This window comes from Lysobacter sp. H21R4, assembly GCF_015277535.1.
Classification (GTDB): Bacteria; Pseudomonadota; Gammaproteobacteria; order Xanthomonadales; family Xanthomonadaceae; genus Novilysobacter; species Novilysobacter ciconiae.
Genome location: NZ_CP063772.1, coordinates 767,943 through 1,222,992, shown reverse-complemented (window position 1 = coordinate 1,222,992; position 455,050 = coordinate 767,943). Strand labels below are relative to the sequence as shown.

General features: G+C 66.6%; 427 protein-coding genes, 8 tRNA genes and 4 pseudogenes (2 of these 439 only partly in view). 247 read left to right on the top strand and 192 right to left on the bottom strand.

Annotated features, from left to right (window positions below; all coding sequences use genetic code 11):
- The 3 genes in view from INQ40_RS05630 to INQ40_RS05620 are tightly spaced (each overlapping or abutting the next) and all read left to right on the top strand, a layout consistent with a single transcriptional unit that may run on beyond the window.
- Positions 1-652: the 3' portion of an N-formylglutamate amidohydrolase gene (locus tag INQ40_RS05630; protein WP_194342180.1), read on the top strand. It extends 155 nt beyond the left edge of the window; only the last 652 of its 807 coding nucleotides appear in the window; its start codon lies off the left edge, out of view; the stop codon is at positions 650-652.
- Positions 649-2,553, top strand: a complete 1,905-nt coding sequence (locus INQ40_RS05625) for a tyrosine/phenylalanine carboxypeptidase domain-containing protein (protein WP_194342179.1) — start codon at positions 649-651, stop codon at positions 2,551-2,553. Before INQ40_RS05630 ends, INQ40_RS05625 begins: the two co-directional genes overlap by 4 nt.
- Positions 2,547-3,599 (top strand): glutathione synthetase, encoded by a 1,053-nt coding sequence (locus INQ40_RS05620; protein ID WP_194342178.1) that lies wholly within the window; start codon positions 2,547-2,549, stop codon positions 3,597-3,599. Before INQ40_RS05625 ends, INQ40_RS05620 begins: the two co-directional genes overlap by 7 nt.
- Positions 3,600-3,794: 195 nt before the next feature.
- On the opposite strand, the gene INQ40_RS05615 is transcribed toward INQ40_RS05620, so the two are convergent.
- Complete coding sequence (locus tag INQ40_RS05615; RefSeq protein WP_194342177.1) at positions 3,795-4,538, bottom strand: outer membrane beta-barrel protein; 744 nt, start codon at positions 4,536-4,538, stop codon at positions 3,795-3,797.
- A 303-nt stretch (positions 4,539-4,841) separates the two neighbouring features.
- Here INQ40_RS05615 and INQ40_RS05610 point away from each other — a divergent pair, with 303 nt between their 5' ends.
- Positions 4,842-5,618, top strand: a complete 777-nt coding sequence (locus INQ40_RS05610) for a restriction endonuclease (RefSeq protein WP_228482134.1) — start codon at positions 4,842-4,844, stop codon at positions 5,616-5,618.
- A gap of 55 nt (positions 5,619-5,673) precedes the next feature.
- Here the strand turns inward: INQ40_RS05610 and INQ40_RS05605 are convergent, their stop codons facing one another.
- Complete coding sequence (locus INQ40_RS05605) at positions 5,674-6,420, bottom strand: OST-HTH/LOTUS domain-containing protein (RefSeq protein WP_228482133.1); 747 nt, start codon at positions 6,418-6,420, stop codon at positions 5,674-5,676.
- Between the two features lie 184 nt (positions 6,421-6,604).
- Here INQ40_RS05605 and INQ40_RS05600 point away from each other — a divergent pair, with 184 nt between their 5' ends.
- Genes INQ40_RS05600 through INQ40_RS05590 form a run of 3 tightly spaced genes read left to right on the top strand, consistent with a single transcriptional unit; the run spans position 6,605 to position 10,638 of the window.
- Complete coding sequence (locus INQ40_RS05600) at positions 6,605-9,697, top strand: DUF3427 domain-containing protein (protein WP_194342175.1); 3,093 nt, start codon at positions 6,605-6,607, stop codon at positions 9,695-9,697.
- Between the two features lie 49 nt (positions 9,698-9,746).
- A complete protein-coding gene (locus INQ40_RS05595; RefSeq protein ID WP_194342174.1) occupies positions 9,747-10,205 on the top strand; it encodes a hypothetical protein in 459 nt (152 codons plus the stop codon).
- Complete coding sequence (locus INQ40_RS05590) at positions 10,186-10,638, top strand: nuclease-related domain-containing protein (protein WP_194342173.1); 453 nt, start codon at positions 10,186-10,188, stop codon at positions 10,636-10,638. The genes INQ40_RS05595 and INQ40_RS05590 overlap by 20 nt, the downstream gene beginning before the upstream one ends.
- A gap of 66 nt (positions 10,639-10,704) precedes the next feature.
- Here the strand turns inward: INQ40_RS05590 and INQ40_RS05585 are convergent, their stop codons facing one another.
- Positions 10,705-11,817: a hypothetical protein gene (locus INQ40_RS05585; protein WP_194342172.1), complete on the bottom strand. Its 1,113-nt coding sequence runs from the start codon at positions 11,815-11,817 to the stop codon at positions 10,705-10,707.
- A gap of 629 nt (positions 11,818-12,446) precedes the next feature.
- Positions 12,447-12,728 (bottom strand): annotated as a pseudogene (locus INQ40_RS13175) (DUF1153 domain-containing protein).
- Positions 12,729-12,818: 90 nt separating this feature from the next.
- On the opposite strand from INQ40_RS13175, the gene INQ40_RS05575 reads away from it, so the two are divergent.
- Positions 12,819-13,607 carry an HNH endonuclease signature motif containing protein gene (locus INQ40_RS05575; protein ID WP_194342171.1) on the top strand — a complete coding sequence of 263 codons (789 nt, stop codon included), beginning with the start codon at positions 12,819-12,821 and terminating at the stop codon, positions 13,605-13,607.
- 191 nt (positions 13,608-13,798) lie between these two features.
- On the opposite strand, the gene INQ40_RS05570 is transcribed toward INQ40_RS05575, so the two are convergent.
- The 3 genes from INQ40_RS05570 to INQ40_RS05560 all read right to left on the bottom strand — a co-directional run bounded on the left by INQ40_RS05570 (position 13,799) and on the right by INQ40_RS05560 (position 19,517).
- On the bottom strand, positions 13,799-14,482 hold the full coding sequence (locus tag INQ40_RS05570) for a RelA/SpoT domain-containing protein (protein ID WP_194342170.1): 684 nt from the start codon (positions 14,480-14,482) through the stop codon (positions 13,799-13,801).
- A gap of 1 nt (position 14,483) precedes the next feature.
- Positions 14,484-15,605: a ParA family protein gene (locus INQ40_RS05565; protein ID WP_194342169.1), complete on the bottom strand. Its 1,122-nt coding sequence runs from the start codon at positions 15,603-15,605 to the stop codon at positions 14,484-14,486.
- 243 nt (positions 15,606-15,848) lie between these two features.
- A complete protein-coding gene (locus INQ40_RS05560; protein WP_194342168.1) occupies positions 15,849-19,517 on the bottom strand; it encodes a methylmalonyl-CoA mutase family protein in 3,669 nt (1,222 codons plus the stop codon).
- A 274-nt stretch (positions 19,518-19,791) separates the two neighbouring features.
- Here INQ40_RS05560 and INQ40_RS05555 point away from each other — a divergent pair, with 274 nt between their 5' ends.
- The gene (locus INQ40_RS05555) at positions 19,792-20,889 is read left to right on the top strand and encodes a Glu/Leu/Phe/Val dehydrogenase (RefSeq protein ID WP_193986925.1); all 1,098 of its coding nucleotides are present in this window, start codon (positions 19,792-19,794) and stop codon (positions 20,887-20,889) included.
- Between the two features lie 75 nt (positions 20,890-20,964).
- A complete protein-coding gene (locus tag INQ40_RS05550) occupies positions 20,965-22,137 on the top strand; it encodes an isovaleryl-CoA dehydrogenase (RefSeq protein ID WP_194342167.1) in 1,173 nt (390 codons plus the stop codon).
- An 88-nt stretch (positions 22,138-22,225) separates the two neighbouring features.
- On the opposite strand, the gene INQ40_RS05545 is transcribed toward INQ40_RS05550, so the two are convergent.
- Positions 22,226-25,066 (bottom strand): autotransporter serine protease, encoded by a 2,841-nt coding sequence (locus INQ40_RS05545; RefSeq protein WP_194342166.1) that lies wholly within the window; start codon positions 25,064-25,066, stop codon positions 22,226-22,228.
- A 240-nt stretch (positions 25,067-25,306) separates the two neighbouring features.
- On the opposite strand from INQ40_RS05545, the gene INQ40_RS05540 reads away from it, so the two are divergent.
- The 4 genes from INQ40_RS05540 (at position 25,307) to INQ40_RS05525 (ending at position 29,484) form a co-directional block, all read left to right on the top strand.
- On the top strand, positions 25,307-26,482 hold the full coding sequence (locus tag INQ40_RS05540) for an acetyl-CoA C-acyltransferase (protein WP_194342165.1): 1,176 nt from the start codon (positions 25,307-25,309) through the stop codon (positions 26,480-26,482).
- Positions 26,483-26,655: 173 nt separating this feature from the next.
- Positions 26,656-27,033 (top strand): hypothetical protein, encoded by a 378-nt coding sequence (locus INQ40_RS05535; protein WP_193986918.1) that lies wholly within the window; start codon positions 26,656-26,658, stop codon positions 27,031-27,033.
- A gap of 195 nt (positions 27,034-27,228) precedes the next feature.
- Positions 27,229-27,741 carry a hypothetical protein gene (locus INQ40_RS05530; RefSeq protein WP_194342164.1) on the top strand — a complete coding sequence of 171 codons (513 nt, stop codon included), beginning with the start codon at positions 27,229-27,231 and terminating at the stop codon, positions 27,739-27,741.
- Between the two features lie 132 nt (positions 27,742-27,873).
- The gene (locus tag INQ40_RS05525; protein WP_194342163.1) at positions 27,874-29,484 is read left to right on the top strand and encodes a carboxyl transferase domain-containing protein; all 1,611 of its coding nucleotides are present in this window, start codon (positions 27,874-27,876) and stop codon (positions 29,482-29,484) included.
- Between the two features lie 79 nt (positions 29,485-29,563).
- Here INQ40_RS05525 and INQ40_RS05520 read toward each other — a convergent pair whose 3' ends face one another.
- Positions 29,564-31,486, bottom strand: a complete 1,923-nt coding sequence (locus tag INQ40_RS05520) for a cytochrome c/FTR1 family iron permease (protein WP_194342162.1) — start codon at positions 31,484-31,486, stop codon at positions 29,564-29,566.
- 124 nt (positions 31,487-31,610) lie between these two features.
- Between INQ40_RS05520 and INQ40_RS05515 the strand changes: the two genes are divergently transcribed.
- From INQ40_RS05515 to yeiP, 6 genes are all read left to right on the top strand, one after another.
- A complete protein-coding gene (locus INQ40_RS05515) occupies positions 31,611-32,393 on the top strand; it encodes an enoyl-CoA hydratase/isomerase family protein (RefSeq protein WP_194342161.1) in 783 nt (260 codons plus the stop codon).
- Positions 32,394-32,434: 41 nt separating this feature from the next.
- Positions 32,435-34,438, top strand: a complete 2,004-nt coding sequence (locus tag INQ40_RS05510) for an acetyl/propionyl/methylcrotonyl-CoA carboxylase subunit alpha (RefSeq protein WP_194342160.1) — start codon at positions 32,435-32,437, stop codon at positions 34,436-34,438.
- Positions 34,435-35,322, top strand: a complete 888-nt coding sequence (locus INQ40_RS05505; protein ID WP_194342159.1) for a hydroxymethylglutaryl-CoA lyase — start codon at positions 34,435-34,437, stop codon at positions 35,320-35,322. Before INQ40_RS05510 ends, INQ40_RS05505 begins: the two co-directional genes overlap by 4 nt.
- 137 nt (positions 35,323-35,459) lie before the next feature.
- Positions 35,460-36,230 carry an SDR family NAD(P)-dependent oxidoreductase gene (locus tag INQ40_RS05500; protein ID WP_194342158.1) on the top strand — a complete coding sequence of 257 codons (771 nt, stop codon included), beginning with the start codon at positions 35,460-35,462 and terminating at the stop codon, positions 36,228-36,230.
- Positions 36,231-36,292: 62 nt separating this feature from the next.
- Positions 36,293-36,523: a hypothetical protein gene (locus tag INQ40_RS05495; protein WP_194342157.1), complete on the top strand. Its 231-nt coding sequence runs from the start codon at positions 36,293-36,295 to the stop codon at positions 36,521-36,523.
- A complete protein-coding gene (gene yeiP / locus INQ40_RS05490; protein WP_194342156.1) occupies positions 36,520-37,086 on the top strand; it encodes an elongation factor P-like protein YeiP in 567 nt (188 codons plus the stop codon). The genes INQ40_RS05495 and yeiP overlap by 4 nt, the downstream gene beginning before the upstream one ends.
- A gap of 107 nt (positions 37,087-37,193) precedes the next feature.
- Here yeiP and INQ40_RS05485 read toward each other — a convergent pair whose 3' ends face one another.
- The 3 genes and pseudogenes from INQ40_RS05485 to INQ40_RS05475 all read right to left on the bottom strand — a co-directional run.
- Positions 37,194-39,140: a DUF4105 domain-containing protein gene (locus INQ40_RS05485; RefSeq protein ID WP_228482130.1), complete on the bottom strand. Its 1,947-nt coding sequence runs from the start codon at positions 39,138-39,140 to the stop codon at positions 37,194-37,196.
- Between the two features lie 102 nt (positions 39,141-39,242).
- Complete coding sequence (locus INQ40_RS05480; protein WP_194342155.1) at positions 39,243-39,563, bottom strand: DUF2388 domain-containing protein; 321 nt, start codon at positions 39,561-39,563, stop codon at positions 39,243-39,245.
- Between the two features lie 107 nt (positions 39,564-39,670).
- A pseudogene (locus INQ40_RS05475) lies at positions 39,671-41,053 on the bottom strand (FAD-binding oxidoreductase); the annotation flags it as partial.
- Between the two features lie 136 nt (positions 41,054-41,189).
- On the opposite strand from INQ40_RS05475, the gene serA reads away from it, so the two are divergent.
- Positions 41,190-42,422, top strand: coding sequence for a phosphoglycerate dehydrogenase (gene serA, locus INQ40_RS05470; RefSeq protein WP_194342153.1), 1,233 nt, complete (start codon positions 41,190-41,192; stop codon positions 42,420-42,422).
- On the opposite strand, the gene INQ40_RS05465 is transcribed toward serA, so the two are convergent.
- Positions 42,416-43,000, bottom strand: coding sequence for an NUDIX hydrolase (locus INQ40_RS05465; protein WP_194342152.1), 585 nt, complete (start codon positions 42,998-43,000; stop codon positions 42,416-42,418). The genes serA and INQ40_RS05465 overlap by 7 nt on opposite strands.
- Positions 43,001-43,177: 177 nt before the next feature.
- Between INQ40_RS05465 and INQ40_RS05460 the strand changes: the two genes are divergently transcribed.
- Genes INQ40_RS05460 through mtnC form a run of 6 tightly spaced genes read left to right on the top strand, consistent with a single transcriptional unit; the run spans position 43,178 to position 49,456 of the window.
- Positions 43,178-44,650, top strand: coding sequence for an amino acid permease (locus INQ40_RS05460; protein WP_194342151.1), 1,473 nt, complete (start codon positions 43,178-43,180; stop codon positions 44,648-44,650).
- Between the two features lie 3 nt (positions 44,651-44,653).
- On the top strand, positions 44,654-46,138 hold the full coding sequence (nhaC, locus tag INQ40_RS05455) for a Na+/H+ antiporter NhaC (RefSeq protein ID WP_194342150.1): 1,485 nt from the start codon (positions 44,654-44,656) through the stop codon (positions 46,136-46,138).
- 26 nt (positions 46,139-46,164) lie between these two features.
- On the top strand, positions 46,165-47,517 hold the full coding sequence (locus INQ40_RS05450; RefSeq protein ID WP_194342149.1) for a sodium-dependent transporter: 1,353 nt from the start codon (positions 46,165-46,167) through the stop codon (positions 47,515-47,517).
- Between the two features lie 45 nt (positions 47,518-47,562).
- Complete coding sequence (locus tag INQ40_RS05445; protein ID WP_194342148.1) at positions 47,563-48,198, top strand: methylthioribulose 1-phosphate dehydratase; 636 nt, start codon at positions 47,563-47,565, stop codon at positions 48,196-48,198.
- Positions 48,195-48,752: an acireductone dioxygenase gene (locus tag INQ40_RS05440; RefSeq protein ID WP_194342147.1), complete on the top strand. Its 558-nt coding sequence runs from the start codon at positions 48,195-48,197 to the stop codon at positions 48,750-48,752. The genes INQ40_RS05445 and INQ40_RS05440 overlap by 4 nt, the downstream gene beginning before the upstream one ends.
- Positions 48,749-49,456, top strand: coding sequence for an acireductone synthase (mtnC, locus tag INQ40_RS05435; protein WP_194342146.1), 708 nt, complete (start codon positions 48,749-48,751; stop codon positions 49,454-49,456). Before INQ40_RS05440 ends, mtnC begins: the two co-directional genes overlap by 4 nt.
- An 18-nt stretch (positions 49,457-49,474) precedes the next feature.
- Here mtnC and INQ40_RS05430 read toward each other — a convergent pair whose 3' ends face one another.
- From INQ40_RS05430 to INQ40_RS05385, 10 genes are all read right to left on the bottom strand, one after another.
- Complete coding sequence (locus INQ40_RS05430; RefSeq protein WP_194342145.1) at positions 49,475-51,157, bottom strand: calcineurin-like phosphoesterase family protein; 1,683 nt, start codon at positions 51,155-51,157, stop codon at positions 49,475-49,477.
- 74 nt (positions 51,158-51,231) lie between these two features.
- Complete coding sequence (gene hisIE / locus INQ40_RS05425; protein WP_194342144.1) at positions 51,232-51,849, bottom strand: bifunctional phosphoribosyl-AMP cyclohydrolase/phosphoribosyl-ATP diphosphatase HisIE; 618 nt, start codon at positions 51,847-51,849, stop codon at positions 51,232-51,234.
- Positions 51,836-52,615 carry an imidazole glycerol phosphate synthase subunit HisF gene (gene hisF, locus INQ40_RS05420; protein ID WP_194342143.1) on the bottom strand — a complete coding sequence of 260 codons (780 nt, stop codon included), beginning with the start codon at positions 52,613-52,615 and terminating at the stop codon, positions 51,836-51,838. Before hisF ends, hisIE begins: the two co-directional genes overlap by 14 nt.
- Entirely contained in the window at positions 52,609-53,406 is a 798-nt protein-coding gene (gene hisA / locus INQ40_RS05415) for a 1-(5-phosphoribosyl)-5-[(5-phosphoribosylamino)methylideneamino]imidazole-4-carboxamide isomerase (protein WP_194342142.1), read from the bottom strand. Before hisA ends, hisF begins: the two co-directional genes overlap by 7 nt.
- 77 nt (positions 53,407-53,483) lie before the next feature.
- Complete coding sequence (gene hisH / locus INQ40_RS05410; RefSeq protein ID WP_194342141.1) at positions 53,484-54,101, bottom strand: imidazole glycerol phosphate synthase subunit HisH; 618 nt, start codon at positions 54,099-54,101, stop codon at positions 53,484-53,486.
- Positions 54,098-55,171, bottom strand: coding sequence for a bifunctional histidinol-phosphatase/imidazoleglycerol-phosphate dehydratase HisB (hisB, locus tag INQ40_RS05405; protein ID WP_194035770.1), 1,074 nt, complete (start codon positions 55,169-55,171; stop codon positions 54,098-54,100). Before hisB ends, hisH begins: the two co-directional genes overlap by 4 nt.
- Before the next feature lie 5 nt (positions 55,172-55,176).
- The gene (gene hisC, locus INQ40_RS05400) at positions 55,177-56,292 is read right to left on the bottom strand and encodes a histidinol-phosphate transaminase (RefSeq protein ID WP_194342140.1); all 1,116 of its coding nucleotides are present in this window, start codon (positions 56,290-56,292) and stop codon (positions 55,177-55,179) included.
- Positions 56,289-57,617 (bottom strand): histidinol dehydrogenase, encoded by a 1,329-nt coding sequence (gene hisD / locus INQ40_RS05395; protein WP_194342139.1) that lies wholly within the window; start codon positions 57,615-57,617, stop codon positions 56,289-56,291. Before hisD ends, hisC begins: the two co-directional genes overlap by 4 nt.
- Positions 57,614-58,525 carry an ATP phosphoribosyltransferase gene (gene hisG, locus INQ40_RS05390; RefSeq protein WP_194342138.1) on the bottom strand — a complete coding sequence of 304 codons (912 nt, stop codon included), beginning with the start codon at positions 58,523-58,525 and terminating at the stop codon, positions 57,614-57,616. Before hisG ends, hisD begins: the two co-directional genes overlap by 4 nt.
- A gap of 80 nt (positions 58,526-58,605) precedes the next feature.
- The gene (locus INQ40_RS05385; protein WP_194342137.1) at positions 58,606-58,929 is read right to left on the bottom strand and encodes a YerC/YecD family TrpR-related protein; all 324 of its coding nucleotides are present in this window, start codon (positions 58,927-58,929) and stop codon (positions 58,606-58,608) included.
- A 173-nt stretch (positions 58,930-59,102) separates the two neighbouring features.
- Between INQ40_RS05385 and INQ40_RS13140 the strand changes: the two genes are divergently transcribed.
- A complete protein-coding gene (locus tag INQ40_RS13140) occupies positions 59,103-60,974 on the top strand; it encodes a diguanylate cyclase (RefSeq protein ID WP_194342136.1) in 1,872 nt (623 codons plus the stop codon).
- Between the two features lie 43 nt (positions 60,975-61,017).
- On the opposite strand, the gene INQ40_RS05375 is transcribed toward INQ40_RS13140, so the two are convergent.
- A complete protein-coding gene (locus INQ40_RS05375; RefSeq protein ID WP_194342135.1) occupies positions 61,018-62,904 on the bottom strand; it encodes an aromatic amino acid lyase in 1,887 nt (628 codons plus the stop codon).
- A complete protein-coding gene (gene hisS, locus INQ40_RS05370) occupies positions 62,901-64,283 on the bottom strand; it encodes a histidine--tRNA ligase (RefSeq protein ID WP_194342134.1) in 1,383 nt (460 codons plus the stop codon). The genes INQ40_RS05375 and hisS overlap by 4 nt, the downstream gene beginning before the upstream one ends.
- 136 nt (positions 64,284-64,419) lie before the next feature.
- Between hisS and INQ40_RS05365 the strand changes: the two genes are divergently transcribed.
- The 9 genes from INQ40_RS05365 (at position 64,420) to INQ40_RS05325 (ending at position 74,155) form a co-directional block, all read left to right on the top strand.
- Positions 64,420-64,496, top strand: a tRNA-Pro gene (locus tag INQ40_RS05365).
- A 340-nt stretch (positions 64,497-64,836) separates the two neighbouring features.
- Positions 64,837-65,463, top strand: coding sequence for an HAD-IA family hydrolase (locus INQ40_RS05360; RefSeq protein WP_194342133.1), 627 nt, complete (start codon positions 64,837-64,839; stop codon positions 65,461-65,463).
- A 58-nt stretch (positions 65,464-65,521) separates the two neighbouring features.
- Entirely contained in the window at positions 65,522-65,965 is a 444-nt protein-coding gene (locus INQ40_RS05355) for a hypothetical protein (protein ID WP_194342132.1), read from the top strand.
- A gap of 817 nt (positions 65,966-66,782) precedes the next feature.
- On the top strand, positions 66,783-68,183 hold the full coding sequence (locus INQ40_RS05350; RefSeq protein WP_194342131.1) for a CocE/NonD family hydrolase: 1,401 nt from the start codon (positions 66,783-66,785) through the stop codon (positions 68,181-68,183).
- A 95-nt stretch (positions 68,184-68,278) separates the two neighbouring features.
- The gene (locus INQ40_RS05345) at positions 68,279-68,629 is read left to right on the top strand and encodes a tRNA-binding protein (RefSeq protein WP_194342130.1); all 351 of its coding nucleotides are present in this window, start codon (positions 68,279-68,281) and stop codon (positions 68,627-68,629) included.
- Positions 68,630-68,777: 148 nt separating this feature from the next.
- Complete coding sequence (locus INQ40_RS05340) at positions 68,778-69,212, top strand: DUF2231 domain-containing protein (RefSeq protein ID WP_194342129.1); 435 nt, start codon at positions 68,778-68,780, stop codon at positions 69,210-69,212.
- Entirely contained in the window at positions 69,209-70,501 is a 1,293-nt protein-coding gene (locus INQ40_RS05335; RefSeq protein WP_194342128.1) for a sorbosone dehydrogenase family protein, read from the top strand. Before INQ40_RS05340 ends, INQ40_RS05335 begins: the two co-directional genes overlap by 4 nt.
- A complete protein-coding gene (locus INQ40_RS05330) occupies positions 70,501-71,721 on the top strand; it encodes an acetate/propionate family kinase (protein ID WP_194342127.1) in 1,221 nt (406 codons plus the stop codon). The genes INQ40_RS05335 and INQ40_RS05330 overlap by 1 nt, the downstream gene beginning before the upstream one ends.
- Positions 71,722-71,788: 67 nt before the next feature.
- A complete protein-coding gene (locus INQ40_RS05325; protein WP_194342126.1) occupies positions 71,789-74,155 on the top strand; it encodes a xylulose 5-phosphate 3-epimerase in 2,367 nt (788 codons plus the stop codon).
- Between the two features lie 36 nt (positions 74,156-74,191).
- Here the strand turns inward: INQ40_RS05325 and INQ40_RS05320 are convergent, their stop codons facing one another.
- The 3 genes from INQ40_RS05320 to proB form a co-directional block, all read right to left on the bottom strand.
- Positions 74,192-77,056: a VWD domain-containing protein gene (locus tag INQ40_RS05320; protein WP_194342125.1), complete on the bottom strand. Its 2,865-nt coding sequence runs from the start codon at positions 77,054-77,056 to the stop codon at positions 74,192-74,194.
- Between the two features lie 145 nt (positions 77,057-77,201).
- Positions 77,202-78,476, bottom strand: coding sequence for a glutamate-5-semialdehyde dehydrogenase (locus INQ40_RS05315; protein WP_194342124.1), 1,275 nt, complete (start codon positions 78,474-78,476; stop codon positions 77,202-77,204).
- Between the two features lie 52 nt (positions 78,477-78,528).
- Complete coding sequence (gene proB, locus INQ40_RS05310; RefSeq protein WP_194342123.1) at positions 78,529-79,674, bottom strand: glutamate 5-kinase; 1,146 nt, start codon at positions 79,672-79,674, stop codon at positions 78,529-78,531.
- Between the two features lie 406 nt (positions 79,675-80,080).
- Here proB and INQ40_RS05305 point away from each other — a divergent pair, with 406 nt between their 5' ends.
- Both INQ40_RS05305 and INQ40_RS05300 read left to right on the top strand, forming a co-directional pair.
- Complete coding sequence (locus tag INQ40_RS05305) at positions 80,081-80,623, top strand: DUF1190 domain-containing protein (RefSeq protein WP_193986834.1); 543 nt, start codon at positions 80,081-80,083, stop codon at positions 80,621-80,623.
- A gap of 4 nt (positions 80,624-80,627) precedes the next feature.
- The gene (locus tag INQ40_RS05300; RefSeq protein ID WP_194342122.1) at positions 80,628-81,812 is read left to right on the top strand and encodes a glutathionylspermidine synthase family protein; all 1,185 of its coding nucleotides are present in this window, start codon (positions 80,628-80,630) and stop codon (positions 81,810-81,812) included.
- On the opposite strand, the gene argH is transcribed toward INQ40_RS05300, so the two are convergent.
- The 7 genes from argH to INQ40_RS05265 all read right to left on the bottom strand — a co-directional run bounded on the left by argH (position 81,803) and on the right by INQ40_RS05265 (position 89,700).
- Positions 81,803-83,119 (bottom strand): argininosuccinate lyase, encoded by a 1,317-nt coding sequence (argH, locus tag INQ40_RS05295; protein WP_194342121.1) that lies wholly within the window; start codon positions 83,117-83,119, stop codon positions 81,803-81,805. The two genes, INQ40_RS05300 and argH, sit on opposite strands and share 10 nt — an antisense overlap.
- 21 nt (positions 83,120-83,140) lie before the next feature.
- Complete coding sequence (argC, locus tag INQ40_RS05290) at positions 83,141-84,094, bottom strand: N-acetyl-gamma-glutamyl-phosphate reductase (RefSeq protein WP_194342120.1); 954 nt, start codon at positions 84,092-84,094, stop codon at positions 83,141-83,143.
- A complete protein-coding gene (locus tag INQ40_RS05285) occupies positions 84,091-85,473 on the bottom strand; it encodes an acetylglutamate kinase (RefSeq protein ID WP_194342119.1) in 1,383 nt (460 codons plus the stop codon). Before INQ40_RS05285 ends, argC begins: the two co-directional genes overlap by 4 nt.
- A gap of 58 nt (positions 85,474-85,531) precedes the next feature.
- A complete protein-coding gene (locus INQ40_RS05280; protein ID WP_194342118.1) occupies positions 85,532-86,626 on the bottom strand; it encodes an acetylornithine deacetylase in 1,095 nt (364 codons plus the stop codon).
- On the bottom strand, positions 86,616-87,815 hold the full coding sequence (locus tag INQ40_RS05275; RefSeq protein ID WP_194342117.1) for an argininosuccinate synthase: 1,200 nt from the start codon (positions 87,813-87,815) through the stop codon (positions 86,616-86,618). The genes INQ40_RS05280 and INQ40_RS05275 overlap by 11 nt, the downstream gene beginning before the upstream one ends.
- 93 nt (positions 87,816-87,908) lie before the next feature.
- A complete protein-coding gene (locus INQ40_RS05270; protein ID WP_194342116.1) occupies positions 87,909-88,919 on the bottom strand; it encodes an N-acetylornithine carbamoyltransferase in 1,011 nt (336 codons plus the stop codon).
- Between the two features lie 292 nt (positions 88,920-89,211).
- Entirely contained in the window at positions 89,212-89,700 is a 489-nt protein-coding gene (locus INQ40_RS05265; protein WP_343224935.1) for a hypothetical protein, read from the bottom strand.
- Positions 89,701-89,817: 117 nt separating this feature from the next.
- On the opposite strand from INQ40_RS05265, the gene cysS reads away from it, so the two are divergent.
- Both cysS and INQ40_RS05255 read left to right on the top strand, forming a co-directional pair.
- Entirely contained in the window at positions 89,818-91,242 is a 1,425-nt protein-coding gene (cysS, locus tag INQ40_RS05260) for a cysteine--tRNA ligase (RefSeq protein ID WP_194342115.1), read from the top strand.
- A 48-nt stretch (positions 91,243-91,290) separates the two neighbouring features.
- Positions 91,291-91,734, top strand: a complete 444-nt coding sequence (locus INQ40_RS05255) for a SufE family protein (RefSeq protein ID WP_194342435.1) — start codon at positions 91,291-91,293, stop codon at positions 91,732-91,734.
- A 90-nt stretch (positions 91,735-91,824) separates the two neighbouring features.
- Here the strand turns inward: INQ40_RS05255 and dksA are convergent, their stop codons facing one another.
- The gene (gene dksA / locus INQ40_RS05250; RefSeq protein ID WP_193987225.1) at positions 91,825-92,817 is read right to left on the bottom strand and encodes an RNA polymerase-binding protein DksA; all 993 of its coding nucleotides are present in this window, start codon (positions 92,815-92,817) and stop codon (positions 91,825-91,827) included.
- A 204-nt stretch (positions 92,818-93,021) separates the two neighbouring features.
- Between dksA and yidD the strand changes: the two genes are divergently transcribed.
- The 3 genes and pseudogenes from yidD to INQ40_RS05235 form a co-directional block, all read left to right on the top strand.
- Positions 93,022-93,243: a membrane protein insertion efficiency factor YidD gene (gene yidD / locus INQ40_RS05245; protein ID WP_194342114.1), complete on the top strand. Its 222-nt coding sequence runs from the start codon at positions 93,022-93,024 to the stop codon at positions 93,241-93,243.
- 26 nt (positions 93,244-93,269) lie between these two features.
- Positions 93,270-94,622 carry a dihydroorotase gene (locus tag INQ40_RS05240; RefSeq protein WP_194342113.1) on the top strand — a complete coding sequence of 451 codons (1,353 nt, stop codon included), beginning with the start codon at positions 93,270-93,272 and terminating at the stop codon, positions 94,620-94,622.
- A 137-nt stretch (positions 94,623-94,759) separates the two neighbouring features.
- A pseudogene (locus INQ40_RS05235) lies at positions 94,760-95,503 on the top strand (M23 family metallopeptidase); the annotation flags it as partial.
- Positions 95,504-95,518: 15 nt separating this feature from the next.
- On the opposite strand, the gene INQ40_RS05230 reads toward INQ40_RS05235, so the two are convergent.
- The 6 genes from INQ40_RS05230 to efp all read right to left on the bottom strand — a co-directional run bounded on the left by INQ40_RS05230 (position 95,519) and on the right by efp (position 101,420).
- The gene (locus INQ40_RS05230; protein WP_194342111.1) at positions 95,519-97,189 is read right to left on the bottom strand and encodes a diguanylate cyclase; all 1,671 of its coding nucleotides are present in this window, start codon (positions 97,187-97,189) and stop codon (positions 95,519-95,521) included.
- 171 nt (positions 97,190-97,360) lie between these two features.
- A complete protein-coding gene (locus INQ40_RS05225; protein WP_194342110.1) occupies positions 97,361-98,107 on the bottom strand; it encodes a phytoene/squalene synthase family protein in 747 nt (248 codons plus the stop codon).
- On the bottom strand, positions 98,104-98,772 hold the full coding sequence (locus INQ40_RS05220; protein WP_194342109.1) for a phosphoglycolate phosphatase: 669 nt from the start codon (positions 98,770-98,772) through the stop codon (positions 98,104-98,106). The genes INQ40_RS05225 and INQ40_RS05220 overlap by 4 nt, the downstream gene beginning before the upstream one ends.
- Positions 98,773-98,774: 2 nt before the next feature.
- Complete coding sequence (ubiG, locus tag INQ40_RS05215) at positions 98,775-99,497, bottom strand: bifunctional 2-polyprenyl-6-hydroxyphenol methylase/3-demethylubiquinol 3-O-methyltransferase UbiG (RefSeq protein ID WP_194342108.1); 723 nt, start codon at positions 99,495-99,497, stop codon at positions 98,775-98,777.
- Between the two features lie 19 nt (positions 99,498-99,516).
- Complete coding sequence (locus INQ40_RS05210; RefSeq protein ID WP_194342107.1) at positions 99,517-100,854, bottom strand: TRZ/ATZ family hydrolase; 1,338 nt, start codon at positions 100,852-100,854, stop codon at positions 99,517-99,519.
- Positions 100,854-101,420 carry an elongation factor P gene (efp, locus tag INQ40_RS05205; protein ID WP_193986802.1) on the bottom strand — a complete coding sequence of 189 codons (567 nt, stop codon included), beginning with the start codon at positions 101,418-101,420 and terminating at the stop codon, positions 100,854-100,856. The genes INQ40_RS05210 and efp overlap by 1 nt, the downstream gene beginning before the upstream one ends.
- 112 nt (positions 101,421-101,532) lie before the next feature.
- On the opposite strand from efp, the gene epmB reads away from it, so the two are divergent.
- Entirely contained in the window at positions 101,533-102,585 is a 1,053-nt protein-coding gene (gene epmB, locus INQ40_RS05200) for an EF-P beta-lysylation protein EpmB (protein ID WP_194342106.1), read from the top strand.
- Positions 102,586-102,687: 102 nt separating this feature from the next.
- On the top strand, positions 102,688-104,766 hold the full coding sequence (locus INQ40_RS05195) for an EAL domain-containing protein (RefSeq protein ID WP_194342105.1): 2,079 nt from the start codon (positions 102,688-102,690) through the stop codon (positions 104,764-104,766).
- Positions 104,767-104,849: 83 nt separating this feature from the next.
- Here INQ40_RS05195 and htpX read toward each other — a convergent pair whose 3' ends face one another.
- The gene (htpX, locus tag INQ40_RS05190; protein ID WP_194342104.1) at positions 104,850-105,752 is read right to left on the bottom strand and encodes a protease HtpX; all 903 of its coding nucleotides are present in this window, start codon (positions 105,750-105,752) and stop codon (positions 104,850-104,852) included.
- 118 nt (positions 105,753-105,870) lie between these two features.
- Here htpX and gluQRS point away from each other — a divergent pair, with 118 nt between their 5' ends.
- The 3 genes from gluQRS (at position 105,871) to phaR (ending at position 108,218) form a co-directional block, all read left to right on the top strand.
- A complete protein-coding gene (gluQRS, locus tag INQ40_RS05185; RefSeq protein WP_228482129.1) occupies positions 105,871-106,800 on the top strand; it encodes a tRNA glutamyl-Q(34) synthetase GluQRS in 930 nt (309 codons plus the stop codon).
- A gap of 106 nt (positions 106,801-106,906) precedes the next feature.
- Entirely contained in the window at positions 106,907-107,647 is a 741-nt protein-coding gene (gene phbB, locus INQ40_RS05180; RefSeq protein WP_193986793.1) for an acetoacetyl-CoA reductase, read from the top strand.
- A gap of 82 nt (positions 107,648-107,729) precedes the next feature.
- Entirely contained in the window at positions 107,730-108,218 is a 489-nt protein-coding gene (gene phaR / locus INQ40_RS05175) for a polyhydroxyalkanoate synthesis repressor PhaR (protein ID WP_194342102.1), read from the top strand.
- Between the two features lie 9 nt (positions 108,219-108,227).
- Here phaR and INQ40_RS05170 read toward each other — a convergent pair whose 3' ends face one another.
- Positions 108,228-109,145 carry a M48 family metallopeptidase gene (locus INQ40_RS05170; RefSeq protein WP_193986789.1) on the bottom strand — a complete coding sequence of 306 codons (918 nt, stop codon included), beginning with the start codon at positions 109,143-109,145 and terminating at the stop codon, positions 108,228-108,230.
- A gap of 34 nt (positions 109,146-109,179) precedes the next feature.
- Complete coding sequence (locus INQ40_RS05165; protein ID WP_194342101.1) at positions 109,180-111,021, bottom strand: formylglycine-generating enzyme family protein; 1,842 nt, start codon at positions 111,019-111,021, stop codon at positions 109,180-109,182.
- A 291-nt stretch (positions 111,022-111,312) separates the two neighbouring features.
- Here INQ40_RS05165 and rnd point away from each other — a divergent pair, with 291 nt between their 5' ends.
- From rnd to INQ40_RS05080, 17 genes are all read left to right on the top strand, one after another.
- Positions 111,313-112,347 carry a ribonuclease D gene (gene rnd, locus INQ40_RS05160; RefSeq protein WP_345776547.1) on the top strand — a complete coding sequence of 345 codons (1,035 nt, stop codon included), beginning with the start codon at positions 111,313-111,315 and terminating at the stop codon, positions 112,345-112,347.
- A 41-nt stretch (positions 112,348-112,388) separates the two neighbouring features.
- A tRNA-Ala gene (locus INQ40_RS05155) sits at positions 112,389-112,464 on the top strand.
- Between the two features lie 295 nt (positions 112,465-112,759).
- Positions 112,760-114,394 (top strand): TldD/PmbA family protein, encoded by a 1,635-nt coding sequence (locus INQ40_RS05150; RefSeq protein ID WP_194342099.1) that lies wholly within the window; start codon positions 112,760-112,762, stop codon positions 114,392-114,394.
- A gap of 19 nt (positions 114,395-114,413) precedes the next feature.
- Complete coding sequence (locus INQ40_RS05145) at positions 114,414-116,048, top strand: TldD/PmbA family protein (protein ID WP_194342434.1); 1,635 nt, start codon at positions 114,414-114,416, stop codon at positions 116,046-116,048.
- Positions 116,049-116,082: 34 nt separating this feature from the next.
- Complete coding sequence (locus tag INQ40_RS05140; protein WP_194342098.1) at positions 116,083-117,417, top strand: TldD/PmbA family protein; 1,335 nt, start codon at positions 116,083-116,085, stop codon at positions 117,415-117,417.
- A gap of 36 nt (positions 117,418-117,453) precedes the next feature.
- Complete coding sequence (locus INQ40_RS05135; protein WP_194342097.1) at positions 117,454-118,176, top strand: DUF4159 domain-containing protein; 723 nt, start codon at positions 117,454-117,456, stop codon at positions 118,174-118,176.
- Positions 118,177-118,191: 15 nt separating this feature from the next.
- On the top strand, positions 118,192-119,190 hold the full coding sequence (locus INQ40_RS05130) for a MoxR family ATPase (RefSeq protein WP_194342096.1): 999 nt from the start codon (positions 118,192-118,194) through the stop codon (positions 119,188-119,190).
- Positions 119,191-119,201: 11 nt separating this feature from the next.
- Positions 119,202-120,107 (top strand): DUF58 domain-containing protein, encoded by a 906-nt coding sequence (locus INQ40_RS05125; RefSeq protein WP_228482128.1) that lies wholly within the window; start codon positions 119,202-119,204, stop codon positions 120,105-120,107.
- Complete coding sequence (locus INQ40_RS05120; RefSeq protein WP_194342095.1) at positions 120,104-121,318, top strand: BatA domain-containing protein; 1,215 nt, start codon at positions 120,104-120,106, stop codon at positions 121,316-121,318. The genes INQ40_RS05125 and INQ40_RS05120 overlap by 4 nt, the downstream gene beginning before the upstream one ends.
- Entirely contained in the window at positions 121,315-123,540 is a 2,226-nt protein-coding gene (locus INQ40_RS05115; protein WP_194342094.1) for a hypothetical protein, read from the top strand. The genes INQ40_RS05120 and INQ40_RS05115 overlap by 4 nt, the downstream gene beginning before the upstream one ends.
- On the top strand, positions 123,537-125,375 hold the full coding sequence (locus tag INQ40_RS05110) for a hypothetical protein (protein ID WP_228482127.1): 1,839 nt from the start codon (positions 123,537-123,539) through the stop codon (positions 125,373-125,375). Before INQ40_RS05115 ends, INQ40_RS05110 begins: the two co-directional genes overlap by 4 nt.
- A gap of 55 nt (positions 125,376-125,430) precedes the next feature.
- Positions 125,431-125,507 (top strand) — tRNA-Arg (locus INQ40_RS05105).
- A gap of 104 nt (positions 125,508-125,611) precedes the next feature.
- The gene (locus INQ40_RS05100) at positions 125,612-127,144 is read left to right on the top strand and encodes an aldehyde dehydrogenase family protein (protein WP_194342092.1); all 1,533 of its coding nucleotides are present in this window, start codon (positions 125,612-125,614) and stop codon (positions 127,142-127,144) included.
- An 87-nt stretch (positions 127,145-127,231) separates the two neighbouring features.
- Positions 127,232-127,495, top strand: coding sequence for a DUF4190 domain-containing protein (locus tag INQ40_RS05095; protein WP_228482126.1), 264 nt, complete (start codon positions 127,232-127,234; stop codon positions 127,493-127,495).
- Between the two features lie 2 nt (positions 127,496-127,497).
- Positions 127,498-128,556 carry a quinone-dependent dihydroorotate dehydrogenase gene (locus INQ40_RS05090; protein WP_194342090.1) on the top strand — a complete coding sequence of 353 codons (1,059 nt, stop codon included), beginning with the start codon at positions 127,498-127,500 and terminating at the stop codon, positions 128,554-128,556.
- Positions 128,553-129,593 carry a UDP-N-acetylmuramate dehydrogenase gene (gene murB / locus INQ40_RS05085; RefSeq protein ID WP_194342089.1) on the top strand — a complete coding sequence of 347 codons (1,041 nt, stop codon included), beginning with the start codon at positions 128,553-128,555 and terminating at the stop codon, positions 129,591-129,593. Before INQ40_RS05090 ends, murB begins: the two co-directional genes overlap by 4 nt.
- A 47-nt stretch (positions 129,594-129,640) precedes the next feature.
- Complete coding sequence (locus tag INQ40_RS05080) at positions 129,641-130,510, top strand: DMT family transporter (protein WP_194342432.1); 870 nt, start codon at positions 129,641-129,643, stop codon at positions 130,508-130,510.
- A 6-nt stretch (positions 130,511-130,516) separates the two neighbouring features.
- On the opposite strand, the gene INQ40_RS05075 is transcribed toward INQ40_RS05080, so the two are convergent.
- Positions 130,517-131,269 carry a phosphatase PAP2 family protein gene (locus tag INQ40_RS05075; RefSeq protein ID WP_228482125.1) on the bottom strand — a complete coding sequence of 251 codons (753 nt, stop codon included), beginning with the start codon at positions 131,267-131,269 and terminating at the stop codon, positions 130,517-130,519.
- A 67-nt stretch (positions 131,270-131,336) separates the two neighbouring features.
- Positions 131,337-132,605 carry a flavodoxin-dependent (E)-4-hydroxy-3-methylbut-2-enyl-diphosphate synthase gene (gene ispG / locus INQ40_RS05070; protein WP_194342088.1) on the bottom strand — a complete coding sequence of 423 codons (1,269 nt, stop codon included), beginning with the start codon at positions 132,603-132,605 and terminating at the stop codon, positions 131,337-131,339.
- 62 nt (positions 132,606-132,667) lie between these two features.
- Here ispG and INQ40_RS05065 point away from each other — a divergent pair, with 62 nt between their 5' ends.
- Positions 132,668-134,677 (top strand): M13 family metallopeptidase, encoded by a 2,010-nt coding sequence (locus INQ40_RS05065; RefSeq protein WP_194342087.1) that lies wholly within the window; start codon positions 132,668-132,670, stop codon positions 134,675-134,677.
- A gap of 108 nt (positions 134,678-134,785) precedes the next feature.
- Here INQ40_RS05065 and INQ40_RS05060 read toward each other — a convergent pair whose 3' ends face one another.
- Positions 134,786-135,442, bottom strand: coding sequence for a rhomboid family intramembrane serine protease (locus INQ40_RS05060; protein ID WP_194342086.1), 657 nt, complete (start codon positions 135,440-135,442; stop codon positions 134,786-134,788).
- A gap of 64 nt (positions 135,443-135,506) precedes the next feature.
- The gene (locus INQ40_RS05055; RefSeq protein ID WP_194342085.1) at positions 135,507-135,839 is read right to left on the bottom strand and encodes an MGMT family protein; all 333 of its coding nucleotides are present in this window, start codon (positions 135,837-135,839) and stop codon (positions 135,507-135,509) included.
- A 35-nt stretch (positions 135,840-135,874) separates the two neighbouring features.
- On the opposite strand from INQ40_RS05055, the gene INQ40_RS05050 reads away from it, so the two are divergent.
- Complete coding sequence (locus INQ40_RS05050) at positions 135,875-136,285, top strand: hypothetical protein (protein ID WP_193986753.1); 411 nt, start codon at positions 135,875-135,877, stop codon at positions 136,283-136,285.
- A 63-nt stretch (positions 136,286-136,348) separates the two neighbouring features.
- On the opposite strand, the gene INQ40_RS05045 is transcribed toward INQ40_RS05050, so the two are convergent.
- The gene (locus INQ40_RS05045) at positions 136,349-137,476 is read right to left on the bottom strand and encodes an inorganic phosphate transporter (RefSeq protein WP_194342084.1); all 1,128 of its coding nucleotides are present in this window, start codon (positions 137,474-137,476) and stop codon (positions 136,349-136,351) included.
- Positions 137,477-137,486: 10 nt separating this feature from the next.
- Positions 137,487-138,113 (bottom strand): DUF47 family protein, encoded by a 627-nt coding sequence (locus INQ40_RS05040; RefSeq protein WP_193986751.1) that lies wholly within the window; start codon positions 138,111-138,113, stop codon positions 137,487-137,489.
- A gap of 327 nt (positions 138,114-138,440) precedes the next feature.
- Here INQ40_RS05040 and INQ40_RS05035 point away from each other — a divergent pair, with 327 nt between their 5' ends.
- Both INQ40_RS05035 and INQ40_RS05030 read left to right on the top strand, forming a co-directional pair.
- Positions 138,441-139,781, top strand: a complete 1,341-nt coding sequence (locus INQ40_RS05035) for a hemolysin family protein (RefSeq protein ID WP_194342431.1) — start codon at positions 138,441-138,443, stop codon at positions 139,779-139,781.
- Positions 139,765-140,406 carry an exopolysaccharide biosynthesis protein gene (locus INQ40_RS05030; protein ID WP_193986749.1) on the top strand — a complete coding sequence of 214 codons (642 nt, stop codon included), beginning with the start codon at positions 139,765-139,767 and terminating at the stop codon, positions 140,404-140,406. The genes INQ40_RS05035 and INQ40_RS05030 overlap by 17 nt, the downstream gene beginning before the upstream one ends.
- Positions 140,407-140,414: 8 nt before the next feature.
- On the opposite strand, the pseudogene INQ40_RS05025 reads toward INQ40_RS05030, so the two are convergent.
- From INQ40_RS05025 to INQ40_RS05015, 3 genes and pseudogenes are all read right to left on the bottom strand, one after another.
- Positions 140,415-142,528 (bottom strand): annotated as a pseudogene (locus INQ40_RS05025) (EAL domain-containing protein).
- A 50-nt stretch (positions 142,529-142,578) separates the two neighbouring features.
- Positions 142,579-143,535, bottom strand: a complete 957-nt coding sequence (locus tag INQ40_RS05020) for a phosphate/phosphite/phosphonate ABC transporter substrate-binding protein (protein WP_228482124.1) — start codon at positions 143,533-143,535, stop codon at positions 142,579-142,581.
- 43 nt (positions 143,536-143,578) lie between these two features.
- Positions 143,579-144,367, bottom strand: coding sequence for an RNA methyltransferase (locus INQ40_RS05015; protein WP_228482178.1), 789 nt, complete (start codon positions 144,365-144,367; stop codon positions 143,579-143,581).
- Positions 144,368-144,473: 106 nt separating this feature from the next.
- Between INQ40_RS05015 and INQ40_RS05010 the strand changes: the two genes are divergently transcribed.
- Positions 144,474-145,304, top strand: a complete 831-nt coding sequence (locus INQ40_RS05010) for an inositol monophosphatase family protein (RefSeq protein WP_193986744.1) — start codon at positions 144,474-144,476, stop codon at positions 145,302-145,304.
- A 127-nt stretch (positions 145,305-145,431) separates the two neighbouring features.
- Here the strand turns inward: INQ40_RS05010 and secF are convergent, their stop codons facing one another.
- The 5 genes from secF to queA form a co-directional block, all read right to left on the bottom strand.
- Positions 145,432-146,397, bottom strand: coding sequence for a protein translocase subunit SecF (gene secF, locus INQ40_RS05005; RefSeq protein WP_194342081.1), 966 nt, complete (start codon positions 146,395-146,397; stop codon positions 145,432-145,434).
- Between the two features lie 15 nt (positions 146,398-146,412).
- Positions 146,413-148,278, bottom strand: a complete 1,866-nt coding sequence (gene secD, locus INQ40_RS05000) for a protein translocase subunit SecD (protein WP_194342080.1) — start codon at positions 148,276-148,278, stop codon at positions 146,413-146,415.
- 61 nt (positions 148,279-148,339) lie between these two features.
- Positions 148,340-148,678, bottom strand: a complete 339-nt coding sequence (gene yajC / locus INQ40_RS04995) for a preprotein translocase subunit YajC (RefSeq protein ID WP_193986739.1) — start codon at positions 148,676-148,678, stop codon at positions 148,340-148,342.
- Positions 148,679-148,769: 91 nt separating this feature from the next.
- A complete protein-coding gene (gene tgt, locus INQ40_RS04990) occupies positions 148,770-149,879 on the bottom strand; it encodes a tRNA guanosine(34) transglycosylase Tgt (RefSeq protein WP_194342079.1) in 1,110 nt (369 codons plus the stop codon).
- Entirely contained in the window at positions 149,876-150,937 is a 1,062-nt protein-coding gene (gene queA / locus INQ40_RS04985; RefSeq protein ID WP_194342078.1) for a tRNA preQ1(34) S-adenosylmethionine ribosyltransferase-isomerase QueA, read from the bottom strand. The genes tgt and queA overlap by 4 nt, the downstream gene beginning before the upstream one ends.
- Positions 150,938-151,169: 232 nt before the next feature.
- Between queA and INQ40_RS04980 the strand changes: the two genes are divergently transcribed.
- Both INQ40_RS04980 and INQ40_RS04975 read left to right on the top strand, forming a co-directional pair.
- Positions 151,170-152,669 carry an aminotransferase class III-fold pyridoxal phosphate-dependent enzyme gene (locus INQ40_RS04980; RefSeq protein ID WP_194342077.1) on the top strand — a complete coding sequence of 500 codons (1,500 nt, stop codon included), beginning with the start codon at positions 151,170-151,172 and terminating at the stop codon, positions 152,667-152,669.
- A gap of 553 nt (positions 152,670-153,222) precedes the next feature.
- Positions 153,223-154,722: a catalase gene (locus INQ40_RS04975; protein WP_194342076.1), complete on the top strand. Its 1,500-nt coding sequence runs from the start codon at positions 153,223-153,225 to the stop codon at positions 154,720-154,722.
- 84 nt (positions 154,723-154,806) lie between these two features.
- Here the strand turns inward: INQ40_RS04975 and INQ40_RS04970 are convergent, their stop codons facing one another.
- From INQ40_RS04970 to rsmD, 7 genes are all read right to left on the bottom strand, one after another.
- Positions 154,807-155,568, bottom strand: a complete 762-nt coding sequence (locus tag INQ40_RS04970; RefSeq protein WP_194342075.1) for a TMEM43 family protein — start codon at positions 155,566-155,568, stop codon at positions 154,807-154,809.
- Positions 155,565-156,455 carry an MBL fold metallo-hydrolase gene (locus tag INQ40_RS04965; RefSeq protein WP_194342074.1) on the bottom strand — a complete coding sequence of 297 codons (891 nt, stop codon included), beginning with the start codon at positions 156,453-156,455 and terminating at the stop codon, positions 155,565-155,567. Before INQ40_RS04965 ends, INQ40_RS04970 begins: the two co-directional genes overlap by 4 nt.
- An 82-nt stretch (positions 156,456-156,537) precedes the next feature.
- Complete coding sequence (gene ggt / locus INQ40_RS04960; protein WP_194342073.1) at positions 156,538-158,295, bottom strand: gamma-glutamyltransferase; 1,758 nt, start codon at positions 158,293-158,295, stop codon at positions 156,538-156,540.
- 4 nt (positions 158,296-158,299) lie between these two features.
- On the bottom strand, positions 158,300-158,554 hold the full coding sequence (locus INQ40_RS04955) for a YfhL family 4Fe-4S dicluster ferredoxin (RefSeq protein ID WP_193986723.1): 255 nt from the start codon (positions 158,552-158,554) through the stop codon (positions 158,300-158,302).
- Between the two features lie 66 nt (positions 158,555-158,620).
- Positions 158,621-159,124: a hypothetical protein gene (locus tag INQ40_RS04950; RefSeq protein WP_228064434.1), complete on the bottom strand. Its 504-nt coding sequence runs from the start codon at positions 159,122-159,124 to the stop codon at positions 158,621-158,623.
- A 52-nt stretch (positions 159,125-159,176) separates the two neighbouring features.
- Complete coding sequence (gene coaD / locus INQ40_RS04945; protein ID WP_194035363.1) at positions 159,177-159,680, bottom strand: pantetheine-phosphate adenylyltransferase; 504 nt, start codon at positions 159,678-159,680, stop codon at positions 159,177-159,179.
- Entirely contained in the window at positions 159,677-160,366 is a 690-nt protein-coding gene (gene rsmD / locus INQ40_RS04940) for a 16S rRNA (guanine(966)-N(2))-methyltransferase RsmD (RefSeq protein ID WP_194342072.1), read from the bottom strand. The genes coaD and rsmD overlap by 4 nt, the downstream gene beginning before the upstream one ends.
- A 66-nt stretch (positions 160,367-160,432) precedes the next feature.
- Between rsmD and ftsY the strand changes: the two genes are divergently transcribed.
- The 4 genes from ftsY (at position 160,433) to INQ40_RS04920 (ending at position 164,600) form a co-directional block, all read left to right on the top strand.
- A complete protein-coding gene (gene ftsY, locus INQ40_RS04935) occupies positions 160,433-161,899 on the top strand; it encodes a signal recognition particle-docking protein FtsY (RefSeq protein ID WP_194342071.1) in 1,467 nt (488 codons plus the stop codon).
- Between the two features lie 82 nt (positions 161,900-161,981).
- A complete protein-coding gene (locus INQ40_RS04930; protein WP_194342070.1) occupies positions 161,982-163,253 on the top strand; it encodes a hypothetical protein in 1,272 nt (423 codons plus the stop codon).
- A complete protein-coding gene (gene mutY, locus INQ40_RS04925) occupies positions 163,250-164,347 on the top strand; it encodes an A/G-specific adenine glycosylase (protein WP_194342069.1) in 1,098 nt (365 codons plus the stop codon). The genes INQ40_RS04930 and mutY overlap by 4 nt, the downstream gene beginning before the upstream one ends.
- Positions 164,325-164,600 carry an oxidative damage protection protein gene (locus INQ40_RS04920; RefSeq protein WP_194342068.1) on the top strand — a complete coding sequence of 92 codons (276 nt, stop codon included), beginning with the start codon at positions 164,325-164,327 and terminating at the stop codon, positions 164,598-164,600. The genes mutY and INQ40_RS04920 overlap by 23 nt, the downstream gene beginning before the upstream one ends.
- Positions 164,601-164,624: 24 nt before the next feature.
- Here INQ40_RS04920 and INQ40_RS04915 read toward each other — a convergent pair whose 3' ends face one another.
- On the bottom strand, positions 164,625-165,155 hold the full coding sequence (locus INQ40_RS04915; protein ID WP_228482123.1) for a DUF6491 family protein: 531 nt from the start codon (positions 165,153-165,155) through the stop codon (positions 164,625-164,627).
- Positions 165,156-165,219: 64 nt separating this feature from the next.
- On the opposite strand from INQ40_RS04915, the gene INQ40_RS04910 reads away from it, so the two are divergent.
- From INQ40_RS04910 to INQ40_RS04830, 17 genes are all read left to right on the top strand, one after another.
- A tRNA-Phe gene (locus INQ40_RS04910) sits at positions 165,220-165,295 on the top strand.
- A gap of 156 nt (positions 165,296-165,451) precedes the next feature.
- Positions 165,452-165,916, top strand: a complete 465-nt coding sequence (locus INQ40_RS04905; protein ID WP_194342429.1) for an LEA type 2 family protein — start codon at positions 165,452-165,454, stop codon at positions 165,914-165,916.
- A gap of 91 nt (positions 165,917-166,007) precedes the next feature.
- Positions 166,008-167,798 (top strand): acyl-CoA dehydrogenase C-terminal domain-containing protein, encoded by a 1,791-nt coding sequence (locus tag INQ40_RS04900; protein WP_194342067.1) that lies wholly within the window; start codon positions 166,008-166,010, stop codon positions 167,796-167,798.
- A 162-nt stretch (positions 167,799-167,960) separates the two neighbouring features.
- Entirely contained in the window at positions 167,961-168,590 is a 630-nt protein-coding gene (locus INQ40_RS04895; protein ID WP_345776546.1) for an HNH endonuclease, read from the top strand.
- Positions 168,591-168,668: 78 nt separating this feature from the next.
- Positions 168,669-169,799, top strand: coding sequence for a hypothetical protein (locus INQ40_RS04890; RefSeq protein ID WP_194342065.1), 1,131 nt, complete (start codon positions 168,669-168,671; stop codon positions 169,797-169,799).
- Positions 169,800-169,885: 86 nt separating this feature from the next.
- Positions 169,886-171,805 (top strand): 1-deoxy-D-xylulose-5-phosphate synthase, encoded by a 1,920-nt coding sequence (gene dxs / locus INQ40_RS04885; protein ID WP_194342064.1) that lies wholly within the window; start codon positions 169,886-169,888, stop codon positions 171,803-171,805.
- A 292-nt stretch (positions 171,806-172,097) separates the two neighbouring features.
- On the top strand, positions 172,098-173,306 hold the full coding sequence (locus INQ40_RS04880; protein WP_194342063.1) for a site-specific integrase: 1,209 nt from the start codon (positions 172,098-172,100) through the stop codon (positions 173,304-173,306).
- A 44-nt stretch (positions 173,307-173,350) separates the two neighbouring features.
- On the top strand, positions 173,351-174,046 hold the full coding sequence (locus INQ40_RS04875; RefSeq protein WP_228482122.1) for a hypothetical protein: 696 nt from the start codon (positions 173,351-173,353) through the stop codon (positions 174,044-174,046).
- Positions 174,047-174,136: 90 nt separating this feature from the next.
- Positions 174,137-174,400, top strand: coding sequence for a helix-turn-helix domain-containing protein (locus INQ40_RS04870; RefSeq protein WP_194342061.1), 264 nt, complete (start codon positions 174,137-174,139; stop codon positions 174,398-174,400).
- On the top strand, positions 174,397-174,621 hold the full coding sequence (locus INQ40_RS04865) for a hypothetical protein (protein WP_194342060.1): 225 nt from the start codon (positions 174,397-174,399) through the stop codon (positions 174,619-174,621). Before INQ40_RS04870 ends, INQ40_RS04865 begins: the two co-directional genes overlap by 4 nt.
- Positions 174,618-174,860, top strand: coding sequence for a hypothetical protein (locus INQ40_RS04860; RefSeq protein ID WP_194342059.1), 243 nt, complete (start codon positions 174,618-174,620; stop codon positions 174,858-174,860). Before INQ40_RS04865 ends, INQ40_RS04860 begins: the two co-directional genes overlap by 4 nt.
- A gap of 112 nt (positions 174,861-174,972) precedes the next feature.
- A complete protein-coding gene (locus INQ40_RS04855; RefSeq protein WP_228482121.1) occupies positions 174,973-177,000 on the top strand; it encodes an AAA family ATPase in 2,028 nt (675 codons plus the stop codon).
- 481 nt (positions 177,001-177,481) lie between these two features.
- Positions 177,482-178,291 carry a hypothetical protein gene (locus tag INQ40_RS04850; protein WP_194342057.1) on the top strand — a complete coding sequence of 270 codons (810 nt, stop codon included), beginning with the start codon at positions 177,482-177,484 and terminating at the stop codon, positions 178,289-178,291.
- A gap of 220 nt (positions 178,292-178,511) precedes the next feature.
- The gene (locus tag INQ40_RS04845) at positions 178,512-179,084 is read left to right on the top strand and encodes a hypothetical protein (RefSeq protein ID WP_194342056.1); all 573 of its coding nucleotides are present in this window, start codon (positions 178,512-178,514) and stop codon (positions 179,082-179,084) included.
- Positions 179,081-179,845 (top strand): terminase family protein, encoded by a 765-nt coding sequence (locus tag INQ40_RS04840; RefSeq protein ID WP_194342055.1) that lies wholly within the window; start codon positions 179,081-179,083, stop codon positions 179,843-179,845. Before INQ40_RS04845 ends, INQ40_RS04840 begins: the two co-directional genes overlap by 4 nt.
- Complete coding sequence (locus INQ40_RS04835; RefSeq protein WP_194342054.1) at positions 179,839-180,543, top strand: hypothetical protein; 705 nt, start codon at positions 179,839-179,841, stop codon at positions 180,541-180,543. The genes INQ40_RS04840 and INQ40_RS04835 overlap by 7 nt, the downstream gene beginning before the upstream one ends.
- Entirely contained in the window at positions 180,540-180,737 is a 198-nt protein-coding gene (locus tag INQ40_RS04830) for a cold shock domain-containing protein (protein ID WP_194342053.1), read from the top strand. The genes INQ40_RS04835 and INQ40_RS04830 overlap by 4 nt, the downstream gene beginning before the upstream one ends.
- 68 nt (positions 180,738-180,805) lie before the next feature.
- On the opposite strand, the gene INQ40_RS04825 is transcribed toward INQ40_RS04830, so the two are convergent.
- The 11 genes from INQ40_RS04825 to INQ40_RS04775 form a co-directional block, all read right to left on the bottom strand.
- Positions 180,806-180,882: transfer RNA gene (locus tag INQ40_RS04825), tRNA-Pro, on the bottom strand.
- A gap of 94 nt (positions 180,883-180,976) precedes the next feature.
- Complete coding sequence (locus INQ40_RS04820; protein WP_043958492.1) at positions 180,977-181,333, bottom strand: MerR family transcriptional regulator; 357 nt, start codon at positions 181,331-181,333, stop codon at positions 180,977-180,979.
- A complete protein-coding gene (locus INQ40_RS04815; RefSeq protein ID WP_194342052.1) occupies positions 181,326-181,628 on the bottom strand; it encodes an integration host factor subunit alpha in 303 nt (100 codons plus the stop codon). The genes INQ40_RS04820 and INQ40_RS04815 overlap by 8 nt, the downstream gene beginning before the upstream one ends.
- A gap of 64 nt (positions 181,629-181,692) precedes the next feature.
- Positions 181,693-184,086, bottom strand: coding sequence for a phenylalanine--tRNA ligase subunit beta (gene pheT, locus INQ40_RS04810; protein ID WP_194342051.1), 2,394 nt, complete (start codon positions 184,084-184,086; stop codon positions 181,693-181,695).
- A 16-nt stretch (positions 184,087-184,102) separates the two neighbouring features.
- Positions 184,103-185,113, bottom strand: a complete 1,011-nt coding sequence (pheS, locus tag INQ40_RS04805; protein WP_194342050.1) for a phenylalanine--tRNA ligase subunit alpha — start codon at positions 185,111-185,113, stop codon at positions 184,103-184,105.
- 106 nt (positions 185,114-185,219) lie between these two features.
- Positions 185,220-185,579 (bottom strand): 50S ribosomal protein L20, encoded by a 360-nt coding sequence (gene rplT / locus INQ40_RS04800; protein ID WP_193986688.1) that lies wholly within the window; start codon positions 185,577-185,579, stop codon positions 185,220-185,222.
- Positions 185,580-185,592: 13 nt separating this feature from the next.
- Complete coding sequence (gene rpmI / locus INQ40_RS04795) at positions 185,593-185,790, bottom strand: 50S ribosomal protein L35 (RefSeq protein ID WP_043958488.1); 198 nt, start codon at positions 185,788-185,790, stop codon at positions 185,593-185,595.
- A gap of 240 nt (positions 185,791-186,030) precedes the next feature.
- Entirely contained in the window at positions 186,031-186,552 is a 522-nt protein-coding gene (gene infC / locus INQ40_RS04790) for a translation initiation factor IF-3 (RefSeq protein ID WP_084227701.1), read from the bottom strand.
- Between the two features lie 65 nt (positions 186,553-186,617).
- Entirely contained in the window at positions 186,618-188,519 is a 1,902-nt protein-coding gene (thrS, locus tag INQ40_RS04785; RefSeq protein WP_194342049.1) for a threonine--tRNA ligase, read from the bottom strand.
- A gap of 279 nt (positions 188,520-188,798) precedes the next feature.
- On the bottom strand, positions 188,799-189,476 hold the full coding sequence (locus INQ40_RS04780; RefSeq protein ID WP_193986685.1) for a hypothetical protein: 678 nt from the start codon (positions 189,474-189,476) through the stop codon (positions 188,799-188,801).
- Between the two features lie 55 nt (positions 189,477-189,531).
- Positions 189,532-189,861 carry a hypothetical protein gene (locus INQ40_RS04775; RefSeq protein ID WP_194342048.1) on the bottom strand — a complete coding sequence of 110 codons (330 nt, stop codon included), beginning with the start codon at positions 189,859-189,861 and terminating at the stop codon, positions 189,532-189,534.
- A gap of 185 nt (positions 189,862-190,046) precedes the next feature.
- On the opposite strand from INQ40_RS04775, the gene sctU reads away from it, so the two are divergent.
- The gene (gene sctU, locus INQ40_RS04770; RefSeq protein ID WP_194342047.1) at positions 190,047-191,111 is read left to right on the top strand and encodes a type III secretion system export apparatus subunit SctU; all 1,065 of its coding nucleotides are present in this window, start codon (positions 190,047-190,049) and stop codon (positions 191,109-191,111) included.
- A 36-nt stretch (positions 191,112-191,147) separates the two neighbouring features.
- On the opposite strand, the gene sctT is transcribed toward sctU, so the two are convergent.
- From sctT to INQ40_RS04735, 6 genes are all read right to left on the bottom strand, one after another.
- Positions 191,148-191,930, bottom strand: a complete 783-nt coding sequence (gene sctT / locus INQ40_RS04765) for a type III secretion system export apparatus subunit SctT (RefSeq protein WP_193986679.1) — start codon at positions 191,928-191,930, stop codon at positions 191,148-191,150.
- 76 nt (positions 191,931-192,006) lie between these two features.
- Complete coding sequence (gene sctS, locus INQ40_RS04760; protein WP_043958481.1) at positions 192,007-192,273, bottom strand: type III secretion system export apparatus subunit SctS; 267 nt, start codon at positions 192,271-192,273, stop codon at positions 192,007-192,009.
- A gap of 51 nt (positions 192,274-192,324) precedes the next feature.
- On the bottom strand, positions 192,325-193,212 hold the full coding sequence (locus tag INQ40_RS13135) for an EscR/YscR/HrcR family type III secretion system export apparatus protein (protein ID WP_305059510.1): 888 nt from the start codon (positions 193,210-193,212) through the stop codon (positions 192,325-192,327).
- Between the two features lie 3 nt (positions 193,213-193,215).
- Positions 193,216-194,340 carry a type III secretion system cytoplasmic ring protein SctQ gene (gene sctQ, locus INQ40_RS04745; protein WP_194342046.1) on the bottom strand — a complete coding sequence of 375 codons (1,125 nt, stop codon included), beginning with the start codon at positions 194,338-194,340 and terminating at the stop codon, positions 193,216-193,218.
- Positions 194,333-194,950 carry a response regulator gene (locus INQ40_RS04740; protein WP_193986675.1) on the bottom strand — a complete coding sequence of 206 codons (618 nt, stop codon included), beginning with the start codon at positions 194,948-194,950 and terminating at the stop codon, positions 194,333-194,335. The genes sctQ and INQ40_RS04740 overlap by 8 nt, the downstream gene beginning before the upstream one ends.
- 33 nt (positions 194,951-194,983) lie before the next feature.
- Entirely contained in the window at positions 194,984-196,060 is a 1,077-nt protein-coding gene (locus tag INQ40_RS04735) for an ATP-binding protein (RefSeq protein ID WP_228482120.1), read from the bottom strand.
- Positions 196,061-196,174: 114 nt separating this feature from the next.
- Between INQ40_RS04735 and INQ40_RS04730 the strand changes: the two genes are divergently transcribed.
- The 16 genes from INQ40_RS04730 to INQ40_RS04655 all read left to right on the top strand — a co-directional run bounded on the left by INQ40_RS04730 (position 196,175) and on the right by INQ40_RS04655 (position 208,413).
- Positions 196,175-196,621 carry a flagellar biosynthetic protein FliO gene (locus INQ40_RS04730; protein WP_194342044.1) on the top strand — a complete coding sequence of 149 codons (447 nt, stop codon included), beginning with the start codon at positions 196,175-196,177 and terminating at the stop codon, positions 196,619-196,621.
- Positions 196,622-196,977: 356 nt separating this feature from the next.
- Entirely contained in the window at positions 196,978-199,029 is a 2,052-nt protein-coding gene (sctV, locus tag INQ40_RS04725; protein WP_228482119.1) for a type III secretion system export apparatus subunit SctV, read from the top strand.
- A 28-nt stretch (positions 199,030-199,057) separates the two neighbouring features.
- Positions 199,058-200,356: an FHA domain-containing protein gene (locus tag INQ40_RS04720; protein ID WP_194342043.1), complete on the top strand. Its 1,299-nt coding sequence runs from the start codon at positions 199,058-199,060 to the stop codon at positions 200,354-200,356.
- Between the two features lie 28 nt (positions 200,357-200,384).
- The gene (locus INQ40_RS04715) at positions 200,385-200,708 is read left to right on the top strand and encodes a hypothetical protein (protein WP_193986664.1); all 324 of its coding nucleotides are present in this window, start codon (positions 200,385-200,387) and stop codon (positions 200,706-200,708) included.
- Positions 200,709-200,734: 26 nt separating this feature from the next.
- Positions 200,735-201,169, top strand: coding sequence for a hypothetical protein (locus INQ40_RS04710; protein ID WP_194342042.1), 435 nt, complete (start codon positions 200,735-200,737; stop codon positions 201,167-201,169).
- 12 nt (positions 201,170-201,181) lie between these two features.
- A complete protein-coding gene (sctJ, locus tag INQ40_RS04705; RefSeq protein WP_194342041.1) occupies positions 201,182-201,958 on the top strand; it encodes a type III secretion inner membrane ring lipoprotein SctJ in 777 nt (258 codons plus the stop codon).
- On the top strand, positions 201,958-202,572 hold the full coding sequence (locus INQ40_RS04700) for a hypothetical protein (protein ID WP_194342040.1): 615 nt from the start codon (positions 201,958-201,960) through the stop codon (positions 202,570-202,572). The genes sctJ and INQ40_RS04700 overlap by 1 nt, the downstream gene beginning before the upstream one ends.
- A gap of 33 nt (positions 202,573-202,605) precedes the next feature.
- Positions 202,606-203,355 carry a FliH/SctL family protein gene (locus INQ40_RS04695; protein ID WP_194342039.1) on the top strand — a complete coding sequence of 250 codons (750 nt, stop codon included), beginning with the start codon at positions 202,606-202,608 and terminating at the stop codon, positions 203,353-203,355.
- The gene (locus INQ40_RS04690) at positions 203,352-204,689 is read left to right on the top strand and encodes a FliI/YscN family ATPase (protein WP_194342038.1); all 1,338 of its coding nucleotides are present in this window, start codon (positions 203,352-203,354) and stop codon (positions 204,687-204,689) included. Before INQ40_RS04695 ends, INQ40_RS04690 begins: the two co-directional genes overlap by 4 nt.
- Positions 204,686-205,174 (top strand): hypothetical protein, encoded by a 489-nt coding sequence (locus INQ40_RS04685; protein ID WP_194342037.1) that lies wholly within the window; start codon positions 204,686-204,688, stop codon positions 205,172-205,174. Before INQ40_RS04690 ends, INQ40_RS04685 begins: the two co-directional genes overlap by 4 nt.
- A gap of 8 nt (positions 205,175-205,182) precedes the next feature.
- Complete coding sequence (locus tag INQ40_RS04680; protein ID WP_194342036.1) at positions 205,183-205,842, top strand: hypothetical protein; 660 nt, start codon at positions 205,183-205,185, stop codon at positions 205,840-205,842.
- 127 nt (positions 205,843-205,969) lie between these two features.
- The gene (locus tag INQ40_RS04675) at positions 205,970-206,194 is read left to right on the top strand and encodes a hypothetical protein (RefSeq protein WP_043958468.1); all 225 of its coding nucleotides are present in this window, start codon (positions 205,970-205,972) and stop codon (positions 206,192-206,194) included.
- On the top strand, positions 206,184-206,555 hold the full coding sequence (locus tag INQ40_RS04670) for a hypothetical protein (protein ID WP_194342035.1): 372 nt from the start codon (positions 206,184-206,186) through the stop codon (positions 206,553-206,555). The genes INQ40_RS04675 and INQ40_RS04670 overlap by 11 nt, the downstream gene beginning before the upstream one ends.
- Before the next feature lie 31 nt (positions 206,556-206,586).
- The gene (locus INQ40_RS04665; RefSeq protein WP_194342034.1) at positions 206,587-207,057 is read left to right on the top strand and encodes a hypothetical protein; all 471 of its coding nucleotides are present in this window, start codon (positions 206,587-206,589) and stop codon (positions 207,055-207,057) included.
- 143 nt (positions 207,058-207,200) lie between these two features.
- Complete coding sequence (locus INQ40_RS04660) at positions 207,201-207,545, top strand: hypothetical protein (RefSeq protein ID WP_043958465.1); 345 nt, start codon at positions 207,201-207,203, stop codon at positions 207,543-207,545.
- Between the two features lie 97 nt (positions 207,546-207,642).
- On the top strand, positions 207,643-208,413 hold the full coding sequence (locus INQ40_RS04655) for a DUF6683 family protein (RefSeq protein WP_194342033.1): 771 nt from the start codon (positions 207,643-207,645) through the stop codon (positions 208,411-208,413).
- Positions 208,414-208,465: 52 nt separating this feature from the next.
- On the opposite strand, the gene INQ40_RS04650 is transcribed toward INQ40_RS04655, so the two are convergent.
- Together INQ40_RS04650 and uvrB are read right to left on the bottom strand one after the other, a co-directional pair.
- Positions 208,466-208,540 (bottom strand) — tRNA-Val (locus tag INQ40_RS04650).
- A gap of 79 nt (positions 208,541-208,619) precedes the next feature.
- A complete protein-coding gene (gene uvrB, locus INQ40_RS04645; protein WP_193986645.1) occupies positions 208,620-210,707 on the bottom strand; it encodes an excinuclease ABC subunit UvrB in 2,088 nt (695 codons plus the stop codon).
- A gap of 157 nt (positions 210,708-210,864) precedes the next feature.
- On the opposite strand from uvrB, the gene INQ40_RS04640 reads away from it, so the two are divergent.
- Positions 210,865-211,401, top strand: coding sequence for a Tfp pilus assembly protein FimT/FimU (locus INQ40_RS04640; protein WP_194342426.1), 537 nt, complete (start codon positions 210,865-210,867; stop codon positions 211,399-211,401).
- 52 nt (positions 211,402-211,453) lie between these two features.
- Positions 211,454-211,527 (top strand) — tRNA-Asn (locus INQ40_RS04635).
- 205 nt (positions 211,528-211,732) lie between these two features.
- On the opposite strand, the gene INQ40_RS04630 is transcribed toward INQ40_RS04635, so the two are convergent.
- Genes INQ40_RS04630 through INQ40_RS04605 form a run of 6 tightly spaced genes read right to left on the bottom strand, consistent with a single transcriptional unit; the run spans position 211,733 to position 218,498 of the window.
- Positions 211,733-212,152, bottom strand: a complete 420-nt coding sequence (locus INQ40_RS04630; protein WP_305059500.1) for a type IV pilin protein — start codon at positions 212,150-212,152, stop codon at positions 211,733-211,735.
- Positions 212,149-215,829, bottom strand: a complete 3,681-nt coding sequence (locus INQ40_RS04625; protein ID WP_194342032.1) for a PilC/PilY family type IV pilus protein — start codon at positions 215,827-215,829, stop codon at positions 212,149-212,151. The genes INQ40_RS04630 and INQ40_RS04625 overlap by 4 nt, the downstream gene beginning before the upstream one ends.
- A gap of 8 nt (positions 215,830-215,837) precedes the next feature.
- Positions 215,838-216,368: a PilX N-terminal domain-containing pilus assembly protein gene (locus INQ40_RS04620; RefSeq protein WP_228482118.1), complete on the bottom strand. Its 531-nt coding sequence runs from the start codon at positions 216,366-216,368 to the stop codon at positions 215,838-215,840.
- On the bottom strand, positions 216,365-217,519 hold the full coding sequence (locus INQ40_RS04615) for a PilW family protein (RefSeq protein ID WP_194342030.1): 1,155 nt from the start codon (positions 217,517-217,519) through the stop codon (positions 216,365-216,367). Before INQ40_RS04615 ends, INQ40_RS04620 begins: the two co-directional genes overlap by 4 nt.
- Positions 217,519-217,998 carry a type IV pilus modification protein PilV gene (gene pilV / locus INQ40_RS04610; RefSeq protein ID WP_194342029.1) on the bottom strand — a complete coding sequence of 160 codons (480 nt, stop codon included), beginning with the start codon at positions 217,996-217,998 and terminating at the stop codon, positions 217,519-217,521. Before pilV ends, INQ40_RS04615 begins: the two co-directional genes overlap by 1 nt.
- Positions 217,995-218,498 (bottom strand): GspH/FimT family pseudopilin, encoded by a 504-nt coding sequence (locus tag INQ40_RS04605; RefSeq protein WP_345776541.1) that lies wholly within the window; start codon positions 218,496-218,498, stop codon positions 217,995-217,997. Before INQ40_RS04605 ends, pilV begins: the two co-directional genes overlap by 4 nt.
- A gap of 183 nt (positions 218,499-218,681) precedes the next feature.
- Between INQ40_RS04605 and INQ40_RS04600 the strand changes: the two genes are divergently transcribed.
- Positions 218,682-219,704: a histidine kinase gene (locus INQ40_RS04600; RefSeq protein WP_194342027.1), complete on the top strand. Its 1,023-nt coding sequence runs from the start codon at positions 218,682-218,684 to the stop codon at positions 219,702-219,704.
- Between the two features lie 102 nt (positions 219,705-219,806).
- Here INQ40_RS04600 and ppnN read toward each other — a convergent pair whose 3' ends face one another.
- From ppnN to grxD, 5 genes are all read right to left on the bottom strand, one after another.
- Complete coding sequence (ppnN, locus tag INQ40_RS04595) at positions 219,807-221,189, bottom strand: nucleotide 5'-monophosphate nucleosidase PpnN (RefSeq protein ID WP_194342026.1); 1,383 nt, start codon at positions 221,187-221,189, stop codon at positions 219,807-219,809.
- Positions 221,190-221,299: 110 nt separating this feature from the next.
- Positions 221,300-224,572, bottom strand: a complete 3,273-nt coding sequence (locus INQ40_RS04590) for a carboxypeptidase regulatory-like domain-containing protein (RefSeq protein ID WP_194342025.1) — start codon at positions 224,570-224,572, stop codon at positions 221,300-221,302.
- A gap of 183 nt (positions 224,573-224,755) precedes the next feature.
- Positions 224,756-225,349, bottom strand: a complete 594-nt coding sequence (locus INQ40_RS04585) for a MarC family protein (RefSeq protein WP_194342024.1) — start codon at positions 225,347-225,349, stop codon at positions 224,756-224,758.
- 10 nt (positions 225,350-225,359) lie between these two features.
- Positions 225,360-226,103, bottom strand: coding sequence for an SDR family NAD(P)-dependent oxidoreductase (locus tag INQ40_RS04580; RefSeq protein WP_228482117.1), 744 nt, complete (start codon positions 226,101-226,103; stop codon positions 225,360-225,362).
- Positions 226,100-226,420 carry a Grx4 family monothiol glutaredoxin gene (gene grxD, locus INQ40_RS04575; RefSeq protein ID WP_193986626.1) on the bottom strand — a complete coding sequence of 107 codons (321 nt, stop codon included), beginning with the start codon at positions 226,418-226,420 and terminating at the stop codon, positions 226,100-226,102. Before grxD ends, INQ40_RS04580 begins: the two co-directional genes overlap by 4 nt.
- Positions 226,421-226,561: 141 nt before the next feature.
- On the opposite strand from grxD, the gene INQ40_RS04570 reads away from it, so the two are divergent.
- Complete coding sequence (locus INQ40_RS04570; protein ID WP_194342023.1) at positions 226,562-227,140, top strand: Fe-Mn family superoxide dismutase; 579 nt, start codon at positions 226,562-226,564, stop codon at positions 227,138-227,140.
- A gap of 366 nt (positions 227,141-227,506) precedes the next feature.
- Here the strand turns inward: INQ40_RS04570 and radA are convergent, their stop codons facing one another.
- Together radA and INQ40_RS04560 are read right to left on the bottom strand one after the other, a co-directional pair.
- Positions 227,507-228,922, bottom strand: coding sequence for a DNA repair protein RadA (radA, locus tag INQ40_RS04565; RefSeq protein ID WP_194342022.1), 1,416 nt, complete (start codon positions 228,920-228,922; stop codon positions 227,507-227,509).
- A gap of 105 nt (positions 228,923-229,027) precedes the next feature.
- Positions 229,028-230,035, bottom strand: a complete 1,008-nt coding sequence (locus tag INQ40_RS04560) for an NAD-dependent epimerase (RefSeq protein WP_194342021.1) — start codon at positions 230,033-230,035, stop codon at positions 229,028-229,030.
- Between the two features lie 488 nt (positions 230,036-230,523).
- Between INQ40_RS04560 and mutS the strand changes: the two genes are divergently transcribed.
- Positions 230,524-233,073 (top strand): DNA mismatch repair protein MutS, encoded by a 2,550-nt coding sequence (gene mutS / locus INQ40_RS04555; protein WP_228482177.1) that lies wholly within the window; start codon positions 230,524-230,526, stop codon positions 233,071-233,073.
- A gap of 12 nt (positions 233,074-233,085) precedes the next feature.
- Here the strand turns inward: mutS and INQ40_RS04550 are convergent, their stop codons facing one another.
- The 6 genes from INQ40_RS04550 to ffh all read right to left on the bottom strand — a co-directional run bounded on the left by INQ40_RS04550 (position 233,086) and on the right by ffh (position 237,258).
- On the bottom strand, positions 233,086-233,484 hold the full coding sequence (locus INQ40_RS04550) for an RNA-binding S4 domain-containing protein (protein WP_194342019.1): 399 nt from the start codon (positions 233,482-233,484) through the stop codon (positions 233,086-233,088).
- Positions 233,485-233,599: 115 nt separating this feature from the next.
- Positions 233,600-234,025: a 50S ribosomal protein L19 gene (rplS, locus tag INQ40_RS04545; protein WP_194342018.1), complete on the bottom strand. Its 426-nt coding sequence runs from the start codon at positions 234,023-234,025 to the stop codon at positions 233,600-233,602.
- Positions 234,026-234,202: 177 nt separating this feature from the next.
- Entirely contained in the window at positions 234,203-234,958 is a 756-nt protein-coding gene (trmD, locus tag INQ40_RS04540; protein ID WP_194342017.1) for a tRNA (guanosine(37)-N1)-methyltransferase TrmD, read from the bottom strand.
- Between the two features lie 7 nt (positions 234,959-234,965).
- Positions 234,966-235,481: a ribosome maturation factor RimM gene (gene rimM / locus INQ40_RS04535; RefSeq protein ID WP_194342016.1), complete on the bottom strand. Its 516-nt coding sequence runs from the start codon at positions 235,479-235,481 to the stop codon at positions 234,966-234,968.
- A 36-nt stretch (positions 235,482-235,517) separates the two neighbouring features.
- Positions 235,518-235,802 carry a 30S ribosomal protein S16 gene (gene rpsP / locus INQ40_RS04530; protein ID WP_043958445.1) on the bottom strand — a complete coding sequence of 95 codons (285 nt, stop codon included), beginning with the start codon at positions 235,800-235,802 and terminating at the stop codon, positions 235,518-235,520.
- Positions 235,803-235,890: 88 nt separating this feature from the next.
- Entirely contained in the window at positions 235,891-237,258 is a 1,368-nt protein-coding gene (gene ffh / locus INQ40_RS04525) for a signal recognition particle protein (protein ID WP_193986613.1), read from the bottom strand.
- A 239-nt stretch (positions 237,259-237,497) separates the two neighbouring features.
- Between ffh and ccsA the strand changes: the two genes are divergently transcribed.
- The gene (gene ccsA, locus INQ40_RS04520) at positions 237,498-238,286 is read left to right on the top strand and encodes a cytochrome c biogenesis protein CcsA (protein WP_194342015.1); all 789 of its coding nucleotides are present in this window, start codon (positions 237,498-237,500) and stop codon (positions 238,284-238,286) included.
- Positions 238,287-238,308: 22 nt separating this feature from the next.
- Here the strand turns inward: ccsA and INQ40_RS04515 are convergent, their stop codons facing one another.
- Complete coding sequence (locus tag INQ40_RS04515; protein WP_194342014.1) at positions 238,309-239,481, bottom strand: 5-(carboxyamino)imidazole ribonucleotide synthase; 1,173 nt, start codon at positions 239,479-239,481, stop codon at positions 238,309-238,311.
- The gene (purE, locus tag INQ40_RS04510) at positions 239,478-239,981 is read right to left on the bottom strand and encodes a 5-(carboxyamino)imidazole ribonucleotide mutase (protein ID WP_194342013.1); all 504 of its coding nucleotides are present in this window, start codon (positions 239,979-239,981) and stop codon (positions 239,478-239,480) included. Before purE ends, INQ40_RS04515 begins: the two co-directional genes overlap by 4 nt.
- 120 nt (positions 239,982-240,101) lie before the next feature.
- Between purE and INQ40_RS04505 the strand changes: the two genes are divergently transcribed.
- The 3 genes from INQ40_RS04505 to INQ40_RS04495 are packed head-to-tail and all read left to right on the top strand — an operon-like array spanning position 240,102 to position 241,545.
- The gene (locus INQ40_RS04505; RefSeq protein WP_194342012.1) at positions 240,102-240,371 is read left to right on the top strand and encodes a Trm112 family protein; all 270 of its coding nucleotides are present in this window, start codon (positions 240,102-240,104) and stop codon (positions 240,369-240,371) included.
- Complete coding sequence (nadC, locus tag INQ40_RS04500; protein WP_194342011.1) at positions 240,368-241,231, top strand: carboxylating nicotinate-nucleotide diphosphorylase; 864 nt, start codon at positions 240,368-240,370, stop codon at positions 241,229-241,231. The genes INQ40_RS04505 and nadC overlap by 4 nt, the downstream gene beginning before the upstream one ends.
- 2 nt (positions 241,232-241,233) lie before the next feature.
- The gene (locus tag INQ40_RS04495) at positions 241,234-241,545 is read left to right on the top strand and encodes a DUF3301 domain-containing protein (protein WP_193986595.1); all 312 of its coding nucleotides are present in this window, start codon (positions 241,234-241,236) and stop codon (positions 241,543-241,545) included.
- On the opposite strand, the gene INQ40_RS04490 is transcribed toward INQ40_RS04495, so the two are convergent.
- The 6 genes from INQ40_RS04490 to INQ40_RS04465 all read right to left on the bottom strand — a co-directional run bounded on the left by INQ40_RS04490 (position 241,538) and on the right by INQ40_RS04465 (position 246,633).
- Positions 241,538-242,080: a ClpXP protease specificity-enhancing factor gene (locus tag INQ40_RS04490; protein WP_193986593.1), complete on the bottom strand. Its 543-nt coding sequence runs from the start codon at positions 242,078-242,080 to the stop codon at positions 241,538-241,540. The genes INQ40_RS04495 and INQ40_RS04490 overlap by 8 nt on opposite strands.
- A gap of 68 nt (positions 242,081-242,148) precedes the next feature.
- On the bottom strand, positions 242,149-242,784 hold the full coding sequence (locus tag INQ40_RS04485; protein ID WP_193986591.1) for a glutathione S-transferase N-terminal domain-containing protein: 636 nt from the start codon (positions 242,782-242,784) through the stop codon (positions 242,149-242,151).
- Positions 242,785-242,872: 88 nt separating this feature from the next.
- Positions 242,873-243,604, bottom strand: a complete 732-nt coding sequence (locus tag INQ40_RS04480; protein WP_194342010.1) for a cytochrome c1 — start codon at positions 243,602-243,604, stop codon at positions 242,873-242,875.
- Positions 243,605-243,650: 46 nt separating this feature from the next.
- Positions 243,651-244,910, bottom strand: coding sequence for a cytochrome bc complex cytochrome b subunit (locus INQ40_RS04475; protein WP_194342009.1), 1,260 nt, complete (start codon positions 244,908-244,910; stop codon positions 243,651-243,653).
- A gap of 3 nt (positions 244,911-244,913) precedes the next feature.
- Positions 244,914-245,591 carry a ubiquinol-cytochrome c reductase iron-sulfur subunit gene (petA, locus tag INQ40_RS04470; RefSeq protein ID WP_194342008.1) on the bottom strand — a complete coding sequence of 226 codons (678 nt, stop codon included), beginning with the start codon at positions 245,589-245,591 and terminating at the stop codon, positions 244,914-244,916.
- Positions 245,592-245,745: 154 nt separating this feature from the next.
- Positions 245,746-246,633, bottom strand: a complete 888-nt coding sequence (locus INQ40_RS04465) for a lytic transglycosylase domain-containing protein (protein ID WP_194342007.1) — start codon at positions 246,631-246,633, stop codon at positions 245,746-245,748.
- Positions 246,634-246,814: 181 nt separating this feature from the next.
- Here INQ40_RS04465 and miaB point away from each other — a divergent pair, with 181 nt between their 5' ends.
- Positions 246,815-248,212, top strand: a complete 1,398-nt coding sequence (gene miaB, locus INQ40_RS04460) for a tRNA (N6-isopentenyl adenosine(37)-C2)-methylthiotransferase MiaB (RefSeq protein ID WP_194342006.1) — start codon at positions 246,815-246,817, stop codon at positions 248,210-248,212.
- A 36-nt stretch (positions 248,213-248,248) separates the two neighbouring features.
- Here the strand turns inward: miaB and INQ40_RS04455 are convergent, their stop codons facing one another.
- A complete protein-coding gene (locus INQ40_RS04455) occupies positions 248,249-249,958 on the bottom strand; it encodes an amidohydrolase (protein ID WP_194342005.1) in 1,710 nt (569 codons plus the stop codon).
- Between the two features lie 87 nt (positions 249,959-250,045).
- Here INQ40_RS04455 and INQ40_RS04450 point away from each other — a divergent pair, with 87 nt between their 5' ends.
- From INQ40_RS04450 to corA, 5 genes are all read left to right on the top strand, one after another.
- On the top strand, positions 250,046-251,032 hold the full coding sequence (locus INQ40_RS04450) for a PhoH family protein (RefSeq protein WP_194342004.1): 987 nt from the start codon (positions 250,046-250,048) through the stop codon (positions 251,030-251,032).
- Positions 251,033-251,060: 28 nt separating this feature from the next.
- On the top strand, positions 251,061-251,534 hold the full coding sequence (ybeY, locus tag INQ40_RS04445) for an rRNA maturation RNase YbeY (protein WP_194342423.1): 474 nt from the start codon (positions 251,061-251,063) through the stop codon (positions 251,532-251,534).
- 84 nt (positions 251,535-251,618) lie between these two features.
- Positions 251,619-252,506, top strand: a complete 888-nt coding sequence (locus INQ40_RS04440; protein WP_194342003.1) for a transporter associated domain-containing protein — start codon at positions 251,619-251,621, stop codon at positions 252,504-252,506.
- On the top strand, positions 252,499-253,713 hold the full coding sequence (locus INQ40_RS04435; protein ID WP_194342002.1) for a DUF4105 domain-containing protein: 1,215 nt from the start codon (positions 252,499-252,501) through the stop codon (positions 253,711-253,713). The genes INQ40_RS04440 and INQ40_RS04435 overlap by 8 nt, the downstream gene beginning before the upstream one ends.
- A 16-nt stretch (positions 253,714-253,729) precedes the next feature.
- Positions 253,730-254,743, top strand: a complete 1,014-nt coding sequence (corA, locus tag INQ40_RS04430) for a magnesium/cobalt transporter CorA (protein WP_194342001.1) — start codon at positions 253,730-253,732, stop codon at positions 254,741-254,743.
- A gap of 50 nt (positions 254,744-254,793) precedes the next feature.
- On the opposite strand, the gene INQ40_RS04425 is transcribed toward corA, so the two are convergent.
- The 9 genes from INQ40_RS04425 to ssb form a co-directional block, all read right to left on the bottom strand.
- The gene (locus INQ40_RS04425) at positions 254,794-256,041 is read right to left on the bottom strand and encodes a DUF819 family protein (protein WP_194342000.1); all 1,248 of its coding nucleotides are present in this window, start codon (positions 256,039-256,041) and stop codon (positions 254,794-254,796) included.
- A gap of 77 nt (positions 256,042-256,118) precedes the next feature.
- Positions 256,119-258,209 carry a S9 family peptidase gene (locus INQ40_RS04420; protein ID WP_194341999.1) on the bottom strand — a complete coding sequence of 697 codons (2,091 nt, stop codon included), beginning with the start codon at positions 258,207-258,209 and terminating at the stop codon, positions 256,119-256,121.
- A 64-nt stretch (positions 258,210-258,273) separates the two neighbouring features.
- On the bottom strand, positions 258,274-260,256 hold the full coding sequence (locus INQ40_RS04415; protein ID WP_193986565.1) for an oligopeptide transporter, OPT family: 1,983 nt from the start codon (positions 260,254-260,256) through the stop codon (positions 258,274-258,276).
- Positions 260,257-260,404: 148 nt separating this feature from the next.
- The gene (locus INQ40_RS04410) at positions 260,405-262,186 is read right to left on the bottom strand and encodes a S9 family peptidase (RefSeq protein ID WP_228482176.1); all 1,782 of its coding nucleotides are present in this window, start codon (positions 262,184-262,186) and stop codon (positions 260,405-260,407) included.
- Positions 262,187-262,646: 460 nt separating this feature from the next.
- Positions 262,647-263,552, bottom strand: a complete 906-nt coding sequence (rfbD, locus tag INQ40_RS04405; RefSeq protein ID WP_228482116.1) for a dTDP-4-dehydrorhamnose reductase — start codon at positions 263,550-263,552, stop codon at positions 262,647-262,649.
- Positions 263,553-263,557: 5 nt separating this feature from the next.
- Complete coding sequence (gene rfbC, locus INQ40_RS04400; protein ID WP_194341997.1) at positions 263,558-264,115, bottom strand: dTDP-4-dehydrorhamnose 3,5-epimerase; 558 nt, start codon at positions 264,113-264,115, stop codon at positions 263,558-263,560.
- Positions 264,112-265,008: a glucose-1-phosphate thymidylyltransferase RfbA gene (gene rfbA, locus INQ40_RS04395; RefSeq protein ID WP_228482115.1), complete on the bottom strand. Its 897-nt coding sequence runs from the start codon at positions 265,006-265,008 to the stop codon at positions 264,112-264,114. The genes rfbC and rfbA overlap by 4 nt, the downstream gene beginning before the upstream one ends.
- Positions 265,005-266,060 (bottom strand): dTDP-glucose 4,6-dehydratase, encoded by a 1,056-nt coding sequence (gene rfbB, locus INQ40_RS04390; protein WP_194341996.1) that lies wholly within the window; start codon positions 266,058-266,060, stop codon positions 265,005-265,007. Before rfbB ends, rfbA begins: the two co-directional genes overlap by 4 nt.
- Before the next feature lie 117 nt (positions 266,061-266,177).
- Positions 266,178-266,666 carry a single-stranded DNA-binding protein gene (ssb, locus tag INQ40_RS04385; protein WP_193986557.1) on the bottom strand — a complete coding sequence of 163 codons (489 nt, stop codon included), beginning with the start codon at positions 266,664-266,666 and terminating at the stop codon, positions 266,178-266,180.
- Between the two features lie 152 nt (positions 266,667-266,818).
- Between ssb and INQ40_RS04380 the strand changes: the two genes are divergently transcribed.
- Positions 266,819-267,817, top strand: a complete 999-nt coding sequence (locus INQ40_RS04380) for a polyprenyl synthetase family protein (RefSeq protein ID WP_228482114.1) — start codon at positions 266,819-266,821, stop codon at positions 267,815-267,817.
- 42 nt (positions 267,818-267,859) lie between these two features.
- Here INQ40_RS04380 and murD read toward each other — a convergent pair whose 3' ends face one another.
- From murD to INQ40_RS04365, 3 genes are read right to left on the bottom strand one after another with little or no spacing between them, the layout of a single operon-like run.
- Complete coding sequence (gene murD / locus INQ40_RS04375) at positions 267,860-269,269, bottom strand: UDP-N-acetylmuramoyl-L-alanine--D-glutamate ligase (RefSeq protein WP_194341995.1); 1,410 nt, start codon at positions 269,267-269,269, stop codon at positions 267,860-267,862.
- Positions 269,250-270,626, bottom strand: a complete 1,377-nt coding sequence (gene murL, locus INQ40_RS04370) for a UDP-N-acetyl-alpha-D-muramoyl-L-alanyl-L-glutamate epimerase (protein ID WP_194341994.1) — start codon at positions 270,624-270,626, stop codon at positions 269,250-269,252. Before murL ends, murD begins: the two co-directional genes overlap by 20 nt.
- Positions 270,623-273,214 carry a bifunctional aspartate kinase/diaminopimelate decarboxylase gene (locus INQ40_RS04365; protein ID WP_194342419.1) on the bottom strand — a complete coding sequence of 864 codons (2,592 nt, stop codon included), beginning with the start codon at positions 273,212-273,214 and terminating at the stop codon, positions 270,623-270,625. Before INQ40_RS04365 ends, murL begins: the two co-directional genes overlap by 4 nt.
- Before the next feature lie 190 nt (positions 273,215-273,404).
- Here INQ40_RS04365 and INQ40_RS04360 point away from each other — a divergent pair, with 190 nt between their 5' ends.
- The 3 genes from INQ40_RS04360 to INQ40_RS04350 all read left to right on the top strand — a co-directional run bounded on the left by INQ40_RS04360 (position 273,405) and on the right by INQ40_RS04350 (position 275,487).
- Positions 273,405-274,280, top strand: a complete 876-nt coding sequence (locus INQ40_RS04360; RefSeq protein ID WP_194341993.1) for a PhzF family phenazine biosynthesis protein — start codon at positions 273,405-273,407, stop codon at positions 274,278-274,280.
- A gap of 130 nt (positions 274,281-274,410) precedes the next feature.
- Positions 274,411-274,968, top strand: coding sequence for a DUF1439 domain-containing protein (locus tag INQ40_RS04355; protein ID WP_193986549.1), 558 nt, complete (start codon positions 274,411-274,413; stop codon positions 274,966-274,968).
- Between the two features lie 39 nt (positions 274,969-275,007).
- Positions 275,008-275,487 (top strand): PIN domain-containing protein, encoded by a 480-nt coding sequence (locus tag INQ40_RS04350; protein WP_194341992.1) that lies wholly within the window; start codon positions 275,008-275,010, stop codon positions 275,485-275,487.
- Positions 275,488-275,521: 34 nt separating this feature from the next.
- Here INQ40_RS04350 and INQ40_RS04345 read toward each other — a convergent pair whose 3' ends face one another.
- Together INQ40_RS04345 and INQ40_RS04340 are read right to left on the bottom strand one after the other, a co-directional pair.
- Entirely contained in the window at positions 275,522-276,322 is an 801-nt protein-coding gene (locus tag INQ40_RS04345) for a 3-hydroxybutyrate dehydrogenase (protein WP_194341991.1), read from the bottom strand.
- A gap of 109 nt (positions 276,323-276,431) precedes the next feature.
- Positions 276,432-276,923 (bottom strand): SET domain-containing protein-lysine N-methyltransferase, encoded by a 492-nt coding sequence (locus INQ40_RS04340; protein WP_194341990.1) that lies wholly within the window; start codon positions 276,921-276,923, stop codon positions 276,432-276,434.
- 174 nt (positions 276,924-277,097) lie between these two features.
- On the opposite strand from INQ40_RS04340, the gene INQ40_RS04335 reads away from it, so the two are divergent.
- The 15 genes from INQ40_RS04335 to INQ40_RS04265 all read left to right on the top strand — a co-directional run bounded on the left by INQ40_RS04335 (position 277,098) and on the right by INQ40_RS04265 (position 294,104).
- Positions 277,098-277,562: an SUF system Fe-S cluster assembly regulator gene (locus INQ40_RS04335; protein WP_194341989.1), complete on the top strand. Its 465-nt coding sequence runs from the start codon at positions 277,098-277,100 to the stop codon at positions 277,560-277,562.
- A gap of 46 nt (positions 277,563-277,608) precedes the next feature.
- Positions 277,609-279,099, top strand: coding sequence for a Fe-S cluster assembly protein SufB (gene sufB, locus INQ40_RS04330; RefSeq protein ID WP_194341988.1), 1,491 nt, complete (start codon positions 277,609-277,611; stop codon positions 279,097-279,099).
- A gap of 80 nt (positions 279,100-279,179) precedes the next feature.
- Positions 279,180-279,956 carry a Fe-S cluster assembly ATPase SufC gene (sufC, locus tag INQ40_RS04325; protein WP_194341987.1) on the top strand — a complete coding sequence of 259 codons (777 nt, stop codon included), beginning with the start codon at positions 279,180-279,182 and terminating at the stop codon, positions 279,954-279,956.
- Positions 279,956-281,248, top strand: a complete 1,293-nt coding sequence (gene sufD / locus INQ40_RS04320) for a Fe-S cluster assembly protein SufD (protein ID WP_194341986.1) — start codon at positions 279,956-279,958, stop codon at positions 281,246-281,248. Before sufC ends, sufD begins: the two co-directional genes overlap by 1 nt.
- Positions 281,245-282,522, top strand: a complete 1,278-nt coding sequence (locus tag INQ40_RS04315; protein WP_194341985.1) for a cysteine desulfurase — start codon at positions 281,245-281,247, stop codon at positions 282,520-282,522. Before sufD ends, INQ40_RS04315 begins: the two co-directional genes overlap by 4 nt.
- The gene (locus tag INQ40_RS04310; protein WP_194341984.1) at positions 282,519-283,118 is read left to right on the top strand and encodes an N-acetyltransferase; all 600 of its coding nucleotides are present in this window, start codon (positions 282,519-282,521) and stop codon (positions 283,116-283,118) included. The genes INQ40_RS04315 and INQ40_RS04310 overlap by 4 nt, the downstream gene beginning before the upstream one ends.
- The gene (locus INQ40_RS04305; protein WP_194341983.1) at positions 283,111-283,431 is read left to right on the top strand and encodes a non-heme iron oxygenase ferredoxin subunit; all 321 of its coding nucleotides are present in this window, start codon (positions 283,111-283,113) and stop codon (positions 283,429-283,431) included. The genes INQ40_RS04310 and INQ40_RS04305 overlap by 8 nt, the downstream gene beginning before the upstream one ends.
- A 252-nt stretch (positions 283,432-283,683) precedes the next feature.
- Complete coding sequence (locus tag INQ40_RS04300; protein WP_194341982.1) at positions 283,684-286,011, top strand: catecholate siderophore receptor Fiu; 2,328 nt, start codon at positions 283,684-283,686, stop codon at positions 286,009-286,011.
- Between the two features lie 12 nt (positions 286,012-286,023).
- Positions 286,024-286,716: a Fe2+-dependent dioxygenase gene (locus tag INQ40_RS04295; protein WP_194341981.1), complete on the top strand. Its 693-nt coding sequence runs from the start codon at positions 286,024-286,026 to the stop codon at positions 286,714-286,716.
- Positions 286,717-286,960: 244 nt separating this feature from the next.
- Positions 286,961-289,150, top strand: coding sequence for a TonB-dependent receptor (locus INQ40_RS04290; protein ID WP_194341980.1), 2,190 nt, complete (start codon positions 286,961-286,963; stop codon positions 289,148-289,150).
- A gap of 93 nt (positions 289,151-289,243) precedes the next feature.
- On the top strand, positions 289,244-289,882 hold the full coding sequence (locus tag INQ40_RS04285; RefSeq protein WP_194342418.1) for a PepSY-associated TM helix domain-containing protein: 639 nt from the start codon (positions 289,244-289,246) through the stop codon (positions 289,880-289,882).
- Between the two features lie 55 nt (positions 289,883-289,937).
- Positions 289,938-290,456, top strand: coding sequence for a DUF2271 domain-containing protein (locus INQ40_RS04280; RefSeq protein ID WP_228482113.1), 519 nt, complete (start codon positions 289,938-289,940; stop codon positions 290,454-290,456).
- A gap of 44 nt (positions 290,457-290,500) precedes the next feature.
- Positions 290,501-291,313, top strand: a complete 813-nt coding sequence (locus INQ40_RS04275; RefSeq protein ID WP_194341978.1) for a DUF4198 domain-containing protein — start codon at positions 290,501-290,503, stop codon at positions 291,311-291,313.
- A gap of 152 nt (positions 291,314-291,465) precedes the next feature.
- Positions 291,466-292,404, top strand: a complete 939-nt coding sequence (locus INQ40_RS04270; RefSeq protein WP_228482112.1) for an FAD:protein FMN transferase — start codon at positions 291,466-291,468, stop codon at positions 292,402-292,404.
- A 53-nt stretch (positions 292,405-292,457) separates the two neighbouring features.
- Entirely contained in the window at positions 292,458-294,104 is a 1,647-nt protein-coding gene (locus tag INQ40_RS04265; protein ID WP_228482111.1) for a sulfite reductase flavoprotein subunit alpha, read from the top strand.
- Here the strand turns inward: INQ40_RS04265 and INQ40_RS04260 are convergent.
- Together INQ40_RS04260 and INQ40_RS04255 are read right to left on the bottom strand one after the other, a co-directional pair.
- Positions 294,098-294,772, bottom strand: coding sequence for a HutD family protein (locus INQ40_RS04260; RefSeq protein WP_194342415.1), 675 nt, complete (start codon positions 294,770-294,772; stop codon positions 294,098-294,100). The genes INQ40_RS04265 and INQ40_RS04260 overlap by 7 nt on opposite strands.
- A 182-nt stretch (positions 294,773-294,954) precedes the next feature.
- Positions 294,955-295,260, bottom strand: coding sequence for a ComEA family DNA-binding protein (locus INQ40_RS04255; protein ID WP_194341977.1), 306 nt, complete (start codon positions 295,258-295,260; stop codon positions 294,955-294,957).
- Positions 295,261-295,480: 220 nt separating this feature from the next.
- On the opposite strand from INQ40_RS04255, the gene INQ40_RS04250 reads away from it, so the two are divergent.
- The 4 genes from INQ40_RS04250 (at position 295,481) to murU (ending at position 299,082) form a co-directional block, all read left to right on the top strand.
- Positions 295,481-296,971, top strand: coding sequence for a M20 family metallopeptidase (locus INQ40_RS04250; RefSeq protein ID WP_194342414.1), 1,491 nt, complete (start codon positions 295,481-295,483; stop codon positions 296,969-296,971).
- A gap of 59 nt (positions 296,972-297,030) precedes the next feature.
- Positions 297,031-297,294, top strand: a complete 264-nt coding sequence (locus tag INQ40_RS04245) for a GlsB/YeaQ/YmgE family stress response membrane protein (protein ID WP_193986508.1) — start codon at positions 297,031-297,033, stop codon at positions 297,292-297,294.
- Positions 297,295-297,355: 61 nt separating this feature from the next.
- Positions 297,356-298,381, top strand: coding sequence for a phosphotransferase (locus INQ40_RS04240; protein ID WP_194341976.1), 1,026 nt, complete (start codon positions 297,356-297,358; stop codon positions 298,379-298,381).
- Positions 298,378-299,082, top strand: a complete 705-nt coding sequence (gene murU / locus INQ40_RS04235) for an N-acetylmuramate alpha-1-phosphate uridylyltransferase MurU (protein WP_194341975.1) — start codon at positions 298,378-298,380, stop codon at positions 299,080-299,082. Before INQ40_RS04240 ends, murU begins: the two co-directional genes overlap by 4 nt.
- On the opposite strand, the gene hda is transcribed toward murU, so the two are convergent.
- From hda to INQ40_RS04220, 3 genes are all read right to left on the bottom strand, one after another.
- Entirely contained in the window at positions 299,072-299,758 is a 687-nt protein-coding gene (gene hda / locus INQ40_RS04230) for a DnaA regulatory inactivator Hda (protein ID WP_194341974.1), read from the bottom strand. The two genes, murU and hda, sit on opposite strands and share 11 nt — an antisense overlap.
- A gap of 62 nt (positions 299,759-299,820) precedes the next feature.
- Positions 299,821-300,978, bottom strand: a complete 1,158-nt coding sequence (locus INQ40_RS04225) for an AI-2E family transporter (protein WP_194341973.1) — start codon at positions 300,976-300,978, stop codon at positions 299,821-299,823.
- The gene (locus INQ40_RS04220; protein WP_228482175.1) at positions 300,978-302,102 is read right to left on the bottom strand and encodes a DUF2066 domain-containing protein; all 1,125 of its coding nucleotides are present in this window, start codon (positions 302,100-302,102) and stop codon (positions 300,978-300,980) included. The genes INQ40_RS04225 and INQ40_RS04220 overlap by 1 nt, the downstream gene beginning before the upstream one ends.
- Before the next feature lie 243 nt (positions 302,103-302,345).
- Here INQ40_RS04220 and purM point away from each other — a divergent pair, with 243 nt between their 5' ends.
- The 4 genes from purM to INQ40_RS04200 are packed head-to-tail and all read left to right on the top strand — an operon-like array spanning position 302,346 to position 305,603.
- Positions 302,346-303,371, top strand: coding sequence for a phosphoribosylformylglycinamidine cyclo-ligase (gene purM, locus INQ40_RS04215; RefSeq protein ID WP_194341971.1), 1,026 nt, complete (start codon positions 302,346-302,348; stop codon positions 303,369-303,371).
- 23 nt (positions 303,372-303,394) lie between these two features.
- On the top strand, positions 303,395-304,078 hold the full coding sequence (gene purN, locus INQ40_RS04210) for a phosphoribosylglycinamide formyltransferase (protein WP_194341970.1): 684 nt from the start codon (positions 303,395-303,397) through the stop codon (positions 304,076-304,078).
- A 13-nt stretch (positions 304,079-304,091) separates the two neighbouring features.
- The gene (locus INQ40_RS04205) at positions 304,092-304,886 is read left to right on the top strand and encodes a DUF3108 domain-containing protein (RefSeq protein ID WP_194341969.1); all 795 of its coding nucleotides are present in this window, start codon (positions 304,092-304,094) and stop codon (positions 304,884-304,886) included.
- Positions 304,887-305,603, top strand: coding sequence for a DUF3108 domain-containing protein (locus INQ40_RS04200; protein ID WP_228076699.1), 717 nt, complete (start codon positions 304,887-304,889; stop codon positions 305,601-305,603).
- Between the two features lie 69 nt (positions 305,604-305,672).
- Here the strand turns inward: INQ40_RS04200 and murA are convergent, their stop codons facing one another.
- Together murA and INQ40_RS04190 are read right to left on the bottom strand one after the other, a co-directional pair.
- Entirely contained in the window at positions 305,673-306,932 is a 1,260-nt protein-coding gene (gene murA / locus INQ40_RS04195; RefSeq protein ID WP_194342413.1) for a UDP-N-acetylglucosamine 1-carboxyvinyltransferase, read from the bottom strand.
- A gap of 2 nt (positions 306,933-306,934) precedes the next feature.
- Positions 306,935-307,171: a BolA/IbaG family iron-sulfur metabolism protein gene (locus tag INQ40_RS04190; RefSeq protein ID WP_193986494.1), complete on the bottom strand. Its 237-nt coding sequence runs from the start codon at positions 307,169-307,171 to the stop codon at positions 306,935-306,937.
- A gap of 179 nt (positions 307,172-307,350) precedes the next feature.
- Between INQ40_RS04190 and INQ40_RS04185 the strand changes: the two genes are divergently transcribed.
- The 13 genes from INQ40_RS04185 (at position 307,351) to ptsP (ending at position 317,580) form a co-directional block, all read left to right on the top strand.
- Positions 307,351-308,358, top strand: coding sequence for a KpsF/GutQ family sugar-phosphate isomerase (locus tag INQ40_RS04185; RefSeq protein ID WP_194341968.1), 1,008 nt, complete (start codon positions 307,351-307,353; stop codon positions 308,356-308,358).
- Entirely contained in the window at positions 308,355-308,957 is a 603-nt protein-coding gene (locus tag INQ40_RS04180; protein ID WP_194341967.1) for an HAD hydrolase family protein, read from the top strand. Before INQ40_RS04185 ends, INQ40_RS04180 begins: the two co-directional genes overlap by 4 nt.
- Positions 308,954-309,514, top strand: a complete 561-nt coding sequence (gene lptC, locus INQ40_RS04175) for an LPS export ABC transporter periplasmic protein LptC (RefSeq protein WP_194341966.1) — start codon at positions 308,954-308,956, stop codon at positions 309,512-309,514. Before INQ40_RS04180 ends, lptC begins: the two co-directional genes overlap by 4 nt.
- Entirely contained in the window at positions 309,504-310,052 is a 549-nt protein-coding gene (lptA, locus tag INQ40_RS04170; RefSeq protein ID WP_193986490.1) for a lipopolysaccharide transport periplasmic protein LptA, read from the top strand. Before lptC ends, lptA begins: the two co-directional genes overlap by 11 nt.
- The gene (gene lptB, locus INQ40_RS04165; RefSeq protein WP_194341965.1) at positions 310,052-310,771 is read left to right on the top strand and encodes an LPS export ABC transporter ATP-binding protein; all 720 of its coding nucleotides are present in this window, start codon (positions 310,052-310,054) and stop codon (positions 310,769-310,771) included. Before lptA ends, lptB begins: the two co-directional genes overlap by 1 nt.
- A gap of 69 nt (positions 310,772-310,840) precedes the next feature.
- A complete protein-coding gene (locus tag INQ40_RS04160) occupies positions 310,841-312,274 on the top strand; it encodes an RNA polymerase factor sigma-54 (protein ID WP_194341964.1) in 1,434 nt (477 codons plus the stop codon).
- A 69-nt stretch (positions 312,275-312,343) separates the two neighbouring features.
- Entirely contained in the window at positions 312,344-312,673 is a 330-nt protein-coding gene (gene raiA, locus INQ40_RS04155; protein ID WP_194341963.1) for a ribosome-associated translation inhibitor RaiA, read from the top strand.
- 6 nt (positions 312,674-312,679) lie between these two features.
- A complete protein-coding gene (locus tag INQ40_RS04150) occupies positions 312,680-313,174 on the top strand; it encodes a PTS sugar transporter subunit IIA (protein WP_194341962.1) in 495 nt (164 codons plus the stop codon).
- A 7-nt stretch (positions 313,175-313,181) separates the two neighbouring features.
- On the top strand, positions 313,182-314,138 hold the full coding sequence (hprK, locus tag INQ40_RS04145; protein ID WP_194341961.1) for an HPr(Ser) kinase/phosphatase: 957 nt from the start codon (positions 313,182-313,184) through the stop codon (positions 314,136-314,138).
- A gap of 88 nt (positions 314,139-314,226) precedes the next feature.
- Positions 314,227-315,069, top strand: coding sequence for an RNase adapter RapZ (gene rapZ / locus INQ40_RS04140; RefSeq protein WP_255524307.1), 843 nt, complete (start codon positions 314,227-314,229; stop codon positions 315,067-315,069).
- 69 nt (positions 315,070-315,138) lie between these two features.
- Positions 315,139-315,531 (top strand): PTS fructose IIA subunit family protein, encoded by a 393-nt coding sequence (locus INQ40_RS04135; RefSeq protein WP_193986483.1) that lies wholly within the window; start codon positions 315,139-315,141, stop codon positions 315,529-315,531.
- Positions 315,532-315,580: 49 nt separating this feature from the next.
- On the top strand, positions 315,581-315,850 hold the full coding sequence (locus tag INQ40_RS04130) for an HPr family phosphocarrier protein (protein ID WP_194341959.1): 270 nt from the start codon (positions 315,581-315,583) through the stop codon (positions 315,848-315,850).
- An 8-nt stretch (positions 315,851-315,858) separates the two neighbouring features.
- Positions 315,859-317,580 carry a phosphoenolpyruvate--protein phosphotransferase gene (gene ptsP / locus INQ40_RS04125; RefSeq protein ID WP_194341958.1) on the top strand — a complete coding sequence of 574 codons (1,722 nt, stop codon included), beginning with the start codon at positions 315,859-315,861 and terminating at the stop codon, positions 317,578-317,580.
- A 50-nt stretch (positions 317,581-317,630) separates the two neighbouring features.
- Here ptsP and INQ40_RS04120 read toward each other — a convergent pair whose 3' ends face one another.
- Positions 317,631-318,038: a hypothetical protein gene (locus tag INQ40_RS04120; protein WP_194341957.1), complete on the bottom strand. Its 408-nt coding sequence runs from the start codon at positions 318,036-318,038 to the stop codon at positions 317,631-317,633.
- Between the two features lie 145 nt (positions 318,039-318,183).
- On the opposite strand from INQ40_RS04120, the gene mgtE reads away from it, so the two are divergent.
- Positions 318,184-319,545 (top strand): magnesium transporter, encoded by a 1,362-nt coding sequence (gene mgtE, locus INQ40_RS04115; RefSeq protein ID WP_194341956.1) that lies wholly within the window; start codon positions 318,184-318,186, stop codon positions 319,543-319,545.
- Between the two features lie 61 nt (positions 319,546-319,606).
- Positions 319,607-320,905, top strand: coding sequence for a DUF2254 domain-containing protein (locus tag INQ40_RS04110; RefSeq protein WP_228482110.1), 1,299 nt, complete (start codon positions 319,607-319,609; stop codon positions 320,903-320,905).
- Here the strand turns inward: INQ40_RS04110 and INQ40_RS04105 are convergent.
- The 4 genes from INQ40_RS04105 to INQ40_RS04090 form a co-directional block, all read right to left on the bottom strand.
- On the bottom strand, positions 320,902-321,498 hold the full coding sequence (locus INQ40_RS04105) for a hypothetical protein (protein ID WP_194341955.1): 597 nt from the start codon (positions 321,496-321,498) through the stop codon (positions 320,902-320,904). The two genes, INQ40_RS04110 and INQ40_RS04105, sit on opposite strands and share 4 nt — an antisense overlap.
- Before the next feature lie 147 nt (positions 321,499-321,645).
- On the bottom strand, positions 321,646-321,813 hold the full coding sequence (locus INQ40_RS04100; protein ID WP_194341954.1) for a hypothetical protein: 168 nt from the start codon (positions 321,811-321,813) through the stop codon (positions 321,646-321,648).
- A 371-nt stretch (positions 321,814-322,184) separates the two neighbouring features.
- Positions 322,185-323,306 carry a Fic family protein gene (locus INQ40_RS04095; protein ID WP_228482174.1) on the bottom strand — a complete coding sequence of 374 codons (1,122 nt, stop codon included), beginning with the start codon at positions 323,304-323,306 and terminating at the stop codon, positions 322,185-322,187.
- 641 nt (positions 323,307-323,947) lie between these two features.
- Positions 323,948-325,147, bottom strand: coding sequence for a L,D-transpeptidase (locus tag INQ40_RS04090; protein ID WP_194341953.1), 1,200 nt, complete (start codon positions 325,145-325,147; stop codon positions 323,948-323,950).
- A gap of 225 nt (positions 325,148-325,372) precedes the next feature.
- On the opposite strand from INQ40_RS04090, the gene INQ40_RS04085 reads away from it, so the two are divergent.
- Positions 325,373-326,617 (top strand): PAAR domain-containing protein, encoded by a 1,245-nt coding sequence (locus tag INQ40_RS04085; RefSeq protein WP_194341952.1) that lies wholly within the window; start codon positions 325,373-325,375, stop codon positions 326,615-326,617.
- A gap of 593 nt (positions 326,618-327,210) precedes the next feature.
- On the opposite strand, the gene INQ40_RS04080 is transcribed toward INQ40_RS04085, so the two are convergent.
- The 10 genes from INQ40_RS04080 to rlmE form a co-directional block, all read right to left on the bottom strand.
- Entirely contained in the window at positions 327,211-328,503 is a 1,293-nt protein-coding gene (locus INQ40_RS04080; protein ID WP_194341951.1) for an adenylosuccinate synthase, read from the bottom strand.
- Positions 328,504-328,654: 151 nt separating this feature from the next.
- Positions 328,655-328,846 carry a DUF2065 domain-containing protein gene (locus INQ40_RS04075; RefSeq protein WP_193986449.1) on the bottom strand — a complete coding sequence of 64 codons (192 nt, stop codon included), beginning with the start codon at positions 328,844-328,846 and terminating at the stop codon, positions 328,655-328,657.
- Between the two features lie 28 nt (positions 328,847-328,874).
- A complete protein-coding gene (locus INQ40_RS04070) occupies positions 328,875-329,738 on the bottom strand; it encodes a protease modulator HflC (protein WP_193986448.1) in 864 nt (287 codons plus the stop codon).
- Positions 329,735-330,874 (bottom strand): FtsH protease activity modulator HflK, encoded by a 1,140-nt coding sequence (hflK, locus tag INQ40_RS04065; RefSeq protein WP_193986447.1) that lies wholly within the window; start codon positions 330,872-330,874, stop codon positions 329,735-329,737. Before hflK ends, INQ40_RS04070 begins: the two co-directional genes overlap by 4 nt.
- A gap of 90 nt (positions 330,875-330,964) precedes the next feature.
- Positions 330,965-332,272 carry a ribosome rescue GTPase HflX gene (gene hflX, locus INQ40_RS04060; protein ID WP_194341950.1) on the bottom strand — a complete coding sequence of 436 codons (1,308 nt, stop codon included), beginning with the start codon at positions 332,270-332,272 and terminating at the stop codon, positions 330,965-330,967.
- 92 nt (positions 332,273-332,364) lie between these two features.
- Entirely contained in the window at positions 332,365-332,634 is a 270-nt protein-coding gene (gene hfq, locus INQ40_RS04055; RefSeq protein WP_193986439.1) for an RNA chaperone Hfq, read from the bottom strand.
- Positions 332,635-332,804: 170 nt separating this feature from the next.
- Positions 332,805-333,752 carry a tRNA (adenosine(37)-N6)-dimethylallyltransferase MiaA gene (gene miaA, locus INQ40_RS04050; protein WP_194341949.1) on the bottom strand — a complete coding sequence of 316 codons (948 nt, stop codon included), beginning with the start codon at positions 333,750-333,752 and terminating at the stop codon, positions 332,805-332,807.
- Between the two features lie 219 nt (positions 333,753-333,971).
- On the bottom strand, positions 333,972-334,871 hold the full coding sequence (folP, locus tag INQ40_RS04045) for a dihydropteroate synthase (RefSeq protein WP_194341948.1): 900 nt from the start codon (positions 334,869-334,871) through the stop codon (positions 333,972-333,974).
- A 10-nt stretch (positions 334,872-334,881) separates the two neighbouring features.
- Positions 334,882-336,789: an ATP-dependent zinc metalloprotease FtsH gene (ftsH, locus tag INQ40_RS04040; RefSeq protein ID WP_194341947.1), complete on the bottom strand. Its 1,908-nt coding sequence runs from the start codon at positions 336,787-336,789 to the stop codon at positions 334,882-334,884.
- 96 nt (positions 336,790-336,885) lie between these two features.
- Positions 336,886-337,518 carry a 23S rRNA (uridine(2552)-2'-O)-methyltransferase RlmE gene (gene rlmE, locus INQ40_RS04035; RefSeq protein ID WP_193987206.1) on the bottom strand — a complete coding sequence of 211 codons (633 nt, stop codon included), beginning with the start codon at positions 337,516-337,518 and terminating at the stop codon, positions 336,886-336,888.
- Between the two features lie 74 nt (positions 337,519-337,592).
- Between rlmE and yhbY the strand changes: the two genes are divergently transcribed.
- Together yhbY and INQ40_RS04025 are read left to right on the top strand one after the other, a co-directional pair.
- Complete coding sequence (gene yhbY, locus INQ40_RS04030) at positions 337,593-337,898, top strand: ribosome assembly RNA-binding protein YhbY (RefSeq protein ID WP_194341946.1); 306 nt, start codon at positions 337,593-337,595, stop codon at positions 337,896-337,898.
- A 62-nt stretch (positions 337,899-337,960) separates the two neighbouring features.
- On the top strand, positions 337,961-338,335 hold the full coding sequence (locus INQ40_RS04025) for an Mth938-like domain-containing protein (protein WP_194035218.1): 375 nt from the start codon (positions 337,961-337,963) through the stop codon (positions 338,333-338,335).
- Positions 338,336-338,363: 28 nt separating this feature from the next.
- Here the strand turns inward: INQ40_RS04025 and INQ40_RS04020 are convergent, their stop codons facing one another.
- The 4 genes from INQ40_RS04020 to surE form a co-directional block, all read right to left on the bottom strand.
- The gene (locus INQ40_RS04020) at positions 338,364-339,083 is read right to left on the bottom strand and encodes a peptidoglycan DD-metalloendopeptidase family protein (RefSeq protein ID WP_194342410.1); all 720 of its coding nucleotides are present in this window, start codon (positions 339,081-339,083) and stop codon (positions 338,364-338,366) included.
- A 92-nt stretch (positions 339,084-339,175) separates the two neighbouring features.
- Complete coding sequence (locus INQ40_RS04015; protein WP_194341945.1) at positions 339,176-339,793, bottom strand: YqaA family protein; 618 nt, start codon at positions 339,791-339,793, stop codon at positions 339,176-339,178.
- Positions 339,794-339,806: 13 nt separating this feature from the next.
- On the bottom strand, positions 339,807-340,484 hold the full coding sequence (locus INQ40_RS04010) for a protein-L-isoaspartate(D-aspartate) O-methyltransferase (RefSeq protein ID WP_193986421.1): 678 nt from the start codon (positions 340,482-340,484) through the stop codon (positions 339,807-339,809).
- Positions 340,481-341,275 carry a 5'/3'-nucleotidase SurE gene (gene surE, locus INQ40_RS04005; protein WP_194341944.1) on the bottom strand — a complete coding sequence of 265 codons (795 nt, stop codon included), beginning with the start codon at positions 341,273-341,275 and terminating at the stop codon, positions 340,481-340,483. The genes INQ40_RS04010 and surE overlap by 4 nt, the downstream gene beginning before the upstream one ends.
- Before the next feature lie 231 nt (positions 341,276-341,506).
- Here surE and INQ40_RS04000 point away from each other — a divergent pair, with 231 nt between their 5' ends.
- The gene (locus INQ40_RS04000; RefSeq protein WP_194341943.1) at positions 341,507-342,055 is read left to right on the top strand and encodes a Smr/MutS family protein; all 549 of its coding nucleotides are present in this window, start codon (positions 341,507-341,509) and stop codon (positions 342,053-342,055) included.
- A 33-nt stretch (positions 342,056-342,088) separates the two neighbouring features.
- Here INQ40_RS04000 and truD read toward each other — a convergent pair whose 3' ends face one another.
- The 8 genes from truD to INQ40_RS03960 form a co-directional block, all read right to left on the bottom strand.
- The gene (gene truD, locus INQ40_RS03995; RefSeq protein ID WP_194341942.1) at positions 342,089-343,168 is read right to left on the bottom strand and encodes a tRNA pseudouridine(13) synthase TruD; all 1,080 of its coding nucleotides are present in this window, start codon (positions 343,166-343,168) and stop codon (positions 342,089-342,091) included.
- Positions 343,165-343,644, bottom strand: a complete 480-nt coding sequence (ispF, locus tag INQ40_RS03990; RefSeq protein ID WP_194341941.1) for a 2-C-methyl-D-erythritol 2,4-cyclodiphosphate synthase — start codon at positions 343,642-343,644, stop codon at positions 343,165-343,167. Before ispF ends, truD begins: the two co-directional genes overlap by 4 nt.
- Before the next feature lie 94 nt (positions 343,645-343,738).
- Positions 343,739-344,446, bottom strand: a complete 708-nt coding sequence (gene ispD / locus INQ40_RS03985; protein ID WP_194341940.1) for a 2-C-methyl-D-erythritol 4-phosphate cytidylyltransferase — start codon at positions 344,444-344,446, stop codon at positions 343,739-343,741.
- Positions 344,443-344,763: a cell division protein FtsB gene (gene ftsB, locus INQ40_RS03980; protein ID WP_194341939.1), complete on the bottom strand. Its 321-nt coding sequence runs from the start codon at positions 344,761-344,763 to the stop codon at positions 344,443-344,445. The genes ispD and ftsB overlap by 4 nt, the downstream gene beginning before the upstream one ends.
- 9 nt (positions 344,764-344,772) lie before the next feature.
- On the bottom strand, positions 344,773-346,059 hold the full coding sequence (gene eno, locus INQ40_RS03975; protein ID WP_194341938.1) for a phosphopyruvate hydratase: 1,287 nt from the start codon (positions 346,057-346,059) through the stop codon (positions 344,773-344,775).
- Positions 346,060-346,077: 18 nt separating this feature from the next.
- Positions 346,078-346,911 carry a 3-deoxy-8-phosphooctulonate synthase gene (gene kdsA / locus INQ40_RS03970; RefSeq protein WP_194341937.1) on the bottom strand — a complete coding sequence of 278 codons (834 nt, stop codon included), beginning with the start codon at positions 346,909-346,911 and terminating at the stop codon, positions 346,078-346,080.
- Positions 346,912-346,954: 43 nt separating this feature from the next.
- Complete coding sequence (locus INQ40_RS03965; protein ID WP_194341936.1) at positions 346,955-348,625, bottom strand: CTP synthase; 1,671 nt, start codon at positions 348,623-348,625, stop codon at positions 346,955-346,957.
- 161 nt (positions 348,626-348,786) lie between these two features.
- Positions 348,787-349,083, bottom strand: a complete 297-nt coding sequence (locus INQ40_RS03960) for a hypothetical protein (RefSeq protein WP_194341935.1) — start codon at positions 349,081-349,083, stop codon at positions 348,787-348,789.
- A 300-nt stretch (positions 349,084-349,383) separates the two neighbouring features.
- Here INQ40_RS03960 and parE point away from each other — a divergent pair, with 300 nt between their 5' ends.
- The gene (gene parE, locus INQ40_RS03955) at positions 349,384-351,303 is read left to right on the top strand and encodes a DNA topoisomerase IV subunit B (protein WP_194341934.1); all 1,920 of its coding nucleotides are present in this window, start codon (positions 349,384-349,386) and stop codon (positions 351,301-351,303) included.
- A 13-nt stretch (positions 351,304-351,316) separates the two neighbouring features.
- On the opposite strand, the gene hutG is transcribed toward parE, so the two are convergent.
- On the bottom strand, positions 351,317-352,111 hold the full coding sequence (gene hutG, locus INQ40_RS03950) for an N-formylglutamate deformylase (protein WP_194341933.1): 795 nt from the start codon (positions 352,109-352,111) through the stop codon (positions 351,317-351,319).
- Between the two features lie 14 nt (positions 352,112-352,125).
- Positions 352,126-352,605 (bottom strand): peptidylprolyl isomerase, encoded by a 480-nt coding sequence (locus INQ40_RS03945; RefSeq protein ID WP_194035204.1) that lies wholly within the window; start codon positions 352,603-352,605, stop codon positions 352,126-352,128.
- A 202-nt stretch (positions 352,606-352,807) separates the two neighbouring features.
- Between INQ40_RS03945 and INQ40_RS03940 the strand changes: the two genes are divergently transcribed.
- A complete protein-coding gene (locus tag INQ40_RS03940; protein ID WP_228076772.1) occupies positions 352,808-353,251 on the top strand; it encodes a C40 family peptidase in 444 nt (147 codons plus the stop codon).
- Between the two features lie 262 nt (positions 353,252-353,513).
- The gene (locus INQ40_RS03935) at positions 353,514-354,038 is read left to right on the top strand and encodes a C40 family peptidase (protein WP_228076696.1); all 525 of its coding nucleotides are present in this window, start codon (positions 353,514-353,516) and stop codon (positions 354,036-354,038) included.
- A 105-nt stretch (positions 354,039-354,143) separates the two neighbouring features.
- Here the strand turns inward: INQ40_RS03935 and INQ40_RS03930 are convergent, their stop codons facing one another.
- Entirely contained in the window at positions 354,144-354,635 is a 492-nt protein-coding gene (locus tag INQ40_RS03930; protein WP_194342409.1) for an acyl-CoA thioesterase, read from the bottom strand.
- A 265-nt stretch (positions 354,636-354,900) separates the two neighbouring features.
- On the opposite strand from INQ40_RS03930, the gene bla reads away from it, so the two are divergent.
- Positions 354,901-355,770 (top strand): subclass B3 metallo-beta-lactamase, encoded by an 870-nt coding sequence (bla, locus tag INQ40_RS03925; protein ID WP_194341931.1) that lies wholly within the window; start codon positions 354,901-354,903, stop codon positions 355,768-355,770.
- Positions 355,770-356,258 carry an 8-oxo-dGTP diphosphatase gene (locus INQ40_RS03920; RefSeq protein ID WP_194341930.1) on the top strand — a complete coding sequence of 163 codons (489 nt, stop codon included), beginning with the start codon at positions 355,770-355,772 and terminating at the stop codon, positions 356,256-356,258. Before bla ends, INQ40_RS03920 begins: the two co-directional genes overlap by 1 nt.
- Here INQ40_RS03920 and INQ40_RS03915 read toward each other — a convergent pair.
- Positions 356,243-357,520 (bottom strand): dicarboxylate/amino acid:cation symporter, encoded by a 1,278-nt coding sequence (locus tag INQ40_RS03915; protein ID WP_194341929.1) that lies wholly within the window; start codon positions 357,518-357,520, stop codon positions 356,243-356,245. The two genes, INQ40_RS03920 and INQ40_RS03915, sit on opposite strands and share 16 nt — an antisense overlap.
- A 140-nt stretch (positions 357,521-357,660) precedes the next feature.
- Between INQ40_RS03915 and INQ40_RS03910 the strand changes: the two genes are divergently transcribed.
- Positions 357,661-359,382, top strand: a complete 1,722-nt coding sequence (locus INQ40_RS03910; protein WP_194341928.1) for an alkaline phosphatase — start codon at positions 357,661-357,663, stop codon at positions 359,380-359,382.
- Between the two features lie 6 nt (positions 359,383-359,388).
- Here the strand turns inward: INQ40_RS03910 and INQ40_RS03905 are convergent, their stop codons facing one another.
- Positions 359,389-359,841: a CopD family protein gene (locus tag INQ40_RS03905; protein ID WP_194341927.1), complete on the bottom strand. Its 453-nt coding sequence runs from the start codon at positions 359,839-359,841 to the stop codon at positions 359,389-359,391.
- Between the two features lie 90 nt (positions 359,842-359,931).
- Here INQ40_RS03905 and INQ40_RS03900 point away from each other — a divergent pair, with 90 nt between their 5' ends.
- The 6 genes from INQ40_RS03900 to INQ40_RS03875 all read left to right on the top strand — a co-directional run bounded on the left by INQ40_RS03900 (position 359,932) and on the right by INQ40_RS03875 (position 364,915).
- Positions 359,932-360,540 carry a class I SAM-dependent methyltransferase gene (locus INQ40_RS03900; protein WP_194341926.1) on the top strand — a complete coding sequence of 203 codons (609 nt, stop codon included), beginning with the start codon at positions 359,932-359,934 and terminating at the stop codon, positions 360,538-360,540.
- An 84-nt stretch (positions 360,541-360,624) separates the two neighbouring features.
- Complete coding sequence (gene phaZ / locus INQ40_RS03895; RefSeq protein WP_193987203.1) at positions 360,625-361,869, top strand: polyhydroxyalkanoate depolymerase; 1,245 nt, start codon at positions 360,625-360,627, stop codon at positions 361,867-361,869.
- 168 nt (positions 361,870-362,037) lie between these two features.
- Positions 362,038-362,997 carry a peptidylprolyl isomerase gene (locus tag INQ40_RS03890; RefSeq protein WP_194342408.1) on the top strand — a complete coding sequence of 320 codons (960 nt, stop codon included), beginning with the start codon at positions 362,038-362,040 and terminating at the stop codon, positions 362,995-362,997.
- Between the two features lie 126 nt (positions 362,998-363,123).
- Positions 363,124-363,429, top strand: a complete 306-nt coding sequence (locus tag INQ40_RS03885; RefSeq protein WP_193986381.1) for a hypothetical protein — start codon at positions 363,124-363,126, stop codon at positions 363,427-363,429.
- A 5-nt stretch (positions 363,430-363,434) separates the two neighbouring features.
- The gene (locus INQ40_RS03880) at positions 363,435-363,905 is read left to right on the top strand and encodes a VOC family protein (protein WP_194341925.1); all 471 of its coding nucleotides are present in this window, start codon (positions 363,435-363,437) and stop codon (positions 363,903-363,905) included.
- 65 nt (positions 363,906-363,970) lie between these two features.
- The gene (locus tag INQ40_RS03875) at positions 363,971-364,915 is read left to right on the top strand and encodes a DMT family transporter (protein ID WP_194341924.1); all 945 of its coding nucleotides are present in this window, start codon (positions 363,971-363,973) and stop codon (positions 364,913-364,915) included.
- A 62-nt stretch (positions 364,916-364,977) separates the two neighbouring features.
- On the opposite strand, the gene dbpA is transcribed toward INQ40_RS03875, so the two are convergent.
- The gene (gene dbpA / locus INQ40_RS03870; protein ID WP_194341923.1) at positions 364,978-366,372 is read right to left on the bottom strand and encodes an ATP-dependent RNA helicase DbpA; all 1,395 of its coding nucleotides are present in this window, start codon (positions 366,370-366,372) and stop codon (positions 364,978-364,980) included.
- A 112-nt stretch (positions 366,373-366,484) separates the two neighbouring features.
- Here dbpA and INQ40_RS03865 point away from each other — a divergent pair, with 112 nt between their 5' ends.
- Positions 366,485-366,715: an RNA-binding S4 domain-containing protein gene (locus INQ40_RS03865; protein WP_193986373.1), complete on the top strand. Its 231-nt coding sequence runs from the start codon at positions 366,485-366,487 to the stop codon at positions 366,713-366,715.
- A gap of 45 nt (positions 366,716-366,760) precedes the next feature.
- Here INQ40_RS03865 and INQ40_RS03860 read toward each other — a convergent pair whose 3' ends face one another.
- A complete protein-coding gene (locus INQ40_RS03860) occupies positions 366,761-367,441 on the bottom strand; it encodes a BON domain-containing protein (RefSeq protein WP_228482109.1) in 681 nt (226 codons plus the stop codon).
- A 111-nt stretch (positions 367,442-367,552) separates the two neighbouring features.
- Positions 367,553-368,632, bottom strand: coding sequence for a hypothetical protein (locus tag INQ40_RS03855; RefSeq protein ID WP_194341922.1), 1,080 nt, complete (start codon positions 368,630-368,632; stop codon positions 367,553-367,555).
- 106 nt (positions 368,633-368,738) lie between these two features.
- Here INQ40_RS03855 and INQ40_RS03850 point away from each other — a divergent pair, with 106 nt between their 5' ends.
- From INQ40_RS03850 to htpG, 4 genes are all read left to right on the top strand, one after another.
- Positions 368,739-369,032 carry a GIY-YIG nuclease family protein gene (locus INQ40_RS03850; protein ID WP_194341921.1) on the top strand — a complete coding sequence of 98 codons (294 nt, stop codon included), beginning with the start codon at positions 368,739-368,741 and terminating at the stop codon, positions 369,030-369,032.
- A gap of 76 nt (positions 369,033-369,108) precedes the next feature.
- Positions 369,109-369,282 (top strand): DUF1328 domain-containing protein, encoded by a 174-nt coding sequence (locus tag INQ40_RS03845; RefSeq protein WP_043957803.1) that lies wholly within the window; start codon positions 369,109-369,111, stop codon positions 369,280-369,282.
- 153 nt (positions 369,283-369,435) lie between these two features.
- Positions 369,436-370,071 carry a uracil phosphoribosyltransferase gene (upp, locus tag INQ40_RS03840; protein WP_194341920.1) on the top strand — a complete coding sequence of 212 codons (636 nt, stop codon included), beginning with the start codon at positions 369,436-369,438 and terminating at the stop codon, positions 370,069-370,071.
- A gap of 149 nt (positions 370,072-370,220) precedes the next feature.
- A complete protein-coding gene (htpG, locus tag INQ40_RS03835; protein WP_194341919.1) occupies positions 370,221-372,131 on the top strand; it encodes a molecular chaperone HtpG in 1,911 nt (636 codons plus the stop codon).
- A gap of 96 nt (positions 372,132-372,227) precedes the next feature.
- On the opposite strand, the gene INQ40_RS03830 is transcribed toward htpG, so the two are convergent.
- The 3 genes from INQ40_RS03830 to INQ40_RS03820 all read right to left on the bottom strand — a co-directional run bounded on the left by INQ40_RS03830 (position 372,228) and on the right by INQ40_RS03820 (position 375,719).
- Positions 372,228-373,226: a hypothetical protein gene (locus INQ40_RS03830; protein WP_194341918.1), complete on the bottom strand. Its 999-nt coding sequence runs from the start codon at positions 373,224-373,226 to the stop codon at positions 372,228-372,230.
- Positions 373,227-373,354: 128 nt separating this feature from the next.
- Positions 373,355-374,272 carry a hypothetical protein gene (locus INQ40_RS03825; protein WP_194341917.1) on the bottom strand — a complete coding sequence of 306 codons (918 nt, stop codon included), beginning with the start codon at positions 374,270-374,272 and terminating at the stop codon, positions 373,355-373,357.
- A gap of 334 nt (positions 374,273-374,606) precedes the next feature.
- Positions 374,607-375,719, bottom strand: a complete 1,113-nt coding sequence (locus INQ40_RS03820; protein ID WP_228482108.1) for an HDOD domain-containing protein — start codon at positions 375,717-375,719, stop codon at positions 374,607-374,609.
- Positions 375,720-375,941: 222 nt separating this feature from the next.
- Between INQ40_RS03820 and INQ40_RS03815 the strand changes: the two genes are divergently transcribed.
- Together INQ40_RS03815 and INQ40_RS03810 are read left to right on the top strand one after the other, a co-directional pair.
- A complete protein-coding gene (locus tag INQ40_RS03815) occupies positions 375,942-377,567 on the top strand; it encodes a peptide chain release factor 3 (RefSeq protein WP_194341915.1) in 1,626 nt (541 codons plus the stop codon).
- A 111-nt stretch (positions 377,568-377,678) separates the two neighbouring features.
- Positions 377,679-379,691 carry an AsmA family protein gene (locus tag INQ40_RS03810; RefSeq protein ID WP_194342406.1) on the top strand — a complete coding sequence of 671 codons (2,013 nt, stop codon included), beginning with the start codon at positions 377,679-377,681 and terminating at the stop codon, positions 379,689-379,691.
- Positions 379,692-379,710: 19 nt separating this feature from the next.
- Here INQ40_RS03810 and INQ40_RS03805 read toward each other — a convergent pair whose 3' ends face one another.
- The 3 genes from INQ40_RS03805 to mtgA form a co-directional block, all read right to left on the bottom strand.
- Entirely contained in the window at positions 379,711-380,139 is a 429-nt protein-coding gene (locus tag INQ40_RS03805) for a CBS domain-containing protein (RefSeq protein WP_193986355.1), read from the bottom strand.
- A complete protein-coding gene (locus INQ40_RS03800; protein WP_194341914.1) occupies positions 380,099-381,142 on the bottom strand; it encodes a glycosyltransferase family 2 protein in 1,044 nt (347 codons plus the stop codon). Before INQ40_RS03800 ends, INQ40_RS03805 begins: the two co-directional genes overlap by 41 nt.
- A gap of 70 nt (positions 381,143-381,212) precedes the next feature.
- Positions 381,213-381,935, bottom strand: coding sequence for a monofunctional biosynthetic peptidoglycan transglycosylase (mtgA, locus tag INQ40_RS03795; protein ID WP_194341913.1), 723 nt, complete (start codon positions 381,933-381,935; stop codon positions 381,213-381,215).
- A 175-nt stretch (positions 381,936-382,110) separates the two neighbouring features.
- Between mtgA and INQ40_RS03790 the strand changes: the two genes are divergently transcribed.
- The 3 genes from INQ40_RS03790 (at position 382,111) to INQ40_RS03780 (ending at position 387,307) form a co-directional block, all read left to right on the top strand.
- Complete coding sequence (locus tag INQ40_RS03790; RefSeq protein WP_194341912.1) at positions 382,111-383,064, top strand: Hsp33 family molecular chaperone HslO; 954 nt, start codon at positions 382,111-382,113, stop codon at positions 383,062-383,064.
- 104 nt (positions 383,065-383,168) lie between these two features.
- Positions 383,169-384,020, top strand: a complete 852-nt coding sequence (locus tag INQ40_RS03785; protein ID WP_193986347.1) for a hypothetical protein — start codon at positions 383,169-383,171, stop codon at positions 384,018-384,020.
- Positions 384,021-384,424: 404 nt separating this feature from the next.
- Complete coding sequence (locus INQ40_RS03780; protein ID WP_194342405.1) at positions 384,425-387,307, top strand: TonB-dependent receptor; 2,883 nt, start codon at positions 384,425-384,427, stop codon at positions 387,305-387,307.
- Positions 387,308-387,459: 152 nt separating this feature from the next.
- On the opposite strand, the gene INQ40_RS03775 is transcribed toward INQ40_RS03780, so the two are convergent.
- Complete coding sequence (locus INQ40_RS03775) at positions 387,460-389,223, bottom strand: phosphoenolpyruvate carboxykinase (GTP) (protein WP_194342404.1); 1,764 nt, start codon at positions 389,221-389,223, stop codon at positions 387,460-387,462.
- A gap of 56 nt (positions 389,224-389,279) precedes the next feature.
- On the bottom strand, positions 389,280-389,888 hold the full coding sequence (locus INQ40_RS03770) for a TetR/AcrR family transcriptional regulator (RefSeq protein WP_193986345.1): 609 nt from the start codon (positions 389,886-389,888) through the stop codon (positions 389,280-389,282).
- A 199-nt stretch (positions 389,889-390,087) separates the two neighbouring features.
- Here INQ40_RS03770 and INQ40_RS03765 point away from each other — a divergent pair, with 199 nt between their 5' ends.
- Positions 390,088-392,574 carry an acyl-CoA dehydrogenase gene (locus INQ40_RS03765; protein WP_194341911.1) on the top strand — a complete coding sequence of 829 codons (2,487 nt, stop codon included), beginning with the start codon at positions 390,088-390,090 and terminating at the stop codon, positions 392,572-392,574.
- Between the two features lie 81 nt (positions 392,575-392,655).
- Here INQ40_RS03765 and INQ40_RS03760 read toward each other — a convergent pair whose 3' ends face one another.
- The 3 genes from INQ40_RS03760 to INQ40_RS03750 form a co-directional block, all read right to left on the bottom strand.
- Entirely contained in the window at positions 392,656-393,939 is a 1,284-nt protein-coding gene (locus INQ40_RS03760; RefSeq protein WP_228482105.1) for a hypothetical protein, read from the bottom strand.
- Positions 393,940-394,122: 183 nt separating this feature from the next.
- Complete coding sequence (locus tag INQ40_RS03755; protein WP_194341909.1) at positions 394,123-394,827, bottom strand: glutathione S-transferase N-terminal domain-containing protein; 705 nt, start codon at positions 394,825-394,827, stop codon at positions 394,123-394,125.
- Between the two features lie 69 nt (positions 394,828-394,896).
- Positions 394,897-396,198 (bottom strand): mechanosensitive ion channel domain-containing protein, encoded by a 1,302-nt coding sequence (locus tag INQ40_RS03750; RefSeq protein WP_194341908.1) that lies wholly within the window; start codon positions 396,196-396,198, stop codon positions 394,897-394,899.
- A gap of 157 nt (positions 396,199-396,355) precedes the next feature.
- Here INQ40_RS03750 and INQ40_RS03745 point away from each other — a divergent pair, with 157 nt between their 5' ends.
- The 6 genes from INQ40_RS03745 to INQ40_RS03720 all read left to right on the top strand — a co-directional run bounded on the left by INQ40_RS03745 (position 396,356) and on the right by INQ40_RS03720 (position 402,269).
- On the top strand, positions 396,356-397,081 hold the full coding sequence (locus INQ40_RS03745; protein WP_194341907.1) for a DUF3348 domain-containing protein: 726 nt from the start codon (positions 396,356-396,358) through the stop codon (positions 397,079-397,081).
- Between the two features lie 9 nt (positions 397,082-397,090).
- A complete protein-coding gene (locus tag INQ40_RS03740) occupies positions 397,091-399,193 on the top strand; it encodes a DUF802 domain-containing protein (RefSeq protein WP_194341906.1) in 2,103 nt (700 codons plus the stop codon).
- A complete protein-coding gene (locus tag INQ40_RS03735) occupies positions 399,190-399,837 on the top strand; it encodes an OmpA family protein (protein ID WP_194341905.1) in 648 nt (215 codons plus the stop codon). The genes INQ40_RS03740 and INQ40_RS03735 overlap by 4 nt, the downstream gene beginning before the upstream one ends.
- Positions 399,827-400,516 carry a DUF2894 domain-containing protein gene (locus INQ40_RS03730; RefSeq protein WP_194341904.1) on the top strand — a complete coding sequence of 230 codons (690 nt, stop codon included), beginning with the start codon at positions 399,827-399,829 and terminating at the stop codon, positions 400,514-400,516. Before INQ40_RS03735 ends, INQ40_RS03730 begins: the two co-directional genes overlap by 11 nt.
- Positions 400,517-400,598: 82 nt before the next feature.
- Positions 400,599-401,852: a DNA/RNA non-specific endonuclease gene (locus INQ40_RS03725; RefSeq protein ID WP_194341903.1), complete on the top strand. Its 1,254-nt coding sequence runs from the start codon at positions 400,599-400,601 to the stop codon at positions 401,850-401,852.
- A 36-nt stretch (positions 401,853-401,888) separates the two neighbouring features.
- On the top strand, positions 401,889-402,269 hold the full coding sequence (locus INQ40_RS03720; RefSeq protein ID WP_194341901.1) for a hypothetical protein: 381 nt from the start codon (positions 401,889-401,891) through the stop codon (positions 402,267-402,269).
- A 99-nt stretch (positions 402,270-402,368) separates the two neighbouring features.
- On the opposite strand, the gene hutU is transcribed toward INQ40_RS03720, so the two are convergent.
- Positions 402,369-404,048: a urocanate hydratase gene (gene hutU, locus INQ40_RS03715; protein WP_194341899.1), complete on the bottom strand. Its 1,680-nt coding sequence runs from the start codon at positions 404,046-404,048 to the stop codon at positions 402,369-402,371.
- A 124-nt stretch (positions 404,049-404,172) separates the two neighbouring features.
- Here hutU and INQ40_RS03710 point away from each other — a divergent pair, with 124 nt between their 5' ends.
- The gene (locus tag INQ40_RS03710) at positions 404,173-405,450 is read left to right on the top strand and encodes an ectonucleotide pyrophosphatase/phosphodiesterase (RefSeq protein WP_194341897.1); all 1,278 of its coding nucleotides are present in this window, start codon (positions 404,173-404,175) and stop codon (positions 405,448-405,450) included.
- Positions 405,451-405,462: 12 nt separating this feature from the next.
- On the top strand, positions 405,463-405,945 hold the full coding sequence (locus INQ40_RS03705) for a methylated-DNA--[protein]-cysteine S-methyltransferase (protein WP_194341895.1): 483 nt from the start codon (positions 405,463-405,465) through the stop codon (positions 405,943-405,945).
- Positions 405,946-406,097: 152 nt separating this feature from the next.
- On the opposite strand, the gene INQ40_RS03700 is transcribed toward INQ40_RS03705, so the two are convergent.
- From INQ40_RS03700 to INQ40_RS03680, 5 genes are all read right to left on the bottom strand, one after another.
- Positions 406,098-406,637, bottom strand: coding sequence for a hypothetical protein (locus INQ40_RS03700; protein WP_194341893.1), 540 nt, complete (start codon positions 406,635-406,637; stop codon positions 406,098-406,100).
- A gap of 39 nt (positions 406,638-406,676) precedes the next feature.
- Positions 406,677-407,597 (bottom strand): 30S ribosomal protein S6--L-glutamate ligase, encoded by a 921-nt coding sequence (gene rimK / locus INQ40_RS03695; RefSeq protein ID WP_193986316.1) that lies wholly within the window; start codon positions 407,595-407,597, stop codon positions 406,677-406,679.
- On the bottom strand, positions 407,594-408,073 hold the full coding sequence (locus INQ40_RS03690; RefSeq protein ID WP_193986314.1) for a RimK/LysX family protein: 480 nt from the start codon (positions 408,071-408,073) through the stop codon (positions 407,594-407,596). The genes rimK and INQ40_RS03690 overlap by 4 nt, the downstream gene beginning before the upstream one ends.
- A gap of 85 nt (positions 408,074-408,158) precedes the next feature.
- Positions 408,159-408,232: transfer RNA gene (locus tag INQ40_RS03685), tRNA-Gly, on the bottom strand.
- Between the two features lie 46 nt (positions 408,233-408,278).
- Positions 408,279-410,126 (bottom strand): autotransporter domain-containing protein, encoded by a 1,848-nt coding sequence (locus INQ40_RS03680; RefSeq protein ID WP_194341891.1) that lies wholly within the window; start codon positions 410,124-410,126, stop codon positions 408,279-408,281.
- A gap of 181 nt (positions 410,127-410,307) precedes the next feature.
- Here INQ40_RS03680 and trmB point away from each other — a divergent pair, with 181 nt between their 5' ends.
- On the top strand, positions 410,308-411,021 hold the full coding sequence (trmB, locus tag INQ40_RS03675) for a tRNA (guanosine(46)-N7)-methyltransferase TrmB (RefSeq protein ID WP_194341889.1): 714 nt from the start codon (positions 410,308-410,310) through the stop codon (positions 411,019-411,021).
- Positions 411,022-411,068: 47 nt separating this feature from the next.
- On the top strand, positions 411,069-412,907 hold the full coding sequence (locus INQ40_RS03670; RefSeq protein ID WP_193987199.1) for an SLC13 family permease: 1,839 nt from the start codon (positions 411,069-411,071) through the stop codon (positions 412,905-412,907).
- On the opposite strand, the gene INQ40_RS03665 is transcribed toward INQ40_RS03670, so the two are convergent.
- Entirely contained in the window at positions 412,891-413,232 is a 342-nt protein-coding gene (locus INQ40_RS03665) for a Rieske (2Fe-2S) protein (RefSeq protein WP_194341887.1), read from the bottom strand. The two genes, INQ40_RS03670 and INQ40_RS03665, sit on opposite strands and share 17 nt — an antisense overlap.
- Before the next feature lie 128 nt (positions 413,233-413,360).
- On the opposite strand from INQ40_RS03665, the gene INQ40_RS03660 reads away from it, so the two are divergent.
- The 5 genes from INQ40_RS03660 (at position 413,361) to INQ40_RS03640 (ending at position 418,108) form a co-directional block, all read left to right on the top strand.
- Positions 413,361-413,663, top strand: a complete 303-nt coding sequence (locus tag INQ40_RS03660; RefSeq protein WP_194341885.1) for a hypothetical protein — start codon at positions 413,361-413,363, stop codon at positions 413,661-413,663.
- Between the two features lie 2 nt (positions 413,664-413,665).
- Positions 413,666-414,391: a fumarylacetoacetate hydrolase family protein gene (locus INQ40_RS03655; RefSeq protein ID WP_194341883.1), complete on the top strand. Its 726-nt coding sequence runs from the start codon at positions 413,666-413,668 to the stop codon at positions 414,389-414,391.
- Between the two features lie 34 nt (positions 414,392-414,425).
- Complete coding sequence (mscL, locus tag INQ40_RS03650; protein WP_228482104.1) at positions 414,426-414,845, top strand: large conductance mechanosensitive channel protein MscL; 420 nt, start codon at positions 414,426-414,428, stop codon at positions 414,843-414,845.
- A 101-nt stretch (positions 414,846-414,946) separates the two neighbouring features.
- Positions 414,947-416,365, top strand: a complete 1,419-nt coding sequence (locus INQ40_RS03645; protein ID WP_194341881.1) for a M28 family peptidase — start codon at positions 414,947-414,949, stop codon at positions 416,363-416,365.
- A 6-nt stretch (positions 416,366-416,371) separates the two neighbouring features.
- The gene (locus tag INQ40_RS03640) at positions 416,372-418,108 is read left to right on the top strand and encodes an EAL domain-containing protein (RefSeq protein ID WP_193986294.1); all 1,737 of its coding nucleotides are present in this window, start codon (positions 416,372-416,374) and stop codon (positions 418,106-418,108) included.
- Here the strand turns inward: INQ40_RS03640 and INQ40_RS03635 are convergent.
- From INQ40_RS03635 to flgA, 4 genes are all read right to left on the bottom strand, one after another.
- Entirely contained in the window at positions 418,105-419,346 is a 1,242-nt protein-coding gene (locus tag INQ40_RS03635) for an ATP-binding protein (protein ID WP_228482103.1), read from the bottom strand. The genes INQ40_RS03640 and INQ40_RS03635 overlap by 4 nt on opposite strands.
- A complete protein-coding gene (locus INQ40_RS03630; protein ID WP_194341879.1) occupies positions 419,343-419,699 on the bottom strand; it encodes a flagellar protein FlgN in 357 nt (118 codons plus the stop codon). Before INQ40_RS03630 ends, INQ40_RS03635 begins: the two co-directional genes overlap by 4 nt.
- Complete coding sequence (gene flgM / locus INQ40_RS03625; protein WP_193986290.1) at positions 419,696-420,013, bottom strand: flagellar biosynthesis anti-sigma factor FlgM; 318 nt, start codon at positions 420,011-420,013, stop codon at positions 419,696-419,698. Before flgM ends, INQ40_RS03630 begins: the two co-directional genes overlap by 4 nt.
- Before the next feature lie 76 nt (positions 420,014-420,089).
- A complete protein-coding gene (gene flgA, locus INQ40_RS03620; protein WP_194341877.1) occupies positions 420,090-420,749 on the bottom strand; it encodes a flagellar basal body P-ring formation chaperone FlgA in 660 nt (219 codons plus the stop codon).
- Positions 420,750-420,929: 180 nt separating this feature from the next.
- On the opposite strand from flgA, the gene INQ40_RS03615 reads away from it, so the two are divergent.
- The 37 genes from INQ40_RS03615 to flhF form a co-directional block, all read left to right on the top strand.
- Positions 420,930-421,862: a chemotaxis protein gene (locus INQ40_RS03615; RefSeq protein ID WP_194341875.1), complete on the top strand. Its 933-nt coding sequence runs from the start codon at positions 420,930-420,932 to the stop codon at positions 421,860-421,862.
- Positions 421,863-421,931: 69 nt separating this feature from the next.
- Entirely contained in the window at positions 421,932-422,291 is a 360-nt protein-coding gene (gene flgB, locus INQ40_RS03610) for a flagellar basal body rod protein FlgB (RefSeq protein ID WP_194341873.1), read from the top strand.
- 12 nt (positions 422,292-422,303) lie between these two features.
- Positions 422,304-422,711 (top strand): flagellar basal body rod protein FlgC, encoded by a 408-nt coding sequence (gene flgC / locus INQ40_RS03605; RefSeq protein WP_193986283.1) that lies wholly within the window; start codon positions 422,304-422,306, stop codon positions 422,709-422,711.
- A gap of 27 nt (positions 422,712-422,738) precedes the next feature.
- Complete coding sequence (locus INQ40_RS03600) at positions 422,739-423,407, top strand: flagellar hook capping FlgD N-terminal domain-containing protein (protein WP_194341871.1); 669 nt, start codon at positions 422,739-422,741, stop codon at positions 423,405-423,407.
- A 36-nt stretch (positions 423,408-423,443) separates the two neighbouring features.
- A complete protein-coding gene (gene flgE / locus INQ40_RS03595) occupies positions 423,444-424,664 on the top strand; it encodes a flagellar hook protein FlgE (protein ID WP_194341869.1) in 1,221 nt (406 codons plus the stop codon).
- A gap of 28 nt (positions 424,665-424,692) precedes the next feature.
- Positions 424,693-425,439, top strand: a complete 747-nt coding sequence (locus tag INQ40_RS03590) for a flagellar basal body rod protein FlgF (protein WP_194342401.1) — start codon at positions 424,693-424,695, stop codon at positions 425,437-425,439.
- Between the two features lie 63 nt (positions 425,440-425,502).
- Positions 425,503-426,288, top strand: a complete 786-nt coding sequence (gene flgG, locus INQ40_RS03585; protein WP_193986277.1) for a flagellar basal-body rod protein FlgG — start codon at positions 425,503-425,505, stop codon at positions 426,286-426,288.
- Between the two features lie 5 nt (positions 426,289-426,293).
- The gene (locus tag INQ40_RS03580; RefSeq protein ID WP_194341867.1) at positions 426,294-427,040 is read left to right on the top strand and encodes a flagellar basal body L-ring protein FlgH; all 747 of its coding nucleotides are present in this window, start codon (positions 426,294-426,296) and stop codon (positions 427,038-427,040) included.
- Positions 427,041-427,050: 10 nt separating this feature from the next.
- Positions 427,051-428,160, top strand: coding sequence for a flagellar basal body P-ring protein FlgI (locus tag INQ40_RS03575; protein WP_194341865.1), 1,110 nt, complete (start codon positions 427,051-427,053; stop codon positions 428,158-428,160).
- A gap of 51 nt (positions 428,161-428,211) precedes the next feature.
- Complete coding sequence (gene flgJ / locus INQ40_RS03570; protein WP_194341863.1) at positions 428,212-429,258, top strand: flagellar assembly peptidoglycan hydrolase FlgJ; 1,047 nt, start codon at positions 428,212-428,214, stop codon at positions 429,256-429,258.
- Between the two features lie 2 nt (positions 429,259-429,260).
- A complete protein-coding gene (gene flgK, locus INQ40_RS03565; RefSeq protein WP_194341861.1) occupies positions 429,261-431,144 on the top strand; it encodes a flagellar hook-associated protein FlgK in 1,884 nt (627 codons plus the stop codon).
- Positions 431,145-431,177: 33 nt separating this feature from the next.
- Positions 431,178-432,374: a flagellar hook-associated protein FlgL gene (flgL, locus tag INQ40_RS03560; protein WP_194341859.1), complete on the top strand. Its 1,197-nt coding sequence runs from the start codon at positions 431,178-431,180 to the stop codon at positions 432,372-432,374.
- A gap of 130 nt (positions 432,375-432,504) precedes the next feature.
- Positions 432,505-433,644, top strand: a complete 1,140-nt coding sequence (locus INQ40_RS03555) for a flagellin (protein ID WP_194341857.1) — start codon at positions 432,505-432,507, stop codon at positions 433,642-433,644.
- A 259-nt stretch (positions 433,645-433,903) separates the two neighbouring features.
- Entirely contained in the window at positions 433,904-435,262 is a 1,359-nt protein-coding gene (gene fliD, locus INQ40_RS03550; protein WP_194341854.1) for a flagellar filament capping protein FliD, read from the top strand.
- Between the two features lie 7 nt (positions 435,263-435,269).
- Complete coding sequence (gene fliS, locus INQ40_RS03545; RefSeq protein ID WP_193986258.1) at positions 435,270-435,686, top strand: flagellar export chaperone FliS; 417 nt, start codon at positions 435,270-435,272, stop codon at positions 435,684-435,686.
- A gap of 47 nt (positions 435,687-435,733) precedes the next feature.
- On the top strand, positions 435,734-435,967 hold the full coding sequence (locus INQ40_RS03540) for a hypothetical protein (protein WP_228482102.1): 234 nt from the start codon (positions 435,734-435,736) through the stop codon (positions 435,965-435,967).
- Positions 435,964-436,545, top strand: coding sequence for a PilZ domain-containing protein (locus INQ40_RS03535; RefSeq protein ID WP_194341850.1), 582 nt, complete (start codon positions 435,964-435,966; stop codon positions 436,543-436,545). The genes INQ40_RS03540 and INQ40_RS03535 overlap by 4 nt, the downstream gene beginning before the upstream one ends.
- A 238-nt stretch (positions 436,546-436,783) precedes the next feature.
- A complete protein-coding gene (gene rpoN / locus INQ40_RS03530) occupies positions 436,784-438,220 on the top strand; it encodes an RNA polymerase factor sigma-54 (protein WP_194341848.1) in 1,437 nt (478 codons plus the stop codon).
- Between the two features lie 16 nt (positions 438,221-438,236).
- Positions 438,237-438,641 (top strand): response regulator transcription factor, encoded by a 405-nt coding sequence (locus INQ40_RS03525; RefSeq protein ID WP_193986254.1) that lies wholly within the window; start codon positions 438,237-438,239, stop codon positions 438,639-438,641.
- Positions 438,638-440,065: a sigma-54 dependent transcriptional regulator gene (locus INQ40_RS03520; RefSeq protein ID WP_193986253.1), complete on the top strand. Its 1,428-nt coding sequence runs from the start codon at positions 438,638-438,640 to the stop codon at positions 440,063-440,065. The genes INQ40_RS03525 and INQ40_RS03520 overlap by 4 nt, the downstream gene beginning before the upstream one ends.
- An 88-nt stretch (positions 440,066-440,153) precedes the next feature.
- Complete coding sequence (gene fliE / locus INQ40_RS03515; protein WP_194341846.1) at positions 440,154-440,525, top strand: flagellar hook-basal body complex protein FliE; 372 nt, start codon at positions 440,154-440,156, stop codon at positions 440,523-440,525.
- 22 nt (positions 440,526-440,547) lie between these two features.
- Positions 440,548-442,212, top strand: coding sequence for a flagellar basal-body MS-ring/collar protein FliF (gene fliF, locus INQ40_RS03510; protein ID WP_194341844.1), 1,665 nt, complete (start codon positions 440,548-440,550; stop codon positions 442,210-442,212).
- Positions 442,213-442,225: 13 nt separating this feature from the next.
- Positions 442,226-443,212 carry a flagellar motor switch protein FliG gene (fliG, locus tag INQ40_RS03505; protein ID WP_194342400.1) on the top strand — a complete coding sequence of 329 codons (987 nt, stop codon included), beginning with the start codon at positions 442,226-442,228 and terminating at the stop codon, positions 443,210-443,212.
- 17 nt (positions 443,213-443,229) lie between these two features.
- On the top strand, positions 443,230-443,853 hold the full coding sequence (locus INQ40_RS03500) for a FliH/SctL family protein (RefSeq protein WP_194342399.1): 624 nt from the start codon (positions 443,230-443,232) through the stop codon (positions 443,851-443,853).
- The gene (fliI, locus tag INQ40_RS03495; protein ID WP_194341842.1) at positions 443,850-445,256 is read left to right on the top strand and encodes a flagellar protein export ATPase FliI; all 1,407 of its coding nucleotides are present in this window, start codon (positions 443,850-443,852) and stop codon (positions 445,254-445,256) included. The genes INQ40_RS03500 and fliI overlap by 4 nt, the downstream gene beginning before the upstream one ends.
- A 5-nt stretch (positions 445,257-445,261) precedes the next feature.
- On the top strand, positions 445,262-445,717 hold the full coding sequence (gene fliJ, locus INQ40_RS03490) for a flagellar export protein FliJ (protein WP_193987193.1): 456 nt from the start codon (positions 445,262-445,264) through the stop codon (positions 445,715-445,717).
- A complete protein-coding gene (locus INQ40_RS03485; RefSeq protein ID WP_194341840.1) occupies positions 445,714-446,829 on the top strand; it encodes a flagellar hook-length control protein FliK in 1,116 nt (371 codons plus the stop codon). Before fliJ ends, INQ40_RS03485 begins: the two co-directional genes overlap by 4 nt.
- Positions 446,830-446,975: 146 nt before the next feature.
- On the top strand, positions 446,976-447,455 hold the full coding sequence (locus INQ40_RS03480; RefSeq protein WP_194341838.1) for a flagellar basal body-associated FliL family protein: 480 nt from the start codon (positions 446,976-446,978) through the stop codon (positions 447,453-447,455).
- Between the two features lie 9 nt (positions 447,456-447,464).
- Positions 447,465-448,469 (top strand): flagellar motor switch protein FliM, encoded by a 1,005-nt coding sequence (gene fliM / locus INQ40_RS03475; protein ID WP_193986243.1) that lies wholly within the window; start codon positions 447,465-447,467, stop codon positions 448,467-448,469.
- A complete protein-coding gene (gene fliN / locus INQ40_RS03470; RefSeq protein ID WP_193986241.1) occupies positions 448,466-448,816 on the top strand; it encodes a flagellar motor switch protein FliN in 351 nt (116 codons plus the stop codon). Before fliM ends, fliN begins: the two co-directional genes overlap by 4 nt.
- Before the next feature lie 218 nt (positions 448,817-449,034).
- Positions 449,035-449,400, top strand: coding sequence for a flagellar biosynthetic protein FliO (gene fliO, locus INQ40_RS03465; RefSeq protein WP_228482173.1), 366 nt, complete (start codon positions 449,035-449,037; stop codon positions 449,398-449,400).
- A 104-nt stretch (positions 449,401-449,504) separates the two neighbouring features.
- Positions 449,505-450,233: a flagellar type III secretion system pore protein FliP gene (fliP, locus tag INQ40_RS03460; RefSeq protein WP_228482172.1), complete on the top strand. Its 729-nt coding sequence runs from the start codon at positions 449,505-449,507 to the stop codon at positions 450,231-450,233.
- Between the two features lie 4 nt (positions 450,234-450,237).
- Positions 450,238-450,507, top strand: coding sequence for a flagellar biosynthetic protein FliQ (locus tag INQ40_RS03455; RefSeq protein ID WP_193986240.1), 270 nt, complete (start codon positions 450,238-450,240; stop codon positions 450,505-450,507).
- Between the two features lie 15 nt (positions 450,508-450,522).
- Positions 450,523-451,311 (top strand): flagellar biosynthetic protein FliR, encoded by a 789-nt coding sequence (fliR, locus tag INQ40_RS03450; RefSeq protein ID WP_193986239.1) that lies wholly within the window; start codon positions 450,523-450,525, stop codon positions 451,309-451,311.
- Positions 451,312-451,359: 48 nt separating this feature from the next.
- Positions 451,360-452,523, top strand: coding sequence for a flagellar biosynthesis protein FlhB (flhB, locus tag INQ40_RS03445; RefSeq protein WP_194341836.1), 1,164 nt, complete (start codon positions 451,360-451,362; stop codon positions 452,521-452,523).
- A gap of 32 nt (positions 452,524-452,555) precedes the next feature.
- Entirely contained in the window at positions 452,556-454,610 is a 2,055-nt protein-coding gene (gene flhA / locus INQ40_RS03440; protein WP_194342396.1) for a flagellar biosynthesis protein FlhA, read from the top strand.
- A gap of 41 nt (positions 454,611-454,651) precedes the next feature.
- Positions 454,652-455,050, top strand: the 5' end (the start) of a protein-coding gene (flhF, locus tag INQ40_RS03435) for a flagellar biosynthesis protein FlhF (protein WP_194341834.1). Its footprint extends 1,374 nt past the window's final position; only the first 399 of its 1,773 coding nucleotides appear in the window; the start codon lies at positions 454,652-454,654; the stop codon falls past the right edge of the window.

Genomic DNA, 455,050 nt, shown 5'->3' with positions numbered 1-455,050 from the left:
CCCACACACCGGGCAGGCGATCCTCGACATCCCCACCCACGTCATTGCGATGCGGTCACGCTTCGAGGCCGACCTCAACCGCGGCCTCGACCAGGCCGTGTACCTGGACCCGAGCCAGTCGTGGGGGCTGAAGGTCTGGCAGACACCGCCGGAAGGTGAGCTGCTGCACGGGATGCAGGAGTATCACCGCAGCTTCTACCGGATGATGGGCGAGCTGCTGGACAGCGTGGTTGCCCGCCACGGGCGCTTCGTGCTGCTGGACGTGCACAGCTACAACCACCGCCGCGACGGCGCCGACGCTCCGCCGACGGCGCAGGAGGATGCGCCGGACGTGAACATCGGCACCTTCTCGATGCCGCGCGACCGCTGGGCGTTCCTGCTCGAGCCGCTGATGCAGTCCATGGGCGAGTTCGACTTCAACCAGCGCCGGCTGGACGTGCGCGAGAACATCGCCTTCCAGGGCAAGGGTGAACTTGCGCGCTTCGTGCACGAACGCTACCCGGAAACGGGCTGCGCGATCGCGCTGGAATTCAAGAAGTTCTACATGGACGAGTGGATCGGCCGCCCCTATCCGGACGAGCTCGCGGCGATGCGTGCGTTCATCAACCACACCGCCGCGCACGCGCGCGCCTTGCTGGCGGGTGCGGCTTGACCGACAACGAGCCGGTGCAGCAGCCGCCCTCACCGGACCTGGGTGGCGAGCACGCCCATCGCCGCAAGCTGGATGGCGGCGGCCGGGTGCACATCGACCGGCCCCTGCCCTTCCTGATCCTGGCCGGACATCCGGACGAGCCCTTCAGCCTGGCCCGACGCGTCGCCTCCATCAGCGCGGCCAGCGTGATCTGGCCCCAGGCCGGCGGCGAACTGGCGGCGTCCGGCGCAGCCGCGGAAGTGACCCTGCTGCTGGACCATCTCGCCGATGCGTATCCCAAATTCCTGGTGATCGTGCTGCACGACCTGCCGCGCGATCTGAGCCTGCACGAGGAAAGCCCGCGGCTGGAACCGTTCGAGTTCGTGCTGGCCGCCAGCGCGGATCCCGCCGCGCAGGACGTCGTCGACACGCTGCATTCCGCGCTGTCGGAGCTGGAAATCGACCTGCGCGTGCCCGAGTTCCGCACGCAGCACCTGCCGCCCTTGCCGCCCGCGCTGGCCGAGGCGCTGGACGGACGCGACGGGATTTCCGTGCTGTCGCTGGGCATCCCGCAGATCCACCGCATTCCCGGCGACCCGCGTCGCATCTATCCGCAGATCTACCACCAGGTCGAGAGCGCGATCCACGACGCCCTGCTGCAGGCGGCCGCCCACTTCATCGAGCTGGCCGAGCACGAGGACGACGCGGACAGACAACGCCCGCACCACCGCTCGCTCGGTCGCAGGCGCTTCGTCAAAGCGGCAAAGCGTGCCGACGAGGCGCTGGCCAACATCAGCGCATCGTTCGACTTCCTGCTCGGCATCTCGCCGATCAACACCGTGGAAGCGTTCGAGGCCTTCGAAGCAGGCAAGCGAAGCACGCCGCCGGATTTCCACTACCGTCCGCTGCCGATCAGTCCCGACATCGTCAAGCGTCGCCTCTACGACATCGAGCTGCGCGCGGTCGAGGACCCGGTGATCGAGGAGCTGTTCAACGAGAAGCGACTGGAGCTGGACCAGCAGCTGATGATGCTGCAACGGCGCAACACCCCCGCGTTCCGCCATGTGTCGCTGATCCAGTACGGCGGTGTGGAGCCGGAACTGCTGGAGGTCGCCAACAGGCTGCTGGAGGCGTTCGCGCCCGGCAGCGAGGGCAGCCGGGATTACGTCGATGCCGATGGCGTCCAGGCCGCCGCCGAGCAGATCCTCGCGCGCTACACCCGGCGCACCCCGGCGTTCGCCATCGCGGAGACCTGCCTACGCGCAGACACCGGTCCCGGACTGATGGTGTCCGGGCGTTCGCTGCTGATCTCCACCGCCACCCGCGTGCCGAGCGCGCGGGTGGACCCCCTGCTGCAGCACGAGATCAGCGTGCATGTGCTCACCTACATCAACGGCAGCCAGCAGGGGCTGGGCATTTTCGGCGCCGGGCTGGCCGGCTACGAAGGCCTGCAGGAGGGGCTGGGCGTGTTTGCCGAGTTCATCGTCGGTGGCCTGACCGTGGCGCGTCTGCGCCTGCTCGCCGCCCGCGTGCTGGTGGTCCACGCGATGCTAGAAGGCGCCGACTTCATTGCCTGCCATCGCCTGCTGCAGGCCGAGCACGGCTTCTCCAGCCGGGGCGCCTTCAACATCGTCGCGCGCATCTTCCGCTCCGGCGGCCTGACCAAGGACGCGATTTACCTGCGCGGTTTCCGACAGGTGTTGCGACGTGTCGCCGTTGGCCTGTCCCTGGACCCGCTGTGGTACGGGAAGATCGCCGAACACCACGTGCCGGTGGTGGAGGAACTGGAGGCGCGCGGCATGTTGCGCCCGCCCGTGGTCACCCCCGAATTCCTCGACCGTCCCGACGCGCAGGCCCGATTGGCGCGCCTGCGCGAAGGACACTCTTTCATTGACCTGCTAAAGGAACCATCCCCGTGCTGATTGCCTTCTACGTAAACTCGATCGAAGACGAATACCCGCGCTACACCACCACCGTGCTGGCGCATGAGGCATCGCGACGCGGCCACGAGGTCTGCTACATCACCCCCGGCGATTTCGTCCTCAGCCCGGAAGACACCCTGCAGGTGCACGCGCGCAGGATCCCCGCCGGCAAGGGCAAGACGCGCAGCCGCGAGGAGTTCTTCAAGGCGCTCAAGAGTGCCGGCAAGAAGAGCACCCTGATCAACATCGACGAGCTCGACGTGCTGATGATGCGCAGCGACCCGTCCAACGACGCGGTCGATCGCCCCTGGGCGGAAAAGATCGGCATCCAGTTCGGCCAGCGCGCCGCCCATGCCGGCGTGCTGGTGCTGAACGACCCGGACACGCTGACGCAGGCAATCAACAAGCTGTACTTCCAGTCGTTCCCGCGCGAGGTCCGCGCCAAGACCCTGATCTGCCGCAACACCAACGACATCAAAGCCTTCGCCAAGGCCAACGGCGGCAAGGTCGTGCTCAAGCCCCTGCAGGGCTCCGGCGGCCAGGGCGTGTTCGTGCTCGATGCCAAGTCAGCCGGCAACCTCAACCAGATGGTCGAGGCGATCGAGCGCGACGGCTACATCATTGCCCAGACCGTGGTGCCCGAAGCCGACAAGGGCGACATCCGCATGTTCATGATGAACGGCTACCCGCTGCAGATTGATGGCAAGTACGCGGCGATGCGGCGGGTCGGCGCCGAGGACGACGTGCGGAGCAACATCCACGCCGGCGGCACCGCCAAGGCGGTCAAGATCACCGACCGCGAACTGCGCCTGGCCGAGCTGATCCGCCCCAAGCTGCAGGCCGACGGCATGTTCCTGGTGGGCATCGACATCATCGGCGACACCATCCTGGAAGTGAACGTGTTCTCCCCCGGCAACCTGCTCAGTTGCAGCGACATGAGCGGCGTCAACTTCGCCGCGAAAATCATCGGCTCGATCGAACGCAAGCTGGAGATCCGCGACGAGTACCCGGGGCACTTCACCAATGCGGCGTTGGCGGTGATGTAGGCCCGTGGGCTGCACCGAAAGCCGATACTGCGGACCAGGATCGGGGGCTTACGTCGCGAGCCGCTTGATCGGTTGATGTTCTCCCGGCCGGGGCTCCTAGCGTCTGCGGCGGCCGATAAAAGCGAAACGCGCCGATAGGCGCGCTTCGTTAACCACTTGTTGCTCAGCGCAGGCCGGCAGGACCATCCTTGCCCATTAGAACCGGACTTCGGCACCGAGCATCAGCAGGTCCGCCCGGCTGGCGTCGTAGTAAAACTCGTTGTCGCTCCAATAGTGGTCGTTGAAGTACACGTGGTTGGTGTAGACCAAGCTCATGTTGAAATGCCGATTGAAGTCGACACCGACACCCAGGCCAAAATAGCCACCGTCAACGGTGTCATCAAACGCGCCGATATCGGCCGCCCAGTAGCCCGCGCGGACCAAGCCGTAGAGTGGATTGTCGCGGCCGAAGTTGAAGCGTGCGTTTACGCCGACGCTCGAGTAATCGACCTTGCCGTAGCGGAAACCGTCGTCCTCTGCGTCGTCCAGCCGCCCCGCGGCCAGTTCGATGCCTACCAACGACACCGCACCCGCCTGCCATCGGTAGCCTGCGTTCACCGCGCGCGCGGACTGGTCGACATCGTCGTACACCCATCCCTTGCCGCCCTGCACGCCCACGAAGAACCCACCGCGGTTTTCCTCATCCAGCATGGGTACCTGAGCAGCCGCAGCGTACGGCTGTTCAACCGCGCCGACGGACTGAGACTGCGTAACCGACTGCGGTGCAACTTCAGTCGCAGGCGCCGGTGTCGTCGCCACGCGCTTGGCGGGATCCTTTTCGCCATCCGGCGCAGGCTGCCAAACCGCGAGCGGCTTGGACTGTGCATTGGCTGCGGCAGATGCCAAGGCAACGCTCGCGAAGACGGCCGCCATGGCCGCGGTCACTATGGTGTTCTTCATGTTTTCCCCTGTTTGAAATCGATCGATCGCGCACATCAGCGCGGTCGTTTTGGTTGTTTGCCGCTACTGGTAGCGGCTGCATCCGAATTGGAGCATCGGCCGACCCTGTAAAAACTTGAGCCGTAAAGCTCAAATCGACGAGCGATTCTCCGGTTTTTCCTGGGCACTGATCAGTGACGAGATCGCAGCCAACCTCATCGGCGGCGATGTTGAAATCAGCGCTACCATCCCCCGACACAGGGAGGGGTTATGGGACGTCGGAGAAAAAGCGGCCTGGACGAGGTCGCGTCGTGGCCGTGGCAAATGGGGATTCTGGCCGGCATCGTCGCCTTCCTGCTCATCCGCTACGGAATCGGGGCATGGCTCTCGGCGGCCGGCGGTCCGTTGCTGGGACCCGTCGGGCAGCAGATCGGCAGCATCACCGCGCCCTTCGCATGGATCGTGATGTTCGCCTGCTGGCTGGCAGCGGCGGTGTCTTGGGCCAATGCGAGGAAGCGACGCAGCCTGCATGACACCCGCCGCGACCTCGACAGCCTGGCGGACATCTCCTGGCGCGAGTTCGAGATGCTGGTGGGCGAGTCGTTTCGCCGACAGGGCTACGACGTGCTTGAGACCGGCCTGGGTGGCAAGGACGGCGGCATCGACCTGATCGTGAGCAAAGGTGGACGTCGCGAACTGGTCCAGTGCAAACAGTGGAAGCGCCGCCAGGTCGGTGTCGCAACCGTCCGCGAAATGTGGGGCCTTGTCGACCACCATCGCGCAGATGCGGTGCACATCGTCAGCGTCGGGGATTTCACCGCCGATGCGGCGCGCTTTACCAGCGGCAAGCCTATCCATCTGATTACCGGACGCGAACTACTCGACCGGATCCGGGCCGCGCAGACGGGCGTTGGTCGGGCTCCGGCAGCCGCACCCCTGCAGCCACAGGGACCCGAACATGCGGGTCCCGCTGAAGCCCCTCCCCTCTGCCCTGTCTGCGCCGGAGCGATGCTCCAACGCCATAACCGACGCTCGGGTGAAACCTTCTGGGGCTGCGCGCGATATCCGCAGTGCAAAGGCACCAAACCAGCCGCCTTCTGACCCACCTATCGATTGCACACCGCACGGAGACTTACGTCGAAGTTAGCTCGTGGATTTAAAGCTCCCGATACCATGCGCCGGGATGACCGCGTTCCGGCAGATAGCGTATCTCAAACTGCCGAGCTTCGTGAATCACCTGGCGCCACCGAGTGCATCCATACTTCTTTGGCGTCTGCGCTGGCTCGTGTTCGGTGATCCAACTTGCCGCCTTATCGACACGGGTCCAGCCGTCAACGGCGAGATTGCGACAGGCGCGCCTGAGTGCATATACAACGCCTGCGGTGGGCCAATGCACTGTTCCATCAGGACCTACCCCATTCACGATCAACTCTAGAACGACCGGATCACTTAGTAGCGCAGCACTCGATTGACGCGTCTTCTCCATCTCCTCAGCCCAATCGCGCAACTCGTTAGCGCCCAAGTCAATTTGCTCGTATGCGGCAACCAGCGCGGCCACGGCTTCATCGCAGCCATGCACCGTCCAGAGATCGTGCTGCTCAAGAAAATGATGCACCAGCAGGTTGCGCAGCTCGACAAGCTCAGAAAATCGCCTCTGCGTCGCCTCGTATGACTCTGGGGGCAAGCTCCTGGTTACCCGGAAAGTGAACGAGTTCCCGTGGTCGCTTTTTGCGGGCTGGGGATCCAGATAATCGTCGCCGTCCCGAAGAACATAAGTACCGAACATCCGCCCCACCAACTGACCCAAGGTCTTGCCAGAAGTGGCGGCGACCTGCGCCTCGAGGCTTCCGTTGGGCGAACTAGCCGACACGGACAAGCAGTGGCTGGCCACAATGCCTTTCATCAACCGCTCGTATTGCTGTAGCCGAAGTAGGCACCGACCCAGCAGGCGCTGCACATCCAGCTGCAACGGACGGACGTCATCGGAAACAGGGCGTTGCATGCTCAATGTTCGACCACGGAAATAGCGTCATCGGAAAGGAATCTTAGACGAGAGCAAATCGCTCCGCCGGTGCTAGCCTGGCGCAATGACAAAACTCCAGCGCGGTCTCTACGAGCGACTCGTTACCAACGCATTGGAAGCGCAGCTTGAAGCGCTTGACGCGAAGCATCAGGCCGTACGGGCGCAGCTGCACGACGAAGAGGCGGCCGACCGCATTGCACTTCATCTAGGAACGCTCGTACGACGCGTGGTCGCGGGGCTGACCGGTAAACAGCGCACTGAGGTCGGCCTGGAACTGGCTCGGCAAATCGTCGGTCTGCTCAACAATGTCGGCAAGGGTGCAGACATGACTGATGCGCCCTCCCCCGCAGGCGACATGCTGCAGGCGATTGCCGCGCTACGCCTCGATGGGACACCGGAGCCCTTGCCACTGCCGGCCACCCCGCTGCTGGACACCACACTCCTGACGAACGCACCCGGCGAGCCGCGAATCGGATTCCAGCTTCAATCCGAGATCCCGTCAGCTGACCGCATTGACATCCTGATGGCTTTCGTACGGCGATCAGGCATCCAGCCGCTGCTTGAGCTGCTACGACGACACAAGGACGCCACTCGGCCTTTGCGACTTCTGACCACGACCTACACCAACTCGACTGAGCTGAGCGCTCTGCAAGCACTGCGTGACCTTGGCGCAGACATCCGCGTTTCGTATGACACGACCAGCACTCGGCTGCATGCCAAGGCGTGGCTATTCCACCGCGCTTCGGGCTACTCGACGGCTTATATCGGATCCTCCAACTTGACCTTTTCGGCACAGATCACGGGGCTGGAGTGGAACGTTCGCGTGTCAGGTGCTCGCAATCCGGACGTGATCGACAAATTCTCGGCCGTATTCGAGAGCTATTGGAATAATGAAGACTTCCGACCGTTCGATGAGGACGAGTATCGAGAGTTGACACAGGCAGCCACGAGCGGCCCGCGCATCTACCTCAGCCCGGTGGAGATACGCCCGGAGCCCTTCCAGTCTCGACTGCTTGAGCAAATTGAGCTGGCTCGGCTGCAAGGCCGCCATCGCAATCTATTGGTCTCAGCCACTGGAACCGGCAAGACCGTCATGGCCGCGCTCGACTACAAGCGGCTAAAGGATCGGTTACCGCGAGCACGCCTGCTTTTCATTGCCCATCGCAGGGAAATCCTCGAGCAGAGTCTGGCGACCTTTCGCCACGCGCTGAGAGATGCGGCGTTCGGCGAGCTGTGGGTAGGAGGCAACCGTCCGACCCACTTCGAGCACGTGTTCGCCTCGGTGCAAAGTCTTAGCGCCGTTGGGCTCAGCAATATCCAGCCCGATCACTTCGACGTGGTGATCATCGACGAATTCCATCATGCCGCGGCGCCCACGTACACGGCCCTCCTCGATCATCTCTGTCCTATCGAGCTATTGGGTCTCACCGCGACGCCAGAACGCGGCGATGAGGAGCCGATCCTGCATTGGTTCGACGACCGAATCGCCGCCGAACTGCGATTGTGGGATGCCATCGACCAACACCGACTATGCCCCTTCGCCTACTACGGGATCAGCGACGGCCTTGACTACCGAGGCGTGAGCTGGCGACGCGGTCGTGGCTACGACCCCCGAGAGCTAAGCAACTTGGTTACAGGCGATCACGTGCTCGCCCGGTTGATCATCGCCAACACGATAAAGACCGCGCCCAACCCCGATTCGATGCGCGCTCTCGGTTTTTGCGTTTCCGTCGCGCATGCGCAATTTATGGCCGAGCAGTTCAATACTGCCGGGGTCGCGGCCGTCGCAGTGTGGGCAGACACACCTGAAGAGCAACGCCGAAGCGCGCTACAATCGCTCGCCGCGGGTGTGCTGCGTATCGTATTTTCCGTCGATCTTTTCAACGAGGGAGTTGATGTTCCGTCGGTCGACACACTTTTGCTTTTAAGGCCGACCGACAGCCCGACCGTATTTCTGCAGCAGCTTGGCCGTGGACTGCGCCGGACCACGGGCAAATCGGTGTGCACTGTCCTCGACTTCGTTGGCCGGCATCGCAAGGAGTTCAAGTTTCACCGGCGGTTGGGCGCTTTGCTCGGCGGCACTCGCAAACAACTCGAGAAGCAGGTCGCGAGTGGCTTCCCGTTTCTTCCCAGCGGGTGTCACATGCAACTCGATGCGGTGGCCAAAGACGCCGTGTTGGAGAACATTCGGCAGAGCCTACCGTCAACATGGCCCGCCAAGGCGCGCGAGCTGACACGCGTGGCAGAGAATACCTCGGACCTCACGCTCCAACGCTTCCTGGAGGAGTCAGGGCTTGAGCTGGAGGAGGTCTATTCCGACTCTCATTGCTGGTCGGACTTGCTAGAGGCGGGCGGATTGCCGACGTTGCCAGAAGGGCCGCACGAGCGAGTGCTGCGGCGAGCGTTAGGGCGGCTGCTCCATCTCGACGACCAGGTACGCATCGCGCACTACAGCGGTTGGGCCCAAGCAGCTGACCCGCCGGCGCTAGACGAGATGGACCTATATACCCGTCGACTGTTTCACATGTTGGCAACGGTGCTCACCGAGACGGCGCCTGTTGAAGTCGATGAAACGCTGATCGGCGCAGCATCGTTGATCTGGGAACACCCCCAAGTGCTCGCCGAACTCGATCAGTTGATGGAGGTCATCTCGCAGCGCATTGACCACGTGCAAGCCATGCTTGAAAGCCATCCCGCTAGCCCATTGCTCGTCCATGCGCGTTATACCCGGCGAGAGATCCTCGCTGCGTTCGGTGATGGCGTGACGCTGAAGGTGCCGGTGTGGCGCGAAGGTGTGCGCGCATTGCCAGAGGCGAAGGTGGACTTGCTCGCGTTCACTCTCGACAAGACGAACGGTCACTTCTCACCTACCACCAGATATCGGGATTACGCGATCAGCCCTGATCTGATTCATTGGGAAAGTCAGTCCGGTACCCACCCCGAAAGTGATACCGGTCAGCGCTACCAACGTCACGGAGCGATGGGAAGCACAGTGCTTCAGTTTGCTCGCCTCACCACGGACGACCGCGCGTTCTGGCTGATTGGTCCGGCCACCTACGTCTCGCATGAGGGCGAAAGGCCAATGGCCATCACGTGGCGACTCTCACACCCGCTACCTGGCGACCTGCACGCGCGATTTGCCGCAGCGGTGGCGTAGGACGTCTAATGGCCGACTCCCTCCCCGCGTGTTTCAGGAGAACTAACTAGTGGCATGGTCGAAATTCCTCGGGTACGTCCCATTCTTTTTGTCGGCCTTCCTCGGCTTAAGCCTCGCAATTGGCTATCGCGTGCTCAAAAAGCGGCGGGAGCGAAGATCCCCGCTGGCCGCACGACAGATCGGCCACGTTCCGGGACAGCAACTGGTTGATCGCATATCCGCTCATGAAACAGAGATGATCACCTCGATCATGATCACCTACATGGCGCTGCCACTCATGTTCATGGGCTGGTCGGGCAGCCATATCCAATGGCACACCTTGCGGTGGGGATTCCTGGAATGGATGTATACGATCGCTGCCGCGGGAATGTTCGCCTACGGACTGTGGGGGTACGCCAAGCACCTACATAAGCGTGACCGGGCTCGCGACGGCCTTCTTGCAGAACGGCATGCAACTCAACCGACTAACCGGGAGGGGGTGCATTGTCATGCACGATCTTCCCGCTGAGAACTTCAACATCGATCACGTGGTCATTGCGCCACGCGGGATCTACGCGGTAGAGACCAAGTCGTTCCGCAAGCCGAGCAATCCGGCGTCCGAGCGTACGGACCACCAGGTTCACTATGACGGCGAATCGCTCCAATTTCCGGATTTCTCTACAAGCAAACCGCTAGGTCAGGCGCAACAGCAAGCAAAGTGGCTTCAGCGTTACCTTCGCGAAGCGCTTGGCAGGGAGGTAACGGTGACGCCCGCCGTCGCCCTGCCTGGGTGGTTTGTCACCAGTCACGACGACGTGTGGCGATCCGCGCCAGTGAAAGTTTTCAGCCCAATGGGTGACGGTGCCAATTTCATGGCCGTAGACCTGCCTCGCCTGGACGCCACCACACGCCAACTCATCGCCACAGCACTGGCGCAACGGTTTCCTCTATCGCTGGACTGAAATGAACCGCTTGAACGGCAGGTGAAGTCCGGCGCGGAAGCCCTACGCAACCTGGACAGATTGCCTTCAATCGACGATCGCCGCCAGAAGCTCCGTCGCCTTCGGGATCCACTCTGCAGCGGGAACCGTGAGCGTAACTTCTTTCTCGCTGTTGATAGCTTGCCGCCAGTTCAGCGACTCCAACCCCGGCTTGATCCGTTCTCTCCATTCGATTGCGGCGGGACTATCATTCAACCAAGACGACTTTATATCCAGCCGTCCGTCTGAGTAGACAGAGATGGGACCACGTGCAGATATCATCGGACGGCGCGGTGTGAAAGACCCTGTCTGAGCACCAGTCCCCCACGTAATGTCGAAATGTCTTTCACACTCAGACAGGAAGGCGGCGATCGCTCGGGCCACTTCCCAATCTGTCCGCTCTTCCAAGTCACGTAGAAAGCTTTCCCGATCCCAGGCACGACGTGCATTCGATCGTGCGGAACCTTCCTTCTGGGCGACTGCGGCGAGCGTACGTCCCAAGATCCTTGGGACATGGGTGCTGTAGCCACCGCCCGTGAAGTAGCGCAACTCGAGCGCGAGCACCTCGGTTGGTGCCATGCGCTCATTCAGGAACTCAACTATTCGCAACAACTCTGCGGGGATCTCGTCGGCCACGAAAAGCAGGCGCATACGTCCAGCCCGCAGGTTCGACTCCGCGCTCTGCCAAAAGGAGTCAGCACGACCATCCTCCTCCAGGAATTCTTCGAGTGACCGTGCCGGATCAGAACCCGCTTTTTCGCAGGTTGCCACAAATGCCTCTTGCAGAAATCCCGCGGTCCAGCGCAATGAGCCATTGGCTGCGTAATCCAGCATCTGACCGACCACCTCACGTCGGAGTCGGGTGTCTGACTTGCGTTTCACCTCCACCAAAGTGACGACAGCATCCTGATCAACGAAGAGGTGATCCAACGACCACCGGCTAGCCTCGGCATCCGGGACACTCGCCTCCTTGGCCACCAGCAACCAGCGCCGCGGATTCTCAGGGTTGACTTGTCGACCGTCGATCAAAGCCGGATGCATCGCGAGTAACTCCTGAAAGTCCGCCTCACACTCGTACCTGGAAGAGGCAAGCTCGATTGCCTGCCGACCGTCCGGCCCGATCAAATAGATACGACTCGATGCGTCTCCAGTCTGACTCATGGATCCTCACTCCTCCTGTACTAGCGCAGTCGTCATTTACATAGGACTCCGCTTAGTGAACGTGGTCCCGTCATCTCATCGGTCAACCGGACCCCGTTCCTGCCGAGCTAAATCAGGATGCCTGAAAGATCTTCCACGCCCTTTATCTGCAGCGTCTTGGGTGTCATCCGAAATATGTGACCGTTTACGTGACTACGAAACTGGGCCAGCAACCCTAGGGCACCGTGAGGGATCTTCGCCGCGTACCTGACGCTCCAGTCGGCGTTCATGACAACTGCAACCAAGAAGTCGAACTGCACAGCGTCAAGGTTCCGAATTACACCGAACTGAACCGGACCCTTGTCGATAGTAAGCCGACGACCCTTGATCTGGTACCTCTTTCGGTCAGGACAAGGTGCATCGAACCCCGGTTCGGAGTTGGCTTCAAGAGTCAGTCCCAGTCGAGTGGCAACCAGCCGTTCCACGTAGTCTGACCGCAGGGAGCGCCTTCGTCGGCCGATAGTGCACCGTGCGCCGCGCCAAGCCGAACCAGCGGCACAGCTTCACCATAGACACCTCGACACCGTCCTCCCGCAGTCCCTGCTGGATCACGACCATCAGGTCTCGTCCTTGCCCACCAGGGACTGGAATTATTTTCGGGCGCGCAACTCCAGCATCGCCTCGCCATAGGCTTTCTGCAGGTCCCTGAGCTGGCGCTCGTACTGCTCGCGCACGTCCTCGGGCTTGGCCCGCAGCGCGTTCTCCATCCCGCGCAGGCCCTCATCGAACCAGCTCTCGATCTCCGACGGCATGAGGTGGAATTGCCGGCTCGCCTCCGACACCGTGACTTTGCCCTAGATGATCTCCAGTACCAGCGCCGACTTCCACCGGGCCGTCCAACGCTTGATCTTGTCTTCCATTACTGCGCTCATTTGTGTCTTCTTGAAAAGGTTACACCTGAGCAGGAAATCACTGGGTCACTACACTTGCTACAATTCAGCGTCCTATCTCGAGGGCATATTTTGGACAGCCAACAGCAGCTCAAATTTGAAAGCGTACTTCTAGAAGCAGTAGATCAGGCGAAGAAATTCGACTATCACCCGAATCGCTTCATAGGGATGATCAAGTCGAAAGGCCCTTTCCAGACTGTCAAAGATATCGTCGCAAGTGGTTCACCTTCAGAAGGGTTCGACAAGCTTGCTCTGTTCAACCGAATTGACCTGACCTGCGAAGCAATCATCGTTGAAACATCCTGGCGTGCGTTTTTCGATGACGATCTTCTAGACATTGCCGAACGCCGGTTAGCAGCCTATGGCTACGCGTGGAAACGGCACTCCGACGGAACGCCGCCGATAGATGTGCCTGAGAGTGGCTCGAGCGCTGTGACCGATGTCGATAGTTTCTATCCGCCGAGCGATGACCATCGTGAGCGCGATCTAAGGACCACATATCACCGTCCTCACCAACCTGCGTTTCGTGAGGCACTGATCCGCGCTTACGGCCCACAATGCTGCATAACAGGATCTAGTGTTGTAGAGGCCCTCGAGGCTGCTCATATAAGCGCCTACCGAGGCGAACGGTCAAATCACCTGCAGAACGGCTTGCTCCTGCGAGCAGATCTCCACAACCTATTTGATCGATTCATGTTTAGCGTTCATCCCGAGTCGCTTCTGGTAAAACTATCTGCGCGCCTTCTTTACGAGCCGAGCTATCAAAAACTCGAAGGGAAAAAGCTCCTCACTGAGTCTTCGGCGATCAGACCTTCGCGCAGAGCGCTCGAAGCACATTGGGATGAGTTTGAACAGGGATAAAACGGACTAAATGCCCAAACAAAAAAAAGTTGCTTAAAACATTCTTCACTGGACTTGCTGTTACGCAACTGTCATCTTCGCAGGAATGTCGTGGCAGCTTAGTTCCCATCAACCTCTCCCAACCCGTAAACCAGAGGATACTAAGCATTCGTAGCCCTTCACTCTGCAACTCGGTCACCAAACCGTAACCATTATTCCTGACCGCGCTCATGCACCTTGAAAATTGAGTCCGCAAGGCGCGACCCAGTAGAAACAAGCTTAGAGAGGACTCGCAACTGCTCTAAGCTGGCAAAGTTCGTGGTCTTCACAGGATAGTTAATTGAGTGATCAATTTCACCCCAAGCCTCTTCGAAAAGCGTTCTAACCTGAACTTCACACACAATATCCGTTTCCTCATCGTTCGCGGGCGATAGCAGATAATGAACACTCGTGTAGTAGGAAGACTTAAGCTCTGTGCGGATACTAAACCTTTTGAAGTAATCCTTCGACTCGGGATCCCAGGTGTAGGCCACGGGCTTCTCAACAAGCTTCCAAACTCTTCTCCTAACTTTCCGCTTAATGAATTCATGTATTTTTTCAAACTGATCTTGATAAAGGTGCAGCACTCTAAGTCCTGCAAGGTCAGTTATTTCGGAGAAGAGGTTATCGTTATTCACAAGCCGGCCACCATCGATCTTCCTCTCAATCTTCTTCCGAAGATTCGCCTCATCCTTCAATCTCTTCTTCAACGAATGGACTATCGTTGGCACTCCAGTATTAAGAGCCACATCGGACGAGAACTCGGACTCTACACTACCAAGAAATAGCTCGAAGAGCCTTTTCTTCTGCCCATAGAGAGCGACTAAACTCTCGACATCCCATGTCGTCAAAGCCATGTCAACTCTCCAAAAGATCAATTCGCTGGATCAGTGATTGGGCAAAAATACTATAGCTCTCACGAGTCGCGAGTATGTCCTTTTTCTGACCATTCACTGTATTCCTATGCTCTGGATCTAACTTCTTAATGGTTGGTATGTTCCAAATAGGAACTCTGTAGTGTTGCGCGATAGCCGGGAATGTGTTGTGACTATGCATCACCGACTCGCCACCAATAGGCTCGGCCAATAGGTTGTCAGGAACGCTTCTACGTACGCTCTCACTTATTTCGCTCTGAATGATTACAGGAATCTGCAGCGCGTACTTTAGGTGAGCCTGAGCCAAATTCCATTTTGAGTCAGTTTTTGTGAACTTTTTCGCGTTGTATATCGTATAGCCGAGAAATTGAACGAAATGCTCAGGGAAAAGCTTTCTTTTTTCGGATGAAATTAGTTTATATATTATATCAAACTCTTCATGCCATTTTTTTAAGCTTGCCCCGATATTTCTTATGCCATAGAGCGAAAACATATCCGGTGCGGCCGGCACAAAAAAGCCATCTACAGTAGAGATTATGACCTTATTCAGTACACCGAGACTAGGCGAAGTATCCACGATAACGTAATCGTATTTATACTTCTTTGAATACTCCTCAGAAATTTTCCTTATCCGTGTAACAGTGCGTATTGCAAGTGAGTCGCCACGATATGCATCGCTCCAGCGTGACGAAACTTTTTCTTCAAATTCATGCAAGGAAAGTCGGCCCGGAATTATGTGTAGATTTGGGCTTATTTTATGCGGCGGTGATAGTTTTTCATGCTCACTAACACCATCGATAGTTGGTTGGAGGAGAAAGTGAAGGGACCTGACCGAGGACTGCAATCCGTCTACGCACACTCGCCCGCGCTTCCTTCCGTAATCTTCCAGCCCCATAGTGACGCACTCGTCTTCCTCCTCCCAAATAGCATGTATTTTTTCTACATCAACCGAGTAGATTGTCAGATTGCATTGTGGATCCGCATCAAGCAGTAGGACCTTATTACCCGCCTCCGCAAGAGCATGCGCCAGGTGGTAAGTTAACGTCGTCTTACCGACTCCTCCCTTATTGTTAAATACAGAAATAATTTTTACCTTCCCTTTCATGTCGCCTCCAAATCATTTATTTCCGTAAAAGCCAAGTCATATTCAGCAGGCACAGCGTAGATATAGCCTAGAATGGAACCAGAGAAGTCTCGTCCCGTCTTATTGTCGAATGAGCTCCAAATAGTTCGAACCACGTTTTGGAGAAACCATCCAGAAGATGGTTTGTGCGACGCAAATATGGCCGGCCAGTCCCCGCACCGAGAGCTTTCACCCGCCCCTAAGAATGGTATCCAGAATAGCGAGTCACATATTCCTTCGATATTCCCCACCCACGTCATACAACGCGTGCGAGATCTGCCCGAGCGAGTGCGTCTTCACCGCTTCAATCAGCGCCTCAAACACATTCTTCCGCTCGCGCGCGGTCTTCTGCAGGTACCCCAGTCCGTGTCCGTCGTGCGCTTCTTCCCCAGCGCCGTCGGTCCCCACTTCGTGACCGTGCGATGTTTCGCCGCGCGGCGCCAGCTGGTTGCGGTTTTGCTGCCAGTTGCGGACGTTCTCGATCTGCTGGCCCTTCTCTTCCGGGGTTGAGCGGATCAGCTCGATCTCGGTGGTGACTTCGCCGGCGTGCTCCTTGGGCAGGAAGGTGTTGACGCCGACCAGCGGCAGGCTGCCGTCGTGTTTCTTGCGCTCGTAATACATCGACTCTTCCTGGATCTTGCCGCGCTGGTACATGGTGTCCATCGCGCCGAGCACGCCGCCGCGCTCGCTGATCGCCTCGAACTCCTTGTAGACGGCTTCCTCGACCATGTCGGTGAGGTAGTCCACGGCAAAGCTGCCCTGCCAGGGGTTCTCGTTGAAATTGATCCCCAGCTCCTTGTTGATGATCATTTGGATCGCGACCGCGCGGCGCACGCTTTCCTCGGTTGGGGTGGTAATGGCTTCGTCGTAGGCGTTGGTGTGCAGGCTGTTGCAGTTGTCGAACAGGGCGTACATGGCCTGCAGCGTGGTGCGGATGTCGTTGAACTGGATCTCCTGCGCGTGCAGGGACCGGCCGCTGGTCTGGATGTGGTACTTCATCATCTGGCTGCGGCTGGACGCACCGTAGCGCTCGCGCATGGCACGCGCCCAGATGCGGCGGGCAACGCGGCCGATAACGGTGTACTCCGGGTCCATGCCGTTGCTGAAGAAGAACGACAGGTTGGGCGCGAAGTCGTCGATGTCCATGCCGCGCGCCAGGTAGTACTCGACGATGGTGAAACCGTTGCTCAGGGTGAAGGCGAGCTGGCTGATCGGGTTCGCCCCGGCCTCGGCGATGTGATAACCGCTGATCGAGACCGAGTAGAAATTGCGCACGCCGTGGTCGACAAAGTACTGCTGGATGTCGCCCATCATCCGCAGCGCGAACTCGGTGCTGAAGATGCAGGTGTTCTGGGCCTGGTCCTCCTTGAGGATGTCGGCCTGCACGGTGCCGCGCACGGTCTTGAGGGTGTACTCCTTGATGCGCTGGTAGGTCGCCGCGTCCACCACCTGGTCGCCGCTGACGCCCAGCAGGCCCAGGCCGAGGCCATCGTTGCTCTCGGGCAGCTCGCCGCTGTACTGCGGGCGCGGGGCGTCCTTGAACATCGCGTCGATCTTCGCGCTGGCCTCCGCCCAGCGGGCGTCGTCCTCGCGCAGGTACTTCTCCACCTGCTGGTCGATGGCGCAATTCATGAACATCGCAAGGATCATCGGCGCGGGGCCGTTGATGGTCATCGACACGCTGGTGGTCGGCGCGCACAGGTCGAAGCCGGAGTACAGCTTCTTCATGTCATCCAGCGAGGCGATGTTGACGCCGGAGTTGCCAATCTTGCCGAAGATGTCCGGGCGTGGCGCCGGGTCCTCGCCGTACAGGGTGACCGAGTCGAACGCGGTGGACAGGCGGGCGGCGGGCTGGCCGACGGACAGGTAATGGAAGCGCCGGTTGGTGCGCTCCGGCGTGCCCTCGCCGGCGAACATGCGGATCGGGTCCTCGCCGGTGCGGCGGTACGGGTACACGCCGCCGGTGTAGGGGTAATGGCCGGGCAGGTTCTCCTTCTGCAGGAAGGTCAGCAGCTCGCCCCACGATTTGTAGGTCGGCGCCGCGATCTTCGGCACCAGCTGGTGGCTGAGCGACTCGCGGTAGTTCTCGACCCGGATCTTCTTGCCGCGCACTTCGTATTCGGTGATCTCGTCGGTGATCGACTTCAGCCGCTCCGGCCACTGGCGCAGCAGCTTGACCGCGTCGGCGGTCAGCGACTGGATCGCGTCGTTGTAGCGCTGGCGCAGGGTCAGCAGGGTGCGGTCGGGGGCATGCGCGTCGTCGGCTACGGCCGGGACTTCGTTTTCCGGCGGCACGGGCACGGCGGGCGACGGGCTGGCGACTTCGACGCTGCCCTGCCCGGCCTGGCTGCCACCGGGCGCGATCGCCGCGGAGCCGTACAGGTCCAGCGCCTCGGGCAGGGCGTCATCGCCGAGCTCCTTCAGCGCGAGCCACATGGCCTGCGCGCGGTCGGCGATCTCGGCCTGGGTCTCGATCTGGCGGTTGATGCTGCGGCCCTGCTCGGCGATCTCGGCCAGGTAGCGCACGCGCGGGCCCGGGATCAACACCGTGGCGCGTGGCTCCTTCAGGCTGGTGTCGATGTCGGGCTTGAAGTCGCAGTGGGCGGGCGCGACCTCATGACTGGCCTCCGCCCCACCCTTCTCCAGCACGTGCTCGCGCATCAGCCGGCACAGGTTGGCGAACATCCAGCTGATGCCCGGATCATTGAACTGGCTGGCGATGGTCGGGTAGACCGGCACGTCCTCGTCCTTGGTCTGGAACGCGACGCGGTTGCGCTTCCACTGCTTGCGGATGTCGCGCAGCGCGTCCTCGGCGCCACGCTTGTCGTACTTGTTCAGCACGACGAGTTCGGCGAAGTCGAGCATGTCGATCTTCTCCAGCTGGCTGGGTGCACCGAAATCGCTGGTCATGACGTACATCGGGAAGTCGACCAGGTCGACGATCTCCGAATCGCTCTGGCCAATGCCGGCGGTCTCCACGATCACCAGGTCGTAGCCCAGCCCCTTCAGGAAGCCGATGCTGTCCTTGAGCACGAGGTTGGTCGCGGCGTGCTGGCGGCGGGTCGCCATCGAGCGCATGTACACGCGTTTGGAGCGCAGCGAGTTCATGCGGATTCGGTCGCCTAGCAGCGCGCCACCGGTGCGGCGGCGGGTCGGGTCGACCGAGATCACCGCCAGGCGCATCTCCGGGAAGTGGGACAGGAAGCGGTTCAGCAATTCATCGGTGACCGAGGACTTGCCCGCCCCGCCGGTGCCGGTGATGCCGATGACCGGCGTGCGGCTGCCGGCCAGCTGCCACTGCTTGCGCAGCGACTCCAGCGCGTGCTCGTCGAACTGGTCTTCCTCGATTGCGGTCAGCATCTTGCCGATGGCGATCTCGTCGGTGATCGACGGCGCGGATTCGGGCGCGTCGGCGCCCACGCGGGCGTCCTCGGCACGCTTCACCACGTCCTCGATCATCTCCACCAGGCCCATCTTCATGCCGTCGTTGGGGTGGTAGATGCGCTCCACGCCGTAGGCTTCCAGCTCGCGGATCTCCTCTGGCGTGATGGTGCCGCCGCCGCCGGCAAAGACCTTGATGTGCGCCGCGCCACGCTCCTTGAGCATGTCGACCATGTACTTGAGGTACTCCACGTGGCCGCCCTGGTAGGACGACAGCGCGATGGCGTCGGCATCCTCCTGCAGCGCCGCGCGCACCACGTCCTCCACCGAGCGGTTGTGGCCCAGGTGGATGACCTCCGCGCCCAGCGACTGGATCAGCCGGCGCATGATGTTGATCGCCGCGTCGTGGCCGTCAAACAGGCTGGCGGCGGTGACGAAACGCAACGGCGTGCGGGCGGTGGCCGAATTGGTGGCGGTGGCGGGCTGGGAAAGCTGGCTGGCAGGAGTACTCATGACGCTCGATCCGTGCGGGCAAAGGGGTTTGGCGTGATTGTAGCGTGCCGCCCCTGGGCCACCCCGCCGGGGTTTGGGCACGCCGGAGGACGCCAACTTCCTGAATGCGCGAATGCCGCAGCGCAGCAATAGACGCCGCCGCGATTCGATTAGACTAGCGCCCCTGCGACCGGGAAACACTCGGCCTGCATTGGCGAATCCACGCGGATTCAATGACTTACACGAATCTTGGCGCCAGCGCACCCGCGCAATCACCGCCGACCCGGAGCTCTTGATGATTTTTGAAACCCTCGACACCAGCGGCCACGAGCAGGTGGTGTTTTGCCACAACAAGGATGCCGGCCTGAAGGCGATCATCGCCATCCACAACACCACCCTGGGGCCCGCGCTCGGCGGTACCCGCATGTGGCCCTACAAGTCCGAGGCCGAGGCGCTCAATGACGTCCTGCGCCTGAGCCGCGGCATGACCTACAAGAACGCGGTCGCCGGCCTGAACCTGGGCGGCGGCAAGGCCGTGATCATCGGCAACCCGGCCACCGACAAGTCGGAAATGCTGTTCCGCGCGTTCGGCCACTTCGTGGAGACCCTGGGCGGCCGCTACATCACCGCAGAGGACGTCGGCATCGACGTCAACGACATGGAGTTCGTGTTCCGCGAGACCGAGTACGTCACCGGCGTGCACCAGGTCCACGGCGGTTCGGGCGACCCGTCGCCGTTTACCGCCTACGGCACCCTGCAGGGCCTGATGGCGTCGCTGAACAAGCGCTTCGGCGATGAGGAAGTCGGCAAGTACAGCTACGCCGTGCAGGGCCTGGGCCACGTCGGCATGGAGTTCGTGAAGCTGCTCAAGGAGCGCGGCGCGAAGATCTTCGTCACCGACATCAACCAGGGCCTGGTCGAGAAGGCCGTGACCGAATACGGCGCCGAGGCCGTGGGCCTGGACGAGATCTACGACGTCCCCGCCGACGTCTACTCGCCGTGCGCGCTGGGCGGCACCATCAACGAAGAGACCCTGCAGCGCCTGAAGGCCAAGGTCATCTGCGGCTCGGCCAACAACCAGCTGGCCAACGACGCGATGGGCGATGAGGTGCAGAAGCGCGGCATCCTCTACGCGCCGGACTACGCGGTCAACGCCGGCGGCGTGATGAACGTCTCGCTGGAGATCGACGGCTACAACCGCGAGCGCGCGATGCGCATGATGCGGACGATCTACCACAACCTGACCCGCATCTTCGAGATCGCCGACCGCGACGGCATCCCGACCTACAAGGCCGCCGACCGCCTGGGCGAGGAGCGCATCGCCTCGATCGGCAAGCTGAAGCTGCCGATGGGCCGCGGCACCCCGCGCTTCAAGGGTCGCGTCCGCAGCTGATCGGCCGCGGGCGGTAATGCAACAACGCGACGGGGCCGAGTGCCCCGTCGTGCTTTCAATTTCAGGAGATTTGGGATGCGTGCTTTTCCGCTGGGTGACGAGATCGACGCGCTGCGCGACGCCGTGCGCCGGTTTGCCGAAGCCGAGATCGCGCCGCGCGCGCAACAGATCGACGAAGACAATGCGTTCCCGCAGGACCTGTGGCCGAAACTCGGCGAGATGGGCCTGCTCGGCCTGACCGTCGACCCCGAATACGGCGGCAGCGGCATGGGCTACCTGGCCCACCTGGTCGCGATGGAGGAGATCTCCCGCGCGTCGGGTTCGGTCGGCCTGAGCTACGGCGCCCATTCCAATCTGTGCGTCAACAACCTCTACCTCAACGGCAACGAGGCCCAGCGCCGCAAGTACCTGCCCAAGCTGTGCAGCGGCGAGTGGAAGGGCGCGCTGGCGATGAGCGAGCCCGGCGCCGGTTCCGACGTGGTCGGTTCGATGAGCTGCCACGCCGAGCTTCGCTCCGTGGACGGCGGTGACGACGTCTGGGTCGCCAATGGCAACAAGATGTGGATCACCAACGGCCCCGAGGCCGACGTGCTGGTCGTCTACATGCGCACTGCGGGCAAGGAGGCCGGCAGCAAGTGCATGACCGCCTTCATCGTCGAGCGCGGCATGCCGGGTTTCAGCACCGCGCAGAAGCTCGACAAGCTGGGCATGCGCGGATCCAACACCTGCGAGCTGGTGTTCCAGAACTGCGAAATCCCGGCCGAGAACGTGCTCGGTGAGGTCAACCTGGGCGTCAAGGTGCTGATGAGCGGCCTGAACACCGAGCGGCTGGTGCTGACGGGCGGCCCGATCGGTCTGATGCAGGACGCGATGGACATCGCCCTGCCCTACGTCCGCGAGCGCCGCCAGTTCGATGCGGCGATCGGCACCTTCGGGATCATGCAGGCCAAGATGGCCGACATGTACACCGCGCTGCAGTCCAGCCGCGCGTTTGCCTATCAGGTGGCGCGCGATTACGACGCCGGCCATCGCAGCCGGGTGGATGCCGCGTCCTGCCTGCTGCACGCCAGCGAGGCGGCGGTGCAGGTCGGGCTGGAAGTCATCCAGACCCTGGGCGGCAACGGTTACATCAACGAGTACCCCGCCGGACGCATCCTGCGCGACGCCAAGCTGTACGCGATTGGCGCCGGCACCAACGAGATCCGGCGCATGCTGATCGGCCGCGAGCTGTTCGACGACCGCAGCTGATCGCCAGCAATAACGGGCAGCCCTGCTGCCCGTCGGAAAGGACCGCTCCGGCGCGCAGCCATGCAGGCCACGCGCCGGGTTGGTTAGGTCAGAACCCGACCGTCCAGTTGGCGTAGGCACCCGTCCAGATGCGCCCGTTTTCGTTGCGCGCATCCAGATCAAAGCCCAGCCGGCCCAGCGGCAGATCGCTACGCAGGCCGAAGCCGAGCACGGTGGCTTCCCTCGCGAGACCGCCGCCGGTGATCGGCGACCACGCATCCATGCCGGTAAACCGCGCATCGATGGCGGTGCCCGACTGCGACAGCAGGCGCTGCCACTCCAGCCGGCCCTGCACGGTCAGCTTCAGCCCACCCACCTGCCACGGCTGCTGCAGTCGCACACCCGCCAGCGCCCGCGTTGCATCCAGCTGCGAGTCGCCGGTGGTCAGGCCGAACCCCACCGCACCCTGCTCGCTGAAACCGTCGCGGTCCAGCTGCAGGGACTCGGTCCCCACGTACGGGGTCAGGGTGCCGGCGCCGAGCGCGAAGCGGTGGCCCGCCTGCACGCCGAAGCTGGAGTAGCGGCTGGCGTAATCCGCCGCGACGCCATGGCTCTGGCTGCCCAGCACGATCTGGCGCTGGGTGCTGCGGTCCATGCGGCCCGCGGCGAAGCGGCCCAGCAGGTAGCTGCCATCGAAGTCCCAGGCGGCGTAGAGCTGACTCTCGTACTGGCGGTTGTGCTCCCGGTCCTGGCGCAGCGAGTTATGCGCGTAGCCGTCGGTCTGGCCGAAGGCGAAGCCCACGGTCAGGTTGCGCCCGATCCGCTGGTCGTGGCCCAACAGCCAGGAGTTGGCGTCCAATCGCGACTGCGACCACATCGCGCGCTCGCCGCCCTGACGACTGGCCCAGCTGCCCAGGCCGACGACGTTGCCACTGGAGAGCCCGTCCAGGCGCGACTCGAGCGCGTGGCGGCCATCGTCCATCGCCATCGTGGCGAACGCGGTGTCGGCTGCGTGCATCTCGCCGGACAGGCTCGCCAGCGTGCGCTCCGCACCGGCAGCCGACACGGTCGACTGGATCGCCCCGGCGCCGGTGATGAAGCCGCCCATCGCGCCCGGGCCGGCCGATCCGGTCACGCCAGTGCCGTCGCGATCGAGGCCCTGGAATGCACCCTCGACGCGCGCCGCGCCGCTGACCGCGGTCGGGCTCAGGCGCAATGACTGCGCGGAGCTGAGGATATCCAGCCGCTGGATGTCCAGCCAGGCGCTTTCAAAGTCGTGCCCCAGCGTTGCCTGCAGGAACAGGTTGTTGCTGGAGGACGCCGCAGTGAACGCGCCCGACAGCCCGCCCTCGGCGGTCAGGAAGGTCTCCCGCGCCGAGCGCACGTAACCCTCGGTGACGCCGGTGACCAGCACCTCGCCATTGATCGTGGCGCGGCCCTTGACGTTCACCCTGGAGCCGAGGTCAAAGGCGAACACGCCGGTCGAGGTCTGGGTGAAGTCGCCGCCGATGGTATGCACCGTGCCCTTGGGGTCCTCGCCGTAGAACGCCGCGATGCCCTCGTTGCGCAGCGAGCCCTTCACGGAGACGCCATCGAGCAACAGCAGGCCGTCGTGGCCGATGTCGGTATCGCCCGGGATGTCGTACAGCGATGCCAGCGAACCTTCGTTGACGATGGTCTTGCCGCGGTAGCTGTTCCTGCCGGTGAGGTCGAGGTCGCCGTCGCCGGTCTTGGTGATGCCGCCCGCCCCGGTCAGGTCGTTGGACCAGATGGAACGGCCGCCATCGAACGCGGCGCTCATCTGGCCCCAGTCCAGCCGACCGGGACCCTTGGCCGCCTTGCCAACGTCCAGCAGGCCGTGGCCGAAGACCGGATCCACGCCGGGCGCACCCAGGTCGACCGCGGTGCCCAGCAGGGTCTGCCGGACCTCGTCGTTGGAGAAGTACGGGAACGCCTGCCAGACCACCGCAGCCGCGCCCGACACCTGCGGCGCGGCGTAGGACGTGCCCTTGCCGACCCAATAGGTCGGCTTGCCGACCGTGTCCAGCACGTCGGTGAACACCACGTAGCCCGGCGCGACCAGGCAATAGTTCTGGGCGATGCCACAGGCGTTGGAATAACTCGCCAGCTTGGTCGGCTCCAGCGTGTCCAGCGCGCCCACCGCCAGCCAGCCGCGCTCGAGGATGTTGGCGCCGGCGCCCATGCTGGGCAGTGCGGCGGTATCGCTGGGGTTGGCCTTGCCTTCGTTGCCGGTCGCGAACACGACCAGGCCGCCCCAATCCACCACGAAGGGCTTGAGCGCGTCGACGAAGGTGCGGGTGACCTTGTCACCACCCGTCCAGTACAGACCGCCCCAGGAGTTGTTGGAGATCCGCGCGCCGCCGGTGATCAGGTCCCTGTGGATGTCGCCCAGCCAGGACCCGTCGGTGACCTCGTTGCCGCGACCCGAGCCGTCATCGGACGGAGGCGCATCGGAGATGATCCGCGCGGAGACGAAGGTGGCGTCCGGGGCGATGCCGCCGGGCCAGTCGCCGAACCGGCGACCGCCGGCCAACTGCGCCACGACCGTGCCGTGGCCGAGCACGTCATCGACGTTGAGGTTGTTCCGGCGCGGATCCAGGTAGGTGAAGCTGCGGGTGACCCGGCCGTCCAGCGTCGGGTGGTCGCGGCGGATGCCGCTGTCCAGCACACCGATGGTGACGCCCGCACCGGTGAAACCGGCGGCGTGCGCGGCATCGGCGTTGGTGAGTACCAGATGGGCATCGAAGTCGGGCTGCGGGCCCGGTGCCGGCTCGTCGCCCGGTGGCGGAATCGGCGGCGGCGCCGGTGGCGGCTCGGGACGGATGATGGTTCCGCCGCCACCGCCACCGCAGGCGGCCACCGCCAGCACGCCCGCTCCGGCGATACCCAGTTTCCATGCGCGGGCGCGCTGGGATGCATGCGACTTCATAAGGTCTCCCCCTCAATGGTCGGCAATGGACGGCGCCAGGCGCCAAGTGACCCCAGTATCAGGTCAATCACGCTTCACCGACAATCAGCCATCAACGCAGGCCGGACATGCCCAATGCAGCGTGGCCGATACGCGAACCAGCGCACGTTTTTGCGCCCGGTTTGCCGCAGCGCAGCATGGCGCCGCATAATCGGAGCGTACCGGAAGCGTCTTCCGGCTCGTCCCAAATTGGAGTCCGCCATGAGCGACGTCGTCATCGTCGGTGCCAAGCGCACCGCCATCGGTTCCTTCCTCGGCCAGTTCACCGGCGTGCCGACGCCGGCCCTCGGCTCGGCCGTCATCACCGGCGCCCTCGAGCATGCCGGCGTGTCCGCCGACCAGGTCGACGAGGTGATCATGGGCTGCGTGCTGTCCGCCGGCCTGGGCCAGGCGCCCGCGCGCCAGGCCGCGCTCAACGCCGGCCTGCCCGCCTCCGCCGGCTGCACGACCATCAACAAGGTCTGCGGCTCGGGCATGAAGGCGATCATGTTCGGCCACGACCTGATCAAGGCCGGATCGGCCAAGGTTGTCGTTGCCGGCGGCATGGAGTCGATGACCAACGCCCCGCACCTGCTCAACGGTTCGCGCACCGGCGTCCGCTACGGCAGCGCCGAGTTCATCGACCACATGGCCTACGACGGCCTGACCAACCCCTACGACGGCAAGGCGATGGGCGTGTTTGGCGACATGGCCTGCAACGAGTACGGTTTCGACCGCGAGGCGCTGGACGCCTACTCCACCGAGAGCGTGGACCGCGCCAAGGCGGCCCAGGCCGATGGTTCGTTCAAGGACGAGATCGTCCCGGTCACCGTCAAGACCCGCAAGGGCGAAGTGGTGGTGGATACCGACGAGGAGCCCGGCAAGATCGACACCGCCCGGATTCCCGGCCTGCGTGCCGCCTTCGGCAAGGAAGGCGTGTTGACCGCAGCCTCCTCCTCGAAGATCTCCGACGGCGCGGCGGCGACCCTGCTGATGTCTGCCGAGGACGCCTCCGCCCGCGGCCTGACGCCGCTCGCACGCATCGTTGCGCACGCCACCCATTCGCAGGCGCCCGAGTGGTTCACCACTGCTCCGGTCACCGCGATCAAGAACGTGCTCGAGAAGGCCGGCTGGAGCGTGGCCGACGTCGACCTGTTTGAAATCAACGAGGCGTTCTCATGCGTGGCGATGGCCCCGATCAAGGATCTGGGCATTCCGCGCGAAAAGGTCAACGTGCACGGCGGCGCCGTTGCATTGGGCCATCCGATCGGCGCCAGCGGTGCGCGTCTAGTGGTCACGCTGATCAACGCATTGCGCGCGCGTGGCGCAAAACGCGGTGTGGCGTCGCTCTGCATCGGCGGCGGCGAAGCGACCGCGATTGCCATCGAGTTGCCGTGAATGGGAACGCACTTTTCACGCGCGCCTGTCAATACCGAACGGCAGCCCAACAGTTAACGATAAATTGACGAAAAAAGGAAGGCCTGCCGCTTGACACAGGCCGGCCTACCGTCATCATGTTAGCGGTACGCGATTGCGTGCTGCCGAATTTTTCTTAAGACGAGGAATACACCATGACTTTGAACAAGGCGCTGATCGCCCTCGCTATGGGCCTGGCCCTGGCTGCTTGCTCCAACACCCAGCAGGCTGACAGCTCTGCCCAGGAAGCGGCCACCGCCGCCAACGAGGCGCAGGAAGCTGCTGCCAACGCCGCCGCCACTGGCGACGCGATGGCCACCGACGCTGCTCAGGCTGCTGCCGACACCGCCGCTTCGGCTGCCGACGCCGCCGCGACTTCGGCCGACGCCGCTGCCTCTGCTGGTGACATGACCGGTGCCGACGACGCTGCCGACGCTGCCGAGAACATGGCTGACGCCGCCGAGCAGGCCAAGGACGCTGCTGAAGAAGCCGCTGCCAAGGCAGACGCCGAGACCAACAACGACGGCAAGTAATATCGCCCCGTTGCAAGTTTCAGCTTGAAGAAACCGCCGGGTAACTCCGGCGGTTTTTTTATGCGCGTCGTTTCAGCGGCGTTTAAATACGACCGCCTCCTTCACGTCGCTTTCCCTGTGCCCATCGGATAGTTTTCCCGCCGGCAGAACCGGCGCATGACGCAGTTTCCCTGCCGACTTTCCAGGAGCTTTCCGATGAGCCACAAGATCACCCTCATAGTTGCAGCCAGTATGTTTGCCTTGACCGCCTGCAATTCACCGCAGGCCGAACAGGACCGAAAGGAAGCGGCCGCCGAGGCTCGCGCCGCCGGTGATCACGCCGCCGCCGCCGCGGACTCCGCTTCCGACTCCGCGGCCCGCAGCCTCGACTCCGCCGCGGAATCGGCGCGTGACGCGGCCGACGCCACCGGTGCTGCTGCCCGCGATGCAGCCGACAACACCAGTGCCGCCGCGCGCGACGCAGCCGCTACGACCCGCGCCGCCACCGCGGATGCAGCCGATTCGACCCGCCGCGCCGCTGCCGACGCGTCCGAGTCCGCGAGCAAGGCCGGCGATTCGATCAAGGAGTCCTACGAGGAAGGCAAGGCCAGCGCCGCCGACACCATTGGCAGTGCTGCAGACAGCGTCGCCGAGCGCATGAAGCGCGAGAAGGCCGAGGCGGAAGCCGCAGCCGCACGTGCGGCCGCCGAGAAGGCCAAGAAGGACTGATTCCTTCTGCCGCAAAGCTGTCAGCGCGAGAGGCCCGCTATTGCGGGCCTCGTTGCGTTTGCGGAGCCGTCCGGGCGGAGCTCGGCTGGCCTCCGGTATCCTGTGCGGTCCATTCTCCCTCGGCCGGTTGCCATGCCCGTTCTGACCTCAGCCCTTGACCCCCGCTCGCAGGATTTCCAGGACAACGTTGCCTGGCATCGCAGCCTGGTGGATGAACTGGATGCACGGCTGATCCGCGCGGCCGAAGGCGGTGGTGAGAAGTCGCGCGAACGCCACACCGGCCGCGGAAAACTGCTGGTAAGGGAACGCATCACCGCCCTGCTCGACCCGGGCTCCCCGTTCCTGGAGATTGCCGCGCTGGCCGCCGAGGAGATGTACGACGGCGACGCACCGGCCGCCGGCATGGTCTGCGGCATCGGCCGGGTGATGGGACAGGAAGTGATCGTCGTCGCCAACGATGCGACGGTAAAAGGCGGCACGTATTTTCCGATGACGGTGAAGAAACACCTGCGTGCGCAGGAAATTGCCCGCGAGAATCATCTGCCGTGTATCTACCTGGTCGATTCGGGCGGCGCATTCCTGCCGCTGCAGGACGAGGTATTCCCGGACAAGGAACACTTCGGTCGGATCTTCTACAACCAGGCGCGGATGAGCGCGGAAAACATTCCGCAGATCGCGGTGGTGATGGGCAGTTGCACCGCGGGCGGCGCGTATGTGCCGGCGATGAGCGACGAGTCGATCATCGTCAAGGAACAGGGGACGATTTTCCTCGGCGGCCCGCCGCTGGTGAAGGCCGCCACCGGAGAGGTGGTCGATGCCGAGGCCTTGGGTGGCGCGGACGTGCATACGTCGATCTCGGGCGTGGCCGACCACTTCGCCGAGGACGATCGCCACGCCCTGCAGATCGCCCGCGACATCGTCGGCAGCCTCAACCGGAAGAAGACCCTGCCGGTGGCCGTGCAGCCGGTGCGCGAGCCCTTGTTTGCCGCGCACGAGCTGTACGGGGTCGTGCCGAAAGACACCCGTCGCCCGTTCGAGATCCGCGAGGTCATCGCCCGGATCGTGGACGGCAGCGAGTTCCAGGAGTTCAAGGCGCGCTACGGCAAGACCCTGGTCACCGGCTTCGCCCACATCCACGGTTACCCGGTCGGGATCGTCGCCAACAACGGCATCCTGTTTGCCGAGAGCGCGCTCAAGGGCGCGCACTTCATCGAGCTGTGCAACCAGCGCGGCATCCCGCTGGTGTTCCTGCAGAACATCACCGGTTTCATGGTCGGCCGCAAGTACGAGAACGCCGGCATCGCCAAGGACGGGGCGAAGATGGTCACCGCCGTGGCGTGCTCGCACGTGCCCAAGTTCACCGTCGTGATCGGTGGCAGCTTCGGTGCTGGCAACTACGCGATGTGCGGCCGCGCGTACGGCGGCCGTTTCCTCTGGATGTGGCCCAACGCGCGCATCAGCGTGATGGGCGGCGAGCAGGCGGCCAGCGTGCTGGCCACCGTGCGTCGGGACGGCATCGAGGCGCGGGGTGGTGACTGGAGCGCGGACGAGGAAGCGGCGTTCAAGGCGCCGATCCTCGACCAGTATGAAAGCCAGGGCAATCCGTACTACGCCACCGCCCGCCTGTGGGACGACGGGATCATCGATCCCGCCGATACCCGCCGTGTCCTCGGCCTGGGCCTGTCGGCGTCGCTGAATGCGCCGATTGCCTCGTCAACGCGGTTTGGCGTGTTCCGGATGTAGCGATGCCGCGGGCTTCCAGCCTGCCGAGTCGCGATATGTACGGGCGTGTGCCTTCCTTAGGCTACCGTCCCGGCACCGCTCACGCGGTGCTGGGCACCGCGGAGCGCCGGTTGAACCAGAACCCCGCCGCCAGCACCGCCAGCGTCACCAGTTGCGCCAGCACGCTCTGCAGGGTCGGGTAGATGCCCAGCAGCGCGACGCGCGGGATCGAGAGCGTGGATACCGACACCCAGCCCGCTTCCTGGAGGGCGGCGATACCCTTGCCGGCCAGGACCACGGCCACGACCGCGATCAGGATCGAGCTGATCGAGAAGAACTGGCCGATCGGCAAACGCTGGCTGAAGCGGAGCATGGCTACGGCGATCACCACCAGCACGGCCGCGCCGAGCCCACCGCCGGCAACGATCGCCATGCCGTTGCCCTGGCTCCACAGCGCGATGTAGAACAACACGGTCTCGAAGACCTCGCGGTAGACCACGACGAAGGAAAGCACAAACAGGAACCACGCCGAGCGTTTGGACAGCGCGTGCGAGAGCTTGTCGTTGATGTAGCGCTGCCACGCGCCCGCCTGGCTCTTGCCGTGCATCCAGATGCCGACAAACAACAGCACGACCGCGGCAAACAGCGCGGCGAAGCCTTCGGTCAGCTCACGACTGGCCCCGCTGATGCTGACCACATAGGTCGCCACGAACCAGGTCACGGCGCCGGCAACGAGAGCGCTGATCCAGCCGCCATGCACATAGGGCATGACCTCGGTCCTGTTGGCCTTGCGCAGGAACGCGACCATCGCAATCAGGATCAGCAGCGCCTCAAGGCCTTCGCGCACGAGAATGGTGAAAGCACCGACGAAGGCCGACGCGTTGTTGGCCATCCCGGGAGCGAGTGCGTGCTCGGCTTCGGCGAACAGGCTGTCGACGACCTGCACCTGCTCCTGGACCGCTTCCACGCTGGCGGAAGAACCGATGCGCGAGCGCAACTCGCCCATGGCCGCCTCGATGCGGGCCATCAGGGCACGGTCGCGCGCGGCCAGCAGCGGTTCGATCGGCTCAAAGCCGTCCAGGTATGCGGACAGGGCGAGGTCACGGGCCTTGGGCTGATCGCCGGCGGCATAGGCGGCAACGCTTTCGGCCAGACGGCTGCGGGCGAACGCGAGCTGGCCTTCGGCAACGACCGGTGCGTCCACTGCTTCAGGATGCCGGCGCAGGTAGGCGGTGATGGCCTGGGCGGTCTCCTCACCGACGTCGTTCGCGAGCGCCGCCGGGGTGACCTGGGTCAGCGCCGCCAGGTCCGGGATCGACGCGCGCAACGAAGCGTCCTCGTTCCACAGCTTTTCGCCGGCGGCGGCCTGCGATTCGGGATAGGCGAACTGGCCGATGTAGAACGACAGCGCCCAGCGCTCGTCGGCTGGCAGGTGGGCGTAACTGGCCATGCTGGTGCCTTCCAGCCCCTGCTCGATCACCTGGTAGAGCGCGAACACGCTGCGCTCGCGCGCACGCCCGCGGTCGGTGAAATCGATCGCCGGGGGATCAAGGCCGACGCTGGCCGGGCCGTCGCCGCCGCCGGTGTCGCCGTGGCAACTGGCGCATTGCTGCTGGTACAGGCCGGCGGCGACGGCCATGTCAGGCGGGGCGGTCGGTGCGAGCGGGACCGGGTAGGCGGCGATCAGGTCGCTGGCTAACCCGCGCGACAGCTTGGCGACGGCCTCAGGCGATTCGTGCGCCGCGATGGCCGCCTGCAGGCGTTCCGCCTCCTCCAGCAGCCGCGGCTGCCGGGCGGTGGCGTCAAGGGACTGGATCCGCTCACGAGCGGACGCGGAGAATTCCACCATCTCCTGGAACTCGGCGGGGTCGACGATCTCGCCATCCGCCACCGCCTCGGCATAGTCCACGGCGATGTAGTCCAGCAATCGCCAGGCCGTCTGTACATCCGCCGTGGATGCGCGGGCTTGAAGCGGCAGGCACAGCAACACGAAGATGAGCAGGCAACGCAGGACAGTGGGCATCGGGTGGCAACGCGTGGCGGGCAAACACCGATTCTACTGCAGAAATGAGAACCGGTCGCATCTGCGATCACGCCCGCTAGGCGCGGCAGCTATCATTGACGGCTTCCCGAACACGCGAATCCCGATGACCAATCCGCTGCTGAATGTTCGCCAGGGCCCGGTGGCCCGCCTGCGCATGAATCGCCCGGAGGTCCACAACGCGTTCGACGCCATGCTGATCGCCGCGCTCACCGGCGCGCTGGACGCGCTGGCCGCCGATGACAGCGTCCGGGTCGTGGTGCTGGAGGGCGCGGGCGCCTCGTTTTCCGCCGGCGCCGACCTCAACTGGATGCGTGGGATGGCGGCGGCGAGCGAGGCGGAGAACCGGGAGGATTCGCTGGCCCTGGCGCGCCTGATGCGGACCTTGAATGAGTTGCCCAAGCCGACCATCGCCCGGGTCCAGGGCGCGGCGTTCGGCGGCGGCGTCGGGCTGGTTGCGTGTTGCGACATCGCCATCGGCGCCGACGAGGCGAAGTTTGGCCTGACCGAAAGCAAGCTGGGCCTGTTGCCGGCGGTGATCTCGCCCTATGTGATCGAGGCCATCGGCGCCCGCCAGGCGCGGCGCTGGTTCGCCTCGGCCGAGATCTTCGGCGCCGAACAGGCGCGGCGCATGGGACTGCTGCACGAAACCGTCGCTGCCGATGAGCTCGACGCCGCGGTGGACCGCCAGGTCGGGTTGCTGTTGAAGGCCGGCCCGATCGCATCGGCCCAGGCCAAGGCGCTGGTGCGCCAGGTCGCCTCGCACACCGACGGCGCCGCCCACGACTCCGACAACGCCGACCTGATCGCGCGCCTGCGGGTATCGCCCGAGGGCCAGGAAGGGCTCACCGCCTTCCTCGACAAGCGCAAGCCGGCGTGGTGCCAGTGAGCACCTTGCCCCACCAGACAGCCGCCGCCACGAGGCCCGCCATGTTCACCAAGATCCTGATCGCCAACCGCGGCGAAATCGCCTGCCGGGTCATCCGCACCTGCCGTCAGCTGGGCATCCGCACGGTGGCGGTGTACTCGACGGCCGATGCCGACGCGCAGCACGTGCGCCAGGCCGATGAGGCCTATTGCATCGGCGGGCCGACACCGCCGGAGAGCTACCTTCGCGGCGAGGCGATCATCGAGATCGCGACCCGCACCGGCGCCCAGGCGATCCACCCGGGCTACGGATTCCTGTCGGAGAACGCCGACTTCGCCGACGCCGTCGAGTCCGCGGGCATCGCCTTCATCGGCCCCAAGGCGGCCTCGATGCGCAAGATGGGCAGCAAGGCCGGCGCCAAGGACCTCATGGCCGCAGCCGGCGTGCCGGTCGTTCCCGGCTACACCGGCGAGGGTCAGGACCCCGCCCACCTGCACGCCGAAGCGGACCGGATCGGCTACCCGCTGATGATCAAGGCGGCCCACGGCGGCGGCGGCAAGGGCATGCGCATCGTGCGCGAGTCAGGCGAGTTCGCGGCCAACCTGGCGTCCTGCCAGCGCGAGGCGAAGAACGCGTTCGGGCGCGACCGCGTGCTGCTGGAGCGCTACGTCGAGAAGCCGCGGCATATCGAGATCCAGGTGTTCGGCGACGACGCCGGCAATGCCATCCACCTCAACGAGCGCGAGTGCTCGGCCCAGCGCCGCTACCAGAAGGTGATGGAGGAATCGCCCTCCCCGTTCCTGACCCCGCAGCTGCGCCAGGAGATGGGCGCGGCCGCCGTGCTCGCGGCGAAGGCCATCAACTACGTCAGCGCCGGCACGGTCGAGTTCATCGTCGGCCAGGACGGCCACTTCTACTTCATGGAGATCAACACCCGCCTGCAGGTCGAGCATCCGGTCACCGAGATGATCTCCGGCCTGGACCTGGTCGCGTGGCAGCTGCAGGTGGCCGCGGGCATGCCCCTGCCGCTCGCCCAGGCCGACATCGGTCGCAACGGACACGCGATCGAGGTGCGTCTGTACGCGGAGGATCCGGAAGCCGGCTTCCTGCCCGGTTCGGGCCGCCTGGAGCGCCTGCGCCTGCCCTCGCCGAATGCGCACGTGCGGGTGGACTCGGGCGTGGTCGAGGGCGATACGGTGACGATCTTCTACGATCCCATGATCGCCAAGCTGATCGTCCATGACAGCGATCGCACCCGCGCCCTCGCCCGCATGCGCGACGCCCTGTCGCGCTGCGAGATCACCGGGCCGAAATCCAACATCGCGTTCCTGGAGCGGCTGGTCCGCCATCCGGTCGTGGTCGAGGGCACGATCGACACCGGGTATCTGGACCGGCATCTGGACGAATTCCTGTCGCCGACCGGACCCGTGGATACCGACCTGTTGCTGGCCGCCGCCACTGCCCGCCTGCTCGCCCAGGAGGCCGACAGCCGGCAGCGCGCTGCGCAGTCACCGGATCCGGGATCGCCGTGGGCGATTGCCGATGGCTGGCGGCTGGCCCACGGCAGCCAGCGCAGCCTGGCGTTCGGTCATGGCGAGCAACGCATCGAAGTCCACGCCAGCGGCAGCAACGGCGAGTACCGCATCGAGCACGACGGCCAGAGCCATCAGGTCAGTGGCGCGCGCCGCAGCTGCAGCGCGTTGAGCGTTCGCATTGGCGATCGCGCGCGCCGATTCGAGGTGCTGGACCAGGACGCCCACGTGGTGGTGCATGACGGCACCCGCCGCCTGCGCCTGCAGCCGATGGCGATGTACCAGCATGAGGCGAGCGGCGCCGGCGCGGCGGCCGACACTGTCGTCGCCCCCATGCCGGGCCGCGTGGTCGTCGTGCGCGCGGCGGCTGGGGACGCCGTGACCGAGGGCCAGGAAGTGATGGTGATCGAGGCGATGAAGATGGAGCTGAGCCTGAAGGCGCCGCGCGCCGGCACGGTGTCCGAGGTGCGCGCGGCGACCGGCGACTTTGTCGAAGCCGACGCGGTGCTGGTCGCACTGGAACCGTTGCCATGAAGCCGGCGGTGCGCATCGTCGAGGTCGGACCGCGCGACGGCCTGCAGAACGAGAAGGCGATCATCGCCACCGCCGACAAGATCGCGCTGGTCGACCGGCTCTCGGCAACCGGCCTGCGCAGCATCGAGGCGACCAGTTTCGTCAGTCCCAAGTGGGTGCCGCAACTGGCCGATGCCGCCGAGGTGTACACCGGCATCACCCGCAAACCGGGCGTCCGCTACCCGGTGCTGGTGCCCAACGAGCGCGGTTACGAGCGCGCACTGGCGGTCGGCGTGGAGGAGATCGCGGTGTTCACCGCCGCCTCGGAAGCCTTCAACCAGAAAAACATCAACGCCTCGATCGCCGAGTCGCTGACCCGGTTCGAGCCGGTGCTGGCGCGCGCGAAGGCCGACGGCATCAGGGTCCGCGGCTACGTGTCCACGGTGCTGGGTTGCCCCTACCAGGGCGAGGTGCCGGTCGCCGAGGTGGTCCGCGTCGCCCGCGAGCTGCACCAGATGGGCTGCTACGAGGTGTCCCTGGGCGACACCATCGGCATCGGCACGCCCGGCAAGGCGCGCGCGATGCTGCGTGCGGTCGCCAGCGAAGTGCCGATGGACGCGCTGGCAGTCCACTTCCACGACACCTACGGGCAGGCGCTGTCCAACATCCTTGCCTGCCTGGAGGAAGGCATCGGCGTGGTGGACTCGGCGGTGTCCGGGGTGGGCGGTTGCCCATACGCCAAGGGTGCCAGCGGCAACGTCGCCAGCGAGGACGTCGTCTACATGCTGGACGGGCTCGGCGTCGAGACCGGCGTCGACCTGGCGCTGCTGGCGGAAACGGGGCGGTGGCTGGCCGCGCTGCTGGGGCGCGAGACCGGCAGCAAGGTCGGCCGCGCGCTGGCCTGACGGCGACATCACCGATTGATTGCGGCCGCCGGAGCGCACGGCCAAGCGCGCCAGCGGAGACCACACCCGCCTGCGCCGAGGCAAATGTCGGTGGACGAATGTCCTAGAATCAGGGTCTTTCGTCCGCAGGATCCCGCATGAAGCTTTCCGATACCCGCGCCATCATCACCGGTGGCGTTTCCGGCCTCGGCCTGGCCGTCGCCCGCCACCTGGTTGGCCAGGGCGCGAAGGTCGCGCTGTTTGACGTCAACGCCGACAAGGGCGCGGAGGCCATCGCCGAACTGGGGGAGGCCAACGCCCGCTTCTTCGCCACCGATGTGTCCGACGAAGCGCTCGTGGTGGAGAACGTCGCTGGTGCGCGCGAATTCCTGGGCGGCCTCAACGTCGCCGTCAACTGCGCCGGCATCCTGGGCGCCGGCCGCGTACTCGGCCGCGACGGGCCGATGCCGCTGTCGCGCTTCCAGACCACGGTGATGGTCAACCTGGTCGGCAGCTTCAACGTCGCCAAGGCGGCCGCCGACCTGATGCAGGGCAACGAGCCGGGCGTCGATGGCGAGCGTGGCGTGATCGTCAATACCGCCTCGGTGGCGGCCTACGAGGGCCAGATCGGCCAGGCCGCCTACTCCGCCTCAAAGGGCGGCGTGGTGGCGATGACGCTGCCGATGGCGCGCGAGCTGTCGCGCTTCGGCATCCGCGTGATGACCATCGCCCCGGGCGTGTTCTGGACCCCGATGGTCGACGGCATGCCCGAAGCCGTGCAGCAATCGCTGGCCGCCACGATCCCGTTCCCGTCGCGGCTGGGCCAGCCGGAGGAGTTCGCCGACCTGGTCGCCTACATCCTGGGCAACACCTACCTCAACGGCGAGACCATCCGCCTGGATGGGGCGACCCGTCTGGCGCCCAAGTGATACCCGGCGGCCGGCGTACGTCCCGGCTGGCGCGGCGCTGGCCGGCCATCCGTGCACGCGGCATGCGCCGGTTCGTGGTGGTCCGCGGCCTGCTGGTCTGGGGCGGCGGCATGTTCGCGCTCATGGCCGTGCTGATGTGGTCGAAATTCGGCTTCGGCAACCCCCGCTTTGAACTCTTGATCGGCGTCGCCGCGGTGCTGTGCGCGTTTGGCGGCACGGCCTGGGCAGCGATCACCTGGATCCTCAACGAGCGCATCTACCGTGCGCTTCCACCTGCAGAAGAACAAGAATGAAAGCCTACGACGTCAAGAAAGGAAACGTGGTCGAGCACAACGGCACCGTCTACCAGGTGCGCGACATCGAGCGTAGCGCCGCGCAGGGCCGCGGCGGCAACGTCAAGTTCCGCTTCACCATGTACTCGGTGCCCGGCGGCAACAAGTTCGACCTGAGCCTGGGCGGCGACGACGAGCTCAGGGAAGTCGAGCTCAGCCGGCGCCAGGTCACCTACTCCTACAGGGACGGCGACGCGTTCGTGTTCCTGGACGACGAGGACTACACGTCCTACACGCTGGACGCGGCGACGGTCGGCGACGACGCCGGCTACATCGTCGACGACCTGTCGGGTTGCTACGTGCAGATCGTCGACGACCTGCCGGTCGGGCTGCAGTTGCCGGCGAGCGTGGCGATGGAAGTCATCGAGACGCCGCCGGAGCTCAAGGGCGGCACGGCGACCAAGCGGCCCAAGCCGGCGCGCCTGTCGACCGGCCTGGAGATCATGGTTCCCGAGTACATCGCCACCGGCGAGCGGGTTCTGGTCAGCACCAGCAGCGGCGAGTTTGCCGGCCGCGCGGACTGAGTGGACGCAACGGAATCCGGCATCTGTCGGCGGCTGCGGCTGGGGCTGGGGCTGCGGCAGCTGACGAGTCGAGTCGGTCGCGTGGCAACGATGCCACAAGCTGCGGCTTACCGCAGTTCCAGCCCGCCCGCCTCGCGGTTGAGCCGACCCATCTGTGTACGCAGCGACTGCAGGTTTTCTGCCGTCGCGGCGAGTTCGTCGCGCACGGCGGGATCCAGCAGCGCCTCCACCCCTGAGGTCAATTGGTTGCCCAATGCCGCCAGGCGCCGGGTTCGGGCGGCGGCGTCGGTTTGCAGCGCGTCGATTTCCGCTGGCTGCGGCAGACCGTAGCCCGGCTCGCCGGCGAAGAGCATGGCCGGTCGGCTGAGGAACCCGCTGTCAGCAAGGATCTGCTGAAGTGTGGCATCGACGTCCGCGAACGCGCTGGACTCCGGGTCACCGCGCGAACCCAGGAAACGGCGTTTCAACTCCTGCCGTGCCAACACCAGCTGCCGACGCCGCGCCGACTCTTCCAGCAACAGCAGCGCCGCCGTCGCGCGGGTGCCGGCTTGGTCAAAACGGGCGCGGCGGGCGGAAGCACCCAGCGCGAACCAATCTTCCACCCTCGTTTGCGGCAGCGCCAGTTCGCCGCGCGCGATCTCGAACATGGCCTGGTAGCGCTCACGTAACGAGTCGAACCGATAACCGAGTCGGCGCGCTTCCGCGGCGTCCTCAAGCACGCCCGCATCGGCGATATCGGCTCGTTCGAGCTTGCGCAACAGACCCGTCGGCGTGATCGCATCAATGCGCGTCTTCGCCAGTCGCGGGACGCCGTCGTGCAGCAGCTTGAACGTCTCGACCGCGCAGTTGTTGCTGATGAAGTAGTAGCGCCCGTCGTAGCTCCAGTGCAGCCGGGCTGCACGCTCCAGCAGCGCGGCGATCTCCTCGCGCTCCAGATGCAATGGAATGGACTGCAGCCCGCGCAGCTGGTCGCGCGTGTACTCGTCGACCACCTGTGCCAGCGGCAGCACGAACAGGCGCGAGGGATACGAACCCGTCAGGCCGCGCCAGCTGGACAGCTGCACGTCGTCGACAAAGGCACGGAACGACAGCACCAGATGGTGTTGCAGATCCAACCGGCAGTCCGGTCCCGGCGGCCGCCCAGGCGCGCACACGACCACGCGCAGCATGCTGTGTCCCCAGCGGCTCATCGGCTCGCTGTTGCCCTCGGCCAGCAGGTATTCGACCGAGGTCACCCGGGCCGGGTCCAGCGTCGCCAGCGCGGCGTCCTCGCCCGCGATATCGCCGTCGGCATCCACCGCAAGATAGGTGAAGCCAGGCGAGCAGTCCGCGTGCGGCGGCGCCCAGCCGAAGTGCATGCTGAAGTAGCGGTGCAGCGCCGGGCGGCGGCAGGCGTACTCCGGGTCCAGCAGGAAGTGTTCCAGGTTGACCGCGAGGAACTCGCGCGGGCTGGTCAGCTCGTACGAATCAGGGGTGCGGTCAACGAACGGGTTCTCCGACGCGCGGGCACGCGGCCGCTTGACCTTGACCTGCCAGCCGGCGAGATCGAGCAGACGGGGATCTGCGGAAAGCCCCGTGTGGCGGTCGTGGAAATGCGCCACCTCGTGCAGCAAGGTCGCCAGTGTTTCGGTGCGTGCGCTCCGGCCTGCGGCAGATGGATGCGGTGTTTGCTGCGCCGGATTGGCGCCGTGAGCGAAGCGGTTCTGCGACGCGTCCACCTCGTCGGACGAAGCGGCCAGTTCCGCCTCCAGCAGTGGCAGCAGTCGCCGGTTGAGCAGCAGCGCCCGGGACCGTGCGCGGCCGGTGGTCGCATGCGGCAACCGGTCGCTCCACCGCACGGCAAGGGTCTGGTCTGTCTGCGCGAGCAGAGAGGGCGGCAAGCGGCTGAGCGCGTCGTCCAGCAGAACTTGGGTGGCGGCCACCTGCTGTGCGCTGAGGCCGTCGGCATCGAGCTCCAGCCGCAACCCGGCGTGGGCGGCGCCCCACTGGCACCACAATCCCGCCGCCAGCACCAAGCCGCATACACGCGTGATCCGACGGGCAATCCGGTTCACGCCAAGCGCCTTATCCGCCGCAACGATGCACTGCCTTGCAGATACCCCGTAAAACGGCGAGGCGCACCGCAGCCGCAAACCACAGGCACCCCAGGGTGCCGATCAGAACGCGAGAATCGCCCGCGCCAGCGCGAGGTCGCTGGCACCGTCCGCCTGGGGCAGTTCGGCGCGCAGCAGCGCCAGTGCCGCCTCCAGCTGGACGCCGCGGATCGCGCCGTCGCTGGCGACGAAGCTCGCCGCATCATCACGGGCCGCCAGCACGATGCGGTCGTCGCTGAAGGACCCGCTGCTGGCCGACACGCCGTTGGACGTTCCCTTCACCGCGCCGCTGATCGCGTCGGAGGTCGTGGACGTGGCGGACGCAAACGCGCCGGCGGAGGCAGTGCAGAGCACCAGGACAGCGAGCAGGCGGAATCGGATCATTGGCGGAAGACTCGTGGCGGAAAAGAGCGTTGCGCGCAGAGGGTACCGCTGCAGCGCGCGATCCGCATGCCCGGCGCAGCGCAGAGCCACCTACGCCTCGGGCGGCTGTCGAACAACTTGCCCGGATTCATGATTCCCGACGGGTCGAGCACCTGGCGGATGCCGCGCATCACTGCGATTTCCTCCGCGCAGCGGGTGCTCTCCAGCCACGGCTTCTTGACCAGTCCGATGCCGTGCTCGGCCGAAATGCTGCCGCCATGGCGCTGGAGGATGTCGGCCAGCGTGTCGGTGACCTCGCTGCAGCGCGCGACGAACTCCGTCTCCCCCATGCCCTCGGGGGTGAGCACGTTGATGTGCAGGTTGCCATCGCCGATATGGCCGAACCAGACGACCTCGAAGTCGGGGTAGCCCGCCGTCAGCAGCGCTTGCGCCTCGGCCAGGAACGCCGGCATGGCCGAGACGCGCACCGAGACATCGTTCTTGTAGGGACGGAACGCGGCCAGGCTTTCGGTGATGCCTTCGCGCAGGCGCCACAGCTGCGCGGCCTGAGCGTCGCTGCTGCTCAGCACGGCGTCGCTGACCAGGCCCGCCTCCGCGCAGGCTTCGAACGCGGCCAGCGCGGCGGCTTCCTGGGCCTCGTCGGCCGCCTCGAATTCGGCCACGACGTAGTAAGGATGGACCTCGGCAAAGGGGGCCTGCGCGCCATGCGCCAGCACGTGCGCCAGCGCGCGGTCGGTAAAGAACTCGAACGCCTCCAGCGCGAGATGGCGGCGCAGGATCGCGAACACGTCCATCAGCGCCTCGAAGGACGGCAGGGCCAGCAACATCACGTTGGTGGGCGCGGGCGGCGCCGTCAGTCGCAGTGTGGCCTCCACCACGATCCCCAGCGTGCCTTCCGAGCCGATGAACAGATGCCGCAGGTCATAGCCACTGGAGTTCTTGATCAACGAGCGGTTGAGCTCGAGCAGGTCACCGGCGCCGGTCACCACCTTCAGGCCTGCGATCCACTCGCGCGTGTTGCCGTAGCGGATCACCCGGATGCCGCCGGCGTTGGTCGCGATGGTGCCGCCGATGGAGCACGAGCCGCGCGAGGCGAAGTCGACCGGGTACGCCAGGCCCTGCTCCCGCGCGGCGTTGTGCACCGCCTCCAGCGGGATGCCGGCCTGTACCGTCAGCGTGCGGTCCACCGCATCGAAGCCGAGCGCCTGCGCCATCCGCTCCAGGCTCACCACCAGCTCGCCATGCGCGGCCACGGCGCCGCCGGACAGCCCGGTGCGTCCGCCCGACGGCACGATCGCCACGCCTTCCCCACGCGCCCAGCGCACAATCGCCTGCACCTGCTGCGCGCTTTCGGGAAACGCGATCGCCAGCGGCGCCGGGGTCCAGCGCCGGGTCCAGTCGCGGCCGTAGTGCTCCAGATCGGCGGGATCGGTTTTGAGCATCAGGCCGGGCACGGCGGCAAGCAGGGACGCGATGACTGCAGAATTCATTGTGGCCAAGCCTTCAAGGACGACGCAGCCAGCGTGCCAGCAGGCCGTCGGCCGCGTCCAGTGCTGCGTCGCAGCAATCCGACGCCGTTTCTGCGATATTCGGGGTCCACGTTTCCGCCCCGCAGCCGCCGTGACCATGAAAACGTCCTACCCCAAAACCGACATCCGCGTCCTGCTGCTGGAGGGCGTCAGCCAGAGTGCCGTGGATCGATTCCGCGAGTCCGGATACTCGCAGATCGTGCTGCACGACAAGGCCTTGCCCGACGACCAGCTCAAGCGCGAGATCGCCGAGGCGCACATTGTCGGCATCCGCTCGCGCACCCACCTCACCGCCGACGTCCTCGCCCATGCCCAGCGCCTGATCGCGATCGGCTGCTTCTGCATCGGCACCAGCCAAGTCGACCTGCATGCGGCCGAGCTGGCGGGCATCCCGGTCTTCAACGCGCCCTACTCCAACACCCGCAGCGTCGCCGAGCTGGTGATCGCCGAGACCATCATGCTGCTGCGTGGGATCCCGCAGAAGAACGCCGCCTGCCATCGCGGCGGCTGGATCAAGAGCGCGGCCGGCAGCCACGAGGCGCGCGGCAAGACCATCGGCATCGTCGGCTACGGCCACATCGGCACCCAGGTCGGAGTGATCGCCGAGGCGCTGGGGATGCACGTGCTGTTCCACGACATCGAGGACAAGCTCACCCTGGGCAACGCGCATCCCACCGCCAACCTGGAGGACCTGCTGGAGCGCAGCGACGTGGTGACCCTGCACGTGCCCGAGACTCCGGCCACGCGCAACATGATCGGCGCCGCGCAGATCGCGCGGATGCGCCCGGGCGCGCACCTGATCAACGCCGCGCGCGGCACGGTGGTCGACGTGGACGCGCTCGCCGCCGCGCTCCGGGACGGTCGGCTTGGCGGCGCAGCGGTCGACGTATTCCCGGTCGAGCCGGGCAGCAACCAGGACCTCTTCAGCAGCCCGCTGGTGGGCATCGACAACGTGATCCTGACCCCGCACGTCGGTGGCAGCACGCTGGAGGCGCAGGACAACATCGGCCTGGAGGTAGCGGCAAAACTGGTCCGCTACAGCGACAACGGCACCACCCTGTCGGCGGTGAACTTCCCCGAAGTCACCCTGCCCGGGCATGAGGGCAGCCTGCGGTTGCTACATATCCACCGCAACGTGCCTGGCGTGCTGTCGCGGATCAACGAGATCTTCTCCCAGCTCGGCCTCAATATCGACGGCCAGTACCTGCGCACCAATCCGGAGGTCGGCTACGTGGTGATCGACGTGAGCGCGACCGGCGCGCAGGGCGACGAGCTGAAGAGTCTGCTGAAGGCGATCCCCGGCACGCTGCGCACGCGCATCCTCTACTGATCGTTTCCATGGCGTTGCAGCCATTTGCGCGCCATGCGCTGCAAGGCGGCGTCGTAGGTGCCGGCGCCGTCGCCACCACTCACGATCCGTTGGATCTCCCGCCACGCCAGATCCAGTGATTCGGCGCTGACCACGTACTGCTCATCGGCGCCGGCATGCACGACGTAGCGGGCGTCGTAATGCCAGTGGCCCGGCACGTCGCCGCGCGCGGGTATCCAGTGCCGGTCCAGATCGAACAGTTCGCGCTCCACGCGCAGGCCTGGCAGCCCCGACTCCTCCTGCGCTTCCAGCAGGGCCACCGCCGCGAGGTCCCGCTCGCCGTCGGCATGGCCGCCCAGTTGCAGCCAGCGCTGCAGCTTGCGGTGATGGGTCAGCAGCACGCGCGTGCCGCGGCGGTCCACCAGCCACGCCGATGCGGTGAAGTGACCCGTCAGGCGTGCGCGTGAAAACGGATCGTCGCGGTCCGCCAGCATGGCCTGGAAGTGCGCAACCACCTCGTCCTCTTCCGGCCATCGCCGACGGTACTCTTCCAGCGCCTGCAACAGGTGCCGGCATGGGTCACGAACTGGATTCGGCATGCGCAACGGCGCCTTCCCGCAGGATCAGAACGCTGATTATGACGGCTCCACAGGGCCCACAAAATCGGCTTGCCGGTGCTTTCTGGACTGCGGTAAGGTGACCGGTCGCTTGCCCGAACGCAGCCGCGCAAGGTGACGCAGCACCGCCCTCGCCGCGCGCCAGTCGTTGGGGTTCCCATGCTCAAGAATCTGTTGATGACCAAGCCGATCCAGCCGGCGGGTCACGTCGATGCCGGGGAGCCTGTGGAAGGCAACCTGGAGGGCGAATCGCACCTGCGCCGGACGCTGACGGCTACTCAGTTGTTGCTGCTGGGCGTGGGCGCGGTGGTCGGCGCCGGCATTTTCGTGCTCACCGGCCAGGCGGCAGCCGAACACGCCGGACCGGCGATCATGCTCAGCTTCGTGTTGGCCGGCATTGCCTGTGCATTCGCGGGTCTTTGCTACGCCGAGTTCGCCGCCATGCTGCCGGTGTCCGGCAGCGCGTACTCCTACTCCTACGCCACCCTTGGCGAAGGCGTGGCCTGGTTCATCGGCTGGTGCCTGGTGCTGGAATACCTGTTCGCGGCCTCGACGGTCGCGGTGGGCTGGTCGGGTTACCTGAATGCATTTCTGCGCACCTTCGACCTGGCGCTGCCCGCGCAACTGGCCAGTGCGCCTTTCACCGTGGTCAATGGCGGACTGGTGCGAAGTGGCGCGCTGCTCAACCTGCCCGCGGTGTTCATCATCGCGGCCATCAGCGGCGTGGGCTATGTCGGCATCACCCAGTCGGCGTTCGTCAATTCGGTCGTGGTGGCGATCAAGGTGACGGTCATCCTGCTGTTCATCGCGTTTGGCGCGCAGTACATCGACGTTGCCAACTGGCAGCCGTTCATCCCGGAAAACGAAGGCCCCGGCCGGTTCGGCGCCAGCGGGGTGGTGCGTGCGGCCGCCATCGTGTTTTTTGCCTACATCGGCTTCGACGCGGTCTCCACCGCGGCCGGCGAAGCCAGGAACCCGCAGCGCGACATGCCCATCGGCATCCTCGGCTCGCTGGTGGTGTGCACGATCCTCTACATCCTGGTGTGCGCGGTGCTGACGGGGATCATGCCCTACCCGCTGCTGGCCACGCCCGAGCCGGTCTCCACCGCCCTCGACAACTATCCCGCCCTGCACTGGCTGCAGGTGGCGGTGCAGGTAGCGGCGATAGCCGGCCTGTCCTCGGTGATCCTGGTGATGCTGATGGGCCAGCCGCGGATCTTCTACACCATGGCGCGCGACGGCCTGCTGCCGGCGTTCTTCGGCAAGGTGCACCCGAAATACCACACGCCCTACGTCGGGACGGTGCTGGTCGGCATCGTCGCTGCGGCGCTGGCCGGGTTCCTGCCGATCAACCTGCTCGGCGAGATGGTTTCGATGGGCACCCTGCTGGCGTTCGCGACCGTCTGCGCGGGCGTGCTGATCCTGCGCCGGACGCGGCCCGACCTGCCGCGACCGTTCAAGGTGCCGATGGCCGGCGTGATCTGCCCGCTGGGCGTGGTTTCCTGCCTGTACCTTTTCGTCCAGCCCTTTTCCGAACATTGGGACCTGTTGCTGAGCTGGATCGGTATCGGTCTGTTCATTTACCTCGCCTACGGCTACCGTCACAGCACGCTGCGCCACCCCAAGGTCTGAAGCATGACGAAAACCGCGGTTCGAACGCCTTCACTGTTCCAGGCAGTGCTGCCCCTGATTTTCCTGGTGGTTTCACTGGCGACCGGCGTCTACCTGTTTTCCGACAATGCCTCCTCGGGTGCCAACCAGGTCTCGCTGATGCTGGCCGGCGCGGTCGCGGCGATCATCGGCATCCGCAACGGACTGAAGTGGGACGACATCCAGGAAGGGATGGTCCACGGCATCTCGCTGGCGATCGGGCCGATCTTCATCCTGCTGGCGGTGGGCGCGCTGATCGGCACCTGGATCCTCAGCGGCACCGTTCCGACGATGATCGTCTACGGCCTCAAGCTGCTCCATCCGTCCTACTTCTATCCCGCCGCGTGCCTGATCTGCGCGATCGTCGGGCTGGTGATCGGCAGCTCGTGGACCGTCGCCGGCACCCTGGGCGTGGCGCTGATCGGTGTCGCGCAAGGCCTGGACATGTCACCGGCGGTGACCGCGGGCGCGGTGATCTCGGGCGGCTATTTCGGCGACAAGATCTCGCCGCTGTCGGACACGACCAATATCGCCCCGGCGGCGGCCGGCAGCGAGCTGTTCCCGCACATCCGCCACATGCTGTGGACCACGGTGCCGAGCATCGCCATCGCCCTGATCCTGTTCACCGTGATCGGTCTGGGCGAGGCGCGCGAGCTGGTGCCGGGGCAGGCCTTCGGCGACCTGCCGCAGGTGCTCGGTGAGCAATTCTCGCTGGGCCTGCACCTGTTGATCCCGATGGTGGTTGTGTTCGCGCTGGCCGTCACCGGTTTTCCGGCCTATCCCTCGATCCTGATCGGCGCTCTGCTGGGCGGCGTGTTCGCGGTTATCTTCCAGCCCGACGTGGTGCTGCAGCTGGCCGACAACGAGTCCCTGTCGCGGCCGATGGCGCTGCTCGCGGGCGCCTGGACGGCGATGTTCGACGGCTACCACGGCCAGACCGGCGTCGGTCCGGTGGATGATCTGCTCAGCCGCGGCGGCATGATCAGCATGCTCAACACGATCTGGCTGATCATCTGCGCGATGGGTTTTGGCGCGGTGATGGAACGCGCCGGTCTGCTGGAGCGGATGATCCGCAGCGTGCTCAAGGCCGCCCGGTCCGCCGGCTCGCTGATCGCCGCCACCCTGGCCACCGCCATCGGCGCGAATATCGTCGCCGCCGACCAGTACATGGCGATCGTGCTCACCGGCCGGCTGTTCGCGCCCGAGTACAAGCGCCGCGGCCTGGCGCCGGTCAACCTGTCGCGCGCGCTGGAGGACGGTGGCACGATCACCTCCCCGCTGGTGCCGTGGAACACCTGCGGCGCCTACATGGCCGCCACCCTGGGCGTGGCGACCATGGACTACCTGCCTTACGCCTTCTTCAACCTCGTCGGCCCGCTGGTGGCCGTCGTATCCGCCTACGCCGGCTTCAAGATCCTGATGTTGCCGCGTGCCGCAGGCGCAGCGCCCGCACCTGCGCCGGCCGCCTGAAAACCCCCAACCTAGGTATTGCTTGAATGGAAAAGACCTCGATCCACGGCATGTGGTCCTCGCGAACCGCGTTCATCCTCGCGGCTACCGGCTCCGCCGTCGGTCTGGGAAACATCTGGCGCTTCCCGTACCTGGCCTCCGACAACGGCGGCGGTGCGTTCGTGCTGGTGTATTTGATGTGCATCGCCCTGGTCGGCCTGCCGATCCTGATCGCGGAGATCCTGATCGGCCGCCACGGCCGGCGCAGCCCGATCACCACGCTGGTCGCGCTGACCCGGGAAACCGGCGCGGCCAAGGGCTGGATCAGCATCGGCTGGATCGGCATCGTCGCCGGCATCCTGATCCTGAGCTTCTACAGCGTGGTGGGCGGCTGGACGCTGCACTACAGCTGGCTGTACCTGAAACAGGCGTTCGGCGGGGCCCACATCACCGACCCGGCGGCGACCTTCGGCGACCTGTTGGCGCATCCGTGGGAGCTGGCCGGCTGGCATGCGGTGTTCATGGCCCTGACGGTCGGCGTGGTCGGCCTGGGCGTGGAGAAGGGCCTGGAGCGCGCGGTGCGCTTCCTGATGCCGGCGCTGCTGCTCACCCTGCTGGCGCTGGTCGCCTACGGCGCGACCACCGGCCACCTTGGCAAGGCGGCCAGCTTCCTGTTCCAGCCCGATTTCTCCAAGGTCAACGCCGGCATGATGATGGCGGCGATGGGCCAGGCCTTCTTCTCGCTGAGCCTGGGCATGTGCACGATGATGACCTACGGCGCCTACCTGCCCAAGGACATCTCGATCCCCAAGACAGGCGCCATCGTCGCCCTGGCCGACACTGCGATCGCCCTGCTCGCCGGCCTGGCGATCTTCCCGATCGTTATCGCCTTCGGCATCGACCCGCACGGCGGCGGCCCGGGGCTGATCTTCACCTCGTTGCCGCTGGCCTTTGACGTGATGACCGGCGGTGTCGTCTACGGACTGATGTTCTTCGGCCTGCTGTTCGTGGCTGCGTGGACTTCGTCCATCTCGCTGCTGGAGCCGGCAACGGCGTTCCTGGTCGAGCGCCGCGGGGTTGCACGCAAGCGCGGCTCGCTGATGGTCGCCGCGCTTTGCTGGGTGATCGGCCTGGTCACCGTGTTCTCCTTCAACATCTGGGCCCACGTGCGCCTGCTCGACCGCGACCTGATGGGCCTGATCGAGCTGGTGGCCAACGACATCATGCTGCCGCTGGGCGGCCTGCTGATCGCGCTGTTCACCGGCTGGGCGCTGAAGGAGACCGTGCTGCGCGAGCAGCTTGCCGGCATGTCGCCGGCCGTGTTCACCACGTGGCGCTGGGTGGTGCGTATCGTGGCGCCGCTGCTGGTGCTGATGGTGCTGCTCAACGTGGTGCTATAGGGAGCGGCGGGCACCGCGAGTGCCGGCATCCGATAAACTGGCGTCATGAATGCACTTCCCTATGACGCCCGGCTGCTGCATGCGCGCGCCGCCGAACTGGCCCGCAACGTGTGCGAGATCGCGGCGGCGGGCTGGACCCCGGCGACCAGCAGCAACTTCTCCCAGCGTCTGGATGACCGGCACGTTGCCATTACCGTGTCGGGCGGCGACAAGGGCCGGCTGACCGCCGACGGCACCATGGTGGTCGACCTGGAGGGCAACGCGGTCGCCACGGAGCGCCGCTCCTCTGCCGAGACCCTGCTGCATACCCGCCTGTACCGGCGCTTCGCCGAGGTCGGTTGCGTGCTGCATACGCACTCGCAGAACCAGACTGTCGCCTCACGCCTGTACGCGCCGGCCGGCAAGGTGAGGCTGGAAGGCTACGAGATGCTCAAGGCGTTCCACGGCAACACCACCCACGACACCGCGATCGAGCTGCCCGTGCTGCCCAACAGCCAGCACATGCCCACCCTGGCCGATCAGGTCGATGCGTTGCTGGACCGCCAGCCCATGTGGGGCTACCTGATCGACGGCCACGGCCTGTATGCCTGGGGGCGCGACATGGCCGAGGCGCGCCGCCACCTGGAGGCGTTTGATTTCCTGCTGGGATGCGAACTGGAACTGAGGAAGCTGCAACCATGAGCCGCCTGCGTATTTTCACCGACCGCGACCCTGCGAACGCGGTGTCATCCACCAGCGACCACGCGGAGATTGCGCGCGAGCTGGCGGCCATCGGGGTGAGCTTCGAGCGTTGGGAAACCAGCGACAAGGTCAGCGGCGGCGATGCTCCCGAGAAGATCCTCGCCGCCTACAGGACCGACATCGACCGGCTCGTCGCCGAACACGGCTTCCAGAGCGTCGATGTCGCCAGTGTCGGCCCCGACAACCCCAAGCGCGCGGATATCCGCAAAACCTTCCTCGAGGAGCACTTCCACAAGGAAGACGAGGTGCGCTTCTTCGTCGCCGGCTCGGGGCTGTTTACCCTGCACGTGGATGACAGGGTGTACGAGGTGCTGTGCGAACAGGGCGACCTGATCTCCGTGCCCGACGGCACGCCGCACTGGTTCGACATGGGCGCAGAGCCGGACTTCGTCGCCATCCGCTTCTTCAAGCAGCCCGACGGCTGGATCGGCCATTTCACCGGCACCGACATCGCTGGCCGCTTTCCGCGTCACGAAGGGAGTCCGGCGAAGTGACCACGTCAAACCGGGTGATCCTCACCGATATCGAGGGCACGACCAGCAGCATCTCCTTCGTCAAGGACGTGTTGTTTCCGTTTGCCCGCCGCGCCCTGCCCGCCTTCGTCAAGGTCCGTGGGCACGAGCCGGCGGTGCGCAAGTGGCTGGACCTGGTCGCCACCGAACTGGGCGGCATGTGCCAGGACGCGATGATTGCCGAGGTCATGCAGGGCTGGATCGACGAGGACCGCAAGCACACGGCGCTCAAGGCCCTGCAGGGGATGATCTGGGCCGACGGTTACCGCAACGGCGACTTCACCGCGCACATCTACCCGGATGCGGCGCAGGCGCTGCAGCGCTGGCATGCCGACGGCGTTCCGCTGTATGTCTTCTCGTCGGGCAGCGTGCCGGCGCAGCGGCTGTTTTTCGGCCATAGCGATGCCGGTGACCTCACCGGGCTGTTCTCCGGCTGGTTCGATACCGAGGTCGGCGAGAAACGCGATTTCCGCAGCTATGACCGCATCGCCTCCGAGATCGACGTCCCGGCGGCGCGCGTGGTGTTCCTGTCCGACGTGGTCGCCGAGCTGGACGCCGCGCGCACCGCGGGCATGGACACGGTCCTGATTGACCGCCGCGAGGACTATCCGGAGGCGCGCGACGCCGACGCGGCCAACGGCCATCGCCGGCTGGAATCCTTCGAGGGCATCGATCCGGCCGTTTGAGCCGCGCCGCCTGGCGCCTTATTCGCTCGCGTCCTGCAACCGGTAGGTCGTGTGCGCCGTCTGTTCGCCGAGCCAGCGATCGGTCGTCCGTACCTCGACCCGGTGCTCGCCGGTCGGCAGGTCGGTGGGCAGCGCGCCGCGCCAGAGGTGGCGGCTCGGCTTGGCTTCGGGTGAGCGGTCGAAGCCGCGCAGCATGGCCGCCTCGTCGTCGCGAACGTTCTCGACCAGCACGCGGGGATCGGCCTGCAAAACCTTGCGCATCGGCTTCCATTCACCGTCGCCCGCGCGGTACTCGACCTGGCTGTCGTCCATGCCCATGAACACGTTGGCGTACACGCCCCAGGCCGGATAGGCGCCGCGCCGCAAAACGCGCGGTGCGTGCAGCGCCATGGCCTGGGTGAATCCGGCCTGGTTCGCCGGCAGGCGCGCCGGATGCCAGCTCAGGGCGTAGTCGCCGGACGCGCCGATCTTCAGCCGCGCATACCCGTTGGGCGTGCCGTCGGCCATCATCGAGTCGGGGATGCCCGCCTCGTCCTTGACCCCGGACCAGAACGCGCCACAGGCCGCGCCGACGTTGTACTCATGCAGCGGAGTCGGGCCGTTCCAGCCCTCGGCGGCGCCGTGATGGAAGTGCTGCTGGACGTGGGTGTGGCCACTGAGCAGCAGCACCTTGTCGAAGCGCTGCAGCATCTGGAACAGGCGCTGCCGGTCGGCGGCGCGGAAGGTCTCCGCACCGGTCGCGGCCGCGGTGTTGAAGAACGGGATGTGGGCGCCCACCACCAGCCGGGTATCCGTGGCCAGCGTGGGCAGGTAGGCCTCGAGGAAGGTGAACTGGTCCTCGCGCAGGCCACCGACGTAGCCGGCGCCGGGCAGATGGATGACGTCGTCCAGCAGGACGATCGCCGTACCCTGCTCCTCCCACGCCACGGTGTCCGGGCCGAAATGCCGGCGGAAGGTCAGCGTCGAGTCGGCATCGGAGGCAGCGTCCAGATCCATGTCGTGATTGCCCGGCGCGTGCAGCCAGGGCACGCCCAGTGTCGCGGTGCGGGCGTTGATTGTCGGGTACAGCGAGAGATCGTCATCGACGATGTCGCCCAGGCTCAGTCCCAGTTGCGCGGGGGCGTCCTTGCGGATCGTGTCAAGGATGTCGCGGTCGTAGTAGTCGACGTCGACCAGCGATTTCACCTGCGGGTCGGCCATCAGCAGCACCTGCAGATCGCCCGCCGGCGCCGGGCTGGGCTGCAGGGCCACGTCCATGCTCAGGCGCATGTCGGCGGGTATGCCGCCGTACTGGAGCTCGGGCGAGCCGGCGGGAAAGTAGTGCTGCCAGAACGCCGGCAGCCCGTCGGCGCGGGTGGCGAAGGCGTAGTCCGCGGGCTTCACCGCGAACACCGTGTCGCCCGGGCGGACGGCGATCCGGTAGCTGCCTTCGGCGGCGCTGCGGACGATGTCGCGGCCGTTGGAGAGCTTGACCCCGGCCACGCCCGCCTCATCGGGGTCGCGCTGGCCGTTGCCATTGGTGTCGGCGTAGACCACGCCGGTGAAGTCCGCGCTTTGCTGCGCGACGGCCGGGGCCTGCGCGGAAGCCAGCAGCGGCGCGCAGACCAGCGCTGCGGCCAGACCCAGCGCCGCGAATGTCGGCCGGATCAGCAGCACACGGCGGTGAGGTGGACGAGCCGAGGGATGGAGGGATGCGCGCATGCGGGCCGTTCCGTTGCAAAGACAGGATCGAAGCCTAGCAGCGCCGAACGCCAGGCGAGCCCCCGAAGCCGCCCTCAACCGGCGCGGGCGGCGCGGTGGCGCTCGCGCATCACGGCAATCGCGGCGTCCAGCGAAAGCCCGCGCGCGCGCAGCAGCACCATCAGATGGAAGATCAGGTCGGCCGCCTCACCCGACAGCGCCTCGTCATCCTCGGCCACGGCGGCCAGGGCCGTCTCCACGCCCTCCTCGCCGACCTTCTGCGCGATGCGACGGATGCCGCTTTCGAACAGGCTGGTCGTATAGCTTCCGGCGGGCCGCTCGAGCTCGCGCTGGCGAACGACATCATCGAGCTCGGCCAGCAGGTTGCCCGGCGCGTCGGGGAAGCAACTGGCGCGGTCCAGGTGGCAGGTGGGTCCCTGCGGCCGCGCCAGTACCAGCAGGGTGTCGTCGTCGCAGTCCGCCTGCAGCGAGACCAGGTTGAGGAAATTGCCGGAAGTCTCGCCCTTGGTCCAGGCCTGCTGCCGGCTGCGGCTGTAGAAGCTGACCTGGCCGATCTCGCAAGTGGTCTGCAGCGCCGCGCGGTCCATGTAGCCGAGCATCAGCACCCGCAGGGTATCCGCGTCCTGCACGATGGCGGGCAGCAGACCGGTGGCGGGATCCCAGGCGAGCGAGTCGGGATCAGGAAACGGCATGACGCACCTCGATGCCCTGCGCGCGCAGGTACTGCTTGAGTTCGGGAATGGCGATGGCGCCGGAATGGAAGACGCTGGCGGCAAGCGCGCCGTCGACGTCGACGCGGCGGAACAGGTCGAGGAAGTGCCGGGAAGTCCCCGCCCCTCCGGACGCAATCAGCGGCACCGCGCAGACCTCACGCACGCGCTGCAACTGTTCAATGTCGTAACCCTCGCGCACGCCGTCGCTGCCCATGCAGTTGAGCACGATCTCACCCGCGCCCAGCTCCTGCACCTGCGCGACCCACTCCAGGGTGGTCTTCGCCAGCGCCCGGGTGCGCTGCACGTCGCCGGTGAACTGGCGCACGCGCCACTGGCCGTCCTCATCGCGCAGGCTGTCCACGCCCACGACCACGCATTGGACGCCGAACGCGTCGGCCAGCTCGGCCACCAGTGCCGGCCGTTGCAGCGCCGGCGTGTTGATCGAGATCTTGTCGGCGCCGGCGTGCAGCACGTCGCGGGCGTCCGCCACGCTGCGGATGCCGCCCGCGACGCAGAACGGGATGTCGATGACGCGCGCTATCCGCTCGACCCAGCCCTTGTCCACGTGGCGGCCCTGCGGGCTGGCGGTGATGTCGTAGAACACCAGCTCATCGGCGCCGGCGTCGCGGTAACGCATGGCCAGCTCGACGATGTCGCCGACATCGACGTGGTCGCGGAAGCGCACGCCCTTGACCACGCGGCCGTCGGCGACGTCCAGGCAGGGGATGATCCGCCGGCTCAGCATGGACGCTCTTCGGCCAGCGCCGACGCCAGGTCCAGTCGACCGTCCAGCAGCGCCTTGCCCAGGATCGCGCCGCTGCAGCCCGCGTCGCGCACCGCAGCGATGTCGGCGGTGTCGCGCACGCCGCCGGAGGCCTGCAACTGCATGTCCGGTGCCAGCGATAGCAGGTGGCGATAGAAATCCAGGTTGGGGCCGGCCATCATCCCGTCGCGGGCGATGTCGGTGCACAGCAGGTGGCGTAGGCCTTCGCCGGCGTAGCGCGCCAGCAGGAGTTCCAGCGAGACATCGCTGGCGCGGGTCCAGCCGGCGGTCGGCAATTGCCAGCGCCCGTCTTCGTCCCGGCGTGCGTCCAGCGCGACGGTGATGCGCTCGGGGCCGAAACGGTGGATCCAGCCGATCACCTGGTCCGGCTCGCGCACCGCCAGCGAGCCGACGACGACACGGTCCGCACCGGCCTCCAGGATCGCCTCGACATCGGACTCGGTGCGGACGCCACCGCCGGTCTGGATTTGCAAGTTCGTCGTCTGCTTCAGTTCGCGCAACAGCGGTTGCAGGGTGTACCCGCCCGCACGCGCTGCATCGAGATCGACCAGATGCAGCCAGGACGCGGCCGCATCGGAATAACGCGTGGCAACGATGGCCGGCTGGTCGGGGTAGCGGGTTTCGCGGTCGTAATCGCCCTGCTGCAGACGGACCACGCGGCCGTCGCGCACGTCGATGGCCGGATAGACGACAAAGGCGTCCGGGGTGGGCCGGGCCACTGCGACGACAGGATGCGGTTCGGGCGAAGGCATGCAATCAACTCCGGGAATCATGGGTGTGGGACATCGTGAGACGAAGCGGCCATGGACAAATGGGCGCGCGCGCCCGCTCACGTAGTGATCGTCAGGAAGTTGGCGAGCAGTCGCATGCCCACCGTTGACGAGCGCTCGGGATGGAACTGCGCCCCGTAGCGGTTGCCGCTGCGCACCACCGCGGAGAACGTGCTGCCGTGTTCGCACGTCGCCAGCGTCCGCCCGTCGACCGGCGCGGCGTAGCTGTGGACGAAATACACGTGCGTGCCGTCCGCGATGCCTTCCAGCAGCGGATCATCCTGGGAAAACTGCAGGGTATTCCAGCCCATGTGCGGCACCCGGATGGCGGGACCGCCGACGGTGGCAGGCGATGCGGCCAGTTTCCGCACCGTGCCCGGAATCAGCCCGAGACACTCGACATCGCCCTCCTCCGAGCCCTCGTACAGCAACTGCATCCCCAGGCAGATGCCCAGCAGCGGCTGGGTCAGTCCGCGCAATACGCCGACCAGATCGCGCTCGCGCAATCGGGCCATGCCGGACGCCGCCGCGCCGACGCCGGGCAGGATCACCCTGTCCGCAGCGGCAATCTCCGCCGGGTCACGGCTGACCCGGACGTCCGCGCCGAGGCGCTCGAGCGCGTAGCGCACCGATCCCAGGTTGGCACCGCCCGCATCGACCAGAATCGTTGCGCTCACAGTGTTCCCTTGGTGCTCGGCAGTTCCCGGCCTTCGCGCCGGATCGCCTGGCGCAGGGTGCGCGCGACCGCCTTGAACCCCGCCTCGACCTTGTGGTGGTCGTTGTCGCCGTGGACCGACAGGTTGAGGTTGATCCGTCCGCCTTCGCACAGGGATCGGAAGAAATGCGGCACCAGTTCGGTCGGCATGTCGCCGATCATCTCGCGCTGGAACTCGCCGTCGAACACGAAATAGGGCCGACCCGAGAAATCCAGCGCGGCGCTGGCCAGCGTCTCGTCCATCGGCAGGGTGAATCCGTAGCGGCCTATGCCGCGCTTGTCGCCCAAGGCCTCACGCAGCGCCTGGCCCAGCGCCAGCGCGCTGTCCTCGATGGTGTGGTGCTCGTCCACGTGCAGATCACCCTCGCACTCCAGCTGCAGCGCGAAACCGCCGTGCTTGCCGATCTGCTCGAGCATGTGGTCGAAGAACCCCAGGCCGGTCGAGACCTGCGGCTCGGCGACGCGGTCCAGGTCAACCTCGACGCGGACGCGGGTCTCGCGGGTGTCGCGGGTGACCACCGCGCGGCGTGGCGCATCGGCCAGCTCATGGGCGATGCCGGGCCAGTCCCACTCACCGCCGAACCGCTCGGTACGCAGCTGGAACCCGCGGATGCCCATGTTGTGGGCGAAGCCGTTGTCGGTTTCGCGGTCGCCGACCATCGCCGAGCGCTTCCAGTCGATCCCGCGGTCCTTCAGCAGGTGCAGGGCGAGGCCGATCCCCGGCTTGCGCGTGGGCGCGTTGTCGGCCGGCCAACTGGTGTCGATCAGCACCTCGCGGAAGGTGATGCCCTGGCTCTCCAGGATCTGCATCATCAGCTGCTGCGGACCGTCGAACGCCTCCTGCGGGAATGCGTCGGTGCCCAGGCCGTCCTGGTTGGTCACCATCACGAACTCATAGCCGGCGTCGCGCAACTTCAGCATCGCCGGCACGACGTCGCGGACGAAACGCAGCTTGCACAGGCTGTCGAGCTGAAAATCATGCGGCTCCTCGATCAGGGTGCCGTCACGGTCCACGAACAGGATCGGGGTCAGGCCACTCATTGCGTGCGCTCCAGGGCGTTGATGGCGTCGATGACGCGGTTGTTCTGGTCGCGGGTACCGACGGTGATCCGCAGCGCATCCCCAAGTCCGCTGGCGGCGCGTTGATCGCGGACGACAATGCCGGCGGCAAGCAGGCGCGCCATCGCCGCGTCGGGCTCGTGGAACCGCACCAGCAGGAAGTTGGCCTGCGACGGATAGACCCGCCGGACGGCTGCGCTGTCGGTCAGCACCGCGTGGAGGCGCTCGCGCTCGGCGAGGACCTGGGCGACGCCGGCATCGGTGCGCGCGATCGCCTCGGCCGTCAGCGACCGGCAGGCAAAATCGATGCACGGCGTTGGCAAGGGATACGGCGCCTGGCAGCGCCGGAGCACCGCGATCAGGCCGGCATCGGCGATCACGCTGCCGATCCGCGCGCCAGCCAGTGCGTGCGCCTTGGACAGCGTCCGCAGCACGGCGATATTGGGTTGACGGTCGATCAGGGACGCCGCCGAGGCGACCTCGCTGAATTCCCCGTAGGCCTCGTCGACCACGACCAGTGCGCGGTCCTCCAACGCAAGCGCCAGCGCCTCAATGCGGTCCAGCGGCAGCGCAGAGCCGGTCGGATTGCCCGGCGAGCAGAGGAAGACAATCTTGACCGGAGCCGCGGTTGCCGCACGCTCGATCGCCGCGAAATCGGCTTCGAACCCAATCGGGAGATCCGACGCTTCGTTGTCCAGCAGCGGAACCTCGATCACCGCGGTGCCGTGCAAGCGCGCACTCACGGCGTACATCCCGAAGGTCGGCGGGGTGACCAGCACCGCGTCGGCGCCGGGCCGGCACAGCGCGCGGACCAGCAGGTCGATGGCCTCATCACTGCCGCGCCCGACCAGCAGGCGGTCGGCGTCGCACCCGTACAGCCCGGCCAGCAGCTTGCGCAGGGCGGCCGGTTGCGGCTCGGGATAGCGACGCAGCGCGCCATCGGCATCGGCGGCATTGGGCGACGGGGATTCGTTGGCGTTGAGCCAGATGTCCCCGTCCAACGCAGCGGTCCTGGCCGACGCGTAACCGGCAAATCCGGCGAGGTCCCGGCGCAGCAGTCGCATCGGGTCGGCTTTCACGGCGGACGCGCTCATGCCGCATCCAAGCGGCGCGAGACGGCCAGGCGGTGGGCATCGAGCCCCTCCGCGCTGGCCAGTTCCACCGCGCACGGGCCAATCGCGCGCAGGCCCTGCCGATCCACTTCCTGCACCGTGATCGCCAGCTGGAAGCTGGCGACGTTGAGCCCACCGACGAACCGGGCCGCGCCGCTGGTCGGCAGCACGTGGTTAGTGCCGCTGCAGTAATCGCCAAGCGCCTCGGGTGCCCAGTCGCCTAGAAACACCGAGCCCGCAACGCTCACCAAAGGCAGCCAGCGGCGGGCGTCGCGCAGGGCGAGGATCAGGTGCTCAGGCGCGTACTCGTTGCTGATCGCGAAAGCGTCTTCCAACGTCGCCACCTGGATCATCCGCGCCGACTGCAGTGCCCGGCGCGCGGTCTCGACCCGTGGCAGTTCCGGCAACTGCGACTCGATCTGCGCGACTACGCGGTCGATCAGACTGCCGTCATCGCTGATCAGGATCACCTGCGAATCCGGGCCGTGCTCGGCCTGGGACAACAGGTCGGCGGCGACGAATTCCGGGTTCGCGCCGGCATCGGCGATGACCAGCACCTCCGACGGTCCTGCCGGCATGTCGATGCCGACGCCACGCTCCAGCTGCGCGACCTGGCGCTTGGCCTCGGTTACATACGCATTGCCCGGACCGAACAGCTTGTCGCACGCCGGCACGCTCGCGGTTCCCAGCGCCATGGCGGCGATGGCCTGCACGCCGCCGAGCTTGAACACCCGGTCGATGCCGCAGCTCGCCGCCGCTACCAGCACGGCCGGAGCGACGCTGCCGTCGGCCCGTGGCGGCGTGCACAGCACGACATCGCGGCAACCGGCCAGCCGCGCCGGAATGCCCAGCATCAGCGCGGTCGAGGGCAGCGGCGCGGAGCCCGCCGGCACGTACAGTCCGACCCGCTGGATCGGCCGCAGCATCCGCTCGCAGCGCACGCCCGGCGCGGTATCCACGGCATACGGCCGGGTCATGCCGGCGGCGTGGAACTGCTCGATCCGGGCCGCTGCCTCGACGATGGCATTGCGCAGGGCCGGCGCGATTTCCGCTTGGGCCATTGCAAATTCTTCCGCGGACACCGCGAGGGTGTTGATGTCGACGCCGTCAAAACGGGCAGTCAGCGCTCGAAGTGCCGCGTCGCCACCGACGCGGACTTCCTCGATCAACGCCGTCACCGCGGCTGCCGTTTTCGCGCCATCGGCCTGCGCCGGCCGCCGCAGCGCGTTCGCGCGCGCCCTCGGGTCCAGCGCGTCCCACGGGAGACGGTTCTGCGGCCCGATCGCCGCGATGGATGCGCGGCTCATGCCAGCATTCCTTCTACCGGCAACACCATCAGGCCCATGGCGCCGGCGCGCTTGAGGTCCTCCAGCCGCTGCCAGGTCAGGTGGCCGTGGCACAGGGCCTGCAACGCCAAACGATCCGCGCCGTCGACCTGCATGACGGTGGGCGCCTCGGCATCGGGCAGCAGCGGCAGCAACTCGGGCAGGCTTTCACGCGTGGCCTGGAAAAGCAGCAGCTTGCTGTTGCGGATCCGCAGCGCGCCGTCCAGGCGGCGCAGCAGCAGTTCCACCAGCTCGCCGCGCGCGGCATCCAGATCCTGCATCGGACCGGCGAGCACCGCTTCGCTCTGAAACAGCGTCACCACCGCCTTCAACTGGTTGGCCGCCAAGGTCGCTCCGCTGGAAACCAGATCGCAGATGGCGTCCGCCTGCCCGAGCCGCGGCGCGATCTCGACCGAGCCGGACAGCAGCACCACCTCGGCCTGGACGCCCTCACACGCGAGCCATTCGGACAGCAGCGCCGGATAGCTGGTCGCGATGCGCTTGCCCGACAGCTGCGCCGGAGACTCCCACGCCTCGCCTTCGGGGATCGCCAGCGCCAGGTGGCAGTCGCCAAAACCCAGCGCGCGCCATTCCCTGAATGCCGGCGCGGCCCCGGAGGCGCGCCGCGCGCCGTCCTGCTCGGCCATCACGTTTCGCCCGACGATGCCCAGGTCGCAGACGCCGTCGGCGATCAGGCCGGGAATGTCGTCATCTCGGACCAGAAGCAGGTCCACCGGCAGCGATTCGCCGTAACAGAACAGGCGGTCGCGGCTTTCCCGCCAGCTCATGCCGCAGGAGGCAAGCAAGGCACGCGCGGGCTCGGCAAGGCGGCCATTTTTCTGGATGGCGATACGCAGGCGGTCGCGGCCGGCGGGAACGGGTGGGCTCATGGGGTTATCCGGAAACGTGGGGCGAAGCGGGAGGCGGACGGTGCGGCGTGAAACCGATGGACGGCGATGCCGCCATCGGGTCAGGTGTCGCCTGGATGCAGCTCCGGATGGCTGTGGCGGATCGCCGCGGCGTAACCCCCGGCGCCGTGGTCAATGGTCCGGGCGACCCGGCCGACGGTGGTAACGCTCACCTGGGTGCGCGAGTGGATCTCGCGGTAGGGAACGCCCTCCAGCAGCAGCGGGACGACCCGCCATCGATCGGTCATCGCTTCCAGTTCGGCCGGCGTGCACAGGTCGAGCAGGAACGCGCGGACATCGTCCCTGCCCTGCAGGCACGCCAAGGCCTCGGCAAGCGCGTCGAGCGCATCGTTGGCGTTGTCGGGTTGGCTGGCCAGTCGCTTCATGGATCTCGTAATAGCGTAATAATGTAATAACGTGCTGGTACGTTAGTGCACGCTTCCTGTTCCGTCAAGACGATTGCGAGGGTACGATTCTCCCGGGGGCCACAAAACGGGGGATACGACCCGCGTGCGGGTCGGCGAACGGGCGTTCGCAGCGGCGTTGACGGGGATAACCGATGAGTGGCAGGAAGCTGTCCGGGTGGCGCGGCGTGCTGGCGTGGCTGGCACTGGCGAGCGTGTCCGTGGCGCTGCAGGCGCATCCCGTCGATTCGGATGTGGTCACCGGGCGTCCGGCGCTGCATCTCGACATCCACACCTCGCGCCTTGAACTGACCCCTTACGTGAGCGTCTACCACGACCCGGGCGGGCAGGACGATCTTGCGGCGGTTCGCGAAAGGCTCGCGTCGGGAGGCTTCTCGCCACTGCCCGACAACAAGACCGCGTTCGGTTTCCAGCCGGGCGCCTTCTGGTTCCACGCCCGCCTCGTCAACGCGAACCTGCGCGAGCCGCGCTGGCTGCTGGTGCAGAAATACGCGCTGAGCGACTACATCGAAGTGCACACCCTGCACGCGGACGGCCACGTCGATACCCATACCGGTGGGGACGCCCTGCCCTTCGAGGCCCGCAGCATCCGCTACCGCTTGCCGAACTTCTGGATCAACGTGCCCCCTGGCCCGCCGGTCGACCTGCTGGTGCGCATCAGCAGCCAGAGTTCCATGCAGGTGCCGCTGTGGTTGTACACCCCGGGCGCGTTCGCCGAGGTGTCGCGCGATGCCCAGTTCGGCATCGGCCTGTACTACGGCATCCTGCTGGCACTGTTTGTTTACAACCTGGTGCTGTGGCTCCGGCTGCGCGACCCCAGCTATTTCTGGTACCTGCTGCATATCTCGGCGTTCGGGCTGGTGCTGTTCACGCTCAACGGCCTGGGGTTTGAATACCTGTGGCCCAAATCGCCTTGGCTCGCCGACAAGGCGGTGCCGCTGTCGATCTGTCTGGCCCAGGTGGGCATGCAGCAGTTCGCCCGCTATTTCCTCGAGTTGCGCCAGCGCTGGCGCCTCGGCGACCTGGTCGGGCTGGCGATGATTGCCTTCTTCGTCGCCTGGGGACTCGCCTCGGTCTGGCTGCCTTACCGTATCGCCACGCCGGTGGCCTCGGCGGCGGTGTTTGTCAGCATCGCCTGGATCGCCATTGAATCGATCGTGGTGACCGCACGCGGCTACAAGCCGGCGCGGATCTTCCTGCTGGCCTGGGGATTGTTCCTGGCCGGTACCGGGATGTTCGCCGCGCTGGCGTTTGGCGTCCTGCCGAAAACCTTCCTCACCGAGTACGGCGTGCAGATCGGCTCGGCGACGGAGATGCTGCTGCTGTCCATCGCGCTCAGTTACCGCTACTCGGCGCTGCGGCAGGAGAACGAGCGCATCATCCGCGCCGGCCGCGAGGAACTGGCCCAGGAGGTCGAGCAGCGCACCTCGGAGCTGCGCCTGGCCCTGGACCAGCTCGGGCAGGCGCATGCGCGATTGCGGGAATCCAGCCAGCGCGACGGCCTGACCGGCCTGCACACGCGCGCGCATTTCATGGAGCGATTCCAGCAACTGATGGTCGAGGCCTACCGCGCGGAGCAGCCGCTGTCAGTGCTGATGATCGACCTGGACCACTTCAAGGACATCAACGACCAGCATGGGCACCTCGTCGGTGACGAGTGTCTGCGCTTCAGCGCGCATTTGCTGGGCCAGATCCTGCGCCGCTACAACGCCGTGGTGGCCCGGTTCGGGGGCGAGGAGTTCGTGGTGGGCCTGCCCGGCAAGGACGGCGCGCAGGCGCTGCAGGTCGCCGAGGAACTGCGTCGCAGCCTGGACGAGTCGGCCTGCGACGTCGCCGGCATCCAGATCCGCCTGACGGCGAGCATCGGGGTTCACGAGTTGCAGGTCGACGGCGGCTCACAGGTCGCCAACGCCCTGCAGCAGGCCGATGAGGCGCTGTACCGGGCGAAGGCGGACGGACGCAACTGCGTGCGCTGGGGCGGCGGCCTGCCAACGCACGCGACGTGACGCCGGCGACGTAAGCCCGTCAGCTGCTCAGCTGCTCAGCCGCTCAGTTGCCGCGCGCTGCTGCCAGCACGTCGCCGTCCACGACCAGTTGCACCGCGGCGGCGACATCGCGATCCAGGGCGCGGTCGCGCTCCAGGAACGGGATCCGCGCCCGGATCGCGGCATGCGCGGCGGCCACCGCGTCGCCCGGATGGAAGGCCTCCGCCTCCGCCAGCTCGGCGCGCAGGGCATCCACCTCGGCCAGGAATGCCGCATGGTCTTCGGCATTGCGCGGGGCGCCCTGGATTTTCGCCGCCAGGGCTTCCACGTCGCCCTGCCGGGCCAGCTCGCGGGCGGCGTTGATCATGTCGGTGCGCAGGTCCAGCGCCTGGGCGGCGGTGTACAACTCCAGGCCCAGCACCTTGCCCAGGTCATCGGCCATTGCCAGCACGTGGCGCGCCTCGTTGGCGCCCATGGATACGTGGTCCTCGGCATTGGCGCTGGTGGGGATGGAATACACCGAGGCCGGCATCGCGCGGCTGGTGAGGTCGTTGACGATCGCCGCGGCGGTGTACTGCACGATCATGAAGCCCGACTCGGTGGCGTCCTCGTTGCCGATCAGGAAGGCCGGCAGGCCGTCGTTGGTGGCGGGATCGACCAGCTTGTTGAGGCGGCGCTCGGAGATGCTCGCCAGCACCGGGATGGCGGCCTTGACGTAGCTCATCGCCAGCGCCAGCGGCATACCGTGGAAGTGGCCGGCGGAAATCACCTGCTGCTCGACGTGCTCGGCATCGGCGTCGGGGAAGATGATCGGGTTGTCGGTCAGCGCATTGAGCTCGATGTCCAGCACGCGGGCGGCCTGGGCGACCGCGTCGCGGACCGCGCCGTGCACCTGCGGGATGCAACGCAGCGAGTAGCTGTCCTGCGGCTGGTGCTTCTTGCCGCCCTTGAACGGACGAAAGCGGGTGTAGAACTTCTCGCGCCCGTGGCGCTGGTCCAGCGGAACCCAGTTCCAGCCGATGTCGAATCGCAGCGCCTGCGCCTCCGGCGTGTCCCAGCTCTGCGCCGTCCACGGCTTGAACGTCGGGACCAGGTGATAGGGAATATCCGACAGGGTGGAACCTTCCAGCAGCTTGCGCAGGTGCGCAGCGACTTCGACCTGACCGGGATGCGGCCGCAACTCGTGGACCTTCCCGGCAAACGCGCCCAACCGGCCGGCGAAGGCATCAATGGTCATCGCCGCGGCGAGGTCGGCCGTGTCGAGCAGGTCCTCCAGTCTGGACAGCGCCAGCACGCCGCAGGCGAGCATCTGCGCGGTGCCGTTGTTCAGTGCCAGCCCTTCCTTGTACGACAGCGTGACCGGCGCCAGGCCCGCGCGTTCCAGCGCGTCGGCGCCGCTGATGCGCTCGCCCTGATAGAACGCCTCGCCACCGCCCAGCAGCACGATGGCGAGATGCGACAACGGCGCGAGGTCGCCCGAGGCACCGACGGAACCCAGCTGCGGCACTACCGGCACGATGCCTGCGTTGAGCATCGCCACCAGCGCCTGCAGGGTCTCCACCCGGACGCCGGAGTGACCACGCATCAGCGTGTTGATGCGGATGCACAGCATCGCGCGCACCACGTCGGCCGGGAACGGTTCGCCCACGCAGACGGCGTGGGTGACGATCAGGTTGCGCTGCAGTTCCGCGTGCAGGCTCTCGCCGGTCGGCTCCTCGCCGGGCAGCGCCTCGCGCACGCGACGCGCACCCAGCAGGCGGTCGGCGTTGCTGCCAAAGCCGGTGGAAACGCCGTAAATGGGCTCCTCGCGGCGCACCTGCTCGGCGAGGAAATCGGCGGCGCGGGCGACGGCGGGCAACTGCTCGGCAGCGAGCTCGACGTGCGCGCCATGGGCAACCGCGACCAGCCCGCCCCGCGTCAGCGAGCGCCCGTCAAGACGGACCGGCTTCATCGCTGCACCTCCGGCTGGGCCAACTCGACCCGCAGCGCGCGCGCCAGCTCGCCCCGCTCGACCTCGAACTGATCGGCGCGGCGCAGGTCCTTCACTGTCACCGTGCCCTTGGCCATCTCGTCCTCGCCCAGCACGACCACGAAGCGGATGCCGGCGCGGTCTGCGTACTTGAACTGGCGGGCAAGCTTGGACGCCTCCATCACCACCTCGGTATTGATGCCGGCATGGCGCAGGTCGTTGGCGATCGCCAGGCTGTCCGGCAGCGACCCGCTGTCCATCTGCGTCACCAGCACCTGCACCGAGCTGGCGGCGGTCTCCACCAGGCCGGCCTCGCGCAGCTGCCAGAACAGCCGGGTCAGACCGATGGAAATGCCGACACCCGGCAGTTTCGACTTGGTGTAGTGGCTGGCGAGATCCTCGTAGCGACCGCCGGAACAGATCGAACCGATCTGGGGGTAGTCGTCCAGCGTGGTCTCGTAAACGGTGCCCGTGTAGTAATCCAGCCCGCGCGCGATGGAGAAGTTGAGCGCGTAGTCGGACTCGGGAACGCCCATCGCCCGGACCAGCGCCAGCACCTCACGCAGCTCGGTGATGCCCTCACGCAGGGCCTCGTTGCCCTCGCCCAGCGCATCCAGCTGCGCCAGCGCGTCCGCGTGCGAGCTCGAGCGGACCTGGACGAAGGTCAGGATGCTGTCGACGGCCGCTGCAGGCAGGCCGAAGTCCAGACCTGTCAGCGTCTCCCGCACATAGTCGGGACCGCGCTTGTCGATCTTGTCGACCTCGCGCAGCACCCGCGCCTGCAGCTCGCCATCCGCGACGCCCTGGGCCTCGAAGAAGCCACGCAGCAACTTGCGGTTGTTGAGCTGGATGGTGAACTTGCCGATCGCCAGCTCGGAAAACACCGCGTGGATGACGGCCGGGATCTCGGCGTCGTAGCGCACCGACAGCGCATCCTTGCCAATCACGTCGATATCGCACTGGTAAAACTCGCGGAACCGCCCGCGCTGCGCGCGCTCGCCGCGATACACCCGCTGCATCTGGTAACGACGGAACGGGAACGTCAAATCGTGCTCGTGCTCGGCGACATAACGCGCCAGCGGCACCGTCAGGTCGAAACGCAGCGCCAGCTCCGGAACGCCCTCCCCGCCCGCGGCAGCCTTCTCGAGCGCGCCGGTGGACTGGACGAAATAGACCTGGCGCTCGGTCTCGCCCCCGGACTTGGTCAGCAGCACGTCCGACAGCTCCATGACCGGAGTCTCCACCGGCAGGAAGCCGAAGCGCTCATAGTTGCGGCGGATGACGTCGAGCATGCGCTGGAAGGCAATCTGGTCACGGGGCAGCAGCTCCATGATCCCGGGAGGCGTACGCGGCTTGATCAAGCAGGACTCCAGTGACAGAACGTCGCAATAGATGACGCACAGTTTAGCGGCCCCGCCCCCTCCATGCCGGCCCGGGCGCGGCGCCCAGGCCCTTGCGCAGTCCGGTGACGGTGCTTACAATCACCGGCTCTGCAGTCGGGGTGTAGCTCAGCCTGGTAGAGCGCTACGTTCGGGACGTAGAAGTCGCAGGTTCGAATCCTGTCTCCCCGACCACTTGTCAGCCACGCGCTGCAAGGCAGAAAGCAAAAGCCGGCCATGTGCCGGTTTTTTTGTGCCTGGGGGAAAGGGATGGGCCTCCAGCGCAGCCAAGCGGGCACAGCGCGGGCGCAATTGCGCTCGCGCGGACGTAATGCGATATTTCGGCCGGGGAACGGCGTCTAGGACTGACCCGGGATTAGACACAAGTGTTATGCACCTCGAGTTGAGGGAAGCCGCTGACTTATCGGGTGCAGCGCTCAGAAAAAGATCTGGACTTCGGGACTAGACACAGGGAATAGGCACCAATCTGGTGCCGAATAGGTGTTAGGCCGCACTTCCACTCTGACTCGCATCAATGCCAAACATCAAAAGCATTTTCTTCGACTTCGATGGCGTCCTAACGACTGATAAGTCAGGGTCACAGACCACCATTCGTTCACTTAGTTGCTCCACAGGAATCCCTGAAGCAGAGCTTAAACAAGCGTTTTTTCCCCACCAAGGGGATCTAATCCTCGGAAAAACCACCCACGAAGCGATTTGGCCGGACATTTGTACCGCTCTCGGTCGTAAAATTGAACTAAGCAAATTGATCGATGCATTCGATGCAACACCGATGAACGAGGACATGCTTGTTCTTGCCAAACAACTACGGCCCACATATGCCGTTGGCATTATTACTGACAACAGCTTTGATCGCATGGATCACTTAGTTAGACGCCACTCCTTACAAGCAGCATTTAGCCCAATCGTGACTTCCGGACGCATTGGCTCATCCAAGTACACACCGAATATTTTTATTCAGGCATTGTCCGAAGCCGGCTGTAATCCGACGGAAGCGGTCTTCATTGACAATGCTGAACAAAACCTCGTCATCGCACGTGAGACTGGTCTCCACACTATATTTCATAATGACGAGCTTAACGACATTAACTGGCTTGCTACACAGCTTCGAGATGTGCACGATATCTCGACTGCGGCCTAACAATTCATTTAAGCCGAACCCGCTTCGCGGGTCGGCTTAATTCAGGCGTTAGGCCCCTATGAAAGGATTCCCGACATGGATCGTCATCTCACTCACCGCGATCCTGCTCTTCGGCGGCCTGGAGATCGCAGATTTATTTGCATCGGATGCGGATGAACTTCGAATCAACGAACTTTCAGAAGCACCACCAGAATTATTTCTCGGTGTTGGCATCCCTACCATGATCCTTGAGGCACTCTTTTGGACGGTATCTTTCGTTGAGTTGGGTGCCAAATACGCAAGGTCCGCGCTGCTGGGCGCCGCTTTGGGAGTTCTGGGATACGGGGTTGTGTTTCACTGGTCTGGCGGACTTGTCTCGATCTTGGCGTCTAGCTGGATCGCTTTGGTTCTAAACGGCAGCTATGTTCTCCTGCTTCAACGCTCCCGGACAGTCGCGATCCTCTCCACAGTTTCGCTTAAAGTTGCTTTTCTCCTTTCTGTAGCCTTTACTATCTACGGGTAGGAATGAATGGACCGACCAAGTGCCAAACGCGCCTAACTGGTCGTTCAAGCCGAACCCCCGAAGTCCCATTTCCAGGCAGAGTCGTTGCTCAATTTCCGCCAACCTCCGGACTACGTGTCGGGGGTCGGCTTAACTACGGTGTTAGGTCGCAGCAAAAGCATCATGGGCGTCAGTGCGGTGTCGCAACGATTGTTTGAGTCGCTTCACCGCAATTCCTGGTGTCGCAACAGATGACTGGTCCGCGTCGCCGGAGTCAGCGGAGACATTTGCAGGCCTGCGCCGCAGGTTTCTCGCTCGGGCACAACGCGGCGACCGGGCAAGTCCCCGCAGTGCAGCTCATCGGGCGCAGGCACCGTCTCTCGCGTTACTGCCAGCAGGGTCTTTCACCGCTGACTTTTCTCAGCTACCGTTGCAACCTAACTGGCAGTTCAAGCCGAGCCCCCGAAGTCCCATTTCCAGGCAAAGTCATAGTTCCATTTCCATCAGCATCCGGCCAACGCGTTGGGGGTCGGCTTAACTACGGTGTTAGACCCATGGAAGGAACGGCCAGATTTCCAGTCGTTTCCGTCGCGACGTTCATCTTGCTAGTGGCTCTGGGTATAGTCGCAACGGCAATTTCGACATCGAGCTGCGCATTTGGATTCGGCGGCTTCCAATGCAACGGGTGGGCTGGAAGTATTAGCGGGTTACTCTTTCTGTGGTCACTCTTCGCGGTAGTCGTGATCCCACTCTCGTTCCTCATCGCATTGTGGCGGCTGGTTCGATGGTACCGTCGCGCCTAACTGGCAGCGACCCCGTGGAGCCCTACGAACACGAGGTGGACGACACCTACGCCGTCATCGACTGGATCAGTCGTCAGCCATGGAGCAACGGCGAAGTCGCCATGTACGGCGGCAGCTACTCGGGTTACACCGCGTGGGCAGCCACCAAGCGGCTTCATCCGGCGCTGAAAACGATCGTGACGTACGTCGCCGCGATGCCCGGGCTCGGGTTGCCGATGTGGAACAACGTCTTCCTCAACGCCAACTACGGTTGGGGCTTCTACGTCAGCAACAACAAGTCGCTCGACAACGAGGTGTATCGAGATCCCGACAGGTGGGATGCCCTGAATAACAAATGGTACGCGAGCGGGCGCCGGTATCGCGAGATCGACAAGGTAGACGGCACGCCCAATCCGCTGCTGCAGCGGTGGCTGGATCACCCCGCGTACGACTCTTACTGGCAGGCGAAGGCACCCTACCGGGAGGACTATGCGCGCATCGACATCCCGGTGCTGTCAATTACCGGCTACTACGACGATGGGCAGATCTCTGCCCTGCACTACCTCACAGAGCACCTCAAGTACAACAGGAACGCCGAGCATTATCTGGTAGCGGGCCCATACGACCATTTCAGCGCGCAGACCCGCCGGAAGCCGCGCGAGCTTCGTGGCTACACGTTGGATCCGGTCGCGCAGTTCGATACGCAGGAGCTCACCTTCCAATGGCTGGATCACGTGCTGCGCGACGGCGCACGGCCTGCTCTGCTCAAGGACCGCGTCAATTACCAGGTCATGGGGGCCAATGTCTGGCGGCAAGCACGCTCACTGGACGCCATGAGCACTGAAATACTGAAGCTGTATCTGACGAACGAACCGGCTGGTGAAAAACGTTTCCGCTTGACATGCCGCTTGCCGGCAAAGTCTGCCAGCCTCGAACAGGTGGTGGACCTCGCAGATCGCGGCGCCTCCCATAACGACTACTACCCTGCTCCCATAAAGGGCAAGGAAGCCCCGTCCACGGGACTGGCATTTGTCAGCGAACCGTTGGATGAACCCATTTCAGTGAATGGGATGTTCAGCGGCGCGCTGAATGTCACCATCAACAAGCGAGACGTCGATCTCGGCGCAGTACTGTACGAAGTCCAGCCCGATGGGACGCTACTCCAGCTCTCCTATTATCTCGGTCGTGCGAGTTTCGCGGATAACATGAGCCATCGGAGCTTGCTGAAGCCCGGCGAAAAGACCTCGATCGAAATCAAGCGTTCCTTGTTGGTCAGCCGGCAACTCCAAGCGGGCAGTAGGCTGATGCTTGTGGTGGACGTCAACCTGAATCCGTATCACCAGATCAACTACGGCACCGGCCGCGACGTCAGCGACGAATCCATCGCCGATGCAAAGGAGCCTCTGGAGATCGCCTGGCATACAGACAGCTACCTGGAGATTCCCATCTCACGTTAGAGCACGCTTGGTACCCGTGCACTAAGCAAAACCGCTCATTCGATACCATCCCCAATCTCCCCCGCCGGCAAACACCCATCCGCGTCACGACACCCATGACCGAACCTACGCCTCCGATCTCCTTTGACGATTTCCTCAAGGTCGAGCTTCGCATCGGCCGTATCGTTGATGCGTACCCTTTCAAAGAGGCACGCAAGCCGGCCTACGTGTTGCAGGTGGACTTTGGCGAGGCGATCGGCGTCAGGAAGTCCAGCGCCCAGATCACCGGCCTCTACCAGCCCGAGGAATTGATAGGGAAGCTGGTCGTGGCCGTTGTCAACTTCCCCCGCAAGCAGATCGGGCCGTTGATGTCCGAGTGCCTCGTCACCGGGTTCCACGACGCGGACGGAAACGTGGCGCTGTGTGTTCCCGATAAGCCCGTTCCGCTTGGGACGCGGCTGCTCTAGCGGCGTACGCATCTGCACGCCGGGCGCGGGTACCTCCATTTCCGCTAACGCCCCGCCCACATTGCCCGGGTTAAGGTCATCCCGTTGGATTCCTGACAGGACGTTGGGTCCGCGAAAAATCCCTTCTGTCCTCTCCCGGAGCAAAGACATGGCAGCAACCGTTGATCGATCCCTCGCAGTCAGGGACCAGATTGCCCCGCTGCACGCATTCCTGCTGGGCGGCGCCATCACCCTCTTCATCGCGGCAATGCTCAGTGATTGGGCGTACGCATCCACCTACGAAATCCAGTGGAACAACTTCGCCTCCTGGCTGATCGCCGGCGCGCTGGTCCTGACCGCGCTCGCCGTGGTCTGGGGCTTCGTCGATTTGTTCCGTCCGCGGGTTGGCGATTCGCGGCGCCTGGTCTACCCGGTACTCCTGCTCATCACCTGGATACTCGGCTTCATCAACGCGCTGATCCACGCCAAGGATGCCTGGGCCAGCATGCCGGAAGGCCTGGTGCTGTCGGTCATTGTTGTCCTGCTCGCCTGCGTCGCCGCTAGCGCTGCGTCCATGTCACGCCGGACAGGAGTCCTGTCATGAAGCGCACTTCCCTGCTCATTGCGGTCCTGGCCGCGCTGTCGCTGTCCGCCTGTGGCGGCACCGACCCCGATCCCGAACAGTACGGCGCTGACCCGGTCCTGCCCGACCACCAGCGTGGCCTGCTTCCCCGCATGACGATCGCCAATCCGACCAACTGGGGCGACAAGCTCCCGACCGTGCCGGACGGGTATTCCATCACTGCGATCGCCACCGATCTGAAGATCCCTCGGCAGACCCTGGTGCTGCCCAATGGCGACATCCTGGTGGCCGAGGGCAAGGGCGGCAACGCACCGGCCTTGAAGCCCAAGGACCTGATTGCCGGTCCGATCAAGGCCAAGGGCACCACGCCGGCGAAGAGCGGCAACCGCCTTACCCTGCTGCGCGATGCCGACGGCGACGGCAAGTACGAGCTGCAGACCGTGTTCGCCGAGGATCTGAATGCACCCTACGGTTTGGCCTTCGTCGACGGCGCGTTGTATGTCGCCAATCAGGATGCGCTGGTGCGCTTTGACTACACCGACGGGCAGACCCGTGCAGACGCCCCGCCCGTCACCGTGACGCCGCTGCCGTCGGCGATCAACCACCACTGGACCAAGGCGATGACCGCCAGCCCCGATGGGCGGTTCCTCTACGTCGGCATCGGCTCCAACAGCAACATCACCGAGCGCGGCATGGTGGCCGAAGTCGACCGCGCCACGATCTGGCAGATCGACGCGTCGACCGGCGCCCATCGCGCCTATGCCACCGGCGTACGGAACCCGACGGCCCTGGCGATCCTGCCGGGGACCGACCAGTTGTGGGCCGCCGTCAACGAGCGTGACGAACTTGGCCCGAACCTGGTGCCCGACTATTTGACCTCGATCCGGGACGGCGGCTTCTACGGCTGGCCGTACAGCTACTGGGGCCAGAACGTCGACCCGCGGGTGAAGCCGCAGGACCCGGACAAGGTCGCCTCGGCGATCGCGCCCGACTACAGCCTGGGCTCGCATGTGGCCGCACTCGGTCTGGACTTCTCTTCGCCGGTCATGGGCGCGCAGTTTGCCGAAGGCGCATTCATCGGTGAGCACGGCAGCTGGAACCGCAAGGACCCCGTCGGCTACAAGGTCGTCTTCGTTCCCTTTACCGCGGGCCGCCCGTCCGGTGATCCGATCGACTTCGTGACCGGCTTCCGCGACGAGGATGGGAAGACGCGTGGCCGGCCGGTGGGCGTGACGGTGGATCCGCGCGGCGCGCTGATTGTTGCCGATGACCTGTCCAACACGATCTGGCGGGTAACGCCGACGCGCTAGTGGTGGACCCCGCCGGCGCACTCATCGTTGTCCTGAACTGCGGCTCATCAAGCATCAAATTCGCCGTGTTTCCGGCCGATGCCGAGCCGCTGCCGCGCCAGCCGCTGTGGAACGGCAAGGTCCAGGGCATCGGCGGCTCCTCGCCGGATTTCGGTGAAACCGGGGTGGAGCCATTTGCCGTCGATCTGGACCCGGCCCACCCGCACAGTGCCGCGCTGGAGCTGATCCAGCAACGCATCACGCGGCGCCTGGACGGGCGTCGCGTGATTGCGGTCGCCCATCGCGTGGTCCACGGCGGGACCCGGTATTTCGATCCCACGATCGTGACCCTGCCGATCCTTGCGGACCTGCGCAGCTACGTGCCGCTGGCGCCGCTGCATCAACCGTTTCCGTTGGAGGCGATGCGCCTGTTGCTGGAGCAGCGCCCTGACATCATCCAGGTCGCGTGCTTTGACACCGCCTTTCACCACACCCTGCCCAAGGTCGAGCAGATCCTGCCGCTGCCGTATTCGGCGTGGCAGCGCGGCCTGCGCCGCTACGGATTCCACGGCCTGTCCTACGAGTTCATGAGCCACGCCCTGCCCGAGCGTCATGGCGAAGTGGCGCGCGGGCGGGTCATCGTCGCCCACCTGGGCAGCGGGGCCAGCCTGTGTGCCATGCAGGACCTGAAGAGCGTCGCCACCACCATGGGGTTTTCCGCGCTCGACGGGCTGATGATGGGCACACGTACGGGCTCCATCGATCCGGGCGCCCTGCTCTACCTGATGGAGGTGGAAAAACTCTCGCTGGAGGACGTGGCGTCGACGCTGTACCACGACTCCGGCCTGCTCGGGGTGTCCGGCATTTCCTCCGAGCCAAGGGTGTTGGTCCAGCACGAGGACGATCCCGGCGAATCCGGCGAACGCGCAAGGATTGCGCTCGCGCTGTTCGTGCGTCGCATTGTGAAAGAGATCGGCGCGATGGCCGCCGTGCTCGGCGGTCTGGACCTGCTCGCCTTCACCGCAGGCATCGGTGAGCACAGTGTTTTCATCCGTGAGCGGGTGTGTCGCGACCTGGCGTACCTGGGCGTGAAGCTCGACGCCAACGCGAATGCCATCGACGCTCCGGTCATCTCGGCGGCGGACAGTCGCGTCCTCGTCGCGGTCGAACCGACCAATGAGGAGTGGATCGCCGCTCGCCACGCCCGTGAACTGCTCGCGGCCAACGACCATCCGCCCTGATCGAGCGCACGCTCCAACCACGTCGCACGCCCATTGCAAGCTCTCGGCACCACACAAGGCCTATCCCATGAATACCCTTTCCAACCCGCGCCAGCATTGGCTTTCCGGCTACGGCCCCATCGTCCATCGCGACGACACCGTCAACCGTGTCGACGCACTGGTGTCCCGGCTTGTTGCCGGAGGCGCGGACGAGGCGGTCATTTACACGCTGCTCGCCGCCGCCGACCGCGTGACGTGCGCGGGGATGAAGGTGGTCGCGCACATGAGCTATGCGCTGCGCGTCGACATGTCGGGGGCGCCCTTGTCGGCCGAGGACTTCAAGCCGACCCCCGAGGGCCACACGGGTGGCTCGCTGAACATGGTCCAGGCCTACGTTGCCTATCTGCTGGCCAACGCGCTGACCGGTACCACGCGCTCGTGGATCATGGGCCAGGGCCATTGCGTGGCTGCCATCGAGGCGGTGAATGCATTGACCGGCGACGTATCCCCGGCGCAGGAAGGCCGCTACGACCGCAGCGAGAAGGGCCTCTCGCAGCTGTGCAGGGATTTCTATTCCTACGCCATTGATGCGAACGGCGTCCCGGCGGTGCCACTGGGTAGCCACGCGGGGCCGAACACCGCGGGCGCGGTATCGGAAGGCGGCTACCTCGGCTTTGCCGGCCTGCAGTACATCCACATGCCGCTGGTCGGCGAATCGCTGGTTGCCTTCCTCAGTGACGGTGCGTTCGAGGAGCAGCGCGGGCCGGACTGGGCGCCGCGCTGGTGGCGCGCCTACGACAGCGGTCTCGCCGTGCCCGTGATGATCCTCAACGGCCGCCGAATCGAGCAGCGCACCCAGATCATGCAGCAGGGCGGCGCGGAATGGCTGGCCGAGGACGTCCGCCACAACGGCTTCGAGCCCGTGACCGTGGATGGCCGGGACCCCGCCGCAATCGCGTGCGCGATCATCGAAAGCGAGGATGCGCTGCGCAGGTTCGTCGCCGATCCGGACCAGCATTATCCGGCGCCGATGCCCTACGTCATTGCCGAGACCGAAAAGGGCTTCGGCTTTCCCGGCGCCGACAGCAACGCCGCCCACAATCTGCCGCTGGCCGGCAATCCGCACACCGATGCGGCCACCCGGCGGTTGTTCAACGAAAGCGCGGCCGCCCTGTTTGTCCCGCCGTCCGAACTGGACGCTGCGCTGGCCGCATTCGCCACCCATGCCGGGCAGGAACGCGCGCTGGAAAGTGCACACCCCATGGCCCATCGCCGTCCTGCCGCACCCGATCTGCCCGAACCGCGCTGGGAAACCAGGGGCAGCCAGGGCAGCGCGATGACGACGCTGGACCAGTGGTTTGTCGAACTCGCCAACAGCAATCCCGAGCTGCGCATGCGCGTGGGCAACCCCGACGAGCTGGCCAGCAACAAGATGGGCGGCACGCTGGAACTGCTCAAGCACCGGGTCAACCAGCCCGAACGGGGCGTGCCGGAGCATTTGTACGGCGCGGTAATTACCGCGCTCAACGAGGAAGCGGTCGCCGCCGCCGCGCTGGGCAACAAGGGCGGGCTGAACCTGATCGTCAGTTACGAGGCATTTGCCGTGAAGATGCTCGGCCTGCTGCGCCAGGAGATCATCTTCGCCCGCCACCAGCGCCAGGTGGGACAAAAGCCCGGCTGGATCTCGGTGCCGTTGATCGTCACCTCGCACACGTGGGAGAACGCCAAGAACGAGCAGTCGCACCAGGACCCGACCATGGGCGAGGCGCTGTTGGGAGAGATGTCCGATACCTCACGCGTGCTGTTTCCCGTCGACGGCAACACCGCGGTGGCGGCACTGCGTGACGTGTACGCCCACCGCGGCCAGGTGGCCTGCGTGATCATCTCCAAGCGCGAGGTGGAAAACCGTTTTGATGCGGACATGACCCGGCAACTGGTCCGCGACGGCGCCGCCCATCTGGTCGGCGATCCCGCCGAGGCGGCCGTGCAGCTGGTCGCGCTCGGCGCCTACCAGCTGGAGGAGGCGATGAAGGCGCATCAGCAGTTGGCCGATCGGGGCAAGCATGCCTGCGTCACCGTGATCCTCGAGCCGGGTCGGCTGCGGATCCCCCGCGATGACATCGAAGCGGCGTTCGTCGACGACGATCCCACGATCGATGCGCTGTTCCCGCCCCACCTGCCGCGGGTGATCCTGACCCACACCCGCCCCGAGCCGATGGTCGGCATCCTGCGCCGCATCGACAGCGGCCGCGCCACGACCCGGGCGCTCGGCTACATCAGTCGCGGCGGCACGCTGGACGTGCCGGGCATGCTGTTCGCCAACCGCTGTACCTGGGCGCACGCCGTGGATGCCGCAGCGAGCGTGGCGGGCTGGGAACGCGATGCGCTGCTCGAACCCGCGCAGCTCGATGCGATCGATGGCAAGGGCAATCCTGCGGACCTGCGGCGGCAGTGATCGGCCGCCGCCGCAGATGGAGGGAGCCCTGCCGCGCTAGTCGGCCGATTCGGCGGCCGTGACCGTCAGCGTCTTCCTCGCCAGCACCTTGTTGCCCTGGTACTGGACGTAGCGGACTTCCCAGGTGCCGGGTTCGTCCGGCACCTTTAGCCGTAGCGGGCTGCCGTCGTCGGTGGGGCTCTGCTCCTGCGAGATTCTCCCGGCCGCTCCCGGCTTGGCGACCGCGATAACGTCGTAGGGGTAGCCAGGACCGGTCCACTCGACACCTATCTTTGATCCGGCCGCCGCGCGCTCCGGGATCTCCAGGCTCGCGGTCACCGGCGTGGTGGTGATGGTCCTGCGTGCCAGCACCCTGTGGTCCTGGTACTGCACGTAGCGGACCTCCCAGTCACCCGCCTCCGCGGGCAACCGCAGCTTCAGCGGCGTGCCCGCTTCGGTGGGCGTGTGGTTTACCGCGTCCCGGCCCGACGCACCGGCCCGCACTACCGAGATGTGGTCGTAGGGGTAGTTCGGCCCGGTCCAGCCAACGTCGATGGTGGAGCCGGCCGGCGCCGTCGACGGAATGTCGAGTTTGGCGTCCAACGCAGTGGTGGTGATGCTCTTGCGCGCCAGCACCTTGTGGTCCTGGTACTGCACGTAGCGGACCTCCCAGTCACCGGGTTCCGCCGGCAGCAGCAGGCTGAGCGGCGTGCCGGCGGCGGTCGGCGTGTGGTTTACCGACTCCCTCCCGGGGGCACCGGCGCGCACGACCGAAATCACGTCGTGCGGGTAGTTGGGGCCCGTCCATTGGACGCTGACCTTGGCCCCGGCCGGGGCAGTGTCAGGAACCTGCACGCTCGCCTCCAACGGCGTCGTGGTGATCTCCTGGGTGGCGAGCACCTTGCGGCCCTCGTACTGCACGTACCTGACCTCCCACTTGCCCGCTTCCGCCGGCAGGAGCAGATGCAGCGGATTGCCGGCATCGGTGCCCGTGTGATTGACCGATTCGCGGCCCGGCGCGCCGGGGCGCGCCACGGCGATGGTGTCGTGCGGCTCGTTGGGTCCAGCCCAGGTAACGCGCACCGTGGATCCGGCCGGCGCGCTCGCCGCCACCTTCACCGTCGCCTTTGCGTCGGGATCGTGGGCGACGGGTGCCTGGGCGTGCTTGTCCGCCGCGTCAGCGGCGACGCTGGTGGCGCCGGCCGTGCCCCCGGCGATCGTCACGCTGCGCTGTGCGGCGGAGACGAAGGCCATCTCGCCGGTCACCGCGTAGTCGAAAATGCACTGGTCGAGGAAGGGCTGCAGCGCCACGCCCGATTCGCGGCATACCGCCTCGGCGCGCTTGAGTACATCGGCCGGCAGGTTTTCGTGGGTCACTCGTTTTTCCGGGAACGTGACGTCGGTATACGTCGCAGTGGAATCGCCGTTCCGGTAGTCGAACAGCGATTCGGCGTCGGTGACCCTCCACTGCGCGGCGAAGTCCTTGTAGAGCGTTTCCCCATCCAGCGGCTGGGCCAGGACCGTGCCATCGCGCCTGCGGAAATCGTTTGCCGGATCGCCGTCGTTGTTGCCCAGCAGTCCGGCCGCTTCGGTACCGTCGGCCAGCTCCATGGTGAAGTCGATGAAGCCGTTGGATGGACTGTTGGCGATGATCCGGTGACCGCTGGCGGTCGCGATCTGCACGGCGCGGTGAAAGCGCGTCAGCGTGCCGGTGGCAAACTCCAGCACCTCGCCGTCGTTGCCATGCTGGACCGGTTTGCCCGACACGCGCGCGCTGAGCCCGCCCTGGTCCGAATCCAGCAACACGCGGACCCCATCGATATCGAGGGCCATCGCGGTCACCACCGATACGGTGCGCGAGGAATGCCGCGGGCCAGTGCGAAGCTGCAACTCAAGGCCGGGTACGCGCACGCCGACGAATTCGCCCGCGGCCTGCAGCGACAGGTTCGCGCCATCGAAGGTGGTCAGGTGGGGATCGCCGCGGACACCGCCGCAGCGACCGAAGCAGCGCGGCGGCGGGGGCGGTGGCGGCGGCGGATCGTAGCAATTGCCACCCAGGTTGCACCGGATCAGGTCGTTGCTCTTGGAGGCGCCGCCACCGAACTTCTGAAAGTACTTGCGCACGCACTTCAGTCCGAAGCGGCAGCCTTTCAACCCGTCGCGGAACCCCTTCATCATCGGGTCGGCCTTGGCCGGCGTGCTGGATCGGGTGGAGCCCTTTACCGCAGTGCCGAGCATGCCCTCGAACGCAAGCGGCTCTTCCACTCCGTCGATTTCTTCGCCGTAGTAGCGGATGCGGTTTTCCGCCATCCGGTGGGCAAGCACCCCCAAGGCTCCGGCATCGGCCGGGTCCTGTCCGGGCAAGGCCTGCAGGAAGGCGAAATCGATGCTCATCGGATCGTCGGGCGTGAGCCGTTCGCCCAGGAACGTCAGGTCGAGCTCGACGCTGTCATCCAGGCCGATGGGGGCGGTTGCGTTCCTGTCCGGCATGGCCACGATCGCCAGCCCCTCGCCGTCGGGCGTCCGCAGCAGGCCTGCGATGACGGTGACGTCGTCGCGCCGGCTGCCCTCACCGGCGGACAGCCACGGGCGCAACTGCGGGTAGGCGATGAACTGCGCGTCGTGCGGCAGTTGAACCGCGGCGTCCGGCTCACCTGGAAGGTTCGCGAGGATCTCTTCCAGCAGTTCGACCCGCTGGCCATCCGCGTCAAAGGTCGACACCCGCTCATACAGCCACAGGTCCTGGACCCAGGGGCCTTCGACCATGCCGCTGTCCGACGCGGCAGTGGTCGCAGTCTCCGCCACGTGGGTGGACCGGTTGCGGTCACCGCAACCAGCCAACATCACCAGCGCGAGCAGCAGCACTGGCAGTGCGATCAACCTGTGGCCGGCGGCGTTCGCCGAGGCATCCCTTCCAAACATGTGGTCTTCCCTGTTGTCCGTGCTGGAGTGCCGCGGCCCGATCGGGCTGCCGGCATCGCGTCAACAGGTATACGCCATAGCAACGGCGAAACCGGACAGCCGCCCCTCCGTGGTGCGGGACGGCTGGAACCAGCCGTCGCGAGGGTCAGCCCTGCGCGGCGACCACGTCGGGGTGACGCACCTGGCCCTCGCCGCGCACCACGTAGCGCTCGATGGTCAGCGACTCCAGCCCCATCGGGCCGTAGGCGTGCAGGCGGGTGGTGGAGATGCCGATCTCCGCGCCCAGGCCGAGTTGGCCCCCGTCGTTGAAGCGCGAGGACGCGTTGACGACCACGGCCGAGCTGCGGATCTCGCGGATGAAACGGTCCACCGCATCGGTATCACGACTGACGATCACCTCGGTGTGGTCGGAGGTGAACGTCTGGATGTGGACGAGCGCATCGTCGATGGAGTCGACCACCTTCACCGCCAGCACCGGTGCGAGGAATTCGCGGTCGTAATCCTCATCCGTCGCCAGTGATGCATCCGGGAACAACTCGCGGGTGCGCTTGCAGCCGCGGATTTCCGCGCCGCGCGATTGCAGGTCCTGCAGCGCTCCGGGCAACCAGTCATCCGCGATGTCGCCGTGCACCAGCATGGTCTCCAGCGCATTGCAGACGCCCGGACGCGACAGCTTGCCGTCGATGGCCAGCTGCAGGGCCAGGTCCAGATCCGCGGCCTTGTCCACGTACAGGTGGCAGACGCCCTTGTAGTGCTTGATGACGGGCACGCGCGCGTTCTCGGCGACGAAATGGATCAGCTTCTCGCCACCGCGCGGAATGGCCAGGTCGATCAGGTCGGTCAGCTGGAGCAGCTCCAGGACGTGCTCGCGCGCGGTGTCCTCGACCAGGGTCACGGCCTCCGGCGGCAGGCCCTGCTCGCGCAGCGCCTGGTGCAGGCAGGCAGCGATGGCGATGTTGCTGTCGCGCGCCTCCGAGCCGCCGCGCAGCAGGACCGCGTTGCCGGCACGCAGGCACAGCGCGGCGGCGTCGGCGGTCACGTTCGGGCGCGCCTCGTAGATCATCGCGATCAGGCCCAGCGGAATGCGCACCTTCTCGACCTTCAGCCCGTTGGGCATGGTCTGGCTGCGGGTCACCTCGCCGACGGGATCGGGAAGCTCGCCGATCTCGCGGATGGCGGCAACGATGTCGGCCACCCGACCCTCATCCAGGCGCAGGCGGTCGAGCATTGCGCCGGTCGTGCCGGCCTTTTCGGCGCGCGCCATGTCGTGTGCGTTGGCGCAGAGGATATCGCTGCTGCCCTGCTCCACCGCGTTGGCCATCGCCTCGAGCATGGCGCCGCGTCGGGGCGCGTCCAGCTTGGCGATGACATGGGAGGCGGCGCGGGCGCGCCGGGCAAGATCGCGGACGTATCCACTCATCGAAAGTTCTCCTTGAAGTCTGGTTGACCCGAAACCCGGGTCGAAAGCGTGTTCAAAACTCGGCCGTTGAAGTGGGCGCCAGCAGGACCATGTCCTCGCGGCGGATCACCGAATGGCCGTGGTCGAAGCCGAGCAGCTTCTGGATGTCGCTGCTGTGGTGGCCGGCGATGCGGCGCAGGTCGCTGGACTGGTACTGGACCAGTCCGCGGGCAAGCCTGCAGTTGCCCTCCGCCGGAAGCACGTCGACCATCGCGTCCCGCGAGAAATCACCTTCCACGCCGATCACGCCACCCGGCAACAGCGAGGCGCCGTGCTCGCAAAGAGCTTCCACAGCGCCGGGGTCGATCCGGATCGCGCCGCCGCTTGGCGGTGTGTGCCGCAGCCACTGTTTACGCGCGACCAGCTGGTCGCCGTGCGGCTCGATGTAGGTACCCAGCAGGCGGTCCTCGGCCAGCGCAGCGATGGCCTTGGCGTCGTGTCCACAGAACAGCGCGGTGCCAATGCCGGCCGAGGCGCATTTGATCGCCGCCTCCAGCTTGGTGTACATGCCGCCGGTTCCCAGCTCGCCGGCACCGCCGGAGGTCATGCGCATGATGTCGGTGGTGATCTCGTCGATCTTCGGCACCGGCTTGGCGTCCGGGTCTTCCACCGGATGGCCGGTAAACAGTCCGCTGGTGTCGGTCGCGATCAACAGGATGTCGGCCTCGACCATCGTGGCCACCGCGGCCGCCAGGTTGTCGTTATCGCCCAGCTTGAGCTCGGCCACCGCGACGGTGTCGTTCTCGTTGATGATCGGCAGCGCGCCGATGCGCAGCAGTTCGCGCAGCGTCGACTGCGCGTTGAGGTAGCGACGGCGGTTGCGCAGATCATCGTGGCTCAACAGGACCTGGGCGACCGGTTGCTCCATCAGTCCCTGCCAGAGCGCGAGCATCGGCGTCTGGCCGATGGCCGCCAGGGCCTGGCGCTGGATCACGCCGATGTTGTGCCGGGCCAGCAGCCCGCGACCAGCCGCGACGGCCCCGGAAGACACCAGCAGCACCTCGCGCCCCTGATCGGCGAAATGGCCGATCAGGCCCGCCAGGGCGGCAGCGTTGCGCTTTCCAAGCCCCCCTTTTCCGTCGGTCAAAAGACTGCTGCCGACCTTGATCACAGCGCGTTGCCAAGGGGGAAGGGGTTGCTCGGTAAATGCGGACGTCATCGTTGTAACCAGTGCTCCATGGGTGTGTAGCCAGCGGGGGGACAGGCATTGCCGTCGGGCAATGACGCTGGCAGGTCGCGGACATCGCGAACGGCTGGGCACTTCCGATGGCGATCGAACACGCCAACAGCGACCGTTGAAGGTCGCAACCAGAAGCTGCAGATACTCAAGCGTCAACAGGCTTGACGGGTAACAGCCCCGGTAGCGCACTGGTCCACCAGCCAGGCGCAGGAAGTGCGAATCCGAACATCGGTACGTCGTGGATGACGCCGGAAAACGGATTCGACAAGCAGGCAAGCCTAACAGGCTCGCTTGCCCAACCCAACCCGGTGGCCGGTCACCCGGCCTTGGGCAGGGCCGGATTCGGCTAAGATCGGCTCAGCATTTTCACTCCGGAAGTCCAGGCATGAAGCGATCGAAAACCACCGCGCTGCTGTTGATGAGCGCCGCTCCGCTGCTGTTCTCGGCATGCCAGCTGGAGCCGCAGGGCCAGCTGCAGGAAGGTGTGTACACCTCGGTGGACAACTGCGCGCGCGCCACCGGCGAGTCCTCGACCTGCCAGCAGGCATTCGAGACCGCGCAGCAGCAGGCGGCCGACTCCGCGCCGCAGTTCGCCAGCCGGCAGGCGTGTGAACAGGAATACGACGCCGATCAATGCGTGGAGCAGAAGACGCGCTCGGGCACCTCGTTCATCGGTCCGATGATGGCGGGCTTCTTCATGTCGCAGATGTTGCAGGGCCGCGCGGCCAGCGCCACCGCTGCAGCGCCCGCCGCCGCCCCGGCCTTCCGCGACAAGGCCAACGGCTGGGCTCGTCCGGCGGCGCCCGGCATGACCGGCGCCAACCGCACCGCCCTGACCCCGATCACCAGCCAGCCCAACCGCGCGGTCACCGCCAGTCGCGGCGGCTTTGGCGACAAGAGCCGCAAACGCACCAGCTCCGGCGGTTGACCGGGTGAAACGCATTGCCATTGCCGAGCGCTCCAATTGGCGCGCGCGGGCGGACGAGGCCGGCTTCCGGTTCCACACGATCGAGGGCGAACCGTACTGGGATGAAAGCGCCTACTACGCTTTCACCTTGCGCCAGATCGAAGACGACATCGAAGACCCCAGTCTTGAACTGCACTCCATGGCGCTGGACCTGGTCGGCGAGGTCGTTGCCAGCGAGGAGCTGATGGCCCGGCTGGCAATCCCGGAGCCGTTCCGGGACTGGATCGCCGAGAGCTGGCGGCGGCGCGACCCGCACCTCTACGGCCGCCTGGATTTCGCTTATGACGGCCATGGCCCGGCCAAGCTGTACGAGTTGAATTACGACGCCCCGACGTCGCTGTTCGAGGCATCGTTCTTCCAGTGGCAGTGGCTGGAGGACCAGCGCAACCGCGGCGCGCTGCCAGGTCATGCAGGCCAGTTCAACTCGATCCATGAGGCGCTGGTGGAGCGCTTTGGCCAGTTGGCCGCGCAACTGCCGCCGCCGCTGTACTTCAGCGCGGTGCGCGACTCCGAGGAAGACCAGGGCACCGTGACCTACCTGCGCGATTGTGCGGCGCAGGCCGGGCTGCATGGTGCGTCCATCGCCATCGAGGACCTTGGGCTTTCCACGGACGGGCGCTTCACCGACACCGACGACGTGGTGATCGGCAGCCTGTTCAAGCTGTATCCGCTGGAAGACCTGATGGACGAGGAGTTCGGCCTCGCCCTGCCCGGCTCCGGCCTGCGGTTGCTGGAGCCAGCGTGGAAGGCGGTGCTGAGCAACAAGGGCATCCTGCCGCTGATGTGGGAGCGCCATCCGGGACACCCCAACCTGCTGGAGTCGCACTTCGATGACGGCTCCGCGCTGGCAAAGGGCTGGGTGCGCAAACCCCTGCACTCGCGCGAAGGCGCCAACGTCGCCATGCACATGGCCGATGGGCGCTGGCAGGAGAGCGATGGGCCCTACAGCGGCCCCAACATCCGCCAGGCGCTGCATCCGTTGCCGGAGTTCTGGGGCAACTACCCGATGGTCGGCAGCTGGGTGGTCGGTGACCACCCCTGCGGAATCGGCGTGCGCGAGGATGCCAGCGCGATCACCCGTGACAGCGCGCGGTTCATCCCGCACGCGATCATCGACGAAGTCCAGCCGAGCGTGAAAATCTACGTCTGAGGCGCGCCTTCCGCCTGCCCGCCCAGTGCGTGCAGGCGCTCGCGCAGGAGGTCCAGACGAAGGTCACCGGCAGCCCCCGGTGATACGCGCGCCGCCAGGCTGGCATCCGCGTCGCCGGCTTCCCAACGGGCCGGATCGGCGGCCTGGCGGTAGGCATCGCGGAACGGCGTACCCGCCCGTGCCAGGTCCACGGCCAGGTCGGTCGCGTACATCGATGGCTCCAGCGCCGCACGCATCGCTTCGGGTTTCCATTCCAGGTTGCGCAGCAGGTCGGGCAGCAGCTCCAGTGCGCCCAGCCCGCGACCGAAGGCATGGAAAATCGCGCCCTTGCTGAACTGCAGATCGCGGTGGTAGCCCGACGGCAGTGACAGCAACTGCTCGATCTCGCTGCGCGCGGCAGCGACGCTCGCGTAGCTGGCGCGCATCAGTTCGATGACATCCGGGTTGCGCTTGTTGGGCATGATCGAACTGCCGGTGGTGTACTGCGCCGGCAGGGTCACAAAACCAAACTCCGCGCTGGTAAACAGGCTCAGGTCCCAGGCCAGGCGGCGCAGGTCGAGCATGCCGCTGGACAGCGCTTCAATGGCCGCCATCTCGAACTTGCCGCGCGACAGCTGGGCGTAGGTCGCCGACACCTGCATGCGCCCAAAACCCAGCGCCTGCGTGGTGTGCTCGCGCGCCAGCGGCAGGTTGACGCCGTAGCCCGCCGCGCTGCCCAGCGGGTTGGCATCCACCCAGGCCAGGGTGTCGTCGGCGCGAGCGGCGTTATCGATGAACGCCTCCGCCCACGCCGACCACCACATGCCCGCCGATGACACGACCGCGCGCTGGAGATGCGTATAGCCCGGAAGCGGCAAGCCGGACTCGACGTCCGCCCGCGTCAGCGCGATGCCGGCGGTTTCCAGGCAGAGCTCGCGCAGGCGCGCCAGGCGGTCCTTCAACCACAGGCGCGTCGCCACCAGTACCTGGTCGTTGCGGCTGCGACCGGTGTGGATCTTGCGACCGGCATCGCCGAGCCGATCGATGAGGCGCGCCTCGATCGCCGAATGGCCATCCTCGTAGGTCTCGTCGAGGACAAAGCGGCCGCTGGCGAAGTCGTCGGCCAAGGTAGCCAGTTCGCGCTCGATCGCGTCCAGTTCGGTCGCATCCAGGATGCCGATCATCTGCAGGCCCTGCGCATGGGCGCGGCTGGCCTGGATGTCGAACAGCAGGAACTCGCGGTCGAGGATCACGTCGGCGCCGGCGCAGAAATGCTGGATGCGCTCATCCACCTGGACGCCGGGTTTCTGCCAGAGAAGCTGGGTCATGTCTTGGGTTTCCTGCGTGGATCAGACCGGGATGCCGGCCAGCTCGGGCAGCGCGAAGGCCCGGTTGAGGTTCTGCATGGCCTGCGTGGCGGCACCCTTGAGCAGGTTGTCCTCGGTGGCGACGGCCACCAGCCGGCGCCCGTCCGCGGACAGGGTGAACCCGCCGATGTCGACGTGGTGCCGGCCGGCGATCGCGCTCACCCACGGGGCCTCGTCAACGATCCGCACGAGCGGCTCGTCGGCGTAGCGCTCGCGGTAGCGCGCAATCACTTCGTCGCGGCTGAAGGGGCGTTGCAGAGGCATGTTGGCGGTCATGGTGATGCCGCGAAAATGCGGCGCCACGTGCGGCATGAACTCGACCGGATGGCCGAGCTGATGGCTGACCTCGCGCTCGTGGATGTGACCGGCCAGTGCGTACGGCATGAGGTTGTCGCGCAGCATCACCGGATCGTTGCGGTCCGAGGGCGTGGTGCCCGCGCCCGAGTAGCCCGACACGCCAAAGCACTGCGCAGGGCCGTCTAGCACGTCCAGCATGGGCGCGAGCACCAGTTGCATGGCGGTCGCGTAACAGCCCGGATTGCTGATCCGGCGCTGGCCTTCGTAACTCTTCCGGGTGAGCTCGGGCAGGCCGTAATACCAGTGCGCGTCAAAGCGGTGGTCGGCGGACAGGTCCACGATCACCGGGTCGGTTCCCGCGGCGTCCAGGGCAGCGACATACTCGCCGGCCTTGTCGTTCGGCATGGCGAGGATGTAGGCGTCCATGCCGGCCGTGGCGACGGTATCGGGCGTGGAGCTCTGGTAATGCAGTTCGCCGACGACGCCATCGTGGTGGTCGGCCACGCGCTGGCCGGCGAACTCGCGCGAGGACACGAATCCCAGCGAGAAGCGCGGGTGGCCGCCGATCAGGCGCATCAACTCGGCGCCGGTATGACCGCGCGCGCCGACCAGGCCGACGTTGATGATTGGCATGCTCATGGCACCACTCCCGCGGCAACCGCCGATGGACCCGCGGCGTCATCGGCCGGATCGACCAGCGTCGCGCTGCGCGTGGCGCAGTGGGCGACACAGTGGGCGATCTCGTCGAAATTGTTCAGGCCGTACCAGAACACCTTCCATTGATCCTGTTTGCAATGGCCGTCGGACTGCGCGTAGTAGAACGCGTTGACCGGATTGCCGTGCCGTGAGCGCCAGAACAGGCGCGGCGTCTGGTCGACCATCACCTGCCACACCGCGCGGCCGAGGCCTTCGCCCTGGGCGTCGTCGAGCACGGCGAACTTGTCCAGGTAGGTGTAGCCGTCCTCGTCGGTCAGCACCACCGCGGCGCGGTAGTTCTCGCTGACGTAGGCACGCAGCAGTCTGGTGCGCTCGAAGTAGTCCGGCGCCAGCCGGCGGCCGAACGCGGATTCGATCAGCGTGCGAAGGCGCGGCAAGTCCAAGGCCTCCCAGCGGTCGGCCTGCAGCACCCGCTCGCCGCGCCGGACCAGGGTGCCCGAGCCCTTGTGGGTGAACAGCTCCTTGGCCAGCTCGGAGGGCTGGGTGATCGACACCGACGATGACGGCGGCAGCTTGTCGAGCAGATCCTTGACCTGCTGGATCTTCACCCGCATGCCGCCGTTGATCCACGGCTGGTTCATCAGGTCGGTGTATTCGGTGGACAGGTTGATCGAGTCGATGATCCTGCCCTGGTCGTCGAGCAGACCGCCGGTCCCGGTCAGGAACACGATCTTGTAGGGCTGCAGCACCTGGACCAGTTCGCTGGCGGCAAAATCCGCATTGACGTTGAGGATCTGGCCGCCGGTGGTTTCACCGAGGCTGGCGATGACCGGGATCGACCCGGCCTGCAGGCTGGCCTGGATCGGTGCCAGGTGCACCCGGGTCACCTCGCCTACCAGGCCCAGCGTGGCGCGATCCAGGAAGTCCGCCTCGAACACGCCGGAAACAATGGACGTGGCACGCGCGCCACCGCGCTGCAGGGCTTCCACCAGGCGCAGGTTCTGCGCGTGAAAGACGCGCCGCACGATGGCCAGCGCTTCCGGCGTGGTGACCCGCAGGCCATTCACCGTCTGCTTTTCGATGCCCGCGGCGGCGAACTCGTCATCTAGCTGCGGCCCGGCGCCGTGCAGGACGATCGGGGTCAGGCCCACGTCCTGCAAGAAGGCCAGCGACGAGGTGAGCGCGTCGAGGTCATCGCGCAGCACCGCCCCGCCGACCTTGACCACGGCAAAGCGCGCCGCGTCGAGCTGGGAGAAGCGCTTCAGGTACTGGCTGATCTCCTTGGCGCTGGCCATGCTGGACAGCAACCGCACGATGGTCTGGCGGGTCTGGATATCGTTCGCGGAAGGCGGAATGGTCATGGGGATTCGTTGATGGGGGCGGTGGTATCAGGACGCGTTTGAGCCGGCGCAGCGGGAATCAGGTGGGTGGCTGGTCCAGGATGCGGCGGATGGATTCGGCGTAGCGCTCGAGCTGGTCGAGCTCGACCCATTCGTCGGCGGTATGGGCCTGGGCGATGTGGCCGGGCCCGTACACAATCGCCGTCATCCCGGCGGCGGAGAACAGCGACGCCTCGGTCCAGAAATCGACCGCGGGACCGATTGGCAGATCGAGCGCCTCGGCCAGGTCGCGCGCTTGCAGGCGGCGATCCTCCGCGGTGGCGATATCGCCCGACGGCAGCGGCGGTCCGCGGAACGTTTCCTCGTAGCGCTCCACGGCGCCCGGCTCGGACAACGTGCCGAACTGGTGGTGCAGCTCATCGATCGACATCGAGGGCAGCGGGCGGAAACCGAAGCGCACCTCGGCGCGGGGCGCGATCATGTTGGCCTTGATGCCGCCCTCGACCCGGCCGATGTTGAAGCGCAGCCCGGTCAGGCCACCGAAGCGCTGGTGCGACTGGTCGGCGACGAAATCCAGCGCCCGGTTGCCCCAGCGCATCGCCTGGTGCAGCGCGCTCGCGTGGATGGCGTTGGCGCCGGACGCATGGCCGGCCGCGCCCTGGAACTGGACCAGCACCGAGGCAATCCCGCGATGGGCCAGCACGGCCTCGCAGTTGGTCGGCTCCGCAACGACCACTTCCTGGAAGCCGTGGCCGCTGCCCAGGAAGGCGGCGATGCAGCGCGGGTCATTGGCTTCCTCGTCGGTACTGAAGAGGAAGGCGGCGTCGCCGCTGGTGACCGCAGCCGCCGCCAGCAGCCCGGCCGCCGCGCCCTTGATGTCGCAGGCACCCAGACCCACCGCGCGCCCGCCGTCCACCCGCAGCACGTGCGGATCCGCACTCCACGCCGGCGAAGACGGCACGGTATCCAGATGCACGTTGAACAGCCGCGTTGGCCGGCCGCGCACGGCGAGCATGGATACCGCGCCATCGCCGTGGTCGGCCACCTCGATCCGGAACCCCGGCAACTGCGCGCGCAGGTAATCGAAGATGCCGCCGGTGCCAATCAACCGCGGCGGATTGCGGGTGTCGAAGCCGACCAGGGCTTCAAGATGGCGCAGGACCTCAGGAAGCACGGTTGACCTCGGCCCACAGCGTGCTGCTCATGCCGAACAGCTTGATGAAGCCTTCCGCCTCGGCCACCCCCCAGTCCGCGGCCTGGGCGTAGGTCGCGCCCTTGGCGCTGAGGATGTGCGGCGAATCGATCGCCACCGCGGTGACGCTGCCGCCGTGCGTTTCCACCACGACCTCACCGTTGACGGTTGTCTGGCTGGACGCGAGGAACGCTTCCAGGTCGGTCTTCAGCGGATCGTGGAAGAAGCCCTCGTAGACCAGCTCGACCCACTTGCGCGCGACCTCGGGCTTGAAGCGGTTCTGGTGCTTGCTCAGCACCGCCTCTTCCAGCGCCCGATGCGCGGTCTGCAGTGCGGCCAGGCCCGGTGCCTCGTAGATGATCCGGCCCTTCAGGCCGATGGTGGTATCGCCGGTATAGATCCCGCGGCCGACGCCGTACTCGGCAAACAGCGCGTTGAGCTTTGCCAGCATGGTGTGTCCGGGCATGCGGGCGCCGTCCAGGCTGACCGCCTCGCCAGCCTTGAAGCCGACCCGGACCTGCAGCGGCTGCTGCGGCCATTGCGCGCGCGGCTTGCACCAGCCGGTGGCACCTTCGCCGGGCGCCTGCCAGCGGTCGATCTCGCCGCCCGACATCGTCAGGCCCAGCAGGTTCTCGTTGATCGTGTAGGCCTGCTGCTTGGCGCGCACGCCGAAGCCACGGTCTTCCAGGTACTTCTGCTCGTAGGCGCGGACCTCGGTGTGCTCTTTCTGGATCTCGCGGATCGGCGCGATGATCTCGTAGTCGCCCAGCGACTTCACCGTCAGGTCAAAGCGCACCTGGTCGTTGCCCATGCCCGTGCAGCCGTGGGCGATGACCCGCGTGCCCAACTCGTCGCAGCGCTTCAGCGCGGCATCGACGATCAGGTAACGGTCCGAGACCAGCAACGGGTACTGCGCCTGGTAGCCCTCGCCTGCCCAGATGAAGGGCTTGACGAAACCTTCCCATATCGCCGGCCCGCCATCCACGGTCACGTGGGAGGCAACCCCCAGCTCGGCGGCGCGCTGCTCGATGAAGGTGCGCTCCTCGTCATCCACGCCGCCGGTATCGGCGAACACGGTATGCACCTGCCAGCCGCGCTCCTGCAGGTACGGCACGCAGAAGCTGGTGTCGAGGCCGCCGGAAAAGGCGAGGACGATGGTCTTGTCGGTCATGGAAAGATCTCGGTGTGACGGCTGCCCGCTGATCGTCGGGCGTGGCGAATGGGGATGGGGATCGGGGGAATGGGACGGGCTGCCCAGCGGCAACTAGCGCCCAGCCACGGCTGTCATGATTGCTTTCTGCACGTGCAGCCGGTTCTCGGCCTCGTTGATGGCGATGCACTGGGGCGAGTCCATCACCGCGTCGGTTGCCTTGACGTTGCGGCGCAGCGGCAGGCAGTGGCTGAAGACGCCGTTGTTGGTCAGCGCCATCTTGGCCTCGTCGACCATGAAGTGGCGGTACTGGTCGCGGATGGGTTTTTCCGGCGCCCAGTTGCCAAAGTACGGCAGCGCGCCCCAGCTCTTGGCGTAGACCACATCGGCGCCGGTGTAGGCGCTGGTGATGTCGTGGCTGACCGCCAGCGAGCCGCCGCTCTCGGCGACGTTGTCCGCCGCCCAGCCCATGTAGCGCTCATCGAGCACGTAGTCCGGCGTCGGGCACAGCAGGGTCACGTCCATGCCCATGCGCGTGGCGATGGTCAGCGCCGAGTTGGCGACCGCGGTGTTGAGCGGCTTGGGATGGTAGGTCCAGGTCAACACGAATTTTTTGCCGCGCAGATCGGCGGTGCCGAAATGCTCCTGCAGCGCCATCACGTGGGCCAGTTCCTGGCACGGGTGGGTGATGGTCTCCATGTTGATCACCGGCACCGGCGAGTATTTGGCAAACGACTTCAGCACGCGGTCCTGCCGGTCCAGCGACCAGTCCAGGAACTTCGGGAAGGCGCGCACGCCGATCATGTCCACATAGCGCCCCAGCACCTGGGCGACCTCCGCGATGTGCTCCTCGGTGTCGCCGTCCATCACCGTGCCCAGGTCGAACTCGATCGGCCACGCATCCTTGCCCGGCTGCAACACCACCGCGTGCGCACCCAGCTGGAACGCGCCCAGCTCGAAGCTGGTGCGAGTGCGCATCGACGGGTTGAAGAACACCAGCGCGATCGACTTGCCCTTGAGCTGGTCGCCGAGCTTGTCGCGCTTGAAGGCCGCTGCCTGGACCAGCAGGGCGTCAAGCTCGGAGCGGGACCAGTCCTGGGTATTGAGGAAGTGCCTGGGGGTCATGCGTCAGTCCGGAAGTGAGGAAGCGATGGATGGAGATGGCAGAAAATCGGGTGCCGGGAACAAAAAAGCCCAGCTCGGTGGCTGGGCTTTTTTCGTCTGTCACGCCTGTTTTGCGTGCACGTGCGATCAGCTACCCGGCCGGAGTGGTGGGCAACGGTCGACGCGCGCGCGAGGTCATGCCTGCGGCCATGTAGGCGGAGGTCAGGATGTCGGCGTCGGCACGGAGGGCAATCATTGACCGCTGATCCTCGCATGCACCGGCGGGCACCGCAAGCATCTACGCACGCTCCGGCTAGTTTTCACGGTTGCTGCTGACAACCGGGGTCACGCCGATGCGGATGCGCAGGCGGTTGCCCGGGTCCTCGGCCAGGCGCGAGCGGTATTTGGAGCCCTTGTAGATGTAATCCACGTCGTAGGCGATCGGACGCTGGAACTCGCGCCGGACCGGCACCACCGTGCAATCGCGCTTGCCGGCTTCCTCGGGTTCCTCGGGCTGGCGACCCAGCACGCCCCGCACCGCTCCCACGACCCGCGACAGGCGCGACCCCACGTCCTCGTCCTCAGGGTCGGGCGTGCACGTTTCCACCATCGCCGTCGCGGTGAGGGTCTGGTACACCGGCGTCACCCGCAGCACCTGCGCGTAGGCAAAGCGCACGTTCTCCAGCTGTGTCAGCGTCACGTCCTGCGCGCTGGCGGGAGCCGCTGCCACGGCGAACAGCAAAAGGGGCAGCAGGCGAAGACACATCATCGTGTTGGCGGACTCGATCGACGGGGTGTTCAAGTGTATCGGCAACCGGGAGGGACAAATGAATCACTGCTGTAGTGGGCCCGCCGGCCGCGCGGCTGACCCTTCCGCCTGCGGACGCTAGAATGCCGCAACGTCTCTTTCGCGTGCCCCATGAGCCTGCATCTCTACAACACCCTGAGCCGACGGCTCGAAGCGTTCGTGCCGACCGACCCGGCCAACCCAACCATGTACGTCTGCGGGCCCACGGTCTACAACTACGTCCACATCGGCAATGCACGCGGCCCCGTGGTTTTCGGCGTGCTGGCGGACCTGCTGCGGCGGCGCTACGGCGCGCTGACCTACGCCCGCAACATCACCGACGTGGATGACAAGATCAACGCGGCCGCACGCGAGCAGCAGGTGCCGATCTCGGTCATTACCGACCGCTTCGCCGCCGCCTACCGCAATGACATGGCCGCCCTGGGCGTCGCGCCGCCCGACATCGAACCGGAAGCGACCGCGCACATCGGTCCGATGATCGCGATGATCGAGCAGCTGATCGCCTCCGGGCATGCCTACGCAGCCGAAGGCCACGTCCTGTTCGCCGTTTCCAGTTTCGAGGGCTACGGCAAGCTCTCGCGGCGCAACATCGAGGACATGCTCGCCGGCGCGCGCGTCGACGTCGCACCCTATAAGCGCGATCCGGGCGACTTCGTCCTGTGGAAGCCGTCCGACGAAGGGCTCCCGGGCTGGGAGTCACCTTGGGGCCGAGGCCGCCCTGGCTGGCACATCGAGTGCTCCGCGATGGCCGCCGCGCACCTGGGCGAGACCATCGACATCCATGCCGGCGGCGTGGACCTGCAATTCCCGCATCACGAAAACGAGATCGCCCAGAGCGAGTGCGCCCACGGCGGCAAGCCGTTCGCGCGCTGGTGGCTGCACAACGGCATGCTCAACTTCGACGGCGCGAAGATGAGCAAGTCGGTCGGCAACATCGAACGCGTGCATGACCTGGTGCAGAAACACCCACCCGAGGCCCTGCGCTACGCCCTGCTCTCCGCGCACTACCGCCAGCCATTGGACTGGTCGGACGCGCTGATCGAGCGTTCCACGCGCACGTTGGACCGCCTGTACGGCACCCTGCGCGACATCGATGCGCTGACGGGCGATTCCGCGTCGGCCAGCAGCGTCGATGCGCCGATACCGGCCGCGATCGAGGCCGCACTGGACGACGACCTCAATACCCCGCAGGCGCTGTCGGAACTGGCATCCATCGCCACCACGGCACGCGGTTTACGCAACACGCTGGCTGCCGGCTCCGGCACGCCGGACCCGGCGCAACGGGCACCGCTGCAGGCATTGGGAACCGAGCTGCGCGCCGCCGGCCGTGCCCTTGGCCTCCTGCAGCAGTGGCCCGCCGCGTGGTTCAACCGCGGCGGCGATGACGATGCGCATATCCAGGCGCTGATCGACGAACGCAGCACCGCCAAGGCCGCCCGCGACTTCGTCCGCGCCGATGCCATCCGCGACCAGCTCGCGGCTGAAGGCGTGGTGCTTGAGGACACTTCGGCGGGCGTACGCTGGAAGCGTGCCTGAGTCGCCCGACCCTTTTTCAAAGCGAGCTGCACCGTGACCGATGCCAACCTGACCACGCCGTTCCCGCTGGAACCCAGCGCCGCCGAAGCGCAAACCGCCATCCGCGACGAGTTCGCGTTTTTCGGCGACTGGTCGGAGCGCTACCAGTACCTCATCGACCTGGGGCGAAAACTGCCCGACCTGCCCGCGGAGCTGAAAACCGAGGAACATCGCCTGCTCGGTTGCCAGTCGATGGTCTGGATCGTCAGCCGCGGCGACGCCGACCGGCTCGACTTCCACGCGATCAGCGATTCGGCCATCGTCTCCGGCCTCATCTACCTGGCGCTGCGTGTCTACTCCGGCCGCAGTGCCAACGAGATCGTTGCCACCGATGCCGAGTACATCGGCGACGTCGGGCTGGCCAAGCACCTCTCGCCGACCCGCAACAACGGTCTGGCGGCACTGCTCGCCTTCATCCGCGAGACGGCAACCCGGGCGTCGGGCCAGGGCTGAGCTTCCGCCGGGTAAAAAACGGAAAACCCCGCCATGGGCGGGGTTCCGGGTACGTCGTTCGCGCGCAGATCGCCGCGCAATGCGGCTGGTTCAGTCGCCCATCTGCTTGCGCAGGTGCTCCCAACGTTCCTGCGCGTCGATCGTGCGTTCGGCCGTCAGGCGTGCATCCAGGCGCTCCAGTCCGATCTCCTCACCGGTATCCACGCAGTAACCGTAATCACCGGTGTCCACGCGCTTGAGCGTGCTGTCGATCTTGCTGATCAGCTTGCGGTAGCGGTCGCGGGTGCGCAGCTCCAGCGAGTTTTCGGTTTCGCGGGTCGCGCGCTCGGCCTCGTCGCCGACATCGCGGACCTCGTCCTTCAGGTTCTCGATGGTCTGCTTGGACTCTTCGACGAGATCGTCACGCCACTGCAGCAGGCGCTGGCGGAAATACTCAAGCTGCAGCGCGCTCATGTACTCCTCGTCCACCGAGGGGAAGTAGTCCTTGGGCACGATCGGGCGGCCGGAGGCCTTGTCGATCTTGTGCGGGACGACCTTGAACTTGGTCTTGACAGCAGGCGGCTGCGACTTGCCGACCACGGCAACGGCGACCTTGCTGAGGCGGCGCTTGGCCGGAGCTGCGGACTTCACCGGCTCCTTGGCCGGGGCGACGGTTTTGGCTGGCGCCTTGGCGACTTTCTTCACTGCTGCTTTCCTGGCTGGCGCCTTTTTCGCCGGAGCGGGCTTCGCCGCTGCGACGCTGGTGGACGCTTCTTTTTTCACCACAGCCTTCTTGGCTGGGGACTTCTTGGCTACCGGCGCCTTCTTCACCGCGGCGGATTTGGTGGTCGTTTTCTTGGCAATGGGCTTGCTGTCGATGGTGCTGGCTACCTTCTTTTTTGCGGCCGCCTTGCTGGCTGCGGCCGTCCTGGATGGGGACTTGGCGACCGGTTTCGCGGCCGCGGGGGTCTTGCTGGCAACGGGGCGTTTGACCGCTTTTTCCGTCGCCTTGACGGTGCCTGCGGCCGCGGTCTTGCCGGACGCCGCTACGGGCGTTTTCTTGCCTGTCTTGGCGACCTTCGTCGCGGATTTTTTCACGGCCACGAGCCACCTGTCCTTGTTCGGTTCCCTTGTGACGGGAAAGCGCGCTGTTATACCCTGCCCCAGCACCCGCGGCAACCAGGTAACGATATGCCGGCGGTTTTCCACCCGTGCGGTGCCGGTCAAGGCCACCGCTTCTGCTGGACAGGACGCTGATTCGTTCCATTCTACATTTCCGGTGTGATGGCTGCCTGACAATGGAATACCGTGATTGACCGTCTGCTCATCGCGCTGCTGCGAGGATACAAGCGCTGGATCAGTCCCCTGCTGGGTCCGCGTTGCCGGTTCCACCCCACCTGCTCGGAGTATGCGATGCAGGCCATCGCCCGCTTCGGCGCGCTCAAGGGCGCGTGGCTGGCGTTGCGCCGCATCCTGCGTTGCCACCCCCTGCACCCCGGCGGCAACGATCCGGTCCCACCTGCGTCGTGATCTCCCATCTTCGAGGACGTCCATCCATGCCATCTCCCGCCACGCTCATCGTCAACGCCCGTCTGATTAATGAAGGCCGCGAGTTCGACTCCGACCTGCGAATCCTCGACGGCCGCATCGCACAGATCGGGCCCGGACTCTCCGCCCGTCACGGCGAGACGGTGGTCGATGCGGCTGGTCGCCGCCTGTTGCCCGGCATGATCGATGACCAAGTCCACTTCCGCGAGCCGGGGATGGAATACAAGGCCGACATGGCCATCGAGTCCGGCGCCGCGGTGGCCGGCGGGTTGACCAGTTTCATGGACATGCCCAATACCAGTCCGCCGACGCTGGACGCGAGCGCACTGGAAGACAAGTACGCGCGCGCCGCCGGACGCGTCTGGGGCAATCACGGCTTCTACCTGGGCACCAGCACCGACAACCTGGAAGCGATCCAGCGGCTGGATCCGCGCTCGGCGCCGGGGGTCAAGGTGTTCATGGGCGCGTCCACGGGCAACATGCTGGTCGATGATCCGGAAGTGCTGGATGCGGTGTTCCGCGACGTGCCCACGCCGATCATCACCCACTGCGAAGACACGCCGATGATCGAGGCGGCGACCGCGGTCTACAAGGCGAAATACGGCGACGACATCCCCGCCGAGTGCCATCCGGACATCCGCTCGCGCGAGGCGTGCATCAAGTCGACGCGGCTGGCGATCGAGCTGGCCCGCCGCCATGGCACCCGCCTGCACGTGCTGCACATCTCGACGGCTGACGAGCTGGCGTTGTTCGAGCGCGGCCCGCTGATACGCGCCGACGGCAGCCGCAAGCAGATCACCGCCGAGACCTGCATCCACTTCCTGCGCTTTGACCGCAGCGACTACGCCGAGCTGGGCCACCTGATCAAGTGCAACCCGGCGATCAAGGATCCGGCCGATCGCGAGGCCCTCATCCGCGCGCTGGCCGATGACGTGATCGACGTGCTTGCGACCGACCACGCGCCACATCTGCTGGAAGAGAAGCAGAACGTCTACACCCGCGCTCCCAGCGGTTTGCCACTGGTCCAGTACGCGCTCAACGCGGCGCTCGAGCTGGTCCACGAGGGGCACCTCACCACCTCGCAGGTGGTGCAGAAGTTCGCCCACGCACCGGCCCAGCTGTTTGACGTCAGCCAGCGCGGCTTCCTGCGCGAAGGCTATGCCGCCGACCTGGTCCTGATCGACGACGTGCCGCTGACCGTCCGCCGCGAGGACGTGCTGTCCAAATGCGGCTGGTCACCGTTCGAAGGGAAAACCTTCCACAGCCGCATCGGCGCGACCTGGGTCAACGGCACGCTTGCCTGGGACGGCGAGCGGCTGGTCGGATCGCCCAACGGTCAGCGCCTGGCTTTCGATCGATGAGGGCCGGCTTCGCGGCCACTCTGGCACTGCTGTCCGCGTGCGCATCGGTCGTGGCGACAGCCGCGGCCGGCGCCGTTGCAGCGGAACCGGCGCCGGTCGACATGCGCCCGGCGACGTCCGCCGCGGACACGGAGACGATCGTGTTCCCCGCCACCGTGGAACAGGGTTCGCTGGTGATCGGCAAGGTGCCGGCCGGCAGCCGCGTCCGCCATTCGGGTCGCGAGCTGCGGGTAACCCCTTACGGCACGGTGGTGTTCGGGCTCGCGCGCGATGCCGGGGCCACCGCCACGGTCGAGGTCACGCCACCTGCCGGCCAGGCCAGCACGCGGACCATCTCCGTCACACCCCGCGACTGGCCGATCGAGCGCGTCAGCGGCGTGCCCCCCAGTACTGTGAAACCGGCACCGGCGCTCGCGGCAAGGATCGCCCGCGAACAGGCACTGGTCACCGCCGCCCGCCAGCGCGACGACGCCCGCACCGATTTCACCCAGGCGTTCGTCTGGCCGGTCGAGGGCCGCATCAGTGGCCGTTTCGGCAACCAGCGCGTCTACAACGGCTCACCCGGCTCGGCGCACTCGGGAATGGACATCGCCGCCCCAACGGGCACGCCGGTCAAGGCGCCCGCCGCCGGCCTGGTGACCTTCGCCGACAACCTCTACCTCACCGGCGGCACGCTCCTGCTCGACCACGGCCACGGGGTCAGCTCCAATTTCCTGCACCTGTCGCGGATGGATGTGGCGGTGGGCGATCGGGTTGAACAGGGGCAGGTGATCGCCGCGGTGGGCGCGACCGGGCGCGCGACCGGTCCGCACCTGCACTGGGGCATGAACTGGCTCGACGTGCGGGTGGACCCGCTGCTGGTGCTGCAACGCTCCCGCTGATGGCGGAGCGTGGGGTCAGGCAGGCGCGGTCGTGGCGGTCACCGCCAGGCGACCGGTAACCCGGTCCCGCCCGCCCGCCTTGCTCGCATACAGGGCGGCATCGACGCGATCCAGCAGCTGCGCCGCCGTTTCCCCGTCCACGAGTTCGGCGACCCCGAGGCTGAGCGAGGCGTCGAAGAGGTGGCCGTCGATCGACAGTGGCCGACAGTTCACCGCCGAGCGCAGGTTTTCCGCGACGCCCATGGCCTCCTCCAGATGGGTGTCGGGCAGGATCACCAGCAACTCGTCGCCGCCCCAGCGGCCGAGGCTGTCGTAGGTGCGCAGCCGGTTGCGGGTACGCAGCGCGATGATTTTCAGGCACGAATCGCCGATCCCGTGGCCGTACTCATCATTGATCCGCTTGAACCGATCGATATCGAAGAACACCACCGACAGCGGGATCCGGCGCCGATGCGACTCCTCGACGCACGCCTTGAGCCGGTTCTGGATGGCCGTCCGCGACATTGCCCCGGTCAGCACATCCACGCTGGCCATGCGGCTGGCGCGGTCGCGGTCACGGCGCAGCTGCTGCAAGGTATCGCTCAGGCCGACCATCAACGCCATGCCGGCAAACAACAAGGCCGCCGGTAACGCGTGCATCAGCCACGACGGCCCGGCCCACAGGCCACTGGTCTCGCCGACGCGGACCATGAGCAGCGAGGCCATCGGCACCCAGGACGCCAGCACGAAGTACCCCGAGCGCTGGCGTCCCAGGCAAGCAAAGACCGCCGCGATCACCACCGCCACCGTGCCCAGCACCAGTACCAGGTTGCCCACGACGGGCACCCAGTGCGCGGCCGTGATCCACGTGCCGAGCGCCAACAGGCTGAACACGCCCAGGCAGGCCAGCAGCAGCGTCCACAGCGCCGGCTGCCGGGCGCGCATGTCCAGGTAGCGGGTGAGGAAGATCACGTTGAACGCCGCGTTGGCGACCACGAACAGGCGCGGCCAGCGCCAGTCCGTCCCGAGCAGTTCGGCCAAGGCAGGCACCATGCGGATATCTCCGCTGTTGGTGGCGAAAAATGCGACCTGGGCAAGCAGGCTCAGGCCGAGATAGGCGTACCCCCGCTCGCCGATGCCGACCCACAGGCCGAGCGCCAGCAATCCCATCAATCCCAGTCCGCCCAGCAGGAACGCCCGCCCCGCCACATGGTTGAGGTCGGCATGATGGACCGCCGCCAGCGACTCGATCGAGACCGACATCGGCGTACTTATCGGCGACTCGACGCGCAGGTAGATCGGCTCCCCCGCAACCAGGCCCGTTGGCAGCGGAAACACCAGCGCGCGACTGGAGAAGCCAGGGTCTGCATCAGGACCCAGCAGGGCCCGGGTGATTGGCGCGGGGCTTCCAGGCAGCCAGGCTTCCACCGTGTTGTGACCCGGGGACTGGAGCACCAGCTGCGCTTGCACCTGTACGTCCAGCGTGCGGTTGGCGGTGATCTTCCACCAGCGCGGCTGCGGGGTGAACTCATGGATCACCTGCCCCGCAACCGGCGCAAATTCGTTATCGAGAAGTCCGGCTGTGACGTCGGCAGCGCCCGCCTCGGGGTCCAGGCGCGCGACTGAAAGCTCCGCCAGCGTCGCGGCAGGCGGGGCACCGAGGACCTGTCCCGACATCAGCAGGCTGGGCAGCAGGGCCCAAAACACGAATACGGCCCACCGTCGCCCCACGGCGAGCCTGCCGTCGGACGACCGCCTGCTTCCTTTCGCTGGTTCCATACGCCCCCCTGCGCATACCACCGAAGCATAACGGGGAAAGCGTACCGACAACACGGGCCAAGTCGCCCGCCCGGCACTCGCGCGCGAGGTGACCCTGGCTCAGTCCCGGGCCGATCGCCAGGCGACCCACAGGGTCCTGGCAGCGGGCACGGGCGCGGTAGCCGCGCCCGCGGCCAGACGCCGCTGGGCCAATGCGGCCCAGAGCCGCCGCACGCGGCTGGCGGCGCGCTGCTCCGGCCACTGGCGATAGAGCTCTGCCGTCCAGGTGGCAAGCGGGTCGCCGTCGCCCGCGCGGGCAAGCATGTCCAGCGGCACCGCCTGATCGCCCTCGTGCAGCATGCGTGCATGCAGCAGGTTGGCCGCGACCAGCCGCTGGTCCGCCGGCGCCGCACGGAACAGGGCGGCGTCAATCCCGGCGAACGCGGTCGCCAGCGGCGCCAGCGTGTCGAATGCAGAGGCGACGCTGTCGGGTCGCTCGCGGGTCGCGGCGAGAACCGGCAGCACATCGGCCAGCGACTGCCACGGCGCGTCGATCGGCTGAAGAACCGTGGCGATGGGGTGGCGCCGGGCCCCGCGGCTCCAACCGCTGAGCTCTTCCTGCCACCAACCCAGCTTCGCCCGTCCCGGTATCGGGTCCGAACCACCCCAGCCCGCATCGACCAGTTCTTGCTGCAAGGTCGCCCAGGCAAGTGCCATCACGCGCTGATCGGCCGCGACAAACACCTCCGCGATGTTCCACTCGGGCCAGCGATTGCGCCATTTGGCGATGAAATCGGCCAGGGCGGCCGAATCATCCTCGCGTGCATCGGCGGGCCGATCGGTATCAACAGCAGAGGATTCGCTCATGGGACCGCCGGCCAGGTGGCGGGGTCCGCCAGTGCACGCGGATCGTCCGCAAGCACATCTCCGCCCCACAGCGCCGGATCGTCGCTGTCGAGTCGATAGCCCCAAAGGGCCACCACCGAAGGCATCCCTGCGGCGCGCGCAGCGATGATGTCGCGCTCGTCATCGCCCACATAGACGCACGATTCGGGCGCGACGCCGAGCCGCTCGGCGGCGACGGTCAGCGGAAGCGGGTCGGGCTTACGCCTGGCAAGCGTGTCGCCGCCGATGAGCACGGCGCAGCGGTCCTGCCAGCCGAGCATGGGTATCAACTGCTGCGCCAGGTACTCGGGCTTGTTGGTGACAATGCCCCAGACCGTGCCGGCGGACTCCAGTTGTTCCAATGCCGCTTCAATCCCGTCAAATGGTTTGCCGTGGCGACCCAGCTCGTCCGCGTAGCGCGTCAGGAACTCGGGAATCCAGCCTTCGCGCTCGCCGGCATCGAACTCCGGAAACGCGGCCGCGGCCATCGCCCGGGCACCCTTGGATACATGCGGGCGCAACTCGGCGATCGTCATCGGACCGCGCGACCTGGCCGCGCGCATCGCATTGACCGTGGCCAGCATGTCCGGCGCACTGTCCAGCAGGGTGCCGTCAAGGTCGAACAGGACCGTCCCGGGGAATGCCATGCTCAGTCGGCCTTGCGCGCAGCGGCCAGATAGTTGACCCCGGTCCGGCTGGTCAGGCGGGCGGCGTTGCGCCAGGGCTCGTACATCAGGCCGCTGACGTCCTCCAGCTGCAGTCCTGCGGCGCGCAGCCAGCTGCCCAGTTCGGAAGGCTTGATGAAGTCACGGTAGCGGTGGGTCCCCTTGGGCAACACGCCGGCGACATACTCCGCGCCCACGATCGCCAGCGCGAACGCGGCCGGCGTGCGGTTGAGCGTGGACAGGAACAGCTGGCCGCCGGGCTTGAGCAGGGTCGCGCAGGCCTCGATGACCGCGCCCGGATCGGGCACGTGCTCGAGCATCTCCATGCAGGTGACCGCATCGAAATGACCGGGCAGTTCAGCGGCCAGCGACTCGGCCGACTGCAGGCGGTAGGTCACTTCCGCGCCACTTTCCAGCGCATGCAGGCGGGCGACCTTGATCAGCTCCGGCGCCAGGTCGATGGCGGTGACGTGCGCGCCCTCGCGTGCCAGCGCTTCGCTCAGCAGGCCGCCGCCGCAGCCGATGTCCAGCACCTGCTTCCCCGCCAGCGCCGCCCTCCTGGCCACATAGGACAGGCGCGGCGGATTGAGCGCGTGCAGGGCCTTTTGCGGGCCGTGCGGATCCCACCAGCGGCTGGCCAGCGCGCCGAACTTGTCCAGCTCGGCCTGGCTGAAGTTGTCATCGCGCACGCTGTCGGGGGTGCTCATCCGGGGTGACTCCAGGTGTTCAAGCTTGGATCGCGGCGATCCGGGTGCGCCATTGGCGCGCGTTGGCAATCAGTGCCTGGCAATCCATGCCGACCAGTTCGCGCTGCTGCAACCGCGCCTTGCCGTCGATCCAGACATCAGTGACCTGATGGCGACCGGTGGCGTATACCAGTTGGGATACGACGTCGTGCAGCGGCTGGGTTTCGATCTGCTGCAGATCCACGCAGGCCAGGTCGGCCCGTTTGCCCACCTCGATCGAGCCGATGCTGTCCTCCAGGCCCATCGCCGTGGCGCCGCCCAGGGTTGCGGCCCGCAACGCGCTGACGGCACTGAATGCGGTCGCGTCGCCCGCGACCGCCTTGGCCAGCTGCGCGGCGGTGCGCATCTCGCCGAACATGTCCAGGTCGTTGTTGCTGGCCGCGCCGTCGGTACCGATGGCGATGTTGATGCCGGCCTGCTCCAGCTTGCCGACCGGGCAGAAACCGGATGCCAGCTTGAGGTTGGATTCGGGGCAGTGCACCACGCTGACGCCGCGCTCGGCGCACAGGGCGATCTCGGCATCGGTCAACGAGGTCATGTGCACGGCGATCAGGCGGTCATTGACCAGGCCGAGACGGTCCAGGCGGGCCAAGGGACGCTGGCCGTACTTCTGCAGCGATTCCTCGACCTCGTGCGCGGTCTCGTGCGTGTGCAGGTGTACCGGGATGTCGAGTTGGTCGGAAAGCATCCGGATCCGCTCGAAGCTGGCATCGGACACGGTGTAGGGCGCGTGCGGAACGAAGGCCATCGTCACCAGCGGATTGTCCCGCCACTGGTCGTGCACATCGATGGCGCGATCGAAGTACTCCGCATCCGTCTTCGCCCAGGCGGTGGGGAAATCGATGACCGGCAGGCCGACCCGCGCGCGGAAGCCGAGCTTCTGGTACGTCGCTGCCTGCACGTCGGGGAAAAAGTAGTTCTCGTTGGCGCAGGTGGTACCGCCACGAAGCATTTCCGCCACGGCCAGCGTCACTCCGTCGGCGACGAACTCCGGACCGATGACCTCCCCCTCGATCGGCCAGATGTGCTCCTGCAGCCACACCATCAGGGGCAGGTCATCGGCGATGCCGCGCAGCAGCGTCATCGGGTTGTGCGTGTGCGCGTTGACCAGGCCGGGGATCAGCACCGAGCCCGGGCGCGCCACCGTTTCACGCGCGTGGAAACGCTGCCTGGCCTCGGCCGTCGGCAACAACCCGACGATCGCGCCGTTGGATATGGCGACGGCGTGGTCCACCAGCACGGCATCACCCGGTGCGACCGGAACCACCCAGCCCGCCTCGATCAGCAGGTCGCATTCGCGCGGCGCGGTCTCGCTCATTACTTGACCCGGCTGACGTATTCGCCGGAGCGCGTGTCGACCTTGATGACTTCGTCCTGGGCCACGAACAGCGGCACGCGCACGACGGCGCCGGTCTCCAGGGTGGCCGGCTTGCCGCCGCCGCCGGAGGTGTCGCCGCGCACGCCCGGATCGGTCTCGACGATCTTCAGGTCAACGAAGTTGGGCGGCGAGACAAAGATCGGGTTGCCGTTCCACAGGGTCACGACGCAGTCTTCCTCGCCCTTGAGCCACTTGGCCGCATCACCCACGCCGTTCTTGTCGGCCTGGACCTGGTCAAACGACTCCGGATCCATGAAGTGCCAGTGCTCACCGTCCGTGTAGAGGAACTGCATGTCCGTATCCATCACGTCCGCGCCTTCCAGCGAGTCGGTCGCCTTCATGGTGACTTCCTGCGTGCGCCCGGTCTTGATGCTGCGGTACTTCACGCGGGTGAAAGCCTGGCCCTTGCCGGGCTTGATGAAGTCCGTATCAGTAATGACGCAAGGCTCATTATTGATCAGGATCTTCAGGCCGTTCTTGACGTCGTTCAAGCCATAGGTGGCCATCGGGAACTCCTGGAGTGTGGTGGAAAGCGGGATGCCGCGGGCCGCGAATTTGACGGCCCGCTAGAATGGACGGCTGCGCCGCGTGGACCGGTCGCAGGCAAACTGGATACGAATGATAACCGCACGCCCCTCGCCCATACAGCCAGACCCCGTTCCGCCGCGCTGGCAACAGTTGTGGCGCGACGCGGTGCGCGATCCGCGCGAGCTGGCAGGGCTGCTCGGCCTGGACCCTGGCCGGTTGGGCATCAGCGACGCCGCAGCGAGCCAGTTTGCGCTGCGCGTGCCACGCGGGTTCATCGCCCGCATGCGCCGCGGCGATCCGCACGACCCCCTCCTGCGTCAGGTGCTGCCGCTGGATGCGGAGATGCAGCCCAGCCCGGGATTCAGCCTGGACGCCGTCGGCGATGGCCCGGCCAACGCGGGCACCGGAGTGATCCGCAAGTACCGCGGCCGCGCCCTGCTGGTCGCCACCGGCAGTTGCGCGATCAATTGCCGCTACTGCTTCCGTCGCCACTTCCCCTACGCCGAGCAGAACGCGTCGATCGGAGGCTGGGGCGATGCGGTCGCGGCGATTGCCGCGGACCCGGGCATCGACGAGGTGATCCTCTCCGGCGGCGATCCGTGGTCCCTGGCGACCGCGAAACTCGCCGCGCTCACCGACGCGCTGGCGGGCATGCCGCATATCCGTCGCCTGCGTGTCCACACCCGCCTGCCGGTGGTCCTGCCCGAGCGGGTGGACGCGGAACTGGTCCAGTGGCTGACCGACCTGCCCTGGCCGGTCGCGGTCGTGCTGCACGCCAACCACGCCAACGAGTTCGACGATAGCGTCGACGCGGCGGTTGCACGCCTGCGTGGCTGCGGCGCCACGGTGCTCAACCAGGCCGTGCTGCTGCACGGCGTCAACGACTCGGTGGATGCGCTGGCGGCCCTGAGCGAGCGCGGCTTTGCCGCCGGCGTGCTGCCCTACTACCTGCACCAGCTGGACCGCGTGCAGGGCGCCGCGCACTTTGAGGTAAGCGATGAGCGTGCGCTGGAACTGCATGCGCAGCTGGCCGCGCGCCTGTCGGGCTACCTGGTCCCGCGGCTGGTTCGCGAGGTCGCCGGCGACACCGGCAAACGTCCGCTGGCAACGCTGGCCGACGCCAACCCGATCCCCGTGCGATAGCCGCGCCCGCTGGTCACCCCGCGGCGCAAAGTGACCCGACGCAAGTCTTGGGTGACACTCTTGCGCGATACTCGCCATCCAAGCACCGGGAAGGAACGCACAATGCAACTGGGGAAGGACAAGACGCTGCGCTTGATGATCGTTGACGACAGCGTCGATGACGCCGAGGCGATCGCCAACGGCCTGCGCAACAGCGGGATCGCCGTGCGCCCCAGTCGTCCCGAAACCCTGGACGAGCTTTCCGGCCTGCTGGCCAGCCAGCCGCTGGACCTGTTGCTGGTCGCCCGGAGCGCGCAGGGCATCCCGTTGGAACAGGTCGTCGCCCAGGTCGGCAGCAGCGGCAAGGACTTGCCGATGCTGGCAATGGTGGAGACCATGGATACCCGGCAGATGCTGGAAATGTCGTCGCTGGGCATCCGCGCCACCGTGCTGCGCGGCGAGCGGGCGCACATGGAGGCGGTGATCCGCCGCGAATGGAGCGACCTGGAAGGCCGCCGTGCGCTGCGCCGACTGGAATCTCAGGTCCGCGAAACCGACCGCCGCTGCGACGCCCTGATCGACTCGTCTCGCGACCCGATCGCCTACGTGCACGAGGGCATGCACATCCGCGCCAACAGCGCCTACCTGGAGGTGTTCGGCTTCGAGTCCTTCGAGGACATCGAGGGGATGTCCTTGCTGGACCTGATCGCGCCGCAGCACATCGATGAGTTCCGCGACCTGCTGAAGCGGCTGGGCAAGGGCGAGGCACCGCCGCCACGCCACGAAATCGAGGCCCGCACGCTCGACGGCACCGGCTTTCCGGCGGTGATGGAGTTCACCCCGGCCACCTACGAAGGCGAGGCCTGCCAGCAGATCGTGCTGCGCCGGCAGGAGCTGGACCCCGAGCTGGCCCGCGAGGTGGAGGAACTTCGCCATCGCGACCAGGTCACCGGCCTGCTCAACCGCGCCAGCTTCCTGCGCACGCTGGAGGACGCCGTCACCGACGCCGCCCGCGACGCCGGGCGCCAGGGGTTCCTGCTGGTGGAGCCCGACCACTACGCCCACCTGCTGCAGGACATCGGCCTGGACGCCGCCGACGAGCTGATCGCGGCGTGCGCGAAGCGGCTGCAGAGCGCATTGGGCGAGCACGACGTGGCCGCGCGTTTCGGCGAGCACCAGTTCGCCGTCCTCCGTCCTGACAGCGACTACCACGCCACCACCGCGCTGGCCGAGTCGATCCGCGCCGCCTTCGCCGACCATGTGCTGGAGACCGAGGCCCACTCGCTCAACGCCACCGTCAGCATCGGCGGCGTGCAAATCGGGCAGAAAATCGCCAGCGTCACCGAAGTGCTGGGCAAGGCACACGAAACGGTGCAGGCCAACCTGGCCGTTGGCGGCAACCGGGTGGACATCTTCGACCCGGGTGCGGTGGACCGCGCCGAACAGGAGCGCATCGAGGCCTGGGTGACCCGGATCCGCGACGCCATCGACGGCGATCGTTTCACCCTGCACTACCAGCCGCTGATCGGCCTGCATGGCGAGCCGATCGAGATCTACGATGCCTACCTGCGCATGCTCGGCGAGCACGGCGAGCTGGTGCCGCCGCCCGCGTTCCTGCCCATTGCCGAGGAGCACGGCCTGCTGTGGGAAATCGACCGCTGGGTGGTGGGCAAGGCGATCGCCGCCATTGGCGCGCGGATCAAGGCCGGGCACCGGACCACGCTCATGGTGCGCATCAGCGAGGTCTCGCTGCAGGGCGACAGCCTGGCCCAGCACATTGCCGAGCGGCTGGCGACGTTCGAGGCCGATGGCGCCCTGCTGGTGCTGCAGTTGCCCGAGTCCAAGGTATTCACCCACCTCAAGGCGGCCAAGGACTTCCAGCAGCAGATGGCCGGCCTTGGCGTTCGCGTGGGACTGGAGCAGTTCGGCAGCGGCCTGAACTCCTTGCAGCTGCTGACCCATTTCGATGCCGCGTTCCTCAAGCTCGACCGCAGCTTCATGGAGGACCTGCCGGCCAATCCCGAATACCAGACGCGGATCCGCGAGATCGCCGCCAAGGCACGCGAAACCGGTCCGCAGACGATTGCCGAGTTCGTCCAGGACGCGGCCAGCATGAGCGTGCTGTTTGCCGCCGGGATCGACTATGCGCAGGGGCAGTTCCTTGCCGCCGCAGGGCCGGACATGGATTACAGCTTCGGCTGAGCGCGGCAGCCCGCCGCGGGCTCGGACCGGTCCCACAAAAAACCTGCCGACTGGCGGGTTTTTCTTTTGCCGAAAAAAATCGATCAGGCGACAGTGCGCACCGTGTCCGCCCGCGCCCGCAGGGCGTTGATTCGTTCCTCCAGCGGTGGGTGGCTGAGCAGCAGGCGGCGCATGCCATGGCCGACCGCGCCGCTGATCCCGAACGCGGCCACCTGGTTGGGCAGGGTGTTGACGCCCTGGTTCTGGCCCAGCCTCTGCAACGCGGCGATCATCTTGTCGCGACCGGCCAGGCTGGCACCGCCGGCATCGGCGCGGAACTCGCGGTAGCGCGAGAACCACATCGCGATCATGTTCGCCAGCAGGCCAAACACCATGTCCAGCACAAACACGGTGATGTAGTAGCCAAAGCCTACGCCGCTGCTTTCGCGGTTGCCGCTCAGGTAGCTGTCGACGATGCGTCCGACGATGCGGGCCGCGACGATCACGAAGGTGTTGAGCACGCCCTGCACCAGCGCCATCGTCACCATGTCGCCGTTGGCCACGTGGCTGACCTCGTGGGCCAGTACCGCCTCGGCCTCGTCGCGGTTCATGGCGCCCAGCAGACCGGTGGATACCGCGACCAGCGAGTTGTTGCGGGTCGGACCGGTGGCGAAGGCGTTGATCTCCGGTGCCTCGTAGATGGCGACCTCCGGCATCTTGATCCCGGCCGCGTCGGCCTGCCGGCGCACCGTGGCCACCAGCCACTGCTCGGCCTCGTTGCGCGGCGTCTCGATGACCTGCGCGCCGGTCGAGCGCTTGGCCGACCACTTGGAGATCAGCAACGAGATCAGCGATCCGCCGAAGCCGAAGATCATCGCAAACACCAGCAAGGTGCCGTTGTCACCCAGCCGGATGCCGAAAACACCCTGTAAAACGCTCAACACCACACCCAGCAGCACCATCACTGCCAGGTTGGTGGCCAGGAACAATCCGATCCGCTTGAACATCGACACATTCCTTCCTGCGCGGGTTGCGCAGCCGTACCGCAATCTGTGGCACGCTCGGGCCGAATTCAAGAGCCAGCGACCTTGAGACACCATGGCGTCAGACCCGGATTGCCCGCCCTTGCCGAGCGGATCACTGCACGCGCGCGCGGCGCCGCCGGGCAGCGGCTACCGCGGCCGCTTCGCGCCCTCGCCAACCGGACCCCTGCATGCCGGCTCGCTGTTGTCGGCGTTTGGCAGCTGGTTGCTCGCCCGCTCCGCCGGAGGCGAGTGGCTGGTCCGCATCGAGGACGTGGACCACGGCCGCGAGGTGGCGGGCGCTGCCGCGTCGCAACTGTCTGCGCTGGAGGCGTTCGGACTCCGCCCCGACGCGCAGGTGGTGTATCAGTCGCAGCGCGAGCCGCTCTATCAGCGCGCCCTGCAACAGCTGCTCGACGCCGGGCTCGCCTTCGAATGCCACTGCAGCCGCGGCCAGCTGTCCGCCGTCGGCGGAATCCACCGCCGCTGCGTGGCACGATCGGACCGGCGCGATCCGGCGATCCGTTTCCGGGTCGCCGATGACAGCGCGGTCGCCTTCACCGACCGGATCCGTGGGCACGTGCAGCAGCGGGTCGACCGCGAGGTCGGTGATTTCGTCATCCGCCGCGCGGATGGATGCTGGGCCTATCAGCTGGCCGTGGTGGTGGATGACGCCGCGCAGGGCGTCACCGACGTCGTCCGGGGCGCGGACCTGATCGGATCCACCGCGCGCCAGATCCTGCTCCAGCGGGCACTGGGGCTGCCGACCCCGCGCTACGCCCATCTCCCTTTGCTGCTGGACGCGGCCGGCAGGAAACTGTCCAAATCCGAGCGCGCGCATCCCCTGGACCCTTCGACTCCGATCCCCGCCCTGCGCAGCGCGTGGCGAATGCTGGGGCAGGACCTGTCCTGCCTTGCCGCGACCGGCGACGTGGAAGCGCTGCTGGAGCAGGCGGTGGCGGGCTTTGATCCCAACCGCATCCCGATCCAGCCAATGCGGAGCGGACCGCTGCCGCTCTCGCACAAACGCTGACGCTCTGCTACACCTTAGATACCTGCGCCAGGCGTCACCGGCCCGCCGCACCCGACAGCCGGGGCTGCAACCGGGACCTGTTCCGGTCCCCATCAAGGAGAACACCATGTCGCAACGAATCGCACTGGTCACCGGAGGCACCGGCGGAATCGGTACCGCCATCGTCAAGCGGCTCAGCAAGATGGGCCACAAGGTCGCGACCAACTATCGCGACGAGGCCCGCGGACGCGCCTGGCAGGAAAAAATGAAGGCGGAGGGTTACGAGGTCACCCTGGCCGCCGGTGACGTGTCCTGCCCCGACCAGGGCGCCGCCATGGTCCGCGATGTCGAAAAGCAACTTGGGCCGGTCGACATCCTGATCAACAACGCGGGAATCACCCGCGATGCCACCTTCCACCGGATGACGCCGCAGCAGTGGGACGAGGTGATCTGCACCAACCTCAACTCGTGCTTCAACGTCACCCGCGCGGTGATCGAGGGCATGCGCGAGCGCAAGTGGGGGCGCATTGTCCAGATCAGCTCGATCAACGGCCAGAAGGGCCAGTACGGCCAAGCCAACTACGCCGCGGCGAAGGCCGGCATGCACGGCTTCACCATCTCACTTGCGCAGGAAAACGCGCGCATGGGTATCACCGTCAATACGGTGTCGCCGGGCTACATCGGCACCGAGATGGTGATGGCCGTGCCCGAGGAGATCCGCGAGAAGATCATCGCCCAGATCCCCACCGGTCGGCTCGGCACGCCCGACGAGATCGCCTACGCGGTGAGCTTTTTCGTGCCGGAGGAAGCCGGCTGGATCACCGGTGCGAACCTGTCGGCCAACGGCGGCCAATACATGGGCTGGTAGCCGAACAGGCGCCAACGGCGCTGTTGCAAGGCTCCGGGTGCTCCGCCATGCTGCAGGGCATCATTGCCGCAGGGACCTGTCGATGTCATCCAAGCGTGTCATCAAGAAATATCCGAACCGGCGTCTCTACGACACCCGCATCTCGAGCTACATCACGATCGAGGACGTGCGCCAGCTGATCGTCGATGGGGAAGAGTTCGAGGTCGTGGATGCGCGCTCCGGCGATGACCTTACCCGCCAGGTGCTGCTGCAGATCATCAGCGAGCACGAACAGGATGGAGAGCCGATGCTCTCCACCGAACTGCTGAGCCAGATCATCCGCTTCTACGGCGACTCGCTGCAGGGCTACATGGGCAGCTACCTGGAGCAGTCGATGCAGGCCTTTCTCGACCAGCAGCAGCAGTTCCGCAAGCAGATCGGCAACGTGCTCGGCCAGACACCGTGGACGATGATGAACCAGCTCACCGAGCGCAACATGACCCTGTGGAAGGAGTTCCAGAAGAACTTCTCCGCCAGCGTCGGCCAGGCGCCCAGGTCCGGGCGCAATACCGACGAGCCGTCCGACTCCTGACCGGCGCGGTTACTGCGGCGCGCTGCCGCAGTATTTTTCGTAGAAGCCCAGCGCCTGCGGCATCAGTCCCTGCAGCGTCTGGATGCGGTTCGCCGGGTCCGGATGGGTCGAGGCGAACTCCGGAGGACGTGCACCGCCGCCCAGCTGCGACATGCGCTCCCACAAGGGCACGGCGGCACGCGGGTCGTAGCAGGCCGCGGCGGCCAGCATCAACCCGATCTCGTCGGCCTGGGTTTCGTGGTTGCGCCCGTACGGCAGGATCAGCCCGTACTGCGCGCCCGCACCCAGGGCGGCCATTACCATCTGTTGCTGCTGCGGATCCATGCCATCCACGGCCATGCTCGCGGCGATCTGGCCCATCTGCACCAGGTTCTGCTGGGCCATGCGCTGCGAGCCGTGACGCAACAGCGCGTGGGCGATCTCATGCCCCATCACCACCGCCATCGCGTCCTCGGTCTGGGTGATCGGCATCAGCCCTGTGTAGACCGCCATCTTCCCGCCGGGCAGGCAAAATGCGTTCGCCTCGTCGGACTGGATGACGCTGACGTCCCACTGGAAGTCCTTGTAGGTGGTCGGCGCCTCCTGCTGGTTCTGCGCGGCCAAGTCGGCGGTGACCTGGGGCACTTTTTCGATCAGCCGGCTGGCAATGGCGCGGATCTCGCGACTGGCCGGCGCATCGGGAGGCAGCAGCGCGCCCTGGCCCTGCGCGTCGGCGCGCACCTGGCGATAGGCCTGCGCGCCCAGGTCGACCTCTTCACTGGTGCTGACGCCATAATGCGCCGTCTCGCCGGTGTACGGATCGGTCTCGGCGGAGCCAAACCACTGCCATGCGGCGAAGGCGGCGAATGCCACCAGGATCCACCAGCGGACGCCCACACCGCGGCGGCGCCCGGGTCCGGGCCGATTTCCCATGCGATCGGTGTTCATCGTGTTTCCTCAAAGGGGCCGGGGTGCAACCGGCTCAGATCTCGCGCACCACGCGGAAGCCTACGCGCGCGTTTGTGGTGTTGGCGTCACTGGCCAGGCGCCAGGAGGAACGCGTCTGTTCCGGCGAGCTGGCCCACGAGCCGCCACGCACGACGCGCTCGCGGCAACCGGGATTGACCCAGGCCTTGCCGGTGGTGGGCGCGCGACGGTAACTGCCGTGCCAGCAGTCGCCGACCCACTCGCTGACGTTGCCCGCGACATCGAACAGACCGTAGCCGTTGGGCGCATAGCTTGCTGCCGGCGCCGGTCCCCAGGCGCCGTCCCCGTAACCTGCAAACGCGTTGCGCCAATGGCGGCCGCTGGGGGAGGCATCCAGCGCGCCGGTGTAGTTGCCGCTGCCCGGCGGCGGGGCACCCTCGCCCCACGGAAACGGCCCCGGATTGCCGGCGCGCAGCATGTACTCGAATTCGGCCTCGCTGGGCAGCCGGTAACGGTGCCCGGTCTGGTCGGCCAGCCACTCGGCGTAGGCGTCGGCATCGCGCGCACTGACGTGGAGCACCGGCAATTCGTCCGCAGCCGGCTTGCCGGTGTAGTCGTGGCGCCAGTCCACGCCGTTGCGGCGGACGAGGTTGCCACTGCGCTCGTCGTAGATGGTCGAGTACCCGCGTCGCGCGGCACGCGTGGTGTATCCGGTCGCGGTGATGAAGCGGCGGAACTCGGCCACCGTCACCTCGTGCTGGGCGACCGCCAGGCCGCGGTCAAAACGGATAGTGCGCGCGGGACGCTCCGCGTCGGTGGCCTCCGGGTCGGTCTCGCTGGCGCCCATGCGGAACGCCCCGTGCGGAATCACCACCAGCGCGGGACCGCGTCCGCCAAGGCGCAAGGCTTCGGTAAATACCTGGCCGGGCCGGAACAGCCCGTAGTGGCTGGCAAGCTCGATGCGCTCGCGCAGTTCGACGGCGGCGGGATTGCCCTCCGGTGCAATGCGCAGCAGGTTCGCCAGGTGGGCGCGGGCGACATCCACCCCGCCCTCCGCGCTCAGCGCGGCGATGCCCTGGTCGCGCAGGCTGCCGATGCGCGCCAGGCGCACGCGCGCGATGTGGGCGCGCGCCCGGTCCACGGTGTCCATGTCCGGCCGCAAGCCGGCGGCCTTGTCGAGCCAATCCCCGGCCTGCTCGTAGTCGTCGGCCTCGGCGGCTTTTTCCGCGCGCCGGATCAGGGCGCTCTCGGCGGCAGCCAGTCCTTGCGTGGCCCGGGCATTGCCCGGTCGAAGTTCCAGCGACTGGCGAAACCAGCCGATCGCGCCGCCATCGCCCGTTTCGCCGATGTCATCCTGGTTCAGCGCCCGCTCGCCGCGCAGGCTGGCCTCCTGCGCCTGCTCGACGGTCTGCAGCTGGTCCAGATAGGCGACCACCCGCGGATCCTGCGCCGCCACGACGCGCAGCACCGAGCCGACTTCCTGCGCCTGGCGCAGCGCCGCAGGTTCGTCTTCGACCGCAGCCAGCATCGTGTCCGCACGGCTCACCAGCGCATCCACCGCCTCGCCGAAACCGCGCTGGACCTCGGGATCATCCGGCGCGCTCTGGCGCAGGGCAAGGTACAGCGGAATCGCGCCAGCACCCTCACCGTCACCATCGCCATCACCAAACAGGCGGCCGGCTTCCAGCGCTTCGTGGGCTTGCGACTTGAGCTCGTCGGTATTGCCCTCGTCGACCTGGATGCTGGGCGCCTCCCACACGACCACCTCGGGCATCGCCTCGTCGGGGCCGATCGTCACCACCGGTGCCGCGCCGCTGCCTTCCTTGCCGGCAGGCTGATCGATCGCCCCGTTACCGTCGGACCGGGAGCACGCCGAGGCGAGCGTCAGGGCTGCCATCAGCACCGCCACGATCACGGCGACTCGGCCGCGCGGACCCTGCGCGAACGACGATGCGGCTGGCACTGGGTGGCGCAATCGTCCTCCTCGCCCGTGGGCTGTCGCGGTGGGGCGCGCCGGTAAAGGCACGCTGAAAGTAGGCTATTGTCGCCGCTCCCGGCAACTCCCGTCTCCGGCTTACCGCACGTGACAGATTTCGCGACTTCTCCGCCCCGCTCCGCCAGCCCCGCACCGGTCTGGATCGACGATCCCCATGACCTCCGCGCGCGCCTGAGTCCTGCGCCCGGGCGCATCGGGGTGGACACCGAATTCATTCGCGAACGCACCTATTGGCCGAAACTGGCGCTGGTCCAGATCGCGCTGGAGCGCGACGGACAGCTCGACATCCTGCTGGTGGACAGCCTGGCGCCGGGCATCAATGAAGCGCTCGCGGCGATCCTCGCCGATACGACGATCCTGAAGATCATGCACAGCCCCAGCGAGGACCTGGTCGCCTTCAAGCACGCGTGTGATGCGCTGCCGCGGCCGCTTTTCGATACCCAGCTGGCGGCCTCGCTGACCGGGGTGGGCGGCGGCATGGGTTACCAGAAGCTGGTGGAAAGCATCACCGGCGTGCCGCTGGCCAAGGGCGAGACACGCTCGGACTGGTTGCGCCGCCCGCTGTCGGCATCGCAACTGGAATACGCCGCCGACGACGTCCGCCATCTGTTCGAATTGCACGATGTGCTGGAGAGCCTGCTGGAAAAGCAGGAGCGCAGCGGATGGCTCGCCGAGGACGCGGAGCGCGCGCTCGCCAACGCCGAGATCGACGGGCTGGAACGCTGGCCGCACCTGTCCCTGCGCGGCTCGCAGTTCCTGGATCCCGGTGCCCAACGCAGCGCCATCCGCCTGCTGCGCTGGCGCGACCGGTATGCCCGCGAGACCGACCGCCCGCGGGGCTGGATCCTCGACAACGAACTGGCGCTGCTGATCGCGCGCGAGCAGCCGACCGACCCCGAAGCGCTGCAGGCCCTGCTCGACGGCCATCCAAAGGCGCCGCGCAAACTGACCGGCGCCATCTGGGAAGCCCTCCACACGCCGGTTGGCGAGGAGGATGGTGCGCCCGACGCGCGGGTCGCGGAAAGACGCGACAAGAACCGCCTGCGCGCATTGCAGGATGCCGTTGCTGCGCTCAGCGCGGATCTGCACCTGCCATCCGGTGTGCTCGCCTCGCGCAAGCACCTGGAAAGCCTGCTTGACCATGGTGAGTGGCCCGACGCGCTCGCCGGCTGGCGGCAGGAAGTCCTCGAACCGGTATTGACGCCACTGCTGGAGCCGAAGCACTAGCGCTGGCGTCGCCGCCCCGTTAGACTTGGCCCCGCTTTCATGGGGCGGTAGCTCAGCTGGGAGAGCGCCACGTTCGCATCGTGGAGGTCAGGGGTTCGATCCCCCTCCGCTCCACCATGAAGCAGTCCGGATCGCGTCCGGAACCGTAAAGAGCCCTGCCATCCGCGCAGGGCTTTTTGCTGTGTGGGACATCAACCGGGAAATGCGGGCTTTCCTTCTGTCCGAGTGATGCGGGTTTGTTTGCCTCATGAGGCCAAGTCGCGCCGGATCCGGATCTGCCCCAACGGATGTGTCGAAGGTCACTTGACGCATTCCGGACTCCTCACCACAGTCGATTCACGCGGTTTCCCCTCCTGTCTCCAACGCTTTGCGTTCGTCAAAGCCGGTCGAGCACACCAGTGGCGCATGAACGATGGATAGACGGCAGTTTCTCACTCTCAGCAGCCTCGGCGTCGCCGGCCTGGCGATCCCCGGATGGGGTCACGCCATTGCAGCGGAGGCCCTGCTGGATCCCGCACTCGACCTGGCGATGAAGAAATCGCTCGCCGACACGGCGATGCAGGCGGCCACCGACAGCGGCGCGTCGTACTGCGATGTCCGCATCGGCCGCTACCTTCGCCAGTTCGTGATCACGCGCGAGGACAAGGTCCAGAACGTGGTGAATACCGAATCCACCGGCATCGGCGTGCGGGTCATCGCCGATGGTGCCTGGGGTTTCGCGGCGACCAACGACCTGGGCACGGCCGGTGTCGCCGAGGCCGCCCGGCAGGCGACGGCCATCGCCAAGGCCAACGCGAAGACGCAGACCGCCCCGGTTGAGCTGGCCGCCACGCCGGGCCTGGGCGAGGTGAGCTGGAAGACGCCCATCCGCAAGAACGCGATGGCGGTGCCGCTCAAGGAAAAGGCCGACCTGCTGCTGGGCGTGAATGCCGACGCGATGGGCGCGGGGGCCAGCTTCGTCAACTCGATGCTGTTCCTGGTCAACGAGCAGAAGTATTTCGCCTCCACCGACGGCTCCTACATCGACCAGGACGTGCATCGCATCTGGGCGCCGATGACGATCACCGCGATCGACAAGGCCAGCGGCAAGTTCCGCACCCGCAGCGGCCTGTCGGCGCCGATGGGCATGGGCTTTGAATACCTGGACGGCGACGCCTCGGGCCGCTTCGTGCTGCCCAACGGCGTCACCGCCTACGGCCAGTCTTACGACATGCGCGCCGACGCGATCGCTGCCGCCAGGCAGACCGTGGAGAAGCTCAAGGCGCCGTCGGTCAAGCCCGGCAAATACGACCTGGTGCTCGACCCCTCGCACACCTGGCTGACCATCCACGAATCAGTGGGGCATCCGCTCGAGCTGGACCGTGTGCTCGGTTACGAAGCCAACTACGCCGGGACCAGCTTCGTCAGCCTGGACAAGGTCCGCGACCGGTTCCAGTACGGCAGCAAGAACGTCAACATCTTCGCCGACAAGACCCAGCCCGGAAGCCTGGGCGCGGTCGGCTACGACGACGAGGGCGTAAAGACCCGCCGCTGGGACCTGATCAAGGACGGCAAGCTGGTGAACCTGCAGGCGACGCGCGACCAGGTCCACCTGCTCGGCGAGGACGCATCGCACGGCTGCTCCTACGCGGACTCCTGGTCGAGCGTGCAGTTCCAGCGCATGCCCAACGTGTCCATGGCCCCGGGCAACGCCAAACTCAGCGTCGCGGACATGATCAAGGACGTCGAGAAAGGCATCTACATCATCGGCGACGGCTCGTTCTCGATCGACCAGCAGCGCTACAACGCGCAGTTCGGCGGCCAGCTGTTCTACGAGATCAAGGACGGCAGGATCACCGGGATGCTCGAGGACGTCGCCTACCAGATCCAGACTCCGGAGTTCTGGAATTCCTGCGTGGCGGTCTGCGACAAGAGCGACTACCGCTTCGGCGGGTCGTTCTTTGACGGCAAGGGCCAGCCCTCGCAGGTGTCGACGGTATCCCACGGCTCCAGCACCGCGCGCTTCAACGGCGTCAACGTGATCAACACCGCGCGCAACCTGGGTTGATGGAAGGACACGAGCGATGATGCACCGCCGCGATTTCCTCAAGGCCTCCAGCGCAGGGCTCGGGCTGCTGTTGCTGCCCGCGTTCGGCCGGGCCATTGCCGCCGAGGAGCTGACCGGCGGTATCGATGCCGCCTTGAAGAAGCGCCTGGCCGACACCGCGCTGGATACCGCCAAAGCCGGCGGTGCGAGCTATTGCGACGTGCGCATCGGCCGCTACCTGCGCCAGTTCATCACCACCCGCGAAGACAAGGTCGAAAACGTCGTCAATACCGAATCCACGGGCGTCGGCATCCGCGTGCTGGCCAACGGCGCCTGGGGTTTTGCCGCCACCAACCGGCTCGGTACCGATGCGGTAGCCGAGGCGACCCGGCAGGCACTGGCGATCGCGAAGGCCAATGCCGGCACGATCACCGAACCCGTCCAGCTGGCCCCGACCCGCGCGGTCGGCGAGGTCAGTTGGGCGACGCCGATCCAGCGCAACGCGATGGAAGTACCGATCAAGGACAAGGTCGAGCTGCTGATGTCCGCCAATGCCGCGGCGACCGCCGCCGGTGCGAGCTTCGTCGCCTCGCGGATGTTCCAGGTCAACGAGCAGAAATACTTCGCCTCCACCGATGGCTCCTATATCGACCAGGACATCCATCGCATCTGGACGCCGTTTACCGTCACCGCGATCGACAAGGCCAGCGGCAAGTTCCGCAGCCGCGACGGGCTGTCCTCGCCGATGGGGATGGGCTATGAGTTCCTCGACCCCAAGCCGCAGCACCGCTTCGAGTTGCCCGGCGGCGTGGTGATGTATTCGGATTCCTACGACATCGTCGCCGACGCCGCGGCCGCGGCGCGCGATGCCAGGGCGAAACTCAAGGCACCGTCGGTCAAGCCGGGCAAGTACGACCTCTTGCTGGACCCCAGCAACCTCTTCCTCACCATCCATGAATCGGTCGGTCATCCGCTGGAGCTCGACCGCGTGCTCGGCTATGAGGCCAACTACGCCGGCACCAGTTTCGCCACGCTCGACAAGTGGCGCTCGGGCGATTACCGCTACGGCAGCGACCAGGTGACCTTCGTCGCCGACCGGACCCAGCCGCACTCGCTCGGCGCGATCGGCTTCGATGACGAGGGCGTGGCGGCGAAGCGCTGGAACCTCGTCGAGGACGGCGTGCTGGTCAATTACCAGGCCACCCGCGACCAGGCCCACATCATCGACGAAGAGCGCTCGCACGGTTGCTCCTACGCCGATTCGTGGTCGAGCGTACAGTTCCAGCGCATGCCCAACGTCTCCCTGGCGGCCGGCAAGTCCAAGCTTTCGCCGGCGCAGATGATCAAGGACGTCGACGACGGGATCTACATCTTCGGGCGTGGCTCCTACTCCATCGACCAGCAGCGCTACAACGCCCAGTTCGGCGGCCAGCTGTTCTATGAGATCAAGAACGGCGAGGTCACCCACATGATCGAGGACGTCGCGTACCAGATCCGCACCCCGGAATTCTGGAACGCGTGCTCGGCGACCTGCGATCAGCGCGACTATCGCCTTGGCGGGTCGTTCTTCGACGGCAAGGGCCAGCCCTCGCAGGTATCGGCCGTCTCGCACGGATCCAGCACCACCCGCTTCGACGGCATCAACGTCATCAACACGGCACGCAACCTCGGCTGAGACGCCAGGCACGCACCAATCAGGAGTTGCACAGATGGGTATGTTCACCGAACAGGAAGCCAAGGCGATCCTCGACAAGGTCATCGCCCTGTCGACGGCCGACGAGTGCACGGCGACGCTGACCGGCGCGATCGACGGCAACGTCCGCTTCGCGCTGAACAATATCTCCACCAGCGGCGTGGTCAGCAACACCGATCTGGGCGTGCAGGTGGCGTTCGGCAAGCGGGTCGGCACCGCGACGATCAACGAGTTCGACGACGCGGCGCTGAAGCGGGTGGTGCAGCGCGCCGAGGAGCTGGCCAAGCTGGCACCGGAGAACCCCGAGTTCGTTCCCGCCGTCGACAAACAGGAGTACAAGCCAAGCCCGACCTTCAACGCGGCGACCGCGGCGATCACCCCCGAGTACCGGGCCCAGGTCGCGGCCGATTCGATCGCGCCCAGCAAGGCGGAGAACCTGGTTGCCGCCGGCTTCCTCAACGACGGCCAGCGCTTCTCCGCGATGGCCAACAGCAAGGGCAACTTCGCCTACCAGAAGGCCGCGGCGATGGATTACACCTGCACCGTGCGCACCGAGGACGGCACCGGTTCGGGCTGGGTCGGACGCAACCTGGCCGATGTCAGCGACTTCAACGTCGGCAACGACATCCAGACCGCGATCCGCAAGGCGCGCAGTTCGTCGGGTGCCAAGGCGCTGGAGCCGGGCAAGTACACGGTGATCCTGGAGCCGGCTGCCGCGGCGGGCCTGGTGTCGTTCATGATGCGGTTCTTCGATGCGCGCCAGGCCGACGAGGGCCGCAGCTTCCTCTCCAAAAAAGGCGGCGGCAACAAGCTCGGCGAGCAGGTCTACGACCCCCGCGTGAACATCAGCTCCGACCCGTGGAACCCCGAAGCCGCGGTGCTGCCCTGGGACGAGGAGGGCCTGCCGCGCGAGAAGATGGCGCTGGTCAAGGACGGGAAGATCGCCAACCTGCAGTACTCGCGCTTCTGGGCCAGGCAGCAGGGCAAGCGTGCGGTCGGCCGGCCCGGCAACCTGCTGGTGGCTGGCGGGACCAAGTCCACCGGCGACCTGGTGCGGGAAACCCAGCGCGGCATCCTGGTCACCCGGACCTGGTACATCCGCATGGTCGATCCGCAGACCGTGTTGCTGACCGGGCTGACCCGCGACGGCACCTTCTACATCGAGAACGGCGAGATCAAATACCCGGTCAAGAATTTCCGCTTCAACGAATCGCCGGTGATCATGCTCAACAACATCGACGAGCTTGGAAGGCCGGTCCGCGTGGCCGGCGATGAGTCGGACATGGTGATGATGATCCCGCCGATGAAGCTGCGCGACTTCACCTTCACGTCGCTCTCGGACGCGGTCTAGCGGTGTTCGCGGCGCTTCATCGCCCGTGTTGACGGGATGAGCAGCGTCGCTGGCCGCAGGCGGTTCCTGCGCACGTTCGGGGCGGCCGCGGCCGCCGCCCTGCTCGGCCCGCTGCCGTTCGCCACCCGCGCGCAGGCGACGAATTACGACTTCTGGTTCACCCGCCTGCGCTACGAATCGGGCGACTGGGACGTCGACGAGCGGATGCCGTCCAATGTGCTGACCTCGCTGATCGACTACACCAGCCTTCGCGTCGACCCGAAGGAGCACGTGCTCGACCTGGCCGATCCGAAAATGCTGATGGCGCCGTTCTGCTACCTCGCCGGCCACAAACTGGTCGAGTTCAACCCGGCCGAGCGTCGCAACTTCGAGCAATACGTGCGCAACGGCGGGTTCGTCTTCGTCGATGACTGCAACCACGACATCGACGGCCTGTTCGCCCGATCGTTCGAGGCGCAGATGGCCTCGATCTTCGGCAGGACGGCGATGAAAAAGCTGCCCAACAGCCATGCGCTGTACCGCAGCTTTTTCATGTTCAAGGACGGCCCGCCCGCCACGACCTTCGAGCTCAACGGCTGGGGCGACGACCTGGTCCACGACTACCTCAAGGGCATCGAGGTCAACGGCCGACTCGGCGTGCTCTATAGCAACAAGGACTACGGTTGCGAGTGGGACTACGACTGGCGCAATCGGCGCTTTCTGGCCGAGGACAACACCAAGCTTGCGGTCAACATCGTGATCTACGCACTGACCGCCTGAATCAACGGGATACCCATGAACGACGCCCCCACCGAAATCGACATCCAGTCCGAGCTGGCCGGACTGGACACCCTGCGCGACGCCATCGCCAAGGCGATCGTGGGCCAGAACGAGGTGGTGGAACAGTTGCTGATTGGCCTGCTCGCCGGTGGCCACTGCCTGCTTGAGGGCGTGCCCGGGCTGGGCAAGACGCTGCTGGTGCGCTCGCTGGGGCAAGCGCTCGACCTGGGCTTTCGGCGCATCCAGTTCACTCCGGACCTGATGCCCAGCGACATCATTGGCACCGAGATCCTGGAGGGGGACCACGGCACCGGGCATCGAAGTTTCAAGTTCCAGCGCGGGCCGGTGTTCACCAACCTGCTGCTGGCGGACGAGCTCAACCGCACGCCGCCCAAGACCCAGGCCGCGCTGCTGGAGGCGATGCAGGAGCGCACCGTCACCTACACGGGCGTCACCCATCCGTTGCCCTCGCCGTTCTTCGTGCTGGCGACCCAGAACCCGATCGAGCAGGCCGGCACCTACCCTCTGCCGGAGGCCCAGCTCGACCGCTTTCTGTTGCATGTGCGGGTCACCTACCCCACCCAATCCGAGGAACGCGACATCCTCGTCCAGACCACCGGCACCCACCACGCCGAAGTCCCCCGGGTGATGGACGGCGACGCGATCCTGGCCTTGCAGGCGCGTGTGCGCGAGGTCCATCTGGGTGACGAGCTGCTGGACTGGATCATTCGCCTGGTTCGCGCCACGCGACCCGATAAAGGCGCGCCCGGCGAAGTGCGGGAGTGGGTGAAATGGGGCGCCGGCCCGCGTGCAGGACAGTCGCTGGTGCTCGCATCCAAGGCCCGGGCCTTGCTGCATGGACGCCTGGCCGCGACCCGCGAGGACGTGCTTGCGCTTGCCGCGCCGGTCCTGCGCCATCGCCTGCTGTTGTCGTTCACTGCCGAGGCCGAACAGAAAAGCACCGATGACGTCATCGAAGCGCTGTTGAGGGCCGTCCCGCTGGCGCCACGCTGAGTCGCGATCCCGTGGCCACCTCACCTGCCGCCGTGCCCGACCTGATTCCGCCGCAACTGCGTGCGCGGCTGAAAGGCATCCAGATCTCGGCGCGCCAAGCGGCAGGCCCGCAGGGCTTCGGCCTGCACCAAAGCCAGAACCGTGGCGCCGGGCTGGAGTTTTCCCAGTACCGCGCGTACGAGCCCGGCGACGAGCTGCGCCAGGTGGACTGGAAACTCTATGCGCGCTCGGACCGCTTCTTTGTCCGTGAGTCGGAGCGTGACAGCCCGCTGGACCTGTGGATCCTGATCGACACCAGCGCGTCGATGGCGCAGGAGGACCGCGCGCGCCCGGGATGGTCCCGCCTTGACGCGGCCAGGACGCTCGCCGCCTGCCTGATCGAAGTGGCCCTGCGACAGGGCGACCGCTTTGGATTGGCCATGATCGGCGGTGAGGGCTTGCGGGTTTCCGGGCTGGGCGCCGGAGCGCGCCATCGCGATCGATGCGTGCTGGAACTCCGCCGTCTGGCGGCTGCCGGCGCGTGGCCGGACGAAGCGCGGCTGCGACCGCTATGGGAGCACGTGGCTGCCCGCAGCCTGGTCGTGTTCCTGGGCGACACCTTTGATGAGGAAGTCGTGCGCCTGGCCGAGCGCCTTGCCGCGGCCCGTCGCGAAATATTGAACGCGCAGATCCTCACCACCGAGGAGCGTGACTTCCCGTTCCTTGGCGGCCATCGTTTCCGCGATCCGGAAACCGGTGAGGAGTTGATCGCCGACGGTGCCGCCGCGCGCGACGGCTTCATCGCCCGCTTCGCCGCGGCGCGGGCCACCCTTGCCAAACGCCTAGCCGCCGGCGGTATCCGCCACGTCGAATACGTGCTCGACGAGCCGCTCGACCTCCCGCTGCGACGCCTGTTCAACGCTGGCCGCGTGGCATGACGCTGTCGCTCATGTTGCCGCTGGGGCTGGCTGCGTTGGCATCGCTGTTGGTGCCTGTGCTAGTGCATCTGGCCCGGCGCAGCGAACAGCGCGTGGTGGTGTTCGCCGCCCTGCGCTGGCTGCAGGCAAAGCCGCAACCTCGACGCAGGCACCGCCTCGATGAAATCCCCCTGTTGCTGCTGCGCCTGCTGATGCTGGCGGCCCTGGCCTTGCTGATCGCCGAGCCGGTACTGTTCGGGCGCCCGGACCGCACGCCCCGTGTGCTGGTGGCACCTGGCGTCGACGTCACGTCCCTTCGCCGCGACAGTGGCTTTAGCGACGCGCGTTGGCAACGACTGGCGCCGGGCTTTCCAACGATCGACGATGCCGGCGTCGATGCGCCCGGGCTGCCAAGCGATCGCCAGGCGTCCCTGTCCAGCCTGTTACGCGAGTTCGACGCGAGCCTGCCCGCCGGCACGCCACTGACGGTGCTGGTGCCACCGGTCATCCCCGGCGCCGATGCGGAACGGCCCGTCCTCAGCCGCACGGTCGACTGGCGCGTTGTCCCCGACGGCGTACCGCCGTCAGCACCGCCTGACGCCACCGACACCCGCCCGCCCATACCGACGCTGATGGTCCGCTACACGCCGGAGCACCCGGAAGGGCTCAAATATCTGCGGGCCGCAGGTGCCGCATGGCATGTGGCGCGCGGCGGCGGTTCGGCGGCTGAGGACGACGCCGAGGCGGCAGTTACGGTCGCGACTGGTGCCACGCCGCTCGCTGGGTCCCGTCTGGCCTGGCTGGTACCCGGCCCGCTGCCGGATGCGGTTCGCCAGTGGGTTGCCGCTGGCGGGGATGCCCTGCTTGCAGCGGAGGCCATCGCACCGGAGCTGGAGGGTGCGCCCGTCATCTGGCGCGATGCCACCGGCCCGCTTGCGCGCGGGACCCGTTTGGGACGTGGCCGATTGATGCAACTGGAGCACGAACTTTCTCCCGCCGGGATGCCGATCCTGCTGGAGCCGGACTTTCCCGAGCACCTGAGTGCCTTGTTCGCCGGGACACCCCCTCATCCGGCCTGGGTCGATGCCAAGGCGCACGCCCCGCGCGTGGGCGCGACGCCCTACCCGGACGCCCCCCGCCCGCTTGCGCCGCCGTTGGCCGGGCTGATCGCGCTGATGTTCCTCGTCGAGCGATGGATGGCCAATGGCCCGCGTCGCAGGACGGCTGCATGAGCACAGCCGACACCCGCCTGCGGCGAGCACGTGAGGCTGCGGCCCGGCGCGCCCGCCTCCAGGCCGCACTGTTGGCACTGCCGTGGCTGCTGATTGCAGCCGCCGTCGCCTGGCGGGTCAATGCGGCGGCCTGGTCGATCCCGGTGCTGGCGGCGATCGCGCTCGTCGCGGGCTGCCACGCCTGGCAGGTGGGACGCGCGTTCGACGAACGCTGGCTGGCGCGGACGCTCAATGCACGGCGGCGCGACATGGAAGACAGCGCGGACCTGCTGTTCCCGCATCGGCCTGCGACCAACCCCCTGGAGCATTTGCAACAGCAGCGCCTGCGGCAACGGGTGCACGACGGCCCGCAGATCGACCTGCGGGCGCCGTGGCGACACCGCCGCCTGCTGCTCTGGGGCGCGCTTGCCGCCGCGCTCGCAGGCGCGGTGGTCCTCTATCCGGAGCCGCAGCAGAAATCCTTAACTGCCAGCATTGCCGGCACCGAGCGAGCGTCGCCCGACCGTCCCGCGCAACTGGTTGGCGTGAGCATCGACATCCAACCGCCCGCCTACACCGGCGTGGCTGCAACCCATATCGATACCCTCGCCGCGACGGTAGCCGAAGGTTCCGTCCTGCAATGGACCCTGCGCTTCGCGCCGATGCCGCAACAGGTCGAACTGGTTTTCCACGACGGCGAGCGACTCGCGCTCGAGCGCGACGGCGATGCCTGGGTTGGCCGGCGCCGCATCGATCGCCCTGCCCTGTATCACCTGCAGCTGGAGCACCCGCTGCCGTCGGCACAGGGGGCCGAGAACCGGATCGACGTGACCCCGGACGAGCCACCCGAGTTGCGCGTGCTCAAGCCGCTGCAAACCCTGACCATGGCGGCGCCCGGGCAGAGCCCATGGGCGCTCGAATTCGAGGCCAGCGATGACTACGGATTGTTTCCCTCCGCCGAGTTGAGCATCACCCGGACCGTAGGCAGTGGCGAGAACATCAGCACCCGCCAGCAGACGATCACCTTGCGCGGTCGAGGCGGCCCCAAGCAGATGCGCTATGCCCACCAGATCGCGCTCGCCCCTTTGGGCATGGTCGCCGGTGAGGACCTGATCGTGCGGCTCAGCGTCAGTGACCGGCGAACGCCGTCGCCGCACACCGTTGTGAGCCCCAGTTACATCCTGCGCTGGCCGGCGCCGCCAGTCGTCGAGTCGGCCGACCTGGATGGCCAGGTCAAGCGCGTCATGCCGGCCTACTTCCGCAGCCAGCGCCAGATCATCATCGACGCGGAGGCGCTGCTGAAGGAGAAGCCGCGGCTGGCGGCCGACCGCTACCTGGAACGGTCAGACCGCATCGGCGTGGACCAGCGGCTGCTTCGCCTTCGATACGGCCAGTTCCTCGGAGAGGAAACCGGAGGCACGCCGCAACTGCTTCCCACCAACGACGCCCAGGACGTGCACCAGACCGACCTGCCGATTGAAGTCGCATCGGAGGCACCGGCGCCAGCACCGGCGCCAGCACCAGCGCCGGATCGCGCCCATGCGGCCGAAGACGAAGACGGGCACGACCACGCCGAAGGGATCCAGCGCGAGCCGACCTTTGGTGAGGAAGCCGCCGTGCTCGAGCAGTTCGGCCACACCCACGACCATGCGGAGGCGGCGACGTTGCTGGATCCCGCAACCCGCGAACTGTTGCGATCCGCGCTCAACGAGATGTGGCAGTCAGAACTCAAGCTTCGCCAGGGTGAGCCGGACCGCGCGCTGCCCTTCGCACACCGGGCATTGGAACTCATCAAGCAGGTGCAGGAAGCCGAGCGCATCTACCTGCCGCGCGTGGGCAGCCAGGTGCCGCCGATCGATCCTGGCCGGCGCCTGAGCGGTGACCGCCGCGGCATTGTCAGTCGTCGCGATCCGCTGCATCCGGCAACCGCGCCCGATCCGACCGCTGTGGATGCCTGGCGCGCGCTGTCGCCAACGCCCGGCGCCGCAGGCCCCGACCTCGACGTCGACGAGCTTGCTCGCTGGGTCGACTCGCAGGAGGTCGCTGAAGCGGATCCGCTCCAGCTGGCAGCGGCCATAGCGGAAGTACGCCGCGACCCGGCTTGCCGCGAATGCCGTGCGCGCCTGCGCGGTGCGCTGTGGCCGCTGGTGACAAGGCCACCCGCCGCGGCGTCGGAGCGGTCGTCTGCAGGTGAAGCCGGCGACGCCTATCTGGACGCACTGCAACGCGAGGGCCAGCAATGAGCCCGCAACTGCTGCTCATCGGAATTCTTGCGATCGCCGTGCTGCTGGGCAGCGTTCGCGCCCTCCGGGTCCGGACACGGCTGCCTCGGGAGTCGCGACCCCATCCCTTGCGCACGACAATGCTGTTGCTCACCCAAATTGCCAGCGCCAGCCTGCTCTACTTCGTGCTGTTCCCGCCGCCGGTCCCGCATGAGCCGGGGACCCTGGTCGTGCTGACTGCGCGTGCCGACGAGGTCGCCGCGCAGCGTGTCGTCGGCGACCGCACCGTGGCGTTGCCCGAAGCCGGCACGAGCATGCGCGCCGACGCCGAGCGCTTTCCCGACCTCGCCAGCGCATTGCGCACCTATCCGGCGACCCAACGCATCCGTGTCCTGGGCGCCGGGCTGGTCGCCCGCGACCGCGACGCAGCACGCCGGCTGGAAATCGAGTTCCGCGCAGCGCCGCAGCCACCGGGTCTGGTCGAAATCCACTCCCCGCAGCGCGTGGCCGCCGGACGACGGTTCGCCGTCAGCGGACGGGCGGAGGCAGTCACTGGCGGATCGGTCGAACTGCGCGATCCGGCCGATCGCCCGGTGCATCGCAGCGAGCTCGGCGACGACGGGCAGTTCACGCTGCATGCCAGCGCACGCAGCGCCGGCCTGACGCCCTATCGAGTGCTGGTGCTGGACACCGAAGGCAACACCATCGACGAGGCTCCGGTACCGGTTGACGTGACGCCCCCACGCGACTTGAAGGTGCTCGTACTGGCCGGTGCGCCATCGCCGGAACTCAAGTACCTGCGCCGCTGGGCGCTGGACGCCGGCGCCGGACTCGACACCCGCATCAGCCTGGGCGCCGGCACCCAGGTCGGCACCGCGCCCGGCCGATTCGATGCCGCGGCGCTGGATCAATTCGACCTGCTCGTACTCGACGACCGCAGCTGGGGCGCCCTCACCCGCGATCAACACGAGGTCCTCGCCGCTGCGCTCGACCGGGGCCTGGGCCTGTTGCTGCGGATGACTGGGCCGCCGGGCGACGCCGACCGCCAGCGATTGGCGGAGCTGGGCTTTGACGTCGCCCGCACCAACCCCGACCCCGGGATCCGCCTCGGCGGCGAATGGGTCGGGCCGGGCGACGCCGCCGACGCACTCCCAAGCCTTGCCCGCGGGGTGCGGGTGACCGCTGCTGACGGTATTGAATTGCTTGCTGACGGCGCAGGGGCGCCGCTCGGGTACTGGGTGGCGCATGGGCGAGGCCGCGTCGGCGTATGGCCGCTGGTCGACAGCTACCGCCTGGTCATGGCGGGACGGCAGGACGTCCACGGCGAGATCTGGAGCAGCGCCTTCAGTACCCTCGCCCGCGCCAGCGTCGCGACCACATCCCCGGTCACGATTGAAGCTGCCGCGCCGTACCAGCGCAGCGTGATCTGCGGCATCGGCGAAGGCGCGCAGGTGCTGTCGCCTGTCGGTGACCCCGTCACCCTGAACATCGATCCGGCCAGTGGCGACGCCGACTGCGCCGGGTTCTGGGCAGATGCTCCGGGTTGGCACGAGCTGCGCGACGCTGAGCACACGCAACCGTTCCTGGTTCCGTCTGCAGGACAAACCCCGGCAATGACCGCCAACGCGTTGCGCGAAGCGACTCTGATGCTTGCGGCTGGCGCGGGCGGCTCCCCGGATGCCACAGGAGCCTCCGCACAGCACCCACCCTCACAAACCGGCCGCCGCTGGCCGTGGTTCCTGGTCTGGCTGGCTACCGCGACCGCTTGCTGGTGGCTGGAGCGCTCGCGTTGGGGCCTTCGCCTGGCAAAGAACCGCGCTAAAACGGAGGCCCGCAGTGATCGGCCAAGGCCATAGCAACGCCGCGCCTCGCGCCACCCCGGCACCGGTTCATGCGAAAATAGGCTGTTACGGCCCCGTAGCTCAGCTGGATAGAGCGGTCCCCTCCTAAGGGACAGGTCACACGTTCGAATCGTGTCGGGGTCACCATTCGTCGTCTGCGAGACTTTTCGCGGCATCGCCGCGTGCCCCGCCCGGATTCGACCGCGGCTTGAGGCGCGGCCTCACCACTGTTCGATCAACAGGAGATCTTCATGACCCATCCCGTCCTCACTGCGCTCGGCCTGAACGACACCGAATCCGGCACGTACCTCGGCAATGGCGAATGGGCCAAGGCCGGCAACGCAGGCACGCTGGAGCCGCTGAGCCCGACCGACGGCGAGTCACTGGCGAAGGTGCATGCGACCACACAGGCCGACTACGACACGATCGTCGAGCGCGCCCAGGCTGCCTTCAAGGTGTGGCGCAGCACGCCGGCCCCGCGCCGGGGTGAAGCGGTGCGCCTGTGCGCCGACGCGCTGCGCGAGCACAAGGACGCGCTGGGTTCGCTGGTCGCGCTGGAGATGGGCAAGTCCAAGCCCGAAGGCGACGGTGAAGTGCAGGAAATGATCGACATCGGCGAGTTCGCCGTCGGCCTGTCGCGCCAGCTGTATGGCCTGACCATGCATTCGGAGCGCCCCGGCCACCGCATGTACGAGCAGTGGCACCCGCTGGGCGTGGTCGGCGTGATCTCGGCGTTCAACTTCCCGGTCGCGGTGTGGGCATGGAACGCGCTGGTCTCGGCGGTCTGCGGAAACATCACCATCTGGAAGCCGTCGCCCAAGACTCCGCTGTCGGCGATCGCCTCGATCAAGATCTGCAACGAGGCGCTGCGCAAGGGCGGCTTCCCCGACATCTTCTTCCTGTTCAACGACGCGGGCACCGAGCTGGCCCAGAACTTCGTCGACGACAAGCGCATCAACCTGATCAGCTTCACCGGCTCGACCAAGGTCGGCCGCCACGTGGGCGAGCGCGTCGCGCGCCGCATGGGCCGCTCGCTGCTGGAGCTGGGCGGCAACAACGCGATGATCGTCGATGCCAGCGCGGACCTGAAGCTGGCGATCCCCGCGATCGTGTTCGGCGCGGTCGGCACCGCCGGCCAGCGCTGCACCTCCACCCGCCGCGTGTTCATCCACGAGTCGATCTACGACGACGTGCTGGCCAAGCTGGTCACCGCCTACAAGCAGGTGGAAGGAAAGATCGGCGATCCGACCGACCCGGCCAACCTGATGGGCCCGCTGAACAGCCCCGAAGGTGTCAAGGAATTCCTTGCCGCGATCGAGAAGGCCAAGGCGGCCGGCGGCAAGGTCGAGTCCGGTGGCGAGGCGATCGACCGCAAGGGCAACTTCGTCCTGCCAACCCTGATCACGGGCCTGGCCAACAGCTCCGAGGTGGTGCAGACCGAGACGTTCGCCCCCATCCTGTACGTGATGAAGTTCAGCACGCTGGACGAGGCGATCGAGATGCAGAACGACGTGCCTCAGGGCCTGTCGTCGGCGATCTTCACCGAGAGCCTGAAGGCGGCCGAGCAGTTCCTCGCCGCGTGGGGCTCGGACTGCGGCATCGCCAACGTCAACATCGGCACCTCCGGCGCCGAGATCGGTGGCGCGTTCGGCGGCGAGAAGGAAACCGGCGGCGGTCGCGAGTCCGGCTCGGATGCATGGCGCGCCTACATGCGTCGCCAGACCAACACCATCAACTACTCCGACGAACTGCCGCTGGCGCAGGGCATCAAGTTCGACCTGTAAGCCTCCACCCACCGAGCAACGTCGATGAACACATCCGTCTCCGCCCCGCTTCCGCCGCCGACGCAGCACGTCCGCCGGACCAGCAGCATGGCCGTCATCAGCCTGGTCGCCGGCATCCTGGGTTGGACGTTGCTGCCGTTCGTGGGCAGCATCGCGGCCATCGTTACCGGGCATATGGCGCGCAGCGAGATCAAGCGCGGCAACGGGACGGTTGAGGGTGACGGGCTCGCGGTCAGCGGGCTGGTGCTGGGGTACGCGATGGTCGCGCTGGCGATCATCTCGATCATCGGCGTGCTGCTGCTGTTCGGTGGTCTCGCGGCCTTCCTCGCGCTTGCCTCCAACTGGGGGTAGGCGTGTACGGTCTGGCCCGCCCGCTGCTGTTCGCCATGGATGCCGAGCGCGCGCATGACCTTGGTCTGCGCGCGCTCGATGTCGCATGGCGATCGGGCGCGGCCTCGCTGCTGTCGAAAGTCCCTGCCCCGCTGCCGACACGCGCTTTCGGGCTGGAATTCGCCAACCCGGTCGGACTGGCCGCCGGCCTGGACAAGAACGGCGAGCACATCGATGCACTGATGGCACTCGGCTTCGGCTTCGTCGAGATCGGCACCGTCACGCCGCGCCCGCAGGACGGCAATCCGAAGCCGCGGATGTTCCGCCTGCCCTCGCAGAAGGCGGTGATCAACCGGCTGGGCTTCAACAACGCCGGCGTGGATGCGCTGGTGCGCAATGTCGAGCGGGCCGACCGCAAGGGCGCGCTGCTGGGCATCAACATCGGCAAGAACAAGGACACCCCCAACGAGATCGCCGACGGCGACTACATGTACTGCCTGTCACGCGTGTATGAGCTGGCCGACTACGTCACCGTCAACATCTCCTCGCCCAACACGGCCGGGCTGCGCGAGTTGCAGGAGGAGCAGACCCTGCGCCGGCTGGTGGGCACGCTGCGCGAGGAGCAGGAACGCCTGGGCGCCAAGCATGGCCGGCGGATCCCGATGCTGGTGAAGATTGCGCCGGACCTGTCGGACCCGGATATCGAGGCGTGTGCCCGCGTGCTGACGGAGATGGAGGTCGATGGCGTGATCGCGACCAACACCACCGTCTCGCGCATCGAGGTGGAAGGTGTGCGCGGCGCCGACGAGGCCGGCGGACTGTCCGGCAAGCCGCTGATGGGCCGTTCCACCACCGTGTTGCGGATGATGCGCACGCGCCTGCCCGAGTCGATCCCGTTGGTGGGTGTCGGCGGCATCCTCAGCGGCGCCGACGCGGTGACCAAGATGGCTGCGGGCGCCACCCTGGTGCAGTGCTACTCGGGCCTGATCTACCGCGGCCCGGGCCTGATCAAGGAGTGCGTGGAAGCGATCCGCCGCCGCAAGTTCGCGCCCAGCGGCGGACCGTTGCCGCCGGCTGCATGAGCGATTCCGTACGGCTGTTCCGCAATGTGCCGCTGAAGTCGCGCAACACCTTCGGCGTGCCTGCGTTCGCCCCTTTGCTGGCCGAAGTGGACGACGCCTCCGTCCTGCCCGACGTGCTGGCCTCAGCCGACCTCCGCGACCATCCGCCACTGGTAATTGGCGGTGGCAGCAACCTGTTGTTCGTCGGCGATCCGCAGGTTCCTTTGCTGGCCCTGACCGGCAACCGGGTGACGGTGGTTGGAGAAATGCATGGCGCGGCGATCCTGCGTGCCGACGCCGGTACCACATGGCACGCACTGGTCATCGAATCGCTCGCACTCGGCCTTTGCGGACTGGAGAACCTGGCGCTGATCCCCGGCACCGTCGGCGCCGCACCGATCCAGAACATCGGCGCCTATGGCGTGGAGGTCGGCGAGTTCATCCACCGGGTGGAGGCGTTCGCGCCGGCCACCGGCGAGTGGCATTACCTCAGCCCCACCGACTGCGCGTTCGCCTATCGCGACAGCCTGTTCAAGCGTGAGTCCGGCCGCTTCATCATCACCGCGGTCGAGTTCGCCCTGCCGCGCGATTTCAGTCCGCGCCTGAGCTATGCCGGCATCAGCGCGCAACTGGAGTCGGCGGGCGTTTCGAACCCCACGGCGCAGGATGTCGCCGCCGCGGTCGTCGCCATCCGCCGCAGCAAGCTGCCCGATCCTGCGGTGATCGGCAACGCCGGCAGCTTCTTCAAGAACCCCATCCTCCCGGCTGCACAGGCCAGCGCCCTGCAGGATGCCAACCCGTCGATGCCGACATTTGCCACCGGCTCGGACGCGACGAGGAAGGTATCCGCGGCATGGCTGATCGATGCCTGCGGCTGGAAGGGTCGCCGCAACGCTGATGCGGGCGTCTCGGCGACCCACGCGCTGGTGCTGGTCAACCACGGCGCGGCCAGCGGGCTGGAGCTCTACGAGCTCGCCCGGGAGATAGCGGGGTCGGTGCGCGAACGCTTTGGCGTCGCACTGGAGCCGGAACCGCGACTGATCGGCGCCACCTGGTGACAGCACCGAAACCACCGAACTCCATCCACACCCGCGCAGCACTGCTGATGCTGGGCAGCACCGCATTCTTTGCGCTGATGGTGATCACCATCCGCCTGGCATCCGAGTCGCTGCACACCTTCGAGATCGCCTTCTTCCGCAGTTTCTTCGGCATGCTCGCGGCCCTGCCCCTGTTGCTCAAGCACGGGCCCGGGCTGCTGCGAACGCAGCAGATGCCGCGCTACATCGTGCGTTGCGTACTGGGCACGTTGTCGATGTTCTGCGGCTTCTGGGCGATCGGCCACCTGCCATTGGCACAGGCGGTATCGCTGTCGTATTCCACGCCGCTGTTCGTCACCATTGCCGCCGTGCTGTGGCTGGGGGAGCAAGTGCGCGTGCGCCGCTGGAGCGCGGTCATCCTGGGCTTCATCGGGGTGCTGGTGATCGTGCGCCCGGGCACGACCGAGTTCAGCGCGGCCTCGCTGGTCGCGGTCTCGGCCGCGATCATCAGCGGCATCGTCGCCATCCAGATCAAGCAGCTGGCGTACACCGAGCCCGCGGACCGCATCGTGATCCTGACGACGATCCTTTGGGTGCCGCTGTCGCTGCTGCCGGCGCTGTGGGTGTGGGAATGGCCGCACGGCATCGTCTGGCTGTGGGTGGTGCTGGCCGGCGTGCTGGGCACCGGCGGGCACATGCTATGGACCCGCGCGCTCAAGCTGGGCGAAGTATCGGCGCTGATTCCGATCAGTTTCATGCAGCTGCCGATCGTGGTGGTCTTCGGCTACTTCCTGTTTGGCGAGGCGCTCGACCGCTGGACCCTGCTGGGCGCGGCGATCATCTTCAGCGCCAATGGCTATATCGCGCACCGCGAAGCCAGCCTGGCCCGCAGGGCGGCGAGCACCGCGCCGACCAGCGCGGCCAAGCCAGGCAACTGAGGCCGTTCAGCGCGTGCGCTGGCCGCGGGCCGGCCAGGTGGGCGCGCGCAGCCGGTATACCGCAAGGTGGCAGGCCGCTGCCCAGGCGCTGGCCACGGCCCAGCCTGCAAGGATGTCGGAGGGGTAATGCACGCCCAGGTACACCCGAGACGTCCCCACCAACAGGACGAAGGCCGACATTGCGGCAATGACGGGCCAGCGCCAGCGGGTGTGCCAGGCAAGCACGATCACGACCGCGGCCAGCGTCCCCGAGCCCATCGCGTGCCCGCTGGGGAAGCTCGAGGTGAGTTCGGGCGTGATCGATTCCCACAGCGACGGCCGGTCGCGGCTGAAGATGCGCTTGGCCGAGAGGTTCAGCAGCGCCGAGCCCACTATCGCCATCGACGCAAACGTGGCGGCGCGCAGGTGGCGGCGTAAACACAATCCCGCGATCAGGACGATGTCCACCGGCACGACGCCGTAGAGATAGCCGAGCTTCGAGACCGCGACAAAAAACCGGTCTGCGCCGGCACTTGCCATCGCGCGGAGACCCCGCAGGATCGGCTCGTCAAAGCCGAAGACCGCACCGGCGCGCAGCTCGCCGGCGAGTTCGGAAAATCCCCACAGCGGCAGCAGCAGGGTCAGGAAAACAAGCACCAGCGGCCAGCCGAACCCCCGGGCGATGCGCGCCAGCTGGCGTTGTTCCCGGCGAACGATTTCCGGAGCGCCCTCGCCGGACGGCGCCGTGTCGTCGGGCAACGCCACTTCGTCGGATGGCAAGCGAACGTCGGCGAGGTGACGGTCGGCACCCGCCGCGTCCGGCGCCACCGGTGCTCGCGAAGGCGGCTCAGGCTCCCCGGGCGCCGCCATGGTGGCGCTCGACATACGCATCGATCAGGCCGAGGAACTCATCGGCAATGTGCTCGCCGCGCAGGGTCACGGTTTTCTCGCCGTCCTCGAACACCGGCGCCGAAGGCGCCTCACCCGTCCCCGGCAGGGAGATACCGATGTTGGCGTGGCGCGATTCACCCGGTCCGTTGACGATGCAGCCCATCACCGCAAGGGTCAGGTTTTCCGCGCCGGGGTGGGTGATCTTCCACTCCGGCATCTTCGCCCGGACGTGTTCCTGCACCTTTTGCGCAAGCTCCTGGAAGAAGGTGCTGGTGGTGCGGCCGCAGCCGGGGCATGCGGTGACCATCGGCGTGAACGCGCGCAGGCCCATCGTCTGCAACAGCTCCTGGGCGACGATCACCTCGTTGGTCCGCGACTGCCCGGGCTCGGGGGTCAGCGATATGCGGATGGTGTCGCCGATGCCTTCCTGCAGCAGCACGCCCAGGGCGGCGCTGGAGGCGACGATGCCCTTGCTGCCAATGCCCGCCTCGGTCAGCCCCAGGTGCAGGGCGTAATCACCCCGCGCGGCCAACTCCCGATAGACGGTGACCAGTTCCTGCACGCCGCTGACCTTGGCGCTGAGCACGATCCGGTCCGCCGGCAGCCCGATCTCCACCGCGCGCGCCGCCGAATCCAGCGCCGAGCGCAGCAGCGCCTCGCGCAGCACGCGGCCGGCGTCCCACGGCTGCGCGCGCAACGCGTTCTCGTCCATCAGCTCGCGCGCCAGCGACTGGTCCAATGAACCCCAGTTCGCGCCGATGCGCACCGGCTTGCCGTACTGGATTGCCAGCTCGATCAGGGTCGCGAACTGGGTGTCGCGCTTCTTGCCGAATCCGACGTTGCCCGGATTGATGCGGAATTTCGCCAGTGCCTCCGCGGCCGCCGGCTCGGCGGTAAGCAGCTGATGGCCGTTGTAATGGAAGTCGCCGATCAGCGGCACGGGCGCGCCGATCATCGCCAACTTGTCGCGGATGCGGGGCACCGCGGCGGCGGCCTCGGCGTTGTTCACCGTAATACGCACCAGCTCCGAGCCGGCACGCCACAGATCGGCCACCTGCTTCACCGTCGAATTGACGTCGGCGGTGTCGGTATTGGTCATTGACTGTACGACGACCGGCGCCCCGCCGCCCACGGTGACACCACCGATGCTGACCGCGCGCGTGACGCGGCGCGGCATCGGACCGAAGGCAGGGGCGAGGCAGGGCAAGTCGACGTGTTGGCTCATCGGGCCATTGTACTGCCCGCCACCTTGATAGACTGCCGGGGATAATCTGGATGGACTACCCGATGACCCTTCGACCCCTGTTTTGTGCCCTCGTGATCGGCTTGACCGCCGGCCTCGCCTCGCCGTCCGCCGGCGCCCAGGAGGCTGCCGATGCCTGCACCGACTTCCACGGCTTCGCCAATGCCGGCTGGCTGATGGCCAACCCGCTGCCGGCAGGCGCGGACACGATTTCCGCCCTCGGCCAGCTCGAGACGCGCGCGCGCCAGGAGCAGATCGACCTGCTCAACAGCGCGATGCAGGCGCCGCAGGGCCCGATCCAGCAATTGCTGGGCGATTTCTGGGCCAGTGGCCTGAACGAGGCGGGCGTGGAAGCCGATGGCGCCCAGCCGCTGGCACCGCTGCTGGACCGGATCGTCGCGATCAAGCGCAGCAAGAGCATCGCCCCGGCCATCGCCGCGCTGCACCAGGTGGGCATCCCCGTGGCGTTCCACTTCGGCGCCGATATCGACCTGGCCGACCTGTCGCGCCACATCGGCTACTTCAGCCAGGGCGGCGTGGGCCTGCCCGATCCGGCCTATTACCTGCGCACTGACGAGCCGACCCAGGCCGTGATGGGCCAGTACCGCGCCTACATCGAGAAGATCCTCGCGCTCACCGGCGTCAAGGACAAGGAGCTGGCCAAGCAGGCGCAGCTCGTCATCGACCTGGAAACACGTCTGGCCAAGGCGTCCCGCCCGCTGGCCGAGCTGCGCGATCCGCGCAGCAACTATGGCGCCGTCGACACCGCCGGCCTGGCGGCCCAGTACCCGAACCTTGAGCTGGACAAATTCCTCGAAGCGCAGGGCGTCAGCATGCCCACGGTGTCCATCGCCAGCCCGACGCGTCTGGCGGAAGTGGACCGGCTCGTCGGCGAGCTCAAGCCCGAGCAGTGGCGCGCCTACCTGCGCTGGCGCGTGGGCGACTCGATGGCGCCCTACCTGGCCAAGGCCTGGCGGGACGCCCACTTTGATTTCCACGGCCGCGTGATTGCCGGCGCCTCCGCGCCACCCGCGCGTGAGCAGCAGGTTCTGGATGCGATCAACCAGGCCGCCGGCCCGATGCTGGGACACGAGTACGCCGCCCGTTTCCTGAAGCCGGAAACCCGGGCCGAGGCCATGCGGATCACCGGACAGGTGCGCAGCGCACTGGCCGACTCGCTGGCGCGCGATACCCGCATCAGTGAGCAGGCCCGCGCGGAAGCGTCCGCCAAACTGGCGAAGATGAAGATCGAGCTTGGCGTGCCCGCGCGCGACCTGGACTTCACCATCCAGCCGATGGGGCGCGGCAGCTTCGGCGGCAACATGCTCATCGCATCGACCTGGCGCCACCGCGAGGAAATGCGCCGTATCGGCGAGAACAATGCCGACCGTCGCTGGGACGTGCTGCCGCAGCAGCCGGCGCTCACCTACGACCTGGCCCAGAACCGCCTGATCGTCACTGCCGCGGCGCTGCAGGCGCCCCTGCTGGACCCGTTGGCGCAGACCGCGACCCGCTACGGCAGTTTTGGCGCCCTGGTCGGACACGAGATCAGCCACGGGTTCGATTCGCGCGGCCACCATATTGCGGCCGATTCGGAAATCCGCGACTGGTGGACCCCACAGGACGCTTCCACTTGGGAGACCTTGGGCTACCGCGTCGTGGGCCAGTACGGCGGTTTCGACGTTCCGATGCTCAATGGCACCAAGGTCAATGGCGTGGCGACCCGCGACGAGAACATCGCCGACATTGCCGGCGTCCAGCTGGCCTGGGAAGCCTTCAACAAGGCCGCACCGGAGGCTGACAAGAAATCCAAGCAAGCCTTCTTTGAAGGTTGGGCCGGACTGTGGCCGCAGCACATGAGCGCCGCCGCGGCGGCGCAGCTCGCCGCGCACGGCGTGCATGCGCCGGGCAAGTGGCGCACCAATGGCCCGCTGATGAACATGGCGGCATTTGGCACGACCTATGGCTGCAAGGCGAACGCGCCGATGCAGCTGAAGGCCGACGAGCGCATCGTGCTGCGCCCGGAGCCGGTCGTGGAAAAGCGTAAGAAGTAAGCCGCGCAGCCCGCAATCCACGAAGTAGAAAAGAAAACGGTGCGTGCAGACGCGCCGTTTTCCGTTTTCCGTCTCCGGTTGTGCGGCGGCGGTATCGGTCTGCCTCGCTCAGCGCACCACACGCGGCCGCGGCGGGCCGCGGCGACCAAACGGTGGCTGTCCGCGCCAATAGCGGATCAGCAGCCACCCGAACAGCATTCCGCCCAGATGGGCGAAGTGCGCCACCCCCGGCTGATAGCCGCTGAAGCCCAGCATCAACTCGATGGCACCGTAGACGATCACCAGCGTCCGCGCCTTCATCGGGATCGGCGGGATCAGCAGCATGACGCGCTGGTTGGGAAACAGCATGCCGTACGCCAGCAGCAGGCCGAACACCCCACCCGAGGCGCCCACCGTCGGGTACGCCATGCCGCCCTGCGACATCGTCCACGCACCCACCGCCAGCTGGCACGCCGCCGCGCCCGCCACGCAGACCAGGAAGAACGTCAGGAAGCGCCGCTCGCCCCAGGTGTGCTCCAGCGGCGCGCCGAACATCAGCAGGGCGACCATGTTGAACAGGAGGTGGGTAAAACTGCCATGCATGAAGCCGTAGCTGAGCAACTGCCAGGGCAGAAACTCGCGACCCGGATACAGGCCCTCGCCACCGCCGATGGGCCACAGCATGAACGCGGAAAGGGCGGCTTCGCCGAGGACGTTCTGGAGCAGGAACACCACCGCGTTGGCGATCAGCAATGCGCGGGTGACGGGGGGAAGGTTGGAAAACATCGCAGCTCCTGGCAAGTAGCGCAATGGTAGCCGCTGATCAGGCCCGACAGGAGCGAACCGACTCTCAGCCGTGATCACCCCAGATCTGCTGGTCGACCGTGGGAGCCGGTCGCAGGCCGCGCACCCGTCCCGCTTCGACCTTGACCCCCTCCGACCTGAGCCTGGCGCATTGCTCCAGATACGATGCCGATCCCGGCGCAAACGCGATGCGCCCATCGGCGCGGACCACGCGGTGCCAGGGAAGGCCGGGATCGTCGTTGGTGGCCAGCAGTCGCGCCACCATGCGCGCCCGCCCCGGCAGGCCGGCGCGGCGGGCGACTTCGCCGTAGCCGGCCACCTGGCCTGCAGGGATGGCGCGGATCGCCGCGATCACGCGGACGTTGGCCGGGTTTTCCATCGCGGTAGCATAGGCCTCCCCCGCCGGAGTCCGCCATGCACACCTTCAAGTCGATCCGCCAGCACCTCACCGGTGCCGGGTTCAATGTCGTCCTGCAGGACGAGGGCGTTGCCAGTATCGAGCTGTCGCTGGAACAGGGCAGCCGCCACCAGACGATCTTCCTGTCCGAACTGCACGACGAGGACGGACGTCCCTACCTGCGGGTAAGCAGCGCCGTCGCGCAGGCCGATGGCATCGATGCCGCGCGCGCGCTCAACTTCAACTGGCAGAGCCGGGTCGGCTATCTGGCGATCGGCGAGATGGGCGGCGATCCCTACCTGCAACTGTGCGAGAACCGCCCGTTTGAGGGCCTGGATGGCGCCGAAGTCCACCGCCTGGTGCTGGACATCGGCGGCACCAGCGATCGCATGGAACGGGTGCTCTCGGGCGAGCGCGACGTGCTCTAGAGGACGCGCTTCAGAGGACGCGCATCAGCGACGTTCGCGCGCGACCTGCGGAGGGGACCGGGACTATGCCCAGCCCATGGCGACCATGCCGCGGAACGCCAGCCAGGCGATGCCGCCGGCGGCCGGAATGGTCAGGATCCAGGCCCAGATCATCCGTTCCACGATCGTCCACTTGATCGCGTTCAGACGCTTGGCGGTGCCCACGCCCATGATCGCGGCGGAGATGTTGTGGGTGGTGGAGACCGGGATGCCCAGCGAGGACGCGGCGAGGATCACCGAGGCGGCGCTGGTCTCGGCCGCGAATCCGTGGATCGGGTGCAGCTTGACCAGCTTGTGGCCCAGCGTCTTGATGATCCGCCAGCCGCCCGCCGCGGTGCCGGCGGCCATCACCAGCGCACAGGCGATCTTGATCCACAGATCGATGTCGCCGTCGGTCAGTGCACCCGGGGAAGGATGCAGGAACGCCAGCCAGCCCGGCAGGTTGTCCAGCACGCCGGTGCTCTGGGCGCTGACCAGGGTCAGGGCGATGATGCCCATGGTCTTCTGCGCATCGTTCATGCCGTGCGCGAAACCCATGCCCGCCGCGCTGACGATCTGCGCCTTGCCGAAGAAGCCGTTGACCCAGCGCGGTCGTGCCAGGCGCGCGAGGACACCGCCACTGCTGGCCATGCCGGAAATCACCGCAAACAGCACGGCCATCATCACGAAGCCGGCCACGAAGCCCAGGATCGGCGAGCTGAACATCGGCACGACCACTTTCCACAGCACGCCGGCGCTGTGATAGATCGGCTCGGCCGGCTGCGACCAGATGATCGCGTCGAAGTTGTTGGACGCCGCCGCCAGCGCCGCGCCGATCAACCCGCCGATCAGCGCGTGCGAGGATGAGGACGGCAAGCCGATCCACCAGGTGATCAGGTTCCAGACGATCCCGCCCAGCAGTGCGCACAGGATCAGTTGCGCGCCCACTTCGACCACGCCGATATCGATCAGCCCCGAGGCGATCGTCTTGGCCACCGCCGTGCCGACCAGCGCGCCGAGGAGGTTCATGCTCGCCGCCAGCGCGACCGCCTGCGCCGGCGACAGCACCTTGGTGGCCACCACGGTGGCGATGGAGTTGGCGGTGTCGTGGAAGCCGTTGATGTACTCGAACACCAGCGCGACGAGGACCACCGTCATGACCAGGGTCAACATGCGGGGCGCCTCAGGAGTTCTTCAGCACGATGTCGTAGGCCACCACACCGGCCTCGCGGCAACGGTCGATCGCTTTCTCGAGGATCTCGAAGAACTCCTTCAGCAGGAACATCTGCAACGGCTCCAGGTCGCCGGAGTAGATCTCGCGGTACAGCTCCAGCATCAGCCGGTCGGCTTCGTTCTCGATGGAGCGCAGCTCGTCGTTGAGCGCCTTCATCGGCCCCAGCTTGATCTTGCGCAGCTGCTTGACCATCTTCACCACCACGCTGGCGGCCTGCTCCAGCATCGCCGCGCGCGGGGCGAAGTCGATGTGCTCCAGGTGCTGCACGGCCAGGGTGTAGCGATCGGCGAACTTCTCCGCCTGCTTGTTGATCTTGTGCAGCGCCGAGCTGAGCGCTTCGATGTCCTCACGCTCGATCGGGGTGATGAAGCTGTCGACCAGTTCCTGGCTGATCTTCTCCGACGCGTCGCGCTCGCGCTGGCGGGCCAGCTTGAACGCATCGAGCGCAGGTTCGCGCTGATCGCCCTTGAGCATCTCGTGCAACGCACGGGTGCTGTCGTGGGCGGCAACCGCCGACTGCTCCAGCAGGTCGTAGAACTGGTTGCCTTGGCCGAACATCGTCTGCAGGGAAAACATCGGTGCAATACCTCGTCGTGCCGTAAGGCAACGTTTCGCGGTGGGAGGCCGAAATCCGGAACACGGAGCCGGACATCATGAATACGGCCCGGGCGGCAACCCGGGGGGTGCGATTATGACGGTTTCACCGGCTTCACGCCCAGTCATTGATCGTTCCGGGGCCGGCACGGGCTACCTGCTAAAATCCGGCGGCGTCGCTTGGACGCGTCAATACGGTCTCCTGCGCTCCATGGGCGACGATCCAAAACCTCCGTCTACATGCTCCACGGCGCCCTCGTGCCGCCGTGGCCCAGCGGTGCCCTGCCCCATCCGGATGAGGCCAGCGGCATGCTGAAGTTCGGGATCGTGCTGGTGCTCATCGCGTTCAACGCATTTTTTGCGTTGTCGGAGATGTCGGTTGTCACCTCGCGCAAGGCGCGCTTGCGGCACATGGCGGTCACCAGCCGGCGCGCGCGCAAGGCGCTGGACCTGGCCGAACACCCCGACCGCTTCCTCTCCACCGTGCAGGTCGGGATCACCCTGATCGCGATCCTGACGGGTATGTTCGGCGGCGAGGCCATCGGCTCGGCCATCGGCGCCTGGCTCGCGCTGCAGGTGCCTTTCCTGGGTGAATACGCGGGCACCATCGGACTGGTGATGGCGGTGGGACTAATCACCTACCTGAGCATCGTGTTGGGCGAGCTGCTGCCCAAACGGCTGGCCCTGCTGGCCCCGGAAAAGCTCGCCAGCTTCGTTGCCGCGCCGATGCACTGGGTGTCCTGGATCGCCACGCCGGCGGTCTGGCTGCTGATGGTGAGCACGCAAGGCATGCTCAAGCTGATGCGCCTGGACCAGACCCAGGCGTCCAGCGTGACGGAAGAGGAGATCCGGCTGCTGGTCAGCGAGAGCCATGAGCAGGGCGTGATTGATGCCGACGAACGCAAGATGATGAACCGCGTGCTCGGCCTGGGCGACCGCACCGCCGACAGCCTGATGACGCCGCGCACCCGGATCACCTGGCTGGACGCGGGCGCGCCGCTGGATGAGAACCTGGAAACGATGCGCAGCTCGCCGGTGTCGCGCTTCCCGGTGCTGCGTGGCACCGACCAGGACGTGATCGGCGTGGTCGAAGCCAAATCACTGCTGCGCGGTCTGATGCCGGGCGTGCCGATCGACCTGTTCGGGCAGATGCGCGAGGCGCTGTTTGTCTCCGAATCCACCCACGCGATGAAACTGCTGGAGATCTTCCGCGAGGAGCAGCAGTCGCTGGCGCTGGTGGTGGACGAGTACGGCGACGTCACCGGCCTGGTGACGGTCAATGATGTGATGGGCGCCGTCATCGGGCGCGTCCAGGCCGGCATGGGCAACGGCAGCAACGAGACCAGCGACGACACCGCCGGACCGGTGGTGCAGCGCGCGGACGGCTCATGGCTGATCGACGGCAGCCTGCACCTGGAGGACCTGCACGAACTGGTTTCCGGGTCGGTGCCCGGCGAGGACGAGCATGACTTCCATACTGCCGCCGGAATGGTGATCGCCCACTTCGGCCGCATTCCCAACGTCGGCGAGCAGTTCGCCTGGCCGGGCTGGCGGATCGAGGTGATCGACCTGGACGGGCCGCGGATCGACAAGCTGCTGCTGCAGAGCGAGCCGGTGCAGGACCCGGAAAACGATGAAACCAGCGGATAGCGGCACCGGCGCACACGCGACGGACGGTCACGCCGTCGGCACCCGGGCGCTGCTGGACTCGTTCACCATCGGCGATCCCGACGAGATCCTGCCGCTTGGCGCCATGTTCGGCGGGCTGGGCAAGCGCTCGTTCGGCATGCTGGTGTTCATCGCCATCCTGCCAGCCTTCCTGCCGATCCCGGGCGTCGGCGGTGCCAGCGGCCTGCTGGTGGTGCTGCTGGGACTGCAATTGATGGTGGGTCTGCCGACCCCGTGGCTCCCCGGTTTCGTGGCCCGGCGCGGGCCGACGCGCGAGACCGTCAGCCGCTTCCGTGACCGGATCTCACCGTGGCTGGCGCGGCTGGAGCGCGTGTCGCGGCCACGGGCGCCGGCGTTGCTCGAGCGACGCCTGTCCAACCTCGTCAGTGGCCTGTTGCTGGTCGCGCTCGGCCTGCTGCTGTGCCTGCCCATCCCGTTCACCAACTACGTGTTCGGGGTGCTGTTACTGCTTTTCGCGCTGGCATTGCTGGAGCGCGACGGCTACCTGATGGGCGCGGCCTGGGTCGCGGGAACCGCTGCGGTGGTCTTCTTCAGCCTGGTATCGGGGCAGTTGGCGACCGCGGTCGCGCACTGGATCCACGGCTGAGCGGACGCTCAACCTGGCAGGTGTACGGCGGACGCGTCATTGCACAGCGCAACGAACTCATCCGAACTCATGGGATTGGCGAGACTGAACCCCTGTGCCAGGTCGCAGCCGCGATCGCGCAGCAGCTGGTATTGCGCGCGGTTCTCCACGCCCTCGGCGATCACCGTGATTCCCAGTGAGCGCGCCATGGCGATGATCGCCGTGGTGAGGGCCAGGTCGTCGGGGTCATGCAGGATGTCGGCCACAAAGCTGCGATCGATCTTGACCCCGTCCACGGGCACGCGACGCAGGTGGCTGAGCCCCGAAAAGCCGGTGCCGAAATCGTCCAGCCAGACCTGTACCCCGGTCGCGCGCAGCTGTTGCAGCACGCGGCCGGCATGGGCCTCGTCGCCGATCATCGCCGTCTCGGTGAGTTCCACCAGCAGCCGGCCAGGATCCAGGCCGCTGTAGTCCAGGCTGCGCGCCACGCTGCGCGGCAGGTCGCCGCTGCGCAGTTCGCGGGCTGAGACGTTGACCGTCACGAACGGCGGCGTGCCGCCATCCAGCGCGGGCCAGCGCGCCGCGTCCCGGCAGGCGGCGGTCATGACCTTGGGTCCGAGCAATTCGATCAGGCCGGTTTTTTCCGCCACGTCGATGAAGACCGCCGGCGGCACCTCCCCCAGTTCGGGGTGGTGCCAGCGCAGGAGCGCTTCGGCGCCGACCACGGCGTCGTCCGCCACCCGGATCACCGGCTGGTACACCACGCTCAGCTCGCCGCGCTCCCACGCCCCCGCAGCTCGGTTTCCAGCCGGACGTGGCGCTCCACGGCGCTGTTCATCACGTTGTCGTAGTAACGGGCGCAGTTCTTGCCGGCCAGCTTGGCCTGGTACATGGCGATATCGCCGTTTTTCATCAGCATCGCCGCGGTCAGGGCGTCGTCGGGGTACATGCTGATGCCGATCGAAATGCCCAGGAACACCTCCCGCTCGCGCAGTGCGAGCGGCGCGCCCAGCTCCTCGACCAGCGACTCGCCCAGTGTGGTCGCGATTTCGCGCACGTTGACCCGCGGATCCGCCGCCTCCACCAGGATGACAAACTCGTCCCCGCCGAACCGGGCCAGCATCGCGCCGGGCCCGCCCAGGCGCTGGACCACGTCGCGGATGCGGCGCGATACCTCCAGCAGAACCTCGTCGCCGACGTCATGGCCGAGGGTGTCATTGACGCGCTTGAAGTCGTCGATGTCGGCGAACAGCAGTGCGAGCTGGCGTCCGCTGCCGCTCAACCGCAGCAGACGCTCGTCGAGTGCCTCGCGGAACGCCAGCCGGTTGGCCTGGCCGGTCAGCGCATCGGTGTAGGCCATCTTGCGGATGTCGCGGTCGTGGCGCGCGACGCTCCGGCCCATGTTGCGGAAAGCGCGGATCAGCTCGCCCAGTTCGTCATTGCGCTTGCTGTCCAATGGCAGCACGTCGTAGTGGCCCGACTCGATCTTGCGCGCGGCATCGGCCAGGTTGCGGATCGGCATCACCAGCCAGCGCTGGATGGTCCACAACACGGCGGCACCCATCGCCATCAGGGCCACACCCAGCACCAGCAACCACAGCATCTGGCGCTCGGCCAACACCTTCAGCCTGACGCCCAACTGGTGCGTGGCGCGCTCCTGCAATACGCGCATCGCGCCCAGGTCGTAGCCGATGCGGACACCGCCCAGGCGCTCGCGCCCAATCATGATCGGCGCGGACACGTCCATGATCGAGTCGCTGAACTGGGTTCGCAGCGCGGTCGCCGCCAACGCCGCTGGTGCCAGCGGATCGTCCATCGGCAGGCCGTAAGCCGGGATCGACTCGCTGCCGTCGTGAAGCACGCGGCCCTGCGCATCGAAGACATAGACGTAGCGGATCCAGCGCTGCTTCAGCGCGCCTTGGAGCAGCACGCCCATGCTGTCGAGGTCGTGGTAATAGAGCGGATTGACCAACAGCTCGGCCAGCGGCTCGACCATGTTCTCGCCGCGTTGCTGAAGGTTCTCATCGGCCACCTCCTGCATGGCCGAATGGCTGACGCGCTCCACTTCGTGCTGGGTTTCCGCCTGGCGCTGGAGGACCAGACCGGTCAGCGCCATGAAGACGACCAGGGCGCCGAGCAACATCGCCAGGACGCGCCCCTGCAAACCGCTGAACAGGCTCGCAAGCGTCGCCCTCACTCGACCTGGCTCCGCACCAGTTGCACCAGCTCCCGCAGATGGGCGAGCTCGCGGCGCGCCTCCTCATCAAGCGGCAGGAAGCGGGTCGTGCCGAAAAACTCGTGCATCGCGGCTGCAGCCAGGGGATCGTCCGCAGCCTCCACCAGCACCTGCCGCAGCCGCTCACGCACCGCGGGATCCAGGTTGGCGCGCACCAGCTCCAGCGCGCGCGGGAACTCCTCGCTGCGGCCGATCAGCACCATGTCCTTCCTGAACGCCTCGGGCATGCGGCGCGGGTTGGCCCAGTCCAGGTTGCTGACCACGCCGACATCGACCAGTCCCTTGTGCACCCAGGTGGCGATGTTCAGCTCCGAACGCGCGAACAGGTAGCCCAGCGCATCCGGGCCGACGGTGTCCAGCGGCGACATCAGCAGGTCCAGCTTGAGGCCGCTGCGCAGCAATTGGCCGGCCGGAACGAAATACGCACTGGTGGAGGTCGGTCGCTGGAACGCGATGCGCGATCCCTGCAGGGAATCGATGCCGGTGATGCCGCTGTCCGCGCGCGCGAAGAACACGGCGTGGTAGCTGCGTTCGCCGTCGCGTTCAGTCACCAGCAACGGGCGGGCACCGGCGCGTTCGGCAAGCAGCGCACCGGAACCGGAGGTCTCGGTGACCCAGTCGACCCGCTCGCGACGCAGGTAGCTGGCCATCTGCTGTGGATCCCGGGCCATCAGGATGCGGCCCTCGCGGATGCCCACGTCGGCCATCCTCGGCACGACGTAATCGAGGAGCGGCTTGAGCTGCTCGTAATGCGCCGCCGGATCGTCGCTGATGCGGCCCAGCACGAGGATGTGGGATTCGCCGGCCCACGCAGGCGTGCCGGCAACGCCGAGCAGGCAAACCGCCAGGATGAAGCTGCGCAGCCGCGCGAGCCTTGCTGCGATCGGCCCGTGCCGGTCCTGCTGGTGATTCACTCGCATCCTTCCCCCAACGCCCCTGCAGTGAGCGTACAGGGCATCAGCGTCGTCCCGCCAGCATCGCCATCCGGCTGGCATCGGCGAGGATCCCACGCAACAAGCGCAGCTCGCGCTCCTCCAGATCCACGCGCAGGAACAGCCGGCGCAGCTTGCGCATTGCCGAGTCCGGCGATCGACCCTTGTGGAAGTCGATGGCATCCAGTGTCTCGGCCAGCTGGGCGAAGAAATGCTCCATCTGTGCGTGCGAGGCGGGCGGATTGCGCTCGGCGGGGACCGCTGGCGCGGGCGAATGGGCCTCAGGGCTCGCCAGCAACGCAAGCCGCAGTTCGTAGCTGATGACCTGCACCGCGGCCGCCAGGTTCAGCGAGCTGTAGTCCGGATTGGCCGGGATATGGATGGCGGCGTGGCACAGCTGCAGCTCGTGGTTCTCCAGGCCAGTGCGCTCGCGCCCGAACACCAGCGCCACCTCGGCCTGCGCGGCAACGGCCACCGCGCGCTCCGCGGCGGCCCGCGGCATCAACTCCTCAAGGCTGATCCGGCGGCTGCGCGCGGTGCACCCCAGGACCAGGCGGCAATCGGCCACCGCGTCGGCCAATGTCTCGAAGGTGACCGCCCTGTCCAGCACGTCGTTGGCGCCGGCGGCCAGCGCGAAGGATTCCACGTCCGGTGCGCGTTGCGGCGCAACCAGCACCAGACGGTCCAGGCCCATCGTCTTCAATGCCCGCGCCGCGGAGCCGATATTGCCCGGATGCTGGGTCCCGACCAGGACGATGCGGATGCGCTGTGCCAGGGAGGGATCAGGCGGGACGTGCGGATGGTCGGCGGTCATGGCGGCAATGGTAAACTGCGCGGCCGGCAACGAACCATGTTCGTCCATCGCCGGCCGCTCTTTCCCTTCGCCCACTCCCCACCTCCCCGCTCGAGGCCGTTTTGCCATGCAGAAACCCGCCATCAACCTCATGGTCAAGGCCGCCCGCTCCGCCGGCAATGTGCTGCTACGGCACATGCACAAACTGGACGCGCTGAACGTGGTCGAGAAGGACCGGATGGACTTCGCCAGCGAAGTCGATGAGCTGGCCGAGAAGGAGATCATCAAGGAATTCCGCCGCGCCACGCCCGATTACGCCATCCTGGGCGAAGAAGGCGGCCTACTGTCGCCCAAGAGCGGCACCGCGCGCTCGACCTGGGTCATCGACCCGCTCGACGGCACCAGCAACTACCTGCGCGGCATCCCGCACTTCTGCGTGTCCATCGCCCTGGTCGAGAACGGCGAGCCGGTGCACGGGGTGATCTTCGATCCACTGCGCAACGAGCTGTTCACCGCCAGCCGCGGCAGTGGCGCCACCCTGAACGACAAGCGCATCCGCGTCGCCGACCGCAAGGACCTGGACGGGGCGATGGTGCTGACCGGCTTCCCGCCGCGCGAGCGCAAGCGCGCCAGCGCGCAGCTGACGACGCTGGACACCCTGTTCACCGAAATCCAGGACATCCGCATCTCCGGCTCGGCCGCGCTCGATCTGGCCTACGTGGCCTGCGGACGCGCCGACGCCTACTTCGAAGCCGGGATCAAGCCCTGGGACATCGCCGCCGGTGCACTGATGGTGCGCGAGGCCGGCGGCAAGGTCAGCGATTTCCGCGATCGCAGCACGGGCCCGATGGACAGCCGCGGCATCAATCCCCGGCCGCTGATCGCCGGCAATCTCAAGGTGGCCGGCCTGCTGCAGCAGCGCATCCTCAATACCGGCTACGCCGCCACGTTCGACTGATTCAGCGGGCGGACGCGGAGCAGACCGGCCCCGCTCCATCGGACCAGCAGATCGGACCAGCAGATCGGACCAACAAAAAAGGCCGCGCATTCCAGCGCGGCCTTTCTTGATTGCGGCGTTTACAGACTCACGGCCGGCGGGCCAGGGCCTCTTCGTCGCGCGCCTTCGGCATCAGGTCCTGCTTGGTGACCTTCAGGAAACCGATGGTCAGCAGCGGCGAAGCCACGAAGATCGAGGACATCGTGCCGATCACCACGCCGATCATCATCGCCTCCGCCATGCCCTGCAGCGACCCACCGCCGTAGATGTACAGCGCGAACACGGTCAGGAACGAAGCCACCGAGGTGATGATCGTGCGCGAGAGCGTCTGGTTGATCGAGGCGTTGATGATCGCGGACGGACTGGTGCGCATCGTGCGGAAGTTCTCGCGGATACGGTCGAACACCACGATCGTGTCGTTGATCGAGAACCCCAGTACCGACAGCACGCCGGCCAGCACGGTGAGGTCGAACTCGTGGCCGGTGAGGGCAAACCAGCCGACCACGATCACCGAGTCCTGCAACGATGTCAGCACCGCGGCGATCGCGAACTTGCGCTCGAACCGGGTCGAGATGTAGACCAGGAACCCGACGACCACGAAGATCAGCGCCCAGATGCCGTTGAGCGCGAGCTCCTTGCCGACCTGCGGGCCGACGAAGTCGCTGCGCATCACCGTGCCGGGGTTGTCGGCCGTGGACACCGCGTTGGTGATCTCGCGGGCGGTGCGGTCGTTGGTTTCCACGGCGTCGTCCGCGCCCTCGTCACCGGACTGCAGGCGCACCAGCAGGTCGTTGCCCGAGCCGAAGGTCAAGACCTCGGCATTGCCGTAACCGGCGTCAGCCAAGCGTTTGCGCGCGTCGTTGACATCCACGGGCTGCTCGAAGCGCAGCTCGGTCACCGTACCGCCGGTGAAGTCCAGCGCAAAGTTGAACCCGTTGAACGCGATCGCGCCCACCGATACCGCCAGCAGGATGATGGAGACCACGAACGACGCCCCACGCAGGCGCAGGAAGTCGATGTTGGTGACATTGGGGATTAGGGTGAATGGTTTCATGATCCGTTCCTGCGGTCAGATCGCAATGGACTTGAGCTTGCGACGACTGCCGTAGAGCAGCGTTGCCATCGCGCGCGACGCCGACACCGCGGTGTACATCGAGGTGAGGATGCCGATGATCAGTGCCACCGCGAAGCCCTTCACCGGCCCGGTGCCAAAGGCGAACATCGCCACGCCGGCCAGCAAGGTGGTCAGGTTGGCATCGACGATGGTGCTGGTGGCCTTCTCGTAGCCCAGCGCAATGGCCGACTTGGGCGGCACGCCGAGTCGCAACTCCTCGCGTATCCGCTCGTTGATCAGCACGTTCGCATCCACCGACAGACCCACTGTCAGCGCGATACCCGCCATGCCCGGCAGCGTCATGGTGAAGCCGAACAGCGACATCACCGCCACCAGCATCAGGATGTTCAGCAGCAGCGCGGCGCAGGTGATGATGCCGAACATCCGGTAATAGATGAGGAAAAACACCAGCACGAACGCGAACGAGTAGATGACCGCCTTCATCCCGCGCTCGATGTTCTCCCGGCCCAGGCTGGGGCCGACGATGCGCTCTTCAACGAAATCCATCGGCGCCGCCAGCGAGCCCGAGCGCAGCAGCAGCGCGAGATCGGTCGCCTCCTTCATGCTTTCCAGGCCGGTGGTCTGGAAATCCTTGCCGAACACGCCATTGATGTTGGCAACAGAGATGACCTCCTCGCTGACCCTGGTGCTGCGGACCTCCTTGCCATCCACCATGCGGACCTGCGGGATGCGCTCGATGTAGACCACCGCCATTGGCTTGCCCACGCTGGAACTGGTGAAGTCGAACATGCGCTGGCCGCCGGAGCTGTCCAGCTTGACCGAGACCGACGGCGTGCCCGATTGCGGGTCCAGACCCGAGGTCGCGCCGACCAGCTGGTCGCCCGAGGCGATCACCCGCTTGTTGAGCAGAATCGGCACCGGCTTGCCGTCGATTCCCAGCTCGCGCCGGTAATAGACCTTGGCCTGCGGCGGCACGTTGCCGGTGGCGACCGCGTCATACGCATCGCCTTCCACCACCGCGCGGTATTCCAGCGTCGCGGTCGCGCCGATCACGCGCTTGGCCTGCGCGGTGTCCTGCACGCCGGGCAGTTCGACCACGATGCGGTCGTTGCCCTGGCGCTGGATCAGCGGCTCGGCCACGCCCAGGGCGTTGATGCGGTTGCGCAGCGTGCCCTGGTTCTGGTTCAGCGCGTCGGTCATCATCCGCTGCAATTCAGGCTCCGGGATCTGCAGGGTCAGGACCTGTCCACTGCCGTCCAGGCGCAGGGTCGGCTGGCTGGCCAGGATCTTCTTGCGCGCGGCAGCCGCGTCGGCCGCGTCCACAAGGCGCACGTTGACCGAGTTGTCCGGGCGCCGGGTGACCGACTCGTAGCGCACGCGTCCGTCGCGTAGGACCACGCGCACGTCCTCGACGATCGCATCCAGGTGCTTGTCCAGCGCCGCCTTCTGGTCGACCTGCATCGAGAAGTGGACGCCGCCCTGCAGGTCAAGGCCGAGCAGCATGCCGTGGGCGCCGATGTTGTCCAGCCACGGCGGGACGGTCGACGCCAGGTTCAGCGCGGTGACGTAGTCATTGCCCAGCACCGGCGCCAGCGCGTCGGCGGCCTTGGACTGGTCATCCGTGCCGGTCAGGCGCACCAGCAGGTTGTCGCCATCGATGGCGACCTGCTTGGTCGGAATCCCGGACTTGCGCAGCGTTTCGGACACGCGCTGGACCAGCGCCTCGTCGATCGGTGCGCCACGGTTGGCGGTGACCTGCACCGAGGGATCCTTCTGGTACAGGTTCGGCAACGCGTAGATAGTGCTGAACAGGATGGCCAGCACCAGGACGACGTATTTCCAGCGCGCGTAAGTGAGCATCGATTACCCCTGCGGCGGCCGTTCGGCCGCCCCTGCTTCTAGAAAAAAGTGGTGACCGCGATCAGGCGGCTTTTAAGGTGCCCTTGGGCAGCACGTTGGCGATCGAGCCACGCTGCACGCGGATGCGGACGTTGTCGGCGATTTCCACGGTGACGAAGTTCTCCCCCAGAGCCGTGACCACGCCGGCAACGCCGCCGTTGGTCAGCACCTCATCACCCATGGCCAGCTGGCCAAGCATCGCCTTGTGCTCCTTGGCGCGCTTCATCTGCGGACGGATCATCAGGAAGTACATCACGCCGATCAGCAGGACCGGGAACAGCAGGGACATTCCCATCCCACCCGCAGGAGCAGCGGCGGCCTGGGCATGGGCGGGAGCGATCACCAGATCAAGCAGGTTCATGTCGATATTCCGTAAGGACGAAAAACAGCCGGAGATTATGTCATGGGTTGCCAACACCCACGCGGGCGACGCGGGCATGGCGCGTCGCCGCTTATGGCGTGCGCGCCGCGTAGAAGGACTCACGGAATGCCGCGAAAGTTCCCGCGGCGATCGCCTCGCGCATCTGCGCCATCAAACGCTGGTAGTAACGCAGGTTGTGCGCGGTGCCCAGCATCGGTCCGAGCATCTCGTTGCAGCGGTCCAGGTGGCGCAGGTAGCTGCGGCTGAAACCACCGGCGCAGGCGGTGCAGTCACAGCCCTCCTCGATCGGTCCCAGGTCATGCTCGTACTTCGCGTTGCGGATGCGCACCGTGCCGGTCGCGGTAAAGAAATGGCCGTTGCGCGCGTTGCGGGTCGGCATGACGCAATCGAACATGTCGATGCCGCGGGCGACGCCTTCCACCAGGTCTTCCGGCCGGCCGACGCCCATCAGGTAGCGCGGACGATCGGGCGGCAGTTGCGGGCAGGTGTGCTCCAGCATGGCGTTGCGCTCGTCCTCCGGCTCGCCCACCGCCAGCCCGCCGATGGCGTAGCCGTCAAAACCAATGCCGGTGAGACCGGCCGCCGAGTGCGTGCGCAGTTCGTGGTGGACGCCGCCCTGGACGATGCCGAACAGGGCGGCATCGTTGCCCTCGTGCGCCTTGCGGGAGCGTTCCGCCCAGCGCAGGCTGAGTTCCATCGACGTGCGCGCGACCTCCTCGGTGGCCGGATACGGAGTGCACTCGTCGAAGATCATCACCACGTCGGAGCCAAGCACCTTCTGGATGTGCATGCTCTCCTCGGGACCGAGGAACACCTTGCGGCCGTCGATCGGCGCGGCGAAGGTCACGCCCGCCTCGGTGATCCTGCGCTTGTGCGCGAGCGAGAACACCTGGAAGCCGCCCGAATCGGTCAGGATCGGGCCATCCCAGCGCATGAAGCCGTGCAGCCCGCCGTGCGCCTCGATCACCTCCAGGCCCGGGCGCAGAAACAGATGGAAGGTATTGCCCAGGACCATCTGGGCACCCAGCTCGCGCACGGCCTGCGGATAGATGCCTTTCACCGTGCCGTAGGTGCCCACCGGCATGAAGGCCGGCGTCTCGACGATGCCGCGTGGGAAACTGAGACGTCCGCGGCGTGCGGCGCCGTCGGTACCCAGCAGTTCAAATGCCATGCGGCTCATTGCCGTGTTGCTCCAGGATCGGGAAACAGCAACATCGCGTCGCCGTAGGAGAAGAACCGGTAACGCGCCGCGACCGCGTGCGCATAGGCGGCGAAGACCCGGTCCCGGCCGGCGAAGGCCGAGACCATCATCAGCAGCGTGCTTTCGGGCAGGTGGAAATTGGTGATCATCGCGTCGACCGCGCGGATCCGGTAGCCCGGAACGATGAACAGCCGGCTCTCTCCAGCATACGGCCGCAACTCGCCGTCGGGATTCTCCTGCGTAGGCTGCATCGCCGTTTCCAGTGCGCGCACCACCGTCGTACCCACCGCGATCACGCGGCCACCTGCTGCCCGCACCCGGGCAACCTGCCCGACCAGCGCTGCATCGACGTGCAGCCGCTCGGCGTGCATGACGTGGTCAGCCAGGTCGTCGACGCGGACCGGCTGGAAGGTGCCAGCACCCACGTGCAGGGTGACGTGGCCGAACTCGACGCCGCGCGCGGCCAGCGCCTCGAGCAACGCCGGGTCGAAGTGCAGCCCGGCCGTCGGTGCGGCCACCGCGCCGGTCTCGCGCGCGAATACGGTCTGGTAGCGCTCCAGATCCTCCGCGTCGGGCTCGCGCTGGATGTACGGCGGCAGGGGCAGGCGGCCGACCCGCTCGAGATAGGCGTCCAGCGGCTCGCCAAGATGAAACTGCAGGCGGTAGAACTCCCCGTCCCGGCCGAGGACCTCGGCCTCACCGCCTGCGTCGAGCTGGATGCGTGCGCCCTGCTTCGGGGATTTGCTGACGCCCAACTGGGCGCGGGCGCAGTCGTCCTCCAGCAGCCGCTCGATCAGGATCTCGACGCGGCCGCCCGTGCTCTTGGCGCCGAACAGGCGGGCCGGGATCACGCGGGTGTCGTTGAACACCAGCAGGTCGCCGGGCTGCAGCAGCGCCGGCAGCTCGCTGAACACATGGTCGGAAAACGCCGCCGGCGCCGTCGGGACCAGCAGCAGACGGCTGGCCGATCGCCGCGCCAGCGGCGCCTGCGCGATCAGCTCCGGGGGCAATGGATAGTCGAAGTCGGATTTTTTCAAGACAGTGCTTTCACGGGTGCAGGCGATCGCGCAGGACGGGACACGAGGCCTGCGGCAAATCGCATAGTGTAGCGATACGCCGCGCGCCGTCCGGGGGTTATGCCGATCTCCGCGCCGTGTTAGAATCGGCTAACTGTCTGAAATACAACGTAAATCTCTTGCGCGGCGCGCCCGCGCATTTTTGTTTGCGGTGCCCGGGCACTGCGATCAACCCTGCGGAGGAGCAACACCGATGCCCAGCGCCACCCACTCAAACGCCATCGCCAGCAAGCTTGCGCCCCTGCGCGCCCACGGCGGCTCGCGCCGCACGGTCGGCCTGGATGATGCGGTCCTGGCCCAGTTCGCCGACAACGCCGAGCTAGGCGAAGCGGTGGATGCCGCCGTGGCCGAGTACGCCGAGGTGAAGAAGCATTTTGCCGACCTGCTGGACCTGGACGAAGCCAGCCAGATGCAGAAGCTGCAGGCCGGGTTCATCAACTTCTACCAGGACGACGCGGTCAACCCGTACGTCGCCCTCGCCGCCCGTGGCCCGTGGATCGTGACCCTGAAGGGCGCGGTGATCCACGACTCGGGCGGCTATGGCATGCTCGGCTTCGGCCATGCGCCCGCGCAGGTGATCGCCGCCATGGCCAAGCCGCAGGCGATGGCGAACATCATGACCCCGAGCATCTCCCAGCTGCGCCTGAGCACGCTGCTGCGCGAGGCGATCGGTGACGAGCGCGAGTGTCCGTTCACCCACTTCATGTGCCTCAACTCGGGCTCCGAGTCGGTCACGCTGGCTGCGCGCATCGCCGATGCGAACGCCAAGACGATGACCGACGAGGGCGGCAAGCGCGCCGGCCACCGCATCAAGCGCCTGGTGGTCAAGGGCGGGTTCCACGGTCGCACGGATCGACCGGCGCTGTACTCCAACTCCACCCGCAAGGCCTACGAGCAGTACCTGGCCAGCTACCGTGGCGAGGACAGCGTAATCGTCGTTGAGCCCTACGACATGGACGCGCTGAAGCAGGCATTTGCCGACGCCGATGCCAAGGGCTGGTTCATCGAGGCGATGTTCCTGGAGCCGGTGATGGGCGAAGGCGATCCCGGCCGCAGCGTTCCCGTCGAGTTCTACAAGACCGCCCGCGAGCTGACCCGCGAACACGGCTCGTTCCTGCTGGTGGACTCCATCCAGGCCGGCCTGCGTGCCAACGGCGTGCTCTCGATCATCGACTACCCCGGTTTCGAAGGCGTGGAAGCGCCCGACATGGAAACCTATTCCAAAGCGCTCAATGCCGGCCAGTACCCGCTGTCGGTGCTGGCCGTGAACGAGCGCGCCGGCAATGCCTACCGCAAGGGTCTGTACGGCAACACGATGACCACCAACCCGCGCGCGCTGGATACCGCATGCGCGGTGCTGGAGATGGTTACGCCGGAACTGCAGGAGAACATCCGTGCCCGTGGCGCCGAGGCGCTGGAGAAACTGGAAGTGCTGAAGTCCGAACTGGGCGGCATGATCACCAAGGTCCAGGGCACCGGCCTGCTGTTCTCGTGCGAGCTGTCGGATGAGTTCAAGTGCTTCGGCAGCAACTCGACCGAGGAATGGCTGCGCGAGCACGGCATCGGCGTGATCCACGGCGGCGCCAATTCGCTGCGCTTCACCCCGACCTTCACCAGCACGAGCTCCGAGATCGAACTGCTGGTCAATATGGTCGGTCGGGCGTTGCGCGAAGGTCCGCGCGCGAGCAAGTAACGTCGCGTAAAACGACTGCGCGGGTGTTCGCGCTGTTCAAGCGCACGAAGAGCCGGGGAAACCCGGCTTTTTGCTGGTTCTTTTGCTGACTTCGGCGGTGACCTGATCGACGGGAGGGGGCGTGAGCTGCATGCCTTCCGGGCGAATGTCCCCCGGCCTCCGCCTGCGGCGGCGGCCTCCTCCTTTATTTCGCCCCGAAGGCATCCAGCTCACCCCTGGATTGGCGGGTATCCGTTTTTACAACCACCAGCGATGTTGGAACGGCGGGGGTGAATCCCCTTGCGGCGAAATAAAGGAGGAGGCACCGGCTTCATCGGTGCCGGGGGACATTCGCCGCAAGGGCATCCACCCCCGGCGCCACACGCTGCTCCGCAGACGCAGTCAGCACTCGCGCCGGATGGGACGCACTCCCCAGAGACCGGCGCTATCGATCCATTCCATCCAATCAACTGGCAAGCCTTCGGCCGCGGAGGCAGACTGGAACAAGCCGGAGGAAGTCCAACTCCCTGTCACAGGTTCAGCCCCCCCAGCAATTGACGCCAGGAGTTTCCCCATGAGTAAGCCACACGACAAGACCGCGACCGGATCGACCACTGGCTCCGGCAGCCCAGCACCCAGCGACCGCAATTCGCTGACCGTCGGCGCGAACGGACCGATCCTGCTGCACGACGTGCACTTCCTGGAGCAGATGGCGCATTTCAACCGCGAAAACGTCCCCGAGCGCCGGCCGCATGCCAAGGGTGCCGGCGCCTTCGGGGTGTTCAAGACCACCGCCGATGTTTCGCGCTACACCCGCGCGGCGCTGTTCCAGCCCGGCGCGTCGACCGAGATGCTGGCGCGTTTTTCGACCGTGGCCGGCGAACTGGGCAGTCCGGACACGTGGCGCGACGTGCGCGGCTTCTCGCTGAAGTTCTACACCGACGAGGGCAACTACGACCTGGTCGGCAACAACACGCCGATCTTCTTCGTGCGTGACCCGATGAAGTTTCCGCATTTCATCCGCAGCCAGAAGCGCCTGCCCGACTCGGGCCTGCGCGACAACCACATGCAGTGGGATTTCTGGACCAACAACCCGGAATCCGCCCACCAGGTCACCTACCTGATGGGCGAGCGCGGGCTGCCGCGGACGTGGCGCCACATGAACGGCTACGGCTCGCATACCTACATGTGGATCAACGCGGCCGGCGAGAAGTTCTGGGTCAAATACCATTTCCACACCCGCCAGGGCATGGCGTTTTTCACCAACGCCGAAGCCGCCGAGATGTCCGGCAGCGACGCCGATTACCACCGCCGTGACCTGTTCGATGCGATCCAGCGTGGCGAGCACCCGGAGTGGGTCCTGTCCGTGCAGGTCATGCCGTATGCCGAGGCAAAGGACTACCGCTTCAACCCCTTCGACCTGACCAAGACCTGGTCGCACAAGGACTATCCGCTGATCGAAGTCGGCACGATGACCCTGAACCGCAATCCGGAGAACTTCTTCGCCCAGATCGAGCAGGCGGCGTTCTCGCCGGGCAACACGGTTCCCGGCATCGGCCTCTCGCCTGACAAGATGCTGCTGGGCCGGGCGTTCGCGTATGCCGACGCGCAGCGCAACCGCATCGGCACCAACTTCCACCAGCTGCCGGTCAACCAGCCCAAGGTGCCGGTGAACACCTACATGTTCGATGGCCAGATGGCCTACCACCACAGCGGCAACGCGCCGGTTTACGCACCCAACAGCGGCGAGCGCAGTTGGGCCGACGAGACCGGTCCGATGCCCGACGGCTGGGAGACCGACGGAGACATGGTCCGCAGCGCCTACACCCTGCACGCCGAGGACGACGACTTCGGCCAGCCCGGCACGCTGGTCCGCGAGGTCTGGAATGACGCCCAGCGCGCGCAGTTCGTCGACCAGGTCGCCGGCAGTCTGCTTGGTGGCGTTCGCAGTCCGGTGCTGGAGCGGGCGTTCGAGTACTGGAAGAACGTCGACGCGGCTACCGGCCAGCAGATCGAGGACAAGCTGCGCAGCGGCATGGCACCCGAGCCCGCCGAAGGCATGGGCGAAGGCTGAGCCGGAGCCGGACCCGGCCCCGGGCCTGCGCGCTTCGGCGCCGGCCCGGGGTTTTTTGTTTCAGCACGTCGCGCCGGCTCGGCGTCAGGCGCGGCGTCGACGGCGATATCGGCCAACCAGCAAGACGCCGAGCGCAAGCAGCGCAGCCAGGATCAGCTTGCCGATCAGGCGAACCTCCCCGCGCTTGGGCAATGTCTCCGCCGCTGGTGCAGGGTCGGTCGCGACGGGCGTGGCACTGACCGGGTCTTTCGACGGGGCAGCAGCCACCAAATGCCACTTCCCACCCCGCAACTGCACCTTTCCGGCCAGCGGCGGCAGGTGCAGAGCGCGCCAGTGGATGCGGATGTCGCCGTTGCCCGGGTCGAGCGGATTCAGTGCACTTCCCAGCCCGTCACCTTCCGGCTGGAAGGTCGCCGCCAGATTGGCCGGCAAGCGGGTGAAACCGGGGCGGAATTCCTGCCACTGGCCCAGCGCCTTGATCACCGACAGCTCCACCGGCTTGCCGTCGATGCTGACATCGCGCGCCCACCAGATGCGGTTCTCCAGCGGGAAGCTGCGCGGGTTTTCATGACCGTCATCGAAAGCGGAGGAGTCCACCAGCGCCGGCTTCCATACCTGCTGATAGCCACCGCGCCCGTCGCGCTGCCATTGGTACATCTCGACCCGGCGCTCCAGCCCAAAACGGGTGGTACGCACGCCGAAGTCCGGATCCTCGATCGGCGCTGCCGATACCGGCTCGCCCATGGGATCAGGCGGTTGCGGGTCGCTGCGCGGTGCCTCCTCGGCCCACGCACAGGCTGCCGCGCCTGCAAGGAGCAAGGTGGCCAGCAGCCGGCGCAGGCTCATGCAGCCAGCGACCTCGCGTGCAGCTCCGCCACCTCATGCTCGGTGCCGTAGCGGCCACGCTCGTCGCGGGTCACCTGGGCGAGCGCACAGCCGGGGTCATGGGTAAAAAACAGATGGACGTTGCGTTCCAGCATGTCCGCCAGGAAGCGCTTTTTCTCGTCGATCAGCAATTCCGCATTGCGGTCATACCCCATCGTGATCGGCACGTGCACCCAGGGCCGGCCGGGAATGAGGTCGGCGCAGAACACCAGGCCACCCATGTCCTGACCATCGACGCGTTCGGGACCGATGATCTCGGCCAGCATCAGCCCGGGCGTATGGCCATCGCTGTAGTGGAAACGCACGCCCTTGCCGAGCGTCTCGGAGAACTCGCCGTCGACCAGCTCCAGCCGCCCGGTCGCCTCCAGCAGGCCGGGAAGCTCGGGAATGAAGCTGGCGCGGTCACGGGGGTGCGGCTCAATGGCGCGCTGCCAGTGCTCGCGCCCGACCACGTAGCTCGCGTTGGGGAAAACCAGACGCGGCGACTGGCCTTCCTCCCAGGCGGCGAGCAAACCCCCGGCGTGGTCGAAATGCAGATGCGACAGCACCACCACGTCGATGTCCTCCGGCTTGAAACCCGCGGCATCCAGTGACTCAAGCAGGACATGGCGATCCTCGACCACCCCGTAGCGCTCGCGCAGCTTTGGCTCGAAGAACGCTCCGATGCCCGACTCGAACAGCACCGTCTTGCCACCCAGCGGGCTGGCCAGCAACGCGCGGCACGCAAGGTCGATCCGGTTATGCTCGTCCGACTCGACCCACTTGCTCCACATCGCGCGCGGCGCGTTGCCGAACATGGCCCCGCCATCGAGCTTCTGGCTGTTGCCCATCAGCGACCAGAGTTTCATCGTCGACTCCATCGTTGCGCAGCTACGGCTGCCTCACCAACCATCATCGGTGATCGACACGATGGGCGAAAGCAGGCGCGACTCAGGGCCGGTCCAGCACCACCTCGACCTCACCCACCGGGTTTCGCGGGTCCGTACCGCCGGACAGCTCATCGGTCCGCTTGTCCCAGGCGACGGTCTGCAGGTTGCCCCAGGTGCCCTCGCCGGCATTCACCGTATGGCCCATTTTCTTCAGCGCCTTGAGGGTCGCGGCGTCCAGCGCGCCGGGCTCGGCCGAGATGGCGTCGGGCAACCACTGGTGGTGGATGCGCGGCTCGGCGGCCACCGCCTGTGCGGTCATGCCCGCGTCGTAGCCGAGAATACCGATCAACACCTCGGTAATGATCCGGCTGCCGCCCGGCGCACCCAGCACCGCGAGCTTGTCGGGCGAATCGATGTAGGTCGGGGTCATCGAGCTGAGCATGCGCTTGCCCGCCTGCACCGCGTTGGCGTCAAAGCCCATCACGCCGAAGGCGTTGGGCGTGCCGGGCTTGAGCGCAAAGTCGTCCATCTCGTTGTTGAGCAGCACGCCGGTACCCGGCGCGATCATGCCCGAGCCGTACAGCAGGTTGACGGTCTGGGTCGCCGAGACGATGTTGCCGTCGGTATCGATGATGGAGAAATGGGTGGTCTCGTCATCCTCCATCGGCGTTGGCTGGCCGGAAAGCAGCTCGCTGGGCGTCGCCTTGTCGGGATGAATTGTCGCCCGCAGGCCGGCGGCGTAGGCCGGGTCGGTCAGCATCGCGATCGGCATCTCGACGAAATCCGGATCGCCCATGTAGAGGGTGCGGTCACGGTAGGCGCGGCGCATCGCCTCGACGATCAGATGGGTGCGCTGCGCGGAATCGAGCTTGGAGAGGTTCCACGGCTGCAGCACCTGCAGCATTTCCGCCAGGGCGACCCCGCCCGATGACGGCGGCGGCGCGGTGACCACTTTCCAGCCACGGTAGTCGAAGCTGATCGGCTCGCGCTCGCGGATCCGGTAGCCGGCCAGCTCGGCAGCAGTCCAGCGGCCGCCCTCCTCGGCCACCGCCGCCAGCAGTTGATCGGCGACCTGGCCCTGATAGAAGCCGGCATGGCCACGCTGGGCCAGCAGCTCCAGCGTCTGCGCCAGGTCTTCCTGCTTGAGGATGTCGCCTGTCCGGGGGGCACGCCCATTGGCCAGGAATACCTCGCGCGTACCGCGATAGCGCTCCATCACCTTGCTGCGGGTTGCGTAGCCTTTTTCGAGCCGGCCGTAGACGGGGAAACCCTCGCGGGCAAGCCGGATCGCGGGCGCAAGCGAGGTGGCCAGCGGCAGGCGGCCGTACTCATCGGCCAGATGCACCAGCGCCGCGGGCAGGCCGGGAATGCCGGCCGACCACGGCCCATTGGTGGCACGGTCGCGGTTGAGCTCGCCCTTCTCGTCCAGATACGCCTCGGGTGTGGCCGATTCGGGCGCCGTCTCGCGGGCATCGACAAAGACGTCGCGGCCGGTTTTGGCGTCGTGCAACAGGAAGAACCCGCCACCGCCGATCCCCGAACTGATCGGCTCGACCACCGAGAGGGCTGCAGACACGGCAATCGCCGCATCAAAGGCGTTGCCGCCCTGATTGATGATCTGCGCGCCGGCTTCGGTCGCCAGCGAGTGCGCGCTTGCGATCGCCGCGCCAGGTGGAGTCGCCGCGTTCGCTGGCGTGGTGCGTGACACCGATGCCGCGCGAGGCGAAGAGTCCGCGGTCGTCGCGCAGCCGCCGATGGCGAACGCCAGCAACGGCGCCAGGAAACCGGTTACCACCGCGGTTCGCGTCGCAATTCGCATCACATCACTCCTGTTCTTGCTGCAACCGGGCCAGCTTGGCCAGCAGCTGGCCGGTTGTTTCGGGAAAATCGGGATCCGGGTCAATGCATTCCACCGGACACACCACCACGCACTGCGGCTCATCGAAATGGCCCACGCACTGCGTGCAGCGCGCCGGGTCGATCACGTAGATCTCCTCACCCTGCGAGATGGCCTGGTTCGGGCATGCCGGTTCGCAGACATCGCAGTTGACGCAAAGCTCGTTGATCTTGAGGGACATGGGCTGCCGCTATGCGCGGATGGGGCAAGCCCCACCACGCGCTGTTACTCGTAATGAAGCCGAGGGTTACTTGGCTTCGACAAACACGTATTCGACACCGGCCGGCGTCACCGCCTGCTGGACACGTTCGCTGTCGGCGGGCGCGCCGATGAAGAGCAGACGCACCCCCTTCATCGAACCCGGGCCGACCTTCTGGAAGGCGCCAACAATGATGTCGGCCATCATCGCCGACTCGGGCGAACCGAAGGCCACCAGGTTGCCTTCCACGATGCCGCGCTGCATCGCGTTCTCGATTTCCTCGCGCAGGCGCTCGTGGGCGCCTTCGAAGCCTTCGCTGTCGCTGCTGGGCAGGTAGTACAGGTAAGGGCTGGAGGTCACGTCGCCCATGTTGCGGGTCACCACCGCGGACAGGTAGCTGCCCCACTCGTTGTCATCGTTGGTGGTCGGCGCCGACAGCGGCGCAAGCGCAACCGCGGCATCTTCGGTGGTCTCGGTCGGAGCCTTGTCGCACGCGGCCAGCAACGGCAGCGACAACAGGGCGACAAGCATCAGGCGGGCGGTGGTGTTCATGGCGTTCCCCATTCTTGTTGGTTGGAATATGACGTCGGCGAGGTGCCGGCGATCAGGCGGTGCTGCGTTGCCATTCGCGCTGAAGCGCCTCGGCAACCGCGGGCGGGACAAAACCGGAGACATCGCCCCCCAGGCGGGCTATCTCGCGGACCAGCGATGAAGAGATGAAGCTGTACTGCTCGGCGGGAGTCAGGAAGAGCGTCTCCACGTCGGGGATCAAATGGCGATTCATGCTGGCCATCTGGAACTCGTACTCAAAGTCCGACACGGCGCGCAGGCCGCGCAGCACGACTCCGGCACCGATGCCGGAAACGAAATGCGCGAGCAGCGAATCAAATCCACAGACCTCGACGTTGGGATGATGATCGAGCGCTTCGCGGGCCAGCTCCACGCGCTTTGCCAGCGGCAGCGCAGGACTTTTGGACGGGCTTTCCGCCACGCCCACCACCAATCGATCAAACAGCGGCGCGGCACGATCGACCAGATCGATGTGGCCGTTGGTAATCGGATCGAAGGTGCCTGGATAGACGGCGGTGCGGTGTCGAGCCGGGGTCATTGGGCAAAACGCTCCAGATCAGGGACATCCGGCCGGGCCGGATCAACGGGGAGTGTATCAACGCCGGCGCGGGTGCCGTCGCCTGCCGTCAGTACCGGGCGATGCCGGTAAAGGGCATGCCGGATTTCGCGGGTCCTGCCTTCACGATGCAGGCTCCAGGTTCCGGGCAGCGTCACCGGCTCGTCGACGGGCCCTTCAACGTGCAGCCATGCGCCGTCCCGCATCAATGGCAGGACGCCGGCCAACGCGGGTTCCAGAAGCCCGGTGGCGAAGGGCGGGTCAACGAAGGCGATGTCGAAGCTGGCGCGCGGCTGCGTCGGCAGCCAATGCATGGCATCGGCCTGCACCACCCTGGCCGCCTGGCCGCCCTGCAGTCGTTGCGTGGTGGCCAACAGGCTCGCTGCCAGCACAGGGTCGCGCTCGACCAGTACCGCCGATGCGGCGCCACGCGACAGCGCCTCCAGTCCGAGGGCGCCGCTGCCGGCGAACAGATCCAGCACGCTGGCACCATCGATCACCGGCGCCAGCCAGTTGAACAGGGTCTCGCGGACCCGGTCGGGGGTCGGCCGCAGGCCCGCCGAGTCGACAACGGGAAGCTTGCTGCCACGCCATCGCCCACCGATCACACGGACCTGGCCGGGGCCGTTGGCGACGGCGCGGGAAGGGTTACGGACTGGCTTCTTCATGGGGTCGGAAAATCAGGCGGTGCTAGCATGGGCGCCATTCTCGCGCATTCGTGAAACCTACTGTCGATGGCCAGTTTCTTTCGCCGGAAAAAGCCCGGTTCCGCACCCTCCGAGCGTCGCTACAGCACCGAGGAGCTCGCCGCGGCGTTTCCGGGGGCGCAGCAGGAAAAAAGTGATGCTGAGAGAGTGGAAAACGACGTGCCGCCGGCGAGTTCCGGGGTGGGCGCATCTGACCAGCCGTCCGCCCCGACGCAGCCGGCGCTGGCCGAGCTTGCTGGGCTGGGCGAGCGCCGGCAGCAGCTTGGGTCTGCGGAGACGGGCGAGCCGCCTGCGCCTGTTCGCACCGAGCCGCCGGTCGTTCCCGTGCCAACGTTATCCGAGTCTGCCCCTGCGGCACCGACGCCGGTAGAGACCCGCGCACCGACTGCACCACCCGTGCAGCCGGCGACTCCCGTACCGCCGCCTGTGCCGCCAGTGCCGTCCGCGCCGCCAGTCCGGCCCGCTTCCGACGCGCCGCGCCCGGTTGAGACCCTCCCGACACCAACAGCAGATGCAGATACCGCTGAGCCCGCCCATAGCGCCTCCGTCGCGGCCGTCGGCCGGACCGGCGCTCCGGCGAAAGGCGGCTGGCGCGAACGACTGCGCGGCACGGCGTTCGCGCGCACGTTTGGCGGACTGTTCCAGGGCAACCCCCGCCTTGACGACGACCTGCTGGACGAGATCGAAACCGCACTGATCATCGCCGACGTCGGGGTGACGGCGACCACCGATCTGGTGGAAGACCTGCGCAAGCGGATGAAAGCGCGCGAGTTCGCTGACTCGGCGGCGCTGCTGAAGGCCCTGCGCCAGGACCTGATCGACCTGCTCGCTCCCGTTGCAGTGCCGCTGAAGATCGACGCCGCCGCCAAACCGTTCGTTGTCCTCACCGTGGGTGTCAACGGTGTCGGCAAGACCACGACCATCGGCAAACTGGCGCGTCGCTTCAAAGGCGAGGGGCACTCGCTGATGCTTGCCGCCGGCGACACCTTCCGCGCGGCCGCGGTCGCCCAGTTGCAGACCTGGGGCGAGCGCAACGGCGTGCCGGTGATCGCCCAGGGCCAGAATGCCGATGCCGCGTCGGTCGCGTTCGACGCGCTGCAGGCGGCCAAGGCGCGCGGGACTCAGGTGCTGATCGCCGACACGGCCGGCAGGCTGCACACCCAGCAGGGCCTGATGGCGGAGTTGGGAAAGATCAAGCGCGTCATGCAGAAGCTTGACTCAGCCGCCCCGCACGAGGTGCTGATGGTGATCGACGGCACGACCGGCCAGAACGCCCTCTCGCAACTGCGCCAGTTCCATGCCGCCGTGCAGGTGACCGGACTGGTGGTGACCAAGCTGGATGGCACCGCCAAGGGCGGGGTCGTGTTCGCACTCGCCCGCGAGTTCGGCATTCCGATCCGCTATGCGGGCATCGGCGAGAAGCTCGAGGATCTGCGGGTGTTCGATGCCGAGGCGTTCGTGGACGCGCTGTTGCCGGACACGCTCGGCGGCTGACGCGCGCGCCATGCCCGCGGAAGCCACTCCCGCGCCCCGCTCCCCTTGGCGACGCGGCGGTCGAATCGCCGCGATCGTCGCTGTGGTGGTCCTCCTGGGCCTTGTCGCGTCGATCGGCTGGATCTCGCGCCCCGCACGGCTGAGCGAGTTGATACTGGATCAGGTCGGAACCTCGCTCGGACTGCAGATCACCGCATCGGGAACAAGTGAATACCGCCTGCGCGGAACGCCGATGCTGACCGTTCGCGGCCTTGACGTTCGCCAGCCGGGCAGCGCGACGGCCCTGCTCACCGCCGAGCGCGCTTATCTGGCATTGCCGTGGGCAACCCTGTGGGCCGGTGGCGAGGACCTGACCATCCGCCGGGTCGAGCTCGATGGGCCGCAGCTCGATCTGAGCGCGCTGCAGGACTGGTTGGCAACCCGGCCAGAGGGCGGGCCGCTGCGCATTCCCACGCTGACCGATGGCCTGCGCATCACCCGCGGTCTTGTGGCCGGCGATGGATGGTCGGTGGATCGTCTGAGTATTGCCACCGATCACGTGTCGACGAGCCAGCCACTGGCTGCGCGCCTGACCGGGCGCCTGCTCGTGGGCACCACGACCGTCCCGTTCGATTTGCAGTTGGCCCTGACCCGACCGGCGATCGGCGCCGGTGCCGCCATTGCGGGCATCGCCAGTGTTCGCAGCGGGCAATCGCGGATGCCGCTGGCGCTGAACCTGTCGGGAGTCCTGCGCGACGCCGCGGACGGAATCGGCCTGGATGCAACCCGGCTGGGTGTCCACGCACGCTGGCTTCGCGAGTCCTCCGACGAAGATCCCACGATTGCATTTGCGCTGGGCATCTCCGGCCGCGTGCGCTATCGCGGCGGCGACCTGGTCGTGGTGCCGCTGGCTGCAGCCGTCCGTGGGCAGGACAAGGTCCCGGAGAGAGTCGACGCTACCGGTTCCCTCGCGCTCGGCGATGCCCTTTCGCTTCACCTCTCAGGCCAAGTTGCCGATTGGCCCGCGCGATGGCCGGCACTGCCCGCGCCGCTGGGCGAATCGGACTCCCCATTCCCGTTCACCGTGGACTACGCCGGCGCTACCGACTTTTCCGACCCGCTGAACCTGCAACTGAGCCGGGACGAAACCCGCTTCGACGGACGATTCCGGCTGCCGGAGTTGACCGACTGGATCGCGCAGCTGGCCGATGGCACCCCGCTGCCGCCCCTCACCGGAACCCTGACGACGCCACAGATTGAAGTCGCCGGCGCGACCCTGACCGGCGTGCGACTACAAATCGATGATGGCGACCACGAGGGCAGCGACGGGTTGCCGGAATCCGATCGCCTTCCGGATTCCGGACCGGCCCGATGAAGGCGAACGTCACGGCCGACAGCTTTGCCAGCCGCCTGCTGCACTGGTTCGACGACCACGGCCGCCATGACCTCCCATGGCAGCACCCGCGCTCTCCATATAGGGTCTGGTTGTCGGAGGTGATGCTCCAGCAAACTCAGGTCAAGACCGCCGCGCCCTACTTTGAGCGCTTCGTCGCCGCCCTGCCCAGCCTGCAGGCCCTCGCCGCCGCGCCGATGGATGACGTCCTCGCCCTGTGGTCGGGGCTCGGCTACTACAGCCGCGCGCGCAACCTGCACCGTGCAGCGCAGGAGTGCATGTCTGCGCACGCCGGCGAACTGCCCCGTGACCTTGACGCCCTGGTCGCGCTGCCGGGCATCGGCCGCAGCACCGCCGCGGCCATCCTCGCCCAGGCCTGGGGCGACCGCCACGCCATTCTCGATGGCAACGTGAAACGGGTCCTTGCGCGATTCCACGGCGTGGGGGGCTGGCCCGGATCGCCTGCGGTCGAACGCCAGCTGTGGGCGTTTGCCGAGCAGCACCGGCCGCATGACCGCCTGGCCGACTACACCCAGGCGCAGATGGATCTGGGTGCGACGATCTGCACCCGCGCCCGCCCGTCATGCGGCTCCTGCCCATTGTCCGCCGGTTGCGCCGCCTACCTTCACGGCCGCACCGCGGAGCTGCCAACACGCAAACCCGCCAAGGCCGTGCCGCACCGCCAAGCATGGATCATGTGGCTGGAGGACGACCACGGCCGCGTCCTGCTGCAAAAACGTCCTCCCGTTGGCATCTGGGCATCGTTGTGGACCCTGCCGCAAGCCGACGATGACACCGCAGTGGCGGACTTCCTGCGCGCTCATATCGACGGCGCCAACGGCGACGGGGAGTTGTTGCCACTCATCGCCCACGCCTTCAGCCACTACAAGCTGGACTTGCTGCCCCGGCGTTGGCGCGGAGTCGCCCTGCGCAGCGCGGTGCAGGACAATGACCATCTGCGCTGGGTCGCACCGGCAGATCTGGCCACGCTGGGAATGCCCGCACCTATCCGCCGCCTGCTGGAATGCGGCCGACCACTCCACGAGGAATCCGATGACCCGTACCGTCTACTGTGAATTCGAGAAGCGCGACGCCGAAGGGCTCGACTTCGCACCCTGGCCCGGCGAGGCCGGCCAGCGCGTCTTCGCCCACATCGGCAAGCCCGCCTGGGCGAAATGGCTGGCCCACCAGACCATGCTGATCAACGAAAACCGCCTGTCCCCGATGGATCCGGCGCACCGCAGGTTCCTGCAGGAGCAGATGCTCGCATTCCTGTTCGAAGGCAACGTCACCCAGGTGGTCGGCTACGTCCCACCCGAACAGGACTGAGCCGGGTGGCTGATGACGCCATGCTCAATGCGTCGAGCTCTCTCGCGCACGGCGCTCGGCGTTCTCCACCGCCTTGGTGTCGACCGGGCGGATCTCCCTGATCCGGCACGGAAAACTTGCATTCTGACGGTCCAGCACGACCACGCTGTCCATGCCGGCGAACACGGTCCCGCCCTGCGCGCTGAAGCCAATCGTGTGTGAGAAATCCAGATCCGGGCAGCGGCCATCAAGTTCCAGCAGATACGCCTGGTGGCGACGCGTCCACACCGTCAGTGCGCTGTCACCGAGCGCGGCCCAGCTGTACAGGGTGCCGAAATTCTGGAAGCTGCGGACCGGCGCGCCCGCATGCGCGCGGTGGATCTCCCGACGCTGGTCATCGGTCAGGCGTGAGCCCGCGCTCGCGCACGCCCCCAGAGCCAGCAAAATCACGATGGCAAACAACGAATTCCTCATGACCGACTCCGATTCGGCAGCGGCCCGCTTCGCCGCGGGCCTGTGAACAGCAATGATCACGTCACCGGCCTTCATCGTCCGTGAAGCGTGATCGACCAGCACGGCGGCTTGCAGGCAAGCGACTGCCCCGCTATAGTTCCGCTCCTTCACGGCCAGCCCGTGACATGGCCGGGTAGCTCAGTTGGTAGAGCAGGGGATTGAAAATCCCCGTGTCGGGGGTTCGATTCCCTCCCCGGCCACCAGTTTAGGTGGCACTGCAAGACCCAAGCCCTGCAACGGCCACAGCCGATGCGGGGTTTCGCGTTTCCGGGGTCCGGACTTTGCGGCGCCCGCACCATGCGCCGTAGTATGCTCGGGGCACTCAAGACGGAGCGGTCGACATGCGGGCAACACGCGGGATGCGGTGGGCGGTTTGGCTGGTTTGCGTTGCGACCCTGGTCGCGTGCGCCAGTGGACCGGTACGCCGGGTGTCAGAGCCCTCGGCCCGGATCCAGCAGCTCACCGTGCTCGCCGATGGCAGCTGGACGGCTGATCTGCGGATCGAGAACTTCAGCAGCATCCCGATGCGCTTTGACAGCTTCCAGTTCGCGATGAAAATCGCCGAACAGGACGCGGGCACGCTGAGCGCGCAGCCTGCGCTGACCATCGGACCGGAGTCCGCCGACGTCATCAGCGTCACGGTCTCGCCTACGGTTGCCGCCAAACTCGCGGTCGCCGACGGACTCGCAGGCCGCCAGGGCGTGCAGTACTCGCTGGACGGTACGGTGACCGCGACGCCCGAGGAGCAGCGCCAGCGCGAGTTCAAGATCAAGCGCTCCAGCGCACTCAGCCCTGCCCCCGGCCTGCCCGGCGTGCTTCGCTGAATTTTGTTCCCGATCGCGGCGTCGCGCTGCGCCGGCGCGTCCGGCACCCGCACGACGCCACCCCACTTTCCTCAAATAAAGCGAGGCCGGCATGAGCCAGTACAAAGCCCCCCTGCGGGATATGCGTTTCGTCCTGTTCGACCTGTTGGGCGCGGAATCAGAATTCCAGCGCCTGGGTTTTGCGGACGCCAGCCGCGAGCTCGTCAACGCGGTGCTGGACGAGAGCGCCCGTTTTTCCGAGGAAGTGCTCGCGCCGCTTAATGAAGTGGGCGACCGCGAAGGCTGCACTTTTGACCAGGCGACTGGCGATGTGACGACCCCGACGGGCTTCAAGGAAGCCTATTCGCAGTATGTCGACGGTGGCTGGACCGGCCTGGTCGCGTCCACCGAGTTCGGCGGCCAGGGCCTGCCGCAGGCAGTGGGCTTCGCGCAGAAGGAAATGATCGACGCCGCCAACCTTGCCTGGGGCAACTTCCCGCTGCTTTCCCACGGCGCGACCGAAGCGCTGGTGCATCACGGCGAGGGCTGGCAGCGCGAGGTGTTCCTCAAGCCACTGGTCGAGGGTCGCTGGACCGGCACCATGTGCCTGACCGAACCGCACTGCGGCACCGACCTGGGACTGTTGAAGACCCGTGCCGAACCCAACGATGACGGCAGCTACGCCATCACCGGGACCAAGATCTTCATCACCGCCGGCGAGCACGATCTGACCGAAAACATCGTCCACCTGGTGCTGGCGCGCCTGCCCGACTCCCCGGCCGGCAGCAAGGGAATTTCCCTGTTTGTCGTGCCCAAGCTGCGCGTGGGACGCGACGGCAGCATGGGCGAGCCCAACCAGGTGCGCTGCGGCAGCATCGAGCACAAGATGGGCATCCACGGCTCGGCGACCTGCGTGATCAACTTCGACGGTGCCCAGGGCTATCTGGTGGGTCAGCCGAACAAGGGCATGAGCGGCATGTTCACCATGATGAACGCTGCCCGCCTCGCCGTGGGGCTGCAGGGCCTCGGACTGTCCGATCGCGCCTACCAGAACGCCCTTGCCTACGCCCGCGAACGCCTGCAGATGCGCTCGCTGTCGGGCCCCAAGTTCCCCGAGAGGCCGGCCGATCCGATCATCGTCCACCCCGACGTGCGCCGCATGCTGCTGACCTGCAAGGCGCTGATCGAAGGCGGCCGCGCGATGAGCTACCACGCCGGACTGCAGATCGACGTCGCCCACAACTCGCCCGACGAGGCACAGCGCAAGCAGGCCGACGATCTGGTCGGCTTCATCACGCCGATCGTCAAGGCCTGCCTCACCGAATGGGGCGTGGAGTGCACCTACCACGCCGTGCAATGCTATGGCGGGCACGGCTACATCGCCGAAAACGGCGTCGAGCAGCTGGCCCGCGATGCCCGCATCACGACGCTTTACGAAGGCACGACCGGCATCCAGGCAATCGACCTGCTCGGCCGCAAGATCCTGCAACTGCAGGGTGCGGGCTTCAAGGTGATGCTGGGCATGGTCCAGCAGCTGTGCACCGAGCACGCCGACAACCCCGAAGTCGCCGAGTTCATCGCCCCGCTGCAGAAGCACGCCGCCCAGTGGCAGCAACTCACCATGGAGCTGGTCGACAAAGCCAGCCGAGATCCGGAAGAGATCGGCGCGGCCGCCTACGACTACCTCATGTATTCGGGTTATGTGGCGCTGGCCTACTGGTGGGCGCGCAGCGTTGCCGTCAGTGAGTCGGGCAGCAGGTCGGACGCATTCAAGGCCGGCAAGCGCGAAACGGCGAAGTTCTATTTCGCCCGCATCCTGCCGCGCACCCTCACCCACGCAGCGGCGATACGCAGCGGCAGCGCCTCCCTGATGACGCTAGACGCGGAGCAGTTCGACGCCTGAATCAACGAAATCCCGCACGATGACGGCGAAAAACCTTGCGGACAAACCGGGCCGGATCGGGTATATGCTCGATTTCTCATGGAAACCGACACTGCGACGCGCTTCGTGGCCCGGACCCTGCCCCCCGCCACGTCCGGCGGGGAGTGGGAATCGGACACTCCTGTGTCCACCGGCCACGCCCTCGAGCACCTCGACTCCGTCCGCCTGCTGTCGCTTGACGCGCATGGGCGGGTACTGGACTGGATGAACTGGCAGCACGCCGCGTGCCTGTATGCGCGTGACGCGGTTGCCTGGACGCTGGGCGACCCCTGCCTGACCGTCCACGGCGGGCACAACCGTCGCAGCGGCGAACCCAGCGTGCTGCGACTGCATCCCATCGTTGCGGCGCGCGGTCACGCCAGCGCACGTGCGGTCAACCCGACGCCCACGCTGACCAATGCCGCGCTGTTTGCCCGCGATGCGCATCTTTGTCTGTACTGCGGCGGCCAATTCAACCGTCCGCAGCTGACCCGCGACCACGTGAAGCCGGTGTCCCGCGGCGGCCGCGACGTCTGGGAAAACGTCGTCGCCGCCTGCTTCCACTGCAACTCGCGCAAGGGCAACCGCAGCCCTCAGCAGGCCAACATGCCGCTGCTCGCCGTTCCCTACCGGCCAAGCTGGGTGGAGCACCTGATCCTGTCCAACCGCAACATCCTTGCCGACCAGATGGCGTTCCTGAAGAGCCAACTGCCGAAAAAGCACGCGCGCGACGGCCTCGTGCTGCGGACATCCGCGCTGGCCGTCGTCCGCTGACGTCAGCCGTGACGGGCTTGATTGACGCCCGCGGCACGCTCCGCGACACTGGGTGATTGTTAAGACATGGACTCGACAATGGCCCTCACCCTCGGCCTGACCGGTATGGATCCGGCCACTGAAGCGTCCCTCAAGGTCGCCTTCGCGGCTGCCAACTCCCAGCTCCTCAATGCCTGGTCGCTGTTACCCGGTGACGCCGCCGAGCATGTAATCGTGGACATGGACAGCATGTACGGACCGATGAGCTGGTTGCGCCTGCATGCCGCGGGCAAGACGGTGATCGGACTGACCTCGGCCCCGCGCACGCAGGCCGACTTCCGCCTGGCGCAGCCCTTCGATGCCGCCTCGGTCCAGCGCCTGCTGACGGAGCTCGCGCCCGGGATTGCGCCGGTCAGCGAACCGCCCGTCATTTCCGAGTCCGTGCCCAGTGGATTCTCCGCCGCGCCGCAGCCGCAGGACCAACTGCCCGAGGAGCATCCGGTCCACGCCGACGAAGAGGCGAGCCCGCCCACTGGCCTGGACGCGGTTCCGGTCCCGACCGAGGAGCCGCTCGACCCGGTTGAGCCCGCCAGCGCGGCATCCGGAGTCATCGTGCCAGCGGCTCCGAGCCTGACACCGCACGTTCCGCCGAGCGTTCCGCCGCCGGCACCCGCGGAGCCGCGCACCCTGACCGAGTGGCTCGCGTCGGGCCGCATCGACGGCCGGGTCGGTTTCCAGCGCGAGGGAGTCACCCTGCTGCTGGATCTGGACCGGCGCGAATACTTCGGACCGGCGACCCTCAAACCGCTTGTCCCGCACGTCACCGGCGAGGCCGTCGCCGCGGATTTCACCGAGCTCGCCGATTGGTCGCGCCAGGCCGCGGCATCGGGCGCGCCACAGCCTCTGTCGCGCCTGCTCTGGTTTGACGGGCTCCTGGTCGGCAGCGGTCAACTGCTCCCCGGTATCGATCCGCAGGCACGTTTCGTGATGCTCAAATGGCCGCAGACCGAGCGCGAGTATCCCCGCCACTTCCGCATAGCCACGGTAATGATGAAGGGCGCGGCGACGCTGGGCGAAATTGCCGAGGCCAGCGGGGTAACGCTTGCCGACGTCACCGACTTCGTCAACGCCAATCTGGCCACAGGCTTTGCCGAGGTCGAGCGGCCGCCCGAGCCGGAGCCCGAGCCGCGCAAGCCGAGTGGGCTGTTCGGGCGCTTCCGCAGCCGCTGAACTCCGGCGGTCGCACGATCCGGGCCCGCCTTGCCCCGCCGCGACCCGGGCGGGACAATGGGGCACCACCGTCCGACGCCGTATTGATGATTGATCCGCAACGCTACCCTCGTCTCTCGCGCATCCAGGTGCCCGCCGACCTGCGCCAGTTTCCGGTCGAGGACTTGCCGGTCATCGCCGACGAGCTGCGCGGCTACCTGATCGAGCAGGTTGCGCAATCCGGTGGCCACTTCGGCGCCGGCCTGGGCGTGATCGAGCTGACGGTCGCCTTGCACTGGCTCTACGACACACCCACCGACCGGCTCGTGTGGGACGTTGGCCACCAGACCTACCCGCACAAGATCCTCACCGGTCGGCGCGACCTGATCCACACGGTCAAGCAGAAGGCCGGCGTGTCGCCGTTCCCCAAGCGTGGGGAGTCGGAGTACGACACCTTTGGCGTCGGGCACAGCTCGACCAGTATCTCGGCCGCGCTGGGCATGGCGATTGCGCTGCAGCGTGCAGGCGACGAGCGCAAGGTGATCGCCGTGATCGGTGATGGCGCGATTACCGGAGGCATGGCGTTCGAAGCACTGGCGCACGGCGGCGGCATGGGCGATGAGCGCGACGGCATCGAGCCCAACCTGCTGGTCATCCTCAACGACAACCAGATGTCGATCTCGGAAAACGTCGGCGGGGTGACCCGGATGCTGGGGCGCCTGACCGGCAGCCGCACGCTCAACGCCTTGCGTGAGGGCGGCAAGCGCCTGCTGGGCGACAAACACCGGCCGGCAGCGAAGTTCGTCAAGCGCTGGGAAGAACAATGGAAGGGCATGTTCGTCCCTTCAACGATGTTCGAAGAGTTGGGCTTCCACTACACAGGCCCGATCGACGGGCACGACATGGAAGCGCTGGTGGGCACGCTCAAGACCCTGCAGGGCATGAAGGGCCCGCAGCTGCTCCACATCATCACCACCAAGGGCAAGGGCTACGAGCGCGCCGAAGGCGACCAGATCGGTTACCACGCGGTCGGACCGTTCAACCCGGAGCTCGGCATGATCAGCAAGGCAGGCGCCAGGAAACCGACCTACACCGACGTGTTCGGCGACTGGATCTGCGACATGGCCGCCGCCGATGAGAAGCTGATGGGGATTACCCCGGCGATGCGCGAAGGCTCCGGGCTGGTGCGCTTCAGCAAGGAATATCCGCAGCGCTATTTCGATGTCGCCATCGCCGAGCAGCATGCCGTTACCCTAGCGGCCGGAATGGCCTGCGAGGGCGCCAAGCCGGTGGTCGCGATCTACTCGACCTTCCTCCAGCGCGGCTACGACCAGCTCATCCATGACGTCGCGCTGCAGGAACTGGACGTCCTTTTCGCCATCGACCGCGCCGGCGTGGTCGGTCCTGATGGGGCCACCCATGCGGGCAACTTGGACCTGAGCTACCTGCGGTGCGTGCCCGGCATGGTGGTAATGACCCCGGCGGACGAGAACGAGTGCCGCCAGATGCTTTCCACCGGCTACCGCTACGAGGGCCCTGCGGCCGTGCGCTACCCGCGCGGGAGCGGCACCGGGGTCGCGGTGCAACCGGCACTGGACGTGTTGCAGATCGGCAAGGCGCAGCTGCGCAGGCGTGGATCGCGCGTCGCCCTGCTCGCCTTCGGCTCGCTGGTGCCTGCGGCCGAGGAGGTCGGCCAGGCATTGGGGCTGACCGTGGTCAACATGCGCTTCGTCAAACCGCTGGACCGGGCGCTCATCCTCCAGCTGGCCGCCGAGCATCACGGACTGGTCACCCTGGAGGACAACGTCGTCGCCGGCGGTGCCGGCAGCGGCGTGGCCGAACTGCTGGCGGCCGAGGGCGTCGACGTATCCATCCTTCACCTGGGCCTGCCCGATGCCTTCCAGGCCCACGGCAGCCGCGAGGAACTGCTCGCCGAGGCAGGCCTGGATGTCGCCGGCATCCGCAGCGCGATTGTCCAGCGCTGGGACGACCTCGACAGCGCGCCACCGCGTAGCGCGGTGAACTGAGCGCCCCCGGCGGCCACCGGCCGTCTGATTGCGCAAGAAAAAATGCCCGCGGGATCTCCGCAGGCATTCTGGCAATTGCTGAAATTGGTCGGGGCGGCCGGATTTGAACCGACGACCACTTGTCCCCCAGACACGTTAAGCGGCACCGTCACCAGTGCGTCTTAGGTCCGTGTCCGCACCTCAAACCCCCTAACCGCTTGCTATTCCACTTGTCTTAGTTTCTACTTCGCTACAGGACTGTTTCGCATTGAATGCGGACACAGTGCGGACACGGCGGACACGGAGACAAGACATGGCGAAGTTGACGGATGCGGCAGTGCGGGCGCTACCTGCCCCGGATCGTGGGAACAAGATCACTTACGAGGGCGGCGGATTCGGGGTGCGCGTCACTGCGGCCGGCGCTAAATCGTTCGTGTTGAACTACCGGGCTGAGGGACGCGAGCGGCGCATCACGATCGGCCCGTGGCCGGCTTGGGGTGTAGCCGTAGCGCGCAAGGAGGCGGGCAAGCTGCGCCAGCTGGCAGACGCAGGGGAAGATCCGTTGGCAGAGCGCCAGCGCCGCCGCGACGCGGACACCATCGAGGAACTGGCGGAACGCTACATCGATGAGCACGCACGGCCCAAGAAACGATCCTGGCGGCAGGATGAGCGCCGGCTGGCGAAATACGTTCTACCAGTCTGGCGCTCGCGCAAGATCGAAGACGTACGGCGGCAAGACGTGTCGGAGTTGGTGGCCAAGATTGCCAAGGCAACGCCCGTGGAGGCTAACCGGATCCTGACGCTAGTCAGTACCTTGTTTTCCTTCGCAGTCGATGCCGGGCTAATCGAGAACCATCCCTGCTTGCGGATGGCGAAACCCACGAAGGAGGAACCGCGCGAACGGGCGCTGAAGAGCAATACCGAGCTGCAGATGGTGTGGGAGATCACCGCAGGCGGCGACTGGGCAGATACCATCCCGCCGCGTGAGGCCGCTGCTATCCGCCTGCTATTGCTGACAGGCGCGCGAGTGTCCGAGGTCGCCGAAATGGCGTGGTCGGAGGTCGACTTGGATGCAGCCGAATGGACGCTGCCGGCCGCACGTCACAAGGGCAATCGGGTTCACCTTGTTCCCCTGAGTCCGGAAGCCGTGGCGATCCTGCGCGAGCTGCCCCGCACCGGCGCGTATGTGTTCAGTGGCGCGCGTGGTGGCCCGCTGACGAAGAAGCACGTATCCAGCGCGCTGATACGCGCGTCCGAACGCTTGGCGGAGCGCGGCATCGAGAAGTTCACCCCCCACGACCTGCGCCGCACGGTGGAAACCGGACTGGCCGCATTGAAGGTGCCCAAGGAGTACCGCGACCGCGTACTGGGCCACGTGGATGGCTCTGTGGGGGGCAGGCACTACAACAAGCACGATTACGCCGACGAAAAACGCGAGGCGCTGGACAAGTGGCAGCGGCACGTCCTGGCCATCATCGGCAGAGACGACAACGTGATCCAATTCCCGGCGCGGGCGGGCTGACTGTGGCTGAGCGCGTGGAGGTGCGAGCGGTCGGCCCCGACTGCGTGGACGTGTTCGTCAAAGACGAGTTCTGTCCGCCGGGGGAGCGCGTGGCATTGCTGATTTCCGCATTCGGTGAAAACGAGGTTCAAGCACGAGCAAAGATGCAGCGGACGCTACATACACCGCTGTGTGATGCCTTCGCTGCTGAGTTGGGCGAATCGCTGGATTCACGGGCGTTTGGTGCCGCAATGGAACGGCGCGCCCGACATCCCGCGCCCCAAAGGACGGACGCGGAGATACTCGCGGCACTCGGGCCTATTGCAGAAGCAGCGCGGAAGTTTCGCCACGCACTCGGGCGGCATGAGCGGGGTTTGCCGATTCTGGAAACTGCGTTTCCAATCGGGCGGCACTTGGAGGTTTGGCAGATGCGCGCCCTAATAGACGAGCTGTGCACGCTCCCCGAGCGACTAGAAGATGCCGGGTGGCAAAGAAAGTCCGGGCGCGGCCCAATCCCCCGATCCGGCGAGGATGAATGGCTTGCCGGTTGTTTCATTCACGCGTGGGCCTGCTGCGTGGGCCTGAAAGTCAGCACTACAGAACGCAGCCGCTTCATGCGCGCGGCGCGAACCCTCCTACCGCTTGCGGGTGTGGAGTTGGGTAAGGATCCCGAGGGGCGGATGGGACGGATCGTCAAGCGGTACATGCGCAATCTGGTGGCTCCACTGCCGTACCCGGCACCGGCAGATGGGGGATTCTAATTCGGCATTTCACCGCAATTAGGACCCTCCCTCGCAGGCAGCCCAAAAACCGAGCCTAGCCCCACGAAAGACAACCGTGGAGCTAGACAAGTGAACGATTCAACGAAAGAAACACAGCCGCAAGGTTTTGCACCTCGCCCGGTCATGGAAGATTATCTGACCCGGCAAGAACTGGCCGATCAAATGGGCCTGACGTTCCGCACCCTGGAACTGTGGGCGCACCGCCGCAAGGGTCCGCCGGTCATTATCATCGGCCGGCGCGCACATTATCATCGCGACGATATCGCGGCCTGGTTGGAAGAACAGCGCAAGCCGAGCAAGGCCACGCCGCGCACGCGGAGGGTATCGGCATGACCGCCTCCGAGATTGCCGCATTGCGTGCGGTCTACGGGCGTACCGGATCCGAGCGCATCGTCGAGCTCGTCGAGGCAACCGAGGCCCTCGCCGCTGCCCTGCAGACGCTACGCACGAACCCCAGGCCCGATGGTGCCGAACGCATCGCCAATCAATTGCACGGCATGCACCGGAGCGCCGCCCAGTTGGTGGCCGTCCTGGCGCGGGAGGTGGCGCAATGAGCGACTACGTGAAACTCCCAGCCGAGGCGATACCGGACCTACGCCGTGCCCTTGCCTGGGGGCTGTATGCAATTGCCGAGGTTGATCGTGTGCGTGAGTTTGTGGAGATGCGTCGCGTGATCGGCCAACCGCTGCCGGACGACGCTTGTCCAATTCAAGGCATGGGCAGCACCGATTCCATGACCGAATACGCCAGCGCATTCCTGTGGTTGGATTGCGCCGTGGAGGTGGCGGAATGAGCCGACACGAAAACGCCCCGGCTGTAGGAGGCCGAGGCGCGGAGTGCATTGAAGCAGGCAGCTTCAACCCCGAGGATACCCACGTCTGCGTGGATTTGCACGAGGTGCACTCATGAGCGGGCGGGCGGAATACGCCGGCTTGATTGGCCCCGTGGCGCGCGACCTGTGCGGCGATCCGAACCCGAAGATGTCGCGCGTGACTGAACTGCGATTCGGCACGCGTGGCAGCCTATCCGTCGACCTGGACAAAGACACCTGGTATGACCACGAGGCCAAAGAAGGCGGCGGGGTGCTGGAACTGGTGACTCGGTGCACCGGACGCGAGGACGGTAAGCAATGGCTTAGGGAGCAAGGCCACCTGCAACCCGACGCACCGCGTTCCCCGTCGCCTGCGGCCGTGTATGACTACGTCGACGAGCAAGGCGAGATCCTCTTCCAAGTCGAGCGCCGGGCCGGGCACAAGTTCCTACAACGCAGACCAGACGCATCGGGCGGGTGGGTGTACAAGGTGGACGGCGTGCGGCAGGTGCCCTACCGCCTGCCCGAGCTGATCGCCAATCCCGATGCGCTGGTGTTCGTGGTCGAGGGCGAGAAAGACGTCGACAACCTGCGCGCGGTCGGGCTGCTGGCGACCTGCAACGCTGGCGGGGCCGGAAAGTGGCGAGACCATCACTCCGAACACCTGCGAGGCCGCGACGTGGTGATCCTGCCGGACAACGATAAAGGCGGCAGGGATCATGCCGACACGGTGCGCGAGAGCCTGGCGGGCATCGCGCGGTCGGTGCGCGTCCTGGACTTGCCCGGACTGGCCGTGAAGGGCGACGTCTCCGACTGGCTGGCCGCTGGCGGCACTGGCGATGCGCTGGTGGCGATGCTGCCCGACCCGGAGGCACAACCACTGTCCCGCGTCGAGCGGCTTGTGGCGTCGCTGGTGCCGTTCTCCGACGACGAGCTGGAAGCGGCGAAGGAGCCACACCCGCATGCATTCTCCGACGGCAACCACGGCCTGTTCCCTGTTGGCGAGGTGACGGTTGTCGCAGCGCCAGGACGGGAGGGGAAGACCTACGCCAGCATCGCTTTGGTGACGTCCTACATTTTGGGGACGAAGGTAGCCGGCCTGACACCGGAGCCGGGCAGGTCCGTCGTGATCTACAGCGCCGAGGACGACCGCCAGCAATACGCCCGGAAGGTATTGGCATCGATCTGCCAACTGGGGAAGGCGGACGCATCCAACGTGCGCGAGCGCGTCATGGTGCCTGACTTGAATGATGCCGGTATGGAGGCGTTCCAGACCATCGTCGCGGTACACGACCGGCAGCCTGTGGAGTCGGCCGCAGTCGACGTGATGGTGGATGCGCTGGCCGGGCGCGGCATCGGCCTGGTGGTGTTCGAGACGGTGAGCACCCTGTCGGACGCGGAGGAAGACAACCGGGCTTTCCGCATCATGGTGCGGGCATTGCGCAAGGTGGCCCGTGCAATCGACGCGGCGGTGATTCTTGTGCACCACACAAGCCAAGCTGCCAGCAACAGCCTGCCCGAACTGTCCGTGTCGGTGGCTGATATTCGCGGTGGGACGTCACTGGTCTACAACGCCAGACAGACGGCCCTGCTGGTGAACCTTGGCAGCGACGATGAGCCGTTCGCGGACGGTGATGCGCGGACCCTGCTGCGGCAGATGATGGCCCCGGGACGGTCTGAGCGGGTAGCCGCGTGGATCACCTTGGACACGTCCAAGGCAGCCAACCCGCCGCCCATCTTCCTGCTGTGGACCCGGACGCCGTACGGCCCGGCGCTGCGTGTGCATCCGGCACCTGACAACCTGCGGGGTGCGAGCTGGCGGGTACTGCACGGGATGCTGATGGGCAAGCGTGCGGAGGCACGGCAGAACCGCAGGGACGCGGCAACCGAGGCCAAGGTCGAGCAGGTCATCGAGGTGGTCCGAAAGCTGGAGGCAGAGGGCAGGCAGCCGACGGCGCGGGCTGTATCGACGGCGGCCGGTAAGGGTGCAGATTGGGCGGCCAAGTACCTGGCATTGGCAGTCGACGAAGGTGTGTTGCTCTCCCAGCCGGAGAAGGTGCCGAGGGCAGCCGGCAAGCCAGACGTCTATCGCATCGCCAACCCGTCGGAGCAGGCAGCATGAAACCGACAGGTGGGGCTGTAAGCGTTGCAGGCACTGGGTTTGACTTGTCGGTTGACTTGTCGGTTATGCAGACAGGTGGGAATGGAGGGGGATTGCCGCCGCGCATAGCGGCATCCCACCCTTTCCTCGGTACGTGTCCCACTCACTCACCCGTCGGTTTACTAAGGGGTGTGGGGTACCGACGGGTCGAGTCAGATCGCCCTGTATCCGGCTATTGCGACGAGGTGATGGGACAGCTGGGACAGTTGGGACAGTTGGGACAGGCAGATGGAGTGGGTGGACTTGGGTAGGAGAAACCCAGACAGCGTGAATTTGCCTTCACAGGGTTATTTGCAGGTAAATCGAGCGCCACTTGACCATCTGACAAGTGGACACGCGGCCTACAACGTAGCGACAGCAAGCAATAAGGCAGAGTTAAGCAATACCTGTCCGCACTGTGTCCGCGTACGCTGTCGTCAACGCCCATTTGCAGGTAGACGCCATGACTGACACGAACGCCCCCGCTGCCGAGCAAGCGGCTCCCACGACGCTGACCCAAGCGGATATCCAGCAGCAGATTGCCGATGCGATCCGGGCAGATCGGGCGAGCTCAGACAGGCGAGCACGCGCACAGGAGCAAATGACCGCAGCCCGCATGGGCCACCGCCCCATCCTGGACAAGCACCGCCACTTGGGTGACGCGGCATTCTGGAGCGCACCCGAATCGAACAACCCGCACGCGGTAGCCTTGAAGATCGTCCACGAACGCGCTGGCACCGGCTACAAGGCGCTGCTGGAGGCGATGGATGGCAACGCAAGGGATGCTCTGCTGTCGACCCCTGAGCGCGTCCAGGCGAACGCACGGCAGGCACGCAGCCTGCGCGACAACACCGTTAGCGCGATCAACTCCGCGATCAACTCTGCCGAAGCCGAACGAGATGCCGTTGGTGCCCGCGCGCACCGCATCACGATCCCCGCCGACGCCTACTCGCAGCAACTTGCCGCTGAGGTGCGTGGTCACCTTCGCAGCCTGAAGCCTGCAGACCGCGTTGCGTTTGCCGAACAGGCCATTGCCGACACCGACACGCTGTTACTGCAGGCGATCGCTTCTGCCCCTGCTGCCCTGTCGGGACTGCCGGCTGAAGTACGCGAGCGAGCGCGCCGTGAAGTCATCACGCTGCTGGCCCCGGAAGACAGCGCAGCGGCTGCCGCGATCGACAAGGGTCTGGAGCTGTGCACCCGCACCCGTGATCGCCTGTTGGAACATTTGGGCGAGTTGTTCGATCCCGCGCACATGGGCAACCCGAAATGATCCCGGACCTGGCCCGCGCGCTGGCCGGCGACACGCTACCCCAAGCCATCGCGCGTGGTGAACAGGCGTATACCGGGGAGGCGTTCAGCCGACTACTGGAGGCGCTACACGACGATCCTGCGACCGCTGCGCCATTGGTACAAGCCGCCTGTGATGAGTGGTCCCTGTACGCCCGCCTGTTGCGCGAGAAAGCCCTGATCCCAGACCCGAGAGGTGACTGGTGGCCGCGCCTGTCCCGGCCATCGCCACGCATCCCGACCGCGCCCAGATCGAGATCGGTTTGGCCAACGGGGTGAGCCTGCGCGGGCTGTCCAAGCGGTACGGCCTGGACCCGGCGCAGCTGTCGCGCTATCGCAAGAGCCACATGAGCGACGAGTTGATCCTGCGTCTACGGGTGCGCGGCCTGCAGTCTGATGAGGAATTGGGGAAGATCCGGGAGATCGAATCCAAGTCCCTGCTGGATCACCTGACTTACCAGCGCAGCCGCCTGTACACCGTGGCCGATCGCGCGGCATCCATCAAACACGACGAGGCGGAGATTCGCGCCATAGAGGCTGCAGGCCGGGCATCGGAGCGCATTGGCCGACTGTTGGGCGAGCTGGGTGCCACATCCATCACCAACAACAACGTGCAAATCAACCTGATGCAGTCGCCGGAGTGGCACAACATCCGCACCGAGATTGTGCAGGCACTGAAGCCCCACCCGGCCGCGTGGCAATCCGTCATCAAGGCACTGGAGCGCATTGAACAGGTCGACCATCCGCGCCTGCTGGAAGGGGTCCGGGTGGCGTGAACATCGCGGCCGACTTTCGCCGTGCCCTGGACCCGGTTTCCATCTTCCGCGAGGGCGTGCGTGATGCCGATGGCGAGCACGTAGCGCCGGCACCGTGGCAGTGCGACGTCATGCGCTCCCAGGCACGTCGGCAACTGATCCTGTGCAGCCGGCAATCGGGCAAGTCCACAACCATCGGGGCCAAGGCTGCAGGCGGGCTGGTGTACGCGCCCGGCCTGTACCTGGTAATCAGCCCGACCCTGCGCCAATCCCGGCTGTTGTTTGCCAAGACGGTCGGGGTCTACAAGCGACTGGGCGACGTGCCGGCGATCCGTTCGGAGAGTGCGAACGAGCTGATTCTGGCCAATGGCAGCCACCTGGTCGCCCTGCCCGGCGATAACGACGCCACCATCCGTGGATTCAGCGCGCCCAAGGCGGTGCTGATCGATGAAGCGTCCCGCGTGTCAGACGCTCTGTATGCCGCTGTGCGGCCGATGCTGGCGGCAAGCCCCAACGGGCAGTTGATCGCCCTGACGACGCCCTACGGCATGCGTGGTTGGTTCTGGGAGCAATGGACGGGCGGCAAGGGCTGGGAGACCACGAAGATCACCGCCGCCGACTGTCCGCACATCACCGAGGAGTTTCTGGCCGAGGAGCGCGAGGGCATGAGCGAGTGGCAGTTCCGCGCCGAATACGACTGCGAGTTCACCGACACGAACGAAAGCTTTTTCGCCAGCGAGCTGATCGATGCGGCAATCAAACCGGAGATGGAAATATGGTGACCGAGACGGCAATCCCCGTGCTGACAATGGCCGAGATCGAAGACAGCCCGCACTACACGATTGAAAGAGACGTTGTTGTAGGCGTCGACCTGGGCCAGTCGGTCGACCCCACGGCCATCGCAGTGGTTGAACGGCAGACAGCGCGCGCACTGGTACCCCCGCTGGCCAAGGTAGCCGACAAGGTGCCGGCCCGGTTCGCGCTGCGGCTGTTGGAGCGGATCCCGCTGCAGACGCCCTACCCCGACCAGGCGGATTACGTGAAGGCGGTGCTGGGACGCATCCCGCACACGGCCGGGCGGGTCCCGGTGTTCCTGGACTTCACCGGCGTGGGCCGGCCGGTGTTCGACATCATGCGCGAGCGGCGTGTTCCGAACGTGGTGCCGGTGACCATCGGGTTTGCCGGCGATGCTGGGCCAAACAAGGCCGGTGGCTACTACGTGCCCAAGCTGGAGCTGATTAGCCGGGTGCAGTCGCTGCTGCATCGGCAAGTACTGGACATGCCGGACAAGCTGCCGCTGGTGCAGGCCATGCGCCGCGAGTTGATGGACTTCCGGGTGACCTACTCCAACTCGGGCAATGCGCAGTTCGGCGCGCGGCAAGGTTCCCACGACGACCTGATTCTCGCCCTGGCCCTGGCGGTCTGGGGCTTCGGGCGCAAGCCCATTGCTGTTGCCAACCTGGGATATGCCACACGATGAAATTTGGACGGATCATCCATTGGGACGGAATCAAGGGATACGGCTTTGTCGAGCCCGACGATGGCGAACAAGACCTGTTCTTCCTCGCGGACTACCTGCGCTATGACACCCCCGCCGTAGGCGATCGCGTGAGCTTTGAGCCTCGCGAGGGCGACCGTGGGCCGCGTGCACGTGCGGTGCGGCTGGTGGGGTGAGCTGCGGACACCTTGCGGACATAGAAAAAGGAGCCTTCCGGCTCCTTCGCGTAACCCATTGATTTTGTTGGTCGGGGCGGCCGGATTTGAACCGACGACCACTTGTCCCCCAGACAAGTGCGCTACCAGGCTGCGCTACGCCCCGAAGATGTTGCCGTGCGCCGCTGTTTCGGCGACGCAAGAGTATAGCTGAAAATCAGTAAATCGCGACCCCTGCGGGGCATCCGCTGACCGCGATGTCAGCGCCGCAGCATCTGCAGCACTTCCTCCAGCTCCATGCGGACCTGGCGGATGATCTGTGTGCTGAGCGCGGACTCGTCCTTGGCCTCCTCGCCTTCCAGACGCAGCCGTGCGCCGCCGATGGTGTAGCCCTGCTCGTACAGCAGGCCGCGGATCTGCCGGATCATCAGCACTTCGTGGCGCTGGTAGTAGCGCCGGTTGCCGCGACGCTTGACCGGCTTCAGGGAGGGAAACTCGGTTTCCCAATATCGCAGCACGTGCGGCTTCACGTCGCACAGCTCGCTGACCTCGCCAATGGTGAAGTAGCGTTTCGCCGGGATCGGCGGGAGCTCGCGGTTGCTGCCTGGATCAAGCATTTTCAGTTCCGGCGTAGGCCTCTACGCGTTCCTTCAATTTCTGCCCCGGGCGGAAGGTCACCACGGTCCGGGCCGAGATCGGAATCTCCTCGCCGGTCTTCGGGTTGCGACCCGGGCGCTCTTTCTTGCGGCGCAAATCGAAGTTGCCAAAGCCCGAAAGCTTGACCTGGCGTCCGCTCTGCAGGGCCAGGCGCAGGGAGTCAAAAAAGGCGTCGACGAATTCCTTCGCTTCACGCTTGTTGAGCCCGACCTCGTCGAACAGCCGCTCGGCCATTTCAGCCTTGGTCAACGCCATTATCCGTTCCATCCCCTGCTGCTGTGTGACTGACAACCGTGCGCCGGGCGCGGAAGAACCGGCCTCAGTCGCGAATCCTTGCTGCGTGATCGGAAAGCATTGCGGACGTGACGGAAGCCACGACGCGATCGACGTCAGTCTCGACGAGCGTGCGCGATTCTTCCTGCAAAATCAAGCCCATAGCAAGACTCTTGCATCCCGATTCCACGCCTTTCCCCTGGTAACGATCAAACAGGACCAGGTCGCGCAGGACCGGCCCGGCGGCTGCGCGAATGGTCCGCTCGACGTCGCCCCAAGGCACGCCTTCGGGCAACACAAAGGCCAGATCCCGCCGCACCGACGGATAGCGCGACCGTCCGCTCGCCTTGGGCACCGGTCGAGCCTGCAGGGGCTCCAGGTCCAGTTCGAAGCCGATGACGTCGACATCGATCTCCAGTGCCTGCAACAGGCGCGGATGCAACTGGGCAATCCAGCCCAATGGCTGCCGCTCCCCCGCCGAATTCTGGCGGAAGACACGGGCGCAGCGACCGGGATGCGCCCAGGGGGCTACAGCGCATTCGTACGCCAGGCTCGCCCCGGACAAAGCTGCGAGGCTTTCCAGGTCGCCCTGCAGGTCGTGGAAGCCGACCTCGCGCGACGGCTGGGCCCACTGCTCGGCCAGCGCATCGCCGCAGGCCACCGCTGCGACGCGCTGCGTGTGCAGCGGCGCCACGCCGTCGGCCGCCGTGAAGACGTTGCCAGTCTCGAACAGGCGGACCCGGGATTGCTGCCGCGCGGCATTCCGTGCCAGTGCCGATACCAGGCCCGGCAACAGCATCGTGCGCATCACCCCCAGCTCGGCGCTGAGGGGATTGGCGATCACCACTGCGCCTTCGGAAGCGGACCAAGAGTCGAGCAGGTCGCCATCGACAAAGGCGTAGTTGATCGCCTCCAGATAGTCACGCGCCGCCATATGGCGGCGGATGTCGGCCGCATCGACCAGGGTTTCGGTAGGCGCGGCCAGCCGCGACGCTCCGCTGGGCAGCGTGGTCGGAATATTGTCGTAGCCGTGGATGCGGGCGACCTCCTCGATCAGGTCCTCCTCGATCGCGATGTCGAAGCGGCGGCTGGGAGCGATGACCTGCCAGCCCTCTTCCAGCGCTTCCACCTGCATGCCGAGCGCGCGGAGGATGCGCTCGACCCGCGCACCGGGTACCTCGATGCCAAGTACCCGCGCCAGCCGCGCACGGCGCAACACGATCGGCTGCGGTTGCGGCAGATGCTGATGCAGCGCCGCCTCGACCACCGGGCCCGCGCTACCGCCGGCGGCATCGAGGATCAGCGCGGTGGCGTACTCGATGGCGATGCGTGGAAGTTCGGGATCCACGCCGCGCTCGAAGCGGTGGCTGGCGTCCGTGTGCAGGCCGAGCTTGCGGCTGCGGCCGATGATGGCGGCGGGCGCAAAGTGTGCGGCCTCCAGGAACACGCTGCGGGTCGCCTCGGTCACGCGAGCGTCAAAACCGCCCATGATCCCAGCCAGCGCGATCGGCGCGTCGGCATCGGTAACCAGCAGGAACTGCGGGTCGAGCGCGGCGTCGCGGCCATCCAAAAGCTTGAGCCGCTCGCCGGCGCGGGCGCGGCGGACGCCCACCGTGCCGCCGCTGAGTAGATCCCGATCGAAGGCATGCATCGGCTGGCCGAGCTCCAGCATCACGTACTGGGTCACATCGACCAGCAGCGATACCGGGCGCACGCCGCTGCGCCGCAGGCGCTCGGCCATCCACAGCGGGGTGCGTGCAGTCGCGTCCACATCACGCAGTACGCGACCGCAGTAGCGCGGTGCGTCGGCGCCGGCATCAAGCTGGATCGACAGCGTGTCCTCAATGCGCGCCTCCACCGGGTCCACGTTGAAACCGGATACCGCAGCATCCGCGGCCGCCGCCACGTCGAAGGCGATGCCGCGCACGCCGTAACAGTCGGCGCGGTTGGGGGTCAGCTTGATCTCGATGGCCGAATCGGGAAGGCCCAGCAGATCGCCTACCGGCGTGCCGGGAGTGGCATCGGCGGGCAGTTCAAGCAGCCCGGACGCATCGCTGTCGGTGCCCAGTTCCTTCGCCGAACACAGCATGCCGAACGACTCGACGCCGCGGAGTTGGGCAGCCTCGATTTTCATGCCGCCGGGCAGAACCGCCCCGACTTTCGCCAGCGGGACCATCAGGCCGGCGCGGGCATTGGGCGCACCGCAGACGATCTGCACCAGCTCACCGTCGCCGGCATCGACCTGGCACACCTGCAGGCGGTCGGCCTCCGGGTGCTTGTCCGCCGATACGATCCGCGACACGACGACGTTGTCGAGGCCGTCGCCGATACGGGTGACCTCCTCCACTTCCAGCCCGATCGCGGTGAGTGTGTCGACCAGCTCATCGTGGCTGGCAGTGGTGGATACGTGCTGGCGCAGCCAGTTTTCGGAAAACTTCATTCAATCGATCCCTGGCTTACGCGAACTGTTTCAGGAAACGCACGTCGTTCTCGAAGAAGCTGCGCAGGTCGTCGACGCCGTAGCGGAGCATCGCAAAACGCTCCACGCCCAGGCCGAACGCAAAGCCGGTGTACTTCTCTGGGTCGACACCGATGTTGCGCAGCACGTTGGGATGGACCATGCCGCAGCCCAGAACCTCCAGCCAGCGCATGCTGCCGTCGGCCTGCTCCCAGGCAATGTCGACCTCGGCCGAGGGCTCGGTAAACGGAAAGTAGCTGGGGCGGAAGCGCATCTGGAAGTCACGCTCGAAAAACGCCCGCACGAACGCGGCAAGCGTCCCCTTCAGCTCGGCGAAACTGGCGTGCTCGTCCACCAGCAGGCCTTCGACCTGGTGGAACATCGGCGTGTGGGTCTGGTCACTGTCGCTGCGATAGACCTTGCCGGCGGCGATCATCCGCAGCGGCGGGGAATGGTCCTTCATGTAGCGCACCTGCACGCCGGAGGTGTGCGTGCGCAGCAGGCGCGCGACGCCACTGCCGTCGGGACGCATGTAGAAGGTGTCGTGCATGGCCCGCGCCGGATGATGCGGCGGAAAATTCAGGGCCTCGAAGTTGTGCCAGTCGTCCTCGATCTCCGGCCCGTCGGCGAGTTCGAAACCCAGTCGCCCGAAGATGTCGGTGATCCGTTCCAGCGCCCGGCTGACCGGGTGCAGTCCACCGCGCGAGGCGTTGATTCCGGGCAAGGTGACATCGAGGGTCTCGGACGCCAGCCGGGCGTCCAGCGCTGCCTGCTGCAGCGTGTCGCGACGTGCGTGCAGCGCCTCGGTGACGGCGTTGCGGGCCTGGTTGATTGCCTCGCCGGCTGCCTTGCGCTGGTCGGCGGGCAGTGTTCCCAACTGCTTGAGCTGGGCGGTGATGCTGCCGGACTTGCCCAGCAACTCCACTCGCAGCGACTCCACTGCGGCGGGGGCGTCAGCGGCGGCGATGCGCTCCAGCGCCTGGGCGGTGAGGGTTTCGATTGCGCTCATGCCTGTTCCAGAAAAAAACATGGGGAAGGACTTGCGCCCTTCCCCATGCGTGACTCTCGTTGCTGACCGGCCGCCGCGGACAATGCCGGGTACCGGTGCCGCACGTTTACGCTGTGAGCGCGCCCTTGGCCTTCTCGGTCAGCGCGGCAAAACCCGCCGCGTCGTGCACGGCGATGTCCGCCAGCACCTTGCGATCAAGGGTGATGCCGGCCTTCATCAGACCGTTGATGAAGCGGCTGTAGCTCATGCCGTTCATGCGGGCAGCCGCGTTGATGCGGGTGATCCACAGCGAACGGAAATTGCGCTTCTTCTGCTTGCGGCCGATGTAGGCGTACTGCTGTGCCTTGATGACGGCCTGATGGGCGACGCGATAGACCTTGCGACGGGCATGGTAATAGCCCTTGGCGAGGTCGAGCACCTTCTTGTGGCGACGGCGCGCCTGTACACCACGTTTGACTCGTGCCATTTTTCAGTCCTCCTCAGGCGTAGGGCAGCATGCGATTGATACGTCCAGCGTCTTCCGGGCGGGCGTAATTCGTCTGCCGCAGGTTGCGCTTCCGCTTGGTCGCCTTCTTGGTGAGGATGTGGCTACGGTTGGCGTGGCCGCACTTGAACTTGCCGGACGCGGTCTTGCGAAAACGCTTGGCCGCCCCACGGTGGGTTTTGATCTTGGGCATTGCGAAGGTCCTTTCGGGTATATGTCACTGACATGGGCGGTGGCATGGCCACACTTTCCGTCCTGCCCGTATCGGTCGATAAGTCATTGATCCGAAAAGGATCAGCAACAGGTCCTGAACTACAAACAACAAGCCCGGCAAACCGGGCCGCCCATTATGCCGGCAGCGCAACGCGCGCGCAACACAATGGGCCAATGGCCGTCTGCGGGTGTGCGGCTGCCAGAGACGGCAGCGCGAGGGCTACTTCTTCTTCGGCGCGATCATCATCACCATCTGCCGGCCTTCCAGACGGGGACGCGATTCCACGACGATGTCCTCACCCAGATCCAGCTCGATCCGGTCCGCCATCTGGCGGCCCAGATCCTGGTGGCGCATCTCGCGGCCACGGAACCGGATGTTGACCTTGATCTTGTCCCCGTCTTCCAGGAAACGGCGCATGTTACGCAGCTTGATCTGGTAGTCGCCTTCATCGGTGACCGGGCGGAATTTGATTTCCTTGATCTCGACCTGCTTCTGCTTCTTCTTGGCCAGGTTGGCCTTCTTTTGCAGATCGAAGATGAACTTGCCGAAATCCATGATGCGGCAGACCGGCGGATCGCCGTGAGGCTGGATTTCCACCAGGTCGAGGCCTGCTTCCTGGGCGAGCTCAAGGGCCTCGTCGCGTGAAAGCACGCCGACCTGTTCGCCATCACTGCCGATCACGCGCACTTTCAGCGCGCGGATCTCCTGATTCTTGCGGTTCCGCTTGTCGGGGGTACTGATGTTGCAATCTCCGGTATGGGTCGTTCGGCCGCACGTGCAGCCGACACAGTATGGACGACGCTGCCTTAGCGGGCGTCTTCGTTACGTAAACGCGCGGCGAACTCGGCAACGGACATCGAGCCAAGATCTTCCCCCCCACGCGTGCGCACCGCGACCAGGCCGTTTTCCTTTTCGCGGTCTCCGACGACGAGCAGGTACGGCACGCGCTGGAGCGTGTGCTCGCGAATCTTACGGCCGATTTTCTCGTTGCGCAAATCCTTTTCCACCCGGAACCCTTGATCTGCAAGGGATTGGGCCACTTCTGCCGCGTAACTTGCCTGGGCGTCGGTGATGTTGCCCACCACCGCCTGCACGGGTGCCAGCCAGGCCGGAAAGTGGCCGGCGTGATGCTCGATCAGGATGCCGATGAAGCGCTCCATCGAGCCGACGATCGCCCGGTGCAGCATCACCGGATGCTTGCGCTGGCTGGACTCATCGATGTATTCCGCGCCAAGACGGCCGGGCATCATGAAATCGACCTGCATGGTCCCCAGCTGCCAGGTACGGCCGATCGCGTCGCTGAGGTGGTACTCGACCTTCGGGCCGTAGAAGGCGCCCTCGCCGGGCAGCTCCTCCCACTCCACGCCGGTGGCACGCAGCGCGAGGCGCAGTGCCTCCTCGGCCTTGTCCCAGGTCTCGTTGTCGCCCATGCGGGGCTCCGGGCGCAGGGCCAGCTTGACCTGCACGTCGGTGAAGCCGAAGTCCTCGTAGACCTTCATCGCCTGCTGGTGGAACGCGGTGACCTCGGACTCGATCTGCGCCTCGGTGCAGAACACGTGGCCATCGTCCTGGGTGAACCCGCGCACGCGCAGGATGCCGTGCAGCGCACCGGACGGCTCGTTGCGATGGCAGGCGCCGAACTCGCCGTAGCGGATCGGCAGGTCACGGTAGCTGTGCAGGCCGTGGTTGAAGACCTGGACGTGGCCCGGGCAGTTCATCGGCTTGAGCGCGTAGGTGCGCTTCTCCGACTCGGTGAAGAACATGTTCTCCTGGTAGTTGTCCCAGTGGCCGGACTGCTTCCACAGCGAGACATCCAGGATCTGCGGGCAGCGCACCTCGTCGTAGCCGCTGTTGCGGTACACGCCGCGCATGTACTGCTCCACCACCTGCCAGATCGCCCAGCCCTTGGGATGCCAGAACACCAGACCCGGCGCTTCCTCCTGCATGTGGAACAGGTCCTGCGCGCGCCCGATCTTGCGGTGGTCGCGCTTCTCGGCCTCCTCCAGCTGCAGCAGGTGCGCCTTCAGCTCCTTGTCGTTGAGCCAGGCCGTGCCGTAGATGCGGCTCAGCATCTGGTTGTTGTGGTCGCCGCGCCAGTACGCGCCGGCGACCTTCATCAACTTGAAGCTGCGCAGCTTGTCGGTGCTGGGTACGTGCGGACCGCGGCAAAGGTCGGTGAACTCGCCCTGGCTGTAAAGCGAGAGGTCCTCGCCGTCCGGGATCGAGGCGATGATCTCTGCCTTGAAGTGCTCACCGATGCCGTTGAAGAAATGGATCGCGTCGTGGCGCGACTTCACTTCCCGGCTCACAGGCAGCGCTTCCTTGGCGATCCTGTGCATCTCCGCTTCGATCGCCGGCAGGTCTTCGGGCGTGAAGGGCCGCTCGTAGGCGAAGTCGTAGTAGAAACCGTTCTCGATCACCGGGCCGATGGTGACCTGGGTGCCCGGGAACAGCCTCTGCACGGCCTGGGCGAGAAGGTGCGCGGTGGAATGGCGGATCACCTCCAGCGCGTCGGGATGCTTGTCGGTGACGATTTCCAGCGCGGCGTCGCCGGTCAGGCAGTAGCTGGTATCGACAAGGTCCCCATCCACCTTGCCGGCCAGCGCGGCCTTGGCCAGGCCCGGGCCGATGGATGCGGCCACGTCGGCAATGCTCAGGGGTGCGTCGAATTCACGGCGGCTGCCGTCGGGAAGGGTGATTGCGATCATGGCGGTGTCTACAAAGAGTCTGGCTGGAGGTCGGAAAACGTCCGACCCGAAAAGAGCAAAGCGCCCCCTGGGCGCCTGCATCAAAATGGAAGCCCGGGCGGTTCTAGCGTTGGATGCGCGTAGTGCTCATGTCACACACTCGACCGGCACGTGAGGGTGCGGGCCACCTTTGCAGTGATGGGGCGGCGAAGCTTCACCGCGGGACCTTCTAATATTGGGGACCGGGAAGTGCAAGTCAACGGCGTCGGATATCGATCGCTCCTCAGCGCGCCTGCTGCGCTACAGATCGTGCACCACCCACTGCCCTTCGCGCGCGTCGGGAGCGGCCCCCAGGGCCGCGCGGGCCACGTCCTCGGGTGACTGCCCCGACTGCCACGCGACCGCCATCGCGGCGAGGCGCTCACGGGTGGTCCGGGTGTACGCGCCCTCCAGCTCGTTCTGCGCGTCAACGGCGAGTTTCTGCGGATACAGCCGCCTCGCGTCCTCGCTGTGGTTGAGCAGCGCGACCAGGCGTGAGGTCGCCTGTACAAAAGCGTCGCGACCCAGCAACTGGCGCTGGGTGCGTTGCAGGTGCCACACCGCCAGGTACTCCAATGGGCCCAACAGACGTTGCGGCGTGGCGCCGAAGAAGTTGCCGGAAAACGTGCTGGCAGCGACTGGGGTCTTGCTGTCGGGCAGGCCGGTCGCGCCCCAGGAACTCAGGGCCCCACCGGGCAGGTCCATGCGGCGCAGCGCGAGCCCGAAGGTATCGGCGAGGAGCCGCTGCGCGCGCAGATCGTCGCTCTCGGCAATCACGCCCAGTATGCGCAGGAAGACGGGATAGCGCGCTTCGCCCAGCCGGCGTGCGAGCCGCTTGAGCACGCTCAGCCGGTACTCGGGATCCGAGTGCGACGCGAGCGCTGCCACCAGGCTGGCCGAAGCCGAGCGCAGTCCGTCGGATGAAGGAATGTCATTCATGGGGCAACCGGTCTCCGCGCAGGATCAAAACGCTGCGACGTGCCGATGCTAGCCCTCAGCCGAGTGCGGCGACTACCGCGTCGACGCCGGCATCGACTGCCGACGGCAGGTCGAGGCGACCCAGCATGCCCTGCAGCGCCATGTCGCTGGACAACATCCGCTGTCCGCCGGCGAAACCGTCCCATGCCGCCACGCCCAACGCCTGCTCCCCCGCATCGATGACGGCGGAAGCGGCATGGCTGCGTAATCCGGTGGCCTCGTCGGTCGCAGGAGTGGCAGTCGGCAGTTGCGCGCCATGGCGTGCAGGATCATCCAGTGCAAGACGGTCGGCGAGCGATTGCAGGCCGGCGCGATCAAGTTGTGGACTGTTGCCGATGCTGTTCATGCGTCTGCGTTGGCCTCGATGACACCCGGGGACGGAGGGATGGCTGCAATGTAGCGCGTGCACCTGACGCTGGCATCTGGGGTAACTACCAGGGTGCTGGCTCCGCATTCAGGTGCAGCTGGACGCCGCCGGAACCGGCGTGGGCCCATGCTAGCCTCTGATCCTCCCAGAATCGAGGGCCGCCCGTGTCGGAGAAAGACAAAGGCGCCGACAAGACCGAGCCCCCTACCCGAAAACGCATCCTTGATGCGCGAAAGGAGGGCAATGTCTCCAAAAGCCGCGACCTCACCGGCACCGTGCTGGTGATGGGCTGGCTGGTGACGGCCTGGATGCTGGTGGGCTCCATGCACTCGCGGATCAACAACCTGTTCGAGCAGAGCCTGGCGACCCTGGGGCAGCCCTTTGAGACCAGCCTGCCGCTGCTGGCGCAGACCGCGATCGAGACCTTCCTGTGGCTGATGCTGCCGCTGCTGGCGATGTCGCTGATGCTGGGTTTGCTGATCGAGTTCCTTCAGGTCGGGCCGCTGCTGAGCTGGGAGAAGGTCAAGCCCAAGATGGACAAGCTCAACCCGGTCGAGGGCATCAAGAAGATGTTCTCGATGGACAACCTGGTGGACCTCATCAAGTCGATCGTCAAGTCCGCGGCGCTGATCGGGATCGGCTGGATCGTTGTGCGCGGCATGCTGCCCGATCTGCTGCAGCTGCCGACCTCCCCGCCCGAGGCGATCGGCGCAGCGCTGTGGCAGGGCCTTTCGCGGATCGTGATCTGGACGATCTGCGTGTTCTTCTTCATCTCGGCGCTGGACACCTCGTACCAGAAGTACTCGTACCTGAAGAACCTGCGCATGAGCCGGCGCGACATCCGCCAGGAACTCAAGGACAGCGAGGGCGACCCGCACGTTAAACAGCGCCGTCGCCAGTTGCATCAGGAGTGGTCGCAGCAGAACATGATGCATGCCGTGCGCGGAGCCAACGTCGTCGTGACCAACCCCACCCACATCGCCATTGCGCTGCGCTATCAGGACGGCGAGACCGACCTGCCGATCGTCGTCGCCAAGGGCGAGGGGCACACCGCGGAGATGATCCGCCAGGCAGCTGAGGAAGCCGGGGTTCCGATCCTGCAGAACATTCCACTGGCGCGCGGGCTGCACGAGAAGGTCGCGCTGGACGACCACATCAGCAACGAGTTCTTCGAGGCCGTCGCCGAGGTCCTGCACTGGGCCGAGGGCGTGCGCGACTCGCGCGACTGAGGCCGGTCTGGGCAGCGCACCGTCACTGCGGGACGGTCAGGAAAACACCCGGTTGAGGACTTCCAGCAGGGCGCGGTTCTCACCCAGTTTCTTCAGCACCATCTCCACGTACACCCCCATCAGCAGCAGGATCATCCCGGTCGCCACCCAGGCCTTGATCGGCAGCGTCAGCGCGAACACGTTCAGCTGCGGCGCGTAGCGGTTGACCAGTCCGAAGGACAGATCCACCAGCAGCAACAGGATCAGCGCCGGCGAGGCCATCACCAGCAGCGCGGTCATCAGATAGCTGAACTGGCCGATGAACAGCTCCCTGCCCTCGGCCTGGATCTGCGGGAAGTAGGACATCACCGGCCACAGCGCGTAACTGGACAGGAGTAGGTCGAGGAAGATCAGGAACGCGCCGCTGGCCATGAACAGCCAGGCCGCCAATTGCGACAGGAACTGCCCATGGGGCGCCGCCTGGTGCCCCTGGATGGGATCAAAGATCGACGCCATGGCCATGCCGACCTGGCTGTCCATCAGGTTGCCGGCCGCACCGATCGCCCAGAACACCATGCCGAAACAGAATCCGATCGCCATGCCCAGGAAGATCTCCTTGAGCACGATCACCGGCCACATGGGTGCGCCCATCGCATCGATCGGCGCTCCGGCCATCGCAATCGGCAGTGCCACCACGGCAAGACTGACCAGGAAGCTGTTGCGCACCATCGCCGGGATGTTCTGCGAGGTGAGCAAAGGCAGCATCACGAACGCACCGATGACCCGCGGCAGCGTGAGTGCCAGGGCCAGCAGCGCATTGCCGACACCGTCAAAGGGCATCAGTCGGACTTCAGTGGATGCGCCGGCCCGAAACCGTCGCGCTTGCCGACGAGTGCGCGCACGCCGGTCCGCGGGGTCATCGCCTGACCAGCCCGGGGAACTCGATGAACAGGCGCTCGGCGAAGGTAAACAGCGTCCCGCCCAGCAGCGAGGCGGTGATGAACAGCGTGAGCACGATCACCAGCAACTTCACCGCGTAGGCGAAGGTCTGCTCCTGCAACTGGGTCGCCGCCTGCAGGAAGGCGATCACCAGCCCGAAGATCGCCGCCGCGGCGATCGGTGGTCCGGACAGGATCAGCACCAGCCACAGTGCCTGCTTGGTGAGCTCCAGGACCTCGTTCATGGCCGGACTCCGGAAATGCGCCAGGCGGGGCCACGACTGACGGCACCTGGCCTAGATCGCATACGTGAGCACCAGTCCGTGCACGAGCTTCGCCCAGCCATCGATCAGCACGAACAGCAGCAGCTTGAACGGCAGCGAGACGATCGTGGGCGACATCATCATCATGCCCAGCGCGAGCAGGATATTGGCGACCACCAGGTCGATGATCAGGAACGGCAGGAAGATGAGGAAGCCGATCTGGAAGGCGGCGGTGAGTTCGCTGACCGTGAAGGCCGGCACGATCACGATGAAGTCGTTGGCGGAGATGTCCGCCTGCCGCGCCGGTGGCAACAGCCGCTGCGCGCTGCGCAGGAAGAACGCGCGTTCGGTGTCGCTGGAATGCTTGATCAGGAACCCGCGCAGCGGCTCCTTGCCCACCTCGACCAGTTTCAGCAGGCGCGCGGTATCCATGCGCTCGCCCGGTGCCAGCGGCGGCAGTGCGGCGACGCCTTCCTGCTCCGCTTCCGCGTCGCCAACTTCGGCAAGATTGTCACCCTGGGATTGCGCGGCGACCTGCGACCCGGCCGGGCCCAGCATCTGCGCCGTGCTGTCCACCGCAACCTCGACGCCGGGAACGAGCGCCAGCGCGGCCGCGTCGGGGGTTTCAGGCGCGCCGGGCTGAGTGGCCGGCGCGGTCGCACTGGTGGACTGGACCTGACCGGTGATCGCCGCGTGCGTGTCCAGCAGCACCGGATACATCACGTAGATCGACAGCACGATGGCCAGGCCGTTGATGACCACATTGGGCGGGACCTGCTGCAGCCCGAGCGCGTTGCGCAGCAGGCTGAGCACGACCACGATCTTGGTGAACGAGGTCACCATCACCGCCACAAACGGCGCCAGCGCAAGGCTGACGACGGTGACGAGGATCAGCGCCGGGGAGAAGGAACTGAAGTCCACGCGTCAGCTCCACGCCAGCAGGCGGACACCCAGCGTGTCGCCGACCGCGACCACCTCGCCGCGGCCGACGTTGCGGCCATTGGCGCGGATCGCCACGTTGGCGCCTTCCAGGCGGCTGGCCAGCGGGAAGACGTATCCGGGCTGAAGAGCCGACAACTCGGCGATGCTCAGCTCGAGATCGCCCAGCTCGAACCGCAGCTGGACCGGCAGTTGCTCAATACCCTCGCCGCCAACCGGGGCCTCCGCTTCCGGCTGCGCGCCGGCTTCATCGTTGCTGGTCATGGAACTCTCCTGAGGGGGTGACAAAGATTCTGATGGGCCGTCCACGCGCCAGCCGTGGCCGTCGGACGCCAGCGGCCAGCGTCGTCCGCAAGCGAACGCGTGCACCGGCGGAGGCGCGCTCAGGCGACCGGCAACAATGACACTGCCCGGCGTGAGGGTCCGCCATTCGGCAAGGGGGATATGGGGCCCGGCAAAAGCAATCGCCACGCTGGCGGGCAAGCCAGGCCAGGCGCCCAGTGGCACCGGCGGATCCTCGCCGTACGGGTCTCCGGCGCGCGCAAGCAGGGGCGCCAGACTGTCGACCGGCAGGCGCAGCAGGCCGCTCAGGCCCGGCGGCTTCGGCTCGTCGGGGATGTCGGGCTCTTCAACCACGAAGTCGAGCCAGACATCCCCGGAGTCCGCCTCGGTCGGGACCGCTGTGGAGGCCCCATCGGCCGCCGGCAGCACCGGTACCAGTGCCATTCCCAGCGCTTCGCTCAGGCGCGCCAGCCGGGATTCCTGGGCCAGGCTCCAGGCGAGCACGCGTGAGCGGCCCTCGTAATCGCTCCAGTGCAGTCCGGCACGCTCCGCCGACGACCGATCTTCGTCCAGACGCAGCGCCATGCCCGTGCCGTCCGCATCGATGGCGAAGGTTGCGGCACCGGCATCGGGTGTACCCGGCGAGAACACCAGGCGGCCTCCATCGGCCAGGTGCCATCGGCGCGGGTATTCGAACAAGGCCTGCAGCGGAAGCAGCTGCGACGCCGCGATCGACGGCACGCGCCCGCGCAGCGAGGTGACCTTGGTCGCGGCTGCGGCGTCGCCGTCCCGGTTCGCCTCGATCGTTCCACTTCCCGCATCAGCCATGTCCGAGTGCCACCTTCATCAAATCGGGCACCGACCGTACCCCAAGCTTTGCCATCATGTTCGCCCTGTGCAGTTCAACGGTCTTGATGCTGATGCCGAGGATGTCGGCAATGATCTTGTTGGGCTTGCTGGCCACGACCAGGTCCAGCACCTGCTTCTCGCGTGGGGTCAGCTTGGCCAGCGCCACGGCCGCGCCTACCGGCTTCGCCAGGGCCGTGCGGATCGCCTCGATCAGCGCATCATCGGAGAAGGGTTTCTCCAGGAAGTGTGCGGCGCCATTGCGCATCGCCTCCACCGCCAGCGGAACGTCGCCGTGCGCGGTCACGAACACCAGCGGCAATGCGTTGTCGCGGCGGCGCAGCTCGGCCTGCAGCTGCAGTCCACTCATCTCAGGCATGCGGATGTCCGACACCAGGCATTCAGCCGGCGCGGCCGAGGTCGATGACGCCGTCGCAGCCGCATCCACCACCTCGGCGAGGAACTGCGGCCCCGAGGCATATTCCCGCACCTCGAAACCCGCGGTCTGCAACAGCCATGCGGTCGATTCACGGAACGCGTCGTTGTCATCGACCAGATGGACAAGCGTTCCGATTGCAGCGACGTCAGTCATGCCAGCCTCCGGCGTGGAAAATCCCGCGGCCCGTCATTGCCGTCCCTGAGCCGTAGGCAGGGTAAAGCCGAACACGCTGCCGCCGTCGGGATGGGGTTCAAAGAACAGGCGTCCCTCGTGGTACTCGATGATCGACCGGCAGATCGCCAGGCCGATTCCCAGACCATCGGCCTTGGTGGTGAAGAATGGCGAGAACAACTGGTCCTGCTCGTCCTCGGCCAGGCCGACACCACGGTCGATCACGCGCACCTCCAGATCGCCGTCCAGATTGACCCGGCCTTCCACGCGCAGGGCACGACGCTCGGCGGGAACCTCGCGCATGGCTTCGATCGCGTTCTTGACCAGGTTCAGCAGCACCTGCTCGACCATCACGTGGTCGGCCCACGCGGACGGCAGCACCGGAGGCAGGATCACGTCGATGCGCAGTTGCTGGCGCTCGGCTTCCAGCCGAAGCAGCTCAAGCACCGTCTCGACCATCGATGCCAGCGCCTGCGGGGAGCGGCGCGGTTCGCGGGCGCGGACAAACTCGCGCACCCGGGCAATCACCGCGCTGGCATGTTCCGCCTGGGTGCGCGCGGCCTGCAGCGCGCGCTCCACCTGCACCGGGCCGCCAGCCTGCGCGACCAGGCGCAGGCTGCCGTTGAGGTAGTTCACGATCGCCGCCAACGGCTGGTTGAGCTCGTGGGCCAGGGTCGCGGCCATTTCACCGACCGACATCATGCGCGAGGTGAACAGCAACTGTTCCTGCTGGCTCTTGTGCGAGTCCAGCGCTTCCAGGCGCTCGCTGATGTCGACCGCGGTCAGCAGCGCCAGAGGCGCGGCCGCGGCGGTGATGCTGCTCCAGTGCAGCCCGTACCAGCGCCCGTTGTGCTCCAGCCGCACCTCGTCGCTGGCGCCGGGAAAGTGGGCGAGCAGCTGGTCGCGCGCGACGTGACCGGGCAGCGGTCCGAACTCGTCCATGTAGCGCTGGTTGGCGCCGACCAATCCCTCGCTGGCCGGATCAAACGCGGCGCATGCGAAGGGCAAGCCGTCCAGCACCGCCAGCAGATCGGGGCAGGAATCGGGCGACGCCGTTTTCCGTACGCCCGCAGTCTTCACTTCACTATTCATCGCGCCCCTGTCCCCCGCCTGTGTGCCCTCGGTCCCGTCCCCGCATTGGGCGGCCGGATCAGGCCAGTCTTGCTGCTACCGTAGCCGCGCCCTTCCCGCCCGAGTCCCGCTCCAATGGCTGATACGACCCTTGCAACACGCAACCCGATCGCGTCCACCGTCATCGCGGCGTGGTTGGCGCTGAGCTGTTTTACCGCCCAGGCCGGTACGCAGGACCCCACAGTGGCCGAAGCGGACCTGGCCGCCGCTGCGGGCACACCCGTCGTCGCGTCCGGTTCGTTGGTCTGGGACCTGGTTGCGGTCGTGGTGCCCTTGCTTCTGGTCATCGCTGGCCTTGTCGCCGTCCTTTTTTTCGCCCGCCGCCGCTACAGGTTGACCGGCCGCGACGCTGCGCTGTCGATCGTGCAGGTGTTGCCGGTCGGTCCCCGCGAGCGGGTGGTCGTGCTTCGAACCCGCGCCGACCGGGTGTTCGCGATCGGTGTCGGTGCTCAATCCCTGACGCTCATTGCGGAGCTGGATGCGGCCGACGTCGCGGTGGACGCCGTGAAGCCCGGACCCTGATCCCCTTTCGCAAGCGTGCTCCGCATTACCGTCGGCAGTGTCGCGTTAGCTTCCGGTGAAGGTTGGGACAGGGCCGACACGCCTGTCTGAACACTGCCGGCGCGAAGTCTCAGATAGCGAAAAAATCCGCGCCGGCTGCTGGTATTGCGGATCACATTCGGCTACGTTCGATTGACCCTGATTGTCACATACTGACGCTCAGGGCTGGAAGCTACGTACGAAAAGCCCGCTGCGCCTCGCGCCTCGGGACCGTACGTCAATCGAGAGAGGCAACGGATGCGATACGCAGCGACACTGATCTGCCCCTTTGCAATGGCTCGAGCGCCGAGCCCAATCACCGGCCGACGGAGCCTGCCTTGCGCACGCTGATCGGGGCCTTGATGGCGGCGCCCGCTGGCGCGGCGCCCCGCAAGCGCGGCGGCTACAGCGATATCGTGCTGGCCTTTGCCGCCGTGTTGATCATCAGCCTGATGATCCTGCCGCTGCCGATGGCGGTGATCGACACGCTGGTCGCCTTCAACATCGCGATCGGCTTCGGACTGCTGCTGCTGGCGATCTACATCCCGTCGCCGGTGGCGTTTTCCAGTTTCCCCAGCGTTCTCCTGCTCACCACCCTTTTCCGCCTGGCTTTGTCGATCGCCATCACCAAGTCGATCCTGCTGGAGGCCGAGGCGGGCCACATCATCGACACATTCGGCAACATGGTCGCCGGCGGCAACCTCGTGGTTGGCCTGGTGGTGTTCCTGATCATCACCGTGGTGCAGTTCATCGTCGTCGCCAAGGGCGCCGAGCGCGTCGCCGAGGTGGCGGCACGTTTCACCCTGGACGCGATGCCGGGCAAACAGATGTCGATCGATTCGGACCTGCGCTCCGGGCTGCTGGACAAGGACGAGGCGCGCACCAAGCGCCGCTACCTGGAAACCGAGAGCCAGCTTTACGGCAGCCTCGATGGCGCGATGAAGTTCGTGAAGGGTGACGCGATCGCCGGCATCGTGATCATCATCATCAACCTGCTGGGCGGCCTGGCCATCGGCGTGCTGCAACGCGACATGTCGCTGGGCGATGCGACCCAGACCTACAGCATCCTGACCATCGGTGATGGCCTGGTGGCGCAGATCCCCGCCATCCTGGCGGCCATTTCGGCCGGACTGGTGGTGACGCGGACCGCGGGCATCGAGGACGATCGGCATCTGGGCGATGCCATCTCCAAGCAGATCTCCGCGCAGCCGCGGGTGCTGACCATCACCGGCGTGCTTTCGCTGCTGATGATGTTGGTGCCCGGCTTCCCGACGGTGGTATTCGGCCTGTTGGGCGCGACCCTGCTGACCATCGCCGCGTGGCGCTACCGCCACCAGAACGACCTGCTGCGCCGCGCCTTCCGGGTCACCGACGAGGCCATGGCCACGCACCAGCAGCCGGTCGAGATCGATGACCTGGCGCCGCCCGCGCCGCTGCAACTGGCGGTCTCGCCCAGCCTGGCCGCGGAGTTCGGCAAGCAGCCGCTGCTCGATGGCCTGACCCAGATCTGCCAGCGCCTGCGCGAAGAGTTCGGCGTGCCGGTGCCGGCGCCGACAGCGCGCGTCGACGCCGCGCTGGCCGATGGCGAATATCAGCTCACCGCGTTCGGTGCGCGCATGGCGAACGGCACCTTGCGCACGGGCGCCCACTTCCGGCCCGCCCGCAGCAGTGGCGACAACACCCCTGCGCTGGCGGGCTTCCACCCGCCCCTGCCCGGCCACTGGCAGGACGAAGCAGGCGACGACACGCTCGCTCCCCTGGCGATGCTGACCGAGCACGTCCGCCGCGCGCTGCAGCGCCGGATGGGTGGGTTCATCGGCATCCAGGAGGCGTCCAACCTATTCGCGAAGATGCAGCGCGACTACCCCGACCTGGTCAAGGAAATGCTGCGCGTGGTGGCGCCTCAGCGCGTGGCCGACGTGCTGCGCCGCCTCGCCGAGGAAGGCATCCCGGTACGCAACCTGCGCGACGTGTTTGAAGCGATCACCGACGTGGGCGGTCGCGAGAAGGACGTCGTGCTGCTGACCGAATACGTGCGCGTGGCCTTGAAGCGCGAGATCGCCGATCGCTATGCCGATGGCGATCGCACGCTGCACGTGCTGCTGATCCACCCCGAGCTCGAGGATCGGCTGCGCCAGTCGGTTCGCGTTGCCGGTGGCGCCAGCCAGCTTGCCATCGCACCGGAGCTGGCCGCCCGCCTGTCCGGCGAAGTTCGTACCCAACTGGCCCGCCAGGGCGGCTCGGTGCGCCCCGTCCTTTTGTGTTCACTGGACGTGCGCAGGCACTTGCGCAAGCTGCTGGAGAACGATTTCTTCGAGTTGCCCGTGCTTTCGTACCAGGAATTGGCAGCCGACCTGCGAATCTCGCAGGCAGGACAGATCAACGCATGACGCATCACGCATGCAAGGAGAAATTCCAATGATCGACGACATCGTCCCCGATCCAGAGCAGGCCTCCGCGACGTCGGAGTCCGCTCCGCAGTCAGCGTCAGCCGCCACCGGCGCCGACGAAAAATCCGCAACGGCGCGGCCCACAACCGCCAAGCTGGTGCTTCGCATCCTGGCCGGGCTCCACACCGGCGCCAACCGCGTGCTGGGCGACCAGGAAATGCTGCTGGTCGGCAGCGGCGAGGACTGCGACATCGTGCTGTCCGACGACGGTGTGGCTCCCCACCACGCCATGCTGCTGCGCAACGGCAACTCCCTGGCGCTGCGGGCAATCGACGCGCCGGCGGGGTTTGCCGGCGACCCGCTGTACCCCGGTGACCCGATCGAGCTGCAGCTTGGCGCCCCCGTGCGATTGGGCGATGCGAGCTTCGCGGTTGGCGATGCAAGCGATCCGAAGTGGATGCCCGCGGACGGCCTTGATGCCATCGAGCAGGCACCGTTGAACGCGCGCCGCGCCGTTCGTCCCGGCCTGGCCAAAACGCTTGCCGGCCTGGCCGTGCTGTCGCTGGTCTCAGCCGGCATCTATGCCTCCGTACGCCCAGTCACCGCGCCTGAGCCGAGCATGGAAGAGCAGGTCGCTGCGCTGGTTACCACCTACAACATCGGCGACAACACCACCTCAACCAACGATGCCGGGATGACGGTATTGACCGGGACCGTGCCCGACAGCGCCACGCGCAGCCGCATCCAGCGCGAAGTCGACGCCAGCGAACTGCCCTTGCGGTTGAACCTGCGCACCGGCGAGGACGTCGCCGCCGACGTCGCCGAGGTCCTGCGCAGCCAGGGTATCACCGCCCGCACCCGTTATCTGGGCAACGGCGACGTGGAAGTCAGTGGCCGTTTCGAGGACCAGGACAAGCTGCGGGCAGCCGCGACTTCACGCGCCATGATCGACGTTACCGGCATCAACCGGGTGATCCCGCGCAACTACGCCGACGAGGACGCCAAGGCACCCCAGCGCGCCAAGGCTCCGGTCGAACGCACCCGCATCGTCTCGATCGTGGGCGGTGATGACTCCTACGTGCTCGCCGCCGACGGTACCCGCTACGCGGTGGGAGCCGAGCTTCCCGACGACCGCGGCACGCTGGTCGCCATTGGCAAGTCGGCGTGGGCGCTGGTTGATGGAAAGGTCCACCAGGTCAAGCCCGATCCACCCGTCGAGGTGGAGGAACCCATCGCAGAAGTTGCCAGAAATTCCGAAGAAAGCCGTCCTTCCGCCGCAGTCGCCAGGCAATTCGTTGCCGCCAATCCACGCACCAACCGGATGTAACCCGCCAAGGGAATCAAGGAGAAACCTCATGAGCATCAACGCCAACGATCCGAACGCGCCCGTCACCACCTTCATCGCCACCGCGAGCAGTGGCAGCACCCGCAGCAGCGTGTCCTCCGGCGACAGCGGCAGCTGGTACGAGGCCATGTCCCGCGCCTGGGGCCAGACACTTGACGGCCAGGCGGCGCGCGTGACGCAACTGTCGGATGCCATCGCGTCGGGTGGCGACCAGCCTTCCAACATGGTCCAGCTGACCGCCGAAAGCCTCCGTATGCAGTTCATGTCCAACAACGCGGCGACCTCGCAGAACGCTGTCGGCCACGCACTGGAAACGCTCGGCAAGCGCCAGTAATTCCACCCCCTCGCGAGGACACGATCATGATCGAAGCAATCCAGGTATCGGCGCTCGACGCCGCCAAAACCGGCGCGGGAGGTCTGTCGCCGGCCCAGCAGCCGCAAACATCGCAGGCGCAGGCCACGCCGTTCGACGTGCGTGATTTCGCGGCGACGATGGAGCGCACTGGCGCGGCACCCAATGCGAACGCGCCGGCCCCGGTGGCGCCGCCAACGGCGTCGGAGCCATCGCAGGGAACGCGGGCCGTGCTGGGCGCCCTCGACGGCCTCAATGGCGGCGCGGACAAGATCGAGTCGATGTCGCAGATCCTGACCGCCAACGGTGCCGATCTCACTCCGGGCGAGATGATCCAGCTCACCATGCGCAGCCACCAGTTCCTGTTCACCGCGCAGTTGACCTCCAACGTTGCCAACCGTTCCTCTGACGGCATCCAGCAATTGTTCCGTCAGCAGTCGTAAGCAGGAGCACGCATGAACCTTCGCAACCGGGCATTCCCCTGGCGCATCACCTGCCTCGTCCTGACCTGCCTGCTGCTGGCCGCCTGCAACCGGGTAACGCTCTACAACGAGCTGGACGAGCAACAGGCCAACCAGGTCATGGCGGCACTGCTCGGGTCCGGGGTTTCATCGGAAAAAGCGCCGTCCTCCAGCAAGAAGGGTTGGGAAGTGCGGGTCAACCGGGGCGACTTCCCGTACGCGATGCAGGTGCTCAACTCTCAGGGCCTGCCCCACGCCAGCTACCGCTCGATGGGCGAGATCTTCAAGAAGGAAGGTTTCGTGTCCTCGGCGATGGACGAGCGCGCCCGCTACATGGACGGGCTGCAGCAGGAGATCGCGCGGACCCTGTCGCGGATCGACGGCGTCGTGGAAGCGCGCGTGCATATCGCCCTGCCGCCGCCGGACCCGCTGGGTGGCCGCGACAACGACTCCTCGGCATCCGTGATCATCTTCGAGCGCCCCGGCGCGAAGCTGCGTGACCGCGAAACCGACCTGAAGGTCTTCATCAAGGACAGCGTCGAGGGGCTGGCCGACGTCAACAAGGTCACCATCAAGTTCTTCACCATCGCTGCTCCGGGCGCAGGCGACCAGCAGACGAATGCGCCGATTGCCATGTCATCGATGGGTCCAATGGCGCTGGTGGCGGTCGTGCTGGCCGCCCTGCTCGGGCTGGGCATCGCATTCCGCGGAAAGCTGCGCGCGCGTCTGAGTCCAGCGGCCGGGGCAAAGCCGCCGGCCTGGAGTGACTGATGGATACGGCGCCCGGCTTGCACACGGTGATTGAAGGCACCGACGCCAGCTGGCTGGACGAATTTGATTCCACATTGCTTGCCGCGGCGCGTTGCAGTCCGCTGGGACGACGCCTGCTGGCGCGCTCGCTCGCACGCGGGGCGGCCTCGACGCTGCTGGCGCCCGCTCCGAAGCCAGCGCTGGATCGCGTCGTGGGACGCTGGTCACCGGAAAAACTGCGCTCGCTGGTGCGCAACATCGGCGTCCTCGCTTTCGCGCCGGCTATCCGTTCAGAGGTCGGCCGCGAGCCGGTGCGCCGCCTGAAGCTGGCGCTCGACAAGCGCTACCTGCTGGCGCTGGACCGGAACGTCTGGGATGGCGAGGTGCCGCGTGACGTGCAGGTCCGGCTGCAGCAGGCGATGCACACCGCGCTTGAGGAAACCGATCCCACGCCTGGGCTGCTCTCGCTGTTCGACCGCCACGGCTGCGCCGAACTGCGCGCCTGGGCCCATCCGCGTGATCCGGCGTTCACCGAATGGCTGGCGCTTCTGCATCCGCGTGAGCAGGCGTTGCCGCCGACACACCTGCCTCCCTCGGCGGTGCAACAGCTCTATTCCGTCCACGCGGGCAACTGACCCACCCGAGCCGAAGAAGCAGATATCGACACCATGCGTTCAGACGATCAGTCCAGCAGCTTTTCCACGGCATCCCCGGCCACCCGGAGGCCGCATGGCGGTGTTGGCGTCATGGAGCCGGGGCGTTTCGAGCGCGTGCTGGCCGGCAACATCGTGCCGCCGGATTCCTGGGAACGCCTGGCCGACGTCGATGCCGTGGTCGAGCAGGTCAACGCCTTGCACACACAGGCCAGCGAGCAGATCGAGCAGGCGCGCAAGGAAGCGGCGGCGGCGGGATACGCCGAAGGCATCGCCCGCGCCCAGACGCAGATGACCGAGCAGCTCGCATCACTCAACGAGCGGCGCGCCCGCGTGCTCGGCGAGGCCCAGCAGCGCGTGATCGACCTTGCCTGCGCGATCGTTGCGCGCCTGGCGCCGGGATTCGATCCGGACCAGGTTGCGCCATCCCTGGTCATGGAGGCCGTAGAGGCGGCGCAGGCCGAGCAATTCCTGCTGATCCGCGTGCATCCCTCGGTACGCGAATCGGTGACGGCCGGTCTTGGCGCCGTGCGCCAGGCGCACCCGGCCGTCGGCGTGATCGAGCTGGTGGATGACGAGAGCCTGGACCCGCTGAGCTGCGTGGTCGTGTCGGAGGCGGGACAGGTGCGCGCCGGGATCGCCCAGCAGATCGAAGCGATCCGCTCCGCGCTGGCGGCGCACACGCCGGCGGTGGATCCCGATGCTGAGGCGGAAGCCGGTGGGTCGGATCAAGGCGCCGGTGCCTCGCGCGGTGATTCCACATGAGCGCGCTGCTGGGCAACGAACAGGACGCGCTGCTCGCCGGCGCCCTGAACCGCGCACGCACCGTCGAGCGGGTCGGCAAGGTCGCCGAAGCCTATGGCACCCTGATCCGGGCAACCGGCCTGAAGGCCGCGATCGGCGAGTTGTGCGAACTGCGCAATCCGCCGCATGAGGGTCCGGCCGACTTCCATCTCGCCGCGGAGGTGGTCGGAGTGTCCCGCCAGCACACCCTGCTGACGCCGCTGGGCGCGCTGGACGGGGTGTCGGCGACTACCGAGGTCTACGCGACCGGACGTCAGGCCACCGTGCTCGCCGGCGATGGCCTGCTGGGTCGCGTCCTGGATGCCCACGGCAACCCGATCGATGGCCTCGGACCGATCAGCGGCGGCGTGCCCGCGCCCATCTACGCCAGTTCGCCCAACCCGCTGTCACGCAAGTTGATCGACCGGCCGTTTTCGACCGGCGTGCGGGCGATCGACAGCGTCATGAGCGTTGGCGAGGGCCAGCGACTGGGCATCTTCGCCGTCGCCGGCGGCGGCAAGAGCACGCTGCTTGGGATGCTCGCGCGCGGCGGCGATGCCGACGTCAACATCATTGCCCTGGTCGGCGAACGCGGCCGCGAGGTCAACGAATTCATCCTCGACAACCTGGGCGCCGAAGGGCTGGCGCGCTCGGTGGTCATCGTGGCTACTTCTGACCGGCCCGCGCTGGAGCGCAGCCGCGCGGCCTGGGTCGCCACCGCGATCGCCGAGCACTTCCGCGATCGCGGTCAGCGTGTGCTGTTGCTCCTCGATTCCGTGACCCGTTTCGCCCGCGCCCTGCGCGATGTCGGACTGGCGGTGGGCGAGCCCCCGGCCCGTCGCGGTTATCCGCCCTCCGTCTTCAGCGCCCTGCCGGGGCTGTTCGAGCGGGCCGGCAACAACGACAAGGGCAGTATCACCGCGTTCTACACCGTCTTGATGGAGGACGAGAACGGCAGCGACCCGATCGCCGAGGAGGTGCGCTCGATCCTCGACGGCCACGTGGTGCTCTCGCGCAAGCTCGCGGCGGCCTACCACTACCCCGCCATCGACGTCCTCGGGAGCCTCAGCCGGACGATGCCGCGCGTTGTCGACCGCACCCACCAGCACGCCGCCGGGCAACTGCGGAAGTACCTGGCCAAGTACCAGGACATCGAACTGCTGCTGCAGCTGGGGGAGTACCAGCGCGGCACCGATCCGGAGGCGGACATCGCCATCGACCGCATTGAACCCATCCGCCGCCTGCTGCAGCAGCCGGCGACCGAGCTGGTGCCGTTCGAACGTTCCGCCGACGCGCTGCGCAGGCTGTTTCCATGAAACGCTATCCACTGGCCACGCTCATCCGCCTGCGCGAGCACCGCACCCAGGCCGCGCAGCAACTGGTGCTCCAGCACCAGCGCGAAGTCGCGGCGAAACGCGCCGCCTGCATGGAGATCGAGCGCCACATCGACGCCTTGGGCGAGGAGCGCGCGCGCCAGCGCCGCCAACTGCTCGATCCGCCACCGGCCGGCATCGCCTGGCCGATGGCGCTCGCGCAGCGCGAGGCCCACATCGAGCTGCTGCAGCAGCAAACGGAACTGGCGCACCAGCAGTTGCTCCGCGCCCAGCAGTTACTGACCGAAGCCGAGGCGGAGCTGCAAAAGGTGCGCGAGGCGTTTTTCCGCATCAAGGCCCGCGAGGATGCGCTCAAGAAGCGCAAGGACCTGTGGCGCGAAGAACAGCACGCCAATGAACTTCGCCAGGAAGAACTGGCCTCGGCGGAACTGCTGCACCGCCGCACCACTCCCAACGCCTTCCACTGAGGTACGCCATGAGCATCATCCGCGACAGTACGTCCGCGCCCTCCTCCGACAGCATCGACAATTCCCGCAATCGCGACTCCGCGCGCGACCCGCAGCGCGCGGTTGACCCGGCGGACCGGCAGCGCTTCCAGCACCTCATGCGCGAGGGACAGCTGAAGGGTCAGGGCGACTCCCAGGCTGCCGCGCGCAAGGGCGAGGAACTGGCCGGCGAGCGCGTCAACCGCAGTTTCCCCAGCCAGCAGGACACGACCTCCGTCCGCGATCCGGGCAAGTTGTCCGCCGAACCGCTGCCGCCGGCCGAAGTCGCCGCGATATGGCAGGCCCAGAACCTCGCCCACCAGGCCTCAGGAACCACCAGCGCACTACCGGCACCTCCGGTCAATTCCACCGCATTCGCCGAATTGCTCGAGCGCCACGTTCGCCAGCTTGCGGTCAGCGAGGGCTCGGCAAGCAGCGAGGATGGCCAGGTCCTGCTGCGCATGGCCGACACGACGCTGGCCGGCACCGACCTGCTGTTGAGCCGGACCTCGGACGGCTGGCTCCTGCGCGCCGACGTGCGCTCGCGCGACAGTTTCGACGCGATCCAGCAGGCCGGCAGCCAGCTCAGCGAACGCTTTGCCCAACGCGGACTGGGCGCCCTCACCATCGACCCCCGTCTCACCGAGTAAGGAGCGCGGCGCCGCACCCTCGGGCAACACCTAGGTGGGGTCAGCCCCAATACCCCACCGGCAGTCGGTGCGGATACTTGACCATGAATCAACCCGCACCACTTTTTTCAGCAACCGGAGAAACCCCATGTCCTTGATCGGTGACATTGTCCAATCCGTCAGCAAGATGGTCGGTACCGCGATCGGCGGCCCGCTGGGCGGCATGATCGGAAACATCGTCGGTGACATCATCGGCGACGTGTTCGACCAGGCCATCTCGGCCGCCTTCAGCCGTGCCAACATCCCGACTGACGTCAGCCAGTACTTCAGCGCCGCCTACTCGTCAGGTTTTGCCGACGGCTATGGCAGCTGACCAACTGCCGCCGTTCGACATCCCAACCGCGGTGGCGTCAGCCCCCGCGGTTGCCGGTGACCGGCCCAGTCCGGGCGACGGTGACAACCGCGAATGGATCGGCCGCATCGAGGAGCTCAAGGGCGATGGCGGCATCAATGCCGACGACGAGTCCACCCTCATCCGCCATGTAAGCGAGCAACGCGAGTCGCTGGAGCAGGCGCTGGAGCGGATCATGCCCGAGTACAAGCAGCGCCTGGCCGACGATGGCAAGGAGAGCGCTGACCGCTGGCTCGGCGAGAAAGCCCGCGCGCTGGGCGAGGAACACGGCCGGGAAAGTCGACGGGTCGTCGACGGCCTCGATGCCAGTCAATCCCCCTGACTTTTTCCACCGTCACCACAGGAAGCCGACGATGACCAGTTACGACACGCCATCCCGCACCGCGGACCACGAACAGATGCTCGCGCAACTGGATGCGTCACTGGCCGAGAACCCCGACGTCGACGCGGCGGATCGCGAAACGATCCTCCGCCACTTCCGTGAAGCGCTGGAAAACGAGGCAGCCTCTGCCAGCACGTCGCAGAGCGTCGGACCTGACCGGGCGCAGTGGATGGAAACCTTGGACCTGCTGGTGGGCAACCAGATGCTCGACGAGTCCGACCGCAACGAGCTGGTGCGACAGTTCGACGATGCGCTGGGCAGCCTGCAGAACGACGCCTTGCGTACGGCGACCGAGTTCGCGCAGCGCTGCAGGGAGCAAGGCGAAGCGGCCGCACAGGCGTGGCTGACCGAGCAGATGGGGTCAGCGCAAACCGCTGCTTCCGCGGATCAAGCGATGGGTCTGCCGGCCCACGTCGCCATGGCACTCCGACGCCGCCGATGAGCCCCAACGACTAGGGCACGCCCTAGCTAGTAAGCGATGCCGTCCACTCGCAGTATCAATCACACGCAACCGATCCCAATCCATCCCCCGGCCCTATCGTTCCAACCCGCACTCGGCCAAATCCAACACAACGGAGAATCGACATGACTGCACAGGCTTCCAACAATTTCGCCATCGCCAAGATGGTCGTCCAGAACCTCCAGGCCGGTGACGCCAAGGGCGGCAAAGGCAAGAGCTGGCTGGTCGCGATCGCCCAGGCGCTGGGCGGCATCATGGGCGACAAGGCGGCCAAGCTGGTCGAGCTGACGGGCAAGATGGACAAGCTGGCTGCAGCGAATCCCGAAGACCAGAAGGCCGCGAAGCAGTTCCAGAAGACCATGATGGAGTTCCAGGCGCAGAGCCAGCTCTTCAGCATGATCTCCAACGCCAGCAGCACCGCCATCAAGTCGATCGGTGAAGGCATGACGACGGTAGCCCGCAAGCAGTAATCTCCCGGCTGCCCTGTTTCAACAAGCTTCACCAAAGTGTCACCACATGGCGATCCCGGGCTTCCGGGGTCGCCATGTGCTTTGTGGAGGATCTCCTATGCGAACGAAACTGAAATGCCTGTTGATCGGACTGGCCGGCGCGTCCCTTCTGGCACCGGCGCAGGCCCAGTGGTCACCCAGCCCTACCCTCGACATGGGCGTGAACTACGGCCAGATGGCACTCAGCCAGTCGGCAATCGGTGGCACCCGCGCGCTGAGCAAGAGCAGCAACAAGGCCATTGAATCACCGACACCCAGCGTGTCCCCAGCCAAAAAGAACCCGCCCTTCAATCCGCGGTTCAAGTCGGACCCGAAGGTAAGCAAGCTGGTCGATCAGCGTTTCGCGCGCTACCTGGCCAGCGATCAGCCCAACGAGGAGGAAGCGGTGGCAATGGTGATGCGCGATCTTGAGGCCGGACATTACCGCGCGGACTTCAAGAAGCTGCTCGACGCGAACGGCTTGGCATCCAACGACCTTATCGATGTCACCGCGGCCCACTACGCCGCCCTGTGGGAGGTCGTCAGGGGAACCGCGTTGACCCGGGCCCAGGTCACCTCCATCCGCAACCAGTTGCGCAAGGCCATGCGCGATGACCCGGAACTGGGCGCGATGGACGATGCGGATCGGCAGGAAATCGCGGAGACCTTCATGCTCCATACCGCGGCGGCGCTGGGCGGTTACCGGACCCTCCAGGCCCGCGGCGACAAGAAGCTGCTGGCGCAGTACCGCGACGGCGTGCAGCGCAACATGCTCCCGGACGGTCCGGACCTGAAAAGCGTGAGCGTGAACTCGGGCGGCTTCACCAGCGCGGTCCCGGCGCGCCACTGATCCACGCAAAAAAAACGGCAGACCTGCGAAGGCCTGCCGTTTTCATTGGATGTGGTGGGCGGTGAGGGTTTCGAACCCCCGACCCCTACCATGTCAAGGTAGTGCTCTACCACTGAGCTAACCGCCCCATTCGCCAAACTCATGAACCCGGCGAGCGGGCGCGCAGTTTAGCCCGCCAGCGGCGCTTCGGCAACAGCTTTGCGTCGTCAGACGCCGAAGCCCTGCTGCTTCAGCAGGTGCAGCTGGTCGCGCACGGCGCCGGCCTCCTCGAATTCCAGATCGCGCGCGTGCTGGTACATCTTCTGCTCGAGCTTCTTGATCCGCGCCGACAGTTGCGCAGGATTGAGCGCTGCGTACTCCGCCAGCTCCTCGGCGACCTGACGCGCGCGGTTACGCTCCTTCAGCGCGGCCGGATCCACACGCGCGCCTTCCATGACATCCATCACGGCGCGATTCACCGACGTCGGCGTGATGCCGTGCTCGGTGTTGTACTCGACCTGCTTGCCACGGCGCCGGTCGGTTTCCTCGATCGCCCGCTTCATCGAGTCGGTGACCTTGTCCGCGTACAGGATCGCCTTGCCGCGCACGTTGCGGGCCGCCCGGCCGATGGTCTGGATCAATGAGCCCGTCGAGCGCAGGAAGCCCTCCTTGTCGGCATCCAGGATCGCCACCAGCGACACCTCGGGCATGTCCAGACCTTCGCGCAGCAGGTTGATCCCCACCACCACGTCGAACTTGCCCAGGCGCAGGTCGCGGATGATCTCCACCCGCTCGACCGTGTCGATGTCCGAGTGCAGGTACCGCACGCGCACATCGTGCTCGGCGAGGTACTCGGTGAGGTTCTCGGCCATGCGCTTGGTCAGCGTCGTGATCAGCACGCGGTCACCCATCGCGACGCGCAGGTTGATCTCGCCGAGCACGTCATCCACCTGGGTGGCGACGGGGCGCACCTCCACCTCAGGGTCGATGAGTCCTGTCGGGCGCACGACCAGTTCGACGACCTGGCCTTCCGACTTCTCCAGCTCGTAGGCACGGGGCGTGGCGGACACGTAGATCGATCGCGGCGAGCGCCCTTCCCACTCCTCGAAGCGCAGCGGCCGGTTGTCGAGCGCGGAAGGCAGGCGGAACCCGAACTCCACAAGGGTCTCCTTGCGCGAGCGGTCGCCCTTGTACATCGCGCCGATCTGCGGAATGGTCACGTGCGACTCGTCCACCACCAGCAGCGCGTCGGGCGGCAGGTAGTCGAACAGGCACGGCGGCGGCTCGCCGGGCATGTGGCCGGTCAGGTGCCGGCTGTAGTTCTCCACGCCGTTGCAGTAGCCGACCTCCGCCAGCATCTCCAGATCGAACTGGGTGCGCTGCGCGAGCCGCTGCGCCTCCAGCAGCTTGTTTTGCGCGTACAACTGCTCCAGCCGCACGCGCAGCTCGTCCTTGATGGCATCTACGGCGTCCAGCACCGTGCGCCGCGTGGTGACGTAGTGGGACTTGGGGTAGATGGTGTAGCGCTGCAGCTTGCGCAGACTCTCGCCGGTCAGCGGGTCGAAGGTGGAGACGTTCTCGATCTCACCATCGAACAGCTCGATCCGCACCGCCTCCATTTCCGACTCGGCCGGATGCACGTCGATCACCTCGCCACGCACGCGGTAGGTACCGCGGCGCAGCTCGGTGTCGTTGCGGGAGTACTGCATCTCGGTGAGCCGGCGAATCAGCTCGCGCTGGTCGATGCGCTCGCCGCGCACCATGTGCAGCACCATGCGGAAGTACTCGTTCGGATCGCCCAGGCCGTAGATCGCCGAGACGGTGCAGACGATGATCGCGTCGCGCCGCTCCAACAGCGCCTTGGTCGCAGAGAGCCGCATCTGCTCGATGTGCTCGTTGACCGAACTGTCCTTCTCGATAAAGGTGTCCGACGACGCCACATAGGCCTCGGGCTGGTAGTAGTCGTAGTAGCTGACGAAGTACTCGACCGCGTTGTTGGGGAAGAACGACTTGAACTCCCCGTACAGCTGCGCGGCGAGCGTCTTGTTGGGCGCCATCACCAGCGTCGGCTTCTGCACCTGCTGGATGACGTTGGCGATGGTGTAGGTCTTGCCCGAGCCGGTGACGCCCAGCAGCGTCTGGTGCGCCAGCCCGGCCTCGAACCCTTCCACAAGCTTCTCAATCGCCTGTGGCTGGTCGCCAGCCGGCGAATAGGGCGATACCAGCTCAAAGGTCCCCTCGCGCTGCCGCGCGCCAGGGAAGCGCTCGGGAGGGGCATCCGTTGGGGCGGATGGGGTGTGCGCTGCGTCGTTCATCGTATCCAAGCGTCGGAATGCTCAAAAGGTCAGTGTAGGACCCCTCCGTGATGGGGGCGGACACGGCAAATCCCTACCAACCGACGGCGGGTGACCGGATTACCGTTCAGCGAGCGCAGCGCGATCCTTTGCCGCAATCGGATCAAAGGAACGGACGATGATGAGGCAGGATGCGAATGGTTTTACCCTGATCGAGCTGATGGTGACGCTGGTGGTGATGGCGGTGCTGATGGGCATTGGTGTGCCGTCGTTCCAGCGACTGCAGCAAAGCACCCGGACGGCGACCGCCTTCAATCTGCTGACAACGTCGATGGCCCTCGCACGCATGGCTGCGGTCAAGCAGCGTGCGCCGGTCAGTGTGTGTCCCAGCAGCGACGGCCGGCATTGTCGCGGCGACACGGTCTGGGATGACGGCTGGATCGTGTTTGCCGACCCGACCCGCGCGAAGCAGCCCGCATCCGCGGAAGCGGTGCTGCAGCGGTTCGACAGCGTTGGCGCCGGCGTCGCACTGCGCAGCACCGCCGGCCGCAGCCTGGTCCGCTTTTACCCCAGCGGGATGGCCTACGGCAGCAACCTGAGCGTCCGTCTCTGCTCGAAGAAGGACAGCACCCATCTGGGCAGCATCATTGTCAACAATGCAGGGCGGCCCCGTAGCGAACGCAACCACGGAACGCCTTGTCCGTTCGCGCCTTGAACGCACCGAAAGGCTTGACCGCACGCGCACAGCGCTTACAATGCTCGTCCCCGCCCGAATAGCTCAGCTGGTTAGAGCACTTGACTGTTAATCAGGGGGTCGCTGGTTCGAGTCCAGCTTCGGGCGCATATTTTTCCGACGTAGAAGACCAAAAGGCTTTGCGGTTTGCGCAGAGCCTTTTTTATGGCCGGCGTGTCAGCCGAGGATTTCGCTGATCGACAAATACATCTGGCCAGGCCGATGGCCTGCGACGCAGATGTTCCAGCGAACAGTAGCCTGCAATGCTGCGCCCTTCTCGAGTGCGAGCATCAACCACCGTACTTTCAAGGGTCTACCAGCAATCGGAAACGGTGCCCTTGCTAACCGTCTTGATACCCGCTTGGTTCAGCCCCAAATTGCCGCACCGATCTTTTGCCTGAGCGCCATTCGCGGTTGCCAGAAGTGTGAACGCCGCCTGTGTCGACGCCGGGCTGAGCGCGAGATTGTAGCGGACAGTACCTCCTTCCCGCGGTGACACCGCACTCGGCAAAGTAAAACCCACGTATGTGTTATTAACGGTATGAAACCGTTCCGCCAACTGCGCATACTCGATAAGATCGGCTTTCGCCTGCGCGCGATGGGTTTTGCGCACCTGTTCCTGATAGCTGGGATAGGCAATCGACGCAAGGATAGCGACCACCGCAACGGTAATCATCAGTTCGATGAGCGTAAAGCCGCTGACCGACAACACACGGAAATAACGCGGAATCATCGGACTTGCCTCCACGACTGCCGTCCACATTGCCTAGGCATATACATCGGCGGTGCTCCGGCAACCTGGACAATCATCGAGCATCGTGCAGCGAGTGCTGCAGCCTGTTCTGCCGCTGTAGCAGTGGCAGGCAGAGGCTGTAAACGCGGGGTGGACAGAACAGCCACATCCTTGACCGGCGCGGAGCCGCCGGTTTCGAGCATGAATCCATTGGCTCCGCTACCGGGCGAGCTGCCGGTTGGTGAGCCAAATCGTACGGACGACATCGCCGAACCTCCCGAGAGCGCGTAGACGCCATAGATCCGGTTGAAACCGTCCCCAGCGCAATCCGCCGTACTTTGTGGCTCATAGGTGGTGATAAACACGACGCCGCTTTCAACCCTAGGATAACCAATCACCCGCTCACCCTTGCGTGCGGACCCTACGGCAAGATTGATGTACCAACCCGGGCTCGACCCATTGCTGGCGTCAGTCAACTTCCGCTCTCCAGACACCTCCGTGATCGTCTGCTGCAGCAGCTCGGAGCGCGACACGTTGGCCCCGCGATCAAGCACTCCGTACACCGACTGGAGCTGGGTATCGGTCTTGTCGCCGTCAAACGAGAAGCTGCCCGTACCGAAGTACAGCATCACCGCGCCGCCCGGCCCGGCTGCGGCTTCAAGCCCGCCCAGAATGGGCTGGCGAGTGCCTCCGCTGTTGGCATCGGTCGCCACGAAAAACGGGGCGGACGGCACGCTGTTGTCGCGCAGGTCGAACTTCCACACAGCGCCATTCTGGTCGGCTGCGTACACCGTGTCCGCAAAACCATCACCACCAGCCTGCTGGCCGGTTCCCTTGGCGTCGCCGATCCACCGATCCAGCACGACGATATTTCCCAGGCCGTTCGGGACGGACGCCCGCGACGACTCCTCGGCCTTGATACGCGTCACTGCGCCGGTCGCGATATCGACCACAAACAACACGGCATCCTGCAGGTTGCTGTTGTAGCCGTTGCCAAAAATAGCCTTCCAGCTTATGGTTGCGCCATTTATGACCGGCACGATCACAGGCTTGCCAAGCACGTGCCCGATGTCACCTTTGATACCTGCGTCCGACACCTTGTCGTTGATCTCCCACAGAACGTTGCCCGCGGCGAAACTGGCCGGAGAGGTCACGTCCAGTCCGAACACCCCGCGACCGCCGGCCCCAGCTGTTCCTACAAGAACGGTCTTCCAATCGCCCCCCAGATAAGCGTCGGAAACTGTGACGGGGCCATCAACATAGAATGTGTGGGAAAAAACCTGGTTCTCTTTGTCCGCGGAGGCATATGGAAACAGCAGGTTCCCCATATGTCCGAGTGCGGTGGCCGGTATAAAACCGAAAAGTTCAGTACCGGTCTTGCCATCAAATGCGTGCAGCATGCCGTCATTAGCGCCCGCAAACACTACTGGCTTGTCAGCCGTCTTTTTGGCAGCCAGGAACGTCTCATAGCTCGAAATAAACGGGTAGGCATAGGTCCCAACGCCAGACACCGTACGTAGGCTGCGGTATCCGTGATCAGTATATGGCGAGACCACCACTGGCGTGGAATTGACTATGTCGCCGAGACGCGTTGTCCGGTCACGCAGTTTTCCGTTGTTCTTGACCTCTGCCGACTGGTCGCCACGCAGGTAATTGACAATGTCGGCGAGGTTCAGCTTCAGTCGGCTGCTGCTGCCGCTGATGCCATTGGTGCTGCCGCTCTTGCTGCAGCGGGCAAGAGGGTCACTGCTTACACAGAAATCGTCGAGCGTAACGTTGGAGGTATCGAAGGGCTTGACGTTCGGCTTGACCCCGGTGGCCTGATTCTTGGCACGATAGATCTTACGACTGCCGTGTATGGGAATCTTGCCGGGGTCGGTCGCCTCCCACAGCTTGGTGAAGGTCGCCTCTCCGGTGAGCACATTACTCGTTACAGTCTGCGCCAGCAGATTGCTGTACCAGTCCGTGCTTTCGTTACGAGCGGTATAGCTGGGAGTGACGGTAAAGGAACCATCGCCGATCCTGGCACCGGTCAGCCCGAGACTGCCGGACGGAGTGCTGCCGCCGCCCGCCGACGCGAGAACCCGGCGCATCGCAGAGGTGATGTCGACAGGCGAGCGGGCGTTGATGTACTCGCCGCGGGTGTTTATCGCCGCATGCCAGATGTCGTCCACGGTGCTCGGATTGTCGTTCTCCCTGCCCGGCCACTTTCCATAGACCGTACTGTCGGTGTACGGATCCTTCTCAACATCGGGGTCGAATAGATTGCCCCTCGCGCCAAGCGTGATACCGAAGAAGTTCATGTGGAGGTTGGGATTGCAGTCCAGCCGCCTCCGTTCGATCGAGTCAACAGGCAACGTGGAGCAAGCCTCCGGGATGCGTACTTTGCCCGCCGGAAAGCCGGTACCGGTGCGAAGCGTCGTCTGGTAATACTTGGTCGCGATTGCCGCCATCGAGTTCTCGGGTGTAGGGTCAAAGGGGATTCCAAGTCCAGTTATCGCCGGAGCCGACGGTCCGCCGCCGTTACTGTATCCGTCGGTGAACAGCATCCCGGAGTTTTTCTGACACTGATTCTGTACGGGCGCCCCCTTGTCTGTGCGCATGAACTGCTCACCGATATATTCCACCGCCTGGCGATTTGGCGTGCCACCGCTCGCGCCCAGTGCCAGCATCGAATCGTAGAGGAGTGATTTGTCGCCCTGCGTGGTCAGATCCCTCATGGGAAGCTGATCCGGCTTCTTCTCGTTGATGGTTACGTAGCCTACCCGCATGTCGCGGATGTCTGCCATGGCCCGGGTCATGCCCGCAACCATTGCCCGGTTACGATTCCCGTAGAAGGAAAACCAGTTGGCAAAATTCCGTTGCGCCTCGTCGGTCTTCGGCTCGTAGCGCCACATGTCACAGCCACTGCCGCACGCGTTGGAAACTCGGTTGCGATGACCGTTCGAGTAACCCGGTGGCAACGGGTCGGTGTCGCTTTCATATTTTAGGTAGAAAACGCCAGGCGTATATTCAAAAGTGGCGTCGACGTTGCCACCGCTCCACTCCATGTCGTTCTTCAGATCACGGTAGGTCCCGCTGGCAGTGAACTTGCTACCGGCCGGCAGCAACATTCCCTTGCGCAAACGGAACACGCCCGTGGTGTGGTCCTTCTGGAACAACCGCACGCTCGCAGCTTGGCGGGGATCGATACGCGTCTGGTTCTTGTCTGCATCAGGATAGCTTGACTGGTCCGCCGCAACCCAGGGCTCGTAGGCGATGTATGGGTTGAAGTAGGACGGATTGAACTCGTGCGAACGCGCAAACCCGAAAGTGTCAATCGGCGGTATGCCAAGGTAAGTCCCACTGATCCGAGGGCCAGGGGAAACGTAGAAAAAGTCACACTGGCTGACGGGGTCGGTAGACTTCCGAAGTTTCCCGTCCGTGTTGAAGAAACTCTTCGCGCTGTCACTCCAGCACGCCTCGCCGTCCTGGCTGGGAAACATCGTCTGGAACGTCATTGAGCCAGAATCGTCAACCGCCATGATAAACGCTGGCTTGATGTTGGCCTGAATGTTCATCGGCGCCTGGGCCAGCGTGCCGGAACCCTGGGTTGCGTACACCGAATAGGCGAAGAGCGCAGCTCCCGCCAAGCCGGCGGCAAGCAAGGGAATGTAAACAATCGTCCTGGTCGCCATGGGGCACCTCAAGGCATGAAGATGGTATCGATGGCCGCGTCAGCCGACGGGCTCGACGGTGTGTCAGTCGCGTAGACGGTAATCTGGTAGACGGGATTGGGGTCGCCGCCGCGCTCCGCCGTTCTACCCATTCCCAGGCTCGACTGGCCGGAGATGCATTTACCTATCGAGCGCATATTAGTACTCGCAGCAGCACTGCTAGACATGGACGTGGTCCTGGCCCAATTGGTGGCATCAAAACCGCTGTCACAAATTTCCTCGATATTGACCGTACCGGGAACGCACGCGGCGGTGCTGCGCCGGTTGACCAGGTTATCGAGAAAGCACTCTGCGGTACTGGCACGGTTTTCCGCATTCTGGAATGCCAGGTTGGTGTTTCGATAGTTTGCAGCCATCTTCTCCTGCAAACCTGAGACCTGCATCGCGACGATGCCCAGCAGTGCGATCAACACCAGCATGATCAATGCGATGTAGAGGACCGCGCCTCGCTGCCGTCGCTTGGGCGCCCTGAGTTCGGTTTTAAGCATAAGTTTGCTCACTGGGTGCTGTAGAGACGGTTGCGCAGCGCAACAGTAGTTTCATAAACCGCTCTGTAGCGCGCATCTGCCGGAGGCGTGAGCGTCGTTCCGAGGACGCGCGGGCTGAGCTGCGCCGCAGCTGCTGCCGACCGGTCCGGACTTCGCGCCAGCAAGCCGATGCGTACCTGCCCAACCCGACGCCACTCCGCTTCACTGGTGCCGAGGACGTTTGCGGTGTCCTGCATGCCAACGTTACCGGTCAACGCCGTAACGGTGCCTTGGTCACGGCCGTAGATGAGTTGAAGGTTCTCTATTCCCTCAATCAGTTCCTCCGAGTCGGAAACCAAACCTCCGCCGGGGATTGAATGAAACCGCAATCTCCACAGCGATGGTCCGCCTCCGGCACCAGCGGCGACGTAGTACGCCACCGCTTCTGCGCGATACAACATCGTCTGGCCCGCCGGACTGGCGCTGTACCTGCTGGCAAAGTCGACCGCCGAGGTGTTGAGGGCTGTGTGGGTGGCTGTGATCGTTCCCGCGGAAACCGTAGTCGCCTGGAAGACATCCGCATACGTGCAGTCGGCCACCCCGAAAAGTGAAGGGTTGGTGATTCCACTTTGGGTGAGCACGTTCCATTTGGTCGGGTCCACAGACACGCCGGTCGCGTTGATGCTTGTAACTGGAACACCTTCGCCCGACAGGAAACGAACCAACAACACATCGCTGCCGGGAAGCGGCTTGGGGTTGGCCCCGCTGATGAACGCCGGCAACGCTGGGTTACCGGCCCAGCTGCCAGGCGACTGAATCTCTGCGTCGGTGGGCAGCACCACCGTGGCAGACGGACCGGTGCCGGTCGCTTCGTAACCCTGAATGCTGCGCACAAAATCAAGCGGGCCAGACGCGGCAAGGTGCGACTTCAGAAACCCCGGCTTCTGCAAGCGGAACTGATCGTTCGCACAGCCGAAATGGCCGACCATCCGCAAGTCGCGCTGTAGGTAATCGACGGCGAAGCGCCCGTTTTCCTGCACCCGGGAAAGCCCCTCAGATAGGGCATAGGAAGCGCGGGAAGCCGCGAAAACCTGGGCGAGCCCCAAGATGAGGATCGAACCAAGTACCAGCGCGATCATCAGCTCGATGAGCGATAGACCAAGAATGGAACGGCGGGCGGACATTACAGACGTGCTCCAAGTGTGACGCGACCGGTTTCGAAGTCGTTCGTCTTGCGGGCGGCGCTCTTCTCCCACCGTTGATCAGCCCAACTTATTGCGACCGTGGCGTTGCCGTCGGCAAAGGTCACTGTGGCAGCCGCCTGCTCACCCAGCGCGTTCCTGACCTGACACTGCCAGCGGCTAATGTTCGCGGGGATGCCCACATCGCCGGTGGGGGCGGTGCATGGGACGGCAGTTCCGCCACTGAAGGTCGCGTTGCCGTATTGGGCCGCGAGTAACCGGTTTGAACGCATCTGGTCGAGCATGTCATACGCAAGGTTGGTTGCTTGGGTGCGGTAGTTCGAACTTTGCGCGAACCGCACGCTCATCGTCTGCAAAAGCGCAAACCCGAGCAGGCCGAAGGCCATCACAAGGATCGCGATCATTACCTCAATCAGGCTGAAGCCGTGCACTTTGGGCTTGGGCGAAAAACTCCGCTTCATATGCAACTTCCCAATGGGTTTACTTTGCGAATCTGTCCTATCCGAGTGACGACCAGCGCCCGCCGCAGATTCTGGCCGCCGCACTCGTCCGGCTGTATAGAAAGCGGGATATCCGCAGCCCCAATCAGACGCCCCCTCCGGTCGAAGCGAATAGCATCCGCAGACGCCGGTCCTGACACGATGACGGATCGAGGGCCCTGCGAATACCGCAGCACGGTATCAGTAGCGGCTTCAAAAACGCCCGTATCGTTCGTATCGGACCACACCAGCCAACCTTGGGACCAGTCGGTAGCGCCAGAGCAACTTGTACCATTGGCACTGCTGCAAACGCCGCCGCCCCGTGTGTTCTTGATCGCTTCACTGCGCGCCAGGCTGAACGAGGAGGTCAGCTGGTTCGTGGCCGTGGCGAGCCTATTAGAGCGGATCGTCGGCTGGAAGCTTGGAAACGCAATGGCAGCCAATATCGCCACTATGGCGATTGCGACCATAAGTTCGACCAACGTAAATCCTCCACTCGGCGGAGGGCGGTGCTGACTGAGCGTTGACATCTAACCCCCTGTTTTCCCTCGTTTCATATTACGCGGGCGTATCTACGCTGCAATGACAATCGGACGAACGGCAGCGTCCGCAGGATGAACGTCGCTTGGCGCGCCGCATCGAGCCCGTCCTGTAAGATTAGCGCGATGCGATCGACCGTCGGAGTCCTCGGCTCTCTTCTCCATTATGCCTGGCAGCCATCCAGTGTGCTCTGGATGATGCTGATTACAGAAGGTGTTGCCGTAATTTTGACTCTAGCCCTTGGGGTGGACCGGCCTTTCCGGTACCTAGGCGTGGTGTCGTTAGCGATGCAGGGGATTTTACTGGCGACTCTTGGCGAGCTATACCTTGTGAAGCGTGCGGTCGCAGGATTCTCGCCGTTACGGATCGGCTATCTCGTCCTCGCTCTACTGCTGGCAAATGCGTGCGGGTTAGCGGCAATTACCCGATTCACCTTCGAGCCAATTGTTGGAATGGCGCCAGGCGCTTGGGGCGGGTTGTTGCTGCGTTTGATCGGGATCGTCCTCGTGGTCGGCTTGCTCGGCTTGGCTGCCTTCCAGAACCACTGGCGTGGCCGCCTCCATGCCGTTCGCGCGAAGCAGTCCGAGCTGCAGGCGCTGCAGGCCCGCATCCGCCCGCACTTCCTGTTCAACACGCTCAACACGGGCGCTGCGCTCGTTCATGAGCGGCCTGAGGAGGCGGAGCGCTTGCTGTTGGACTTGGCAGACCTGTTCCGGGCGGCGCTGGGTGGTCCAAGGCAGATCCCGCTGGCCGATGAGCTGTCGCTTGCGCGACGCTATCTGGAAATCGAGGCGCTGCGCTTCGGTGACCGGCTCACGGTGCACTGGCACCTGCCGCGCGAGCTGCCGGCGGTGACGGTGCCTGCGCTGTCGATCCAGCCGCTGGTCGAGAACGCGGTGCGCCATGGCGTTGAGCGGCTCCCGCACGGCGATGTGGACGTGCGAGTCACGACGACGCCGGAGCACATCATCGTGCGGATCAGCAATCCCCTGCCCGCGTCCGGCGGTTCCGCGTCGACCGGCCATCAGGTCGGTCTGAATGCGTCGCAAGTCCGTATCGAGGCCATGACGGACGGTCGCGGCAGTGTGGAGACGCAGGTGGGAAACGGGCGCTTCATTGCCACCGTGCGGCTACCTGTAAACGCCTGAGCAACCAAACGGAAGCGGCTCGGCTCTCAAGCGACTCTGCGTACGGAACTCCTGTCGGGCGGAGAGAGCCCCCCTTCCCTCGTCGCCACGACACGCTGTCTGTCAGGCAACCACGCGATAACAGGGCTTGTAGTCACCGGCGATCTTCATCCTCCGCTGCTCAACAAACGCCAGCAGCAGCGCGTCGAGGGAGGCCATGATCTCCGGGTCGCCGTGGATCTCGAACGGTCCGTGCTCCTCAATGCGGCGCAGGCCGTCTTCCTTGACGTTGCCGGCGACGATGCCTGAGAACGCGCGGCGCAGGTCGGCTGCGAGTTCGAACGGTTTGCGGCCGTGGTGCAGGTCCAGCGACGCCATCGCTTCGTGGGTCGGGATGAACGGCTGCTGGAACTCCAGCGGCACGTTGAGCGACCAGTTGAAGAAGAACGAGTCGCGCATGTTCAGGCGGTGCTCGCGCACCTTGCGGACACCGTTCGCCATGCGCCGGGCGACCGCGGTCGGATCGCCGGTGATGATCTGGTACAGACGGGTCGCGGCATCGCCCAGGGTCAGGCGGATGAACCGGTCGATCTGTTCAAAATACGGCGCCGCGCTGGTCGGACCGCTGAATACCAGCGGGAACGGCACGTCGGCGTTCTCCTCGCGCAGCAGAATGCCCAGCAGGTAGAGGATTTCCTCCGCGGTACCCACGCCGCCGGGGAACACCACGATGCCGTGGCCAAGCCGCACGAAGGCCTCCAGACGCTTCTCAATGTCCGGCATGATCACCAGGTGGTTCACGATCGGGTTCGGCGACTCGGCCGCGATGATGCCCGGCTCGGTGACGCCGATATAGCGCATGTGGCGCTTGCGCTGTTTGGCATGCGCAATCGTGGCGCCCTTCATCGGGCCCTTCATTGCGCCCGGACCGCATCCGGTGCAGATGTCCAGCCCGCGCAGACCCAGCTCGTAGCCGACCTCCTTGGTATAGAGGTACTCCTCGCGATTGATCGAGTGGCCGCCCCAGCACACCACCAGGTTGGGGTCGGCGGGCAGCAGCGCCTGGGCGTTGCGCAGGAGGCCGAAGACCGCGTCGGTGATGCCCTCGCTGCTGTGCAGGTCGCGATCGCCCTCCTGCCCCAGCTCGATCGAGCGGTAGGCCAGGTCGCGTACCACCGCGGCCAGGAGCTCGGCCACGCCGTGGATGATCTCGCCGTCCACGAACGCCATCGCCGGGGCGTGCTGCAGGTCGATGCGGACACCGCGATCCTGCTGGTGGACCTGGATGTCGAAGTTCGGATACAGCTCCTGCGCGGCGCGCGGGTCGTCGGAGGTGCTGCCGCTGGTCATGACCGCCAGCGCGCAACGGCGCAGCAGATCGTGCATGCCGCCACTGGACGCATCGGCCAGGCGCGCGACTTCCTTGCGCGAAAGAATGTCCAGCCCCCCGCGCGGATGGATCCGGGCGTTGACGGTCGGCAGGACGGCGTTGCTGGGATGACTCATTTGCGGGTGGTTCCTTGTTGTATTTTTCTCGACCGGGGGACTTTAACGCAGACACATGAAAACGGCCGGGTTTCCCCGGCCGCTTCCGTCGTGCATCGTCCTGACCGGAATCAGAACTTGTACTTGAAGCTCAACATCATCGACCAGCGCGATACCGCGGTGTTGCCCTTGTCGTTGTTGTTTTCCTGGATCTGCGCGTTGTCGGTGGAGCCGGAGAAGTTGTAGACGTACTTGCCGGTGACCGGGTCGATACCGGCGTAGTTGACCACGCGACGGGTCGAGAAGAAGCCGTAGTCCTCGATCAGGCCCCAGTCCTTGTTGAGCAGGTTGCCAACGTTCATCACGTCCAGCGCGAGCTCGGCCTTGTGGCCCTTGAAGAAGCCGGGCAGTTCCTGGCTGACGCGGACATCGAAGCTGTTGGTCCAGCCGGCGCGGAAGCCGTTGGCCGGAGCCACGCTGCCACGATGGCCCTGCAACTCGGGTGCGTTCGCGGCCATCCAGTCGAAGAACTGCTGCTCCATCTGCGCCGGCGTCGAGTCGGCATTGCCAGTCCACATCACGTCGCCCGGGCCGGCCGGCACGTAGAACAGGTCGTTGGTGTTGGCACCGTCGCCGTTGGCGTCGTTGTAGTAGATGTAGCTGTACGGACGCCCCGAGCGGCCCTCGTAGAACAGGCCGACGCTGGTGGTGTTGTCACCGAAGAAGTCGTGCTGCCACTGCAGGGTTCCGGTGACGCGGTCCTTGATTGCGTAGCGCGAGTCGTAGGCCACGTTCTCGTTGGCGTTGTAAATCAGCGTGTTGCCCCAGTTCGAGGTGTTCTGCGAGCTGGTCAGCGGGCTGACTTCCTTGGCCTGGGTGAACGTGTAACCCAGCGACCAGCCCCAGTTCTCGGTCATCGGCTTGCTCAGCGAGAAGGTCGCCTGCGAGCTGCTGCCCTTGCTGGTGTTGCGCAGCAGGAGCACGTCGCCGATGTCGCCGGGACGATTCGCCTTGACGTCCGGGCAGTTGCCCGCGGCGACCACGGCGGCGCTGCAGTTGCTGCCACCGATCCTGCCCGCTTCCATGCCGAACCGGCCAGCGTTGGCCGGATTGCGGCCCGCCGCGTTCCAGTAGTTGTCGCGGCCGTCCATGGTGCCGGTGAACGTCGGGTTCATCACGTCCAGACGCTCGAAGTAGATGCCGTCATTGACCTTGGTGAACAGGACTTCCGCCGACGCCACGATGCCATGCCACGGCAACTCGTGATCGAAGGCCAGGTTGGTCTTCCAGACCGACGGCAGCTTGGTGCCCGGTTCGATCAGGTCGACGTTCTGGCGCGCCGCGCCCGGGGTCAGCCCGGCGGTGGACGGCGGCTGGGTCGGATCAAATACCGGGGCCTGGCCGCCGCGCAGATCGTACTCGACGTAGTTCAGGCCGGTGTTCTGGTACGCACCGGCGAGCCAGACGTTCGGGGCTGCGCCGCCAAACAGGCCCACGCCGCCACGCAGCTGGGTCGGACGGTCGCTGTCGAAGGTGTAGTTGAAGCCGACGCGCGGCTGCACCAGGTTGCTGTCAACCAGGTTGGTGTTGTTGTAGCCGTAGAGCTGCTCGATGCGCGCGTTGTACAGGCGCTGGTCGCTGAAGGACGGCATGTCGACGCGGACGCCGGCCATCAGGTTCAGGTTGTAGTTGATCGCCCAGGTGTCCTGCAGGAACACGCCGGTGTTCTTGAGAGTGAAGCTGGCCGGGATGTCGGCGCGGCTGCCGCCCGGACGCGGCGCGCGCAACTGGTAGCGCGTCGGCGTACCGGCAACGAATGCGTCCAGGTCCTTGAACTCGTAGACGCCGTTGAGGTTGCGACCGTAGAAGTTCATCAGGTCGTTGTCGGAGTAGTCAAAGCCGAACTTGACGGTGTGGTCGCCGGCGTACCAGGTGGCCGCACCGAACGCGCTCAACTCCTTGCTCTCGATGATGTTGACGTGGGTGTTCTGCTCGGTGCCGAACAGCAACGCCGCGTTGTTGTCACCAAATCCGTTGATGCGAATCTGCGGCAGGTTGACGTTGGGCACGCGGTTGGCCGAGTAGTCCTTGTGCGAGACCTTGAACTCGGTGGAGAAGTTCTCGCTCCAGTCGGAGAACACCTCACCCATCCAGGTCTCGTAGATCTTCGGCTGGGAATACCAATAGTTGCTCAGCGACACGGTGCCGGTACCGATGCCCGGGAAGCGCATCACGTCCTGCTCCATCTTGTTGTAACGCAGGGCGGCGCGGTGGCTGTCGTTGATGTTCCAGTCCAGCTTGACCGCGTACTCCTCGATCTCGGTCTTGCTGTCGGGCGCGGACAGGCCGCCGATGTCGTAACCGCGGGCGGACATCAGGTTCTGCACGGTGGTGATGTCAGCGGCAGTGATGTCACCGGAGCCGAACGGGGTGCTTTCCAGCGCGACGCCGGGCGCGGAGCGCTCGTACTTCTCGTAGTTGGCGAAGAAAAACAGCTTGTCCTTGACGATCGGGCCGCCGAAGGTCATGCCGTAGGTCTGCTCGTCGTTGAAGCCGTTGAAGTCGCCGCGGTCGCCTTCCAGACGCGTGCGGACCAGGTCCTTGTCGCGGTAGGTGTAGTAGACCGTGCCGTGGTACTCGTTGGTACCCGACTTGGTGACCGCGTTGACCACCGCGCCGGTGCCGCCACTGATGGTGGTGTCGTAGTTGGCCAGGTCGATGGTGATCTCTTCGATCGCGTCCATCGAGACGGGCTGGCGCTCGGTCGGCAGGTTGTTGGATTCCAGGCCGAACGGATCGGACGCGCTGATGCCGTCGATGCGGATCGCATTGTAGCGGGTGTTCTGGCCCCCGGCGGAAATCGCGCCGTCCGCCTTGCTGATCTGGGAGATGCGCGGATCCAGGCGGATGTAGTCCTGGATGTTGCGGTTGGCCGACGGCAGCGCGTCGATGGTCTCGCGGGTGACGTTCGTGCCGGTACCCATCTTCTCTGCGCTGAAGATCTCCGAGCCACCCATGGTCGCCACGGCCTGGACCGAACCCAGGGTGGTCACGTCATTGTTGAGCTGAGCGTTGACGGTCGCGACCTGGTTCAGCGGCAGGTAGATGTCATCCTGCGACCGGCTACCGGCACCCGCCTTGTTGATCGTTACCGTGTACGGCCCACCCACGCGCAGACCGCGGGCGTTGTAGCGGCCGCTGGCATCGGTGGTGACTCGGCTGACCGTGCCCGACTCGGCATGGACGATGGTGACTTCAGCACCGGCCACCGGCTGGCCGTCGGCACCGATGACCTGGCCGCCAAGGCCGGCGGAGGTGCTCTGGGCGAAAACGGGGGCGGAAGCGAGGACGACGAGCAGTCCCAAAGTGAGCTTGGACAACCGGACGCGGCTGGGGTGGGTCATGGCAAAAGGGCCTCGGGCGTGGGTAACGGGCACGACCAGCGCCGACGCGCTGGCAGGATTTCCGGATCGCATGGATGTAAAAAACCGACTGCGTCGTCGGTTAACGGCAGTTTAACACGGAGAAACGATAGCTTGCGCGAGTTACCGGCCAATGACGAAAACCGCACGGCGTGCGTGCTTGCCTCAGACCGCGATGCCCAGATACCCGACCAGACCGTCCAGGAACATCTGCACCGAGATCGCCACCAGCAGCATCCCCATCAGGCGTTCGACCGCGGTCAGCACACGCATGCCCAGCAGCTTGTACAGGTAGGTGGCCGAGAACAGGATCCCGGCCGTGGCTCCCCAGGCGATCAGTAGCGCCAGGCTCCATTCCATCAGCCGGCCCGGCTCGTTGCTGCCCAATAGCAGCACCGCTGCCATCCCTGAAGGTCCGGCCACCAGCGGGATCGCCAGCGGCACGATGAAGGGCTCGCCGTCCGGCAGCTCGCCCATCAGCCCTTCCGGCGGCGGGAAGATCATCCGGATGCCGATCAGGAACAGCACGATGCCGCCGGCAATGGAGACCGAATCCTGACGCAGGTGCATGGCCTCCAGGGCGTACTTGCCGCCCCACAGGAACACCATCAGCACGCCCAGCGCAATCAGCAGCTCGCGCGCCAGGACGTAGCGCTGGCGCTCGGGCGAGAGCGTGCGCAGCATGCTGAGGAAGATCGGGATGTTGCCCAGCGGATCCAGGATCAGGAACAGCAGAAGGGCGGCGGCGGTGATGGTCACGGTCGGCTGCTCATGCGTCGGGTGCCCAGACCTGGCCGCGATGGGCGACGCCGGCACTCGACAGCAGGGTCACGCACGCTGGCGCGTATCGCTCGGGATCGGTGGCTCGCTGGACGTCTTCCTCCACATACGCCTTGGCGCGCAGCGCCGTACGCATGGGCCCGGGTTGCAGCCCGGACACGCGCACCGTGGTGCTCGCCAATTCTGCGTGCAGCATCCCCACGAGACCGGCCAGCCCGTGCTGGGCCACGCCATAGCCGCCCCAGAACGCCTTGCCCACCCGCGCCGGGTCGTCCATCGCGAACACGAGCGCAGCGTCCGGCGCCTGGGAGAGCAGCGGCAGGCACGCTTGGCTGAGCCACCAGGGCGCAGTCAGGTTGACGTGGATCGCGCGCGCGAAGGCCGCCGGATCGGTGTGCAACAACGGCGTCAGTCCGGCAAATTCCGCCGCGCAATGCAGTACGCCGTCCAACCTGCCCAGCTCGGCGCCGATGCGCTCGGCCATCTGCGCGTAATCGTCAGGCGAGGCCCCTTCGAGGTCCAGCGGATATAACATCGGCTCCGGGCCGGCCGCCGCAACGGCGTCGTAGACCCGGTTCAGGCGCGGCACCTTGCGGCCCGAGAGGACCAACTGGGCCCCTGCGCGCGCGCAGGCGATGGCCGCCTGGCTGCCGAGTCCGCCGTGGGCGCCGGTCAGCAAAACCACGCGGCCGGCGAGCGCGTCGCTGTCGATCGCCTCCAATGCGGCGGTCACTGCGGCAAGGCCTCGCCGAGCATGCGCGCCAACTCACCGGACTCGGCCAACTCGGCGGTGATGTCGCTGCCACCGATCAGCTCGCCGTGGATGAACAACTGCGGGAACGTCGGCCAGTTTGAGTAGCGCGGCAGGTTGGCGCGGATTTCCGGCTCTTCCAGCACGTTGACCGTGTGCATGGCTGCGCCGCCCGCCGCCAGCAGGATCTGCACGGCCCGGCTGGAAAACTGGCACATCGGGTATTGCGGGGTTCCCTTCATGAAAAGTACGACCGGGTGGCTTTCGACTGCGGTCCGGATCTGGTCCATCACCGGCATGCGCGCGGCTCCTGCAATGCGTCTCCCGCCATTGACGGCCCGGAAACAGGGGTGGGGATAGAATGGCTAATTGTAATGCCTCATCACGTTCGCGGCCCTACCCGGGCCGTGACCCCGTCCGCCCCTGCAAGGAGCCCGCCAATGGCCATCGAACTGCCACCGCTTCCGTTTGAACGCACCGCCCTGGAGCCACACATCTCCGGCGAGACCATCGACTTCCACTACGGCAAGCATCACAAGGCCTACGTCGACAACCTCAACAAGATGATCGAAGGCACCGAGTTTGCCGACATGCCGCTTGAGGACATCATCCGCAAGTCGCAGGGCGGGATGTTCAACAACGCCGCCCAGGTCTGGAACCACACCTTCTACTGGAACTGCCTGAGCCCCAACGGCGGCGGCGAGCCGACCGGCAAGCTGGCCGAGGCGATCAACAAGTCCTTCGGCGACTTCGCCGCGTTCAAGGAGCAGTTCAGCGATACCGCGGTCAAGACCTTCGGCTCCGGCTGGGGCTGGCTGGTGCAGCGCACCGACGGTTCGCTGGCGTTGGTAAGCACGTCCAACGCCAACACGCCGCTGACCGGCAGCGATACCGCGCTGCTGACCTGCGATGTGTGGGAGCACGCCTACTACATCGACTACCGCAACGCGCGGCCGAAGTATGTGGAAACCTTCTGGAAGCTGGTCAACTGGGACTTCGTGGCGTCGAACCTGAAGTAAGCCGCACGCTACGCGTTGGATCGAGACGGCCGGAGAAATCCGGCCGTTTTTTTGGTTCATTCGCTTGGGCGAGACCTGGCGTCCTTCACAGCGAATGTCCCCCGGCCTCCGCCGGAGACGGAGGCCTCCTCCTTTACTTCGCTCCGAAGGACACCAGATCTCGCTGTCGGACCGCAGCGGTAGGCCGAAAGCGAGACGCTGACCTTGCGCCCTGCAACCGCCGCCAAGCCGGAACGACGGGGGTGAGTGTCCTTGGGTGCGAAATAAAGGAGGAGGCACCGGCTTCATCGGTGCCGGGGAACATTCGCACCCAAGGACAGTCGCCCCCGCCCGCCGCAATCAAGAAGCGCAGAGCTCTACCCGCCCTCAGCCCGCCGCCTCAACCGCCTCCGCCAGGCGCTCCACCGCAATCACTTCCATCGCGCCGATCTGGCCGCTACGTGGCGCGTTGCCCTTGGGCACGATTGCGCGCTTGAAGCCGTGGGTGGCCGCCTCTTTCAGGCGGTCTTCGCCGTTAGGCACGGGGCGGATCTCGCCTGACAGTCCGACCTCGCCGAAGGCAATCGTCTTCTCCGCCAGCGGCCGGTCACGCAGACTCGACAGCACCGCCAGCAAGACCGGCAGGTCGGCGGCGGTCTCCTGCACGCGGATGCCGCCGACGATGTTCACGAACACGTCCTGGTCCCCCACTCCCACCCCGGCATGCCTGTGCAGGACCGCCAACAGCATCGCCAGCCGGTTGCCTTCCATGCCGACGGCCACCCGGCGCGGGTTGGACAGCGGCGAGGCGTCCACCAGCGCCTGCACCTCGACCAGCAAAGGCCGTGTGCCCTCGCGGGTCACCATCACGCAGCTGCCGGGCTGGGCGGCGACACTGCCGGACAGGAAAATTGCCGACGGATTCGACACCTCGCGCAGGCCCTTGTCGCCCATCGCGAACACGCCCAGTTCGTTGACCGCGCCGAAGCGGTTCTTGAACGCGCGCAGGACCCGGAACCGGCTGCCCGACTCGCCCTCGAAGTACAGCACCGCATCGACCATGTGCTCCAGCACGCGCGGTCCGGCAATGCCGCCTTCCTTGGTCACGTGGCCGACCAGGAACACCGCGGTGCCGGTTTCCTTGGCGTAGCGCACCAGCCGCGCCGCGCTTTCGCGGACCTGGCTGACTGATCCGGGAGCGGCGGTCAGTGACTCGGTCCACAGGGTCTGGATGGAGTCGGCGACCAGCAGCCGCGGCGAGGTCGCGACCGCCTGCTCAAGGATCCGTTCCACGCCGGTTTCCGCCAGCGCGTTGACGCCTTCCAGCGACAGGCCAAGGCGCGCGCCGCGAGCGGCGACCTGGGCCAGGGATTCCTCGCCCGTCACGTAGAGCGCGGGCAGTGACTCGGCCATCTTCGACACCGCCTGCAACAGCAGCGTCGATTTGCCGATCCCTGGATCGCCGCCCACCAGCACCACCGAGCCGGCCACCATGCCGCCGCCGAGGACACGGTCCAGCTCACCGATGCCGGTGGAGACGCGCGACTCGCCCGAGTGGCTGACGTCCTTGAGCGCGGTGACCTTGGGCGGATCGACCTTGCCCGCCCAGCCGCTGCGGCGCGCGGGAGCGGCACTCTTCTGCGCCGCGGCGGACTCGATCACGAACTCGGCCAGCGTGTTCCATTCACCGCAGTCCGCGCACTGCCCCTGCCACTTGTTGTGGTCGGAGCCGCATTCCGAGCAGACGTAGGCAACCTTCGCCTTGGCGGCGGGCTTGGCGGGCGATTTGCTGGCGAAGGACATGGGCGGCATCGAAACGGGCGGGACGCCACTTTAGCGGCCTCCTGTCGCACCGCGGGAGATCCGCGGCGGAACCCGCGGTCTGCCGTCAGCGGACGCGTGGGCGGTTCAGACCTTGTAGTAGTCGCGGTACCAATCGACGAAGTTCGCCACGCCAGTCTCCACCGAGACCTGCGGCCGGTAATCCACCGCCTTGATCAGCTCGGACACGTCGGCCTCGGTGTCGGGCACGTCGCCGGCCTGCAGCGGCAGCAGTTCCATCTGCGCCTTGCGGCCCAGGCACTGCTCCAGCACTTCGATATAGCGCAGCAGCTCGACGGTGCTCTCGTTGCCGATGTTGAACAGGCGATACGGCGCGTTGCTGGTCGCAGGATCGGGCGCGGCGGCATTCCACGCAGGGTTGGCAACCGGCGGATGGTCCAGGCTGCGGATCACGCCCTCCACGATGTCATCCACGTAGGTGAAGCTGCGCTTGTGGTGGCCGTGGTTGAACACCTTGATCGGCTCCCCAGCGAGGATCGCCCTGGTGAACTGGAACAGCGCCATGTCCGGCCGGCCCCACGGCCCGTACACGGTGAAGAACCGCAGGCCGGTGCTGGGAATGCCGTAGAGGTGCGCGTAGCTGTGCGCCATCATCTCGTTGGCCTTTTTGGTCGCCGCGTACAGCGTCAACGGATGCTCGGTGGACTGGTGCTCGGAGAACGGCATCGTGGTGTTGGCACCGTAGACCGAGCTGGTGGACGCGAACACCAGATGCTCGACACCGTGGTGGCGACAGCCCTCCAGGATGTGCAGGAAGCCGGTGACGTTGCTGGACACATAAACGTGCGGGTTCTGGGCCGCATAGCGCACACCGGCCTGCGCAGCCAGGTTCACCACGCGTTGCGGCGCGTGCGTCGCAAATGCGCTTTCCACCGCCTCGCGGTCGGCGAGATCGGCCTGGATGTGGGTGTAACCGGGATGGTCCATGAAGCGCGCCAGTCGCGCCTGCTTCAGGGTCACGTCGTAGTAGTCGCTGAGATTGTCGAAGCCGACCACCTCATCGCCGCGCTCCAGCAGGCGCTTGGCGAGATGGGAGCCGATGAATCCGGCGGTGCCGGTCACAAGCACTTTCATGGAGGTTCCACATTGGCCCGCGGAGGGCGGGAAACCATGCATCATAGATGGTCCGAACGCCAAGCATCGCGCCTTTGCGGGGTGGCCGGGTGCCGGGTGCCGATAGGCCTGCGTGTGAATGTCCCCCGGCACCGATAAAACCGGTGCCTCCTCCTTTATTTCACACGCAAGCCTATCGGCACCCGTCGTTGCAGCATCGGCAGGGTTGCAGAGCGCAGATCCGACAGTATCAACGGGACCTGCAGACCTTCGGGGCGAAGTAAAGGAGGAGGCACTCGCCGCAGGCGAGGGCCGGGGGACATTCGCCCGAAAGGCCTGCAGGTCGCGTCCCACGTGACCGTGGCCACGACGACCATGGCCACGCCCCCCGCAAACGCGTGAGAATGACGCCCCACTCGAAGCCATACCTCGCCCGGAGAAGCCAGCCAGTGACTGACGCCACGACGGAAGGTGACCTGAAGGACACACCCACCGAGCACACCCCGCTGATGCGCCAGTTCTTCCGGGAAAAAGCCGCCCATCCCGACGTGCTGCTGTTCTTCCGCATGGGCGATTTCTACGAGCTTTTCTACGACGACGCGCGCAAGGCGGCGCGGCTGCTCGACATCACCCTGACCCAGCGCGGCAATTCCGCCGGCCAGCCGATCCCGATGGCCGGCGTCCCGCACCACGCCGCGGAAGGCTACCTGGCCCGTCTGGTGGCACTCGGCGAATCAGTCGCCATCTGCGAGCAGATCGGCGATCCGGCCACCAGCAAGGGGCTGGTCGAGCGCAAGGTGGTGCGCATCGTCACTCCGGGCACGGTTACCGACGAGGCGCTGCTCAGTGAGCGCCGCGACACGTTGCTGCTGGCCGTCTCCCGCGGAAAGAGCGGCTATGGAATCGCCTGGGCGGACCTGGCCGGTGGGCGTTTCCTGGTCAACGAGGTGGCCAGCGAGAACGCCCTGGAGGCCGAGCTGGCGCGCCTGGAGCCGGCAGAGCTGCTGTGTGCGGACGAGGACGGCTGGCCGGCGTTCGTCAGCGAGCGCAACGGCGTGCGCGTGCGGCCGCCGTGGCTGTTCGACGCCGACAGTGGCCGCCGCCAGCTGCTGAAATTCTTCGGCCTGCACGATCTGTCCGGTTTCGGGCTGGAGGACAAGCCACTGGCTATTGCCGCCGCGTCCGCCCTGCTCGGCTATGTCGAGGAGACGCAAAAGCAGCGCCTGCCGCACCTGACGGCGATCGCGGTGGAATCGGGCGATGGCGCGATCGCGATGAACGCACCCACCCGCCGCCATCTGGAGCTTGACTCGCGCATGGATGGCGACAGCAAGCACACCCTGTTGGGCGTGCTGGACACCTCGGTCACGCCGATGGGCGGCCGCCTGCTGCGACGCTGGCTGCACCGGCCGTTGCGCGATCACGACATCCTCCGCCGGCGGCACCATGCGGTCGAGACACTGTCCGGTCCTGCCGGGGAGACCCTGCGCACGCACTTCCACGCGCTGGGTGACCTGGAGCGGATCCTGACCCGGATCGCCCTGCGCAGTGCGCGTCCCCGCGACCTGTCCACCCTGCGCGATGGCCTGGCCATGCTGCCGGAGGTGCGCAAAGGCCTCGAGCCCCTGGACTCCCCCTTGCTGGATCGCCTCTCGGCCGAGCTGGGCGAGCACGCGGACCACGCCGACCTGCTCGCATCGGGGCTCGTCGAGCAGCCGCCGGTCCTCGCCCGCGACGGCGGCATCTTTGCCAGCGGTTACGACACCGAGCTTGACGAGCTGCGCACCCTTTCGAGCACCGCCGACCAGTACCTGATCGACCTGGAAAGCCGCGAGCGCGAGGCCAGCGGCATCCCGACGCTGAAGGTCGGCTACAACCGCGTGCATGGCTACTACCTGGAAGTCAGCAAGGCCCACGCCGCCAAGGCGCCCACCCATTACACCCGGCGCCAGACCCTGACCAACGCCGAGCGCTACATCACCGAGGAGTTGAAGGCTTTCGAAGACAAGGTCCTCTCGGCCCGCGAACGTGCGCTGACCCGCGAGCGCCTGCTCTACGAGCAGTTGCTGGACGCCCTGGGCGAGCAGTTGGAACCCCTGAAGCGATGCGCCGCCGCGCTGGCGGAGCTGGACGTGCTGGCCTGCCTGGCCGAACGTGCGCAGGCGCTGGACTGGTCCAGGCCGCAGCTGACTGGCGAACCCGGCATCGCCATCGAACGCGGCCGCCACCCGGTGGTGGAAGCGGTGCGCAGCGAGCCTTTCGAGCCCAATGACCTGGTGATGCACGACGAGCGCCGCATGCTCGTGATCACCGGTCCGAACATGGGCGGCAAGAGCACCTACATGCGCCAGAACGCGCTGATCGTGCTGCTGGCCCACATCGGCAGCTTCGTACCGGCCTCGCGCGCCGTGATCGGCCCGATCGACCGCATCCTGACCCGGATCGGCGCCGGCGACGACCTGGCCAAGGGCCAGTCGACCTTCATGGTCGAGATGAGCGAGACCAGCTACATCCTGCACCACGCCACCGAGCAGTCACTGGTGCTGATGGACGAGATCGGCCGCGGCACCTCGACCTACGACGGTCTCGCGTTGGCCGAGGCTTGCGCCCGCCATCTTGCCCACCACAACCGGGCCTGGACCCTGTTCGCCACCCACTATTTCGAACTGACGACGTTGGCCGAGTCCGGCAGCGGCATTGCCAACGTCCACCTGGACGCCGTCGAGCACCACGACCGCGAGCACGGTGACACCCTGGTGTTCATGCATGCGGTCAAGGACGGCCCGGCGAACCGCAGCTTCGGTTTGCAGGTGGCGGCGCTCGCCGGCCTGCCGCGAGAGGTGATCGGTCAGGCACGTGGCCGTCTGGCGGAGCTGGAGCAGCAGAGCCGGGATGCGCCGAAGCCTGCGATGACGGCGGCCGCCCTCGACCAGCCCCAGCAGATCGGCCTGTTCGCGCCCTCATCGGCCGCGCTGGACGCCCTGGCCAAGCTGGATCCGGACGAATTGACGCCGCGCCAGGCGCTGGAGGCGCTGTACCGGATCAAGGCGCTGGCGTAGACCGCCGAGCCGTTACAGCGCGTCGATATCGCCCAGCGCACGGATCAGTCGGCGGGCGCGTTTGTCTGGCTTGGTCCTGGGTGCCTCGTAGCCGACGCGTGCAGCCGCGCGCATCGCCCTCGCCTCTTCGCGCGCGACCTTGGACTCCTCGGACTCGCGATACAGGCTTTGCGCGACAGTCGCAGAGCCGCGCTTGCTGGCGAGCGCGAGAACGGTGATCTCGAAGGTTTCTTCCCCGCGGGTCACCCGCAGGACATCATCGACCCGGACCGCGCGCGAGACCTTCGGGCGCTGGCCGTCGACCTCGACCTTGCCGCTTTCAATCGCCTGGCGTGACAGCGTGCGGTTCTTGAAGAACCGCGCCGCCCACAACCACAGGTCGAGGCGAACGGTGCCGGAAGCGTCTGTCACCGCCAATCCCGCGAGCGACCGCGGCACGGGTCACCGACGATCCCCGCCGCGCAGACACACAAAAGCCGCCCGAAGGCGGCCTTGTGGTGCAGCGGATGCATCATCGCCAGATGGATTACTTGGCGGCGTCCGCAGCAGCGGCGGCAGCGGCTTTCGCCTCGGCCTTGAACTTGGCCGCACCGGCCAGGTCTTCCTTGATGCGCGCCTTGCGACCTTCCAGACCACGCAGGTAGTACAGCTTGCCCGCGCGGACCTTGCCGCGGCGCTTCACTTCGACCGAGTCGATGACCAGACTGTGGCTCTGGAACACGCGCTCCACACCGAAGCCGTGCGAGATCTTGCGCACAGTGAACGCGGAGTTGAGACCGGCGTTCTTCATTGCGATGACCACGCCCTCATAGGCCTGCACGCGCTCGCGGGTGCCTTCCTTGACCTTGACGTTGACGACGATGGTGTCGCCGGGGCCGAACACGGGCAGTTCGCGGGTGACCTGCTCGGATTCGAATTCTTGCAGCAGCGTATGGATCGAGGGCTTCTTCATGGGTGCGGCCTGTTGGAGTAGTTGTAGCGCGAGTGCACGTGGACCCGCGTCTGGCGTAATTAGTGTCAAGCGGCGAATTGTAGCGGAGATGGGGCGATCATTGCCAGTGCTGGCTGTACGGGCGTGTTCGCCCCCGGTGGGCGACAGGGAATCGCGGCTGAAGGCGAAATCCCGGCTTCAGCTGGCGGTATCGGGTTCCGCCTGCGCGGCCCGCCACTGCTCCAGCAGTTTGCGATCGGCCTTGGACAGCGAGGACTCGTCAAACAGATCCGGGCGCCGCTGCATCGTCCTCACCAGCGACTGTTGCCGGCGCCAGCGCGCGATGTCGCCGTGGTTGCCGGACATCAACACATCCGGCACCGATCCCAGCTCGTGCGAGACCGGACGCGTGTAATGCGGGCAGTCGAGAAATCCGTCCTCGAAGCTGTCCTGGACGGCGGACTCGGCGTCGTTCAAGGCACCCTCCTGCAGCCGGGCCACCGCATCAACCACGACCGCGGCCGCCAGCTCGCCACCGGAGAGCACGTAGTCACCGATGGAGAGTTCCTCGTCGACCTCGGCGGCAATCAGTCGTTCATCGATACCCTCGTAGCGGCCGCACAACAGCAGCAGCCGCTCACGGCCCGCAAGCTCATGCACTTTTGCCTGGGTCAGTGGCGCACCCTGGGGGCTCAGGTAGACGGTCCGCACCGGCCGCGGGTCCGCCGCGCGGGCGGCGTTCAACGCCGAGCGCAGCGGATCGATCAGCATCACCATTCCGGGACCGCCGCCGAATGGCCGATCATCGACCCGCCGATAATTGCCCTGCGCATGGTCGCGCGGATTCCATCCGTGCAGCGACAGCAGGCCCCGCTCAACCGCACGGCCGGTCACGCCAAAGGCGGCGCACTGGGCAATGAAATCCGGGAACAGGCTGATGACATCGACGCGCATGCCGGCGCTAGAACTCGGGGTCCCAATCGACGGTGACCAATCCCTGCTCCAGGTCGATGGCGGTGACGTATTGCGGCTGGACGAAGGGAATCATCCGTTCGCGCTCGTCGTCACGCGCCACCAGCACGTCGTTGGCGCCGGTGGAAAACAGGTGGGATACGCGCCCCAGGTCGACACCCTCGACGGTGCGGACCTGCAGGCCTTCCAGATCGGCCCAGTAATATTCACCGGGCGCCGGCGGCGGCAATGCGCTGCGCGGCACATGGATCTCAAGCCCGGTCAGCGCTTCGGCAGCGTCGCGGTCTGCGACCTCGGGGAAGATGGCGAGCACGTGCTTGCCGGTGTCCCTGCCGCGCACGCCCCTGCACGCACGCTCGTTGCCCTGGGCATCGCGCAGGGTCCAGGGCTGGTAGCGGAAAATGGCGTCGCGGGGCTCGGTCCAGGATTCGATCCTGACCTCCCCACGCAGACCAAGGGCACCAAGCACCCTGCCAAGGAGGATGCGGTGCCCGGAGTCGTTCATCGTGGTTGGCAGTGCGCCAGGCGCACCGCCGGAAAATCAGGCCGCGGCCGGAGCCGTAGCGGTGGCCGGAGCATCAGCCGACTTCAAGGCTTCCTTGTACAGCAGGGCGACCTTGTCGGACATCTGCGCGCCGGTACCGACCCAGTGCTTCACGCGCTCGGTGTTGAGCTCCACGCGCTTCTCGCCACCAGCGGCCACCGGGTTGTAGAAACCCAGACGCTCGATGTTGCGGCCGTCGCGGGCACTGCGGCTGTCGGTAACGATGATGTGGTAGAAGGGACGCTTCTTGGCGCCGCCGCGGGTCAGTCGAATCTTGACCATGGTCTGTGATGTCCTGTGTTGCCCAGTCGCCGGAATGGCGAGGTAAGCCTGCAATTGTAGGGGATTGCGTATCGCAAAGGGAAGTGGCTCAGCCGAAGGGCATCCCGCCGCGTCCGCCCATCATTCCCTTCATGCCGCGCATCATGCCCTTCATGCCGCCGCGGCCGAGTTTGCCCATCATCTTTTCCATCTGCTGGTACTGCTTCATCAGCTTGTTGACCTCGGCCGGCGTGGTCCCGGCGCCGCGGGCGATGCGGGCCCGGCGCGAGCCGTTCAGAAGCGCCGGATTGCGTCGCTCCTTGGCGGTCATCGAGTTGATGATGGCCACCAGGCGCGGCACTTCCTTGCCGGTCACCTGCGACTTGACCGAATCAGGTACCTGGCCCATGCCCGGCAGCTTGTCCATCAGGCTGGAGATGCCCCCCATGCTCTGCATCTGCTCGAGCTGGTCGCGCATGTCCTCCAGGTTGAACTTCTTGCCCTTGGCGACCTTCTCGGCGAGTTTCTGTGCCTTGTCCTGGTCGACCTGGCCCTCGACCTGCTCCACCAGCGAGAGCACGTCGCCCATGTCGAGGATCCGGCTGGCCACCCGGTCGGGATGGAACACGTCCAGGCCGTCGGGCTTCTCGCTGACACCGATGAACTTGATCGGTTTGCCGGTGATGTAGCGCACGCTCAGGGCGGCGCCGCCGCGCGCGTCACCGTCGGTCTTGGTCAGCACGACGCCGGTCAACGGCAACGCCTCGCCGAACGCCTTGGCCGTGGTCGCCGCGTCCTGGCCGGTCATGGAATCGACCACGAACAGCGTCTCCACCGGGTTGACCGCCGCGTGCAGGGCCTGGATCTCTGCCATCATCGCCTCGTCGATCGCGAGGCGACCGGCGGTATCGACGATAAGCACGTCGATGAAGGACTTGCGCGCGTCCTCGATCGCGGCGCGCACGATCGCTTCAGGCTTCTGGTCGGTGCTGGACGGGAAGAAGGTGACGTCGACCTGCTCGGCGAGAGTCTTCAACTGCTCGATCGCGGCCGGCCGGTAGACGTCCGCGCTGACCACCATGACCTTCTTCTTGCGCTTGTCCTTGAGGTGCTTGGCCAGCTTTGCGGTCGTGGTGGTCTTGCCCGCGCCCTGCAGGCCCGCCATCAGGATCACCGCCGGTGCAGGCACGTTGAGGTTGAGCTCGTTGGCCTGCGAGCCCATCACCGCGGTCATCTCGTCGCGCACGACCTTGATCAGGGCCTGCCCCGGAGTCAGCGACTTGAGCACTTCCTGGCCCACCGCGCGCACCTTGATCCGCTCGATCAGCGCCTGCACGACCGGCAACGCCACGTCGGCTTCCAGCAGTGCTATGCGCACCTCGCGCAGCGATTCGCGGATGTTCTCCTCCGACAGGCGGCCGCGGCCACGCAACCGCTCGATGGTGCCGGACAGGCGCTGGGTCAGGGATTCGAACATGCGGAGGTACCCGGAGAAGGACGGTGGAAAGATGGTCGCCAAGTATAGCCCGCGGCACACCGGCTACTGCGCGCGCCCCCGGTCGCGTTTGCACGCACACCGCCTGCCACGTGCCCGCTCGCCGCATGCGAAGATCACGCCTGCTCCCAAGCTGCGTGGTCGGGCGGCACCCTCAAAATCCCTTGTGCGGCGCGCTTGGCGCGAGCCAGCGGGCGTTCGCGCCGTGAGACACTTTGCCGATGACAATCGTTCTCATCACCGTTCTTCTCTATCTGCTTGCCACCGGCCTGCTGGTCGCGAATTTCGCCAGCAGTGAAGCGGCCGGTCGCGCCTGGCTGGCACCGGCGATCGGCGCGGTGCTGCTGCATGCCGGCACCCATCTGGCGGCCTGGCGCGGGATCGGTGGCGCGGACATGCACTTCTATGCCGCGCTCTCGCTGGTCTCGCTGGGGATGGCGGCGATGACCGTGGCAGTGGGCGCCAAGGGCCGGATGGCTGCGCTGGGCGTGGTGGTGTTCCCCTTGGCCGTGCTTACGCTGGTGGGCTACCACCTCCACGGCCATATCGCGCCGGAGACGCTTGACTGGCGCCTGCAGTTGCACGCCTGGACCGCGCTGCTGGCCTACGCAACGCTGGCCTTGGCGGCGCTGCTGGCGATCATGCTCTGGCTGCAGGAACGCGCCCTGCGCCGCCGCAGCATCCACGGATGGCTGCGCGCGCTGCCGCCGCTGGTGGAACTGGAGATGCTGCTGTTCCGCACCATCAAGGTCGGCTTCGTGCTGCTTTCGGCGACCCTGCTCACCGGCGTGCTGTTCGTCGATGACCTGCTCGCCCAGCACCTGGTCCACAAGACGGTGCTCAGCGTGTTGTCCTGGCTGACCTTCGGCGCGTTGCTGGTCGGTCGCTGGCGCTACGGCTGGCGTGGCGCGGTTGCCGTGCGCTGGACACTCGTGGCGATGGCGCTGCTGGTCTTGTCGTTCTTCGGCAGCAAGTTCGTGCTGGAGCTGGTGCTGCAGCGCACGAACTGAGGGGCGCCGGCCCCAGCCCCATCTAGCCGTTGGTGGCTTCCGTCGCGGCGTCGGTCTCGCGCAGCCGGGCGACAACCGGTGCCACCTGCTCCTGCCGGCCCAGTGCTTCACCGACGCGCTCCAGCGCGCAGGCGAGCTCGTCGACAGAATCGGCGCGCAATGTGGCATGCCCCACCTTCCGCCCCTCGCGCGCGGCCTTGCCGTAGTCGTGCCAATGCCCGGATGGCTCGGCAAGCACCGCCTCGGGTGAAGGCATCGCGCCCAGCCAGTTGAGCATGCAGGCGTGGCCGAGCATCCGCGTGGAACCCAGCGGCAGTCCCAGCACGGCGCGCAGGTGGTTCTGGAACTGGCTCGTCTCCGCACCTTCGATGGTCCAGTGACCGGAGTTGTGCACGCGCGGCGCCATCTCGTTGGCCAGCAGCCCGCCGTCGCGACAGAACAGCTCGAGTGCGAACACACCGACGTAGTCCAGCGCATCGGCGACCTTGCGGGCGTGGCTGGTTGCCTGCTCGGCCAGCGCATCAGTCACGTTGGCCGGCGCCAGGCTGGCCGACAGGACGCCGTCGACGTGCCAGTTCTCGGTCAGCGGCCAGCTGCGGAACCCGCCGTGACGATCGCGCACCGCGACCACGCTCAGCTCCCTCTCGAAGTCGACGAAGCCTTCCAGGATCAGTCCAACCCTGGACGCCTGCGCGCCCAGCGCGTCCCACGCAGCGTCGGCATCGTCCGCCGAGCGCAGGCGGAACTGCCCCTTGCCGTCGTAGCCCAGACGTCGGGTCTTGAGGATGCAGGGCGTGCCGACGCGCGCAATCGCCTCATCCAGCTGCGTGCGGTTGTCGACCACCGCGAACGGTGCGACGGGAATATCCAGTTCGCCGAACAGGGTCTTTTCCGCCAGTCGATCCTGGGCGACGCCGAGCGCGCGGGGATTCGGGTACACCGGCACGCGCTGGAGCAGCGAGTCGGCCGACGCGGCGGGCACGTTCTCGAAATCGAACGTGGCCACGTCGGCGCGCGACGCGAATTCCTCCAACGCCTGCGCATCGTCGAAACCGCCGGTCACCATCGGCGCGACATGCGATGCGCACGCGTCGGCCGCTGGATCGAGGACGACGAACCGCGCGCCCAGCGGCGTTCCCGCCAATACCATCATGCGCGCCAGCTGGCCGCCTCCAAGGATGCCGACCGTCTTCATTGGCGCGGATCGTCGCTGCCGGCGACCTCGGCGGTCTGGCGCGCGCGGAAGGCATCCAGCGCCGCGGCCACATCGGCATGGTCGGCGGCCAGCATCGCCGCCGCAAACAGCGCCGCGTTGGTGGCCCCGGCGTTGCCGATGGCAAACGTGGCGACCGGCACACCGGCCGGCATCTGCACGATGGACAGCAGGGAGTCCATGCCGTTGAGTGCCTTGCTCTGCACCGGAACGCCGAGCACCGGCACCGCGGTCTTCGCCGCCAGCATGCCGGGCAGGTGCGCCGCGCCGCCCGCACCGGCGATGATCGCCCGCAGCCCCCGTCCGGCCGCGGTGGCGGCATAGTCGAACAGGACGTCCGGCGTGCGATGCGCCGACACCACCCTCACCTCATGCGCGATCCCCAGGGCATCCAGGCGCGCGGCCGCGTGCTGCATCGTCTCCCAGTCGGAACGGGAGCCCATCACAAGGCCGACCAGCGGCGCCTGCACGGTGTCTGTCATGGTTGGACCCTACGGCAAAACGGTATTCTACCGGGCACACACGCAAGCGCCACGAGCGCGCGCGTCCCCACCATGCCGTCCGCCGCACACCGCGGACCGATCATTGGAGAAACCGCCCAGATGGACCGCAAACTGCTCGACCTGCTCGTGTGCCCAACCACCCGCCAACCGCTGGCGATGCTCGACACCCGCAGCCTGAAGTCGCTCAACGAGGCGATCGCGGGTGGCGGCGTGCTGCGCGCTGATGGCAGCCCACAGACAGATGCGCTTCGCGAGACTCTGGTGACCCGCGATCGTGCGCATGTCTACCGCGTGGACGACGGCATCCCGGTCCTGCTGGCAGAGGAAGCGATCGCGTCCCGGCAGGTCGCCGGATTTCCGCCCGCATGAGCGAGCCGCTGCACGCCCCGGACTGCGTGGCCGACGATGTATCCCGCGCGCTGGCGGAGGACATCGGCGGCGGTGACGTGACCGCCGCGCTGCTGTCGGACCACGCCGACTCGGCCTACCTGCTGTGCAAGGAAGACGCCGTGGTGTGCGGTCGTCCGTGGTTTGATGCCTGCCACCGCGCGCTGGATCCCGACGTCCGCATCCGGTGGCACGTCGCAGAGGGCGATCGCGTGCAGGCCGGAACCGTGCTGGCCACTTTGGAGGGCCGCGCCCAGGCGCTGGTCACCGCCGAGCGCACTTCGCTCAACTTCATGCAGACCCTTTCGGGCACCGCAACGACGACTGCGCAGCATGTCGCCGCCGTCGCCGGGACCGGCACCCGGATCCTCGACACTCGCAAGACCATTCCGGGACTGCGCCTGGCGCAGAAATACGCCGTGCGCGCCGGGGGCGGAGTGAACCATCGGATCGGTCTTTTCGACGCGGTGATGTTGAAGGAAAACCATGTCCGCGCCGCCGGTTCGATCGCCGCGGCGATCCAGGCCGCGCGGAGGTTGCAGCCCGACCTGCCGTTGATTGTCGAGGTGGAGACACTGGCGGAGCTGCGCGAGGCGTTGGACGAGGGCTGCGACCGCATCCTGATCGACAATTTCGACGCAGCTACCCGACGCGAGGCGGTGCGCATCAACGCCGCGCATGCGCGCCCCGCGCCGCTGGAAGTCTCAGGCGGCGTCGACCTTGCCGGATTGCGGGCGATCGCCGAGGACGGCGTGGACTTCATCTCCATTGGCGCGCTGACCAAGCACGTCCACGCCATCGACCTCTCGCTCAAGCTCGGCGCGCCGCCGATGGCCGGCTGACCGTGCCCACGATGCTGATCGTTATGATCGTGGGATCAGTGGCGTTTGCTTTCTGGAGCGCGGGCCGCGGCGCCGCCGAGCGCGCGGAGGTGTTGGGCCGCGAGGCCTGTTCGGCGGCGGGTGTGCAGTTGCTGGACCAGACGGTGCACGTGATGCGCATGCGCCTGTACCGCGGCGAGGACGGCTGGCTGGGATGGGAGCGGACGTTCCGCTTCGACTACTCGCGCGACGGCGAGGACCGCCACGTGGGTCGGCTGGTCCTGCGCGGCGGCCGGATGGTCTCTTTCGCCGGTCCGGTCGACCAGGCTACTTGACGACCCGAAGGTGCCCGCCGCGTCGCGGACCGGACGGATCGGTTCCGTCGCCATCGGGCGCCGGATCATCGTCGTTGTCTTCCGCGTCACTGTGGATGCGCTCTGCGCCTGAGGCGTCGCTGGGCACCGCGCTCAACGCTGGCCGCTGCGTTGCCGCTCCCTCGGAGCTCGGGTGCGCGTTCTGACCGGCGTCCGCCTCATCGCCGGTCTCATCGGGCAGGACCATGCCCTGTCCGGTCTCGCGCGCGTAGATCGCCACGACAGCGTGGGTGGGCACGGAAATCGATTGACTGACGCCGCCAAAACGGGCGCTGAAGCGGATCAGCTCGTTGCTCATCTCCAACCCGGAGACCGCTTGCTGGGCCACGTTCAGCACGATGCGCCCCTCACTGACGGCATGCAGCGGAACCTGCACGCCGCTGCGCGTCGCGTCCACCAGCAGGTGGGGCGTCATGTCATTGTCGGCGATCCACTCATACAGCGCCCGCAGCAGGTACGGACGGTGACTGGTCATCACTGGGGTTTCGTCGTTCATGCGACCAGTTTAGAACACCGACCGCGATTCCGGGGACGGCGCCGCGTGGCTTCGGTAGCGCTGACGGCTCAGACCGGCAGTTCGTTCAGCCGCCGCTCCTGCTCGGTCAGGCTGCGCGCGAATCCGGGGTTGCGGAAGATGCGGCTGCCGTAATCCTCCAGCGCCTTGCCATCCTTGGGCAGCGTCACGCCGAGCGACGGCAGCCGCCAGATGATCGGCGCCATTGCGCAATCGGCCAGGCTCATCTCGTTGTTGATGAAGAACTTGTACGCCTTGAACAACGGCACCGAGGCAGTCAGCAGTTCTTTCAGCCGCTTGCGCGCCGCCTCGGCCTGGGCCTTGGTGCCCATCTGGATCGCCTGCACTTGCGGCACCCAATCGTGCTCCAGGCGCAAGGTGGCCAGGCGCAGCCGCGCACGCGACAACGGGTCGACCGGCATCAGCGGCGGATGCGGGTATCGCTCATCCAGGTATTCGCTGACCACGCTGGCTGCGTAGAGCACCAGGTCGCGCTCGACCAGGGTCGGCACCGAGTGGTACGGGTTGAGGTCGATGAGGTCCTCCGGCGGATTCTGCGGATCCACCGAAATCAGGTCGTAGGTAACGCCCTTGGACGCCAATACCAGCCGGACTCGATGACACAACACACAATCATTCGAGGAAAACAGGGTAAGGGCATTGCGCATACGGGGGCTTGACGCCATTTTCGACCTCTCCAACGCCCGGAATCCGCCGGACGCAAGACGCCATCCACCCAGCGTGGACAGTCGTCACGACCTCAACTACGACTCATCAGTGCACGTCGCGCCAGTACTCCTTGTTCAGCAGCCAAGCGAAGAACGTAAACACCGCAAGAAACAGGATGACCCAGACGCCGATCGCGGGACGCTTCAGGATCGCCGGCTCGCCGGCGTATTCGAGGAATGCGGTGATGTCGCGTACCGACTGGTCGAACTGCTGCGGATCCATGCTGCCCGGCTGCGTGACCGTCAAGCCGGTGATCATCCGGTTGCCGGTCGCATCGGCCGCGCCGTACTCGGCGTGCTGCAGGCCCTGCATCTCCCATAGCGGGTTGGGCATGGCTACGTTCGGGAACAGGCTGTTGTTCCAGCCCAGCGCCGTCGAATCATCCAGGTAGAACGACTTCAGGTAGGTATACAGCCAATCCGCGCCGCGCACACGGGAAATCACGCTCAGATCGGGCGGCGCGTTGCCAAACCACTCCGTGGCGCCGTCCTTCGGCATGGCGGTTTCGATGTGGTCGCCGAACTTCGCATCGGTGAACACGAGGTTTTCCATCACCTCGTCCTCGGTCAGTCCCAGATCGCTGGCCATGCGCGAATAGCGCAGGTACTTCAGGGAGTGACAGCCGGCGCAGTAGTTCAGGTAGAGCTTGGCACCGCGTTGCAGCGACCCGCGATCGTTGAGATCCGTATCGGCTTGCTGCAGCGCGCCACCGCCGGCGGCAAACGCAGCGGCCGAAACCAGCAGGCCGGCAACGAAGAGGACAAGTTTGGCAACCATGTTCGATTTGACCGTGAGGGAGCGCGGAGTGAGGGAGATCAACGGACTACCCATGGGTCGTCACCCGCTCTGGCACCGGTTTGGTTTTGTCGATCTTCGTCCACAACGGCATGGTGATGAAGAACGCGAAGTACAGGAACGTCAGCACCCGGCCGATCTGGGTCTCCACCGGGTCGGTACCCGGACCGGCGCCGATCTTGCCCAGCCAGATGAAGCACACCACCAGCATCGTCAGCATGGTCTTGGTGATCCAGCCCTTGTAGCGGACCGAGTTGACCTTGCTGCGGTCAAGCCAGGGCACGGCAAACAGGATGGCGATCGCACCGAACATGACCATCACGCCGCCCAGCTTGTCGGGAATGACCCGCAACATCGCGTAGAACGGGGTGTAGTACCAGACCGGCTTGATGTGCTCCGGCGTCACCAGGCGGTTGGCCTCGACGAAGTTGTCGTGCTCCAGGAACCAGCCACCAAAGGCCGGCGCGAAGAAGATGATGAACGCCGCGACCATCAGGAAGAAGCCGATCCCGACCAGGTCGTGGACGGTGTAGTACGGGTGGAACGGAATGCCGTCCGCGGGCTTGTTGGCATCCCAGCGGTTGCCCTTGGGGCCCTTCTTGATGTCCACGCCGTCGGGGTTGTTGGAGCCGACCTCGTGCAACGCGCCCAGATGCAGCACGACCAGCAAAAGCAGGACCAGCGGCAACGCGATCACGTGCAGGGCGAAGAAGCGGCCCAGGGTCGCATCGGAGGGCAGGTAATCGCCCATGATCCACTCGGTCAGTTCCGGCCCGATCACCGGGATCGCGCCGAACAGCGAGATGATCACCTTGGCGCCCCAGAACGACATCTGGCCCCAGGGCAACACGTAGCCCATGAAGGCTTCAGCCATCAGAACGAGGTAGATCAGCATGCCCAGGATCCACACCAGTTCGCGCGGCTTGCGGTACGAGCCGTACATCAGGCCGCGGAACATGTGGATGTAGACCACGACGAAGAACAGCGAGGCACCGGTCGAATGCATGTAGCGGATCAGCCAGCCCCACTCCACGTCGCGCATGATGTACTCGACCGAGGAGAACGCCTCGGCGGCGCTCGGCTTGTAGTGCATGGTCAGGAAGATCCCGGTGAGGATCTGGTTGACCAGCGCCACCATCGCCAGCACGCCGAAGTAGTACCAGATGTTGAAATTCTTCGGCGCGTAGTACTCGGTCATGTGCTTGCGGTAGACCGGCATCATGCCGGGCGCGCGCTCGTTGACCCAGTCCATCACGCCATTGGCGCTACGGGTGAAGATGTTCGCCATGGCTCAGGCTGCTCCCTGGTTGGAAGAGGGATCAAGGCCGATCACGATGGTGTTGTCGTCGGCATAGAAATGCGGCGGCACCAGCAGGTTGGTCGGTGCCGGAACGCCGTCGTACACCCGACCGGCCATGTCGAACTTGGACTTGTGGCAGGGGCAGAAATAACCACCCTTCCACGCCGTGTCGAAGGGTTCGGGACGGATTTCCGCCTTCATCTCCGGCGAGCAGCCCAGGTGCGTGCACAGGCCGACCAGCACGGACACCTCACGCTTGATCGAACGCAGCTCGGGGAACTCTTCGAGCACGTATTCGGGCTGCTGGTCGGGGTTCTCCGACATCGGGTCACGCAGTTGGTCGTCCAGGGTCGGCAGCGCCTCAAGGATGGCCTCGGTCCGGCGCACGATCCAGATCGGCTGGCCGCGCCATTCGCGCACGAGGCGCTGGCCGGCTTCCAACGGGGTGATGTCGACGGTCACCGGCGCGCCGGCCTGCTTGGCCCGCTCGCTGGGGTTCCACGACTTGATGAACGGCACAGCCGCAACGCCAGCGCCCACGGCGCCGATCACGGCGGTGGTTGCGGTAAGGAAACGGCGACGACCCTTGTTGACGGGCTCGTAGACGGGATCGCCGACGGGATCACCGACAGGCACGTGTTGAGGATCATTGACCCCTGGGTTGGTCATCCGGCACTCCGCAAAGCTGGTAATCGAAGCTCCACCGCGCACCCGGCACCACTGGCGACGGTTGGCGGCTCATAAAGACGTGGAAGTGTAACGGATGGATGAACGGCCCGACAATCCGATCTGGCCGCCGCCGGGCCCTTTTCCGTCACCCGTATCAATTGGTTGCGCGGTAGCGCTCGGCGAGCACACCCACGCGCTGCACGTAGCGCTGGGTTTCGCTGTACGGCGGAACACCCTTGTACTTGTCCACCGCGCCCTCACCGGCGTTGTAGCCGGCGGCAGCCAGGGTCAGGTTGCCGTCGAAGCGCTTGAGCAGCCATGCCAGGTATTCCACCCCGCCCTGGATGTTCTGCCCGGCATCAAAGGCGTTGCTGACCTTGAAGCGGCGGGCGGTGGCCGGCATCAGCTGCATCAGCCCCTGCGCACCGACCCGGGAGAGCGCGTTGGGATTGAACGCCGACTCGGCATGGATGATCGCGCGCACGATCGCCTCATCGATGCCGTGGGAGCTGGCGGCGGCCGCGATCTCGTCGCGGTAGGCCTCACGGTTCAGGCGCACGTTGCCGAAATTGACCGCCGTCGACGAGCCGCAGGCGAAGCAGGTTTCCACATAGCTGTAGGCAATGGCGCGAACCGGTCCGGCAGTGGCCACGCCCTTGGGCCGGGTGCTGCTGTAGTGGCGCACGCCGTCCTTGATGTAGGAGTAGACCTGCCCCTGGACGCGGCGCGATCCGCCACTGCCGGTCTTCACCGGGGTCACGGGAGCGGCGTTGGTGAGGAAGGTTGCAGGCGCAGAGGGATCCGACGACGGGCCCGCTGCGACGCTCGCCGTCGCGACCGTCGGCATGCTGGCAACGGCCGCAGGCGATGGCCGGGCCGGCGCTGGATCGGTGCTGACCACGCGGCACTGCGCCCCGGGGATTCGCTTGCTGACGTAGCTGCGTGTGCCGTCGGGCGTCTCGCAGCGGTAGACGCTGCCGGCGACGGCAGGGACGGCGGCCAGTGCAAATGCCAGACCGATGACTAGAATTGACCCCCTCATGAACGGGAGTGTCACCTTTCACGCCCGCTTTGCCAAGTGTGCGCTAGCGAAAACGCGACACCCTTCGCGCTCCTCGGCCGTTAGACTGGTGCAGCCCTCCATCCATTACAGGCCTGGCGCGGGCGTCCTGCTTCGAAGTCCGAAGTCCTGACGCCACATTCTGCGCCAGCCCGGACCCGCCATGACCGATTCCACGACCTCGACCCTGACTGCCGATGAACCCGCCCCGGCGACGGCGCCGCGCGGCAAGCTGTTCATCGAGACCCACGGTTGCCAGATGAACGAGTACGACTCGGCCAAGATGGCCGACGTCCTCGCCGCCTCCGACGGGCTGGAACTGACCACCAACGCGGCCGACGCGGACGTGATCTTGATCAACACCTGTTCGATCCGCGAGAAGGCGCAGGACAAGGTATTCAGCCGGCTGGGGCGCTGGAAGTCGCTGAAGAAGGATGGCAAGCCGGTGCTGATCGGCGTGGGTGGCTGCGTGGCCAGCCAGGAAGGCGAGGCCATCGTCAAGCGCGCGCCCTATGTGGATCTGGTGTTCGGGCCACAGACCCTGCACCGCCTGCCAGAGCTGATCCGCGACCGGCGCGAGTCCGGCCTGCCCCAGGTCGACATCAGCTTTCCGGAGATCGAGAAGTTCGACCGGATGCCCGAGCCGCGGGCGGAAGGGCCGTCGGCCTACGTGTCGATCATGGAAGGTTGCAGCAAGTACTGCAGCTTCTGTGTGGTGCCCTACACCCGCGGCGAAGAGGTCAGCCGGCCGTTTGAGGACGTGCTGGTCGAAGTCGCCCAGCTCGCGGCGCAGGGCGTGCGCGAGATCCACCTGCTGGGCCAGAACGTGAATGCCTACGCGGGCATGATCAGCGGCGCAGACGGGCTGGCGGAGATCGCCGACCTCGGCCTGCTGGTGCGGACGATCGCGCAGATGGACGGTGTCGAGCGGATTCGCTTCACCACCTCGCATCCGCTGGAGTTTTCCGACTCGCTGGTGGAGGCCTACCGCGATGTCCCCGAGCTGGCCAACTACCTGCACCTGCCGGTCCAGGCCGGCAGCGACCGCGTGCTGGCGGCGATGAAACGCGGCTACACCACACTCGAGTTCAAGCAGAAGATCCGCAAGCTGCGCGCGGTGCGACCGGACATCTCGATCTCCTCGGACTTCATCGTCGGCTTTCCCGGCGAGACCGAGGCCGACTTCGAGAAGACCATGAAGCTGATCGAGGACGTCGGGTTCGACCAGTCCTACTCGTTTGTCTACTCGCGTCGTCCCGGCACTCCGGCGGCGGACCTGGAGGACACGACGACCGACGCGGAAAAGCATGCGCGGCTGGCGCGCCTGCAGGCGGCGATCAACGAAAACGCGCGACGGATCAGCGAATCGATGCTCGGCAGCACCCAGCGCGTGCTCGTGGAAGGCCGATCCCGCCGCGATGCCAACGAACTGACCGGCAAGACCGAGAACATGCGCTCGGTCAACTTTGCCGGCGATCCGGCGATGATCGGCCAGTTCGTCGATATCGTGGTGACCGAAGTGATGGCCAACTCACTGCGCGGGCGGGTGGCGCTCGCCTGATCCGCTGCACGGTCCCGGCTGAACGGTCGCGGCGATTCAGTCGACCTTGCCAATATAGACGGCCTCGCCGTCGACGTAGGTTCCCAGCACCGTCAGCTCGCGCAAGTGTCGCGGATCGATCTGCAACGGATCCTGCGCCAGCACGACGAAGTCGGCGCGCTTGCCGACTTCCAGGCTGCCGATCTCGTCCTCGTCGAAACTGGCATAGGCCGCGTCCACGGTGAATCCACGCAGCGCCTCGAAGGCGGTCAGCTTCTCCTCCGGCTGCCAGCCACCGGCCGGTATGCCCTCGGCGTCGGCGCGGGTCGTGGCGCTGTACAGACCAAGGCGCGGATCAACCGACTCCACCGGGAAATCCGAGCCCAGCGCCAGGCGCGCGCCACTGTCGCGTAATTCGCGCCAGGCGTAGGCATGCTCGATCCGCTCCGGTCCCAGACGGTCCCCGGCCCAGGCCATGTCGCTGGTCGCGTGGGTGGGCTGCATCGATGCGATCACGCCCATCGCCCCCAGTCGCGGCAGGTCCGTCGCCGCCAGGACCTGCGCATGCTCGATCCGCCAGCGGTGGTCCGATCCGAGCTTGTTGCCGAGGGCGCCGGCGTAGGCATCCAGCACTGCGCGGTTACCGCGGTCGCCGATCGCATGGGTAGCGACCTGCACGTTGCAGCGCCGGGCCTTGGCTGTGACGTTCGCCAGCTGCTGCTCCGATGCCAGCATCAGTCCGCGGTTGCCCGGGTCGTCGCTGTAGTCCGCCAGCAAGGCGGCTCCGCGACTGCCGAGGGCGCCGTCGGCGAAGACCTTGACGGCACGCATCTGCAGGCGACCGCCGGGATGTTGGTAGAGGCCGTCGCGGCAGAGCGCATCCAGTGCCTCGCCGTCGCCATCGGCCATGGCATAGACGCGCATCGGCATCTCGCCGCGGTCGGCCAGTTGCTGGTAATGCTTCAGCGTCGACAACGACACGCCGGCATCGTGCACGCCGGTCAAGCCGTGCGCGACGGCGGCTTGCATGCCCAGCGCGAGCGCCTGCGACGCTACTTTGTCCTCAAGCTCGGGCACGAGGGCGTCGATCAGCGTCATCGCCTCGTCGATGAAGATTCCGGTGGGACGGCCCTGGGCATCGCGCTCGATCCTGCCGCCATCGGGCTGCCAGTCGCCGCTCAGGTCGCGCTCGACCAGCGCCAGCGCCGCGCTGTTGGCCCAGGCGGCATGGCCGTCCACCCGCCGCAGCCACACCGGCCGGTCGGGGAACACCGCGTCCAGATCGCTGGCCGAGGGGAACTGCTTCCCGGCCCAGCGGTTCTGGTCCCAGCCGCGTCCCAGCAGCCAGGTGCCGGGCGGCAGCTCGGCGGCGAAATCGCGCAACCTCCGCACCGCCTCATCCTTGCTGGTGGTCCCTGCAAGATCGGCGCGCATCGCGTTCAGGCCGAGCCCGGCGACGTGGCCGTGGGCGTCGATCAGGCCCGGCACGACCGTGGTCGGTCCCACATCCAGCAACGCGGCGGCTGGAAACTGTGCCTGCACGGCGTCGCGGGTGCCCAGGGCGAGGATCCGGCCGTCACCATCGAACGCCATGGCCTGCGCGCGCGGGCGGGCGACATCCATGGTGTGGATCCGGCCTGCGACCAGCACGGTGATATCGGCCGGAGCGGCGCGCGACTGCGCCGCATCGACCGCCGTCCATGGCAGCGCGCAGGCCGCCATGGCGGCGACCAACAATTTCCCCTGGATCGCGTGGATCGCCCGCATGCCCTGCCCCTAGCTGGATGAATCCGGACACTTTGCGAAAACCCGACCGCGGGTGCAAGCTGGCGTGCCACGCAGGACCTTGACCCCATGGCGCCATCCACCGTTTCCGAGTTTGCGCTCGACCCTCCCGGGATCGAGCGGCTGGCCAATCTGGCCGGGCCTTTCGACGGCCACCTGCGCATGATCGAACTGCGCACCGGCGTGGAAATCGCCAATCGCGGAAACATCTTCCGCCTGACCGGGGCCAAGGCCGCCGTGCGCACGGCCGAGAAGGTGCTGCGCGAGCTCTGGCGAGAGGCCGGCGACGACACGCTCGACGAGCACGCTATCCATCTGGCCCTGTCGGGCTCGGACGCATCGCAGGTCGCCGATGCAGACGTGGAACCGCAGGAAGTGGTGATCCGCGTCAAGCGCGGCACGATCCGCGGCCGCGGGCCGAACCAGCAGAAATACCTGCACGCCATCGCGACAAACGACATCAACTTCGGCATCGGCCCGGCCGGCACGGGCAAGACGTTCCTGGCCGTCGCCAGCGCGGTGGAGGCCTTGAACGAGTCACGCGTGCAGCGACTGGTGCTGGTGCGGCCGGCGGTCGAGGCCGGCGAGAAGCTGGGCTTCCTGCCTGGCGACCTGTCGCAGAAGGTCGATCCGTACCTGCGCCCGCTCTACGACGCGCTGTACGAAATGCTCGGCGTGGAGAAGGTGCTCAAGCTGCTGGAACGCAACGTCATCGAGATCGCCCCGCTGGCCTACATGCGCGGGCGCACGCTCAACGATGCGTATGTGATTCTTGACGAGGCACAGAACACCACCATCGAGCAGATGAAGATGTTCCTGACCCGGATCGGCTACGGCAGCACCGCGGTGGTCACCGGCGACCTGACCCAGAACGACCTGCCCAAGCACGTGAAGTCCGGTTTGAAGGATGCTGTGGACGTGCTGCGCGAGGTGGACGAGGTGAGTTTCACGTTCTTCGAATCGCACGACGTCGTCCGCCATCCGCTGGTCGCCCGCATCGTGAATGCCTACGAGGCCCGCGACGCGCGCGAAGCCGGTGACGCGGGCAACCCCTGAACCCGACCCTGAACCCGAGTCCATGGCGATGACACTGGGCCCCACCATTCTCGAGGTCTCCGTCAGTTACGGATTGCCGCGCCGAGGCATCCCGTCCCCGCAGAGCTTCCGGCGATGGGCGGCCGCCGCGCTGGACGGCCGCATCCGCGAAGCCGACCTGGCCATCCGCCTAGTGGACGACCGCGAGGGTCTGGCGCTCAACCGCCATTACCGGGGCAAGGACCACCCGACCAACGTGCTCAGCTTTCCCGCCGACCTGCCCGACGGGGTGACCCTGCCCTTGCTGGGAGACCTGGTGATCTGCGCCCCCGTGGTCGCCCGCGAGGCGGCCGAGCAGAACAAGCGGGTCAACGCCCACTACGCCCACCTGACCGTGCACGGCATCCTGCACCTGCTGGGCTGGGACCACGAGGACGAGCGCGAGGCCGAGTGCATGGAGCAACTGGAGCGCGAAATCCTCGCCACGCTGGACATTGCCGACCCCTATCTCGCCGGCGAATAGCTGGCGCGCTGACGCGGCCGCGACCATGGCATGCGCTAGACTCGCGCTGACGTCCATCCCCCGGGCGTATCCCGAATGCGAGCAATGTCCGAGGACGACAGTAGTACTTCCACCCCCGCCTCCGCGCACGAGCTGCCGGACCGCAACGACAAGCGCCGGTCCTGGTTCGAGCGCATCAGTTCCGCGCTGTCCGGCGAGCCCACCTCGCGAGAGGATCTGGTCGAGCTGCTTCGCGACTGCCAGTCCGACGGACTGATCGAGGCCGACACCCTGACGATGATGGAGGGCGCGATTGCGATCTCCGACCTCAGCGTGGGCGATGTGATGATCCCGCGCTCGCAGATGGTGATGCTGCCGGCCGACATGCCCTTCCAGACGCTGGTCGAGCAGGTGGTTGAATCGGGCCATTCGCGCTTTCCCGTGCACGGCGAGGACAAAGACCAGATCATCGGCATCCTGCTGGCCAAGGACCTGCTGCAGGGCGTGGTCGCCGACAACGGCGTGCCCAGCCTGCACGCGCTGGTGCGGCCGGCGGTGCTGATCCCCGAGTCCAAGCGCCTGAACATCCTGCTGCGCGAGTTCCGCCAGTCGCGCAACCACATGGCCATCGTCATCGACGAGCACGGCGGCGTGGCGGGCCTGCTGACCATCGAGGACGTGCTGGAGCAGATTGTCGGCGACATCGACGACGAGCACGACGAAGCCGAGGATCCCGATGCGCTGATATCCGCCCAGGCCGACGGGCACTTCATCGTCGACGCGCTGGCGCCGATCGAGGATTTCAACGACCACTTCGGTGCCGATTTCGACGATGACGAATACGACACCATCGGCGGGCTGGTGATCGCCGCGATCGGCCACCTGCCCGAAGCGGGCGAGGAACTGATGCTGGGACGCTTCGTGTTCCGGGTCGCCAGCGCCGATGCGCGCCGGGTGCACACCTTCCACGTCAGCGTGCTCGGCGATGCCTGAGGCGGGCGCCCCGCCCTCGCGCTGGCCCGCACTCCTGGTGGCTCCCGCCCATCTCGTGCCGCGTCTGTTGCTGCTGGTGGCGCTGCTGCTGTGCGGGTTCACCGCCGCCGCGGCGCCGCGCATCGGCGTGGTGACGATGCAGCCCGGGGAGATCTTCTTCGAGCGCTTCGGCCACAACGCGATCCTGGTGGATGACCCGGCGAAAGGCACGGCGATTTCCTACAACTTCGGCTATTTCGACCCGACCGAGCCGGACTTCATCGCCCGCTTCATCCGCGGAGACATGCGCTACCAGCTGGTCGCGCTGCCGCTGGAGGACGACCTCGCCTACTACCGCGACGTGGGCCGCGGCGTCAGCCTGCAGTGGCTCAACCTGCCCCCGGCGGATGCTGCCGAGTTGGCAGCGGCCCTGGCCGAGAATGCTCGACCCGAGAACGCCCACTACCGGTACGACTACTTTCTCGACAACTGCTCGACCCGGGTCCGCGATGCGCTGGACCGGGCGCTCGACGGCGGGCTTGCACGGCAGATGGGCGGATCGCGCGGGGACACCTTCCGCAGCGAGGCGACCCGCCTGGCGTCGCCGGATTTGCCGATGTGGCTGGGCTTTGACCTCGGCCTTGGCCCGGCCGCCGACCAGCCATTATCGAACTGGGGCGATGCGTTCGTACCGATGCGCCTGGCCGCCTCGCTGCGCGACGCGCACGGCCCCGACGGCGCACCGCTGGTGGCCGAAGAACGGGAACTGCTGCCGCACCGGTTGGATCCGGAGCCGGCAGAGACCCCGCGGCGTTGGTGGCTGTGGCTGCTGGCCGGCGTGATCGTCGGGGGCGCGCTCGCATGGGCCGGGCGCTTGGCACCGCGCGCGGTTGCCGGCCTTGCCCTGCCGTTCTGGGCGCTCTCGGGCGTCATAGGCGCTTTGATGCTCTTCATATGGTTCGCCACCGCGCACCGCTTTGGATGGGCCAACTACAACCTCCTGCTGATGAGTCCGCTGGCATGGGCGCTGCTGCCGGGGGGCTGGCGCCTGACACGCGGGCGCGCACCCGGTCGCTGGTTCGACATACTGCTGCGGGCCATGCCGGTGCTGGCGACGATCGGTCTGTTCACGCACTGGCTGCAGTCGCTGCCCCAGCAGAACCTCCACTGGATCGTGCTGGTGCTCCCCCTCCACGTCGGGCTGATGCTTGGCCTGCGGACCCGTTGACCGGAAGGCCCTGCCGATGTCGGAAACCCCCGCTGCCGCGCCCTGCATCGCCCTGCCCCGCAGCGTGATGAGCTGCGCGGTCTACTCGGCCGACGGTGTCCGAACCGACATCGACCTGGACTCGATCAGCGATGCACTGGCGGTCGAGGATGGGAGCTTCGTCTGGGTTGGCCTGTACGAGCCCGACGGCCGCGTGCTGAACAAGCTGCAGGAGGAGTTCGGCCTGCACGACCTGGCGATCGAAGACGCCGGCAATGCGCACCAGCGACCCAAGATCGAGACCTACGGCAATTCCCTGTTCATTGCGCTGCACACCGCGCAGAACATCGAGGGGGCGATCAACTTCGGCGAGACCCATCTGTTCGTCGGCCCGCGCTACCTGATGACGGTCCGCCACGGGGCGTCCAGCAGTTACGGCGACGCCCGCGCCCGGATGGAGCGCGAGCCCGACCTGCTCAGGCACGGCCCCTCCGCCGCGCTGTATGTGGTGCTGGACATGGTCGTGGATCGCCTGCTGCCGATCGTGGACGAGTTCGGCAACGCGCTCAATGCGCTGGAGACCGACATCTTCGCCGATGAGTTCGACAAGAAGACGGTGCAGAAGCTCTACGACCTCAAGCGCGAACTGACCCGCCTGCGCTTGGCGGTGGCGCCGCTGCAGGACGTGTTGTCCCACCTCGCCCGCCCGCGCGCCGACCTGATCGACGAGGAGATGCGCCTGTATTTCCGCGACGTGCTGGACCACGCAGTCCGCATCAACGAGAACACCGACACCCTGCGCGAAATGCTGACCGCCGCGGTCAACGTCAACCTCGCGCTGGTCACGGTGCGCCAGGGCGAGGTGGTCAAGCGCATGGGTGCATGGGCGGCTTTGCTTGCCGTACCCACGCTGGTGACGGGCTGGTACGGCATGAACTTCGCGGTCATGCCGGAGCTGCACGGACGCTGGAGCTATCCCCTGCTCGCGGTGCTGGTCGCCGCAGGCGTGTTCTCCCTGTATCGCGCGTTCAAGCGCTCCGGCTGGCTGTAGTCCCTACGGCTGAACCGGGCGCGATCAGCAAGAACGACCAACCAGCCTGATCAGCCGGCCATGAATTGCAGGCCGATGCCGGTGATGTAGGCGAAGTACGTGCCCAGCGCATACCCGACCACTGCCAGCAAGACGCCAACCGGCGCCAGTGAAGGATGGAACGCGCTGGCCACCACCGGCGCCGAGGCCGCACCGCCGATATTGGCCTGCGAACCGACGGCCAGGAAGAACAGCGGCGCCCGGATCAGCTTGGCCACGCCGACCAGGAGCACGGCATGCACGGCGATCCACATCACCCCCAGCGCGAGCAGTGTCGGCCGGTCGGCGAGCGCCTTCAGGTCCATCTGCATGCCGATGGTCGCGATCAGGACGTACAGGAACACCGACCCGATCGTGGAGGCGCCCGCACCCTCCAGCTGGCGGGCGCGGGTGAAGCTGAGCAGCACGCCGAAAGTCGTAGCGAACACGACGATCCAGAAGAACCGCGAATCCAGGCTGTAGTCCTGAAGGCGCCATTCCAGCGGCAAGGAACGCACCCAGTCCACCAGCGGCGCGGCCAGGAAGTGCGACAGGCCGGTGATGCCCAGCGCGATCGCGAAGATCAGCATGAAGTCCGCCATGTTCGGAATGCGGGCGTGCTCGGCCTGGTAGCTGGCGATCTGCTGCTTCAGGCTTTCGATCGCGGAGGTATCGGCGTTGACCCAGCGGTCGAATGCGTCCGCGCGCGGGGCGAGGAACAGCAGGACCGCGAGCCAGAGGTTGGCCACGATCACATCGATTGCGATGAACTGGCCAAACAGGGTTGACTCGACCTCGAAGACCTCTTTCATCGCCGCCTGGTTGGCACCGCCGCCGATCCAGCTGCCGGCCACCGTCGTCATGCCGCGCCAGGTCTCCCCGGCGACGGTCTCCGGATGGATCAAACCCATCGCCCAGAACGAGACCCAGGCCCCTATGACGACACCGGCAGTGCCGGTGAGGAACATGATCACCGCCTTGGGCCCCAGCCGCAGGATCGCGCCGATGTCCATCGCCACGCAGAACAGCACCAGCGCGCTGGGCAACAGGTAATCGCGCGCCATCGGGTATAGGCCCGAAGCCGCGCCGTCGATGAGGCCGAAGCTGTTGTAGAGGGCCGGCACCAGGTAGCAGACCAGCAGCGCCGGCACGATGTTGTAGAACTTCTTCCAGAACCCGCTCGGACGCGAGGCGGTCCAGAACACCGCCCCCAACGTGACCGCAAGCAGCCCCAGGACGACGGCGTCGTCGGTGATCAGTGCGGTGCTTGCGTCAGGCATCGTGGAACTCCGGAGAAATTGCGGGCATCAAGAAACCCGGCCGCGACAACGGGCGCCGCGGCCGTCAGGCGTCGCGCTTATGGGGCCAGGTGCGCTTTCAGCCAGCCATTGACGGTGTCATGCCACTGCACCGAGTTGTGCGGCTTCAGCACCCAGTGGTTCTCGTCGGGGAAGTACAGGAATTTGGACTCGATCCCGCGCCGCTGCAGCGCGGTGAATGCACCAAGGCCCTGGCTGACCGGAATGCGGAAGTCCTGCTGTCCGTGCACGACCAGCATCGGCACCCGCCACTTGTCGACGTGGCGGCTGGGGTTGAACTTCTCATGGCTCGCGCCCTTGTCCCACGGGCTGCCGCCGTTTTCCCACTCGGTGAACCACAGCTCCTCGGTGACGAAGCCCATCATGCGGGTGTCGAACACGCCATCGTGGTTGACCAGGCACTTCCAGGCGCCCGACGCGGGCGTGTGCCAGTTGCCGGCGATCCAGTTGACCATGTAGCCGCCGTAGCTGGCGCCCAGTGCACAGGCATTGGCACCGTCCAGAAACGGGTATTTCTGCTGCGCCGCCTTCCAGCCCTTCTGCAGGTCTTCCAGCGGCCGGTCACCCCAGTGCTGGCTGATCGCGTCGGTGAAGGCCTGGCCGTAGCCGGTGGATCCGTGGAAGTCAATCATGACGACCGCGTAGCCCTGCCCAGCGTACGTTTGCGGGTTCCAGCGCGTGCTCCAGCTGTTGCCGAAACTGCCCTGCGGCCCGCCGTGGATCAGGAACGCGACCGGGTACTGCTTGCCCTCCTGGTAGTTCCACGGCTTGAGCACGTACCCGTGGACCGTTTCGCGGTTCCAGCCGGGAAAGCTGAACTGCTCGAAGTCGCCGAATTTCACCCACGGCAGCATCTCGCCGGCATCCGGGGTGATCGCCCGCTCGAAGCTGCCGTCGGTGCTGCCGGTGAAGACCTGGTTGCCGCTGGTCAGGCTGTTGCGGGTGAAGGCCAGGGTGTCGCCGGCGACCTGGACCGACCCGATGCTGCCGTCGGCTGCGATGCGGGTCACGTTCCCATCGGCGACGTCCAGCGCAAACAGCGGATGCTCGCCCACGTCCTGAGCAGTGACATACAGCGTGCCGCCATCGGCCGACACCGCGATGCTGTCGGCGGACCGGTCCCACTTGGGCGCGATCTCGCGGCGCTGCCCGATCGCCATGTCCAGCGCCATCACCGCGTAGCGGTCCGCCTCGAAGCCGGGACGCTTCATCGCGCGGTAGAACAGCTTGCTGCCGTCGGCGTTGAATACCGGGCCCGAGTCGGTGGCCGGGTTGTCGGCGGTCAGGTTACGTGCCGCGCCGCTGCCGTCGGCGCTGACCTGGTAAAGGTCGAAGTTGGTGGACCACGGCTCGGTGCGATCGGCCTTGCGCACGCTCAGCACCAGCGACTTGCCATCCGGCGCCCAGGTGTAATCGCCACTGTCGCCGAACGGCCGGGAGGGCACATTGCCGATGACGTCGCCGGCGATCGCGGTGGCCGTGGTGACGGTCCCGCGACCGGTCGGAAGATCGGCGACGAAAACGCGGTTCAGGCGCCCATCGCTCCAGGTGTCCCAATGACGCACGAACATGCGGTCATAGACGGTGCCGGTCTCCGGGCTCGCCTCGCGCTCGTCGACGCGCTTCCTGGTGCAGGCCAGGTCGCTGCCGCAATCAACGAACGCCTCGACGCTGAAGGCGACGCGCCGGCCATCGGGAGAGATCTGGAAGCTCCCCACGTCGAGCGGCACGTTGCTGAGCTGTCGCGGCTTGCCACCCTCGGCGCCGATCGCATACAGCTGCGAGGTGCCGGACTTGGAGCTGAGGAAGTACACGCTCTTGCCGTCGGGCGCGAACACCGGGGAGTTGACGTTCCAGCCCTCCGGCGTCAGGCGTGACGGCGGCCGCAGGTCGCGGGTCAACAGGTTGCGTACCCACAGGGACGTGGACGCCTTGTTTGCGTCGTAGTCGGTGACGCTTCGCGCGAACACCACCCGGCTGCCATCGGGCGAGAGGATGGGCGAGGAAAACCGGTCAAGCGTCGCCAGGTCGCGGGGCTGCAGGCCACGATCGGCCACGTCGGCGGCAAACGCAGCGCCTGGCAATACCAGTGCCAGCAACAGCGGCAGGGCGGCGGGGACAATACGCATGGACAACTCCTGTTGTGTTCTGAAACGCCGCGACCCTCGGCGGCGACGCGTGAGGCGCGAGCAGTCAGCTGGTGGAGACGGGGGCGCGGACGCCGGTGCGGTAGAGGTACCAGCCTACGAACGCCAGCACGAGCAGGCCGATCCATTGCGCGGCCGGAACCTGGACGGCAAGCGCAAGCACGTCGGCGCGCGCCGACACCACGATCGGCACGGCGATCGCGATGCCCATCAAGGCCTCGCCGGTGATCAGCCCCGCGGCAAACAGCACACCGGGCCGGTGCACGCGGTCGCGGCCGTCATGATCGTCCGGGTCGACCTTGTGGAAACGTTCCACCGCGTAGGACAGCAGGCCGCCGAGGAAGATCGGCACCATCAGCTCCAGCGGCAGATAAATGCCGATCGCGGCGGCCAGCACCGGCACGCGGAAGCGCGCACCGCGGGCCTTCAGCCATTCGTCGACGGCAATGATTGCCGCGCCCACGGCCACGCCAAGGCCGATCATCGTCCACGGCAGGTCGCCGCCGAACATGCCCCGGGCGACGGACGCCATCAGGTTGGCCTGCGGGGCTGCCAGCGCGTTGGGGTGTTCCAGCGTCGGCTCGCCGATCCCATAAGCCGTGGCCAGCAGGTTGAGCACCGGCGCCATGATCAGGGCGCACGAGAACGCGCCGATGCCCAGCATCAGCTGCTGTTTCCACGGCGTCGCACCCACGATGTAACCGGCTTTCAGGTCCTGCAGGTTGTCCCCGCCCACCGCCGCGGCGCAGCACACCACCGCACCGATCATGATCGCCGCCACCGCACCCAGGGGCGCGCCGCCCACGCCGACCGGTGCAAGCCCGCTCTCGCCCAGCAGCAACACCAGCACCGCCGAGGCAAACAGGATAGTGGAGATGGTGATGCCCGACACCGGATTGTTGGACGAACCGATCAGCCCGGCCAGGTACGCGGACACCGACACGAACAGGAAGCCGGCGACGATCATGATGATTGTCATCGGGATACTCACCAGCCACTGGCCGACGATCATCTGGTACAGCGCCAGCAGCGGCAGCGTGAACAGCACCAGCGCGATCAGCATCCACTTCATCGGCAGGTCGCGCTCGGTTTCCGCCAGCGCCGGTCCGGTGCTCTTGCGGGCTGCGGCGAACCCGCTCTTGACGCCGTTGAGCAGCGATTTGCGCAGCGAAAACAGCGTCCAGATACCACCGATCAGCATCGCACCGACCCCCAGGTAGCGGATCTTGGCACCCCAGATCGCGAACGCCGCGTCGGCCGAGGATGCGTTGGTCAGCGACGCCGCCAGCGCCGGGTCGGTGTTCATGAAGAACGCCTGGTACAGCGGGATCGCGATGTGCCAGGAGAGAACCGCGCCCGACAGCACGACGATGCCGACGTTCAGACCGACGATGTAGCCCACGCCCAGCAGCGCCGGCGAGAGGTTGGTGCCGATGAAAGCGGTGATCTTGGAGCTGCCCAGATAGGTGGACTGGGTCCAGGTGTCGGGAATCAAGCGCAGGCCACTGGTCGCGGAGAGCTTTACCAGCGCGCCGATGGCTCCGGAGATTGCAAGGATCCGCATGCCCGGGCCCGGGTTGTCACCGGCCTTGAGCACCTCCGCGGCCGCCTTGCCCTCGGGGAATGGCAGCGGATCCTCGACGATCATCGAGCGCCGCAGCGGTACCGAGAACAGGACGCCCAGCAGGCCACCCAAGCCGGCGATTCCCAGCACCCACCAGTACTTGAAGTCCGGCCAGTAGCCCATGATCACCAGCGCCGGGATGGTGAAGATCACGCCCGCGGCGATCGAGGAGCCCGCCGAGGCGCCGGTCTGGACGATGTTGTTTTCCAGGATGGTGCCGCCGCCGAGCAGGCGCAGCACACCCATCGAGACCACGGCCGCGGGGATTGCGGTGGCGATGGTCAGGCCGGCGAACAGCCCGAGGTAGGCGTTGGCGGCCGCCAGGATCACCGCCAGGACGATCGCCAGCACGACGGCACGAACGGTCAGCTGCGCCTGGGCAGGTACAGGTGCGGGTGTACTCATCAACGGCTCCGGGAAGAGGGCGTGGCCCGTGGAAAACGCAACCGTTCGAGGATAGCGTGAAAATCCGATCGGTCACGCGGGCGGATGGTCACGGTTCGCAACCACGCCACAATGACCCGCCCGTCGCCGCGGCGCTCGCTCCCGCTTGTCAGCCGGTTTTGGCAGGCGCACCACCGATGTGGCGCGACAGGAAGTCGAGCAAGCGGGTGTAGTACTCACGGCGATTGGCTTCCAGGTAGAAGCCGTGGCCCTCGTTCTTGTAATACAGCGTCTCGACCGGAACCCCATTGCTGCGCAGGGCCCGCTCCATCATCTTGCTGTGCTCGATCGGGGTGCGCTGGTCTTCGCCACCTGCCGCCAGGAACACCGGCACCTTGATCCGGTCAGCCATGTTGCTCGGCGAAACGGCGGCAAGCTCGCTGCGTTCGCCAATCCACTCGCGCAGGTAGGTCTCGCCCGAACCGTGTCCCTGGATATCGCCGTGGGTGTGCATGGTCGGCAGATCGTAGACCCCCGCGTAGCCGACCGCGCAGCGGTAGAGGTCCGGCTCCTTGGCGACCCCCATCAATGACGCGTAGGCACCGTAGCTGCCGCCATAGATGCAGATGCGTCCGGCGTCGGCGAAGCCCTGCTTGATCGCCCAGCGGGTAGCGTCGGTCAGGTCGTCCTGCATCGCCAGGCCCCACTGGCGCTGCCCGGCGTTGATGAAGGGCTTGCCGTAGCCACCCGAACCCCGGAAGTTCAGCTGCAGGACCGCGTAACCCGCCTCGGCCAGCAGTTGCGGATCGTTTTCGAAGCCCCAGGTGTCCTGGATCTCGAACGGTCCGCCATGGGGGTGAACGACCATCGGGAGGCTTTTTGCCGCCACACCCTTCGGAAGCGTGAGGTAACCGTGCAGCGTCAGGCCGTCGCGCGCCTTCAGGGTGATCGGGCGACGCTCGGCCATCTCGCGCGGATCGAACCACTCGCGCTGGCTCAGCAGGTGATCGGCTTTCTTGGTCTCGCGATTGAACAGGTAATAGTCGCCCGGGCTGCGGTCACTCCAGGTCTTGACCAGGGTGAGGTTGCCATCGGCGGTCTGCGAGGTGATGCGCACCGCATCGCCTGCAAACGCCGCCTCCAGGCTGCGATACAGGCGTGCGTCTTCGGACTGCTCGTCGAAGAATGCCGTGCGGGGCTTGCCGTCGTGCAGCAGTACGCCGACCGGAGCAGCGCCACCCACGCTTTGCAGGACCATCGCAGGATCGACGTCGTTGTCGCGCAATGCACGCTTGGTCTTGCCAGTAGCGGGATCAAAAGCCAGCACTTCGTCGGGGCCGTCCAGCGTGGTGCTGCCGATGTAGGCGACGCTGTCGTCGGCTGCAAACCCCAGCGGATACCACACCAGGTTGCTCGCGCTTTCGTCGTTGATCAGCTGCCAGTCGGAACCGTTCCCATCGCGGTAGTAAACCCGCTGGCGCCGGTCCGTGCCGGCGCCGGCGGCGAAACGGACGACACCGTGGTTGTCGGTGATGAAGCTCGCATTGCGCACTGGCGCTTTGGCCACCTGCACCCTGCGGCCGGTGTAGACGTCCATCGACTCGGCCCGCGTATACGGATCAGCCGAGAACGGCATCACCGAAATGATCACGCGCTTGTCGTCGCTCAGCAGGGGGTCGACCAGGTAAGCCGCCACCCGCTCGACCTTGCGCGGCTGGATGCGTGTCCCTGCGCCCTCCCCCATCATCCGCTGGCCGATGAGGAATTGCGGCTTGCCGCCATCGGCGTTGACGGCCACGAGTTCGCCGGTGGATTGCGGTGCCTCCAGCGCTCCGAGTTTTTCGGCGATGCCGATGAGAACCCGCTCGTCGTTGACCCAGTGGAAATCACTGATGTGGGTGTTCTTGCCCTGCGAGAACGCACCGGTGATCTGTTTGTCGGCCCGGCTCATGATGACCAGACCCGTGCGCTGCCCATTGTCCAGCGGCACCGTTGCGGCGAGGTAATCGCCCTTGGGCGAGATCTTGATCGACTCGAACAGGTCGGCGCGGACGTAGCGATCCACATCGACTGCGGCAGGCGCGTTGGCGGGTGGCGGAGGTGTCCCCGTTGACTCGGCGCGGACGGCGGCGGGTGACAGTGTCAGTGCCGCGAATAGCGCGGCGGTCAGTGAAGCCAGGGCAATGCGGTTCAAGTCCAACTCCTGTTCGGAAATAAAAACGTGCGGGAAAGTGGCGCGCACCGAAATCCGCCGATCAGCACGCTCGCGCATGCGGACGCAGCAGCCCTACGGCCATCCGAGATAAAAAGTTCCATCCCCCGATGGTTGCTCCCCGCGGCGAAGCGTACTGCACCGAAGCGATTGAGCGCCAGATTTCGGGCATGTCAGCCGTGCCCGCGGCTTGTGAGGCTCAGCGCGCCCGGCCGGGCGCCGCCTGGAGCGTCTCGACCAGCGCGCTGCGCCAGTCCGGAAGTTCGAGCTCGAATTGCGCTGCCAGGCGCGCGGTGTCGAGCACGGAATAGGCCGGCCGGGCGGCGCGCGTGGGAAACTCCGCCGTGCTGATCGGCAGCACACGCGGTTTGCGCGTCAACAGACCGACCTCAGCGGCTTCCTCCATGATCGCCTCGGCAAATCCATGCCAACTGGTCTGACCGGTGCTCACGAGGTGGAACATGCCTGAAGTGTCCTTGCCCCGCCGCAGCATGGCTGCGGTAACGTCGGCGATCAGCCATGCGGGAGTCGGTGAGCCGACCTGGTCGGCCACCACGCGCAATTCGTCCCGTTCGCTGGCAAGACGCAACATGGTGCGCAGGAAATTGCCGCCGTGCAGACCGTAAACCCACGCGGTGCGAAGGATCAAATGCTTCGCGCCGCTGCGCTCGATCGCCTGCTCGCCTGCAAGCTTGCTCGCGCCGTAGACGCCTAGCGGAGCGGTCGGGTCGTCCTCCCGATAGGGCCGGCGCCCCTGGCCATCGAAGACATAGTCGGTGGAGTAGTGCACCAGCCTTGCGCCCATGCGCGCGCAGGCCTCCGCGATGCGGGCCGGCGACTCGGCGTTGACGCGATGGGCCAGCTCCGGCTCGTCCTCGGCGCGATCAACCGCGGTGTACGCCGCGGCGTTGACGACCACGTCGGGCGCAATACGCTCAATCAGTGCCCCGACGGTGTCCGGCTGGCCGAGGTCCAGCGCCTCGCACAGACCGCCGTCGGACAACCGGCCATCGCGGCTGGTAACGACCACCTCACCCAGCGGCGGCAATGCGCGCCTGAGCTCATGACCGACCTGGCCATTGCCCCCGATCAGCAGCAGGCGCACGGCAATCAGTCCGCGAAAACCGGCAAGCGGTCGTCGGCGACGTCTTCCAGCAGCGGCGCACCGGCGTCCTTTGGCGACAGGACCGGCGAGGCGAGCGGCCAATCGATTGCCAGCCGTGGGTCGTCCCAGCGCAGGCTTGCATCCGCGTCGGGATCGTAGGTGGCAGTGCAAAGATAGGTGAATACCGCCTGCTCGCTCAGGGTCACGAACCCGTGGGCGAAGCCTTCGGGGATCCAGAAGTGACGCTTGTTGTCGCCGCTCAGGACGACCGCTGTCCAACGACCGAAGTGGGGTGAGCCGCGGCGGATGTCAACGGCGACGTCCCAGACCTCGCCCTCCACCACCGACACGTACTTGCCCTGCGGATTCGGCCATTGGTAGTGGAGTCCGCGCAGCACGTTCCTGCGCGATGAGGATGTGTTGCCCTGCACGAAGGACGGCTGCAACCCATGCTCGCGCAGCTTGCCGTGGTTGAAGGTTTCGAAGAAGGTCCCGCGATCGTCGCTGAACACCCGCGGCTCAAACACCACGCACCCCGGAAGGTCGGTCTGAATCACCTTCATTCCACGTACCCGCGATCAATCAGCGACAGGAGGTATTCGCCATAGCCGTTCTTCACCAACGGCTGGGCGAGCGCGCGCAGCTGGTCGTTGTCGATCCAGCCGTTGTGGAGGGAGATCTCCTCGGGACAGCAGACCCGCAGGCCCTGCCTGGCCTCGATGGTTTCCACGTAATTCGACGCCTCCAGCAGGGACTGGTGGGTGCCGGTGTCCAGCCAGGCATAGCCACGGCCCAGACGCTCCATGTGCAACGCATCCTCATCAAGATAGCGCTTGTTGAGGTCGGTGATTTCGAGTTCACCGCGCGCCGAGGGCTTTATCTGCGCGGCGTAATCGCTGGCGCGACCGTCGTAGAAATACAGGCCGGTAACGGCATAGTTCGAGCGCGGCTGCTCGGGCTTTTCCTCCAGACCGACGACCTTGCCGTCGGCATCGAACTCGGCAATCCCGTAGCGCTCCGGATCGCGGACCCAATAGCCGAACACCGTGGCGCCGTGCGGGCGCGCGTCGGCGCGCTTCAACATCGCGGTGAGGCCCGGACCGTGGAAGATGTTGTCGCCCAGCACCAGGCAGCTGGGCTGGCCGGCCAGGAAGTCGCGCCCGATCAGGAACGCCTGCGCGAGCCCATCAGGGCTGGGTTGTACCGCGTATTCGATCTTCATCCCCCATTGCGAACCGTCGCCGAGCAGGTTCCGGAAGAGGGGCTGCTCGTGGGGTGTGTTGATGATCAACACCTCGCGTATCCCGGCCAGCATCAACACGCTGAGCGGGTAGTAGATCATCGGCTTGTCGAAGATCGGCAGCAGCTGCTTGCTGATCGCCTGGGTGACCGGATACAGGCGCGTGCCCGAGCCGCCGGCGAGGATGATGCCCTTGCGTCCGGATGTCGCCATCATGCGACACCACCGATGCGCTCGAGCCGGTAGCTGCCGTCCATCACCCGTTGCACCCAGGGCGCATTTTCCAGATACCAGTCGATGGTCCGGGCAATGCCTTCATCGAAGGTCACCGCCGGTTCCCAGCCCAGCTGACCGTGCAGTTTGCTGGCATCGATCGCGTAGCGGCGGTCGTGCCCGGGGCGGTCCTGGACGTAGGTGATCAGCGATTCGCGCTTGCGACCGTCGGCCAGCGGTCGTCGCTGGTCGAGCAGCCGGCAGATTGTCTGCACCACCACGATGTTGGTGCGCTCCGCCTCACCCCCGACGTTGTAGACCTCCCCCACCCGACCTGCCTCCAATACACGCCGGATCGCCGCGCAGTGGTCGGACACGAACAGCCAGTCGCGCACGTTGAGCCCGTCGCCGTAGATCGGCAGCGGCTCGCCGGCCAGCGCCTTGGCGATGATCAGCGGGATGAGCTTTTCCGGGAACTGGTAAGGACCGTAGTTGTTGGAGCAGTTGGTGGTGAGCACCGGCAGGCCATAGGTATGGTGAAACGCCCGTACCAGATGGTCGGAGGCGGCCTTGGACGCGGAGTACGGCGAGTTGGGCGCATACGGCGTGGTTTCGGTGAACTTCCCGGTATCGCCCAGGGTGCCGTAGACCTCATCGGTGGAGACGTGCAGGAAGCGGAAATCCGCCGCGCGCGCGCCGTCCAGCGACTTCCAGTAGTCGCGGACCTGCTCCAGCAGGCTGAGCGTGCCCACCACGTTGGTCTGGACGAACTCGGCGGGGCCATCGATGGAGCGATCTACATGGCTTTCGGCGGCGAAATTGATCACCGCGTCGGGCTGGTGCTCGCGCAGCAGGCGGGCCACCAGAGTGGCGTCGCCGATGTCGCCGTGCACGAACACGTGGGACGTATCGCCATCCAGTGACGACAACGTGTCCAGATTGCCTGCATAGGTCAGGGCGTCCAGATTGACGACCTTGATGCCGCGACCGACTGCATCGAGGACGAAATTCCCACCAATAAAACCGGCTCCGCCCGTCACCAACCACGTCGGCATGCAACGCTCCAAAAAATTGCAATCAGGAAGACTTCTTTATCGACCGCACGCGGGGATAGCGCGGTGGCATCCTACTAACGCCCTGCAGTCCTTGCACTCAAAAAAAGCGGACGCCTGCTAGAACGGGATATCGTCGTCTGCAAAATCGTCGCCGAAGTCGTTCGATTTGGCCGGCGTGGCTTCACGACGCGGCGCGGCCGCCTGGCGGGGCGCGGGACGCGAGGTCCGCTCCTCACGGTCGAAGTCGCGTCCACCGCCTTCCGAGGCGCCGCCACCACCGCCCAGCATCTGCATCTCGTCGGCAACGATGTCGGTGAAGTACTTCTCCACGCCGTCCTGGCCGGTGAACTTGTCGTAGCGGATCGAGCCTTCGATGTAGACCTGGCGGCCCTTTTTCAGGTACTCGCCGGCGATCTCGCCCAGCTTGCCGAACAGCTTCACGCGGTGCCATTCGGTCTTCTCGATCTGCTGGCCGTCCTTGTCCTTGCGCACGCTGGTGGTCGCCAACGAGAGGGTGCAGATGGCCATGCCGCCCTGGGTGTACTTCATGTCGGGATCGTTGCCGAGATTGCCGACCAGGATCACCTTGTTGATGCCACGTGCCATGAATGCGGTCCTTTGAGGTCGCCGGCGGCGACGGGCTTGCAAGTATACCGACCCACCGGGCTGGCACGGTCAGGCCATGCCCTTGGGCACCCTCGGATTTCCGGCCGTCTGCGAACGCCTATAATCGCCGGTCCCCCGTCTTTTGGTCACCCATGCACGTTTCCGTCCCTCAAGCAGCGAATCCCGATCTGGATGAGATCCAGGCCCTGGCCCGGGACGACATGGCCGCGGTCGACGCCCTGATCCGTCGCCGCCTGGCTTCCGACGTCGTGCTGATCAACCAGGTCTCCGAATACATCATCAACGCGGGTGGCAAGCGCCTTCGCCCGATGTTGCTGCTGCTGGCCGCGGGAGCGCTCGGCCACCGTGGACCGGACGCGCACCAGCTGGCGGCGGTGGTGGAATTCATCCACACCTCGACGCTGCTCCACGACGACGTGGTCGACGAGTCCGACCTGCGCCGCGGCCGCAGAACGGCCAACGCGGTCTGGGGCAATGCGGCAAGCGTCCTGGTCGGCGACTTCCTGTATTCGCGCAGTTTCCAGCTTATGGTCGAGCTGGAGTCGATGCAGGTGCAGACCATCCTCGCCGACACCACCAACCGGATCGCGGAAGGCGAAGTGCTGCAACTGCTGCACGTGCGCAACCCCGACACCGACGAGGCGGCCTACATCCGGGTCATCGAGCGCAAGACCGCGGTGCTGTTTGCCGCCGCGACGCGCCTGGGCGCGCTGCTGGCCGGCGTCGACGAGGCAACCCAGGACAAGCTGCACGATTACGGCCTGAACCTCGGTTTCGCCTTCCAGATTGCCGACGATGTCCTGGATTACGCGTCGGATGCGGAAACCATGGGCAAGAACCTGGGCGACGACCTCGCCGAAGGCAAGGCGACGCTGCCGCTGATCCACGCCATCCGCCATAGCGATCCGGGCACCGCAGCGACGCTGCGCGCAGCGATCCAGGACGGCGACACCGGTGCCCTGCTGGTCGTGCTGGCCGCGATAAACGCTACCGGCGGGCTGGACTACAGCCGCCAGCTGGCGCGCGACTATGCGTCTCGCGCCGTGGCTGCGCTGGAAGGGCTGGACGACAACGCCCATCTCGGCGCGCTGCGCGGGTTGGCCGACTACGCGGTCAACCGCGATTACTGAGCTGGTTTTTGCAGCCCGCGGTCCTGGATGCAGTCCGGGCGCTCAGGCGATTCCCAATCCGGGGATTGCGCTGATCGCGTCCGGATCGAATCCGCCCAGCTCGGCGAAGTGCCGGCCGCGCGCGACATAGTCGCGATACGGACCGAAGCTGGGCGCGCCAGGCGAGAGCAGGAGCACGCCATCACCATCGAGCGCTGCCCGCGCCTTGCCGACGGCATCCGCCAGGCCCTCGGCTTGCAGCAGGACAAATTCGCCATCGGCGGCCAGCGGGGCCAGCAGCGCATGGATGCGCGGACCATTGGCTCCCATCGTGACCACCACCTGCGGCGCGTGGCCGGTGAGCGCTTTGGCAAACTCCGACCAGTCCACGCCGCGGTCGTGACCTCCCAGCAGGATCGCGACGCGCCGCTCGGCGAAGCATTCCAATGCCGCCAAGCTTGCGTAAGGGGTCGTGCTGATCGAGTCGTTGACCCAGGTGAGGCCGTCGCGTGTACCAAGCGTCTGCAGGCGGTGCGGCAGCGGAATGAAGTCTTTTGCGCGTGTCGCCAGAGCCGCCGCATCCAGGCCCATCGCATCCAGCACGGTCAGGGCTGCACAGAGGTTGCCGCGATTGTGCCGTCCCGGCAGCGGTAGCGAGGAGGTGTCCATCACCCGCGTATCCCGGTCGAAGACGATGTCGCCGCGGAGATGCCAGCCGGACTCGTCGCCGAACCAGCGGATCTCGCTGTCGGGCAGATCCAGGGCCGCAAGCCGCGGGTCCGCCGCGTTCAAAACGGCAACGCGGGGCCTGGCCGCGGTGACCAGCTGCAGCTTGTCCGCCACGTACCGGGCTTCGCTGCCATGCCAGTCCAGATGCTCCGGGAACACGTTCAGCACCACCGCGATATCCGGGCGCACGCCGCTGGCGGCGACGTCGCCCGTCTGGTAGCTGGACAACTCGATAACCCAGCTTTCGGGGGCCGCGGCAGGCGCCACGTCCAGGAGCTCCAGTAGCGGCAGGCCGATATTCCCGGCGAGCGCGGTCCGGCGGCCTGCGGCGCGCAGCAGATGGGCCAGCAAGGCCGTCGTCGTGCTCTTGCCCTTGGTCCCGGTGATGCAGAGGGCGTTACGGGCATTGTCTCCCGCGTCGCCCTGCTCGGCAAACCACAGGCCGGTGCCGCCGATGAACCGCGTGCCGCGCGCGGCTGCCGCGGCCGCTTCTGCACCGTAGAGGCTGATGCCGGGGGACTTGATGACGACGTCGAACGCCGCCAGCCGGTCCGCAGAGGTCTCATCTTCCACCTTCAGGAAGGCGTCACCGCACCCGCGGGCAGCCGCGACTTCATCGGAGGTGCAAAACAGGGTCAGTGGCAGGGTCGGCAACCGGGAGCGCACCGCGCGCCACGCGGCCTTTCCTTCCCGCCCCCATCCCCACAGCGCGACGCGCCGCCCTTCAAGCTGTGAGATGCGCACGCAGACGTTCCCACAAAGGCGCCGGAATGCGGTGCTCAGCATCGAGCACCAGCAACGGCTCGATGCCGAGGTCCGCCGGTTCCAGCCGCGGCCGGATCTCCTCGGCGAAGCGCTTTACCAGCGTGTCCTCGCGCCACTCCGCGCGATCCACCAGCGCCGCCATCGCGGCACGCGACTCGATGCCCTCGCCGACACATTCAAACGGCTTGTGGTCGTGGTACTCCAGCAGCGCGTCGTAACCTGCCGTCTGCGCCGGATCATCCAGCAGGTTGCGGCCGAAGATGCCCACCAGCCGTGCCTTGGGCATGAAGGGCGCCAGCGCGAGGAACACGAAATGGCACTTGGGACACACCCCGCACCAACGGTTGACCGGGCGCTCGCCGAGGATGTGGAAATTGCGGTTGCAGCTGGAAAACCAGGCGTCGTAATGGTCGATCCGCGCAAACTGCCGGGCCACTGCCAGCTCGCTCAGCGGACGCAGCAGGGAGTAGTAATTCAGGTCGGCGGCGACGTGCCGGGCGACGTAGTCGCCGAAGGCGGACTCGAATGCCCAGCCCTTTGACCACTGATGGTTGACCTCGGTCGTGGTCTGGCCGTCCTCGCTGCGGATCAGGCTGCCGTAGCTGGCCGAGCGCTCGTTGGAGAACACCACCTGGTCGACGCCGCGCAGCAACGCGGCCAGCACCAGGATCGCAGAGTTCACCGCGGTGACCGGGATGTGCCCGTTCCAGGCGCCCTGGCGGTTGAAATCAAACAGCTGCGGCGCCAGCGCGCGGCCGATATTCAGCGTCGGCAGGCCGGTGCGCTCGGCGCAGGCCTTGATCAGCTGTGAACCACCGATCCAGGTGACCGTCTGCCCGATCCCGAGCGCGCGCAATGCCTCGATGCTGACCAGCGAGTCCTTGCCGCCGCCGATGGCCACCAGGGCGTGCTCGCGCAGGCCTGCGCTTGCCGCCGACGCTGCATCTGCGGCGTCGGACGGAAAACGGATCCTGTCGTGTAGATCGAGCCCGTTGCGGTAGGCAAACTCTCCCAGCCCGTTGAGGTAGATGGTCTCCATCAACCCGGCAGTGGCTTCATCGATCGCATACGAGTCGATCAGGATTTTCGGCGGGGTCGCGGCCTTGTAGTAGCTCACGCCCGCCACCAGGTGCAGCAGCCGGAGCGCCCGTTCCACCGCCACGGCGCGCGCGTCATCCAGTTCGAACGGAGCACCGGGGACGGTGACCGTCTCCACCAGTTCCGGACCGTCATCGAAGGCGTACACCAGCCTCGCTGTGCCGGTGATCGGGTCAAAGTCACAGCGCACGAATCGGAATGCGTCGATCGCATCGCGCTGGAACGTCCAGTTGCTCATTCGATGATGTCCTCTGCCGGCAGGGCGCGCAGATTGTAGGTGTTGGCCATCGTCATGCCGTAGGCGCCGGTATCGGCGACCAGGATGACGTCATCCTCCGCCGTGGCGCTGGACAGCAGTCGCTTCCGGCCGAGCACGTCGCCCGTCTCGCAGATCGGGCCGACAATCTCGAACGCGGTCGTCGACGTGTCGCCGGGCCGGCTGATGTTGTGGATGCCGTGCCAGGCGTCGTACAACGCCGGACGCATCATCACGTTCATGCCGCCATCGCAGCCGATGCGGTGCACGCCGTCCTTCTCGACCACCTGGGTGACCGAGAGCAGCAGCACGCCGGCTTCGGCGACCAGGTAACGTCCGGGCTCCACCACCAGCGCGTAGCGTGGAAACGCTGCCTTGATCTCATCCAGCCCGGCGCGCCAGACCGCCAGGTCAAAATCCTGCGCGTCAGGGGTATACGGAATCGGCATCCCTCCGCCGATGTCGATGGTGTCCACGTCGCCGGCCGTGTCGGCCAGCCCGGCCAGGTGCGCGTACACCTCGCGCCAATGACGCGGGTCCTCGATCCCGCTGCCCAGGTGGGCGTGCAGGCCGCTGATGCGGATGTTCAGCGCGTGCGCATGGGCCAGGAAGGCGTCGAAGCGGGCCAGCGGGAGGCCGAACTTGGCCGCGGCGCCGCCGGTGCGGACCTTCTCGTGGTGCCCGTCGCCCCGACCCAGGTCCAGCCGCAGCCAGATCGTGCGGCCGCGGAAGACCTCCGGCCAGCGCTGGAACGCCTCGATGTTGTCCAGGGTGACGGTTACGCCCCGCGCCAGCGCCGCCTCGTATTCGCGCCGGGGCGCAAAGCTGGGCGTGAACAGCACACGGGAGGCGGGCAGTTCCGGCAGGGTCGCGAACACGTGCTCCAGCTCACCCAGCGACACGCATTCCAGACCGAGGCCCTCGTCGGTCACGGTGCGCAGGATGGCCGGATGCGGGTTCGCCTTGATGGCGAAGAAACACCGGTCAACGGCGTCCGTCGCCAGCATGTCGCGGGCCCGCTCCCGAACCGTCGCCAGGTGATAGACATAGCGCGGCGTGCCTGCTTTCGCGCGGGCCAGCAGGTCCTCCCGCTGCCCTATCCACCAGGGCTCCCGCCGCTGCGGGCGACCGTACTCGATCTCACGCCAGCTCGGGCCAAACACGTCGGAATCCATCACGGGCATTGCTCCACTGGCGATCAATTCCGCGTGCAGCAACGGCAGCAGGCCGTCGGCGTCCGCCTCGTCGATCACGAAGGTCAGGTTAAGGTCGTTGGAAGACTGCGAGATCAGGTGCACGCGCTCGCGTCCGAAAGTCGCCCAGACGTCGGACAGGCGGTGCAGAAGCGAGCGCATGCCCCTGCCCACCAGGGTGATGCCGGTGCACGGGGCGATCACCTTGACCCGGCACACTTTCGCCAGGTCGGTGGCCAGTGCTTCCAGCACATTGCTGGTCACCAGATTGTCGGCCGGGTCGAGCGAGATGGTGACGTTCGTCTCCGAGGAGCCGATCAGGTCGACCGACAGGCCGTGGCGTTTGAACAGTTCGAAGATGTCGGCCAGGAAGCCGACCTGCTGCCACATGCCGATGCTCTCCATCGACACCAGCACCACGCCGTCGCGGCGACTGATCGCCTTGACGCCGGGTATGGCGGCGGCCGTGGCGTCGATCCGCGTGCCCGGCAGTTCGGGGCGCGAGGTATCCAGGATCATCATCGGCACACCCGCCCGCCGGCATGGTCCGATCGAGCGCGGGTGCAGGACCTTGGCGCCGGTCGTCGCGATCTCCTGCGCTTCGGCGTAGTCCAGGCGGGTAAGCAGGCGCGCATCGGGCACCTCGCGCGGATTGGCGCTGAACATGCCGGGGACGTCGGTCCAGATCTCCACGCGCACCGCGCCCAGCAGCGCACCAAAACACGCCGCCGAGGTGTCCGAGCCACCGCGACCGAACACCGCCGTGCCGCCGTCGTCGTGGCGGGCGATGAAGCCCTGGGTCAGGACGAACGCGCGGGGGTGCCGGGTGAAGCGGTCGTTGAAGCCCGGCTCGATCTCGCGCCGCGGATGCACCGAGAGCCGCAACGCCGATTCGGTGCGATTGGGCACGTGCCCGGCCTGCAGCCAGTCGCGCGCGTCGCACCAGCCAAAATCCAAACCCTGGCTGCACAGGTAGGCGGCGCCGATGCTCGACGAAAGCAGTTCTCCCTGCGCCAGCACTTCGGCCTGCCAGGCGAGGGCGCGCCCGGCGGCGCGAGGGTCATCCAGCAGACCTTCCAACTCCGCCAGGCGCGGACCGAGCGCCTGTTCCGGATCCAGGCCAAGCTCCTCGCAGAAGACGCGATGGCGATGCGCCAGCGCCGCCACCCGCGCCACCGCATCGTCGCCGTCGCAGATGGCCTGCAACTCGTTGGTGACCCCGGACATGGCGGACACGACAACCAGCACGCGCGCGCCCTCGGCCGCGCCGCGTTCCACCGCCATGCGCCCGATCGTGTCCCAACGGTCACGCCTGGATACCGAGGTTCCACCGAACTTCAGCACCAGCCACTTCTGCCTTGCAGCCACCAATCCGATCTCCTGGTTCCAGCCGACGACCGGAAAGGGAAAAAACAACGATGTGCATCCTATCGCCTCTGCCGCGCGCGGCGTAACCGCGGCTGCAAAGAAACCGGGACCGCGGCATACCCACTAGACTCCACTGCCCGGCCGCGCCCAGCCACCGCCGTGCAATCCAGCCCTTGTTCAACAAAGGACGCCAGCAACGATGACCCAGCGCCGCTACCTGCAACTGGACGTGTTCGCCGACCGGCCCGGTGCCGGAAACCCTTTGGCCGTAGTGCTCGACACTGACGGCCTGGATGCAGCAACGATGCAGGCGATCGCCCGCTGGTCGGACCGCCCGGAAACGACCTTCGTGTTTGCGCCCGTCAGCGCCGGCGCGGATTACCGCATCCGCATGTTCGCCCCCGACCGCGAGGTCCCCTTCGCGGGTCACCCCAGCATCGGCACGGCGTATGCGGTGCTGCAGGCGGGGATGGCCGGGTTGACTTGCGGCCGCATCGTGCAGGAAGGCATGACGGGCCTGTTGCCGCTGCAGGTGGACGACCACGACGGCCAGCGATCCATCGCCGTGCGCACGCCGACGGCGCGGGTGGCCCAGGTCGGGCGCGCGGACGACACGACGCTGGCAGCGGCGCTGCGCGGCTTGCCCCTAGGCGGCCTGCCGCCGGCCCTGATGGACGGCGGGCGGCGCTGGTGGGTGGCGGAGCTGGCCAGCGAGGCGGGATTGCGGTCGGCCACGCCGGACTGGGCTGCGATCGCGGAACTGGCGGCCAGCTCGGATTCCATGGGCGTGCTGGCCTTCGCCCGTGCAACCGGCGGCGACCACGACCTGGCGGTGCGTGCTTTCGTCGGCGCCGGCACCCCGTTCGAGGACGCCGCGTCGGGAGCCGCCAATGCCGTGCTCGCCGCCTGGCTGCGCGCGAACGATGCCCTGCCCGGTCGCGACGGGCGCTACGTGGCCAGCCAGGGGCGCGAGGTGGGATTCGACGCGCGCCTGCACCTGCGCGTGGACGAGGATGGCGAGATCTGGTCGGGAGGCCGGGTCTGCCCGATCGTCAGCGGCACCATCGACTGGTAGCGCGAGCGACAAGGCAGGCGCATGGCACCGCGACAGGCGCTAGGATCAGCAGGCCGGCAACCCGTGTCGCCGGCACCCCTGCCGGTCCCACGACTGGCTGACGGTCCGGTATTTCGTTGAAGGAGTTTTCATGCGTACAGCCGTTGTTGTCGTGTGCCTTGCCGTGGCCCTGATCGTGGTTGCCGGCTGCTCCACCCTCAATACGTTTGGCTCCATGCTCGGCAGCCAGGTGACTTTTACCCAGCCGCAACTGCAGCGCTCGCTGGACCGGAGCTTTCCGAAGGAATACGACAAACTCGCCGGCCTGGTCACGCTGCGGCTTGACAAACCCAGCCTGTCGATTCCCTACGACAGCAGCCGCCTCCGCTTGAGCCTGGACGCAACCGCGCTGACGGCTGCCAGCAGCCAGGCGCGACCGCTCGGGCGCATCGTGGTCTCCAGCGGCCTGCGCTTTGACGGCCACACGCTCGGGCTGCACCTGCAGGATCCGAAAATCGAGGCCATCGAGAATGCGGGCAGCGCACTCAACGCGTCGTCACGGGACCTCATCAATGCCTGGCTGGCCGCATTCGCCGAGGACGAGCCGATCTACCGGCTCGACCAGGATCTGGTCCAGCGACTGGTGTCGCGTCGCATCGGTGCGGCCCGGATCGACAACGGCGTGGTGACCCTGGATGTCTCGCAGTAGTTCGGTTCGCGCGTCGGGTTGAACAGGCCGGGCGTCTCAATGGACGCATTGTGCGGCGCAGAACGGATCGTTCTGGACACCAACGTCTGCCTCGACCTGCTGCTGTTCGACGATCCAGGTGTCGCCACCTTGGCGCAGGCATTGATATCGGGCCGGCTCATCGGGGTGGCCAACGCCGACACGCGCGCGGAGTGGCGGCGCGTACTCGCCTACCCCGTGTTGCGTCTGGATCCGCGGCGCCAAGGGGAATTGATCGATTCGTTTGACGCTCTGGTTGCGGACGTCGCCGCTGCTCCCGGGGCTGCGAGATCAATGACGGCAGATTCGCCGCTGCCACGCTGCAGCGACCCTGACGACCAGAAGTTTCTCGAACTGGCGCGGGACGCGGGTGCGCGCTGGTTGCTCAGCCGCGATCGCGACCTCCTCGTGCTGGCGAAACGCTGCCGGCGGCTCGGGCTCTTTTCCGTGATGACCCCGCACGCGTGGTCGAATGAATTCGTCTCGCCGCTTGTGTCATAGCCGCTGCAGCGAGGTGCAGACCCGGTTCGTCCCGTTACTGCATGTACCAGCCGTGGCTGACTACGATGCTCTGCCCGGTCAGCGCCGCGCTGGGGAATTCGGCCAGGAAGCGCACCGTCTGCGCGACATCCTCGACGGTGGTGAAGATGCCATCGACGGTCTGTCCCAGCATGACCTTCCTGACGACTTCCTCCTCGCTGATACCGAGCTCTTTTGCCTGCTCGGGAATCTGCTTGTCCACCAGCGGCGTACGCACAAATCCCGGGCAGACGACGTGGCTGCGCACCCCGCGGCTGCCGCCCTCCTTGGCCAGCACGCGCGCCAGCCCCAACAGCCCGTGCTTGGCGGTGACGTACGGCGCCTTCAACTTCGACGCCTCGTGCGAGTGCACCGAGCCCATATAGATCACCACGCCGCCGCGGCTTCCGCCCTGGCCGTCGTCGCGGTACATGTGCGGCAGCACCGCCTTGGTGGTCAGGAACGCCCCATCCAGGTGGATCGCGAGCATCTTCTTCCAGTCGGCAAACGCGTAGCTCTCGATCGGATTGACGATCTGGATGCCCGCGTTGGATACCAGGATGTCGATCGGGCCCAGCGCCGCCACGGCCGCTTCGATGCCGGCATTGACCGCGGCCTCGTCGGTGACGTCCATCGCGATACCCATCGCGTCGCCGCCGGCATCCCGGATTTCCTCGGCCACCGCGCTGGCGCCGTCCAGGTTGATGTCCGCAATCACCACCCGCGCACCGGCACGCGACAGCTCGAACGCGATCTCCTTGCCGATGCCGCTGGCCGCGCCGGTGACAACGGCGACCTTGCCCTGGATCGAACTCATGACGGACTCCTGGAACCGTGCAAAGGGACCGTCGATCTTAACCAGTCGGTGGACGTGTCACGCGCGGTCCGGGGGTGCACCTATGTCCAATTGTGCCGGCGCCGGGCCGTCAGCTCTTGAGCTTGCCGCGCGGCTTGGACTTGGGCTGCAGGATCGTCCCGGTGCAGGTATCGGCGCCGCAGTAGCAGGCCCAGATCCGCTTCATCTTCGGCGTGTGCGCCTCGGCCAGGGTGATGCCGTAGTTGTAGACCAGCTCGTCGCCCGGCTCGATGTCGCTGATCGCCTCGATGAACACGCGGTCCAGGCTGCGATCCTCACCCTCGTGCTCGACCAGCAGCGCCTCGCAGTTGGGCTCGCAGCTGTGGTTGATCCAGCGCGCCACCCCGCCCTTCACGTTGCCGTCGATCACGTACTCGTCGTTGAGGGTGAAAAAGAACGTGTGTCCGGACGAGGCATCGCCACTGTCGCCGGCGTCAACGTCCGCGTGCGTGCGGCGCGTACCGGTGTATTCCACGATCCGCTCGCCCTTGGCGATCGGTGCGATGGCGAACACGCCGTTGCCGTGGATGGCGGAATGGCGGGCGATGATCTTGCGCGGCATGCGACGGTTCCAGCTGGAGACGATCCCCTATTGTGGCCCAGCTGCGGTGACACGCCATAGCAGGTGCGACCTCCGACCGGCACCCCGCCTGCGCGTCTGAACAGGCAGATCGCCGGCCCGCTTGGAACGGCGACCAACAATCCGTACAATAACGGTACTGATTGAGGAGAACGCATGTTGCGGGTCACCAAGCTCACCGACTACGCCACCCTGGTGCTGACCACGCTGGCGGCGAACCCGTCGCAGGTGCTCAGCGCGCCGGAGCTGGCGGAGCGAGCCGGACTGGAGACCCCGACCGTCAGCAAGCTGCTCAAGCCGCTGGCCCAGGCCGGGCTGGTGGACGGCTTCCGCGGCGCCAATGGCGGCTACCGGCTGGCCCGTGCGCCCGAAGCCATCAGCCTGGTGGAAATCGTCGAGGCGATGGAAGGCCCGCTGGCGATGACCGAGTGCAGCATCCACGAAGGCAACTGCGGCATCCAGGACTCCTGCCATGTACGTGCGAATTGGCGCCACATCAACGATGTGGTCGCCGACGCGCTGCGCTCGGTCAGCCTGGCGCAGATGCTGGTTCCACCGCGTCCCGCCAGTGTCGCGGCTCCCGGTCCCAGGCGCATTGACGTGCGACTGGCCAACATCTGAACCCCGAATTCGACACACCCGTATCTGAACACAGGACAGGCAGCCAATGGCCACCCAGACAATCGACACTCCGACCGCACCGGCGCGACCGCCGGGCGATGACACCAACCGCGAGATCCATGCCCAGCTTGGACGGACCTACGAAGCCGGCTTCATCACCGACATCGAGACAACCAGCCTGCCGCCGGGTCTGAACGAGGACATCATCCGCCAGCTTTCCGCGATCAAGGAAGAGCCCGAGTGGATGACGCAGTGGCGCCTGGAGGCCTACCGCCATTGGCTGACGATGCCGATGCCGGACTGGGCCAAGCTTGACATCGCACCGATCGATCTGCAGGCGCTCAGCTACTACTCCGCGCCCAAGGGACCCAAATACAAGTCGCTGGACGAGGTGCCGCAGGAGTTGATCGACACCTACGACAAGCTCGGCATCCCGTTGCACGAGCGCGCCAAGCTCGCCGGCGTCGCGGTGGACGTGGTGTTCGACTCGGTCTCGGTGGGCACCACGGTGCACAAGGAGCTGACCGAGAAGGGGATCATCTTCTGCTCGATGTCGGAGGCGATCAAGAACCATCCCGAGCTGGTCCGCAAATACCTGGGCACCGTGGTGCCGGTGGGTGACAACTACTTTGCCGCGCTGAATTCGGCGGTGTTCTCCGATGGCAGCTTCGTGTTCATCCCGGCGGGCGTGAAGTGCCCGATGGAGTTGAGCACCTACTTCCGCATCAACGCCGGCCATACCGGCCAGTTCGAGCGCACGCTGATCATCTGCGAGGACGGGGGCAAGGTCTCCTATCTGGAAGGCTGCACCGCGCCCATGCGTGACGAGAACCAGCTGCACGCGGCGGTGGTCGAGCTGGTCGCGCTGGAGGAGTCCGACATCAAGTACTCCACCGTGCAGAACTGGTACCCGGGTGACGAGAACGGCGTCGGTGGCATCTACAATTTCGTGACCAAGCGCGGCGAGTGCCGCGGCGCGCGCAGCCGGATCCACTGGACCCAGGTCGAGACCGGCTCGGCGATCACCTGGAAGTACCCGTCATGCGTGCTGATCGGCGATGACTCCACCGGCGAGTTCCACTCCGTCGCGCTGACCCACCACCGCCAGCAGGCCGATACCGGCACCAAGATGATCCACATCGGCAAGCGCACCAAGTCGACGATCATCAGCAAGGGCATCAGCGCCGGCCGCGGCCAGAACACCTACCGCGGCCTGGTCAAGATGACCTCCAGCGCCGAGGGCGCGCGCAACTACACCCAGTGCGACTCGCTGCTGATCGGCAAGAAATGCGGGGCGCATACCTTCCCGTATATCGAGGTGCGCAACCCCACCGCGACCGTCGAGCACGAGGCAACCACCTCCAAGATCAGCGACGACCAGTTGTTCTACTGCCGCGCGCGCGGCATCGGCGAGGAAGACGCGGTGTCGATGATCGTCGACGGCTTCTGCAAGCAGGTCTTCCGCGAGCTGCCGATGGAATTCGCCGTCGAGGCGAAGGCCTTGCTGGAAGTGAGCCTGGAAGGCGCGGTCGGCTGATTCCGACACCGCTTGCGACGGCAGCCACTGCCGGACCCGACATTTTTTCCCGCCTGGCGGGACACGAGAAAAAAACCATCATGCTGAAAATTGAAAACCTCCACGTCTCCATCGGCGACAAGGAAATCCTCAAGGGCCTGGACCTGGAGCTGCAGCCGGGCAAGGTGCACGCGATCATGGGCCCCAACGGCTCGGGCAAGTCCACGCTGGGCAACGTCATCGCCGGTCGAGAAGGCTATGACATCACCGCCGGCTCGGTGACCTTCATGGGCCAGGACCTGCTGACCATGGAGCCCGAGGAGCGTGCTGCACTGGGCGTGTTCCTGGCGTTCCAGTACCCGGTCGAGATCCCGGGCGTGAACAACACCTACTTCCTGCGCACGGCCTTGAATGCCCAGCGCAAGGCGCGTGGGGAGACCGAAATCGACTCGATGCAGTTCCTCAAGCTGGTGCGCGAGAAGCTCGCCGTGCTGGACCTGAAGGACGAACTGCTGCATCGCGGCGTCAACGAGGGCTTCTCGGGCGGCGAGAAGAAGCGCAACGAGATCTTCCAGCTGGCGCTGCTGGAGCCGAAGCTGGCGATCCTGGACGAGACCGATTCGGGCCTGGACATCGACGCCCTGAAGACGGTGGCCGAAGGCGTCAACGCGCTGCGCTCGCCGGACCGGATGTTCCTGGTGATCACCCACTATCAGCGGCTGCTGGACTACATCAAGCCCGACGTGGTGCACGTGCTGGCCAACGGCCGGATCGTGGAATCCGGCGGGCCGGAACTGGCACTGCAGCTGGAAGAGCACGGCTACGAGTGGATCAAGGGGCGCATCGCCCCTGACGACGCACCGGAGGCGGTGGCCTGATGAGCGCATTGCTGGATTCGCTGGCGGCTCCTTTCGACACCCTGCGGTCGCGCGACGCCGCCGGTCTGGGCGGGGCGCGACGTGCGGCCCTCGACGCCGCGATGCGCGACGGCCTGCCGCACGCGCGTGTGGAGGCTTGGAAGTACACGCCACTGCGCGCGCTTGAGCGGCGCACGTTCGAGTCTGTCGACGTCGCTCCCGCGATCGATCCTGCGGTGCTTGAGGCGATCCCCTCGCCGCGCATCGTGTTCGTCAACGGTCGCTACCACGAGGCCGGCTCCGACATCGCAGGGCTGCCCGCGGGTGTCACCCTTCAGCGCCTCTCCGAGGTGCTTGACGAAGGTGAAACCGACGCCGCCGGCTTCATGCAGCGCAGCTATGATCGCAGCGACGAAGTGTTCGCCAGGCTCAATGCGGCGCTCGCCGCCGAGGGCGTCGTCCTGCGGGTGGACGCCAACGAGCAGCCAGCCCAGGCGGTTCATCTGGTCTTCGTCGGCACCGGCGATGCCAGCGACCAGGCTTGGCACCTGCGTCACCTGATCGAGCTTGGCGAGGGCGCGCGCCTGAACGTGGTCGAGCATCAGTTAATGGCCGGCGAGCACCGCCATTTCGCCAACTCGATCCTGCAGGTGCAGCTGGGCAAGAGTGCCCGCCTGTCGCACGCGCGCCTGCAGGACGAGTCGGCCGGCGCGACCCTCATCCACCGCACCGATGCCGTCGTGGGCGAGGACGCCGAGTACCGCCGCATCGACCTCGAACTCGGTGCCGGCCTGTCGCGCCACGAGCTCAACGTGGTGCTGCTGGGCGAGCGCTCGCACGTGCACGCCAACGGCGTGTTGCTGGCCGACGGCAAGCGTCATCTGGACACCCGTCTGGGGATTGATCATGCAGGGCGCGACAGCACCTGCGAACTGGTCTGGCGAGGCATCGGCTCGGGGCGCTCGCGCGTGGTCTTCCACGGTGGCATCCAGATCCGCCAGGGCGCTGATGGCAGTGACGCCATGCTCTCCAACAAGAACCTGCTGCTCAGCGAAGGCGCGGAGATCGACACCCAGCCGGTGCTGGTCATCCACGCCGACGAGGTCCAGGCCGCCCATGGCGCCACGGTGGGGCAGCTGGATCCCACCGCGATGTTCTACCTGCGCACGCGCGGCCTGCCGTCCGAGCAGGCGCGGCAGATCCTGACCGCCGCGTTCTGCCGCGAGACCCTGTCCGTGCTGGAGGACACCGGCATGCGCGATGCGGCGCTGGCCCGACTCGACCACGCGCTTGAACGGTCCATTCCGGCATGACCGCCGCGGCGTCAGGCAATGCGCCGCAGGCACCCGCGGCGCCTGCAACCGGTCCGGTTGCGGTTGACTGGGCGAGGATCCGCGCCGACTTCCCGCTGCTGACCCGCCAGGTCCACGGCAAGCCGCTGGTGTACCTGGATTCGGCCAACACCGGCCAGAAGCCGGCGGCGGTGATCGAGGCGGTCGACGACTTCTACCGCCACCACAACGCCAACGTCAGCCGCGCAGTGCATGCGCTCGGCTCGGAGGCCACCGAGGCCTACGAGGGCGCGCGCCGCAAGCTGGCCCGCTTCCTCAACGTGCGCAGCGACGAGCTGGTGCTGTGCAGCGGGACCACCTTTGCGATCAACCTGGTCGCCTACAGTTGGGCCTTGCCCCGGCTGCAGCCGGGCGATGCCATCGTGCTGACGCGGATGGAGCACCACGCCAACATCGTGCCGTGGCAGCTGGTCGCCGAGCGCACCGGCGCCGTGCTCAAGGTCGCCAACCTGGACGAGCGCGGGGACCTGGAACTGGAGCACCTGTATTCGCTGCTGACACCCGAGGTGAAGCTGCTCGCCTTCACCCACGTCTCCAACGTGCTCGGCACGGTCAATCCGGTGCGCGAGATCTGCAGGCAGGCGCGCAAGCGCGGCATCACCACGCTCGTGGACGGCTCGCAAGCCGCGCCGCACTTGGCGCTTGATGTGGCCGCCCTGGGGTGCGACTTCTACGCCCTCACCGGCCACAAGATGGCCGGCCCAACCGGCACCGGCGTGCTGTGGGCACGCCCCGAGCACCTGAAGGCCATGCCGCCCTTCCTAGGCGGCGGCGAGATGATCCGCGAGGTCAGTTTCGAGGGCACCGTGTTCAACGATGCGCCACACAAGTTCGAGGCGGGCACGCCGAACATCGCCGGCTTCGTCGGACTCGGCGCCGCGGTGGATTACCTGGACGCGATCGGGATGGACAACATCGCGGCGCGCGAACAGGCGCTGCTCGATTACGCCACCGGCGCGCTGGAGAAGGTGCCGGGTGTGCGGATCTTCGGCAAGGCACGCGAGAAGGCGGCGGTGATCAGCTTCCTGGTCGAAGGCGCCCACGCCCACGATCTGGCCACGTTGCTCGACCTGGAAGGCGTTGCCGTGCGCTCGGGTCACCATTGCGCGCACCCGCTGATGCACCACTTCGGCGTTCCGGCCACCTGCCGGGCGTCGTTTGCGTTCTACAACACGTTCGAGGAGATCGACGTCTTCGTTGCCGCGCTGGGCAAGGTGAGAAACCTGCTGGCATGAACGCGGCCGCCCTGCACTTCCGCGCGGCGACGGCTGCCGACCTCGACGGGTTGCTGGCGCTGGTCCAGTCCGCCTACCGCGGCGAGTCGAGCCGGGCCGGTTGGACCACCGAGGCCGATCTGCTGGACGGCCAGCGCACCGACGTCGCCGACCTTCAGGCCTGCCTGGCGCGTGCCGACAGCATGCTGCTGGTGGCCGAGAGGCCGGGCGACGTCGACACCGACCCGGCCGGTATCGTCGCCTGCGCCTACATCGCTCCCGACGATGACAGCCCCTCTGAAGCCGCACAGTTCGGCATGTTCGCGGTTCGGCCCCAGTTGCAGGGCAGCGGTGTCGGCAAGGCCGTGATGGACGAGGCCGAGCGCCTCGTCCGCGACGAATGGCAGCTGCCTCTGATGCGCATGAGCGTGATCGATGTTCGCGAGGAACTGATCGGCTTCTACCAACGCCGCGGCTACCGGCGCACGGGAATCCACAAGCCTTTTCCCTACGGCGACGAGCGCTTCGGCCTTCCCCGCCGCGCGGACCTGCGTTTTGAAATCCTCGAAAAGCGCCTGCGCACTGCGCCCAACACGGGGGTGCCCGGCGATGAGTGAATGGACCCTGGTCTGCAGCACCGCCGAGCTGCTTCCCGGCGAATCCACCGTCGCCTGGGACGGCGACACGCCGATCATGGTGGTCAACTTTGATGGCACGTTCTACGCGTTTGAAGACAAGTGCTCGCATGAAGACTTCGAGCTCTCGGCCGGCCGTTTCGATGGCGACACGGCGACCGTGGAATGCGTTCTCCACGGCGCGAAGTTCGACGTGCGCGACGGCAGCGCCCTGTGTGCGCCTGCTTACGAGCCGGTGGTGAAGTTCCCGGTCAAGGTCGAAGACGACAAGGTCTGGACCCGCGACGACCGCTGAGTCGGCGCCGCCGTTTGCCGTTCGACAAACGCCCGCCAAGCGCCGATCCGTCATCCGGTTTCGCCTTGCGCTATTGCGAACGATTCTCGATTGCGTTTAACATTGCGCCGTTCCTGCAGCGGCGCCAGACCGTATTCACGATCCTCTGATCCCAACGGATCCGGTGCCATCGCGGGGCTTTCCTTCAATCAAACCAGAGTGGTGATGCGCCCGCGCGGCCGCGTCACGCCTGGCTCCCCACAAGGCATCCGAATGTCCCCGATCACCAGTCGCAAGCATCCCGTGTCTCTCCGCAAACCGGGCTTCGGCCAACCTTCCAGCCTGTCGGTCTCGCTGCTGACCGGCCTGGTCCTGGCGGCGCCGCTGGCCGCATCGGCGCAGTCGACCGGTGGCCCTGCCGCCGACGCCACCGATTTCGAGACGGTCCACGTCGAGGGCAAGCGCGGCAAGGTGTATTCCTCGGGCCAACTGTCCTCGCCGAAGTTCAGCCAGCCGCTTCTGGACACCACCCAGACCATCAACGTGATCGGCAGCGACCTGTTCAATGAGCAGGGCGCGACCAACCTCACCGAAGCGCTGCGCAACAGCCCCGGCGTCGGCACTTTCTACGCGGGCGAGAACGGCAACACGACGACCGGCGATGCGATCTACCTGCGCGGTTTTGACACCTCAGGCAGCATTTTTGTCGACGGCGTGCGCGACCTGGGATCGATCTCGCGCGACGTGTTCAACATCGAGCAGATCGAGGTGGCCAAGGGCCCGGCGGGCACCGACAACGGCCGCACCGCCCCGACCGGCGCGATCAACCTGGTCAGCAAGCAGGCCCACGGCCACGACCGTACTTCGGTCAGTGCGTCCTACGGCAGCGCCGACCAGAAGCGCGTCACCGCGGACTGGAACCAGACCCTGGGTGGCACGAGCGCGCTGCGCCTGAACCTGATGGCGCAGGACAGTGGCGTTCCCGGTCGCGACACGATCGAGAACAAGCGCTGGGCGATCGCTCCATCGCTGGCTTTCGGCCTGGGCACCCCGACGCGCACCACCCTGAATCTGCTGCACGTCCAGCAGGACCACCTGCCCGACGGCGGCGTGCCAACGATCGGCCTGCCCGGCTACAGCTCGCCCGATCCGAGCCGTCCGCAGCTCGGCGATGTCGACCCGGTCGCGTCCAGCAACTTCTACGGCACTCTGTCGGACTACGACGACGTCACCGCCGACATGGCGACGCTGCGCATCGAGCACGACCTTTCCGACGCGACGCAACTCATCAATACCACCCGCTGGGGCAGCACCAAGCAGGACTACCTGCTGACGGCGTTCATGGGTTCGGCCGCCAACCTGGTCACGCCGGACCTTGATGACCCTTCCGGCTGGACTGTGGCGCGCTCGCTGCCGACGTTCAAGAACCAGCGCAACACGATCATGACCAACCAGACCGCGCTGGCGACCCGGTTCGACGCTGGCGGATTGCCGCACGACCTCAGCGCCGGGATTGAGCTGACCCGCGAAGAGCTCGACACCCACGGCATGCGCGCCGTGAGTGGCACGGCGTGGCCGGCCGTCAACCTGTATCGACCGAATCCCGACGTGACCGGCCTGCAGTGGGAGCGCAGCGGCGCCCGCGGCGAAGGTCGCACGGACACCGTGGCGGCGTACGTGTTCGACACCATCGCGTTCAACGAGCAATGGCAGCTCAACGGCGGTGTGCGCGCCGACCGTTACAAGACGCAGTTCCAGAGCACCGTGCCCTGCGGTGGTCGTCGCGGCCCGGATTGCGGACTGCTCGATGAAGGCTCCATCGTGCCCGGGGTGGATGCGCGCATCTCCGACACGCTGCTGAACTGGAAGCTCGGTGCGCTCTACAAGCCGGTGGCCAACGGCAGCTTCTACGCCAACTACGCGGTCGCCCAGCAACCGCCCGGCGGTGGGAGCCTGGAATTGAGCGACGCGGACCGCAGTCCCGACAACCCGGCACTCGACCCGCAAAAAGCCCGCACTGCCGAGATCGGCACCAAGTGGAACGTCCTCGACCAGCGCCTGATGCTCACCGCCGCGCTCTACGACACCCGCATCAGCAACGAGCTCATCCGCGATCCGGTCGATCAACAGTACTACCAGACCGGCCGCAAGCGGGTCCGCGGCGTGGAGCTCAGCGCGGTTGGCCAAGTGACCGATGCGTGGTCGGTGTCGACCGGGTTCACGGTGATGGACACCGACGTGCTGTCGGGTCCGGCGGTAAGCACCGACGGATCCACCGACCTGACCTACACGCCCAAGCGCGCGTTCACCGCTTGGTCGACCTACGATTTCCCCAACGGGCTGACCATCGGCGGCGGCGCGCGCTACTCCGGCGAGCTCAAGCGCGGCGTGGACGGCGCGGTGGGCACCCCGGCGTACACCAAGGATTACTGGGTGGTCGACGCCGTCGCCAGCTATGCCGTATCGCCCAATCTGGATCTGCGCCTGAACCTGTACAACCTGCTGGACAAGGACTATGTGGCCGCGATCAACAAGAGCGGCTACCGCTACACCCCCGGCACGCCGCGCTCGATGATGTTCACCGTCAACTACGACTTCTGATCGGAGCCCGCGATGCTGTTGCATGTCCCCGGCGTACTGGACGACGCGTCCCTGTCCCGGATCCGCGCGACGCTGGAAAGCGCCGCCTGGACCGATGGTCGCGAGACCGTCGGCCCCCAGGGCGCCGGGGTCAAGCGCAACCTGCAGTTGCCTGATGGCTCGCCGGTGCGCCACGAGTTGGGGCAGCTCGTCACTGCCGCACTCGCCGCCAGCCCGCTGTATTTCGCCGCCGCCCTGCCCCTGCGTGCGCTGCCGCCGCGTTTCAACTGCTACCAGGGCGGCGGCACGTACGGCCTCCACGTCGACGGCGCGGTGATGACCCGGGCCGCCCCGCCGGGACAGGTCGCCGCGACGATGCGCACCGACATCTCGTGCACGCTGTTCCTGTCCGAACCCGACGAGTACGACGGCGGCGAGCTGGTGATCCACGACACCTATGGCACGCACGAAGTGAAGCTGCCCGCCGGTGACCTGATCCTGTATCCGTCGAGCAGCCTGCACATGGTCGAGCCGGTGACACGGGGCGCCCGGTTGGCGGCGTTTTTCTGGATCCAGAGCCTGATCCGCGACGACGCCCAGCGCCGGATGCTGTTCGAGATGGACACGGCGATCCAGGCCCTGACCGCGTCGGGCGCGGATGCCGCTGCGTTGCTGCAGCTCACCGGCGTCTATCACAACCTGCTCCGGCGCTGGGCGGAAACCTGAGCCGAGACGACGTCTGCGCGACCGTGAGGGGAAGGGATAGAGCTCACAACGCCTATAAGGCTTGCAACGCTTGCAACGCTTGCAACTGAGAACCATTATCATCTACGATCGCCCTGTTCATGAAACAGCGGCGCCTTCGTTACCGCCCCACGCGCTGCAAATTTCACCACCTTTCCGCTAGCGCTCTCGCCGGCAAAAGCCGGCGGCTTCGCCTTGCACGTCCTATGGGAATCCCTTCCAGATCATGACCGCGCCCCGTCCGAACCGTTCCATCGCACCCCTTGCCCATCACCGTCGTGCCGGCCTTGGACTGGCGCTGCTGGTTGCACTGTCTTCTCCGCTCATCGCCAGTGCAGCCGCCGGAGTCGCCGTCGACGCGGCCACCGCCGGCCCCACCGATCTGGATGCGGTCGTCGTCACCGCCGCCGGCTTCGAGCAGATGGTGCGCGAGGCGCCGGCCAGCATCACCGTGCTGACCCGCGAGGAACTGGTCCAGCAGCCCATCCACAGCCTGGCAGACGCGCTGGTCAACGTGGAGGGCGTGGACATCGGGGTCGGCGTGGACAAGACCGGCGCGCCCCAGATCAGCCTGCGCGGCATGCCGTCCAGCTACACCCTGGTGCTGATCGATGGCCGCCGCCAGAACACCTCCGGCAACGTCGCGCCGAACAATTTTGGCAACACCGCGAACAACTTCATCCCGCCGATGTCGGCGATCGACCGCATCGAGGTGATCCGCGGCCCGATGTCGACCCTGTACGGATCGGATGCGATGGGCGGGGTGATCAACATCATCACCCGCAAGGTCGGCGCGTCGTGGGCAGGCTCGGTCGGGATGGAAACCACCCTTCAGGAGGATTCGTCCTTCGGCAACCTGTATGGCGCGAACTTTTTCGTTGACGGTCCCCTGGTCCCCGACCTGCTCGGCCTGTCTCTGCGTGGCGGCTGGTTCAAGCGCGACGCCTCCGACATCGCATACACGGACCTGACCGGCGAGGAGATCGTCCCCTGGATGGGCGCCAACCCGGTCAGCTACGACAGCCACAACGTGGGCGCGCGGCTGGCGCTGACGCCATCGGACGACCACGACCTGTGGCTGGACGTCACGAGCGGACGCCAGGAGTACGACAACAGCACCGGCCAGATGGGCACCCTGGGCGCCGGCGGATACGCTCCGAGCCTGCGCTTCAACCGCGACCAGGCCACCCTGGCGTGGGACGCGCGCTACGACTTGGGCGCACTTGAGAGCAGCCTGCAGCAAACCACCACCGAGACGATCGGGCGGCTGCTGCCGGCCGGCACGGCGGGCGCCGGCAGCCCGCGCGAGCTGGAAAACCGCAATCGCGTCTTCGACACCAAACTGGTGACCGACATCGGCAGCAACAAGCTGACCGTGGGTGGCCAGTACCTGGACGCAAGACTGGTCGACGGCGTGGCCAGCGACGGATTCGAGTTCCACCAGTGGGCGCTGTTCGCCGAAAACGAGTGGAGCGTCAACGACGCGCTGAACCTCACCGTCGGCGCGCGCCACGACGACCACAGCACCTTTGGCAGCCACCTCAGCCCCCGTGCGTACCTGGTCTGGAACGCCAACGCGAACTGGGTGGTGAAGGGCGGCTACAGCGAAGGCTACCGATCGCCCAACATCGAGGACCTGACCCCGGGCATCAAGGGCTTCGGCGGCCAGGGCACCATCCCGTTGATCGGCACCCCGACGCTCAAGCCGGAAACCAGCGCCACCACCGAGCTGGGCGTGTATTACGCGGCCGACAACGGCTTCAACTCCAGCCTGACCGTATTCAACAACGATTTCAGCGACAAGATCGCCAGCGGCACGCCGGTAGCCAACTGCGCATTCGGGCTCAGCCAGGCCGCCTACAACGCCGCGGACTTCTCCGGCTCAAGCTGCGTCGACGTGGGCTGGTTTCCGCGCTCGGCGACGCTCGGCCAGACCGTCAACATCGACAAGGCCGTGACCCGCGGCGCGGAATTCGCCATGCAGGTTCCGCTGGCCGAGGCATGGAAGCTGCAGCTCAACTACACCCGCACCGACAGCGAGCAGAAAAGTGGCAGCGGCAAGGGCACGCCCTTGACCAACACGCCCAGGAACCTGCTCAACGGCAGCGTGAACTGGCAGGCGACCGACGCGCTGGCCCTGTACCTGCGCGGCGAGTACCGCAGCGCGCGCTACCGGGGTGCGGGCGCCGCGCAGGACCAGCTGGGCGACTACAAGCCCTACTCCCAGTTCCACCTGGGCGGCCGCTACCGGGTGACCGACGCGATCAGCCTCAACGCGGCGCTGTACAACCTGTTCGACAAGGACTTCGTCGACTACCTGCCGTATGACGACAACGGCACCGTGGCCTACGCCAACACCCGCAGCACCAGCGAGGCCGGCAGGCGCTTGTGGCTGTCGGTGAACGTGGACTTCTGAGCCTGAGCATGAGGGCGGCCGAATGATCAATTGCGACTGATTCTCATCTGCAATATGATTGCCGATCGTGCCAATCCCGGTGACCGCGACTCCATGACCGCCACTGCCACAACCACCAGCAGCGCCAGCTCCACCCGGGGCTGGTGGCTGAAGACGCTGCACCGATGGCATTGGATGAGCGCGGCCGTCAGCCTGGCGGCCTTGCTGGTGTTTTCGGCCACCGGCATCACCCTCAACCATGCTGCCCAGATCGAGGCGACCCCGCGCGTGGACACCCGCACCGACACGCTGCCGGAGAGTGTCCTGCGCAGCCTTTCGGGGGATTACACCGAGGGAGCGCCCCTGCCGGCCAGCGTCGTCGACTGGCTGGCGACGGAAATGAACGTCCTTGCCAAAGGCCGCAGCGCCGAGTGGGCGGACGACGAGGTGTATGTCTCCCTGCCCCGCCCGGGCGGCGACGCCTGGGTGGCGATCGACCGCGCCACCGGCGAGCTGGAATACGAACAAACCAGCCGCGGCGTCATCGCCTGGCTCAACGACCTGCACAAGGGCCGCAACACCGGCGCGGCCTGGCGCTGGTTCATCGACCTGTTCGCGGTGGCGTGCCTGCTGTTCGCCCTCACCGGCCTGTGGCTGCTGCACATGCATTCGCGCCAGCGCGGAAAAACCTGGCCGATGGTCGGCCTAGGCGTGGCGCTGCCGGCGCTGCTGATCATCCTTTTCATGCATTGACACCCAGAGGTCCTGCCCGATGCCGCACCGTCTATTCAGCAAGCCACCTGCGCGCTTGCGTGCAATCGCCACAGCTGCGTTGTTCGCGTTGCTGGTCCTGCCCGCCGCGTTGCCAGCCGCCGAGCTGGAGATCAGCGTCGAGATTCCCCGCCTGAACGTGTCCGAGTACCACCGCCCGTACGTGGCCATGTGGCTGGAGCGGCCTGACCACAGCGTCGCCGCCAACCTGGCGGTCTGGTACGACGTCGAGATGAAGGCGGGTGAGGGCAGCAAGTGGTTGAAGGACATGCGCCAGTGGTGGCGCCGCAGCGGACGTTCCACGCCGATGCCAGTGGACGGGGTAAGCGGCGCGACGCGCCCGGTCGGACAGCACCAGTTGCGCTTCAACGACGCAAAAGGACCGTTGAAGGGACTGCCGCCCGGCAAGTACGAGCTGGTCATCGAGGCCGCACGCGAGGTTGGCGGGCGCGAAGTCGTCAGCGTGCCCATCACCTGGCCCGGCTCGTCGCCGCAGCAGTTGAAGGCCAAAGGCACTTCCGAGCTGGGTCAGGTGCGCGTCTCGATCACGCCTTGAGCCTGCGCTCGCCACATCCACACCGATCCCCAAAGGAATCCGCAATGAACCTCAAGCTCATCGGCATCGCCACCGCCCTCACGCTGTGCCTGGCGCCATCGGCCGCCTCCGCGCACAAGACCTGGCTGCATCCCTCCGCCACCGTGTTTTCCGACACCGGCGCGTGGATGACCGTCGACGCGGCGGTTTCCAACGACCTGTTCTATTTCAACCACGTGCCGCTGCGCCTGGACGGCCTGCAGGTCACCTCGCCCGACGGCAGTCGCGTGGCGCCGCAGAACAGCGCGACGGGCAAGTACCGCAGCGTGTTCGATCTCGAGCTGACCCAGCAAGGCACCTACAAGCTGGCGGTGGTCAACCACGGCATGTTCGCCCAGTACCAGCTGGACGGTGAGAACAAGCGCTGGCGCGGCACCCCTGCCGAATTCAAGACCGGGATTCCGGCGGCGGCGACCGACATTGAAGTGTCCGAGTCACTCGGCAGCGTCGAGACCTTCGCCACGGTCGGCTCGCCGACCACGAGCGTGTTCAAGCCGTCTGGCAAGGGCATCGAGATGGTCCCGGTGACGCATCCGAATGACCTGTATGCCGGCGAGACGGCGACCTTCCAGCTGCTGCTCGACGGCAAGCCCGCGGCCGGGCTGGAGGTCGAGATCATTCCCGGCGCGAGCCGTTACCGCGACCAGCCCGAGGAGATCAAGGTGGTGACCGGTGCAGACGGCAACTTCCAGGTGAAGTGGCCGCACGCGGGCATGTACTGGCTGGAGACCACCAGCACCGACGAGCTGACCTCGCTCCCCGAGGCCAGCAAGCGGCGCCTCAGCTACGTCGCCACCCTTGAAGTGCTGCCCCAGTAAGCATGCGTCTCGCGACTGCCCTGTCAGCGTTGGTGCTCGCCTGCGTCATGCCTGTGGCCGAGTGTGCAAACGCGGCGCTGGCGTCGACGGCTTCAGCGACGGCAGCGGAGACGGCGACGGTCGCGCCGTCCGCGGCCCAGTCGATGCAAAGCATGAACGGGCTGACGATGGGCACGACTTGGTCGGTGAGGCTGCAGGCCGATGCGGCGGCGATCCCGGACCTTCAGCGCGGTGTGCAGGCGCAACTCGACCTCGTGGTCGCGCAGATGAGCACCTGGGAGTCCGGCTCCGACCTGAGTCGTTTCAATCGCGCTGCCGCCGGCACCCGACAGCCGCTGCCGCCGGAAATGCGCCAGGTCATGGACGCCGCATTGGCACTGGCCCGCGACACCGGCGGCGCGTTTGATCCGACTGTCGGCGCGCTGGTCAACCTGTGGGGTTTCGGGCCGGATGGGGAACGCAGGGCGCCTGATGCCGCGTTGCTTGATCGGACCATGACACGCGTGGGCTGGCAACGCCTGAAGCTTGACCCCTCTGGCGTCATGACCCAGCCGGGCGACGCGTATGTGGATCTGTCCGGAATCGCCAAGGGCTACGCGGTCGACCAGGCCGCGCGCTATCTGCTGGCACAGGAAGTGCCGGCTTTCCTGGTGGAGGTGGGCGGCGAACTGCGCAGCCACGGCCACAAGCCCGATGGCACGCCGTGGCGGATTGCCGTGGAGCAGCCCACGCCGGCCGACTTCAACGAGCGCGCAGCGGCCGCGCAAGCGGTGGTCGCGCTGGACGGCATGGCCATGGCGACCTCGGGGGACTACCGGCATATTTTCGCTGAGAACGGGCGGCGTTACTCGCACACCATCGACCCCCGCAATGGCCAGCCGGTCTCGCATGGCCTGGCGTCGGTATCGGTACTGCACGCCGAGTGCATGCAAGCCGATGCGCTGGCGACCGCGCTTACCGTGCTCGGTCCCGCGCAGGGCTGGGACTACGCCCGCCGCCGCAAGCTTGCCGCGTTCTTCGTATGGCACGACGGGGACGGCTTCAAGAAGCGCATGACTCCGCAATTCCGCGCCGCACTCTCACCGTCGTGAACAGCATTCCGACACCGGCCGCATCGGCTTCCGGGTTCCGGCAACGCCGGCCAGTGACGCGCGGAGCGCTCGGCAACGGCCTGCTGATCCTCGCCCTCGCCGCGCTCGCCGCTGGATTGGCGATGTGGCAGGTCGACACCTGGACCTTCCCCGCATGGCGGACGTCGACACTGCTGGGCTCCGCAGCAGTCATTGCAGGCTATGCGGGCTTCGTGCGCCTGCTGCGCGGCCCGCACCGCCGGCCGGCCGTGTCCGCGGCCTCGGCCTCGGCCACAGCTTCCACAGTCGACGCCAGCGAGGCGCACTGGATGGTGGTTCATGCCAGCCAGTTCGGGCAGGCCGAGTCCCTTGCCGAGCGAACCGCGCTTTCTCTGCGACAAGCCGGACAGCCGGCGCAGCTGATCAGCATCGCGGATCTGGACCTGGCGACGCTGCGTGCAGCCGGACAGGTCCTGTTCGTCGCCAGCACCACAGGCGAAGGGGATGCGCCCGACCCGGCCTTCAACTTCATTCGTACTGCGATGGAGCCCGGCACTGCGCGCCTGGATCAGTTGCGCTACGGCGTCCTCGCCCTGGGGGACAGCGACTACCAGCACTTCTGCGCGTTTGGCCACCAGATCGATCAGTGGCTCCGTGGCGCTGGCGCCCAACCGCTGTTTGACGTGGTCGAAGTGGACGACGGCGATCCCGGCGCCCTGCGCCACTGGCAGTACCTGTTGGGCCGGTTTTGCGGTGCCGCCGACCAGGTCGACTGGGAGCCGCCCACCTATGCGCGCTGGTTACTGGATGAGCGTCGGCACCTCAATGCCGGCAGCCCGGGCGCGCCGGTATTCGATCTGCGCCTGTCCCCCGAAAGCCCCGGCGATCTGCGATGGCAGGCCGGTGACGTGGCCGAGATAGGCCCGCAGAACCCCGCCGACCAGGTCCGCGACTGGCTTTCCGCCTCCGGCCTCGACGGCGATGTACCTGTCACCGTCGGCCCGAGGAACGCGCAGCGCCGCCTGCCTCTGGCCGAACTGCTCGCGTCCAGCCGCTTGCCTTCGGCGGCAGACGTGCATGGCAAGGGCGCGCAGCAGGTCGCCGATGAACTCCTTCCCCTGCCCCATCGCGCCTACTCCATTGCGTCCATCCCGGCCGAAGGTTGCCTGCGCCTGCTCGTCCGCCAGACCCGTGATGAGCGGGGCGCGCTCGGCCTCGGAAGCGGCTGGCTGACGTCATACGCCGAAGCTCCGGGCGCGATCCACCTGCGCATCCGCCGCAACGCCAATTTCCACGCGCCGAACGACGCGTGCCCGCTGATCCTGATCGGCAACGGCACTGGCCTGGCCGGTCTGCGTGCGCTGCTGCAAGAGCGCATCAAAGCCGGTCGACACAACAACTGGCTGCTGTTCGGCGAACGCAGCAGCGCGCACGATCTCCACTACCGCGACGACATCGAGGCGTGGCACCGAGCAGGGCAGATCGAGCGGCTGGACGTTGCGTTCTCGCGCGACGCGGCGTCCCCACGCTACGTGCAGCACCTGCTCGCCGAACGCGCCGAACTCCTCCGGAACTGGCTGCAACAGGGCGCGTCGGTGTACGTATGCGGCAGCCTGAAAGGCATGGCCCCCGCAGTGGAGGACACCCTGGCGTCGATCGCAGGTATGCCGTTATGGCACGCCATCAACGCCGAAGGCCGATACCGCCGCGACGTCTACTGATCGCCCCGGCCGGCGGAGTTAGCCGCAGTGATGCGCGCCACCAGGACGTAACCGTCGCCATCCATAACGAAACGTTCGCCGCTCGCGCTTGCAGGGATGGCCGGGACCTCGCAGGCGTCACGGGATTGACGCAGACCACCCGCGCTGGAATGAAGGACCGCAGTATCGCCTGCTGACAGCGCGGGAAGTCCGCTGCTCTCGGCGAAGCTGGCCTGTCCGGCGATCAGGTGCAGTAACCAGGTTTCTCCCGCCGCGGCAAACAGCACCATCGACCCCACCAGCGGACGGCACCACGACTCGACGCAAGTCCGTTCACGGCTCCACATCAGGTTGCACACCTGCACCGGTCCATCGCGAAGCTCGGCATGCAGCGTCCGCTCACCTTCAAATCGATACCGCCCATGCGGCGGCTCCAGCGCTTCGCGCGATCCGTCTTCGAAGCACAGCTCCACACCGTTGCCCGAGAGCAAGGATATTTCCCGGTCGATGCCGGGAAAGCAGGAGAACGCCGCGTCGGCATCGATCTCCGCGATTGAGATGCGCCAGGTAAAGTCCGACTCATCGCCAGATCGGCTGACCTCACGCGTCCAGCCCAAGCCGTTGCGCCAGCGCTCGCGGCGGTAATCGGCGCCATGGATGACATGCGACTTCATCTCGGTTACGGCCATGACGGCGGTACAGTCTGCCATTGGCGCGATTTTTCGCATGCTCAAAATAAGTGCCACCCGCGGCAGATCCCTCTGCAGCGGGTGGCGTACATCCCTGTCCAGGGCTTCCCCTGAGCGTTGGCAGTCCCTGCCCACGAACCCACCTGCATCGGCATCCCGGTGCCTACGCAGATGGTTTTTCGTCAGCGTTGGGCGACCTTGCCGGCTGCCTTGCCCGATGCCGCCAGCACGATGCGGTCGCGGTTTTTCTCAATGGTCACCAGCCCAATCCCCTTGACCATCGCGAGCTGCTCCACGCTGCGGAACGCGCCGTTGGCCTCGCGGTATTCGACGATCGCCTGCGCCTTGGCCGGGCCGATGTTGGTCAGCACCTGGGCGATTTCCGCAGCCTCGGCGGTGTTGATGTTGACCGTTTCCTGCGCCCAGGCGATGCCGGTGAGCAGCAGCGACAGCATCAGTGTTTTTGCAATCATCAGCAGTGATTTCATGTCCTGACTCCTGTGGTTGGTGAGTGCGGGGTTCCATCCCCAAGGCTGTCGCCGTGTTGGTGGATGAACTTTCGCCCAATCCCGGGCGCGCCGAAATCACCCAAGCCATCGCGCGCGGGTAAGGCAGTCCCCCGACGCGGGGTAGGGGAATTCCGACCCCGACGGCGGCGTTACAATGACCCTCCCTCCTTTTCGGGTGCTCCACATGGATGCCAACCAGATCGATTCCGCCGCCATCGACCGCTTCGTGGCCGACAAGTGGGACGCCCAGATCGTCCCCCAGCTGGTGGAATACATCCGCATTCCGAACAAGTCGCCGATGTTCGATGCCGACTGGGTGGAGCACGGCTACATGGAGCAGGCCGTCACGCTGATGGAGACGTGGGCGCGTGCGCAGTCGATCCCCGGGATGAAGGTCGAGGTGGTGCGGCTGGAAGGTCGTACGCCATTGATCTTCATCGAGATTCCTGCCGCCAACGGCGGCAGCGACGAGGATTGCGTGCTGCTCTACGGGCATCTGGACAAGCAGCCGGAGATGACCGGATGGGATGACGACCTTGGCCCGTGGAAGCCGGTCATCAAGGGCGACCGCCTGTACGGGCGTGGCGGAGCCGACGACGGCTATGCGATCTACGGCTCGTTGACCGCGGTGATGGCGCTGCACGAGCAGAAGCTGCCGCATGCCCGCTGCGTGGTCCTGATCGAGGCCTGCGAGGAGTCCGGCAGCTACGACCTGCCGGCCTACGTGGACCACTTGGCCGAGCGCATCGGCAAGCCGTCGCTGGTCGTCTGCCTGGATTCGGGCTGTGGCAACTACGAGCAGCTGTGGTGCACCACCTCGCTGCGCGGCCTGGCCGGCGGGAACTTCACGGTCAAGGTCCTTAGCGAAGGCGTCCATTCCGGCGACGCGTCCGGCGTGGTCCCGTCCAGCTTCCGCATCCTGCGCCAGTTGCTGTCGCGACTTGAAGACGAGGACAGCGGACGGATCGTCGTCGAAGGCCTGCATGCCGAGGTCCCCGCCGAGCGTCTTGAACAGGCGCGGCAGGCGGCCGGCGTGCTGGGTACCGCGGTGTACGACAAGTTCCCCCTGCTGGAGGGCATGCAGCCGATGGACGAGGACTTGGCCGAGCTGGTGCTCAACCGGACCTGGCGCCCGGCACTGTCGGTCACCGGGATCGATGGCATGCCTTCGCTGGACTCGGCGGGGAATGTGCTGCGCCCGCACACGGCGGTGAAGTTGTCGCTGCGCCTCCCGCCGACCCTGGATGGCAAGCGCGCCGGCGAGATCCTCAAGCAGACGCTGCTCGACAATCCGCCCAACGGTGCGCATGTCGAGCTGGAACTGGAGAAGTCCTCCACCGGCTGGAACGCGCCGGCGCAGTCGCCCTGGCTGACGGAGGCAATCGAAAGCGCCAGCCAGGCCTGTTTCGGCAAGCCGGCGATGTACATGGGCGAAGGCGGCTCGATCCCGTTCATGGGCATGCTGGGCGAGAAGTTCCCCGGCGCGCAGTTCATGATCACTGGCGTGCTCGGCCCGCACTCCAACGCACACGGGCCCAATGAGTTCCTGCACATTCCGATGGGCAAGCGGGTTACCGCCAGCGTCGCCCACGTGATCACGCGTCACCACGAAGCCGGACAGCGCGGGGAGACCACCGGTGCGGCGGCGGCTGGCAGCGTGCAGGAACGCGGCGATCATGGCTGCTGCTGAGTGACGGGCAGCGCTCCAACGCGGGCGCTGCACCCATCTGCGCTGTAACGGAGAACGCCATGTTCAACGGAGTATTGGGTTACGTCGCCGGCGGCGCGGTCATCGGAATCCTCGCCCGGCTTTTGAAACCCGGCCCGGACCCGATGGGCTGGATCATGACCATCGTCCTGGGCATCGTCGGCGCATTGTCCGGCAGCTGGCTGGCCACCGAGATGGGCGTCACCAGCCGACTGCTGGTGTGGGCGTTGGCCATCATCGCCGCGATGGTCCTGCTGGTGGTGCAGGACATGGTCCGCGAACGCCGCCGCTCGACGCGCCGCTGATCAACCTCGACCCCATTAACCCCATCGCCTGCCGCCATTCCCGGCGGCCATCGGAGACTGCATGAACCAGGTTGTTGCCGAGTCCCGCGAGCGCGCGGATGCGCGTCTTGACTGGGCCCGCCGCGCGTCCGGCCACCCCGCGCTGACGCTTCAGCGCGCATCGATGGATGCGGGTTTCCGCAGTTACTGGCGCAGCGCAGGACACGACGGCACGCCCTGGATCGTGATGGACTCGCCGCCCGACAAGGAGGATGTCGCGCCGTGGCTGCGCGTGCGCGACCTGCTGGAACGCCACGACGTGCGGGTGCCGCGTGTGCTCGCCCAGGACGAACGCACGGGGTTCGTGCTGATGGAAGACCTGGGTGGGCCGACCTATCTGCAGGTGATCACCGCGGACAATGCGGATGCCCTGTTCGATGCGGCGATCGGCGAGTTGCTGAAGCTGCAGGCGCTGCCGTGCGCCGCCGACCTGCCCGCCTACGATGATGCCCTGCTGACGCGCGAACTGGCCTTGTTCCCGGACTGGTTCCTTGATCGCCACCTCGGCATCGAATTGTCCGCAGCCGAGCAGGTGACGCTGGCTGAGGTCAACCGCTTCCTGGTCGATGCCGCGCTGGCCCAGCCGCAGGTATTCGTCCACCGCGATTTCATGCCGCGCAACCTGATGCCCGTGGACGCGGGACCGGCCGTGCTCGACTTCCAGGACGCGGTCCGCGGTCCGATCGCCTACGACCCGATCAGCCTGTTCAAGGATGCGTTCCTGAGCTGGCCGGAAGCGAAGGTCGAGGAGTGGCTTGGCCGTTACCACGCGCGCGCAGTCGCCGCGGGCCTGCCGGTGCCGGCACTGGACCGCTTCCGCCGCGATGCGGACCTGATCGGCGTCCAGCGTCACCTGAAAATACTGGGCATCTTCGCCCGCCTCTGGCATCGCGACGGCAAGCCGCGCTACCTCGCCGACGCGCCTCGCTTCATTGGTTACTTGGATGCCGTCCTGCCGCGGTACCCGCAGCTCGCCGGACTGGCCGGGATCATCGATCGGCATGTCAAACCCGCGATGGCAGCCCGCCCGTTCCAGCCGCCGGCATGAAGGCGCTGATCCTGGCCGCCGGCCGCGGCGAGCGCATGCGGCCGCTGACCGATCGCGTGCCAAAACCATTGCTCCGCGTCGGTGGCAAGCCGTTGATCGTGTGGCACCTGGAGCGACTTGCCGGCATCGGCGTGCGCGAGGTGGTGATCAACACCAGTTGGCTGGCGGACCAGTTCGAGCCCGCGTTGGGTGATGGACGCCAGTGGGGGCTGACACTGCGCTACTCGTACGAAGGGCCGGAACCGCTGGAAACCGGCGGGGGCATGTTGCGTGCGCTCGACCTGCTGGGTCACGAGGCTCCGTTTATTGCCGTGAACGGCGATGTGTGGAGCGATTTCGACCCCGCTTTGTTGCCAAGACAGCCGACGGGCGAGGCCCATCTGGTGCTGGTCGGCAACCCGGCGCACAACCCGGAGGGCGACTTTTCACTGGAAGGCACGGGCGTGGTGTCGATCGACGGCCCGAATCGGATGACGTTCGCCGGCATCGGCGTCTACCGGCCTTCGCTGCTGGCGGACTGGAACACCGTGATCGGAGCGCCGGAAATGGGCGTCGAGGCACGGCCGCGGTTCCCGCTGGCGCCGATCCTGCGCCATGCGATGCGCACGGGCGCAGTCACTGGCGAACACCACCGCGGCCAATGGACCGACGTCGGCACGCCGCAGCGGCTGGCCGAACTGGACGCGTCGCTCAGCCGTTGAGCACCTGACGCAGGAACGGCACCGTAATCCGTCGCTGCGCGGCCAGTGAGGCCCGGTCGAGCCGGTCCAGCAAGACGGTCAGGCCGGCCAGGTCACGCTCGACCCGCTTGAGCAGCCAGTCCAGCGCCGCGTCCTCGAGCACCCAGCCCCGCCGCCGCGCGCGCTGGCGCAACACCTCGCGACGACCCTCGTCGTCCAGTGGGTGCAGGTTGATCCGGCTGCACTGCGACAGGCGCGAGCGCAGGTCCGGCAGCACGAGTGCCAGCTCATCGGGATTGCCACGCGCCGCATAGGCGATGCGGGTACCGGCGGCGCGGGCGCGGTTGTGGACGTCGAACAGGGCGATCTCATCCTCGCGCCGGCCGGCGACCACGTCGAGACCGTCGAGCGCGAGCAGGTCGTTGCCTTCCAGCGCCTCCAGCGCATCGCGCAGGCGACCCACCGCAGCCGCCATCGGCAGGTAGGCGGCACGGCGGCCAGCCGCTTCTGCAGCGGCGCAGGTTCCCAGCAGCAGGTGGGTCTTGCCGGTGCCGGCAGGACCGGCCAGATACAACCAATCGCTGCCCTCGCCCGTCGCCAGGGCGATCAACTGCTCGAGCGTGCCCGCCGGCGGCCGGACGAACGTGTCCAGTCGCTGGTCGGCCGGGTAGCGCAAGGCCAGGGGCAACTGCGGCACCCCCGAATCCCGCAGCGCTGCCGCGGAGACACCTGCCGCGGGCGCGGCGGGATCCCGGGCATTCACTCGGCTTTTGGTTCCGGCGGGAGCGGCGGTGATAGCGGCTCTTCACCAACCACGATCATCCGCGAGGGCGCTCCGGCGTACAGGCGGCTGTGGGTGTAGCGCTCCTCGGCGTAGCGCAGCAGTACATTCACCACCGCCGCGCACGGCAGCGCGATCAGCATGCCCAGGAAGCCGAACAATTGGCCGCCCGCCAGCACGGCAAAGATCACCGCCACCGGATGCAGGCCGATGCGATCGCCGACCAGCTTCGGAGTCAGCCAGTAGCTTTCCACCAACTGGCCGACGCCGAACACCACCAGCACCGCCAGGAAGTGCTGCCAGTCGCCGTACTGCACCACCGCGGCGATACAACCCAGCACCAGCACCGTGGCCGGCCCGACGTAGGGCACGAAGGTCAGGATGCCGCCGATGATGCCGATCAGGATGCCCAGGTCCAGACCCACGCCCCACAGGCCGACCGCGTAGATCACCCCCAGCGCCAGCATGACCAGGAACTGCCCGCGCAGAAATCCGCTGAGCACCTCGCTGGACTGGGTTGCCAGCCGGGTGACCGTCTGCAGGTGGTCACGGGGAATCAGCGATGCCACCCGCGCGACCAGCAGATCCCAGTCGCGCAGGGCAAAAAAGGTCACCACCGGCAGCAGGGCGATGTTGGCTGCCAGCGCGATCAGGGCAAAGCCCGAGCGCGACATGTAGCCCAGCAGGTTGCTGGCAAACCCGCCCGCGCTTTCCCAGTTGGCGCGGACCAGTTCGACCAGATGGTTGAGGTCCAGCCAGCCGGTGATTTCCATGCCGGTGCGCATCTCCACCCAGGGCATGGCGGTGCTGACGACCCATTGCTGGTAGCCGGGGATGGAGTCGATCAGGGTCATGATCTGCTCCTGGATCAGCGGCACCAGCAGCACCAGCCCGAGCACCACGAGCAGCGACATCGCAGTGAACACCAGCAGCACCGCGGAGTTGCGCGAGCGACCGGCGCGCTCCAGCCGGTCGACCACCGGATCCCCCAACCAGCCCAGCAACGCGCCCAGCACGAAGGGCGAGAGCACCGGCGAGAGCAGCCAAACGATCCAGCACAGCGCCACCGCCAGCGCCGCCCATTGCAGACGGCGCAGGAAGCGGGCGATCTCGACCAGGGGATCCGGACCGGTCATCAGTGCAGCGTGTACACGGGCACGGAAGCGGACGTGTCGATCTGCGCGTCGCCGGGCTCGGCATCCGGCATTCCCACCGGCCCGATGGACGTGTCACGCCCGCGGTCGACCGCCGCCAGCACGCCGTCGCGCTGGACCATCAGGTTGAACCCGCGCACGCCCGACAGCAGGTCCAGGTCGAACTCCATGCGTTGCGGCGTCGCCAGTGCCGGGCGCATGCCACGCACCACGGTCAGACCCTGCAGGTAGCCCGACAGGCGCACGTAGTCATCCGCGCTGCGCAGGCCGGTGAAGGCGACCCGGTAGGTGCCCGCCGGACCGGTTTCGGGGCGCTTGGCATAGCGCTTCATCAACGCATCGGCGCTGCCGTCGGCACCGGTGGCCATCAGCTGGGTGGCACTGGGGCCGCTTTCCGACCAGCGCGACAGGACCTTGCCGTTGTCCACGAAAATCCAGTCGGCCGTCCAACCACCGCCGCTGCGGTAGAGCTTGCCGATCAGCTGCATCGGCGGGCTGTAGCGCTGCGACGCCCGCGCCACGGCTGCCGTATCGCCGCGCCAGATGGCGCCCACAACGGCCTTTTCGGCGGCGCTGCCGTTGGGCAACCCCAGCCGGTACCCGCGCTCGACGGCCCGGTCCAATGTGGAGCGGACGGCATCGGCGCTCTTCAGGTCCACCAGGCGAGGTCCGCTGCCATCATCGATGGCCAGCCAGAGCACCGGTTTGGGGCGCGGCTGCGGCCAGACCGGCAACGCCAGCGTCAGCGCCAGGTCATCGACGGCGGCTTCATCGAAGCGGACCACCAGCATCGTCTTGAAACTCGGCGCACCGCTGGCGGAGCGGCCCTCGTCCTGGCGGTAGTCGAAACTGCGCACGTATTTCTCGGCCTGGCGCAGCTCGGCGCCGACACCCGGGCGCGAGGCGGCGCTGCGGTCGCCGGACAGCTTGCCCAGCACCTGCGCCAGCGCGCGCGAGAAGGCCCGGCGCCGCTCGTCGGCGCCTTGGCCCTTGACCGCCACCTCGGCGTTGTAGGCGCCTTCCGCCGTGGCACGGTCGCCCTCCACGCGCTGCGCGGACGCGCCGAAACTGGCCAGCGCGAAGACCGCCACGCACGCCCAGCTCATCCATCCGGCGATCGCCCGGGACCGTGCCTGCGAGATCGCACCGCGGCATTCGCCGTCGTTTTTCCTGCCCGTCGCATACGCCATGGTGGTTCCCGTCAACTCGATGCCAGTCCGAAATGGTGCCGCACCGCCGCCGCGGCGTCCATTCGCGCGGGCCACGGGCGCGCTTGGCTGCTAAAATCGGCAGCTACCCGCGCCCTCGAGCCTGCCGTGACCGCACCGTCCACACCCTCTCCTGTCCCCATGACCTACCGCGAGGCCGGTGTCGACATCGACGCGGGCAACGAGCTGGTCGAGCGCATCAAACCCTTGGTGAAGCGCACTTTCCGCCCGGAGGTGATGGGCGGGCTGGGCGGCTTTGGCGCCCTGTTCGATCTTTCCGGCAAGTACCGCGAGCCGGTGCTGGTGTCGGGCACCGATGGCGTGGGCACCAAGCTGAAGCTGGCCCAGCAGTTCGGCCGCCACGACACGATCGGCATCGACCTGGTCGGCATGTGCGTCAACGACGTGCTGGTGCAGGGCGCCGAACCGCTGTTCTTCCTGGACTATTTCGCCACCGGCAAGCTCGACATCGAGACCACGGTTGCCGTGGTCGGCGGCATCGCACGCGGCTGCGAATTGGCCGGCTGCGCCCTGATCGGCGGCGAGACCGCCGAGATGCCGGACATGTATGCCCCGGGCGAATACGACCTGGCCGGTTTCACCGTCGGCGCGGTCGAGAAGACCGAGTTGCGGGACGGCAGCCGCGTTGCCGCGGGCGACGTGTTGATCGGCATCGCGTCTTCGGGCCCTCATTCCAACGGCTATTCGCTGATCCGTCGCATCTTCGATCGGGCCGGGCGTCCGGACGATGTCGATTTTGACGGTACGTCGCTGATTGATGCCCTGATGGCGCCCACCGCGCTGTACGTCAAGCCGGTGCTCGCGCTGCTGCGCGGCGAGCACGGCGAGGCGGTGCATGCCATGGCCCACATCACCGGCGGTGGCCTGACCGAGAACATCGTGCGCGTCGTGCCGGAAGGCCTGGGCGTCCGGATCGAAGCGTCGGCCATTGTCCTGCCGCCCGTGTTCGATTGGCTGCAGCGCGAAGGCGCCGTGGCCGACGCCGAGATGTGGCGCACCTTCAACTGCGGTATCGGCTTCGTGCTGGTGGTGCCGCAGGACGCGGCGGCAGCCGTTGAATCCACCCTCGACGGCCTCGCGCTGTCGCACCGCCGGATCGGCGAAGTGGCGGTGGCCGGCGCTGACGAGCGCGTCCGGATCGGCTGATCCGACCGCTGGGTGATCCGCCAATGACGTCCCCGCTGCGCATCGCGGTGCTCGCCTCCGGGCGCGGCAGCAACCTGCAGGCGGTCGTGGACGCGATTGCCGCCGGGACGCTGGATGCGCAGGTGGTCGGCGTGTTCTCCGACCGCCGCCGCGCCCCGGTCCTGGAGCGGGCAGAACGCGCCGGGATTCGCGCCGTCGCCGTGCAACCCAGGCGATTTCCGGATCGCCAGAGCTACGAGGCCGAACTGTTTGCGCGCATCGACGCGACCGAGCCGGATCTGATCGTCTGCGCCGGCTACATGCGCCTGCTGGGTGCTGCGACTGTGAACGCGCACGCCGGGCACATCATCAACATCCACCCATCCCTGCTGCCCGCCCACAAGGGTCTGCATACCCATCAGCAGGCGCTGGACGCGGGCGCCTGCGAACACGGCGCCAGCGTGCATTACGTCACCGCCGAGCTGGATGGCGGACCGGTGATCTCGCAGGCGTGCGTGCCCATCGAGCCCGGCGACGATGCGGAAGCGCTGGCGGCGCGTGTCCTGCTGCGCGAGCATCCCTTGCTGGTGGCGACCCTGCGGCTGTTTGCCGACCGGCGGGTCGAGCTGCAGGACGCGACGGTCTTCATCGACGCACGCCCGCTCCATGCACCGATGAAGCTGGATTCAGACAACAACCTGCATCCTCGGCGCCTGACGACCACCTGAGCCATTCATCCACATGCGATCCATCCCGTCCCTCCTCCGCCGTTCCCTGCTGCTTGGCCTGTTGCTGCCGGTCGCAGCACTCGCGCAACAGGGGGCTGCCGCGCCCTCCACGACGCCACCGGCGCCGTTGACCGGAGCCGAGACCGACACGGGTCCGCACGTGCTCGAACCCTTCCTGGCCACCTACGCGGTGTACAAGGACGGCAAGCTGCTGGGCGAGGCGACCATGCAGCTGGTCCGCCAGCAGGCGCCGCGCTGGCGCACCGACCTGGTGATGCATGGCACGCGTGGCCTGATGGGGTTTGTCGGCCTCAACGCCGAGCAGAGCAGCGTCTTTGACGACCTGGGCGACGTGTACCGGCCGGTCACCCAAGCGACGGTCAACAAGAGCGTATTCACGCGCAAGCAGACGGTCGGCATCTACGATTGGAACTCCCGCGCGGCCAACTGGCAGGGCGATATCAAGGAAAGCCGGCGCCGTCCGGTGCCGCTGCAGGACGGCGACATGACCGGTCTGCTCATCAACCTGGCGGTGATACGCGACGCCGCCCCCGGCAAGACGCTCGACTACCGGTTCGTCGACGATGGCCGGGTACGTGACCACCGCTATGTCGTCGCCGACGAACGCGAGAGCATCACCGTCGCCGGCATGCCCTACAACGCCATGAAAGCCACCCGCAGCAAGGACAACGAAGACACCGTGATCTGGGTGGTCCGCAACGTGCCCAGCCCCATCCGCATGCTCAAACGCGAGAACGGCAAAGACGTGTACGACCTGCGTCTGGTCGAATACAAAGGAGTTGAATAGATGCTTTTCCAGACCCGCATGAAATCCACTGCACCCGCCCGGGCGCCCCGTTGGCGCGTGCTCGGCGCGGCCGCCGCGTTGTTGCTGGCGACCTCCCCGGCGTGGGCGATCCAGGCCTTCACCGCCGACTACCTGGCCAGCTACAAGGGCATGCAGGCGACCGGCAAGATGACCCTGGCGCCCGTGTCGGGCGACCAATGGCGCTACACGCTGGCGATCAGCACGCCGCTGGCCAACCTCAACCAAAGCACCGTCTTCGAAGACAACAAGGGGGCCTGGCGGCCGCTCACCAGCGAGGACAGCACCCAGGTGCTGGTCAAGCGCTCCTCCAAGACCGCCAGCTACGACTGGGGCCAGGGGATTGCCACCTGGTCGGGGGATGTGAAGCCCGAGCGGTCCAAGCCGATCAAGCTGCAGGCCGGCGACATGGACGCGCTGCTGATCAACCTCGCGCTGGTCCGGGACTTGGCCGCGGGCAAGCCGCTGAAGTACCGGATGGTCGACGACGGCCGGGTCAAGCAGCTCAGCTACAAGGTCAGCGGCACCGAAACCATCACCGTCGACGGCAAGCAGGTCGAAGCGACCAAGGTCGTCAACACCGATGGCGACAAGCAGACCATCGCCTGGCTAGTGGAAGGCATGCCGATTCCGGCGCGCATCCTCCAGCGCAAGGGCGGCAAGGACGACATCGACCTGCGGGTGAAGTCGGTCAACTGATCCTGCCGCTGACCGAAGCCCCCTGCATTGCCCGGCAAAGAACCCCGCCTCGAGCGGGGTTTTTTGTGGTCAACCGCTGATGCGGCGGATCTGTGCGCCCAGGCCGGACAGCTTTTCCTCGATGTTCTCGTAGCCGCGGTCCAGATGGTAGATGCGGTCGATGATCGTCTCCCCCTGCGCCACCAGCCCGGCGAGGATCAGGGAGGCGGAGGCGCGCAGGTCGGTGGCCATGACCGGCGCACCGCTGAGACGCTCCACCCCGCGCACGACGGCCATATGCCCGTCCACGCGGATGTCCGCACCCAGGCGGACCAGCTCGTTGACGTGCATGAAGCGGTTTTCAAAGATCGTCTCGTTGATCACGCCCACGCCGTCGGCCACGCAATTCATTGCCATGAACTGCGCCTGCATATCGGTGGGGAACGCCGGATGCGGCGCGGTGGTGATGTCGACCGCCCGCGGCCGCCTGCCCTGCATGTCCAGGGTGATGCGGTCACCGGAGCACTCCACCGTCGCGCCGGCCTCGACCAGCTTGTCGAGCACCGCGTCCATCGTGTCGGGGCGCGCATGGTGCGCCGTGACACGGCCGCCGGTCATCGCCGCCGCCACCAGAAACGTGCCGGTCTCGATCCGGTCGGGCACCACAGAGTGGCTGCCGCCGTGCAGGCGCTCCACGCCGTGGATGGTGATCCGGCCAGTCGCCTCGCCTTCGATCTGCGCGCCCATGGCCCGCAGGCACTCGGCCAGGTCGACGATCTCCGGTTCCATCGCCGCGTTCTCCAGCACCGTGGTGCCTTCGGCCAGCGTCGCCGCCATCATCACGTTCTCGGTCGCGCCGACGCTGATCATCTCGAACACGTGGCGCGCGCCTTTCAGCCGCGCTGCGCGTGCCTTGATAAAGCCGTTCTCGACCGTGATCTGCGCGCCCAGCGCCTGCAGACCCTTGATGTGCAGGTCCACCGGCCGCGAGCCGATCGCGCAACCGCCGGGCAGCGACACTTCAGCGTGGCCGTACTTGGCCAGCAGCGGTCCCAGCACCAGCACCGAGGCGCGCATGGTGCGCACCAGTTCATAGGGCGCGACCTGGCTGTGCACGGTGGTCGGGTCGACGGTGATCCCGTAGCGCTCATCGATGCTGATGCCCGCACCGATTTCCGCCAGCAGCTTAACGCTGGTCACCACGTCGTGCAGGTGCGGCACGTTGCTGATCACCACCGGCTCGTCGGCCAGCAGGGTGGCGAAGAGGATCGGCAGCACCGCATTCTTGGCCCCGGAAATGCGCACCTCGCCCTGCAGCGGCACCCCGCCCTGGACCACGATTTTCTGCATGCTCATCCCTGCCCGGCTTCGGCAGGCGTCTTGGCGTCGATGCTCAGCGCGTGGATTTCCCGGCCCATCAACTCGCCCAGCGTGGCGTAGACCAGGCGGTGGCGCGCCAGCGGCAGCTTGCCGGCAAACGCCTCGCTGATGATGGTCGCCTCGAAGTGCACGCCGTCGTCGCCGCGCACGTCCGCGCTGGCGCCGGGCAGGCCTTGTTCGATCAGGGTCTTGATGGTCTGGGGGTTCACGTGGGGATCTCGCAATCGAAGCGGCGATGCAGGCTCGCCGGAGGTGGGCTCGGGGGGAGTCGCCCGACCGGACCCAGGCCCGGGTCGTGGTCGGCAATGGTTCAGCGGACCGGATACGCCAGCGCGCAATCTGCGTAAAATCAGCCGGCCTAGCCTAGCGGAAAGCCCACTGCTCCGAAATGGCCACATCTCCCGAGCCGCCCCACAATCCCGACGCGTTCGACTATGCCGCGAGCGGTCGCCGCGTTTTCGACATCGAAGCCGAGGCACTGGTCGCCGTCGCCGCCCGCCTGGACGGTGCCTTCAGCGCCGCCTGCCGCTTGATGCTGGCCGCGCGCGGCCGCGTGGTGTGCACCGGCATGGGCAAGTCGGGCCATGTCGCGCGCAAGATCGCCGCCACCCTGGCCTCCACCGGCACGCCGGCGTTCTACGTGCACCCCGGCGAGGCCGGCCATGGCGACCTGGGGATGATCACCGACGCCGATGTCGTGCTCGCGCTGTCCTATTCGGGGGAAAGCGACGAAGTGGCGATGTTGCTGCCCGGCCTCAAGCGCCAGGGCAACAAGCTGATCTCGATGACCGGTCGCGCCGGTTCCACCCTGGCCCGCGCCGCCGACGTGCACCTGGATGTCAGCGTGCCGACCGAGGCCTGCCCGCTCCACCTGGCGCCGACCTCCAGCACTACCGCCTCGCTGGCGATGGGCGATGCGCTCGCCGTCGCCCTGCTGGAGGCGCGCGGCTTCACCGCCGACGACTTCGCCCGCTCCCACCCCGCCGGCGCGCTCGGGCGTCGCCTGCTGCTGCACATCGCCGACATCATGCATGTGGGCGCGGACGTCCCGCGGGTGGGCGCACAGGCCAGCGTCAGCGAGGCGCTGGTGGAGATGACCCACAAGCGCCTGGGCATGACCGCGATCGTCGACCTGGCCGATGACCGCCTGCTCGGCCTCTATACCGACGGCGACCTGCGCCGCAGCCTGGACGACGAGCAGGTCGACCTGCGCACCACGCGCATCGATGAGGTCATGACACGCAATCCGCGCACCATCGAGCAGGGCGCGCTGGCGGTCGAGGCGGCCCGGCTGATGGAGACGCACAAGATCAGCGGATTGCTGGTCGTGGACGCGGAAGGCCGCCTGGTCGGCGCACTCAACATCCATGACCTGCTGCGGGCGCGGGTGGTATGAGCATCGCCACTCCCTTGACACCCATCGCCAGCGGCACCGCCGTGGTGGAACGCGCGCGACGCGTGCAGCTGGCCTGTTTCGACATCGACGGCACGCTGACCGACGGCCGGCTCCGGTTCGACAGCGAGGGCCGCGAGACCAAGGCCTTCCACGTCCACGACGGCCTGGGACTGGTGATGCTGCGCAAGGTCGGCATCGAGGTCGCCTTCATTACCGCCCGCGCCAGCACGATCGTGGAGCGCCGTGGCGCCGAGCTGGGGTTGACCGAAGTCCACACCGCGGTCAGCGACAAACTCGCCACCGTGCGCGCGATTGCCGCGCGCCTGGGCATCGGCCTGGACGCGGTGTCCTTCATGGGCGACGACCTGCCCGACCTGGGCGCGATGCAGCAGGTCGGATTTGCCGTGGCACCGGCCAGCGCGCATGCCTGGATCCGCGAACGAGCGCACTGGGTCACCAACGCACGTGCCGGCGACGGCGCCGGCCGCGAGCTGTGCGACCTGTTGTTGCACGCCCACGGCAAGGTGGACGCCTTGATCAACGCCGCGGCGCTGGAGCGGGCCGACCCGACCGCACGCATAACCGGACACAACGCATGAACTGGCGCATTCCGGTGGGAATTCTGCTGTTGCTGGCGGCGGTTGCCAGTGGCTGGTCACTGTTGACCCGCATGACCACGGGACCGGAGCTGCAGCCGGAAATCGGCGGGCGCCCGGACTACCTGCTCAACGATTTCCAGCTGGTCGTTCTGGACGCCACCGGCAAGGAATCCTTCACCCTGCGCGCCCCTCGCCTCGCGCGTGATCCGGTTCTGGAAACCATGGATGTGACCACGCCGCAGTTCCTCATTCCGCCCAAGCAGGACGGTGGCGATGCGTGGGAAGTCACCTCCAAAACGGGTTGGATCAGTGCCGATGGCGATGAGCTGCGCCTGCGCGGTGATGTCAATGCGGTCAGCGACGGTCGCCGTTCCGACAAGGTCACCATCGAGACGCAGGAACTGAACGTATTCCCCGAGGCGGATCGCGTCGATTCGCCGGTGCAGGTCACCATCAACCGGCCGGGCTCTATACTCCGCGGCAACGGGCTGGACGTGAATCTGGCCACCAAGCAGTACACGCTCCAATCGGAGGTCAAATCCAGTTATGCCCGCTAACCACACCAAGGCGCTTGTCGGCCTGCTCATCATTCTCGTCGCCGCCGCCAGCCCGATGGCCATGGCGAAGAAATCCGACCGCCAGCAGGCGATGGACATCAGCGCCGGCAAACAGGAAGGCAGCCTGGACGACAGCACCCCAACGGTCCTGTCCGGGGGAGTGGTGATCGACCAGGGCACGCTGCACGCCGAGGCGTCCCGCGCCGACATCCGCTCCCGCGGCGGCGACATCTCCCAGGTCGTGCTGACCGGCTCCCCGGCGAAGATGTCCCAGCAGATGGACGACGGCAGCCGCATGAACGCGGTGGCCAACAAGATCGACTACAACGTCACCACCGACACCGTCGTGTTCACCGGCAAGGTCAATATCCAGCAGCCGCGCGGCACCTTGAGCGGCGAGCGCGTGGTCTACAACATGACCACCGGCCAGGTGACCAGCGGCGGCGAAGGCAACGGGCGGGTCAACATGCGCATCATGCCGCGCAACGCCGCTCCCGCCGAGAAGAAGAAAGCCGCCGGCGAAGCGGAGACCGAGTGATGCTGGTCGCCAAGGGCCTGCGCAAGTCCTATGGCTCGCGCGAGGTCGTCAGCGATTTCGGCCTGACCCTGGACGCCGGCGAGGTGGTCGGCCTGCTCGGGCCCAATGGTGCGGGCAAGACCACCTGCTTCTACATGATCGTCGGCCTGGTGCCCGCCGATGCGGGCCGGATCACGCTCGACGGCAAGGACATCACCGGCGAGCCGATGCATGCGCGGGCCAAGTTCGGCATGGGTTACCTGCCGCAGGAGCCGTCGGTCTTCCGCAAGCTCACCGTCGCCGACAACCTGCGCGTGGCGCTGGAACTGCGCGACGACCTGGACAAGGCCGGCCGCGAGCGCGAACTGGCTTCGCTGATGGAAGAACTGCAGGTCAACCACGTTGCCAACCAGCTGGGTGCCAGCCTGTCGGGCGGCGAGCGGCGGCGGGTGGAGATCGCGCGCGCACTGGCCGGCAATCCGCGGCTGATGCTGCTGGATGAGCCGTTTGCCGGCGTCGACCCGATTTCGGTCGCCGATATCCAGCGCATCGTGCGCCACCTCAAGAACCGCGGCATCGGCGTGCTGATCACCGACCACAACGTGCGCGAGACCTTGGGCATCTGCGACCGGGCGTATATCCTCAACGCCGGCAGTGTGCTCGCGCAGGGGGCTCCGGACACGTTGCTGGCCGACCCCGACGTCCGCCGCGTCTACCTGGGCGACACGTTCCGCCTGTAGCGTTGCGTCACACGGTGAAGCGGTCCATTGCGGGCATGATGTAATCCCGTTCCGCAGCCACAGGTGACCATGAAGCCCCAACTCCAGACCTCGCTCGGCCAGAGCCTTGTGATGACCCCGCAGTTGCAGCAGGCGATCCGCCTGCTGCAGATGTCGTCGGTCGAGCTGGAGGCGGAACTGGCGGCGGCGGTGGAGAGCAATCCCCTGCTGGACTGGACCGATCAACCCAGCGAGCCGGCGATGGCGGAAGCCGGCGGCGCGATCGATGGGTCCGGCGGCGCGCTGGCGCACGAGGGCGACACCCCTGCTCCACCCGAGGCGGACTGGGGTCCCGACGACGGCGAGGTCTGGTACCAGCGCGTCGGGCCGCTCGATCCCGACAACGACCGCGACCCCGCCGAGCAGGTCGCCGAGTCGGAGAGCCTGCAGGACTACCTGCTGTGGCAGCTGCACCTGAGCCATCTGTCGCCGCGTGACCGCCAGATCGCGGTGGTGCTGATCGAGGCGATCGACGACGCGGGTTATTTCCGCGATTCGCCGGCGTCGGTTGCCGAAACCCTCGCCCCCGAGCTCATCGTGGACGAGGCGGAGGTCGTCACCGTCCTGCACCAGATCCAGCGCTTCGACCCGATCGGCGTCGGCGCGCGCGACCTGGCCGAGTGCCTGGGCCTGCAACTGCAGTATCTGGAGGAATGCACGCCCGGGCGCGCGCTCGCGCTCAACCTTGCGCGCGAGCACCTGGAACGCCTGCCGAAGGTGGGCGCGGCCGGCCTGGCCGCCGAGCTGAAACTTCCCGTCGCGGAGGTCGAAACCGCGATCAGCCTGCTGCGCTCGCTGGAGCCGCGACCCGGCGCCCGCATCGGCGCGATTGCCGAAGACAGCTACGTCGCCCCCGACATCGTCATCTGGCGCCAGCACGGCATGTGGCGGGTCGCGTTGTCGGACAGCATGCGCCCGCGCATCGGCATTCACCGCGGCTACGAAAGCATGATCCGCCACGCCGACGGCGCCGACGCCAATTACCTCAAGGGCCACCTGCAGGAGGCGCGCTGGCTGCTCAAGAGCCTGGAGGCGCGCGGCGTGACGATGCTGAAGGTCGCCCGATGCCTGATCAGCCAGCAGGCCGGTTTCCTGGAGTTCGGCAACGCCGCCCTGCGCCCGCTGACCCTGCGCGAAGTCGCCGCCGAGATCGGCATGCACGAGTCCACGGTCTCGCGCGCGATCGCCCGCAAGTACGCACGCACGCCGCGCGGCACGATTCCCCTGCGGGCCTTTTTCGCCTCCGGGATCGACACCGGCAGCGGCGGCGAGGCGTCGAGCGTCGCCATCCAGTCGATGATCCGCGAGCTGATCCAGGCCGAAAACCCGCGCAAGCCCCTGTCGGATGCGCGCCTGGCCGAAACCCTCAAGGCCGCCGGCGTCCCGGTCGCCCGCCGCACCGTCGCCAAGTACCGCGAAGCGATGGGGATCGTGTCCTCGCAGGATCGCGTACGGATGGCCTGAACGCGGCAGATTGCACGTGCCCGGGCTGGGCTATGCTGGTCTCCCGTCGCCAGGTAGAGGAGTCTTTCCATGCGGATCGAAATCTATGGCCAGCAGCTTGACGTCACCCCCGCCCTGCGCGAATACGTGGAAACCAAATTCACCCGCCTGCAGCGCCATTTCGAGCAGCCGTTCGAAGTGCGCGCGCAGCTGGGCCTGGAAAAGCCCGACCATCGCGCGGAGGCAAACATCATCTGTGCCGGACGCACGCTCCATGCCGACGCGGCAGCGCCCGACATGTACTCGGCGATCGACCTGCTGGTCGACAAGCTCGACCGCTTGCTGCTCAAGCACAAGGGCAAGCAGGTGGACCAGTCGCGCCGCGCCGAAAGCCTCTCCCGAGTCGGTGAAACCGGTTAGCCAAAAATGCCCCTGATTGATTTGTTGAGCGCCGGGCGCGTGGCGATCCTGTCCGGCCGGCAGGACCGTGCCGCGGTGATCGATACCGCGGCACGCCTGCTGGCACTGCGCGCAGGCGATGCGCCCATCACCGACGGGCCCGGGCCGGATGCCGACCTGATCGGTGACAGCCTGCACGCGCGCGAACGCCTGGCCAGCACCGCGATCGGCCACGGCGTCGCCATCCCGCACGGTCGCCTGGAGTCGATCACCGGCAGCCGCGCGGCCTTCCTGCGCCTGGCCGAGCCGATCGACTTCGGCGCCGCCGACGGTATCCCCGTCGACCTGATCATGGCCATGGTGGTGCCGCTGCACTCCAACATGAAGCACCTGGAGCAGCTGGCCGAGCTTGCCGAGCATTTCTCCGACCCGGCATTCCGCCAGCGCCTGCGTGAGGCCGTCGATTCGGCCGCGCTGGCCCGCTACCTGCTGGCCGCCCCGACCTGCCCCAGCGTGGCCTGAGATGCCGATGTCCAACGCCCGCATCAGCGCCGAGGAGCTTTTCGAGCGGCAGCGCGAACGCCTGCAGCTGCGCTGGTTCGCCGGCCAGGCCGGGCGGGGACGCGTCCTCGAGGCGGTCGATACCCTGGACCGGCGCCCGTCGCTGGCCGGCTACCTCAACGCCATCTACCCCAACAAGGTGCAGATCCTCGGCACGGAGGAACTGGCGTGGCTGGACTCGCTGGATTCGCGCCACCGCTGGGAAACGATCGAGCGGATCATCCAGTTCCGCCCCCTGGCCATGGTCCTGAGCAAGGCGCAGGACTGCCCGGCCGACCTGCTGGAGGCCGCCGAGGAGTCGATGACCCCGTTGTGGGGCTCGCCCCTGCGCGGCCACGAGTTGCTCAACCACATGCAGTACCAGCTCGCGCGCACCCTTGCGCCGCGGGTGACCCTGCATGGCGTGTTCATGGAGATCTATTCGATCGGCGTGCTGATCACCGGCGATTCCGGCGCCGGCAAGAGCGAGCTTGCGCTGGAGCTGATCAGCCGCGGCCACCGGCTGGTCGCCGATGACGCGCCCGAGTTCACCCAGATCGCGCCGGACGTGCTGGATGGCACCTGCCCGGAGCTGCTGCAGGACCTGCTGGAGGTGCGCGGCCTGGGCGTGTTGAACATCCGCCAGATGTTTGGCGACACCGCGGTGAAGGGCAACAAGTACCTGCGCCTGATCACCCATCTGACCCGCCCCGGTGATGACCCGGCCGACACCGACGGGCTGGGACGCCTGACCGGCGACAACTCCGCGCGCCGGGTGCTGGACCTGGACGTGCCGATGACCACCCTGCCGGTGATGCCCGGGCGCAACCTGGCGGTACTGGCCGAGGCCGCCGCCCGCCTGCACACCCTGCGCATGAAGGGCATGGACCCGGCGGCCGCCTTCATTGCCCGCCACAGCAATTTCCTGGAACGCGGTAGCCCCTGATCCCATGCACAACACCGAAGACACCCATTCCTCCCCAACCACTCATGAGAAGCCGCTCTCCGACGCCACGCTGATCATCGTCAGCGGCATGTCCGGCTCGGGCAAGTCCGTGGCCCTGAAGACCTTCGAGGACCTGGGCTACTACTGCGTCGACAACCTGCCCGCCGAGCTGCTGCCGGCCTTCGTCCGCGCCGCCACCGCCAACCTCGCCGAGACCGAGACCGCCAAGCTGGCGGTGGGGATCGACGTGCGCACGAGCCATCGCGACCTGGCCAGCATCCCGGGCTGGCTGTCCGAGGTCGGCAAGCTGGGCATGAACCCGCGGGTGATCTTCCTCGACACGCGCGACGACATCCTGATCAAGCGCTTCGCCGACACCCGCCGCCGTCATCCGCTCAGCCATTTGGGCCTGGCGTTGGCCGATGCCATCGCTCTGGAACGCCAGGTGCTGAAGCCGCTGCGCCAGCTGGCCGACTCCCGCCTCGACACCAGCGAGCTCAACGTCCACCAGATGCGCAGGCACATCATCACCCGCTTCGCACTGGGGGATACCAACACCGTCTCGTTGCTGTTCGAGTCCTTCGCCTATCGCCACGGCGTGCCGGCGGATGCGGATTTCGTGTTCGACGCGCGTTGCCTGCCCAATCCGCACTGGGATCCAGGCCTGCGACCGCTGTCCGGACGCGATGCGCCCGTCGCGGAGTTCTTCGCCAACCAGCCGCTGGTGAACGAGTTCGCCGGCCAGGTCGGTTCGCTGCTGGAAACCTGGTTGCCGCGCCTGCACACCGACACCAGCCGCAGCTACATCACCGTCGCCTTCGGCTGCACCGGCGGGCGCCACCGCTCGGTGTACCTGGCCGAGCGCATGGCCCGGGCCGCGCGCGAACAGGGCTGGGACGAGGTCGCCGTGCACCACCGCGAAATCGACTAGCTGCCCGGACCGCCGCGCCGGCGGCACGCCGGTTACCGGCAGCCGACCGGCATCTGTTAACTTTGTCGCATGTCTGTCGGTATTCTCCTGCTCACCCACGAAGGTATCGGCAGCGCCATTCTTGCGGTGGCGTCGGGCCTGCTAAAACCCATGCCGTTGCGGGTGGAGGTGCTGGAGGTCGGCTTCGACGGCCATCCCGATGCGGTGTTGCCGCAGGCCAGCGCGGCCCTGCGCCGGGCGGACGACGGCGACGGCGTGCTGGTGCTGACGGACATGTACGGCGCGACGCCCAGCAACCTGGGCGCTGCGCTGGCCGGCCTGGGCACCCGCGTCCACCGGGTGTCCGGACTCAGCCTGCCGATGCTGCTACGGGTGCTGAACTACGCCGAGCTGGGGCTGGACGAACTGCCGGCCGTCGCCGCCGCCGGTGCCCGCAACGGGGTTCGTCTGGACGACACATGAGTTCACCTCCCTGCAAGCTTTTCTTGAAGACGGTTACCGGACCACTGCCATGATCGAACGCGATTTGACCGTCTCCAACCGCCTCGGCCTGCACGCGCGCGCGACCGCCAAGCTGGTCCAGCTGCTGTCGGGCTACCAGTCCAACGCCACCCTGATCGCCAAGGGCCGCGAGGTGAATGCCAAGAGCATCATGGGCGTCATGCTGCTGGCGGCCGGCCAGGGCACCCAGGTCCGGTTGCGCGTTGACGGCGAGGACGAGGCCCACGTCGCCGACGCGGTGGCGGCGCTGTTCGACCGCCGCTTCGACGAGGACCAGTAGGCAAGCGCATGCGGCAGGAACTGTCCGGGCTGGCGGCATCGCGTGGCAGCGCCCTGGGGCGCGCGCGGGTGCGCCTGCCGCATGTGGTCGACGTGGTCGCCGAGTACATCGATCCGGCGGACGTGGATGCCGAGCTGGCGCGCCTGCACGACGCCATCGACCGCGTCCGCACCGAGATGCACGCCATGCGCGACCGCCTCCAGGGCGCGCTGGCCCATGAGGTCGGCGAGTTCCTCGACCTGCACGCGCTGTTGCTCGATGACCCCGAGCTGCTGCACGGCCTGGACGAGCTGATCCGCACCGACCACAGCAGCGCCGATTACGCCCTGCGCCAGCAACGCGACCGCATCGCGGCGGTGTTCGCGCGCATGGACGATGACTACTTCCGCAGCCGCATGGATGACATCGACCAGGTCATCGCACGCGTCCACGCCAGCCTGCATAGGCGCCTGGATGACACCACCGGCGTGGCCGGGGAAGTCCTGGTCACCGACAACGTCGCCCCCGCCGAGCTGGCCCAGCTGCAGCAGCAGGGCGTGGTGGCGATCGTGACCTCCTCGGGCAGTGCGCTCTCGCACAGCGCGATCCTTGCGCGCAGCCTGCACCTGCCGATGGTGGTGGGCGTGCCCGGGCTGCTGCAGCGGGTCAACGACGGCGATGCGCTGATCGTGGACGGCGGCGCCGGCACCGTGGTGATCGAGCCGCGCGCGCCGGACCTGCGCACCCACCGGGCGCAGCTGCGCGCGCAATCGCGCGACCAGCGCGAACTCAACCGTCTGCGCCGCCAGCCCAACCGCAGCCGCGACGACGTCAGCATCCAGGTGCACGCCAACGCCGAATCGCGCGAGGACGTGGCCGAGGCCCACGCCCTGGGCGCGACCGGCATCGGACTGTACCGCACCGAATTCCTGTTCCTGCGCAGCAACGACCTGCCCGAGGAACAGGAGCAGTTTCACGCCTACCGCGATCTCGTGCTCGGCATGAGCGGTCGCCCGGTCACCATCCGCACCCTCGACCTGGGCGCGGACAAGGCCGACCGCACCGGCCTGGCCTTGCGTGATGAACCCAACCCGGCGATGGGCATGCGCGGCATCCGCCTGTCACTGGCGCGCACCGGCCTGCTGGAAACGCAGCTGCGCGCGATCCTGCGCGCCTCCGGCTACGGACCCGTGCGCATCCTGCTGCCGATGGTGACCATGCGCGAGGAAGTCCGCGCCGTGCGCGCGGAGCTGGACCGCATCGCCGCCGAGCTGCGCCGCGAGGGCCATGAGATCGCGCCGCACGTCGCGCTGGGCACGATGATCGAGGTGCCCGCCGCGGCGATCGCCCTGTCGGGCTTCATCAGCGACATCGATTTCGTCGCCATCGGCACCAACGACCTGATCCAGTATTTGCTGGCCGCCGACCGCAACAACGACGCGCTCGGCGAGCTGCACACCCTGCTCCATCCGGCCGTGCTGCGGGTGATGCGTGACGTGCTGCTGCTGGCGAAGAAGCACGCGATCCCGGCGTCGGTGTGCGGCGAGATCGCCGGCGACGCGCGCTTCAGCCCGCTGTTGCTGGCGCTCGGGCTGGAGGAATTCAGCGTGCACCCCAGCAGCCTGCTGGAAGTGCGCCGGACGATCCGCTCGTGCGACGTGCACGCGCTGCGGGCCAGCGCGCCGTTATTGATGCGCGCCCGCGACCGCGCCCAGATTGAGCAGTGGATGCAGCGCCAGCTCGCCAGCTAGGTTCCGGTCACGCGCCGGACAGGCGCGGGCTGTCGCGGGCCGGTCACGCGTCAGTCGCCGACCGTCTCCACCGCCGGCGCGGTGCAGTTGCCCGCACCGGCCTTCAATGCCGCCAGCACCATCTTCGAATCGCGGTCGACCATCACGAATAGCGTGCCGTCGCGGACCCAGTCGCCGGTCTCTTCGCTGCCCGTGGCATCGTTGCTGCGGGCAAAGACGCCCGAGCGGTCATCGCCGACCTGGACCTCGATTTTGGACGACATTGACGGTGGAACGTCCCAGCTGACCTTGGCCCGGTACGCGCCGTCGGCCGTGCACCCGGTGCCCACCTGGTTGACGGTGAACTCCACGCCCGGATCGAAAAACGGCAGCTGCTCGGGCGTGGCTGGCGCGCTGCACGCGGCCAGACCAACAACCAGTGCCAGGGATGTCGCAACGAAGATGGAGCGTGGGGTCATGGTGGATGTCCGGTGGTGAAAGCGGCATACCAATACCATGAAGCACCCGCGGCTGTGCAGCGCTCGCCGCAGCGCGGATAATCGGGCACGACCCAGAACACTGATCGCATCCACCTCGGATGCGGCTTCCGCACAAGGAGCACGCATGGCCGAGACCGTCCGCCTGGACAAGACGTCGCACCAGTTGCGCCTGCTGGCGGACGCGCTCGACAGCGGCCGGCTGGGCCCGATCCGGCGCCTGGTCAACACATTGTCGCCGGCGGAAATCGGCAACCTGCTCGAATCCCTGCCACTGGACGAGCGCGTCGTGGTGTGGGGCCTGGTCGATCCGGAAGACGACGGCGAGGTGCTGCTGCATGTCGGCGACGATGTCCGCGAAAGCCTGCTGGCCGACATGGACGCCGACGAGATCCTCGCCGCGGTCGAGGACCTGGACATCGACGACCTAGCCGATCTGGTCGGCGACCTGCCCGGCACCGTGCTGGACGAGGTGCTCAAGTCGATGGACCGCGAGCACCGCGAGCGCCTCGAGCAGGCGCTGTCCTACCCCGAGGGCACCGCCGGGCGACTGATGAACCCCGACGTGGTCACCGTGCGCGCCGACGCCACCGTGGACGTGGTGCTGCGCTTCCTGCGCCTGCGCGGCGAGCTGCCCGAGCACACCGATTACCTGTACGTGGTCAGCCGGCGCCACCAGTACCGCGGCCGCCTGGGCCTGGCCACCCTGCTGACCCACGACCCGGCCACGCCGATCAACCGCCTGCTGGACTCGGAGCAACCCGCGTTCGACGTGGAGGATTCCAACGACGAGGTCGCGCGCCAGTTCTCCGACCACGACTGGCTCAGTGCGCCGGTGGTGGACAACAACCACACCCTGCTGGGCCGGATCACGATCGATGACGTGGTCGACATCATCCGCGAGCGCGCCGAACACCAGGCCCTCAGCGCCGCCGGTCTGGCCGAGGACGAGGACATGTTCAGCCCCGCCCGGCGCGCGTTCCGGCGCCGGCTGGTGTGGCTGGGCGTGAACCTGTGTACCGCGTTCCTGGCGGCGGGCGTCATCGGCCAGTTCGAAAGCTCCATCGACAAGATCGTGGCGCTGGCGATCCTGATGCCCATCGTCGCCGGCATGGGCGGCAACGCCGGCACCCAGGTGCTCGCACTGATGATCCGCGCCCTGGCACTGGACCAGATCGGCGCCTCCAACATCGGCGCACTGCTGCGCAAGGAGCTGCGCGTCGCGCTGATCAATGGCGTCTGCCTGGGCATCGGCTTGGGCCTGATCGTGCTGGCCTGGTTCCACGATCCGCTGCTGTCGGCGGTGATCGGAACCGCGCTGACCATCAACCTGCTGACCGCGGCCGCCGGCGGCGTCATGGTGCCGGTGACGCTGAAACGGATGGGTTTTGATCCCGCACTGGCCGGCGGGGTCGTGCTGACCACCATCACCGACGTGATGGGATTCCTGAGCTTCCTCGGCCTGGCCACCCTGGTGCTGCTGCGTTGAGCGCCGCCATCGCCCGCGCCAATGCTGAGCCGGCACCCGTGCCCGGCGGAGGCGACTGAGGGTGTTCTCGCGCCTGCAATGGCTGGTCCTGCAGCTCTCGCGCCAGATGTGGTTGCGGGCCAGCGCGTTCTCCGTGCTGGGCATCCTGACCGCGCTGGCGGCGATCGTGCTCAAGCGCTTCATCCCGCCCGAACTGACCACCCAGATCGGTGCCACCGCGGTCGGCAGCCTGCTCAACATCATGGCGAGCAGCATGCTGGCGGTGACGATCTTCTCGCTCAGCACCATGGTCGCCGCGTTTGGTTCGGCGACCAGCAACGTCAGCCCACGCGCGACCCGCCTGCTCAGCGCCGACAGCACGGCGCAGAACGCGCTGGCGACCTTCGTCGGCTCCTTCCTTTTCAGCGTGGTCGGCATCATCTGCCTGCACACCGGCCTGTACGGCGACAGCGGCCGGGTCGTCCTGTACGCGGTGACCCTTGGCGTGCTGGTGATCATCGTGATCACCCTGCTGCGCTGGATCGACTACGTACTCAAGCTGGGCCGCGTCGGCCCCACCAGCGAGCGCGTCGAGGAGGAAGCCACCCGGGCCATCCGCGCGCGCTACCAGCGCCCGTACCTGGGCGGCGTGCCACTGACCGGGGATGGGGACGCCACGCAGGCGCCCGGTACGGCGGTGGACGCGGGCGAGATCGGCTACGTCCAGTACATCGACATGGGCGCCCTGCAGGAGATGGCCGATGACGGTGACCTGCAGGTCACCGTCCACCTGCTGCCGGGCGAGCTGGCCGGGCCCGGGCGCCCGCTGGCATCGGTGACCGGCACGGACGATGCCGAGACCGTGCGCAAGCTGGCCGGCGCCTTCAACATCTCGGCCGCGCGTTCGTTTGACCAGGATCCGCGGCTGGGCCTGTGCGTGCTGGCCGAAATCGCCTCGCGCGCCCTGTCCCCGGCGGTGAACGATCCGGGCACCGCCATCGAGATCCTCAGCCGCGGTGCGCGCGTGCTGGCGGAGTGGTCGGCGCCATCCACCGAGGCCACCGACCCGGAGGAGGAAATCCAATTCCCGCGGGTGCGCGTCCCCGGCGTGCGGTTGGATGAACTGTTCGACGACTTCTTCGTGGCGATCGCGCGCGACGGCGCCGCCACGGTGGAGGTCGGCATCCAGTTGCAGAAGGTCCTGCACATCCTGGCCAGCATCGACCAGCCGCGCTATCGCCAGGCCGCGCTGGAACAGTCACGCAGCGCCCTGGCGCGGTGCGAGGGCGCGCTCACCTTGCCTGAGGATCTGCAGCGCGTGCGCGACGCGGCCGGACGGGTGGCGCAGGTCGCGGCCCGAGGAACCCTGTCGGCCCCCTAGTTCACGACGTCAAACTTGCCTTCCACGTCGTAGATCTCGTGGGTGTGGTCGATGTTGAGCCGCTGCAACTTGCCGCTGAAGTGGCCCGCGGCGCGTTTCCCTTCCTCGAAGGTCTCCATCACGATGCGCATCGGCTGCTTCTCGCCCTTGGAGGAAAACGCCATCGACGGACCCTGCTCGCGCTCGGTGCCGGCATCGGTATCAAAGTTGAAAGTGGCCTCCGAGACCCCCGCGGTTTCCGTGGACTCGCCCACGCCGGCCGGCTGGCTGCCCAGGATCACTCCGGTCAGGACGTGCTTGCCATCGGTCGAGCGCAGGCGCTCATTGGGCGACACGGTCAGGTTGAACATGCCGGCGGACAGATAGGTGCGCAGTTCACGCGTGTCGCCGGGCACCTCGAAGGTCGCCGGCTCGGCAAACGCGGGGCCGCTGATGGTGAAGCTGAGCCCGTCAACGGACTTGCTCGCGGCCGGTGCGCGGTCGCTCGCGCTTGCGTCGGCAGTCCCCGTACCGGACTGCGTACAGGCGGACAGCAGCCCGACGCAGAACAGCATTCCCAGCATCCCCAAAACAGTCTTGATCGATCGGTTCAAAGCAGCTCTCCCTGTGTGGTTCCGGTCGTCGTGATCGACGCCGCTGCGGACTTGCAGTGCCGGCAGCATAGCCGGAGGCGATCGCCATTACCCCGCAGGCGGCCCCTTCAGCTCGACCCGGTTGCCCTCCGGACGCACGAATCCGCGTTACGGAATGGTCAGGCTGCCGCCCGCTGATTGATTGAATTCACGATCTGGAAAATCTGGCACCTGCTTGTCGTCGAAGCTGGCATCGATGCTCTTCAGATCACTGGAGCGGGTGTAGGTGCGCGCCACCCAGCACAGCGCGTGGAACAACTCGCGCACCAGCCGCATCGCATCGCCACTGCCCGATGCGCCCCATGTCGTGCACGGCCTAGTTGCCGAGCTTCTGGATCAGCCGCGCCTTGTCTTGGACATGCCGCGGCAGCAGATGCTCGAATGCCGGCTGGGTCAGCAGCACCCCGAGGCTGTTGTCGTACGGCGTCCGCAACGTGACGTCATGCGCGTACAGCCAATGCCCGCCTGCTCGAGCGCATGGCCGCGGGGCATGCAGCAGGCGCGCGGATCGGAATGCACCAGTTGCTCGGCGCCACGCGTCGGCACATAGAGCGGCTTGAACTCCGCCTGCACGAACTGGAAGTTGCTCATCGCGCCCCCCGGCAGCTCCGGCCATACCTCGCCTTATAAAGAGCCGGCGGGGAGCGTCATACACGGACGCGCTCCATCAACGGCTCAAATCGGTACATGGCCGAGCGCCGCCCGGCCGGCTGGCGGACCACCTGCAGCAGCCGCTCCTGCAACAGCACGCGGCTGAAGCGGGCGGCGGTTTGCGACGGGATGCCGGCGCTGTGCGTGAAACGGCTGTTGCTGAATACCGGATGGGTGAACAGGTAGTCCAGTGCCGCCACCGCGTACTTGGATGCCAGCAACTCGGCAAAGCGGGGCTTCATTTCCTCGTACAACTGGCCAATGGCCTGCGCCGCCTCCAGATTGCCGATGGCCTGCTGCTCGACCGCCGCCAGGAAGAATGCGCACCAGCCGTCCCAGTCGTGATCTGACGACACCGCACGCAAACGGCCCAGGTACTCGTCCTTGTGATCTTCGAAATAGCGGCTGATGTAGAAATGCGGCGCGCCTATCACCCCGCCCTGCCACAGCATCAGCGTGATCAGCATGCGACCGACGCGGCCATTGCCGTCCTCGAACGGATGCAACGCCTCGAACTCAGCATGGACCAGTGCAGCGCGCAGCAACACCGGCACCGCTTCATCGTTGACCAACCGGAACAACGCCTCCATGCCACCGGGCAGGTGCTCCGGTGCGATCGGCACGAAGCTCACCCTGCGGCTGCCGGGCTCGCCGATGTAGTTCTGCTCGTGCTTGTAGGCACCAGGCGATTTGGTGGCCCCACGGCCAAAGGACAGCAACTGGCGGTGAATGCTTTTCACCAGTGACTCCGACAGCGACTGTCCCTGCTCCATCCGCAACTGGGCGGTATTGAGCGCGCGCCGATACAGCGCAGTCTCGATGGCATCGGATCTGAACTCCTGCGCGGCACGCTCATCGTCCTCCTCGAACTCGACCTCGAGCTGGAGGATCTCGTCGAGCGTGCTGATGGTGCCCTCCATCCGCGAGGACACCACCGCTTCCTGGCCTCGCAAGGGCGCCAGAAACAGCTCACTGTTGTGCATGCCACGCAGCATCTGGTCATAGCGCGCCAACGCCGCCGTGGCCCCCAGCAGGCCCGGCATCAGGCGCCCGTAGTCCAGCGCACCTGGCGGAAACTGCTCTGAGTGGTAGGAGACGGCTTGACTGGTGTCGATCATGGTCACGGCAACTGTTGTTAACGAAAAAGGAAGTCTTGATCTCAAAAGAGCTTGCACATCACCCGTTATCGACAACCTATGTTGTCGTTAACAGCAAGGCACTTTGCAATGAACAACCCGACTTGTGTATAACAGATAACCAATAACCCCAGTTGATGTCAACAATAGACTAAATATTGATGACAAGCGGTCTGAGTGCGATCCGGCCAAACCTCTGATTTATCTGCAAAACTCTCCCGTGACCAGACTACGTGTGACGCACACGCGCGCTTCAACCGACGTTTTGTACCGTCGTTTCTATCAACGGCTCAGCGGGACTGCAGCAACGCCGCTTCTCGCCGCAGCCGTGCCGCTTGAAGGGGCAGCCTCGGCACTTTGGCCGGGTTCGCCCACGCATGCCACGGCAACGACGCGACTTTTTGCGGCAGCATTGGGGCTTGTTCCGCCGCCCACGCCGGTCAAACCCGCGACGGCGGCGCTTCATCCGCCGCGACTGCCGCTCCCGGCCCGCTGTGTGGCGCTCATCCGCTTGCCGTCGCGCCTGCCCTGCTTTCCCGTGTTCCCCGCCGACGGATACAACAAGGCCGCCCGAAGGCGGCCCTGTCCAGACGCATCAATACGGGTCGCAGTGAGCCCGCCGACTACTCGCGCATCGTCACCGGCACGCCGGGCTTCACCACGTCGGCCAGCGCGGCGACGCTCCAGTTGGTCATGCGGATGCAGCCGTTCGATTCGGTCTTGCCGATCTTGGCCGGCTTGGGCGTGCCGTGGATGCCGTAGTGCTCCTTGCTCAGGTCGATCCAGGTGGTGCCGACCGGATTGTTGGGGCCCGGCGGGATCTCGGCTTTCTTGTCAGACGCCTTGGTACCGGCGATCAGCTCCGGGTCGAAGTACCACACCGGGTCGCGGGCGACGCCGTTGATCTTCCAGTCGCCGATCGGCAACGGGAACTGCGCGCTGCCGGTGGTCACCGGGTAATGCCCGATCACCTTGCCCGACTCGTCCATCAGCAGCAGGGCGGAGTCGGACTTGTCGATCACCACCTTGGCAGGGGTCGGCAGTCGCGTCGCGGCCTGGATGTTGGGTACGGTGATCGTCTCGCCCGAGGCGAGCTTCACACCGGGGTTGAGCTTGGCCAGCAGGGCCGGGCTGGAGTGGAACTGCTCGGCCACCTTCTCCTCCACCGACTCGTAGGGCAGCGCGTCCACCTTGGCCATGGCGGCGTGGCCGGTCGGGGTCGGGGCAAACGGGCCGGCGACGTCCTCGGCGGTGAGGGTGTATTCGATCAGGACGGGCGCGTCGTCCTTGTCCAGCGCCTCCCAGGTGGCGGCATCCATCGTGCCGGTCGGCTTGATGTCATGCGCACGCTGGAAAGCATCCACCGCGCGGCCCATGTTGCTGCCCACGGCGCCATCGATCTCGCCGGGGGAGAAGAACGCGCGCTCCAGCAACACCTGGGCGCGCAGCGGGCTGTCCTTCGCCAGCTCGGCATCGGCGGGCGCGGCCGTCACCGGCGGCAGCGGCTCGGGCTCGGCGTTCTTCCCAGCGGGCAGGGTCTCGGAGGATTTCTCATCGTCCGGCGGCGGCACCCGATCGTCCGGTGCGATCGGTGCGACCGGGTCGGGATTGGCCCGGTCCGCGTCCTGGACGCCGGTCATGTCGACATCGCCGGCAACGCCGGTGCTGGCCGGATCCTGGGAGGGCGCGGCATCGGAGCTCGCGGCGGCAGTGGGCTCGGCCGTGGGCGTCGGGGTCTGGCTGCAGGCCGCTGACATCGCGACGGGCAGCAGCGCGACCATCAGGGCGCGGGCGAGGGTCTTGGATTGCAGGGACTGGGTCATGGAATGCCGGACTCGTTAGGGGTGCTGTGCAGCAACCTAAAGCGTCGGGCGTGAATGCAGGCTCTTGATCGGCGCTGGAACTGAACAACGCCGTTACCGCCGAGCCCGCTCACGCGCCTGCAGAAGGCAAACGGAATCCCAACCTGCCGGTCCGAGATGCATGAAACTCCCTCACGCCGAAGCAAGCGAAGCAGCGCCGAATCACCAGGGGACGTAGAATCCGCGATGTCCCATCAAGGACAAGGAGAAAACATGACAAGGATGTGGATTGTGCTGGGTGACGCCACTTCGAGCGGCGGCACCGTGATCAGCGGATCACCCTTCACCGACATCGACGGCAAGCCTGTCGCGCGAATCAACGACATGGCGACTTGCCCCACCCACAAGGGCACGTTCCCAATAGTCGATGGGGACCCGACAACCATCATCGACGGCCAGGCGGTGGCCCTGCATGGAAGTTCGATTGCGTGTGGCTGCAAGGTGCTGGCGGTGAAGCAGATGCGGGTGTTCCTGGACGATGGGGCTGGATCAGCGACCGCAGCCGTCGCGCCGGAGGCAGCAGCCCACGCGCATGCTGCGAAGGCGAACCATAATGGCGGACCGAGTCCTGCAGCCCTCACGATTTGCGACAGTGCATTCGATGAGCAGATCCGGTTCGTCGGCCCAACCGGTTCGGCGCTGTCCAATATCCGGTATGTGCTGCAGCTGGAAGACGGGACCGAGGTCGACGGCGTCACCGATGAGGACGGCCGAACCCGGCGCGTGACGACGTCGGCCCCGCTCGGCATCACGAAAGCGGAGCTGGTCGCCCCAACACAGGCCTCTGGCTGCTGCGGCGCTCTGGGCCTTCCGTCGCAAACAGTTGAAGTGGCATTGGCCGGCGCACGCACCAATGCGACCGCCGTTGGATCATCCGTGCATGAGGCCGTAGCCAAAGCCGAAGACCGTGGGCTGACCAGCGGCGAGGTCGCGATGCTGCGGCAAGTATTTGGAAATTCCGTGGACTACAAGTCGGTCAAGCTTCACAACCATGGATACTGGCTGCTCTTCGGCTTTCAACCAGATAACACGGCGACTGCACCGAACGGTGATATTTACCTACCGGGCAAGCTGTTCTCAATAGACTTTTCGCTCGAATTGGATCGGGAGCAGCGACTTCTCGTACATGAAATGACACATGTTTGGCAGTATCAGCTTGGCTACCCGATCAAGCGCGTTCGAGGTCCTCGTCCCAACATGACGTATGAGTATACGCTCGACAGAAATAAGCGCCTTTGCGACTACAACATGGAAGCACAGGGAAATATAATTGCGGATTATTACCTTCTCAGATTTCGGCAAAACACTGACGACCTGTATGAGTCCAAGTATCGCCATAGAGCCAACCTTCTTGCACTCTATGAAGGCATATTGCGTGACTTCCTTATAACACCGGATGATTCGAACAACCTACCGCAGGTAACCAAATGAGAATCGGAGCTGTCTTCCTACCGCTACTGCTTGCTCCGGGCGTTGGCGGTTGCACTCAGCCAGCCGGCATGTATCAGGACGCAACGATCCGTATTGTAGACTCCCGCCTGTGCTTCTCCGTCGCCGATAGCAAGGAAGCACGGAAAACACCTCCAACGATCGCTGCAATTTCCGTTAGCAAGTTCGTGGATTCTAAATGGGAACGGATATGGGGTTGGATCACTCCACTGGAACCGGAAACGACGCTACATCCGGATGATTGCATCCCATACGGATACCGGCCAGTCAATGACTCACAGCAGCAAATTTATGAGCAACTCCGGCCAGGCGAGCGATATGGCCTATCGATCAATGCCGGAATACCGAATCCATCGCGCCGGGGCGATCGCACTCTGGGCCGTATGTATGGCCAATACTTCTGTCTGCGCGAGAATTCCGACGGGTCGCAGGAAGTCCTTCTGGTTCCGGCGTTCAAGGGCGTTACACAGTGGCAACTGTGTAACGTCCCCACTGATTGACAGGCCGGCCAACCGGTAACCCCACAAAAAAAGCCCCGCATCCGCGGGGCTTTTTCTGTCACCGCAGCGCGGCAGTTACGCCCACGGATCCTGCAGGATCATCGTGTGGTCGCGGTCCGGGCCGGTGGAGACGATCGCCAGCGGGCAGCCGGCCAGTTCCTCCAGCGAACGCAGGTAGGCGCGTGCGGCCGGCGGCAGCTTGTCCCACTCGGTGACGCCATGGGTGCTTTCCTGCCAGCCCGGCAGCTCCAGGAACACCGGCTCGCACTCGTCCCAGCCCTGCGCGTCCAGCGGTGCGTATTCGGTCTGCTTGCCGCGGTACTGATAGCCGATGCAGACCTTCAGCTTCTCCAGGCCGTCCAGCACGTCCAGCTTGGTGATGCACAGGCCGTTGATGCCGTTGATCGCGACGGCGCGCTTGAGCGCGACGATGTCGATCCAGCCGCAGCGGCGCGGGCGGCCGGTGGTGGCGCCGTATTCCTGGCCCTTGTCGCGCAGGGCCTGGCCGATGTCGTCGTGCAGCTCGGTCGGGAACGGGCCGCTGCCCACGCGGGTGGCGTACGCCTTGGCGATGCCCAGCACGTAGTCGATCGCCCCGGCGCCGACGCCGGTGCCGGCCAGCGCGCCGCCGATGGTGGTGTTGGACGAGGTGACATACGGATAGGTGCCGTGGTCGATGTCCAGCAGCGAGCCCTGCGCGCCTTCAAACAGGACGCGCTGGCCCTGCTTGCGCAGGTCGTGGAGGATGCCGGCGACGTCGGACTTCATCGGCTCGACGTAGTCGCCGAAGGCCAACGCATCGTCCAGGGTTTTCTGGAAGTCGATCGCCTCGACGTTGAAGTACTTGGTCAGCACGAAGTTGTGGTAATCCAGCGCGCTGCGCAGCAGCTCGGCCAGCTGCTCGGGGTAATGCAGGTCGGCCACGCGGATGCCGCGACGGGCGACCTTGTCCTCGTACGCCGGGCCGATGCCGCGGCCGGTGGTGCCGATGGCCTTGCCGCCGGCGGCCTTTTCGCGGGCCTGATCCAGGGCGATGTGGTACGGCATGATCAGCGGGGTGGCCGGGCTGATCTTCAGCCGCGAGCGGACCTCGACGCCTTCGGCCTCCAGCTCGCCGATTTCCTTCTGCAGCGCGCCGGGGTGCAACACCACGCCGTTGCCGATCAGGCACAGCGCGCCTTCGCGCAGGATGCCCGAGGGGATCAGGTGCAGGACGGTTTTCTTGCCGTTGATGACCAGGGTGTGGCCGGCGTTGTGGCCGCCCTGGAAGCGCACGACCGCACCGATCTGCTCGGTCAGCAGGTCGACGATCTTGCCCTTGCCTTCATCGCCCCACTGGGCACCGAGAACGACGACTGACTGACCCATTGCATATGCTCCTGAAGCATTTGAGGGCCAGCGCACGCCGACCCGGGCGGAGAGTTCCGCGCATAGAAAAAGCCGGGAGGTTTTCGCCCCTCCGGCTTTTGCGCATTATCCGGGTTTTCGGCGGTCTAGGCCAGCCCGGAAACGCGACCGTTTACATTAGCCGCACCAGCCACAGCGAACCCACGCCCACCGCCAGCACCACGCCGCCGATCTGGCGCAGCTGGCGGTCATCCAGCTGGCGCAGCTGCTCCATGGTGCGCCGCCACCGACCGGGGGCAGCGAACAGGAACAGCCCTTCCAGCACGGCGACCAGCGACAGCGCCGACAGCAGCTCGACGGTCATGCCGTGCTCCCGTGCGGATTGGAACGGCTCAACGATCGTTGCCGAAGTACTTCAGGAAGTCGTCGTTGCGCTCCAGCATGATCACGCCCTTGCCGTCGCTGAAGGATTCGCGATAGGCCTCCAGGCTGCGCTGGAAGGCATAGAACGCCGGATCCTTGTTGGCCGCCTTGGCGTACAGCGCCGCAGCTTCCGCATCGCCCTGACCGCGCAGGCGCTGGGCGTCACGCTCGGCCTCCGCCACGATCACCGCCTGCTGCTTGTCGGCGCCGGCGCGGATCGTCTGGGCCTGCTCGGCACCCTCGGCGCGCAGGCGGCTGGCCACCTGGTGGCGCTGCGCGCGCATGCGCCGGTAGACGTCCTGGATGACCTGGCTGTCGGTCGGCAGGTCGATCTGCTTCAGGCGCAGGTCGATGATCTTCACCCCGACCGTGCTGGCGCCCTTGTTGATCGCCGCCAGCTGGCGGTCGATGATCTCGGCGCGATCGCCGGAGACCAGCTCCTTCAGGGTCCGCGAGTTGATCTCGTTGCGCAGCGAGTCCTTGATGATCGGCGCCAGGCGGTCCACGGCCAGGCTCTCGTCACCACCGGTCGCCCGGTAGAACGCACGCACGTCCTCGATCATGCCGACGGTGAAGAAGTCGACGCTGACGTCCTTGCGCTCGGAGGTCAGGTAGCGCTCGGGCTCGGCGTTGAACACCGTCAGGCGGCGGTCGAACACCAGCGCGGTTTCCACCAGCGGCACCTTGAAGTGCAGGCCCGGGCCAATGCCGGTCCGGGCCACGCGGCCCAGGTTGAGCACCATGCCGACCTGGCCCTCACGGACCACGTAGGTGGAGCCCATCAGGCCCAGCAGCACCGCGACGGCTACGGCGATCCAGATGGAATGTCTCATCGGTTTACCTCCGGACGGCCAGCCGGCCGTGGGGTGCGTTCAGTGCGCGAGGGCGACGGTGCGATGGTCGAGGTGTCCGGGGACAGCATCTCGGGCGTCAGCAGCGGCGCGGAGGAGGTGTTGGTCGAGCCCGACGAGCGTGCCGAACCATCCGTCGCGCCGTCCATGGGCACGTAGATCAGCTGGCGCGAATCGCCGCCGACGACCTTGCGGTTGCCCGACAGCACTTCCTGCACGGTCTCCAGCCACAGGCGCTTGCGGGTGACTTCCGGCGCGTCCTTGTACTGGTCCACCAGCAGCGAGAAGCGGTCGGCGTCACCCTCGGCGCGCGATACGGACGCGTCGCGGTAACCCTCGGCGACGGTGCGCACGCGGGCGGCCTGGCCTCGGGCCTCCGGCACCACCTGGGCGGCGTAGGCCTCGGCCTCGCTGATCAAACGGTCCTTGTCCTGCTGGGCGCTGTTGACGTCGTCGAAGGCCGGCTTGACCTCTTCGGGCGGTCGCGCGTTGGGCAGGTTGAGCTCGGTCACCACAAGTCCGGTGCGGTACGCGTCCAGCGAGTTCTGCAACTGCTCGCGGGCCGACACGGCCAGGGCATTACGCGCACCCAGCACGGTATCGAGCGTGGAGCGGCCGACCTGCTCGCGCACGGTGCTCAGCGCCGCCTGCTGCAGCATCGCGTTGGCGTCACGGCTGCCGAACACGTACTTCTGCGGATCGCTGACGCGGTACTGCACGTTGATCTCGACCTGGACGATGTTCTCGTCGCTGGTCAGGACCGGCACGTTGGTACCGAAGGTCTTGATCTCGGTGGCGTTGATCTTGATCGCGGTTTCAAACGGCCACGGCAGCTTGAAATGCGGGCCGGGCTGCAGGATGCGGGCGAACTGGCCGAAGCGCAGGACCACGGCGCGCTGCTGCTCGTTCACCAGCAGGAAGCTGTTGAAGGCCAGCCACAGGGCAAGCACCAGCAGCACCCAGCGGCCGACGCCACCACCGCCGCCACCGCCCTGGCCCCCGAACAGGCCGCGCAGCCGATCCAGCACGTCGTCGATGCCATTGCCGCCGGGGCGGCGACGCGGCGGGCGGCCACGGCCGCTGCCGGAATTGTCACTGCCAGGGGTATTCCAGGCCATGCCTGCTCCTAAGGAAGGTGAACAGCGCCCCTTTGTCGCGGGCAGCCGATGATTCTAGGTGGGAGGGACGCCTGCCTCAAGCAAGCGCTGTCAATGGATGTCGTGGTCCGCCTCGACCGGCGGCAGCAGTGCGTGCAGGACGTCGCCGTCGGGTTGGTCGTGGAGGCGCGCGGCGTCGGCAAGCGACATGTCCACCTGCATCCGCCATCCGTCCTCGACGGATTCCTCCTCCCGCACCGCGCCCAGCTCGTGCAGCTTGGCATGCAGCTTGCCCGCACGCGAGGGCAGTTCGATCGCGCCGGTGACACGCTGCAGGTCGAGGATCTCGCCGATCACCTCCGGCAGCAGGTCCAGGCCCTGGCGCTCCTTGGCCGATACCCAGACGCGCGGGTGCCCGTCGGCAGGGCGGTCGATGCGCGGACGGCCCTGTTCGAGCTGGTCGATCTTGTTGTAGACCAGCAGCTGCGGAATATCGCCCGCACCGATCTCGGCGAGGACTTCGTCCACCTGCGCAATGCGCTCGTCGCGCAGTGGATCGGCGGCATCGACCAGGTGCAGCAGCAGGTCGGCCTCGCGCGCTTCCGACAGCGTGGAGCGGAACGCGGCGACCAGCTCATGCGGCAGGTCGCGCACGAAACCGACGGTGTCGGCGAGCACCAGCGCATGGCCGGACAGCTCGATGCGGCGCACCGTCGGGTCCAGCGTGGCGAACAGCTGGTCGGCGGCGTAGGCATCCGCGCCGGTCAGGGCATTGAACAGCGTGGACTTGCCGGCGTTGGTGTAGCCCACCAGCGCGACCCTGGGCAGCTCGTTGCGGACGCGGGCGCGGCGCATCTGGGTGCGCTGCACCTCGACCTTGTCGAGTCGCTTCTGCAATTGCTCCAGGCGCTTCTGCAGCAGCCGGCGGTCGGTCTCCAGCTGGGTCTCACCCGGGCCACGCAGGCCGATGGAACCGCCGCGCAGGCTGTCCAGATGGGTCCAGCCGCGGATGAGCCGGGTCGACATGTGCTTGAGCTGGGCCAGTTCGACCTGCAGCTTGCCCTCGTGACTGCGGGCGCGCTGGGCGAAAATGTCCAGGATCAGGCCGGTACGGTCGACCACGCGGCAGCCCAGGATGCGCTCCAGGTTGCGCTCCTGGACCGGGCTCAGGGGGTGGTTGACCAGCACCAGGTCGGCCTCGGTGGCAGCCACGGCGGCCTGCACTTCCTCAAGCTTGCCGGTGCCGATCAGGATCGAGGCGTTGGGGTGGTCAATGCGGGCGTTGAGGGTGGCAACCACCGTCGCCCCGGCCGAGCGGGCGAGCTCGGTGAATTCGTCCAGCTGGTCCGGATCGACGGGACCGCCCGCATGGGGCTGGATCAGAAGCGCACTTTCACCCTTGCGGGAGCGTTCAAACAAGAGGCAGGACCTTTGTGGCGTGAGGAGTCATGCCAGATGAGATGGGTGCGCCCCCGGCAAACACAAGCCATCCACACGCCTCGACTGAACGGTCAACCCGCTGCGGCGCCCTCGTCGCCCTCTGCCGCCTGGACCTGCCCGCCGCTGGGGCCAACGCGGACATTGCGCGCGGGGACCACGGTGGAGATGGCGTGCTTGTAGACCATCTGGCTGACGGTATTGCGCAGCAGCACGACGAACTGGTCGAAGGACTCGATGGTGCCCTGCAGCTTGATGCCGTTGACCAGGTACACCGAGACCGGAATGCGCTCACGGCGCAGTGCGTTCAGGAAAGGATCCTGCAAAGACTGTCCCTTGGACATCTGTATTCCCCGCTGGGTTTTTCTAGTTATGGGTGGACACGCGCGTGACGGCGTGCCCCGCCGCCGGCATTTCCCCAGCCAGCGACCCGGCGATGGTAGCGCAATCGCGGCGGCGCAAACGTGCTGCAGCTGGCGGATCAGGCCGATCGCGCCGGCGCGGGCGGGGACACTCAGGGAAGGAACGTCGCCAGCGCCGCTTCCAGGGCCTGGCGTTGGGTCATCGGGTCGAACCAGCACGCGTCCAGTTCGCCGCGCAGCCAGGTCAGCTGTCGCTTGGCGAGCTGGCGGGTCGCATGGATGCCGCGGTCACGGAAATCCGCGGCATCGCCGCGTCCGTCCAGGTACTCCCAAGCCTGCCGATAGCCGACCGCTCGCACCGCGGGCAGGTCCAGCGGCGCCGGATGGTCGCGCAGCTGTGGCAATGCACGCAGTCGGCGCACCTCCTCCAGAAAGCCGGCCGCCAGCATCGCGTCGAAACGCTGTTCGATGCGCTGATGCAAAACCGCCCGGTCGCGCGGCGCAAGGACCAGCTTCAACACCCGCAGTGGCAGCCGCGGTGCCGGTGGCTCCGCCCGCCAGGACGTGATGGTGCGACCGGAGGCGCGGTACACCTCCAGCGCGCGCTGGATGCGCTGCGCATCGGTGGCGTGGATGCGCGAGGCCGCGGCCGGGTCCAGCGTTGCCAGCTCACGGTGCATGGCAGGCAAGCCCCGCTCGGCGATGTCGGCGGCGATTTGCGCGCGGATGGAGGAGTCGGCTTCCGGCATCGGCGACAGGCCGTGCAGCAAGGCACGGAAATACAGGCCGGTGCCGCCGGCCAGGATCGGCACCCGGCCGCGGGCGATCACCGCGTCCAGCGCGGCGCGTGCATCGCGTGCGAACTCGGCCGCCGAGTACGGCTGCCATGGGTCGCGGATATCGATCAGGTGATGCGGCGCGCGCGCGAGTTCTGCCGCGTCCGGCTTCGCCGCGCCGATGTCCAGGCTGCGGTAGACCAGCGCGGAGTCGACGCTGATGATCTCGCCGCCCAGGCGCCCGGCCCAGTCGAGCGCAAGCGCGGTCTTGCCTGAGGCGGTCGGCCCCATCAGCGCTATCGCGCAGGGTCGGGCAGCAATCATCGGCGCGAAAGCGGAACAGGCAATGGCGGGTCTGCAGTCATCGCGGCAGCCTACCGCAGCTGCCGGGCCCCATCGGGACGTCGACTTGTTCACAGGGCCTGTGGACAAGCATCGGCATCAAGCTGTGGACAACTCGCGGAGCGTGATGGCTGCCAAGGGGCGCAGTCATGTTGGTCACTTTTTAGCCACCTCGCGCCGGCCGCCGGTGGAAGCAGCGGATCAGTCCTCGTCGGGCCAGCGGATCGCAGCGGCGGCCGTGCGTTGTTGCGGCAGCGGCAGTGCGGCGACCGCCTCCCATACCTTCAGCGCGTCCACGGTTGCAGCCACGTCATGCACCCGCAGCAGCGTGGCACCGCGCTGGGCGGCAACCAGGTGCGCCGCGACCGATCCGTGCACGCGCTCGTCCATCGCGTCGCGACCCGTCAACTCGGCGATCGAGCGTTTGCGCGACAGGCCGGCCAGCACGGGCAGGCCGATATCGGAGAAGCGCTCCAGCCCTGCCAGGAGCGCCAGGTTGTGCTGCAGGGTCTTGCCGAAGCCGAAGCCTGGATCAATGATCAGGAGCTTCTTGGCGATGCCGGCCATCTCCGCGGCGAACACCCGCTCGGCAAGGAACCGGTGCACCTCGCCGACGACATCCTCGTAGTGCGGCGCGTCCTGCATGTCGCGCGGCTGGCCCTGCATGTGCATCAGCACGACCGGCACGCGAAGCTCGGCCGCTGCCTCCAGCGCCCCGTCGCGGCGCAGCGCGTGGATGTCGTTGATCATCCCGGCACCGGCGGCCACGGCGGCGCGCATGACCTCGGGCTTGGAGGTGTCCACGCTGATCGGCAGCGCGGTCTCGGCGACCAGCCGCTCGATGACGGGAATGACGCGCCGCAGTTCCTCCTCAGCATCCACCTCCTCCGCGCCAGGACGCGTCGACTCACCCCCGACATCGAGCAGGTCGGCGCCCTCGGCGGCCAGGCGCAGGCCGTGGGCGACAGCAGCCTCCGTGCCCTGGTGGGCGCCGCTCTCGGAAAACGAATCGGGGGTGACGTTGACGATGCCCATGACCCGGGCGCGGTCCAGCCTGAGCAGGCGGCCGTTGCAGGCCAGGACGGTGGCAGTATCGAACACGGCGGGCCGCTTACAGCTGCTCGGCAGGCCCACCGATCGGACCCGGCGAGCGCGGCGTGTCCTTGGGGGGCGGCGGCAGGTTGTCGGTCTTGCCCCAGTCCGCCGGTGGATTGGGCTTGCGCCCGGCCATGATGTCGTCGATCTGCAGGGCGTCGATGGTCTCGTACTCCAGCAACGCGTCCGCCATCGCATGCAGCTCGGTGAGGTGCTTGTGCAGGATCTCGGTCGCCCGCTGGTAGGCCTTGTCGAGGATCCCGCGCACCACCTCGTCGATCTTGCGCGCGGTGTCGTCGGAGACGCTCTTGTGCTGGGTCACCGAACGGCCCAGGAAGACCTCGTCGTCCTCCTCGCCGTAGGAGATCGGGCCCATCTCGTCGCTCAGGCCCCACTTGGTGACCATGTTGCGGGCCATCTTGGTCGCCCGCTCGATGTCGTTTGACGCACCGGTGGTGACCTTGTCGGCGCCGAAGATCAGCTCCTCGGCCACCCGGCCGCCGTACAGCGAGGCCAACTGCGACTCGATTGCGGTGCGGTTGTAGCTGTACTTGTCGCCCTCGGGGAGATACATGGTCACGCCCAGCGCGCGGCCGCGCGGGATGATCGTCACCTTGTAGACCGGGTCGTGCTCGGGCACGACGCGACCGACGATGGCGTGGCCGGCCTCGTGGTAGGCGGTGAGCTTCTTCTCGTCGTCGCTCATCGCCATCGAACGGCGCTCGGCGCCCATCATGATCTTGTCGCGCGCCTTGTCGAAGTGGTCCATGCGGACGTCCTTCGCGTTCTCGCGGGCGGCAAACAGCGCTGCCTCATTGACCAGGTTGGCCAGGTCGGCACCGCTGAAGCCCGGGGTACCGCGTGCGATGGTCATCGGCACGACGTCATCCGACAGCGGCACCTTGCGCATGTGCACGCGCAGGATCTCCTCGCGGCCACGCACGTCCGGCAGCCCGACCACGACCTGGCGGTCGAACCGGCCCGGACGCAGCAGCGCGGGATCCAGCACGTCGGGACGGTTGGTCGCCGCGATGACGATCACGCCCTCGCCGCCCTCGAAGCCGTCCATCTCGACCAGCAGCTGGTTCAGGGTCTGCTCGCGCTCGTCATGACCGCCGCCCAGACCGGCGCCGCGATGGCGGCCGACCGCGTCGATCTCGTCGATGAAGATGATGCACGGCGCGCTTTTCTTGGCCTGTTCGAACATGTCGCGCACGCGGCTCGCGCCGACGCCGACGAACATCTCGACGAAGTCCGAGCCGGAGATCGCGAAGAACGGCACCTTGGCCTCGCCGGCGATCGCGCGGGCGAGCAGGGTCTTACCCGTGCCCGGGGGGCCGACCATCAGCACGCCGCGCGGGATCTTGCCGCCCAGCTTCTGGAAGCGCGACGGGTCGCGCAGGAACTCGACCAGCTCGCCGACCTCCTCCTTGGCTTCGTCGCAACCGGCCACGTCGGCCAGGGTCACCTTGACCTGGTCCTCGCCCTGCAACTTGGCGCGCGACTTGCCGAAGCTCATCGCGCCCTTGCCACCGCCCTGCTGCATCTGCTTCATGACAAACAGCCAGAACGCGATGATCAGCAGGATCGGCAGGAAGTTCAGCAGGACCGACCAGAACGACGGGCCGCCCGGCGGCACCTGCTCGATGCCGACGTTGTGCTGCATCAGGTCGTTGACCAGGTCCTTGTCACCGGGGCTGAAGGTGGTGAACTCCGAGCCGTCCTTGCGCTTGCCTGTGATCGTGGTGCGGTCCTCGTCGATGCGCACCTTGTCGATGCGGTCGGCCTGGACCTGCTGGATGAACTGGTCATAGGCCAGCGGGCCAGCCGCGCCGGGGGTGCGTGGGCCGAACGCCTGGAACACCACCATGAGAACCACGGCGACGAGCACCCAGAGCATCAGATTCTTGGCCATGTCGTTCATAGGATACGGATCACTTTTTTTGTGCGGACGGCCTGCCGCGGCAGACATCGGAGATGGGCGGCAACGCTGGGTGTACGGCGCGTCGCAAAGACCGGGTCACTTGATTTGTGCGCGTTTGCCCTGTGCCAGGGCGTAGACCTCCGGGGAGCGCTTGCGCGACGCTTCCGGCTTGCGGATCGCTACCTTGGCATAACGCCGCCGCAGCTCCCGCACGTAATCATCGAAACCCACGCCCTGGAACAGCTTGATCAGGAATGTGCCATCGACACGAAGGTGGTGGTCGGCAAAATCCATCGCCAGCTCCGCCAGGTACAGCGCACGCGGCATGTCGACCGCGTCCACACCACTCTTATTGGGGGCCATATCGGAGAGAACAAGGTCCACGGGTTTGTCATTCAGAGTGCGCACCAGCTCCGATAAGACCGCATCCTCCCTGAAATCGCCATGAAGGAACTCCACCCCCGCCAGGGTCGGCATCTCCAGGATGTCCAGCGCGATGACCCGCCCGCTGTCGCCCAGTGCCTGGCGGACCCATTGCGACCACCCGCCCGGCGCGGCGCCCAGGTCGACGACCACCATGCCCGGCTTGAGCAGGCGGTCGCGCTTGACCAGTTCCTCCAGCTTGTAGGCGGCACGCGAGCGGAGGCCTTCCGCCCGCGCGCGTTTCACGAACGGGTCGGAGTGGTGCTCCTTGAGCCAGCGCTGGCTGCTTTTGCTGCGGGTAGCCATCAAACGAAAACCGCTGGAGGACGGGCCGGCCATGATACCCTGCGGGCCCTCCCCAACCTCATTTGCGTGCATCGATGGCAACCGTCCTGACCAGTGCCCAGACCCGCTTCCTGCGCGGCCAGGCACACGACATCAAGGCCATGATCCAGGTCGGCGGGAAAGGCATCTCCGATGCGCTGGTGGCGGAGCTCGAGCTCGCACTGGAAAACCACGAGCTGGTGAAAGTGAAGGTGGGCGCGGCCGATCGCGATGTCCGCGACGAGATGATCGAGCATCTGGTGCAGCGCACCGGCGCGGCATTGGTGCAGAAGATCGGCCACACCGTCGCGCTGTACCGCCCCAGCGAAGAAAAGCGCCACATCGTCCTGCCGCGCGCCTGAGCGCCGCGCGCCTGAGCGCACCGCTGCTTTTTAGTCCTTATCGCGCTTGCTAGCATGGCGCGATGGAACTGACCCTGGAACGCCCGGACTACGAATTCTTCCTTCGCGCCGCCGACGGCAGCATGGCGCTGGTCAATGACCGGCGCCTGACCCGGAGTTTCGTCATCACGCCCAATCACCTGTCCGAGGACTGGGGCGTGCGCGACATGCAGGACCTGGACCCGTCCGATCTCGACCCGTTGCTGGCCCTGGAGCCGGAAGTGGTGATCATCGGCGGTGGAGGCCAGCAGGTATTCGCGCCGGCGAAGGTGATGGCCGTCTGCCTGCGCCGCGGTATCGGCATCGAGGTGATGACCAATGCCGCCGCGGCGCGGACCTTCAGCGTGTTGGCCAGCGAGAACCGGCGCGTGGTCGCCGGGTTCGTGCTGCCGGGCTGAGCCGCGGCAGCGACGCGCACGCCGTCGATTATTTCTTCGGCAGGTACAGCAGCGGATCGACCGGCTTGCCGTTGTAGCGCACCTCGAAGTGGAGCATGTCGCGCGAGGCACCGGTACGGCCGAGCTCGGCGATCTGCTGGCCCGCCTTCACCCTGGCGCCCTCCTCCACCAGCCGGCTGCGATTGTGGCCGTAGGCCGACAGCCACTGCTCGTTGTGCTTGATGATGACCAGCTCGCCGTAGCCCACCAGCCCGGAGCCGGAATAGACCACGGTGCCGTCGCCCGCCGCCTTGACCGGGGCCCCGGCGGCGCCGGCAATATCGATGCCCTGCTTGGTCGGCTCGCCGGCGACGAAGCGGCTCAGCAGCGCGCCGTCCACCGGCCAGCGCCAGGCGATGCCACTGGCCAGCGGCGCGGCGCTGGGCGCCGAAGCGGCCGGAGCGCTGGCCGCCGGCGCGCGCGTGCCACCACTCGACGGTGCGCGCGGCGTGGTTGCCACGGCACCACCGGTTCTTGGATACAGCAGCAGCTGCTGCCCGGGGTAGATCGTGTAGGGCGCGCCCAGGCCGTTCCAGGCGGCCAGGTCGCGCATCGCGATGCCGTTCTCGACCGCGATCCGGTACAGCGTGTCGCCGCGCTGCACGACCCGGGTCGCACCGTATTTGGGTGTGGAGACCGGACTGCTCTCGCGGGTGACCGCGCTGGAGCACGCGGTCAGGGCCGTCGCAACCGCCCCGGCCAGGATCATGCGCGCCAGGATCGTGCGGGCCAGGTTCGTGCGGGCCGGGATCGCGCGGACCAGGCTCGTGCGGATATGGGGTTGTTCGGGAGTCATTATGCTCATGCGCCTTGTTGTGTCCTCCAGATCAGCCAGGTGAATACCCCCAGCAGCAGGACCGTTGCGATCCAGCCGACCGGTTCAATGTAGCGTCGCAATGCCGCCTCCGCCCGGTGACCGCCGAGCCGGATGGCCAGCGCCAGCAGGAACACGCGCTTGCCGCGGCCAACGAACATGCTGGCGATGAACGGCAGCAACGGTACCCCGACGATGCCGGAAGCCCAGGTGAATATCTTCAAGGGAATGGGCGTGAACCCGACCAGCACCAGCACCCAGAACGCCTTCCACGGCGAGTTGGCAGCGATCTCGCGCAACGCCGACACCTCCACGTCGATCCGGTCCATCCAGCCCAGCGTGACCAGCAGCGGGCGGACCAGCTCGAAGGCGTAGTGGCCCAGCAGGTAGCCCAGCACGGCGCCGGCCAGTGAGCCCATCAGGCTGAGCAGCGCAAACCAGAACGCACGCGTCGGCCGCGCCAGGCACATCGGGCCGAGCATGACCTCGGGCGGAATCGGGAACACCACCGCCTCGGCAAAGCTCAAGCCGGCCAACAGCGCCGGCGCGCGGCGGTGGGCGGCCCAGACCAGGCACCGGTCGTAGAGGGGACCAAAGAGTTTCAAGCGCAGGGATCCTTCAGTCGACCAGGCCCGACAGCAGCGGCACGAAGACAACCGAACCGATCGTCTCCTGGGTGATGCGGCCATCGGCGTCCTTGCTCAGCCGCAGCAGCGACTGCCCGGCCGAGGCGCCCACTGGCGCCACGAGCACACCGCCCGGGGCCAGTTGCGCGGTCAGCGCGTCCACCAGCGCCGGCGCGGCGGCGGTGACCAGGATGGCATCGAAGGGCGCATTTTCCGGCCAGCCGATGCGGCCGTCGTCGTGCTTGCTGCGGATGTTCATGCCCAACTGGCGAAAGCGCTTGCGCGCGGTGCGCAGCAGCTCGCCGATACGCTCCACGGTGTGCACTTCCAGGCCGAGCGCGGCAAGGATGGCGGCCTGGTAGCCCGAGCCGGTGCCGATCTCCAGCACCTTGGAGGGCTGCGCCTGCATCAGGGTTTCGGTCATCTTGGCCACCACCCAGGGCTGGGAGATGGTCTGGCCGTGGCCGATCGGCAAGGCAGTGTCGTCGTAGGCGCGGCTTTCCAGCGCTTCGTCCACGAACAGGTGGCGCGGCACGTTGCGCACGGCATTGAGCACGCGCTCGTCGGCGATCCCGTTGTCGCGCAGGCGATCGACCAGCCGGTCGCGCACCCGCTGCGAGGTCAGTCCGGACCCGCGATCGGTAGGCTGCAGGCGCATCCTCAGGCTCATCGTCCTGCCTCCGCGGACGAGGACTCCAGCGAGGCCTCCAGCCCGCTGACCCAGTTCGCCACCTGCTCCAGCGCCTGGTAGCGCGTCAGGTCGACCTTGATCGGGGTGATCGCAATATAGCCGCTGCGCACGGAGTGGAAATCGGTGCCCGGACCGGCGTCCTGCTCGGGCCCGGCACCCCCGATCCACCACCACTGGCGACCGCGCGGGTCTTCCTGCGGAATGCACGCCTCGGCGCGGTGGCGGTTGCCCAGGCGACCGACCTGGAAGCCGCGGACGTCCTCCCACGAGAGGTCGGGCACGTTGACGTTGAGGATCGTGTCGGCCGGCAGCGGGTCGGTCGCCAGGCGGGCGATGATCTCCACCGCGGCGCGCGCGGCGGTCTCGTAGTGCTGGCCGAGCTGCCCGTTGGTCACCAGCGACACGGCGACCGCCGGCAGGCCGAGAAAACGGCCCTCCATCGCGGCGGCGACGGTGCCCGAATAGATCACGTCATCGCCCAGGTTGGCGGCGTCGTTGATTCCGGACACGACGATGTCGGGCTCCGTCTCGAGCATGCCGGTGATGGCGACGTGGACGCAGTCGGTGGGTGTGCCGGCGACGCGCCAGGTGGCCTCGTCCTGCTGGATCACCCGGATCGGCATGTCCAGGGTGAGCGAGTTGCTGGCACCGGAGCGGTCCCGGTCCGGAGCGACCACCACTACTTCGTGACCGGCGGCGCGCAGTCCCTCGGCGAGGGCGCGGATGCCGGGTGAATCGACGCCGTCGTCGTTGCTGACCAGGACTCGCATGATCTCCCTTGGCGAGCGCCACTCGGGCGCAATGCAGTAGTGGCAGGGACCGGCGCAGCCGGTCGGGGGCGGATCGCAGGCGCCGGCGGTGCGGCGGCTTGGATCCCGTCAAAGCGGTCATGATAGCCGATGGCAGCCACCCTTCGCCGCCCCGATGGACGCGATCGCACCCCACGATGCCCGCTCCGCCGCCGCGCGTTAGGCTAGGCGGATGGATACCGGAATGCCCCCGTGAACGGCGCCGACGACGACGATGCCGCGCTGTTCCGCAGCGCGATCGGGCCGGTTCGCAAGCTGCCCGAACGCCCCGCTCCGCCGTCCGCGCCGCGCCCGAAACCGCGCGCGAAGATGGCCGAGCGCGACGATGCCGATGCGCGCGAGGATCTCCGCCACGCGCTGGAATCCACGTTGCTGGAAGCTGACGACCCGCTGGCATGGCGCGGCGATGTCAGCCAGGAGGCATGGCAGCGACTGCGCCGCGGCGAGATGTCGGCGCAGGAGGAGCTCGACCTGCACGGCACCGACGCAGCTACCGCCGAGGCGCTGGTGCGCGCGTTCCTGAACGATGCGCAGCGCCACGGCCTGGGCTGTGTGCGCATCATCCATGGCAAGGGTGGACGTGGCGGTGCGGATATCGGCCGCAGCGGCGCGCCGGTACTGAAGAATCTGGTCGACCGCATGCTGCGGCAGCGCTCCAGCGTGCTGGCCTTCCATTCGCCCTTGCCGGCCCAGGGCGGCAGCGGCGCGGTGATCGTCCTGCTGGCGCCGCGGCGTCGCTGACGCGTGCCCGGCACGGCGCGGGCTCCGGCGCGATCAGGCCCAGGACTGGCCGGAGCCGTCGCGCACCTCCCCCAGTTCCGCCAGCACCACCGTGGCGTAGGTGCCCGGCGGCAGATTGAATGACAGCTCGAGCGTCGCGGCGTCCAGCCATTGCCAGCGCAGGGCGTCGGCGCGCAGGCGCAGCGATCGCCGCTCCTGCTTCAGGCCGGCCTGCTCCAGACCGGCGCGCAGGCGCATCGATACCGGGTCGGCCAGTGCGCCCTGCTCCAGCTCCAGCGCATCGGCCTGGCTGCGCAGGTCGCCGCGGCCCCACAGCGGGCCGCTGGGATGGATGTCGAACGCCGACAGGCGCTGTCCGATCTCCGGAGTGATCGGCTCGGGCCCGAACACGCTGCGGCTGCCATCGAGCATCCACACCTCACCCGTCAACGGCGTATCCCAGCAGTGCGCCTCGACCCGCGCCTGCAGCACCTGGTTGAACAGCACCGAGCGCGCGGCCGAGAGCAGCATGCCGCGCTCATCGCGACGGACCCGGCGGCCTTCGAACATCGCCAGCGCCTTGCCCAGGTTGTTGCCATCGCGGCCAAAGCGCTGCTCGCCGAAGAAGTTCGGCACGCCGCGCCGGGCAATCTGCTGCAGGCGCGCCTCGATCGCGGACGGGTCGCCGACGACGTCGCGCAGCACCAGCACGAAGCGGTTCCCGGCCAGCGCACCGCGCGGAAGCTTTTTCGCGTGCCACGCCTGTTCCAGCACCTGCAGTCCGTCCACCTGCAGCGCGGCGATGTCGGGGGCGACCTTGCGCGGCAGGTGCACGCTGAAGCGCTGGCGGGTCACCGCGTGGCGATCCTTCAGCCCGGCGTAGCCGATCGCCATCTCGTCCACGCCGGCCCACTGGGCAATGCTGCGGGCGGCGAAAGCGGTGTTCATGCCGCGCTTCTGCACCCTCAGAAGCAGGTGCTCGCCGCTGCCGGAGGGTTCAAAGCCCGCCAGTTCCTCGACGAAGAAGTCCTCCGGCGTGACGCGCATCCGGGCGGACAGCACGGGCTCGCCATGGGCACGCGTGTCAGCGGCGGGCGCACTTTCCGCGGGTCCGGGCGCGCCGGAATCGCTCATCCGCGCACCAGCAGGCACACCGCCAACGCGGCCAGTCCTTCGCCCCTGCCGGTAAAGCCGAGCTGCTCGGACGTGGTCGCCTTTACGCTGACGGTATCGACATCGACGCCCAGGTCGGCCGCCAACAGGGCGCGCATCGGCGCGACATGTGGACCGACTTTCGGTCGCTCGCAGATCACGGTGACGTCCGCGTTGCCGAGCACCCAGCCGCGGTCCGCTGCAAGCTGACGGCATTGGCGCAGGAACGTGCGGCTGTCGGCATCCTTCCAGCGCGGATCGCTGGGAGGAAAATGGGTGCCGATATCGCCAAGCGCGAGCGCGCCGAGCATGGCGTCGCACAGCGCATGGATGACCACATCGCCGTCGGAGTGGGCGAGCACGCCGCGGTCATGCGGAACCTGGACCCCACCCAGCACGACGTGATCGCCGTCGCCGAATGCGTGGACGTCGTAACCCTGGCCTATGCGGATGCTCATTGATGCCGGTCCTGCTGCAACGAATTGGGGGCGACATTGTCGCCTACGCCGCGTCGGGTGACTCGGCGCGTTCGGGTTGCGTTCGACCCGGCGGTCAGCGCTGGCGCTGCGATAGCAGGAACTCGGCCAGGTCGCGATCGGCCGGCGTGGTGACCTTGAGGTTGTCCTCGCGCCCTTCGACCAGCCGCGGCCGCAGGCCTGCGCGTTCGACCGCCATGGCCTCGTCGGTCACCTGGACTGCGTCGGCGCGGGCGGCCAGCAAGGCATCGGTGAGCAGGCCGCGACGGAACGCCTGCGGGGTCAATGCACGCCAGAGCGCGGCGCGCGGCTCGGTCGCGGCGATACGTCCCTCCGCGTCGGCCCGCTTGAGGGTGTCGCGGACCGGCGCGGCGAGGATTGCGCCGTCGCGGTCCTCTGAGGCGGCATGCAACAGCCGCTCCAGATCGGATGGGTGCAGGTTGGGACGCGCTGCGTCGTGGACCAGTACCAGGCTGTCTTCCGGGCCGGGCGGCAGTCCCTGCAAGGCGGCGAGCACCGAATCCGCCCGCTCGGCGCCGCCCTCGCAGCGCAGGACCGGCTTGCCGTGGCGGGTGGTCCAGCCCGGCCAGTACCGATCATCGGCGGCCAGCGCCACCATCGCGCCCGCAACCTCGGGATGCGAGAGCAGCGCATCCAGTGCGTGCGCGATCAGGGGTTGTCCGGCGATCTGCAGATACTGCTTGGGCACGTCGCCGCCAAAGCGCGCACCACGACCGGCGGCGGGAAGGATTGCCCACACCGACGGCGTGCCATGCCGGCTCACTGGCGGACCGGATCCGGATCCGCAGGCGTTGCCGGATCCGGCTCGACCACGCGGTAGAAGGTCTCGCCGGGGCGGATCATGCCCAGCTCGCTGCGAGCCCGATCCTCGACCGCCGCCTCGCCGGATTTGAGGTCTTCCACTTCGGCGGACAGCGCATCGTTGCGCTGCTGCAGGCCCTCGTTTTCGCGGGCCTGCTGCTGCACGCGCTGCTCCAGCGCGGCGACCGAGTCACGGCCGCCCTCGCCGTCCCACAGGCGGTCTTGCAGGAACACCAGCAGCGCCACCAGTGCCACCAGCAATGCCACCATCCAGCGCATGCGCGGGTGTCAGCCCTGCAGCGACACGAATGCGTCGCGGCCGGCGTAGGTCGCGCCGTCGCCGAGCTGCTCCTCGATCCGCAGCAACTGGTTGTACTTGGCGACGCGGTCGCTGCGGCACAGCGAGCCGGTCTTGATCTGGGTTGCCGTGGTTGCCACCGCGATGTCGGCGATCGTGGTGTCCTCGGTCTCGCCGGAACGATGCGATACCACCGCGGCGTAACCGGCGCGGTCGGCCATGGAAATGGCTTCCAGCGTCTCGGTCAAGGTGCCGATCTGGTTGACCTTGATCAGGATCGCGTTGGCGATATGGCGGTCGATGCCCTGCTGGAAGATCTCCGGATTGGTCACGAACAGGTCGTCGCCGACCAGCTGGACCTTCTTGCCCAGCGCATCGGTCAGCTGCTTCCAGCCGTCCCAGTCGTTCTCGTCCATGCCGTCCTCGATGCTGATGATCGGGTACTGCGCGCACCAGCCGGCCAGGAACTCGACGAACTGCTCCGAAGTCAGGCGTTTGCCCTCGCCGGTCAGGTGGTACTTGCCGTTCTCGTAGAATTCGCTGGAGGCAACGTCCAGGCCCAGCAGGATGTCGTCGCCGGCCTTGTAGCCCGCCTTGCCGATCGCCTCCAGGATGGTTTCCAGCGCTTCCTCGTTGCTGCGCAGGTCCGGCGCGAAGCCGCCCTCGTCGCCCACCGACGTGCTCAGGCCGCGGCCCTTGAGCACCGACTTGAGCGCGTGGAACACCTCGGTGCCGGCGCGCAGGCTCTCGGAGAAGCTGTCAAAGCCGACCGGCAGGATCATGAACTCCTGCAGGTCGACGTTGTTGTCGGCGTGGGCGCCGCCGTTGATGATGTTCATCATCGGCACCGGCAACACGCCGCGGCGGTCACCGGCCAGGTACCTCCACAGCGGCAGGCGGCGGCTGGCGGCCATCGCGTGGGCATTGGCCATCGACACTCCCAACAACGCGTTCGCGCCCAGGCGGCCCTTGTTGCGGGTGCCGTCCAGATCGATCAGACGACGGTCGATGCCGCCCTGGTCGGCCGCATCCAGCCCGACCAGCGCCTTGGCGATGGTGGTGTTGACGTTCTCCACCGCGGTGCGCACGCCCTTGCCCAGGTAGCGGGTCTTGTCGCCGTCGCGCAACTCCACGGCTTCCTTGGAACCGGTGGACGCACCGGAAGGCACCATCGCCCGGCCAAAACTGCCATCGGCAAGGGTGATCTCGGCCTCAAGGGTCGGATTGCCGCGGCTGTCGAGGATTTCGCGGGCGTGGACTTTGGCGATTTCGGTCATGTCGGTTCTGCAGGGCTCTCAGGTTTGGGATTCAAGGAACGGGTGGCGCTTGGTGACTTCATCGATGGCCATCAGCGTCTCCAGCAGCGCGCGCATCTGGTCCAGCGGCCAGGCGTTGGGCCCGTCAGACAGCGCTTCGGCCGGGTTGGGATGGGTCTCCATGAAGATGCCGGAAATGCCCACCGCCATGGCGGCACGCGACAGCACCGGCACGAATTCGCGCTGGCCGCCGCTCTTGCCGCCCGCGCCGCCGGGCAACTGCACCGAATGGGTCGCATCAAACACCACCGGGCAACCGGTGTCACGCATCACGGCCAGGCTGCGCATGTCGCTGACCAGGTTGTTGTAACCAAAGCTGGCGCCGCGCTCGCAGACCATGATGTCGGCGTTGCCGGTGGCCAGCGCCTTGTCGGCCACGTGCTTCATCTCCCACGGCGACAGGAACTGGCCCTTCTTGATGTTGACCGGCTTGCCGGCGCTGGCGACCTTCTGGATGAAGTCGGTCTGCCGGCACAGGAAAGCCGGCGTCTGCAGCACGTCGACCACCGAGGCGACCTCGTCCATCGGCGTGTACTCGTGGACGTCGGTCAGCACCGGCACGCCGATCTGCTTCTTCACCTCGGCCAGCACCTTCAGGCCCTCCTCGATGCCCGGGCCACGGAAGCCGGAGATCGAGGTGCGGTTGGCCTTGTCGAAGCTGGACTTGAAGATGAAGGGAATGCCCAGCTCGTCGGTGATCTGCTTCAGGGTGCCGGCAGTGTCGAGCTGCAACTGCATCGACTCGATCACGCAGGGCCCGGCGATCAGGAAGAACGGCCGGTCCAGGCCGATGTCGAAACCGCACAACTTCATTGACCTTCTCCATTCATGCAAACGGCGCTGATGCGCGGGGCGTTCATGCCTCGGCCTCGTCGAGGCGGGCGTTTGCCGTCGATTGGGCCGCCTTGTAGTCGCGCGCGGCGCGGATGAATCCGACGAACAGCGGATGCCCGTCGCGCGGCGTCGATAGGAATTCCGGATGGGCCTGGCAGGCCAGGAACCACGGGTGGACGTCGCGTGGCAGCTCGATCATCTCGACCAGCAGGTCGTCGATGGATTTGGCGCTGATGACCAGGCCGGCATCCTCGAGCTGGGTGCGGTAGCGGTTGTTGAACTCGTAGCGGTGGCGATGACGCTCGCCGACCACGTCCTTGCCGTACAGCTCGTGGGCCAGCGTGCCGGGCTTGAGCCGCTGCTCCTGCAGGCCCAGGCGCATCGTGCCGCCCAGGTCGCTGTCCTCGCTGCGGCGCTCCAGCTCGCCGCTGGCCGTGCGCCACTCGGTGATCAGGCCAACCACCGGGTGCGGGGTAGCCTTGTCGTTCTCCGTGCTGTTGGCGTTTTCCAGCCCGGCCACGTTGCGGGCGAACTCGATCACCGCCGCCTGCATGCCGTAGCAGATGCCGAAATACGGCACGCCGTTTTCGCGGGCGTAGCGGGCGCCGGCGATCTTGCCTTCAAAACCGCGGTCGCCGAATCCGCCGGGCACCAGGACACCGTCGACGCCCTCCAGCGCACTGGGGCCGCGCTTCTCGACGTCGCTGGACTCCAGCCATTGCAGATGGACCTTGGTGCGCTGGCGCAAGCCGCCGTGCTTGAGTGCTTCGGCAACCGACTTGTACGCGTCCTGATGGTCCACGTACTTGCCGATGATCGCGATGGTGACCTCGTCCTCGGGATTCTCGGCCGCGTCGACCACCGCGTCCCACTCGTGCATGTCGGCGGGTCTGGCGTCCAGCCGCAGGCGCTCGACGATCAGCTCGTCCAGACCCTGCTCCTGGAAACGCGCCGGCATGTCGTAGATGTTGTGCAGGTCCACCGCCGAGATGACCGCGCGCTCGGACACGCTGGTGAACAGCGCGATCTTGCGCCGTTCCGAATCCGGCAGCGGCTGCTCGGAGCGGCAGATCAGGATGTCTGGCTGGATGCCGATGGAGCGCAGTTCCTTCACCGAGTGCTGGGTCGGCTTGGTCTTCAGCTCGCCGGCGGCGGCAATGAACGGCACCAGGGTGAGGTGCATGAACAGCGCCTTGTCCGGCCCGCGTTCGGCGCGGATCTGGCGGATCGCCTCCAGGAATGGCAGCGACTCGATGTCGCCCACGGTGCCGCCAATCTCCACCAGGCCCACATCGAAGCCGTCGGTGGCGGCAAAGATGCCGCGCTTGATCTCGTCGGTGATGTGCGGGATGACCTGCACCGTGCCGCCCAGGTAGTCGCCGCGGCGCTCCTTGCGGATGACGTTCTCGTATATCCGACCGGTGGTGATGGAATTCTTGCGCCCCAGCCGGGTGCGCACGTAGCGCTCGTAATGGCCCAGGTCCAGGTCGGTCTCGGCGCCGTCGTCGGTGACGTACACCTCGCCGTGCTGGAACGGGCTCATCGTGCCGGGGTCGACGTTGATGTAGGGGTCGAGCTTCATCATCGTCACGCGCAGGCCGCGCGCTTCGAGGATGGCCGCCAACGAGGCGGCGGCAATGCCCTTGCCAAGCGAGGACACCACGCCACCAGTGACGAAGATCAGGGGAGTCATTGTTTTGCTGCCGCTGGAAAGCGCCAGTTTACCGGCTGCATGCAATTGCTGCGACCTTTGCTGCGGCGGCGAGGGCTTGCCGCCCTCGCTGGAGGTGGCGGAAGGCCAACGAAAGACGCCCCGGCAAGCCGGGGCGTCGGTGACCTCATCGCATGGCGCGATCAGTTGCGCTCGTCTTCCTCTTCAGGCTCGAGGGCCTGCTCCTGGGCGGCGGCTTCGGCACTGAAGTCCGCACGGTCCTGCGCGACGTCGGCGCTCTGCTCAGCAGCATTGGCCTGCTCGGCAGCAGCGGCGGCCTGCGCCTCGGCCTGCACGGCCTGGGCTTCTGCCTGGGCGGCAGCGGCCTGCGCCTGCTGGGCCTGGGCCTGGGCGTCGAGATCGGCGGACTGGGCGAACGCGGCCGGAGCGGCCATCAGGGCGGCGATCATGGTCGGCAACACAAGCTTGCGGATATTCATCTGGGTACATCTCCTTGGTGGGGTGTGCGGATGGCGACTGCCGTCCTGGATCACTGCCGCTCCCCTCAGCGACGCCGACGAACCTACCGACGCCGACCCTGCCAAATACTGAATAACGGGACCTTTACGCGGCCCGATTTCACGCCCCGTTATGGAAGCCGCCAAGTCCGGGACCGCTTTCACCGCCGCATCGTGACGCTCGTCCAGTCGGCTTCCGACCTTTGCTTCCTTGACCATCCACGGTGCCGCCCGCCATTCTGGCGAGCTGACTTCCCCCGACCCAACGCGAACCGCTGCCTGATGAACAACCGCTACGACGCCGCCGACATCGAAGTCCTCTCCGGGCTGGACCCGGTCAAGCGTCGCCCCGGTATGTACACCGACACCACCCGGCCCAACCACCTGGCCCAGGAGGTCATCGACAACGCCGTGGACGAGGCGCTGGCCGGGCACGCCAAGACGATCGAGGTGGTGATGCACGCCGACGGCAGCTGCGAGGTCAGCGACGATGGACGCGGCATGCCGGTGGACATCCACCCGGAGGAAGGCGTGCCCGGGGTGGAGTTGATCCTGACCCGCCTGCACGCCGGCGGAAAGTTCAGCAACAAGAACTACACCTTCTCCGGCGGTCTGCACGGCGTGGGCGTCAGCGTGGTCAATGCCCTGTCGACGCGCCTGGATGTCACCATCAAGCGCGACGGCATCGAGCAGCGGATGGGTTTCGCCGACGGCGAGCGGGTCACGGAGCTTGAAACCCTGGGCAGCGTGGGGCGCCGAAATACCGGCACGCGCCTGCACTTCTGGCCCGATCCCAAGTACTTCGACACCCCGAAATTCAACCTGCGCGCCCTCAAGCACTTGTTGCGCGCCAAGGCGGTGCTGTGCCCGGGCCTGACCGTGAAGCTGCTGGACGAGGCCACCGATGAGCGCCTGGAGTGGCACTACGCCGACGGCCTGAGCGACTACCTGCTCGACGAACTGCGCGCCGACCACCCCGCGCGCGAGCTGCTTCCGCCCGAGCTGTTTGTCGGCAAGCTGGAGAAGGATTCCGAGACGGTCGACTGGGCCGTGGCCTGGGCGCCTGACGGCGAGCTGGTCCAGGAGAGCTATGTCAACCTGATCCCGACCGCGCAGCACGGAACCCACGTCAACGGCTTGCGCAGCGGCTTCACCGACGCCCTTCGCGGTTTCTGCGACGTCCGCAGCCTGCTTCCGCGCGGCGTCAAGCTGGCCCCGGAGGATGTCTGGGACCGGGTCGCCTTCGTGCTCAGCGTCAAACTGCTGGATCCGCAGTTCAGCGGCCAGACCAAGGAGCGCCTGAGCTCCCGCCAGACCGCCGGCTTCGTCGAGGCCGCCGCGCAGGACGCCTTCACCCTGTGGCTCAACCAGAACGTCGAGCTGGGCGAGCGGATCGCGCAGCTGGCGATCGAGCGGGCCAGCGCGCGCCTGAAGACCGAAAAGCAGATCACCCGCAAGAAGGTCACCCAGGGCCCCGCCCTGCCCGGCAAGCTGGCCGACTGCATCAGCCAGGACCTCTCACGCACCGAATTGTTCCTGGTCGAGGGCGACTCGGCCGGCGGCAGTGCCCGCCAGGCGCGCGACAAGGATTTCCAGGCGATCCTGCCCCTGCGCGGCAAGATCCTGAACACCTGGGAGGTCGCGTCGGGCAGCGTGCTGGCCTCGCAGGAAGTGCACGACATCGCCGTGGCGATCGGCTGCGATCCGGGCAAGGACGACCTGAGCGGGCTGCGCTACGGCAAGGTCGTGATCCTGGCCGACGCGGATTCGGACGGCCTGCACATCGCGACCTTGCTGTGTGCGCTGTTCCTGCAGCATTTCCCCGCGCTGGTGGCTGCCGGCCACGTATTCGTGGCGATGCCGCCGCTGTTCCGGGTCGACCTGGGCAAGCAGGTGTTCTACGCCCTGGACGAGGAGGAGAAGCGGATCCTGCTGGAGAAGATCGAGCGCGAGAAGGCCGAGCGCAAAAAGGGCTCGGCCGGCACGGTCAACGTCACCCGCTTCAAGGGCCTGGGCGAGATGAACCCCTCGCAGCTGCGCGAGTCGACCATCCATCCCGACACCCGCCGGCTGGTCCAGCTGACCGTGGAAGAAGGCACGCAGACCCACGCGCTGATGGACATGCTGCTGGCACGCAAGCGCGCCGGCGACCGCAAGGCCTGGCTGGAAGACAAGGGCGATCTGGCGACGCTGGAGGTCTAGGCAGGCCAGCCAATCAGCGCTGGGCGGTCATTGCCAGCGCATTCACCAGCAGATCCTCGAGCAGGCGCTGCAGGGGCGCGGCGCGCTCGGGCAGGTAGCGTGTGGAGTCCTCGTCCATGTAGCAGCGCTGGCTGATCTCCAGCTGCACCGCGTTCACGCCCTTCGCCGGCGCGCCATAGTGGCGCGTGATGTAGCCGCCCTTGAAGCGGCCGTTGGCGACCCAGTCGTACTCACGCTGCTCGCCCAGCACCGCCTCCAGGCCGAGTTGGACCTGCGGCGAACAGCTGGCGCCATCGGCGGTGCCCAGGTTGAGGTCGGGCAGCCGGTCGGGAAACAGGTAGGGCAGATTGCTGCCGCGAATCGAGTGGCCTTCCCACAGCAGCGCCCGGCCGTGGGCCGTTACGAGCCGCTCAAGTTCTGCCTGCAGGGCGTCGTGGTAGGGCTTCCAGTAGCGCCGCACGCGCTCGGTGATCTCCGCCCGGGTCGGCGCCTCGCCGTCCACGTACACGGGCTCGCCGTTGAACCGCACGGTCGGGCAAAGGCCGGTGGTGTTCTGTCCGGGATACAGCGACACGTCATCGGCGGGACGGTTCAGGTCGACCACGTAGCGCGAGTAGCGCGGCACCAGCACCGATGCGCCCAGTTGGCGGGCGAACGCGTACAGCCGGGACACGTGCCAGTCGGTGTCCGGCGCGGTGCGCGCGCCGAGGGTCATGCGTTGGGCCATGGCGTCAGGGATGGCGCTGCCGTCGTGCGGCAGGCTGACCAGCAACGCCGTCGTGCCGCGGTGCAGTTCAAAGGTATCCATGACCGCCGCCGTTGTCAGTGCTGGTGGCCGCCGTCGCCGTGGACGTGGCCGTGCTCGATCTCCTCGGCCTGCGCCTCACGCACGTCGATGATCTCGATGTTGAAGCTCAGGTCCTTGCCGGCCATCGGGTGGTTGAGGTCGACGTCGACCACGCTCATGCCGACCTTCTGCACCGTCACCGGACGCGGGCCGAACTTGGTCTGCAGGGTCACCTGCATGCCCGGGGCAAGACGGGTGCCCTTGAAGTACTTCTTCGGCACGCGCTGGATCATGCCTTCCTGTGCTTCGCCGTAGGCATCTGCCGCCGTCACGTCGGCGGTGATCCTGTCGCCGGCCTCGTGGCCTTCCATCGCCTTTTCCAGGCCGGGGATGATGTTGCCGTGGCCCACCAGGATCACCAGCGGCTCGCGGCCTTCGGAGGTTTCGATCACATCGCTGCCCTGCTCGGCGACGGAGTAATGGAAGCTGACGACGCGGTCTTTCTCGATTTTCATGGGGGTACTCGTGGGAAGCAGGACGAAAGGCAGGTTGCCGCCAACGACAGAAGCAGGGAAGCTACATGCCGTGACGAAAGCCGCGCATTATCCCGGCATCCCCGCCCCCGCGCCAGCAGCGATCCTGCAGGCACCCTGGCGGTGGCTGCAGCTCCTTGTCCTGGCCAGCGTGCTGGCGGGTTGCGGCGGTGGCGGCAAATCGGTGCGATCCAAGGCGCCGGCTCCGGCCCCCGGTCGCGATTGGGGGAGCAACGCGCCCGTCGATCCGGGTGCCTCCAATTCGGTGTTGATGCGGGCGATCAGCCTGGTCGGCACGCCCTACCGCTACGGCGGCAACACGCCGCAGTCCGGCTTTGACTGCAGTGGCCTGGTCAATTACGTCTACGACGACATGCTGCGCAAAAAGCTGCCGCGCTCGTCAAGCGCGCTGGCCGCCTACCAGGGGCAGAAGATCCAGCCGCGCCAGCTCACGGCAGGCGACCTGGTGTTTTTCGGCAGCCGCGGCCAGGTCAGCCACGTGGGCATCTATGTGGGCGATGGGCGCTTCGTGCACGCTCCCAGCAGCGGCGGCACCGTCCGTCTGGACCATCTGGATGGTGCGTACTGGCGCGACCACTACACCGGCGCCAAGCGGGTGATTGAGTGAACTGAATGCGCAGTTTTCGCATTGCCTTCACGCTAATTAACGAAAGTTTTACGGAATATGAACGTCATGGCAGCGTTTGGAGTGCATGATCGCCCCGTCCTGTTTCAGTGATGACCGCGTGACGACACTCTTATCAAGCCGCCCAGCGCGCACCACCGCTCCCTCCGCCCGACGTCGGCCGGCAGGATTCTCCCTCTTCCTTGCAGCTCTGCTGGCGCTTCCCGCGCTGCCGGCGCTGGCGACACAGTCCACCGAGGCGCCGATGCCTTCGATGGCCGACATGCCGGTGATGATGCCGGATGCCATGAGCATGCCGGACCGGGCCCTGAGCCTGGCCAGCGACATCAGCGGCATGTTGGCTTCAGGCAAGGCCGCCGCGGTCGCCGAGGACTACACCCCACCCGACCACAGCGCACGCAACATCCTGCAGCGCGCGCTCACCCTGCTGGGCACCCCGTACCGCTGGGGTGGCAACACGCCCGACAAGGGCTTTGATTGCAGCGGCCTGGTCAGCTACGTGTTCCGCAATGCGATGGGTATCGACCTGCCGCGGGTGTCGCGCGAGCAGGCCAACTCCGGCGAACTGGTTGCCAGCAAGAAGGAGCTCGCCGAGGGCGACCTGGTGTTCTTCGGCCGCAAGGGCCGGATCGACCACGTCGGCATCTACGTCGGCGAAGGCCGCTTCGTGCATGCGCCGAGCACCGGCAAGGACGTAATGGTCTCCAGCTTGGAAAAGGGCTATTGGAGCGGCAAGTACATGCAGGCCCGGCGACTGGCCGGCAGTTGATTCGCCGGGCAATACGCCGAACCGACCCGCATTTGCAGAAGCAGCCGCCTCCGGGCGGCTGCTTCGTTTCCGGGTCCGCCAATTTGCGAAACCGCGTGGGAGCGCTCAGGCGTCGTGCGCCTGCCGGTAACGCTCCACGGTCTGCTCGATTCCCTTGCTGAGCGCCATCACCTGCTGCGCGTACTCGGCCAGCTCGCGATCGTCCTCGCTCACCGGCTCCCAGGCAGGCACCGCGGTCGGCTCTCCCTCTACGCCATCAAGGGCGACGAACACGATCACGCAGTGAGTGCACAGGCGCGGCTCGCCGCCCATTGGGTCGCGGGCGGCGACCTCCACCGAGAAATGCATGCTGCTGGTGCCGGTGTGGACCAGCTTCGTGCGCACCGTTACCAGGTCACTGATCCGGATCGGCGCCATGAAACGGATGCCGCCCACGGCGACGGTCACGCTGTAGGTGCCGCTCCAGCCGACCGCGGCTGCGTACCCGGCCTGATCGATCCACTTCATCACCACGCCGCCGTGCACCTTGCCACCGTAGTTCACATCAGCCGGTTCGGCGAGGAAACGCAGGGTCAGCTCGCGCTGGCTGCCGATCACGCCGCGGCCCCGCGGATAGCCACCGCTGCCGGTCGGCGCCGGGCTGGGGTCAGGCAAAATGAAACGTGCGCGTTTGCGGGCATGGGGTACTCCTCAATCGGATCGATCGGCAATTATGCGCAGCTTGGCGGTGCTTGCGTTCCGGGGGTTGGCGCGGTCTTGCGGCAGTCGTGCAGCGGTGCAATCGCCGGCAGGCGGCCCCAGCATGGACTTGCGCGGTTCAGTCATCGACACTGCCCCACTCCTGCCGCCAACAGATTTCACCATGCACCTGCTCCGCCCGCTTGTGCTCGCCTGCGCCGCGCTGACCTTCGGCTCTGCATTTGCCGCCGCGCCGGTCCTGCCCCAGGCGACCGGCTACCAGACCCGCGAAGCATGGCGGCAGCCGGTCACCCCGTTTCGTGTCGCCGACCACACCTGGTACATCGGCACCGAGGGTCTGAGCGCGCTGCTGGTCGTGACACCCGAGGGTGCGGTGGTGATCGATGGCGGCGTCGCCCAGGCGGCAGACATGCTGCTGGCCAACATCGCGGCCACCGGCACCCCGATCGAGTCGGTCAAACTGATCCTGCACAGCCACGCCCACGCCGACCACGCCGGCCCACTGGCGGCGCTCAAGCGTGCGACCGGCGCGACGCTGGTCAGCAATGCGGAGTCCGCCGTGCTGCTGGCGCGCGGCGGCATCGACGATATCCACTACGACGACAGGATCCTCTTCCCGCCAGTGCAGGCAGACCGCCTGCTGCAGGACCGCGAAAGCGTCGAACTGGGCGGCACCTCGTTCACCGTCCACTTCACGCCCGCGCATACCCCCGGCTCGATGAGCTGGACCTGGACCGACACGCGCGATGCCAAACCGCTGCAGATCGCCTACGCCGACAGCCTCAGCGCACCGCGCTACCAGTTGCTCGACAACCCCCGTTTCCCGCGCATCGTGGAGGCGTACCGGCAGGGCTTCGCCACTGTGGCCGCTCTCCCGTGCGACCTGCTGATCGCCCCGCATCCGGAAGGCGTGGGCTGGGCACCTGCAGCTACCGACAACCCGCAGCCGCGGCCAATGACCTGCCGTGAATACGCCGCCCAGGCGCAGCAGGCATTCGAGCAGGCACTGGCGAAGCAACAGGCCGCGCGCTGATGCCGTACACCCCGATTGCCGCCACCCTGGGCTACGTCCTCTCCCACGACGGGCGCGAGGTGCTGCTCATCCACCGCAACGCGCGCCCGGATGACCAGCATCTGGGCAAGTACAACGGCCTGGGCGGCAAGCTTGAAAGCGGCGAAGACATCGCCGCCGGGATGCGTCGGGAAATATTCGAGGAAGCCGGCATCCAGTGCGAGCAGATGCAGTTGCGCGGCACCATCAACTGGCCAGGGTTCGGCAAGCAGGGCGAGGACTGGCTCGGCTTCGTGTTCCTGATCACCCGCTACAGCGGCACCGCATTCACTGAAAACCACGAAGGCAGCCTGGAGTGGGTGCCGCTGGACCGCCTGCATGAGGTGCCGATGTGGGAGGGCGACCGCGAGTTCCTGCCGATGGTCTTCGACGACAACCCGCAGCCCTTCCACGGCGTGATGCCCTACAAGGGCGGCCGGCTGGTGTCCTGGAGCTACTCGCGCGGCTGATCACCTTCCAGCATGCCGATATTGGTCGAGGCGCGGTTGTAGATCTCCATGTCGAGCATGCCGGTCTCACGCGCCACCAGCACCGGCACCAGCATCTGCCCGGTGACGTTGGTTGTCGTGCGGGCCATGTCCAGCACGCGGTCGATCGCCACCAGGTAGCCGATGCCTTCCAGCGGCAGGCCCGCGGCCGACAGCACCAGGGTGACCATCACGATCGCGGTGCCCGGCACGCCGGCGGTGCCGAAGCTGCCCAGCACCGAGGCCAGCATGATCACCAGGTACTGCGTCGGCTCCAGCTGCAGATCGAAGTACTGGGCCACGAACAGGCTGGTCAGCGCGGGGTAGATCGCCCCGCAGCCGTCCATCTTGATGCTCGCCCCCAGCGGCACCGCGAACGCGGTGTAATCCTTGTCCACGCCCAGGTTGTGGGTCACCGCGCGCATCGCCGCGGGCATCGAGGCGAAACTCGATGAACTCGCGAACGCCACCTGCATCGCCGGCGCCGCGCCACGGAAGAAGCGCAGCGGATTGAGCCCATGACTGAGCAGCAGGCTGCCGTAGACAAACACGATATGCAGCGCGCAGGCCAGATACAGCGCGAACACGAACATGCCCAGCGGCAGCAACTTCTCGAAGCCGTAGGCACCCACCAGCGCGGCGATCAGGCCGAACGTTCCCAGCGGCGTCACCTCCAGTACGAAGCGGGTGATCTGGATCATCGTCTCGCTGGCCTCGCCGGCCAGTTTGCGCAGTCCGGTGGTGCGTTCGCCCAGCTTCACCAGCGCGAACCCGACCAAGCCGGCAAACACGATCACCTGGAGGATCTTGCCCTCCGCCAGCGCGGCAAACGGGTTGCCCGGAACCACGTCCAGCAGCACTTCGACCACCGACGGCACGACCCGCACCTCGTAATCCGCGGCGACCGTCAGGCCAGTGACACCGGCGCCCGGCTGCAGCACCCAGCCGACGCCTAGCCCCACGCAGACGGCCAGCGCCGCGGTCGCGGCAAACCAGGCGAACGTGCGCCCGCCCAGCGCGGCAACGGATTTCTGCCCGTGCAGGGACGCCACCGCGTTGATCACCGCGAACAGCACCAGCGGCACCGCGATCATCCGGATCAGGGTCACGTACACCGTGCCCAGCGGGCCGAACCAGGGTTCCGCAGCAGGGCCGAACAGCCAGCCGGCCAGTGCGCCAAACACAAAGCCCGCGAGCACGCGCTTCCAGAAGGGAATCGACAGCCACCAGGAAACCATCGTCATCGCATTGCCAATCAAGGGTCGAAATGCACGATAGCCGAGCGAAGCGCTGCCTGCGAACACACCAGCAAGACGAACCGGCACAGCGGGCGCAACAGTTGCGGGCCATAATGGTGCGTTCTGCAACTGCCCGTGACCCCTCCATGCACAACCACGCCCCGCTGCGAACCGCCTGCCTCGTCCTCGCCCCTGCCCTGCTGGTGGCCGCGTGCGCGACCACGTCGCCATCCGCCGCGCCGGCAAGGGCGCCGGCCGTCACCGAGGCCGTGAATGTGGACGTGCCACGCATCCAGCGGCCGCAGGAAGAAAGCGCGCCGTGGTGGTTCCGTGATGGTGCCGCGCAGGCGGCCCAGCGCGGCGCGATGGGCGGACAGGCGAAGAACGTGATCCTGTTCGTGGGCGACGGCATGAGCCTGCCGACGGTTGCGGCCGCGCGCATCCTGGACGGCCAGCGCAAGGGTGGCGCGGGCGAGGACAACCGCCTGAGCTGGGAACACTTCCCGGCCACCGCATTGAGCAAGACCTACAACACCGATCTGCAGACCCCCGATTCCGCAGGCACGATGAGCGCGATGGCGACGGGCGTTAAGACCCGCGCCGGCGTGATCAGCATCGGCCAGTCGCCGCAGCTGGGCGACTGCAAGGGCGCCCTCGCAGCGCCGATGATCACTCTGTGGCAACTCGCGGCGGGCAGCGGCATGGCAACCGGCGTGGTCACCACCACGCGGGTCACCCACGCCACCCCGGCCGCCACCTTCACCCACTCGGCCGATCGTGGCTGGGAGTCGGATGCAGCGATGCCGGCCGAGGCGCTGGCCGCCGGCTGCGTGGACATCGCGCGCCAGTTGATCGAGACGCCGTACGGGCACGGCCCGGATGTGCTGATGGGCGGCGGCCGGACCAACTTCATGCCGGCCACCCAGACCGATCCCGAGTACCCGGAGCAATCCGGCCGCCGCGCCGATGGACGCGACCTGATCGCAAGCTGGAAGCAGCGCCACCCCTCGGGCAGCTACGTCTGGAACGCCGAGCAGTTTGCCGCCGCGCCGATCGACCAGCCGCTGCTGGGCCTGTTTGAACCCAGCCACATGCAATACGAACACGACCGCGCGGGCGATGCCGCAGGCGAACCCAGCCTGGCGGAGATGACCGCGGCGGCGATCGCCCGCCTGTCGCGCAACCCCAACGGCTTCGTGCTGCTGGTCGAAGGCGGCCGCATCGACCACGCCCATCACCAGGGTAACGCCTACCGCGCGCTCACCGACACCATCGCGATGGCCGAAGCGGTCGAGGTCGCCAACACGCTCACCTCCGCCGAGGATACCCTGATCCTGGTAACCGCCGACCATGCCCACACCCTCAGCTTTGTCGGCTACCCGGCGCGCGGCAACCCGATCCTCGACAAGGTGCACGAGCCCAAGGACGGCAAGCGCGTGCTGACCCTGGACGCCCGCGGCATGCCCTACACCACCCTGAGCTACTCCAATGGCCCGGGCTACACCGGCGCCAGCGATGCCCAGCCGGCCGGACCGAAAACCTTCCCGCACGCGGCGAAGAACTACCGGGCTGCCACCGGCCGCCCCGACCTGGCCTCGGTGGACACGACGTCACCGGACTACATGCAGGAAGCGCTGGTCCCGGCCACGTCCGAATCACACGGCGGCGACGATGTCGGCATCTGGGCGCGCGGACCGGGCAGCAGTGCGGTGCGCGGCAGCGTGGAGCAGAACGCGATCTTCCACTTCATGCTGCAGTCCACGCCCTACCTGCGCGCCGCGGTCTGCGCAGCCGGTGCCTGCAATGCGGACGGCGTGCCGGTGGAACTGCCGGCGCAGGAACGGTTCAAGTCCCGCGCCGGCGGCTGAGCGTTCCTAGAACGGTTTTGCCAGCACCAGCCAGACGATCGCCACCAGGACCAGCACGGGTATCTCGTTGAACCAGCGCAGCGCCCTGGACGAGGGCAACGGTCGCCCGGCCAGCATGCCTTTCAGCCACCGCCCGCTGAAGATGTAATAGGCGAGCAGCATCGCCACCAGCAGCAGCTTGGCGTGCAACCAGCCGCTTCCCGACGCCACCATGGTCGGGAAGTCCGGCAGGAACCGGTAGCCCAGCCAAAGCACGATGCCCAGAACCAGCGACAGCCCGAACATGGCGTGGCCGAAGCGGTACAGGCGCTGGCCCATCAGCCCCAGCCGCGCCCGCACCGCGGGCTCCTCGCCGGCCTCGGCCAGATTGACCAGGATGCGCGGCAGGTAGAACACCGCCGCCATCCAGGCAATCACGAAAACGAGATGGAAGGTCTTGGTCCAGAGATAGGCGTTCATTCGGCGGGCGGTCCTTGTCTGACGGGTTCGCGCGCTAGGATGGCACGCCGCGCAGCGCGCGTGCGCCCCGACCCCGATGCAGCGAGTCCGATGAGCAAACACTACGACCAGGCCTATTTCGATCAGTGGTACCGCGATCCGGCGACGCGTGGCGCGGCGATCGGCGGCCCGGCCAGACTGGCGCGCAAGGTCGCTCTGGCCGTGGCAACCGCGGAGTACCACCTTGAGCGGCCAATCCGCAGCGTGCTGGACATCGGTTGCGGCGAGGGAGCGTGGCGCGCGCCGTTGTTGAAGCTGCGACCGAAGCTGGACTACCTGGGTTTTGACAGCAGCGAGTACGCGGTCGGCCGCTTCGGTGCGCGCCGCAACCTGCACCTGGCGCGTTTCGGCGATTTCGAATACCTGCGCCCATGCGGCCCGGCAGACCTGCTGGTCTGCAGTGACGTGCTGCACTACCTGCCCACACGCGAGCTGGATCGCGGACTGCCGGCGCTGGCCGACCTCTGTACGGGCGTTGCGTTCCTGGAGACCTTCACCCGCAGCGACGGCATCGACGGCGATACGGTGGGATTCCAGGCGCGCCCGGAGAAGTTCTATCGCGAGCGGTTCGCCCGCATCGGCCTGCATCCGCTGGGTTCACACCTGTGGCTGGGGCCCGCGATGCGGGCCGGCCTGGCGGCGCTGGAGGCGGTCGACTGAGGATAACCGCGACGCTGATTCACGTACCAGCGCTGCGTTTCCGTTACGCTGCAACGCACCAATTCTCTGCCAAGGCTTTACATGCTGCTTTACCAGATGCACGAGTTCAACCGCGCGTGGATGGCACCGATGACCTATTGGGCCGATGCGTGCGCGAAGATTTTCGGCGGCTCCAACACCTGGCTGGGCAAGCTTCCCGGCGCAGACCAGTTCGCAGCCGCCTGCGAGCTGATGTACCGGATCGGCAAAGACTACGAGAAACCCGAGTTCGGCATCCACTCCATCGAGTTCGACGGTGTCGAGCATCCGGTGATCGAGCGCGAGATGGTGCACAAGCCGTTCTGCCGGTTGCTGCGCTTCAAGCGCTACACCGACGATGCCGGCAACCTCACCGAGATGCGCGGCCAGCCGCCCGTCCTCGTGGTCGCCCCGCTTTCGGGTCACCACAGCACGCTGCTGCGCGACACCGTGCGCACGATGCTGCGCGACCACAAGGTCTACATCACCGACTGGACCGATGCACGCATGATCCCGGTCAGCGAGGGCGAGTTCACCCTGGACGACTACATCGCCTACATCCAGGAATTCATCCGCTTCATCGGCGCCGACAACCTGCACGTGGTGAGCGTGTGCCAGCCCACGGTGCCGGTACTTGCGGCGGTTTCGCTGATGGCCTCGCGCGGCGAGCAGACCCCGCGCTCGATGGTGATGATGGGCGGGCCGATCGACCCCCGCGAGAGCCCCACCCAGGTCAACGAGCTGGCCACGCACAAGCCGCTGTCCTGGTTCAGCGAGAACCTGATCCACGAAGTCCCCCACAACTATCCCGGCCGCGGGCGCCGGGTGTATCCGGGCTTCCTCCAGCACACCGGCTTCATGGCGATGAATCCCGAGCGCCATGCGCAGTCGCACATGAAGTTCTACCAGGACGTGCTCAACGGCGACCTGGACGACGCCCAGTCGCACCGCAAGTTCTACGACGACTACAACGCCGTGCTCGACATGCCGGCGGCTTACTATCTGGACACCATCCAGACCGTTTTCCAGGACCATCTGTTGCCGCGCGGCCTGTGGGACGTCGCAGGTGAGCGCGTCGACCCGGCGGCCATCACCGGCACGGCGCTGATGACGATCGAGGGCGAGCTGGACGATATTTCCGGCCAGGGGCAGACCCGCGCGGCGCACGAATTGTGCACCGGCATCGCCGAGGCCGACCACCTGCACAGCACCATCGAGGGCGCCGGCCACTACGGCATCTTCAGCGGCCGCCGCTGGCGCGGACAGGTCTATCCGCAGCTGCGCGACTTCATCGCCAAATACGCCGACTGAGTTTACGGAGGGCGGCGCGGGCTGATTGCCAGGCGCGCGCGGCGCGCCCGGACATTGGCCCCACTGGCGACATTGGCTGGCGCGTGCGGATTCCGCCAGAATCGGGGGACTGCCGTACGCCTGTCCAAAAAGGAGCCGCTCTTGCCAAGCCCACGCCTGCCGCCCGCTCTGCTGACGTCCACCGTGTTGTCGTCGGCCCTGCTCTCATCCGTCCTGGTGGGCGCCTGCGTCGGCTTGCCAACGGCGCAGGCAGCCCAGGCGCAAACGCCAGCCGCCTCCGATGCTCCAATCAAGGCCCCGTCGGTCAGCGAGATCCTCGCCGCTTCACCGGACACGGACTGGCGCACACCCGATCCCGGCAACACCCTGTATATGGACGTGGCCGGCGGACGCGTGGTCATCGAACTGGCGCCCGGCTTCGCGCCCGAGCACGTGGCCAATATCCGCACCCTCGCCCGTGAACACTTCTGGGACGGCCTGAGCATCTACCGCGCCCAGGACAACTTCGTGGTGCAGTTCGGCGATCCCGATGCCGGCGAGCCCGGCGCCCGCTCGCTGGGCGGTGCACGGACCCACCTGCCGGCGGAGTTTGAGCGCCCCGCGGCGGGGCTTGCGTTCACCGCCCTCGCCGACTCCGATGGCTGGGCGCCGCAGGTCGGCTTTGTCGACGGCTTCCCTGCCGCGCAGGATCCGGCGGGTGGTAGCGCCTGGATGACGCATTGTTACGGCGCGCTCGGTGCCGGCCGTGACATGGCGGCCGATTCCAGCAATGGTGCGGAGCTTTACGTGGTCATCGGCCAATCGCCGCGCCAGCTGGATCGCAACATCACCCTGGTCGGCCGCGTCGTGCGCGGCATGGAGTTCCTGTCTGCCACCCCGCGCGGACCGGAACCGATGGGCGTCTACGACAACCCGGCCCGACGCACCCCCATCGCGACCATCCGACTGGCGAGCGACCTGCCGGCCGACCAACGCGAGCGCCTGCAGTTGCTGCGGACCGACAGCGCCACGTTCGCGGCCGTCACCGAGGCCCGGCGCAACCGGCGCGACGACTGGTACAAATCCAGCGCCGGCCACATCGACCTGTGCAACGTGCCGCTGCCGGTACGCGAGATGCCGGAGGGCTGAACGCCACACCGCGCAGGCTGGATCGCAGCCGCGGATGAATGCCGTCCCCATCTGCCGCGGGCCCGTCACGTGCTTTTGCGCGTGCGCTCCCTAGCCTTGAGCGACCTTCCCCACAAGGCGCTTCCCATGCCACTGATACGCATCAGGATCACCGGCGGCGACGATGCCAGCCGTGCCATCCGCGACCTGTTAGCCAGCCTCCCCGAGATCGAGCACGTGGAGGAGATCCAGGACCTCATGCCGCACATGGACGATCCCGACTCCAGCTCCGCCGGCCTGTCCGAGGACAGCGGCCCGGGAATGCAGGTGATCGAGGTGGACGCGCCCGACGACGCGGCCGCGGAGCGCGTACGCGAGACGGTCGAAGCCCTTGCATTCAAGCTGGACGTGCTTGCCGAGTTCGAAACCGACGAGTCCGACGTCCGGGAGTAATTCCCATGGCCAACAGCACGATCATTCCGTGCCTGCAGTACCGCAATGCCCACGTCGCGATCGACTGGTTGTGTGAAGCGTTCGGATTCAGGCGCCTGTCCGTCCACGCCGACGAGCGCTTCGTCCACCACGCGCAGCTGGTTCTTGAGGGCGGCATGGTGATGCTGGCCTCGGCGCGCGACGAGTTCGCCGCCAACGACCCGGTCGATCGCTGGCGGCTGCGCATGGTCCAGCCCGACCAGATCGGCGGGCGCGAGACCCAGACCAGTTGCGTCGTGGTGCGCGATCCGGACGCGCATTACGCGCGCGCGATCGCCGCCGGCGCGGAAATCATCCGCGACATCGCCAACCAGGACTACGGCGGACGCGGCTACGGCTGCCTGGATATTGAAGGCCACATGTGGTGGTTTGGCAGTTACGACCCCTGGCTGTCGCTCGACGAGCCCGAGGGCGAAACCCGCGCAGCGGTTCACTAGCCCCGGAGCGCTCGCCACGGTTGGCTGCATTGCGCACAATGTGCCGCTGACTGCGGCCCGATGCGATGACCCCGACCAACAAAGCCTTCCTGCAGATCCACTTCTGCGTCCTGTTGTGGGGCTTCACGGCCATCCTCGGCAAGGTGATCACGCTCGCCGCGCTGCCTCTGGTGTGGTGGCGGATGCTGATGGTGACGGCAGCGCTGGCGCTGGTGCCCCGTGTGTGGCGCGGACTGCGCGCGATGCCCCGCCGGCTGCTGTGGGCGTACGCCGGCATCGGGGTGCTGGTGGCGCTGCACTGGCTGACCTTCTACGCCGCGATCAAGCTGTCCAACGCCTCCATCGGCGCGACCTGCATTGCGCTGGCCACCGTCTTCACTGCGCTGGTCGAGCCGTGGCTGGCGCGCAGCCGGTTCTCCCGGCCCGACTTCATGCTCGGCGTGGCCGTCCTGCCCGGAGTGGCCCTGGTGGTCGGCGGTGTGCCTGACGGCATGCGCATCGGCATTGTCGTCGGCGCGGTGTCGGCGTTGCTGGTGGCGCTGTTCGGTTCGCTCAACAAGCGCCTGGTCGAGCATGCCGATCCGCTGACCGTCACCGCGCTGGAACTGGGCGCGGGCACCCTGGCGCTGACCCTGCTGGCACCGGTGCTGCCGTATGTCCTGCCGGTGCTGGGCGATACCAACCTGCTCACGCTGCCCAGCGCGCGCGACATCGGCTGGCTGCTGGTGCTGGCGTTGGGCTGCACGCTGTTGCCGTTCGCGCTGTCACTGGCGGCGCTGCGCCACATGAGTGCGTTCTCGGCGCAGCTGGCGGTCAACCTGGAACCCGTCTACGCCATCGCACTCGCCATCCTCCTGTTGGGCGAGCAGCACGAGTTGAGCCTGCAGTTCTACCTCGGGGTGGCAATCATCCTGATCGCGGTGTTCATCTACCCGCTGCTGGGCAAGCCGCGTCGCGGCGGGCATCCGGAGATGCTTGCCACCGCCGAGTCGAAGATCGTCGTCGAGTAGCCGAGGTCAGATGCGCTGGACCAGATGCGCTGGGTCAGATGCGCTGGACCAGATGCGCTGGGTCAGATCCGCTGGATGCGGAAGCGCCGGTTCTTGATCCTGCCTTCGCGCAGGCGGGCCAGCGCCGCGTCGGCCTTGCCGCGGGCGACGGCGACATAGGAGCGCCTGGCGAACACGTCGATCTTGCCGATCGCCGAGGACGGCAGGCCCGCATCTCCGGTCAGCGCGCCGACGATGTCGCCCGGGCGCAGCTTGTCGGTCTTGCCGCCGTCGATGCGCAAGGTGACCATCGCCGCCGGCACGACACCGGCGGCCTTGCCGGCAAGCGGCGTTGCGCGCATCCACTCCAGCGGCGTGCCGGTATGCAGGGCGATCATGTCGGCGCGCGACACTTCCGCGGGGGCACAAAGGCTCAGCGCCAGCCCTTCGCGGCCGGCGCGACCGGTGCGCCCGATCCGGTGCACGTAGGTGTCGGCGTCGGTCGGCAGCTCGTAATTGACCACCGCGGCCAGGTCCTCGACATCCAGCCCGCGCGCGGCGACGTCACTGGCGACCAGCACGCTGCAACTGCGGTTGGCAAAGCGCAGCAGGATCTCCTCGCGATCGCGCTGCTCCATGTCGCCGTGCAGCGCCAGCGCCGTGAATCCGTAGTGGGCAAGCGAAGCCACGACCTCTTCGGTGTCGCGGCGCATGTTGCAGAACACCACGCACGACTCCGGGCGGAACTGCAGCAACAGCGCCGCCAGCAGCGGCGTCTTGCGTCCCGGCTCGACTTCGTAGAACAGCTGGCGGATGCGGGTCGGGCTTTCCGACGATTCCACAGTGACCTGCAGCGGCGTGCGCAGCATCGCGCCGGCCAGGGTGCGGATCGCGTCCGGGAACGTCGCCGAGAACATCAGGCCCTGCCGATCTGCGGGCAGCTTGCCGACGATCTCGCGGATCTGGTCCTCGAAGCCCATGTCGAGCATGCGGTCCGCCTCATCCAGCACCAGCGTATGCACGCCGCGCAGGTGCAGCGCCTTCTTGCGCAGCAGCTCCTGGATCCGCCCCGGCGTGCCGACCACTACCTGGGGATCGTGGGTGGCCAGCGACGCCAGCTGGGGCGCCAGCGGCATGCCGCCGCACAGCACCGACAGCTTCAGGTTGGGAATACCCAGCGCCAGCTTCCGCAGCTGCCTTCCGACCTGGTCGGCGAGCTCACGCGTCGGGCAGAGCACCAGTGCCTGGGTCTGGATCCGGGTCGCATCCACCCGGCTGAGGACACCGAGTCCGAACGCCGCGGTCTTGCCGCTGCCGGTCGGCGCCTGGGCGATGACATCGCGTCCCTCAAGGATTGCCGGCAGGGCCTGCGCCTGTACCGCAGTGAGCTGGCTATAGCCGAGTGCGTCCACACCCTGCAAAAGCTGGGCGGACAGATCGAGGCTGGCGAAGGCGTGCTGGGGGTCGTGGCTGGTCATTGCGCCATGATCGCAGGTTGCAGCGCTGCATCCGCGCTTCACGCTTAATCCCGGCTTGCGTCCCATCCACGCCGCTGCGACCCTGACCGACCCTCCCTCAACGACCGCCCCGATGGAATCACTGGAATTCGAACTCGATGACGGCCACGAGTACGTGGAACTGAACCAGCTGCTGAAGCTGGTCGGCCTGTGCGACAGCGGCGGCATCGGCAAGCAGATCGTTGCCAGCGGCGCGGTCGCCGTGGACGGGAAGGTCGAGCTGCGCAAGACCTGCAAGATACGCGCGGGCCAGGTGGTCAGCGTGGAAGGGGCCGAGGTCCGGGTGCTGCCTGCCGCCGTCTGAGCGGGCGGGGTCAACCTCGACCCCGCCAGCCGCTGCAGCCAGGCGCTAGAGGTCCGTTTCCGGCAACGTGGAATCCCCCGCCGAGACACCCTCGGAAGGCCGATCCGCCGTGGGTACCTGGACCCTGTTTTCCACGCTTCGGACACCGTCGCAGGCGGCTGCAAGGTCCTCGATCCGGTGCTTCATCCAGCGCTCGCGGACGGTGCCGGTCAGCGAGACCACCCCGCCGGACACATTGACCGAGACATCGCTGGGATCCACATGCTCGCATCGGGTGAGCCGTTCGCACACGTCTTCGGTGATGCGCTGGTCGGAGCGCGTGTAGTTTTTCGGTCCGACGCCGCGATAGCTCGCGCGCCCATAGGACGCGCTGCCCGGCGGCAGGTAATCGGAGTCGCTACCACCGGTGGTGTCCCCAAACGGGGACTGGGTGCGTCCCGGCGACGCGTAGCCGGGACTGAGGTCATCGTCCAGATAACTGTCCGGTCCTGCCCCTGCCCCGCTGGTCGATCCGCGTGGCGAGCCGTGCGGACCGGCGCGGCGATGGCTACGTCCTTCGCCCGGCTGCGGCGGCACTTCGCGGCTGGCCATGCCGTCGTACGCGCCCGACACCTGCCTGCGCTGCATCTCCAGCCAGCGCCGCCCCATACGGACGTATCCCGCGCCCAGGTCGGCCACATCCTGGGCCATCGATTTCAGATCATCTCCGACGTTGTTTCCACTCACGGCAGGCCTCCTTCTGGTCAACGCAGCGCCGACGGCGCCTTGCTGGAACACCATGCGCGCCACGGCATTAAGGGCGCGTGGGCAATTCGGGCCCGGCCGTCCGTCGCGGCGTCAGCTGTGGGAGGTATCGCTGCGCCGCTCCAGCGGCACGGTGACCGCCGAATCAAACTCCGACAGCGGGCTCTGCACGGGACACTGGGCGTCAGGAAAGCCGAAGCGCTCGCGCAGCTTCAAGCCGCACTCGCCCATGCTCCCCACCTGATCCCCGGCCGCCTGGCATTCGCGGTCGAAGGCGCGGAAGAAGGCGTCCTTGCGCTGGACGAAATCCGCGCCGCACCGGCGGGTCAGCTCGATGCGCTGAAGGTCGTCCTCCGCCGCGTTGCGGCCTTCCAGCCCGTAGAGGTCCATCTCCTGCGCGGTCAGCAGTCTCAGGCTGCGGTTGGGAACGGTCATCATCAGGTCGGCGATGGCGAACGCCACGCCGTTGCGCTGCAGGTACTCGCGCACGTCGGCGTGGACGGCCTGCAGTTCCTCCTGCAGCTCGGCGCGCGAGGTGGCTTTCGAGCTGATCCGGATCATGCGGTGGATGCCGACCTTGCCGGCAATCATGCGCATGTCGCCGGCCGCAAGGACGAGCACGCACGAGCTGTGGCAAACCGCGCCTTCGCGCACCCAGATCGTCCACCGGGACGCGCCGATCATGTCGCCCGAGCGGATCGCCTCCTCGATCTGGCCGCCGGTGGAGTCGATGTCGAGAATCCGCTTGTGGATGCCCAGCGTGTCGGCGACCTCCACCGTGCGCTCGATGAGCGCGGTGAATTCGTCCGAGATCTTGCCCTGGTAGCGAAGGCGCAGCAGCCCGCCCGCGCCGCAGGGTTCCAGCGCGGCGCGGATCTGCGTGTAGTCGGGCGATCGCAGCGCGGTGCCCTCGCCGTTGGCGTAGTCGTGATCGCAGCTGAGCCACGCCTGGCCGGCTTCCAGCGCGAGCGGTCGCCAGTCGATCGCGGACCGATCGGTGGCCGCGGCGTAGGGGTCGGCGGCGACCACCTCCGCGTCCGACACGGCACCCCCGCGCGAGTCGCCCCGCGTCTGGATCACTTCGCCGGCGCCAACATCCGCGGCCGGCGGCTGATGGCAGGCCGAAAGCAGCAGCGCAAGGAGGATCGCGGAAATTCGCCGGGGCGAGGGCATGTGTGGGACCGCAGGGCTTATGAACGATCAGTCTAGGGGCGCGCGGGTGTCATGACTGCAACGGCGGATGAACCTGTTCTGCCACCGCGACGGATAGACTGCCGCGATGGGCTGGTTCGTCTACTTGCTGGAGTGCCGCAACGGCGCGGTTTACACCGGGATCACCACGGATATCCCGCGCCGGTTCGGCCAGCACCTTGCCGGCAAGGGTGCCCGGTACACGCGCGCCAACCCGCCAATCCGGCTGCTTGCCCAGTTTGCCTGTCCCGACCGCGGCAGCGCTAGCCGCGCGGAGTACGCCATCAAGCGCCTTCCACCGGCCGCCAAGCGCGCCTTGTGCGACGCCGGGCAGGACGCGGGCGAGCGCCTGTTCACCCGCATCGCACATCTGCATCGGTAGCGTGGGTTCCAGACGCGGCGGTGCCGGCCACTTCGGCCTAGCCACCGGATTCGCTCAACGACAGGAGACCAAGCTAATGATCAAATGGGCCATCATTTTTGCCGTCATCGGCCTCATCGCAGGCGTGCTCGGCTTCGGCGGAATGGCTGGTGCCGCAATGGGCATCGCCAAGTTCCTGTTCATCGCGGCGATCGTGATCGCGGTCGTGCTGTTCCTGCTGGGAATGACCGTCTACAAAAAGGTCAGGTAGCGCGGTTTTCTCAAGCGCCAGACCAGGGTCCCTTTAGAAACGATCAAACACCCGGCGCTCCCGGGTGTTTTTTTATGGGCGCCAGGCGGTGCGCCATGGATCGCCCGCCGTCGTTTGGGCCACACTTGCCCCAATCCCGCGACCGGTCCGCCTATGAAGATTGTCGAAGTCCGCCATCCGCTGATGCAGCACAAGCTCGGGCTGATGCGCCGCGCCGACAACAGCACCAAATCCTTCCGCGAGCTGTCGTCCGAAGTGGCAACGCTGCTGACCTACGAGGCGACGGCAGACCTGGAGACCGAGGCGGTCGAGATCCAGGGCTGGGCGGGAACATCGCTTACGGTTCGGCGGATCAAGGGTCGCAAGATCACCCTGGTGCCGATCCTGCGCGCCGGCATCGGCATGCTGCCGGGCGTGCTGGAATTGATCCCCGCCGCCAAGGTGAGCGTGGTCGGCATGGCGCGCGACGAAGAGACGCTCGGCGCGGTGGCCTACTACGAGAAGCTGGTCGGCAACATGCACGACCGCACCGCCTTGATCCTGGACCCCATGCTGGCCACCGGCGGCACATTGATCGCGACGGTCGACATGCTCAAGGCCGCCGGGGCGACTCGAATCAAGGGATTGTTCCTCGTCGCCGCGCCGGAGGGCCTGCGGGCAGCCGAAGCCGCGCACCCGGACCTGGAGATCTACACCGCATCGATCGACGACCGTCTCAACGAGCGCGGCTACATCCTGCCGGGACTAGGCGACGCCGGTGACAAGATCTTCGGGACCAGCGCGGACTGAACTCGCCATCGCGCTCGCGGAGGACGCGCGAACTTGCGCGGGATGAGCGTGCTGCTATTGGCGTCCCGGCCCGCATCAGACTTGATTTCGCCACCCGGACGCCCCAGCTGAAGGGCAGTCAACCGTTTTGCGCCAAGGGACAGCCACGCATGAGCACAACGACAGAAAAACGCAAATTCGAAGCCGAGGTCGCCCAGGTCCTGCACCTGGTCACGCACTCGCTCTACTCGCACAAGGAGATCTTCCTGCGCGAACTGATCTCCAACGCCTCCGACGCCTGCGACAAGCTTCGCTTCGAGGCGATCGCCAATCCCGCGCTGAATGCCGGCGAGGGCGAGTTGCACATCGACATCACCTGGGACAAGGACGCGCGCACGATCAGCATCGCCGACAACGGCATCGGGATGAGCCGCGACGAGGTGGTCGCCAACATCGGCACCATCGCCAGCTCCGGCACGCGCCGGTTCCTGGAGGCCATGGGCAACGAGCAGAAGGCCGATGCGCGCCTGATCGGCCAGTTCGGCGTGGGCTTCTATTCCGCCTACGTGGTCGCCGACAAGGTGACCGTCCTCAGCCGCCGCGCCGACGCGCCCGCCAACGAGGGCGTGAAGTGGGAAAGCGACGGCAAGGGCGAGTACACCCTGGAGACCGTCGAGCTGCCCGAGCGCGGCACCACGGTAACGCTGCACCTGAAAGCCGATGAGGACGAGTTCCTCGCCGACTGGAAGCTGCGCTCGCTGATCAGCCGCTATTCCGACCACGTCGCCTTCCCGATCCGCATGCAGAAGCCCGCCAACGAGGCGGCGGATGACGAATCCGGAGAGCCGAGCAAGGACGACAGCGCCGCGCCGCAGTGGGAGACCATCAATGCCGCCTCGGCGCTGTGGACCAAGCCCCGCAGCGAGATCAGCGACGAGGACTACCAGAGCTTCTACAAGTCGCTCGGCCACGACTTCAACGATGCGCTGGCCTGGACCCACAACCGCGTGGAGGGCAGCCAGAGCTTCACCACCCTCCTCTACCTGCCCTCCCAGCCGCCGTTCGACCTGATGATGGGCGGACGCGACGAGCGCAAGGGCCTGAAGCTTTACATCAAGCGCGTGTTCGTCATGGACGCCGCCGAGGAGCTGCTGCCCAACTACCTGCGCTTCGTGCGCGGCGTGATCGACGCCGACGACCTGCCGCTCAACGTCAGCCGCGAGCTGCTGCAGCAGAACCGCCAGCTGGACCGGATCAAGTCGGCCTGCGTGAAGCGCGTGCTCGACCTGATCGAGACGCTGGCGCGCGACGAGCCGGAGAAGTTCGCCACCTTCTACAAGGCCTTTGGCAACACGCTCAAGGAAGGCATCGGCGAGGACCACGCCAACCGCGAGCGCATCGCCAAGCTCCTGCGTTTTGCGTCCACCAAGCGCGAGGCCGGCAAGCAGGTCGTGTCGCTGGACGATTACATCGGCCGCATGGCGACCGGCCAGGACACCATCTGGTACATCACCGCGGAGAGCCACGCCGCCGCGTTCGGCAGCCCGCAGCTGGAAGCGTTCAAGGCCAAGGACATCGAGGTGCTGCTGATGTCCGACCGCATCGACGAGTGGATGCTCGGCTCGCTGACCGAGTACGACGGCAGGAAGCTGCAGAACGTCGCCAAGGGCGAGCTGCCGCTGGACGAGGCGGACAAGGCGAAACAGGAGGAGGCGGCCAAGTCCGCTGAACCGCTGGTCGCCCGGCTGAAGGCCCTGCTCGGTGATCGGGTCAGCGATGTCCGGGTGTCGGCGCGACTGACCGACTCGCCGTCCTGCCTGGCGCTGGCCGATTTCGACATGGCGCCGCACTTCGCCCGCATGCTGCGCGAAGCCGGCCAGCAGATGCCCGAGAGCAAGCCGACTCTGGAGATCAATCCGGAGCACGAACTGCTCAAGCGCGTCGAGGCGGAAACCGACGATGCCAAGGCCGCCGATCTGGCGACCCTGTTGCTGGAGCAGGCCGAGATTTCCGCTGGCGCGCCGCTGCCCGATCCGGCCGCGTTCGTGCAGCGGATGAACCGGGTGTTGCTGGCGGGCTGAAGGTTGCTGTCCACCTGAAGAACCAATGCCTGAAATGCAAAAAAAAATGCCCGCAGATTTGCGGGCATTTTTTCCATCTGAGGCAGGCCTATCAGTTCAGAAGGACCGGTTCCAAATGAATTTGCCATTCTCGTACGTCATGGCTCCGAACACGTTCACGCAGGCAATTTCGGGCGCAGCACCGGATATCTGGCGATGAGGCCATATTTTCGCGGGCTTCATACCGGAAAACTGGTAGCTCGTCATTCCAACCGAACGACTGGAATTGTCGATCATCGCCACGCCAGCTTCCCCGACGTACAAGTGACCGCCACCCGGCGCCGACATCAGCCAGGCCCCGGTCTCGGGATTCAGCACACCCCATCCCCGCTGTCCCTTCACCGCATGGATGCCGCTACCGTTGGGCTCCATTACCTGGTCTATCCAACCGACGGCGCTGTTGGCTGGCACTTTGGACACCCGGTTGTTTTTCACGACGTACGCATTCCCTGAGACGGCCAGCACTCCGCTGTCGAGGGACTGCAGCACCAAGTCCTCGACCTGACCGGGCACAACGAAACCCAGTGGGTAGCGTTTCCCGTCCGCCACGTTGCGAACTACGGGGACCTCACCGCCCGTCTCATTCAAAGCCAGGTAGTAGTAAGCCCTCCCGTCCTCCGTAAGTCGAAACAGGAAGCGCCTGAAACCGTCGCCCGGAACATCCTTGACAACGCTGTCCCCGACAACCGCCCCGTCTGTTCGGTTGAAAACACGGACGCGAATGCCCGGGGCATCTCCCTCTGTGGCGACGAGGACCAGCCCAGGCTGAAAGTCCACCTCGCTCAATACTCCCGCTACTTCAACGGGCTTATGATTGCGTGAAACGAGGTAGGCTTTGCCGCCGTCGCTCATCGAGACCGCCACGACGGCCCCGTCGCCGTCCGGCGCTATCCAGTACTGGTCGAAATCGCTCTGCACTGGTGGGAGGTTCACCTGCCAAGCGATCCCCTTCGGTGTGGACTGAAACACGGTTGTAGCGCTCTTCGCGCGGACAACCGCGATCGTTTTGAACGGATGATCGCAACTCATCGCCACGCCGCTGGCGGAGCGTGGCAATCCAGCGTGCCCCACGACACCGGCAGTGGCTTGGCATAGAAGCACTCCAGCTACCGATACAGCTACGCAAAATCTACGTCTATGATTTCCGGTCATGGTGCGTTCCTTGGTACTCATAAACTCGGCTTTTACGGAATCGCTATGGGTAATGCCCTCTGCCAGCTGAATTTGCCATCTCTACTGATCATCATTCCAAACGCATTTGTACAGGCGACCTCCTCCTGGCGAGCGGAACTACTCGCGATCCGGCGTACCAACCTTGGATGGACGCCTGAAAAATCGTAGACGCTCAAAGTGGGTGATTCACCGACAACGCTTAAGTGGATCAAATAGTTGGAGTCAACAGTCAGATTCTGCGCCAGTCCGGGAACCACCAGCTTCCAGTCTGCAGTCCTCGAGTCAATAACTCCCCATCCGGCGCGTCCCCGCACGGCATATATGCCACTTCCATTGGGCTCGATGATCTCATTGATCCAACCAATGACCGGCTCGAGCCGAACCATCTCTGGGCCCCGTTCCCCCCACAGATATGCCTTGCCCCCGGCGGCGAGGATGCCACGTTTTTTCGAGAACATGACTACGTCATCAACATCACCTATTCCAGCTGGAGACGTTGCGACAACCTCTCCGGTAACAACATCCCTCATCGTTACTACACGAGCTCCCGCGTCGGAGAATTTTATGTAGTAATAACTCCGACCATCTTCCGTCAGGCGCATCGAAAAATAGCCGATATCGGCCCCGATTGAATCACGGAACATGGAGTCTGCGACAATCTTCCCGCTGCGACTGTCCAATATGCGGACGCGTACCCGGTCTCCGTCAAAGGCCGTCGCCACCAACACTTGATCCTTTTGGAAATCAACGTCCAGAACCACACCCACCAGCTCCACCGGGCGGTTCGTCCACGTTACCAGGTGGATAATCCCCGGGGATCGCACGGACGTGGCCACCACCGCCGCCGACCCATCCGCCGCCGCCCAGTACTGATCGTATGCACTCTCCATCGCCGGCAGGAGGGCTTTTCCGCGGATGCCGCTGGGCATGGTTTGGAGGGCCGTTGTACTGTCTTTGCCACGAACTATCGATACCAATCGAGTCGGAGCATTACATGCGACAAAGGTTCCATTGTATGTCGGCGGAACTCGGGCTCGGGCCACAACAGCGGAGTGGGCATAACCCAGGACGAATGGACAAAGAAAAACGAGAGCAAGCCGCCGCATCGCATAACCATTTGCGAACATAAGAAGTTCCTTTTCTTTCGGCGAACAAGAACCTATGTCGTCCGTGCACGCTGTTTACCCTTCCGATGGGAATTTTCCAGTTACCACGATGCTTCAGAGCTGTCAACAGCTGCTGCCTCGGCCACCCTACCCCGCCTCAAGCCGCTTTCAGCCCCTGATCCATCTGCTCGGCCATCGCGCGCCATTGCGGGAGCTTGTCCAGCATCCCTACCGAATGCAGGTAGCTCTCATCAACCGGGATGCCCTTGACCAGCGCCGAAGCGACATGGACCGCGCCGGTCACCCAGAAGCCGGTGGAGCGCATGCGCCGCGGACGAAACTGGTGGGCGACCGCCTCGACAATCGGCGTCGGCAGGCCCCAAAGGCCCAACAGGTAGGCGCCCGCCTCGGCATAGCCCGGACTGCCCGGCGCGATTTCCGGGGACGTCTCATCGGTGTCTGTGGTCAGGTGGTCGACGATCCCGGGAAGCAGAAGCCCGACTTCCGCGAGCAGTCCGGCAGTAACGGCCAGGTCCGCACTGGGTCCGGCGAGCAGTTTGCCCGCCAGACGGGAGATCGCCAGGGCGCGCGTCTGCATGCTTTCCCGATCGACCCCGGTCTCTCCCGCGGCCTGCCCGAAGGTTTCGCTGGCCAGCACCAGTTGCCGCAGCGTGCCCAGCCCCAGGCGGGTGACGGCCGAGCGGATGTCGGTGATTTCCCGGCCGGCCGAGAACATCGCAGAGTTGCAAAGCCGCAGCACCTTGGCGGCAAGTGCCGGGTCCTGTGAGAGCACGTATGCGATCTCGGTCATGCTGACGTCGGGGTTGCGCATCAGGCGCACCAGTTCGATGTACATGCGCGGCGCCGGCGGAAGCGAGTCGATCCGACCGATTGTCAGTTTGAGCTCTTCGTTGTCGAGCAGCGAGCGCAGGTCGGTCACGCTCTCCACCGCGTCGACAAGCTCGCCGGCGTCAATCGGCTTGGTCAGTACGCGATGGGCCGAGTCCAGCGCGCTCAGTGCGTCCGCGCATTGGCCGGACTCCAGCAGCAGCAACCGCACGGTGTCCGGGCAGTCCGTGCGCAAACGCGTCAACAAGGCGGGGCTGTGCGGGTGCACCTCGGCGACGAACACGTCGGGAGACAGTGACTGGATGCGATCCGCGTCGGTGACGGGGACACATTCAATCTTCCAGTCCAATCCAAATTCACGCAGGGAGGTTTCGAGTTCCTTCGCCTGGGCGACATCCCCGCCGGAAATCACAATCAACACTGATCCTTCTCCACAATAGGTCGCGCGGGTAATCCGCCCATGCCAGATAACGGCTGCTAGCCGGGCGGCTTTAGAGCGCCATCCGGACCCCGGTCACAGTGCTGATATCTGGTTGGAGGGGTTGCGTCTGGCCATCGCCCGCGGTTCGCGCATAGGCAGCGCGCTGAGCACCTATAATTGGCGGCTTTCCGCTCTGTCGGCGCGCCCGTGCGCGCCAAGCCCATGTCCGACGCATCCAGATCCGACGTCTCCAGCAAATCCGACGTCTCCAAACAGGCGCTGCGCCGCCGCACGTTCGCGATCATCTCGCACCCCGACGCGGGCAAGACCACGCTGACCGAAAAGCTGTTGCTGTTCGGCGGTGCGATCCAGATGGCCGGGTCGGTGAAAGGCCGCAAGGCCGCCCGCCACGCCACCTCGGACTGGATGAAGCTGGAGCAGGAGCGCGGCATCTCGGTGACCAGCTCGGTGATGCAGTTCCCCTATGACGGGCGCATCGTCAATTTGCTCGACACCCCGGGCCACGCGGACTTCGGCGAGGACACCTACCGCGTGCTGACCGCCGTGGACTCCGCGCTGATGGTGATCGACGTTGCCAAGGGCGTGGAGGAGCGCACGATCAAGCTGATGGAGGTCTGCCGGCTGCGCAACACGCCGATCATGACCTTCATCAACAAGCTCGACCGCGAAGGCAAGGAGCCCATCGAGCTGCTCGATGAGGTCGAGAGCGTGCTCGACATCCAGTGCGCGCCGGTGACGTGGCCCATCGGCATGGGCAAGCGCCTGAAGGGCGTCGTCCACCTGCTCACCGGCGAGGTGCACCTGTACGAGCCGGGGCGCAATTTCACCCGCCAGGATTCGACGATCTTCAAGTCGATCGATGATCCCGCGTTCGAGCAGCGCATCGGCACCGCCGTGCTGGCCGAACTGCGCGACGAGCTGGAGCTGGTCCAGGGCGCCAGCCATCCGTTCGACATCGAGAAGTACCTGTCCGGCGAACAGACACCGGTGTTCTTCGGCTCGGCGGTCAACAACTTTGGCGTGCAGCTGCTGCTGGACTTCTTCGTCAAGAACGCGCCCGCGCCGCAGCCGCGCGAAACCACGACCCGCGATGTCGATCCGACCGAGGAGAAGCTCACCGGGTTCGTGTTCAAGATCCAGGCCAACATGGACCCGCAACACCGCGACCGGGTGGCGTTCATGCGGGTGTGTTCGGGCAAGTTCACCGCCGGCATGAAGGCCTTCCACGTACGCACCGGCAAGGAGCTCAAGCTCGCCAATGCGTTGACCTTCATGGCCAGCGACCGCGAGATCGCCGAGACGGCCTATTCGGGCGACGTGCTGGGCATCCACAACCACGGCACCGTGTCGATCGGCGACAGCTTCAGCGAAGGCGAATCGATCACCTTCACCGGCATCCCCAACTTCGCTCCCGAGCTGTTCCGGCGCGCGCGCCTGCGTGATCCGCTCAAGCTCAAGCAGCTGCAAAAGGGGCTGGCCCAGCTCAGCGAGGAAGGCGCGACCCAGTTCTTCCGTCCGCTGATGAGCAACGACCTGATTCTGGGCGCGGTCGGCGTGCTGCAGTTCGAGGTCGTCGCCTACCGGCTGAAGGCCGAGTACGGGGTGGATGCGATCTTCGAGCCGGTCAGCATCTCCACCACGCGCTGGATCCGCTGCGCCAGCGAACGCAAGCTGGAGGAGTTCCGCGACAAGAACGCCAGCCACCTCGCGCTCGACGCCGCCGACCAGCTCGTTTACCTCGCGCCCACGCGGGTCAACCTGCAGCTGGCGCAGGAGCGCGCCCCGGACGTGGAGTTCCTGGCCACCCGCGAGCAGGCCCACACCTGATCGCATCGGCGCGCGGGCCGCGACCGCGGATCGGGGCCTGAACCGCGGCGACGCCATTTCACCGGCGTTTTACCGTGGGGTGCGGATGGTTGGGCAATTCCACGCCACCCGATCCCGTCGATGCCCGATTCCCCGCGTTCCACCCCGCCCCGTTCCGAGCCGGGCCCAAAAGGCGCACCCGGCTCGGATGAATGGTGGCAGCTGCCCCGACGTCACCCGTGGTGGACCGCACTTGCGATGATCGTGCTTGGCCTGATCGTGCTGGTCGCGCTGTGGGACTGGAACTGGTTCAAGGGGCCGGTCGAGCGCCAGGTGGAGAACCGCACCGGACGCGAGTTCCGGATCAAGGGCGATCTCGACGTCGACCTGGGCTGGACGCCGACAATCCGTGCCAATGACGTGCACTTCGCCAACGCCAAGTGGGCGCGCGATCCCGAGATGGCCAGCGCCGAGCAGCTGGAGCTGTCAATCGACCTGCTGCGCCTCTTGCGGGGCAAGGTGCGCATACCCCACTTGCGCCTGGCGCAACCGCACGTCTCGCTGGAAGCCAACCCGGAAGGCGGCGGCAACTGGCAGCTGCGCAACAGCGGCGGCGGCGACAGCAATCTCGAGTTTCGGCGGGTATGGATTTCCCGTGGCGAGCTGGTGTTCCTCGACGAGGCGGACAAGACCGACATCAAGGTGGACGTGACCAGCGCGGCGGCCAAGGAAATCGGCGACGCACCACCGATCCAGGTGAAGGGCGGCGGCCAGTGGCGCGGCAACGAATTCACCGTGGAAGGCACCGCGGAGTCGCCGCTGGAACTGCGCGATGTCGAGTCGCCCTACCAGATCGACGCGCGCGCCCAGGCCGGCGCGACCAAGGCCCACGCGCGCGGGACGCTGCTGGATCCCCTGCGCATGCGTGATTTCGACCTCCAGCTCAACCTGGCAGGCAAAAACCTGGACGACCTCTATCCGCTGATCGGGGTCGCCTTGCCCCCCACCCCGCCCTACACCCTGGAGGGCCGGCTGACCCGCGACATCCAGGGATCCAGCACCACCTGGCACTACGACAAGTTCAGCGGAACCGTGGGCGACAGCGACCTTGCCGGCAGCGCAGCCTTCACCACCGGCGGTGATCGCCCCCTGCTGAAGGCCGATCTGCATTCCAAGCGGCTCGACTTCGACGACCTGGCCGGGTTGGTCGGCGGCGCGCCCCAAACCGGTGCCGGAGAAACCAGCAACCCGGAGCTGACAGCGAAAGCCGCGGAGATGAAAGCCCGCCAGCGCGTGCTGCCCGACACCCCCTACAAGCTGGAAAAGATGCGCGCGATGGATGCCGACGTCAGCCTGAAGGCCGACCGCATCAACGCACCCTCGCTGCCGCTGGAGCACATGAACACGCACCTGTCGCTGAAGGCCGGGCTGCTGGTGCTCGAACCTTTTGACTTCGGCGTCGCTGGCGGCAAGATTGCATCCAACGTGCGGATGGACGCGCGCAAAGACGCCATACAGACGCGGGCCAGGATGCAGGCCAGCGGGCTGGACCTGTCGCAATTGCTGCCGCAGGTCGAACTGGTGCAGAACGCTATCGGCAAGCTGTCAGGGCACGTCGACCTGACCGGTCAAGGCAACTCGATTGCCGCGATGCTCGGCAGCAGCGACGGACAGGTCGATGTGGGCATGGGCCGGGGCCAGATCAGCAACATCCTGATGGAGATGGCCGGCATCGACATCGCCGAGATCATCAAGTTCAAGCTGAAGGGCGATCGCCTGATCCCCCTCCGCTGCGCCTTCGGTGATTTCAAAGTCGCCAATGGCGTCATGACGGCCAATGCATTGGCCTTCGACACCACCGACACGATCCTGATCGGTGAGGGCACCATCAACCTCAAGGACGAACAGCTCGATCTGCGGATCCGTCCACGGCCCAAGGACCGCTCCATCCTGGCGTTCCGCTCCCCGTTGCTGGTGGACGGCACGTTCAAGAACCCCTCCGTGCGTCCGGACCTGAAAAGCGTCGGCCTGCGCGGCGCCATTGCCTTGGCACTGGGCAGCATCTCGCCGCCGGCGGCGCTGCTGGCAACGCTGGAACTGGGTCCGGGGGAGGATTCGGGTTGCGGTGGGCAGTACGCCAAGTAGGCGTCCGCCCCGCCGATGATCAGCTCTCGATGTAGCGCTGCAGCTGCACCAGTTCCTGCTGCTGGTCCTCAATTACCGCCTTCACCAGGTCGCCGATGGATACCACCCCCATCACCTTGCCGTCGGCCATCACCGGCAGGTGGCGGATGCGCTGGTCGGTTACCAGCGCCATGCAGTGCTCGGCGGTGTCTTCCAGACCGACGGTGTGCATGTCGGTGGTCATCACCTCTGAAACTGCGGTGGTCTTGGAAGAGCGGCCCTGCAGGATGATCTTGCGGGCGTAGTCACGCTCCGAGATGATCCCGGCCAGCCGTCCGTTGTCGAGAACCAGCAGCGCTCCCACCCGCTTCTCCGCCATCAGGCGGATCGCATCGATCATCGGTGCATCCGGGGCGATCGAATAGACCTCAGGGGACTTGGCTTCCAGCAGATGCCTTACGTTGCGCATGGCGCTCTCCTTGTGTATCGGGTATCCGATCCGAGCATACCCCCGCCGCCGGCTGCCAGGCATCCACCAGGTAGAGCGGGCGCTGCTTGGACTCCTCGTACAGGCGTCCGAGGTACTCCCCGATCAGCCCCAGCGCGATCAGCTGCACGCCGCCCAGGAACAGGATCACCGCCATCATGGTCGGCCAGCCCTGCACCGCGTCGCCCCACAGCAACGCCTTGCCGATCACCCAGCAGCCATAGCCGAAGGCCAGCAGCGCGGTCGCCATGCCCAGGTAGGTCGCCAGCCGCAGCGGCGCGGTGGAGAAACTGGTGATGCCTTCGAGGGCCAGGTTCCACAAGCGCCAGAAGTTGAACTTGGTCTCCCCGGCCGCACGCGGACCCCGCTGGTAGGGCAGTGCAACGCGATTGAAGCCCACCCAGCCGAACAGACCTTTCATGAAGCGGTGGCGTTCGCGCATCTGCGCCAGCGCGGCCAGCGCACGCGGCGACAGCAGGCGGAAGTCGCCGGTGTCGGCCGGAATCGGCGTTTTCGACAGGCGCCCCATCACCCGGTAGAACGCGTGCGCAGTGGCGCGCTTCCACCAGCCCTCGCCCTCGCGCACCAGCCGGGTGCCGTGCACGTCGTCGAACCCCGCCAGCCAGTGGGCGACGAACTGCGACGCGAGTTCGGGTGGGTCCTGGCCATCGGCGTCCAGGATCAACGCGGCGCCGTGCACCACCCGGTCCAGTCCGGCGGTCAGGGCGAGCTCCTTGCCGAAGTTGCGCGACAGTCGCAGCAGGGAGACCCGCGGGTCCTGCGCCGCCAGCGCCTGCATCACGGTCCAGGTCGCGTCGCTGCTGCCGTCATCCACGTAGAGGATGCCGCCACCGATGCCGTGCTCCATGCTCACCGCGTCCAGGGCGGCGGCAAGCCGTGGCTGCAGCAGCGGCAGACTGGCGGCCTCGTTGAACGCGGCCACCACGAGGGTGAGGTGGTTGTCGGGCGCGTCGGCAGGCTTCATCGCGGCATGGTAGCCGAGCACCCATGAGTGCCGCGCGGACCGCCCGCGAATGCGGCGGCTGCCGAGGCCCCTACTCGAACTGCTCGAGGTAGGACGGACCGCCGATCTGGCGCATCTGGCGCTGGATCTGCATCGTCCGGCGCTGGACGTACGGGCCCGGTCTTTCCACGCTGTAGCGCTTGGGACTGGGCAACACCGCCGCCAGCCGCGCCGATTCGGCGGCCGTCAACTGGCTCGCATCCTTGCCGAAGTAACGTTGCGCCGCGGCCTGCGCGCCGTACACGCCGTCCCCGAACTCGGCAACGTTGACGTAGACCTCGATGATCCGCGACTTCGGCCACATCAACTCCACCAGCGCGGTGTACCAGACCTCCAGTCCCTTGCGGGCCCAGCTGCGCCCGCTCCACAGGAAGAGGTTCTTCGCGGTCTGCTGGCTGATGGTGCTGGCGCCGCGCAAGCGGCCACCTTCTTCATGGCGCTCGCGCGCCTTGCGGATCGCTTCCAGATCAAAGCCGTGGTGGTCTGCAAAGCGCTGGTCCTCGGAGGCCACCACCGCCAGCGGCAGGTTGGACGATATCTGCCCGCGGTCGCGCCATTGATAGGCGAGGCGGAAGTCGCTCTCTCCCCGGGTCCATGCCGAAACCTGCCGGGCGACCATGAACGCGCTGGTGGGTGGGTCCACGAACCGCAACGTGCCGACCTGGACAATGCTGGCCACCAACAGCACCAGTGGGACCGCGACCACCCATCGCCACCAGCGACGTCTGCGCGGGCCGGCGCCGGGCGACTGCATGCGCTGCTCGTGCCGCTCTGGATCGTGCCGCTCTGGCGCATCCTGTTCTGGCCCGTGCTCTCGCTGGCCGTGCTCATCCGGCCCGTCTTGCGCCCTGCCCATCGCGTCCCCATCTTGACTGGTCAACCCGTCTTCACCGGCATTATCGACCAACCGCCGGCCACGCGAGCATTTCATGCCACAAGCACACACCCCACAACCCGCATCCGACGGATCCGACGACCGGCTCACCCGATTCATGATCGACCGCGCGGGCGTGCGCGGCGTGCACGTGCAGCTGCGGCATACCTGGCAGCACATACGCCAACTCATGACCGACGTCGGCAACCAGGCGCCCGGTGCGGTGGAACTGCTGGGCGAGGCGACGGCGGCGGCGGCCCTGTTTACCGGCCACGTCAAGATCGACGGCCGCCTGTCGGTGCAACTGCGCAGCAGCGGGCTGTTGCGGACCTTGTTTGTCGAGTGCACGTCTGCCGGCACCCTGCGCGGCATCGTGCGTCTTGATCCGGAGCACGTTGACGCGGGCGGGAAGGCTGTTTCCGGCAATCTGCGCGACCTCGGCGACGATACCGTCCTGGCAATCACCATCGAGAACCCCTCGGTCGGTGGCCGCGACCCGGTGCGCTACCAGGGCCTGGTGGCGCTCGACGCCGCCGATACCCTGGGCGAGGCGTTCGAAGGCTACTTCCGTCAGTCCGAGCAATTGCCTACCCGTCTTCTGCTGGCCGGCGATGACGAGCACGTGGCCGGCCTGATGCTGCAGAAGCTGCCCGGAGATGAAGGCGATGAGGACGGCTGGAATCGCGCCGGCGCGCTGTTTGACACGCTCGGTCGCGATGAGCTCCTGCAGACGCCGGTGGCGGATCTGCTCAACCGGCTGTTCCACGACGACGGCGTGCAGCTCCTGGGCGACCGCGCACTCGGGTTCGCGTGCTCATGTTCGGCGGAAAGGGTAGAGTCGATGCTGGTGTCGCTGGGGAGCGAGGAGGCACTGGCCGCGGCGGAGGATGGCGATGCGCAGATCCGCTGCGAGTTCTGCGGGGAGCGCTACGAGTTCACCCGCGATCGCATCCAGGATCTGCTGGACGTCGCGGCACAACAGGTTCCAGCTCCCGAGCGCTTGCAATAAGCGGGAATTCACGCCACGTTGATTGTTAAAGAAACATAAACACCGTAGTATCGATGCTCCAGTACGGGGGAACTCATCCGGGCAAGCCGGGTCGAATCTGTGTCATGAAAAGCCGCCTCTTCCAACTGTCGCTGACCCTGCTCCTCGCCTGTGGCGTGGTGACAGGCGCCCATGCGCAGTCTCCGAAGAAGGTCAAGCGTGCGGACCCGACCGTTTTGCCAGTCTGGAACAACACCAGCGGCAAGCTGGAAGCACTGCTCCTGCTGGAACCCACAGGCACCCCTTCCTCCGGCGCGCGGTGGCGTGTCGGCAGCACCACCCTTGACGCCGCATTCGGCCTTCAGGGCAGCAATACGCTGGGTCTGGTCTGCGACCGCAGCAGCGGGCTCGCGGGCACCATCGGCAACCTGGCCAATCACTGCCTGCTGGCGGCGATGGACAACGAGCGCCACGAACGACTGGCCGCCGGCACGAGTATCGGTACCCGGTCCACCCGCTTCGGTGTGTCGGTGGGCAAGAGCCGCGACACGTTGCCGGCGTGGTTGAATCCCGGCCACGCCGCCAACCAGGTCAACCAGAACACGCTCACGGTCTACGGCAAGCAGAACATCGGCAGCGAGGCCACGGTCTCCATCGGTGGGACCTGGGCGCGGGCACGCCTGATTCCCGCCGGTGATGCGCCCGCCGCCCTGGCCGATCGCTGGAGCAGCCGCACCCTGACCGTCGGCGCCGGTTACGGCGACTTCGACGCCAATATCATTGGCCGCGTGGTGGATACCCCCACCCAACCCGGCGGTTGGGAAGGGCTGGGAATCGGCCTGACTTGGCGCACCCCCTGGAGCGGCAGCCTGACCGTCGGCGCTGAGAAAATCACCCGGGGCAGCAATCCGTTCGCGGCAAACGCGGATGCTGACGAGGGCACCGTGCCCTACGTCCGTTACGAGCAGGATCTGTAACACTCGATCCACAGGCCTGCCGCAGCTCACGCGGCCCGCGCCCTGCTTTATATCCCCTGATGCGCCCGCTTGGCGGTATGCGCAGCATGCACCCGCACCCCTTTGTGCGACCACGCGCCTGCCGGCCACTGGCCAAGCAGGGCTGATGCATTTGCGCGGGAAGAAAACGCTGCACCCATGCAACGACGGGCCTACTACCACTTTCTTGCACACACTTTTGCAAAGAAATCCATACTTTTTTGTTAAAAAGACTTTAAATCGTCTCAAGGCATGGCTAGGATGTCCCTACCTTGCCGAACGTGCTCTTTCATTCGTCGCTTTCGGCCGGGATCCTTGGCATTACACCAAGTCCAACCTGGAGAGAGGCGCACATGACTTACATGACCACTCAGCTCCGCGACGCGATCAGATTGGCGCTCGTGGCAGGCGCAACAAGCTTGGCTGGCACGGGCGCGGCACTCGCGCAGGACGTACCGCCCGATTCCAGTCCCACCACCCTCGACCGCGTTGAAGTCACCGGCTCGCGCATCCGCTCGGTGGATGCGGAAACCTCGCAACCGGTCCTTGTACTGGACCGTCAGGCGATCGAGAAGCAGGGTGTGACCTCGGTTGCAGAAGTCCTGAACCGCATATCCGCCGCGGGCCCGTCGCTCAACCGCACGTTCAACAACGGCGGTGACGGTTCCTCCAACATCTCCCTGCGCAACCTGGGCGCCTCCCGCACCCTGGTGCTCGTGGACGGCCGGCGCTGGGTCTCGGCCCTGGACGGCACGGTCGATCTGAACACCATCCCCTCGGCGATCGTGGAGCGCATCGAGGTGCTGAAGGACGGCGCCTCATCGATCTATGGTTCCGACGCGATTGCCGGCGTCATCAACATCATCACCCGCGACAACTTCGAGGGCGCCGAATTCCGCACCCACATCGGCCAGTACAGCCAGGGCGACGGCGATCGCAAGACCATCGAGGCGACGCTGGGGGCGAACGGCGAGCGCGGCAACGTGGTGATGAGCCTGTCGCGCGTCGAGGAAGGCGCGGTCATGGCCGGTGATCGCGAACAGTCGGCCGTGCCGGTGTTCGGATTCGGCGCCAACGCATCGGATTTCTTCAGCGGCTACTCCTCAAACGGCAAGATCTGGAACAACGCGCCGATCGTGGACACCGACCCGGACGCGGATGACTACAACCCCTACGGAATCGGCAGCTACCGGATCATCCCGCCTGGCGCGATCGGCATCGGCCCCGATGGCCAGCAGCGCTACGCGTACGGCCAGACCGTGCCGTGGGGCCGCGCCTACGCGTACAACTACGCCAAGGACAACTACCTGCTGACGCCGCAGACCCGCACCGCGATGTACGTCAAGGGGCGGTTCGACCTGACCGACCACATCGCCTTCCGCGGTGAAGGGCTCTACAACGAGCGCCGATCGGAACAGCAGCTGGCCGGCTATCCGCTCGCGGGCGGTGAGGGGGTCTTTGGCAACGATGCCGGCATGAGCCCGGACAGCTACTTCAACCCCTACAACCCCGCGTACGGTGGGGACGGGCGCACGGTGGAGTGGAGCCATCGCCTCACCGAGCAGCCGCGCGTCTACCAGCAGAACGTGAAGACCTACCACGTGTACGCGGGCTTTGAGGGCAACTTCGACTTCGCCGATCGTTACTTCAACTGGGATATCGGCTATGCCTTCAACAAGTCGGACCAGATGGACACGCAGATTGGCGATGCCAACATGCTCAACGTTCGCGCAGGCGTGGGCCCGTCGTTCCTGGACACCGATGGGGTGGTGAAATGCGGAACCCCCGGCAATGCAATCGCGGGCTGCGTACCTTTCAATCCGCTCTCCCCGGCGGGCGGGGTAACCCAGGAAATGCTGGACTACATCCTGTTTACCGCGCAGGACACGTTCCAGAACAAGAGCGAGAGCTTTACCGCCAATCTGGCCGGCGACATCGTTGATCTGCCCGCCGGAACAATGGGCTTCGCGCTGGGCATAGAGTCCCGCAAGGAAAGCGGCTTTGACCGCCCCGATGCATTCGTTGCCGCCGGTTACACTTCGGGCAACGGGCGCAAGCCAACCTCCGGCTCCTACGATCTGAACGAGATTTTCGGAGAGGTCCTGATCCCGATCCTTGCCGACGTACCCGGCGCACGGCTCCTGGAGGTCAGCCTGGCATCGCGGTACTCCGACTACAGCAACTTCGGCGACACCACCAACAGCAAATTCGGCTTCAAGTGGAAACCGTTCGAGGACCTGCTGGTGCGCGGCAACTGGGCGGAAGGCTTCCGCGCGCCGCCCATCCAGACCCTGTTCCGCGGCTTGGCCGACAGCTATGAAAGCTTCGGTGACATCTGTTCGGCAGACTATGGCGGCCGCACCCCGACCATCGCCGCCAACTGCCTTGCCTCCGGAGTGCCGGCCAACTTCATCCAGCGCACCAACTCGGGCGATGGCTATTTCGGCCAGACGATCTTCCCGTTCTCCTTCGGCGGCAATCCCGATGCCGGTCCGGAAACATCGACCTCCAAGACGCTTGGCCTGGTGTACAGCCCGTCCTACGCACAGGGCCTGGAAATCAAGCTGGACTGGTGGAACGTGGAGATCGAGGACGCCCTCTCTACGCCGACCGTGGCCTACATCCTCGACCAGTGCTACGCCAACGGCGACCAGGCGTATTGCGCACTGTTCTCCCGCCGCCCGTCCGATTTCCAGATCGACTACATGCTGCTGGGCCCGCAGAACCTCAGCCGCATCAACGCCGAGGGCTACGATCTCGACCTGCAGTACCGGACCAGCGACACGGGGTATGGCCGGTTTTCCGCCGGGCTGAGCGCGTCATACATGTCCAAGTGGGAATCCCAGTTCACCCAGGATTCGGATGTCGAGACCGCGGTCGGTCGGTACTTCGACCGTGATCCGCAGTGGCGCCTGCGTGGAAACGCCACCCTTGACTGGACCAACGGCAACCTGGGCGTCACCTGGATCAGCCGCTACTTCTCCCACCTCGTCGAGGACTGCCCCTTCCCAGGGGATGGCGTGTGCTCGGATGACACCCGCCGCGACGCCGACGGACTGGCCGCGCGCAACAAGCTGGGCGCGACCACGTACCACGACATCCAGGCACGCTACGAGCTGCCGTGGGACGGAACCGTCAAACTGGGCGTGAACAATATCTTCAAGAAGCGTGCGCCCACCTCGTTCCAGACGTTCGCCAACTCGTTCGATCCGCAGTACGACATCCCGGACTCCCAGTACCTGTACATGGAGTACGTGCAGCGCTTCTGATCAGAACATCGGTCACGGGTGTGTAACAGGCGGCCCCGGAAACGGGGCCGTTTTACTTGGCGTATTGATGGCGCATCGCCTGGCAGTAAAAACCCCGGCGATGCCGGGGTTTCGTTTCCTTGCAATGCCGCGCGCGCGCCACCCGGTCTGCGCTAATCCTGCAGCTGTGCCGCGATGCGCTGCTGCTCGTCCTTCAGTGCCTGCGGCATGCGCGGTCCGTACTCTTCCAGGTACTCACCGATGCTCGCGAATTCCTGCTGCCAACCGGCGCGCTCGAAGCCGAAGAGCTTCTCCATCGCCTCAGCGCTCAGCTCGACGCCCTCCAGATTCAGGTCGGACGCGGTCGGCAGGTTGCCGATCGGTGTTTCCACTGCGCCGGCCGTGCCGTTCACCCGGCCGATCATCCACTCGAGCACCCGCAGGTTCTCGCCAAAGCCCGGCCACAGGAAGTCGCCCTGCTCGCCGCGGCGGAACCAGTTCACGTGGAAGACCTTGGGCAGCTGGTTGCGACCGTTGTCAAAGTCCAGCCAGTGGCTGAAATAGTCGGCGAAGTTGTAGCCGCAGAAGGGCTTCATCGCCATCGGATCACGGCGCATGACGCCCACCGCTCCGGTGGCGGCCGCCGTCGTCTCCGAGCCCATCGCCGCCCCGATCAGCACGCCGTGCGTCCAGTCGCGCGCTTCAAATACCAGAGGTACGAGCGAGGGCCGGCGACCGCCGAACACGATTGCCGAAATCGGCACGCCGACCGGGTTATCACTCTCCGGCGAATAGCTGGGGCACTGACGCGCGGACACGGTGAAGCGCGAGTTGGGATGCGCTGCCGGACGCTTGGCCGCGTCGTAGGGCTCGCCTCGCCAATCGGTCACCGGCTCGCCTTCGGCCAGGCCCTCCCACCACGGCTGGTTGTCGGCGGTGAGGCCGACGTTGGTGAAAATGGTGTTGGACTGGATCGACGCCAATGCGTTGGGATTGGACTTCTTCGACGTCCCCGGCGCGACGCCGAAGAAGCCCGCTTCCGGGTTGATCGCGTACAGGCGGCCGTCACTGCCGGGGCGCATCCAGCAGATGTCATCGCCCACGGTGGCGACCTTCCAGCCGTCCTTGAGGTAGCCCTCGGGCGGTATCAGCATTGCCAGGTTGGTCTTGCCGCAGGCCGAGGGAAACGCGGCGGCAATGTAGTGGGTTTCGCCGCGCGGATTCTCCAGTCCGAGGATCAGCATGTGCTCGGCCAGCCAGCCTTCCGAGCGCGCCTGATGGCTGGCGATGCGCAGCGCGTGGCACTTCTTGCCCAGCAAGGCATTGCCGCCGTAGCCCGAGCCGTAGGACTTGATCTCCAGCTCTTCGGGGAAGTGCATGATGAAGCGCCGATCCGGGTCCAGCTCGCCGGTGGAGTGCAGGCCCTTGACGAAGTTCCCCTCGCGCTCGATCCGCGCCAGCGCCGGCGCGCCCATGCGGGTCATGATGCGCATGTTGGCGACCACGTAGGGACTGTCGGTGATCTCCACCCCGCAACGCGACAGCGGCGAGTCGATCGGCCCCATGCAGTAAGGGATCACGTACATCGTGCGGCCGCGCATGCAGCCCTGAAACAGCGCATCCATCTTGGCGTGGCCGTCGGCGGGCGCCATCCAGTGGTTGTTCGGACCGGCGTCGTCGCGGTCGCTGGTGCACACGAAAGTCAGGTGCTCCACCCGCGCCACGTCCTCGGGGTCGGAGCGATGCAGCCAGCTGCCCGGATGGGTCTGTTCGTTGAGCTTGATCAGCGTGCCGTCGGCCTGCATGGCCGCGGTCAGCGCCTCATTCTCGGCATCGCTGCCATCACACCAGTGGACCGCGTCGGGCTGGGTGAGCGCGGCCACCCGCGCTACCCACTGGTTGAGTGAATCGAGCGAGCTTCCCGCGAGCGCGGACATGTCGGTGAAAGAAGCGGTCACGGGCAATGTCTCCAACAGTTGGTTCGACTCCACCATCAGTTCGTCGGTGGGATCAGCGTCGTCATCATGTGTTCGACGTAGTTGTCGAACTCGTCGTGTTGCATCCGCGTCTGCTTGAGCTGCAGGTTCAGCTGCAGAAATCCGACATACGCCGAATAGGCCAGGCGGGCACGGTTGCGGGCGTCGTCGCGGCCGAGTCCGGCCTGGCGAAACGACGCGGTGAGGTAGTCCAGGCGGCGCTCGGAGACACGGCCGATGACGGGTTGCACCGCCGGGTGATCCAGCGCCTTGAGCAGCTCGGAGTAGATGATGTGGGTCTTGTACTCGCGCGCCACCATCGAGAACAGCGCACGCAGGCGCTCACGCGGGTCGGCGACCGCTTCCAGCTGGCCAAACACGGTCTCCTCTTCCATCCGCTCCCACAACTCGAGCGCGGCGACGAGCAATGCGTCACGCGAAGGGAAATGCCAGTAGAAACTGCCCTTGGTGACGCCGAGGCGGCGGGCAAGCGGTTCCACCGCCACCGCCGACACGCCCTGCTCGGCGATGAGGTCGAGCGCGGCCTCGGCCCAGCCCGTCGCGCTGAGGCGCGCGGCTCGGGCGGGAGCGGGCTTGGTTCCGGAAGCAGCTGGGGTCGTGGCCATAGGGGGGCGAGTGTAGCAACCGTACGCCAGCGACGGGAGCCGTATGCGGACCGGAATCGTTTGCAGCGCGTCGCAGTTGACACAAGCGCCAAACGAACTCCATACTCGAGCGTATGTTAATGGACGCGTCGCCCTTTCGGGGCGTTCGTTTTTTAAGCTGACCTGCACCCAACCGTCGCACCGCTGCTGGAGCGTCATCATGAGCATCGCCCTTCCCTTCATCGTTTTCCTGCTGGTGGCCGGAATTGCTGCCTACCATCGCCTGCGGCTCCCTGTGTGGGTCGCATTGACGGCCGCCGCGCTGGTGGCCTGCGCACTGCTGGGCGCCAGCATTGCCGCCGTGACGGTGGTCGCCCTGATCACCGCACTGATTGCGGTGCCATTGCTGGTCCCGGCGATCCGCCTGCCCTACATCACCAAGCCGCTGCTGGGCTTCTACACCAAGATCCTGCCGCCGCTGAGCGAGACCGAGCGCGTCGCGCTGGAAGCCGGCACGGTGGGTTTCGAAGGTGAGCTGTTCTCCGGTCGCCCGGACTGGGACGTGCTGCTCGACCAGCCCGCGCCCGTCCTGACCGCGGAGGAGCAGGCGTTCCTGGACGGGCCGTGCGAAGAGCTGTGTGCGATGACCAACGACTGGGACATCACCCACGTGCGCGCCGACCTGCCGCCGGAGATGTGGGAGTTCATCAAGAAGAACCGCTTCTTCGGGATGATCGTGCCCAAGGAATACGGTGGGCTCGGATTCTCCGCGCTGGCCAACCACAAGGTCATCCAGAAGCTGGCCTCGATCTCCTCGGTGGTGAGCTCGACGGTGGGCGTGCCCAACTCGCTGGGACCGGCCGAGCTGATCATGCATTACGGCACCGAAGAGCAGAAGGACCACTACCTGCCGCGCCTCGCGGACGGCCGGGAGGTTCCGTGTTTTGCCCTGACCGGTCCGTGGGCGGGTTCGGATGCGACCTCCATCCCCGACTTCGGCATCGTCTGCATGGGCGAGTGGAACGGCGCCAACGTGGTCGGCGTCAAGCTGACCTTCGACAAGCGCTACATCACCCTGGCGCCGGTCGCGACGCTGATCGGCATGGCCTTCCGCATGTATGACCCGGACGGCATCCTGGGCGACACCCGCGACATCGGCATCAGCCTGGCGCTGCTGCCGCGCGACACCGACGGGGTCAACGTGGGCCGGCGGCACTTCCCGCTCAACAGCCCGTTCCAGAACGGCCCGCTGGATGGACGCGAAGTGTTCATCCCCCTGAGCCAATTGATCGGCGGCGAAGCGCAGGCCGGCAAGGGCTGGCAGATGCTGGTCGAGGTGCTGTCGATCGGGCGCTCGATCACCCTGCCCTCCACCGCCAGCGGCGGCGGCAAGATGGGCGCCGTGGTGACAGGTGCCTACGCACGGATTCGCAAGCAGTTCGGGCTGTCGATCGGGCGCTTTGAAGGCGTGCAGGAAGCGCTGGCGCGGATCGCCGGCAACGCCTACACGATCAGCGCGCTGTCGGAATCCACCGCTGCGGCGGTGGCGCGCGGTGAAAACCCCGCCGTGCCATCGACCATCGCCAAGTACCACTGCACCGAGATGGGTCGCCAGATCGCCCAGGACGCGATGGATATCCACGGCGGCAAGGGCATCATCCTGGGGCCGAAGAACTACCTCGGTCGCTCATGGCAGGCAGCGCCGATCGCGATCACCGTCGAGGGCGCCAACATCATGACGCGCTCGCTGATGATCTTCGGCCAGGGCGCGATCCTGTGCCACCCGTGGGTGCTCAAGGAAATGAAGGCGGCGATGATGCCCGAGGGTCCGGAGCAGGTCCGCGAGTTCGACCGCAACCTGTTCGGCCACATCGGCTTTGCGATCTCCAACGCGGTTCGCTCGCTGTGGTTCGGCGTCACCGGCGCCAGCGTCGGCAAGGCGCCGGGGGACGCGTACACCCGCCGCTACTACCGCAAGCTCAACCGCTATTCGGCCGCGCTGGCCCTGTGCGCGGACACGTCGATGCTGCTGCTGGGCGGCAAGCTGAAATTCAAGGAGTCGCTGTCGGGGCGTCTGGGCGACGTGCTCAGCCAGCTGTACATCGCCAGTGCCTTGCTCAAGCGCTACGAGGATCAGGCCCGTCCGGAGGCCGACCAGCCGCTGCTGGCGTGGTCGATCCTCAATGCGGTGCACAAGATCGAACTGGCGCTGTCGGATGCCTTGCGCAACTTCCCGGTGCCTCCGGTCGGCTGGCTGCTGTGGGCGCTGATCTTTCCGATCGGGCGTCGTGCCACCCCGCCCGGTGACCGCCTCAGCCGTCGCGCCGCTTCGCTGCTGATGGTGCCCAACGAGGCCCGCGACCGGATGGGCGAAGGCATCTACCTCACCCCGACCGAGCACAATCCGGCCGGCCGGATCAACAGTTTCCTGGCCGCGGTGGTGCTCGCCGAACCGGTGGAGCGCAAGTTCCTCAAGGCGATGAAGAACAGCCACATCGAAGCGCTCACCTTCCCGGAGCAACTCGACGAGGGTGTGCGCGAGGGCTGGATCACCGCCGACGAACGCGGCCAGTTGCAGGCGCTGCGCGAGATGACCATCGAGACCATCAGTGTCGACGACTTCGACACCGAGGAATTGCGCTCGGCAGGTTACAAGGCGGAGCCGGAGTTCGAGTTGCTGGATGCGCGTGAGCACGCCATTTCCTGACGCTCGCGCCGGCGATGTACCGAAAACGGCGGGCTTCGTGGCCCGCCGTTTTTTGTTGCGTGGTTCCCGATTCCGCCCTGCCTACTCGGCGGCGGGAAAGATCGGCAGCGACCACCATGTGTCCGGCCCGTCGGCGTACATCTGGAGCTTGACCGTCCGGCCATCGTCTGCAAGGCGGAGCTCGCGGTTGCCGCGTCGGTGCTGCCGCCAGTAGGCCATCAGCTGGGGCTCAAGCGGCTCATCCGCCCTGGCATTGGTGCGCAGCCACAGCAGTGCGCCCATCAACTCCAGTCGCGCAGCGTGGTCCTGCGCCTTCCGCTGGTAGTTGTAGTAGGCCGGAAATGCGATATCCGCGAGGATGCAGCCGGTCGGGTTGGCGACGCATTCGAGACGCCAGCGACTTTTGCGGTTTTGCCCAGGATCCACTCGGACATCGTTGATCAGATTGCCGGCCGTCGCTTCCGAGCACGCCCATGAGTGGCCTTCAGCGAGGATCGCCAAGCTCTTTTCCGGGTCCCAGGTGAGCGCGGGGAGGGGATTCGGGATTCGCGACGGCGCCGTGGAGGAGTCGACAGCCAGCTGGCGGATGTGGTGGGTGGAAACGACGAATTCGCCGCGCATCGCCTCGCACAAAGACGCGTCCGCGACCGTCGGGGCGGCGAATGCCGTCGCGCACGATGTCGGCAGCTCGTGGGTCGGACCGACCTCACCCAGCATCCCTGCCAGCAACCGGATGTACCGATCGGTGTAGCGATCGGCAACACTGCGAATGAGCAGCGCGTCCGAGTTGGCACCCAGGCGTCGCCAGGTCTGCACGCCGTTGCAAGCGCCAGCCAGCGCCACATCCACATCCCCGTTCGCGAATTGCCACGCGACCCGGGTGAGCTCGTAGCCTGCCGGCTGCAGCGGCGGCAGCATCGCATGCGACGGGGCGGATGGCGGGCTGCGGTAATACCCATAGTCCTGCAGGGCCGCAACGCGGTCCAGCAACCCGCGATGCCTCGCAATTAGACCCTCGTAGGCGCCCAGGTCCGCACGAACCCTGGCCAGGCAATCGATGTCGCCACCGCTGCAGAACTGCTGCGCGTCTTCGCGGGACGGTCGCTGCTGTTCAAAACCGGTCAATGCCGCGCGTTGGGATTCGACAACGAGCCCATCGCCCGCCGGCGTCACCGCCGCGCTTGCTTGCGCAACGTCGGCTTCCGCAACCGCTTGAAGCTGCTCGCGCGGCACGTCGAAGTCGAGAAGCCAGATCGCCGGAAAGGCATTTTCGCCGGGCGGCAACGACGCGCGGTCCTGCATCAATGCCAGCGCCGCGGTTTGCGTCGCGGACGGGCCGCGGTAGCGCGATACCAGCCAGAGCACAACGGTAGTTGCCACAACGGCGAGCAGTATCCACGCCGCCCATTTCAGTATTCGTCTCACCTGTGATCGCTCCTTGACCGGAATTTAGATGGCGCCCCTCAGGAAAGTGCCTGACCAATCTCCCAGGCACCACGTTCCAGCGATTCCACGCGCCCGGAACCCTTCGTGTCTTGTGCGATGGCGCTATGGGGCCGCCGGGATCTGAAGTCCGCGCTGCACGGCGGGGCGCGCGAGACCACGTTGAAGCCAGTCCTGCACGTGAGTGAAGTCGGCATACCCCGTGAGCTCTCCGGCGCCATAGAAATCGACCAGACTGTTGACCCATCCCAGCGTGGCGATATCGGCGATCGTGTACTCCTCACCCACCAGCCACGTCCGGCCGTCCAGCTGGGTATCGAGCACGCCCAACAGGCGCCTGGATTCGGCAACGTAGCGCTTCAATGGCCGCGGATCCTCGATGTCCTTGCCGGCGAATTTATGGAAGTAGCCGAGCTGGCCGAACATCGGGCCGATCGACCCGACCTGGAAAAACACCCACTGGATCGTCTCCCAGCGCAGCGCGGGATCGGCAGGGAGAAAGCGACCACTCTTCCGCGCCAGGTACATCAGGATGGCTCCGGACTCGAACAGGCCAAGTGGTTTGCCGCCGGGACCGTCGGGGTCGATGATTGCGGGGATCTTGCCGTTGGGATTGAGCGAGAGGAATTCGGGCGTGTGGCTCTGGCCGGTGGTGATGTCGACCAGGTGGACCTCGTAGTCCAGCCCGGTCTCTTCCAGCATGATCGAGGCCTTGACCCCGTTGGGCGTCGGCATGGAATAGAGCTGGATCCGCTCGGGATGGCGCGCCGGCCAGCGCGTCGTGATCGGGAAGTCGGATAGCTCTGCCATGGTGCCGTCGCCTCGAGTCAAGGGGTAGATGATGGTAACCCTGGCGCGCGGGGCAACGCGGACACCCGTCTAGTCGGCGCCGTCCTCCAGCATGCGCAGCTCGCGTTGCGGTAGCGGCCGGGTGATTCCGTGCGCCTTGAATGCCCGCCAAATCGCCAGGTTGATGTCGGAGCGGACGTTGTTGATCCCCAGCTCCGGCGATGTGACCCAGACGCGCAGATCGAGGTCGATGCCGTTTTCGCCGAAACCCAGCAGGCGCGCCACCGGCGCAGGGTCGGTGAGAACGCGATCCTGCCCGTTGGCCGACTCCTCCAGCAGTTTCATCGCCAGTTCCGGATCATCGGCATAGCTGATCTGGATCGGCAGTTTCAGCCGGATGCTCTCGCCGCCGTAGCTCCAGTTGATCACCGGGTTGATGATCAGGTTCTCGTTGGGCATCAGCGTGTCCACGCCGTCGCGGTCGCGGATCACGATGTAGCGCGAGCGCAATTCATGGACCCAGCCGTAGCGGGTGCCCGACTGGTCCTCCACCGTGATCACGTTGCCCGGCTTGATCGAGCCGTCCACCAGCAGGATGAAGCCGGAGATGAAGTTGCTGACGATCCGCTGCAGGCCCAGCCCGATGCCCAGGCCCAGCGTGCCGCCGATAACGGCCAGTGCCGCCAGGTTGACCCCCAGCACCTGCAACGCGACCACGGTGCCGAAGATCAGCAGGAGCAGCTTGATCACCTTGTTGATGCCCACCTGCGCGCTGGGCGACAGGTGCTGTGAATCGCGCACCTTGCGTTCCAGCAGGCGCGAGATCCACAGGCTCAGCACCATCACCAACGCCGCGACCGCCACCGCGCGCAGCACCAGCAAGGCCGACACGCGCGTGGTTCCGACCGTTATCGCCGCCGAGTCCAACGCTGCCAGCACATTGGGAAGCCAGTTGATCAGGTGCAGCGCGACGCCGACCCAGACCACCGCGACGATGAAATTCTCCGATGCGGACAGCAGCGAGCCCGGCTTCAGCGCGCCCGACAGCAGGTACACCGCCAGCCGCACCAGAAGCAGCGCAAACGACAGGCTGAGCGCAACCCACACCAAGGCGTGGCGCAGCTCCAGCTGCTTGAACACCCCCCACTCGACCACCAGCACGAGCGAGAGCGCGGCCGGGAACGCCAGGCGCCGGCTGGCTGCCAGGGCGACCAGCCCGGCGCGCGTGTGATCCCCCGTCTTCAGGTAGCCACGTAACCAGGCGTCATAGCGCCGGTCCACCGCCCAGGCCAGCACCATCGCAGCGACGACCGCCAGCGCCTGCCACCAAAGCCCGGGGTGCGACAGGGCGTCGATCCAGATCGGGATGTGCTTGTTCAACCAGTCACTCATTGGCGCATCTGGTGCAACGAAGGTCCGCCGAGCATACAAGCTGACCAATCCAGGTCCCGTCATCCCGCTGCGGGGGACGGGAACCCTCGACAGCTACAGCGCATGGAAGTGCGTCGGGTGTATCGCGTGTAAAATTGCCGGCTTTCCGCGACGTACGATGGCCAAGGCACTTCAACGGACTCCGCTCCAGGGCCCGGCGTTCATTCGCCTGCTGGCGGGTCTCACCAGCGCAGCGCCCGCTGCGAGCAGCACATCCCTTTCCGAGCGTCTCAGCGAATGGCTGGACTGGACCCGTGCCGTGGCGCTGTCCAGGGCGCTGGACGGCCGCCTGTCGGCTCACGAGGTCGTCCCGAGCGCTTCCGGCGACGACGTCCACAAGGAATGCGAACGGGTTCGCGCGGTCCTGGTCGCGCGCATCCATGCGATGACCGAGGCCGGGTCGGCGCCTCCGCGGAGTGCCACGGCCGTCGCCAAGGATGAGCCGGCTCTCGAGTTCGGCCCGCTCCGTGAGCGTTACCGCGACCTGCAACAGTCGATGCAGGCCGAAGTCGGGCGGCTGCGGGGGCATCTGCGTGACATGCTCGCGTCCGGCTCCGCCGACATGGCGCGTCTGGCCGAGGTGGACGCGGTGATGGAATTGACCCTCACCCCGCGCGAGCACGCACTGCTCGGGTCGGTTCCGGCGTTGCTGGGGCAGCACTTTGAACGCCTGCGAGACGCCGCGGTGGAGTCGCGCGACCCGCTTCTCCCATCTACCCAGGCTCCAGAAGACGCTGCCTGGCTGGACCGCTTCCGCCAGGACATGGGCTACGTCCTGCTTGCAGAGCTCGACATCCGTTTTCAACCCGTCGAAGGGCTGCTGTCCGCCCTCGGCACCCGATAGCTGGATCACATGCACAAAAACACGCTCTACGTCGTCATCTTCCTGGTGGGCCTGATCGCCGTTGCGTGGATTGGCGCAGGCTACATCGGCTCCAACCTGCCCGCGCTCGCGGTCACCGCGGTGATCGGCGCGTTCTACGTCGCCGGCGCGCTGGAGCTGCATCGCTACCGACAGGCCACCCTCGGGTTGATCGCCGCCACGGACGATGCGGCCGCCGCGTTGTCCGACCTGTCCGGCTGGCTGCAGCGGTTGCACCCCAGCCTGCGCAATGCCGTACGCCTGCGCGTGGAAGGCGAGCGCGTGGCGCTGCCGGCACCCGCGCTGACCCCGTACCTGGTCGGTCTGCTGGTGCTGCTCGGCATGCTCGGCACCCTGCTGGGGATGATGGCGACGCTGCGCGGCACCGGACTCGCGCTCGCGGGAGCAACCGATCTGGAGGCCATCCGTGGGTCGTTGGGCGCTCCGGTCAGCGGCCTGGCGTTTGCCTTCGGCACCTCGATCGCGGGTGTTGCAGCCTCCTCGATGCTGGGACTGCTGTCAGCGCTGTGCCGCCGCGAGCGGGCCCATGCGGTGCAGCAGCTAGACCTGCAACTGGCGGGCACGCTGCGTCCCTACTCGCACGCCCACCAGCGCGAAGAGGCGTTCCGCCTGCTGCAACAGCAAACGAGCCTGATGCCGACGCTGATCGAGCGCCTGGATACCTTGAGCACCAACCTGCAGCAGTTGCAGCAATCCAGCGGCGAGCGCCTGTCGGCCAGTCAGGAGGAGTTCCACAGCCGTACCGATGCGCATCACGCGCGCTTGGCGGCAAATCTGGAGCAGTCGCTGAAAGTCGGCTTCGAGGAAAGTGCGCGGAGTATCGGCGCCGTGCTGTCGCGGATGATGGAAAGCACGATGGCAAACCTCGCGCAGGAAAATGCCGCGCTGCAGGCTTCGGTCGCTGATGCGGTGCAGCGGCAGCTGGACGGTGTGTCCGCCAGCCTGCAGACGGCAACCTCGGCAGCCGCCGACACATGGCAGAACGCCGCTGCCGGTCAGCAACGTGCCAACGACGGCCTTGTGCAGGCGCTGCAGGGTTCGCTGGGGCAGTTCACGGCCGGGTTTGAGAAACAGACGAGCGCCCTGCTGCAGACTGTTTCCGCGCATCTGGACCTGAGCGCCGAGCGCAGCGACGACGCCTGGGACGCGGCCCTGTCGCGCCAGCAAGAGCTCAACGAACAGCTCGCGGCCAGCAACCAGCAGGCCATGGCATCGGCCGCCGCGACCTACGACGAGCGTGCAGCGGCGCTGATCGAGGCAATGCGCAAGGCCCACGACGACTCCCAGGCAGCGCTGGAATCCCGTGACCAGCAGCGCCTCGTGCAGTGGTCGGACGCGCTCTCCGCCGTGAACGACAGCCTGGAGAACCGTTGGCGCGAAAGCAGCAATGAAGCAGTAAACCGGCAGAAGGACATCTGCGACACCCTCGGCCGCACGGCTGCACAGATGGCCGCGCAGGCGCAGGCGCAGGCGCAGGAGACGATTGCCGAAGTGGCGCGCCTGATGCAGACCGCCGCCGAGGCGCCGCGGGCGGCCGCCGAGGTCATCGCCGAACTTCGCCAGAGCATTTCCGACGGCCTCGTGCGCGACAACGCCATGCTCGCGGAGCGCAACCAGCTGCTGGCGACCCTGGAAACCCTGCTGGGCGCCGTCAACCACACCTCGACCGAGCAGCGCACGTCGGTGGACGCGCTGGTCAGCACCTCGGCCGATCTGCTGGAACGCGTCGGCACCCGTTTCAGCGAGCAGGTCGACGCCCAGACCGGCACGCTCGGCGCCGCGGCCGCGCAGGTCAGTGGCGGCGCGGTGGAAGTTGCGAGCCTCGCCGAGGTGCTGGGCGCGGTGGTCGAGCAATTCGGTTCCGCGATCGACACTCTGGGCGAGCGCCTGGAGAAGATCGAGGCGGCACTGGAAACCTCATTGGCCCGCAGCGACGAGCAACTGGCCTATTACGTGGCGCAGGCGCGGGAGGTGATCGACCTGAGCATGCTCTCGCAGAAGCAGATCATCGGTGAACTTCAGCAACTGGCGGGCGCGCCGGGCGCTCGGGCCCACGGCAAGACCCCGGTATGAGCGACGAGATCGAGCTCGAATCCGAATCCACTGCAACGACGTGGGCGGCTTTCGGCGACCTGATGTCGGTGCTGCTCGGTGCGTTCGTGCTCATCCTGGCCGGCGTGATCGCAATGCAGGTCCAGCTGTCCAACCAGCTCGACGAAACCGTCAGGCAACGCGAGGCCGAGGCAGCCCGGTTGAAGACGCTGGAGCAGGCGCTGGCCGGGCCGCTCGCCGGCGGTCGCGTGACGGTGATCAACGGTCGCATCGGCATCAGTGGCAGCGTGCTGTTCGCGCTGAATTCGGACCGTCTGCAGCCGGAGGGGCGCGACCTGCTGCAGAGCCTGGCTGCACCGCTCTCGGAGTACCTGCAATCGCGCGACGAGCTGCTCATGGTCAGCGGCTTCACCGACGACCGGCCGGTGCTGGACAGCAACATGCGCTTCGCCGACAACCTGGAACTGTCCGCGGCGCGCGCAATGACGGTTACCCGTGCCCTGATTGCCGCCGGCGTGCCGTCGCGATCGGTGTTTGCCGCCGCGTTCGGCGCGGAGCAGCCGGTGAGCTCCAATGAGGACGAAGCGGGGCGGTCGAAGAACCGGCGGGTGGAAATTGCGCCGATCCCGAAGCCGAAAAACGACGCGGCCACGGATGCCGACTGAGGCTGCCCGCTCCGGTGCGCAGGGCGACCCGCTGCCGGATGAGCGCCCGCGCACCAACCGTGTGCGCGACGCGCTGATCTCCGCACTGCAGCGACGCCTGGACCTCGCAGACGCAGCCCTCGCACCACTGCTTCAGGCCAGGCTTGAGGAACTCATGCAGTCCCGGGCGGCCGAGGTGGCTGCCACGCCGGCGACACACGCGGGCTTGCCGACCAACGCAGACCGTTCGCAACGCACCCTGCTCGGGCTGTCCGAGTACATCCAGGCAAACAAACGGGCGGTCCACTGCGCCACCTCCGCAGACAAGGAACGCACCACGGTTTCATCCCCGGTCGTGCTCGAGGAATTCCGCCGGCTCTGGGACCGCATCCGCACCGAAAGCCAGTTGCGCGCGGCACTGGCGCCGATTCCCGATGAAGCAGGCCCGCTCCATTCCAGTGCCCTGCTCCACCGCGCGATGCGGCTGATGGCCGACACCTCGCCCGGCTACCTGCAGCACTTCCTCGCCTATGCCGATGCACTGACCTGGATGGAGCGCCTGCAACCGGTCGGCCTGCTCGACGCCGCCGCCGGCAACCCGGGTGCGGGGGCGTCGGCGAAACCCCGCACACGCAAGCGCGCGAACGCGAAGCACCCCGCAACAAAATCGCCCATAGGTAAGGTGCCAGGCGACGCTTAAGGGTTTCCCCCAATGGCGGCTGGGGGAGTGCGAACGCTAGATTCAGCGGAGCAATGCCCCGCTCACTTTCCAGCGTGCCGTCATGTCGCTCACTCCCAGCCTGAATCTCCCGTCGCCCGCGCAACTCTGGGGCAGCTTCCTGCGCGGATTGCCTTGCCCGCTCCGGCCCGACAGCGGCGATGGTGCGCGGTTGGACAAGCGCATCCTCGCGGCCGACCCGGTCGACGTGAGCTTCGATCTGGACAAGGCGTCGGTGCGCACCCAGGACGTCAAAGAAAGCGGCGCCAACACCACCTACACGACCACGGCCGACATGACCATCGCAGCGCCCGACGGCAGCAGTACGAGCGTCCCGGTGCGCTACGAAGTGACCCTCCGCAACGAGAACGCGACGCCCGAACAGATGCGCGCGGTGAATCCGTTTGATCCCGCCACGATTCCCGACCGGACACGGATCGAAATCCACGGCAAGGACTACGCCGGCACCGCGCTGGAGCCCGCTTTCAGCACGCTGGCCAAGGCCAACGGCCTGGAGTCCATCAGCGACCTGCGCCTGTCGCTGGAGATGCTCGACAAGGGCAAGCTGCGGGTCATGAGCGGATCGGAGCGCCTGTTCGACGCCCCGCGCGACGGCGGGCCCTCCTCCTACCCCGCCGACCGCCAGGACTTCACCCGCCACACGACCCTGCTCGCCGATCCAACGGGCAGCGAGCTGGGCGGCTACTCGCGCATGCTGTTGACCGGCAAGGTCCCCGACTCGACCGTGGTACTCGCCGAGACGGTCAACGGCAACGAGATCCACGGCACCGTGACCGAGGCCGGATCGGGCGAGGTCAACGACATCACCTGGACGCTGGACGCTGAAGGACGTCCGGCCTCCGCCGAAGCCACCCTGACCTGGGAGCCCAGCAGCAAGGGACGCGCGTCCGACCGCATCGAGGTCAACGCGCAGAGCGGCTTCCGCAAGGACAACGACATGAAGGGCACGCCGGACGACGTGGGCCACATCATCGCCTACCGCTTCGCCAACGGACACGGCTCGGTCAACATGTTTCCGCAGTTCGGCCTGTTCAACCGTGGCGCCTACGCGCGTCTGGAGCAGGAATGGGGCGACTGGCTGGCCAAGGGCATGGAGGTGTCGATCGAGGTGGAACTCGTCGGCGGCACGTCCCAGCGTCCCGACGAGGTCCACGTGGACTACAAGGTCATCGATCCCGACAGCGGCGCGGTGGTCTACGACCCGTCACTGATCGCGTTCGCCAACGCCGATGGCCAGGCCTTTGACGCGATCGCCGGTGCCGGCATGGACGAGATGATCGACAGGGCCACGGCCTGAGGCCAGACTGGCGCGCATCTCTGAACGGGTATCCGCATGGACAGGAATGAACTGATTGCCAGGCTCGGCCAGCTGCTGGTGGCGGACCCGGCGGTCTCGGACGGGCTTTGGGACGGCTATGCACTGATCGCGCGTTACGGCGACGGCGCGCTGGCACGGCGCCTCAGCGGCTTCCGCTACCACGACGGCGCTTCCGCCGAGGCCGCGACGCCCCGCGACCCCGCCATCGGCGAGACGTTCGACGCGTTGCGTACCGCGACCCTGGTCCCGGGCAAGGCGCCGTGGGACGCCTGCGTGCTGCGGATCCGCCGCGACACCGGCAAGATCAAGGTCGACTTCGAATACGACGCGCCCGAGCAATGGGACATCACGCCCGACACGCTGGCGGCCGTCGCGGAGCGTGCGCGCCCGGCGTAAGTCGCGCGTTCCGCTTTCAGCGAAGCGCGTCCGTAACGGGCGCCCACCTCTCCCACGACGCGCCCCGGGGGCCACAAGCCCGGCACAAACCCCGACGGGCTACAGCATGGGCAAATCCAAGCCCTTCTCGCGCGCGCACTCCCTGGCGATTTCGTAACCCGCATCCGCGTGCCGCATGACGCCTGTCGCGGGGTCGTTCCACAGGACGCGCGCGATCCGCTGGTCAGCCGCCTCGCTGCCGTCGCAGACGATCACCACGCCGGAGTGTTGCGAGTAGCCCATGCCCACACCGCCGCCGTGGTGCAGTGACACCCAGGTCGCGCCGCCGGCCACGTTGAGCATCGCGTTGAGCAGCGGCCAGTCGGACACCGCGTCGCTGCCGTCGCGCATCGACTCGGTCTCGCGGTTGGGCGAGGCGACCGAACCACTGTCGAGATGATCGCGGCCGATCACCACCGGCGCCTTCAGCTCACCGTTGCGGACCATTTCGTTGAACGCCAGGCCCAGCTTGTCGCGCATGCCCAAGCCGACCCAGCAGATGCGCGCCGGCAGGCCCTGGAACTCGATGCGCTCGCGCGCCATGTCCAGCCAGTTGTGCAGGTGGGCGTCGTCGGGAATCAGTTCCTTGACCTTGGCGTCGGTCCGGTAGATGTCCTCGGGGTCGCCGCTCAGCGCGACCCAGCGGAACGGGCCGATGCCCTTGCAGAACAGCGGGCGCACATAGGCGGGGACAAAACCGGGGAAGTCGAAGGCGTTCTTGCAGCCGTCGTTGAACGCCATCTGGCGGATGTTGTTGCCATAGTCGAAGGTCGGGATGCCCTGCGCATGGAAGGCCAGCATCGCCTCGACGTGCTTGCGCATCGAATGCATCGCCGCGTCGCGGATGCGGCCGGGAGAATCGCGCTGTCCCTCCTGCCACTCCTCCACGGTCAGCCCGATCGGCAGGTAGCCGTGCACCGGGTCGTGCGCGCTGGTCTGGTCGGTGACCGCGTCGGGGCGGACGCCGCGACGGACCAGTTCGGGCAGGATCACCGCCGCATTGCCCAGCAGCGCGATCGACTTTGCCTCACCGGCGGCGGTGTATTTCCCGATCCGGGCCAGGGCGTCGTCCAGATCGGTGGCCTGCTCGTCGACGTAGCGGGTGCGCAGGCGCATGTCGATGCGGCTCTGCTGGCACTCGATGTTGAGGCTGCACGCGCCTGCGAGGCTCGCGGCCAACGGCTGGGCGCCGCCCATGCCGCCCAGCCCGGCGGTCAGGATCCAGCGGCCCTTGAGGCTGCCGCCGTAATGCTGGCGCCCCATTTCCACAAAGGTCTCGTAGGTGCCCTGCACGATCCCCTGGCTGCCGATGTAGATCCAGCTGCCCGCGGTCATCTGGCCGTACATCATCAGGCCCTTCCTATCGAGCTCGTTGAAGTGCTCCCAGGTCGCCCAGTGCGGCACCAGGTTGGAGTTGGCGATCAGCACCCGCGGCGCATCCACGTGGGTCCTGAAGACACCGACCGGCTTGCCCGACTGCACCAGCAGGGTCTGGTCGTCGTCCAGCGTCTTGAGCGACGCGATGATCGCGTCATAGCTCTCCCAGTCGCGGGCGGCGCGGCCGATGCCGCCGTAGACCACCAGGCTGGTCGGGTCCTCGGCCACCTCCGCGTCCAGGTTGTTCTGCAGCATCCGGAACGCAGCCTCGGTCAGCCAGGACCTGCAGGTGAGCTGGCTGCCACGCGGGGAGCGGATGATGCGGCCGGGATCGGTGCGCGTGTGGGTCACGGGACTGGACATGACAAACCCTGTCGGTAATCGATAGGACCGGGATTATCGCATCGCGCCCGGCTGCGGTTTCCCGCGGCGGAAACACGGACTTCCGGCACGCACGACCGCGGCGTGCAGACGCTAGGATGGGCTGATGCACCCATTCAAATTCGCGGCCCGGTCCGCACTGACGACATTCTTCGCGCTGGTCCTGCCGGCGTGCACATCGCTCCCGCACAACGACGCTGGGGTTGCCGCAACGCCGCCGCAGGTGCTGCTGGTGTCGCTGGACGGTTTCCGGCCGGACTACCTGGAGCTGGGCATCACGCCGAACCTGGAACGCATCAGCGAGCACGGCGTGCAGGCGGAATGGATGACGCCGTCCTATCCCAGCCTGACCTTCCCCAACCACTTCACCATCGTGACCGGCAAGCGGCCCGACAATCACGGCATCGTCCACAACTCGATGCACGACCCGGCGCTGGGCAAGTTCAGCCTGGGGAATCGGGAGGCCGTGTCGGACGGGCGCTGGTGGGACAGCGAGCCGATCTGGATCACCGTGGAAAAGGCCGGACTGCGCGCGGGCACGATGTTCTGGCCCGGTTCGGAGGCAGCCATTGGCGGCGTCCAGGCCAGCCACTGGAAGCCCTTCGATGCGGAAATGCCGATGGCCGATCGCGTCGACACGGTGCTCGCCTGGTTGGCCGAACCCGAAGCCACCCGCCCGCGTTTCAGCACCCTCTACTTCGAGGCGGTGGACAGCGCGGCGCACGCCAACGGGCCGGATTCCGAGGAGGCGCACGCGGCGATCCGCGACGTCGATGCAGCGATGGGCCGCCTGCTGGACGGGATCGATGCGCTGGGGCTGGCAAGCGAACTCAACGTGGTGGTGGTGTCCGACCACGGCATGGCCACCGTCCCACCGGACCAGTTCGTGGTAATCGAGGACATGGTCGATCCGGCGGATGCCGAATTCGTGACCGCCGGCCAGTCCGTGGGCTTCACGCCGCGCCCCGGTCGCCGCACCGCCGCCGAGTCGCAACTGCTGGGCGCGCACGAGAACTACGACTGCTGGCGCAAGGACGAACTGCCCAAGCGCTGGCAGTACGGCGCGCATCCGCGCGTGCCACCGATCATCTGCCAGATGCACGAAGGCTACGACGCCCTCCGCCGCGCCTGGCTGGAGACGCGCTCCAAAACGGATGACCGCGGCTCGCACGGCTTCGATCCCGCCCTGCCTTCGATGCGGGCGATCTTCCTGGCCCGGGGACCAGCATTCCGCGAAAACGCCCGCGTGCCGGCATTCGACAACATCGACGTCTATCCTTTGCTGATGGCGATACTGGAGGTCGAGCCGGCGGCCAACGACGGCGGCGACGGCGCGATGGAATCCCTCAAACCCGGCGCAGCCAGGGCGGCCGGCGCACCCTGATGAGGCCCTGACATGATCGTGTTCACCACCATCGACAGCCCCGTGGGGCCGCTACTGCTCGCAGCGGATGGGGACGGGCTGCGCCTGATCGAATTCAGCCAACCGCGCCATCCCGTGAAACGCAGCGCCGAATGGCGGGAGGGAACGCTCCCGGTCCTGGACGCGACCCGAACGCAACTGGACGAGTACTTTGCAGGTCGGCGCACGGGTTTCGACATGCCGCTATCCCCACAGGGAACCTTGTTCCAGCGCGATATCTGGACGGCATTGGCGCAGATTCCGTATGGGCAGACCATCAGCTACGGCGCGGTGGCGACACGCGCCGGCCACGCCGGTGCGATGCGTGCGGTTGGCGCTGCCGTGGGTCGCAACCCGGTCCCGATCGTGGTGCCCTGCCACCGCGTCATGGGCGCCGACGGCAGCATGACCGGCTTCTCCGGCGGTCTTCCGGTCAAGCGCCAGCTTCTCGTGCTGGAAGGCGCCCTGCCCGCATAAGTCTTGCCCGCATAAAAAAACCCAGGCGCGGGGCCACCGAGCCTGGGTCAAAGAGGGTTGTTGCCCCGATACCGCCTGAAGCCTTTGCGGTGGGTCCAAGCTACAGCGCGATAACGTAAGTCACTGTTAAGAAACGCGTTAATAAATCGCTATTACATTCCGCTCTGGTCCAGCGGACCTTCGGCCGGGATGATCTCGCGCAGATATTGCTTGCCGCCTTCTCGCGTCTTGCGGCGCTCGGCCAGGGTCATGCATTTGTTGATCGGCAGTTTGCTGCCCGTGGGACGCTCGCGCCGGCAGATCACCCGACTGTCTTCCTCAGCTTGAGCAAGGATTTGGTTGAGCTCTTCCTGCCGATTGAATACATCCACGCGGGGCAGAGGCGGCAGCGCGGCGATGGACCCGCTGCGATCGATGATCGCCTTGATCTCGGTCATCAACGTCAGCGCCCGGCTGCGCTGCTCGGGAGTGATTTCCTCATACGTGTTGCTGTTGTCGAGCTGATGGATGATCGCCTTTTCGTAAACACCGAAGTCCTCGATCGTCTCGATATCGAGCGGTTGCGGCGCGCTGAGGTCCGAGGCAAGCACGGGCGCGGCAAACAACGCGATCAGCAGCGGCAGCGCCAGGCGGGCGCCAAATGGAACCGGATTATTCATTGGTGGTTTCCCTGTTTGAGTTGCGCTGCCCACGGCTTGCGGTCGGCAACAGTTACCCAATGTTCATCAGATTCACTTGACGGTCAAGGGCTTGGCCACCCTGGTTTTTGCCTTTTGCGCCTGGTGCATGAGCGTTGCGTACCGGATGATCTCGGCCGCTACGTCCACGCCGCTCGCGCTCTCGATGCCCTCCAGGCCGGGCGAGGCGTTCACTTCCAGCACCAGGGGTCCGCGGTGGGAGCGGACAAGGTCGACGCCGGCGACGCCCAGCCCCAGCACCCGCGCCGCACGGACCGCAGCCTCCTGCTCGGCGCGGCTGGCCTTGGCGGACTCCGCGCTGCCACCGCGGTGCAGGTTGGAGCGGAAGTCCCCGATCGGTGCCTGCCGCTTCATCGCCGCGACCACCTTGTTGCCGACCACGAAACAGCGCAGGTCGGCGCCGTTGGCCTCCGGAATGAACTCCTGCACCAGGAACTGCGCATACAGGCCGCGCAGCGCCTCGATCACGCCGCGCGAGGCGGACAGCTTCTCGGTCAGCATCACCCCGGCGCCCTGGGTGCCTTCGTTGAGCTTGATCACGTGCGGCGGCGGTCCGAGCATTTCCAGCAGGTCGACGGTGTCGTCGGGGTTGTCGCCAAACACCGTTACCGGCATGCCGATGCCGCGCGCAGCCAGCATCTGGTGACTGCGCAGCTTGTCGCGCGCGCGCAGGATCGCATCGGAAGAGTTGATGCTGAGGGTGCCCATCAGCTCGAACTGGCGCAGCACCGCCGTGCCGTATCGGGTAACGGAGGTGCCTATACGGGGGATGACGACCTGGTAGCCGGAGATCGGCCGGCTCTTGTAGCGCATGGCAAAGCCGGTGCTGGAGATGTGCATGTAACAGCGCAGCGGATCCAGGGTGCGCACGGTGTGGCCTTGGGCACGCGCCGCCTCCACCAGCCGCCGGGTGGAATACAGCTTGGAGTTTCGGGTGAGGATGGCGAGTTTCATGGGTGGCGTGCCGGCAATGAAGTGCTGGAAGCGTCCGGTGCGAGAGAGACCCGGCGCCCGTGGAGGAACGACCGTGCCGGATCGACCGTGAAGACGCGGGCCATGGCGGTCCGACCCAGCAGCATCGGGAACAGCATGCGCCGGCGATCGGTCAGGTTGATGTCGATCTCGCGCTCGATGCCCCCCAGGCGCAGCGAGGTACGGATGAATGCACGGCGGGTGCGGTGGCCGCCAGAGTCGGTTACGTCGCGCTCGTCTGCCAGCACCGCCGCGACCTCGACCGCGCCGGAACCGTTGGCACCCGGCGTCACCCGGAAACCGACCCACGGTTGGCCGTTCTCGAAGAATCGCCACTGGGCATCAACGTGCAGCGCCGAGGTCCGCGCGCCGCTGTCCACCTTCGCCCGGATCCCGTCCAGGCCCAGGCCCGGCAGGTCCACCCATTCGCGCCAACCAAGCACCACCGGCAGTGTCATACCCGTTCTCCGCTCCAACGCCGACCCAGTTGACGATCCAATAAAAACGGCGGCCCCGTCCATCAGGACCGGGCCGCCGCGTATGTGGAGCGGGTGAAGGGAATCGAACCCTCGTCAGTTGCTTGGGAAGCAACAGCTCTACCATTGAGCTACACCCGCGTGCTGCAAAGTTTAATGCGTTTGCCGCCGCGCGGGGAGTCGCGGATCAGAAGTTTCCGCCGAGCGTCGCGAATACGGTGGTGTTGCTGCCACCGCTCTGGCCGGCGGTCAGGCTGGTGCCCAGGTTTGTCTCCAGGCCCATCAACCGCGTGCGTGCGCCCAGGGTAAGCGTGCCGTAGGTGTCGTCGAAGGCCACGCCGGGCACCGCAAAGGGTGCCGCGTTTGGCATCGACTGCAGGCGCGCAAAGGCTTCGCGCGGCACGTCCTCGAACTCGCGGTCCACGGTCAGCCGCGCATACGGCTGCAGCTGCTCGCTGGCGGCGTAGCGCATCTGCCAACCGGCGGTGCCGATCAACGAGTCGAACCTGTGCTCCGGGTAGGCCAGCGAAGTCGAGAGATCGGAATCGCTTTCGGCAAACCCGTCGATCTGGATCTTCTGTGCCAGCACGCCGACCACGGGGCCGTGACGCAGTGCGCCGTCGCCGAACTCGAAACCGGCGTTCAACCCCGCGGTGACATTGCTGCCGTCCACGTCCGCGCGATGGATACGGGTGGATCGGCCCAGGTTGACCTGTCGCTTGATATCCATGCCCAACTGGCTGTAGCTCAGCTGGCCGTTGACCCAGGCACCGGTCGGGGACGCCCAGCCAATGTAGCCGCCGAGGGTCGCTTCGCTCTGGTTGAAGCTGCCGCCGCTGCGGCCCCAGTCCTGGCTGGCCTTGCCGTAGCCGCCGAAGGCGCCCCACGTCATGCCGTTGCTGTGCCAGTCGATGCCGACCGTCAGCGCGGGAACGGCACCGTCGTACATGTCGCCATGGTCGTAGCGCTGGAAATCGCCGCGCACGTCCGCCCACCAGCGCTTGCCGTCGGTCATCGTGGTGCCGCTGGCCTGCGCCGCGACCCGGTCCGCCCGCGCGCGGCCCGTGACCGCCGCCGAGTGGGTCAACACCGCGATCTGACGCGGCGCGTCCAGGATCGATGTCGCGTAGTCGGCGATCACCTCGTGCGCCGCGCCGGAGGGATGCACGCCATCGGCGAAGGCGTAGCTGGTTGCCGCATCCGGCGTGACGTAGGTGCCCGGCTGGCAGGTCACCGACTGCGCCGTGATCTGCGGCTGGCAGGCGGTACCGGTGATGTTGGTGAAACCGAAGTCGGCCGGGTTGGCGGCCACTTCCTGGAACAGGTGGAACATGTCCAGTGGAATCACGCGCAGGCCGCTGGCGGCCAGGCCCCCATACAGGGCGTCGTTGTAGGCGCGCGCGAGCTGGGTCAACTGGCCCTGCGCCACCGGGCCCTGCGCCCGCGCCGACGGGGTCAGCCCCAGGTCGGGAATGCTCGGTACCAGCACGTAGCGGGCACCGGCGGCCTGCAACCCACCGATCGCGCCGACCTGCGCTGCGACCGCGGAACCGATCGTCGCCTGTACCGGTGCGCCCTGGGCGACGGCGAACAGGTCGTTGTTGCCGCCCCACACGGTGTACAGCGCGTTGGCATCCGCCACGCCGCCTGTGGCAGCCAGGTAGGTGTTCACCTGGGTGGTCATGGACGGAGTGAAACCCAGCGCGCCGACCGCATCCTGGCCGGATCGGGCGCCGCCCACGGCGTAGTTGCTGCCGCCCTGGTTGGCCGCGTTCGCGTCCGTGCCGTAGGTGTCGGCCAGGTACTCGGACCACACCAGCCACGGGTTGGTGGTGAACTTGCCGAGGATCCCCGCCTGCGGTCCCACCGCGCCCACCAGCACCGGCCGGAAGTGGCCGGAGTCGGTCAGGCTGTCGCCGAAAAAGATCGTCTGCGAATACGGCTGGGTGTAGTTCGCCGGCGCGGCGGACTGGGCGAGCGCGGGGGCGGCCGCCAGCGCGAGCGCAACGGCGAGAACGGAACGAAGGGGTTTCATCGGCAAGCTCCTGCAACGGATGATCGGAAGGATCCAGGGAGAGCGGCATCCCGTCACCACCCGCAAGTTGGACGGGTGGCGGCGATCTCCGCCGGGCCCGGCAAGGATACATCGGCCCACGCGGCGATCAGCGTTCAGCGCGATGCTGGCCACGCGCCCCCGCGCACACGACAATGCGCGGATGAAGATCACCTCCAGCGGCAAGCCCTTCACCGTCAGCGAGGGGCACCGTCAGATCCGCAGCTTCGTATTGCGCCAGGGACGGTTCACGCCGGCCCAGCAGCGCGCGTTCGACGAGCAATGGTCGCGCTTCGGAATCGACTACAGCGGCCAGCCGCGTGACTACGACGAGCTCTTCGGACGCAGTGCGCCGCGCGTGCTCGAGATCGGCTTCGGCAACGGCGAGGCGCTGCGCTTCGCGGCCGAGCACGACCCGGCACGCGACCTGATCGGCATTGAGGTGCATGCTCCGGGCGTCGGCCGGCTGTTGATTGCGCTCGCCGCCGCCGACGCGTCCAACGTGCGGCTTTACCACCATGATGCGGTCGAGGTGCTGACCCACGAGGTCGCCGACGGCAGCCTGGACGAGGTACGCATCTACTTCCCCGATCCATGGCACAAGAAGCGCCACAACAAGCGCCGCCTGCTGCAGGCCCCCTTCGCCGAACTGCTGGTGCGCAAGCTCGCGCCGGACGGGCGCTTGCACCTCGCCACGGATTGGCACGACTATGCCGAGCAGATGTGGGACGTGCTCGACGCCACCGCCGGCATCGCCAACCGCGCCGGCAAGCGTGGTTCGGTGGAGCGGCCACCGTGGCGCCCACAAACGCACTTCGAGACCCGCGGCCAGAAACTCGGCCACGGCGTCTGGGACCTCATTTACGATCGCTGCTGATGGATCGCTGACCCGACAGGCCAACCCCCAACGTGTTCGACCAGGGCATCGACAGCGCGCTGACACTCACCACCGACATGAAACTGGTGCTCGCGCTGGTGGTGTTCACCATGGTGATGTTTGTCTTCGAGCGCATCCGCGCCGACGTGGTCGCCCTGGTGGTGCTGGTGATGCTGGGCCTGTCGGGACTGGTCGCGCCGGAGGAGATCTTCAACGGCTTCTCGTCCAACGCGGTGATGAGCATCATCGCCACGATGATCCTGGGCGCCGGACTGGACCGCACCGGCGCGCTCAACCGCCTGGCGTCCTGGCTGCTGCGGCGCGCCCACGGCATGGAGGAGCGGTTGGTGATGCTGACCGGCGCCGTCGCCGGCATCAACTCCTCGGTGATGCAGAATCCGGCCGTGATGGCGCTCTATCTGCCGGTGGCCTCGCGGCTGTCCTCGCGCACCGGGCTCACGCTGCCGCGGCTGCTGCTGCCGCTGGCGACCGCCATCGTGATGGGCGGATCGCTGACCATGGTCGGTACCTCGCCGCTGATCCTGCTCAACGACCTGCTGCTGGCCGCCAACAGCAACCTGCCCTCGGGCGCGGCGACGCTGGTGCCGCTGCAGATGTTCGCCACCTTCCCGATCGGCGTGGCGATGCTCGCCGTGTGCCTGCTGTACTTCCGTTTCTACGGCAACAAGCGGCTGCACGAAGGCGGCGGCAAGGGCGCCACGCCGGCGCGTACCCAGAGCTATTTCGCCAACACCTACGGCATCGAGGGCGATGTCTATGAACTGACCGTCAGCGCGGACAGCCCGCTGGTCGGGATGCCGTTGGGCGAGGCGGAAAGCCTGCACGACGCGCCGCTGATCCTGGCCATCAAGACCCGCGACGACGCCCGGGTGTCGCCGTCCGCGGATGCACGCATCTGGGTGGGCAGCGTGCTCGGCGCGATGGGTCCGAAGCAGCAGGTTGCCGACTTTGCCCAGAACCAGATGCTGCGGATGAGCTCGCGGCTGCGCGTGTTCGGCGACCTGTTCAATCCAAGCCGCGCCGGCATCTCCGAGGCGGTGGTGCCGCCAACCTCGAAGTTCATCGGCAAGACCGCGCGCGACCTGCACCTGCGCAAATCCCTCGGCCTGAGCCTGCTGGCGGTGAACCGTGACAAGAAGGTGCTGCGCGACGACGTCCGCAACCTGCCGCTGCGCGCCGGCGACATGCTGGTGCTGCACAGCATCTGGACCAACCTGGCCGACGCCGCGAGGGGCAAGGACATCGTGGTCGTGACCGACTACCCCAAGGGCGAGCAGCGCCCGCACAAGCTCAAGATCGCGCTGGGCATCTTTGCGGTGGCGATGTTGCTGGCGCTGTCATCGCGGCTGCCGGTGTCGGTGGCCCTGATGACCGGCGTGGCCGGCATGCTGCTGGCCGGGGTGATCCACATCGACGAGGCCTACGCGGCGATCAGCTGGAAAACCGTGTTCCTGATGGCCTGCCTGATTCCGCTAGGCTGGGCGATGGACTCCAGCGGCGCGGCCGCCTGGGTCGCCGGCCACAGCATCGAACGGCTGCCCGACGGCACCCCGACCTGGGTCCTGCAATTGCTGCTGGGCCTGCTGACGACGGCGTTCTCGCTGGTCATCGGCCATGTCGGGGCGGCGATCGTGATGGTGCCGCTGGGCATCAACCTGGCACTGGCGGCGGGCGGCAACCCGACCGCGTTCGCGCTGATCATCGCGTTGTCGGCGTCCAACAACTTCATGACCGCCTCCAACCCGGTGATCTCGATGGTCACCGGTCCGGCGGGCTACACCAGCAAGGAACTGTGGCGGGTCGGCGGTCCCCTGTCGCTGATCTACACGATGATCGCGGTGCTGATGGTCAACCTGCTGTTCTGAGCCAGACCGCGCCGTCGCGCACTTCCACCTCGACGCTGCGCAGGGACTCGCCGCGGCACGGGCCGGCCACGCACTCGCCGCTCTGCAGCTCGAAGCTGGCGCCATGGGCGGCGCATACCAGCATGCCGTCCTTGCTCTTGAGGAACTCCCCGGGCGCCCAGTTCAACTGGCGGCCGGCGTGCGGGCAGACGTTGACCCAGGCGCGCACGTCGTTGCCGTCGCGGTACAGCACCAGCGGCTCCATGTCGCCGTGCAGGTCGGCGGCTGCGTCCGCGAAGCCCCCGTCGGGGATACGGTCCAGGTGGATCAGTGCAGCGTTGGTCATTCGTCTGGCCCTGTCTATGCGAAGCCGGCGGACACCGTCCTGATTAACGAAGCCGTGACAAACCCGGCGATCCCAACTGGGATAATCAGGGGTCCCGCCCACGGCCGCATTGTGCCACGATCCCCCAGATGACCACTCAAAGCTTCCGTTTCAACCCGCAGTTCTTCCAGTCCCGCATGCGTGCCGCCTTCGAGCCGCGCACGCCGCGAAACGGCGTCCTGCGTTTCCTGATGAGGGCGCTGGGGCTCGGCGTCCTGGTGGCGCTGGTGGTGCTCGGCGCCGTTGTCGGTGTCACCCTGCTCGCCGTCGGGACGGTGTATCGCCTGCTGCGCGGGCGTGGTCCTGCGGTCATCAACACCGGCCCGCGCGCCGACCCGAACGTCATGGAAGGCGAGTTCCGCGTCGTCGACAAAACCCCGCTCCCGCGCTGACCATGGTTGACGTCATACCGCCGCAGCCGCCGGTCCGCGTCCGCGTGGGCACTACGGGTGATACGTTCTTCCCGGTTCGACGTATCTATTGCGTGGGACGCAACTTTGCCGACCATGCCCGGGAGATGGGCGCGGACGCCCCCTCGTCAGCCGCCGATCGCGGGCGACCGGTGCTGTTCTGCAAGCCGGCCGACGCGCTGGTTACCGATGGCGTGGTGCCCTACCCGCGTGGCACCTCCGAGCTGCATCACGAACTGGAGCTGGTCGTCGCCATCGGCCAGGACGCACCGCCGGGGATTGTTGACGTAGCGGATGCGCAATCGCTGGTGTTCGGCTACGCCGTCGGTCTGGACCTGACACGCCGCGACCTGCAGGCGGAGGCCAAGGCGAAAGGCCTGCCTTGGGATACCGGCAAGGCGTTCGACAGCTCCGCGCCGATCAGCCACCTCGTCCCCGCGGCCGAGGTTGCGGACCTGGACGCCAAGACCCTGACCCTGACGGTGAACGACTCGGTTCGCCAGCACGGTGCGCTGGTGGATCTGATCTGGGACGTGCCGGAGATCCTGCACGAGCTCTCGCGCCTGTTCGCTCTGCGCGCGGGCGACCTGGTGTACATGGGCACCCCTGCCGGCGTGGGGCCGCTGCAACCCGGCGACCGCTTCGTTGCCAGCCTGGACGGCGTGGTCGAGCTCACTGGCCAGGTGAGCGTCGGCGATTTGGGTCTATAGTCGACCCATTCCACCCTTCGATCAGGAGCAGCCGATGGGCATGATCAGCGAGTTCAAGGAATTCATCGCCCGGGGCAATGTGGTCGACTTGGCGATCGCGGTCGTGATCGGCGCGGCCTTCGGCAAGATCGTCACCGCGCTGGTCGACGGCATCATCATGCCGGTTGTCGGAATGGCGATGGGCGGAGTCGATTTCTCGCAGCTGTTCGTATCGCTGGACGGCAACGATTACGCCAACCTCGCCCTGGCCCAGGAGGCCGCGGCTCCAGTCATCACCTACGGCGCCTTCATCCAGACGATCATCGATTTCCTGCTGATTGCGCTGGTGATCTTCCTGATGCTGCGCGGCTACAACAGGCTGCGCCACGCCGCGCCGCCCGCTGAAGAAGCCGCTGCGGAGCCGAGCGAGGAAGTGGTCCTGCTGCGCGAGATCCGCGATTCGCTCAGGCGCTGATTTGACCTCAGCGGCCTGCGGCCGGCCGCGTGACTTGCGGCACAAAGCATTCAAGCCACGCGCTGCTAAGCTCGTGGCTTCCTTGTTTTCCGGACTTACGCATGCGCATGATGCCGTTGCTGCTCACCCTGGCCATCGGTTCACTGACCGGCGTGACCGCCGCCCAGGACGCTCCGCAGACGGTTATCCCGGAGACCGCCCTCAGCGCTGCACCCGCGTTGCGGCAGACGGCCCTGGACAGCGAGCTCGGCTTCCGCATCACCGAATCACTGACGACCGAGGTCGGTCCCCGCCTGGCCGGCAGTGAAGCGGACGCGCGCGCGGTGGCCTGGGCGAAAGCGAAATTCGCCGAACTGGGCTATGACAGGGTCTGGACCGAGCCGGTCACCTTCCCCAAATGGGAACGACGCAGCGAAAGCGCGCGCGTGGTCGGCCCCAATGCGCAGCCGCTGGTGCTCACCGCGCTTGGCGGCAGCCCGGGTGGCACCGTCGAAGCCCAGGTGGTGCGCTTTGACGAGCTGGCGGCGTTGGAAGCCGTCAAACCCGGCTCGCTCGCCGGCAAGATCGCGTTCATCGACCAGACGATGGAGCGCAGCCGGGACGGCAGCGGTTACGGCATCGGTTCGCGCGTGCGCAGCCGCGGTCCGTCGGCCGCAATCCGCGCCGGGGCATCGGCCTACCTGATGCGCTCGGCAGGCACGGATTCCCAGCGCATGCCGCACACCGGCATCACCCGTTTCGACGAAGGCCTGACGCCTATTCCGTCCGCCGCGCTGTCGCTGCCCGACGCCGACCAGCTCAGCCGCCTGCTGGCACTCGGCCAGCCCATCACCGTCAAGGTCGCACTCGACTGCGGCTGGAACGGCGAGGCCACCTCACACAACGTGATCGGGGAGATGACCGGCAGCAGCCTGCCCGATGAAGTGGTGCTGATCGGGGGCCATCTGGACTCGTGGGACGCGGGCACCGGCGCGATCGACGACGCGTCCGGCGTTGGCATCACCATGGCCGCCGGCAAGCTGATCGGCGACCTGAAGCAGCGCCCTGCGCGGAGCATCCGGGTGATCGCCTTTGCCAACGAAGAACAGGGACTGCACGGCGGCTACGCCTATGCAAAGGCGCACGCCGACAGGATCGCCAACCACCTGATCGCGGCCGAAAGCGATTTCGGCGCCGGCCGCATCTATGCATTCGACACCTCGGCTCCCGCCCATGCGAAGGCGGCCGCCGCCCAGATCGCCAAGGCGCTCGCGCCGCTGGGGATCGAATACAAGCCTGGCGAGGGCGGCCCGGGTCCGGACATCAGCCCGTTTGCACGCGACGGCGTGGCGTGGGCCAACCTGATGCAGGACGGCACTGACTACTTCGACTACCACCACACGCCCAACGACACCCTCGACAAGATCGACCCCGAAGCTCTGGCGCAGAACGTCGCCGCGTATGCGGTGTTCGCCTACCTGGCCGCCTCGGCCGAGGGCGACTTCGGCAGCGCGGCGAAGGCGGCGGACAGCGAAGACTAGAAAGACATGTTCAGCCGTTACGATGACTTCGGCTATGTCTCACTGGACCCGGTCACCGGGATCCATCGTCTGGGTGGCAATGGCCCCAGCCTGACCACGGCATTGGCGGCCGCCAGCGCGACCCGGCGCCGGGTCGCGCTGCTGCACATCGATGTCGACATGTTGCGGTCGATCAACGCCAACATGGGCGACGACGTCGGCGACAAGGTCCTCTCCGCGGCGGCGCAGCGGCTGCGCAAGATCATTCCCCAGGATGGCTGGATCTGGCGCCTGGGCAGCGACGAGTTCATTGCGGCGATCGGCTACCGCGAGGGCGAACTCGACGGCAGCGGACTTGCCGACCGGATCCGCGACGACTTCCGCGTCCCGCTTTCCATTCCGCCGTACACGCTGTCGATCACATTCTCGATCGGCGTGGCGATTTTTCCGGACCACGCCGGCAATGCCGCTGCGCTGCTGGCCAGTGCCGAACAGGCACTGCTGCGGGTGAAGGAAGAGGGACTCGACAACGTCGGCTTGTATACGCACGCGCCACCCGCTCGCGCCGATCCCACCGATGGCTTTGCCGAGCGCTTCGTGGAAGCGATGGAGAGCGACCAGCTGCGACTGTTCTATCAGCCGCTGATCAGCGCCGACGACGGCGGATTGTGCGGCTTCAGCGCATTGCTGCGCTGGCAGACGCCCGACCAGGGAACGCTGCTTCCGCATCCGTTCCTGGAAATGGTGGAACGCGTCGGCCTGTCGGCCAAGCTGGGCTGGTGGTCGGTGGAGGCGGCGGCGCACCAGCTGGCCCAGTGGCGGCTGCAGGGCCTGGATTACCTGAACGTTTCGGTCCAGGTCACCGAGCAGTTGCTGGCAGAGCGCGATTGCGTGGACCGGATCGGAGAACTGATTTACCGCCACGGATTGCCGGCCAAGGCGCTCGAGCTGGAAATCCCGGAAAGCGCGATGGCACTCGACGTGCGTGAGGTCGCCACCAACCTGGCCAGCCTGCGCGAGCTGGGCGCGACGCTGACCGTGCGCGACTTCGGGCTGGGCGGCTTGAGTCTCTCCTCGCTGGCGCAATACCCACTGGACCGCCTCAAGATCGACCGCAGCTTCATCCGCAACGTCGCCATCGACGCGCGCAGTGCAGCCGTCGTGCGCGGCATCATCGCGATGGGTCACAGCCTGGGCATGAAGGTCACCGCCAAGGGCGTGGAAAGCGAATCGGAACTGGGCTTCCTGCGGCGCAACCACTGTGATTTCTTCCAGGGCTACCTGTTTGGCATGCCGGCGCCGGCCGATGATCTGTACGACCTTATCCGGCGAAGGTTCCCCCGCCCGGGTGCATTCGCCACCACCCGGCCGGAGCGCACCCTGCTCCTGCTCGACGATGAAGAGAACGTGCTGCGGTCACTGGTTCGCCTGTTCCGCAGGGACGGCTACCGCATCCTGACGGCCAACGGCGTTCGCGAAGCCTTCGACCTGCTCGCAAGCAATCCGGTGCAGGTCATCCTGTCCGATCAGCGCATGCCCGACATGAGCGGGACCGAGTTCCTGACGCGGGTGCGCGAGCTCTATCCCGACACGGTCCGCCTGGTGCTGTCGGGGTACACCGACCTGGCCGCGATCACCGATGCGATCAACCGCGGCTCGATCTACCGTTTTCTCACCAAGCCCTGGAACGACGAGGAATTGCGCGGCCACATCCAGGCGGCGTTTCGCGCGCACGAGGAAAAATCCCGCGATGTGATCCGCTAGCCTTCCGTGACCGGCTGGTTGACCGGCAGCACGACGCGGAACGTGCTTCCCGTGCCCAGGCGGCTGGACACCTCGATGCGACCGTGGTGCTTGGCCATGATGCTGTAGCACAGTGCCAGCCCCAGCCCGGTTCCGTGCCCGATGGGCTTGGTGGTATAGAACGGCTCGAAGATGCGCTGGAGCACCTCTCGCGGCATCCCGCACCCGCTGTCGCTGATGCTGATCCACGCCTCGCCGTCATCGGCGCCGGTCGCCAGGGCGATCGTGCCCCGATCTTGGATGGACTGGCCCGCGTTGATGAGCAGGTTCATCAGCACCTGGTTGATCTCCGAGGCGTGGCATTCCACCAGTGGCAGTGCGCTGTAGTGCTTTTCCACGCGCACTTTGTACTTGAGATCGTTCCAGACGATATTGAGCGTGGACTCCAGACCCTTTTCCAGATCCGACGGCCGCATGGGCTCGTCGGGCCCGATGCGCGAGAAATCCTTGAGGTCCTGGACAATCTTTGTCACGCGTTCGATGCCTTCGCGTGACTCCTCCAGCAACTGCGGCAGATCGCCGGTGATGAAGTCGATATCGAGGCGCTCGCGCTTGGCGTCCAGCGCGGCCCGGGTGACACTGTCCCCGCTACCCGCCACCGTGTCGGCATAGTCGGCCATCATGGCGAACAGCGCGCTGACGTAATCCTGCAGCGTGGCGAGGTTGGACTGGATGTAGCCGACGGGGTTGTTGATCTCGTGTGCCACGCCCGCGGCAAGCTGGCCGATGGAAGCCATCTTCTCCGACTGCAGCAGCTGTTGCTGGGTGCCGGCGAGCCGTTGATAGGTGGATTCCAGCTCGTCGTGCCGGCACTGCAACTCCCTCTCGCGCGTTGACCGGGAAGTGACATCGGCAAACGTCGCAAACCGCTCGCGCCCGCCGCCCGGGGCTGCGAACAACTTGATCTCCACCACCGCCGACGTCGGATCAGCGACGACCTCGCCGAGCCAGCGACCGTCCTTTGCGGCGGTTTCCCACGCCCCTTCGGGGATCAGGTTGAGCAGCCGCTCCATCGCCAGCGGTTCGCCCGGCGGCACTTCCGGCTGCAATTGGCTTGCGAGATGCTGCGCCGCAGGGTTGGCGTAAAAGCCGGTCGAGCCGGCTTCGAAAAGAACGAACGCGCTATCGGTCAGGGAGAGCACTGCGAGCAGGTCGCGGCTCCATTGATGTTCGCCGCGGGCTTGCGCTTCGTGGTTCATCCGACTCCGAGAATGCGCACCTGTGGGCGGGTGCTGGACTGTCCTCCCGCATCGTACACGCCTGCCGATTCGACGCGGCCCAGATGCCTGAGCGCCCAGCTGACCTCGCGCCGGCGCCGCGTCAGCAACACGCTGTTGGCGCGGTTGAAGTCGGCCAATGCGAGCACGCGCGCGGACATCCCATCGTTCAGTTGGCGCGACTCGAGCTGGCGCAGAGCCACAAGCTTGGCCTGCGTGGAACCCAGCAGAGCGTCGACGTCGTGGTCCAGGAGCGCCTGCCGCTCCTCATCAAGCGCCTGCTCCAGCGCGTCCAGCGAGGACACCAGTGAAGGCTCCAGCGCCGGCATGTTCATTTCTGCAGGGCTTCCTCGAAGGCCAGCATGCGATCGGCGATCTTGTGCGCATCGATCCGGTAGCTGCCGTCGGCAATGGCCGCCCGCACTTCATTGACCCGGGCGACGTCAATGCCCGGCGGTGCGGTTCCCAATGAGCGCTCCAGTGCCTGCAGTCCGGCCGCCTCGCCGGTCAATCGCAGACTGTCGGGGGCTGCGGCAGCCGCCACCGGTTCGGATCGGTCTCCGCCCGCGCGAATACGCGCGGCTGTCGGCGAGGCCCGGTCCGTCGCGTGGGCTGACGGCGGCGTACTCCCGCTTATATGGTTGGACATCACGCGCTCCTGATTGCTCGGTCACTCTCGGTTACGGCCCGTGCGAGGGGAACTTTAGGGCGGAAGGCGGTCGCGTTCAGCTTCCGACTTCCACCGTCCCCTCTCCGATCAAGCGACCGCGCACTATACGCCTGGAGCCCAGGTTCTCCACCGATACCGTGTCGCCGGATGCTGCGCGGCCGAGGGAGCGGCCCGCCATCCGCACCTCGATTCCACCGGCGCGCGATACCAGGATTACCGGATCGCCGCGTTGCAACAAGGGCCCCGTCGAGAGAACGTTATCGCCAAGCGCGGCGCCCGACGCCAGTCCCTGCGTTGCGGTCATGCCGATCACGGTGGACGGCTCGGCATAGGCGGCACCGCCGTGGACTCTTTGCCGGCGCACCTCGACGTCGTCGGCAGTGATCGTCGTTCCCGCGGAGACGGGCCGGGTAAGCACGACGACCTGGGCTTCGCGCACCACCCTGACCGGCACAAAGAGCCTCCAGCCGGGTGCGTCCGTGCAACGCACCTCGACCGTTCGTGGTCCCGTCGGCGTGGTCTGCAGGGGGGCGGCGCACGTTTGCAGGCGCAGCGCGGAGTCGACCATGGCGCGGGAGCGTGTGCCCGACAAGCCCAGGGCCTCCAGCGCCGCGTCGCGGATGACCTGTACGTCCACGACTTCTGTGGCCGCACGCGCCGCCGAGGCACTGCCCAACACGATGAGGGTTATCAGGATCAGCAATAGGACGCGCACGTTGCTCCTCACGGCAGTGGCTGGATCGACACGGCAGGCGCAGCGGAATGCTGGTCTGCACGCGTCGCATGGTTAAGAGAAGCAATTCGCATGCCACCCGCTGCCGTGTCAGCCACGAGCACTGGCACTCGATGCCCAAGTCAGGGCTCAAGATTTGGCCAAGAGCGCCGAAAACGGTGCATGACCCATCAATTACTGGACCGGATCGACCAACGCACGCGTCTGGCGGGACACAACCGGCTTGCCCTGTTGCTGTTCCGGCTGGGACCGCGTCAGCTTTTTGGCGTCAACGTCTTCAAGGTCCAGGAAGTCATCCCCCGCCCGCCCCTGTTTACCTTGCCGCAGTTGCCGGCCGCCTTCAGCGGGGCGGCCGACATCCGCGGCCGCACGGTGCCGGTGCTGGACCTGGCGCGGGCCATTGGCCATGACACGGAGGGCACCGCGGACCCGGGGTATCTGGTGGTTACCGAATTCAATCGCAGCGTGCAGGGCTTCCTGGTGGCGGGGGTCGACCGCATCGTCAACATCGCGGTGGAGGACATCCAGCCGCCGCCCGATATGGGTGGCGAGGGCAATTACCTGACCGGTGTGACCCGGCACCAGGGAGAGTTGATCCAGCTGATCGACGTGGAAAGTGTGCTCGCCGAGTCGTCGCCGCGCAAAAGCGATGTCGGCAGCATCGTGCCCCTGCAGCCGGCTGCCGGCTCGCCGCAGGAAGTGCTGGTCGTCGACGACTCCCGGGTTGCGCGCAACCAGATCCGCTCGGTCCTGGAGCAGCTTGGCTTGCCTGCGACCTTGCTTTCCGACGGCCGCCAGGCACTGGAGCATCTGCAGCAACTGGCCGAGAGTGGCCAAGCGCCGCACCTGCGTTACGCGATGGTGATCTCCGATATCGAGATGCCCGCGATGGACGGCTACACGCTGACGACGGAAATCCGGCGCGACCCGATGCTGCGTGGACTGTACGTCCTGCTGCATACCTCGCTGTCGGGGGTATTCAACCACGCGATGGTCGAGCGCGTGGGCGCGGACGATTTCGTGCCCAAATACTCCGAGAGCGAACTGGCCCAACGCATCGTCGAGCGCATGAACACCCTGCAAAGGGACAACTGACGCCTCTCGGGGAGGCTTGTGGCACGCGCCTTGCTTGAGTCCGGGTGAACCCGCACTCCGGAAGCCGCAATGTCTGATTTCCTTGGTATCCACGGCACCGCACTCGCCCTGCGGGAGCAACGCCTGCAGTTGCTCGCCTCCAACATTGCCAACGCGGACACGCCCGGGTTCAAAGCCCAGGACATGGACTTCAGCCGCGCGCTGAGTGCGGCATTGCAACCCGGTGTGGGGGCAGGCGACCCCATCGCCCAGGCGGCGCAGGGCGCCCGGTACGCGCCTGCATCCAGCCAGCCCAACATGGACGGAAACACGGTGGACGGTGAGCGCGCCAAGGCGGCTTTCGCCCAGGCGTCGCTGGAATACCGGGCGTCGTTGTCCTTCGTCGAGTCCAAGGTGCGCGGGATGTTGACCGCGATCACCGGGCAATAAGGGGCAATCGTCATGGGCAACCTTCCAATATTCGACGTCGCCGGCTCGGCGATGAACGCGCAGTCGGTGCGTTTGAGCACCGTGGCCAGCAACCTGGCCAATGCGGACTCGGTGTCGGGCGACCCGGATGCGGTGTACCGCCCGCTGCATCCGGTGTTTTCCTCCGAAGCGGTCGCCGGCAAGCCCGAACTGGCCGGCGTGCAGGTCAAGGATGTCACCCGGTCCGACGCCGCGCCGATCCGTCGCTACGACCCGGGGCATCCGCTGGCGGATGAGGGCGGCTACGTCTATGCGCCCGACATCGATCCGGTCGCCCAGATGGTCGACATGATCTCCGCTTCCCGCAGCTACCAGGCCAACGTGGAGGTGTTCAACACCGCCAAGGAACTGGCCATGGCGACTTTGAACCTGGGCAAGTAGCCCACCCCGCACTGAAGAGACGACGCCATGACCAGCATCCCCGCCACCGGCAAAGAGAACCCTTACGGCTCGCTCGGTTTGGCGCCACAGGCCAAGGACCGCAGCACCTCGCTGGGCCAGGCCGACTTCCTGCGCCTGATGACCGAGCAGCTCAAGAACCAGGACCCGCTCAAGCCGCTGGACAACAACCAGTTCCTCGGCCAGCTGGCGCAGTTTTCCACCGTGCAGGGCATCGACGACATGCAGTCGGCGATGGGCTCGATGGCCAGCGTGATGGAGTCCGATCAGACGCTGCGAGCAGCCAGCCTGGTCGGGCGCGAGGCGCTGGTCGCGGCTGACACGGTTCAGCTGGCGGCCGGGGCAGCCACCCGAGGGGAGATCGTCGCGACCTCTGCGGGGACCATCCAGATCGAGATCCTCGACAGCGCCGGCGCGATCGTGCGCCGCACCAGTGTCGAGGCCGGCGCGGCGGGCAACGTCCCGTGGCATTGGGACGGCCGCAACGATGACGGCGAGCCCATCGCGGCGGGCACGTACTCCATGCGCGCGACCGCCGGCACCGGTAAGGACGCGCAATCGCTCGACCTGCGCCTGGCCGCGAAGGTCGACAGCGTTTCCATCGAGCCGACCGGGCTCGTCCTCAACCTTTCGGGTCTGGGCAGCCACGCGCTGTCCTCGATCCGTCGTGTCGGCTGACCGCCGCCTCCCACCGCCCCTCCAGGAGAACACCGCATGAGTTTCCGCATCTCGCTCAGTGGCATGAACGCGGCCACGTCCGACCTCAACGTCACCTCCAACAACATCGCCAACTCCAACACCGTCGGCTTCAAGCAATCGCGGGCCGAATTCGCCGATGTGTTTCCCGTTTCCGCCTACGGCCTGTCGCGCAACGCCATCGGCGCCGGCGTCAAACTGGCCCAGGTCGCCCAGCAGTTCGACCAGGGCAACGTCGAGTTCAGCGGCAAGGCGCTCGACCTGGCGATCAGCGGCCAGGGCTTTTTCACGATGTCCAACAACGGCGCCACCGTGTACTCGCGCGCCGGCAACTTCGGTGCCGACAGCGATGGTTTCGTGGTCAATCCGGCCGGCCACCGCCTGCAGGTATTCCCGCCCAGCGCCAGCGGTACGGGCTTTGATACCGGAAAGCTGGGCGACCTGCAGCTGGCGGTCGGCGATGCGCCTCCCCAGGCGACCGGCAGGGTCGACATCGGCACCAACCTCTCGGCCGAGGCCAAGCCGCCGGCGGTCACGCCGTTCGACGCCAATGACCCGGAGAGCTACACCCACACCACGTCGCTGACAGTCTACGACTCGCTGGGTGCGGCACATACGCAATCGATGCATTTCGTGAAGACCGCCAACCCCAACGAGTGGCAGATCCACACCTCCATCGACGGCACCGTGGCCGGCGCGCCGACGACCCTGCAGTACTCCGACACCGGTGCGCTGCTCTCGCCCACTCCGGGCCGCTTTCCGATGCCTGCCCACGATCCGGGCAACGGCGCCGCGCCGATGGCCGTCGCCCTGGACCTTGGCAACTCCACCCAGTACGGCAACAAGTTCGGGGTATCGGCGCTGGTCCAGGACGGCCACGCCACCGGCCGCCTGACCGGCATCGAAGTGTCGGCCGAAGGCATCGTCAACGCCCGCTACACCAACGGCGTATCGACTCCGCTGGGCCAGGTGGCCATGACCAACTTCGCCAACCCGCAGGGCCTGCAGTCGCTGGGCGACAACGCCTGGGCGGAGACCGCCGAATCGGGCGATCCGCGCGTGGGTACCGCCGGCTCGTCGGCGTTCGGGATGGTCCAGGGCGGCGCGCTGGAAGCGTCCAACGTCGACCTGACCGAGCAGCTGGTCAACATGATCACCGCGCAGCGCAATTTCCAGGCCAACGCGCAGATGATCTCCACTCAGGACCAGATCACCCAGACCGTGATCAACATCCGCTGATGGCCGGTAGCCGGAAGCTCGCGCGATGATCGACAAGGCCATGTACGTGGCGATGACCGGCGCCAGCGCCACCCTGCGCGCGCAGGGCGCGGTCTCGCACAACCTCGCCAACGCCAACACGGTCGGGTTCCAGGCCACGCTGGCCGGCACCGTGGCCCGTCCGGTGGAGGGCGAGGGACACGGCTCCCGAATCGCGGCGACCTACAGCACGCTGGGCGTCAGCGACACCGCCGGTGCCATCAACGCCACCGGCAACGCGCTGGACGTGGCGATGAACGGGGATCGCTGGCTGGCCGTGCAATCGCCCGGCGGACAGGTGGCCTACACCCGCGCCGGCAACCTGCAACTCAGCCAGAACGGCCTGCTGACCACCGCGGCCGGCCTGTCGGTGCTCGACCAGAACGGCGCGCCGATCGCGATCCCGCCGCACGAGTCGATGCTGATCGGCAACGACGGCACGATTTCCGTGGTTCCGCTGGGCCAACCCGCCAACACCATGGCCGAAGTCGGGCGCCTGCAGATCGCAGCCGCACGCACCGCGGACCTGGAGCGCGGCGATGACGGCCTGATGCACCTGCCCACCGGCAGCGAGCCGCTGCCACCGGCGGCCGGCGCCGTGCTGACCTCGGGCGCGCTGGAACAAAGCAACGTCGACAGCACGTCGATGCTCGTTTCCATGATCCAGCTTTCGCGCCAGTTCGAGATGCAGGTACGCGTCTTGCAGAGTGGCGATGACAACGCCAAGGCCAGCAACTCGCTGCTCTCGGCACGCTGATTTTATTTCGACCCGCTCGGCTGACGCAGCCGATCCACCCCATTATCCGCGGAGGATTTCCCCATGACCCAGGCACTCTGGATCGCCAAGACCGGCCTCGACGCGCAGCAGACGCGCATGGCGGTGATCTCCAACAACCTCGCCAACACCAACACCACGGGCTTCAAGCGCGACCGCGCCAGCTTCGAGGACCTGCTGTACCAGAACGTCCGCCAGGCTGGCGGTGCGTCGTCCGAGCAGACCCAGTTGCCGACCGGCCTGTCGACCGGCACCGGCGTGCGCGTGGCCGCGACCGACAAGCAGTTCACCCAGGGCAACCTGTCGCAGACCGGCAATGCACTGGATGTCGCGATCAACGGTCGCGGGTTCTTCGAGGTGCTGATGCCCGACGGCAGTCCCGCCTACACGCGCGACGGCAGTTTCCAGATCAACTCGCAGGGCGAGCTGGTCACCAATGCCGGCTATCCGGTGCAGCCTGGCCTGCAACTTCCGGAAGGGGCGCAGAGCGTGACCATCGCCGGTGACGGCACCATCACCGTGCAGATCGCCGGGCAGCCCGAGGGCGTGCAGGTCGGCGCGCTGATTGTTTCCGACTTCATCAACCCCGCTGGCCTGCAGGCCAAGGGCGGCAACCTGTACGTGGAAACCGGCGCCAGTGGTCCCGCCCAGCAGGGTGCGCCGGGCGAAAACGGCGCCGGCCTGCTGGTGCAGGGCGCGCTGGAAGGCAGCAACGTCAACGTGGTCGAGGAGCTGGTGTCGATGATCGAGACCCAGCGCGCCTATGAGACCAATGCCAAGGCGATTTCCACCACCGACCAGATGCTCGGCTTCCTCAACCAGAACCTGTGACGGACATGAACACTCACTCCTTCACCGCGGCGATCGGCGCGTTGTCGCTGCTGCTCCTGGCCGGCTGCGCAAGCATCGTCGGCGACGTGCGGCCGTTCGCAGATGTCGCGCCGCTGGCTCCGCTGGACGCCGCCCACGTGCAGACGGCCGCTGTGCCGACGCCCGGCGCGGCGGGCTACGAACAGCAGGGCAGCGGCTCGATCTACGGCAGCCAGGTCGGCGGCGGTGGCCATCGCTTGCGGCTGTTCCAGGACAACAAGGCGCGCGAGGTCGGCGACCTGTTGACGGTCGTCCTGGTCGAACGGACGTCCTCCACCTCGCGGGCAAAAACGGCCGTATCCAAGAAGTCCGGCCTCAGCATGGGCGCGCCGGTCATCGCCGGGGTGCCGGTCAGCTACAAGGGCAATGCGATCCTGCAGGCGGAGATCGATGCGGGCCGGGACTTCAGCGGCTCCGGCGATTCCACCCAGAGCAACCGCCTGGACGGCGAGGTCACCGTCAGCGTGGTCAAGGACCTGGGCAACGGCAACCTGCTGGTCAGCGGGCAGAAGCAGGTGCGCCTGAACCAGGGCGACGAGCTGGTCCAGGTTCAAGGGATCGTGCGCACGGCCGATATCGGACCCGACAACCGCATTACGTCCGATCGGGTCGGCAACGCGCAGATCGTCTACGGCGGGCGCGGCACGTTGGCGCGCTCCAATGCGATGGGCTGGCTTGGCCGGTTCTTCAATTCCGCTGCCTTCCCGTACTGAGGAGCACGACATGCGTGCATCAACCCGCCTTCGCTCCATCGCCGTTACCGCGGTGCTCGCGCTGTTCATCGCCGGACCGGCGAGCGCGGAGCGCATCAAGGACCTCGCCCAGGTGGCCGGGGTTCGCGGCAATGCGCTGGTCGGCTACGGCCTGGTGGTCGGCCTGGACGGCAGCGGCGACCGCACCAGCCAGACCCAGTTCACCGTGCAGAGCCTGAAGACCATGCTCGACCAGCTCGGCGTGACCCTGCCGCCCGGCGTGAACCCGCAGCTCAAGAACGTCGCGGCGGTGGCGATCCACGCCGAGTTGCCGCCCTACGCCAAGCCCGGCCAGTCCATCGACGTCACCGTGTCCTCGATCGGCAACGCCGGCTCGCTGCGCGGGGGCAGCCTGTTGATGGCGCCGCTCAAGGGCGCCGATGGCCAGGTGTACGCGATCGCCCAAGGCAGCCTGATGGTCAGCGGTTTTGGCGCATCCGGCCGCGACGGTTCACGGATTTCGGTCAACGCGCCCAATGGGGGGCGCATCCCCAACGGCGCGACGGTCGAGCGCGCCGTCGCCGGGGGCGCGTCCGCCTCCGACACCATCACCCTGAACTTGCACGAGTTCGACTTCACCACGGCCTCGCGCATCGTCACCGCGGTCAACAATGCGTTCGGCCCGGGACTTGCGCGGGCGGTGGATGGGGTGACCATCGAGATCGCCGCGCCCGGCAACGACCGGATCGGCTTCCTCGCCCAGCTGGAGGCACTGGACATCAGTCCGGGCGCGTCGGCGGCCAAGGTCATCGTCAATGCGCGCACCGGGACGGTGGTCATGGGCGGGCACGTCAGCGTGGCGCCGGCCGCCGTCTCGCACGGCTCGCTGACGGTATCGATCATGGAAAGCGCGCAGATCAGCCAGCCGGCGCCGTTCGGCAACGGCGTTACCGCGGTCGTGCCCCAGTCCACCATCGAGATCAGCGAAGAAGGCAACCGCATGTTCCTGCTGGAAGGCAAATCCCTGCAGGCGATCGTGAACGCGGTGAACGCGGTCGGCGCGGCTCCCGGCGATATCGTCGCGATCCTGGAGGCGCTCAAACGGGTTGGCGCACTGCGCGCCGAGCTGGAGGTGATCTGATGACCCGCTTCGATACCTGCGGCAAGGCACACGAATTGCACTGACCTCCGCATGCGCCTGCCTTCCGCCACCGCCCTCTCCCTGCAGCCCGCCGACGCCTCGCGCGAACGGTTGCAGACGGCTGCGCGTGAGCTGGAATCGCAGTTCGCCCAGATGATGCTGAAGTCGATGCGCAGCGCCAGCCTGGGCGACCCCTTGTTGGGCGACAACACGATGTACCGCGACATGTACGACCAGCAGCTCGCCAAGGAGATGACCAAGGGGCGCGGCCTGGGCCTGGCACCGATGATCGAGCAGCAGCTGTCGCGCAGCCTGCCGGCGGCATCCCCTGCAACCAATGTGGCCATGGACCTGGACCGGTCCATCGGCACGGTCATGCGGCCGGGGCCGATCGCCCTGATGCAGAACCTGCCACTGCCGATGGCGCTGGATGCAAGCGGCGCGGGTGTTGGCGCCCTGGGACTCGCGCCCAGTCGCTCCGGCGTGTCACTGCCCGCCGTCGCGCCGCAGCCGCTCCCTGTGCCGGAAACGCCGGAGGTCGCGGAAGTGGGCACCAATCCCGGCGCCAAGCTCGATTGCAGCAGCCCGGAAGCCTTCGTCCGGTCCATCTGGCCGCAGGCCAAGGAAACCGCGCGCGAGCTGGGCGTCTCGGCCAAGGCGCTGGTCGCCCAGGCCGCGCTGGAAACCGGCTGGGGCCGGCGGCTGGTGGGTGGCGACAAGTCGCACAACCTGTTCGGCATCAAATCAACCGGCAGTTGGCGCGGCGCGCGTGTGGAGTCGGCAACCCACGAATTCGTCGACGGCAAACGCCAGAACCAGCGCGCCCATTTCCGCGCCTACGACTCGGTTCAGCAGAGCTTCGCGGACTACGCAAAGCTGATGCGCAATGAGCGCTACTCCGGCGCGATCGCCGCAGGCGAGGATCCTGTGCGCTTCGCGTCGGCGCTGCAAAAAGCCGGCTACGCCACCGATCCGTCCTACGCCGCCAAAATCTCGGCGATCGCGAACGGCCCCACGCTCCAGCGCGCACTTGGCGCCCTGGAACCCGCGGATGAGCGCGCGTACGCCGCGCTCCCGCGCACCACGCCGCGAGGCTGACCATGAGCGGACTGCTCTCCACCGGAAGCTCGGCACTGCTGGCATTCCAGCGCGCGCTGAACACCGTCGGCCACAACGTCGCCAACGCCTCCACGCCCGGCTACAGCCGCCAGCGCGTGGACCTGGCAGCCCGACCGGGACAGAGCACGACCGCCGGCTACATCGGCGCCGGTGTGGACGTCGCCGGACTGCAGCGGCTGGCGGACGGACTGGTATTCGGCCGCCAGACCGACAGCAGTGCGGAGATCGGCCGACTCGGCCAGCTGTCCTCGATGGCCACCCGCCTGGACAAACTGGTGTCCGATCCCGCCAGCGGTCTGGCGGCGCCCTGGTCGGCGTTCTTCACCGCCGCGGAAGGGCTCAGCGCGGAACCGACTTCCGCCTCCGCCCGCAACGCGCTGCTTGCGGCGGGCAATCAACTGTCCACGCGCTGGAGCAGCCTGGACAGCCAGATGGCGACCCAGGAAACCGAAGTCAACCAGCGCATCAAGGCCCAGGTCGCGACGGCCAACCAGCTGGCCAGCGAAATCGCCCTGCTCAACCGCGACATCTCGACCGCCGGCAGCAGCAACTCCCCGGACCTCGTCGACCAGCGCGCGCTGCGCATTGACCAGCTTGCCAACCTGGTCGGCGCGCACACCGTCGCCCAGGACGACGGTTCGCTCAACGTGTTCACCACCGGCGGGCAGCCGCTGGTCCTCGGCGCACGCACGATGGCGCTGGGAACGGTTGCGGATCCCTACAACGCGGATCGTCTGCAGCTCTCGCTGCAAACCAGCAACGGCGGCTCGGTACCGCTGTCGGCGTCCACCGTGTCCGGGGAAGTCGGCGGCCTGCTGGAGTTCCGCAGTCGCGTGCTCGATCCCGCGCGCGCCGAGCTGGGCCGGCTGGCGACCACCTTCGCCGAAGCGTTCAACGCCACCCAGCGCGCCGGCGTCGACTACAAGGGCGCACCCGGCGCGGACTTCTTCTCCATCCCGTCACCGCGGATCGATCGCCACAGCGGCAACACCGGCACCGCGACCTTCGATGCCAGCGTTGGCGACGTCGGCGCGCTGAAGGGCCACGACCTGACGCTGCGTTTTGAAGGCGGCAACTGGGCCGCGACCCGCGCCGACACCGGCGAAGCGGTCGCGATCACCGGCAGCGGCACTGCCGCCGATCCGCTCAAGGTGGGCGGAGTGGAACTGGTAATGGGCGGCACGCCGGCCAACGGTGACCGCTTCTCGCTGCGTCCCACCTCGGGCGCCGCCGGCGGCCTCAAGGTCGCACTGACCGATCCGTCCGGCATCGCCGCCGCCGCGCCGCTGGAGGTCAGCGCCGACAGCAGCAACGTCGGCAGCGCCAAGGCCGGTACCAGCAAGATCATCGATGCGGCCGCGTTCGCAGGTTTCGCCGGAGCGTCGATCGAGTTCATCGACGCCGGCCAGTACACCATCGACGGCGCCGGCCCGTTCGCCTACACCGCCGGCACGCCGATCGCGGGCAACGGCTGGTCGCTGAAGCTCGATGGCACACCCGCCGCCGGCGACCAGTTCACCCTGGCGCGCACCCCACCGCGCTCGTCAGACAACGCCAACGCACTCGGGCTGGCAGCGACCGACAAACAGGACCTCCTCAACGGCGGCACCCTCAGCCTCACCAACGGGCTGAGCCAACTGACCGGCAAGACCGGCGGCGAGGCCCGCCATGCGGCGTTGAACCTGGAAGCGCAGGCCGCGATCCATGGGCAGGTCATTGCCGAGCGCGAGTCAGTGTCCGGCGTGAACCTCGACGAGGAGGCCACCGATCTGCTGCGTTACCAGCAGGCCTATCAGGCCGCCGCCCAGGTCATCGCCACCGCCGACAGCATGTTCCAGTCCCTGCTCAGCGCGGTTCGCCGCTGATATGGCCGACGCCGCATCCATGAGGTCGACACGATGAGAATCTCCACCGCCGGCATGTACGCGCAAGGCCTGCAGAGCATGCTCCAACGCCAGTCGGAGATGGTCCGCACGCACGAGCAGATGACCACGGGCCGCTTGTACTCGCATGCCGGCCAGGATCCCGCGGCGGCGTCCACCGCGCAGGGGCTGGATCACGCCCTCGCCGCGCTGGACAGCTACAAGACCAGCGCCGGCCACGTGGATCGCAGGCTGAATCTGCAGGAGCACGCGCTCACCAGCGCGAACGACCGTGTCGGCCGCGCCCGCGACCTCATCGTGCAGGCCAATACCCCGACGCTGTCGGCCGATGACCGCAAGACCATCGCGACCGAACTGCGCCACCTACGCGCGGAAATGATCTCGATCGCCAACAGCAACGACGGCTCCGGACGCGCGCTGTTCGCTGGCACCCGCGACGGCGTCGTGCCGTTCGCCGACAACGGCGGCACCGTTGTGTACTCCGGCAACGACGGCCAGAACAGCGTGGTGGTGGCCCCGGGCCTGAATCTTGCCGACGCCGACCCCGGCAGTGCCTTGTTCATGCGCATGCCGACCGGCGACGGGATGGTCCGTGGCAGTGCCGGCACGGCCAACACCGGCAGCGGCATGCTGCAATCGGCCAGCGTCACAAATCACAGCGCATGGAACGGTGCGGGCGTCACGGTGGAGTTCACCGCCGACGACAGCTACCGCGTGCTCGACGGCAGCGGCGCCGAAGTCGCCACCGGGAGCTGGGAGAAAGGCCAGACCATCAGCGCCGGCGGCGTGCAGATGAAACTCGATGGCGACCCCGAGATCGGCGATAGCTTCAGCGTTACCGGGGCACCCGAGGCCGACATCTTTTCCACGCTGAAATCACTCGCCGACGCACTCGATGCGCCGGGGACTACCCCCGCCGACCTGACCCGCCGCACCAACGCACTCAATGCCGGGCTGGGCGACTTGACCGTTGCCCAGGAGCACCTGATCGCCGCACGCGCAAGCACCGGCGCACGCCTGTCCGCGCTGGATGCTGCCGCGGAAAGCCGTCTCGCCACCGGCCTCTCACTGGAGACGACGCTGTCTGGACTGCGCGACGTCAACTACGCCGAGGCTGCGTCGAAGTTCACGATGCAGCTCACCGCGTTAGAAGCGGCGCAGCAAGTGACGCTCCGTATCCAGGGCCTGTCGCTGTTCAACAAAATCGGCTGAATTGCAAGTTTTTTCCTAAAGCTTCTCCGGCGCATGCCGTTACCTTTCTCAGCAGCGGACAACACCCAAACGGGACGCCCCTGCGAGCTAACCGGCGCACCGCCGGCATCCCTTTCAGGAGACCAGAACAATGTCTGTCATCAATACCAACGTGATGTCGCTGAACGCCCAGCGCAACCTCAACACCAACAGCGCCGACCTCGGCACGACGATCCAGCGCCTGTCCTCGGGCCTGCGCATCAACAGCGCCAAGGACGACGCCGCCGGCCTCGCGATTTCGGAGCGCTTCACCACCCAGATCCGCGGCATGGACCAGGCCGCCCGCAACGCCAACGACGGCATCTCCCTGGCGCAGACCGCCGAAGGCGCGCTGGGCGAGATCGGCAACAACCTGCAGCGCATCCGTGAGCTGGCCGTGCAGTCGCGCAACGCCACCAACTCCGACTCCGACCGCAAGGCGCTCGATGCCGAAGTCACCCAGTTGAAGGCCGAGATCCAGCGCGTCGCCGAACACACCGACTTCAACGGCAAGGCCTTGCTTGACGGCACCTTCGGCGATGCAGTGTTCCAGATCGGTGCCAACCAGGGTCAGACCATCACCGTAAGCGGGATGGCGGATGCCAACACCGCGACGCTGGGCACCTGGCACTCTCCCGAAGCCGTCGTAGGTGTGGCTCCAACTGCCGGGGCCTTGGCTGCAGGTGACCTCACCATCAACGGTGTCGATATCGGGGCGGTCACGGCTGGTTCGGATGTCCCAGCACAGGGTGCCGCTGTGGCTCTTGCGATCAACGCTAAAACCGCTGAGACCGGTGTCAAGGCTACTGCCGATGCGGTCACCGGCGTAATCACCCTCGAAGGCGGCAAGGAAGGTGTTGTAATTGGAGGCGCCACCGCCAACGAAGCCGCCACCAAGACCGCAACAGGTTTGACAGTCGGCACCACGACCGAGAAGACCGGTTTCGCAACCGAAACCGTTCTGACCACGGAAGGTGCCGACAAGATGATCCGCGCGATGGATGCTGCGCTGGAATCGGTCAACGCCTCGCGCGCCGACCTGGGTGCGATCCAGAACCGCTTCTCCTCCGTGGTGACCAACCTGCAGACCAACTCGGAGAACCTGTCCGCGTCGCGTAGCCGCATTGTCGACGCCGACTACGCCAAGGAAACCGCCAACCTGAGCCGCAGCCAGATCCTGGCCCAGGCCGGTACCGCGATGCTGGCCCAGGCCAACCAGGTGCCGCAGAACGTGCTCAGCCTGCTGCGTTAATCGCTCCTCCCCTGGGAGCACCCGACCGGTCAGTGGCTCGCGCCATTGGCCGGTTTTTTTTGTTTTGCGCCCCGGCGAGAGGCGCGCAGGGAACTCGACTGTGCCGATGCGCAAGTACGCTAAAGCTTGCCCACACGGTGCCGTTATCAACATGGCAGGGACAGCGCGCAGGACGCGCCGGCAATCCACCGGAACACTTCTTGCTTGATGCCGTTGGATCAACCGGACTCGCCGGCCAGATCGCTCCAAGGAGAGAAACGTGGCAACCATTTCCAATCCCGGTTTTTCCTCCGGCCTCAGCGGCCTGATTCCGCAGCTGGTCGCGGCCGAGCGCGCGCCCGGCGATGCGCGTTTCAACCGGATTGAAAGCGTCGCCACCGCGCAGATCTCCGCGTTCGGTAAATTGACCAGCGGCCTGTCGGGCTTGCAGGGCACGCTGGCCAAGTTTGAAGGCACCGGCGCGTCGCTCGGCCGCAAGGTCGCGGTCGGCGCGGACGCGGGCTTCACCGCAACGGCCAGCACCAAGGCCGCCTTGGGCAGCTACCAGATCTCGGTGGAAAGCCTGGCGACCACCCACAAGCTGCAGTCCGCGGCACTCGCGAAAGACGCAGCGGGCAAAGACGCCCAGCTGGGCCACGGCAGCCTGTCGATCACCGTCGGCGACGGCGAGGCGATCGAGGTGGAAATTGCCGAAGGCAAGGGTTCACTGGCGGAAATCCGTGACGCCATCAACGCCAAGGCCGGCGGCAAGGACGTCACCGCAACCCTGGTGCGCGGCGACAGCGGCGACGTGCTGGTGCTGGCATCGACCAAAACCGGCACCGACGGCCGGATGCAGATCGGCACGAGCGGCGGCGATGGCGGCTTGGACGCCCTGGCCTCCAGTGGCGGCACGATGACCGTCGCCGATGCCGGCAACGATGCGCGCGTCCTGATTGACGGTATTACCCGCACCAGCAGCAGCAACCGCCTGGACGAGGCGATCGACGGCATCACCATCGATCTCACCAAAGCAAAACCGGGCGAGAACTTCCCGCTGGCGCTCACCTCCGATGCAAGCCCGCTGAAGGCGAGCATGCTGAGCTTCATCAGCGCCTACAACACCGCGCTGAGCGCCCTGCGCACCCAGAGCGCGTCGGGCGGGGAGAGCAGCTCGGGCGCGCCTTTGAGCGGCGACTCGGCGCCCCGCTCCATCACCCAGAGCCTGCGCGGCGCGATCAGCGCCAACTACGCACAACTGGCGGAGCTCGGCCTGAAAACCGGCGTGGACGGCTCACTGAGCCTGGATGGCAGCAAGTTCGACACCGCCATCGCCGCCGACCCGGAGGCCGTGCAACGCCTGCTCGGTGACGAGGGCTCACTGCAGAAGCCGATGGCCGCCGCGCTCAAGTCCTTGCTGGGCGACGACGGCATGATCAAAGGCCGCACCGATGCGCTCAACTCGCGATTGAAATCGCTCAAAACCGAACGCGAGAGTTTTGACCGCCGCATCAGCGATGTCGAAGCCCGCTACACCCGCCAGTTCACCGCCCTGGACATGATGGTGTCGCAGATGCAGAGCACCAGCAGCTTCCTCACCCAACAACTGAGCCAGATCACTCAGCTCAAACAATCCTGAGACCGCCATGCACAGCGCCCGCAGTTACGCCAACCAGTACCGCCAGACCAGCGTCAACAGCGCGGTGCTGGACGCCAGTCCGCACCAGCTGATTTCGCTGATGCTCGCGGGAGCCCGTGAGCGCGCCAGGCTCGCCATCGCATGCCTGGAACGCGACGACCTGCCGCGCAAATCGCAGGCGATCAGCGAAGCCAGCGCGATCATCGGCGGTCTCAACGGTGCACTGGACATGGCGGCGGGCGGCGAGATCGCCGACGGCCTGCAGGCGTTGTACGACTACGCACAACGTCGCCTGCTGGAAGCCAACATCGACAACGATCGCGCACCGCTGGAGGAGATCGACGGCCTGTTGGGCGACATCGAATCGGCGTGGTGCGCCATTGCGCCCGGAACACACCAAGGGCAGCCGGCTGTCCGCCCGTGACCGGAATGAGCACTCCAATGCTCCCAACCGCTGCCATCCGGAAGGCGATGGAAGCAGACCAACTGGACGTTGCGATGGAGCTGATCGCGCACCACGAGCGGGATGTACGCGCGGCGCTGGCTGCCCCCTCCACGGCTGACCATTCCGCCTGGCTGGGGCTGCTCGCCGAGCAGAACGCCCTTCTGGCGCATCTCAAGTTTGCCCGTTCCCAGGCTGCCGAAGCCCTGCAGCGCTTGAAATCCAACCACGACAGCGTCCGGGCGTACCGGGAGACACGATGAACGCCGACAACGCCCGCGCGCTGGTCTTTGGTGACACGCTGGCATGCGAGGAAATCCGCCCGGCGACCTTCCTGCCCGGCGAACCGGACGCGAATGCCCAGCGCGTGGCCTGCCTGCGCAGCGACGCACTCCTGCGGGCGATCGCGGTGGTCGAGGACAGCCGCAACGAGGACGGTGAGGAGCGCAGCCCGCAGGACTCGGCCATGCAGAGGGTGGAAGCCAAGCTCGATCTGCTGACCGCGCTGATGGCGACGCTGGTCAACAACCAGGAGACCGGCGACCCGGCACGCGAATTCCGCTGGTCGGCGCTGGGCGTCTGCCTGGCAGTCGGCGGTGGCGGTGGCGCAGCCGCCGCATCGTCACCGGGCACGCAGGGGATGTTCCGGGTGCAGCCCTGCGACTGGCTTCCGGAAACCCTCCAGCTGCCCGCCAGCGTGCTGGCCAGCGTGGCTGACGCGCACGGCCATCACCTGTGGCTGCGCTTCCTGTCGCTGCCGCCGGCGCTGACGGCGTCGCTGGAGCGCCACCTGTTCCGCGTCCATCGCCGCGCAATTGCGGAGTCGCGTCGCGCGCGTTGATGCCGCAAACCGCGTCCTCGCCGATCCAGGTGCCCACACCCTGGGGTTCTGGCGCGACCGGTTAATGCCAGCGCCGGAATCCCGTCATTTGAATGCGGCCCCCGTTCACGGACCGCATCCGTGCAGGTGAAATGACCTGGGTCACGGATCCGGTAGACTCCTTCATGCATGATCCGTACCACGTGACACGCCGGAAACCGGACATGGCACGGCACATGACGGATTTCGGGGGAAAGTCGTGAAACAAGCTGCTCGCGCGCAACTCGCGCAATCCATCAATCTCACGCCGCAACTGTTGCAGTCCATCCGGCTGCTGCAGCTGACGTCGCCGCAGCTGGAACAGGAACTGCTGCAGGCCTTGGCGCTGAACCCGATGCTGGAGCAGGACGAGGGCGACGAAGCCGGCGAGACCGATATCGACGCGGGCGAGTGCCAGAGCGACGACGCAGCGCTGGAAGCCGCCGCCTGGGACGAACTTCCCGAGCCGATGCACGGCTCCACCAACCCCCCCGGCGGGAGCGGCGCCGACGACGACGGCATCGCCCGCATCGCCGATGGCAGTTCGTCGGACCCCCGCGTCCGGCTGTTGCAGGAGCTCGCGCTCGAGTGGGGTCCGGATGAACTGCCGCTGGCCCAGTGGTGGCTGGATCACTGCGATGACCGCGGCTATCTGGAGCAGCCCGTGCGCGAGCTGATTACGCAAGGCGCCCGTGCCTTGGCGGTGAGCAAGGCGGAGATGCGCCTCAGCCGTCTGCGCCTGCTGCACGGTCCCTGGCCGGGCATGGCCGCGGCGGACGCGTCGGAATGCCTTCGTGCGCAGCTGCGCGCGCATCGCTCGCACTTGCGGATCACGGACACCGATGAGGTCGCTACCTTCCAGCTGGCCGAGCGCATCCTGGACGGGCATATCGCCCTGTTGGCGGCCAATGAGGTCGGCGCGCTGGCAAAGACGTTGCGCGCCGATGTGGCGACGGTCGAGCGCGCGATCGGCCTCATTCGAGCGCTGAGCCCGAGCGCCGTCGAGGAACCTGCCGATGACACTGGGGGTTACATCATTCCCGACGTGGTGGTGCGGTTCATCGGTGGCGACTGGCGCGTGGCCCTGAACGGACGCGCCGCCCCGCGCGTACGGGTTGCCGCGCACTGCGAACGCGCCCTGGCAGACGCGCCGGGCGACCAGTCCGTCCTGCGCGGACTTCTGGATGAAGCCCGCTGGCTGGTGCGCGGCGTCGCGATGCGCAACGAGACGCTGTTGCGGACGGCGCAGGTACTGGTGGAGCGGCAGCGCGGTTTCCTGGAGCGCGGCGAGGAGGCCATCGCGCCCTTGACCTTGCGCGAAGTCGCCGACGCGATCGCGATGCACGAATCCACCGTATCGCGCATCACCACGGGCAAATACATCCAGACCCCGCGCGGCACTTTCGAGCTCAAGCGCCTGTTCGCGGTGCGTCTGGAAGGCGCTGCGGTCTCGGGCGCCGCCGTCAAGGCGATGGTCAAGCGCCTGATCGATGCAGAGCCGCCCCATGCGCCATTGGCCGATGACACGATCGCCGGGCTTCTGGAACGACGGGGTGTTCGCATTGCCCGTCGTACCGTAGCCAAATACCGTGACCAGCTATCTATCGGCCCCGCCCGCTCACGCCAGCGACCGGCCCCGACTCCCTTCGCCGGCTGACCCGGAGTAGTCCCAGATGCGCAATCTCAACGTCCTGCTTGTCGATGACCACGAAGGCTTCATCAATGCCGCGGTGCGCCACCTGCGCCGGCTCCAGTGGGTGACCGTGATCGGTTCGGCCGCCAACGGTATCGAGGCGATTGCCCGCTGCGAGGCGCTCCATCCGGATGCCGTCCTGATGGACCTCGCGATGCCGGAGATGGGCGGACTGCAGGCCACCCGCCTGATCAAGGCCCAGGACAACCCGCCCTACGTGGTGATTGCCAGCCACTTTGATGACACCGAGCACCGCGAGCACGCCCAGCGAGCGGGTGCGGATGCCTTCGTCAGCAAACTGTCCTACATCCACGATGTGGTGCCGCTGCTGGAAACGCTGGCGGGCACGCTGGGCATCGAGCCGGCGCTGCGGGTGTCGTCATGAGCGAGTCGCGCATCCTCGTGCTCGACAGCAACATGGAGCGTGCCGAGCGCGTCGCCACGTTGCTGGAGTTCATGGATTTCACGCCGCGGCTTGCCGAACCCGCTGACATCGATATCAAGCGCTCGCGGCCGGGCGACTGGGTGGCGATCGTGGTGGGTGATGTGTCGACCGACCCGGCGTGGCCCGCGCTGGTGCAGTGGATCGCGGCCCAACCGCTGCATCCGCCGCTGATGGTTCTCAGCGGGACGGGCGATGATGCGCCGTGGCGCTCGTCGCTGCATCCGGAAACGCTGTGGCCGCTGGACTACCCCGTCCGTCGAGCGCAACTGCAGGAGGCGCTGCGTCGCGCCAGCCTGAAACGCATCCACCAGGACGAGGAGCGCGAGCATTCCACCAGCGGGCCCACCGGCCGCAGCCCGGCGACGCTGCGCCTGACCCGGATGATCGATCAGGTCGCACCGTTCGACACCACGGTGTTGATCCTGGGCGAATCGGGCACCGGCAAGGAGGTGGCTGCGCGCACCGTGCACGCGCGCTCGCGTCGGCACGACCGCCCCTTCGTGGCGATGAACTGCGGCGCCATCCCGGCCGAGCTGCTGGAAAGCGAGCTGTTCGGGCATGAGAAAGGCGCGTTCACCGGGGCGCTGACGCAGCGCAAGGGCCGCTTCGAGATGGCCGACGGTGGCACCCTGCTGCTGGACGAGATCGGCGACATGAGCATGCCGATGCAGGTGAAACTGCTGCGGGTCCTGCAGGAACGGACGTTCGAGCGCGTCGGCGGCAACCAGACCATCCAGTGCGACGTGCGTGTGATCGCGGCGACCCACCGAAACCTGGAATCGCATATCGCCGAAGGAAAGTTCCGCGAGGACCTGTTCTACCGGCTCAACGTGTTCCCCATCGAGATGCCTGCCCTGCGCGAGCGCAGTGATGACCTCCCCGACCTGATCTCGGCGATCACCCGCCAGCTGGCGGAAGCCGGCCGCGGCAAGGTCACCCTCAGCGAGGGCGCGGTCGACGTGCTGCGCCGGTACGCATGGCCGGGCAACGTGCGCGAGCTGAGCAACCTGCTGGAGCGTCTGGCGGTCCTGCATCCGGCCGAAACCGTCCGCGCCAGCGACCTGCCGGCGCGCTACCGTGCGGGCCTGGCCGAGCTGCCCGAGGAGCCGGCCCCACTCTCAACGCCAGTCGATGCAGAGGACGGCGCCGCCGAGCTCAGCCATCCCGCCTCGGCAGTGTCGCCGCGGGCCACCCTGCCCGCCGAGGGCATGGACCTGCGCTCGCACATCGCCGATGTCGAGCTGGAACTGATCCGCGCCGCACTGGAGCAGGCCGACGGCGTTGTCGCGCACGCGGCGCCCCTGCTGGGCCTTCGACGGACCACGCTGGTGGAAAAACTGCGGAAATACGGTATCGAGCGCTGATCGGATCCCGCCGCGTCGGGTTCCCGGCACGCGTATGGCACACCCCTTGCATCGACAGGCGCATTGACCAGACGGCCTGAAGTTCCGCATGAGCGATGCGATTTCCTCGATTCTTTCCCAGATCCGCGCGCACCAGTCGCAGGCCGGCGGACGCATGGGCGACGCGCCTGCCAGCAATGCCATCAACCCGGGCGCGATCAGCCCCGGCGGCATCGGCGCGTCCGAGGGACTGAAGGGACCCGGATTCTCTGAAACCCTGAACAACGCGATCGACAACGTCAGTCGCGCCCAGAACCAGGCAGGCCAGTTGCAGCAGGCCTTTGAAATGGGCGATCCACGTGCCGACCTGGCGCGGGTCATGGTGGCGATGCAGCAGTCCTCGGTGGCGTTCCGCGCCACTGTGGAGGTCCGCAACCGCATGGTCCAGGCGTACCAGGACGTGATGAACATGCCGATATGAGCCACTTCCCGAGCACGCGCCAATGAGCGTCATTCCCTTGCCGAAGAATCCCTTGGCCGGCCTGCGCGACATCGGTCCGCTGCAGGACATTCCGGTGGTCCGCCAGATGGGCACCTTCGCGCTCGTCGCCGTGGCGATCGCGATCGGCCTGTGGCTGTTCTTCTGGACCCAGCGACCGGACTACGTGCCGGTGTTCGCCGGCCTGGACGCCAAGTCCACCAGCGAGGCATCCGACCTGCTGCGCAGCGCGCGCATCCCGTTCCGCATCGACCCGGCCAGCGGTGCGCTCGCCGTGCCGACCGACCAGAGCGGCCAGGCGAAACTGGCGCTGGCGTCGGCGGGACTGCCGGCCAACAGCGGCGGCGGCTTCGAGTCGTTGCAGGGCGACCAGGGTTTCGGCACGAGCCAGTTCGTCGAGAACGCGCGCTACCAGCACGCGCTGGAGACCGAGCTGGCCCGCACCATCGCCAACCTGCGCCCGGTGCTGGAAGCGCGAGTCCACTTGGCGATCCCGAAGCCGAGCGCGTTCACCCGCCAGAAGGAACCGGCCAGTGCCTCCGTCGTCCTGCATCTGCGCAATGGCAGCGTGCTGGAGGCCGGCCAGGTCAGCGCGATCGTGCACCTGGTGTCCAACAGCATTCCGCAGCTGCCGCTGGAGAGCATCACCGTCGTCGACCAGTTCGGCCGCATGCTCTCGCAATCCGATCCGGACAGCGATTCGGCGATCGGTGCGAAGCGCTTTGAACAGCAGCAACGCCAGGAAGCGCTCTACGTGCAGCGCATCCAGGAGCTGCTCGCGCCGATGACCGGTCCGGGTCGGGTCAGCGCCCAGGTAAGCGTCGACATGGACTTCGCCCAGACCGAGCAGGCCCGCGAGGTCTACGGTCCCGAGGCGGCCATCGTGCGCAGCGAGCAGATCTCCGAGTCCGGGGACCTTGGCGCAGCCCAGCCGCCGCAAGGGGTGCCCGGCAGCGCAAGCAATACGCCCGATCCCGTCGCGGCCGCTCCCGCTGCCGGGGCACCCGGTCCCGCGGCGGCGGCGGCAGCGGCACCGCCACCGTCCAGCAACGGCGCGCGCACGGCGGTACGCAACTACGAAATCGACCGCACCCTGACGCACACCCGCCAGGCGCCCGGCCGGATCACCCGGGTGACCGCGGCGGTCCTGGTGGACAACGTCCCGGGCGCGCCGTCGGCCGACGGCAAGATCGTCAGCCGCGAACTCACCGCGGTCGAGCTGGAGCGCATCCAGTCGCTCGTGCAGCAGGCGGTGGGCTTCGACGCGCAGCGCGGCGACATGGTCACCGTGGTCAATGCACCGTTTGCGCGCGAGACGATCGACGAACCGGGCGGTCCGCCCGCATGGGAAAACCCGCGCCTGCGCGAGCTGCTGCGCATCGCGCTGGGCGGCCTGGCCGTGCTGGCCCTGATCTTCACCGTGTTGCGCCCTGCCCTGCGCCAGCTGATGGGACCGGTCAAGCCGCAGGTCGCCGTGGCGACGGTGATTGAGGAGGACGAAGTGCCGGTCGCGCTGTCGGCGCCTCGAGCCGCCCCACGGTCGGCCGAGGACCCCAACGCCCCGCTGCTGGACTTTGACGAGAAGCTGCAGGTGGCGCGCACCGCTGTCAGCAACGACCCGAAACGGGTCGCCAACGTGATCCGCAACTGGGTGGAAGTCGATGGTTGAGTCCAAGGAACCACTGACCGGCGTCCAGCGCGCGGCGGTCGTGCTGCTGTCCCTGGGCGAGGCCCAGGCGGCCGAGGTCCTCAAGCACATGGGGGCCAAGGAAGTGCAGAAGCTCGGCATGGCGATGGCATCGGTGGGTGGCGTGTCCCGCACCACCGTGGGCGCGGTGTTCGACGAGTTTGTCGAGACGCTGGCGCAACCCAGCGCGCTGGGCGCCGGCGCTGACGAGTACATCCGCGCCGTGTTGACCCAGGCACTGGGCGAGGAACGCGCCGGCAGCCTGATCGACCGCATTTTGGCCGGACGCAACACCTCCGGCCTGGACACGCTGAAGTGGATGGAGCCGCGCGCGATCTCCGAGCTGGTGCGCAACGAGCATCCGCAGATCATCGCCATCGTCATGGCCCACCTGGACGAGGACCAGGCCGCCGAGGTGCTCAAATGCCTGACCGCGCGCGTGCGCGCCGAGGTCCTGCTCCGCCTGGCTACGCTGGACGGGATTCCGCCCAACGCGCTCAATGAGCTCAACGACGTGATGGCGCGCCAGTTTGCCGGCAGCCAGAACATCAAGTCCTCCTCGATCGGCGGTGTGCGCGTGGCCGCCAACATCCTCAACTTCATGGACAGCGGCCAGGACGAGACGATCCTGGAGAACATCGGCCAGATCGACGAGGCGCTCAGCGTGCAGATCCGCGAGCTGATGTTCGTGTTCGACAACCTGGTCGACCTGGATGACCGCACGATCCAGACCGTGCTGCGCGAGATATCACCCGACAAGCTGGCGCTGGCGTTGCGCGGAGCAGACCAGAAGGTCCGCGCCAAGATCACCACCAACATGTCCCAACGCGCCGCGGAAATCCTGATCGAGGACATGGAGGCCCGTGGCCCGGTGCGCCTGGCCGAGGTCGAGGCCGCGCAGAAGGAAATTCTCGCCGAGGTCCGCAAGATGGCCGACAGCGGCACCATCCAGCTGTCGGCCAAGACCGAAGCATTCGTATGATTGCCCTGGCCGACAGCATGCAGGCGGTGCGGTGGCTTGCGCCGGATCTGGACATCGTCACGGCGTCCAGCGGAATGCCCGAGGTCCACGAGCCGGTGCCCGCGCTGCCCAGCGTTGAGGAGCTGCAGGCACTGGAGGCGGCCGCGCGCGAGGAAGGCTACGCCAGCGGCCACGCGGCCGGCCATGCCGCGGGTCTGGCCAGCGGACAATCCGAGGTGCGCAGGATGATTGCGCAGATGGAAGGCATCCTGGACGGATTCACCCGCCCGCTGGCCCGGCTGGACGATGAAGTGGCCGATGCGCTGGGCGAACTGGCAGTACGCATTGCCGGCAACCTGCTGGGCCGCACCTATCAGGCCGACCCCACCCTGCTCGCCGACCTGGTCCGCGAGGCGCTGGACGCGGTGGGCACCAGCTCGCGCGAGATCGAACTGCGCCTCCATCCCGACGATCTGGGCGTGCTGGCGCCGCATCTGGCGGGGTTGAGCGGCGTGCGCCTGACCGATGACACCACGCTGGCCCGCGGCGAGCTGCGGCTGCACAGCGAGAGCGTGCGCATCGACGGCACCCTGGCCTCGCGTCTGCAGGCCTGCCTGGATGCCGCCAGGGAAGCCGACGCAAACCGGGGCGACGCGCCATGAGCCGCATCGCCGCCGAACAATGGGAAGAGATGCGCAACCTGCGCCTGTCGGCTCGCCTGGGCGCGATCGACCCGCAGCCGCCGTCCCTCGGACTGGCGCGCGAGGGCGTGCTGCGGCGTGCCGTCGGGCTGACCCTGGAGGCGTCCGGATGCAGCGCACCGCTGGGGTCGCGTTGCCGCGTGGAAACCTCGGGCGGGCGCTGGGTGGATGCGGAAGTGGTCGGATTTTCCGGCGACCGCACCTTCCTGATGCCCACCGCTGATCTCGCCGGCCTGCTGCCAAACGCTCGCGTGGTGACTACCCGCCAACGCGGCGAAGTGGCGGTTGGCGAAGGGTTGCTGGGGCGCGTGATCGACAGCGACGGGGTGCCCCTGGACGGCCGCGGACCCTTGCGCCCGGAAAGCTGGGTCGGCCTGGGCGGTCAGATCATCAATCCACTGACGCGCGAGCCGATCACCCGATCGCTGGATGTCGGCGTGCGCGCGATCAACGCGCTGCTGCCAATCGGGCGCGGCCAGCGCATCGGCCTGTTTGCCGGCTCGGGCGTCGGTAAGTCGACCCTGCTCGGCATGATGACGCGCTACACCTCCGCGGACGTGATCGTGGTCGGCCTGGTCGGCGAGCGCGGCCGGGAGGTGCGCGACTTCGTGGAGGCGACGCTGGGCGAGGAAGGCATGCGCCGCGCCGTGGTGGTGGCTGCACCGGCCGATCGCCCGCCGCTGGCCCGTCTGCACGGCGCCTTGCGCGCCACCGCGATCGCGGAGTGGTACCGCGACCAGGGCCTGCATGTGCTGTTGCTGATGGACTCGCTGACCCGTTTCGCCCAGGCCCAACGCGAAATCGGCCTGTCGGTGGGCGAGCCGCCGACCACCCGCGGCTATCCGCCTTCGGTGTTCGCCAAGCTGCCGCAACTGGTGGAACGGGCCGGCAACGGCGCCGACGGACGCGGCTCGATCACCGCGTTCTACACCGTCCTCACCGAGGGCGATGACCAGCAGGAACCCATCGCCGACGCCGCCCGCGCGATCCTTGACGGCCACATCGTGCTGACCCGCCGCATCGCCGACGCCGGCCAGTACCCGGCCATCGACGTGGAGGTGTCGGTCAGCCGGGTGATGCAGGACATCACCGATCCGGCGTGGCGCGAGCGCATCCGCAAGCTGCGCCGGCTGCTGGCCGCCTACTCCGCCCAGCGCGACCTGATCGCCATCGGCGCCTACCAGCGCGGCAGCGATCCGGCCGTCGACGAGGCTCTTGCCCGCTGGCCGGCGATCCAGGCGTTTCTTGGCCAGGACGTGGCCGAGGGCGCCGATGTGGATGCAAGCCGCGCGGCGCTGGCCCGACTGCTTGACGACACCTCCGACATTCCCCGCTCCACCAACCCTGCCGTGCAGGAGGCATGACCCCGATGCGATCGCAACGATTGGATCCCCTGTTGAAAGTAAAGCAGCGCCAGCAGGACGATGTCGCCCGCGACGTCGCCGCGCGGGACCGCGCCGTCAGCGAGCAGGAAGCACGCCTGGAGGCGCTGCGTCGCTACGCCCTCGAATACGCCACACCGGGAGGATCGGCCGTCACCAGCCCGGCGCTGCTCGCCAACCGCCTGGCGTTCCGCGAGCGCCTGGACGTGGCGATCGCCCAGCAAAGCCGCGTCGTCACCGACACGCGCCAGCAGAGCGAGGTCGAACGCGCCCGCTTGCTGCTGGCGAGCCGGGAGACCCACGTGTTGGAGAAACTCTCGGCCAGCTACCGGGCGGAGGAATCGCGCAAGGACGAGCAGCGCAGCCAGCGCGAACTGGACGATCTGGGCGCGCGGCGCTCCTTGAACGCCGTGCGTAGTCGCGATCCCGAGCCGCAAACATGATGGCGGGAGGCGTCGGTGGTGGCGGACCGGCGGGCCGTGCGCCCGTGCGGCCCGCGACGTCAGAAGCGAATGCGTCGCAGCAACGCCCACCCGGCGGCGACCCGCAAGGGACGTTTGCCGGTTTGCTCGCCGGCTCCGGTTCCACGTCCGCAACCGCGCAAAGTGCCGCCACCGGAGGTGGAGGCGATTCGTCCTCCAAACCCGGGTCACGGGACGACGACCCCACCGACGAAGACCTTGCCGAAGACCTGCCCGAGCAGATCCTGAATCTGCTCGGAGGCAACGCATGGCCTCCCATCCCACCGCCCGCTGGCGGCGACGTTGACGAGGCGGGTGGCGCTGGCGACCTGCTCTCGACCGCAGGCAATATCGACGCCACCCAAACCGGCAACCGTGTGGCCGCCACGTTGCCCGGCGCTGGCGCGCCGGCGCCAGCTCCGCTTGGCAACGGCGCGTTCGCTTCTCCGGCGACCGCTGCCGGCGCGCTCCCCGTCCCGACCATCGGAACGGTCGACGGCGCGGATGCGGCGGGCGACATTTCCACCGGCGCTGGCGCGGCAATGCCGCTGGTTGCTGCCGCCGCCGGCTCATCGGAATCGGAAACCGTCGATCCGGTGGAGTTTGTCCTTCCGGGGCAAGCTTCTGTCATCACCGGGCCCGGTCAGAAGGCAACAACACCATTGCCCGGCGCGCCGATCCCAATGCCGACCGACCCGGACGCCGGCTTTGACGACGGCTTCGGCGCCCGCATCGGCTGGATGGCGGAACAGCGACTGGGGCATGCGCAATTGCGGATCAGCCCGGACCACCTGGGACCCATCGACGTGCGTTTGCAGCTGGACGGCACGCGCGTCACCGCCGAATTCGCGTCTGCCAGTGCCGAGGTCCGCCAGGCGCTGGAAGCCAGCGTCGGCCGCCTTCGCGATCTGCTCGACCAGCACGGACTGCAGCTCGCCCAGGCCGATGTCGGCGGCGGCCAAGGCGGGAACTCCGGCAAGTCGAGTGCTGCCGCTGCCGCTGACGACGTCGGCGCCACTGACGGCACGCCAATCCGCGGCGCGGTATCGGCACCGACCCCGCTCCGCCGCGGCTTGCTGGACGAGTACGCCTGACCGCCACCTGACGCGCGTCGGGCGCGTCAAACCTCTGCCACCATCGGCCTCCGCGCCGGCGTCAATTCCCCGTCGCGGTGCGGCACTGAAGCTGCGGCACGCGGCTTGCACTGATCCGGTATCCCCATGCCAGCCGGAGTTTACGAGTGCCTGCCAAGACCCAATCCACGTCCAGCAAGATGCCCTGGATCATCGTCGCCGTGCTGGTCATTGGCATGGCAGCGGGCGGAGGCTGGCTCTGGTACTCCAAGGCAACCGCCGCTGAGCCGACCGGCGACGGGCCCACGCCTCCGACCACCGAGCGCAAACCGGCGATCTACTTCGCGCTGGAGCCCTCCTTCGTCGTCAACCTGATCGATACCGATTCGGTCCGCTATCTGCAGACCGACGTGCAGTTGATGACCCGCGACGACGCCACCGCAAAGGCGCTGGAATCCCATGCACCGGCGGTGCGCAACCGCCTGCTGCTGCTGTTTGGCCAGCACTCGGCCGAGCAGCTCGCTCTTCGCAGCGCCAAGGAGCGCCTGCAGGACAAGTCCCGCGATGAGGTGCGTGCCCTGCTGGAGTCCGAAGGCGCGCCGAGCAAGGTCGATGCCGTGTACTTCACCAGCTTCGTGACGCAGTAGGAGCCGGCCATGAGCATGGACCTGCTTTCGCAAGAGGAAATCGACGCCCTGCTGCACGGCGTGGACAGCGGCGCGGTGGACGTGGAGGATGCGCCGCCGGAAGCCAACGAGGCCCGCAGCTACGACTTCGCCAGCCAGGACCGCATCGTCCGCGGACGCCTGCCGACGCTGGAGATGATCAACGAGCGCTTCGCCCGGACCTGGCGGATCGGCCTGTTCAACCTGTTGCGGCGCTCCGCGGACCTGTCCGTGCGTGGCGTCGACCTGATGCGCTTTGGCGAGTACATGCACTCGCTGCAGGTCCCCAACAACCTCAACATGGTGAAGATGAAGCCGTTGCGCGGTACCGCGCTGGTGGTGTTCGAGCCGCGGCTGGTCTTCACCGTGGTCGACAACTTTTTCGGCGGCAACGGCAAGTACCACACGCGCATCGAGGGTCGCGAGTTCACCCCGACCGAGATGCGCGTGATCCAGCTGCTGCTCAAGCAGACCTTCGCCGACCTGGTGGAGGCGTGGGCACCGGTGATGCCGGTGGAGTTCGAGTACCTCAACTCCGAGGTCAACCCGCACTTTGCCAACATCATCAGCCCGCGCGAGTACATCGTGGTCAGCCGCTTCCACGTCGAGCTGGAGGGCGGCGGCGGCGAGTTCCACGTGTCCATTCCGTATTCGATGCTCGAGCCGATCCGCGAGCAACTCGACGCCGGCGTGCAAAGCGACCGCGGCGAGCGCGACGAGAGCTGGACCCGCGCGATGCGCGAGCAGTTGCAGGACGCGCAGGTCGAGCTGAGCAGCTCGCTGGCGCAGCGCCAGATCACCCTGCGCCAGCTGAGCCAGCTCAAGGTTGGTGACGTCATCCCGATCGACCTGCCCGGTTCGGTGGTCCTGAACGTCGAGCAGACGCCGCTGTTTTCCGGCGAGTTCGGCACCCACAACGGTCGCAACGCCATCAAGGTCACCAGCGTGCATGCCGCGCGCACCCTTCCCACTTTCGAAAGCCTGACAACGCCATGAATCCAGCCGAAAACACCGCCCTCGAGAACGACACGCCCCGTGCCGCCTTCGATTCACTGACCGCCGACGCAGGAGCTGCCGCGGCCGACCTCAACCTGGACGTGATCCTGGACGTCTCGGTGTCGCTGTCGCTGGAAGTCGGGCGCACCCGGATCCCGATCCGCAACCTGCTGCAGCTCAACCAGGGCTCGGTGGTGGAGCTGGAGCGCGGCGCCGGTGAGCCGCTGGACGTGTTCGTCAATGGCACGCTCATCGCCCAGGGCGAAGTGGTCGTGGTCAATGACCGTTTCGGCGTGCGCCTGACCGACGTGGTCAGCCCGGCCGAACGCATCAAGCGGCTGCGATGAACACCGAGCTCGCCGGCCCGACTGCCAGCACGCCGCCGGACACCCATGGCGACATCAGCGGCGTTGCATTGCACGCGGCCGAATCCGGCGCCGATGGGGTTGCGGCACCCGGCGATGGATCGGCAGATGCAGCGGACAGCTTTGCAGGCGTGTCGGTAACAGTGGACACGACCGGCGGCAACGCCTGGGTGCCCGCACCGGCCGGCCGCACCGCCAGCGTGCCCGTCGCTCCGGCGCCCGTGTTCGCGCCCGCGTCCAGCGGTGCCGGCGCAGTCGGCGGCGGCGTGATGGCACTGATGCTGGTGGTTGGGCTGATCCTGGCCCTGGCGTGGCTGGCCAAGCGGATGCCCGGTGTCGGCGCAACGACCGCCAGCAATCCAGCCTTGCGTGTAGTCGGGTCCCTCGCGCTCGGACCGCGCGAGCGCGTGGTGGTTGTTGAAGTCGGACAGACGCAATTGCTGCTCAGCGTCGGCGCCGGCGGCACCCGCACCCTGCACACGCTGGATGAGCCGCTGCCTGCCGCTGCCACCACGCCCTCCCCTTTCGCGAGCCTGCTCGCCCAACACTTCGGAAAGAAGTCGTGAACCGCATCGTCAACCGGGAGATTTCCCTGGACCGCTCCACCCGTCGATCCGGAACGGGGCGCCTGCTGTTCGGATTCCTGTTGCTGGCGCTGGCGCTCATGCTGATGCCGGATGCGCTCGCGCAGGGGGTGCCGTCACCGGCGGGCCCTTCGGCCGCTCCCGCCCTGCCCAACCTCAACGTCGGCAACATCGGCGGCGAACCGGTCAGCATGCCGCTGCAGGTATTGCTGCTGATGACCGGCATCACCCTGCTGCCGGCCGCGCTGCTGGGGCTGACCGCGTTCACCCGGATCATCATCGTGCTCGGCCTGCTCCGGCAGGCGCTGGGCACCGGCCAGACGCCAGGGAACCAGGTCCTGCTGGCACTGGCGCTGTTCCTCACCGCGATGATCATGATGCCGGTCTTCGACCAGGCCTGGACCGCGGGGATCTCGCCCTACCTCAACGACCAGATGGACTTCCGCTCGGCATGGACCGCCTCGATTGAACCGTTCCGCGGTTTCATGCTGGCGCAGGTGCGCGAGAACGACCTGATGACCTTCGCCGGGCTGTCCAACAGCGGGCCGTACGCGGCAGCCTCGGACGTGCCGTTCGGCGTGCTGGCCGCGTCCTTCCTCACCAGCGAGCTGAAGACGGCCTTCGAGATCGCGTTCCTGGTCTATATCCCGTTCGTGATCATCGACCTGGTGGTTGCCAGCGTGCTGATGTCGATGGGCATGATGATGCTCTCGCCGATGCTGATCTCCGCGCCGTTCAAGATCCTGCTGTTCGTGCTGGTGGACGGCTGGGTGCTCGTGGTCGGCTCGCTGGCCGCCAGCTTCAACGGGGTCTGAGGCGATGACCCCGGAAACCGCCATCACCGAAATCGGCCGCGGCCTGCAGATGGCGCTGATGATGGGCGCGCCGCCCTTGCTGGCGGTGCTGGTGGTCGGCGTCGTGGTCGGCATCATCCAGGCCGCGACGCAGATCAACGAGCAGACCATCGCGTTCGTGATGAAGGCGATCGCGCTGGCGACCACGCTGGCGCTGACAGGCCACTTCCTGCTGGGCAAGATGGTCGCCTTCACGACCGACCTGTTCCAGCGCATCCCGCACATGATCGGCTAGCGCGACGCGCTCGAGATGGATCCGGTTACCGCCACGACCGTCGACGGGCTCAACCTGTTCGGCATGCTCGGCCAGGTGCTGTGGTACCTGCTGCGGATCGGGGCTGCGCTGCAGGCGCTGCCGATGATCGGCGGGCGCGGCATGCCGATGCGTGCGCGCCTGATCATCGCCATCGCGCTGTCGGCGGCGATCTCCACCGTGATGCCGGCCGCGCCGGTCGCGGCGGTGGATGCAACCACGGTGCTGACGGTCGTGCGCGAGATGGCGGTCGGCCTGTCGATCGGGCTGGTGCTGCGGCTCGCGTTCGAGGCGGGGCAACTGGCCGGCGAGCTGATCAGCCAGGGCATGGCGCTGTCGTTCGCGACCCTGGCCGACCCGTTGAGCGGGGCCTCCTCGACCGTGCTGTCGCAGTGGTTCTTCCTGATTTTCGGCCTGTTGTTCTTCACCCTTGATGGCCACCTGGCGCTGGTCGGCCTGCTTGCCGACAGTTACCAGGCCCTGCCCATCGGCTCACCCCTGCTGGACGTGGGCGAATTCCTGCGTGCCCTGCCGACCTTCTTCTCCAGTTGCCTGCGCGCGGGGCTGCTGCTGGCCTTGCCGGTGATGATGGCGCTGCTCGCCTCCAACCTCGCCTTCGGCGTGCTCTCGCGCGCCGCGGCCGCGCTCAACCCCATCGCCATTGGCCTGCCGGTCTCGCTGCTGGTCGGGATGACCCTGATGGGCTTGCTGGCACGGGAACTGCAGGTGCCCGTGCAGCGGCTGTTCGAGGATGCCTTCCTCGCGGCGCGCGCGCTGACCGGCTGAACCCGTCCTTCGGGTCCGGCTTGCGGCCGACCACGATGGAAGCGAGCAATGTCCGGCGACCAGGAAGACCGTACCGAACAACCCACCGAGAAGCGCAAGCGCGAGGCCCGGGAGAAGGGCGATGTGCCGCGCTCGCGCGAACTGGCCAATGTCTCGGTGCTGGGCGTTACCGCAGTGGCGCTGATGGTGCTCGCGCCCGGCATCGGCCGGGATGCCCAGGTCTGGCTGGGCGGCGCGCTCACCGTGGATCCGACCATCCTGGGCAAGCCCGACCGCTTGCTGACCCATGCGGTAATGCTGGTCATCACCCTGGTACTGCCGAGCCTGCCGATCCTGGCCGCGTCGCTGGCGGCCTGCCTGATCGCCCCGGCCCTGATGAGCGGCATCCGCTTCTCCGGCAAATCGCTGAAGGTCGATGTCAAACGGCTCAACCCGGCGTCCGGGCTCAAGCGCATCTATGGCAAGGAAGGCTTCGCCGAGCTGCTGCGTTCGCTGATGCGCGTCGTGCTGGTGGTCGGGACCGGCGCCCTGGTCATCACCGGGGCGATCGACGACATATTGGCGATGCCGCGGATGGCGCTGGACGTCGCCATCAATACCGGTCTGCACACCGCCATGACCGCGTTGCTGGCGATGGCCGGATCGCTGGCGCTGATCGCCGCCATCGACGTGCCCTGGCAGCGCCACCAGCACAACGCCAAGTTGAAGATGACCAAGCAGGAAGTCCGCGACGAGATGAAGCAGACCGAGGGCAACCCCGAGATCAAGGCCCGCGTGCGCCAGGTCGCCCGCCAGCTGTCGCAGCGCCAGACCATGGAAGCAGTGCCCACAGCGGACGTGATCGTCATGAACCCGACCCACTACGCGGTCGCGCTGAAGTACGACGCCGACAGGATGCGCGCGCCACGGGTGGTCGCCAAGGGCGTGGACGAGACCGCGCTGATGATCCGCGACGTGGCCGAGAAACATCGGATCAGCGTCATCGAGGCGCCGCCGCTGGCACGCGCCTTGTATAGGCAGGCCAAGGTCGATCAGGAGATCCCCGTGAAGCTTTACGCCGCCGTCGCCCAGGTCCTGTCCTACGTCTACCAGCTCAAACGGTGGCACCCGGCGCAGGGGCCGCTGCCGTCGCTGGACCTGCCCGATGTGGGCCCCGATGGCGCCATCGATGCGGAGCCTACCGGCGTGGCTGACGGAAACCCGGCGCCGTGAGCGCGCAACCCGCCCCGGCGAATTTCGGCCAGATGGCGCGCTCGCTGCGCAACGGCGCCGCCGCCCCGGTGGTGGTGCTGGCGATGCTGGCGATGGTGGTGGTGCCGCTGTCGCCGCTGGTGCTGGACGCGCTTTTCACGATCAACATCGCCCTGTCGCTGGTCGTGCTGCTGGCGGTGGTGTACGTCAAGCGCCCGCTGGAGTTCTCGGTGTTTCCCTCGGTGCTGCTGATGGTGACCCTGTTGCGGCTGGCACTGAACGTGGCTTCCACGCGCGTGGTCCTGCTGCACGGCCACGAGGGTTCGGGCGCGGCCGGCAACGTGATCGAGTCCTTCGGCAACTTCGTCATCGGTGGCAGCTACGCGGTCGGCATCATCGTTTTCGCGATCCTGACCATCGTCAACTTCATCGTGGTGACCAAGGGCTCCGGCCGCATCGCCGAGGTGTCGGCGCGCTTCATCCTGGACGCGATGCCCGGCAAGCAGATGGCGATCGATGCCGACCTCAACGCCGGCCTGCTGAGCCGTGAGGACGCCAAGGCCCGGCGCCAGGAAGTCGCCGAGGAGGCGGACTTCTACGGTTCGATGGACGGCGCCAGCAAGTTCGTGCGCGGCGATGCGATCGCCGGCCTGCTGATCCTGGTGATCAACCTCATCGGCGGGATCCTGATCGGGGTCCTCCAGCACGGCATGCCGTTTTCCACCGCGGCCGAGGTGTACGCGCTGTTGACCATCGGCGACGGCCTGGTCGCCCAGTTGCCGGCACTGCTCGTATCCACGGCGGTGGCCATGCTGGTGACCCGGGCGACGCGCGAGCAGGACATGGGTCCGGCGGTGTCCAAGCAGGTGTTCGGGCACAAGCGCGCGCTGATCGTGGCGGCCCTGTTGCTGGGGCTGATCGGTGTGGTCCCGGGGATGCCCAACCTGCCCTTCCTGGTCCTGTCCGCGACGATCGGCTACGCGGCCTGGCAACTGCACAAGCGCGAGCTGGCAGCGGATGCATCGCCCTCCGGGGATGACGTTGCAGGTGCCGGCGCGGGGAGTGCGCAGCAGGCGATGGCCGAGTTGAGCTGGGACGAGGTCCGTCCCGTCGAGCCACTGGGCCTGGAGGTGGGCTACAAGCTCATCGCCCTGGTCGACAAGACCCAGGGTGGCGAGCTGCTGGCGCGATTGAAGGGCATCCGCCGCAAGCTGACCCAGGACCTGGGCTTCCTGATCCCCGCCGTGCACGTCCGCGACAACCTGGAGCTGGCGCCGGGGCAGTACCGGATCCTCGTCCACGGCGTGCCGATGGCCAGCGGCGAGCTGCACCCCGACCGCGACCTCGCGCTCGATCCGGGCCAGGTGTTCGGCCCGCTGGACGGCATTCCCGGCAAGGACCCGGCGTTCGGACTGGACGCGGTGTGGATCCCGCCGTCGCAGCGCGCGCATGCCGAATCGCTGGGCTACACGGTGGTGGACGCCTCCACCGTGGTCGCCACCCACCTCTCCCACGTCGTGCGCGAGCGCGCCTCCGAGCTGCTGGGCCATGACGAGGTGCAGCAGTTGCTGGCAAGTGTCGGCAAGGTGACACCCAAACTCGTCGAGGATTTGACGCCAAAGCTGCTGCCGTTGTCGGTGGTGGTGCGCGTACTGCAATCGCTGTTGCTGGAGAAGGTGCCACTGCGACAGATGCGCCAGATCGTCGAGGCGCTGCTGGAGCACGGCGCGCACACGCAGGATCCGGCGACGCTCACCGCGGCGGTGCGCAATGCACTGGGGCGTTTCATCGTCCAGGAATTGAACGGCCTCAAGCCCGAGCTCCCCGTCTACACCCTCGACCCGGCTCTGGAACGGGTTTTGCAGGAGTCAGTCAGCGGCGCAGGTAGCGCGCTGGAACCGGGATTGGCCGAGCGATTGCACCAGAACCTCAGCGATTGCGTCAGCCAGCAGGAAGGGCGCGGTGAACCGGCGGTGCTGCTGGTACCGGGTGGCATCCGGGCAACCATCGCCCGCCTGGTGCGCCACAGCGTACCGGCACTGTCGGTACTGGCCTACAGCGAAGTGCCCGAAGACAAGCGTTTGCGGTTGGTGGGGTCGATCGGCTGAAGAGCCGGACTTTGGAATAACGGGATCAGGGAAACACCGTCATGAGAATCAAGCGTTTCATCGCCGCCGACATGCGCACTGCCCTAGGCATGGTCCGCGCCGAGCACGGTCCCGAGGCCGTGATCCTCTCCACCCGGCCCACCGCGGATGGCATCGAAGTGGTCGCCGCCACCGACTACGACGAGGCCTTGGTGAACCAGGCGCTGCGGGCGGCCACGCCCGGTCTGGCTCCGGCCGGCGAAGGCGTGTCGGCTGCCGGTTACCTGCTCAAGGAAGCGCCGGTGGTCACCGACCCACCCACTGAAATCCCGGCGGCTGCCAGTAACGACGCCCCACCGCGCGACAGCTTCGCCCGCCGTGCGCGCGCCGTGTTCGGCATCGGCGACGCTGCGGCGCCTGCAGCAAGCCGAAAGGCGGGCGCCGATGCGACCCTGGCCGAG

Excerpts from the sequence above, each read along its gene's own strand:
- INQ40_RS05615 (WP_194342177.1), bottom strand. The coding sequence starts at position 4,538 with ATGAAGAACACCATAGTGACCGCGGCCATGGCGGCCGTCTTCGCGAGC.
- INQ40_RS05610 (WP_228482134.1), top strand. The coding sequence starts at position 4,842 with ATGGGGATTCTGGCCGGCATCGTCGCCTTCCTGCTCATCCGCTACGGA.
- INQ40_RS05605 (WP_228482133.1), bottom strand. The coding sequence starts at position 6,420 with ATGAAAGGCATTGTGGCCAGCCACTGCTTGTCCGTGTCGGCTAGTTCG.
- INQ40_RS05600 (WP_194342175.1), top strand. The coding sequence starts at position 6,605 with ATGACAAAACTCCAGCGCGGTCTCTACGAGCGACTCGTTACCAACGCA.
- INQ40_RS05590 (WP_194342173.1), top strand. The coding sequence starts at position 10,186 with ATGCACGATCTTCCCGCTGAGAACTTCAACATCGATCACGTGGTCATT.
- INQ40_RS05585 (WP_194342172.1), bottom strand. The coding sequence starts at position 11,817 with ATGAGTCAGACTGGAGACGCATCGAGTCGTATCTATTTGATCGGGCCG.
- INQ40_RS05570 (WP_194342170.1), bottom strand. The coding sequence starts at position 14,482 with ATGGCTTTGACGACATGGGATGTCGAGAGTTTAGTCGCTCTCTATGGG.
- INQ40_RS05565 (WP_194342169.1), bottom strand. The coding sequence starts at position 15,605 with ATGAAAGGGAAGGTAAAAATTATTTCTGTATTTAACAATAAGGGAGGA.
- INQ40_RS05560 (WP_194342168.1), bottom strand. The coding sequence starts at position 19,517 with ATGAGTACTCCTGCCAGCCAGCTTTCCCAGCCCGCCACCGCCACCAAT.
- INQ40_RS05555 (WP_193986925.1), top strand. The coding sequence starts at position 19,792 with ATGATTTTTGAAACCCTCGACACCAGCGGCCACGAGCAGGTGGTGTTT.
- INQ40_RS05550 (WP_194342167.1), top strand. The coding sequence starts at position 20,965 with ATGCGTGCTTTTCCGCTGGGTGACGAGATCGACGCGCTGCGCGACGCC.
- INQ40_RS05545 (WP_194342166.1), bottom strand. The coding sequence starts at position 25,066 with ATGAAGTCGCATGCATCCCAGCGCGCCCGCGCATGGAAACTGGGTATC.
- INQ40_RS05540 (WP_194342165.1), top strand. The coding sequence starts at position 25,307 with ATGAGCGACGTCGTCATCGTCGGTGCCAAGCGCACCGCCATCGGTTCC.
- INQ40_RS05535 (WP_193986918.1), top strand. The coding sequence starts at position 26,656 with ATGACTTTGAACAAGGCGCTGATCGCCCTCGCTATGGGCCTGGCCCTG.
- INQ40_RS05530 (WP_194342164.1), top strand. The coding sequence starts at position 27,229 with ATGAGCCACAAGATCACCCTCATAGTTGCAGCCAGTATGTTTGCCTTG.
- INQ40_RS05525 (WP_194342163.1), top strand. The coding sequence starts at position 27,874 with ATGCCCGTTCTGACCTCAGCCCTTGACCCCCGCTCGCAGGATTTCCAG.
- INQ40_RS05520 (WP_194342162.1), bottom strand. The coding sequence starts at position 31,486 with ATGCCCACTGTCCTGCGTTGCCTGCTCATCTTCGTGTTGCTGTGCCTG.
- INQ40_RS05515 (WP_194342161.1), top strand. The coding sequence starts at position 31,611 with ATGACCAATCCGCTGCTGAATGTTCGCCAGGGCCCGGTGGCCCGCCTG.
- INQ40_RS05510 (WP_194342160.1), top strand. The coding sequence starts at position 32,435 with ATGTTCACCAAGATCCTGATCGCCAACCGCGGCGAAATCGCCTGCCGG.
- INQ40_RS05505 (WP_194342159.1), top strand. The coding sequence starts at position 34,435 with ATGAAGCCGGCGGTGCGCATCGTCGAGGTCGGACCGCGCGACGGCCTG.
- INQ40_RS05500 (WP_194342158.1), top strand. The coding sequence starts at position 35,460 with ATGAAGCTTTCCGATACCCGCGCCATCATCACCGGTGGCGTTTCCGGC.
- INQ40_RS05495 (WP_194342157.1), top strand. The coding sequence starts at position 36,293 with ATGCGCCGGTTCGTGGTGGTCCGCGGCCTGCTGGTCTGGGGCGGCGGC.
- yeiP (WP_194342156.1), top strand. The coding sequence starts at position 36,520 with ATGAAAGCCTACGACGTCAAGAAAGGAAACGTGGTCGAGCACAACGGC.
- INQ40_RS05480 (WP_194342155.1), bottom strand. The coding sequence starts at position 39,563 with ATGATCCGATTCCGCCTGCTCGCTGTCCTGGTGCTCTGCACTGCCTCC.
- serA (WP_194342153.1), top strand. The coding sequence starts at position 41,190 with ATGAAAACGTCCTACCCCAAAACCGACATCCGCGTCCTGCTGCTGGAG.
- INQ40_RS05465 (WP_194342152.1), bottom strand. The coding sequence starts at position 43,000 with ATGCCGAATCCAGTTCGTGACCCATGCCGGCACCTGTTGCAGGCGCTG.
- INQ40_RS05460 (WP_194342151.1), top strand. The coding sequence starts at position 43,178 with ATGCTCAAGAATCTGTTGATGACCAAGCCGATCCAGCCGGCGGGTCAC.
- nhaC (WP_194342150.1), top strand. The coding sequence starts at position 44,654 with ATGACGAAAACCGCGGTTCGAACGCCTTCACTGTTCCAGGCAGTGCTG.
- INQ40_RS05450 (WP_194342149.1), top strand. The coding sequence starts at position 46,165 with ATGGAAAAGACCTCGATCCACGGCATGTGGTCCTCGCGAACCGCGTTC.
- INQ40_RS05445 (WP_194342148.1), top strand. The coding sequence starts at position 47,563 with ATGAATGCACTTCCCTATGACGCCCGGCTGCTGCATGCGCGCGCCGCC.
- INQ40_RS05440 (WP_194342147.1), top strand. The coding sequence starts at position 48,195 with ATGAGCCGCCTGCGTATTTTCACCGACCGCGACCCTGCGAACGCGGTG.
- INQ40_RS05430 (WP_194342145.1), bottom strand. The coding sequence starts at position 51,157 with ATGCGCGCATCCCTCCATCCCTCGGCTCGTCCACCTCACCGCCGTGTG.
- hisIE (WP_194342144.1), bottom strand. The coding sequence starts at position 51,849 with ATGCCGTTTCCTGATCCCGACTCGCTCGCCTGGGATCCCGCCACCGGT.
- hisF (WP_194342143.1), bottom strand. The coding sequence starts at position 52,615 with ATGCTGAGCCGGCGGATCATCCCCTGCCTGGACGTCGCCGACGGCCGC.
- hisA (WP_194342142.1), bottom strand. The coding sequence starts at position 53,406 with ATGCCTTCGCCCGAACCGCATCCTGTCGTCGCAGTGGCCCGGCCCACC.
- hisC (WP_194342140.1), bottom strand. The coding sequence starts at position 56,292 with ATGAGCGCGTCCGCCGTGAAAGCCGACCCGATGCGACTGCTGCGCCGG.
- hisD (WP_194342139.1), bottom strand. The coding sequence starts at position 57,617 with ATGAGCCGCGCATCCATCGCGGCGATCGGGCCGCAGAACCGTCTCCCG.
- hisG (WP_194342138.1), bottom strand. The coding sequence starts at position 58,525 with ATGAGCCCACCCGTTCCCGCCGGCCGCGACCGCCTGCGTATCGCCATC.
- INQ40_RS05385 (WP_194342137.1), bottom strand. The coding sequence starts at position 58,929 with ATGAAGCGACTGGCCAGCCAACCCGACAACGCCAACGATGCGCTCGAC.
- INQ40_RS13140 (WP_194342136.1), top strand. The coding sequence starts at position 59,103 with ATGAGTGGCAGGAAGCTGTCCGGGTGGCGCGGCGTGCTGGCGTGGCTG.
- INQ40_RS05375 (WP_194342135.1), bottom strand. The coding sequence starts at position 62,904 with ATGAAGCCGGTCCGTCTTGACGGGCGCTCGCTGACGCGGGGCGGGCTG.
- INQ40_RS05360 (WP_194342133.1), top strand. The coding sequence starts at position 64,837 with ATGCCAAACATCAAAAGCATTTTCTTCGACTTCGATGGCGTCCTAACG.
- INQ40_RS05355 (WP_194342132.1), top strand. The coding sequence starts at position 65,522 with ATGAAAGGATTCCCGACATGGATCGTCATCTCACTCACCGCGATCCTG.
- INQ40_RS05345 (WP_194342130.1), top strand. The coding sequence starts at position 68,279 with ATGACCGAACCTACGCCTCCGATCTCCTTTGACGATTTCCTCAAGGTC.
- INQ40_RS05340 (WP_194342129.1), top strand. The coding sequence starts at position 68,778 with ATGGCAGCAACCGTTGATCGATCCCTCGCAGTCAGGGACCAGATTGCC.
- INQ40_RS05335 (WP_194342128.1), top strand. The coding sequence starts at position 69,209 with ATGAAGCGCACTTCCCTGCTCATTGCGGTCCTGGCCGCGCTGTCGCTG.
- INQ40_RS05325 (WP_194342126.1), top strand. The coding sequence starts at position 71,789 with ATGAATACCCTTTCCAACCCGCGCCAGCATTGGCTTTCCGGCTACGGC.
- INQ40_RS05320 (WP_194342125.1), bottom strand. The coding sequence starts at position 77,056 with ATGTTTGGAAGGGATGCCTCGGCGAACGCCGCCGGCCACAGGTTGATC.
- INQ40_RS05315 (WP_194342124.1), bottom strand. The coding sequence starts at position 78,476 with ATGAGTGGATACGTCCGCGATCTTGCCCGGCGCGCCCGCGCCGCCTCC.
- proB (WP_194342123.1), bottom strand. The coding sequence starts at position 79,674 with ATGACGTCCGCATTTACCGAGCAACCCCTTCCCCCTTGGCAACGCGCT.
- INQ40_RS05305 (WP_193986834.1), top strand. The coding sequence starts at position 80,081 with ATGAAGCGATCGAAAACCACCGCGCTGCTGTTGATGAGCGCCGCTCCG.
- argH (WP_194342121.1), bottom strand. The coding sequence starts at position 83,119 with ATGACCCAGCTTCTCTGGCAGAAACCCGGCGTCCAGGTGGATGAGCGC.
- argC (WP_194342120.1), bottom strand. The coding sequence starts at position 84,094 with ATGAGCATGCCAATCATCAACGTCGGCCTGGTCGGCGCGCGCGGTCAT.
- INQ40_RS05285 (WP_194342119.1), bottom strand. The coding sequence starts at position 85,473 with ATGACCATTCCGCCTTCCGCGAACGATATCCAGACCCGCCAGACCATC.
- INQ40_RS05275 (WP_194342117.1), bottom strand. The coding sequence starts at position 87,815 with ATGACCGACAAGACCATCGTCCTCGCCTTTTCCGGCGGCCTCGACACC.
- INQ40_RS05270 (WP_194342116.1), bottom strand. The coding sequence starts at position 88,919 with ATGACCCCCAGGCACTTCCTCAATACCCAGGACTGGTCCCGCTCCGAG.
- cysS (WP_194342115.1), top strand. The coding sequence starts at position 89,818 with ATGAGCCTGCATCTCTACAACACCCTGAGCCGACGGCTCGAAGCGTTC.
- INQ40_RS05240 (WP_194342113.1), top strand. The coding sequence starts at position 93,270 with ATGCCATCTCCCGCCACGCTCATCGTCAACGCCCGTCTGATTAATGAA.
- INQ40_RS05225 (WP_194342110.1), bottom strand. The coding sequence starts at position 98,107 with ATGAGCGAATCCTCTGCTGTTGATACCGATCGGCCCGCCGATGCACGC.
- INQ40_RS05220 (WP_194342109.1), bottom strand. The coding sequence starts at position 98,772 with ATGGCATTCCCCGGGACGGTCCTGTTCGACCTTGACGGCACCCTGCTG.
- ubiG (WP_194342108.1), bottom strand. The coding sequence starts at position 99,497 with ATGAGCACCCCCGACAGCGTGCGCGATGACAACTTCAGCCAGGCCGAG.
- INQ40_RS05210 (WP_194342107.1), bottom strand. The coding sequence starts at position 100,854 with ATGAGCGAGACCGCGCCGCGCGAATGCGACCTGCTGATCGAGGCGGGC.
- efp (WP_193986802.1), bottom strand. The coding sequence starts at position 101,420 with ATGGCCACCTATGGCTTGAACGACGTCAAGAACGGCCTGAAGATCCTG.
- epmB (WP_194342106.1), top strand. The coding sequence starts at position 101,533 with ATGATAACCGCACGCCCCTCGCCCATACAGCCAGACCCCGTTCCGCCG.
- INQ40_RS05195 (WP_194342105.1), top strand. The coding sequence starts at position 102,688 with ATGCAACTGGGGAAGGACAAGACGCTGCGCTTGATGATCGTTGACGAC.
- htpX (WP_194342104.1), bottom strand. The coding sequence starts at position 105,752 with ATGTTCAAGCGGATCGGATTGTTCCTGGCCACCAACCTGGCAGTGATG.
- phbB (WP_193986793.1), top strand. The coding sequence starts at position 106,907 with ATGTCGCAACGAATCGCACTGGTCACCGGAGGCACCGGCGGAATCGGT.
- phaR (WP_194342102.1), top strand. The coding sequence starts at position 107,730 with ATGTCATCCAAGCGTGTCATCAAGAAATATCCGAACCGGCGTCTCTAC.
- INQ40_RS05170 (WP_193986789.1), bottom strand. The coding sequence starts at position 109,145 with ATGAACACCGATCGCATGGGAAATCGGCCCGGACCCGGGCGCCGCCGC.
- INQ40_RS05165 (WP_194342101.1), bottom strand. The coding sequence starts at position 111,021 with ATGGCAGCCCTGACGCTCGCCTCGGCGTGCTCCCGGTCCGACGGTAAC.
- INQ40_RS05150 (WP_194342099.1), top strand. The coding sequence starts at position 112,760 with ATGGATAGACGGCAGTTTCTCACTCTCAGCAGCCTCGGCGTCGCCGGC.
- INQ40_RS05145 (WP_194342434.1), top strand. The coding sequence starts at position 114,414 with ATGCACCGCCGCGATTTCCTCAAGGCCTCCAGCGCAGGGCTCGGGCTG.
- INQ40_RS05140 (WP_194342098.1), top strand. The coding sequence starts at position 116,083 with ATGGGTATGTTCACCGAACAGGAAGCCAAGGCGATCCTCGACAAGGTC.
- INQ40_RS05135 (WP_194342097.1), top strand. The coding sequence starts at position 117,454 with ATGAGCAGCGTCGCTGGCCGCAGGCGGTTCCTGCGCACGTTCGGGGCG.
- INQ40_RS05130 (WP_194342096.1), top strand. The coding sequence starts at position 118,192 with ATGAACGACGCCCCCACCGAAATCGACATCCAGTCCGAGCTGGCCGGA.
- INQ40_RS05120 (WP_194342095.1), top strand. The coding sequence starts at position 120,104 with ATGACGCTGTCGCTCATGTTGCCGCTGGGGCTGGCTGCGTTGGCATCG.
- INQ40_RS05115 (WP_194342094.1), top strand. The coding sequence starts at position 121,315 with ATGAGCACAGCCGACACCCGCCTGCGGCGAGCACGTGAGGCTGCGGCC.
- INQ40_RS05110 (WP_228482127.1), top strand. The coding sequence starts at position 123,537 with ATGAGCCCGCAACTGCTGCTCATCGGAATTCTTGCGATCGCCGTGCTG.
- INQ40_RS05100 (WP_194342092.1), top strand. The coding sequence starts at position 125,612 with ATGACCCATCCCGTCCTCACTGCGCTCGGCCTGAACGACACCGAATCC.
- INQ40_RS05095 (WP_228482126.1), top strand. The coding sequence starts at position 127,232 with ATGGCCGTCATCAGCCTGGTCGCCGGCATCCTGGGTTGGACGTTGCTG.
- murB (WP_194342089.1), top strand. The coding sequence starts at position 128,553 with ATGAGCGATTCCGTACGGCTGTTCCGCAATGTGCCGCTGAAGTCGCGC.
- INQ40_RS05080 (WP_194342432.1), top strand. The coding sequence starts at position 129,641 with ATGCTGGGCAGCACCGCATTCTTTGCGCTGATGGTGATCACCATCCGC.
- ispG (WP_194342088.1), bottom strand. The coding sequence starts at position 132,605 with ATGAGCCAACACGTCGACTTGCCCTGCCTCGCCCCTGCCTTCGGTCCG.
- INQ40_RS05065 (WP_194342087.1), top strand. The coding sequence starts at position 132,668 with ATGACCCTTCGACCCCTGTTTTGTGCCCTCGTGATCGGCTTGACCGCC.
- INQ40_RS05060 (WP_194342086.1), bottom strand. The coding sequence starts at position 135,442 with ATGTTTTCCAACCTTCCCCCCGTCACCCGCGCATTGCTGATCGCCAAC.
- INQ40_RS05055 (WP_194342085.1), bottom strand. The coding sequence starts at position 135,839 with ATGGAAAACCCGGCCAACGTCCGCGTGATCGCGGCGATCCGCGCCATC.
- INQ40_RS05050 (WP_193986753.1), top strand. The coding sequence starts at position 135,875 with ATGCACACCTTCAAGTCGATCCGCCAGCACCTCACCGGTGCCGGGTTC.
- INQ40_RS05045 (WP_194342084.1), bottom strand. The coding sequence starts at position 137,476 with ATGTTGACCCTGGTCATGACGGTGGTCCTCGTCGCGCTGGTGTTCGAG.
- INQ40_RS05040 (WP_193986751.1), bottom strand. The coding sequence starts at position 138,113 with ATGTTTTCCCTGCAGACGATGTTCGGCCAAGGCAACCAGTTCTACGAC.
- INQ40_RS05035 (WP_194342431.1), top strand. The coding sequence starts at position 138,441 with ATGCTGAAGTTCGGGATCGTGCTGGTGCTCATCGCGTTCAACGCATTT.
- INQ40_RS05030 (WP_193986749.1), top strand. The coding sequence starts at position 139,765 with ATGAAACCAGCGGATAGCGGCACCGGCGCACACGCGACGGACGGTCAC.
- INQ40_RS05015 (WP_228482178.1), bottom strand. The coding sequence starts at position 144,367 with ATGACCGCCGACCATCCGCACGTCCCGCCTGATCCCTCCCTGGCACAG.
- INQ40_RS05010 (WP_193986744.1), top strand. The coding sequence starts at position 144,474 with ATGCAGAAACCCGCCATCAACCTCATGGTCAAGGCCGCCCGCTCCGCC.
- secF (WP_194342081.1), bottom strand. The coding sequence starts at position 146,397 with ATGAAACCATTCACCCTAATCCCCAATGTCACCAACATCGACTTCCTG.
- secD (WP_194342080.1), bottom strand. The coding sequence starts at position 148,278 with ATGCTCACTTACGCGCGCTGGAAATACGTCGTCCTGGTGCTGGCCATC.
- yajC (WP_193986739.1), bottom strand. The coding sequence starts at position 148,678 with ATGAACCTGCTTGATCTGGTGATCGCTCCCGCCCATGCCCAGGCCGCC.
- tgt (WP_194342079.1), bottom strand. The coding sequence starts at position 149,879 with ATGAGCCGCATGGCATTTGAACTGCTGGGTACCGACGGCGCCGCACGC.
- INQ40_RS04980 (WP_194342077.1), top strand. The coding sequence starts at position 151,170 with ATGCCCAGCGCCACCCACTCAAACGCCATCGCCAGCAAGCTTGCGCCC.
- INQ40_RS04975 (WP_194342076.1), top strand. The coding sequence starts at position 153,223 with ATGAGTAAGCCACACGACAAGACCGCGACCGGATCGACCACTGGCTCC.
- INQ40_RS04970 (WP_194342075.1), bottom strand. The coding sequence starts at position 155,568 with ATGAGCCTGCGCCGGCTGCTGGCCACCTTGCTCCTTGCAGGCGCGGCA.
- INQ40_RS04965 (WP_194342074.1), bottom strand. The coding sequence starts at position 156,455 with ATGAAACTCTGGTCGCTGATGGGCAACAGCCAGAAGCTCGATGGCGGG.
- ggt (WP_194342073.1), bottom strand. The coding sequence starts at position 158,295 with ATGCGAATTGCGACGCGAACCGCGGTGGTAACCGGTTTCCTGGCGCCG.
- INQ40_RS04955 (WP_193986723.1), bottom strand. The coding sequence starts at position 158,554 with ATGTCCCTCAAGATCAACGAGCTTTGCGTCAACTGCGATGTCTGCGAA.
- INQ40_RS04950 (WP_228064434.1), bottom strand. The coding sequence starts at position 159,124 with ATGAACACCACCGCCCGCCTGATGCTTGTCGCCCTGTTGTCGCTGCCG.
- coaD (WP_194035363.1), bottom strand. The coding sequence starts at position 159,680 with ATGACCCCGGCTCGACACCGCACCGCCGTCTATCCAGGCACCTTCGAT.
- rsmD (WP_194342072.1), bottom strand. The coding sequence starts at position 160,366 with ATGAAGAAGCCAGTCCGTAACCCTTCCCGCGCCGTCGCCAACGGCCCC.
- ftsY (WP_194342071.1), top strand. The coding sequence starts at position 160,433 with ATGGCCAGTTTCTTTCGCCGGAAAAAGCCCGGTTCCGCACCCTCCGAG.
- mutY (WP_194342069.1), top strand. The coding sequence starts at position 163,250 with ATGAAGGCGAACGTCACGGCCGACAGCTTTGCCAGCCGCCTGCTGCAC.
- INQ40_RS04920 (WP_194342068.1), top strand. The coding sequence starts at position 164,325 with ATGACCCGTACCGTCTACTGTGAATTCGAGAAGCGCGACGCCGAAGGG.
- INQ40_RS04905 (WP_194342429.1), top strand. The coding sequence starts at position 165,452 with ATGCGGTGGGCGGTTTGGCTGGTTTGCGTTGCGACCCTGGTCGCGTGC.
- INQ40_RS04900 (WP_194342067.1), top strand. The coding sequence starts at position 166,008 with ATGAGCCAGTACAAAGCCCCCCTGCGGGATATGCGTTTCGTCCTGTTC.
- INQ40_RS04890 (WP_194342065.1), top strand. The coding sequence starts at position 168,669 with ATGGCCCTCACCCTCGGCCTGACCGGTATGGATCCGGCCACTGAAGCG.
- dxs (WP_194342064.1), top strand. The coding sequence starts at position 169,886 with ATGATTGATCCGCAACGCTACCCTCGTCTCTCGCGCATCCAGGTGCCC.
- INQ40_RS04880 (WP_194342063.1), top strand. The coding sequence starts at position 172,098 with ATGGCGAAGTTGACGGATGCGGCAGTGCGGGCGCTACCTGCCCCGGAT.
- INQ40_RS04865 (WP_194342060.1), top strand. The coding sequence starts at position 174,397 with ATGACCGCCTCCGAGATTGCCGCATTGCGTGCGGTCTACGGGCGTACC.
- INQ40_RS04860 (WP_194342059.1), top strand. The coding sequence starts at position 174,618 with ATGAGCGACTACGTGAAACTCCCAGCCGAGGCGATACCGGACCTACGC.
- INQ40_RS04855 (WP_228482121.1), top strand. The coding sequence starts at position 174,973 with ATGAGCGGGCGGGCGGAATACGCCGGCTTGATTGGCCCCGTGGCGCGC.
- INQ40_RS04850 (WP_194342057.1), top strand. The coding sequence starts at position 177,482 with ATGACTGACACGAACGCCCCCGCTGCCGAGCAAGCGGCTCCCACGACG.
- INQ40_RS04835 (WP_194342054.1), top strand. The coding sequence starts at position 179,839 with ATGGTGACCGAGACGGCAATCCCCGTGCTGACAATGGCCGAGATCGAA.
- INQ40_RS04830 (WP_194342053.1), top strand. The coding sequence starts at position 180,540 with ATGAAATTTGGACGGATCATCCATTGGGACGGAATCAAGGGATACGGC.
- INQ40_RS04820 (WP_043958492.1), bottom strand. The coding sequence starts at position 181,333 with ATGCTTGATCCAGGCAGCAACCGCGAGCTCCCGCCGATCCCGGCGAAA.
- INQ40_RS04815 (WP_194342052.1), bottom strand. The coding sequence starts at position 181,628 with ATGGCGTTGACCAAGGCTGAAATGGCCGAGCGGCTGTTCGACGAGGTC.
- pheT (WP_194342051.1), bottom strand. The coding sequence starts at position 184,086 with ATGAAGTTTTCCGAAAACTGGCTGCGCCAGCACGTATCCACCACTGCC.
- pheS (WP_194342050.1), bottom strand. The coding sequence starts at position 185,113 with ATGAGCGCAATCGAAACCCTCACCGCCCAGGCGCTGGAGCGCATCGCC.
- rplT (WP_193986688.1), bottom strand. The coding sequence starts at position 185,579 with ATGGCACGAGTCAAACGTGGTGTACAGGCGCGCCGTCGCCACAAGAAG.
- rpmI (WP_043958488.1), bottom strand. The coding sequence starts at position 185,790 with ATGCCCAAGATCAAAACCCACCGTGGGGCGGCCAAGCGTTTTCGCAAG.
- thrS (WP_194342049.1), bottom strand. The coding sequence starts at position 188,519 with ATGATCGCAATCACCCTTCCCGACGGCAGCCGCCGTGAATTCGACGCA.
- INQ40_RS04780 (WP_193986685.1), bottom strand. The coding sequence starts at position 189,476 with ATGAATGACATTCCTTCATCCGACGGACTGCGCTCGGCTTCGGCCAGC.
- INQ40_RS04775 (WP_194342048.1), bottom strand. The coding sequence starts at position 189,861 with ATGAACAGCATCGGCAACAGTCCACAACTTGATCGCGCCGGCCTGCAA.
- sctT (WP_193986679.1), bottom strand. The coding sequence starts at position 191,930 with ATGCCCTTTGACGGTGTCGGCAATGCGCTGCTGGCCCTGGCACTCACG.
- sctS (WP_043958481.1), bottom strand. The coding sequence starts at position 192,273 with ATGAACGAGGTCCTGGAGCTCACCAAGCAGGCACTGTGGCTGGTGCTG.
- sctQ (WP_194342046.1), bottom strand. The coding sequence starts at position 194,340 with ATGGCTGATGCGGGAAGTGGAACGATCGAGGCGAACCGGGACGGCGAC.
- INQ40_RS04740 (WP_193986675.1), bottom strand. The coding sequence starts at position 194,950 with ATGACTGACGTCGCTGCAATCGGAACGCTTGTCCATCTGGTCGATGAC.
- INQ40_RS04735 (WP_228482120.1), bottom strand. The coding sequence starts at position 196,060 with ATGAATAGTGAAGTGAAGACTGCGGGCGTACGGAAAACGGCGTCGCCC.
- INQ40_RS04730 (WP_194342044.1), top strand. The coding sequence starts at position 196,175 with ATGGCTGATACGACCCTTGCAACACGCAACCCGATCGCGTCCACCGTC.
- INQ40_RS04720 (WP_194342043.1), top strand. The coding sequence starts at position 199,058 with ATGATCGACGACATCGTCCCCGATCCAGAGCAGGCCTCCGCGACGTCG.
- INQ40_RS04715 (WP_193986664.1), top strand. The coding sequence starts at position 200,385 with ATGAGCATCAACGCCAACGATCCGAACGCGCCCGTCACCACCTTCATC.
- INQ40_RS04710 (WP_194342042.1), top strand. The coding sequence starts at position 200,735 with ATGATCGAAGCAATCCAGGTATCGGCGCTCGACGCCGCCAAAACCGGC.
- sctJ (WP_194342041.1), top strand. The coding sequence starts at position 201,182 with ATGAACCTTCGCAACCGGGCATTCCCCTGGCGCATCACCTGCCTCGTC.
- INQ40_RS04700 (WP_194342040.1), top strand. The coding sequence starts at position 201,958 with ATGGATACGGCGCCCGGCTTGCACACGGTGATTGAAGGCACCGACGCC.
- INQ40_RS04695 (WP_194342039.1), top strand. The coding sequence starts at position 202,606 with ATGCGTTCAGACGATCAGTCCAGCAGCTTTTCCACGGCATCCCCGGCC.
- INQ40_RS04690 (WP_194342038.1), top strand. The coding sequence starts at position 203,352 with ATGAGCGCGCTGCTGGGCAACGAACAGGACGCGCTGCTCGCCGGCGCC.
- INQ40_RS04685 (WP_194342037.1), top strand. The coding sequence starts at position 204,686 with ATGAAACGCTATCCACTGGCCACGCTCATCCGCCTGCGCGAGCACCGC.
- INQ40_RS04680 (WP_194342036.1), top strand. The coding sequence starts at position 205,183 with ATGAGCATCATCCGCGACAGTACGTCCGCGCCCTCCTCCGACAGCATC.
- INQ40_RS04675 (WP_043958468.1), top strand. The coding sequence starts at position 205,970 with ATGTCCTTGATCGGTGACATTGTCCAATCCGTCAGCAAGATGGTCGGT.
- INQ40_RS04670 (WP_194342035.1), top strand. The coding sequence starts at position 206,184 with ATGGCAGCTGACCAACTGCCGCCGTTCGACATCCCAACCGCGGTGGCG.
- INQ40_RS04665 (WP_194342034.1), top strand. The coding sequence starts at position 206,587 with ATGACCAGTTACGACACGCCATCCCGCACCGCGGACCACGAACAGATG.
- INQ40_RS04660 (WP_043958465.1), top strand. The coding sequence starts at position 207,201 with ATGACTGCACAGGCTTCCAACAATTTCGCCATCGCCAAGATGGTCGTC.
- INQ40_RS04655 (WP_194342033.1), top strand. The coding sequence starts at position 207,643 with ATGCGAACGAAACTGAAATGCCTGTTGATCGGACTGGCCGGCGCGTCC.
- uvrB (WP_193986645.1), bottom strand. The coding sequence starts at position 210,707 with ATGAACGACGCAGCGCACACCCCATCCGCCCCAACGGATGCCCCTCCC.
- INQ40_RS04640 (WP_194342426.1), top strand. The coding sequence starts at position 210,865 with ATGATGAGGCAGGATGCGAATGGTTTTACCCTGATCGAGCTGATGGTG.
- INQ40_RS04630 (WP_305059500.1), bottom strand. The coding sequence starts at position 212,152 with ATGATTCCGCGTTATTTCCGTGTGTTGTCGGTCAGCGGCTTTACGCTC.
- INQ40_RS04625 (WP_194342032.1), bottom strand. The coding sequence starts at position 215,829 with ATGGCGACCAGGACGATTGTTTACATTCCCTTGCTTGCCGCCGGCTTG.
- INQ40_RS04615 (WP_194342030.1), bottom strand. The coding sequence starts at position 217,519 with ATGTCCGCCCGCCGTTCCATTCTTGGTCTATCGCTCATCGAGCTGATG.
- pilV (WP_194342029.1), bottom strand. The coding sequence starts at position 217,998 with ATGAAGCGGAGTTTTTCGCCCAAGCCCAAAGTGCACGGCTTCAGCCTG.
- INQ40_RS04600 (WP_194342027.1), top strand. The coding sequence starts at position 218,682 with ATGCGATCGACCGTCGGAGTCCTCGGCTCTCTTCTCCATTATGCCTGG.
- ppnN (WP_194342026.1), bottom strand. The coding sequence starts at position 221,189 with ATGAGTCATCCCAGCAACGCCGTCCTGCCGACCGTCAACGCCCGGATC.
- INQ40_RS04590 (WP_194342025.1), bottom strand. The coding sequence starts at position 224,572 with ATGACCCACCCCAGCCGCGTCCGGTTGTCCAAGCTCACTTTGGGACTG.
- grxD (WP_193986626.1), bottom strand. The coding sequence starts at position 226,420 with ATGCCGGTGATGGACCAGATCCGGACCGCAGTCGAAAGCCACCCGGTC.
- INQ40_RS04570 (WP_194342023.1), top strand. The coding sequence starts at position 226,562 with ATGGCCATCGAACTGCCACCGCTTCCGTTTGAACGCACCGCCCTGGAG.
- radA (WP_194342022.1), bottom strand. The coding sequence starts at position 228,922 with ATGTCCTTCGCCAGCAAATCGCCCGCCAAGCCCGCCGCCAAGGCGAAG.
- INQ40_RS04560 (WP_194342021.1), bottom strand. The coding sequence starts at position 230,035 with ATGAAAGTGCTTGTGACCGGCACCGCCGGATTCATCGGCTCCCATCTC.
- mutS (WP_228482177.1), top strand. The coding sequence starts at position 230,524 with ATGCGCCAGTTCTTCCGGGAAAAAGCCGCCCATCCCGACGTGCTGCTG.
- rplS (WP_194342018.1), bottom strand. The coding sequence starts at position 234,025 with ATGAAGAAGCCCTCGATCCATACGCTGCTGCAAGAATTCGAATCCGAG.
- trmD (WP_194342017.1), bottom strand. The coding sequence starts at position 234,958 with ATGCGCGTCGATGTCATCAGCCTGTTCCCGGATTTCATTGCCCAGTGC.
- rimM (WP_194342016.1), bottom strand. The coding sequence starts at position 235,481 with ATGAACGACTCCGGGCACCGCATCCTCCTTGGCAGGGTGCTTGGTGCC.
- rpsP (WP_043958445.1), bottom strand. The coding sequence starts at position 235,802 with ATGGTCAAGATTCGACTGACCCGCGGCGGCGCCAAGAAGCGTCCCTTC.
- ffh (WP_193986613.1), bottom strand. The coding sequence starts at position 237,258 with ATGTTCGAATCCCTGACCCAGCGCCTGTCCGGCACCATCGAGCGGTTG.
- ccsA (WP_194342015.1), top strand. The coding sequence starts at position 237,498 with ATGACAATCGTTCTCATCACCGTTCTTCTCTATCTGCTTGCCACCGGC.
- INQ40_RS04515 (WP_194342014.1), bottom strand. The coding sequence starts at position 239,481 with ATGAAGACGGTCGGCATCCTTGGAGGCGGCCAGCTGGCGCGCATGATG.
- purE (WP_194342013.1), bottom strand. The coding sequence starts at position 239,981 with ATGACAGACACCGTGCAGGCGCCGCTGGTCGGCCTTGTGATGGGCTCC.
- INQ40_RS04505 (WP_194342012.1), top strand. The coding sequence starts at position 240,102 with ATGGACCGCAAACTGCTCGACCTGCTCGTGTGCCCAACCACCCGCCAA.
- nadC (WP_194342011.1), top strand. The coding sequence starts at position 240,368 with ATGAGCGAGCCGCTGCACGCCCCGGACTGCGTGGCCGACGATGTATCC.
- INQ40_RS04490 (WP_193986593.1), bottom strand. The coding sequence starts at position 242,080 with ATGAACGACGAAACCCCAGTGATGACCAGTCACCGTCCGTACCTGCTG.
- INQ40_RS04485 (WP_193986591.1), bottom strand. The coding sequence starts at position 242,784 with ATGGCGTCAAGCCCCCGTATGCGCAATGCCCTTACCCTGTTTTCCTCG.
- INQ40_RS04480 (WP_194342010.1), bottom strand. The coding sequence starts at position 243,604 with ATGGTTGCCAAACTTGTCCTCTTCGTTGCCGGCCTGCTGGTTTCGGCC.
- INQ40_RS04475 (WP_194342009.1), bottom strand. The coding sequence starts at position 244,910 with ATGGCGAACATCTTCACCCGTAGCGCCAATGGCGTGATGGACTGGGTC.
- petA (WP_194342008.1), bottom strand. The coding sequence starts at position 245,591 with ATGACCAACCCAGGGGTCAATGATCCTCAACACGTGCCTGTCGGTGAT.
- INQ40_RS04465 (WP_194342007.1), bottom strand. The coding sequence starts at position 246,633 with ATGAGGGGGTCAATTCTAGTCATCGGTCTGGCATTTGCACTGGCCGCC.
- miaB (WP_194342006.1), top strand. The coding sequence starts at position 246,815 with ATGACCGATTCCACGACCTCGACCCTGACTGCCGATGAACCCGCCCCG.
- INQ40_RS04455 (WP_194342005.1), bottom strand. The coding sequence starts at position 249,958 with ATGCGGGCGATCCACGCGATCCAGGGGAAATTGTTGGTCGCCGCCATG.
- INQ40_RS04450 (WP_194342004.1), top strand. The coding sequence starts at position 250,046 with ATGGCGCCATCCACCGTTTCCGAGTTTGCGCTCGACCCTCCCGGGATC.
- ybeY (WP_194342423.1), top strand. The coding sequence starts at position 251,061 with ATGACACTGGGCCCCACCATTCTCGAGGTCTCCGTCAGTTACGGATTG.
- INQ40_RS04440 (WP_194342003.1), top strand. The coding sequence starts at position 251,619 with ATGTCCGAGGACGACAGTAGTACTTCCACCCCCGCCTCCGCGCACGAG.
- INQ40_RS04435 (WP_194342002.1), top strand. The coding sequence starts at position 252,499 with ATGCCTGAGGCGGGCGCCCCGCCCTCGCGCTGGCCCGCACTCCTGGTG.
- corA (WP_194342001.1), top strand. The coding sequence starts at position 253,730 with ATGTCGGAAACCCCCGCTGCCGCGCCCTGCATCGCCCTGCCCCGCAGC.
- INQ40_RS04425 (WP_194342000.1), bottom strand. The coding sequence starts at position 256,041 with ATGCCTGACGCAAGCACCGCACTGATCACCGACGACGCCGTCGTCCTG.
- INQ40_RS04420 (WP_194341999.1), bottom strand. The coding sequence starts at position 258,209 with ATGCGTATTGTCCCCGCCGCCCTGCCGCTGTTGCTGGCACTGGTATTG.
- INQ40_RS04415 (WP_193986565.1), bottom strand. The coding sequence starts at position 260,256 with ATGAGTACACCCGCACCTGTACCTGCCCAGGCGCAGCTGACCGTTCGT.
- INQ40_RS04410 (WP_228482176.1), bottom strand. The coding sequence starts at position 262,186 with ATGAGCCGGGCCGACAAACAGATCACCGGTGCGTTCTCGCAGGGCAAG.
- rfbC (WP_194341997.1), bottom strand. The coding sequence starts at position 264,115 with ATGAAGGTGATTCAGACCGACCTTCCGGGGTGCGTGGTGTTTGAGCCG.
- rfbA (WP_228482115.1), bottom strand. The coding sequence starts at position 265,008 with ATGATGGCGACATCCGGACGCAAGGGCATCATCCTCGCCGGCGGCTCG.
- rfbB (WP_194341996.1), bottom strand. The coding sequence starts at position 266,060 with ATGCCGACGTGGTTGGTGACGGGCGGAGCCGGTTTTATTGGTGGGAAT.
- ssb (WP_193986557.1), bottom strand. The coding sequence starts at position 266,666 with ATGGCACGTGGCATCAACAAGGTGATCCTGGTCGGCAATCTCGGCAAC.
- INQ40_RS04380 (WP_228482114.1), top strand. The coding sequence starts at position 266,819 with ATGCACGTTTCCGTCCCTCAAGCAGCGAATCCCGATCTGGATGAGATC.
- murL (WP_194341994.1), bottom strand. The coding sequence starts at position 270,626 with ATGAGCAACTGGACGTTCCAGCGCGATGCGATCGACGCATTCCGATTC.
- INQ40_RS04360 (WP_194341993.1), top strand. The coding sequence starts at position 273,405 with ATGACCCAGCGCCGCTACCTGCAACTGGACGTGTTCGCCGACCGGCCC.
- INQ40_RS04355 (WP_193986549.1), top strand. The coding sequence starts at position 274,411 with ATGCGTACAGCCGTTGTTGTCGTGTGCCTTGCCGTGGCCCTGATCGTG.
- INQ40_RS04350 (WP_194341992.1), top strand. The coding sequence starts at position 275,008 with ATGGACGCATTGTGCGGCGCAGAACGGATCGTTCTGGACACCAACGTC.
- INQ40_RS04345 (WP_194341991.1), bottom strand. The coding sequence starts at position 276,322 with ATGAGTTCGATCCAGGGCAAGGTCGCCGTTGTCACCGGCGCGGCCAGC.
- INQ40_RS04340 (WP_194341990.1), bottom strand. The coding sequence starts at position 276,923 with ATGCCGCGCAAGATCATCGCCCGCCATTCCGCCATCCACGGCAACGGC.
- INQ40_RS04335 (WP_194341989.1), top strand. The coding sequence starts at position 277,098 with ATGTTGCGGGTCACCAAGCTCACCGACTACGCCACCCTGGTGCTGACC.
- sufB (WP_194341988.1), top strand. The coding sequence starts at position 277,609 with ATGGCCACCCAGACAATCGACACTCCGACCGCACCGGCGCGACCGCCG.
- sufC (WP_194341987.1), top strand. The coding sequence starts at position 279,180 with ATGCTGAAAATTGAAAACCTCCACGTCTCCATCGGCGACAAGGAAATC.
- sufD (WP_194341986.1), top strand. The coding sequence starts at position 279,956 with ATGAGCGCATTGCTGGATTCGCTGGCGGCTCCTTTCGACACCCTGCGG.
- INQ40_RS04315 (WP_194341985.1), top strand. The coding sequence starts at position 281,245 with ATGACCGCCGCGGCGTCAGGCAATGCGCCGCAGGCACCCGCGGCGCCT.
- INQ40_RS04310 (WP_194341984.1), top strand. The coding sequence starts at position 282,519 with ATGAACGCGGCCGCCCTGCACTTCCGCGCGGCGACGGCTGCCGACCTC.
- INQ40_RS04305 (WP_194341983.1), top strand. The coding sequence starts at position 283,111 with ATGAGTGAATGGACCCTGGTCTGCAGCACCGCCGAGCTGCTTCCCGGC.
- INQ40_RS04300 (WP_194341982.1), top strand. The coding sequence starts at position 283,684 with ATGTCCCCGATCACCAGTCGCAAGCATCCCGTGTCTCTCCGCAAACCG.
- INQ40_RS04295 (WP_194341981.1), top strand. The coding sequence starts at position 286,024 with ATGCTGTTGCATGTCCCCGGCGTACTGGACGACGCGTCCCTGTCCCGG.
- INQ40_RS04290 (WP_194341980.1), top strand. The coding sequence starts at position 286,961 with ATGACCGCGCCCCGTCCGAACCGTTCCATCGCACCCCTTGCCCATCAC.
- INQ40_RS04285 (WP_194342418.1), top strand. The coding sequence starts at position 289,244 with ATGACCGCCACTGCCACAACCACCAGCAGCGCCAGCTCCACCCGGGGC.
- INQ40_RS04275 (WP_194341978.1), top strand. The coding sequence starts at position 290,501 with ATGAACCTCAAGCTCATCGGCATCGCCACCGCCCTCACGCTGTGCCTG.
- INQ40_RS04270 (WP_228482112.1), top strand. The coding sequence starts at position 291,466 with ATGAACGGGCTGACGATGGGCACGACTTGGTCGGTGAGGCTGCAGGCC.
- INQ40_RS04260 (WP_194342415.1), bottom strand. The coding sequence starts at position 294,772 with ATGGCCGTAACCGAGATGAAGTCGCATGTCATCCATGGCGCCGATTAC.
- INQ40_RS04255 (WP_194341977.1), bottom strand. The coding sequence starts at position 295,260 with ATGAAATCACTGCTGATGATTGCAAAAACACTGATGCTGTCGCTGCTG.
- INQ40_RS04245 (WP_193986508.1), top strand. The coding sequence starts at position 297,031 with ATGTTCAACGGAGTATTGGGTTACGTCGCCGGCGGCGCGGTCATCGGA.
- INQ40_RS04240 (WP_194341976.1), top strand. The coding sequence starts at position 297,356 with ATGAACCAGGTTGTTGCCGAGTCCCGCGAGCGCGCGGATGCGCGTCTT.
- murU (WP_194341975.1), top strand. The coding sequence starts at position 298,378 with ATGAAGGCGCTGATCCTGGCCGCCGGCCGCGGCGAGCGCATGCGGCCG.
- INQ40_RS04225 (WP_194341973.1), bottom strand. The coding sequence starts at position 300,978 with ATGACCGGTCCGGATCCCCTGGTCGAGATCGCCCGCTTCCTGCGCCGT.
- INQ40_RS04220 (WP_228482175.1), bottom strand. The coding sequence starts at position 302,102 with ATGAGCTGGGCGTGCGTGGCGGTCTTCGCGCTGGCCAGTTTCGGCGCG.
- purM (WP_194341971.1), top strand. The coding sequence starts at position 302,346 with ATGACCTACCGCGAGGCCGGTGTCGACATCGACGCGGGCAACGAGCTG.
- purN (WP_194341970.1), top strand. The coding sequence starts at position 303,395 with ATGACGTCCCCGCTGCGCATCGCGGTGCTCGCCTCCGGGCGCGGCAGC.
- INQ40_RS04205 (WP_194341969.1), top strand. The coding sequence starts at position 304,092 with ATGCGATCCATCCCGTCCCTCCTCCGCCGTTCCCTGCTGCTTGGCCTG.
- INQ40_RS04200 (WP_228076699.1), top strand. The coding sequence starts at position 304,887 with ATGCTTTTCCAGACCCGCATGAAATCCACTGCACCCGCCCGGGCGCCC.
- murA (WP_194342413.1), bottom strand. The coding sequence starts at position 306,932 with ATGCAGAAAATCGTGGTCCAGGGCGGGGTGCCGCTGCAGGGCGAGGTG.
- INQ40_RS04185 (WP_194341968.1), top strand. The coding sequence starts at position 307,351 with ATGGCCACATCTCCCGAGCCGCCCCACAATCCCGACGCGTTCGACTAT.
- INQ40_RS04180 (WP_194341967.1), top strand. The coding sequence starts at position 308,355 with ATGAGCATCGCCACTCCCTTGACACCCATCGCCAGCGGCACCGCCGTG.
- lptC (WP_194341966.1), top strand. The coding sequence starts at position 308,954 with ATGAACTGGCGCATTCCGGTGGGAATTCTGCTGTTGCTGGCGGCGGTT.
- lptA (WP_193986490.1), top strand. The coding sequence starts at position 309,504 with ATGCCCGCTAACCACACCAAGGCGCTTGTCGGCCTGCTCATCATTCTC.
- lptB (WP_194341965.1), top strand. The coding sequence starts at position 310,052 with ATGCTGGTCGCCAAGGGCCTGCGCAAGTCCTATGGCTCGCGCGAGGTC.
- INQ40_RS04160 (WP_194341964.1), top strand. The coding sequence starts at position 310,841 with ATGAAGCCCCAACTCCAGACCTCGCTCGGCCAGAGCCTTGTGATGACC.
- raiA (WP_194341963.1), top strand. The coding sequence starts at position 312,344 with ATGCGGATCGAAATCTATGGCCAGCAGCTTGACGTCACCCCCGCCCTG.
- INQ40_RS04150 (WP_194341962.1), top strand. The coding sequence starts at position 312,680 with ATGCCCCTGATTGATTTGTTGAGCGCCGGGCGCGTGGCGATCCTGTCC.
- hprK (WP_194341961.1), top strand. The coding sequence starts at position 313,182 with ATGTCCAACGCCCGCATCAGCGCCGAGGAGCTTTTCGAGCGGCAGCGC.
- rapZ (WP_255524307.1), top strand. The coding sequence starts at position 314,227 with ATGTCCGGCTCGGGCAAGTCCGTGGCCCTGAAGACCTTCGAGGACCTG.
- INQ40_RS04135 (WP_193986483.1), top strand. The coding sequence starts at position 315,139 with ATGTCTGTCGGTATTCTCCTGCTCACCCACGAAGGTATCGGCAGCGCC.
- INQ40_RS04130 (WP_194341959.1), top strand. The coding sequence starts at position 315,581 with ATGATCGAACGCGATTTGACCGTCTCCAACCGCCTCGGCCTGCACGCG.
- ptsP (WP_194341958.1), top strand. The coding sequence starts at position 315,859 with ATGCGGCAGGAACTGTCCGGGCTGGCGGCATCGCGTGGCAGCGCCCTG.
- INQ40_RS04120 (WP_194341957.1), bottom strand. The coding sequence starts at position 318,038 with ATGACCCCACGCTCCATCTTCGTTGCGACATCCCTGGCACTGGTTGTT.
- mgtE (WP_194341956.1), top strand. The coding sequence starts at position 318,184 with ATGGCCGAGACCGTCCGCCTGGACAAGACGTCGCACCAGTTGCGCCTG.
- INQ40_RS04100 (WP_194341954.1), bottom strand. The coding sequence starts at position 321,813 with ATGCGGCTGGTGCGCGAGTTGTTCCACGCGCTGTGCTGGGTGGCGCGC.
- INQ40_RS04095 (WP_228482174.1), bottom strand. The coding sequence starts at position 323,306 with ATGATCGACACCAGTCAAGCCGTCTCCTACCACTCAGAGCAGTTTCCG.
- INQ40_RS04090 (WP_194341953.1), bottom strand. The coding sequence starts at position 325,147 with ATGACCCAGTCCCTGCAATCCAAGACCCTCGCCCGCGCCCTGATGGTC.
- INQ40_RS04085 (WP_194341952.1), top strand. The coding sequence starts at position 325,373 with ATGTCCCATCAAGGACAAGGAGAAAACATGACAAGGATGTGGATTGTG.
- INQ40_RS04080 (WP_194341951.1), bottom strand. The coding sequence starts at position 328,503 with ATGGGTCAGTCAGTCGTCGTTCTCGGTGCCCAGTGGGGCGATGAAGGC.
- INQ40_RS04075 (WP_193986449.1), bottom strand. The coding sequence starts at position 328,846 with ATGACCGTCGAGCTGCTGTCGGCGCTGTCGCTGGTCGCCGTGCTGGAA.
- INQ40_RS04070 (WP_193986448.1), bottom strand. The coding sequence starts at position 329,738 with ATGAGACATTCCATCTGGATCGCCGTAGCCGTCGCGGTGCTGCTGGGC.
- hflK (WP_193986447.1), bottom strand. The coding sequence starts at position 330,874 with ATGGCCTGGAATACCCCTGGCAGTGACAATTCCGGCAGCGGCCGTGGC.
- hfq (WP_193986439.1), bottom strand. The coding sequence starts at position 332,634 with ATGTCCAAGGGACAGTCTTTGCAGGATCCTTTCCTGAACGCACTGCGC.
- miaA (WP_194341949.1), bottom strand. The coding sequence starts at position 333,752 with ATGATTGCTGCCCGACCCTGCGCGATAGCGCTGATGGGGCCGACCGCC.
- ftsH (WP_194341947.1), bottom strand. The coding sequence starts at position 336,789 with ATGAACGACATGGCCAAGAATCTGATGCTCTGGGTGCTCGTCGCCGTG.
- rlmE (WP_193987206.1), bottom strand. The coding sequence starts at position 337,518 with ATGGCTACCCGCAGCAAAAGCAGCCAGCGCTGGCTCAAGGAGCACCAC.
- yhbY (WP_194341946.1), top strand. The coding sequence starts at position 337,593 with ATGGCAACCGTCCTGACCAGTGCCCAGACCCGCTTCCTGCGCGGCCAG.
- INQ40_RS04025 (WP_194035218.1), top strand. The coding sequence starts at position 337,961 with ATGGAACTGACCCTGGAACGCCCGGACTACGAATTCTTCCTTCGCGCC.
- INQ40_RS04020 (WP_194342410.1), bottom strand. The coding sequence starts at position 339,083 with ATGATCCTGGCCGGGGCGGTTGCGACGGCCCTGACCGCGTGCTCCAGC.
- INQ40_RS04010 (WP_193986421.1), bottom strand. The coding sequence starts at position 340,484 with ATGAGCCTGAGGATGCGCCTGCAGCCTACCGATCGCGGGTCCGGACTG.
- surE (WP_194341944.1), bottom strand. The coding sequence starts at position 341,275 with ATGCGAGTCCTGGTCAGCAACGACGACGGCGTCGATTCACCCGGCATC.
- truD (WP_194341942.1), bottom strand. The coding sequence starts at position 343,168 with ATGAGCGATTCCGGCGCGCCCGGACCCGCGGAAAGTGCGCCCGCCGCT.
- ispF (WP_194341941.1), bottom strand. The coding sequence starts at position 343,644 with ATGAGCATCCGCATAGGCCAGGGTTACGACGTCCACGCATTCGGCGAC.
- ftsB (WP_194341939.1), bottom strand. The coding sequence starts at position 344,763 with ATGCGCTGGATGGTGGCATTGCTGGTGGCACTGGTGGCGCTGCTGGTG.
- eno (WP_194341938.1), bottom strand. The coding sequence starts at position 346,059 with ATGACCGAAATCGCCAAAGTCCACGCCCGCGAAATCCTCGACAGCCGC.
- kdsA (WP_194341937.1), bottom strand. The coding sequence starts at position 346,911 with ATGAAGTTGTGCGGTTTCGACATCGGCCTGGACCGGCCGTTCTTCCTG.
- INQ40_RS03965 (WP_194341936.1), bottom strand. The coding sequence starts at position 348,625 with ATGACTCCCCTGATCTTCGTCACTGGTGGCGTGGTGTCCTCGCTTGGC.
- INQ40_RS03960 (WP_194341935.1), bottom strand. The coding sequence starts at position 349,083 with ATGAATATCCGCAAGCTTGTGTTGCCGACCATGATCGCCGCCCTGATG.
- parE (WP_194341934.1), top strand. The coding sequence starts at position 349,384 with ATGAACAACCGCTACGACGCCGCCGACATCGAAGTCCTCTCCGGGCTG.
- hutG (WP_194341933.1), bottom strand. The coding sequence starts at position 352,111 with ATGGATACCTTTGAACTGCACCGCGGCACGACGGCGTTGCTGGTCAGC.
- INQ40_RS03945 (WP_194035204.1), bottom strand. The coding sequence starts at position 352,605 with ATGAAAATCGAGAAAGACCGCGTCGTCAGCTTCCATTACTCCGTCGCC.
- INQ40_RS03935 (WP_228076696.1), top strand. The coding sequence starts at position 353,514 with ATGCCTTCGATGGCCGACATGCCGGTGATGATGCCGGATGCCATGAGC.
- bla (WP_194341931.1), top strand. The coding sequence starts at position 354,901 with ATGCACCTGCTCCGCCCGCTTGTGCTCGCCTGCGCCGCGCTGACCTTC.
- INQ40_RS03920 (WP_194341930.1), top strand. The coding sequence starts at position 355,770 with ATGCCGTACACCCCGATTGCCGCCACCCTGGGCTACGTCCTCTCCCAC.
- INQ40_RS03915 (WP_194341929.1), bottom strand. The coding sequence starts at position 357,520 with ATGACGATGGTTTCCTGGTGGCTGTCGATTCCCTTCTGGAAGCGCGTG.
- INQ40_RS03910 (WP_194341928.1), top strand. The coding sequence starts at position 357,661 with ATGCACAACCACGCCCCGCTGCGAACCGCCTGCCTCGTCCTCGCCCCT.
- INQ40_RS03905 (WP_194341927.1), bottom strand. The coding sequence starts at position 359,841 with ATGAACGCCTATCTCTGGACCAAGACCTTCCATCTCGTTTTCGTGATT.
- INQ40_RS03900 (WP_194341926.1), top strand. The coding sequence starts at position 359,932 with ATGAGCAAACACTACGACCAGGCCTATTTCGATCAGTGGTACCGCGAT.
- INQ40_RS03885 (WP_193986381.1), top strand. The coding sequence starts at position 363,124 with ATGCCACTGATACGCATCAGGATCACCGGCGGCGACGATGCCAGCCGT.
- INQ40_RS03880 (WP_194341925.1), top strand. The coding sequence starts at position 363,435 with ATGGCCAACAGCACGATCATTCCGTGCCTGCAGTACCGCAATGCCCAC.
- INQ40_RS03875 (WP_194341924.1), top strand. The coding sequence starts at position 363,971 with ATGACCCCGACCAACAAAGCCTTCCTGCAGATCCACTTCTGCGTCCTG.
- dbpA (WP_194341923.1), bottom strand. The coding sequence starts at position 366,372 with ATGACCAGCCACGACCCCCAGCACGCCTTCGCCAGCCTCGATCTGTCC.
- INQ40_RS03865 (WP_193986373.1), top strand. The coding sequence starts at position 366,485 with ATGGAATCACTGGAATTCGAACTCGATGACGGCCACGAGTACGTGGAA.
- INQ40_RS03855 (WP_194341922.1), bottom strand. The coding sequence starts at position 368,632 with ATGCCCTCGCCCCGGCGAATTTCCGCGATCCTCCTTGCGCTGCTGCTT.
- INQ40_RS03850 (WP_194341921.1), top strand. The coding sequence starts at position 368,739 with ATGGGCTGGTTCGTCTACTTGCTGGAGTGCCGCAACGGCGCGGTTTAC.
- INQ40_RS03845 (WP_043957803.1), top strand. The coding sequence starts at position 369,109 with ATGATCAAATGGGCCATCATTTTTGCCGTCATCGGCCTCATCGCAGGC.
- upp (WP_194341920.1), top strand. The coding sequence starts at position 369,436 with ATGAAGATTGTCGAAGTCCGCCATCCGCTGATGCAGCACAAGCTCGGG.
- htpG (WP_194341919.1), top strand. The coding sequence starts at position 370,221 with ATGAGCACAACGACAGAAAAACGCAAATTCGAAGCCGAGGTCGCCCAG.
- INQ40_RS03825 (WP_194341917.1), bottom strand. The coding sequence starts at position 374,272 with ATGCCCAGCGGCATCCGCGGAAAAGCCCTCCTGCCGGCGATGGAGAGT.
- INQ40_RS03815 (WP_194341915.1), top strand. The coding sequence starts at position 375,942 with ATGTCCGACGCATCCAGATCCGACGTCTCCAGCAAATCCGACGTCTCC.
- INQ40_RS03805 (WP_193986355.1), bottom strand. The coding sequence starts at position 380,139 with ATGCGCAACGTAAGGCATCTGCTGGAAGCCAAGTCCCCTGAGGTCTAT.
- INQ40_RS03800 (WP_194341914.1), bottom strand. The coding sequence starts at position 381,142 with ATGAAGCCTGCCGACGCGCCCGACAACCACCTCACCCTCGTGGTGGCC.
- mtgA (WP_194341913.1), bottom strand. The coding sequence starts at position 381,935 with ATGCAGTCGCCCGGCGCCGGCCCGCGCAGACGTCGCTGGTGGCGATGG.
- INQ40_RS03790 (WP_194341912.1), top strand. The coding sequence starts at position 382,111 with ATGCCACAAGCACACACCCCACAACCCGCATCCGACGGATCCGACGAC.
- INQ40_RS03785 (WP_193986347.1), top strand. The coding sequence starts at position 383,169 with ATGAAAAGCCGCCTCTTCCAACTGTCGCTGACCCTGCTCCTCGCCTGT.
- INQ40_RS03775 (WP_194342404.1), bottom strand. The coding sequence starts at position 389,223 with ATGTCCGCGCTCGCGGGAAGCTCGCTCGATTCACTCAACCAGTGGGTA.
- INQ40_RS03770 (WP_193986345.1), bottom strand. The coding sequence starts at position 389,888 with ATGGCCACGACCCCAGCTGCTTCCGGAACCAAGCCCGCTCCCGCCCGA.
- INQ40_RS03765 (WP_194341911.1), top strand. The coding sequence starts at position 390,088 with ATGAGCATCGCCCTTCCCTTCATCGTTTTCCTGCTGGTGGCCGGAATT.
- INQ40_RS03755 (WP_194341909.1), bottom strand. The coding sequence starts at position 394,827 with ATGGCAGAGCTATCCGACTTCCCGATCACGACGCGCTGGCCGGCGCGC.
- INQ40_RS03750 (WP_194341908.1), bottom strand. The coding sequence starts at position 396,198 with ATGAGTGACTGGTTGAACAAGCACATCCCGATCTGGATCGACGCCCTG.
- INQ40_RS03745 (WP_194341907.1), top strand. The coding sequence starts at position 396,356 with ATGGCCAAGGCACTTCAACGGACTCCGCTCCAGGGCCCGGCGTTCATT.
- INQ40_RS03740 (WP_194341906.1), top strand. The coding sequence starts at position 397,091 with ATGCACAAAAACACGCTCTACGTCGTCATCTTCCTGGTGGGCCTGATC.
- INQ40_RS03735 (WP_194341905.1), top strand. The coding sequence starts at position 399,190 with ATGAGCGACGAGATCGAGCTCGAATCCGAATCCACTGCAACGACGTGG.
- INQ40_RS03730 (WP_194341904.1), top strand. The coding sequence starts at position 399,827 with ATGCCGACTGAGGCTGCCCGCTCCGGTGCGCAGGGCGACCCGCTGCCG.
- INQ40_RS03725 (WP_194341903.1), top strand. The coding sequence starts at position 400,599 with ATGTCGCTCACTCCCAGCCTGAATCTCCCGTCGCCCGCGCAACTCTGG.
- INQ40_RS03720 (WP_194341901.1), top strand. The coding sequence starts at position 401,889 with ATGGACAGGAATGAACTGATTGCCAGGCTCGGCCAGCTGCTGGTGGCG.
- hutU (WP_194341899.1), bottom strand. The coding sequence starts at position 404,048 with ATGTCCAGTCCCGTGACCCACACGCGCACCGATCCCGGCCGCATCATC.
- INQ40_RS03710 (WP_194341897.1), top strand. The coding sequence starts at position 404,173 with ATGCACCCATTCAAATTCGCGGCCCGGTCCGCACTGACGACATTCTTC.
- INQ40_RS03705 (WP_194341895.1), top strand. The coding sequence starts at position 405,463 with ATGATCGTGTTCACCACCATCGACAGCCCCGTGGGGCCGCTACTGCTC.
- rimK (WP_193986316.1), bottom strand. The coding sequence starts at position 407,597 with ATGAAACTCGCCATCCTCACCCGAAACTCCAAGCTGTATTCCACCCGG.
- INQ40_RS03690 (WP_193986314.1), bottom strand. The coding sequence starts at position 408,073 with ATGACACTGCCGGTGGTGCTTGGTTGGCGCGAATGGGTGGACCTGCCG.
- INQ40_RS03680 (WP_194341891.1), bottom strand. The coding sequence starts at position 410,126 with ATGAAACCCCTTCGTTCCGTTCTCGCCGTTGCGCTCGCGCTGGCGGCC.
- trmB (WP_194341889.1), top strand. The coding sequence starts at position 410,308 with ATGAAGATCACCTCCAGCGGCAAGCCCTTCACCGTCAGCGAGGGGCAC.
- INQ40_RS03665 (WP_194341887.1), bottom strand. The coding sequence starts at position 413,232 with ATGACCAACGCTGCACTGATCCACCTGGACCGTATCCCCGACGGGGGC.
- INQ40_RS03660 (WP_194341885.1), top strand. The coding sequence starts at position 413,361 with ATGACCACTCAAAGCTTCCGTTTCAACCCGCAGTTCTTCCAGTCCCGC.
- INQ40_RS03655 (WP_194341883.1), top strand. The coding sequence starts at position 413,666 with ATGGTTGACGTCATACCGCCGCAGCCGCCGGTCCGCGTCCGCGTGGGC.
- mscL (WP_228482104.1), top strand. The coding sequence starts at position 414,426 with ATGGGCATGATCAGCGAGTTCAAGGAATTCATCGCCCGGGGCAATGTG.
- INQ40_RS03645 (WP_194341881.1), top strand. The coding sequence starts at position 414,947 with ATGCGCATGATGCCGTTGCTGCTCACCCTGGCCATCGGTTCACTGACC.
- INQ40_RS03640 (WP_193986294.1), top strand. The coding sequence starts at position 416,372 with ATGTTCAGCCGTTACGATGACTTCGGCTATGTCTCACTGGACCCGGTC.
- INQ40_RS03635 (WP_228482103.1), bottom strand. The coding sequence starts at position 419,346 with ATGAACCACGAAGCGCAAGCCCGCGGCGAACATCAATGGAGCCGCGAC.
- INQ40_RS03630 (WP_194341879.1), bottom strand. The coding sequence starts at position 419,699 with ATGAACATGCCGGCGCTGGAGCCTTCACTGGTGTCCTCGCTGGACGCG.
- flgM (WP_193986290.1), bottom strand. The coding sequence starts at position 420,013 with ATGTCCAACCATATAAGCGGGAGTACGCCGCCGTCAGCCCACGCGACG.
- INQ40_RS03615 (WP_194341875.1), top strand. The coding sequence starts at position 420,930 with ATGACCCATCAATTACTGGACCGGATCGACCAACGCACGCGTCTGGCG.
- flgB (WP_194341873.1), top strand. The coding sequence starts at position 421,932 with ATGTCTGATTTCCTTGGTATCCACGGCACCGCACTCGCCCTGCGGGAG.
- flgC (WP_193986283.1), top strand. The coding sequence starts at position 422,304 with ATGGGCAACCTTCCAATATTCGACGTCGCCGGCTCGGCGATGAACGCG.
- INQ40_RS03600 (WP_194341871.1), top strand. The coding sequence starts at position 422,739 with ATGACCAGCATCCCCGCCACCGGCAAAGAGAACCCTTACGGCTCGCTC.
- flgE (WP_194341869.1), top strand. The coding sequence starts at position 423,444 with ATGAGTTTCCGCATCTCGCTCAGTGGCATGAACGCGGCCACGTCCGAC.
- flgG (WP_193986277.1), top strand. The coding sequence starts at position 425,503 with ATGACCCAGGCACTCTGGATCGCCAAGACCGGCCTCGACGCGCAGCAG.
- INQ40_RS03580 (WP_194341867.1), top strand. The coding sequence starts at position 426,294 with ATGAACACTCACTCCTTCACCGCGGCGATCGGCGCGTTGTCGCTGCTG.
- INQ40_RS03575 (WP_194341865.1), top strand. The coding sequence starts at position 427,051 with ATGCGTGCATCAACCCGCCTTCGCTCCATCGCCGTTACCGCGGTGCTC.
- flgJ (WP_194341863.1), top strand. The coding sequence starts at position 428,212 with ATGCGCCTGCCTTCCGCCACCGCCCTCTCCCTGCAGCCCGCCGACGCC.
- flgK (WP_194341861.1), top strand. The coding sequence starts at position 429,261 with ATGAGCGGACTGCTCTCCACCGGAAGCTCGGCACTGCTGGCATTCCAG.
- flgL (WP_194341859.1), top strand. The coding sequence starts at position 431,178 with ATGAGAATCTCCACCGCCGGCATGTACGCGCAAGGCCTGCAGAGCATG.
- INQ40_RS03555 (WP_194341857.1), top strand. The coding sequence starts at position 432,505 with ATGTCTGTCATCAATACCAACGTGATGTCGCTGAACGCCCAGCGCAAC.
- fliS (WP_193986258.1), top strand. The coding sequence starts at position 435,270 with ATGCACAGCGCCCGCAGTTACGCCAACCAGTACCGCCAGACCAGCGTC.
- INQ40_RS03540 (WP_228482102.1), top strand. The coding sequence starts at position 435,734 with ATGGAAGCAGACCAACTGGACGTTGCGATGGAGCTGATCGCGCACCAC.
- INQ40_RS03535 (WP_194341850.1), top strand. The coding sequence starts at position 435,964 with ATGAACGCCGACAACGCCCGCGCGCTGGTCTTTGGTGACACGCTGGCA.
- INQ40_RS03525 (WP_193986254.1), top strand. The coding sequence starts at position 438,237 with ATGCGCAATCTCAACGTCCTGCTTGTCGATGACCACGAAGGCTTCATC.
- INQ40_RS03520 (WP_193986253.1), top strand. The coding sequence starts at position 438,638 with ATGAGCGAGTCGCGCATCCTCGTGCTCGACAGCAACATGGAGCGTGCC.
- fliE (WP_194341846.1), top strand. The coding sequence starts at position 440,154 with ATGAGCGATGCGATTTCCTCGATTCTTTCCCAGATCCGCGCGCACCAG.
- fliF (WP_194341844.1), top strand. The coding sequence starts at position 440,548 with ATGAGCGTCATTCCCTTGCCGAAGAATCCCTTGGCCGGCCTGCGCGAC.
- INQ40_RS03500 (WP_194342399.1), top strand. The coding sequence starts at position 443,230 with ATGCAGGCGGTGCGGTGGCTTGCGCCGGATCTGGACATCGTCACGGCG.
- fliI (WP_194341842.1), top strand. The coding sequence starts at position 443,850 with ATGAGCCGCATCGCCGCCGAACAATGGGAAGAGATGCGCAACCTGCGC.
- fliJ (WP_193987193.1), top strand. The coding sequence starts at position 445,262 with ATGCGATCGCAACGATTGGATCCCCTGTTGAAAGTAAAGCAGCGCCAG.
- INQ40_RS03485 (WP_194341840.1), top strand. The coding sequence starts at position 445,714 with ATGATGGCGGGAGGCGTCGGTGGTGGCGGACCGGCGGGCCGTGCGCCC.
- fliM (WP_193986243.1), top strand. The coding sequence starts at position 447,465 with ATGAGCATGGACCTGCTTTCGCAAGAGGAAATCGACGCCCTGCTGCAC.
- fliN (WP_193986241.1), top strand. The coding sequence starts at position 448,466 with ATGAATCCAGCCGAAAACACCGCCCTCGAGAACGACACGCCCCGTGCC.
- fliP (WP_228482172.1), top strand. The coding sequence starts at position 449,505 with ATGCCGGATGCGCTCGCGCAGGGGGTGCCGTCACCGGCGGGCCCTTCG.
- INQ40_RS03455 (WP_193986240.1), top strand. The coding sequence starts at position 450,238 with ATGACCCCGGAAACCGCCATCACCGAAATCGGCCGCGGCCTGCAGATG.
- fliR (WP_193986239.1), top strand. The coding sequence starts at position 450,523 with ATGGATCCGGTTACCGCCACGACCGTCGACGGGCTCAACCTGTTCGGC.
- flhB (WP_194341836.1), top strand. The coding sequence starts at position 451,360 with ATGTCCGGCGACCAGGAAGACCGTACCGAACAACCCACCGAGAAGCGC.
- flhA (WP_194342396.1), top strand. The coding sequence starts at position 452,556 with ATGGCGCGCTCGCTGCGCAACGGCGCCGCCGCCCCGGTGGTGGTGCTG.